At 66.9% G+C, this 455,860-nt stretch carries 437 protein-coding genes, 5 tRNA genes and 10 pseudogenes (1 of these 452 running past the window's edge); 195 read left to right on the top strand and 257 right to left on the bottom strand.

Annotated elements, in window-relative coordinates:
• The 7 genes from rpe to AB0I14_RS07520 form a co-directional block, all read right to left on the bottom strand.
• Positions 1-296: the beginning of a ribulose-phosphate 3-epimerase gene (gene rpe / locus AB0I14_RS07550; RefSeq protein ID WP_358018189.1), read on the bottom strand. 382 nt of this gene lie to the left of the window's left edge; only the first 296 of its 678 coding nucleotides appear in the window; its start codon is at positions 294-296; its stop codon lies beyond the left edge, outside the window.
• 64 nt (positions 297-360) lie between these two features.
• Complete coding sequence (locus AB0I14_RS07545; RefSeq protein ID WP_358018186.1) at positions 361-1,773, bottom strand: transcription antitermination factor NusB; 1,413 nt, start codon at positions 1,771-1,773, stop codon at positions 361-363.
• On the bottom strand, positions 1,770-2,699 hold the full coding sequence (gene fmt, locus AB0I14_RS07540; protein ID WP_358018183.1) for a methionyl-tRNA formyltransferase: 930 nt from the start codon (positions 2,697-2,699) through the stop codon (positions 1,770-1,772). The genes AB0I14_RS07545 and fmt overlap by 4 nt, the downstream gene beginning before the upstream one ends.
• Before the next feature lie 33 nt (positions 2,700-2,732).
• Entirely contained in the window at positions 2,733-3,269 is a 537-nt protein-coding gene (locus AB0I14_RS07535) for a LemA family protein (RefSeq protein WP_358018180.1), read from the bottom strand.
• Positions 3,263-5,089: a DUF2207 domain-containing protein gene (locus AB0I14_RS07530; protein ID WP_358019025.1), complete on the bottom strand. Its 1,827-nt coding sequence runs from the start codon at positions 5,087-5,089 to the stop codon at positions 3,263-3,265. The genes AB0I14_RS07535 and AB0I14_RS07530 overlap by 7 nt, the downstream gene beginning before the upstream one ends.
• A 48-nt stretch (positions 5,090-5,137) precedes the next feature.
• On the bottom strand, positions 5,138-7,138 hold the full coding sequence (locus AB0I14_RS07525; RefSeq protein ID WP_358018177.1) for a primosomal protein N': 2,001 nt from the start codon (positions 7,136-7,138) through the stop codon (positions 5,138-5,140).
• On the bottom strand, positions 7,135-7,893 hold the full coding sequence (locus AB0I14_RS07520; protein WP_358018174.1) for a lysoplasmalogenase: 759 nt from the start codon (positions 7,891-7,893) through the stop codon (positions 7,135-7,137). Before AB0I14_RS07520 ends, AB0I14_RS07525 begins: the two co-directional genes overlap by 4 nt.
• On the opposite strand from AB0I14_RS07520, the gene AB0I14_RS07515 reads away from it, so the two are divergent.
• The gene (locus AB0I14_RS07515; RefSeq protein WP_358018171.1) at positions 7,856-8,803 is read left to right on the top strand and encodes an alpha/beta hydrolase; all 948 of its coding nucleotides are present in this window, start codon (positions 7,856-7,858) and stop codon (positions 8,801-8,803) included. The two genes, AB0I14_RS07520 and AB0I14_RS07515, sit on opposite strands and share 38 nt — an antisense overlap.
• Positions 8,804-8,808: 5 nt before the next feature.
• Here the strand turns inward: AB0I14_RS07515 and AB0I14_RS07510 are convergent, their stop codons facing one another.
• From AB0I14_RS07510 to AB0I14_RS07495, 4 genes are all read right to left on the bottom strand, one after another.
• Complete coding sequence (locus AB0I14_RS07510; RefSeq protein WP_358018169.1) at positions 8,809-9,375, bottom strand: cytochrome b/b6 domain-containing protein; 567 nt, start codon at positions 9,373-9,375, stop codon at positions 8,809-8,811.
• Entirely contained in the window at positions 9,372-10,451 is a 1,080-nt protein-coding gene (locus tag AB0I14_RS07505; RefSeq protein ID WP_358018166.1) for a catalase family peroxidase, read from the bottom strand. Before AB0I14_RS07505 ends, AB0I14_RS07510 begins: the two co-directional genes overlap by 4 nt.
• Positions 10,452-10,581: 130 nt before the next feature.
• Positions 10,582-11,724, bottom strand: coding sequence for a tetratricopeptide repeat protein (locus tag AB0I14_RS07500; protein WP_358018163.1), 1,143 nt, complete (start codon positions 11,722-11,724; stop codon positions 10,582-10,584).
• On the bottom strand, positions 11,721-12,953 hold the full coding sequence (locus AB0I14_RS07495; RefSeq protein WP_358018160.1) for an ATP-binding protein: 1,233 nt from the start codon (positions 12,951-12,953) through the stop codon (positions 11,721-11,723). The genes AB0I14_RS07500 and AB0I14_RS07495 overlap by 4 nt, the downstream gene beginning before the upstream one ends.
• A 215-nt stretch (positions 12,954-13,168) precedes the next feature.
• On the opposite strand from AB0I14_RS07495, the gene AB0I14_RS07490 reads away from it, so the two are divergent.
• On the top strand, positions 13,169-14,299 hold the full coding sequence (locus AB0I14_RS07490) for a suppressor of fused domain protein (protein ID WP_358018157.1): 1,131 nt from the start codon (positions 13,169-13,171) through the stop codon (positions 14,297-14,299).
• A 132-nt stretch (positions 14,300-14,431) separates the two neighbouring features.
• Here the strand turns inward: AB0I14_RS07490 and AB0I14_RS07485 are convergent, their stop codons facing one another.
• On the bottom strand, positions 14,432-14,776 hold the full coding sequence (locus AB0I14_RS07485; RefSeq protein WP_358018154.1) for a hypothetical protein: 345 nt from the start codon (positions 14,774-14,776) through the stop codon (positions 14,432-14,434).
• Between the two features lie 101 nt (positions 14,777-14,877).
• On the opposite strand from AB0I14_RS07485, the gene AB0I14_RS07480 reads away from it, so the two are divergent.
• A complete protein-coding gene (locus AB0I14_RS07480) occupies positions 14,878-15,306 on the top strand; it encodes a hypothetical protein (protein WP_358018151.1) in 429 nt (142 codons plus the stop codon).
• 289 nt (positions 15,307-15,595) lie between these two features.
• Here AB0I14_RS07480 and AB0I14_RS07475 read toward each other — a convergent pair whose 3' ends face one another.
• Positions 15,596-16,654, bottom strand: a complete 1,059-nt coding sequence (locus AB0I14_RS07475; RefSeq protein WP_358018148.1) for an AraC family transcriptional regulator ligand-binding domain-containing protein — start codon at positions 16,652-16,654, stop codon at positions 15,596-15,598.
• 85 nt (positions 16,655-16,739) lie between these two features.
• Here AB0I14_RS07475 and AB0I14_RS07470 point away from each other — a divergent pair.
• Positions 16,740-18,120: pseudogene (locus AB0I14_RS07470) on the top strand (cytochrome P450).
• Positions 18,117-19,592, top strand: a complete 1,476-nt coding sequence (locus tag AB0I14_RS07465) for an NAD(P)/FAD-dependent oxidoreductase (protein ID WP_358019022.1) — start codon at positions 18,117-18,119, stop codon at positions 19,590-19,592. The pseudogene AB0I14_RS07470 and the gene AB0I14_RS07465 overlap by 4 nt, the downstream one beginning before the upstream one ends.
• 23 nt (positions 19,593-19,615) lie before the next feature.
• Here AB0I14_RS07465 and AB0I14_RS07460 read toward each other — a convergent pair whose 3' ends face one another.
• Positions 19,616-20,089, bottom strand: a complete 474-nt coding sequence (locus AB0I14_RS07460; RefSeq protein WP_358018145.1) for an SRPBCC family protein — start codon at positions 20,087-20,089, stop codon at positions 19,616-19,618.
• Positions 20,090-20,188: 99 nt separating this feature from the next.
• Here AB0I14_RS07460 and AB0I14_RS07455 point away from each other — a divergent pair, with 99 nt between their 5' ends.
• On the top strand, positions 20,189-20,791 hold the full coding sequence (locus AB0I14_RS07455; RefSeq protein WP_358018142.1) for a TetR/AcrR family transcriptional regulator: 603 nt from the start codon (positions 20,189-20,191) through the stop codon (positions 20,789-20,791).
• Between the two features lie 184 nt (positions 20,792-20,975).
• Here the strand turns inward: AB0I14_RS07455 and metK are convergent, their stop codons facing one another.
• The 5 genes from metK to mihF form a co-directional block, all read right to left on the bottom strand.
• Positions 20,976-22,175, bottom strand: coding sequence for a methionine adenosyltransferase (gene metK, locus AB0I14_RS07450; protein ID WP_358018139.1), 1,200 nt, complete (start codon positions 22,173-22,175; stop codon positions 20,976-20,978).
• A 144-nt stretch (positions 22,176-22,319) separates the two neighbouring features.
• The gene (gene coaBC / locus AB0I14_RS07445; RefSeq protein ID WP_358018136.1) at positions 22,320-23,567 is read right to left on the bottom strand and encodes a bifunctional phosphopantothenoylcysteine decarboxylase/phosphopantothenate--cysteine ligase CoaBC; all 1,248 of its coding nucleotides are present in this window, start codon (positions 23,565-23,567) and stop codon (positions 22,320-22,322) included.
• Positions 23,568-23,586: 19 nt separating this feature from the next.
• On the bottom strand, positions 23,587-23,880 hold the full coding sequence (gene rpoZ / locus AB0I14_RS07440) for a DNA-directed RNA polymerase subunit omega (protein WP_155916962.1): 294 nt from the start codon (positions 23,878-23,880) through the stop codon (positions 23,587-23,589).
• 121 nt (positions 23,881-24,001) lie between these two features.
• Positions 24,002-24,595, bottom strand: a complete 594-nt coding sequence (gene gmk, locus AB0I14_RS07435) for a guanylate kinase (RefSeq protein WP_358018133.1) — start codon at positions 24,593-24,595, stop codon at positions 24,002-24,004.
• Positions 24,596-24,606: 11 nt separating this feature from the next.
• On the bottom strand, positions 24,607-24,921 hold the full coding sequence (gene mihF, locus AB0I14_RS07430) for an integration host factor, actinobacterial type (RefSeq protein ID WP_003880790.1): 315 nt from the start codon (positions 24,919-24,921) through the stop codon (positions 24,607-24,609).
• A 502-nt stretch (positions 24,922-25,423) separates the two neighbouring features.
• Between mihF and AB0I14_RS07425 the strand changes: the two genes are divergently transcribed.
• Together AB0I14_RS07425 and AB0I14_RS07420 are read left to right on the top strand one after the other, a co-directional pair.
• On the top strand, positions 25,424-25,975 hold the full coding sequence (locus AB0I14_RS07425; protein ID WP_358018129.1) for a hypothetical protein: 552 nt from the start codon (positions 25,424-25,426) through the stop codon (positions 25,973-25,975).
• A gap of 179 nt (positions 25,976-26,154) precedes the next feature.
• The gene (locus AB0I14_RS07420) at positions 26,155-27,216 is read left to right on the top strand and encodes a DUF2330 domain-containing protein (protein WP_358018126.1); all 1,062 of its coding nucleotides are present in this window, start codon (positions 26,155-26,157) and stop codon (positions 27,214-27,216) included.
• Here AB0I14_RS07420 and pyrF read toward each other — a convergent pair.
• The 12 genes from pyrF to AB0I14_RS07360 form a co-directional block, all read right to left on the bottom strand.
• Entirely contained in the window at positions 27,204-28,031 is an 828-nt protein-coding gene (gene pyrF / locus AB0I14_RS07415) for an orotidine-5'-phosphate decarboxylase (RefSeq protein WP_358018124.1), read from the bottom strand. The two genes, AB0I14_RS07420 and pyrF, sit on opposite strands and share 13 nt — an antisense overlap.
• A gap of 2 nt (positions 28,032-28,033) precedes the next feature.
• Positions 28,034-31,387, bottom strand: coding sequence for a carbamoyl-phosphate synthase large subunit (carB, locus tag AB0I14_RS07410; RefSeq protein WP_358018122.1), 3,354 nt, complete (start codon positions 31,385-31,387; stop codon positions 28,034-28,036).
• On the bottom strand, positions 31,387-32,571 hold the full coding sequence (carA, locus tag AB0I14_RS07405; RefSeq protein ID WP_358018120.1) for a glutamine-hydrolyzing carbamoyl-phosphate synthase small subunit: 1,185 nt from the start codon (positions 32,569-32,571) through the stop codon (positions 31,387-31,389). Before carA ends, carB begins: the two co-directional genes overlap by 1 nt.
• The gene (locus AB0I14_RS07400) at positions 32,568-33,068 is read right to left on the bottom strand and encodes a transporter (RefSeq protein ID WP_358018117.1); all 501 of its coding nucleotides are present in this window, start codon (positions 33,066-33,068) and stop codon (positions 32,568-32,570) included. The genes carA and AB0I14_RS07400 overlap by 4 nt, the downstream gene beginning before the upstream one ends.
• Positions 33,065-34,363, bottom strand: a complete 1,299-nt coding sequence (locus tag AB0I14_RS07395; protein ID WP_358018114.1) for a dihydroorotase — start codon at positions 34,361-34,363, stop codon at positions 33,065-33,067. The genes AB0I14_RS07400 and AB0I14_RS07395 overlap by 4 nt, the downstream gene beginning before the upstream one ends.
• Positions 34,360-35,316, bottom strand: coding sequence for an aspartate carbamoyltransferase catalytic subunit (locus tag AB0I14_RS07390; protein WP_358018111.1), 957 nt, complete (start codon positions 35,314-35,316; stop codon positions 34,360-34,362). Before AB0I14_RS07390 ends, AB0I14_RS07395 begins: the two co-directional genes overlap by 4 nt.
• 28 nt (positions 35,317-35,344) lie before the next feature.
• Entirely contained in the window at positions 35,345-35,902 is a 558-nt protein-coding gene (pyrR, locus tag AB0I14_RS07385; protein WP_358018108.1) for a bifunctional pyr operon transcriptional regulator/uracil phosphoribosyltransferase PyrR, read from the bottom strand.
• Positions 35,903-36,003: 101 nt separating this feature from the next.
• Positions 36,004-37,335: an MFS transporter gene (locus AB0I14_RS07380; protein WP_358018105.1), complete on the bottom strand. Its 1,332-nt coding sequence runs from the start codon at positions 37,333-37,335 to the stop codon at positions 36,004-36,006.
• Positions 37,336-37,388: 53 nt separating this feature from the next.
• A complete protein-coding gene (locus tag AB0I14_RS07375; protein WP_358018102.1) occupies positions 37,389-39,023 on the bottom strand; it encodes an NAD(P)/FAD-dependent oxidoreductase in 1,635 nt (544 codons plus the stop codon).
• On the bottom strand, positions 39,024-39,983 hold the full coding sequence (locus AB0I14_RS07370) for an alpha/beta hydrolase (RefSeq protein WP_358018099.1): 960 nt from the start codon (positions 39,981-39,983) through the stop codon (positions 39,024-39,026).
• A gap of 27 nt (positions 39,984-40,010) precedes the next feature.
• On the bottom strand, positions 40,011-41,423 hold the full coding sequence (locus AB0I14_RS07365; RefSeq protein ID WP_358018096.1) for an aldehyde dehydrogenase family protein: 1,413 nt from the start codon (positions 41,421-41,423) through the stop codon (positions 40,011-40,013).
• Between the two features lie 20 nt (positions 41,424-41,443).
• Positions 41,444-42,571, bottom strand: coding sequence for an NDMA-dependent alcohol dehydrogenase (locus AB0I14_RS07360; protein WP_358018093.1), 1,128 nt, complete (start codon positions 42,569-42,571; stop codon positions 41,444-41,446).
• Positions 42,572-42,759: 188 nt separating this feature from the next.
• Between AB0I14_RS07360 and AB0I14_RS07355 the strand changes: the two genes are divergently transcribed.
• From AB0I14_RS07355 to AB0I14_RS07345, 3 genes are read left to right on the top strand one after another with little or no spacing between them, the layout of a single operon-like run.
• The gene (locus AB0I14_RS07355; protein ID WP_358018090.1) at positions 42,760-43,848 is read left to right on the top strand and encodes an AraC family transcriptional regulator; all 1,089 of its coding nucleotides are present in this window, start codon (positions 42,760-42,762) and stop codon (positions 43,846-43,848) included.
• Between the two features lie 51 nt (positions 43,849-43,899).
• Entirely contained in the window at positions 43,900-45,102 is a 1,203-nt protein-coding gene (locus tag AB0I14_RS07350; protein ID WP_358018087.1) for a serine hydrolase domain-containing protein, read from the top strand.
• 48 nt (positions 45,103-45,150) lie between these two features.
• Entirely contained in the window at positions 45,151-46,365 is a 1,215-nt protein-coding gene (locus tag AB0I14_RS07345) for an FAD-dependent monooxygenase (protein WP_358018085.1), read from the top strand.
• 7 nt (positions 46,366-46,372) lie between these two features.
• Here the strand turns inward: AB0I14_RS07345 and AB0I14_RS07340 are convergent, their stop codons facing one another.
• The 9 genes from AB0I14_RS07340 to AB0I14_RS07300 all read right to left on the bottom strand — a co-directional run bounded on the left by AB0I14_RS07340 (position 46,373) and on the right by AB0I14_RS07300 (position 56,668).
• On the bottom strand, positions 46,373-46,576 hold the full coding sequence (locus tag AB0I14_RS07340) for a hypothetical protein (RefSeq protein WP_358018082.1): 204 nt from the start codon (positions 46,574-46,576) through the stop codon (positions 46,373-46,375).
• A gap of 54 nt (positions 46,577-46,630) precedes the next feature.
• Positions 46,631-49,240, bottom strand: coding sequence for a LuxR C-terminal-related transcriptional regulator (locus tag AB0I14_RS07335; RefSeq protein WP_358018080.1), 2,610 nt, complete (start codon positions 49,238-49,240; stop codon positions 46,631-46,633).
• Between the two features lie 88 nt (positions 49,241-49,328).
• The gene (locus AB0I14_RS07330; RefSeq protein WP_358018077.1) at positions 49,329-49,826 is read right to left on the bottom strand and encodes a DinB family protein; all 498 of its coding nucleotides are present in this window, start codon (positions 49,824-49,826) and stop codon (positions 49,329-49,331) included.
• A gap of 62 nt (positions 49,827-49,888) precedes the next feature.
• Positions 49,889-52,573, bottom strand: a complete 2,685-nt coding sequence (locus tag AB0I14_RS07325) for a fumarate reductase/succinate dehydrogenase flavoprotein subunit (RefSeq protein WP_358018074.1) — start codon at positions 52,571-52,573, stop codon at positions 49,889-49,891.
• Complete coding sequence (locus AB0I14_RS07320) at positions 52,570-53,391, bottom strand: ABC transporter ATP-binding protein (protein WP_358018072.1); 822 nt, start codon at positions 53,389-53,391, stop codon at positions 52,570-52,572. The genes AB0I14_RS07325 and AB0I14_RS07320 overlap by 4 nt, the downstream gene beginning before the upstream one ends.
• The gene (locus AB0I14_RS07315; protein WP_358018069.1) at positions 53,388-54,248 is read right to left on the bottom strand and encodes an ABC transporter permease; all 861 of its coding nucleotides are present in this window, start codon (positions 54,246-54,248) and stop codon (positions 53,388-53,390) included. The genes AB0I14_RS07320 and AB0I14_RS07315 overlap by 4 nt, the downstream gene beginning before the upstream one ends.
• Positions 54,245-55,675, bottom strand: a complete 1,431-nt coding sequence (locus tag AB0I14_RS07310) for an ABC transporter substrate-binding protein (RefSeq protein WP_358018066.1) — start codon at positions 55,673-55,675, stop codon at positions 54,245-54,247. The genes AB0I14_RS07315 and AB0I14_RS07310 overlap by 4 nt, the downstream gene beginning before the upstream one ends.
• Before the next feature lie 10 nt (positions 55,676-55,685).
• Positions 55,686-55,913, bottom strand: a complete 228-nt coding sequence (locus AB0I14_RS07305) for a ferredoxin family protein (RefSeq protein WP_003880761.1) — start codon at positions 55,911-55,913, stop codon at positions 55,686-55,688.
• Positions 55,910-56,668, bottom strand: a complete 759-nt coding sequence (locus AB0I14_RS07300; protein ID WP_358018062.1) for a GntR family transcriptional regulator — start codon at positions 56,666-56,668, stop codon at positions 55,910-55,912. The genes AB0I14_RS07305 and AB0I14_RS07300 overlap by 4 nt, the downstream gene beginning before the upstream one ends.
• A 287-nt stretch (positions 56,669-56,955) precedes the next feature.
• Here AB0I14_RS07300 and AB0I14_RS07295 point away from each other — a divergent pair, with 287 nt between their 5' ends.
• Entirely contained in the window at positions 56,956-58,440 is a 1,485-nt protein-coding gene (locus tag AB0I14_RS07295; RefSeq protein ID WP_358018059.1) for a DUF222 domain-containing protein, read from the top strand.
• A gap of 138 nt (positions 58,441-58,578) precedes the next feature.
• Here AB0I14_RS07295 and AB0I14_RS07290 read toward each other — a convergent pair whose 3' ends face one another.
• The 4 genes from AB0I14_RS07290 to AB0I14_RS07275 form a co-directional block, all read right to left on the bottom strand.
• A complete protein-coding gene (locus AB0I14_RS07290) occupies positions 58,579-60,828 on the bottom strand; it encodes a molybdopterin-dependent oxidoreductase (protein ID WP_358018056.1) in 2,250 nt (749 codons plus the stop codon).
• Between the two features lie 91 nt (positions 60,829-60,919).
• On the bottom strand, positions 60,920-61,408 hold the full coding sequence (gene nusB, locus AB0I14_RS07285) for a transcription antitermination factor NusB (protein WP_358018053.1): 489 nt from the start codon (positions 61,406-61,408) through the stop codon (positions 60,920-60,922).
• 2 nt (positions 61,409-61,410) lie between these two features.
• The gene (gene efp, locus AB0I14_RS07280; RefSeq protein ID WP_358018050.1) at positions 61,411-61,974 is read right to left on the bottom strand and encodes an elongation factor P; all 564 of its coding nucleotides are present in this window, start codon (positions 61,972-61,974) and stop codon (positions 61,411-61,413) included.
• Positions 61,975-61,998: 24 nt separating this feature from the next.
• Positions 61,999-63,084 (bottom strand): Xaa-Pro peptidase family protein, encoded by a 1,086-nt coding sequence (locus tag AB0I14_RS07275; RefSeq protein ID WP_358018047.1) that lies wholly within the window; start codon positions 63,082-63,084, stop codon positions 61,999-62,001.
• Between the two features lie 33 nt (positions 63,085-63,117).
• On the opposite strand from AB0I14_RS07275, the gene AB0I14_RS07270 reads away from it, so the two are divergent.
• Positions 63,118-63,687 (top strand): B-4DMT family transporter, encoded by a 570-nt coding sequence (locus AB0I14_RS07270; protein WP_358018044.1) that lies wholly within the window; start codon positions 63,118-63,120, stop codon positions 63,685-63,687.
• Between the two features lie 54 nt (positions 63,688-63,741).
• Here the strand turns inward: AB0I14_RS07270 and aroB are convergent, their stop codons facing one another.
• From aroB to AB0I14_RS07215, 11 genes and pseudogenes are all read right to left on the bottom strand, one after another.
• Positions 63,742-64,821, bottom strand: a complete 1,080-nt coding sequence (gene aroB / locus AB0I14_RS07265; protein WP_358018041.1) for a 3-dehydroquinate synthase — start codon at positions 64,819-64,821, stop codon at positions 63,742-63,744.
• 205 nt (positions 64,822-65,026) lie between these two features.
• A pseudogene (locus AB0I14_RS07260) lies at positions 65,027-65,527 on the bottom strand (shikimate kinase); the annotation flags it as partial.
• Positions 65,527-66,726, bottom strand: coding sequence for a chorismate synthase (aroC, locus tag AB0I14_RS07255; protein WP_358019019.1), 1,200 nt, complete (start codon positions 66,724-66,726; stop codon positions 65,527-65,529). The gene aroC and the pseudogene AB0I14_RS07260, both read right to left, overlap by 1 nt.
• Before the next feature lie 63 nt (positions 66,727-66,789).
• A complete protein-coding gene (locus AB0I14_RS07250; protein WP_358018038.1) occupies positions 66,790-67,152 on the bottom strand; it encodes a hypothetical protein in 363 nt (120 codons plus the stop codon).
• Positions 67,153-67,245: 93 nt separating this feature from the next.
• The gene (locus tag AB0I14_RS07245; RefSeq protein WP_358018035.1) at positions 67,246-67,671 is read right to left on the bottom strand and encodes an A24 family peptidase; all 426 of its coding nucleotides are present in this window, start codon (positions 67,669-67,671) and stop codon (positions 67,246-67,248) included.
• 40 nt (positions 67,672-67,711) lie between these two features.
• Positions 67,712-68,611 (bottom strand): LLM class flavin-dependent oxidoreductase, encoded by a 900-nt coding sequence (locus tag AB0I14_RS07240; protein ID WP_358018032.1) that lies wholly within the window; start codon positions 68,609-68,611, stop codon positions 67,712-67,714.
• A 32-nt stretch (positions 68,612-68,643) separates the two neighbouring features.
• The gene (locus tag AB0I14_RS07235; protein ID WP_358018029.1) at positions 68,644-69,462 is read right to left on the bottom strand and encodes a shikimate dehydrogenase; all 819 of its coding nucleotides are present in this window, start codon (positions 69,460-69,462) and stop codon (positions 68,644-68,646) included.
• A 61-nt stretch (positions 69,463-69,523) separates the two neighbouring features.
• On the bottom strand, positions 69,524-70,768 hold the full coding sequence (locus AB0I14_RS07230; protein ID WP_358018026.1) for an endolytic transglycosylase MltG: 1,245 nt from the start codon (positions 70,766-70,768) through the stop codon (positions 69,524-69,526).
• Positions 70,761-71,279, bottom strand: a complete 519-nt coding sequence (gene ruvX, locus AB0I14_RS07225) for a Holliday junction resolvase RuvX (protein WP_358018023.1) — start codon at positions 71,277-71,279, stop codon at positions 70,761-70,763. The genes AB0I14_RS07230 and ruvX overlap by 8 nt, the downstream gene beginning before the upstream one ends.
• A 4-nt stretch (positions 71,280-71,283) precedes the next feature.
• A complete protein-coding gene (gene alaS / locus AB0I14_RS07220) occupies positions 71,284-73,974 on the bottom strand; it encodes an alanine--tRNA ligase (protein ID WP_358019016.1) in 2,691 nt (896 codons plus the stop codon).
• A 108-nt stretch (positions 73,975-74,082) separates the two neighbouring features.
• Positions 74,083-74,472, bottom strand: coding sequence for a secondary thiamine-phosphate synthase enzyme YjbQ (locus tag AB0I14_RS07215; protein ID WP_358019013.1), 390 nt, complete (start codon positions 74,470-74,472; stop codon positions 74,083-74,085).
• Between the two features lie 127 nt (positions 74,473-74,599).
• On the opposite strand from AB0I14_RS07215, the gene AB0I14_RS07210 reads away from it, so the two are divergent.
• Positions 74,600-75,220: an antibiotic biosynthesis monooxygenase gene (locus AB0I14_RS07210; protein ID WP_358018020.1), complete on the top strand. Its 621-nt coding sequence runs from the start codon at positions 74,600-74,602 to the stop codon at positions 75,218-75,220.
• An 82-nt stretch (positions 75,221-75,302) separates the two neighbouring features.
• Positions 75,303-75,611, top strand: a complete 309-nt coding sequence (locus tag AB0I14_RS07205; protein ID WP_358018017.1) for a GlsB/YeaQ/YmgE family stress response membrane protein — start codon at positions 75,303-75,305, stop codon at positions 75,609-75,611.
• Positions 75,612-75,652: 41 nt separating this feature from the next.
• On the opposite strand, the gene AB0I14_RS07200 is transcribed toward AB0I14_RS07205, so the two are convergent.
• From AB0I14_RS07200 to AB0I14_RS07185, 4 genes are all read right to left on the bottom strand, one after another.
• Positions 75,653-76,126 (bottom strand): SRPBCC family protein, encoded by a 474-nt coding sequence (locus AB0I14_RS07200; protein ID WP_358018014.1) that lies wholly within the window; start codon positions 76,124-76,126, stop codon positions 75,653-75,655.
• Complete coding sequence (locus AB0I14_RS07195) at positions 76,123-76,494, bottom strand: metalloregulator ArsR/SmtB family transcription factor (RefSeq protein ID WP_358018011.1); 372 nt, start codon at positions 76,492-76,494, stop codon at positions 76,123-76,125. The genes AB0I14_RS07200 and AB0I14_RS07195 overlap by 4 nt, the downstream gene beginning before the upstream one ends.
• An 89-nt stretch (positions 76,495-76,583) precedes the next feature.
• Positions 76,584-77,921 carry a replication-associated recombination protein A gene (locus tag AB0I14_RS07190; protein WP_358018008.1) on the bottom strand — a complete coding sequence of 446 codons (1,338 nt, stop codon included), beginning with the start codon at positions 77,919-77,921 and terminating at the stop codon, positions 76,584-76,586.
• A 30-nt stretch (positions 77,922-77,951) separates the two neighbouring features.
• The gene (locus tag AB0I14_RS07185) at positions 77,952-78,785 is read right to left on the bottom strand and encodes a DUF3097 domain-containing protein (protein ID WP_358018005.1); all 834 of its coding nucleotides are present in this window, start codon (positions 78,783-78,785) and stop codon (positions 77,952-77,954) included.
• A gap of 57 nt (positions 78,786-78,842) precedes the next feature.
• On the opposite strand from AB0I14_RS07185, the gene AB0I14_RS07180 reads away from it, so the two are divergent.
• Positions 78,843-79,433, top strand: a complete 591-nt coding sequence (locus AB0I14_RS07180) for a hypothetical protein (RefSeq protein ID WP_358018002.1) — start codon at positions 78,843-78,845, stop codon at positions 79,431-79,433.
• Here the strand turns inward: AB0I14_RS07180 and AB0I14_RS07175 are convergent.
• Together AB0I14_RS07175 and AB0I14_RS07170 are read right to left on the bottom strand one after the other, a co-directional pair.
• Positions 79,417-79,737: a multidrug efflux SMR transporter gene (locus AB0I14_RS07175; protein ID WP_358017999.1), complete on the bottom strand. Its 321-nt coding sequence runs from the start codon at positions 79,735-79,737 to the stop codon at positions 79,417-79,419. The two genes, AB0I14_RS07180 and AB0I14_RS07175, sit on opposite strands and share 17 nt — an antisense overlap.
• Positions 79,734-80,387 (bottom strand): NAD(P)H-dependent oxidoreductase, encoded by a 654-nt coding sequence (locus AB0I14_RS07170; RefSeq protein ID WP_358017996.1) that lies wholly within the window; start codon positions 80,385-80,387, stop codon positions 79,734-79,736. The genes AB0I14_RS07175 and AB0I14_RS07170 overlap by 4 nt, the downstream gene beginning before the upstream one ends.
• 96 nt (positions 80,388-80,483) lie before the next feature.
• On the opposite strand from AB0I14_RS07170, the gene AB0I14_RS07165 reads away from it, so the two are divergent.
• Entirely contained in the window at positions 80,484-81,095 is a 612-nt protein-coding gene (locus AB0I14_RS07165; RefSeq protein ID WP_358017993.1) for a TetR family transcriptional regulator, read from the top strand.
• Positions 81,096-81,105: 10 nt separating this feature from the next.
• Here AB0I14_RS07165 and AB0I14_RS07160 read toward each other — a convergent pair whose 3' ends face one another.
• From AB0I14_RS07160 to AB0I14_RS07145, 4 genes are read right to left on the bottom strand one after another with little or no spacing between them, the layout of a single operon-like run.
• Positions 81,106-82,131, bottom strand: a complete 1,026-nt coding sequence (locus tag AB0I14_RS07160) for a putative zinc-binding metallopeptidase (RefSeq protein ID WP_358017990.1) — start codon at positions 82,129-82,131, stop codon at positions 81,106-81,108.
• Positions 82,124-83,083 (bottom strand): transglutaminase family protein, encoded by a 960-nt coding sequence (locus AB0I14_RS07155; RefSeq protein WP_358017987.1) that lies wholly within the window; start codon positions 83,081-83,083, stop codon positions 82,124-82,126. The genes AB0I14_RS07160 and AB0I14_RS07155 overlap by 8 nt, the downstream gene beginning before the upstream one ends.
• Entirely contained in the window at positions 83,050-85,740 is a 2,691-nt protein-coding gene (locus AB0I14_RS07150) for a circularly permuted type 2 ATP-grasp protein (protein ID WP_358019010.1), read from the bottom strand. The genes AB0I14_RS07155 and AB0I14_RS07150 overlap by 34 nt, the downstream gene beginning before the upstream one ends.
• A complete protein-coding gene (locus AB0I14_RS07145; protein WP_358017984.1) occupies positions 85,737-89,069 on the bottom strand; it encodes a transglutaminase family protein in 3,333 nt (1,110 codons plus the stop codon). The genes AB0I14_RS07150 and AB0I14_RS07145 overlap by 4 nt, the downstream gene beginning before the upstream one ends.
• Positions 89,070-89,212: 143 nt before the next feature.
• Here AB0I14_RS07145 and AB0I14_RS07140 point away from each other — a divergent pair, with 143 nt between their 5' ends.
• On the top strand, positions 89,213-89,917 hold the full coding sequence (locus AB0I14_RS07140; protein WP_358017981.1) for a GAP family protein: 705 nt from the start codon (positions 89,213-89,215) through the stop codon (positions 89,915-89,917).
• Here AB0I14_RS07140 and AB0I14_RS07135 read toward each other — a convergent pair.
• The 3 genes from AB0I14_RS07135 to AB0I14_RS07125 are packed head-to-tail and all read right to left on the bottom strand — an operon-like array spanning position 89,904 to position 92,730.
• Positions 89,904-90,833 (bottom strand): DUF389 domain-containing protein, encoded by a 930-nt coding sequence (locus tag AB0I14_RS07135; RefSeq protein ID WP_358017978.1) that lies wholly within the window; start codon positions 90,831-90,833, stop codon positions 89,904-89,906. The two genes, AB0I14_RS07140 and AB0I14_RS07135, sit on opposite strands and share 14 nt — an antisense overlap.
• A gap of 56 nt (positions 90,834-90,889) precedes the next feature.
• Positions 90,890-92,245 carry a DUF4253 domain-containing protein gene (locus AB0I14_RS07130; RefSeq protein WP_358017975.1) on the bottom strand — a complete coding sequence of 452 codons (1,356 nt, stop codon included), beginning with the start codon at positions 92,243-92,245 and terminating at the stop codon, positions 90,890-90,892.
• Positions 92,242-92,730 (bottom strand): helix-turn-helix domain-containing protein, encoded by a 489-nt coding sequence (locus tag AB0I14_RS07125; protein ID WP_358017972.1) that lies wholly within the window; start codon positions 92,728-92,730, stop codon positions 92,242-92,244. The genes AB0I14_RS07130 and AB0I14_RS07125 overlap by 4 nt, the downstream gene beginning before the upstream one ends.
• An 81-nt stretch (positions 92,731-92,811) precedes the next feature.
• On the opposite strand from AB0I14_RS07125, the gene AB0I14_RS07120 reads away from it, so the two are divergent.
• Positions 92,812-93,996, top strand: coding sequence for a thiolase family protein (locus tag AB0I14_RS07120; RefSeq protein WP_358019007.1), 1,185 nt, complete (start codon positions 92,812-92,814; stop codon positions 93,994-93,996).
• A 63-nt stretch (positions 93,997-94,059) separates the two neighbouring features.
• Here the strand turns inward: AB0I14_RS07120 and AB0I14_RS07115 are convergent, their stop codons facing one another.
• Together AB0I14_RS07115 and aspS are read right to left on the bottom strand one after the other, a co-directional pair.
• The gene (locus tag AB0I14_RS07115; RefSeq protein WP_358017969.1) at positions 94,060-94,521 is read right to left on the bottom strand and encodes a nitroreductase family deazaflavin-dependent oxidoreductase; all 462 of its coding nucleotides are present in this window, start codon (positions 94,519-94,521) and stop codon (positions 94,060-94,062) included.
• A complete protein-coding gene (gene aspS / locus AB0I14_RS07110; RefSeq protein ID WP_358017966.1) occupies positions 94,518-96,293 on the bottom strand; it encodes an aspartate--tRNA ligase in 1,776 nt (591 codons plus the stop codon). The genes AB0I14_RS07115 and aspS overlap by 4 nt, the downstream gene beginning before the upstream one ends.
• 119 nt (positions 96,294-96,412) lie before the next feature.
• Here aspS and AB0I14_RS07105 point away from each other — a divergent pair, with 119 nt between their 5' ends.
• On the top strand, positions 96,413-97,309 hold the full coding sequence (locus AB0I14_RS07105; protein ID WP_358019005.1) for an oxidoreductase: 897 nt from the start codon (positions 96,413-96,415) through the stop codon (positions 97,307-97,309).
• A 36-nt stretch (positions 97,310-97,345) separates the two neighbouring features.
• Entirely contained in the window at positions 97,346-97,849 is a 504-nt protein-coding gene (locus AB0I14_RS07100) for an SRPBCC family protein (protein ID WP_358017963.1), read from the top strand.
• Here the strand turns inward: AB0I14_RS07100 and AB0I14_RS07095 are convergent.
• A complete protein-coding gene (locus AB0I14_RS07095) occupies positions 97,846-99,321 on the bottom strand; it encodes a carboxylesterase family protein (protein ID WP_358017960.1) in 1,476 nt (491 codons plus the stop codon). The two genes, AB0I14_RS07100 and AB0I14_RS07095, sit on opposite strands and share 4 nt — an antisense overlap.
• Before the next feature lie 74 nt (positions 99,322-99,395).
• On the opposite strand from AB0I14_RS07095, the gene AB0I14_RS07090 reads away from it, so the two are divergent.
• From AB0I14_RS07090 to AB0I14_RS07055, 8 genes are read left to right on the top strand one after another with little or no spacing between them, the layout of a single operon-like run.
• A complete protein-coding gene (locus AB0I14_RS07090) occupies positions 99,396-100,292 on the top strand; it encodes a neutral zinc metallopeptidase (RefSeq protein WP_358017957.1) in 897 nt (298 codons plus the stop codon).
• The gene (locus tag AB0I14_RS07085; protein ID WP_358017954.1) at positions 100,285-101,919 is read left to right on the top strand and encodes a DUF885 domain-containing protein; all 1,635 of its coding nucleotides are present in this window, start codon (positions 100,285-100,287) and stop codon (positions 101,917-101,919) included. Before AB0I14_RS07090 ends, AB0I14_RS07085 begins: the two co-directional genes overlap by 8 nt.
• A 20-nt stretch (positions 101,920-101,939) precedes the next feature.
• Entirely contained in the window at positions 101,940-102,464 is a 525-nt protein-coding gene (locus AB0I14_RS07080; protein WP_358017951.1) for a DinB family protein, read from the top strand.
• Positions 102,465-102,507: 43 nt separating this feature from the next.
• The gene (locus AB0I14_RS07075) at positions 102,508-103,428 is read left to right on the top strand and encodes an RNA polymerase sigma-70 factor (RefSeq protein WP_358017948.1); all 921 of its coding nucleotides are present in this window, start codon (positions 102,508-102,510) and stop codon (positions 103,426-103,428) included.
• On the top strand, positions 103,428-103,874 hold the full coding sequence (locus AB0I14_RS07070; protein ID WP_358017945.1) for an SRPBCC family protein: 447 nt from the start codon (positions 103,428-103,430) through the stop codon (positions 103,872-103,874). The genes AB0I14_RS07075 and AB0I14_RS07070 overlap by 1 nt, the downstream gene beginning before the upstream one ends.
• Before the next feature lie 32 nt (positions 103,875-103,906).
• Complete coding sequence (locus AB0I14_RS07065) at positions 103,907-104,494, top strand: TetR/AcrR family transcriptional regulator (protein ID WP_358017942.1); 588 nt, start codon at positions 103,907-103,909, stop codon at positions 104,492-104,494.
• Positions 104,494-106,053, top strand: coding sequence for an NAD(P)/FAD-dependent oxidoreductase (locus tag AB0I14_RS07060; protein ID WP_358017939.1), 1,560 nt, complete (start codon positions 104,494-104,496; stop codon positions 106,051-106,053). The genes AB0I14_RS07065 and AB0I14_RS07060 overlap by 1 nt, the downstream gene beginning before the upstream one ends.
• Positions 106,050-106,877 carry a mycofactocin-coupled SDR family oxidoreductase gene (locus tag AB0I14_RS07055; RefSeq protein ID WP_358017936.1) on the top strand — a complete coding sequence of 276 codons (828 nt, stop codon included), beginning with the start codon at positions 106,050-106,052 and terminating at the stop codon, positions 106,875-106,877. The genes AB0I14_RS07060 and AB0I14_RS07055 overlap by 4 nt, the downstream gene beginning before the upstream one ends.
• A gap of 15 nt (positions 106,878-106,892) precedes the next feature.
• Here AB0I14_RS07055 and AB0I14_RS07050 read toward each other — a convergent pair whose 3' ends face one another.
• Both AB0I14_RS07050 and AB0I14_RS07045 read right to left on the bottom strand, forming a co-directional pair.
• Positions 106,893-107,783: an acyl-CoA thioesterase domain-containing protein gene (locus tag AB0I14_RS07050; protein WP_358017933.1), complete on the bottom strand. Its 891-nt coding sequence runs from the start codon at positions 107,781-107,783 to the stop codon at positions 106,893-106,895.
• Between the two features lie 15 nt (positions 107,784-107,798).
• Positions 107,799-108,632: an LLM class flavin-dependent oxidoreductase gene (locus tag AB0I14_RS07045; RefSeq protein ID WP_358017930.1), complete on the bottom strand. Its 834-nt coding sequence runs from the start codon at positions 108,630-108,632 to the stop codon at positions 107,799-107,801.
• A 92-nt stretch (positions 108,633-108,724) separates the two neighbouring features.
• Here AB0I14_RS07045 and AB0I14_RS07040 point away from each other — a divergent pair, with 92 nt between their 5' ends.
• The 6 genes from AB0I14_RS07040 (at position 108,725) to AB0I14_RS07015 (ending at position 114,765) form a co-directional block, all read left to right on the top strand.
• Positions 108,725-109,363, top strand: a complete 639-nt coding sequence (locus AB0I14_RS07040) for a TetR/AcrR family transcriptional regulator (protein ID WP_358017927.1) — start codon at positions 108,725-108,727, stop codon at positions 109,361-109,363.
• A 112-nt stretch (positions 109,364-109,475) separates the two neighbouring features.
• Positions 109,476-110,705 (top strand): amidohydrolase family protein, encoded by a 1,230-nt coding sequence (locus AB0I14_RS07035; protein ID WP_358017924.1) that lies wholly within the window; start codon positions 109,476-109,478, stop codon positions 110,703-110,705.
• A gap of 39 nt (positions 110,706-110,744) precedes the next feature.
• Positions 110,745-111,905 carry an acyl-CoA dehydrogenase family protein gene (locus tag AB0I14_RS07030; protein ID WP_358017921.1) on the top strand — a complete coding sequence of 387 codons (1,161 nt, stop codon included), beginning with the start codon at positions 110,745-110,747 and terminating at the stop codon, positions 111,903-111,905.
• Positions 111,902-113,176 (top strand): acyl-CoA dehydrogenase family protein, encoded by a 1,275-nt coding sequence (locus AB0I14_RS07025; RefSeq protein ID WP_358017918.1) that lies wholly within the window; start codon positions 111,902-111,904, stop codon positions 113,174-113,176. The genes AB0I14_RS07030 and AB0I14_RS07025 overlap by 4 nt, the downstream gene beginning before the upstream one ends.
• 79 nt (positions 113,177-113,255) lie before the next feature.
• Positions 113,256-113,873 (top strand): TetR/AcrR family transcriptional regulator, encoded by a 618-nt coding sequence (locus AB0I14_RS07020; RefSeq protein ID WP_358017915.1) that lies wholly within the window; start codon positions 113,256-113,258, stop codon positions 113,871-113,873.
• Positions 113,860-114,765: a haloalkane dehalogenase gene (locus tag AB0I14_RS07015; protein ID WP_358017912.1), complete on the top strand. Its 906-nt coding sequence runs from the start codon at positions 113,860-113,862 to the stop codon at positions 114,763-114,765. Before AB0I14_RS07020 ends, AB0I14_RS07015 begins: the two co-directional genes overlap by 14 nt.
• On the opposite strand, the gene AB0I14_RS07010 is transcribed toward AB0I14_RS07015, so the two are convergent.
• A complete protein-coding gene (locus AB0I14_RS07010) occupies positions 114,762-115,772 on the bottom strand; it encodes an Rv2578c family radical SAM protein (RefSeq protein WP_358019002.1) in 1,011 nt (336 codons plus the stop codon). The two genes, AB0I14_RS07015 and AB0I14_RS07010, sit on opposite strands and share 4 nt — an antisense overlap.
• 168 nt (positions 115,773-115,940) lie before the next feature.
• Between AB0I14_RS07010 and AB0I14_RS07005 the strand changes: the two genes are divergently transcribed.
• Complete coding sequence (locus tag AB0I14_RS07005; protein WP_358017909.1) at positions 115,941-116,759, top strand: alpha/beta hydrolase; 819 nt, start codon at positions 115,941-115,943, stop codon at positions 116,757-116,759.
• A 277-nt stretch (positions 116,760-117,036) separates the two neighbouring features.
• Here the strand turns inward: AB0I14_RS07005 and AB0I14_RS07000 are convergent, their stop codons facing one another.
• Positions 117,037-117,468 (bottom strand): hypothetical protein, encoded by a 432-nt coding sequence (locus AB0I14_RS07000; protein ID WP_358017906.1) that lies wholly within the window; start codon positions 117,466-117,468, stop codon positions 117,037-117,039.
• Positions 117,469-117,703: 235 nt separating this feature from the next.
• Between AB0I14_RS07000 and urtA the strand changes: the two genes are divergently transcribed.
• The 5 genes from urtA to urtE are packed head-to-tail and all read left to right on the top strand — an operon-like array spanning position 117,704 to position 122,534.
• Positions 117,704-118,972, top strand: a complete 1,269-nt coding sequence (gene urtA, locus AB0I14_RS06995; RefSeq protein ID WP_358017903.1) for an urea ABC transporter substrate-binding protein — start codon at positions 117,704-117,706, stop codon at positions 118,970-118,972.
• A gap of 34 nt (positions 118,973-119,006) precedes the next feature.
• Positions 119,007-119,891, top strand: a complete 885-nt coding sequence (gene urtB, locus AB0I14_RS06990) for an urea ABC transporter permease subunit UrtB (RefSeq protein ID WP_358017900.1) — start codon at positions 119,007-119,009, stop codon at positions 119,889-119,891.
• Positions 119,888-121,039 (top strand): urea ABC transporter permease subunit UrtC, encoded by a 1,152-nt coding sequence (gene urtC, locus AB0I14_RS06985; protein WP_358017897.1) that lies wholly within the window; start codon positions 119,888-119,890, stop codon positions 121,037-121,039. Before urtB ends, urtC begins: the two co-directional genes overlap by 4 nt.
• 47 nt (positions 121,040-121,086) lie before the next feature.
• Positions 121,087-121,842 (top strand): urea ABC transporter ATP-binding protein UrtD, encoded by a 756-nt coding sequence (urtD, locus tag AB0I14_RS06980; RefSeq protein ID WP_358018999.1) that lies wholly within the window; start codon positions 121,087-121,089, stop codon positions 121,840-121,842.
• The gene (gene urtE / locus AB0I14_RS06975; RefSeq protein WP_358017894.1) at positions 121,842-122,534 is read left to right on the top strand and encodes an urea ABC transporter ATP-binding subunit UrtE; all 693 of its coding nucleotides are present in this window, start codon (positions 121,842-121,844) and stop codon (positions 122,532-122,534) included. Before urtD ends, urtE begins: the two co-directional genes overlap by 1 nt.
• A gap of 45 nt (positions 122,535-122,579) precedes the next feature.
• Here the strand turns inward: urtE and hisS are convergent, their stop codons facing one another.
• Positions 122,580-123,842, bottom strand: coding sequence for a histidine--tRNA ligase (gene hisS, locus AB0I14_RS06970; RefSeq protein ID WP_358017891.1), 1,263 nt, complete (start codon positions 123,840-123,842; stop codon positions 122,580-122,582).
• Positions 123,839-124,504: an MBL fold metallo-hydrolase gene (locus tag AB0I14_RS06965; protein ID WP_358017888.1), complete on the bottom strand. Its 666-nt coding sequence runs from the start codon at positions 124,502-124,504 to the stop codon at positions 123,839-123,841. Before AB0I14_RS06965 ends, hisS begins: the two co-directional genes overlap by 4 nt.
• A 133-nt stretch (positions 124,505-124,637) precedes the next feature.
• Here AB0I14_RS06965 and AB0I14_RS06960 point away from each other — a divergent pair, with 133 nt between their 5' ends.
• The 3 genes from AB0I14_RS06960 to AB0I14_RS06950 all read left to right on the top strand — a co-directional run bounded on the left by AB0I14_RS06960 (position 124,638) and on the right by AB0I14_RS06950 (position 127,613).
• The gene (locus AB0I14_RS06960) at positions 124,638-125,507 is read left to right on the top strand and encodes a peptidylprolyl isomerase (protein WP_358017885.1); all 870 of its coding nucleotides are present in this window, start codon (positions 124,638-124,640) and stop codon (positions 125,505-125,507) included.
• Between the two features lie 72 nt (positions 125,508-125,579).
• The gene (locus tag AB0I14_RS06955; RefSeq protein WP_358017882.1) at positions 125,580-126,515 is read left to right on the top strand and encodes a peptidylprolyl isomerase; all 936 of its coding nucleotides are present in this window, start codon (positions 125,580-125,582) and stop codon (positions 126,513-126,515) included.
• A gap of 18 nt (positions 126,516-126,533) precedes the next feature.
• A complete protein-coding gene (locus AB0I14_RS06950; protein ID WP_358017879.1) occupies positions 126,534-127,613 on the top strand; it encodes a hypothetical protein in 1,080 nt (359 codons plus the stop codon).
• Here AB0I14_RS06950 and AB0I14_RS06945 read toward each other — a convergent pair.
• From AB0I14_RS06945 to yajC, 6 genes are all read right to left on the bottom strand, one after another.
• On the bottom strand, positions 127,610-129,988 hold the full coding sequence (locus AB0I14_RS06945) for a RelA/SpoT family protein (protein WP_358017876.1): 2,379 nt from the start codon (positions 129,986-129,988) through the stop codon (positions 127,610-127,612). The genes AB0I14_RS06950 and AB0I14_RS06945 overlap by 4 nt on opposite strands.
• A 41-nt stretch (positions 129,989-130,029) precedes the next feature.
• The gene (locus tag AB0I14_RS06940) at positions 130,030-130,557 is read right to left on the bottom strand and encodes an adenine phosphoribosyltransferase (protein WP_358017873.1); all 528 of its coding nucleotides are present in this window, start codon (positions 130,555-130,557) and stop codon (positions 130,030-130,032) included.
• Positions 130,554-132,221, bottom strand: coding sequence for an ABC transporter substrate-binding protein (locus AB0I14_RS06935; protein WP_358017870.1), 1,668 nt, complete (start codon positions 132,219-132,221; stop codon positions 130,554-130,556). The genes AB0I14_RS06940 and AB0I14_RS06935 overlap by 4 nt, the downstream gene beginning before the upstream one ends.
• Before the next feature lie 5 nt (positions 132,222-132,226).
• Positions 132,227-133,492 (bottom strand): protein translocase subunit SecF, encoded by a 1,266-nt coding sequence (gene secF, locus AB0I14_RS06930; RefSeq protein ID WP_358017867.1) that lies wholly within the window; start codon positions 133,490-133,492, stop codon positions 132,227-132,229.
• A 4-nt stretch (positions 133,493-133,496) separates the two neighbouring features.
• Positions 133,497-135,362, bottom strand: a complete 1,866-nt coding sequence (secD, locus tag AB0I14_RS06925; protein WP_358017864.1) for a protein translocase subunit SecD — start codon at positions 135,360-135,362, stop codon at positions 133,497-133,499.
• 72 nt (positions 135,363-135,434) lie between these two features.
• Entirely contained in the window at positions 135,435-135,788 is a 354-nt protein-coding gene (gene yajC / locus AB0I14_RS06920; protein WP_358017861.1) for a preprotein translocase subunit YajC, read from the bottom strand.
• A gap of 161 nt (positions 135,789-135,949) precedes the next feature.
• Here yajC and gabT point away from each other — a divergent pair, with 161 nt between their 5' ends.
• Positions 135,950-137,290: a 4-aminobutyrate--2-oxoglutarate transaminase gene (gabT, locus tag AB0I14_RS06915; protein ID WP_358017858.1), complete on the top strand. Its 1,341-nt coding sequence runs from the start codon at positions 135,950-135,952 to the stop codon at positions 137,288-137,290.
• A 4-nt stretch (positions 137,291-137,294) separates the two neighbouring features.
• Here the strand turns inward: gabT and AB0I14_RS06910 are convergent, their stop codons facing one another.
• Positions 137,295-137,915: a hypothetical protein gene (locus AB0I14_RS06910; protein WP_358017855.1), complete on the bottom strand. Its 621-nt coding sequence runs from the start codon at positions 137,913-137,915 to the stop codon at positions 137,295-137,297.
• Positions 137,916-138,249: 334 nt separating this feature from the next.
• Between AB0I14_RS06910 and car (AB0I14_RS06905) the strand changes: the two genes are divergently transcribed.
• Positions 138,250-141,735, top strand: a complete 3,486-nt coding sequence (gene car / locus AB0I14_RS06905) for a carboxylic acid reductase (RefSeq protein ID WP_358017852.1) — start codon at positions 138,250-138,252, stop codon at positions 141,733-141,735.
• Between the two features lie 174 nt (positions 141,736-141,909).
• Complete coding sequence (gene car / locus AB0I14_RS06900) at positions 141,910-145,377, top strand: carboxylic acid reductase (protein WP_358017849.1); 3,468 nt, start codon at positions 141,910-141,912, stop codon at positions 145,375-145,377.
• A gap of 80 nt (positions 145,378-145,457) precedes the next feature.
• Here the strand turns inward: car (AB0I14_RS06900) and AB0I14_RS06895 are convergent, their stop codons facing one another.
• Positions 145,458-146,909, bottom strand: a complete 1,452-nt coding sequence (locus AB0I14_RS06895) for a PQQ-binding-like beta-propeller repeat protein (protein WP_358017846.1) — start codon at positions 146,907-146,909, stop codon at positions 145,458-145,460.
• Positions 146,910-147,363: 454 nt separating this feature from the next.
• On the opposite strand from AB0I14_RS06895, the pseudogene AB0I14_RS06890 reads away from it, so the two are divergent.
• Positions 147,364-147,732, top strand: a pseudogene (locus AB0I14_RS06890) (HNH endonuclease); the annotation flags it as partial.
• Here AB0I14_RS06890 and AB0I14_RS06885 read toward each other — a convergent pair.
• From AB0I14_RS06885 to ruvC, 4 genes are read right to left on the bottom strand one after another with little or no spacing between them, the layout of a single operon-like run.
• On the bottom strand, positions 147,729-148,112 hold the full coding sequence (locus AB0I14_RS06885) for a DUF1304 domain-containing protein (RefSeq protein ID WP_358017843.1): 384 nt from the start codon (positions 148,110-148,112) through the stop codon (positions 147,729-147,731). The pseudogene AB0I14_RS06890 and the gene AB0I14_RS06885 overlap by 4 nt on opposite strands.
• Positions 148,113-148,117: 5 nt before the next feature.
• Positions 148,118-149,173: a Holliday junction branch migration DNA helicase RuvB gene (ruvB, locus tag AB0I14_RS06880; RefSeq protein ID WP_358017840.1), complete on the bottom strand. Its 1,056-nt coding sequence runs from the start codon at positions 149,171-149,173 to the stop codon at positions 148,118-148,120.
• Positions 149,173-149,760: a Holliday junction branch migration protein RuvA gene (gene ruvA / locus AB0I14_RS06875; RefSeq protein ID WP_358017837.1), complete on the bottom strand. Its 588-nt coding sequence runs from the start codon at positions 149,758-149,760 to the stop codon at positions 149,173-149,175. Before ruvA ends, ruvB begins: the two co-directional genes overlap by 1 nt.
• The gene (gene ruvC, locus AB0I14_RS06870; RefSeq protein ID WP_358017835.1) at positions 149,757-150,314 is read right to left on the bottom strand and encodes a crossover junction endodeoxyribonuclease RuvC; all 558 of its coding nucleotides are present in this window, start codon (positions 150,312-150,314) and stop codon (positions 149,757-149,759) included. Before ruvC ends, ruvA begins: the two co-directional genes overlap by 4 nt.
• A 93-nt stretch (positions 150,315-150,407) precedes the next feature.
• Between ruvC and AB0I14_RS06865 the strand changes: the two genes are divergently transcribed.
• A complete protein-coding gene (locus AB0I14_RS06865) occupies positions 150,408-151,067 on the top strand; it encodes an NAD(P)H-binding protein (RefSeq protein WP_358017832.1) in 660 nt (219 codons plus the stop codon).
• Here the strand turns inward: AB0I14_RS06865 and AB0I14_RS06860 are convergent.
• From AB0I14_RS06860 to AB0I14_RS06840, 5 genes are all read right to left on the bottom strand, one after another.
• Positions 151,036-151,437 carry a hypothetical protein gene (locus tag AB0I14_RS06860; protein ID WP_358017829.1) on the bottom strand — a complete coding sequence of 134 codons (402 nt, stop codon included), beginning with the start codon at positions 151,435-151,437 and terminating at the stop codon, positions 151,036-151,038. The two genes, AB0I14_RS06865 and AB0I14_RS06860, sit on opposite strands and share 32 nt — an antisense overlap.
• Entirely contained in the window at positions 151,437-152,192 is a 756-nt protein-coding gene (locus tag AB0I14_RS06855; RefSeq protein WP_358017826.1) for a YebC/PmpR family DNA-binding transcriptional regulator, read from the bottom strand. The genes AB0I14_RS06860 and AB0I14_RS06855 overlap by 1 nt, the downstream gene beginning before the upstream one ends.
• 77 nt (positions 152,193-152,269) lie before the next feature.
• Positions 152,270-152,596 (bottom strand): hypothetical protein, encoded by a 327-nt coding sequence (locus AB0I14_RS06850; RefSeq protein ID WP_358017823.1) that lies wholly within the window; start codon positions 152,594-152,596, stop codon positions 152,270-152,272.
• A gap of 28 nt (positions 152,597-152,624) precedes the next feature.
• On the bottom strand, positions 152,625-154,061 hold the full coding sequence (locus AB0I14_RS06845; RefSeq protein WP_358017820.1) for an acyl-CoA reductase: 1,437 nt from the start codon (positions 154,059-154,061) through the stop codon (positions 152,625-152,627).
• Positions 154,058-155,395 carry a hypothetical protein gene (locus tag AB0I14_RS06840; RefSeq protein ID WP_358017817.1) on the bottom strand — a complete coding sequence of 446 codons (1,338 nt, stop codon included), beginning with the start codon at positions 155,393-155,395 and terminating at the stop codon, positions 154,058-154,060. The genes AB0I14_RS06845 and AB0I14_RS06840 overlap by 4 nt, the downstream gene beginning before the upstream one ends.
• Before the next feature lie 74 nt (positions 155,396-155,469).
• Here AB0I14_RS06840 and AB0I14_RS06835 point away from each other — a divergent pair, with 74 nt between their 5' ends.
• Genes AB0I14_RS06835 through AB0I14_RS06815 form a run of 5 tightly spaced genes read left to right on the top strand, consistent with a single transcriptional unit; the run spans position 155,470 to position 159,683 of the window.
• Positions 155,470-156,102 carry a TetR/AcrR family transcriptional regulator gene (locus AB0I14_RS06835; protein ID WP_358017815.1) on the top strand — a complete coding sequence of 211 codons (633 nt, stop codon included), beginning with the start codon at positions 155,470-155,472 and terminating at the stop codon, positions 156,100-156,102.
• Positions 156,099-157,517 carry an aldehyde dehydrogenase family protein gene (locus AB0I14_RS06830; protein WP_358017812.1) on the top strand — a complete coding sequence of 473 codons (1,419 nt, stop codon included), beginning with the start codon at positions 156,099-156,101 and terminating at the stop codon, positions 157,515-157,517. Before AB0I14_RS06835 ends, AB0I14_RS06830 begins: the two co-directional genes overlap by 4 nt.
• A 27-nt stretch (positions 157,518-157,544) precedes the next feature.
• The gene (locus AB0I14_RS06825; protein WP_358017809.1) at positions 157,545-157,940 is read left to right on the top strand and encodes a carboxymuconolactone decarboxylase family protein; all 396 of its coding nucleotides are present in this window, start codon (positions 157,545-157,547) and stop codon (positions 157,938-157,940) included.
• Positions 157,933-158,823, top strand: coding sequence for an NAD(P)-dependent oxidoreductase (locus AB0I14_RS06820; RefSeq protein ID WP_358017806.1), 891 nt, complete (start codon positions 157,933-157,935; stop codon positions 158,821-158,823). The genes AB0I14_RS06825 and AB0I14_RS06820 overlap by 8 nt, the downstream gene beginning before the upstream one ends.
• On the top strand, positions 158,820-159,683 hold the full coding sequence (locus tag AB0I14_RS06815; protein WP_358017803.1) for an SDR family NAD(P)-dependent oxidoreductase: 864 nt from the start codon (positions 158,820-158,822) through the stop codon (positions 159,681-159,683). The genes AB0I14_RS06820 and AB0I14_RS06815 overlap by 4 nt, the downstream gene beginning before the upstream one ends.
• Here the strand turns inward: AB0I14_RS06815 and AB0I14_RS06810 are convergent.
• From AB0I14_RS06810 to AB0I14_RS06755, 12 genes are all read right to left on the bottom strand, one after another.
• Entirely contained in the window at positions 159,673-161,592 is a 1,920-nt protein-coding gene (locus AB0I14_RS06810; RefSeq protein WP_358017801.1) for a glycosyltransferase family 39 protein, read from the bottom strand. The genes AB0I14_RS06815 and AB0I14_RS06810 overlap by 11 nt on opposite strands.
• Positions 161,593-161,653: 61 nt before the next feature.
• Positions 161,654-162,235: a pyridoxal 5'-phosphate synthase glutaminase subunit PdxT gene (pdxT, locus tag AB0I14_RS06805; protein WP_358017798.1), complete on the bottom strand. Its 582-nt coding sequence runs from the start codon at positions 162,233-162,235 to the stop codon at positions 161,654-161,656.
• The gene (tesB, locus tag AB0I14_RS06800) at positions 162,232-163,080 is read right to left on the bottom strand and encodes an acyl-CoA thioesterase II (protein WP_358017796.1); all 849 of its coding nucleotides are present in this window, start codon (positions 163,078-163,080) and stop codon (positions 162,232-162,234) included. Before tesB ends, pdxT begins: the two co-directional genes overlap by 4 nt.
• Before the next feature lie 9 nt (positions 163,081-163,089).
• The gene (pdxS, locus tag AB0I14_RS06795; RefSeq protein ID WP_358017793.1) at positions 163,090-164,001 is read right to left on the bottom strand and encodes a pyridoxal 5'-phosphate synthase lyase subunit PdxS; all 912 of its coding nucleotides are present in this window, start codon (positions 163,999-164,001) and stop codon (positions 163,090-163,092) included.
• A 65-nt stretch (positions 164,002-164,066) separates the two neighbouring features.
• Entirely contained in the window at positions 164,067-165,125 is a 1,059-nt protein-coding gene (locus AB0I14_RS06790) for an NUDIX domain-containing protein (RefSeq protein WP_358017790.1), read from the bottom strand.
• Between the two features lie 2 nt (positions 165,126-165,127).
• Entirely contained in the window at positions 165,128-166,252 is a 1,125-nt protein-coding gene (locus AB0I14_RS06785) for a glycosyltransferase family 4 protein (protein ID WP_358017787.1), read from the bottom strand.
• Between the two features lie 4 nt (positions 166,253-166,256).
• On the bottom strand, positions 166,257-167,165 hold the full coding sequence (locus tag AB0I14_RS06780) for a phosphatidylinositol mannoside acyltransferase (protein WP_358017784.1): 909 nt from the start codon (positions 167,163-167,165) through the stop codon (positions 166,257-166,259).
• Positions 167,162-167,848: a phosphatidylinositol phosphate synthase gene (gene pgsA / locus AB0I14_RS06775; RefSeq protein ID WP_358017781.1), complete on the bottom strand. Its 687-nt coding sequence runs from the start codon at positions 167,846-167,848 to the stop codon at positions 167,162-167,164. The genes AB0I14_RS06780 and pgsA (AB0I14_RS06775) overlap by 4 nt, the downstream gene beginning before the upstream one ends.
• Positions 167,845-168,408: an HIT domain-containing protein gene (locus AB0I14_RS06770; RefSeq protein ID WP_358017778.1), complete on the bottom strand. Its 564-nt coding sequence runs from the start codon at positions 168,406-168,408 to the stop codon at positions 167,845-167,847. The genes pgsA (AB0I14_RS06775) and AB0I14_RS06770 overlap by 4 nt, the downstream gene beginning before the upstream one ends.
• Positions 168,405-170,459 (bottom strand): threonine--tRNA ligase, encoded by a 2,055-nt coding sequence (thrS, locus tag AB0I14_RS06765; RefSeq protein WP_358017775.1) that lies wholly within the window; start codon positions 170,457-170,459, stop codon positions 168,405-168,407. Before thrS ends, AB0I14_RS06770 begins: the two co-directional genes overlap by 4 nt.
• A gap of 74 nt (positions 170,460-170,533) precedes the next feature.
• Positions 170,534-170,965: a TIGR02611 family protein gene (locus tag AB0I14_RS06760; protein WP_358017772.1), complete on the bottom strand. Its 432-nt coding sequence runs from the start codon at positions 170,963-170,965 to the stop codon at positions 170,534-170,536.
• Complete coding sequence (locus tag AB0I14_RS06755; RefSeq protein WP_358017769.1) at positions 170,962-171,594, bottom strand: PaaI family thioesterase; 633 nt, start codon at positions 171,592-171,594, stop codon at positions 170,962-170,964. The genes AB0I14_RS06760 and AB0I14_RS06755 overlap by 4 nt, the downstream gene beginning before the upstream one ends.
• Positions 171,595-171,626: 32 nt before the next feature.
• On the opposite strand from AB0I14_RS06755, the gene AB0I14_RS06750 reads away from it, so the two are divergent.
• The 5 genes and pseudogenes from AB0I14_RS06750 (at position 171,627) to AB0I14_RS06730 (ending at position 176,405) form a co-directional block, all read left to right on the top strand.
• Positions 171,627-172,124, top strand: a complete 498-nt coding sequence (locus AB0I14_RS06750) for a DUF1990 domain-containing protein (protein ID WP_358017766.1) — start codon at positions 171,627-171,629, stop codon at positions 172,122-172,124.
• A gap of 82 nt (positions 172,125-172,206) precedes the next feature.
• On the top strand, positions 172,207-174,708 hold the full coding sequence (locus tag AB0I14_RS06745) for a glycogen/starch/alpha-glucan phosphorylase (protein ID WP_358017763.1): 2,502 nt from the start codon (positions 172,207-172,209) through the stop codon (positions 174,706-174,708).
• A 59-nt stretch (positions 174,709-174,767) separates the two neighbouring features.
• Positions 174,768-174,947: pseudogene (locus AB0I14_RS06740) on the top strand (ABC transporter permease subunit); the annotation flags it as partial.
• A gap of 2 nt (positions 174,948-174,949) precedes the next feature.
• Positions 174,950-175,248: pseudogene (locus AB0I14_RS06735) on the top strand (glycine betaine ABC transporter substrate-binding protein); the annotation flags it as partial.
• Positions 175,249-175,337: 89 nt separating this feature from the next.
• Positions 175,338-176,405 carry a dihydrodipicolinate reductase gene (locus tag AB0I14_RS06730; RefSeq protein ID WP_358017760.1) on the top strand — a complete coding sequence of 356 codons (1,068 nt, stop codon included), beginning with the start codon at positions 175,338-175,340 and terminating at the stop codon, positions 176,403-176,405.
• Here the strand turns inward: AB0I14_RS06730 and AB0I14_RS06725 are convergent, their stop codons facing one another.
• Genes AB0I14_RS06725 through AB0I14_RS06710 form a run of 4 tightly spaced genes read right to left on the bottom strand, consistent with a single transcriptional unit; the run spans position 176,406 to position 179,958 of the window.
• On the bottom strand, positions 176,406-177,206 hold the full coding sequence (locus AB0I14_RS06725; RefSeq protein WP_358017757.1) for an SDR family NAD(P)-dependent oxidoreductase: 801 nt from the start codon (positions 177,204-177,206) through the stop codon (positions 176,406-176,408). It abuts the gene before it with no gap.
• 10 nt (positions 177,207-177,216) lie between these two features.
• Positions 177,217-178,149, bottom strand: coding sequence for a metal-dependent hydrolase (locus tag AB0I14_RS06720; protein WP_358017754.1), 933 nt, complete (start codon positions 178,147-178,149; stop codon positions 177,217-177,219).
• Between the two features lie 58 nt (positions 178,150-178,207).
• Positions 178,208-179,005, bottom strand: coding sequence for an NADPH-dependent oxidoreductase (locus tag AB0I14_RS06715; protein ID WP_358017751.1), 798 nt, complete (start codon positions 179,003-179,005; stop codon positions 178,208-178,210).
• On the bottom strand, positions 179,005-179,958 hold the full coding sequence (locus AB0I14_RS06710) for a TauD/TfdA family dioxygenase (protein WP_358017748.1): 954 nt from the start codon (positions 179,956-179,958) through the stop codon (positions 179,005-179,007). Before AB0I14_RS06710 ends, AB0I14_RS06715 begins: the two co-directional genes overlap by 1 nt.
• Positions 179,959-180,253: 295 nt before the next feature.
• Here AB0I14_RS06710 and AB0I14_RS06705 point away from each other — a divergent pair, with 295 nt between their 5' ends.
• Together AB0I14_RS06705 and AB0I14_RS06700 are read left to right on the top strand one after the other, a co-directional pair.
• Positions 180,254-181,186: a LysR family transcriptional regulator gene (locus AB0I14_RS06705; RefSeq protein ID WP_358017745.1), complete on the top strand. Its 933-nt coding sequence runs from the start codon at positions 180,254-180,256 to the stop codon at positions 181,184-181,186.
• Positions 181,183-182,199 (top strand): 2-dehydropantoate 2-reductase, encoded by a 1,017-nt coding sequence (locus AB0I14_RS06700; RefSeq protein WP_358017741.1) that lies wholly within the window; start codon positions 181,183-181,185, stop codon positions 182,197-182,199. The genes AB0I14_RS06705 and AB0I14_RS06700 overlap by 4 nt, the downstream gene beginning before the upstream one ends.
• Here AB0I14_RS06700 and AB0I14_RS06695 read toward each other — a convergent pair.
• Together AB0I14_RS06695 and AB0I14_RS06690 are read right to left on the bottom strand one after the other, a co-directional pair.
• A complete protein-coding gene (locus AB0I14_RS06695) occupies positions 182,196-183,497 on the bottom strand; it encodes a cytochrome P450 (RefSeq protein WP_358017739.1) in 1,302 nt (433 codons plus the stop codon). The genes AB0I14_RS06700 and AB0I14_RS06695 overlap by 4 nt on opposite strands.
• A gap of 119 nt (positions 183,498-183,616) precedes the next feature.
• The gene (locus AB0I14_RS06690) at positions 183,617-184,486 is read right to left on the bottom strand and encodes a polysaccharide deacetylase family protein (protein ID WP_358017736.1); all 870 of its coding nucleotides are present in this window, start codon (positions 184,484-184,486) and stop codon (positions 183,617-183,619) included.
• Positions 184,487-184,545: 59 nt separating this feature from the next.
• Between AB0I14_RS06690 and AB0I14_RS06685 the strand changes: the two genes are divergently transcribed.
• Entirely contained in the window at positions 184,546-184,902 is a 357-nt protein-coding gene (locus tag AB0I14_RS06685) for a MerR family transcriptional regulator (RefSeq protein ID WP_358017733.1), read from the top strand.
• Positions 184,903-184,910: 8 nt separating this feature from the next.
• Here AB0I14_RS06685 and AB0I14_RS06680 read toward each other — a convergent pair whose 3' ends face one another.
• Positions 184,911-185,315 (bottom strand): DUF302 domain-containing protein, encoded by a 405-nt coding sequence (locus AB0I14_RS06680; RefSeq protein WP_358017731.1) that lies wholly within the window; start codon positions 185,313-185,315, stop codon positions 184,911-184,913.
• Between the two features lie 88 nt (positions 185,316-185,403).
• On the opposite strand from AB0I14_RS06680, the gene AB0I14_RS06675 reads away from it, so the two are divergent.
• Positions 185,404-186,120 (top strand): TVP38/TMEM64 family protein, encoded by a 717-nt coding sequence (locus tag AB0I14_RS06675; RefSeq protein ID WP_358017728.1) that lies wholly within the window; start codon positions 185,404-185,406, stop codon positions 186,118-186,120.
• Positions 186,121-186,123: 3 nt separating this feature from the next.
• Here AB0I14_RS06675 and AB0I14_RS06670 read toward each other — a convergent pair whose 3' ends face one another.
• Positions 186,124-188,544, bottom strand: coding sequence for a Tex family protein (locus AB0I14_RS06670; protein ID WP_358017725.1), 2,421 nt, complete (start codon positions 188,542-188,544; stop codon positions 186,124-186,126).
• 108 nt (positions 188,545-188,652) lie between these two features.
• A tRNA-Val gene (locus AB0I14_RS06665) sits at positions 188,653-188,727 on the bottom strand.
• 211 nt (positions 188,728-188,938) lie between these two features.
• Here AB0I14_RS06665 and AB0I14_RS06660 point away from each other — a divergent pair.
• The 4 genes from AB0I14_RS06660 (at position 188,939) to AB0I14_RS06645 (ending at position 189,728) form a co-directional block, all read left to right on the top strand.
• Positions 188,939-189,349, top strand: coding sequence for a hypothetical protein (locus tag AB0I14_RS06660; RefSeq protein WP_358017722.1), 411 nt, complete (start codon positions 188,939-188,941; stop codon positions 189,347-189,349).
• A 109-nt stretch (positions 189,350-189,458) separates the two neighbouring features.
• A tRNA-Gly gene (locus tag AB0I14_RS06655) sits at positions 189,459-189,531 on the top strand.
• 31 nt (positions 189,532-189,562) lie between these two features.
• Positions 189,563-189,636 (top strand) — tRNA-Cys (locus AB0I14_RS06650).
• A 17-nt stretch (positions 189,637-189,653) separates the two neighbouring features.
• A tRNA-Val gene (locus AB0I14_RS06645) sits at positions 189,654-189,728 on the top strand.
• Positions 189,729-189,829: 101 nt separating this feature from the next.
• On the opposite strand, the gene AB0I14_RS06640 is transcribed toward AB0I14_RS06645, so the two are convergent.
• Positions 189,830-190,825 (bottom strand): hypothetical protein, encoded by a 996-nt coding sequence (locus AB0I14_RS06640; RefSeq protein ID WP_358017719.1) that lies wholly within the window; start codon positions 190,823-190,825, stop codon positions 189,830-189,832.
• Positions 190,826-190,962: 137 nt separating this feature from the next.
• On the opposite strand from AB0I14_RS06640, the gene AB0I14_RS06635 reads away from it, so the two are divergent.
• On the top strand, positions 190,963-191,520 hold the full coding sequence (locus AB0I14_RS06635) for a hypothetical protein (RefSeq protein WP_358017717.1): 558 nt from the start codon (positions 190,963-190,965) through the stop codon (positions 191,518-191,520).
• A 278-nt stretch (positions 191,521-191,798) separates the two neighbouring features.
• Here AB0I14_RS06635 and AB0I14_RS06630 read toward each other — a convergent pair whose 3' ends face one another.
• Positions 191,799-192,140 (bottom strand): hypothetical protein, encoded by a 342-nt coding sequence (locus tag AB0I14_RS06630; protein WP_358017714.1) that lies wholly within the window; start codon positions 192,138-192,140, stop codon positions 191,799-191,801.
• 131 nt (positions 192,141-192,271) lie between these two features.
• Here AB0I14_RS06630 and AB0I14_RS06625 point away from each other — a divergent pair.
• The 3 genes and pseudogenes from AB0I14_RS06625 to AB0I14_RS06615 all read left to right on the top strand — a co-directional run bounded on the left by AB0I14_RS06625 (position 192,272) and on the right by AB0I14_RS06615 (position 196,109).
• A pseudogene (locus AB0I14_RS06625) lies at positions 192,272-192,667 on the top strand (PH domain-containing protein).
• Positions 192,668-192,773: 106 nt separating this feature from the next.
• A complete protein-coding gene (locus AB0I14_RS06620; RefSeq protein ID WP_358017711.1) occupies positions 192,774-193,949 on the top strand; it encodes a PIN domain-containing protein in 1,176 nt (391 codons plus the stop codon).
• A gap of 897 nt (positions 193,950-194,846) precedes the next feature.
• The gene (locus tag AB0I14_RS06615; RefSeq protein ID WP_358017708.1) at positions 194,847-196,109 is read left to right on the top strand and encodes a hypothetical protein; all 1,263 of its coding nucleotides are present in this window, start codon (positions 194,847-194,849) and stop codon (positions 196,107-196,109) included.
• 266 nt (positions 196,110-196,375) lie between these two features.
• Here the strand turns inward: AB0I14_RS06615 and AB0I14_RS06610 are convergent, their stop codons facing one another.
• Positions 196,376-197,206, bottom strand: coding sequence for a hypothetical protein (locus AB0I14_RS06610; RefSeq protein ID WP_358017705.1), 831 nt, complete (start codon positions 197,204-197,206; stop codon positions 196,376-196,378).
• Between the two features lie 589 nt (positions 197,207-197,795).
• Entirely contained in the window at positions 197,796-199,511 is a 1,716-nt protein-coding gene (locus tag AB0I14_RS06605; RefSeq protein ID WP_358017702.1) for a serine/threonine-protein kinase, read from the bottom strand.
• A gap of 182 nt (positions 199,512-199,693) precedes the next feature.
• Here AB0I14_RS06605 and AB0I14_RS06600 point away from each other — a divergent pair.
• Positions 199,694-199,766 (top strand) — tRNA-Gly (locus AB0I14_RS06600).
• Between the two features lie 131 nt (positions 199,767-199,897).
• Here the strand turns inward: AB0I14_RS06600 and AB0I14_RS06595 are convergent.
• Positions 199,898-200,464, bottom strand: a complete 567-nt coding sequence (locus tag AB0I14_RS06595) for a dihydrofolate reductase family protein (protein WP_358017699.1) — start codon at positions 200,462-200,464, stop codon at positions 199,898-199,900.
• 193 nt (positions 200,465-200,657) lie between these two features.
• Complete coding sequence (locus tag AB0I14_RS06590) at positions 200,658-202,280, bottom strand: alpha/beta-hydrolase family protein (protein ID WP_358017696.1); 1,623 nt, start codon at positions 202,278-202,280, stop codon at positions 200,658-200,660.
• Between the two features lie 156 nt (positions 202,281-202,436).
• Between AB0I14_RS06590 and AB0I14_RS06585 the strand changes: the two genes are divergently transcribed.
• The 4 genes from AB0I14_RS06585 to AB0I14_RS06570 all read left to right on the top strand — a co-directional run bounded on the left by AB0I14_RS06585 (position 202,437) and on the right by AB0I14_RS06570 (position 206,500).
• On the top strand, positions 202,437-203,003 hold the full coding sequence (locus AB0I14_RS06585) for a TetR/AcrR family transcriptional regulator (RefSeq protein WP_358017693.1): 567 nt from the start codon (positions 202,437-202,439) through the stop codon (positions 203,001-203,003).
• 91 nt (positions 203,004-203,094) lie between these two features.
• Positions 203,095-203,748, top strand: coding sequence for a biliverdin-producing heme oxygenase (locus AB0I14_RS06580; RefSeq protein WP_358017690.1), 654 nt, complete (start codon positions 203,095-203,097; stop codon positions 203,746-203,748).
• 231 nt (positions 203,749-203,979) lie between these two features.
• A complete protein-coding gene (locus tag AB0I14_RS06575) occupies positions 203,980-205,569 on the top strand; it encodes a PPE family protein (RefSeq protein WP_358017687.1) in 1,590 nt (529 codons plus the stop codon).
• Between the two features lie 118 nt (positions 205,570-205,687).
• Positions 205,688-206,500, top strand: a complete 813-nt coding sequence (locus AB0I14_RS06570) for a hypothetical protein (RefSeq protein ID WP_358017685.1) — start codon at positions 205,688-205,690, stop codon at positions 206,498-206,500.
• On the opposite strand, the gene AB0I14_RS06565 is transcribed toward AB0I14_RS06570, so the two are convergent.
• Entirely contained in the window at positions 206,497-207,555 is a 1,059-nt protein-coding gene (locus tag AB0I14_RS06565) for a 3-deoxy-7-phosphoheptulonate synthase (RefSeq protein WP_358017682.1), read from the bottom strand. The genes AB0I14_RS06570 and AB0I14_RS06565 overlap by 4 nt on opposite strands.
• A 269-nt stretch (positions 207,556-207,824) precedes the next feature.
• On the opposite strand from AB0I14_RS06565, the gene AB0I14_RS06560 reads away from it, so the two are divergent.
• Complete coding sequence (locus AB0I14_RS06560) at positions 207,825-208,760, top strand: LysR family transcriptional regulator (protein ID WP_358017679.1); 936 nt, start codon at positions 207,825-207,827, stop codon at positions 208,758-208,760.
• Between the two features lie 2 nt (positions 208,761-208,762).
• Here the strand turns inward: AB0I14_RS06560 and AB0I14_RS06555 are convergent, their stop codons facing one another.
• Entirely contained in the window at positions 208,763-209,899 is a 1,137-nt protein-coding gene (locus AB0I14_RS06555; RefSeq protein WP_358017677.1) for a TDT family transporter, read from the bottom strand.
• A 76-nt stretch (positions 209,900-209,975) separates the two neighbouring features.
• Positions 209,976-211,229 carry an MFS transporter gene (locus tag AB0I14_RS06550; protein WP_358017674.1) on the bottom strand — a complete coding sequence of 418 codons (1,254 nt, stop codon included), beginning with the start codon at positions 211,227-211,229 and terminating at the stop codon, positions 209,976-209,978.
• Positions 211,230-211,289: 60 nt separating this feature from the next.
• Here AB0I14_RS06550 and AB0I14_RS06545 point away from each other — a divergent pair, with 60 nt between their 5' ends.
• Complete coding sequence (locus AB0I14_RS06545) at positions 211,290-211,952, top strand: FadR/GntR family transcriptional regulator (RefSeq protein WP_358017671.1); 663 nt, start codon at positions 211,290-211,292, stop codon at positions 211,950-211,952.
• On the opposite strand, the gene AB0I14_RS06540 is transcribed toward AB0I14_RS06545, so the two are convergent.
• Positions 211,940-212,284, bottom strand: coding sequence for a helix-turn-helix domain-containing protein (locus tag AB0I14_RS06540; protein WP_358017667.1), 345 nt, complete (start codon positions 212,282-212,284; stop codon positions 211,940-211,942). The two genes, AB0I14_RS06545 and AB0I14_RS06540, sit on opposite strands and share 13 nt — an antisense overlap.
• A 46-nt stretch (positions 212,285-212,330) precedes the next feature.
• Here AB0I14_RS06540 and AB0I14_RS06535 point away from each other — a divergent pair, with 46 nt between their 5' ends.
• From AB0I14_RS06535 to AB0I14_RS06520, 4 genes are read left to right on the top strand one after another with little or no spacing between them, the layout of a single operon-like run.
• On the top strand, positions 212,331-213,065 hold the full coding sequence (locus tag AB0I14_RS06535; protein ID WP_358017664.1) for an SDR family oxidoreductase: 735 nt from the start codon (positions 212,331-212,333) through the stop codon (positions 213,063-213,065).
• 44 nt (positions 213,066-213,109) lie between these two features.
• Positions 213,110-213,550, top strand: coding sequence for a hypothetical protein (locus AB0I14_RS06530; RefSeq protein ID WP_358017661.1), 441 nt, complete (start codon positions 213,110-213,112; stop codon positions 213,548-213,550).
• Positions 213,483-214,388: a hypothetical protein gene (locus tag AB0I14_RS06525; RefSeq protein ID WP_358017658.1), complete on the top strand. Its 906-nt coding sequence runs from the start codon at positions 213,483-213,485 to the stop codon at positions 214,386-214,388. Before AB0I14_RS06530 ends, AB0I14_RS06525 begins: the two co-directional genes overlap by 68 nt.
• Positions 214,333-214,704: a metalloregulator ArsR/SmtB family transcription factor gene (locus AB0I14_RS06520; protein WP_358017655.1), complete on the top strand. Its 372-nt coding sequence runs from the start codon at positions 214,333-214,335 to the stop codon at positions 214,702-214,704. Before AB0I14_RS06525 ends, AB0I14_RS06520 begins: the two co-directional genes overlap by 56 nt.
• 1 nt (position 214,705) lies before the next feature.
• On the opposite strand, the gene AB0I14_RS06515 is transcribed toward AB0I14_RS06520, so the two are convergent.
• On the bottom strand, positions 214,706-216,049 hold the full coding sequence (locus tag AB0I14_RS06515; protein ID WP_358018996.1) for a HAMP domain-containing sensor histidine kinase: 1,344 nt from the start codon (positions 216,047-216,049) through the stop codon (positions 214,706-214,708).
• A gap of 166 nt (positions 216,050-216,215) precedes the next feature.
• Here AB0I14_RS06515 and AB0I14_RS06510 point away from each other — a divergent pair, with 166 nt between their 5' ends.
• From AB0I14_RS06510 to AB0I14_RS06495, 4 genes and pseudogenes are all read left to right on the top strand, one after another.
• Entirely contained in the window at positions 216,216-216,962 is a 747-nt protein-coding gene (locus tag AB0I14_RS06510) for a Clp protease N-terminal domain-containing protein (RefSeq protein WP_358017651.1), read from the top strand.
• Between the two features lie 39 nt (positions 216,963-217,001).
• Complete coding sequence (locus AB0I14_RS06505; protein ID WP_358017648.1) at positions 217,002-217,427, top strand: PPOX class F420-dependent oxidoreductase; 426 nt, start codon at positions 217,002-217,004, stop codon at positions 217,425-217,427.
• Between the two features lie 45 nt (positions 217,428-217,472).
• Complete coding sequence (locus AB0I14_RS06500) at positions 217,473-218,006, top strand: hypothetical protein (protein ID WP_358017645.1); 534 nt, start codon at positions 217,473-217,475, stop codon at positions 218,004-218,006.
• A pseudogene (locus AB0I14_RS06495) lies at positions 218,006-218,534 on the top strand (GNAT family N-acetyltransferase). The gene AB0I14_RS06500 and the pseudogene AB0I14_RS06495 overlap by 1 nt, the downstream one beginning before the upstream one ends.
• Here the strand turns inward: AB0I14_RS06495 and zapE are convergent.
• Positions 218,531-219,568: a cell division protein ZapE gene (zapE, locus tag AB0I14_RS06490; protein ID WP_358017642.1), complete on the bottom strand. Its 1,038-nt coding sequence runs from the start codon at positions 219,566-219,568 to the stop codon at positions 218,531-218,533. The pseudogene AB0I14_RS06495 and the gene zapE overlap by 4 nt on opposite strands.
• A gap of 34 nt (positions 219,569-219,602) precedes the next feature.
• Between zapE and AB0I14_RS06485 the strand changes: the two genes are divergently transcribed.
• Genes AB0I14_RS06485 through aftC form a run of 3 tightly spaced genes read left to right on the top strand, consistent with a single transcriptional unit; the run spans position 219,603 to position 223,305 of the window.
• Entirely contained in the window at positions 219,603-220,373 is a 771-nt protein-coding gene (locus AB0I14_RS06485; protein WP_358017639.1) for a pyrimidine reductase family protein, read from the top strand.
• A gap of 28 nt (positions 220,374-220,401) precedes the next feature.
• Entirely contained in the window at positions 220,402-221,979 is a 1,578-nt protein-coding gene (locus AB0I14_RS06480) for an alpha/beta hydrolase (protein ID WP_358017636.1), read from the top strand.
• A gap of 21 nt (positions 221,980-222,000) precedes the next feature.
• Complete coding sequence (gene aftC / locus AB0I14_RS06475; protein WP_358017633.1) at positions 222,001-223,305, top strand: arabinofuranan 3-O-arabinosyltransferase; 1,305 nt, start codon at positions 222,001-222,003, stop codon at positions 223,303-223,305.
• Here aftC and AB0I14_RS06470 read toward each other — a convergent pair.
• Both AB0I14_RS06470 and AB0I14_RS06465 read right to left on the bottom strand, forming a co-directional pair.
• A complete protein-coding gene (locus tag AB0I14_RS06470) occupies positions 223,297-223,869 on the bottom strand; it encodes a class I SAM-dependent methyltransferase (protein WP_358017630.1) in 573 nt (190 codons plus the stop codon). The genes aftC and AB0I14_RS06470 overlap by 9 nt on opposite strands.
• An 80-nt stretch (positions 223,870-223,949) precedes the next feature.
• A complete protein-coding gene (locus tag AB0I14_RS06465; protein WP_358017627.1) occupies positions 223,950-224,699 on the bottom strand; it encodes a helix-turn-helix transcriptional regulator in 750 nt (249 codons plus the stop codon).
• 89 nt (positions 224,700-224,788) lie between these two features.
• Between AB0I14_RS06465 and msrB the strand changes: the two genes are divergently transcribed.
• Together msrB and AB0I14_RS06455 are read left to right on the top strand one after the other, a co-directional pair.
• Positions 224,789-225,205 carry a peptide-methionine (R)-S-oxide reductase MsrB gene (gene msrB / locus AB0I14_RS06460; protein WP_358017624.1) on the top strand — a complete coding sequence of 139 codons (417 nt, stop codon included), beginning with the start codon at positions 224,789-224,791 and terminating at the stop codon, positions 225,203-225,205.
• Between the two features lie 17 nt (positions 225,206-225,222).
• The gene (locus AB0I14_RS06455; RefSeq protein ID WP_358017621.1) at positions 225,223-226,602 is read left to right on the top strand and encodes a DUF2252 domain-containing protein; all 1,380 of its coding nucleotides are present in this window, start codon (positions 225,223-225,225) and stop codon (positions 226,600-226,602) included.
• A 35-nt stretch (positions 226,603-226,637) separates the two neighbouring features.
• On the opposite strand, the gene AB0I14_RS06450 is transcribed toward AB0I14_RS06455, so the two are convergent.
• The 4 genes from AB0I14_RS06450 to hemE are packed head-to-tail and all read right to left on the bottom strand — an operon-like array spanning position 226,638 to position 230,540.
• Entirely contained in the window at positions 226,638-227,381 is a 744-nt protein-coding gene (locus AB0I14_RS06450; RefSeq protein ID WP_358017618.1) for a methyltransferase domain-containing protein, read from the bottom strand.
• Positions 227,382-227,426: 45 nt separating this feature from the next.
• Entirely contained in the window at positions 227,427-228,122 is a 696-nt protein-coding gene (gene hemQ, locus AB0I14_RS06445; protein WP_358017615.1) for a hydrogen peroxide-dependent heme synthase, read from the bottom strand.
• A gap of 4 nt (positions 228,123-228,126) precedes the next feature.
• Positions 228,127-229,482, bottom strand: coding sequence for a protoporphyrinogen oxidase (locus AB0I14_RS06440; protein WP_358017612.1), 1,356 nt, complete (start codon positions 229,480-229,482; stop codon positions 228,127-228,129).
• Entirely contained in the window at positions 229,479-230,540 is a 1,062-nt protein-coding gene (gene hemE, locus AB0I14_RS06435; protein WP_358017609.1) for a uroporphyrinogen decarboxylase, read from the bottom strand. Before hemE ends, AB0I14_RS06440 begins: the two co-directional genes overlap by 4 nt.
• Before the next feature lie 111 nt (positions 230,541-230,651).
• Here hemE and AB0I14_RS06430 point away from each other — a divergent pair, with 111 nt between their 5' ends.
• Together AB0I14_RS06430 and AB0I14_RS06425 are read left to right on the top strand one after the other, a co-directional pair.
• Positions 230,652-231,233 (top strand): DUF3000 domain-containing protein, encoded by a 582-nt coding sequence (locus tag AB0I14_RS06430; protein WP_358017606.1) that lies wholly within the window; start codon positions 230,652-230,654, stop codon positions 231,231-231,233.
• 6 nt (positions 231,234-231,239) lie between these two features.
• On the top strand, positions 231,240-232,502 hold the full coding sequence (locus AB0I14_RS06425; RefSeq protein WP_358017603.1) for a ribonuclease D: 1,263 nt from the start codon (positions 231,240-231,242) through the stop codon (positions 232,500-232,502).
• Positions 232,503-232,514: 12 nt separating this feature from the next.
• Here the strand turns inward: AB0I14_RS06425 and AB0I14_RS06420 are convergent, their stop codons facing one another.
• From AB0I14_RS06420 to nhaA, 3 genes are read right to left on the bottom strand one after another with little or no spacing between them, the layout of a single operon-like run.
• Positions 232,515-233,414, bottom strand: a complete 900-nt coding sequence (locus tag AB0I14_RS06420) for an alpha/beta hydrolase (RefSeq protein ID WP_358017600.1) — start codon at positions 233,412-233,414, stop codon at positions 232,515-232,517.
• Between the two features lie 16 nt (positions 233,415-233,430).
• Positions 233,431-235,344: a 1-deoxy-D-xylulose-5-phosphate synthase gene (gene dxs / locus AB0I14_RS06415; RefSeq protein ID WP_358017597.1), complete on the bottom strand. Its 1,914-nt coding sequence runs from the start codon at positions 235,342-235,344 to the stop codon at positions 233,431-233,433.
• 28 nt (positions 235,345-235,372) lie between these two features.
• On the bottom strand, positions 235,373-236,665 hold the full coding sequence (gene nhaA, locus AB0I14_RS06410) for a Na+/H+ antiporter NhaA (RefSeq protein WP_358017594.1): 1,293 nt from the start codon (positions 236,663-236,665) through the stop codon (positions 235,373-235,375).
• A 188-nt stretch (positions 236,666-236,853) separates the two neighbouring features.
• Here nhaA and AB0I14_RS06405 point away from each other — a divergent pair, with 188 nt between their 5' ends.
• Positions 236,854-237,942 (top strand): GGDEF domain-containing protein, encoded by a 1,089-nt coding sequence (locus tag AB0I14_RS06405; protein ID WP_358017591.1) that lies wholly within the window; start codon positions 236,854-236,856, stop codon positions 237,940-237,942.
• 19 nt (positions 237,943-237,961) lie between these two features.
• Here the strand turns inward: AB0I14_RS06405 and AB0I14_RS06400 are convergent, their stop codons facing one another.
• Both AB0I14_RS06400 and AB0I14_RS06395 read right to left on the bottom strand, forming a co-directional pair.
• A complete protein-coding gene (locus AB0I14_RS06400) occupies positions 237,962-239,191 on the bottom strand; it encodes a class I SAM-dependent RNA methyltransferase (RefSeq protein WP_358017588.1) in 1,230 nt (409 codons plus the stop codon).
• Positions 239,188-241,182 (bottom strand): APC family permease, encoded by a 1,995-nt coding sequence (locus AB0I14_RS06395; RefSeq protein ID WP_358017585.1) that lies wholly within the window; start codon positions 241,180-241,182, stop codon positions 239,188-239,190. Before AB0I14_RS06395 ends, AB0I14_RS06400 begins: the two co-directional genes overlap by 4 nt.
• A gap of 107 nt (positions 241,183-241,289) precedes the next feature.
• On the opposite strand from AB0I14_RS06395, the gene AB0I14_RS06390 reads away from it, so the two are divergent.
• Positions 241,290-241,964 carry a TrkA family potassium uptake protein gene (locus tag AB0I14_RS06390; RefSeq protein WP_358017582.1) on the top strand — a complete coding sequence of 225 codons (675 nt, stop codon included), beginning with the start codon at positions 241,290-241,292 and terminating at the stop codon, positions 241,962-241,964.
• A complete protein-coding gene (locus tag AB0I14_RS06385) occupies positions 241,964-242,632 on the top strand; it encodes a TrkA family potassium uptake protein (protein ID WP_358017579.1) in 669 nt (222 codons plus the stop codon). The genes AB0I14_RS06390 and AB0I14_RS06385 overlap by 1 nt, the downstream gene beginning before the upstream one ends.
• Before the next feature lie 14 nt (positions 242,633-242,646).
• Here the strand turns inward: AB0I14_RS06385 and AB0I14_RS06380 are convergent, their stop codons facing one another.
• Together AB0I14_RS06380 and AB0I14_RS06375 are read right to left on the bottom strand one after the other, a co-directional pair.
• Complete coding sequence (locus AB0I14_RS06380; protein ID WP_358018993.1) at positions 242,647-243,291, bottom strand: DUF3159 domain-containing protein; 645 nt, start codon at positions 243,289-243,291, stop codon at positions 242,647-242,649.
• 56 nt (positions 243,292-243,347) lie between these two features.
• Positions 243,348-243,719, bottom strand: a complete 372-nt coding sequence (locus AB0I14_RS06375) for an OB-fold nucleic acid binding domain-containing protein (RefSeq protein WP_036444904.1) — start codon at positions 243,717-243,719, stop codon at positions 243,348-243,350.
• Between the two features lie 134 nt (positions 243,720-243,853).
• Between AB0I14_RS06375 and AB0I14_RS06370 the strand changes: the two genes are divergently transcribed.
• Entirely contained in the window at positions 243,854-244,573 is a 720-nt protein-coding gene (locus AB0I14_RS06370) for an alpha/beta hydrolase (protein WP_358017576.1), read from the top strand.
• A 14-nt stretch (positions 244,574-244,587) separates the two neighbouring features.
• Here the strand turns inward: AB0I14_RS06370 and AB0I14_RS06365 are convergent, their stop codons facing one another.
• Positions 244,588-245,418 carry a DUF3710 domain-containing protein gene (locus tag AB0I14_RS06365; protein ID WP_358017573.1) on the bottom strand — a complete coding sequence of 277 codons (831 nt, stop codon included), beginning with the start codon at positions 245,416-245,418 and terminating at the stop codon, positions 244,588-244,590.
• Complete coding sequence (dut, locus tag AB0I14_RS06360; protein ID WP_358017570.1) at positions 245,418-245,882, bottom strand: dUTP diphosphatase; 465 nt, start codon at positions 245,880-245,882, stop codon at positions 245,418-245,420. Before dut ends, AB0I14_RS06365 begins: the two co-directional genes overlap by 1 nt.
• Positions 245,883-245,907: 25 nt before the next feature.
• On the opposite strand from dut, the gene AB0I14_RS06355 reads away from it, so the two are divergent.
• The gene (locus AB0I14_RS06355) at positions 245,908-246,387 is read left to right on the top strand and encodes a DUF3093 domain-containing protein (RefSeq protein WP_358017567.1); all 480 of its coding nucleotides are present in this window, start codon (positions 245,908-245,910) and stop codon (positions 246,385-246,387) included.
• Positions 246,388-246,447: 60 nt separating this feature from the next.
• On the opposite strand, the gene AB0I14_RS06350 is transcribed toward AB0I14_RS06355, so the two are convergent.
• Positions 246,448-246,750, bottom strand: coding sequence for a DUF4193 domain-containing protein (locus tag AB0I14_RS06350; protein WP_019344626.1), 303 nt, complete (start codon positions 246,748-246,750; stop codon positions 246,448-246,450).
• Between the two features lie 165 nt (positions 246,751-246,915).
• On the opposite strand from AB0I14_RS06350, the gene cei reads away from it, so the two are divergent.
• Entirely contained in the window at positions 246,916-247,566 is a 651-nt protein-coding gene (cei, locus tag AB0I14_RS06345; protein WP_358017564.1) for an envelope integrity protein Cei, read from the top strand.
• On the opposite strand, the gene AB0I14_RS06340 is transcribed toward cei, so the two are convergent.
• Positions 247,540-248,397 (bottom strand): inositol monophosphatase family protein, encoded by an 858-nt coding sequence (locus AB0I14_RS06340; protein ID WP_358017561.1) that lies wholly within the window; start codon positions 248,395-248,397, stop codon positions 247,540-247,542. The genes cei and AB0I14_RS06340 overlap by 27 nt on opposite strands.
• A 157-nt stretch (positions 248,398-248,554) precedes the next feature.
• On the opposite strand from AB0I14_RS06340, the gene ppgK reads away from it, so the two are divergent.
• Positions 248,555-249,376, top strand: coding sequence for a polyphosphate--glucose phosphotransferase (gene ppgK, locus AB0I14_RS06335; RefSeq protein WP_358017558.1), 822 nt, complete (start codon positions 248,555-248,557; stop codon positions 249,374-249,376).
• Positions 249,377-249,581: 205 nt separating this feature from the next.
• The gene (locus tag AB0I14_RS06330) at positions 249,582-251,018 is read left to right on the top strand and encodes an RNA polymerase sigma factor (protein ID WP_358017555.1); all 1,437 of its coding nucleotides are present in this window, start codon (positions 249,582-249,584) and stop codon (positions 251,016-251,018) included.
• A gap of 94 nt (positions 251,019-251,112) precedes the next feature.
• On the opposite strand, the gene AB0I14_RS06325 is transcribed toward AB0I14_RS06330, so the two are convergent.
• Positions 251,113-252,555, bottom strand: a complete 1,443-nt coding sequence (locus AB0I14_RS06325) for a histidine phosphatase family protein (RefSeq protein ID WP_358017552.1) — start codon at positions 252,553-252,555, stop codon at positions 251,113-251,115.
• A gap of 343 nt (positions 252,556-252,898) precedes the next feature.
• Here AB0I14_RS06325 and AB0I14_RS06320 point away from each other — a divergent pair, with 343 nt between their 5' ends.
• Positions 252,899-253,834 carry an alpha/beta hydrolase gene (locus AB0I14_RS06320; RefSeq protein ID WP_358017549.1) on the top strand — a complete coding sequence of 312 codons (936 nt, stop codon included), beginning with the start codon at positions 252,899-252,901 and terminating at the stop codon, positions 253,832-253,834.
• Positions 253,835-253,889: 55 nt separating this feature from the next.
• Here AB0I14_RS06320 and AB0I14_RS06315 read toward each other — a convergent pair whose 3' ends face one another.
• Positions 253,890-255,536: an NAD(P)/FAD-dependent oxidoreductase gene (locus AB0I14_RS06315; protein WP_358017546.1), complete on the bottom strand. Its 1,647-nt coding sequence runs from the start codon at positions 255,534-255,536 to the stop codon at positions 253,890-253,892.
• A 249-nt stretch (positions 255,537-255,785) separates the two neighbouring features.
• Here AB0I14_RS06315 and AB0I14_RS06310 point away from each other — a divergent pair, with 249 nt between their 5' ends.
• The 3 genes from AB0I14_RS06310 to AB0I14_RS06300 all read left to right on the top strand — a co-directional run bounded on the left by AB0I14_RS06310 (position 255,786) and on the right by AB0I14_RS06300 (position 258,893).
• A complete protein-coding gene (locus AB0I14_RS06310) occupies positions 255,786-257,171 on the top strand; it encodes a wax ester/triacylglycerol synthase family O-acyltransferase (protein WP_358017543.1) in 1,386 nt (461 codons plus the stop codon).
• Positions 257,172-257,319: 148 nt separating this feature from the next.
• Entirely contained in the window at positions 257,320-258,096 is a 777-nt protein-coding gene (locus AB0I14_RS06305) for an SDR family oxidoreductase (RefSeq protein ID WP_358018990.1), read from the top strand.
• Positions 258,097-258,101: 5 nt separating this feature from the next.
• The gene (locus tag AB0I14_RS06300) at positions 258,102-258,893 is read left to right on the top strand and encodes an SDR family NAD(P)-dependent oxidoreductase (RefSeq protein WP_358017540.1); all 792 of its coding nucleotides are present in this window, start codon (positions 258,102-258,104) and stop codon (positions 258,891-258,893) included.
• A gap of 84 nt (positions 258,894-258,977) precedes the next feature.
• Here the strand turns inward: AB0I14_RS06300 and AB0I14_RS06295 are convergent, their stop codons facing one another.
• Positions 258,978-260,045: a hydroxylase gene (locus AB0I14_RS06295; RefSeq protein WP_358017538.1), complete on the bottom strand. Its 1,068-nt coding sequence runs from the start codon at positions 260,043-260,045 to the stop codon at positions 258,978-258,980.
• A gap of 207 nt (positions 260,046-260,252) precedes the next feature.
• On the opposite strand from AB0I14_RS06295, the gene AB0I14_RS06290 reads away from it, so the two are divergent.
• Positions 260,253-261,065, top strand: a complete 813-nt coding sequence (locus AB0I14_RS06290; RefSeq protein ID WP_358018987.1) for an IclR family transcriptional regulator — start codon at positions 260,253-260,255, stop codon at positions 261,063-261,065.
• An 11-nt stretch (positions 261,066-261,076) separates the two neighbouring features.
• Here the strand turns inward: AB0I14_RS06290 and AB0I14_RS06285 are convergent, their stop codons facing one another.
• On the bottom strand, positions 261,077-262,174 hold the full coding sequence (locus tag AB0I14_RS06285) for an acyl-CoA dehydrogenase family protein (RefSeq protein WP_358017535.1): 1,098 nt from the start codon (positions 262,172-262,174) through the stop codon (positions 261,077-261,079).
• A 74-nt stretch (positions 262,175-262,248) separates the two neighbouring features.
• Between AB0I14_RS06285 and AB0I14_RS06280 the strand changes: the two genes are divergently transcribed.
• The gene (locus AB0I14_RS06280) at positions 262,249-263,250 is read left to right on the top strand and encodes a hypothetical protein (protein WP_358017532.1); all 1,002 of its coding nucleotides are present in this window, start codon (positions 262,249-262,251) and stop codon (positions 263,248-263,250) included.
• Here AB0I14_RS06280 and AB0I14_RS06275 read toward each other — a convergent pair.
• Positions 263,206-264,672 (bottom strand): wax ester/triacylglycerol synthase family O-acyltransferase, encoded by a 1,467-nt coding sequence (locus AB0I14_RS06275; protein WP_358017529.1) that lies wholly within the window; start codon positions 264,670-264,672, stop codon positions 263,206-263,208. The genes AB0I14_RS06280 and AB0I14_RS06275 overlap by 45 nt on opposite strands.
• Before the next feature lie 148 nt (positions 264,673-264,820).
• On the opposite strand from AB0I14_RS06275, the gene AB0I14_RS06270 reads away from it, so the two are divergent.
• Genes AB0I14_RS06270 through AB0I14_RS06250 form a run of 5 tightly spaced genes read left to right on the top strand, consistent with a single transcriptional unit; the run spans position 264,821 to position 270,177 of the window.
• A complete protein-coding gene (locus tag AB0I14_RS06270; protein WP_358017526.1) occupies positions 264,821-266,467 on the top strand; it encodes an AMP-binding protein in 1,647 nt (548 codons plus the stop codon).
• Positions 266,464-267,480: an alpha/beta hydrolase gene (locus tag AB0I14_RS06265; protein WP_358017523.1), complete on the top strand. Its 1,017-nt coding sequence runs from the start codon at positions 266,464-266,466 to the stop codon at positions 267,478-267,480. Before AB0I14_RS06270 ends, AB0I14_RS06265 begins: the two co-directional genes overlap by 4 nt.
• 20 nt (positions 267,481-267,500) lie before the next feature.
• Positions 267,501-268,298 carry an SDR family NAD(P)-dependent oxidoreductase gene (locus AB0I14_RS06260; RefSeq protein WP_358017520.1) on the top strand — a complete coding sequence of 266 codons (798 nt, stop codon included), beginning with the start codon at positions 267,501-267,503 and terminating at the stop codon, positions 268,296-268,298.
• Positions 268,298-269,071, top strand: coding sequence for a glucose 1-dehydrogenase (locus tag AB0I14_RS06255; protein ID WP_358017517.1), 774 nt, complete (start codon positions 268,298-268,300; stop codon positions 269,069-269,071). Before AB0I14_RS06260 ends, AB0I14_RS06255 begins: the two co-directional genes overlap by 1 nt.
• 17 nt (positions 269,072-269,088) lie before the next feature.
• Positions 269,089-270,177, top strand: a complete 1,089-nt coding sequence (locus AB0I14_RS06250) for an abhydrolase domain-containing 18 (RefSeq protein ID WP_358017514.1) — start codon at positions 269,089-269,091, stop codon at positions 270,175-270,177.
• 12 nt (positions 270,178-270,189) lie between these two features.
• Here the strand turns inward: AB0I14_RS06250 and AB0I14_RS06245 are convergent, their stop codons facing one another.
• The 4 genes from AB0I14_RS06245 to AB0I14_RS06230 form a co-directional block, all read right to left on the bottom strand.
• Positions 270,190-271,254, bottom strand: coding sequence for a zinc-binding dehydrogenase (locus AB0I14_RS06245; protein ID WP_358017511.1), 1,065 nt, complete (start codon positions 271,252-271,254; stop codon positions 270,190-270,192).
• Positions 271,254-272,450 carry an LLM class flavin-dependent oxidoreductase gene (locus AB0I14_RS06240; protein WP_358017508.1) on the bottom strand — a complete coding sequence of 399 codons (1,197 nt, stop codon included), beginning with the start codon at positions 272,448-272,450 and terminating at the stop codon, positions 271,254-271,256. Before AB0I14_RS06240 ends, AB0I14_RS06245 begins: the two co-directional genes overlap by 1 nt.
• Before the next feature lie 87 nt (positions 272,451-272,537).
• Positions 272,538-273,176: a TetR/AcrR family transcriptional regulator gene (locus AB0I14_RS06235; protein ID WP_358017505.1), complete on the bottom strand. Its 639-nt coding sequence runs from the start codon at positions 273,174-273,176 to the stop codon at positions 272,538-272,540.
• 43 nt (positions 273,177-273,219) lie between these two features.
• Positions 273,220-273,594 carry a DUF952 domain-containing protein gene (locus AB0I14_RS06230; protein WP_358017502.1) on the bottom strand — a complete coding sequence of 125 codons (375 nt, stop codon included), beginning with the start codon at positions 273,592-273,594 and terminating at the stop codon, positions 273,220-273,222.
• A gap of 159 nt (positions 273,595-273,753) precedes the next feature.
• On the opposite strand from AB0I14_RS06230, the gene AB0I14_RS06225 reads away from it, so the two are divergent.
• Positions 273,754-273,945, top strand: a complete 192-nt coding sequence (locus AB0I14_RS06225) for a hypothetical protein (protein ID WP_358017499.1) — start codon at positions 273,754-273,756, stop codon at positions 273,943-273,945.
• Positions 273,946-274,009: 64 nt separating this feature from the next.
• Positions 274,010-275,002: a YihY/virulence factor BrkB family protein gene (locus AB0I14_RS06220; RefSeq protein ID WP_358017496.1), complete on the top strand. Its 993-nt coding sequence runs from the start codon at positions 274,010-274,012 to the stop codon at positions 275,000-275,002.
• Here AB0I14_RS06220 and AB0I14_RS06215 read toward each other — a convergent pair.
• A complete protein-coding gene (locus AB0I14_RS06215) occupies positions 274,992-275,228 on the bottom strand; it encodes a DUF3039 domain-containing protein (RefSeq protein WP_358017493.1) in 237 nt (78 codons plus the stop codon). The two genes, AB0I14_RS06220 and AB0I14_RS06215, sit on opposite strands and share 11 nt — an antisense overlap.
• Before the next feature lie 78 nt (positions 275,229-275,306).
• Between AB0I14_RS06215 and AB0I14_RS06210 the strand changes: the two genes are divergently transcribed.
• The 3 genes from AB0I14_RS06210 to AB0I14_RS06200 all read left to right on the top strand — a co-directional run bounded on the left by AB0I14_RS06210 (position 275,307) and on the right by AB0I14_RS06200 (position 277,736).
• Entirely contained in the window at positions 275,307-275,735 is a 429-nt protein-coding gene (locus AB0I14_RS06210; RefSeq protein WP_358017491.1) for a DUF3099 domain-containing protein, read from the top strand.
• A 117-nt stretch (positions 275,736-275,852) separates the two neighbouring features.
• Positions 275,853-276,842: a sigma-70 family RNA polymerase sigma factor gene (locus AB0I14_RS06205; RefSeq protein WP_268952398.1), complete on the top strand. Its 990-nt coding sequence runs from the start codon at positions 275,853-275,855 to the stop codon at positions 276,840-276,842.
• A 204-nt stretch (positions 276,843-277,046) separates the two neighbouring features.
• Positions 277,047-277,736: an iron dependent repressor, metal binding and dimerization domain protein gene (locus tag AB0I14_RS06200; protein WP_358017488.1), complete on the top strand. Its 690-nt coding sequence runs from the start codon at positions 277,047-277,049 to the stop codon at positions 277,734-277,736.
• A 4-nt stretch (positions 277,737-277,740) separates the two neighbouring features.
• Here the strand turns inward: AB0I14_RS06200 and AB0I14_RS06195 are convergent, their stop codons facing one another.
• Positions 277,741-278,808 carry a DUF4192 domain-containing protein gene (locus AB0I14_RS06195; RefSeq protein ID WP_358017485.1) on the bottom strand — a complete coding sequence of 356 codons (1,068 nt, stop codon included), beginning with the start codon at positions 278,806-278,808 and terminating at the stop codon, positions 277,741-277,743.
• 179 nt (positions 278,809-278,987) lie between these two features.
• On the opposite strand from AB0I14_RS06195, the gene sthA reads away from it, so the two are divergent.
• Complete coding sequence (sthA, locus tag AB0I14_RS06190; RefSeq protein ID WP_358018984.1) at positions 278,988-280,394, top strand: Si-specific NAD(P)(+) transhydrogenase; 1,407 nt, start codon at positions 278,988-278,990, stop codon at positions 280,392-280,394.
• Here sthA and AB0I14_RS06185 read toward each other — a convergent pair.
• A complete protein-coding gene (locus AB0I14_RS06185) occupies positions 280,388-281,215 on the bottom strand; it encodes a serine protease (protein WP_358017482.1) in 828 nt (275 codons plus the stop codon). The two genes, sthA and AB0I14_RS06185, sit on opposite strands and share 7 nt — an antisense overlap.
• Before the next feature lie 171 nt (positions 281,216-281,386).
• Between AB0I14_RS06185 and AB0I14_RS06180 the strand changes: the two genes are divergently transcribed.
• The 3 genes from AB0I14_RS06180 to AB0I14_RS06170 all read left to right on the top strand — a co-directional run bounded on the left by AB0I14_RS06180 (position 281,387) and on the right by AB0I14_RS06170 (position 284,224).
• The gene (locus tag AB0I14_RS06180) at positions 281,387-282,412 is read left to right on the top strand and encodes a PAC2 family protein (protein WP_358017479.1); all 1,026 of its coding nucleotides are present in this window, start codon (positions 281,387-281,389) and stop codon (positions 282,410-282,412) included.
• A gap of 36 nt (positions 282,413-282,448) precedes the next feature.
• Positions 282,449-283,471, top strand: a complete 1,023-nt coding sequence (locus AB0I14_RS06175) for an alpha/beta hydrolase (protein WP_358017476.1) — start codon at positions 282,449-282,451, stop codon at positions 283,469-283,471.
• 66 nt (positions 283,472-283,537) lie between these two features.
• On the top strand, positions 283,538-284,224 hold the full coding sequence (locus AB0I14_RS06170) for a PhzF family phenazine biosynthesis protein (RefSeq protein WP_358017473.1): 687 nt from the start codon (positions 283,538-283,540) through the stop codon (positions 284,222-284,224).
• A 1-nt stretch (position 284,225) separates the two neighbouring features.
• Here the strand turns inward: AB0I14_RS06170 and nrdR are convergent, their stop codons facing one another.
• Entirely contained in the window at positions 284,226-284,681 is a 456-nt protein-coding gene (gene nrdR / locus AB0I14_RS06165) for a transcriptional regulator NrdR (RefSeq protein ID WP_019348288.1), read from the bottom strand.
• 164 nt (positions 284,682-284,845) lie between these two features.
• Complete coding sequence (locus AB0I14_RS06160; RefSeq protein ID WP_358017468.1) at positions 284,846-285,427, bottom strand: LysM peptidoglycan-binding domain-containing protein; 582 nt, start codon at positions 285,425-285,427, stop codon at positions 284,846-284,848.
• A 198-nt stretch (positions 285,428-285,625) separates the two neighbouring features.
• On the opposite strand from AB0I14_RS06160, the gene lexA reads away from it, so the two are divergent.
• Positions 285,626-286,345: a transcriptional repressor LexA gene (gene lexA, locus AB0I14_RS06155; RefSeq protein ID WP_358017466.1), complete on the top strand. Its 720-nt coding sequence runs from the start codon at positions 285,626-285,628 to the stop codon at positions 286,343-286,345.
• Positions 286,346-286,393: 48 nt separating this feature from the next.
• Here lexA and AB0I14_RS06150 read toward each other — a convergent pair whose 3' ends face one another.
• Both AB0I14_RS06150 and AB0I14_RS06145 read right to left on the bottom strand, forming a co-directional pair.
• Positions 286,394-288,739 carry a hypothetical protein gene (locus tag AB0I14_RS06150; protein WP_358017464.1) on the bottom strand — a complete coding sequence of 782 codons (2,346 nt, stop codon included), beginning with the start codon at positions 288,737-288,739 and terminating at the stop codon, positions 286,394-286,396.
• 188 nt (positions 288,740-288,927) lie between these two features.
• The gene (locus AB0I14_RS06145; protein WP_358017462.1) at positions 288,928-290,088 is read right to left on the bottom strand and encodes an acyl-CoA dehydrogenase family protein; all 1,161 of its coding nucleotides are present in this window, start codon (positions 290,086-290,088) and stop codon (positions 288,928-288,930) included.
• Positions 290,089-290,189: 101 nt separating this feature from the next.
• Between AB0I14_RS06145 and AB0I14_RS06140 the strand changes: the two genes are divergently transcribed.
• Together AB0I14_RS06140 and AB0I14_RS06135 are read left to right on the top strand one after the other, a co-directional pair.
• Entirely contained in the window at positions 290,190-292,478 is a 2,289-nt protein-coding gene (locus AB0I14_RS06140; protein ID WP_358017459.1) for a molybdopterin-dependent oxidoreductase, read from the top strand.
• 108 nt (positions 292,479-292,586) lie between these two features.
• Positions 292,587-294,095: a PE-PPE domain-containing protein gene (locus tag AB0I14_RS06135; RefSeq protein WP_358017456.1), complete on the top strand. Its 1,509-nt coding sequence runs from the start codon at positions 292,587-292,589 to the stop codon at positions 294,093-294,095.
• A 9-nt stretch (positions 294,096-294,104) separates the two neighbouring features.
• Here the strand turns inward: AB0I14_RS06135 and hflX are convergent, their stop codons facing one another.
• The 4 genes from hflX to AB0I14_RS06115 are packed head-to-tail and all read right to left on the bottom strand — an operon-like array spanning position 294,105 to position 298,034.
• Positions 294,105-295,514 (bottom strand): GTPase HflX, encoded by a 1,410-nt coding sequence (gene hflX / locus AB0I14_RS06130; protein WP_358017453.1) that lies wholly within the window; start codon positions 295,512-295,514, stop codon positions 294,105-294,107.
• Between the two features lie 45 nt (positions 295,515-295,559).
• Positions 295,560-296,426 carry a diaminopimelate epimerase gene (gene dapF, locus AB0I14_RS06125; protein ID WP_358017450.1) on the bottom strand — a complete coding sequence of 289 codons (867 nt, stop codon included), beginning with the start codon at positions 296,424-296,426 and terminating at the stop codon, positions 295,560-295,562.
• 4 nt (positions 296,427-296,430) lie between these two features.
• Positions 296,431-297,360, bottom strand: a complete 930-nt coding sequence (gene miaA, locus AB0I14_RS06120) for a tRNA (adenosine(37)-N6)-dimethylallyltransferase MiaA (RefSeq protein WP_358017447.1) — start codon at positions 297,358-297,360, stop codon at positions 296,431-296,433.
• The gene (locus AB0I14_RS06115; RefSeq protein ID WP_358017444.1) at positions 297,348-298,034 is read right to left on the bottom strand and encodes a hypothetical protein; all 687 of its coding nucleotides are present in this window, start codon (positions 298,032-298,034) and stop codon (positions 297,348-297,350) included. Before AB0I14_RS06115 ends, miaA begins: the two co-directional genes overlap by 13 nt.
• 228 nt (positions 298,035-298,262) lie before the next feature.
• On the opposite strand from AB0I14_RS06115, the gene AB0I14_RS06110 reads away from it, so the two are divergent.
• Positions 298,263-299,606: a DUF349 domain-containing protein gene (locus AB0I14_RS06110; RefSeq protein ID WP_358017441.1), complete on the top strand. Its 1,344-nt coding sequence runs from the start codon at positions 298,263-298,265 to the stop codon at positions 299,604-299,606.
• A gap of 24 nt (positions 299,607-299,630) precedes the next feature.
• Here AB0I14_RS06110 and AB0I14_RS06105 read toward each other — a convergent pair whose 3' ends face one another.
• Both AB0I14_RS06105 and miaB read right to left on the bottom strand, forming a co-directional pair.
• Positions 299,631-300,296: a hypothetical protein gene (locus tag AB0I14_RS06105; protein ID WP_358017438.1), complete on the bottom strand. Its 666-nt coding sequence runs from the start codon at positions 300,294-300,296 to the stop codon at positions 299,631-299,633.
• Positions 300,284-301,843 carry a tRNA (N6-isopentenyl adenosine(37)-C2)-methylthiotransferase MiaB gene (gene miaB / locus AB0I14_RS06100; protein WP_358018981.1) on the bottom strand — a complete coding sequence of 520 codons (1,560 nt, stop codon included), beginning with the start codon at positions 301,841-301,843 and terminating at the stop codon, positions 300,284-300,286. The genes AB0I14_RS06105 and miaB overlap by 13 nt, the downstream gene beginning before the upstream one ends.
• A gap of 158 nt (positions 301,844-302,001) precedes the next feature.
• Between miaB and AB0I14_RS06095 the strand changes: the two genes are divergently transcribed.
• The 4 genes from AB0I14_RS06095 to AB0I14_RS06080 all read left to right on the top strand — a co-directional run bounded on the left by AB0I14_RS06095 (position 302,002) and on the right by AB0I14_RS06080 (position 305,229).
• The gene (locus AB0I14_RS06095; protein ID WP_358018978.1) at positions 302,002-302,730 is read left to right on the top strand and encodes an amino acid ABC transporter ATP-binding protein; all 729 of its coding nucleotides are present in this window, start codon (positions 302,002-302,004) and stop codon (positions 302,728-302,730) included.
• 24 nt (positions 302,731-302,754) lie between these two features.
• Complete coding sequence (locus tag AB0I14_RS06090; protein ID WP_358017435.1) at positions 302,755-303,567, top strand: glutamate ABC transporter substrate-binding protein; 813 nt, start codon at positions 302,755-302,757, stop codon at positions 303,565-303,567.
• A gap of 21 nt (positions 303,568-303,588) precedes the next feature.
• Positions 303,589-304,269, top strand: coding sequence for an amino acid ABC transporter permease (locus tag AB0I14_RS06085; RefSeq protein ID WP_358017432.1), 681 nt, complete (start codon positions 303,589-303,591; stop codon positions 304,267-304,269).
• A gap of 63 nt (positions 304,270-304,332) precedes the next feature.
• On the top strand, positions 304,333-305,229 hold the full coding sequence (locus AB0I14_RS06080) for an amino acid ABC transporter permease (RefSeq protein WP_358017429.1): 897 nt from the start codon (positions 304,333-304,335) through the stop codon (positions 305,227-305,229).
• A gap of 27 nt (positions 305,230-305,256) precedes the next feature.
• Here the strand turns inward: AB0I14_RS06080 and recX are convergent, their stop codons facing one another.
• Together recX and recA are read right to left on the bottom strand one after the other, a co-directional pair.
• Positions 305,257-305,820 carry a recombination regulator RecX gene (gene recX, locus AB0I14_RS06075; protein ID WP_358017426.1) on the bottom strand — a complete coding sequence of 188 codons (564 nt, stop codon included), beginning with the start codon at positions 305,818-305,820 and terminating at the stop codon, positions 305,257-305,259.
• A complete protein-coding gene (recA, locus tag AB0I14_RS06070; RefSeq protein ID WP_358017423.1) occupies positions 305,789-306,844 on the bottom strand; it encodes a recombinase RecA in 1,056 nt (351 codons plus the stop codon). Before recA ends, recX begins: the two co-directional genes overlap by 32 nt.
• 192 nt (positions 306,845-307,036) lie before the next feature.
• Here recA and AB0I14_RS06065 point away from each other — a divergent pair, with 192 nt between their 5' ends.
• From AB0I14_RS06065 to hypD, 17 genes are all read left to right on the top strand, one after another.
• Positions 307,037-307,366 carry a hydrogenase maturation nickel metallochaperone HypA gene (locus AB0I14_RS06065; protein ID WP_358017420.1) on the top strand — a complete coding sequence of 110 codons (330 nt, stop codon included), beginning with the start codon at positions 307,037-307,039 and terminating at the stop codon, positions 307,364-307,366.
• A gap of 1 nt (position 307,367) precedes the next feature.
• Positions 307,368-308,180, top strand: coding sequence for a hydrogenase nickel incorporation protein HypB (gene hypB, locus AB0I14_RS06060; RefSeq protein ID WP_358017417.1), 813 nt, complete (start codon positions 307,368-307,370; stop codon positions 308,178-308,180).
• Between the two features lie 103 nt (positions 308,181-308,283).
• Positions 308,284-309,339 (top strand): hydrogenase expression protein HypE, encoded by a 1,056-nt coding sequence (locus AB0I14_RS06055; protein ID WP_358017414.1) that lies wholly within the window; start codon positions 308,284-308,286, stop codon positions 309,337-309,339.
• 102 nt (positions 309,340-309,441) lie between these two features.
• Positions 309,442-311,238 (top strand): nickel-dependent hydrogenase large subunit, encoded by a 1,797-nt coding sequence (locus AB0I14_RS06050; protein ID WP_358017410.1) that lies wholly within the window; start codon positions 309,442-309,444, stop codon positions 311,236-311,238.
• A 3-nt stretch (positions 311,239-311,241) separates the two neighbouring features.
• On the top strand, positions 311,242-312,150 hold the full coding sequence (locus AB0I14_RS06045) for a NifU family protein (protein WP_358017407.1): 909 nt from the start codon (positions 311,242-311,244) through the stop codon (positions 312,148-312,150).
• Positions 312,147-312,779, top strand: coding sequence for a DUF5947 family protein (locus AB0I14_RS06040; RefSeq protein ID WP_358017404.1), 633 nt, complete (start codon positions 312,147-312,149; stop codon positions 312,777-312,779). Before AB0I14_RS06045 ends, AB0I14_RS06040 begins: the two co-directional genes overlap by 4 nt.
• Positions 312,776-313,435, top strand: a complete 660-nt coding sequence (locus AB0I14_RS06035; protein ID WP_358017401.1) for a DUF6084 family protein — start codon at positions 312,776-312,778, stop codon at positions 313,433-313,435. Before AB0I14_RS06040 ends, AB0I14_RS06035 begins: the two co-directional genes overlap by 4 nt.
• Positions 313,432-314,757 (top strand): hypothetical protein, encoded by a 1,326-nt coding sequence (locus tag AB0I14_RS06030; protein WP_358017399.1) that lies wholly within the window; start codon positions 313,432-313,434, stop codon positions 314,755-314,757. The genes AB0I14_RS06035 and AB0I14_RS06030 overlap by 4 nt, the downstream gene beginning before the upstream one ends.
• A 140-nt stretch (positions 314,758-314,897) precedes the next feature.
• Positions 314,898-315,380: a hydrogenase maturation protease gene (locus AB0I14_RS06025; protein ID WP_358018975.1), complete on the top strand. Its 483-nt coding sequence runs from the start codon at positions 314,898-314,900 to the stop codon at positions 315,378-315,380.
• Positions 315,381-315,383: 3 nt separating this feature from the next.
• Positions 315,384-315,638: a HypC/HybG/HupF family hydrogenase formation chaperone gene (locus AB0I14_RS06020; RefSeq protein ID WP_358017397.1), complete on the top strand. Its 255-nt coding sequence runs from the start codon at positions 315,384-315,386 to the stop codon at positions 315,636-315,638.
• Complete coding sequence (hypF, locus tag AB0I14_RS06015; protein WP_358017395.1) at positions 315,635-317,932, top strand: carbamoyltransferase HypF; 2,298 nt, start codon at positions 315,635-315,637, stop codon at positions 317,930-317,932. Before AB0I14_RS06020 ends, hypF begins: the two co-directional genes overlap by 4 nt.
• A gap of 5 nt (positions 317,933-317,937) precedes the next feature.
• Positions 317,938-318,675: a DUF6390 family protein gene (locus tag AB0I14_RS06010; protein ID WP_358017393.1), complete on the top strand. Its 738-nt coding sequence runs from the start codon at positions 317,938-317,940 to the stop codon at positions 318,673-318,675.
• Positions 318,672-319,421 carry a hydrogenase assembly protein HupF gene (locus AB0I14_RS06005; protein ID WP_358017390.1) on the top strand — a complete coding sequence of 250 codons (750 nt, stop codon included), beginning with the start codon at positions 318,672-318,674 and terminating at the stop codon, positions 319,419-319,421. The genes AB0I14_RS06010 and AB0I14_RS06005 overlap by 4 nt, the downstream gene beginning before the upstream one ends.
• A gap of 34 nt (positions 319,422-319,455) precedes the next feature.
• Positions 319,456-320,136 (top strand): SIS domain-containing protein, encoded by a 681-nt coding sequence (locus tag AB0I14_RS06000; RefSeq protein ID WP_358018972.1) that lies wholly within the window; start codon positions 319,456-319,458, stop codon positions 320,134-320,136.
• Complete coding sequence (hypE, locus tag AB0I14_RS05995; RefSeq protein WP_358017387.1) at positions 320,133-321,224, top strand: hydrogenase expression/formation protein HypE; 1,092 nt, start codon at positions 320,133-320,135, stop codon at positions 321,222-321,224. Before AB0I14_RS06000 ends, hypE begins: the two co-directional genes overlap by 4 nt.
• A gap of 17 nt (positions 321,225-321,241) precedes the next feature.
• Positions 321,242-321,514 carry a HypC/HybG/HupF family hydrogenase formation chaperone gene (gene hypC, locus AB0I14_RS05990; RefSeq protein ID WP_044517788.1) on the top strand — a complete coding sequence of 91 codons (273 nt, stop codon included), beginning with the start codon at positions 321,242-321,244 and terminating at the stop codon, positions 321,512-321,514.
• A 19-nt stretch (positions 321,515-321,533) separates the two neighbouring features.
• Positions 321,534-322,658, top strand: coding sequence for a hydrogenase formation protein HypD (gene hypD / locus AB0I14_RS05985; protein ID WP_358017383.1), 1,125 nt, complete (start codon positions 321,534-321,536; stop codon positions 322,656-322,658).
• A gap of 11 nt (positions 322,659-322,669) precedes the next feature.
• Here the strand turns inward: hypD and AB0I14_RS05980 are convergent, their stop codons facing one another.
• The 3 genes from AB0I14_RS05980 to AB0I14_RS05970 form a co-directional block, all read right to left on the bottom strand.
• Positions 322,670-322,852, bottom strand: a complete 183-nt coding sequence (locus tag AB0I14_RS05980) for a hypothetical protein (RefSeq protein ID WP_358017380.1) — start codon at positions 322,850-322,852, stop codon at positions 322,670-322,672.
• Between the two features lie 77 nt (positions 322,853-322,929).
• A complete protein-coding gene (locus AB0I14_RS05975; protein WP_358017378.1) occupies positions 322,930-323,124 on the bottom strand; it encodes a DUF3046 domain-containing protein in 195 nt (64 codons plus the stop codon).
• 9 nt (positions 323,125-323,133) lie between these two features.
• The gene (locus tag AB0I14_RS05970) at positions 323,134-324,306 is read right to left on the bottom strand and encodes a nucleotide disphospho-sugar-binding domain-containing protein (protein WP_358017375.1); all 1,173 of its coding nucleotides are present in this window, start codon (positions 324,304-324,306) and stop codon (positions 323,134-323,136) included.
• A 40-nt stretch (positions 324,307-324,346) separates the two neighbouring features.
• On the opposite strand from AB0I14_RS05970, the gene AB0I14_RS05965 reads away from it, so the two are divergent.
• A complete protein-coding gene (locus AB0I14_RS05965; RefSeq protein WP_358017372.1) occupies positions 324,347-324,781 on the top strand; it encodes a limonene-1,2-epoxide hydrolase family protein in 435 nt (144 codons plus the stop codon).
• Between the two features lie 8 nt (positions 324,782-324,789).
• Here AB0I14_RS05965 and AB0I14_RS05960 read toward each other — a convergent pair whose 3' ends face one another.
• From AB0I14_RS05960 to pgsA (AB0I14_RS05940), 5 genes are all read right to left on the bottom strand, one after another.
• Complete coding sequence (locus AB0I14_RS05960; protein WP_358017369.1) at positions 324,790-325,608, bottom strand: hypothetical protein; 819 nt, start codon at positions 325,606-325,608, stop codon at positions 324,790-324,792.
• A gap of 20 nt (positions 325,609-325,628) precedes the next feature.
• A complete protein-coding gene (gene pspA, locus AB0I14_RS05955; RefSeq protein WP_358017366.1) occupies positions 325,629-326,444 on the bottom strand; it encodes a phage shock protein PspA in 816 nt (271 codons plus the stop codon).
• Between the two features lie 230 nt (positions 326,445-326,674).
• The gene (clgR, locus tag AB0I14_RS05950) at positions 326,675-327,028 is read right to left on the bottom strand and encodes a transcriptional regulator ClgR (protein WP_358017363.1); all 354 of its coding nucleotides are present in this window, start codon (positions 327,026-327,028) and stop codon (positions 326,675-326,677) included.
• 94 nt (positions 327,029-327,122) lie between these two features.
• Positions 327,123-327,611 (bottom strand): CinA family protein, encoded by a 489-nt coding sequence (locus AB0I14_RS05945; protein ID WP_358017361.1) that lies wholly within the window; start codon positions 327,609-327,611, stop codon positions 327,123-327,125.
• On the bottom strand, positions 327,589-328,194 hold the full coding sequence (pgsA, locus tag AB0I14_RS05940; RefSeq protein ID WP_358017358.1) for a CDP-diacylglycerol--glycerol-3-phosphate 3-phosphatidyltransferase: 606 nt from the start codon (positions 328,192-328,194) through the stop codon (positions 327,589-327,591). The genes AB0I14_RS05945 and pgsA (AB0I14_RS05940) overlap by 23 nt, the downstream gene beginning before the upstream one ends.
• 42 nt (positions 328,195-328,236) lie before the next feature.
• Here pgsA (AB0I14_RS05940) and AB0I14_RS05935 point away from each other — a divergent pair, with 42 nt between their 5' ends.
• A complete protein-coding gene (locus AB0I14_RS05935; RefSeq protein ID WP_358017355.1) occupies positions 328,237-328,758 on the top strand; it encodes an amino-acid N-acetyltransferase in 522 nt (173 codons plus the stop codon).
• Positions 328,759-328,782: 24 nt separating this feature from the next.
• Positions 328,783-329,376 (top strand): hypothetical protein, encoded by a 594-nt coding sequence (locus AB0I14_RS05930; RefSeq protein ID WP_358017352.1) that lies wholly within the window; start codon positions 328,783-328,785, stop codon positions 329,374-329,376.
• A 10-nt stretch (positions 329,377-329,386) separates the two neighbouring features.
• Here the strand turns inward: AB0I14_RS05930 and AB0I14_RS05925 are convergent, their stop codons facing one another.
• Positions 329,387-331,951, bottom strand: a complete 2,565-nt coding sequence (locus AB0I14_RS05925) for a DNA translocase FtsK (protein ID WP_358017349.1) — start codon at positions 331,949-331,951, stop codon at positions 329,387-329,389.
• Positions 331,952-332,110: 159 nt separating this feature from the next.
• Between AB0I14_RS05925 and AB0I14_RS05920 the strand changes: the two genes are divergently transcribed.
• Genes AB0I14_RS05920 through AB0I14_RS05910 form a run of 3 tightly spaced genes read left to right on the top strand, consistent with a single transcriptional unit; the run spans position 332,111 to position 334,118 of the window.
• Positions 332,111-332,425 carry a putative quinol monooxygenase gene (locus tag AB0I14_RS05920; RefSeq protein ID WP_358017346.1) on the top strand — a complete coding sequence of 105 codons (315 nt, stop codon included), beginning with the start codon at positions 332,111-332,113 and terminating at the stop codon, positions 332,423-332,425.
• On the top strand, positions 332,425-333,252 hold the full coding sequence (locus AB0I14_RS05915) for a mycofactocin-coupled SDR family oxidoreductase (protein ID WP_358017343.1): 828 nt from the start codon (positions 332,425-332,427) through the stop codon (positions 333,250-333,252). The genes AB0I14_RS05920 and AB0I14_RS05915 overlap by 1 nt, the downstream gene beginning before the upstream one ends.
• Positions 333,249-334,118 (top strand): SAM-dependent methyltransferase, encoded by an 870-nt coding sequence (locus AB0I14_RS05910; RefSeq protein ID WP_358017340.1) that lies wholly within the window; start codon positions 333,249-333,251, stop codon positions 334,116-334,118. The genes AB0I14_RS05915 and AB0I14_RS05910 overlap by 4 nt, the downstream gene beginning before the upstream one ends.
• On the opposite strand, the gene AB0I14_RS05905 is transcribed toward AB0I14_RS05910, so the two are convergent.
• A complete protein-coding gene (locus AB0I14_RS05905) occupies positions 334,115-334,534 on the bottom strand; it encodes a group III truncated hemoglobin (RefSeq protein ID WP_358017337.1) in 420 nt (139 codons plus the stop codon). The genes AB0I14_RS05910 and AB0I14_RS05905 overlap by 4 nt on opposite strands.
• A gap of 185 nt (positions 334,535-334,719) precedes the next feature.
• On the opposite strand from AB0I14_RS05905, the gene AB0I14_RS05900 reads away from it, so the two are divergent.
• Positions 334,720-335,157, top strand: coding sequence for a hypothetical protein (locus AB0I14_RS05900; RefSeq protein ID WP_358017334.1), 438 nt, complete (start codon positions 334,720-334,722; stop codon positions 335,155-335,157).
• On the opposite strand, the gene AB0I14_RS05895 is transcribed toward AB0I14_RS05900, so the two are convergent.
• The 4 genes from AB0I14_RS05895 to thyX are packed head-to-tail and all read right to left on the bottom strand — an operon-like array spanning position 335,143 to position 339,253.
• Entirely contained in the window at positions 335,143-335,817 is a 675-nt protein-coding gene (locus AB0I14_RS05895; RefSeq protein ID WP_358017331.1) for a hypothetical protein, read from the bottom strand. The two genes, AB0I14_RS05900 and AB0I14_RS05895, sit on opposite strands and share 15 nt — an antisense overlap.
• A 47-nt stretch (positions 335,818-335,864) precedes the next feature.
• Positions 335,865-337,541: a ribonuclease J gene (locus AB0I14_RS05890; RefSeq protein ID WP_358017328.1), complete on the bottom strand. Its 1,677-nt coding sequence runs from the start codon at positions 337,539-337,541 to the stop codon at positions 335,865-335,867.
• Positions 337,541-338,443: a 4-hydroxy-tetrahydrodipicolinate synthase gene (gene dapA / locus AB0I14_RS05885; RefSeq protein ID WP_358017325.1), complete on the bottom strand. Its 903-nt coding sequence runs from the start codon at positions 338,441-338,443 to the stop codon at positions 337,541-337,543. Before dapA ends, AB0I14_RS05890 begins: the two co-directional genes overlap by 1 nt.
• A 57-nt stretch (positions 338,444-338,500) precedes the next feature.
• Entirely contained in the window at positions 338,501-339,253 is a 753-nt protein-coding gene (gene thyX / locus AB0I14_RS05880; protein WP_358017322.1) for an FAD-dependent thymidylate synthase, read from the bottom strand.
• 109 nt (positions 339,254-339,362) lie between these two features.
• Between thyX and AB0I14_RS05875 the strand changes: the two genes are divergently transcribed.
• The 9 genes and pseudogenes from AB0I14_RS05875 (at position 339,363) to AB0I14_RS05835 (ending at position 346,363) form a co-directional block, all read left to right on the top strand.
• Positions 339,363-340,358, top strand: a complete 996-nt coding sequence (locus AB0I14_RS05875) for a DUF3558 family protein (RefSeq protein WP_358017319.1) — start codon at positions 339,363-339,365, stop codon at positions 340,356-340,358.
• 172 nt (positions 340,359-340,530) lie between these two features.
• Positions 340,531-341,385 (top strand): annotated as a pseudogene (locus AB0I14_RS05870) (hypothetical protein); the annotation flags it as partial.
• A gap of 51 nt (positions 341,386-341,436) precedes the next feature.
• Positions 341,437-341,622 (top strand): annotated as a pseudogene (locus AB0I14_RS05865) (DUF4926 domain-containing protein); the annotation flags it as partial.
• 224 nt (positions 341,623-341,846) lie between these two features.
• Positions 341,847-342,266 carry a hypothetical protein gene (locus AB0I14_RS05860; RefSeq protein WP_358017317.1) on the top strand — a complete coding sequence of 140 codons (420 nt, stop codon included), beginning with the start codon at positions 341,847-341,849 and terminating at the stop codon, positions 342,264-342,266.
• 245 nt (positions 342,267-342,511) lie between these two features.
• The gene (locus AB0I14_RS05855) at positions 342,512-342,808 is read left to right on the top strand and encodes a hypothetical protein (RefSeq protein ID WP_358017314.1); all 297 of its coding nucleotides are present in this window, start codon (positions 342,512-342,514) and stop codon (positions 342,806-342,808) included.
• Between the two features lie 130 nt (positions 342,809-342,938).
• A complete protein-coding gene (locus AB0I14_RS05850) occupies positions 342,939-343,307 on the top strand; it encodes a hypothetical protein (RefSeq protein ID WP_358017312.1) in 369 nt (122 codons plus the stop codon).
• 124 nt (positions 343,308-343,431) lie between these two features.
• Positions 343,432-344,043, top strand: coding sequence for a TetR/AcrR family transcriptional regulator (locus AB0I14_RS05845; protein WP_358017309.1), 612 nt, complete (start codon positions 343,432-343,434; stop codon positions 344,041-344,043).
• Positions 344,040-345,116, top strand: coding sequence for a DUF1214 domain-containing protein (locus AB0I14_RS05840; protein ID WP_358017306.1), 1,077 nt, complete (start codon positions 344,040-344,042; stop codon positions 345,114-345,116). Before AB0I14_RS05845 ends, AB0I14_RS05840 begins: the two co-directional genes overlap by 4 nt.
• Positions 345,113-346,363 carry a sulfotransferase gene (locus AB0I14_RS05835; RefSeq protein ID WP_358017303.1) on the top strand — a complete coding sequence of 417 codons (1,251 nt, stop codon included), beginning with the start codon at positions 345,113-345,115 and terminating at the stop codon, positions 346,361-346,363. The genes AB0I14_RS05840 and AB0I14_RS05835 overlap by 4 nt, the downstream gene beginning before the upstream one ends.
• A 17-nt stretch (positions 346,364-346,380) precedes the next feature.
• On the opposite strand, the gene AB0I14_RS05830 is transcribed toward AB0I14_RS05835, so the two are convergent.
• Entirely contained in the window at positions 346,381-347,169 is a 789-nt protein-coding gene (locus tag AB0I14_RS05830; protein ID WP_358017300.1) for a GntR family transcriptional regulator, read from the bottom strand.
• Positions 347,170-347,238: 69 nt separating this feature from the next.
• Here AB0I14_RS05830 and AB0I14_RS05825 point away from each other — a divergent pair, with 69 nt between their 5' ends.
• The gene (locus AB0I14_RS05825) at positions 347,239-348,168 is read left to right on the top strand and encodes a proline iminopeptidase-family hydrolase (protein ID WP_358017297.1); all 930 of its coding nucleotides are present in this window, start codon (positions 347,239-347,241) and stop codon (positions 348,166-348,168) included.
• Between the two features lie 33 nt (positions 348,169-348,201).
• Positions 348,202-349,608: an APC family permease gene (locus AB0I14_RS05820; RefSeq protein ID WP_358017294.1), complete on the top strand. Its 1,407-nt coding sequence runs from the start codon at positions 348,202-348,204 to the stop codon at positions 349,606-349,608.
• Here the strand turns inward: AB0I14_RS05820 and AB0I14_RS05815 are convergent.
• Positions 349,585-350,787, bottom strand: coding sequence for a crosslink repair DNA glycosylase YcaQ family protein (locus AB0I14_RS05815; RefSeq protein ID WP_358017291.1), 1,203 nt, complete (start codon positions 350,785-350,787; stop codon positions 349,585-349,587). The two genes, AB0I14_RS05820 and AB0I14_RS05815, sit on opposite strands and share 24 nt — an antisense overlap.
• Positions 350,788-350,915: 128 nt before the next feature.
• Here AB0I14_RS05815 and AB0I14_RS05810 point away from each other — a divergent pair, with 128 nt between their 5' ends.
• A complete protein-coding gene (locus AB0I14_RS05810) occupies positions 350,916-352,157 on the top strand; it encodes a DUF4303 domain-containing protein (RefSeq protein ID WP_358017288.1) in 1,242 nt (413 codons plus the stop codon).
• Here the strand turns inward: AB0I14_RS05810 and AB0I14_RS05805 are convergent.
• Together AB0I14_RS05805 and AB0I14_RS05800 are read right to left on the bottom strand one after the other, a co-directional pair.
• On the bottom strand, positions 352,139-352,630 hold the full coding sequence (locus tag AB0I14_RS05805) for a dihydrofolate reductase (RefSeq protein WP_358017285.1): 492 nt from the start codon (positions 352,628-352,630) through the stop codon (positions 352,139-352,141). The two genes, AB0I14_RS05810 and AB0I14_RS05805, sit on opposite strands and share 19 nt — an antisense overlap.
• The gene (locus AB0I14_RS05800; RefSeq protein WP_358017282.1) at positions 352,627-353,427 is read right to left on the bottom strand and encodes a thymidylate synthase; all 801 of its coding nucleotides are present in this window, start codon (positions 353,425-353,427) and stop codon (positions 352,627-352,629) included. The genes AB0I14_RS05805 and AB0I14_RS05800 overlap by 4 nt, the downstream gene beginning before the upstream one ends.
• Before the next feature lie 42 nt (positions 353,428-353,469).
• Here AB0I14_RS05800 and AB0I14_RS05795 point away from each other — a divergent pair, with 42 nt between their 5' ends.
• Both AB0I14_RS05795 and AB0I14_RS05790 read left to right on the top strand, forming a co-directional pair.
• Positions 353,470-354,207 (top strand): alpha/beta fold hydrolase, encoded by a 738-nt coding sequence (locus AB0I14_RS05795; RefSeq protein ID WP_358017279.1) that lies wholly within the window; start codon positions 353,470-353,472, stop codon positions 354,205-354,207.
• 57 nt (positions 354,208-354,264) lie between these two features.
• On the top strand, positions 354,265-355,182 hold the full coding sequence (locus AB0I14_RS05790; RefSeq protein ID WP_358017276.1) for a CoA ester lyase: 918 nt from the start codon (positions 354,265-354,267) through the stop codon (positions 355,180-355,182).
• A gap of 7 nt (positions 355,183-355,189) precedes the next feature.
• Here AB0I14_RS05790 and AB0I14_RS05785 read toward each other — a convergent pair whose 3' ends face one another.
• Genes AB0I14_RS05785 through dapB form a run of 4 tightly spaced genes read right to left on the bottom strand, consistent with a single transcriptional unit; the run spans position 355,190 to position 357,324 of the window.
• Positions 355,190-355,654, bottom strand: a complete 465-nt coding sequence (locus AB0I14_RS05785; RefSeq protein ID WP_358017273.1) for a hypothetical protein — start codon at positions 355,652-355,654, stop codon at positions 355,190-355,192.
• Positions 355,655-355,667: 13 nt separating this feature from the next.
• Positions 355,668-356,123 carry an NAD(P)H-dependent oxidoreductase gene (locus tag AB0I14_RS05780; RefSeq protein WP_358017270.1) on the bottom strand — a complete coding sequence of 152 codons (456 nt, stop codon included), beginning with the start codon at positions 356,121-356,123 and terminating at the stop codon, positions 355,668-355,670.
• On the bottom strand, positions 356,120-356,590 hold the full coding sequence (locus tag AB0I14_RS05775) for a hypothetical protein (protein WP_358017267.1): 471 nt from the start codon (positions 356,588-356,590) through the stop codon (positions 356,120-356,122). The genes AB0I14_RS05780 and AB0I14_RS05775 overlap by 4 nt, the downstream gene beginning before the upstream one ends.
• Positions 356,587-357,324: a 4-hydroxy-tetrahydrodipicolinate reductase gene (dapB, locus tag AB0I14_RS05770; protein ID WP_358017265.1), complete on the bottom strand. Its 738-nt coding sequence runs from the start codon at positions 357,322-357,324 to the stop codon at positions 356,587-356,589. Before dapB ends, AB0I14_RS05775 begins: the two co-directional genes overlap by 4 nt.
• A gap of 227 nt (positions 357,325-357,551) precedes the next feature.
• Between dapB and AB0I14_RS05765 the strand changes: the two are divergent.
• From AB0I14_RS05765 to AB0I14_RS05755, 3 genes and pseudogenes are all read left to right on the top strand, one after another.
• A pseudogene (locus AB0I14_RS05765) lies at positions 357,552-358,424 on the top strand (DUF222 domain-containing protein); the annotation flags it as partial.
• 88 nt (positions 358,425-358,512) lie between these two features.
• Entirely contained in the window at positions 358,513-358,833 is a 321-nt protein-coding gene (locus AB0I14_RS05760; protein ID WP_358017262.1) for an HNH endonuclease signature motif containing protein, read from the top strand.
• A gap of 48 nt (positions 358,834-358,881) precedes the next feature.
• Entirely contained in the window at positions 358,882-359,646 is a 765-nt protein-coding gene (locus tag AB0I14_RS05755) for an META domain-containing protein (protein ID WP_358017259.1), read from the top strand.
• 26 nt (positions 359,647-359,672) lie between these two features.
• On the opposite strand, the gene AB0I14_RS05750 is transcribed toward AB0I14_RS05755, so the two are convergent.
• Positions 359,673-360,185: an Lrp/AsnC family transcriptional regulator gene (locus AB0I14_RS05750; RefSeq protein WP_358017256.1), complete on the bottom strand. Its 513-nt coding sequence runs from the start codon at positions 360,183-360,185 to the stop codon at positions 359,673-359,675.
• 94 nt (positions 360,186-360,279) lie between these two features.
• Between AB0I14_RS05750 and ald the strand changes: the two genes are divergently transcribed.
• The 3 genes from ald to AB0I14_RS05735 all read left to right on the top strand — a co-directional run bounded on the left by ald (position 360,280) and on the right by AB0I14_RS05735 (position 362,642).
• On the top strand, positions 360,280-361,395 hold the full coding sequence (gene ald, locus AB0I14_RS05745) for an alanine dehydrogenase (protein WP_358017253.1): 1,116 nt from the start codon (positions 360,280-360,282) through the stop codon (positions 361,393-361,395).
• A 98-nt stretch (positions 361,396-361,493) separates the two neighbouring features.
• Positions 361,494-362,045, top strand: coding sequence for a DUF4334 domain-containing protein (locus tag AB0I14_RS05740; RefSeq protein WP_358017250.1), 552 nt, complete (start codon positions 361,494-361,496; stop codon positions 362,043-362,045).
• Positions 362,046-362,171: 126 nt separating this feature from the next.
• A complete protein-coding gene (locus AB0I14_RS05735) occupies positions 362,172-362,642 on the top strand; it encodes an Hsp20/alpha crystallin family protein (protein ID WP_358017247.1) in 471 nt (156 codons plus the stop codon).
• Here the strand turns inward: AB0I14_RS05735 and bla are convergent.
• The 6 genes from bla to AB0I14_RS05705 all read right to left on the bottom strand — a co-directional run bounded on the left by bla (position 362,634) and on the right by AB0I14_RS05705 (position 369,277).
• On the bottom strand, positions 362,634-363,518 hold the full coding sequence (bla, locus tag AB0I14_RS05730; RefSeq protein WP_358017244.1) for a class A beta-lactamase: 885 nt from the start codon (positions 363,516-363,518) through the stop codon (positions 362,634-362,636). The two genes, AB0I14_RS05735 and bla, sit on opposite strands and share 9 nt — an antisense overlap.
• An 18-nt stretch (positions 363,519-363,536) precedes the next feature.
• A complete protein-coding gene (locus AB0I14_RS05725; RefSeq protein WP_358018969.1) occupies positions 363,537-364,826 on the bottom strand; it encodes a pitrilysin family protein in 1,290 nt (429 codons plus the stop codon).
• 29 nt (positions 364,827-364,855) lie between these two features.
• Positions 364,856-367,108: a polyribonucleotide nucleotidyltransferase gene (locus AB0I14_RS05720; RefSeq protein ID WP_358017241.1), complete on the bottom strand. Its 2,253-nt coding sequence runs from the start codon at positions 367,106-367,108 to the stop codon at positions 364,856-364,858.
• Positions 367,109-367,413: 305 nt separating this feature from the next.
• On the bottom strand, positions 367,414-367,821 hold the full coding sequence (locus tag AB0I14_RS05715) for a hypothetical protein (RefSeq protein WP_358018966.1): 408 nt from the start codon (positions 367,819-367,821) through the stop codon (positions 367,414-367,416).
• Between the two features lie 103 nt (positions 367,822-367,924).
• Positions 367,925-368,194 (bottom strand): 30S ribosomal protein S15, encoded by a 270-nt coding sequence (rpsO, locus tag AB0I14_RS05710; protein ID WP_358017238.1) that lies wholly within the window; start codon positions 368,192-368,194, stop codon positions 367,925-367,927.
• A 96-nt stretch (positions 368,195-368,290) separates the two neighbouring features.
• Positions 368,291-369,277: a bifunctional riboflavin kinase/FAD synthetase gene (locus AB0I14_RS05705; RefSeq protein WP_358017235.1), complete on the bottom strand. Its 987-nt coding sequence runs from the start codon at positions 369,275-369,277 to the stop codon at positions 368,291-368,293.
• Between the two features lie 80 nt (positions 369,278-369,357).
• On the opposite strand from AB0I14_RS05705, the gene mntR reads away from it, so the two are divergent.
• The 3 genes from mntR to AB0I14_RS05690 all read left to right on the top strand — a co-directional run bounded on the left by mntR (position 369,358) and on the right by AB0I14_RS05690 (position 372,558).
• Positions 369,358-370,089, top strand: coding sequence for a manganese-binding transcriptional regulator MntR (mntR, locus tag AB0I14_RS05700; protein ID WP_358017231.1), 732 nt, complete (start codon positions 369,358-369,360; stop codon positions 370,087-370,089).
• Between the two features lie 85 nt (positions 370,090-370,174).
• Positions 370,175-371,344, top strand: coding sequence for an LLM class flavin-dependent oxidoreductase (locus AB0I14_RS05695; protein WP_358017228.1), 1,170 nt, complete (start codon positions 370,175-370,177; stop codon positions 371,342-371,344).
• Complete coding sequence (locus AB0I14_RS05690) at positions 371,341-372,558, top strand: SfnB family sulfur acquisition oxidoreductase (protein ID WP_358017225.1); 1,218 nt, start codon at positions 371,341-371,343, stop codon at positions 372,556-372,558. Before AB0I14_RS05695 ends, AB0I14_RS05690 begins: the two co-directional genes overlap by 4 nt.
• Before the next feature lie 4 nt (positions 372,559-372,562).
• Here the strand turns inward: AB0I14_RS05690 and AB0I14_RS05685 are convergent, their stop codons facing one another.
• From AB0I14_RS05685 to AB0I14_RS05615, 15 genes are all read right to left on the bottom strand, one after another.
• Complete coding sequence (locus AB0I14_RS05685) at positions 372,563-373,414, bottom strand: SDR family oxidoreductase (RefSeq protein ID WP_358017222.1); 852 nt, start codon at positions 373,412-373,414, stop codon at positions 372,563-372,565.
• Positions 373,415-373,418: 4 nt separating this feature from the next.
• Positions 373,419-374,576, bottom strand: coding sequence for a CaiB/BaiF CoA-transferase family protein (locus tag AB0I14_RS05680; protein ID WP_358017219.1), 1,158 nt, complete (start codon positions 374,574-374,576; stop codon positions 373,419-373,421).
• The gene (locus AB0I14_RS05675) at positions 374,503-376,110 is read right to left on the bottom strand and encodes an acyl-CoA synthetase (RefSeq protein WP_358017216.1); all 1,608 of its coding nucleotides are present in this window, start codon (positions 376,108-376,110) and stop codon (positions 374,503-374,505) included. The genes AB0I14_RS05680 and AB0I14_RS05675 overlap by 74 nt, the downstream gene beginning before the upstream one ends.
• Positions 376,107-376,943: an alpha/beta fold hydrolase gene (locus AB0I14_RS05670; RefSeq protein ID WP_358017213.1), complete on the bottom strand. Its 837-nt coding sequence runs from the start codon at positions 376,941-376,943 to the stop codon at positions 376,107-376,109. Before AB0I14_RS05670 ends, AB0I14_RS05675 begins: the two co-directional genes overlap by 4 nt.
• Positions 376,940-378,181, bottom strand: a complete 1,242-nt coding sequence (locus AB0I14_RS05665; RefSeq protein WP_358017210.1) for an acyl-CoA dehydrogenase family protein — start codon at positions 378,179-378,181, stop codon at positions 376,940-376,942. The genes AB0I14_RS05670 and AB0I14_RS05665 overlap by 4 nt, the downstream gene beginning before the upstream one ends.
• Entirely contained in the window at positions 378,178-379,050 is an 873-nt protein-coding gene (locus AB0I14_RS05660; protein WP_358017207.1) for an SDR family oxidoreductase, read from the bottom strand. The genes AB0I14_RS05665 and AB0I14_RS05660 overlap by 4 nt, the downstream gene beginning before the upstream one ends.
• Positions 379,051-379,053: 3 nt before the next feature.
• Positions 379,054-379,944, bottom strand: coding sequence for a MaoC/PaaZ C-terminal domain-containing protein (locus tag AB0I14_RS05655; protein ID WP_358017204.1), 891 nt, complete (start codon positions 379,942-379,944; stop codon positions 379,054-379,056).
• Entirely contained in the window at positions 379,941-380,381 is a 441-nt protein-coding gene (locus AB0I14_RS05650) for an SRPBCC family protein (protein WP_358017201.1), read from the bottom strand. The genes AB0I14_RS05655 and AB0I14_RS05650 overlap by 4 nt, the downstream gene beginning before the upstream one ends.
• Positions 380,382-380,413: 32 nt before the next feature.
• The gene (locus AB0I14_RS05645; RefSeq protein ID WP_358017198.1) at positions 380,414-381,619 is read right to left on the bottom strand and encodes a lipid-transfer protein; all 1,206 of its coding nucleotides are present in this window, start codon (positions 381,617-381,619) and stop codon (positions 380,414-380,416) included.
• A 142-nt stretch (positions 381,620-381,761) separates the two neighbouring features.
• Complete coding sequence (locus AB0I14_RS05640) at positions 381,762-382,403, bottom strand: TetR/AcrR family transcriptional regulator (protein WP_358017195.1); 642 nt, start codon at positions 382,401-382,403, stop codon at positions 381,762-381,764.
• 110 nt (positions 382,404-382,513) lie between these two features.
• Positions 382,514-384,187: a GMC family oxidoreductase gene (locus AB0I14_RS05635; RefSeq protein ID WP_358017192.1), complete on the bottom strand. Its 1,674-nt coding sequence runs from the start codon at positions 384,185-384,187 to the stop codon at positions 382,514-382,516.
• A gap of 5 nt (positions 384,188-384,192) precedes the next feature.
• Complete coding sequence (locus tag AB0I14_RS05630) at positions 384,193-385,632, bottom strand: FAD-dependent oxidoreductase (RefSeq protein ID WP_358017188.1); 1,440 nt, start codon at positions 385,630-385,632, stop codon at positions 384,193-384,195.
• 30 nt (positions 385,633-385,662) lie between these two features.
• Complete coding sequence (locus AB0I14_RS05625; protein ID WP_358017185.1) at positions 385,663-386,478, bottom strand: SDR family NAD(P)-dependent oxidoreductase; 816 nt, start codon at positions 386,476-386,478, stop codon at positions 385,663-385,665.
• A complete protein-coding gene (locus AB0I14_RS05620; protein WP_358017182.1) occupies positions 386,471-388,267 on the bottom strand; it encodes an NAD(P)-binding domain-containing protein in 1,797 nt (598 codons plus the stop codon). The genes AB0I14_RS05625 and AB0I14_RS05620 overlap by 8 nt, the downstream gene beginning before the upstream one ends.
• The gene (locus AB0I14_RS05615; RefSeq protein ID WP_358017179.1) at positions 388,267-389,181 is read right to left on the bottom strand and encodes a diiron oxygenase; all 915 of its coding nucleotides are present in this window, start codon (positions 389,179-389,181) and stop codon (positions 388,267-388,269) included. Before AB0I14_RS05615 ends, AB0I14_RS05620 begins: the two co-directional genes overlap by 1 nt.
• 136 nt (positions 389,182-389,317) lie before the next feature.
• On the opposite strand from AB0I14_RS05615, the gene AB0I14_RS05610 reads away from it, so the two are divergent.
• Positions 389,318-389,941 (top strand): TetR/AcrR family transcriptional regulator, encoded by a 624-nt coding sequence (locus AB0I14_RS05610; protein ID WP_358017176.1) that lies wholly within the window; start codon positions 389,318-389,320, stop codon positions 389,939-389,941.
• A 24-nt stretch (positions 389,942-389,965) separates the two neighbouring features.
• Here AB0I14_RS05610 and truB read toward each other — a convergent pair whose 3' ends face one another.
• Genes truB through AB0I14_RS05595 form a run of 3 tightly spaced genes read right to left on the bottom strand, consistent with a single transcriptional unit; the run spans position 389,966 to position 392,480 of the window.
• Positions 389,966-390,853 carry a tRNA pseudouridine(55) synthase TruB gene (truB, locus tag AB0I14_RS05605; protein ID WP_358017173.1) on the bottom strand — a complete coding sequence of 296 codons (888 nt, stop codon included), beginning with the start codon at positions 390,851-390,853 and terminating at the stop codon, positions 389,966-389,968.
• Complete coding sequence (locus AB0I14_RS05600; RefSeq protein WP_358017170.1) at positions 390,850-391,524, bottom strand: 4'-phosphopantetheinyl transferase; 675 nt, start codon at positions 391,522-391,524, stop codon at positions 390,850-390,852. The genes truB and AB0I14_RS05600 overlap by 4 nt, the downstream gene beginning before the upstream one ends.
• Positions 391,521-392,480 (bottom strand): metallophosphoesterase, encoded by a 960-nt coding sequence (locus tag AB0I14_RS05595; RefSeq protein WP_358017167.1) that lies wholly within the window; start codon positions 392,478-392,480, stop codon positions 391,521-391,523. Before AB0I14_RS05595 ends, AB0I14_RS05600 begins: the two co-directional genes overlap by 4 nt.
• 161 nt (positions 392,481-392,641) lie before the next feature.
• Between AB0I14_RS05595 and AB0I14_RS05590 the strand changes: the two genes are divergently transcribed.
• Positions 392,642-393,238: a DUF3558 domain-containing protein gene (locus tag AB0I14_RS05590; protein WP_358017164.1), complete on the top strand. Its 597-nt coding sequence runs from the start codon at positions 392,642-392,644 to the stop codon at positions 393,236-393,238.
• A 49-nt stretch (positions 393,239-393,287) separates the two neighbouring features.
• A complete protein-coding gene (locus AB0I14_RS05585) occupies positions 393,288-394,931 on the top strand; it encodes a CocE/NonD family hydrolase (protein WP_358017161.1) in 1,644 nt (547 codons plus the stop codon).
• Here the strand turns inward: AB0I14_RS05585 and AB0I14_RS05580 are convergent.
• Both AB0I14_RS05580 and AB0I14_RS05575 read right to left on the bottom strand, forming a co-directional pair.
• Positions 394,920-395,471 (bottom strand): DUF1802 family protein, encoded by a 552-nt coding sequence (locus AB0I14_RS05580; RefSeq protein WP_358017158.1) that lies wholly within the window; start codon positions 395,469-395,471, stop codon positions 394,920-394,922. The two genes, AB0I14_RS05585 and AB0I14_RS05580, sit on opposite strands and share 12 nt — an antisense overlap.
• Complete coding sequence (locus tag AB0I14_RS05575) at positions 395,468-395,734, bottom strand: DUF2277 domain-containing protein (protein WP_358017155.1); 267 nt, start codon at positions 395,732-395,734, stop codon at positions 395,468-395,470. Before AB0I14_RS05575 ends, AB0I14_RS05580 begins: the two co-directional genes overlap by 4 nt.
• 86 nt (positions 395,735-395,820) lie before the next feature.
• Between AB0I14_RS05575 and AB0I14_RS05570 the strand changes: the two genes are divergently transcribed.
• A complete protein-coding gene (locus AB0I14_RS05570; protein ID WP_358017152.1) occupies positions 395,821-396,570 on the top strand; it encodes an enoyl-CoA hydratase in 750 nt (249 codons plus the stop codon).
• A gap of 6 nt (positions 396,571-396,576) precedes the next feature.
• On the opposite strand, the gene AB0I14_RS05565 is transcribed toward AB0I14_RS05570, so the two are convergent.
• Entirely contained in the window at positions 396,577-397,038 is a 462-nt protein-coding gene (locus tag AB0I14_RS05565) for a MerR family transcriptional regulator (RefSeq protein ID WP_358017149.1), read from the bottom strand.
• A gap of 46 nt (positions 397,039-397,084) precedes the next feature.
• Here AB0I14_RS05565 and AB0I14_RS05560 point away from each other — a divergent pair, with 46 nt between their 5' ends.
• Positions 397,085-397,696, top strand: coding sequence for a class I SAM-dependent methyltransferase (locus AB0I14_RS05560; protein WP_358017146.1), 612 nt, complete (start codon positions 397,085-397,087; stop codon positions 397,694-397,696).
• A 1-nt stretch (position 397,697) separates the two neighbouring features.
• Here the strand turns inward: AB0I14_RS05560 and AB0I14_RS05555 are convergent, their stop codons facing one another.
• From AB0I14_RS05555 to rimP, 7 genes are all read right to left on the bottom strand, one after another.
• Complete coding sequence (locus tag AB0I14_RS05555; RefSeq protein WP_358017142.1) at positions 397,698-399,032, bottom strand: MATE family efflux transporter; 1,335 nt, start codon at positions 399,030-399,032, stop codon at positions 397,698-397,700.
• A 56-nt stretch (positions 399,033-399,088) separates the two neighbouring features.
• On the bottom strand, positions 399,089-400,093 hold the full coding sequence (locus AB0I14_RS05550; RefSeq protein ID WP_358017139.1) for a bifunctional oligoribonuclease/PAP phosphatase NrnA: 1,005 nt from the start codon (positions 400,091-400,093) through the stop codon (positions 399,089-399,091).
• A complete protein-coding gene (gene rbfA / locus AB0I14_RS05545; RefSeq protein WP_358017136.1) occupies positions 400,086-400,589 on the bottom strand; it encodes a 30S ribosome-binding factor RbfA in 504 nt (167 codons plus the stop codon). Before rbfA ends, AB0I14_RS05550 begins: the two co-directional genes overlap by 8 nt.
• Positions 400,590-400,592: 3 nt before the next feature.
• Positions 400,593-403,439, bottom strand: a complete 2,847-nt coding sequence (gene infB, locus AB0I14_RS05540) for a translation initiation factor IF-2 (protein ID WP_358017133.1) — start codon at positions 403,437-403,439, stop codon at positions 400,593-400,595.
• Positions 403,440-403,518: 79 nt separating this feature from the next.
• Entirely contained in the window at positions 403,519-403,794 is a 276-nt protein-coding gene (locus tag AB0I14_RS05535; RefSeq protein ID WP_358017130.1) for a YlxR family protein, read from the bottom strand.
• A 168-nt stretch (positions 403,795-403,962) separates the two neighbouring features.
• On the bottom strand, positions 403,963-404,991 hold the full coding sequence (nusA, locus tag AB0I14_RS05530; protein WP_358017127.1) for a transcription termination factor NusA: 1,029 nt from the start codon (positions 404,989-404,991) through the stop codon (positions 403,963-403,965).
• Positions 404,988-405,533, bottom strand: coding sequence for a ribosome maturation factor RimP (rimP, locus tag AB0I14_RS05525; protein WP_358017124.1), 546 nt, complete (start codon positions 405,531-405,533; stop codon positions 404,988-404,990). Before rimP ends, nusA begins: the two co-directional genes overlap by 4 nt.
• 207 nt (positions 405,534-405,740) lie before the next feature.
• Here rimP and AB0I14_RS05520 point away from each other — a divergent pair, with 207 nt between their 5' ends.
• The 3 genes from AB0I14_RS05520 (at position 405,741) to AB0I14_RS05510 (ending at position 407,502) form a co-directional block, all read left to right on the top strand.
• Complete coding sequence (locus AB0I14_RS05520; RefSeq protein ID WP_358017122.1) at positions 405,741-406,259, top strand: hypothetical protein; 519 nt, start codon at positions 405,741-405,743, stop codon at positions 406,257-406,259.
• On the top strand, positions 406,256-406,735 hold the full coding sequence (locus tag AB0I14_RS05515) for a ferritin-like domain-containing protein (RefSeq protein WP_358017119.1): 480 nt from the start codon (positions 406,256-406,258) through the stop codon (positions 406,733-406,735). Before AB0I14_RS05520 ends, AB0I14_RS05515 begins: the two co-directional genes overlap by 4 nt.
• Positions 406,736-406,881: 146 nt before the next feature.
• The gene (locus AB0I14_RS05510) at positions 406,882-407,502 is read left to right on the top strand and encodes an antibiotic biosynthesis monooxygenase (RefSeq protein WP_358017116.1); all 621 of its coding nucleotides are present in this window, start codon (positions 406,882-406,884) and stop codon (positions 407,500-407,502) included.
• A 72-nt stretch (positions 407,503-407,574) separates the two neighbouring features.
• Here the strand turns inward: AB0I14_RS05510 and AB0I14_RS05505 are convergent, their stop codons facing one another.
• Genes AB0I14_RS05505 through mqo form a run of 9 tightly spaced genes read right to left on the bottom strand, consistent with a single transcriptional unit; the run spans position 407,575 to position 418,711 of the window.
• Positions 407,575-409,335, bottom strand: a complete 1,761-nt coding sequence (locus AB0I14_RS05505) for a proline--tRNA ligase (RefSeq protein WP_358017113.1) — start codon at positions 409,333-409,335, stop codon at positions 407,575-407,577.
• Positions 409,336-409,359: 24 nt separating this feature from the next.
• Complete coding sequence (locus AB0I14_RS05500; RefSeq protein WP_358017110.1) at positions 409,360-410,022, bottom strand: VOC family protein; 663 nt, start codon at positions 410,020-410,022, stop codon at positions 409,360-409,362.
• 32 nt (positions 410,023-410,054) lie between these two features.
• Entirely contained in the window at positions 410,055-411,575 is a 1,521-nt protein-coding gene (locus AB0I14_RS05495) for an MFS transporter (RefSeq protein WP_358017107.1), read from the bottom strand.
• A 33-nt stretch (positions 411,576-411,608) separates the two neighbouring features.
• Positions 411,609-412,826, bottom strand: a complete 1,218-nt coding sequence (gene cobA, locus AB0I14_RS05490) for a uroporphyrinogen-III C-methyltransferase (protein WP_358017103.1) — start codon at positions 412,824-412,826, stop codon at positions 411,609-411,611.
• Complete coding sequence (locus AB0I14_RS05485) at positions 412,823-414,184, bottom strand: cobyrinate a,c-diamide synthase (RefSeq protein WP_358017100.1); 1,362 nt, start codon at positions 414,182-414,184, stop codon at positions 412,823-412,825. The genes cobA and AB0I14_RS05485 overlap by 4 nt, the downstream gene beginning before the upstream one ends.
• A gap of 13 nt (positions 414,185-414,197) precedes the next feature.
• Positions 414,198-414,812 carry a cob(I)yrinic acid a,c-diamide adenosyltransferase gene (gene cobO, locus AB0I14_RS05480; protein WP_358017096.1) on the bottom strand — a complete coding sequence of 205 codons (615 nt, stop codon included), beginning with the start codon at positions 414,810-414,812 and terminating at the stop codon, positions 414,198-414,200.
• 35 nt (positions 414,813-414,847) lie between these two features.
• On the bottom strand, positions 414,848-416,722 hold the full coding sequence (locus tag AB0I14_RS05475) for a magnesium chelatase subunit D family protein (RefSeq protein ID WP_358017093.1): 1,875 nt from the start codon (positions 416,720-416,722) through the stop codon (positions 414,848-414,850).
• Positions 416,722-417,195: a GNAT family N-acetyltransferase gene (locus AB0I14_RS05470; protein ID WP_358017090.1), complete on the bottom strand. Its 474-nt coding sequence runs from the start codon at positions 417,193-417,195 to the stop codon at positions 416,722-416,724. Before AB0I14_RS05470 ends, AB0I14_RS05475 begins: the two co-directional genes overlap by 1 nt.
• A 13-nt stretch (positions 417,196-417,208) precedes the next feature.
• Positions 417,209-418,711, bottom strand: coding sequence for a malate dehydrogenase (quinone) (gene mqo, locus AB0I14_RS05465; RefSeq protein ID WP_358017087.1), 1,503 nt, complete (start codon positions 418,709-418,711; stop codon positions 417,209-417,211).
• A 262-nt stretch (positions 418,712-418,973) separates the two neighbouring features.
• Between mqo and AB0I14_RS05460 the strand changes: the two genes are divergently transcribed.
• Together AB0I14_RS05460 and mtr are read left to right on the top strand one after the other, a co-directional pair.
• Positions 418,974-420,011 carry an alpha/beta hydrolase gene (locus AB0I14_RS05460; RefSeq protein WP_358017084.1) on the top strand — a complete coding sequence of 346 codons (1,038 nt, stop codon included), beginning with the start codon at positions 418,974-418,976 and terminating at the stop codon, positions 420,009-420,011.
• A gap of 8 nt (positions 420,012-420,019) precedes the next feature.
• On the top strand, positions 420,020-421,405 hold the full coding sequence (gene mtr / locus AB0I14_RS05455; protein WP_358017081.1) for a mycothione reductase: 1,386 nt from the start codon (positions 420,020-420,022) through the stop codon (positions 421,403-421,405).
• Here the strand turns inward: mtr and AB0I14_RS05450 are convergent.
• The 7 genes from AB0I14_RS05450 to AB0I14_RS05420 all read right to left on the bottom strand — a co-directional run bounded on the left by AB0I14_RS05450 (position 421,402) and on the right by AB0I14_RS05420 (position 427,972).
• Positions 421,402-422,508 (bottom strand): HoxN/HupN/NixA family nickel/cobalt transporter, encoded by a 1,107-nt coding sequence (locus AB0I14_RS05450; protein WP_358017078.1) that lies wholly within the window; start codon positions 422,506-422,508, stop codon positions 421,402-421,404. The two genes, mtr and AB0I14_RS05450, sit on opposite strands and share 4 nt — an antisense overlap.
• 57 nt (positions 422,509-422,565) lie before the next feature.
• Positions 422,566-422,895 (bottom strand): metalloregulator ArsR/SmtB family transcription factor, encoded by a 330-nt coding sequence (locus AB0I14_RS05445; RefSeq protein ID WP_358017075.1) that lies wholly within the window; start codon positions 422,893-422,895, stop codon positions 422,566-422,568.
• A gap of 71 nt (positions 422,896-422,966) precedes the next feature.
• A complete protein-coding gene (locus AB0I14_RS05440) occupies positions 422,967-423,698 on the bottom strand; it encodes an FCD domain-containing protein (protein ID WP_358017072.1) in 732 nt (243 codons plus the stop codon).
• A 17-nt stretch (positions 423,699-423,715) separates the two neighbouring features.
• Positions 423,716-424,489 (bottom strand): 3-oxoacyl-ACP reductase, encoded by a 774-nt coding sequence (locus tag AB0I14_RS05435; RefSeq protein WP_358017069.1) that lies wholly within the window; start codon positions 424,487-424,489, stop codon positions 423,716-423,718.
• A complete protein-coding gene (locus tag AB0I14_RS05430) occupies positions 424,490-425,854 on the bottom strand; it encodes an aldehyde dehydrogenase family protein (protein WP_358017066.1) in 1,365 nt (454 codons plus the stop codon).
• Entirely contained in the window at positions 425,851-426,570 is a 720-nt protein-coding gene (locus tag AB0I14_RS05425) for a gamma-glutamyl-gamma-aminobutyrate hydrolase family protein (RefSeq protein ID WP_358017063.1), read from the bottom strand. The genes AB0I14_RS05430 and AB0I14_RS05425 overlap by 4 nt, the downstream gene beginning before the upstream one ends.
• Before the next feature lie 34 nt (positions 426,571-426,604).
• Positions 426,605-427,972 carry a glutamine synthetase family protein gene (locus AB0I14_RS05420; RefSeq protein WP_358017060.1) on the bottom strand — a complete coding sequence of 456 codons (1,368 nt, stop codon included), beginning with the start codon at positions 427,970-427,972 and terminating at the stop codon, positions 426,605-426,607.
• A gap of 189 nt (positions 427,973-428,161) precedes the next feature.
• Between AB0I14_RS05420 and AB0I14_RS05415 the strand changes: the two genes are divergently transcribed.
• Positions 428,162-429,748 carry an amino acid permease gene (locus tag AB0I14_RS05415; RefSeq protein WP_358017057.1) on the top strand — a complete coding sequence of 529 codons (1,587 nt, stop codon included), beginning with the start codon at positions 428,162-428,164 and terminating at the stop codon, positions 429,746-429,748.
• Here the strand turns inward: AB0I14_RS05415 and AB0I14_RS05410 are convergent, their stop codons facing one another.
• The gene (locus AB0I14_RS05410; RefSeq protein WP_358017054.1) at positions 429,749-433,075 is read right to left on the bottom strand and encodes a DEAD/DEAH box helicase; all 3,327 of its coding nucleotides are present in this window, start codon (positions 433,073-433,075) and stop codon (positions 429,749-429,751) included. It abuts the gene before it with no gap.
• A gap of 97 nt (positions 433,076-433,172) precedes the next feature.
• Here AB0I14_RS05410 and AB0I14_RS05405 point away from each other — a divergent pair, with 97 nt between their 5' ends.
• Positions 433,173-434,978 (top strand): N-acetylglutaminylglutamine amidotransferase, encoded by a 1,806-nt coding sequence (locus tag AB0I14_RS05405; protein WP_358017051.1) that lies wholly within the window; start codon positions 433,173-433,175, stop codon positions 434,976-434,978.
• The gene (gene ngg / locus AB0I14_RS05400) at positions 434,975-436,762 is read left to right on the top strand and encodes an N-acetylglutaminylglutamine synthetase (RefSeq protein ID WP_358017048.1); all 1,788 of its coding nucleotides are present in this window, start codon (positions 434,975-434,977) and stop codon (positions 436,760-436,762) included. The genes AB0I14_RS05405 and ngg overlap by 4 nt, the downstream gene beginning before the upstream one ends.
• Positions 436,763-436,846: 84 nt before the next feature.
• Here the strand turns inward: ngg and AB0I14_RS05395 are convergent, their stop codons facing one another.
• From AB0I14_RS05395 to AB0I14_RS05375, 5 genes are all read right to left on the bottom strand, one after another.
• The gene (locus AB0I14_RS05395; RefSeq protein ID WP_358017045.1) at positions 436,847-437,410 is read right to left on the bottom strand and encodes an alpha/beta hydrolase; all 564 of its coding nucleotides are present in this window, start codon (positions 437,408-437,410) and stop codon (positions 436,847-436,849) included.
• Between the two features lie 63 nt (positions 437,411-437,473).
• Complete coding sequence (locus AB0I14_RS05390) at positions 437,474-438,148, bottom strand: hypothetical protein (protein WP_358017042.1); 675 nt, start codon at positions 438,146-438,148, stop codon at positions 437,474-437,476.
• A gap of 9 nt (positions 438,149-438,157) precedes the next feature.
• On the bottom strand, positions 438,158-439,663 hold the full coding sequence (locus tag AB0I14_RS05385) for a cobyric acid synthase (protein WP_358017039.1): 1,506 nt from the start codon (positions 439,661-439,663) through the stop codon (positions 438,158-438,160).
• A 10-nt stretch (positions 439,664-439,673) separates the two neighbouring features.
• Positions 439,674-440,531 (bottom strand): type I methionyl aminopeptidase, encoded by an 858-nt coding sequence (map, locus tag AB0I14_RS05380; RefSeq protein WP_358017036.1) that lies wholly within the window; start codon positions 440,529-440,531, stop codon positions 439,674-439,676.
• Between the two features lie 16 nt (positions 440,532-440,547).
• Complete coding sequence (locus AB0I14_RS05375) at positions 440,548-441,132, bottom strand: TetR family transcriptional regulator (protein ID WP_358017033.1); 585 nt, start codon at positions 441,130-441,132, stop codon at positions 440,548-440,550.
• Positions 441,133-441,173: 41 nt separating this feature from the next.
• Between AB0I14_RS05375 and AB0I14_RS05370 the strand changes: the two genes are divergently transcribed.
• From AB0I14_RS05370 to AB0I14_RS05360, 3 genes are all read left to right on the top strand, one after another.
• Positions 441,174-442,235: a DUF1214 domain-containing protein gene (locus AB0I14_RS05370; protein WP_358017031.1), complete on the top strand. Its 1,062-nt coding sequence runs from the start codon at positions 441,174-441,176 to the stop codon at positions 442,233-442,235.
• Complete coding sequence (locus tag AB0I14_RS05365) at positions 442,232-443,422, top strand: sulfotransferase (RefSeq protein ID WP_358017028.1); 1,191 nt, start codon at positions 442,232-442,234, stop codon at positions 443,420-443,422. Before AB0I14_RS05370 ends, AB0I14_RS05365 begins: the two co-directional genes overlap by 4 nt.
• A gap of 70 nt (positions 443,423-443,492) precedes the next feature.
• Positions 443,493-443,873: a PaaI family thioesterase gene (locus AB0I14_RS05360; protein ID WP_358017025.1), complete on the top strand. Its 381-nt coding sequence runs from the start codon at positions 443,493-443,495 to the stop codon at positions 443,871-443,873.
• A gap of 13 nt (positions 443,874-443,886) precedes the next feature.
• Here the strand turns inward: AB0I14_RS05360 and AB0I14_RS05355 are convergent, their stop codons facing one another.
• From AB0I14_RS05355 to AB0I14_RS05345, 3 genes are all read right to left on the bottom strand, one after another.
• Entirely contained in the window at positions 443,887-444,474 is a 588-nt protein-coding gene (locus tag AB0I14_RS05355; protein ID WP_358017022.1) for a DUF1707 domain-containing protein, read from the bottom strand.
• A 23-nt stretch (positions 444,475-444,497) separates the two neighbouring features.
• Complete coding sequence (locus tag AB0I14_RS05350) at positions 444,498-446,321, bottom strand: penicillin-binding transpeptidase domain-containing protein (protein WP_358017019.1); 1,824 nt, start codon at positions 446,319-446,321, stop codon at positions 444,498-444,500.
• Between the two features lie 91 nt (positions 446,322-446,412).
• The gene (locus AB0I14_RS05345; protein WP_358017016.1) at positions 446,413-447,021 is read right to left on the bottom strand and encodes a TetR/AcrR family transcriptional regulator C-terminal domain-containing protein; all 609 of its coding nucleotides are present in this window, start codon (positions 447,019-447,021) and stop codon (positions 446,413-446,415) included.
• A 75-nt stretch (positions 447,022-447,096) separates the two neighbouring features.
• On the opposite strand from AB0I14_RS05345, the gene AB0I14_RS05340 reads away from it, so the two are divergent.
• Positions 447,097-447,657 carry a peroxiredoxin-like family protein gene (locus tag AB0I14_RS05340; RefSeq protein WP_358017013.1) on the top strand — a complete coding sequence of 187 codons (561 nt, stop codon included), beginning with the start codon at positions 447,097-447,099 and terminating at the stop codon, positions 447,655-447,657.
• An 18-nt stretch (positions 447,658-447,675) separates the two neighbouring features.
• On the opposite strand, the gene AB0I14_RS05335 is transcribed toward AB0I14_RS05340, so the two are convergent.
• From AB0I14_RS05335 to sigI, 5 genes are read right to left on the bottom strand one after another with little or no spacing between them, the layout of a single operon-like run.
• Positions 447,676-448,530 carry a GNAT family N-acetyltransferase gene (locus AB0I14_RS05335; protein WP_358017010.1) on the bottom strand — a complete coding sequence of 285 codons (855 nt, stop codon included), beginning with the start codon at positions 448,528-448,530 and terminating at the stop codon, positions 447,676-447,678.
• Positions 448,531-448,585: 55 nt separating this feature from the next.
• Positions 448,586-449,752 carry a flavodoxin-dependent (E)-4-hydroxy-3-methylbut-2-enyl-diphosphate synthase gene (ispG, locus tag AB0I14_RS05330; RefSeq protein WP_358017007.1) on the bottom strand — a complete coding sequence of 389 codons (1,167 nt, stop codon included), beginning with the start codon at positions 449,750-449,752 and terminating at the stop codon, positions 448,586-448,588.
• Between the two features lie 13 nt (positions 449,753-449,765).
• Positions 449,766-450,986: a M50 family metallopeptidase gene (locus AB0I14_RS05325; protein WP_358017004.1), complete on the bottom strand. Its 1,221-nt coding sequence runs from the start codon at positions 450,984-450,986 to the stop codon at positions 449,766-449,768.
• Positions 450,983-452,167, bottom strand: a complete 1,185-nt coding sequence (dxr, locus tag AB0I14_RS05320) for a 1-deoxy-D-xylulose-5-phosphate reductoisomerase (RefSeq protein ID WP_358018963.1) — start codon at positions 452,165-452,167, stop codon at positions 450,983-450,985. Before dxr ends, AB0I14_RS05325 begins: the two co-directional genes overlap by 4 nt.
• Positions 452,168-452,196: 29 nt before the next feature.
• Positions 452,197-453,042, bottom strand: a complete 846-nt coding sequence (gene sigI / locus AB0I14_RS05315; RefSeq protein ID WP_358016997.1) for an RNA polymerase sigma factor SigI — start codon at positions 453,040-453,042, stop codon at positions 452,197-452,199.
• A 93-nt stretch (positions 453,043-453,135) separates the two neighbouring features.
• On the opposite strand from sigI, the gene AB0I14_RS05310 reads away from it, so the two are divergent.
• Positions 453,136-453,978, top strand: coding sequence for an NAD(P)H-binding protein (locus AB0I14_RS05310; protein ID WP_358016994.1), 843 nt, complete (start codon positions 453,136-453,138; stop codon positions 453,976-453,978).
• A gap of 12 nt (positions 453,979-453,990) precedes the next feature.
• Positions 453,991-454,443 carry a nitroreductase family deazaflavin-dependent oxidoreductase gene (locus AB0I14_RS05305; protein WP_358016991.1) on the top strand — a complete coding sequence of 151 codons (453 nt, stop codon included), beginning with the start codon at positions 453,991-453,993 and terminating at the stop codon, positions 454,441-454,443.
• 75 nt (positions 454,444-454,518) lie between these two features.
• Here AB0I14_RS05305 and AB0I14_RS05300 read toward each other — a convergent pair whose 3' ends face one another.
• Positions 454,519-455,337 (bottom strand): DUF4097 family beta strand repeat-containing protein, encoded by an 819-nt coding sequence (locus tag AB0I14_RS05300; RefSeq protein ID WP_358016988.1) that lies wholly within the window; start codon positions 455,335-455,337, stop codon positions 454,519-454,521.
• A gap of 20 nt (positions 455,338-455,357) precedes the next feature.
• Entirely contained in the window at positions 455,358-455,831 is a 474-nt protein-coding gene (locus AB0I14_RS05295) for a histidine kinase (protein WP_358016985.1), read from the bottom strand.
• Positions 455,832-455,860: the final 29 nt, after the last annotated feature.

The following is a 455,860-nucleotide window of genomic DNA, read 5'->3' as shown; positions in this document are numbered from 1 at the left end:
ACGCCGATCGGGTTGTCGGTGGCCTCGGCATGGAACGTGACGTTGTAGGCACCGGCCTCGGCGTACGGCGGCGCCCAGCGTTCGGGTTGATCGATCATCAGGTGGCAGTCCATCGGGATGTCGGTCACCTTGAGCAAGGACTCCACGACGGGCATACCCAGCGTGAGGTTGGGCACGAAGTGGTTGTCCATGACATCGACGTGGAGCCAGTCGGCCCCGGCCACCGCGGCGACCTCATCGGCCAGCCGCGCGAAATCCGCGGACAGGATGGACGGGGCGATCAGGGGTTCTGCCATGGCGATCACCCTAAGACATGCTCTTCGCGCAAGCGCTCATCGGACATGCTCTTCGCGCAAGCGCTCATCGGCGGACCTTCAGGACCGCGCTGAACATCGCATCGGTGCCCTGCCGATGCGGCCACAGCTGGACATGCGGTCCGTCGCCGAGGTCGTCGGCCGGGGCAAACAACTCCCGCACGTCCAGCTGAGTGACCGGATACCGGCGCACCGCGTCGGCCACCACCCCGACCGTTTCGGCCAGATGAGGTGAACAGGTCGCATAGAGGACCACGCCGCCGGGGCGGGTCAGCTTGATGGCCGCGGCTAGCAGCTCACGCTGTAGTTTCGCCAGCCCGGGGACATCCCCTGGCTGACGACGCCACCGCGCCTCCGGGCGTCGGCGCAGCGCGCCCAAGCCCGTGCAGGGAGCGTCGACCAGTACCCGGTCGAATCCGGGTTCCAGGCCGGATTCCCGCCCGTCCACGCGACGCACATCGACGTCCAGCCCGCGGACGTTCTCCTCGACCAGGTCGGCACGGCGCGGCGCCGGCTCGACCGCGGTGACCCGGGCGCCCGAAGCCGCGCCGATGGCGGCCAGCAGGGCGGTCTTGCCGCCCGGCCCGGCGCACAGATCGAGCCAGCGGCCGGTGTCCGGGCCGTCGAGTTCGGCCAGGGTCAGCGCACGTGCCACCAGCTGGCTGCCCTCGTCCTGGACCTGGGCGGCACCGTCGCGCACGGCCGCCAACTGTCCGGGATCACCACCCGGTAGGTAAACCGCATACGGCGAGTAGCGGCCCACCGTGCCGTCGGCCTGTGCGGCCAATTCGGCGGCGGTCAGCGCCGTGGGCCGCGCCGCCAGGTGCACCACGGGACGCTCGTCGTCACTGGCCAGCAGAGCGTCGAGTTCGCCGGCCCTGGCCCCCAGCGCGTCGGTGAAAGCCTGGGCAATCCACCGCGGGTGGGCGTGCACGAACGCCGCATGCCCGACCGGATCGGTGGCCGCCGACGGCGCCAGCTGCTCCATCCACTCAGCCTCGGTGCTGCGGGAGATCGTACGGAGTACGCCGTTGACGAAACCGGCTCGGGCCGTATCGAATTCGATGCCGGCCTGTTCGACGGTGGTAGATACCGCGGCGTGTGGCTCAACCCGGGTGCGCAGCAGCTGATAGGTGCCAAGACGCAACAGGTCGAGCAACACCGGATCGATCTGCTCGGGCGGGCGCCCGGCTGCCGCGGCGATGACCGCGTCGAGCAACCCTCGGGTCCGGCAGGCGCCGTAGGTCAGCTCGGTCGCGAAGGCGGCGTCGCGCCCCTCGATCCCCCGGTCCCGCAGCAGCGCGGGCAGGGCCAGGTTGGCATAGGAATCGCGCTCCGACACCGCGCGCAGCACGTCGAACGCCGCCCGGCGGGCCGGGTCCAGCGGTGTCCGCCTGGTCGGGCGCTTGGCTTGCGTTGCGCGGTTGGGCCGGTTCGGGCGGTTCGATGGCCTGGTCATGATGCGCGCACCGTTTCCTCCAACCGCGCGCCGCGGGCCCAGTCGGCGGCATTCATGAGTTTCTTGCCGGGCGGCTGGATCTGCCCGAGCCGTATCGGTTGCGAGCCCGTACCGACCAGCACCGCGTTGCGTTCGACCCGGATCTCACCGGGGCCCAACGAAACCTCCGACTGCTCCACGGTGACCGGACCGACCTTGACCCGCAGGTCCCCGATCGTCGTCCAGGCACCGGGATTCGGGGTGACCGCACGGATGCGCCGGTCGATGACGTGGGCCGGCAGATCCCAGCGCACCCGGGCCGACTCCACCGTGATCTTGGGTGCCAGGCTGACGCCGTCGGCCGGCTGCGGCACCGCGGTCAGCGCACCCTCGGCGATGCCGTCCAGAGTGGACTCCAGCAATGCAGCACCCGAATCAGCAAGCCTTCCAAGCAGATCGCCCGCGGTATCGGTATCGCGCACCCGCTCGGTCACCACTCCGTAGACCGGACCGGAATCGAGGGCCGGTTCGATCAGGAACGTCGTGGCCCCGGTCACCTCTTCGCCCGCCGCCAGGGAGGCCTGTACCGGTGCCGCCCCGCGCCAGGCGGGCAGCAACGAGAAGTGCAGATTGATCCAGCCGTGCTGCGGCACCGCGAGCAGGCGCTCGCTCAGCAGAGCACCGTAGGCGACCACCGCACAGCAGTCCGGTGCGAGCTCCGACAGCTCGGCGACGAACTCGTCGGAGTTGGGCTTCGCCGGCCGCAGAACCGGTATGTCGTGCTCGAGCGCCAGCTTCGCGACCGGCGATGGTGCCGGCTTGCCGCGACGCCCGGCGGCCGCGTCGGGCCGGGTCAGCACCGCGACCACATCGTGGCGGGGCGAGTCGATCAGCCGCTGCAACGACGGGAGGGCGGGTTCTGGAGTTCCGGCAAAGACAAGGCGCACCGAATCAGTTTAGGGATCCAGCCCGCCGCTTCCCTAATGTGGCGCCTGGTAGTACTCCCGTTCCGATACGCCGGCCAGCGGCGCCAGATACACCCACGGGATCGTTCCGACGAGACGGTTGAGGGTAGCGACCGCGTCGTTGTAGTACTGCCGGGCGAACGCCAGCTTGTTCTCGGTGTCCGCCAGGTTCTCCTGCAAGTTCAGGAAGTTCGCGGACGAATTGAGTTGCGGGTAGGACGATCCCAGTGCCAGCACGCCCGTCAGTGCACTGTCCAGATCACGCTCGGCACTGCTGCGCTGAACCACCGAAGCACCACCGGTCGCCGAGGCCAGGGCAGCCTGGGCGCCACTGACCCTGCCGAGAACCGCCGTCTCGTGCGAGGCGAACGTCGCCACGGCCTGCACCAGCGCCGGGATCAGAGCGGCCCGGCGAGTCAACTCGACGTCGATGCCGCCGAGCGCCTCGGCGACACGCACGTCCGCCGCCCGCAGCTTGTTGTAGCCCACGACGAAGCCCACCAGCACCGCCACTGCGAGCACCAGCACCACGACCAACAGCAGTCTCACCACGAGCCGCCTCCTCCCCCTCCGCCACCACCGCCGCCACCTCCACCGGACGACGAGGACCCGCCGCTCGACGAAGAGGACGACGACTGCGAGGCGGTGTACGCCCCGATCGATGACGACAGTGCCGATTCGAAACTGTCGAAGTCCGCGCCGCCGGATCCGCCGGTGAAACCGTGGCTGCTGTCCGACGACGATGACGACGAGTTATACCAATTTGGTTGGGGTGCAGCAGCCCCCAGACTGTCCTGATACTTCTTGGCCCACAGCGCAGCGGCGCCACCGGCCACCGCGAACGGGATATAGGCCAGATACAGGTCTTTGCGTGCGGCGAAGTCGAACCTGGTCTCGGCCGAATCAGTGGACAGCAGACGGTGGAAACCCTCTGCCCTCGACCACAATTCCCGGCCGGCGGCAGTGCGGCGGGTGCCCACACCGCCAGACCAGGAGCTCACCGAGAACACGAAGAACACCGCGAAGGGCAACCCGCACAACGTGATCGGGATTCCAAACCACAACCAGAAGCCTGCCAGCGCGGCGAAGAATGCCGCCACATTGGCGACAAGAACCCACAGTTCCTTCCGGCGCTTGACCATGAAGCCGCCATCGAAGGCCCATTTCCGCACCGCGACCACCATGTCAGCCTTGGCCTTGGCCAGCTTCTTTCCCGACGTCGCGGTGTTCTTGGCGGCGAACTCGGCGCCCGGCGACATCACCTTGAGTGCGGCCCCCACTTCGATGCCGACGGGATCGACATCGGCCCAATCTGCCGGTTTCGCGAGACCTTTGATTTCCCAGTGCTTGTCGCTGACCTGCCGCAGCTCCACGAGTCCGCGCTCGGCGAGGTGAAACAAGGTCGCGCTGAGCCCGTTCTTCGGAAAATGCTCGGTGCGGATGAACTCTGTCTGCACCGGCCCCAGCCCTTCCGGCGGGGCGTACTGCACCGGGAATCCCGGTGGCGGTTCGACGATGGTCCGCGACCAGAAGTAGGCGAGCAGTCCCATACCGACGCTCAGCAGGGCGAACCAGGCCAGTGCGGTCACCGACCGGCCGAGGATGCGGTCCCAGGTGTACGGCCACGGCAGGGTCGTCTGGGCCGGTGTGGCCACGTCGACACCGGCGCGCAGAGTCACCGGTGTGTGCGGCTCCAGGTCGGTCGCTACCAGCCGCACGGCGTTGCCCTCCGTGCGCAGGTCCGCGCAGGCATCACCGACGCCGACTCCGACACTGCAACCGGCCCCGGTCACCTCGCCCGGCAGAGTGACCGAGATGTCGGCCCGTTCGATCGTGTTGTTCCAGGCCGGTGCGACGACGTTCCAGTAGAACGCCGATCGCGCATCGGGGTTGCCGGTGTTCGCGGCGAACTGACGGCGGGCACCGACAGTGCCCGGGTCGAGGACACCGTCGATCGTGTAGCGGATCTCGAACACGTGACTGCCCCAGTTCAGGGTGGAGCCAGGGTCACCGACCTTTGCCACCCGGAACCGTTTACCGCTCTCCCACAGCAGTTGGTAGGGCGCCGGCGAGCCGTCCATCGTGATCGAGGTGATCTCGGGTACCTGCCGGAGCCTGGAGTTGTTCTGGTTGGCCACGTCCCAGTAGCGGAAGATGCCGTGCCGTCCGCTGGGAAAATTGCCGGTGACGGTCTCGACCGCCGTCATCCGCCCATCGGCGTCGACGGTGAAATCGGCCCGGTAGTCGGTGATCACCACCGGATCGGCCGGACCGCCGGCCCCCGACCCCGAGCCACCCGTGAACACCAGCGGCCACAGCAGGCCAAAAGCGATGAGCCCCAACGTAAACAACCACGACCACACCCGGCGCACGGCAGCCTCCTGGTTCGGCACTCACCGGTACCGGGTGAAGTGTTGGCATCACCCTATGTGTAACGGGTCGATTTGGATACGACATGGTTGCTGATCCTTGCGCGCACTGAGCACCGCGGTGGCCCGGCGTAGTGCCGCCGCCAACTCCAAACCCCCGTCGCGCGGCACCCGGACCAACATCCGGCCCACCTCGGCGTCGGCGTCCAGGCCGGGCGGGCGACGCGCGCCGGCCGGCAGTTCCACCGGCCCGAGAACTTCCGCGGAGTCGGGCAACTGGGCGGTGTCGAGCAGGGCCGCGACCGCCGTCGTGGTCCCGTCGATGGCGGCCATGTGCACCGCCGGCGGCAATCCCACCTCACCACGGCCGTCGAGTTCGGCGTCGGCATGCGCGACCGGATCCCATCGGATCAGCGCCTGCACGGTGGCGATCGCCGACTCGGCGACCACGGCCACCACACCGCCTTCGGTGCGCGGCCGCACCAGGGCCGCCGCGGCCATCCACCGGCGCATCGTGTCCTCGGCGGCGCGCAGATCCTGCCGGCCCAGCAGCGCCCACGCGTCGAGCAGCAGGGCCGCGCCGTAACCGCCTTCGGCGATCGGCTCCGCGCCGGGCGTGCAGACCACCAGGGCCGGCCCATCCCCCACCGCGCCGATCACCGCGTCCCCGCCCGAGGTGATCACCGAGGTACCGGCAAAGGCCCGCCCCAACTCTTCCGCGGTCCGTCGGGCCCCCACCACGACCGCCCGTACCGCATCCGAACCGCAACGCCCACAACGCAATGCGGGTTCGGCCCGACCGCACCACCGACATTCCGCGGCCGCACTACCCCGGTCCGGCAGGGCCAGCGGGCCCGTGCAGTGCCGGCAGCGGGTCACCGCGCGACACCGCGCACAGGCCAGCGCGGGAACGTACCCGCGCCGCGGCACCTGGATCAGCACCGGGTGCTGCGCCTGCAACGCCGAGCGGGCCGCCTGCAGCGCCATGGACGGCAGCCGCGCCGTGTGGGCGGCCGGGTCGCGTTCCTGGGCGTATCCGCTGTCTTCCAAGGCGACTACTCGCGGTGCGGCGGCCCGGACCACCGGCCGGGACGCCACCACGTCGTGGGCCCAGCGGGTCCGCACCAGCGCCTGCGCCTCGGCGGTCCGCGCGTAGCCGCCGATGATCGCGGCGCAGCGCAGCTGGTGGGCGCGCAGCATGGCGACCTCGCGGGCGTGTGGATAGGGCGCGCGCGGCTCGGAGAGGTTGTCGTCGCCGTCGTCCCACACCAGGACCAGTCCGAGGTTGGTCACCGGGGCGAACACCGCGCTGCGGGTGCCGATCACCACCTGGGCCTGGCCCCGCAGCGCCGCCAGCCAGCGGCGGTACCGGGCCGACGGGCCCAGCCCGGCCGACAACGCGACCACCCGTGACTCCGCCACCCGATCTGTGGCCGCGGCGTACAGCGCGTCGACGTCGCGCTGATCGGGCACCACGGCCACCACGCCCAGTCCCGCATTCACCGCCACCGCGGCGGCCTCGGCCAACCGGTGCGCCCAGTTCTCCCCGGGCAGCGCCTGCCAGACCGCCCGTGCCGCCCGACCCTCACCGACGGCGGTCAGGAATTGTTCACCGCGGCCGTAGCGGGCCCAGGCGCTGGTGTCGACGGGGTCGACCGAGACCGGTTCCAGCTCTTCCGGGGTCTGCTTCTCGACCCTGGCGTGGCGCGGCGGTACCGCCAGGCGCAGTACGTCCGCACGTGTCCCGGCGTAGCGGGCGGCGACAGCGTCGACTAGCCGCCGGACCTCTGGGGTGAGCACCGCCTCAGGCGACACGACGCGATCGAGCCAGCCGAGCTTGCCGGTGTGGTCGGTGTCGGAGCGTCGCTCCAAGAGGTAGGCGTCGACCAGCCTGCCGTTGAACCGCACCCGGACCCGCACACCGGGCTGGGCGTCGTCGGACTGTTCCTCCGACACCAGATAGTCGAACTCCCGGTCCAGGTGCGGAACGGTGAGCAGAGGAAGCACCCGCGCAATGGGTTCATGCCCGGCGGCGCGGCGGGTGATCGTCACTGCACAGCTTTAGCAGACTTGTCCGACGCCCGGCCGAAGAACAGACCCGCCGTGATCAGCACCAGTGACGCCGCGTAGCCGAACCAGATCGGGACGGCCAGCAGTTGGTCACCACGCACGAACTGGCTGATGCCGATCATCGCGTCCGACACGGCGAAACACACCGCCCCGAGCGCGGTCCACGGGGTGGGCAGCCGGGCCAGCAGGGCGGTGCACACCATCGCCCCCAGAACGGCGATGTAGGCGACGACCGGAACGACCATCCCCTGTTCGACGAGCCGGGGCCAGAACCAGGTCAGCAGCGCCACGCAGGCGAGGACGGTGAGTGCGACGGCGATCAGCCGCGGCGTCGAACGTCGCACCAGCGGCACCAGCGCGCCGAGAAAGCACAGATGCGCGACCAGGAAGGCGGCCAATCCGAGCACGAACGACGGCTCCCACCACGGGATCGCGAGCAGGAAGTCGCCGAGTGCGGAGAACACCAGCGCACCGACGAGCCAGCGCCGTTCCCGCACGATCGGATGAGCGCACGCCGCCGCCGCGAGCAGGACCGCTGCAAGTGCCTTCACCGCAGGTTGGAGGGTGAATTGACCGGTCAGGTCCGCCCCCGCGGGCAGCCGCATAGCCGTGACGATCAGGAACACCCCGTAACCCGCCGCGACGACCGCGGCCACCACCCACAACCACACCGTGACGCGGTGTGCGTACGGTTGCGGAATGTCCGTTGCTGACGAGAAACCAGCTGTCGATGCCATCCTGCAGAAGGTACTGGAGGCGGTGCCGTTCCAACTGTCGACCGACATCGGTGTCGAGGAAGCCCGCCGCCAGTTCAGCGAGATACCGCGGCTGCCGGTCCATCCCGAGGTGAAGACCGAGGACCGAGAGGTGCCCGGCCAGGCGGGCCCGGTCCCGGTGCGGGTGTACCGGCCACCGGCCGCTGACGGCACGACACTGCCCGTGGTGGTGTTCATCCACGGCGGCGGCTGGGCGCTGGGTGACCTGGACAGTTACGACGGCACTGCCCGCCAGCTCGCCGTGGCCGCCGACGCGGTCGTGGTGTCGGTGGACTACCGGCTGGCCCCCGAGCATCCCTACCCCGCCGCGGTCGACGATGTGTGGGCGGCAACGCAGTGGGTGGCCGCCAACGCCGCAGAACTGGGTGTCGACGCCGACCGGATGGCCGTGGCCGGCGATTCGGCGGGTGGCAATCTCAGCGCCGTCGTGGCACAGCTGACCCGTGACGCCGGCGCTCCGGCGCTGCGCTTCCAGCTGCTCTGGTACCCGGCCACCACCTGGGATACCAGCCTGCCGTCGTTCACCGAGAACGCAAAGGCGCCGATCCTGGGGCTCGATGCCGTCACAGGGTTCTCGCGCTGGTACGCCGGGCATGTGGACCTCTCCGATCCGCCGGCCACGCTGGTGCCGGCGCGCGCGGCGGACCTGTCCGTACTCCCGCCGGCCTACATCGCGGTGGCCGGGCACGACCCGTTGCGCGACGACGGCATCCGTTACGCCGAAATGTTGTCTGCCGCCGGTGTTCCCGTGCAGCTGGACAATGCCGAGACCTTGGTGCACGGCTACCTCGGCTACGTCGGCGTGGTCCCGGCAGCCACCGAATCGTTCGACCGGGCGATGGCCGCGCTGCGGGCGGCGCTGCACGACTGACGCCGCTAGTTCTCGGCTCGGTTCCTGCTGGGCCACAACGACATTCGACGGATGATGCCATCACGTAGTGCCAGGGTGTGGAACAGCACCGCACAGATGTGCGCGGTGAAGGTCGCGAACAGCAGGTAGGCGGCCACGGTGTGAGCGGTGCGCAACGCCGCGTAGAGGGTGATGTTGTGCGGGGCGATCGCCGGAAGGTGCAGCGCCCCGGCCAACACGACCGGTGACTGTGCCGCCGACAGCATGGCCCACCCGATCAGTGGCTGCACCAAAAGCAGTGCGTACAGCAGGTATTCGGAGTAGCTGGCAATGCGACGTTCCAGCGGACTCATCGTCGTCAGGAACGGCGGCAGTCGGCGGGTGAGCCGGTTGACCAGCCGCACGATCGCGAATACCAGAATGGCGATGCCCAGCGGCCGGTGGATCGCGAGCAGCAGCGGATAGTAACTGAGCGCCGCGATCATGGTGACGCCGATGAAGAACTGCGCGATCACCATGACCGCCATCGACCAGTGCAGCATCCTGGCCGCCAGGTTGAACTTCGTGATCGGCGGTTTCGTTTCGGTGGTCATTGCGCATCCCCGGGGACGACGACTGCGCTGGGCGACTTGGGTTCTCGGGCCCGCCGATTGAATGAGCGCGCATAGACCGCCGACCGTGCGGTGGGCAGCGGATCGTCGGAGGCGGCCAGCCCGTCGGGCAGCACGAGTGGGTCGAAGTTGATGTCGCGGGCGTTGCCGGGGGCCTCGGTCTGCACGGCGTGGATGGTGATGGTGCCCGCGTCGATGGTGGCGCGGTTCTGCGGCCACGGGAGCGTCGCGTCGCGGGTGGGATCGGTGGGATCGGCCAAGGTGAGGATCAGCTTCCAGCTGACCGGGCCGTGGGCAATCGTGTCGATGAGGGCGTCGAACAGAACGTTCTTGTCGTTGCCGTGCGCCTGCTCGGCGGGCTGCTCCGATGCCACTGGCATGGCAGCCCAACGGATCGCCGTCGTCGCGCCTTGAGCGTTGGTGGCCCGAAAGGCGTTGAGACCGCGATACGTATCGTCGGCGAACCCTGCGCTCGGCGGAGCCTGCTTGATGATCTTCATTGCCGCCGCAGTTTCCGGATGGCCGGCCAGGAACGCCGCCATCGCCTGCGGGTCGGGCTTTCCGGTCTCTGGTACGGGCCGCGAGGCCAACATCCGGTCGAAGAAACCCTGCGGCGTGCTGTCCGGGAACACCGGGAGATTGACCATCGCGGTGCGCCACTGTTCACCGTCGGGCAGCCGGAACATCAGACCGAGCCCTCGGACGGTGTCGGGTTTGTCAGGTTGATCGGGTAGTCCGCCCGACAGCGAGAACCGGCCGACGACGGGCACGGTGCCGGGTTTGAAGACCGCCGCACGGCTCACCTCGGCGCCTGCGCCATTGCTCGTGAAGGTGCCCGTCGCGGCCAGGCCTTTGGCGTGGTTACGCCGGAATCCCTCGTGCCGGCCGGAGATCTGCTCGAAGCGATCGGCGAACCTTGCCGGCGTCAACGCGTCCGGCCGCAGCCAGCCCGCCGCCTCGGCCAGGCCACCCACGCCGACGGCGACAACTCCGCCGACCGCGGCCAACCCCAGCAGCGTCCTCCTGCGGTTGAGCTCCGGAACGTCATCGGATTCCATCGTGGTCGCACCCCTCTTCGCCGCCGGACTCCGTCCAGTGTGAAACGGAATGCGGCCGCAGACCGTTCATTCGGCCGAGCGCGATGCCGTGTCTGTGAGTATCCAGCCCGGTCTGCCCCTTCAACACCGGTCAGCCGATGCGTCTGGCGGACACCAGCTTCGCGGTCAACACGCCGAAGCCGGCCAGCAGGATCGCTGCGCCCACGCCCGTAGGGATGGCGATGTTCAGCGGGTTGTTCGCGGCCATGAGAGCTAGCCACGCCGCGATCACGAGCACCGTGGCCGGCAGGCCCCATCGGCGCTGGACGAGCCGCTGGACGCCAGGCGGCAGCCGTTTGGTCTGTTCCTCGTAGAGCCAGGCGACCCCCGCTGCTGCGGCCGCCATCAGCACTGTTCCGACAATGGCCATCACGACCGGGTGCTTCGTGGTGCTGAACAGCATCAGCATGAGCAAGAGCCACACCGCGAAGGTGGCGGCCGTGATCGCCGTGGTTCTGCGCACGATGTCACGGGCCAGGTCGGCCGCGTCGACCATGTGGGCGTCGATTGCTGCCGACGCAAGTGTCGAGTCGACGGCCCGGATGAACCGGAAACGGTATCGGGCCACATCGGCAGCGACGCTGTGCGTAAAGGCGTCGCCGGGGTTGAGGCGCAGCGCTTCCATGAGGTGGGCGTCAGCACGCCGCAGCGGGCCGCGCCGCCGAAAATACATGTAGAGCCACGCGATGGCCCAGAAAAGCAGGACGGCACCCCGGGTCACCACCACGGCCACCACCGCCCACACCGGACGAACGCTGAAGAACTTCGCGCGGTCGATCTCGACGGTCGCTTCCGAGAGCGGGCCCAACGGGGAAGCCGGGGCGATGGTGCGGATCGACTCCGCGGTCGCTTGCGCGGCCTTGCGTTGTTTGGCCCCGAGCTGGGTGCGCGTCAGCGTGTAGCGGTAGTAGGCGTGGGTGTTCACGAGTCTCACTGCCGCACTGGCAGACTCGACTGCCTCCTTCGGCTTTCCGGCGCCGTTCAGGATGGCTCGCGCCCGGATGTCGTGGACCCAGGCCTGGTTCGGGTCGATGGCCAGGGAGCGTTCAGACCACTTCCGGGCCTCCCCCACGTGACCGTCCGCGGACAGCGCGGAGGCAAGCAGTCCCAGCAACTCGGCGTTGTTCGGGTCGCTCTGCAAGCCGGCGCGTGCCGCCTGGGCTGCTTCCTCATTGCGGTCGAGATCGAGAAGTACCCGTACCTTCTCGGCCGCACGCTCGGCAATTGACGTCATCGCCGCTTCTTCCTCCTCACGAGGTAGCGTTCGAGTTCGGCGTAGTCGTCCCGATTTTCGGCAAACGCGACATAGTTCTGCGCCAGGCTGAACCAGGATGCCGTGCTGGCCTGGGTGTCCTTGAGCGCCGCGTCGAGGTGACGTTGGTTGACCGGCTGGGTGGAGCCGCGTCGGACCGAGTCGTGCAGTGCGAACTCGACGGCGCCACGGCACAGGCCGGCCAGGTCCGCACCCGAGTACCCGTCCGTGCGCTCGGCCACCGCGGCCAGGTTCAGCCGATCGGTCGGGCTGGTCCGCAGGTGGTGTGCCAGGATCGCCTCCCTTGCGGGACGATCGGGAGGCAGGACCAGCACTTTGCGATCGAAGCGGCCGGGCCGCAACAGCGCGGGGTCGACGTCCCATACCTGGTTGGTCGCCCCGAGCACCAATATCCCCTCGTTGTCGCTCGTTGCGCCGTCGAGTTCGAGCAGCAACTGGTTGACGATGCTGCGGACGAAGCTCGATGTCTGCGCGCGCTTGTGGCCGAGCGCGTCGAGTTCGTCGATGAACAACACGGTCGGACGCATCTGCCGGGCTTCGTCGAAGACACTCTTGATGTTGCGCTCGCTGTTGCCCAGCCACTTGTCGAGGATGTCGGCGATGCCGACATGGATGAAGAACAGCCCGAGTTCGCCTGCCAGCGACTTGGCCAGAAAAGTCTTGCCGCAACCGGGCGGTCCCCACAGCAGCAGGCTGGACCGCAGCGCATGCCCGAACGACTTGCGCAGCTCCTCATTGCGCATCGGTTCGAGGAAGCTCATCCGCAGCCGTTGTTTGACGTCCTCCATCCCGGCCACATCGTCGAGCGTGAATTCCGGCCGGACGATCTCCATCAGGTCGCTCACCGGGATGGCATCGTCATCGTCGTCGGTCGTGGCCCATGCTTCGGCCTGCTGAGGCTGAGCCGACGGCGGCGATGGCGGCGGCGGCACGGGTGGAACCTGCTCGGTGGCGGTCGGTTGCGGTGCGGGAGTGGACATGCCGAACCCTGCCAGCGCGGCGTTCTTGCGCGCCAGGGCGTCGGCGTCCCCGGGCGACTGCTGCAGCAACAGTTCACAGTGACCGAGTGCGGCGACGTGCTGCCCGTCGTCGAGGAGCAGGTCCGCCAGGTGTAGGCGCAATGCTCGATTGGCCGGGTCGGCGTGGACCGCGCCGTCGATCGCAGCCAGAAGCTGAGGGTCTACAGCCATTCCACGCCATCCTCCCACCCGCAGACGGTCCGCCAACGAGACCGCGCAGCGATAGCGTAATCACCTACTTCTGCGAGGACTTCTACTCCACGTACATTGCATGCATTTGCTCGACGCGACGGTGCTACCGTCCGCAGTGATCTCAGCCGTCCAGGGATCGGGCAGCCGAACTCAGCCGGTTCCGTGCACCACCGAATAATCGAGCAGAGGAACCCATGACCCGCAGCGAAGAGGCCTCGTTCGACACGGAGCACCCGCCCGAACCTCTCGGCGCGACCGATCCGCGCGACCTCACGCTGCCGCTGTACGGAGCCACATTCGGCCAGGCCGTATCTCGCTTCCTCCGCTGCTACGCTCGCTTCTCCGGCCGCGCTTCACGCAGCGAATACTGGTGGGGCGTGCTGGCGTACACATTGGCCCTCCTTCTCTGCGGAGTTTTCGTCGCTGCAGCGGGAGATAACGGCACACTCGGGGCCTTGGCGCTGGTAGTCGCGGGGGTAGTCGTGCTGGGGTCCGCGATTCCAGGCTGGGCACTGTTGGTCCGCAGACTCCACGACGCCAACCTGTCCGGATGGATGTCCCTGCTCACGTTGTTGCCACTCGGATTCGTGCTCCAAATCGTCTTCGGCGTGCTGTCTCCAAAGGCTCTCGGAGAACGTTTCGATCGCCGCAAGGTGACGCCGGACCCTGTGGATGTGGATTCGGCCCCCGGATGGGATGCCATCGATACCGCCTTCGCACGGCTGTACCCAGGGCTAGGCGATGTCGCACCGCATTTCGGACGCACCGATGCGCGCCTGCCCGGCCAGGGAATTTGGGGAATCACCGCCTACCCGAATACCGCGGTCCCACAACCGCACTGGCATCTGGTCACCTACGGGTTCTCCAACGTGTTCGCTGCCGACCCATCCCCCGACGAGGACGACACCTGGGCAGACTTCGAGTGGACCTTCCGAGTAGCCGCCGACATCGACCTCACCCAACCGCTGGCACCACAAGTGCCCACCTGGTCTCTACTTCTGCTGCAACGGCTCGGAGACCTGGTTTTCAGCGGGACAGATGCGCTGGACATCGGTCACCGCATCAAAGTCGGCGGCCCGATCACGCTCGGCGAGCCCCAAACCGAGCTGACCGCAATCATGTTCATCGAAGACCCGCAACTCACGCAGATCGACACCGGCGCCTGCCGCCTGCGCTTTGTACAGCTGGTCGGGGTTACCGATGACACCGTCACTGCCGCACAAGCACTGGACAACGGCGTGGACGGCACACTGCAAATACTCGAGAAGATGGCCGAGACCAATCCCCTGCTCATCACTCACATCAAACAATCCGCAGCAACGTAAGCGTGGTCGACGAGTAGCGTCTCGGTACCCGATTGCGCGCGGATCTGATCCTGTTCCTCAGGAGAGCTGGCCACCAGTAACCCTGACGGCCGTCAGATAAACGGTGAATCCGACCCTGGCATTGGTTGGTTGTCAGTTGATTGGGTGGAGCACGCCGATCACGATCTGCGCGGCGAATATCGCGGTCAGCCCGCACGCAGCCATGAGAACAACGAAGGCTGTCCACGCCCAAATTGGTCGTAGGGGTTGGGATTTCAGCGCCCACACAACAGTCCAGAACGCGACGTGGATGCCTATGACGGTGACCGCGAAGATGCCGGCCCACAACAGCGCAGAGTTGGTAGGGTCTTCGATGACGATGGACCGGTACATCAGGACTGCGCCTGCGATCGCCAGCTCGACGGCGATCAGCCCGGTCACCCATAAGGCAACACGGCTCAATCGTGGAGACCGCCGCATCGACGCGGGCGTGGTCATTGTTCGACCGTCAATGCTATTGGGGACCAGAATCCGCCCATACCGGGAGTTGACAGAACCCCGATTGTCATTGGTACCGGTGCGGATTGAGGGCATTGCTCGTGCACCAGCATGTCGTACCGGTAGACATGGCGAAAGGTTCTCGTGCCGATTCCTACGTCGTTGCGCACACCATCGTCACGTACCGAGTCCAGCATGTAGCGGCACTCGGCGCGTGGCATTGCGGCGAGAATATTGCGGCGGACCCGGACATCCTCGGGACCGTCGCCACGTTCGGCAGGCACCGACACCTGTGCCGGATCGTGCGAGTTGAGCTCAACGAGGAGTTCCTGCGCTTGTTTGAGCTGCCGTTGCGGTGGATTGGCTCGCAAGCCAACGTCACGTCGGTATTGAAGTTCGTCGACGACGTATTTGTTGACCCCGACGCCAATGAGGCAAAGGATCACGGCGCTGAGCACGATCATGACGACTGCGTGCCGGCGACGGCGCTTCGAGTCATCACGACCGTGTGCGGTCTCGGCCGGCAGTGACACTGATGGGCCAGCGCACCCTTCTCCCTCACCGAGATTCACTGTTTTCCCTGGTCGTGTCGCGCATGAGCCGGTGACAGCACACCTGCGAGAGATCCATGCCGTGCGACGCTACACGTCGAGCAATTGCACAGGTCTACGATCACAAGAACCGCACGCAGACAACCTATTTCAACGCCGACAAACCCGTTGCGACAGGCAATACCCCCTCCGGTCGGCACCCGTACGGGCAGAACAGAGGACGTGGATGATCACTGGATCCAGAATCGTTCGTAACATGTGCGCCCGATCACATGTGCGTCCCAGTGTGAAACGCACTGGGCGGCACACCGTGCCAGCGCTTGAACGCGTGGCAGAAGGTCGAGGTCTCGCTGTAGCCGAGGCGTCGCGAAACCTCCTCGACGGTAAGTCCGACGCTGCACAACAGGTCGACTGCCAACGCTGACCGGGCCTCGTTGACCAATGCCCGGAAGGTGGTTCCCTCGTCGGCCAAGCGGCGCCGCAGGGTTCGCGGGTGGACACCCAGTTCGGCGGCAACCTCCGGCAAGGTCGGAAACCGGCCGGGGTCACGAAACAGCTTGCTGCGCACCACCGCAGTGATACCGCGTCGCTGCTCGTAGCGCTGCATCAGTACGTCGCACTGTGCGATGCACAGATCGAGGGTGTACGGATCAGCTTGCGGTAGTTGCTCGTCGAGCATGGCACGGGGGAAGTGCAACCGGGAATGCGCACGGCCGAACGCCACATCCGGTAGCGGCATCAGGGTCAGTAACGGCTGCAGTACATGCTCGTCGATCGACACCTCGGCGGATATCCGGTCGGCGTATTGCGCCACCACGGGAGCGGCGAAACTCGCTGTCGTGGCGATAATTCCGGCGACATCACGTTCGATGAAGAAGCGTTGGACATCGCTGGGCAGGTGGCCGACGTTGAGTTCCAGAACGCACGCGTCGACCTCCTCGAACAACTGCAGATCGATATGCAGTGTGGTCAGCGCGAAGTAGCGCATCCCGATGCTGAACAGTTCGCGCAGCGTGGCACACGACATGACCGCGAACCCGAACAGACCCATGTGTGTCAGGGCCGAGCGACTCCCGACATCGATGCCCAGGCCCGGTTCGTCGGGCAGTCGGGCCTGCAGGTGGCGAACCGCCAGGATCTCGTCATGGGCACTGATCACACCGTCGGGATCATCGAGGTCCGCCGGTGTGACGCCGGTTCCGGCCAGGACCTGCGCCGCCGGGACACCCCGCTCGACCGCCACCTCGCACAACACCCGGGTCGCATGGATCGGATGGCACACATCGGCCGACCATGTTGATCCCGAGATCGATCCTGACCTGGCCATTGCCCCCAGCCTGCTGTCCCAAAATCCCAACTCTGTGTCCGATAGTCCCATTCCCCGCGCCCCTTGTCATTCATACGGTGGTTCTATGGCGGCACCGGCGGCACGACTGAGCACGTGGACCATGACCCGCGAAGCCATCACGGTCGGCTTCAGCACCGAAAGCGGCTTCCTGACCCGGACACAGGGCCACGACATCACGAGATACCGCTGCGCGGGAAGACGTTTCGTGTCGATTGCACATCCCGACTACGTCGACCACGTGCTACATCAGGCGCGCCTGCGCTACATCAAGTCCAACGAGTACGAACCCATCCGTGCCGCGGCCGGGATCAACCTGCTGACCGACGAGGGCGACTCCTGGGCCGGCCACCGGGGCGGCGCTGAACCCGACGTTCGCGCGTCGTCGTCTCAACGACATCGTCGACCTCATGATCGATCCGGTCCAGCGGGCCACGGACGAGCTCGCTGAACAGGGCGACGGCGTGCAGTTTGACATGCACGCCGCCATGGTGGAAACCACTCTGCGGGTCGTCTCCAACGCCCTGTTCAGTCAGGATTTCGGACCGATCGTGCACAGCATGCGCGACCTCACCACGCGTGGGCTCAGGCGCACCGAGAAGCTGGCCCGGCTGGGCCTTTTGGGCCTGCTCCCCCGCCCGGTCTATGAAGCGATGGCGGCGAGCACGTACTCCGGGATCCCGCTGCCCCCACCACTGCGCGAAGGCCAGCGGATCGCCTTGGCCCTGGATGCCGCAGTGAACACCGTGCTCGACGAACGACTCGCTCATCCGACAGAATCCGCCGACCTGCTCAACGTGTTGTTCGGCGCCGACAACGGAACCTGGCCCCGGCAGCGGGTCCGGGACGAGGCATTGACATTCATGCTCGCCGGGCACGAGACGACTGCCAACGCGATGTCGTGGTTCTGGTACCTGATGGCGCGCCATCCCGAGGCCCGGGATCGGATGCTGGCCGAAGTGGACGACGTGGTGGGTGCGGGCCGTCCGACTGCCGGCGACCTGACCCGGCTGCCGTGGACGACCGCGTGTCTGCAGGAGTCGCAACGGTACTACTCCGCGGTGTGGATCATCGCGCGTGAGGCGGTCGAGCCCGATGACATCGGCGGCCACCGCATCCGCCCGGGCACGACGGTGATCATCCCGACCCACCAGATCCACCATGACGAGAGATGGTGGCCCGACCCGGAAACCTTTGACCCCAACCGATTCCTCGGTGACGCCGCCAAGAGGCGGCCGCGCTCGGCCTACCTGCCGTTCGGCGGTGGACGCCGCATCTGCATCGGGCAGAGTTTCGCGCTGATGGAGATGGTGCTGGTCGCCGCGATCATGAGTCAGCGGTTCGTATTCGATCTCGATCCTGGCCACTCGGTGGAGTTGGAGGCTACGTTGACGTTGCGACCAAAACACGGCGTCCACATGGTCGGACGCAGCCGAGAGGTGGCCTGATGCCCGACTTTCACACCCTCATCGTCGGCGCCGGATTCTCCGGCATCGGCGCGGCCATCGCCTTGGACAAGGCCGGCCTGCACGATTACCTGATCTTGGAGGCCGGCGACGGAGCCGGTGGTACCTGGTTCTGGAACACCTACCCCGGTGTGGCCGTGGATATCCCGTCGTTCTCCTATCAGTTCTCGTTCGAGCAGTCGCGGGAATGGTCGCGGACCTACGCCCCCGGAAACGAGCTGCGGAACTACGCCGACACCTGCGTCGACAAGTACGGTTTGCGGCCCCGGATCCGGTTCAACGCCACCGTCACACGCGCGGTCTTCGATGACGACGAGAACCTGTGGCGGCTCGAACTGGACTCCGGCGACGCACTCACGGCACGATTTCTGGTCAACGCCAGCGGGGTGCTGACCATCCCCAAGCTGCCGGAGATCGACGGCGTCGACTCCTTCGCGGGGACGACCGTGCACACCGCCCGCTGGGACCACACCCAGGATCTGACGGGCAAGCGGGTGGCGATCATCGGCACCGGCGCGTCGGCGGTCCAGGTGATCCCGCAGATCGCCCCGAAGGTGAAGCAGCTCACCGTGTTTCAGCGCACACCGATCTGGTGCTTCCCGAAGTTCGACGTGCCGATCCCGCCGGTCGCCCGCTGGGCGCTACGGCTGCCCGCCGGGAGGACGCTGCACCGCCTGATCAGCCAGGCGTACGTCGAGTTCACCTTCCCGCTGGCCGCGCAGTACTTCACGATCAACCCGTTCGCCAAGCGTGCCGGCGCGGCCGGTCGGGCCTACCTACGCCAGCAGGTGCGCGATCCCGAAGTGCGCGACAAGCTCACACCGCGGTACGCGGTGGGATGTAAGCGACCTGGCTTCCACAACACCTATCTGGCCACATTCAACCGGGACAACGTACGGCTGGTCACCGAACCGATCGACAAGATCACCGGTTCGGGGGTCGCCACCACCGACGGTGAGAGCCACGACGTCGACGTACTCATCCTGGCGACCGGTTTCAAGGTGATGGACGTCGACGCGCTGACGTTCGACATCGTGGGGTCGGGCGGGCAGTCACTGAGCGAGTTCTGGATGCAGCACCGGATGCAGGCCTACGAAGGCGTGAGCGTTCCCGGCTTCGCGAACTTCTTCTCGGTGATGGGCCCCTACGGCTACGTCGGATCGTCGTACTTCGCGTTGATCGAGGCCCAAACCCGCCATATGGTGCGGTGTATCGCGCAAGCGGACAAGAAGGAGGCCCGCCGCGTCGAGGTCCGCCAGGAGGCGAACGACCGGTACTTCGCCGAAATGATGCGCAAGCGTCACCGCCAGATCTTCTGGCAGGACAGCTGCAGCCAGGCCAACAGCTACTACTTCGACCGCAACGGCGACGTGCCGCTGCGGCCCGCCACCACAGTCGAGGCGTACTGGCGCAGCCGCCGCTTCCCCCTGGATGACTACCGTTTCACCGGATAGCCGGGACCGGTGTCAGCCGTTTCTCACGACTCGGCGCACGCCTTGATGGCGGTGAGAGTCTGTTCCATTCCGGCTTCCAGCAGTTCGGTGAAGGCCTGCTGACCGCCGAGGTGCGACTCGGTCAGTTCGAGGGAAAGTTGCGAAATTCCGTCGGGGGTCTCGCGCCGTTGCGTGAGCACCGTGGCAGCGGCCCCGTCAGCGCTGATCGAGAACGACCAGATCGCGTAGTTCTCAGCGATGCGGAAGGCGATCTCTTGCTCTGGCACATACCGCACCACCTCGCCGTGCGTGATCCACTCAAGCTCGCCGAGGTGGTTCAGGTTGGTGAACGTGGATCCGAGCCGGATGTCACCGTCGGGATCGCGCACCTTCACCGATACCACCTGCGGACTCCACTGCGGCATGCGTCGGACGTCGCGGATGATGTCCCAGACCGCGGAAGGCGTTGTCTCGATGGTGATCCGCCGTTCCAGCAGAGCTTTGAAGGTGGTGGTCATCGCTCCTCCAATCTATGCGACCGATCGGTCGCATATGGGTTGATGCTGACCGTACGCGACTCGGCCGCCCTACGTCCAGAGTGTGGCTACTGTGAACTGATGACCGTTTTGCCTGCAGCCGACGGGCGGCGAGCGCGCGGTGATGCCACCCGGCGGCTGGTCGCGCGCACCGCAGCAGACATCGCCACCACACACGGCCTTGACGGAATCACCGTGGGCGGTTTGTCCGCATCGACCGGGGTGAGCAAAAGCGGAATCCTCACGGTCTTCGGCAACCGGGAGGCGATTCAGCTGGCCACAGTGGCTGAGGCGCGCCAGGTCTACATCGACGTCGTCATCCGTCCGGCACTGAGCTGTCAGCCCGGAGCCGCGCGGCTCGAGGCCCTTCTCGATTCGTGGTTGGCGTACCTGCGCGCCGAGGTGTTTCCCGGCGGCTGCTTCGTGTCGGCGACATCGGTCGAGTTCGGGCATCGCACCGGGCCCGTGGCCGACGCGGTGCGAAACCTGAAGCGGGAGTGGCTGAATCTGCTGGAAAACGAGTTCTCCGTGGCGGGTTCACCCGATCCTGCCGAAGACGCCTTCCAGGTCGATGCCTACTTGTGCGCGGGCAACACACGTCGCGAGCTGTTCGGCGCCGAAGCCGCACTGGAGTGGGCACGCGCACTCGCGGGCCGTGTCGTAGAGAACTACCGACAGGAGTAAGCGGACTTGTCGTGGAGCGTCGGTGGCCCGCGTACCACCTGATCGATCCCGCTCGTGCCCGCCCAGATCAACGCTATGGTCGCTCCCCTCGAAGAAGAACGACCATGGCGTAGATCTCGCGGCGATGCTGCCCAGAAACAGCAACAGCCCCCGATCAGCGATCGGGGGCTGTTGGCAGGAAAAGCTAGACCGAGGCCTTGAGGTCCTCAACCTTGTTGAGCTGCTCCCAGGGCAGATCGATATCGGTACGCCCGAAGTGGCCGTAGGCCGCCGTCTGGGCGTAGATCGGACGCAGCAGGTCCAGGTCGCGGATGATCGCGCCGGGGCGCAGATCGAACACGCTGCTGATGGCCTTCTCGATGCGGGCCGGGTCGACGGTCTCGGTGCCGAAGGTCTCGACGAACAGGCCGACCGGGGCAGCCTTGCCGATCGCGTAGGCGACCTGCACCTCGACCCGCTCGGCCAGACCGGCGGCAACGACGTTCTTGGCCACCCAGCGCATCGCGTACGCGGCGGAACGGTCCACCTTTGACGGATCCTTGCCGGAGAAGGCGCCGCCGCCGTGGCGGGCCCAGCCGCCGTAGGTGTCGACGATGATCTTGCGGCCGGTCAGGCCGGCGTCACCCATCGGGCCACCGAGCACGAACTTGCCGGTCGGGTTGACCAGCAGCCGGAAATCGGAGGTGTCCAGGGTCTCGTGGTTGAGATCGGCCAGCACGGTGTTGACCACCTTCTCCCGGATGTCCGGGGTCAGGGTGGCCTCGAGGTCGATGCCGTCGGCGTGCTGCGTGGACAGCACCACGGTGTCCAACCGCACCGGCGTCCGGCCGTCGTAGGCGATGGTGACCTGCGTCTTGCCGTCCGGGCGCAGGTAGTCGAGCACGCCGTTCTTGCGGACCTCGGTCAGCCGCCGCGACAGCCGGTGGGCCAGCGCGATGGGCAGCGGCATCAGCTCGGGGGTGTCACCGATGGCGTAACCGAACATCAGGCCCTGATCGCCGGCGCCCTGGGCGTCCAGCGGATCAGCGGCGCCCTCGACCCGCGCCTCGTGGGCGGTGTCCACGCCCTGGGCGATGTCGGGCGACTGGGCGCCGATGGCGATGTTCACACCGCACGAGGCGCCGTCGAAGCCCTTGGTCGACGAGTCGTAGCCGATCTCCAGGATGCGGTCACGCACGATCTTCGGGATGTCGGCGTAGGCGGAGGTGGTGACCTCGCCGGCGACGTGCACCTGGCCGGTGGTGACCATGGTTTCCACGGCGACCCGCGACTTGGGATCCTGCTCCAGCAGCGCGTCGAGCACCGAGTCGCTGATCGCATCACAGATCTTGTCGGGGTGTCCTTCGGTTACCGACTCACTGGTAAACAGGCGACCTTGGCTCACGGTCTGCTTCCTTCCTTGCCGATCTGAAAAAGTTTTCAGTATCAAAACTACTTAGTTGGGCGAATGATATCTATGTCCTGTTGCACCCAAGCGCGCGGGACGCCGATGCGCAACCCTTATCCGCACATTGATGCGTACGTCGCGTCACCCGTCGAGCTTGCCCAGGAACGCCCCGATCGCGTCCACGATACGGGTGGCCATCAGGGTCTTCGAACCGTGTTCCAATGCGGCCTCAGCGCCGTCGGCACTCAGTAACCAACCGTCGTTGTTGTCCACCTCGAACGCACGGTTCTCCCCCACTGCGTTCACCACCAGCAGGTCACATCCCTTGCGCCGGAGTTTGGCCCTGGCGTGGAACAGCACGTCGCCATTGGCATCGCCGGTCTCAGCGGCGAAGCCGACGATGGCCCGCATGTTCGGCAGCTGCCCCTCGGTCCGGGCGCGCACCGCGCCGGCGAGCACGTCGTCGTTGCGGACGAGGTCGATGGAATTGGGCTCGGAGGCGCTGCCCTTCTTGATCTTGCTGGTGGCCACCTGCGCAGGCCGGAAGTCCGCGACGGCCGCGGCCATCACCAGGACGTTGGACTCGGGCGCGTACTTGGACACCGCGTCACGCAATTGCGCGGCTGAACCGATGTGTACGACGTCGACGCCGGCCGGGTCGACCAGACCGGCCGTGTTACCAGCGACAAGAGTCACCTCTGCGCCTCGCTGGGCCAGGACGCGGGCCACGGCGTACCCCTGTTTGCCGGAGCTGCGGTTGCCGATGAACCGCACCGGATCGATGGGCTCACGGGTACCGCCGGCAGTCACCAGGGCCTTGACCCCGGCCAGGTCGTAGGGCAGGGAATCGCCCCGCTCCAGCAGCAACTGCGCGAAAGTAGCGATCTCTTCGGCCTCAGGTAGGCGTCCCGCACCGCTGTCGGCTCCGGTGAGCCGTCCAGATGCGGGTTCCAGCACCACGGCGCCCCGGCGGCGCAAAGTGGCCACGTTGTCGACGGTGGCCGGGTGGAACCACATCTCGGTGTGCATCGCCGGAGCGAACAACACTGGACATCGCGCCGTGAGGAGCGTGGCGGTCAGCAGGTCGTCGGCCCGGCCGGCCACGGCACGCGCCAACAGATCGGCGGTGGCGGGTGCGACGACGACGAGATCGGCCTCCTGGCCGATACGGACGTGCGGCACCTCGTGGACGTCGGTGAAGACGCCCGTGTGCACCGGGTTGCCCGACAGGGCTTCGAACGTGGCGGCCCCGACGAAGCGCAGGGCCGACTCGGTGGGCAGCACGCGCACCGAGTGGCCGGCCTCGGTGAGTTGACGGACCAGGGTGCACGCCTTGTAGGCGGCAATGCCGCCGGCCACACCGACGACGACTCGCTTACGCGCGCTCACGTGCCCGGCCCTGGCCTGGCTACTCGCCGCCCTCGGTGTGCTCGAGCAGGTCCTCGTGGATCTCCCGCATCGCGATCGACAGCGGCTTCTCCTGGAGACCGGGCTCGACCAGGGGGCCGACGTACTCAAGAATGCCGTCGCCCAGCTGGTTGTAGTAATCGTTGATCTGACGCGCCCGCTTGGCGGCGTAGATCACCAGCGCGTACTTGCTCGATGCGCGGTCCAACAACTCGTCGATGGGCGGGTTGGTGATGCCCAGCGGAGTGTCGTAGGCGCTGGCGGCGGACGAATCGATGTCGTCCGCAGCGGCCAGCTGCGCATCGGCGTGCGGGGTGCTCACTAAAAAGTCTCCTGGCGGTTATGGCGAAAATGCATTTTGCGAACAGCGTGCCGGTGGCGTGCGGATCCGATCGCGTCGGCCCCACCACGATGAGTCATCGACTGTCCACCAGCAAGGATACCAATTCAGCGCATGCAGAATCCAACTGGCGGTTCACCACGACCTGGTCAAAGTCAGATTTGGCCGCCATTTCGGCCCGCGCCGTCTCCAAGCGCCTGGCCATGACCTCGGGCGTCTCGGTCCCGCGGCCGGAAAGCCGGTTGACCAATTCGTCCCAGCTCGGCGGTGCCAGGAACACCGATACCACCTCGGGCATGGCCTGCTTGACGGCGTGCGCCCCGGCCAGATCGACCTCGATCAGCACCGGGCGCCCGGCCCGGGTGGCGTCCCGAACCGGCTGGGCCGGCGTCCCCGAGCGATGTAATCCGCCGTGGATGTCGGCCCATTCGAGCAGCTCACCGTCATCGATCAGCTGCTGAAACTGTTCTTTGGACACGAATGTGTAGTCGACTCCGTCGACCTCGCCCGGCCGCGGTGCTCTGGTCGTGACCGAGACGGAGAAATACAGGTCGGGAAGCCGCTCCCGCAGACAGCGGACCACGGTGGACTTCCCGACGGCGGAGGGACCGGACAACACGACGACCGGAGCCGTTGCTGTGTGTTGTCCGGCCCCTCTACCAGCGCTCAATGCGAGAGCCTCTACTGGTCGAACTTCTCCAGGAGGGCCTTGCGCTGACGATCACCGAGACCGCGCAGACGGCGGGTCGGAGCGATCTCCAGCTCGGTCATGATCTCCTGCGCCTTGACCTTGCCGACCTTGGGCAGGGCCTCCAGCAGCGCGGAAACCTTCATCTTGCCCAAGACCTCATCGGTCTCGGCGTCGGTGAGCACCTGCTTGAGGTTGGTGCCGCCACGCTTGAGCCGATCTTTGAGCTCGGCTCGCGCTCGACGTGCGGCAGCAGCCTTCTCCAACGCTGCCGCGCGCTGTTCGTCGGTCAACTGGGGAAGGGCCACGGTTTCCTCCGTCTCCTGGCGATTTATCTTCGGCCATCACTTGTTTTGTACGGCTGGAGTGCAAACCAGCCAGCGACGACGACCGTACCCACGCGGGCCGACTAACGCTAACCCCACCCCCTGGTTACGGCGCTAAAAGCCCAGCGTGTAGTGCGCTCCGCCGACCCCCGGTTTTCCCCCGAAATCGCGTCCCAGCACCGATCCCGGCGGCTCGGGAGGCCGGATATTCCTGCAAGTCAATGGTTTTCGAGGACCCGGCAGCTAAGTCCGACGACGATCCACCCCCGCGGCTCCGTCCCCAGAACCCGGGATTACCGGCGGGTAAAAAAAGTTTTCGCTGGTCACGGCGTGTCGGGCGTGTCGGAACCGGTGACGCGCACGTCAAACGACGGCGCGTGAACACGATGCCTAACCCTTGCCCAGTCGCCGCATAACGCTTACACAGCTTGGCTAAATAGCGTCCGGTGAACGGGTAACCCACGCCCATGAAGGGAAGCTGGACATGAACATCAAGCGTCTGACCTGCGCTTCTGCCCTGACCTTGGCCCTCGGGACCTCCATCCTGAGCGCCGGGGCCGGGCTGGCGGCGGCCCAACCCGGACCGCCGTGCAACTTCGGCAACTGCCAGGGCCCGGGCGGACCCGGTGGACCGGGAGGGCCAGGAGGGCCAGGAGGGCCAGGAGGGCCCGATCATCCGGGCGGACCGGGCGGACCGGGCGACCGTGGCGGACCCGGTTGGCAGGGCGACCACGGCGGCCCCGGCGGGCCCGGTGACCGCGGCCCAGGTGGACCCGGAGGACCCGGTGACCGCGGCCCAGGTGGACCCGGAGGACCCGGTGACCGCGGCCCTGGATGGCCGGGCGACCACGGCGGACCTGATGACCGCGGCGGCCACTGGGGCCCGCCACCCCCCGATCTGTCCTGGCGCGGGATGGACCAGGGCCGGTTCGACCACCAGCCGTTCAACTACAACGGCAGGTGGGTGACACCGCTGTTCAATCCGGACTTCAACGGATGGGGATTCTGGTTCTTCGGAATCTGGATTCCGCTGTGACCCGGTGCGCCGCACCGTGTCTGGCAGCGCATCAACCAAACCGGTTGTATCCGAGCGGTTCTCGCCGGACAGATCGGGCTGCCCACTGCGGCAAACTGTGAAGCGCTGATGAAAAGGCGGACCGCCACCGGGGCGGTCCGCCTTTTCCGCTTCCTTGATGCCTTGCCACCCCATACGATATGACCGTGATCCGATCGCTGAGCGCGGTACTCACCCTGCTGTTGATCGGACTGACAGCGAACGTCGCGGCCCCGGCATGGGCGTGTGGATGCGGCGCGTATATCCCCGACCGTCAGGGCGCCACTGTCGCCGACGAGCGTGCACTCGTCGCGTGGGACGGCGTCACCGAGGACATCCTGATGTCGTTCAACGTGCGGGGCAGCTCACCAAAGGCGGCCTGGATCATGCCGGTTCCCTCGGAAGCCGAAGTCACGCTCGGTGAATCGGCGGTCTTCAGTGCGTTGGCCGCGCTGTCGGCACCGCGTATCGAGTACCACGACTCCTGGTGGCCGACGTTCGGCTGGTTGTCCGCGATGTTCACCCAGCGCGGCGACGGCCTTGTCAGTGCCACGGCTCCCGACGGGGTCACGGTGCGCAGCCAACAGCGACTCGGGCCGTTCAACGTCACCCGGCTGGCCTCCGACGATCCGCATGCATTGGCCTCGTGGTTGTCCGAGAAGGGTTTTCCGCAGCCGCCCAGCCTGGCCGAGGACCTCACGCCGTATGTCTCCGAGGGCTGGGAGATCGTGGCCATTCAGCTGTTTCCCGAGGCCGCCGGCCAGACCCTCACCGGAAATCTTCAGCCATTGCGGTTGTCGTTCGCCTCCGACACCGTGATCTACCCGATGCGCCTGTCCCGCGCGGCAAAGCTCCCACTCGCCGTCGACCTGTATCTGCTGGCCGGCCACCGTATGGATCCGACCGCACTCCCCGTCTCCGGGCGCAACCCCGACTTGCAGTTCGCCGGACGCATATCGAGCCGGATGCGCGAGCTCGATACGTACCTCGAAGCGGGTGACTACCTGACCCGGTGGACCGACACCATCGACTCCCCCGCGTCGATCGACGGCGATTACGGCTTCGCTCCCGCTGCAGCGGACGACGACTACCAGGCCGTGATCCACCGCGAACGGGATCGGGGCGACCTCACCGGACTGGCCGTGTTGGTGGCCGCCGCGATCGGTGCCGTGGCCGTCGCCGTGCGGGCGCTGCGGGTCCGCGGCCGCCGTCAGGCGAGATAGGCGACCTCGTCGCGCAGGCGTTCGGCCGCCGCGCGCAGATCGGCCACCGCCGGGCCCGCCCGAAGCACCTCGCGCGAGACCGTGGGCAGCACCAGTCGGGCCCCACCGAACCCACTCAATGCGTCGGCACGCCCGCCCTGGGCGCCGACACCGGGCACCAACACCGGCCCACCCAGTGCGCTCAGATCCGGTAGTTCGGTCACCGTCGCCCCGACCACCACACCGACCGATCCGGTGGAAGGGGTGGCGGCCCGATTCGCTGCGGCTCGATTGACACGGGCCACGTCGTCGACGACGGACTGGGCCACGGTGCGTGACCCGGCCATCGCCCGCTGCACACTCGGTCCCTCCGGGTTGGAGGTGGCGGCCAGCACGAACACCCCACGACCGTTGGCCGCGGCGGTGTCCAGCAGGGGCTGCAATGAACCGAAACCCAGATATGGCGATGCGGTCACTGCGTCGGCCGCCAGCGGCGAATCTCCGGCCCACGCTGCCGCGTAGGCGGCCATCGTCGAGCCGATGTCCCCGCGCTTGGCATCGGCCAGCACCAGCACCCCGGCCTCGCGCAGCGCCGCCATCGTGCGTTCCAGCACCGCGAAACCCGCTGAGCCGTAGGCCTCGAAGAACGCCACCTGTGGCTTGACCATCGCGAATCCCGCGAATGCCGTCACACAGATGTCGCTGAACGCCGCCAGTCCGTCGGCGCCGGTGGGCAGACCCCATGCCCGCAGCAGTTCGGGATGCGGGTCGATGCCGGGGCACAGGGGTCCCCGCTCCGACACCGCGGCGGCCAACCGTTGCCCGAAAGCGTCCATCGTCAGCGCGATTCCAGCACGCTGTGCAGTTCCTGCAGTGACATCACGCCGATGTCGCCACGGATAGCCGCCTCGATGCCCTGTACCGCCGCCGAGGCTCCCTGCACCGTCGTCACGCACGGGATGTTCATCGACACAGCGGCCGAACGGATCTCGTAACCATCGACGCGCGGCCCGGAATTTCCGTACGGCGTGTTGATCACCATGTCTACCTCGCCCGCCTTGATGGCATCGACCGAGGACGGCAGAGGTGTGGCTCCGTGAGGTTCCTCAGAGTGCTTGCGCACCTCATCGCACGGAATACCGTTGCGGCGCAACATCTCCGCAGTGCCCTCGGTGGCCAGCACCCGGAATCCGAGATCCGCCAGCCGCTTGACCGGGAACACCAGCGAGCGCTTGTCGCGGTTGGCCACCGACACGAAGACGGTGCCCGAGGTCGGCAGCGACCCATAGGCCGCGGTCTGGCTCTTGGCGAACGCGGTACCGAAGTCGTGGTCGATACCCATCACCTCGCCGGTCGACTTCATCTCCGGTCCCAGCAGCGAGTCGACCTGGGCACCGTCGGCCCGGCGGAACCGGTGGAACGGCAGCACGGCTTCCTTGACCGCCACCGGCGCGTTGCGGGCAATGTTGGCCCCGTCGCCGGTTTCGTTCAGCACGCCCTCCGCACGCAACTCGGCGATGGTGGCGCCCAGCATCACCCGGGCACAGGCCTTGGCCAGAGGCACCGCGGTGGCCTTCGATACGAACGGCACAGTACGGCTGGCGCGCGGGTTGGCCTCCAACACGTAGAGCACGTCGTCCTTGAGCGCGTACTGGACGTTGAGCAGTCCGACCACGCCGATGCCGTGGGCGATGGCCTCGGTCGCGCGGCGCACCGCTTCGATGTCGCTGCGGCCCAACGTCACCGGGGGCAGCGCGCACGCCGAGTCGCCGGAGTGGATACCGGCCTCCTCGATGTGCTCCATGATCCCGCCGATGTACACCTCGTTGCCGTCGCACAGCGCGTCGACGTCGATCTCGATCGCGTCCTCGAGGAAGCGGTCGACCAGCACCGGATGTTCCGGGGACAGCTGGGTGGCTCGGGCGATGTAGCCCTCCAGGGTCGACTCGTCGTAGACGATCTCCATGCCGCGCCCGCCCAGCACATAAGAGGGACGCACCAGCACGGGATAACCGATGTCGGAGGCGATCCGCCGGGCCTGTTCGAAGCTGGTGGCGGTGCCGAACCGTGGAGCGGGCAGGCCCGCGTTGACCAGGACCTCGCCGAAAAGCCCACGATCCTCGGCCAGGTCGATGGCGTCTGGCCCGGTGCCCACGATCGGCACCCCGGCAGCTTCGAGGCGCTTGGCCAGGCCCAGCGGCGTCTGGCCGCCGAGCTGCACGATCACGCCGACGACGCCGGGACCGGCCCCGTCCTCACCCTTACCCGAGGTGTCCTCGGCGTAGTAGACCTCCAGCACGTCCTCGAAGGTGAGCGGCTCGAAGTACAACCGGTCGGCGGTGTCGTAGTCGGTGGACACCGTCTCGGGGTTGCAGTTGATCATCACGGTTTCGAAGCCGACCCCACTCAACGTGGTCGCGGCATGCACACAGCTGTAGTCGAACTCGATGCCCTGACCGATCCGGTTCGGCCCCGACCCCAGGATCAGCACCTTGGGCTTCTCGGTCTGCGGGGCCACCTCGGTCTCGGCGGCGGGGTCCAGCTCGTAACTGCTGTAGTGGTACGGCGTCTTGGCGTCGAACTCGGCCGCGCAGGTGTCCACGGTCTTGTACACCGGGTGGATATCGAGCCGGCGGCGCAGCGCACGCACCCCCGACTCGCCGGCCAGTTCCGGTCGCAGTGCGGCGATCTGGCGGTCCGAGAGCCCGCTGTGCTTGGCCCGCCGGAGCAGTTCGGCGTCGAGCACCGGCGCTTCGAGCAGTTCGACACGCAGCGCGACCAGACCGGCGATCTGCTCGATGAACCACGGGTCCACACCGGAGGCCTCGGCCACCTGCTCGACGCTGGCGCCCAGGCGCAGCGCGTGCTCGATGTCGTAGAGCCTGCCGTCCACCGCGGTGCGCAGGCCGGTCAACAGCTGTTCGACCGTCAGGTCGGGGTCCGGACCGGTCCAGAACCCGGCCCGGCTGGTCTCCAGTGACCGCATCACCTTGCCGAGCGCCTCGATGAAGTTGCGGCCCAAGGACATCGCCTCGCCGACCGACTTCATCGTGGTGGTCAGCGTGGCGTCGGCGCCGGGGAACTTCTCGAACGCGAACCGCGGCGCCTTGACCACGACGTAGTCCAGCGTGGGCTCGAAGCAGGCCGGGGTTTCCTTGGTGATGTCGTTGACGATCTCGTCGAGGGTGTAGCCGATGGCGAGCTTCGCCGCGATCTTGGCGATCGGGAAGCCCGTCGCCTTCGACGCCAGCGCACTCGACCGCGACACGCGCGGGTTCATCTCGATGACGATCAGGCGGCCGTCGCGCGGGTCGATCGCGAACTGGATGTTGCAGCCGCCGGTGTCGACTCCCACCTCGCGCAGGATCGCGATACCCAAGTCGCGCATCTTCTGGTACTCGCGGTCGGTCAGCGTCATCGCCGGCGCAACGGTCACCGAGTCTCCGGTGTGCACGCCCATCGGATCGAAGTTCTCGATCGAGCAGACCACCACGACGTTGTCGCGGCTGTCGCGCATGAGCTCGAGCTCGAATTCCTTCCACCCGTAGATGGATTCCTCGATCAGCACGTTCGCCGAAGGCGAGGCGGCCAGGCCGTCACCGGCCATCCGCTCGACGTCCTCGGCCGAGTACGCCATGCCGGATCCCAGTCCGCCCATGGTGAAGGACGGGCGGACGACGACGGGCAAGCCCAGCTCGGCGACCGTATCCCGGACCTCGTCCATGGTGAAACACACACGGCTGCGGGCGGATTCACCGCCCACCTTGGCGACGATGTCCTTGAACTTCTGCCGGTCCTCACCGCGCTGGATCGCCTCGAAGTCGGCGCCGATGAGTTCGACCCCGTACTTCTCCAGGATGCCGTTCTCATGCAGAGCCACCGCGGTGTTCAGCGCGGTCTGTCCGCCCAGAGTGGCGAGCACGGCGTCGATCTTGTTGCCGCGCTCGGCCTGCTGGACGATGACCTTCTCGACGAACTCCCAGGTGATCGGCTCGACGTAGGTGTTGTCGGCGTACTCGGGATCGGTCATGATCGTCGCCGGGTTCGAGTTGACCAGGCTGACCTGGAGGCCCTCGGAACGCAGCACCCGGCAGGCCTGGGTGCCCGAGTAGTCGAACTCGCAGGCCTGACCGATGACGATCGGGCCGGAGCCGATCACCAGCACATGGTTGAGGTCAGAGCGACGTGGCATTACTTCTCTCCTGCCATCAGGTCTACGAACTGGTCGAACAGGTATTCCGCGTCGTGTGGTCCGGCCGCGGCTTCCGGGTGGTACTGGACCGAGAACGCCCGGCCATCGGCCAGCCGGATCCCTTCCACCACACCGTCGTTGGCGCAGGTGTGGCTGACTTCGGCAGTACCGAAGGGGGTGTCGAACTTCTCCCCCGCCTCACCCTCCAGGGCGAAGCCGTGGTTCTGGGCGGTGATCGCGACCCGCCCGGTGATGTGGTCGATGACCGGGATGTTGATGCCGCGGTGGCCGAACACCATCTTGTAGGTGGACCGACCCAGGGCGCGGCCCAGGATCTGGTTGCCGAAGCAGATGCCGAACAACGGGATTCCGGCGCCGAGCACCTCACGGGTCACCGCGACGATGTGATCGGCGGTGGCCGGATCACCGGGGCCGTTGGACAGGAACACCCCGTCCGGCTTGAGGTCGGCGATCTGATCGAAGGTCACCGATGACGGCAGCACGTGGCTGCGGATCCCGCGCCGGGCGAAGTTGCGCGGGGTGTTGGTCTTGATGCCCAGGTCGATCGCCGCGACCGTGAACCGGTGGCCGCCTTCAGGTTCCACGATGTAGGAGCTGTCAGTACTGACCTGGCCGGCCAGGTCGGCGCCCAGCATCGAGGGCTGGTCGAGAACCCGGGCCACCAGCTCGTCCAAGGACGCCGCACCTGAGCCCGATGTCGCCGCCAACGCGGCTCCGCTGAACACCCCGGCCTTCATCGACCCGCGGGTGCGCAGGTGGCGCACCACTGCCCGGGTGTCGATCCCGGCGATGCCCACGATGCCCTGCCGGATCAGCTCGTCGTCGAGCGTCCCGCTGGCACGCCAGTTCGATGCCCGAGGCGAGGGGTCACGCACGGCGTAACCGGCCACCCAGATCTTGTCGTCGCGGCTTTCGCCGTCCTCGGTGTTCCACCCGGTGTTGCCGATCTGCGGTGCGGTGGCGATCACGATCTGGCCGTGGTAGCTGGGATCGGTGAGCGTTTCCTGGTAACCCGACATGCCGGTGGAGAACACCGCTTCCCCGAGGGTCGCACCGACCGCTCCGAACGTCGTGCCGGTGAAGACGCGTCCGTCCTCGAGTACCAGGACCGCCTTGCCAGATAGGCGGCCCGCCGCCGTGTCGTTTCGTGTGTTGCTCGTCATTCGTCTTCCTCCAGCCAGCGGTCGTACTCTGCGCGATTGTCAGCACGGAACCCGGTGTCGATCTCGGTGCCCGAGGGCAGCCGCCACCTGATGGCCAGGATTCCGTCGTAAGTCAGTGCCTTGCCTGCGATTCCACGCTCGGTCCTGATCGCGGTGACCGCCTCGGCAGGAATCCAGACCGGGCCGGCCCCGCTGCGCTGCAACATGATTCCCTCGGGGTAGCGGGTCAGCACAGCCTTGGCCCGGAAGCCCAGGCTGCCGGCGGCCACCTTGTCGTTCCAGTGCGGCACCACGGTGCTGCCGACGTACATGCCCTTCATGGGCGGGATGATCGATGCGCTGACGGTGTCGGGCAGGGGCGGCAGGGTGCCGATCAGTTCGGCCTGGCGCTGGGCACGATGCAGCCAGCCGCGCATCATCTGTCGGATCAGGAAAGCGATCAGCACGGCCAGCAGAGCGGCCAGGATCAGCGATGCGATCAGCGTGGGGGTGTTCACCGCAAACACTTCCCGTGTAGCGCGGTGATCTTGCCCCGCAGCAGTGTGGCGGTCACGGTCGCGGGCAGCGCCATCGATTCGAAGGGCGTGTTGTCCGACCGGCTGGCCAGCTCATCGCCTTCGACCGTCCAGGTCGCGTCGGGATCGATCACCGTGAGGTTGGCCGGCTCTCCCACTTCCAGCGGCCGGCCCTGATCGGGCAGCCCGACGATGGCCGCAGGGGCCTCGCTCATCACCTTGGCCACACCGCGCCAGGTCAGCAGGCCGGGCCGCACCATGGTCTCGGCCACCACCGACAGCGCGGTCTGCAGGCCGAGCATCCCTGGACGGGCGACCGAGAATTCACAGCACTTCTCGTGCTCGGCGTGCGGGGCATGGTCGGTGGCCACGCAGTCGATGACCCCGTCGGCCAGCGCCTGACGCAAGGCCTCCGCGTCGCTGGATTCCCGTAGCGGCGGGTTGACCCGGTTGCGTCCGTCATAGCTCGCCAGCCGGTCGTCATCGAGCAGCAGGTGGTGCGGCGTGACCTCGGCGGTGATCGAAATACCTTGTGCCTTGGCCCATTTCAGCAATTCAACGGTGCCCGCGGTGGACGCGTGGCAGATATGTACCCGGGCACCGGCATCGCGGGCCAGGATCGCGTCGCGGGCCACGATCGATTCCTCGGCCGAGCGCGGCCAGCCCGCCAGCCCGAGTTTGGCCGCGTTGGGCCCCTCGTGGGCGACCGCACCGACGGTCAGCCGCGGCTCTTCGGCATGCTGGGCGATGAGCACTCCCAGGCCGGTGGCGTATTCGAGCGCCCGCCGCATCACCAGCGGATCATCGACGCACAGACCGTCGTCGGAGAACATCCGTACCTGACCGACGCCGTCGGCCATCAGGCCCATCTCGGTGAGCTGCTTGCCCTTGAGTCCGACGGTGACCGCGCCGACCGGGTGCACGTCGACCAGGCCCACCTGCTGGCCGCGGTTCCACACGTGGTCGGTGACCACCGCGGAATCGGCGACAGGATCGGTATTGGCCATCGCGAACACCGCGGTGTAGCCACCGAGAGCCGCTGCCGCCGAACCGGTTTCGATGTCCTCGGCGTACTCGCGGCCCGGCTCGCGCAGATGGGTGTGCAGGTCGACGAAGCCCGGCAGCAGCACCTGGCCGGCGGCCTCGATCACCTCGGCACCCTTGGGAGCTGTGAGGGCCGAACCGATCTCGGCTATCTGGCCGTCGGCGATCAGTACGTCGAGTCGGTCGCCCTCGCCGTAGATCCGGGCCCCGCGAATGAGTACCTGCTGCGTCATACGCTGATCGCCTCCCGATCCGCGCCCACCAGCAGATGGAACAGCACCGCCATCCGCACATGGACACCATTTGAAACCTGTTGCAGAACAGCCGATTGCGAAGAATCAGCAACCGGGAACGCGATCTCCATACCGCGCAGCATCGGTCCCGGGTGCAGCACCACGGCGTTGCCGGGCAGCATGGCCTGACGCTTCTCGGACAACCCGTAGCGCACCGAGTACTCACGGGCCGAAGGGAAGAACGCACCGTTCATCCGCTCGGCCTGCACGCGCAGCATCAACACCGCGTCAGCGGCCGGCAACTCGGCGTCCAGGTCGTGCGACACCGTGACCGGCCATCCGGACACCCCGACCGGCAGCAGCGTCGGCGGCGCCACCAGCACCACCTCGGCGCCCAGGGTGGCCAGCAGCGACACGTTCGACCGGGCCACCCGGCTGTGCAGGACGTCGCCGACGATCACCACGCGCCTGCCCTCGATGGATCCGAGTCGTTGCCGGATGGTCAACGCGTCGAGCAGGGCCTGGGTCGGATGCTCATGGGTGCCGTCACCGGCGTTGATCACGCTGGGCCCCCCGCCCCCGTCCTCGGCGGTCCACTCCGCGAGCTGTTGTGCAGCTCCCGAGGCGGGGTGGCGGATGATCAGGGCGTCGGCGCCGGCGGCGCGCAGGGTCAGTGCGGTATCGCGCAGCGACTCCCCTTTGGCCACCGAGGATCCCGACGAGCTGACGTTGATCACGTCGGCGCTCATCCATTTGCCCGCAACCTCGAACGACACCCGGGTCCGGGTGGAGTTCTCGTAGAACATCGTGATGACGGTGCGGCCGCGCAACGTGGGCAGCTTCTTGACCTCGCGGCCCAGCAGCGCCTCGCGGAAGCGGTCGGCGTCATCGAGGATCGCCGTCGCGTCATCGCGGCTGAGGTCCGCAGCCGATAGGAGATGACGTGTCGTCATAGCGGTCGATTCCTCACGCAAGCGTTCGTCATTTCGAAATCACCACCCCGTCACGGTCGTCATCCTCGGACAGCAGCACATGGACACTCTCGGTCCGCGAGGTCGGCACGTTCTTGCCGACGTAATCGGCGCGGACCGGCAGTTCCCGGTGGCCGCGGTCGACCAGCACCGCCAGTTGCACCACCCGCGGACGACCGATGTCACGCAGCGCGTCCAGGGCCGAGCGCACCGAGCGCCCGGAGTAGAGGACGTCGTCGACGAGGATCACGACCGCGTCGTCGATGCCGCCGGGCGGGATCGACGTTGCCGCCAGTGGTCGCGGCGGCTTGAAGTTGAGGTCGTCGCGGTACAGCGTGATGTCGAGCGCACCGACCGGCAACGCCACATCGGCGAACTCGCTGATCTTGTCGGCCAACCGCCTGGCGAGCGTCACGCCGCGCGTGGGGATGCCCAGGAGAACCACCCGCTCGCGTTCGGCGGGATCGTCGAGAGCAGTCTTTTCGATGATCTGATGGGCGATCCGGGAAATGGTGCGGCCGACGTCCGCCGCAGACAGCAATTCCCGGTCGGTACCTGAAGAGCCCATGAGGTGACTCTGACCTCCTTCTCCGCCTCTCGGGACGGATCGTTAAAGGACGTCGAACTGCTGGGCAGCTTAGCAGGCCGCACACCTGCGGCCCGTCACGGTCACCTCGCAGAGTCACTCATGACGGCGTCCAATTCGGTTCCCTTTGTCTCGGGCAACAGCACGGTCGAGACGATGCTGACGACGACGAACGCCGCCATCATCGCCCCAACAGCCCAGCTACCCAGCGTGGCCACCAGAACTCCGGCGACCAACGGCGGAATGGCCCCACCCACGATGCCGGCGAGGTTGAACGACAGGCCGGCGCCGGTGTAGCGGTAGCGGGTGGCGAAGATCTCAGGCAGGAACGAGGCGATCGGCCCATAGGACAACCCGAAGATGCAGAAGATGCCCGCGATCGCCACCGCGAAGCCCACCGGCGAACCAGAGTCGATCAGCGGCATCACCACGAACGCCCATGGCAAGGCGAGGCCGAACCCGGTGAGGATGACGCGGCGCCGACCGTACCGGTCACACAGCACGGCCGAGATCGCCGAGAAGATCATCAGTGCGACGCCGGCGAGCACACCGACACCGAGGATCAGGCTGCGCGGATGCCCGATGCGGGTGCTGGCGTAGCTCATCAGGTAGGTGCCGCCCAGAAAGCTCATGGTGAAGATGCCGACCATGCATCCTGCCGCGAGCGCCACCTGCCTGGTCTGGGTGCGGAACAGTTCGGTGAGCGGCGCCTTGGGCACGCCACCGGTCACCTGCTCCCGGGCGAAGACCGGCGTCTCGTCGATGCTCAACCGCACATAGAGCGCCACGATCAACAGCACCGCACTGAAAAGGAACGGCAGCCGCCAGCCCCAGTCCAGGAACACCGCGCTCTTCTCGCCGATGGTCACACTGACCACGAAGACCACCAGGTTGCTCACCGCAAGCCCGGCCCCCGCACCGAGCTGGGTGAACATCCCGTACATGCCGCGCTTCCCGACTGGCGCGTACTCGGCGCTCAGCAGCGCCGAACCCGCCCATTCGCCACCGACGGCGAAGCCCTGCAACAGCCGCAGCGCCAGCAGGATGATCGGTGCGGCGACGCCGATCGTCGCTGCGCTGGGCACCAAACCGACGCAGATGGTCGACAGACCCATGATCAACAGCGTCGCTATCAGAGTCTTCTTGCGGCCCAATCGATCTCCGAAATGGCCGAACACCGCGGCACCGATCGGGCGGGACAGGAAGGCGACCGCGAAGGTCCCCAGCGAGGAGATCGTCGCCATCGTCGGCCCCATGTTCGGGAAGAACACGTGGGGAAAGATCAAGGCGGCGGCGGTGCCGTAGATGTAGAAGTCGTAGAACTCGATCGCAGTGCCGACGAAACTCGCGAACGCCACCCGCTTCATCGGGTTCACGGAGCCCGGTTCACCGTCGATCTGGTCCTGCTGGGTCATGTGCCTCTTCTCACGCCGCGATCTCGCCAGAGAAGTATCACCCACGCTTCGGTTCAGGCCATCTCGAATCCGTGATAACCCGCCACGGCCACGCCGTCACCGATCTGCTTGTAGACGCCGACACCGGCGACGAAGGGCAGGAACACCCGTCGCTTGCCGGGCACGTTGGCGCCCATGTACCACGAGGCGGCTTGCGGCAGCAGCGTGAGATCGGCGGTGTCATTGGTGATGTTGACCCAGTTGTCCTCGGCCTCGAGGTCGGCTTCCATGCGGCTCAGTCCGTGCCGGCGCAGGTGCACGAGCGCCGCGCTGATCCACTCGACGTGATATTCGATCGAGGTGAGCATGTTGGACAGCACCGAGGGGCTCTGCGGCCCGGTGACGGTGAACAGGTTCGGGAACCCCGCCGACATCAACCCGAGATAGGTCCGCGGACCCGCTGCCCACTTCTCCCGGAGGATGCCGGTGACGCCGTTCTCGTCGACTGCCCGGATGTCGATCGCGTTCAATGCTCCGGTCATGGCGTCGAATCCGGTGGCCAGCACGATCACGTCGAACTCGTGCTCGATGTCGCCGGCGAGGATGCCCCGCTCGGTGATCCGGCGCAGAGGCTCCTCGTTGAGATCGACCAGCGTCACATTGTCCTGGTTGTACACCTCGTAGTACCCGGTGTCGACGCAGAGTCGTTTCGCCGCGATCGGGTAGCTCCGCGGCGTCAACTTCTCGGCGAGCTGCGGATCGTTGACCTTGTGCCGGATCCGGTTCCGCACATACTCGGCGGCGGTCTCGTTGGCCATCGGATCGAGCAGCAGATCGTAGAACGACTGCTGGAAACACAGTCCGCCGTCGTCCCAGCGCCGGTTGAGCTCGGCACGCGTGGCATCGCTGTCGAGATCGCCGAAGAACGGCGGCAGATCGGCACCGTCACCGCACTGCGCGCCGCCCCGCGACAGGCGGCTGATGTCCCGGAACTGTGGGTAGTGCGGTTTGACGGCAGCCAATTCCTCGGTGATCGGCCGGTTCTGCGCCGGAACGGCATACGGCGGCGTGCGCTGGAATACCGTCAGCGCTCCGACCACCGGTGCGATCACGGTAATCGTCTGCACGCCAGAGGAACCCGTACCGACGACAGCGACCCGTTTGCCCTCGAGGTCCGCTCCACCCACCGGCCAGTCCCACGTCCAGAGGATGTCGCCGGCGAAATCGGCCAGCCCCTCGAACGACGGCGTCAACGGTTTGGACAGGCATCCGGTCGCCGCGATCACGAAGGTCGCCGTGACGCAGTCACCAGATTCGGTAGTGGTGCGGGCACCGGACTCGGTCGTGACGGTCCACTCGTTACTGGTGCCGTCGAAATCCATTGCGGTAACCCGGGTATCGAACCTGATGTGAGGGCGCAGGCGGTACCGGTCGGCGACGTGTCTGGCGTAGGCCAACAACTCCGGCTGGGCCGCATAACGTTCCGTCCAGTTCCACGACTGCTGCAGCTCCGGGTCGAATGAATAGGAATACTCGATCGATTCGATATCGCAGCGGGCCCCGGGGTAACGGTTCCAGTACCAGGTACCACCCACCTCCGGGCCGGCCTCGAGGATGCACGCGTCGAATCCGAGCTCACGCAACTTGTGAAGCTGGTAGAGGCCGGCGAAACCGGCGCCGATGATGATCACGTCGTGGTCGGCCACCATTCACACCGCCTTTCGGTCGGACCGGTACGCGTCGAGGAACGTCCCGATATGGTTGGCGACCAACGACATTCCGGTTTGATAACCAGGCAGGATGTTCGCCATCTGGAAGTACGCGTGCATTTGGCCGGCTGCCTCCTCCAGCGTCACGCTCACCCCGGCTTCAGCCAGCGCGGATGCGTAGGCGACCCCCTCGTCGTGCAGGGGGTCGTATTCGGCAACGTAGACGAGGGCGGGCGGAAGACCGGTGAGGGTGGGCGCCCGCAGCGGCGAGGCGTCCGGGTTCGTGCGTGCGTCCAGATCGGGAAGGTAGTGCGCCCAGAACCAGATCATGGTGTCCCGGCTGAGCATCAGCTGGTTTTCAGGTGCGACGTACGACGGCCGGTCGAAGTCGCAGTCGGTGACCGGATAGATCAGGGCCTGGTAATCGACCCTCGGCCCCTGCCGGTCACGGGCCCACCGCGCCATCACCGCGGCGATGTTGCCGCCCGCGCTGTCACCGGCCACGATCAGTGGCACACCGGTTGGTGCGAATTCGGCTGAATGCGCTGCGGCCCAGCGCAGCCCGATCCAACTGTCGTCGAGGGCGGTCGGGAACCGATGCTCGGGCGCCTTGCGGTAGTTCACCAGGACCACAGTGGAGTTGGTGAGGTTCGCCAGGTGCCGGGCGAGGTGGTCGTACTGCAGATCGATATCGCCGATCACCCAACCGCCGCCGTGGAAATACACGATCACCGAACGGGATTCGCCGTTGGGGACCAGGACGCGGACCCGGAACTTACCGCCGTCCTCGCCCTCGAGCTTGAGGTTGTGCACCGTGGCCACCTCTGGTCCGCGTCCGCTCATGCCCGCGAAGATCGGTCCGGCCATCCGCGCCATCGCCGGTGTGCCCTCGTGCATCGGTGGATCGCGTGTCTCGGCCAGTTGCGCCAGCAGTGCCTGGGTCACCGGTTCCAGCGGCATGCTGTGAACTCCATTCCGCCGGTCAGGTCAGCGCTGAATCGACTTGATCTCGAGGAATTCCTCGAGCCCGTACAGACCGGCCTCGCGCCCGTTGCCCGACTGCTTGTATCCACCGAAGGGGGCGTTGGCATTGAAGGCGCCCGCATTGATCTGCACCTGGCCGGCGCGGATCCGACGCGCGATGCTCTCGGCACGCTCCGGTGAGGCAGACCAGACTGCGCCGGCCAGGCCGTAATCCGTTGCGTTGGCGATCCGTACCGCGTCGTCGTCCGAGTCGTAGGCCTCGATCGCGAGAACCGGGCCGAAGACCTCTTCCCGGTGGATCGTCATGTCCTCGGTGACATCGGAGAACACGGTCGGCCGCACAAAGGCGCCGGGGGCGTCGGTTGCGGTCTCACCGCCGGTGACCAGGCGTGCGCCTTCGGCCATCGCCGTGCGGATGTGGCCGAGCACCCGTTCCTGCTGCGCCCGGGACGACAGTGGGCCCAATGCAGTCCCCTCGTCGCTGGGATCGCCCACCGGCAGTGCATCGGCAGTCGCCTTCGCGAGCGCCTCCACCTCGGCCAGCCTGTCGCGCGGGACGATCATGCGGGTCAGCGCCGAGCAGGTCTGCCCGGAGTTGAGCATCATCGTCTTGACCGATGCGGGCACGACCGAGTCCAGGTCGGCGTCGTCGAGAATGATGTTGGGGCTCTTGCCTCCGAGCTCCAGCGATACGCGCTTGACGGTGCGGGCGGCGACTTCCTGTACGCGCCGGCCGGCCCGCGTGGATCCGGTGAAGCTGACGATATCGACGTCGTCATGCCCGGCGATCGCCTCGCCGACATCCGCCCCGGTGCCGAACACCAGGTTGAACACGCCTGGGGGCAGGCCGATCTCGTCGATGATCTCGGCCAGCGCGAGCGCGCACAACGGCGTCACCTCGCTGGGTTTGACGACCACGGTGTTCCCCGCGGCCAATCCGTAGGCGACCTTCAGGGCGATCTGGTGCAAGGGGTAGTTCCAGGGCGTGATCGCACCCAGCACGCCGAACGGCTCCCGCACGATCGTCGATCCCCGGTACTCGCTCTCGAACTCGTACCCGCGCACGATGTTGGCGGCCTCGGCGAAACTGTTGAGCGGCAGTCCCACCTGGATCGCCCGGGAAATCGTGATGGGGCAACCCATCTCGGATGAGATGGTGCGGGCCACGTCCTCGGACCGCTCGGCCAACTTGCCGGCGATCGCGGTGAGGTAGTCGGCCCGCTCGCCCACCGGTGTGGCCGACCACGCCGGAAATGCACCTCGGGCGGCGGCGACTGCCGCGTCGACATCGGCGGTGGTGCCCGCCACGACCTCGGCGATCACCTCGTCGTTCGCCGGGTTGATGACGGGTATGCGGGTCGTTCCACTCGAAACTGCCCACTTGCCGTCAATGTAGTTGCTGTCGTGGTTCTGCATCAATGCCCCCTGTGTTCGGTTCAGTAGTCGGCGTCGGAGTAGACGACGAGACCGCGAAGGTTCTTGCCGTCGAACATGTCCCGGTATCCCTGATTGATGTCTTCCAGGCGGTAGCGGGTGGTGACGAGTTCGTCGAGCTTGAGATTCCCGGAGCGGTAGAGATCGAGCAGCCTCGGGACCTGGGTGCGGGGACCGACGCCACCGAACACCGCACCCTGGACCCGCTTCTGCAGCAGGGTCAGCTCGAACAAGTTGAGGTCGACGGTCGACTGAGTGAAATCGCCCATGCCCGTGACGATCACCTGCCCGCCCTTGCCGGTGAGGCTCAGCGCCTGCTGGATGTGTTCGCCCTTGATCTCACCGACCGTGATGATCGAGACCTCGGCCATCCTTCCCCACGTGAGGTCGGGCAACTCGGCAGCGGCGTCCGCCACGGAGGCGAACGTGTGGGTGGCTCCGAACTCGAGCGCCTTCTTTCGCTTGAAGTCGACCGGGTCGATCGCGACGACGAACCGGGCACCCGCGAACCGCGCACCCTGCACGGCGTTGATCCCGACGCCGCCGATGCCCATCACCACGACAGTGTCGCCCGGATGGGTGTCGCCGATCTCGGTCGCCGAGCCCCAGCCGGTGGAGACGCCGCAGCCCAGCAGTGCGGCGACCTCCAGCGGCACATCCTTCTCGATCTTGACGACGGAGGCCTGGCTGACCGTGACGTACGGCGCGAAGGTGCCGAGCAGGCACATCTGGATGACAGGTTGGCCGTCGCGGGTCACCCGGTAGCTCTTGTCGGAGACAGCCTGCCCGGTCAGCAACCCGGCACCCTCGTCGCACAGGTTCTGCAGACCGCCGGCGCACGACGGACACGTGCCGCACGCCGGTATGAAGGCGAGCACGACGTGATCGCCCTCTTCCAGTCCGGTGACGCCGGGGCCGACCTTGGTGACCACCCCGGCGCCCTCGTGCCCGCCGAGAACCGGCATGAACGGCACCGGACTGCTGCCGGCGACGACGTGCGCGTCCGAATGACACAGGCCCGACGCGGCCAGTTTCACCTGAACCTCCCCGGCAACCGGGTCCCCCAGATCAACCTCGCAGATCGTCCAGGGTGCGCCGATCTCCTCGACGACAGCAGCCTTTACTTTCACCTGAGCCCCTCTTCGCGTGTCGCCGGACACAATCCCGGACTAACTGAGATGTGAATCACTATCCCGAACCGTAGGGCGGTGGCTCGCTCTTCGACAGAACCGTCCCGGCCACAACTCGACATTTCCGGCCACTTCGGAGGGTTCGGAGCCCGTTGACCGGACCTCGCGGGTCGGCGAAACTGGCCAGCATGACCTCTGGCGCCGCTGAATCCCCAGATCAGAGCGCCCTGCCCGGCTCCCCTGTCCTGCAGTCGACCAACCGGGTCATAGCGGCCATGACCGACCCGTGGGACCACCCGCGCACAGCGGTTTCGGTCGCGATCATGTGCGAGTGGGCGGCGCAGCGCGGGATCCCCGCCGAGTCGTTGCTGGCCGGCTCGCACCTGGACGTCACCTCGTTGGAAGACACGGAGACCGTCGTCGAGGCCAGCCAGGAACTCGCGGTGATCCGCAACCTGGCCGCCGTCTCCGCTGACCGTCCCGGTCTGGGGGTGGAACTGGGCAGCCGCTACCACCTGACCGCGTACGGCTATCTGGGCTATCTCCTGGCCTCGTCGGCCAGCGTGCGGGACACGGTCCACCGAGGTCTGTACTACGCGATGCTGACCTTCGCCTTCTCGACCATGACGGCCCGCATCGACGATGACCACTACGTCCTGGCCTTCGACGCCGGTGACATGCCCGCGGGAATCCGGAGGTTCGTCATCGAACGTGATCTGACCGCTGTCATGCAGATCCAGCGCGACACGTTCCCCTACGTCCACGCGGCCCCGCTGCGCGAGATCAGATTCGCCTTCCCGGCGGCCCCGACAACGGGCTCCGTCGATGTCTACCGGGATTATTTCCGGGTTCCGGTGTCATTCGGGTGCGCCCGCAACGAGATCGTCTATGACGTGGGGTATCTCGACCTGGCGCCGCCGATGGCGAACGCGCACACGACGCAGCTCATGGTCGCCCACTGCGACCGCATCCGCGCCGAGCGGCTGCACCACACCGGTGTTGCCGCCCAGGTGCGCGCACATCTACTCGACCAGTCGTCGCTCGACCTCACCCTGGAAGACGTGGCGCTGCACCTGCACTACGCATCGCGGACATTGCGCCGGCACCTCGAGCGCGAGGGCACCACCTACCGGGCCGTCCTGGACGAGGTGCGCCGGAGCGTCGCCGACAATCTGCTGCGCGACCGCATGATTCCGCACTACGAGATCGCCCACCGGCTCGGGTACCAGGACTGGTCGAGCGTGGTCCGGGCCCGTCGGCGCTGGCGTCGCGGGTGACGCCCGGAGGTCGCGCAGATGCGGACACCGCCGCTGGATAGGCTGGCGCGGATGAATCTCGACGGCAATCAGACGTCCATCCGTGAGGCGATCGACGCCGGGCTGTTGGCCGGCGCGGTCACGCTGGTGTGGCAGGCGGGCAAGGTGCTCCAGGTGAACGCCCTGGGCCACCGCGACGTCGATGCGGGGCTGCCGATGCAGGCCGACACCATTTTCCGGATCGCCTCCATGACGAAGCCCGTCACGGTGGCCGCGGCGATGACGCTGGCGGAGGAGGGCAAGTTCGCGCTGAACGAGCCGGTGACCAGATGGCTGCCCGAACTGGCCGACATGCGCGTGCTGCGCGAGGCGCGCGGCCCACTGGACCGCACCGAGCCCGCGCGGCGGCCCATCACGTTCGACGACCTGATGACCCACCGCAGCGGCCTGGCCTATGTGTTCTCGGTCCTGGGTCCGCTGGCTTCGGCCTACGGCAAGCTGTCGCTGCGCCAGGATCAGGACCGCTGGCTGGGCGAGGTGGCCAAACTGCCGTTGGCCCATCAGCCGGGTGAACGTCTCACCTACAGCCACTCCACCGATGTGCTGGGGATCGCGCTGTCCCGGATCGAGGGCAAGCCGCTGGCCCAGGTGCTGTCTGAACGGATCTTCGCGCCGCTCGGCATGGTCGACACCGGGTTCTCGGTCGACGCGGCCGGCCGGCGACGTGCGGCGACGATGTACCAACTGACCGCCGACAACACCTTGACCCACGATGTGATGGGGCCGGCGCCGATCACCGATCCCCCGTTCTGCACGGGCGGGGCAGGGTTGTTCTCCACCGCCGACGACTATTTGAAGTTCGCCAGGATGTTGTTGGCCGGCGGGACGATCGACGGGGTGCGCGTGCTTTCCGAGGAGTCGGTACGGGTGATGCGTACCGACCGACTCACCCCCGAACAGAAGCAGCACCAGTTCCTCGGGGCCCCGTTCTGGGTGGGCCGCGGATTCGGCCTGAACTTGTCGGTCGTTACCGATCCGGCGAAGTCACGCCAGTTGTTCGGCCCGGGCGGATTGGGCACGTTCAGTTGGCCCGGCGCCTACGGCACCTGGTGGCAGGCCGACCCGTCGGCGGATCTGATCCTGATCTATCTGGTCCAGAACCATCCGAATCTCTCGGTCGACGCGGCCGCCGTCAGCGGTAACACCTCGACGGCGAAACTTCAGATGGCACAACCCCGATTCGTGCGGCGCACGTACCAGGCGCTCGATCTCTGAGCGTCTGATCGACTCGGGGTCACATCCGCCGCGCATACGCTGTGGCCCATGACGCAGCCCACCGTTCTTGTCAGCGGCGCCGGGATCGCCGGACCCGCGCTGGCCCATTGGTTGACCGACTACGGGTACCGGGTGGTCGTGGTGGAATCTGCGCCCGGAATCCGGCCGGGCGGACAGACTGTCGACCTGAGGGGCGCCGGTCGCGACGTGGTGACCCGGATGGGCCTGATGGACGAACTGCGGCGCCGGTTGATCGATCAGAAGGGAATCGCGTGGGTCCGCGCCGACGGCACCCGTCGTGCCGAGATGCCGGTGACGGCGTTTCACGGCAACGGCGTGGTGTCGAAACTGGAGATCCTGCGTGGTGATCTGGTGGACACACTCTACGAATGCACAAGGGCGCGCGCCGAATACCGGTTCGGCACCCGCATCACCGCGCTGCACCAGACCGGCGGTGTCGTCGAGGCGACGTTGAGCGACGGTACTGCGGTGACCGCGGATCTGGTGGTCGGCGCCGACGGACCGCACTCCGCGGTTCGGCGGCTGGCGTTCGGTCCCGAAGAACAATTCGTCAAACTGCTCGGCGGCTACAACGCCTGGTTCACCGCCCCGGACACCGCCGGGCTCGACGGCTGGTACCTGATGTATCAGGAGCCCGGACTCAACGCGTCGATGCGCCCGGCCCACGAGCCGGCACTATGCAAGGCCGGCTTGGCCTTTCGGTCCGGGCCCCTGTCGTTCGACCGCCGCGATCCCGACGAGCAACGGGCCCTGCTGGCAACATATTTCGAAGGTATCGGCTGGCATTGCGAGGCGTTACTGGCCGCGGCGGCAGACGCCGGCGACTTCTATTTCGACGCCTTTCTGCAGGTCCACATGTCGACCATCTCGAACGGCCGGGTGACGCTGGTCGGCGATGCCGGCTACTGTGCCTCACCCTTGTCCGGCATGGGTACGAGCCTGGCGCTGGTCGGCGCCCACGTCCTGGCCGGCGAACTCGGTGCGGCCGAGTGCTTTGATACCGAGCAGATCCCGGACGCACTGATGCGGTACGAGGCAGTGATGCGGCCTTATATCGACCGGTGCCAGGCCCTGCCGCAGGGCATTGACGGCTACCTCCCCAAGTCGTCCGGCGATGTCACGGTGACCGCTCAGGTGATGAAGTGGATGCAGCGCTGGCCGCTCCGTGGGTTCGCCGAGCGCAAATGGTTCACCACTGCCGACGCGGTCAACCTCCCGGACTATCCGCTGCCGGCACGCTGAGGCTGCGCTACGCGCCGGCCCTGGCCGCCGACACCGCGGACAGTTTGGCCTCGGCGATCCGGTAGAGGCCGTCGAGTGCGGACTCTTCGATACCGAGGTACTCACAGACGACGTCGCGGGCGACCCCGGCGTCGCGCAGCCGCAATGCCAGCGAGTACGGCAAGGGCAGCGCCCGCAATGCCTGTTCGCGTACCTCGCCCTCGTCGGCCATCGATCCAGGATGCGACGGTTCCGCCGAACCAGACTGAGTACCCCGGTACCCGAATCAGCGGCGGTGCCGTCGGGGTAGCAGCGCTATCAGCTCGGCCCTGGTGGACACACCGGTTTTCGCCATTGCGCGGTAGATGTGGCCCTCGACGGTGCGGACCGAAAGGTGTAGGCGGTCGGCAATCGCGCGGCCGGACATACCGGCGCCGATCAGCATGGCGATCTCGCGTTCCCGGTCGGTCAAGGGCAGACGTTCGGCGGCGGTGAGCAGCGCCGGCGTGGCCGCGCCGCCGCATGCTTCGGCCAGTGTCGTGGCACGCGTTGCCGCCGCCAGGGTCGACCCGCGCATGTCCTTGCGTCGATACGCCACCGCCGCGCGACCGGCCGCGTCGGCGGCCGCCACCAGGTCCCCGAATTCCTCGAATTCTGTTGATGCCTTTGCCAACCCGTCACCGTCGTCGCGAGCAAGGGCCCGGCACAGCGCGGCAGCGGCACCGACCCGTGGCCCCTCCACGAGACCGGTCAACTCGTCGAGCCGGCGGGTTCGGGAATGATCACCGAGCTGTGCCGCGGTCTGCAGACACAGCACCTCGGCCGCCAATTGTCCGTTGGCCCCGGCGGTGTCGGCGGCATCGAGCGCGATGTCGACGGCCTCCGATACCGCCCCTTGCGTTGCAGCGACCCAGGCCCGTACCAAGGCATGCTCGTAGGCGAGGTACTGCCAACTGGGATGCCGACATTCGTCGAGTTCGATCACCGCAGCATCGTCGGACAGACCGCTGATGGCCAGTGCCGTGGCCCGGGGCAGCTGAAAGCGATAGGCGAATCCGTTCGTCTCCCCCGCGGCCCGCAGTACCTCGACCGCCGGATCCAACAGTTCAGCCGACTCTCCGAGTTGTCCGGCCCCCGCCGCGGCGCGACCCGCGAGCGCAATGCCGAACAGCTGTGCCGCGCCGGGGAGCTCGGCGGCCCGGCGGCTCAGCTGCTCGGCTTCGTCGTTTGCCTCGCGGATCCGCCCGGCCAGCAGCAGCGCGCCGATATGTGCGTCGGCGATGACGAACCGCGTGTGGGCCGCATCGAAGGAACCGTCCGTGATGCGGTAACCGACTTGGGCGGCCGCTACGGCCTCGTCGGTGCGTCCCGCGTCGCCGCACGACGTCGCCACGGCCCACGCGGTCACCGCACCCACGATGGCAGGCAGAGCCTCCAGGTCCAGGCGGCTGAAGGCGGCCCTGGCCTGTTCCGGATCACCCATCGCAGCCCAGTACACGGTGTAGAACGCGTCGATGCAGGCGCGGGCGGCCGCCGGGATGCCCGCCGCCGCATCGTCGACGTGCCGCTTCGCGCCGGCCGGGTCGGCGAGCGCCCACAACATGTTGGAGGCGCGCAGGAAGGCCAGCCGGGCCCGTGCGTCGTCGGTCAGGTCGCCGGTCTCGATCGCGGCGAGCACCGCATCCGACTCCTCGCCCCGGCTGAGCCACGACAACGCGTGGGCACGAATGAATTTCGCCTCCGCGCCGGCTCCCGCCGAGATCGCCCCCTGAGCCAGCCGGTCGGCCAAGACCAGGTCGGACAGCCACACCGCGCCTTGCGCGGCCCGGGTCAACAAGTCGGGATCGGGCGGCAGATCCGAATCGAGCATCAGCGTGGCCCGCCGTACCACCACCCGCATGGAATCGCGGTCATCCCGGTCGCCGAGCGCGGTGGCCACCAGCCCGCGCAGTCGGCGCAACCGGGAACCCGGCACCCGGTTGCGCCGCACCTCGGAGTACAGCGGGTGGGCGACCCGGACCTCCCGGTCCGTGGGATCGATCGTGATCAAACCACGGGTCTCGGCCGCAGCCACCGCATCGGCGTCGGTGATCGCGGCCAACCGCTCCAGCTGGATCGGCTCGGCCACCGCGAGGACGTCGACCACCTCGCTCACCGCCGGCGGCAGGGCACCGATTCGCGTCTCGATCAGTTCGACCAGGCCCGGCGGCATCACCGGATCTCCGGTCCACCGCCAGTAGCCCTGCCGACAGGCGAGCCGCCCCTGCGCGACTTCCTGTTCGACAATGTTGCGCAGGTACAGCACATTGCCGCGGGTAAGCCGCCACAACCGTTGCGCTGCTTGCTCATCGATCGGACCCCCGAGCGCGGCAGTCAGCAGTCGGGTCGACTCGTCCCGGGACAACGGCTGCAGGTCCAACCGATCGAACCGGCCGCGCTCGCATGCCGTCAGAACCTCGGCGGGTACCGGCGCACCGGTACGCGCGGTCAGCAGGAGCTTGGCCGCGCCGCGCTGCACGATCTGTTGCAACACGAAACCCGACAACCCGTCGAGCAGGTGAGCGTCATCGACACACACCAGCACGGGCCTCCCGTTCGATGTCCCGGTCAGGCCGTCGATCACCCGGCCGACCAGCGCCACGCTGTCGGCGTCCGAGGTTCCCACCCACCGCGCGAACGTTCCCAACGGCAGCGCCTGGGCGGCTGATGTCCCTACCGCCCAACGGGTTTCACGACCACCCGCGGCCACGGTCGAGAGTGCCTCGCGGGCGATTCGGCTCTTGCCGACTCCGGCGGCCCCATAGATCACGATCCCGGACAGTTCGGCGGAGGCCAGCGCAGCGTCGATCAGCCGGGTCTCTTCCAAACGCCCCGTCAGCGGCCAGGCCAGTCGCACGCAACGAGATTAGGCCGAGACAAGGTCGTTAGCACGGGTAACGACGAACTTCGATGTCGTCAGAGGTCCGGGGCCCGGCCGAGCGTGGTCACCGGCCGGTCGTGCCGTCGATCAGTTCGCGCAGAATGTCGGCGTGGCCGGCGTGGCGGCCCGTCTCTTCGATCATGTGAGTGAGCGCCCAGCGGACGGTGGGTGCGGCCCGTCCCGGCCGCGATCGAGGAACCGGTGCCGCGAGGTCGGCGCAATCATCGAGCACCGTGTTGGCGCACTCAACGGCCTCCCGGTACCGGGCGACTATGTCAGCGACGCGGTCCGACGGTTCGACAGCGAAGGTCGCCTGCCAGTCGGTGACATCGTCCCCCAGAAAAATCCACCGTTCGACGTACGTCAGATGATTCAGGACGCCCAGCAGCGTGGTCCCCGACGGCACCGCGGACGTGCGCGCCATCGGTTCCGGCGCGCCGTCGACCTTCATCGCGATCGACCCGCGCAGATAGTCGAGAAACCCCCGCAAGACCTCGGATTCGCTGTTCGCGGTCCGCGGTGGCGGATTGTCGTGCCTGCGACGATGGCTTGTGTCCACCATGCCCAGTATCAGCGCGGCGGCGCGCTAAGGCACGGATCTTGCCGTTCCGGCAAAGGTGCCGCTCACCCCGCCAGCGCCTGGCGGGCATACGCGCGCACGTCGGCGTCGGTGTCGTCCAACGCCACGGTGAGTGCCCGGCGGGCCGTCGACTCCGATCCCGCCCACCGGCTCAGGCTCAGCACCGCGGCCTTGCGGACATCGAGGTGCTGGTCCTCCAGCGCCCGCGACAGGGCGGGTACCGCGACCGCGGGCACCGCCCCGGCCAATGCCCGCGCCGCGCCCTGGCGGATCTGCCAGGCCGATTCGGTGAATGCCTTCTCGACACTGACCACGTCATCGTCGGTGCAGCCGACCGCGCCGAGCGAGGCCAGGGCCGCCGCCCGCACCAGCGGATCGGGGTCGTCCAGCGCCACGCGCACCGCATCCGCGCCGGCGCGCAGGGTCGCCAGGCCGCCGACAGCGGCGATCCGCACTTCCCGGTTCTCGTCGGTCGTGGCTGCCGCCACGCCGGTGTGATCGTCGACCGACACCAGGGCCCGTACCGCCTCGATCCGTACCCGGTGATCGGCATCGATCGACGCGACCCGGTACGCCTGGGCGCTGCCTACGCGCCGGGCACTCAACAGGTACACCGTCACCGCGCGGACCACCGGGTCCGCGGACTCCAGCCGGTCGGCGAAGGCACCCGGGTCGGGCAGCACCTCGACGAGTTCACGGACCGAATCCGCAGTTTCCCGCCGCACACCGGCGTCGTCGTCGGCCAGGGCCGCCACCAGCGCGGGCTGGTATCCGTCCGGTAGATGCTCGACGAGGGTGGCGACCGCCGTACGGCGCACGCCGGCGTCCGGGTCGGTCAGGTAGGTGCTCAGATCCTCCAGCGACGGTTCCTCCAAGGCCAGTACCGCAACGATCCGTGGTGACGGCGGCTGAGCGGATCCCGGGCGGACCCGGGAGTGCTCGGCCGCCGGAGCCCTGCCGCCGTGAAGGTGTGGCTGGTCGACGGTGGTCACCGGGTCCTGCGAAGTCAGGTGATCCAGCTCGGGTACCGCGACGAAATACGGTGCCACGGGCCGTTTCACGAACTGCATGGCGCCGTCGACACTCTTGTACAGGTTGAGGTGGTAGCGCCACTCCGTGTCGTCCCGCTGGGGCAGATCGGCACGCTCATGGTAGAGGCCCCAACGTGATTCGGTCCGGGTCAACGAGGACCGGGCCGCCATCTCCGCGCAATCACGGATGAAGGACACCTCCGCGGCACGCATCAACTCGTGCGGGGTGCGGGCGCCGATCCCCTCGACCTCGGTTGCCATGCGCTCGAAGGTCTGTACCGCGATCGACAGCTTGGTGGCAGTCTTCGGCGGTGCCACATAGTCGTTGACGAACCGTCGTAGTTTGAACTCGACCTGCGGTTGCGGCGGACCGTCGGGGTGACGCAGCGGGCGGTAGATGAGCTCGTGGGCCTCGGCCACCTGATCGGCCGGAAGTTGGTCCGGCGCCGCCACTTCCGGAAGCGTCGAGGCCGCATGTTCACCGGCGAGGTCGCCGTAGACGAACGCGCCGATCATGTAGTTGTGCGGGACACACGCCAGGTCGCCGGCCGCGTACAGGCCGGGCACCGTAGTGCGGGCATGCTCATCCACCCACACACCAGACGCGGAATGCCCTGAGCACAAACCGATCTCGGAGATGTGCATCTCGATATCGTGGGTGCGGTAGTCATGCCCCCGGTTGGCGTGGAATGTTCCGCGGGTGGGCCGTTCGGTGGTGTGCAGGATGTTCTCCAGAGTGGTCAGCGTTTCGTCCGGCAGATGGCTGACCTTGAGGTAGATCGGTCCGCGGGCTGATTCGATCTCCTCCTTGACCTCGGCCATCATCTGCCCCGACCAGTAGTCGGAGTCGACGAACCGCTCCCCCAGTGCATTGACCTGGTAACCGCCGAACGGGTTGGCCACGTACGCGCACGCCGGGCCGTTGTAGTCCTTGATCAGCGGATTGACCTGGAAGCACTCGATTCCCGACAGTTCGGCGCCGGCATGGTAGGCCATGGCGTACCCGTCACCGGCGTTCGTCGGGTTCTCGTACGTGCCGTACAGATAACCCGACGCGGGTAACCCGAGGCGGCCGCACGCCCCGGTGGAAAGGATCACGGCCTTGGCCGCGACGGTGACGAATTCGCCTGTGCGGGTGTTGAATGCCGCGGCGCCGACCGCCCTTCCCTCATGAGTCAACACGCGCACCGGCATCAACCGGTTCTCGATCCGGATCTTCTCGCGCATCGACCGTTGCCGCAGCACCCGATACAGGGCCTTCTTGACATCCTTGCCCTCGGGCATCGGCAGCACGTAGGCGCCGGACCGGTGTACACGGCGCACGGCGTACTCACCGTGCTCGTCCTTTTCGAATTTGACCCCGTACCGCTCGAGCCGTTGCACCATGGCGAATCCGCGGGTGGCGGTCTGGTAGACGGTGCGCTGGTTGACGATTCCGTCGTTGGCCCGGGTGATCTCGGCGACATAGTCCTCGGGCTCGGCCTTGCCCGGGATGACGGCGTTGTTGACGCCGTCCATCCCCATCGCCAGCGCTCCGGAGTGCCGCACGTGGGCCTTCTCCAGCAGCAGGACCTGGGCGCCGTTCTCGGCGGCGGTGAGTGCGGCCATCGTGCCCGCCGTACCGCCGCCGATCACCAGCACATCGCAGTCGATCCGGACGGCGTCAGCGACATCGGGAATCTCGGTCAGCTCGGTCATGGATGCTCCAGGGCGGCAATGATCTCGGCGCGCAGCGCGGATCGTTCGGGATGGTCGGTTCGGGGCTGGCCCACCTCGATGAGGGCGCGCAACGGCTGGCCGGCACGCCCGAGCACCGCGACACGGTCACCGAGTGTGAGTGCCTCGTCGACGTCGTGGGTGACGAACACGATCGTCGTCGGATGGGCCTGCCAAGTGTCGATCAGCAACCGCTGCATGGCCGCCCGGGTCTGGGTGTCCAGCGCGGCGAACGGCTCGTCCATCATGACCGCGCGGGGTGCACCGGCCAGGCCGCGGGCCAGCTGAACGCGCTGCCGCATGCCGCCGGACAGATTCTTCGGCAGGAAGTCAGCGAACCCGGACAGGCCGACCTCGGCGATCCACCGGTCGGCACGCTCGCGCCTCCCTGCTTTCGGCTCGCCCCTACGCCCATTGCGCGGCTCGCCGCTACGCCCATTGCGCGGCTCGCCGCTACGCCCATTGCGCGGCTCGCCGCGGAGCTGCAGGGCCAGTTCGATATTGGACCGCACCGTGCGCCACGGCAGCAACGCGCTGTCCTGGAACACCATGCCGCGGTCGCGCGAAGTGGTGGTGACCGGTTCGCCGTCGGCCAACACCCGGCCGCCGTCGGGCCGCAACAGCCCGGTGAGCGCACGCAACAATGTGGACTTGCCGCAGCCCGACGGACCGGTGAGCACCAGGATCTCGCCGGGCTGCACGGTGAGGCTCAGATCCGCGATCACCGGAGCGCCGGTGTAGGACAACGTGATTCCGTCGAGTTCAAGCCGCATCCCCGTGCCGGCAAGCGTTGTGGTCATCGCACACTCTCCTCACCACGCGGCAACCAGCGCGTGACCCGGCGCCCGATCAACTCGACCGCCGCGGCGGTGAGGAAGCCGAGGACACCGATCGTGATGATGCCGACGAACACGGCGGGATAGTTCAGCACCGTGTAGGCCTGCCAGGTGCGGTAACCCACACCCAGCCGGCCCGAGATCATCTCGGCCGAGATCACGCAGATCCAGGCCACACCCATTCCGACCGAGAGCCCGCCGAACAGTCCCGGCAGGATGCCCGGCAGCACCACCTGGCGCAGCACGTCGAGGCGACCGCCACCGAGGGTGCGGACCGAGTCCTCCCAGATGGTCGGCAGCGCACGCACCGCATGCCGGACGCTGACCATGATCGGGAAGTAGGCCGCGAGGAACGTGATGAAGACGATCCCCGCCTCATCGCTCGGGAACAACAGGATTGCCACCGGCACGATGGCGATCGCCGGGATCGGGCGGGCCAATTCGGTGAGCGGGCCGAAGATGTCGGCGAACAGTGCCGTGCGTCCCAGCAGGATTCCGGTGATCACACCGACCACCGCGGCGATACCGAACCCGGTGAGAATCCGGATCAGCGACTGGCCGAGGTCCAGCCAGTACTCCGGTGTGCCCAGCCGGTTCACCAGGGCCGCAGTGATTTCGGTGACGGTGGGCAGGGTGTCGAACCGCAGACCGAACCGTACGTCGTTGGCGGTCAACAGCTGCCACAGGACTATGGCACTCACCACCGACGCCAGGCGGATCAGCCGATGCCGCCAGACCGAAGGCGCGGGGCGGGTACGGGCGGCGTCCGGCGCGGCCGGAAGGTCGCTGACCGCAACCGGTGCGGCGTCGGTGGTGGTCACACCGCACCTGCCAGCGCTTGCTGATAGTCGACGATCGCTGCACCGGGATGCGTCGTGATGTAGCGCTCGGCGCCCGCCTGAGTGCCGAACGGCAGGTGGCCCTCAGCGCCTGATCCGGGCAGGCGCACCCACACGGCCTTGTCTGCGAACCACCGGGTACCCAGTTCGGCGTCGGAGATGTAGGCGGCGCGGACCTTCTTGCCCTCGCCTTCGGCCTGCCGGATCGCCTTGAGCAGGCACACCGGCGTCGCAGCCGCCGTGGTGGTATCCGATCCGTCAATCCAGAGCTCACCTGCCGTGGCGGGATTGTCGACAGCGCTGTGGCACACCGGGTCGGTGCCGCTCAACGCCGACGGGTTGGCGTTCGAGGCCAACGCCTTCTCGTAATCCTGGCCGCGAGCCGAGAACGCCGCCCGCAGCGGTCCGTCCTGCACGAAACCGGGAACATCGAGGTCGGCGAAGTTGTCGATCGACTTCAGATAGGGCACATCGCCTTTGAGTGCGTCGACCAGCGACGGTTTGAGCGTGGTGTCGAACGAGGTGCCGCCCGGCCCGTTGTACAGGTAGACAACCTCCTGTGGCAGCCCACTGCCCTCGGCCACGAGGCGGGCCGCCTCCAACGGCTTGGTGTTGAGAAAGTCGGTGGCATCCAGTTGGGCCTGTAGGAAGGCGTCGAGGACCTCCGGGTGGTCAGCCACATACGCCCGGCGCACCACCACACCGTGCAAGGTCGGATAATTCAGCTCGGCCCCGTCGTAGAGCAGCTTGGCCTTGCCCTGCTGGACCAGCAGCCCCGGCCACGCGACGAACTGCGAAAGCGCCTGAACCTGACCAGATTCCAGCGCCGACGCGCCGACCTGCGGCTGCTGGTTGAGCACCTCCACACCGGCCTTGGCGTCGATACCGCCCTTGCCGAGCGCTTGCACCAGCATGCCGTGGCCGGCCGAACCGACGCTGGCCGAGACCTTCTTGCCGGCCAGATCGGTCAACGACTTGGCGGGCGAATCCGGTGCCACCACAACCATGTTCAGCGCACCCTTCGGGTTGTACCCGGTGACCGAGACGATCTCGGTCTTGGCGCGTTCGTTGGCCTGTGTCTTGGATCCGTTGATGAGCATCGGATAGTCACCCATGGAACCGATGTCGATCTTCTCGGCGACCATCTGCGCGGTGATCGGTGCGCCGGTGTCGTAGTCCTGCCACGTCACGTTGTACTTGGTGCCGGTGCGGGTGGTGATGTCGGCCAGGCGGCGTTCCAGGTACCCCTGGGCGCGCAACAACGTTCCGGCGGTGACGGTGTTGATGGTCTTGGACTGGTAGCCGACGACGACATCGACGGTGTCGGAAGATTTCGTCGCCGAGTCCAGGGAGCAACCGGCGGTCACGAGCGTGAGACCGGCGGTAAGGGCGATCAGGGCTGATTTCACTTCAGGTCCTCTAGCGGATGAGATAGGGCATGTTGACGGTGACCGCGCCGGTGGGACAGCGGGCCGCGCAGGGCCCGCAGTACCAGCACTCGTCGACGTGCATGAAGGCCTTACCGTTCTCGGGATTGATGGCCAGCGAATCCAGCGGGCACACGTCGACACACAATGTGCAGCCCTCGATACACAGGGACTCGTCGATGGTCACCGGGACATCGGCGCGTTGATTGACCAGCGTCATGCGTCACTCCTAACAAGGTTGCCGCGCATGGTGATTCGGTCACCACGCATCCTGATGTACTCCAGGTCGACGGGCGTGCCGTCATCCAGGCTGGTCAGCCGCTCGGCCATCAGCAGCGCCGATCCGGCCGGCACCTGCAGCGTCGCCGCGGAGTGCGGGTCGGCCGAAACCGCTTCCAGGGCAAGGCTCGCCCCACCCAGGCGCCGCCCACTGACCCGTTCGATGAGCGCGAAGATGTCGTTGCTCTCCAGCGGGTGGCCGATCACCTGCTCACCGATTTCGGGAGCGAGGTAGGTCAGATCCAGCGACAGTGGCAGATCCGCGAGGTAGCGCAAGCGCTCGATGAAGACCACTTGCGTACCCGGCTCGAGTGCGAGCTTTCGAGCCACCGCCGGAGGGGCCGAAAGTCGCTGTACGGCACGGACTTCGTTACGCACGTCGCCGTAGTCCTTGAAGGTCTCTTTCAGACCCACCAGCGCGTCGAGGCCATGATCGTACTTGCGGGCCGCGACGTGCGTGCCGACCTTGGTGCCGCGGTCGATCAGCCCCTCGGTCTTGAGCACCGCGAGGGCTTCACGGATGGTGTTGCGGGAGACGAAGAATTCGGCGGCCAGTTCCGCCTCGGGTGGCAGGGCGCCGTCATAGCTGCCCTCGTAGATCTGATGGCGCAGGACGTCGGCCACCTGGCGGGCCTGATCTGCGCGCGCACGGCGGCTCGGCAGCGATACGGGATGGGCTTCGGGCTGCGACGACACGCAATCAACGTAAGGGGCGATTCAGGGTCGTCGCAGTGCGGCGATTTCGCTGTCGGCGCAGGTTAACTGATTGCGCCGCCGCCCGACGTGAAGTACCTGGCGAAACCTTTCCCCAGGCACGCATTACGCCACCTCGGCCGTGACAAGAATTTACAAATCGCGATGATCGAAACGTCGTCACGATCCGATTGTGTGACCGCGGGCCGGCCCAAAAAACTTTGGTCACTCTGACCACGTCTGTCCCTATCGGCGGTTTCTTGTCGGGTTATCGAACTAATGTTCGAATCATGAAGGTCGGGTTGGCGCAGAGCCGAGGTGCAGTGCAGGCTGCGCTGGCCGGGCACCTGGCTGCGACCGCGACGCTTGTCGATATTGATTTCACCGGGTTCGACACCGCAGAGTTGTTGGCGATCCAGTCCGGGCGCGAGGAGCAGGCCCGCACCCAGGCCCTCATCGATCACCGCCTCCAGTCGGCGCTGATGGCCCGGACCAGCCCACCCGAGGTCGGCGGCAAATCATGGACCGACGTCCTTGCCACCCGGATGCGGATCAGCCGCAAGGAAGCCTCACGCCGAGTGTCCGCGGCCGCGGACCTGGGCCCGCGGTATTCCCTCACCGGCGAGATATTAGAACCGTTGCTGCCCGCATGCGCCCAGGCATTGCGGTCGGGGTCGATCAACACCGAACACATCACGATCATCCGCGACACGTTGGCAGAGGCCGAAAAGTACGTCAGCGCCGCTGAACTCGCCCAGATCGAATCGGACCTGGTGACCGCAGCGACCCGCGACACTCCCGAAACACTCAAGGCCGCCGCCGACAAACTGCTCTACCTGCTCAACCAGGACGGCGACGGGCCCGATGTCGCAGCCCACCTGCGTGGGCTGCGGATCGGCAAACAGGACGCCGACGGATTGGTTCACGTCGAAGGCTGGCTGGACCCCGAGGCGGCGTCCTATCTCACCACCGTCACCGGCGTGTGGGGCGCGCCCGGCATCAACAACCCCGATGATCCCGAACCACTCCACAACCCGACACCCAACCCACTCGAGACCCCTGCCGACTCACCCGAGACCGACGCGGCTGAACCGTCGGCCACCGAAGCCCGGGCTGAACGCGACACCTCCCCAGAGCAGGAGCAGGCCGCCAACCGCGACACGCGTACCCAGTCCCAGCGCAATCACGACGCGTTCAAAGTGGCGCTGCGCGAACTACTGATGTCCAAACGGCTCGGCCAGCACGGCGGCCTCCCGGTCACCGTGGTGGTCTCGACCACGCTGGCCGAACTGGAGGCCGGGGCCGGAATCGCGGTCACCGGCTCAGGCATCCGGATGCCGATGAACGACCTCATCCGGCTGGCGTCGCACAGCATCCACTACCTGACCGTCTACCGCCACCACACCGCCGAGCCGCTGTACATGGCCCGCACCACACGGTTGGCAACCAAAGCCCAACGACTCCTGCTCTACAACCGTGACCGAGGATGCACCCGCCCCGGATGCACCGCACCGGCAGACTGCTGCCAGGTCCACCACGCCAAAGCCGACTGGCGACACGGCGGACAAACCGACGCCCCCGACCTCGCACTGAGCTGCGGGCCCGACAACCGCCTGGTCGGGCTCGGCTGGACCACCAGCATCGATCCCGACACCGGACGTATCCACTGGCATCCCCCACCCCTGATGGACACCGGGCAAGACACCCTCAACCATCACTTCCACCCCGAAGAACTACTAGTCCCCCCAGATAGTCCCCCGCAACGAAGTAGCTGACAGACCGAACAGCCCCCGAACCAGCTCAACCACGCTGGCATACAACGTGATTGAGTTCCACCAGGGCGCGTGCCGACGGACAAATTGCCCTGGCACGATCACACCCTCGGCCCAGCCCGCCCTAACTCGCAGTCACGCTCACGAGCCCGCCGCGCTGACCGTGACCGGAATGCCGTTGAGCGCACCGTTTCCGGACGGTTCGTCGATGAAGTCCGGCAGCGACAGGATGTTGGTGTTCACCCCGGGTGCCGCGTTGGCGACGCCGAGCCGGGTGCCGGGCTGGCCGTGTCCCCAGCCGTGCGGCATGGACACCACGCCGGGTTTGATCGCATCGGTCACCTCGACCGGCACCACGATCTTGCCGGCAGTCGACGCCACTTCGGCGTTGTCACCATCGGCGATGCCCCGAGACGCCGCATCCTGGCTGTGCATCAGCAGGGTGCACCGGTCGCGGCCCTTCATCAGCGAACCGACGTTGTGCAGCCAGGAGTTGTTAGACCGCAGATGCCGGCGGCTGACCAGCACCAGATCATCGGGAGCGCGATCGAGTCGCTCGGCCAGCCGGGGCAGGTCGTCGAGAAGGTATTGCGGCGCCACCCGGATCTTCTGGTCGGAGGTCCCGAGTACCTCGGGCACCCGGGGAACCATCGGGCCGTAGTTGATGCCGTCCGGATGGGCCTTGAGCTTCTCCAGGGTCAGGCCATCCGGGTTCTCGCCGTACCGGTCACCGAACGCAGCCGTCCGCAACGTCAGATCGAGCATCCGCTCCGGGCCACCGTGGTCGTAGTGCTTGCGGATCTCAGCGCCGTCGAGCCCCTGGGTGAAGCACAGGTAGTCGAACCAGCCGTCGTCGAGCGCGGCGATGTCGACGTCCTCGGCCGGGGTACCGGTGCACAACCCGGTCAGCCGGATCAGGATCTCCCATTCCTCGGGCGCATCGGGATCCTCGCGATGAAACACCGGCGGCGAGTAGCGCGCGAAGCTGTTGATCGCCGCGCCCAGCAGCAGATCGGCGGAATGCGGCTGCTCGAGCGCCGAGGCACCGGGCAGGATGACATCGGCGTGCTTGGTGGTCTCGTTGAGCCACAGGTCGACCGAGATCATCGCGTCGAGCTGCGGCAGCGCGTCGTCGAGTTTGTCGCCGCCCGGAGTCGACAGCACCGGGTTGCCGGCCACCGTGATGAGGGCCTTGAGCTGGCCCTCACCGGGGGTGGTGATCTCTTCGAGCATGCAGGACACCGGGACCTGACCCATCACCTCTTTGGCCCCGCGGACCCGGGTGCGGTAACGGCCGAAGTTCGGCGCCCCGTCCTCGAGTCCCGGGATCGGCTGGCTGGTGACAGTCCACGCGGTCGGGGTGGCGAACATCGCGCCGCCCGGGGTGTCGAAGTGGCCGGTGACGATGTTGACGACGTCCACCAGCCAGCTGGCCAGGCTGCCGAACTCCTGATTGCAGGTGCCGATCCGGCCGTAGACCACCGCACGCGATCTGCCGGCCAGCTCACGGGCCAATCCGCGAATCCGCTCTGCATCGATACCTGTTGCGGCAGCGACCCTTTCGGGCGACCATTCGGCCGCCACCTGCTGCAGCGTCGACACCCCGTCGAGGTGGCGCTCCAGGTCGCCGAGGTTGACCAGCCCTTCGTCGAACACCGTGTGGATGATCCCGAGCAGCAGGGCGGCATCGGTGCCGGGGGTGATCGGCAGCCATTCGTCGGCCTTGGCCGCGGTGGCGGTGCGCACCGGGTCGATGACGATCACCTTGCCGCGCTTACGGATACCGCCGATGATGCCCATCACGTCCGGGGCGGCCAGCAACGAGCCCTGTGAGGCAGCGGGGTTGGCGCCCATGACCACCAGCAGGTCGGTGCGCTGAATGTCGGGTGTCGGGAACGCCCACCAACTGCCGTACATCAGGTGCGACGACAGGTTTTTCGGCCACTGATCGATGGTGCCCGGCGAGTAGGTGATCGGCATGCCGGACAGGCCGAGCAGGATCGCCGCGTAGCGCGACAGCGAGAACGAGTGCGCCAGCGGATTTCCGGTGTACGCCGCGACCGCGCCGATGCCGTACTTCTCGACGACGGGCGCGAGCAGTTCGGTGCAGCGACGGAACGCGGTATCCCAGTCAACTTCGTGCCACTGGCCGTCGACCTTGATCATCGGCCGGCGGATCCGGTCGGGATCGTCGTGCAACGTGGCCAGCGAGGCGCCTTTCGGGCAGATGTGCCCCGCACTCCACTGGTCGGCCTTGTTCGGCCGCACACTGGCAACCCGGCCGTCCTCGACGCGAATCTCCAAACCGCACATCGCTTCACACAGCGGGCAGGCGTGCAGATGCAGGCCGTCCTCACCGATGGCGGCGATCTTTCGCGGCTCTGGTCCCATCAGCGGCCTCCGGATGTCGGTACGGGTGTAACACACGTAACAACATCCTGGCACCGAACGGCACCTATGGTCCCGATGTCCGGGACACGCGCTACTGCTCGGAGCTGTCCTGGATCCCGCCCTGGACGGCCGCGGCGGCGGCGCGGATCTGCGGGGTCACCAACATCACCTGGCCCAGCACCCCGTTGACGAACCCGGGCGATTCATCGGTGGACAACTCTTTGGCGAGCTCGACGGCTTCGTCGACCGCAACCGGCTCGGGGACGTCCTCGGCATGCAGCAGTTCCCAGACCGCCACCCGCAGGATGGCTCGGTCCACAGCGGGCAGCCGTTCCAGCGTCCACCCCTGAAGGTGCGCCGAGATGAGATCGTCGATGTGGGCGGCGTGCTCGGTGACGCCGCGCGCCACCGACACCGTGTAGGGGTTGAGCGGAGCGACGTCGGGCTGATCCTCGGCCAGCGCGGTGCGGCCATCGGCCACCGCCTCCGCCGTCAGACCACGGGCTTCAGCCTCGAACAGCAGATCGACGGCCCGCTTGCGGGCCTGGTGACGGCCCCGGTCACCGCGGCGGTCAGGCATGCTCAGCCATTCACGCGGCCGAGGTAGCTGCCGTCGCGGGTGTCGACCTTGAGCTTGTCACCGGTGTTGATGAACAGCGGAACCTGGATCTCGGCACCGGTCTCCATGGTGGCGGGCTTGGTGCCGGCGCTCGAGCGGTCACCCTGCAGGCCCGGCTCGGTGTGGGCAACCTCGAGTTCGACCGACACCGGAAGCTCCAGGTACAGCGGAACACCGTCGTGGAACGCGATCTGCACCGGGAGGCTCTCCAGCAGGAAACCGGCCAAGCGGCCGACGAGCTCCTCGGACAACGGATTCTGATTGAAGTCCTCGGAATCCATGAAGACGAAGTCGTTGCCGTCGCGGTACAGGTAGGTGGCGTCGCGGCGGTCCACGGTCGCAGTCTCCACCTTCACGCCGGCGTTGTAGGTCTTGTCGACGACCTTGCCGGACACCACGTTCTTCAGCTTCGTCCGCACGAAGGCCGGACCCTTACCCGGTTTGACGTGCTGGAATTCGACGATCTGCCACAGCTGTCCGTCGATCTGCAGGACGAGCCCGTTCTTGAAGTCGGCAGTCGATGCCATGAGGGTGTAGCTCCTAAGCTTCTGTCACAAAATGGCCAGTTCCTTGGGGAACCGGGTAAGCAGGTCGGGTGCCGCCTCTCCGACGACCAGCGTGTCCTCGATCCGGACACCGCCGCGATCGGGCAAGTAGACACCAGGCTCAACGGTGACCGCAGAGCCAGCAAGCAGTGTACCGGCGGCAGCGGCATTGATTCCCGGCGCTTCGTGGATCTGCAGTCCGACGCCGTGTCCGAGGCCGTGACCGAAGTTGTCGCCGTAGCCGGCATCGGCGATGACCTGGCGTGATGCGGCGTCCACCGCGCTCAGCGAAACGCCGGGGGCCAGCGCGTCGCGCCCGGCCTGCTGTGCGGTGGCCACCAGGTCGTAGATGTCGCGCTGCCACTGGGCCGCCGGGCCCAGTACGAACGTGCGGGTCATGTCGGAGTGGTAACCGGCCACCAGGGCACCGAAATCGATCTTCACGAAGTCCCCAGCTGCCAGCACCGCATCCGTGGGTCGATGGTGCGGGATGGCCGAGTTCAAACCCGCCGCCACGATCGTCTCGAAGGACGGTCCGTCGGCACCGTGATCGAGCATCAGGGCTTCCAGCTCGTTGCGGACCTCCCGTTCGGTGCGGCCCGGCCGCAGACCGCCGCGTTCCAGCAGATCGGTGAGCGCGGCGTCGCCGGCCTCACACGCCAACCGCAGCATCGCGATCTCGCCGGCGTCCTTGACCTCCCGCAGGGCCTCCACCGTGCCGGCCGCGCGTACCCACTCGACCGAGTTGCCGGCCGCCTTCGTCAGGGCTGTGTAGGCATCCACGGTCACCACGTGGCTCTCGAAACCCAACCGCAGGGCGCCGGCTCGGGCGGCGCGCCCGGCCAGGTGCGATCCGCAGGCCCGCTCGATGACCACCTCGGCGTCCGGGGACTGCTGCGCAGCCTGCGTGCGGTAGCGCCCATCAGTGGCCAGCACCGGCACGACGTCTTCGGCGAGGATCAGCAGGGCCGCGTTCGAACCGGTGAATCCGGACAGATAACGCACGTTGACCAGGTCAGTTACCAACATCGCGTCCAGGCCCAAGTCAGCCATCCGACGCCGCAGCCGGTCCCTGCGCTGGGAAATAGTCACGGTCTGTGACGCTACTCGCTACAGTGTGCCCCCATGAGCAAGTGGTTACTGCGCGGAGTGGTGTTCGCAACAGCGATGGTCATAGTGCGCTTACTGCAAGGAGCACTGATCAACGCCTCGCCGGGTAATGCCACCTGGTTCAGCCTGGGGCTGGTCACGTTGTTCGGAATCGGAGTGCTGATCTGGGGTCTGCTTGACGGCCAGAGCGACGCGCGAAGCAATCCGGATCCGGATCGTCGTGCCGACCTGGCGATGACGTGGCTGATCGCCGGCCTGTTCGCCGGCATCGTCAGCGGCGCGGTGGCGTGGTTCATCGGTCTCTTCTACAAGAGCCTGTACACCGATGCGCTGCTCAACGAGATCACGACGTTCGCGGCGTTCACCGCCCTGCTGACGTTCCTGCTCGGCGTGGCAGGCGTGACGGTGGGCCGCTGGCTGGTGGACCGCAAGGCCCCGCCGATGCCCCGCCAACGCCACCACGGCCTGGCCGCCGAAGAACGCGCCGACACCGATGTGTTCGCCGCCGTGAGCGCCAACGGCGCCGCAGAGACCGCTGACGACACCACTCAGACCGTCGAGTACCCCGAACAGCCCAAGCAGTAGCAAGCCCCTGCCCGCACGGGCAGAGCAGATTTCAGGCGCAGGTGGCGCGGGCGATCAAGCCCGCGCCACTTCTGCGTATGCGGCCGCCAACAGTGAGGGGTCCGGGCCTTCCAGCCGGCCCGGCTTGCCCAGCCCGTCGAGTACGACGAACCGCAGGACCCCCGAGCGGTTCTTCTTGTCGCCTGCCATGTAGTCCAACAACTGGGGCAGGGCGTCGCCGTCGTAACTGACCGGCAACCCGAGCGCGGTCAGCACCGAGCGGTGCCGCTCAGCGGTCTTGTCGTCGAGACGCCCGGCCAGCCGGCCCAACTCGGCCGCGAACACCAAACCCACCGACACGGCGGCGCCGTGGCGCCACTTGTACCGCTCGCGGCGCTCGATGGCGTGCGCGAGGGTGTGGCCGTAGTTGAGGATCTCGCGCAGCGCCGACTCTTTCTCGTCAGCAGCAACCACCTCGGCCTTGACCGTGATCGCACGACGGATCAGTTCGGGCAGGACGGTTCCGGTGGGGTCGAGGGCCGCCTCCGGATCGGCCTCGATCAGGTCGAGGATCACCGGGTCGGCGATGAAGCCGGCCTTCACGATCTCGGCCATTCCGGCGATGATCTCGTTGCGCGGCAAGGTTTCCAGGGTCGCGAGATCCACCAGCACCGCGGCCGGCTGATGGAACGCGCCGACGAGGTTCTTGCCGGCATCGGTGTTGATCCCGGTCTTGCCGCCCACCGCCGCGTCGACCATGCCCAGCAGCGTGGTGGGTACGTGCACGATGTCGACGCCGCGCAGCCAAGTCGCCGCAGCAAAGCCCGCGACGTCGGTGGCCGCTCCCCCGCCCAGGCTGACGACGGCGTCTTTGCGGCCAATACCGATGCGCCCCAGCACTTCCCAGATGAACCCGACGACGGGCAGTTCCTTGCCTGCCTCGGCATCCGGAATCTCGATGCGGTGGGCTTCAATTCCCTTGTCGGCCAAGTGTTGCCGGATGGCTTCGGCGGTCTGGGTCAGCACCGGCTGATTCAGGATCGCCACCTTGTGACGGCCCTCGAGCGTTTTTCCCAGCTCGCCGAGCAGGCCGGTTCCGATAATGACCGGGTAGGGCCGGTCCACCAGTACCTCGACGATTACCGGGTCAGTCATCATGTCGCTCCGCGTTGCGAGCGGCCAGGGCCGCTGGGGTGGGTATGGCTTTCGATTCCGTGTTGGAAGAGGTAGCTGCGGTCTTGCCGCCCGTGGCCTCGGAACCGGACGAGGATCCGGATGCCGGACCGCGCCGCCACGGCGGACGACGCCGGCGCCGCTTGGTCGCCTTCGGTTGCTGGGTCTGCTTCTGCGGCTGGGGGTTCTCCAACCGGGTGACGATGGTGCGCACCACCGCGCCGGGATTGCGCCGGTTGGTGTTGATCCGCATGGTCGCGACCCGACGGTAGAGCGGCACCCGTTCGGACATCAGGGCACGGTACTTCTCGGCGCGGTCGGGCCCGGCCAGCAGCGGCCGGACTGTGGAACCACCGGTGCGGCGCACCCCTTCGGCCGCGCTGATCTCCAGGTACACGACGGTGTGCCCCGCCAGTGCGGCACGCACACCCGGGGTGGTGACCGCGCCGCCGCCCAGGGACAGCACGCCGTCGTGGTCGGCCAGCGCCGAACGGATGACCTCTTCCTCGATACGGCGGAACTCCGCCTCGCCGTCGGTGGCGAAGATGTCGGCGATCGTGCGGCCGGTGGTTTCCTCGATCGCGGCGTCGGTGTCGAGCATCGTGAGATTCAGTGCCTTGGCCAGCCGGCGGCCGATGGTCGACTTGCCCGAACCTGGCAGGCCGATCAGTACCGCCTTGGGGGCCATCAGCCCAGGGCCTGCGCCGCCGGCTCGCGCTCGGCGACGGCCCGCAGGTAGGCGTCGATGTTGGCGCGGGTCTCGGCCAGGGAGTCCCCGCCGAACTTCTCCAGCACGGCGCGGGCCACCACGAGCGCGACCATGGTCTCCACCACCACACCGGCGGCCGGCACCGCGCACACGTCGGAACGCTGGTGGATGGCGACGGCTTCTTCGCCGGTGGCCATGTCGACGGTGGCCAGTGCCCGCGGGACGGTCGAAATCGGCTTCATCGCGGCCCGCACCCGCAGCGCCTGGCCGTTGGTCATGCCGCCTTCGAGGCCGCCGGCCCGGTTGGTCGAGCGCAGGACTCCGTCGGGCCCCGGGTACATCTCGTCGTGGGCGACGCTGCCGCGACGGCGTGCGGTCTCGAAGCCGTCGCCGATCTCCACACCCTTGATCGCCTGGATGCCCATCACCGCGGCGGCGAGCTGGCTGTCGAGGCGGTTGTCGCCGCTCGTGAACGAGCCCAACCCGATCGGCAGACCCGCGACGACGACCTCGACGACACCGCCGAGGGTGTCGCCGTCCTTCTTGGCGTCCTCGATCTCGGCGATCATGGCTGCCTCGGCGTCCTTGTCGAAGGCCCGCACCGGGCTGTCGTCGATCGCCTCCAGATCGGAGAACTGCGGTGGCTGCCCGTCATACGGCTTGGACGCACCGATGGAGATGACGTGCGAGATGACCTCGACACCGAGCGCTGCCCGCAGGAACGCCCGGGCCACGGTGCCTGCCGCTACCCGCGCAGCGGTCTCGCGGGCGCTGGCACGTTCCAGCACCGGGCGGGCATCGTCGAAGCCGTACTTGAGCATGCCGGCGTAGTCGGCATGCCCCGGGCGCGGACGGGTGAGCGGGGCATTGCGTGCCACGTCGAGCTCGGCCGGATCGACCGGGTCCGGCGACATCACGGTCTCCCATTTGGGCCATTCGGTGTTGCCGATCTCGATGGCGATCGGCCCGCCCAAGGTGGTGCCGTGACGCACCCCGGCCAGCATGGTGACCTGGTCCTGTTCGAACTTCATCCGGGCGCCCCGGCCATAGCCGAGACGACGACGCTTGAGCTGTGCCCCGATCTCCTCGGAGGTGATGGGCACGCCGGCAACCATCCCTTCGAGCATGGCCACCAGGGCGCGGCCGTGGGATTCACCAGCTGTGGTCCATCGCAACACGGCTGTCATTCTCCCACGTCGGGGTTTGCCTCCCGAAATCCGTGGTCCTTGGCGACGAACGCCCTACTGCCGTTGAGGCTGTTGCAGTGCGCTTTGGTGCTGACCGTACTGGTACCACCACTGCGCGTAGGCCTGCGCCTGCTCGACTTCCTTGCGCAGTTTGGCTCGCGTGCCTGCGTTGTGCAGCAATGCCAGCCAGTTCATGAACAGGATCGACAGGAAGCTCCACCAGCCGAGGACGAGATTGTGCCGTAGGGCGCTGGTCAGTTCGGCTTCGCACTGTTCGGCGGTCCCGGTCACCGTGCGGGTCTGGTTGAACCACAAGACCAGCAGGCCGGTATGCCGCATCGCTTCCACTCGGAAAACCGGTACCGAAGGCGGCGGCGGATATTGCTGCGCGGCCTGTTGCCAGTGCGGTTGTGACATGCGAACCCCCCGGGACGACTCGTCTGCGGTGATGAGCGTAACCGCGGATTCGACGGGCCCTGAGCACCAATTCGCCGGCCCCGACCGCCGCGGTCAGGCCAGAACCAAGGCAATCGCCGCGGCACTGGCTGCACACATCGACGGTCCGTGCGGCACGGTCCGGATACCGCGCACGGCCGCACCGAGTGCCAGGACAGCGGTGAACATCGGCGCGGCCAACGCTGCCAGCAGCCACACATCGACACCGAACGCCCCGGTCATCGCGCCCAGCCCGACCGCGAGTTTGACGTCGCCACCGCCCATGGCCCGCGGCGAGAGCAGGTGCACCACCAGGTAGAGCACCGACAACGCCGCCGCCCCGACCGCTGCGGCAAGACCGCGTGCCGCCAACCCGGCCACCACCAGAACGAGGACCGCGCCGGGAAGCGTCAGCCAGTTCGGCAGCCTGCGTTCGGCGATGTCGTAGCCACTGAGCGCCAGCAGCCAGGCGACCGCGATGACGGTTACCCCCACCCCCATCAATCGAGGTTAAGGCCCGGACAGGGCGTCCCCGTTCACCTCATTCACGGGCCATGCCGCGCAACGCGGTCGCCACCTGACCAACGGCGTCGGCGAATCCGTCCATCTCGACCTCGGGCCCGATCGGTTGGAACACCAAGGTCTGTGCCGAATACGTGGACGCCGCCGCGACGATCTCGTCGACGGTCCCACTGACGCCGTAGCCGCCCGCCGCCACACCGCGCTGCACGGCCACTTCGTCGAGACGCTGCCGCCCGTCCGCACCGGGCGCACCGGGCGCACACGCCAGGTACTGCACTGTCGCAAACGGTGCGGACGTCGTCCGCTCCGCCTGCCCGGCGGCCACATCTCCCAGTGCTGCGCGGGCCGACTCAGGGGTTTTGATGCTGTCGATGATCACGCCGTCGGCGATCTCACCCGCGAGCCGGAGCGTTTTCGGGCCGGTTCCGCCGATGAGTATCGGAACACTTTGGGGCGGTACCCATTCCAGCTTCACCGCGTCGAGGCGCACGAACCTGCCTTCGGTGGTGACCGGCCCGCCGGTCAGCAATTCGCGCAGCGCACTGTGGTATTCGCGCAGCAGCGTCAGCGGGGACGGTACCGCGGCGCCGGCCTGCCGCATCCAGTCCTGGACGCCGTGACCGATCCCGATCCGGAGCCGGCCGGGAAACATCGTGGCCAGGGTCGCGATCTCCATCGCGGTCGATACCACGTTGCGCAACGCCACCGGAAGCACACCGATACCGATCGTCAGTGTGTCGGTACTGGCCAAGGCGACGGCTGCCTGCGCGAAGCCGCCCTGCAGGAAACAGTCTTCCCACAGCCACATTTCATCGATGCCTGCACTTTGCGCTGCCGCTGCAGTGCGAGGCAGGGTCTCGGGTGAGCGGTCGGGCCGAAACACGACACCGACCCGGCGTGGGGATTCAGACTGCGTCACGCTGTCCCACCCTACGTCTCGTCTACGACCCGTCAGCCGAGCAGCGCGTCTCTCATCGCCGCTTTGGGAGCGGGCCTCCCGGTGAACTGCTCCACCTGGGCGAACGCCTGATTCAGCAGCATCTGCAGCCCGTTGATCGCCTCGCCGCCTGCCGCCTCGACGGCCTCGGCAAGCGGGGTCGGCCATGGGTCGTAGATGGCGTCGAGCACTCGGGGCACCGCGGCCAGTTTGCCCGCGTAGACGGCCGCCACATCGGCCGGGATGGTGCTGACGGCCACATCCGCGGTGGCCACCGCGTCGCTCAGCGCCGTGCCGCCGATGTCGCACCAGCTGCCCTGCGCTCCGCACCGACCGGCCAACTCCACCAACCGCGATGCCTTGCCCTCGTCGCGCGCCACGATGGCGATCTGCTGCACGCCGAGTTCGGCCAGGGCGACCACAGCGGCCGGGGCCGTACCGCCGGATCCGATGACCAGTGCCGAATCTCCGGCCATGCCGAGCGCGCCGATCACTCCGTCGACGTCGGTGTTGTCGGCGCGCCAACCACCCGTGGGCATCCGGACCAAGGTGTTCGCCGAGCCCACCAATTCGGCGCGTTCGGTGCGCTGATCGGCGAACTCCAGCGCGGCGAACTTGCCGGGCATGGTGACCGACAGGCCGACCCACTCCGGCCCCAGGGCGCCGACGAGGCCCGGCAGTTGTTCGGCCGTGCACTCGATGCGCTCGTAGGTCCACGACGTCAACCCCAGCGCCTGGTAGGCGGCCAGATGCAGCTGCGGCGAACGCGAATGGGCGATCGGCGAGCCCAGAACGGCCGCGCGGCGGCCTCCTCTGTCGCGCTTGTCTGGCACGGCGGCGGGCCGCCTATCTGGCACGGCGGCGGGCCGCCTATCTGGCACGGCGGCGGGCCGCCTATCTGGCACTGTCGAGGACACCGTTGTGCTGTGCCTGTTCGATGTTGGCCAAGTGTTGGTCGTAGTCGCGGGTGAACAACGTGGTGCCCTGCAGATCGATGGTCACGAAGTACAACCAGTCCCCTGCCGCCGGATGCTCGGCCGCGGCCAGTGCATCAGTGCCGGGCGAGCAGATCGGTGTCTGTGGAAGCCCTTGACTCATATAGGTATTCCACGGGGTGGTCTTGCCCCGATCGTCATCGGTGGTCGCCACTTCCTGGCGGTCCAGCGGATAGTTCACGGTCGAGTCAAACTCCAGCTTGCGGTGTTCGGCGAGCCGGTTGTAGATCACCCGGGCAACCTTGTCGAAGTCCTGCGGCTTGGCCTCACGTTGCACCAGGGATCCGACGGTGAGGATCTGATACGGCGACATCTGCATTGCCGCGGCAGTGTCGAGCAGACCACTCTGGGTGTAGACGGTGGCGCTGCCGGCGATCAGGGTGGACAGAATGTCCTGCGCCTTCCCTGCCGGGTCGACGTTCCAGGTGCCGGGCGCGATCAGTCCCTCGAGCCGCCGGTGATCGTTGGGCATCGCCGCAACCGGACCCGCGGCCCAGTCGGGTACCGCCAACGCGGCGGCGGGCGCCGTCTGCGCGGCCGCCCGGAGCTCGTCGGCCGGTACGCAGCGTTTCTCGCCGTCGAGCTCGACGCAGGAGGCCTGCGAGATCAGCGTGAAGATGCCTTCGGTGATGGCCTTGGTCTTCACATCAGCGGTGTCGTCGAGCTGACGACCCTCCGGGATGGTCAGCTTGCCCACCCGGCTCTCCGGATCAACCAGGCGCTCAACGGCGCTGGCCGCCGGGATCTCGGTGCGCAGCTTGTAGAACCCGGGTTGAATCGCCGAGATCTCCTCGTTCTTGTGGGCCGCGTCGACGAAGGCCTTGATCGTGGCGACCACCTTCTGGTCCTGCAGGGTCTTGGCGATGGCCGTCGTGGAATCGCCGTCGTGAACCTGGATCACGACATCGGCGACACCGTCACCGGCGTAGTCACCGGCGGATCCGGACATGCCGTGCCACAGCTTGGAACCCAGGAACACCGCGCCGATCAGCACCACGATGAGCGCTGTGAGAGAGAAGCCCCTGGTGACGCGTCGCTTCCGGTCATTGCGGGCTTTGCGGGCCCGCTCGGCCTTGCTCAGCCCGCGGCGCGGTGGTCCGACCACCTCGGGCTTGGCCTTGTCAGTGCCCCACTTCTCAGCCATCCATGCCCTCTCCGTGCGCAGCCAGAGCCGCGCGCCGCTGATCCAGCCAGCTCTGCAGAATGCCCACCGCAGCGGCCTGGTCGATCATCGCCTTCTGTCCCTTTGCCCGAACCCCCGCCTCGCGCAACGATCGCTGCGCCGAAACAGTAGTGAGCCGTTCATCGGCTAACCGCACCGGTATCGGGGCGATCCGACGGGCCAGCAGATCCGCCAGATCGATGGCGTCGACAGCGGAGGAGCCGGCCCGGTCGGCGAGTGTGCGCGGCAGTCCGACGACGACCTCGACGGCCTCGTACTCGCCGATCAATGCCACCAGTCTGCGCAGGTGTCTGCCCGACCGGTCCCGCTTGTCCCGCTGAACGGTCTCGACCGGGGTGGCCAGGATCCCGTCGGGATCGCAACTGGCCACACCGATCCGAACGGTTCCGACGTCGACGCCGATGCGCCGACCACGTCCGGGGTCATCGTCCCCTGGGCGGTCCGGTAGCCGGTCGTCGACCGTGTCGGGCACGAGGCTAGCCCCGGCCGATCTCGGCGCGCAGCGCGGCCAACGCCGCGTCGATACCCGCTGCCCCCTTACCGGAACCTTGTGCCATGTCCGCCTTACCGCCGCCGCGGCCGTTGACCGCCGCGCCGAACTGCTTGACGAGTTCGTTGGCGCGCAGGCCCAGATCCTGTGCGGCCGGGTTCACCGCCACCACGAACGGCACCGAGTCGTCCTCGCCCTCGGCGATCAGCGCGACCACCCCCGGGTCGGAACCGAGCTTGCCCTTGATGTCGCCGACGAGGCTGCGCAGATCACCGGCGGACATGCCGCCGGCCATGCGTTGTGCGACCACTCGGACCTTGCCGATCGTCTCCGCACCTGCGGCCGCGTTGGCTGCCGCGGCGCGGGCGTTGGCCAACCGGGCCTTGTCGAGTTCCTTCTCGGCCGCCTTGAGTCGTTCCACCAGGTTCGCCACCCGGGCGGGCACTTCTTCGGAGGGCACCTTGAGCGACGAGGCCAGGCCTGCCATCAGGGCGCGTTCCTTGGCGAGATGGCGGAAGGACTCCAGCCCGACGTAGGCCTCGACCCGGCGCACACCGGAACCGACCGAGGATTCGCCGAGGATGGTGACCGGGCCGATCTGGGCCGAATTGTGCACGTGTGTACCGCCGCACAGCTCCAGTGAGAACGGGCCGCCGATCTCGACCACCCGCACCTGGTCGGGATAGTTCTCGCCGAACATGGCCATCGCCCCCATCGCCTTGGCCTTGTCCAGTGCGGTGACGAAGGTGTTCACCTGGTAGTCGGCTGCCACCGCTTCGTTGGCGACCTCTTGGATTTCGGCGCTCTGGGATTCCGTCAAAGCCCCTTGCCAGTTGAAGTCGAACCGGAGGTAGCCGGGACGGTTCAGCGAACCCGCCTGAACGGCGCTGGGGCCCAGCACCTGTCGCAACGCGGCGTGCACCATATGGGTGCCGGAGTGCCCCTGCGTGGCGCCATGCCGCCACTTCGGATCGACTGCGGCGGTGACGGTGTCGCCCTCGACGAACTCTCCGGACTCCACGTTGATCCGGTGGGCCCACAGGGTTTTGGCGATCTTCTGCACATCGGTGACGGCGGCCTTCGCTGCGCCCGACGAGCCCGTGCCGGAAATCGTGCCTTCGTCGGCGATCTGGCCGCCGGCCTCGGCGTAGAACGGGGTGCGGTCAAGGATGAGTTCGACGCGCTCGGCGTCGACGTCCTCATGGGTCACCACCGGTACCCGCTTGCCGTCTACGAAGATGCCGAGAATCTTTGCCTCAGCTGACAATTCGTCGAAGCCGGTGAACTCGGTGGGCCCGGCGTCGACCAGCTCGCGGTACGCGGACAGGTCGGTGTGGGCCTGCTTGCGCGCGGCGGCGTCTGCCTTGGCACGCTGACGCTGCTCGGTCATCAACGACCGGAAGCCCTGCTCGTCGACGGACAGGCCGGCCTCGGCCGCCATCTCCAGGGTGAGGTCGATCGGGAAACCGTAGGTGTCGTGCAAGGTGAATGCGTCGTTGCCGGAGAGCACCGTCGTGCCCGATTTCTTGGTCGCCGCGGCGGCGTCGTCGAACAGCTTCGAGCCCGCGACCAGGGTGCGGTTGAACGCCGTCTCCTCGGCCACCGCGATGCGGTGGATCCGCTCGAAGTCGGTGACCAGTTCCGGGTAGGACGGGCCCATCTCGTCGCGCACGGTGGTCATCAGCCGGCTCATGATCGGCTCGTCGACACCGAGCAGCTTGGCGGCACGGATGATGCGGCGCAGCAACCGCCGCAGCACGTAGCCGCGGCCCTCATTTCCGGGGCTGACACCGTCGCCGATGATGATCGCCGCGGTGCGACTGTGATCGCCGATGATGCGGTAGCGGACATCGTCCTCGTGGCTGCCCGCGCCGTATCCGCGAGGGGCGATCCCGGCGACCAGATCGATCACCGGACGCACCAGGTCGGTCTCGTAGACGTTGTCCACGTCCTGCAACAGACAGGCGATGCGCTCGACGCCCATGCCGGTGTCGATGTTCTTGCGCGGCAGCGGACCCAGGATCTCGAAGTCGTCCTTCGAGGTGCCTTCGCCGCGCTCGTTCTGCATGAACACGAGATTCCAGATCTCGATGTAGCGGTCCTCGTTGGCCTCGGGCCCGCCCTCGATCCCGTATTCGGGGCCGCGGTCGTAGTAGATCTCCGAGCACGGTCCACACGGCCCGGGGATGCCCATCGACCAGTAGTTGTCGGCCATGCCACGGCGCTGGATGCGCTCGAGCGGGAGCCCGGCGACTTCCTGCCACAGTTGGATTGCCTCGTCGTCGTCCAGATAGACCGTTGCCCACAGCCTTTCCGGGTCGAAGCCGTAGCCGCCCTCGCTGACCGGGTTGGTCAGCAGGGTCCAGGCCAGCTCGATCGCGCCCTTCTTGAAGTAGTCGCCGAACGAGAAGTTGCCGGCCATCTGGAAGAAGGTGTTGTGCCGGGTGGTGATGCCCACCTCGTCGATGTCAGGGGTGCGGATGCACTTCTGCACGCTGGTGGCGCGGTCCCATGGTGGGGTGCGGGCGCCGAGGAAGTAGGGCACGAACTGCACCATGCCGGCGTTGACGAACAACAGGTTGGGGTCGTCGAGGATCACCGAGGCACTGGGCACCTCGGTGTGGCCCGCCTTCACGAAATGATCGAGGAAGCGCTTCCTGATCTCGTGTGTCTGCACGTTGCTCGTGTCCTCGTGTTCGTGGGTGGCTGGGGTTGCGCAGGCAACCATCAGTTCGACCGCTTTACATTACCGTTCTGCGCGTTCACCCCGAAAAGGCGACGAGCCTCACGCCCCCAGAAAGCTCAGCCGCACCGAACGCTGCGGGTTGTCGCGGTTCAGATCGACCAGCACCACGCTCTGCCAGGTCCCCAGCAGCGGGCGGCCTGCCTGGACCGGCAGGGTCACCGACGGCGACACCAGCGCAGGTAGCACGTGATCCGCGCCGTGGCCGAACGAGCCGTGGCTGTGCCGGTAGCGGTCATCGCGCGGCAACAACCGTTCCAGGGTATCGAGCAGATCGTCGTCGGAGCCGGCACCGGTCTCGATGATGGCCACACCGGCGGTCGCGTGCGGGACGAACACGTTGCACAGGCCGTCACGGTGTGCACCGCAGAACTGCCGCACCGCGTCGGTGAGATCGACGATGCGGCGCCGCGAGGTGTCCACGTCGATCACGTCGGTGTCCATCCACCCAGCCTACGAGGCACCCGACGGCCCATTGCCACCTGCGGCGTACCGGAGGAAGGTGGGAATGGAACCGGTGGCGCCACCGGGGCGCCGCCCGGGCAGGAAGGGGTGGATCGTGTTCGCACGTTCAACCACGATCGCGGCGCGCAACCAGGCCATCGACGCCGGCATCGCCCACATCCGCGATGAGGTGATGCCCGCCCTCGACGACGTCGACGGCTGCGTCGGCCTGTCCTTGATGGTGAATCGGGAATCAGGCGAGTGCGTCCTCACGACGGCATGGCGGTCCGAAGAGGCCATGCATGCCAGCGCCGCCGCGATAGCGCCGATGCGCCATCGAGTGGTGGAGACATTCGCCGGCACCGCCACCGTCGACGAATGGGAGATCGCGGTGGTTCACCGCGAGCAGTACTCCGCACCCGGCGCCTGTGTGCGGGCGACATGGCTGCGAACCCGCCCCGAACTGTTCGACCGGGCCGTGGAGTTCTACCGGACCTCGGTGTTGCCGGCGATGGAAGACCTCGAGGGTTTCTGCAGCGCCAGCCTCATGCTCGACCGCGCGTCGGGCCGGGCGGTGTCCTCGGCCACCTTCGACAGTGCCGATGCGATGGACCACAACCGCGATCAGGCCAGGGCGTTGCGCACGTCCCGGCTACGCGATCTGAGCGCCGATCAGATCGATGTCGGAGAGTTCGAACTCGTGCTGGCCCACCTGCGCGTACCCGAGATGGCCTGACCGATAGCGGAATTGACGCATCCGTTTGTCGGGGCCTCGGCCTGGGTACTTCTCCCCCAAGTACACAAGCCCTGGAGGAGAAATGACCATCACCGGCATCATCAGCGCGATACTGATCGGCATCGTCGTCGGCCTGCTCGGGAGGCTGATCGTCCCCGGCAGACAACCCATCGGGATTCTGGTGACGATCCTGGTCGGCATCGTGTCCGCTTTCATCGGCAGCGCTATCGCCCGTGCGGTCGGTATCCCGACGATGACCAACGGCATCGACTGGCTCGAACTCCTCGTCCAGGTCATCGTCGCCGCCATCGGGGTTGCCCTCGTATCGGCGATGATGAGCCGCAGGCGGACCGGCTTGCTGGGCGGTCGGCATTCCGGCCTGTTCCGTTAGGCCCTGCCCCGATTACCTCGACGCGCTACGGGCCGTTTCGTTCAGCGAGCGGTCAGCAGCGCGTCGAGGCGTTCGTACCCCTCGGTCATCCCGCCCTCCATACCCGAGGACAGCAGGGCGTCACGAGCCTCGGTGTTGGGACAGATGGAGCGCCCGCGTAGCTGACTGCGACCGTCGCCCAGGTCGTCGAACCACAGGTACTCGATGTTCACCATGTCTGGAGCGCCTTCGAATTCGAAGGTCTGGATGATGAGCTCGTTCGGGCGCACCACGTGATAGACGCCGTTGAACACGTAGCTGCCGGACGCGTCCGAGTGCTGATAGCGATAGCCGCCGCCGGTACGGAAATCCCAGTGCTCGATCCGCATCTCCAGTCCGTGCGGCCCCAGCCACCGAGTGACCAATTCGGGCTCGGCGTGGGCGCGGAACAACGCATCGACCGGTGCGTCGAAGGGGCGGGTGAACTCCATCGCGAGTGTGTCGACGGGGGCAGTGAGATTGAGCGCGTTCATCATTCCGGTTTCTCCTCGGGCTTGTCGGTTGATTTCGGTGTCATTCGGGCCAGCAGGTCATCGAGCCTGCGGTAATTGCGTTCGGCGTCGAGCCGATATCGGTCGATCCATGCGGTCAGCCCCTCCAGCGCGGCCGCGTCGAGATGGACCGGCCGACGCTGTGCGTCTCGGGTCCTGGTGACCAGACCCGCCTGTTCGAGTACTTGAATATGTTTGGAGACAGCCTGTTTCGTGATGGCGAAGGGTTCCGCCAGTTCGTTGACGGTGGCCGGGCCACGGGACAGACGTGCCACCATCGCTCGCCGGACCGGATCGGCGAGGGCCAGAAAGGCCCGATCCAGGTTCTCATCGGCATCCCCATCATGCTCCAATAGTCAATCTTTCCGTTGATCAACCAATTGATTGAATACCAAGGTAGAGCGATCCGCAGAGCCTTGTCAAGGGTTCGGACGGGTGGAACTCAGCGACGGATGCGACGGATGATGGCCCGCAGCTTGTCCACCCGGGTGGCGAGTTCGCGTTCGAACCCGCGCCCGGTCGGCTGGTAATAGTCCGTCCCCACCAGATCGTCTGGTGGATACTGCTGCGGCACAACACCATCGGGATGATCATGGGCATATTTGTAGCCGACGGCGTTGCCGAGTTTCTGCGCGCCCGAATAGTGGCCGTCCCGCAGATGCGGAGGCACCAACCCGGCCTTGCCGGCCCGGATGTCGTTCATCGCGGCACCGAGCGCCGTGGTCACGGCATTGGACTTCGGCGCGGTGGCCAGGTGCACGGTCGCATGCGCCAACGTCAACTGCGCCTCGGGCATCCCGATCAGCTGCACGGTCTGCGCGGCGGCCACCGCGGTCTGCAGCGCGGTCGGATCGGCCATCCCGATGTCCTCGCTGGCCAGGATCATCAGCCGGCGTGCCACGAAGCGCGGGTCCTCCCCCGCCACCAGCATCCGGGCCAGGTAGTGCAACGCCGCATCGACGTCGGATCCGCGAACCGATTTGATGAAGGCGCTGACGACGTCGTAATGCTGATCGCCGTCACGGTCGTAACGCACCGCGGCCTTGTCCAACGACTGCTCGATGGTCTCGACGGTGACCTGTTCACCCGGCTCGGCTGCCACCTCCAACGCGGTCAGCGCCCGCCGTGCATCGCCGGCGGAGAGCTGTACCAGGAGGTCGACGGCCTCGTCGGTGACCTCGACCGCACCACCCAGACCTCGCCGGTCGGTGATCGCGCGGCGCAGCACGATCTCGACGTCCTGCGGGGTCAGAGGCTGCAGCTGCAGGATCAATGAACGCGACAGCAGCGGCGCGACCACCGAGAACGACGGGTTCTCCGTGGTGGCCGCGACCAAGAGCACGACCCGGTTCTCCACCGCCGCGAGCAGCGCGTCCTGCTGGGTCTTGGAGAAGCGGTGCACCTCGTCGATGAACAGCACCGTCTGTTCGCCGTGTACCGCAGCCCGTCGCGCCACATCGATAACCGCGCGGACCTCCTTGACGCCCGCGCTCAGCGCCGAGAGCGCCTCGAACCGGCGGCCGGTGGCCTGTGAGATGAGCGAGGCCAGGGTGGTCTTGCCGGTGCCGGGCGGCCCGTAGAGGATGACCGATGCCGCTCCCGACCCCTCCACCAGGCGGCGCAACGGCGAACCGGCCTGCAGCAGATGCGTCTGACCGACGACCTCGTCGAGGCCGGCCGGACGCATTCGCACCGCCAGCGGCGCCGTCCCGGGCGCAGCCAGGGAGCCGGGGTCACCCGGCCCCGGGTCACCCGGCACGTCGAACAAACCGTCGGACACGCCTTCTGCTTACCATGCCGACACGACGGCCTACGCCGGTGTGGTGACGAAGTCGATCAGTTCCTCGACCCGGCCGATCAGCGCGGGCTCCAGGTCGTTCCAGTCGCGCACCTGGCCGCGGATCCGCTGCCAGGCCCGGGCGATGTCGGCCTGGTCCCGGTGCGGCCAGCCCAGCGCGTCGCAGATGCCGTGCTTCCACTCCACATTGCGCGGGATGGTCGGCCAGGACTCCATCCCGAGCCGGGCCGGTTTCACAGACTGCCAGATGTCGACGAACGGGTGCCCGACCACCAGCGCGTGCTCACCGCCGGGGCCGCGCCGCACCGCCTCGGCGATGCGCGCCTCCTTCGAACCCGTGACCAGGTGATCGACCAGGACGCCGAGCCGACGGCCCGGCCCGGGCGCGAATTCCGCCACGATGTCGGCCAGATCATCGACGCCGCCCAGATATTCGACGACAACACCTTCGATGCGAAGATCGGCGCCCCAGACCTGCTCGACGAGCTCGGCGTCATGCCGACCCTCGACGTAGATCCGGCTGGCCAGCGCAACCCGCGCCTTGGCCTTCGGCACCGCGACCGATCCCGACGCCGTCCGTGCCGGTGCGGTGGCCCGCTTGGGCACCACGAGGCTCACGGGCTTGCCGTCGATCAGGAAGCCCGGGCCCATCGGGAACGTCCGCACTTTGCCGCGGCGGTCTTCGAGCTCGACCCGACCGCCCTCGATCCGCACCACCGCACCCACGTAACCACTCTGGGCATCCTCGACGACCAGGCCCTTCTCCGCGGGCTGTTCTGTCGATCGAGTCAGCTTGGGCGTGTGCGGGTTTCGGGACAGGATGTCGGAACCGTAGCGATCAGTCACGCCGCGATCCTAGAAACGTCCGCAGCAATAGCGAGGTTGCGACATACGATCGTGATCGTGCTGTTAGATCGGCCGACTGCCGATGGCATTGCCGACGGGACCATCTCGCTGGTGCTGCGACGCTGGCACCGGCCGCGGGCCAAACCCGGCGGAACCCAACGGACGCAGGCCGGCACGATTCGCATCGAGTCGGTCACCGAACGCCCCGGCGATTACCGGGTTACCGCCGCGCAGGCCCGCGCGGCCGGTTATCCAGATGCGGCGGCCGCGCAGGCTCAGCTCGACCGCAGGCCCGCCGGACACACGTACCTCATCGGCGTGTCGTACCTCGGACCGGACGAACGACCCGGCCTCGCCGCCGACGACGAGCTCACCGATGCCGACGTCGGGGCGATCTCTGCCCGGTTGGCGCGCTGGGACGCGGCCACCGAACCATGGACGCGTCAGTACCTTGAGATGATCGCGGCCAATGAGACCGTCCGCGCACCCGATCTGGCGGCGCGCGTAGGCCAAGAGGTGCCCCGGTTCAAGCGCCGTGTGCGCCAGCTCAAGGGGCTGGGCCTGACCATCAGCCTCGACGTCGGCTACCGGCTCGCGCCACGCGGGCGCGCCTATCTGGCGGCCACCGGGTTCAGTCCGGATTCGTGAGCCGGGCGAGCACGATCCCACCGACGATCATCGACAGTGCGAGCGCGCGGCCCGCGCTCAACGGATCACGGTGAATCAGCACACCCAGTGCGATGGCACCGACCGCACCGATACCGGTGAATACCGCGTACGCGGTGCCGACCGGCAGGCCGCGCATGGCCAGCGACAACAGATACACCGACACCGCCCCGATCACCACGCAGACCACGGTGGGCAGCGGACGGGTGAACCCGTCGGTCGGCTTGATGCTCTGCGACCAGGCAACCTCGACCAGTCCTGCCAAACCCAGTAGAAGCCAACTCATTTCGCGTACTCAACGGCGAGGGCACGCGCCTCGGTCAATGCGGCGGCCAGCGACTTGTCGTGTGCGTCCCGGAACTGGGCCAGCGCGGGGTCGACCCGCGCATTGGCCATCTCGGCGTTGATGAACACGGTGTCGGTGACGGCATAGTGGCCCGCGAAGAAGTCCCGCAAGAACCGCTCCTGGTAGTCGAACGCGGCTTTGGGCGAGCCGGGTGAGTACGCGCCACCGCGGGCAGTTGCCACGACGAAGCGCCTGGGAGCCAAGGACATCCGAGGAAAAGTCACCTGATCGAGCCAGGCTTTGAGTGAGGCCGGTATCGAGTAGTTGTACATCGGGGCGGCGATCAGCACGATGTCGGCCGAGCGGAGCTCGTCCAGCAGCGGTTGCACCACCGCCCATGCGGCGGCCTGCTCGGGTGTGTACACCGACTCAGCGAGTCGGTCCAGATCGGCGCCACCCGCGGAGAGCACCGCGTCGCAGAGCTGCGTCCAGCCCTCACCGATGAACGGCACGGGATCACCCGCGACGTCGCGGTAGAGGTATCGCCCGTCGGGTTGCGCGGCGCGCCAGGTCTGCGCGAACTCCGCGCCGATCTGACGACTGATGGAGCGAGTGCGGGCGCTCGCGTCGATGTGCAGAAGCGTGGTCATGGCAACCTCCGGTTAAGTGGACGATGTGTCCGGTTAAGCATGACCGATAACCGGACATCTCGTCCAGTTATTCCCTCCGTCGGTTACAGTGCAGGGGTGGATATCGGCGCAGATCTACTCGCGACCGACGAGTCCGGCGCGGAACGGGTTGGCACGGAGCGGGCCGATGCGGCGCGCAACCGCGCGAAAATCCTTGCTGCGGCAGCCACGGTCTTTGCCGCCCGCGATCCACGGACCGTGACCATGGACCACATCGCCACCGCGGCCGGGGTCGGACGCGGAACGCTCTACCGGCGCTACCCCAGCACCGCGGCCATAGCCCTGGCCCTGCTCGACGAACACGAGCGCGCCCTGCAACAGCAGCTGATCTCGGGCGACCCCCCATTGGGACCGGGCGCCGCTCCAGCCGACCGCCTCGCAGCGTTTTACTCCGCCATGGTCGAACTGCTGGGAACCCACGCCGATCTGGCGCTCGGTGCCGAGACCGGGGGCGCCAGGTTCACCACTGGTGCCTACGGCTTCTGGGCCGCGCATGTCCGGGCTTTGCTGATGGAAGCCGGGGTGGCTGAGCCGGATTCACTGGTCGACGTGTTGCTGGCTCCCTTGGCGGCGGAGAACGTCGTCCACCAACGCGCGCGCGGGCTGAGCGTCGAGCAGATCAGCGGGGCACTCTCCCGGCTTGCCCACGCGATGCTCGCTCCCCTATAGGCACCGAGGTCTAGTTGGTGACCTCGTCGATGACCGTGTGCACGAACCGCATCTTGTTCAGCACGGCCGGCGGCAACACGAACGGGTACAGGTCGGCGTGGCCCATCGATCGATTCACCATGTTCAGCGCCCACGCCAGCGGAAGCCACATCTCGATGATGGTGTCGAACCCGCTGGGCCCGAGCACCCGGCGTTCGAAGGTCGCCCCGGCCGGGGCGAACCCGAAGGCCGCGGCGGTGTCCAGCGTGTCGCGGATGTGCAGATAGTGCGCGAAGGTCTCGGCCCAGTCCTCGGCGGCGTGCATGGTGGCATACGTCGAAACGAAATCGTCGTCCCAGCCCGGCGGAGGGCCGTCGTTGTAGTGCCGGTCCAACGCGGCCTGGTAGTCGGCGTCGGCATCCCCGAACAGCTCGGCGAATCGCGCACTGTAATCCGCCGACGGCGCCACCAGGCGGTAGAAGTAGTAATGCCCGATCTCGTGACGGAAGTGGCCCAACAGGGTGCGGTAGGGCTCGTCCATCGCGATCCGCAACTGCTCGCGGTGCACGTCATCGCCTTCAGCGAGATCGAGTGTGATGACACCGTTTTGATGGCCGGTGAACACCTTGTCGAACTCGCTGGAGAGCAGGTCGAAAGCCAGCCCGAACTGCGGGTCCTCGCCGCGACCGACGATGGGCAGCTTCAGTTCGTGTAGTTCGGCGATCAGCCGGCGCTTGGCCTGCTCGGCCTCGGCAAACGACGCCATCGCCGCGGTGTCGGTTTCGGCCGGCCGGGTGCGGGTTAGTGCGCACGATGCGCACAGCTCGTTACCCTGACCGATTCGTACCAGCCAATTGCATTCGGCCAGATGAAGATTCGCGCAGAGTTGATACTGGTCTTCGTCGACCGCGCCGGCATGATCACTCTCATCGGTCTGGGCGATGACCAGCAGCGCCATGTCATCGATCGAGAAGCCCAGCGCGCTGCCGCACGACAGGCACAGGGAGTTCTCGAACGCCAGACGCTGACCGCAGTTGGGGCAGTTGAAATCACGCATGCAGCAACCCGCCTCTACCAGGTGGGCACGGCGCCACATCCACGGACACCTCGATAACACTACTGTCCGAATCGGTGTAGATGATGCCGCGCAACGGAGGCACGTCAGCGTAATCGCGGCCGTACCCGGCCACGATGTAGCGCTCGTCGACCATCTGGTCATTGGTGGGGTCCATGCCCAGCCAGATGTTCTGCGGCGTCCACACCGATGTCCAGGCGTGCGTAGCGTCCACCCCGATCATGCGTTCCTTGCCCGGCGGCGGGTCGGTGGCCAGATAACCCGAGACATAACTGGCGGCAAGGCCGTTGGCCCGCAGGCAGGCGATGGCCAACCGGGCGAAGTCCTGGCAGACCCCCTCACGCACCGCCAGCACCTCGTCCACCTGGGTGGACACCGTTGTCGAGCCGGACCGGTAGGTGAAATCCGAGTAGATCCGCGACGTCAGCTCGCGCAACACCTCGATCAGCGGCCGTCCGGGGAGAAAGCTGGGCGCGGCGTACTCGCGTACCGCGTCGGTGATCTCCGGCGGCGACAGGTCAAGGGTGAATTCGGCGGCCAGGGCACCGTCGCCGCCGACCGGCCGGGCCAGCTCCCACGGAGCCTTGGCCGACGCACCGGAATAGTGTTCGGGCGCAGGCGGATCCACCTCCACCACGGAATTGCTGGTGATACTCAGCGTGCGGTGACGTTCGGTGACGTGAAAATACGAGCTGATGTTGCCGTAGGCGTCGCGGCTGGTGGAACGGTCGGCCGCATCCGGCTCGATCACCAGCTCGTGGGACAGACAACGCTGCCACGTCAGATCGCGAGGGGTGAGAAAACCGCGGCCGTAGGAGCTGGTGACATCGTCGGAATAGCGGTAGACGGTGCGATGGGTGATCTCGTAGCAGCGGGTGCCCGCCGCACTCGTGGGCCCGGTCACGGCACCACCCGCCGTTCGTCGGGGCCCCACAACGGCTGCATCCCGCCGGGCAGCGACAGGTGCGCCGCCGTGATGACACCCGAGAGATCTCGGAGGCCGGCATGCATGCCGTCGAGCAGAGCGGCCAATTCGGCCCGCGTCCCGTCGGTGGTGATCTCCTCGAGATCGGCCGGGTCGAGCCGACGCAACCGGGTGGCCAGTTCGTCGACCAGACGTTCCGAGCGCGACGAGCCCGACGACCCGGGCAGGGCCTTGAGACCTGACCGGATGCGCTCCAGCTGGTAGATCAATGATCTGGGGTTCTCCGCGTCGAACAACACCAGTTCGGCGATCGCCGCGATGCTGATCTGCCCAGGGTTGCGCCGCCGGTAGATCACCGAGGATTCGCACACCACCAGGGCCGACTCCGTCACCGCGCGTTCGGCTTCGGCGCCGCGCACCGTCGTCAGGGTCGCGCGCAACAACGCGGTCAACGCCAGCCCACGCTCGATGCGCTTGCCGAGATCCATCATCGTCCAGCCGATGTCCTGCACCATCGACTCCGCGGCCACCCCGGACAACGCCAACATCCCGGCCAGGGTCTGGCTGTGCGCGGTGGCGAGATAAAGCTCTGCGGCAGTGGGTGACTGGGGCGGAGCGGCCGACGGCCGCAGCACCGCTCGTTCCACCCCGGCCAGTACCATCCAGGTGTCGTTGGACATCTGGTCGCGTACCGCCCGCGCCGCCAATCCCAGGCGTTCGACCGATTGGGCGAGCGAGCCCGACCGGTGCCGGTCAGCGGTAGCCGACCACAGCGTGGTCGGGGCGATCGCGATCATCTCGTGGTCATCGTCGGTGCCGCCGGTATCGGTACCGGTGAGCGACCCGACCGCGGCCAGCAGAACCGGAACGCACTGGCTGTCCTCAAGGTCCTGGCGGTAGCGGTATTCGTGATACCGCTCCCTGGTGACGGTGAGCAGGCGGGCCATGCCCTCGGCCCGTTCGGCGTACCGGCCCATCCAGAACAGCTCCGAGAGCACACGCGGCGAGCTGACCGCCCGGGTCGGGCTCGGTATCGCCCCAGGGGACACCAGCTCGACGGAGACCGTCGGGGTGCGCTCGGCCGTGACCCGCTGCGGGGTCCGCACCCAAACATCCTTGGCGGCAAGGGTGTTCATTCGGTACGCAGCGTTTCCAGGGGCGACCACGTAGCCGAGACCACCGATCATCGGGGCGTACCCGCCGCGCTGGGCCACGGTGAAAAGCCGCATCCCCACAATGCCGGCCGCCAATCCCTTGGCCCGGTAATTGGTTGGTGCGGTGGAGAACTGAGGTAATTCCTGTCCCACCCACTGCCCCGGTTGGGCCTCGATGCGCGCAGCCAGGTCCTCGCGGGCCGCCGCCGACAACATCGGCCCGACGATCGTCTCACCGCCGCCGACCGGCCGGATCAACAGTGAAGACAGCTTGGTGAGCAGATGGGAACGCTCGATGTCGATGCCGCCCCAGTACATCGGGGCAGTCGACAGCTGCGGCGTCTCGTCCAGCAGCAGCTCGGCCAACTGCGGCAGGAACCGTGCCAGGCCGGGGCTTTCCAGAATCCCGCTGCCCAGCGTGTTGACCACCGTCACCGCACCACGGCGCAGCACCTCGACCAGGCCCACCACACCGAGCCGGGAATCCGGGCGCAGATCCAACGGGTCCACATAGTCGGCGTCGACCCTGCGCAGCACCACGTCCACGCGTTTGAGCGTGCCCAGCGACCGCATCCACAGCGTGCCGTCCCGGACCACCAGATCGGCGCTCTCCACCAACGGGAAACCGAGCACACCGGCCAGGTAGGCCTGGTCGAAGGCGGTCTCGGAATGGATACCGGGACTGAGCACCACCACCACCGGCTCTTCGGCAGCCTCGGGAGCCGCGTCGAGAAGCGCCAGGCGCAGCGCCTGGGCCCACGGCGAGGCCGGCCGCGGGCCGATCCTCTCGTAGAGGTCGGGAGCCGCGTGAGCGATCACCCGCCGGTCGGCCAGGGCGTAGCCCGCGCCCGAAGGTGCCTGTGTCCAGTCCGCGTTGACCACGAAACTGCCATCGTCGCCGCGGCTGATGTCGCAGCCGTGCAAGAACAGCTGGTGACGCCCGGGCACCACCACGCCGTGGGCCGCCCGCAGGTATCCGGGATGGGCGAACAGCAGCTGAGCCGGCAACACCCCACTGGTGATCGAGCGACGCGCCCCGTACACATCGGTGAGCACCGCATCGAGCAGTCGGGAACGCTGCACCAGACCCGATTCCAGGGAATCCCAGTCCGGCGCCGAGATCACCAACGGCAGTGCGTCGAGATTCCACGGGCCCGAGACCGCGGTGCCGTCGCCGTCGGTCACCACCTCCCCGTGCCGGTCCACCTGGATGTAGGTGATGCCGTCGTTGTCGACGAGACCGCGTACGACGGCACGCAACCGGTCCAGGCCGTCACGGCCACGTTCACCGACGCACTCGGCCAGCTCCCGCCAGGCCGGCCGGACATCGCCCGAGACGTCCACCAGTTCGTCGTATCCGGCACCCACACCATCGTCGCGAACGTCGAACAGCGCCTGCTGGACCCGGGAACTGCGGTAGGCGGCCAGCACGCCGTCAACGTCCACACCGGTGTTCGCGGCAACACCGGTGGCTTGGGCGGACTCCGGTGAGCCATTCGCAAGAACCATCAGTGAAGAACGGTACGCACCCGGCGGAGATCCAGGATTCCGGGCGCACCGAGATCCGTGGATTGGCGTGCCTGCTTCTCCCTCAGATCCGACAGGTCGATCGTGCCGGGAGTGAATCCCATCGCCTCGAACCGTCGGCCACGCCGCGATTCAGCCTCGACCGCGTTGACCGGTGGGGTCTCGTAGGAACGCCCTCCCGGATGGGCAACGTGGTAGGTGCAGCCACCCCGGGAGGTACCCGTCGCGGTGTCGACGAGTTCGAACCGCAACGGTCCGTCCACGGTGATCGTCGGGTGCAGGGCGCTGGGTGGCTGCCAGGCCCGGAACCGCACCCCGCCCACCTGGATGTCGGGATTGTCGGTGGCCAGCAACGGGATCGGGTAATCGTTGGCGGTCACGATGTAGCGGTGCCGGTCGGCCCCGACCAGCCGCACCTGGACGCGCTCCACCGAGGAATCCACGTAGCGGGCGGTGCCGCCCCCGGCGGACTCCTCCCCCAACACATTCCACGGTTCGATCGCGCCGCGCAGCTCGATCTCCACCCCGTCGCAGACCGCGGTCCCGATCCGGGGGAACCGGAACTCGGTGAACGGATCGAGCCAGCTGGTGTCGAAGCCGATGGCGTGCGCCCGAAGGTCGGCGGCGACCTCGGCGATGTCCTGAATCAGAAAGTGCGGCAGCAGGTATCGGCCATGCAGGTTGGCGCCGTGACGGATGAGCGGTGCCCGCAACGGCTCGTCCCAGAATCTGGCCACCAGCGCACGCACCAACAGTGACTGCACCATCGCCATCTGAAAGTGTGGCGGCATCTCGAAGCCGCGCAACTCCAGCAAGCCCAATCTTCCGCGCGCGCTGTCAGGACTGTAGAGCTTGTCGATGCAGAATTCGGCGCGGTGGGTGTTGCCGGTGATGTCGGTGAGGAGGTGGCGAAGAGCGCGATCGGAGATCCACGGAGCGGCACCGGCTTGGGTCAGCCTCGCGATCTCGGCGAAGGCGATCTCCAATTCGTACAGCGCATCCGACCGGCCCTCGTCCACCCGCGGTGCCTGCGAGGTGCTGCCGATGAACCGGCCGGCGAACAGGTAGGACAATGCCGGATGGCGTTGCCAGTAGGTGAGCAACGACACCAACAGATCGGGTCGTCGCAACAGCGGCGAATCGGCCGGGGTGATGCCGCCGAGGGTGATGTGATTGCCGCCGCCGGTGCCGCCGTGCGTGCCGTCCACATCGAATGACTCGGTCGAGAGCCGGGCCAGCCGGGCCTCTTCATAGAGGGTCTCCAGTTGGGCCTGCTGCTCGGCGAAGCTCGCCGTCGGTGCGACGTTGACCTCGATGACACCCGGATCCGGGGTGATCGACATCGACGTGATGCGGGGGTCCGGCGGAGGCCCGTACCCCTCGATCACCACCGGCGTGTCCAGCTTGGCGACCGCGGACTCGATGCGGCCCACCAGGTCGACGAAATCGTCGAGCTCCTCGGTCGGCGGCAGGTAGATGTAGAGAAACCCGGAACGGATCTCGGCGACCACCGCCGTGGTGGGCGCGTGCTCGGCCGGCTCGACCGTGGCCTCGCCGGAAACGTCCCGCAAGTCGGTGGGCCGCGACAGCGGGTCGGCGTCATGCGCCGGTCGGGGCGGGTGCCAACTGATCGAATCGAGCGGCAGCCGCAGCCCCGCCGGTGAATCGCCCTCGGTGAGTACGATCCGCCCGCGCCGCAACCGCCAATCGGCGCTGGCCCAGCCGGCGCCGTCGTCGCGGCGGTGCAGGGGCAGGACGTAGGCGGCAGGCTCACGGGCCGAGGATTCGAGCCGCTCCAGCAGCTCGGCCCGGGCCTTCGGAGTGTCGTCGGCCAGATCATCGTCAGTGGCCACCGGGTCGCCGGCCGGCTGACGCACAGCGCCCGCCAACCGGCTCAGCGCATCCTCATAAGCCGGGCGCACCTGGCCGGCGGGCAGCCCGAAGTCGGCGGCTACTTCGGCGAGCACGCGCTGGCCGGCATCGTCGGCGAGCGCGGGCACCTCTGCGCCCCAGGGATCGGCCAGCAGCGCCGCGTCGTTCCACAGCGGCCGGCCATCGGTACGCCAGAACAGGCCGATTTGCCAGCGCGGCAAGGGTTCTCCCGGATACCACTTGCCCTGGCTGCGCTGGACCAGCCCGGCCGGGGCCCACACCTGTTTGAGCCGCGCCGCGAGCACCGAGGCACGTTCGCGCTTGTGCTTGCCGTCCGCGTCGGTGGTCCATTCCGGATCGACCTGGTTGTCGATCGAGACGAACGTCGGCTCCCCGCCGACGGTGAGCCGTACGTCGCCGTCGGTCAGGCGCTGATCCACTTCGGCACCGAGCTTGGTGATCGCCGCCCAGGCCGCGTCGGTGTATGGCAGCGTCACCCGCGGGTCCTCGTGAACCCGGGTGACCACATTGGAGAACTCCAGCGTGGATTCGCACGGGCCGGTGGACCCGGTGATCGGGGCCGCCGATTCCGGGTGCGGGGTTGCCGAGAGCGGGATGTGGCCCTCACCGGCGAACAGCCCCGACGTCGGATCCAGGCCGATCCATCCGGCACCCGGGATGTACGCCTCTGCCCAGGCGTGCAGGTCGGTGAAGTCCGCAGCGGGGCCGGACGGTCCGTCGAGGGCCTGCATGTCCGAGGTCAGCTGCACCAGATAGCCCGAGACGAACCGGGCCGCCACACCCAGCTGGCGCAGGATCGACACCAACAGCCACGCCGAGTCGCGGCACGAGCCGATTCCGGTACGCAGAGTGACATCGGGGGTCTGCACCCCGGGCTCCATCCGGACGGAGTAGCCGACATCGGCACTGACGGCACGGTTGAGCGCCACCAGAAAGTCGATCGTGCGGGTGCCGGGCGGCACGGTGAAATTGCTCACCCACGACATCACGAGGTCGCCGGGTCCGGAACCGTCATACTCCTCGTCGACCGGGCGCAGATACGGCTTGAGATCCTCGAGCAGCGCCTTGGGGTACTCGAAGCCGGTGGATGAGCCGCTTGGGTGAGGACCAGACGGCCAGGTCTCCGCGTAGTCCTCGATGAAGAAGTCGAACGGATTGATCACCTTGAGGTCGGCGATGAGCCCCACGGTGATCGTCAGCGTGCGAGCCCGGTCCGGAAACACCAAGCGGGCCAGAAAGTTACCGAAGGCGTCCTGCTGCCAGTTGATGAAATGGTCCGCCGGCTCCACGGTCAGCGAGAAGGCCTCGATCGGGGTGCGCGAGTGTGGCGCCGGACGCAGCCGGATGACGTGCGGATGCAGCTCCACCAACCGGTCGAAGGTGTAGCTGGTGCGATGCTCCAGCGCCACTTTGATACCCATCTGCAAATCCCACCACAAGGTGAACATCCCCGCACTGCGCACGACGATCGGCCCGGCGCGCGCTGCCCGGATGCGGCCGGATTCGGCCGGCGCTGGTTGAATTCAGCGGAGAAGCACTGACCGAAGGGATGTGGCCGCCGGCGATGTGGAGCACCGTGCTGGTGATGGCCGTCGTGGCGGCGGTCGATCCGCTCAGAATCGGGGTCGTCGCCTTCATGCTGTCGCGGTCACGGCCGGTGCGGTTGCTGCTCCCCTTCTTTCTGTTCGCCTTCACCGCCAATGTCGCGGTGGGCGCCGCGGTGGTGTTCGTGTTCAAGAACGTCACCGGCGACGGCGGGCGCACCATGCCCCCGGGCCTGGAGATCGGCATCGGTGTCGTGGCGCTGGCGATCGCCATCCTGTCCATAACAGGAGTGCTCGAACACCTGGTCAATCGAGTACGGAAGCGCCGGACGGTGCCGGCCGCACCCACGGCGGACTCGGAGCCGGGCCTGTCGAACCTGCCGGCCGGGATGCAGGCCGCGTTGCGCGGCGAGGCGCCATGGGCAGCCGGATTGCTGGGCCTGATCAACGGTTTCCCCACGCCGTACTACCTGGCCGCGATGGCTGCCGCCCTGACATCGGGCGCCGCGGTGGCCGAGCAGATGGCCGCGATGGTCGTGTTCAATCTGGTCGGTTTCCTGGCGGCGATCATCCCGATCATCAGTTTCTGGGTCGCCCCGGCAGCCACCAGGTCCGGCGTCGAGCGGATCTACGAGTGGATGGGGATCCACCATCGACTCGTGGTCGCCGTGATCGCCGGCGCGGTCGGCGTGTACTTCCTCGCGATGGGTGTCAGCCACTTGTGACGGCGCGCCGGCGCCTGGTCCGGCGGTAGACCGCCAGCACCAAGAGCCCCGCCAGCGTGATGCCCACCAGGTTTACCACCAGTTGCAGGACTGACTGAGCGGCCACATCCCAGTCCCCGACCGTCGCCGCCACCACCGCGAAACCGGCAGCAGGCACGGTCGTGACCGAGATGAAGACACCCACCAGAGCTGCCGACTTCGCCGACACCAGCGACAGCATCCCGGCCGCACCGGCCAGCAGCGCCACGACGAAGGAGAACGGGCCGACCTGGAAGATGAAGTCGACATCCTGCAGTTCCCGGGTGCTGGTCAACGTGACCCAGCCCAGCGCCTCGAACCCGAGCGTGGCCGCGGCGGTGACCACCATTGCCAACGGAAACCCGATCACCAGTGCGGCCGAGGCGCGTCGCGCCAATGACATCCGCCGCTGGACGAGAGCGACGGCCAGTGCGGCGAGCGGACCGAACTCCGGACCGACGACCATCGCCCCGACCACGGTGACGGGCGAATTGGTGAGCACGCCGACGGCCGCCAGCATGCAAGCGATGCAGAGGAACAACATGTAGGTGACGTTCAGATGAGATTCCTCGCGGGTCCGGGAGACGAGTTCGTCCCACACCACCGCATCGGCGCCGTCCCCTTCCGCCGCATTCTCCGCGTGGTACGCCAGGCTGGACAACACGGTGTCGAGCGGTTCCAGGGTGATGGCGCCGAAGTGGTGCACATCAAGGGATTTCAGCCGCTGGACGACGGCGTCGGCCGCTTCCCTTGCGACATCGGCGGTGATCTGGTCACCCGCGGGATCAACCGCTGCGCCGGCGAGTAACACGATGTGGGCGACGCCTGGCTCGGCGTGCAGGACATGCAGAATCGGGTCGCGCAGATCCGCCGGCGCTATGACGCGTAAGTGCAGCACCGGCCGAGAGTATCGGCAGTGCCGCCGCTAACTGCTGATCGGCGTTCGTTTGTCGGTCAATCCCACCAGAAGACCCACAGCGGGTGCGCCAGCCTGCGCGCGAGCGCATCGAGCGAACCGGCCTCGGTGTTGACCGAGTCGTCGCAGTACAGGTAGGCCTCCAGCGCCGCGGTGAGCGCCTCCGACTGGGTGCGCGGTGGCTGATCGGCCACGAGCACGAGAAACTCGTCGTCGAGGGCGAACACTTCGGTCCGGTAGCGGGCGGACCAGCGGCGCAAAATGGCCGCGTGTTCGACGCCGCGGATGTCCGAGTTGATCGCGCCCGACCACTGGAGCAGTCCGGGAACCAGCCAATCGGCGGGAGTGGGAATCAGCGCCAGCCGTGAGTACTCGCCGCGAGAGTCGAAGTCGGCGAACTGCTGCCGCCAGTCCGCCGAGTCGCCGGCGTCGAACCCGGACGGATGGCGTGGGATGTCGTACCCGGCGGTGCGGGTGTCGAACTCGTGTTCCAGCCAACGGGCGGCGTCGAGTTCTGCTGCCAGCAAAGGTGTTTCGTCGGCGATGCCGTCCATCCCGATCCGGTGCCATGTCATGTCGGTGAGCAGTACGGGCCACAACCCCGTCGCCGGAAACCGCGCCCGGACGGCAAGCCACGCTTCCGCGGCCGGAACACCCGGCGGCACCGGCACCGACCACATGGGTGCCCGGTGGGCCAGCACGTCATCGTGGCGTTGCAGTTCGCCCAGGACTATCCCCGCCGCGGCGAGGGCGGCGGCGGGATCGCGCGGCGGGGCTACCGCCGCCGGCGGGGCCGCCACCGGATCCGGGGCAAAAGGCGGCGCCTCCAGGGCCGGGACACTCGGACTGGCCGCCGGTGCCGGCAGGAACGGCGGGTCACCGGCGGAGGCAGGTGGCGTCACGGCCCGGTCGGTGAGCAGTTGAGCCAGCCCGATCAGATCCGCGGCCACGGCAGTCACGGCGATTCCCTGCCCGCCATCCTGGACCGCCCACACCGTAGGGTCGCCCGGCCCTTGCTTCAGAAACGCCACCCCGTAAACCGGTATCACCCTGGGTTCTTCGGCGAGCTTCGCGCTGGCCAGCTTCAGCGCCGCATCGCCACCTGGGTTGTCGCCCCATGCGGGGTGCCACAGCCCGCCCGCGCGCACGGCGTGCAGCAACTCACGCACCGGCCGGCCGATGTGCGCCCGAAGCGTCACTTCGTCGGCGTTGCGCCAGTCCGGCCAGCCGGACCCCACCGGTAACCCGGCCGACAGAAAGTCGCGGTGATCATTGCTGAGCCACAAGGAAAACCGCGCTTCGAGGGCGTCCAGTTCGGCCTCGGTGAGCCCCGGCTCGATACGCCATCGGCCGTGTTCGGCCAGGATCTTCAAGGCTTGGGCTGCGCCGCTCACGACGTGGGACGTTCGTACCGGACGACGAGTTCGTCGGCCGGTACGCGGTGTCCTTCGTCGCATCGAATCTCGACTCCGGCCAGTGCACCGCACCCGTCGTGCGCGAGCCGCAGGCCCGTCTCGCCGAGATGTTTGCGACCCCACTCGAACATCGCCCATACCACCGGCATGAAGTCGGTTCCCGATTCGGTGAGCACATACTCGTCACGTTCCCGCTGACCGGGCTCACGATAGGGCCGCTTCGCAAGCAGCCCGGCCGCCACGAGATCGGACAACCGCGCCGACGTTGCCGCCTTGGTGATCCCGACCCGACGGGCGAAGTCATCGAACCTGGTGGTGCCGTAGAAGGCCTCGCGCATGATCAACATCGCCGACTTGGTGCCTGCGAACGCCATGGTCCTCTCGATCGGGCAGTGTCCCACCGCCGACCAGGCGTCGCGGTCGGCCAGCTTGCCCTGCAGCATTCCCACGGAATCAAACCCCATCCCTGAGTTGTTCTAACTATACCCAGGTGCTATACCTGGGTAGTTATCACAATACTCAGCGTGGAGCATCAGGAGGTCAAGATGGCCGGATATGCAGACCGGGACGCAGTCATCGTCGGGGCGGTCCGGACCCCGATCGGCAAAGGCAAGGCCAGCGGCGGGTTACACGGCGTCCTGCCGGCAGACCTGCTGGCGCACAGCCTGCGGGAGCTGATCAGCCGCACCGGCGTCGACCCGGTACTCGTCGACGACGTCATCGCGGGGGCCGTCACGCAGGTGGGCGACCAGGCCGTGAACATCGGCCGCAACGCTCTGCTGGGCGCAGGCTTCCCGGAGACCGTTCCCGGGACCACCGTCGACAGGCAGTGCGGCAGCAGCCAGCAGGCGATCAGCTTCGCCGCCCAGGGCGTGCTGGCCGGCGCCTACGACATCGTCATCGCCGCAGGCGTGGAATCCATGTCGCGGGTACCGATGGGCAGCTCGGTATTACCGGGCAGCGACCCGTTCGGCCTGGCCTTTGCCGAGCGCTATTCCGAAGGCCTTGTCCCGCAAGGGATCAGTGCCGAGTTGATCGCAGCAAAATGGGGCTTCTCCCGCGCCCAGCTCGACGAGTTCTCCGCGGGCAGCCACGAGAAGGCGGCCCGGGCGACGAAAGACGGCTTGTTCGAGGCCGAACTCGCCCCGGTCGCCGGGTTGAGCACCGACGAGATCATCCGGCCCGGGACGACGGTGGACACCCTGTCCGGGTTGAAGCCCGCGTTCTACAACGAGGCCTACGCCGCACGGTTCCCCCAGATCAACTGGGAGATCACCCCTGGCAACTCGTCACCGCTGTCCGACGGCAGTGCGGCGGTGATGATCACCAGCGGTGCGACGGCCAAGAAACTCGGGCTCAAGCCCCTCGCCCGGATCCACACCACCACGGTGGTCGGATCGGACCCGCTCTACATGCTGACCGGTGTCATTCCGGCCACCGAAAAGGTCCTGGCGCGTGCGGGTCTGACGCTGGCGGACATCGATCTGTTCGAGGTCAACGAGGCGTTCGCACCGGTGGTGCTGGCCTGGGCTCACGACACCGGTGCCGACCTGGCCAAGACGAACGTCAACGGCGGGGCGATCGCGATCGGGCACCCGCTCGGCGCCAGCGGCGCACGCATCATGACCACCCTGGTCAATGCGCTCGAGCAGCGCGGCGGGCGCTACGGCCTGCAGACGATGTGTGAGGGCGGCGGTATGGCCAACGCGACCATCATCGAACGGCTGTAACGACGAAAGTTGGCTTGTGTGCGAGTTTCCCGTGGGATCTCGCACACAAGCCAACGGTGGGCGCTAGGCGCGAACCAGCTCGAAAAGCGGGATGGCCCGGGTGGTCTTCGACTGGTACTCGGCGAAAACCGGCGCGCGCTCGATGATCTTCGGGTAGGCCGCGTCGCGCTCGTCGGCGGGCAGCTCCCGGGCCGTCGCGTCATAGGCTTCGGCGCCCACCTCGATACGCACCTTCGGGTTGGCCCGTAGGTTGTGCACCCACGCCGGGTCCTTGGGCCCACCGGCGTAGGAGCCGACGATCAGCATCCGATCGTCCACATCCAGATAAGCCAGCGGCGACAGCCGGGGCTGACCCGACTTGGCCCCGATGGTGTGGAGCAGCAGCAGCGTGCCGCCCTCGAAGGGCCCACCCACCTTGCCGCCGTTGGCCCGGAATTCCTCCACAACGTTGCGGTTGAAGTTGTCGAGGGCCGCCACGTCGGCGACCAGCTCGGTCTTGTCGAAGTCTGGATCGATATCGCTCATGACTTCTTGAGCTCCTCGGGCTTCGCGTCTATTCCGGATTCCTTGCGCTGCTGCGCGGTGATCGGAGCGGGCGCGTCGGTCAGCGGGTCGACGCCGCCACCGGACTTGGGGAACGCGATCACCTCGCGGATCGAGTCCACCCCGGCCAGCAGCGCGGTGATACGGTCCCAGCCGAACGCCAGGCCGCCGTGCGGCGGTGCACCGAAGGCGAAGGCGTCCAACAGGAATCCGAACTTGTCCTGGGCCTCGGCATGGTCGATGCCCATCATCGCGAACACCCGCTCCTGGACGTCGCGGCGATGGATACGGATCGAGCCGCCACCGATCTCGTTGCCGTTGCAGACGATGTCGTAGGCATCGGACAGCGCGTTGCCGGGATCGGTGTCGAAGATGCCCTCCGATTCGGGCTTCGGCGCGGTGAAGGCGTGGTGCACGGCCGTCCAGGCACCCGAACCCACGGCGACGTCGCCCGAGGCGGTCGCCTCGTCTGCGGGTTCGAACATCGGGAAGTCCACGACCCAGGTGAACGCCCAGGCGGCCGGGTCGATCAGATCGAGACGCTTGGCGATCTCGATGCGGGTGGCACCCAGCAGCGAACGTGCCGACTTGACCGGGCCGGCCGCGAAGAACACGCAGTCACCCGGCTTGGCGCCGACGTGGGCGGCCAGACCGTCACGCTCGGCGTCGGTGAGGTTCTTGGCGACCGGACCACCCAACGTGCCGTCCTCGGCAACCAGCACGTAGGCCAGCCCTTTGTGGCCGCGCTGCTTGGCGAACTCCTGCCAGCCGTCGAGGGTGCGACGCGGCTGCGACGCCCCGCCGGCCATGACGACGGCACCCACGTACGGCGCCTGGAACACCCGGAACGGGGTGTCCTTGAAGTACTCGGTGCACTCGATGAGTTCGACGCCGAACCGCAGGTCGGGCTTGTCGGAACCGAACCGGCGCATCGCGTCGGCGTAGCTGATCCGGGGCAACGGCAGCGGCAGGTCGTAACCGATCGTCGACCAGACCGCCTTCAGTACCTGCTCGGCGATCGCAATCACGTCGTCGGCGTCGACGAAGCTGAGCTCCATGTCCAGCTGGGTGAACTCCGGCTGGCGGTCGGCACGGAAATCCTCGTCGCGGTAGCAGCGCGCGATCTGGTAGTAGCGCTCCATGCCCGCCACCATGAGCAGCTGCTTGAACAGCTGCGGGCTCTGCGGCAGCGCGTAGAACGATCCGGGCTGCAGACGCGCGGGCACCAGGAAGTCGCGGGCGCCCTCCGGGGTCGAGCGGGTCAGGGTCGGGGTCTCGATCTCGACGAAGTCGTGCTCGGCCAACACGTTGCGTGCGGCGGCATTCACCTTGGAGCGCAACCGGATTGCGTTACCCGGGCCCTCGCGGCGCAGGTCCAGGTAGCGGTACTTGAGCCGGGCTTCCTCGCCTGCGGTCTCGTCGAGCTGGAACGGCAACGGGGCGCTCTCCCCCAGCACCGTGAGCGACGTCGCGTTGACCTCGATCTGTCCGGTCGGGATCTCGGCGTTCTCGTTGCCTTCGGGACGTACCTCGACTCGGCCGGTGACGGCGATGCAGAACTCGGCGCGCAACCGGTGGGCGGCGGCGAGCACGTCACCCTCGCGGAACACCACCTGGGACACGCCCGATGCGTCGCGCAGATCGATGAAAATGACGCCGCCGTGGTCACGGCGACGTGCCACCCAACCCGCCAGTGTCACCGTCTGACCGGCATCGGTGGCCCGCAACGAACCGGCGGCATGACTGCGCAGCACGAAAACTCCTGAGTGTTGAGTCGAGAGAGACTGGTGGTGACGAGTGACCAGTCTAGAGAGTCGACCGGCGGCGCTAACGTTGCGATGTGGATGAGCGCTCGCGCGAAGACCAAAATGCACTGAACTCCCCCATCGCGGTCATCGGTCCGGGCGCCATCGGGTCCACCATCGCGGCGCTGCTGCATGCCGCCGGACGGCCCGTCCTGCTGTGTGGACGCACCCCGCGCGACGGCATCGAGGTCCGGCCCGACGACGGAGAGCCCATCCGGGTGCCTGGGCCGGTGCACACCGAACCAGGCACCGTCGATGGGCCGCTCACCGTGGTGTTTCTCGCGGTCAAGGACACCCAGAACGCGCAGGCAGCGCCGTGGCTGGACCGGCTGTGCGACGAGGACACGGTGGTGTGCGCGCTGCAGAACGGCGTCGAACAGGTCGAGCGCGTCAGCGCCGTCAGCCGGCACACCGACGAGGCTCACGTGGTGCCCGCGGCGGTGTGGATCTCGGCTGAGACCCAGCCCGGCGGCTGGGTGCGATTGCGCAGCGAGGCCAGGCTGGTGCTGCCCGACACGCCGGCGGCCGCGACCGTGGCCGACGAGGTGAACGGCGCCGCGATCACCGTCGAACACGATCCCGATTTCCGCCGCGCGGCCTGGCGCAAGCTACTGGTCAATGCCGTCGTCGGGTTCATGGTGCTGGCCGACCGGCGCGCGGGGATGTTCCGCCGCGACGACGTGGCCGCGCTGGCGCGGCGCTACCTGACCGAATGCCTGGGCGTCGCACGGGCCGACGGCGCGGATTTGGGCGATGACGTGGTCGACGAGATTGTCACCATGCTGGCCTCGGCGCCCGAGGACCTCACCACCTCGATGCTGACCGATCACCGGGCCGGCCGGCCGCTGGAGTGGGATGTCCGCAACGGTGTCATCGCCCGCAAGGCCGCCGCACATGGCCTGGCCACCCCGATCAGCGACGTGGTGGTCCCGCTGTTGGCGGCGGCCGGCGACGGCCCGGGCTGACTCGCCACTAGACACTCTCCCCTAGGGTGTCTACCCATGGCCCGGACCTACCCGTGCGAGCGCGTCGAGTTGGACTTCATCGACCGTGCGCCGTTCCGCTTCGTCAGCACCGTCGACCTCGCCATCACCGGAGAGCAACTGTTCGAGGTGCTCAGCGATGCGACCTCCTGGCCGCAGTGGGCCACCGTCATCACCGACGTGGAATGGACCAGTCCCGAACCGCGCGGCGTGGGCACCACCCGCACGGTCAAGATGCGCGGACACATCACCGGCGACGAGGAATTCCTGGCCTGGGAACCCTTCTCACACATGGCCTTCCGCTTCAACACCAGCACCTCGAACGCGATCTCGGCCTTCGCCGAGGACTACCGCGTGGTCGAGACCGCCGACGGCTGTCACCTGACCTGGGTGATGGCCCTGAAGCCCAGCGGCCTGTCGGGCCGGCTCGGGATGACGCTGGGTCAACCCGTGATGGCGTGGTTGTTCCAGCGGTTCCTGCACAACCTGCGCCGGTATACCGACGAGCGATACGGCAACTAGCCCAGCCCTTCCCACACCTGGCGTCGCACCGCGTCGGGATCGGCGACGGTCTCGTCACGGGTGGAACGGATCACCCGGGTCAGCCGCTGGTCGATGGCGTACTCCGGCCAATCCGCAACTTCGGCCCGAGCGAAATCGAGCCAGGTACGTTGCATCCGCCGACCGACCGACGGCTGGACCCGGCGACCCAACGGGTGCAGCTTGCGTCCCAGATACGACCCATAGCTGTGCTGGATGTGCACGATCTCACTGCCGTGGGTGGCGCCCAGCCCCAGCACCTTGAGCGTCCAGGTGGTGTGGTCGAACCGGTACACGTGGGTCGGTGCGTGCACGCTGTAGGCGTCGGCGAACGCCCAGGTGGGTGCGCCGAACATGACGTCGGAGCCGAACGCGATCAGCGCCCGGCGGCGCGGGAAATCGGGATAGGCGGCCAGCACCCGATTCCGGGCCTGCGGGTCGTGGCGGCGGAGATAGTCCTCGACCCCCGCCAACGTGGTCGGCAACATCGGCGGCTTGCCCCAGGCGAACATCGACGCCTCGTGGCTGTTCGTGCCGATGATCAACGGAATCGCGGACACCGCACCCACGCGTGCCGCCTCGATCGGGTGCAGCGGCAACAGGTCGACGCCATGCGTCAGCCCGTAGGCCAACGTTGGTGTCTGCTGGGCACTTTCCAATTGCAGCTGCCCGGCGGCCCGGCGCAGCTGCCGCTGCGGCAGCACTTTGAGTTGCTCGGCCCCCACCCCGAGCAGTTGCATGAACCGGTGCGACTGACGGGCCCGGTCGTCCCGGTCGGCGATCAACGGCAACGCCGGACTCTGCGCGATACCCCGGGCGAACAGCCCGTCGGCTGCCGGGCTGGCCAGCAGGGCCAATACCGATGTGGCACCGGCCGATTCCCCGAACACGGTCACCTGTTCGGGGTCGCCGCCGAACGCGGCGATGTTGTCGCGCACCCACTGCAACGCGGCGATCTGGTCCCGCAGACACAGGTTGTCGTCGAATCCCTCACCCAGGTCACCGAGTTCGAATCCACCGAACACGCCGAGGCGATACGTGACGTTGACGACCACCACGTTGCCGTTCTCCGCCAGTCGCGAGCCGTTGTAGAGCTGCAACTGACCGGCGCCGTAGACGAAGGCCCCGCCGGGGATCCACACCATCACCGGCAGCGACCCGCCCGTATCCGGAGACCAGACTGTGACGGTCAGGCAGGCCTCGTCGCGGACCTTGGGGTCGTCACGGCCTCCCCCGACGAACGAACGGCCTTGTGGCGGCAACGGGCCGTGCTCCACGGCGTCGCGGACCCCGGACCAGGGCACCACGGGCTGCGGCGCCAGGAAGCGCAATGCGCCGATGGGCTGCTGGGCGTACTCGACACCCCGCCAAACGCTGACCCCGCCTTCACGGGTGCCGCGTAACCGCCCCAGCGAGGTGTGGGCGATGGTCGAATGTTCCGCAACGACGGACACGTCTGAATCGTAGTGTGAAAAGCTTAACGGGCTGTTGAGCACGCACCTACCGGCGAATGCGATGGAGTGACGGGATGACCTTCAACGAGGGTATGCAGATCGACACGAGCACCACTTCCAGTTCCGGCGGTGGCCGCGGCCCCGGCCGTGGCATCGCGATCGGCGGAGGTCTCGGCGGTCTGTTGATCGTTGTGCTCGCGATGTTCCTGGGTGTCGACCCCGGCACCGTGATGCCTCAACAGCAGCAGCAACAAATAGACACCAGCGGCGCCGGGGGCGAGGGTTTCGACCTGAGCCAGTGCAAGACCGGTGCCGACGCCAACAGCAAGGTCGAGTGCCGAGTGATCGCCACCGGCAACTCGGTCGACGGCGTGTGGCAGCAGCTGCTGAAGGGATATACCCGTCCGCACGTCCGACTGTTCAAGGGACAGGTCCAGACCGGGTGCGGTCCGGCCACCAGTGACGTCGGCCCGTTCTACTGCCCCGTGGACAAGACGGCGTACTTCGACACCGACTTCTTCCAGGTGCTCGTCGACCAGTTCGGTTCCAGCGGAGGCCCCCTCGCACAGGAGTACGTCGTCGCCCACGAGTTCGGCCACCACGTGCAGGACCTGCTGGGCGTTCTCGGCCGGGCCCAGCGCGACCCTGAGGGTGCCACGGGCGCCGGCGTCCGCACCGAGCTGCAGGCCGACTGCTACGCCGGTGTCTGGGCGCATTACGCGTCGATCACCCGGCAGGAGGGCACCGACGTGCCGTTCCTGGAACCACTGAGCGACAAGGACATCACCGACGCCCTGTCGGCGGCCTCCTCGGTGGGCGACGACCGCATCCAGAAGCAGGCCACCGGCCGGGTCAACCCGGAAGCCTGGACCCACGGTTCCTCCGAGCAGCGGCAGAAGTGGTTCACCATCGGCTACCAGACCGGCGATCCGAACAAGTGCGACACCTTCGCCGCGAACAATCTTGGCTAGGGCAGCCACTGCCGTCGACGCGGTAGCCGAGCGCTACCTCGATACCTACGCACGGCTGGATCCGTGCGCCGCAACAGAACTGGGCATCACCGGCCACGACGATGACGTGACCGACTACTCCCCGCAGGGGGTGGCCGCCCGTGCCGAAGCTGCCCGCGCGACCTTGCGGGAGCTCGACGGGGTCGAGCCCGCAGACGAGGTCGACGTGGTCACCGTGGCCGCGCTGCGCGAACGCCTCGGCGCGGCCGTCGACGTGCACGATGCCGGCCTGGACCTGGGTGAGATCAACGTCATCGCCTCGCCGCTGCAAACCATGCGGGACGTCTTCGACCTGATGGCCACCGACACCGATGACGACTGGGCGCTGATCTCCGCGAGATTGGCGAAAGTGCCCGAACGTGCCGCCGGCTACGCGGACGCACTCCGTGCAGCGGCGCGAGGCAGTCACGCCCCGGCCCTGCGTCAGGTGACCCGCGGCGTCACCCAGGCCCGGCAGATCGCCCAGTTGTTCGCCGAGATGGCCACCGGGGCGGCAACGCAGAACCGGCGACTTGAGGCGCAGTTGCGGCAGCGCACCGAGGCCGCGGCCGCGGCTTACCGACAGTTGGGCGACGTGTTGCGGGAGGACATCGCCACGCAGGCCCGCCAGTCCGACGCCTGTGGGCGCGATGTCTACCGGCTGATGTCACGGTTGTTCCTGGGCAGCGCCGTCGACCTCGACGAGGCCTACGACTGGGGTTTAGGGCTGCTCGATGCCGTTGTGGCCGAACAGGAATCGATCGCCCAGCAGCTCTATCCGGGCGCCACGGTGGCCGAGACTCTGCGTCGGTTGGACGACGAACCGCGATACGTCATCACCGGCACGGATGCGCTGCAGGCCTGGATGCAGGACCTTTCCGATCGCACGGTGGACGCGCTGGCCGGCACCCACTTCGACATCGACGGGCCGCTTCGCACCCTGGAGTGCCGGATCGCGCCGACACAGACCGGCGGCATCTACTACACCGGGCCGTCCGAGGACTGGTCCCGACCCGGACGCATGTGGTGGTCGGTTCCGCCCGGCGTCGAGCGGTTCCACACGTGGCAGGAAACCACCACAGTGTTCCACGAAGGTGTCCCCGGCCATCATCTGCAGATCGGCCGCGCGGTGGCCCTGGCCGACCAGCTCAACCGGTGGCGCCGGCTTGGCTGCTGGGTGTCGGGCCACGGTGAGGGCTGGGCTCTGTACGCCGAGCGGTTGATGGCCGAGCTGGGCTGGCTCGACGATGCCGGCGACCGCATGGGAATGCTTGATGCACAACGGTTCCGCGCGGCCCGTGTTGTCATCGACATCGGCGTGCACTGCGGCCTGACGGCTCCCGACGGCGAGGTCTGGGATGCCGAACGGGCATGGAACTTCCTGACCTCGCATTCGGCCATGGCCGAGGAGAACCTGCGCTTCGAACTGGATCGCTATCTGGGCTGGCCGGGCCAGGCGCCGTCGTACGCCATCGGCCAACGGATCTGGCACGAACTCCGCGACGAGACCCTGCGCCGTGGATCATCATTGCGGGAGTTCCACAGCCGCGCACTCGATCTGGGCGGTCTGCCACTCGATGTCCTCAGATCGGCGTTGTCGGCCGACTGATCCGCGACGACACTGGTGACATGGAACCCCTCGAATCCGACACCAAGGACTGGACCTGGGTGCTGTCCCGCGCCTGTACCGAGTGCGGGTTCGACCCGGAGACGGTGCAGAGCCACGAGGTGGCCGGCCTCATCCGGGACGATGCCGCCCTGTGGGTGCCCCGACTGCACGGCACCGCGGTCGGTGTCAGGACCCGCCCGGACCGATGGTCGATCCTGGAGTACGGCTGCCACATCCGCGATGTGCACCGCATCTTCGGCCACCGGGTGCAGCTGATGTTGACCGAGGACGATCCGCGGTTCCCGAACTGGGATCAGGACGCCACCGCGCTCGCCGACGACTACGGGTCGCAGGATCCGGGAATCGTCGCGACGGAGCTGTTCGAGGCGGCCTGCGGCGTCGCCGACACGTACGACCGGGTACCGGCCGACGCGTGGTCGCGGCGCGGGCTGCGCAGCAACGGCAGCGAATTCACCGTCGCCACGATCGCGATCTACCACCTGCACGACATCGTCCACCACGCGCACGACGTCGCCACAGTGTGAGGCAGTTCACAGCCGAAGGCTGTCACGGTTCGGCCGCTGCGCGGTGTCTGAGAGTGTGACGACCAACGGCACAGGGGGCCAACTGAACGCAACCGAGGTATTCGCCGGGCACCGCCCGCTGCTCTTCACGCTGGCATACGAGATTCTGGGTAGCGCCGCGGACGCCGAAGACGTGGTCCAGGAAAGCTACCTACGCTGGATCACGGCGGGCGAGGTCACCCATCCGCACGCGTATCTCGTGCAGATCGTCACGCGGCAGGCCCTCAACGCGTTGCGGACGGCCAAGCGGCGCCGCGAGGATTACATCGGCAACTGGCTGCCGGAGCCGGTCCAGACCACACCTGACGTCAGCGAGGACGCGGTGCTTGCCGAGTCGGTGTCGATGGCCATGTTGCTGGTCTTGGAGACTCTCAGCCCCGACGAACGAGTGGTGTTCGTCCTCAACGAGGTGTTCGGTTACAGCCATCCCGAGATTGCGCTTGTGGTGGGTAAATCCGACACCAATGTGCGCCAAATCGCCCATCGCGCACGCGAACACGTGCAGGCCCGACGGCGACGCTTCACGCCGGACGCGCAGCTGGCGCGTGCCACTGCCACGAAGTTCCTGTGGGCCGCCCACACCGGGGACATCAACGGCCTCGTCGCGGTGATGGCGCCCGAGATCGTGGCGTTGTCCGACGGCGGCGGACAGGTGTCGGCCGCGCGTCGCCCGGTCGTCGGACCGCAACGAGTCGCGCAGTTCGTGGCAGGACTTGCCAAGGGCAGCATGGCCGGACTCGACATCTCGTTCGGGAGTTACAACTCGATGCCGGCCGTCCTGTTCCGTCAGGAAGGAGCACTGGACTCGGTACTTCTCATCGAAGTGACCGACGGACTCATCTCTGCGCTCTACGCGATGCGCAACCCCGACAAACTCCGCGCAGCCGCCACCACCCCCGCCCTGACCAGACAGCAGGAGGACTGATGCAGACCGTCACCGTCGAGCGGACCATCGCAGCACCGCAAGATGAGGTGTTCGACTTCTTGAGCAACGCAGCCAATTTCACGCGCTCTCCCCTGGTGCTTCGACAGCGGCTGGCCGAACCCGGCCGGCAGGCACCCTACGGCCAGGGAGCGGTGCGCGTCCTGCTCTGGGCGATCGGCTGGTTCCGGGAACGCATCACCGCCTACGACGCTCCGCATTTCTTCGACTATTCGGTCGAACGCAGCTTCCCGCCCTCGGACCACCGGCACGGCCGGGTGAGCTTCGCCGCGGTGGATGGAGGCACCCGCGTCGTATGGACCACGACGTTCCGGGTGAAGTTCCCACTCATCGGCGGGGCCGTGACCCGTTGGGTCGGCAGACCGATGCTGACCAGGGTGTTCAACGACGTGTTGGATGCCGCGACGGCGGATCTGGCCAAACGCTGACCACATTGAACACATTTCGCTAATGTGTTCAAATGCCCACTTCGGAGCGGACGGTGTCACCCGCGCTGCTCGTTGCCACCGCTGAGACGCTCAGACGTTTGGGCCCAAGACAATTCAGCCTCACCGCGGTCGCCAAACACGCAGGAGTCTCCCGCGGTACCGTCCACAACGCGCTGGGCAGCCGTGACAACGCCATCAGAATCGGGCTCGACCACCTGGCCGGCGCATTCATCGAGACCGTCGCGGGCGAGGTCGGCCGTCACGACACCCTGGCCGATCAGGTCGCCGCAGCCGCGGTCGTCATCTGCGCGCACCGTCAGCAGTCGGACTCCGTGGCACCACGCGGCATCAACGAGAGCATCCTGGTGCTCCTGCTGCGCAACACCGGCGACGACCTGATGCGGCGCTCGATCGACCTGTGGAAGCCGTTCATCCGAGCAGCCCAGGAGCGCGGTGAGGTCGGGCCCGGCATCGCACCGGCACGGGCGAGCGAATGGATCGTGCGCCTGTTGCTGAGCTTCGAACTCCTCCCACCGATCGGCGTCAACCTCGACAGTCCGCGTGCGGTGAAACGATTCGTGTCCGACCACATCGTCGTCGGCCTGACCGGAAGGCAGTAATGACCGAGCCAGATTACGAGGTGGCGATCATCGGCGCCGGCCCCGGCGGCATCGCGACAGCACACCTGTTGCGCCAGAAGGGCATCCACGACTTCATCATCATCGAACGTGGCAACGACTTCGGCGGCACCTGGCGCGACAATCACTACCCCGGCCTGGCCGTCGACATCCCCACCCTGTGGTATCAGCTGTCGTTTGCCCCCAACCCGAACTGGAGCAGGTTCTTCGCGCCCGGCCCGGAGATCCATCGCTATCTGCAGGACACCGCCGCCGATCTCGGACTCTACGGGCACCTGCGCCCCAACTCCGAGGTCATCCGCCAGCAGTGGGACGACGAACACGGCCTTTGGCGGCTGCAGATCCGCGACGGCGCACCGGTGACTGCACGTTTCGTGGTGAGTTCGGTGGGCGGGTACGTCAACGCCAAGAACACCGTCGACATCGACGGCGTCGCGGACTTCACCGGAACCATCCTGCGCCCCAACGCCTGGGACGACAGCTACGACACCACGGGCAAGCGGATCGCGGTGATCGGGACGGGTTCCTCCGGAGTGCAGATCACCGGCGCTCTGTCGGCGGATGCCGCCAATCTCGATGTCTACCAACGCACCCCGGCATGGGTCCTGCCCAAGGTCGACTTCGACTTCTCGCCGTGGATGCGCCGGCTGATGCGGCTGCCCGGTGTCGTTGCGGCGGTCAACGCGGCCGGCCGGCTGGCCATGGACATCTTCATGGTCGCCCCCATCGTTCACGTCTTCTCCCGGCTGCCGGACAAATGGTTGCGCCGCCTCATGCCGCTCTACGACAGCTGGTCCCGGCTGCTGTACCGACTGTTACTGCGCGCGGTCGTCAACGACCCGGAGACCCGGCGAAAGCTGGTGCCGCGTTATGGCATCTTGGCCAAACGGCCGGTGATCTCCAGCGCGTTCCTGCCTGCGCTGAACAATCCCAACACCAACCTGATCACCACGCCGATCGAGCGGATCACCGCGACCGGGATCCGCACCATCGACGGCGTCGAGCACCCGGCGGACCTGCTGGTGCTGGCCACCGGCTACGAACTGTGGATCGACCCGGAGACCTACCGACCGGATACCGTCCTGGGCGCATGCGGTTTCGACCTCGCTCAGTACTACCGTGCGCACGGTCTGCACAGCTACGCGGGCACCGCCCATCCGCGCCTGCCCAACCGCTGGGAGATCGTCGGCCCGCTCGGCTTCGTCGGATTCGCCTGGCTGGACTATGTCGAGACCGTGGCCGCACACGCCGTGCGGATCATCGATGAGACCCGCCACCGCGGCGCGCAGGTCGCCACCGTCAGTCAGGACGCGTTCAACCAGTGGAATGCCCGGATGCGCCGGGATGGCCGTGTCGCGCACCTCTATTACACCGCGGCGTCTGGACTGAACACCTATTTCGTCAACTCCCAGTACGAGACCCCGTACTACCGGCCGCAGACGATCACCGGATCCCGGCAGTTCGCCCGCCACTCCCCGCTGTCCGACTACGAGTTCACCAATGTCCGCGCCGCCGCCCTACCCGAGGAGCAACCAGCATGAGCGTCATCGATACCCCACTGGCCGGGCGGGTTGCCTACGTCACCGGCGCCGCACGCGGGCAGGGCCGCTCGCACTGCGTACGGCTGGCCCGCGCCGGAGCGGACATCGTCGCGCTCGACGCCTGCGCACCCGTCGCCGAGCACAACGGGTATGCCGCGGCCACTCCGGAGGATCTCGCCGAGACCGTGGCGCTGGTCGAGGGCGAGGGGCGCAAGATCCTGGCCCGTGAGGTCGATGTGCGCGATGCCGAAGGGCAACGCCGACTGGTGGCCGATGCAGTCGAGCAGTTCGGCCGGCTCGACATCGTGGTGGCCAATGCCGGTGTGCTCAACTGGGGCCGGTTGTGGGAGATTTCGGCACAGCAGTGGCAGGACATCATCGATGTCAATCTCACCGGTCTGTTCCACACCGTGCAGGCGGTGGTGCCCCCGATGATCGAGGCGGGTAACGGCGGTTCGATCATCGCCATCAGTTCGGCCGCCGGTATCAAGGCGGTGCCCGGCTGTGCGCATTACTGCGCCAGCAAGTTCGGCGTCGTCGGGCTCACCAATTCACTGGCCGTCGAGTTGGGCGAGTTCGGTATCCGGGTGAACTCGGTCCACCCCTACGGCACCGACACCCCGATGGGCAACGACCTGTCGATGTACCAGGTGCTGCAGGATCATCCGAACTACATTCACAGCTTCTCCCCCGGCGCCCTGCCGACGGATTCGCTCATCCCACCGAACGACATCTCCGACATCGTGGTGTGGCTGGCCGGCGATGCGTCGTCATTGGTCACCGCCGCCCAGATCCCGGCAGACAAGGGGTATCTGAAGATCTGAGCGGCGGCGCCGGTCCTATAGCCGCGAGTGGGCCGAGATGTTGGTGTCGGTGGTGCGCAACGGACGGATCAGCGCGTCCTGGCTGAACGACGCGAGGAGTTCACCCTCTTCGGTGTGCACCGCACCGCGCACATACGACATGCCCGAGCCCACCTGCGTGCTCTCGTGGCTGTAGAGGATCCAGCCGTCCCACCGGACCGGCTCGTGGAAACTCACCGTGACCGTCATCGGCGCAGTCGAGACGGTGAGGTGGGCCTGAGCGGTACCGATGCCCTCATGCGCGCGCATCGTGGTCGAAATACCCAGGTGCCCGGTGAAATACGCGATCAGTGCCTTGGCCAGGTCGTCGCGGACCGGCACGGGGTCATAGTGCAGCCAGGCGTACAGCTCAGGCGGGCCGACCTCATCGGGGCTGTTCACGTCGACGACGTCGACCAGTCGCAGCTCACGTCCGATCATCGGCATGGGCGAGACGTTCGAGTCGGCCGGGCCGGCGACCTCGGGCCGCGGCAGGTGATGCCGGATGACGTCACCGGACGGCACGTCGGTGAACACCGTGATGGTGATGCAGCGCTTGCCGTTCTGCGAGGCGGCGACCACCGCAGTGGCTGTGGACCGGCCTTCGCTGATCACATCGATGTCGAGCTCGACCGGCGGGCCGACCATGACCGCGCGGGCGAACACCGCGTGCGCGGAGCGGACCGACTTGTCCGGGAAACGTTTGGCCGCTGCGACGATCGCGGCGCCGACGATCTGGGTTCCTTCCACCACCTGACGCTCGTCCACACCGGCGATACCGGTCTGCACGGTGAAACGGTTCTCCCCCGCCGGTTGTGCATCGAACAGGTCGAGCAGCATCTGCAGCGTCCACGGCGTCGGTTCTGCCTCGGTGGGCTCAGCTGTCATGTTCGGGTCTTCCTTTCACGCGTTGATGATTGTCTCGGCGAATTCTGAAATGGTCTGGGGTGCGGCGAAATCGGCGAACCACACGTAGAAGCGTTCGACCCCTTGCGCGGACAATCCGGCGAAGTGGGCAGTGAGTTCCGCGGCGTCGCCGCACACCAAGCCGTCACCGAGGTGCCCGAACAGTCGGGTGCTGCGCTCGGTCACCGCAGTGCGGTCGGCGCCGCGGCCCACGAAGCCGACCATCTGTTGCAGGGAGACCCGTGCCGTACCGACCGTCGGCAGCAGCGTGGGCAGCCGGTCCAGCTGATGCGACGGGACATTCCACCAGTCGGCGTGGGCCCGCACCAGCTCCATCATGCGCTTGCCGGTTCCGCCCAGCACCAATGGAATTGGATGGGACGGACGCGGCACCTGCCCGCGCTCGTCGTCGCCCCAGAACCGGTGCAGCAGCTCCAGGTTCTCCCCCAGCCTGCGCACCCGTGCCGCCGCGTCACCGCTCTCGATGCCGAACCGTTCGAACTCCTGTGGCCACGACCCCGAGCCCAGCCCGAGCTCGAACCGGCCGCCGCTGGCCTCCGACAGCGTGACGGCCTGTTTGGCCAGCACCGCCGGATGACGGAACGCGTCGCACAACACCAGATGGCCGATCCGCAGGCGTTCGGTGCGGGCCGCCACCCAGGTGGCGACAGTCATTGCCTCCCAGATGCTTTGGTGGGTCGCACCCGGGGCTTCCAGATGGTCGATGAAGGCGATGCCATCGAACCCACTGGCCTCGGCCACCTGCGCACGTTCAACGACGTCGTCGACGCCGAGCCGCACCTGGGGCAGGAACAGGAACCACTCACTCATCGCTGCACCACAGTAATCACAAGCCGCCTATTGCTTCTACAGAAACGGTAACGTCATTCTCGCAAGTGCAGCATGACGGAGGTGATGGCGCAATGGCTAGGCCGGCCGAACGACCGACTGAAGGCGCGCGCGCCGAGGCGCAGGCAGACCGGGCCCGCCGGTTCATGAGATCGGCACTCGCCATCCTCGGCGAGACCGGGCGCACCGACTTCACCGTGCTGGAGGTGGTGGAACGCTCCAAGACCTCATTGCGGTCCTTCTACCAGCATTTTTCCACCAAGGACGAGCTGCTGCTGGCCCTCATCGACAAGATCATGACCGAGTCCACACTGCGTTGGCGCGCGGACACCGAGGGGTTGGCCGGACCCGAGGCGCTGCGGTCGCTCATCGAGCACATCACCATCCCGGCCTCCTCGAGCACCCAGGACAGCATCAACCGCGGCCTGACCTTCTACAACGACCACCTCGCCGAGTCGCTGCCCCGTGAATACGCGCGGGTGCTGGCGCCTTTACACGAGCTCATCGGCGACATCCTGCGGCGCGGAATGGATTCCGGAGCCTTCCGGTCCGACATCGATGTCCAGAGCACCGCGGCCCTGATCATGCAGTCGGTGCTGGGCGCGATGCGGCTCCGTTCGTTGGGTGTCGAACTCAACGGTGCACCGATCGACGGCGAGCACATCTACGAGTTCTGCGTGCGCGGCCTACTGGTGCCCGAATCATCGGCCTGACCAGGAGTTTCCCACCTTCCTGAGCGATCGCCCGAATGGGCTCGTCTGCGCTGGTCATCCCGTGGTAACGTCATTACCAGTTTCGAAAACAAGACTCTCCAAGGAGGCGAAGATGCCATCACGCGAGCTTCCCTATCCGGTGTTCGACGCCGACAACCACTTCTATGAGCCCAAGGAAGCCCTGACCAAGTTCCTGCCGGAGCACCGCAAGGGCGTCATCGACTACATCGATGTCCGCGGCCGGACCAAGATCATGGTCCGCAACGTGGTCAGCGACTACATCCCGAACCCGACGTTCGAGGTGGTCGCCCGCCCCGGCGCGCAGGAGGACTATTTCCGGCACGGCAGCGGCGGCAAGAGTTACCGCGAGGTGATGGGCAAGCCGATGAAGGCCATCCCCGCGTTCCGGAATCCGCAAGCGCGCCTTGAGGTTCTCGACAGCCTCGGCCTGGACTACACCCTGATGTTCCCGACGCTCGCCAGCCTGGTCGAGGAGCGACTCAAGGACGACCCCGACCTGATCCTCGACATCGTGCACGCACTCAACGAGTGGATGTATGAGACTTGGCAGTTCAACTACGAGGACCGCATCTTCTCCACGCCGGTCATCAACCTGGGCAACGTCGACCGCGCACTCGAAGAACTGGAATGGTGCCTGGAGCGCGGCGCCAAGACCGTCCTGGTCCGGCCCGCGCCGGTGCCCGGATACCGCGGTAGCCGCTCGATGGGTGTGGAAGAGTTCGACCCGTTCTGGGACGCCTGTGTGAAGGCCGGTATCCCGGTGTCGATGCACGCCTCGGACAGCGGGTACTCCAACTACCTCAACGACTGGGAACCGGCCACCGAGTTCAAGCCGTTCTCGCCCACGTCATTCCGGATGGTCGCGATGGGCAAGCGTCCGATCGAGGACACCATGGCCGCACTGGTCTGCCACGGCGCGCTGACCCGCAACCCGGACCTGCGCATCCTTTCGGTGGAGAACGGCGCGTCCTGGGTGCCCTACCTGCACTACCAGTTCAAGGACGTCTACTCGAAGATGCCGGATGGATTCCCGGAGGATCCGATCGAGGCGTTCAAGCGGTGCGTGTACGTCGCACCGTTCTGGGAGGACGACTTCAAGAAGATGGCCGACCTGTGCGGCATCGACCGGGTGATCTTCGGCTCCGACTGGCCGCATCCGGAGGGCCTGGCCGATCCGATCAACCTGGTCGACGACCTGCAGGCACACGGCCTCGACGACGAAGGCGTCCGAAAGGTCATGGGCGGCAACCTGGTCGACCTGTTCAAGGTCGAGAACAAGAAGGTATACCGGCCCGACGTCCCGGCACTCGTCCTGAACTGATCCAGTCCTCTCCTCTACCTACGAAGCTGGGCCGACTACATGACAGATGTGGCAAATCCCGAACAGATGCTGTTCACCTCCACCGCGCAGGCCTTCCTGGAAAAGGAGGTGCCTCTGAGTCGAGTGCGCGAGCTACACGCCGAGCGCATTCCGTTCGACACCGGATGGTGGGGACGCGCAGCCGAATTGGGGTGGGCCAGCCTCCTGGTGCCCGAGGAACTGGGCGGCGGCAGTCCGTCCGGGGACGGTGTCACCGACCTGGCGTTGCTCGCCGAGCAGGCCGGCCACACGGTGGCCCCCGGCCCGCTGCATCCGGTCAGCATCGTGCTGGCCGGACTCGTCGAATCACCCGGCGGGCACGAGGAACTGATCGAATCGCTGGTCGCCGGCGAGACTGTGGGGTCCTGGGCGGCCTATGAACCAAAGCGGCCTTTCGGAGCCCTCGAGGCCGTCACCGGGATCGGCACAACCGCCACCCGGACCGAGGCGGGCTACCGCATCGACGGTGTCAAGGACCGCGTCGAAGCCGGCGACCAGAGTGACACGTTGCTGGTGGTAGCCGCCTGCGACGGCCAGATCCGGCAGTTCGTGGTGCCGACCGACGCCGACGGGGTCACGGTGACTCCCCAGAGCTCGGTGGACCTGGTCAAGCGTTACGCCCGAGTGCAATTCGACGGCGTCGCAGTCGGCGAGGCCGCCCTGGTCGGCACGGCCGAGCAGACGCCGGCGATCATCGAACGCCAGCGCCAGGTCGCCCTGCTGCTGCAGTGCGCCGAGATCGTCGGAATCCTGGACGCGGTGCTCACGATGACCAATCAGTGGCTGGCAGACCGGCACAGTTTCGGCCGTCCGCTGGCCTCGTACCAGGCCCTCAAACATCGCGCCGCTGACATGAAGATGTGGTTCGAAGCCGCGCGCGCCACCACCGCGGGAGCCGTCGCCGCGGTGGCCGAACGCTCCCAGGAAGCGCCGAAGCTCGTCAGCGTCGCGAAAGCCTATGTGGCCGAACGCGCTCCCGTGATGCTGCAGGACTGCGTGCAGTTGCACGGCGGCATCGGGGTGACCTGGGAGCACGATCTGCACCTGTACCTGCGGCGGGTTGCGCTGTATCGGGCGTTGTACGGATCACCCGAAGACCACCACCGAGCCGTATATGCGCTGAGCCGCAAGACCCGCGCAGCCGAGGAGATCGGGGCATGACCGACACCGTGAGCACCACCGCAACCACAGAGTCTGTCGAGGAGTTCGCGCTTCGTGCCCGGACCTGGCTGGCCGAGAACATGCCGCCCATCGATCCGGACAACCCTCCGTTCGCGGTACGTGCCGAATCCGAATCCTGGGAACGGGCAAAGGAACTGCAGAAGCGACTCTACGAAGGTGGATTCGCCGGTATCTGCTTCCCGCGCGAGTACGGCGGCCTCGGTCTGGATTACGCATACCAGAAGGCATTCAACGACGAGTGCCGGCACTACGAGATGCCGCTGATCCTCAACACCCCTTCGTTCACCATCTGTGGCGCGACGATTCTCGATGTGGGCAGCGAAGATCAGAAGCGCGAACGCATTTCGGCTGCGATCCGCGGCGACGAGGTGCTCTGCCAGTTGTTGTCCGAGCCGAGCGGCGGGTCGGATCTCGCCGGCGTGATCACCCGAGCCGAGCTCAAGGGCGACACGTGGATCATCAACGGCGCCAAGACCTGGAGCACCAGTGCGTTCGCCGCCGACTACGGATTGATGCTGGCCCGCACCGACTGGACCGTGCCCAAACACGAGGGCCTGACCATGTTCCTGGTTCCGCTGAGTGCAGCGGGCATCACGATGCGCCGGATCACCGAGGTGAACGGCAACGAAGAGTTCTGCGAGGAGTTCTTCGACAACCTGGAGCTTCCCGCGGATGCCGTCGTGGGCGAGGTCAACGACGGCTGGACCGTGGCCTCGCGTCAGCTGCACCACGAGCGTCGGGCCGTCGGTGGCGGTTCCGAATTCGCCAGCGGGACCGGGGCGGAGAACGCGAACGAGATGCCGCCCGACCATGTCGGGCTGGCCGAGGCAACCGGGCAGGGTGACGACGCCCGGGTGCAGGATCTGGCCGGGCGCGCCCTGGTGCGCCGCATCGTCAAGAAGCAGCTCATCGATCACGTCGGCAAGGCGATCGGAAACGGTTCGCTGCCGCCGAATGCGGGCACGTTGATCCGGCTGTTCCATGCCGAGACCACCGAGCTCGAGGTGGACACCGCGCTGGCCATCGCAGGCACGGCCGGTGTGGTCGACGAGGGCTCCGAAGATGCCCCAGAGTTGGCCGGGCTGATGGAGATCGGTGTGCGCTACCTGTCCCGGCAGACCGGTTCGTTGGGCGGCGGCAGCTCAGAGATGGCGCGCAATGTCATCAGCGAGCGGATCCTGGGCTTCCCGCGCGAGCACGCGGCCGACCGCGGCGTGCCGTTCAATCAGGTCAAGCGCAACAAGACCTGAGCCGGGCGACGCCTGGGTCATTCTCCCCGGAGAAAACACTTCACATGATGGCCATCATGCGATTAGCATGACGGCCATCATGCGAACTGCACCGACCAAGCGCGCCGACAGCAAGCAGGAGTCTCAGGACCGGATCCTCGACGCTGCCGCACGCAGGCTCCGCGAAGAGGGACTGGGCGGCGCTGGTATCGCCGCGGTGATGCGCGATGCCGGCCTGACACACGGCGCCTTCTACTCGCACTTCAGCACCAAGGACGAGCTGGCGAGCGCGGCCTTCGCGCACGCCATCGGCAGCGGACGCCCGCGCTGGATCAAGCCGGCCCGGGGCGATTCCTGGCGATCCCGCCTGACCAGCCTGGCCAAGCGCTACCTCACCGCCGCCCACCGCGACGACCTGGCGACCAGCTGCGCCTTCGCCGCCCTCGGCTCGGAAGCAGCCCGCGGATCCGACGAATTCCGCACCGCCTACGAGCGTGAGCTGCGCACGTCGCTGTCCGCGATCTGCGGCGAAGACACCGATGACGAGCGGTTTGACGACGCCATCGCACTGATGGCGCTCTGCGTCGGCGGGATGACCCTGTCCCGCGCCGTTGCCGACCCGCAGTTCTCCGCACGCATCTTGCGCAGCGCCCAGGCCGCCGCCACCAAACTTGTTGAAGAACAACCACATCGAGGAGAGCATCATGGCCAACGCTGAACCGTACGGGCGATTGCAGTACCGGGAGATCAACGGCAGTCGCATGGCCTACGTCGACGAGGGCGAAGGTGCTTCGTCCTCGTCCCCGGCCTCGGCCATCGTGTTCCAGCACGGCAACCCCACCTCGTCGTACCTGTGGCGCAACGTGATGCCGCACCTCGAAGGTCTGGGCCGGCTCGTCGCGTGCGATCTCATCGGCATGGGCGGATCCGACAAGCTCGCCGACTCGGGGCCGGATCGCTATCACTATGCGGAGCATCGCGATTACCTGTTCAAGCTATGGGACTCACTGGATCTGGGCGACCGCGTGGTCCTGGTGCTACACGACTGGGGATCGGCGTTGGGTTTTGACTGGGCCAATCAGCATCGCGACCGCGTGGCCGGCATCGCCTACATGGAAGCCATCGCGATGCCGGTGACGTGGTCGGATTGGCCCGACCCGGTACGGGAGGTGTTCCAGGGCTTCCGCTCCCCGAACGGCGAGTCAATGGTGTTGGAACAGAACATGTTTGTCGAAGGGGTACTGCCTGGAGCGATCCGACGCACGCTCACTGACGATGAGATGGACCACTACCGCGCGCCGTTCCGCGAACCAGGTGAAAGCCGCCGCCCCACGCTGTCCTGGCCGCGCAACATCCCCGTCGACGGCGAACCCGCCGATGTCGTCGCCACCGTCGAGAACTACGGCAACTGGCTCAAGACCAGCGATGTCCCGAAGTTGTTCGTCAACGCCGAACCTGGCGCCATCATGCGCGGCCGGGTCCGCGAGTTCGCCCGGACCTGGCCCAATCAGACCGAAGTAACCGTCCCCGGTACACATTTCATCCAGGAGGACAGCCCCGACGAGATCGGCGCGGCGGTCGCCGACTTCGTGCGCAGCCTCGGACGCTAGAAGAGGGCCGGTTGCGTCGGTGCCGCGGTTTCACGTACGACACCGACGCGCGCCATGGGCGCCCGCCCAGCCAATCCGTACCGGGTCACCAGTGGTGCCACGCGGGTACGAAGCATGTCGCGATAGTCCGGTGGCAGATACGCCCCGCGCCGGTACAACCGCTGGTAGTCGACAATCAGTTCGGGATGTTCACGCTGCAGCCAGGACATGAACCAGCCACGTGTCGTCCCCCGCAGATGCAGTCCGAACACGGTCACTCCGTCGGCCCCCGCCGCAGCGATGCGGCTGAGCAGGTCGTCAAGTTGGTCGGCCGAATCGGTGAGATACGGCAGCACCGGCGCAACCATCACATGGCAGCGCAGGCCCGCGTCGCGGATCGCCGCGATCAGACCCAACCGCGCTTCGGGCGACGGGGTTCCGGGTTCGACCGCGCGGTGCAGCTCAGGATCGCCGACCGCCAGCGACACCGCGACGCTCACCTCGACGTGCCGCGATGCCTCGGCGATCTGCGGCAGGTCGCGGCGAAGCAGCGTGCCCTTGGTGAGGATGGAGAACGGAGTTCCTGAATCAGCCAGCGCCGCAATGATTCCCGGCATCAGGGCGTACCGGCCCTCGGCGCGCTGATAGGGATCGGTATTGGTGCCGAGCGCGACCGTCTCGCGCGTCCAGGATCGGCGCCGCAACTCGCGTGTCAGCACCTCGGCGACGTTGGTCTTCACCACCACCTGGGTGTCGAAGTCGGTACCGCTGTCGAACTCGAGATACTCGTGGGTAGGACGGGCGAAGCAGTACCGGCATGCGTGGCTGCAGCCGCGGTAGCCGTTGACCGTGTACCGGAAGGGCAGCATCGATGCCGGCGGCACCTTGTTCAGCGCCGACTTGCACAGCACCTCGTGAAATGTGATGCCCTCGAATTGCGGCGTACGCACGCTGCGGACAAAGCCGAGCCGCTGCAGCCCGGGCAGCGCTCCGTCGTCAACGCGCACCGCCTGGCCGTCCCACCGCATACCGCTATCGAACAATTGTTCGAGTCTGATGTCAAGGTAATTCCAGCCGTGTCGATGCCGGGGCCCGAATCGAGGAACAGAGCGGGCGGCAACCGGGTTCCACCAGGGGCCGGTGTGCGATCGCCCGCCCACCTATCCGCGTCGACTCACGATTGGACCTGCGCCAGAATGACATTCACGCAATCAGAACCCGGCAAGCTCGAGTTCCACCGCGCCGGGACCACCCTGAGTTGCGAGGTCCGCCCGGGCACAGGCCTTCCCCTGGTACTTCTCCCCGGAGTCATGGCCGACGCGGCGACATGGCGTCCGGTGACGGAAGCGATCAACCTGCCCAACCCGGTGATCACGGTCAACCGTCGCGGCCGAGTTCCGAGCGGCGCTTTGGGAGCCGGGTATTCAGTTGGCGTCGAGGTCGATGACCTGCGCCACATAGTCGACCAAGTCGGCCAGGCCCACGTGTTCGCGTGGAGCTACGGTGCCCTCATCGCATTGGAGGCCGCGCTCGACAGCGCGCACATCATGTCGCTGACCGCCTACGAACCCGTCAGCCGCCCGTTCGCCCCGGACGTGGTGGCTCAACTGCGCCGCGCCGTCGACGCCGGAGACCTCGACCAGGCCGTCACCCTGGTCAATTCCGACGTCTCCGGATTCTCGGCGGCGTATGTGGCCGACCTGCGCCGCAGCCCGGCGTGGTCGATCCTGCGGCCGCTCGCCGCACCGCTGGCCGACGAACTCGCCGCAATCAACTCTCACGTACCGGCCCTGGACAGCTACCGACACCTCGACATTCCGGTGACACTCATCCTCGGCGCACACAACGAGGACCGCGCCCCGTACGGCACCGCCTTTGCGGCGTTCTCCGCCGCATTGCCCCAGGCCCACGTGATCCGACTACCGGGACAGGGTCACCTGGCGCATGTCGAAGCACCTGCCGGTCTCGCGGGCGCCATCGCGGCAGCAGTCCGGAGAGCCGACACCTCTAGGTAGAACTGGGTGCGCCGATGCCGCGGTTTCGGGTACGGCATCGGCGCGCGCCGTGGGCGCTTGCCCAGTCAATCGCGCTCCGGGCCGGCAGCCGAACCGCCCGATGCGCACTCGTTTATCGAACAACAGTTCGAATGAATCGTCAAGCCCGATCCCAGTCCGTGGGATCGCCGGGTCAGATCGCCGCACCCGTGGGCGGGTCAGATCGCCGCACCCGTGGGCGGGTCAGATCGCCGCACCCGCGGGCGGGTCAGATCGCCGCACCCGCGGGCGGGTCAGATCACCACTGACCGAGCTGGCACCGCGGGCTGTACGGGTGATCGTTCTGGACGGCGATCTGACCGTCGACGGCGATCTCGCAGTGCGCGTTGGGCTGGGCCTGGCCGCCGTGCGTCGTGCTCGCGACGGTGAAGATCGCCCACTGCGGGTCGGCGAGCGTGGTCTCGAACACCCACGGCGCGTCCGGGCCGACGTTCACCGTCGCCTTCTGCAGGTACTTGTACGCGTCAGCGTTGTAGGCGTCTTTGCTCGCAGGCTGCGTCGTCAGGTAATAGAGGTCGAATTCGTAAGGCGCGCCGGAGGTGAGCGTGTACTTCACCTGGTGGCCCTGACCCGGCTCCGCATACGCCGTCGCGTTGGAGACCGCCATCCCCGCGGCCGCCAGAACTAGCGCCGCACCGACTGTGGTTGTCGCTTTTCGCATGTTGGTCATATCGATGCAGGCTACCGCCTTGTTACAGGTGCGACGAGTGGGTGTCTTGATGCCGCGCCAACGGCAAACCAACTGGCTCTAGCTTGAGGTTAATTTGTTTGTCACACACAGACATTTCCCAGTAACAGCAGCGCTCTAACGTCCCGGTTCGACACCTGCACAGTGTGTTTGACCTCCTGCGCCAACCCCGGTCGCGATCGGCGAGAAGCGCTGCAATCAAAGGGAAAGGTTGTTCATGCGAGTACCCCCCCGTGCCACGTTCCGCCGGTCTGCATTGGCCACCGGCAGCGTGATCGCAGCAGCCAGTCTGCTACTTGCAGGATGCGGCAGCCGGGCGAGCGACACTGATGCAGCAAACGCCGCGTCGTGCGTCGACACTTCCGGGCCGAAGATCAAAGTGGGATCGCTGAACTCACTGTCGGGCACGATGGCCATCTCGGAAGTCACTGTCCGCGACTCCATCAAGCTCGCGGTCGAGGAGATCAACGCCAAGGGTGGCGTTCTGGGCAAACAGATCGAGCTGATCGGTGAGGACGGAGCGTCCGAACCGACGGTGTTCGCCGAGAAGGCCGAGAAGCTGATCAGCAGCGACTGTGTGGCCGCGGTATTCGGAGGCTGGACCTCGTCGAGCCGCAAGGCCATGCTTCCGGTGTTCGAGAGCGCCAACGCGCTGCTGTATTACCCCGTGCAGTACGAGGGGCTTGAGTCGAGCAAGAACATCTTCTACACCGGCGCCACCACCAACCAGCAGATCGTCCCGGCGCTGGATTACCTCAAGGAAAAGGGCGTCAAGTCGCTCTACCTGGTGGGCAGCGACTACGTGTTCCCGCAGACGGCCAACCGCATCATCAAGGCCTATGCCAAGGAGAACGGCATCGAGATCAAGGGTGAGGACTACACCCCGCTGGGCTCGACCGACTTCTCCACCATCGTCAACAAAGTCCGCAGTGCTGATGCCGACGCGGTGTTCAACACCCTCAACGGCGACTCCAACGTGGCGTTCTTCCGCGAGTACAAGAACGTCGGCCTGACCCCGCAGGAGATGCCCGTGGTCTCGGTCTCGATCGCCGAAGAAGAGGTCGGCGGTATCGGTGTGCAGAACGTCGCCGGCCAGCTGACGGCGTGGAACTACTACCAGACCATCGACACCCCGGTGAACAACGCCTTCGTCAAGGCCTACAAGGACTTCGTCAAGGATCCCAAGAAGCCCACCTCGGATCCGATGGAGGCCGCGTACGTCTCGGTCTACCTGTGGAAGAACACCGTGGAGAAGGCGAAGTCGTTCGACGTCAAGGCCATTCAGGACAATGCCGACGGCGTGAGCTTCGACGCCCCGGAGGGCAAGGTCACCATCGACGGCGAGAACCACCACATCACCAAGACCGCACGCATCGGCGAAATCCGGCCCGACGGACTGATTTACACGATCTGGGAGTCGAAGGGCCCGATCGAGCCCGACCCGTACCTGAAGTCCTATCCGTGGGCGGCGGGACTGTCCGGCTAAGGGTCGATCGAAACGACGGGGAACTGAACACAGCATGGACATCCTGATCGGCCAGCTGGCAACAGGGTTGAGCCTCGGCTCAATCCTGTTGCTGGCCGCACTTGGCCTCTCACTGACCTTCGGCCAGATGGGCGTCATCAACATGGCGCACGGCGAGTTCATCATGGCCGGCTGCTACACCGCCTACGTGGTGCAACAGATGATCACCAATGCCGGTGCCTCACTGTTGATCTCGCTGGTGGTCGGGTTCCTCGTCGGCGGTGCCATGGGTGCGTTGCTCGAGGTGACGCTGATCCAGCGGATGTACGGTCGTCCGCTGGACACCCTGCTGGTCACCTTCGGCGTCGGCCTGATCCTGCAACAGGTGGCCCGCGACATCTTCGGCGCACCTGCGGTCAACGTCGTTGCCCCGGAATGGCTCTCAGGCGGCGTCGAGATCCTCGGCGCCGTGGTGCCCAAGACCCGCATCTTCATCCTGGTGCTGGCCGTCGTGTGCGTGGCGGTGCTCGCCACCGTACTCAAGACCAGCCCGATGGGGCGGCGCATCCGGGCGGTGGTGCAGAACCGCGATCTGGCGGAGACGAGCGGTATCTCGTCGCGCAAGACCGACATCACCACATTCTTCATCGGATCGGGGCTGGCGGCAGTGGCCGGTGTGGCGCTGACCCTGATCGGCTCCACCAGTCCGACCATCGGCCAGAGCTTCCTGATCGATGCGTTCCTGGTGGTGGTGGTCGGCGGGCTGGGCCAGATCAAGGGCACCGTGATCGCTGCGCTGGCCTTGGGCTTTTTGAACTCGTTCATCGAATACAGCACCACCGCGTCGCTGGCCAAGGTGATCGTGTTCGCCATTATCGTGATCTTCCTGCAGGTGCGCCCGCAGGGATTGTTCACGGTTCGGACCAGGAGTCTGGTATGACCGCACTTGCGCAAGGAGTACGAACAAACCTGGGGCGCTGGCAGACCTGGGCCGGCTTCGGTGTCGCCGCAGTGATTCTGTTCGGGGTGGCGCCGGCGGTGCTGTCGGACTTCCGGCTCAGCCTGCTCGGCAAGTTCCTGTGCTTTGCGATCGTGGCGGTGGGCATCGGATTGGCCTGGGGTCGCGGCGGAATGCTGGTGCTCGGCCAGGGCGTGTTCTTCGGCCTCGGTGGCTACATGATGGGCATGCACCTCAAGATCGCCGATGCCCAGATCCGCGGACACAACGTGCCCGACTTCATGCAGATCGCCGGGGTACGCCAACTGCCGGGTTACTGGGCACCGTTCGCCTCGCCGGCGTTCGCGTTGCTGGCCATCTTGGTGATCCCGACCGCAATCGCGGCCCTGCTCGGCTTCGGTGTGTTCAAACGCCGGGTCAAAGGCGCCTACTTCGCGATCTTGTCGCAGGCGCTGGCCGCGGCATTGGCGATCCTGCTGGTCGGCCAGACCAGCCTGGGAGGCAGCAACGGGTTGACCAACTTCCGTACCTTCTTCGGGTTCAACCTCAACGACCCGGCCAACAAGCGGATGGTGTACTTCATCGCGGCGGCCACACTGCTGATTGTGGTGGCCGTTGTGCGTCAACTGATGTACAGCCGTTACGGCGAACTACTGGTCGCCGTGCGCGACGGCGAGGAACGCGTTCGGTTCCTGGGGTATGACCCGGCCAACGTCAAGGTTGTGGCCTACACTCTCGCCGCACTGTTCGCCAGCATCGCCGGTGCCTTGTTCGTACCGATCGTCGGATTCATCGCACCGTCCCAAGTCGGGATCGTGCCGTCCATCGCGTTCCTGATCGGGGTCGCGATCGGCGGGCGCACGACACTGCTCGGCCCGGCCCTCGGCGCCATCGGTGTGGCCTGGGCACAAACCCTGTTCTCCGAACGGTTTCCGTCCGGCTGGATCTACGCCCAGGGCTTGTTGTTCATCGTCGTCGTCGGATTCTTCCCCGCCGGGCTGGCCGGACTCGGGGTGCTGTTCGCCAGGTGGCGGCGCAAGCGGTCCGCTGCAGAAGAATCCGCGGAGTCCGAGCCCGAGACCGCACCGGACACCAATCCCGACACCGAGAAAGTAGGTGCCTCGTCGTGACCGGAATCGAACAGGCCGTCGAACCGGTAGCCGGCGGCAACGCCGGCATGGGGGCTGAGTACCTCGAAGTCCGCGGTCTCACAGTGGATTTCGATGGATTCAAGGCTGTCAGCGATGTCGACCTGACCCTGTTCCAGGGAGATCTGCGCTTTCTCATCGGACCCAACGGTGCGGGAAAGACGACCGTCATCGATGCCATCACCGGCCTGGTGGGCGCCACCGGCTCGGTGAACAAGTCGGGGGTCGAACTCCTCGGCAAGAAGGTGCACGAGATCGCCCGCTCGGGCGTGGGCCGCACATTTCAGACGGCGAGTGTGTTCGAACAACTGACGGTATTGCAGAACCTCGACATCGCCGCGGGCGCGGGCCGCTCCCCCTGGACGCTGCTACGCCGGCGGCGCGGCGTCCTGCCCGCGATCGAGGAAGCACTCGAGATCACCGGACTGGCGGCCCTGGCCGAAAAGCCGGCCGGGGTGCTGGCTCACGGCCAGAAGCAATGGCTGGAGATCGGCATGCTGCTGGTGCAGAACGCCGATGTCCTGTTGCTCGACGAACCGGTGGCCGGGATGAGCCACGAGGAGCGGGAGGAAACCGGAAACCTGTTGCGCCGCATAGGTGGAGCCCGCACCGTGGTGGTCGTCGAACACGATATGGACTTCATGCGGGCGTTCGCGACCTCGGTGACGGTGCTGGCCCGCGGCCAGGTCATCGCCGAGGGTTCGGTGGCCGAAGTGCAGGCAAACCCGAAGGTTCAAGAGGTCTACCTCGGCACCGCCGCAGCCGGCGTGGAAGGAATCTCCTGATGCTCGAAATGCTCGATGTCCGAACCGGTTATGGTCGCTCCGCTGTCATCCACGGCGCGAGCATCGCAGTGCCCTCCGACGGTGTCGCGGCAGTGATGGGTCACAACGGCGCCGGTAAGACGACACTGCTGCGCGCGGCGGTCGGCCTGCTCAAATGCACTGCCGGCAAAGTCCTTTTCGACGGCGAGGACATCACCAAGCTGCGCCCGAGTGCGCGGGTAGCCCGCGGCTTGGCATACGTGCCGCAGGGCCAGCAGTCGTTCGGCCAGCTGACCACCGCGGAGAATCTTCAGGTGGTCGCTGACGGACGCAAGAACGGCAAGGCGCTGATCGACGAACAGCTGGATCTGTTCCCCGCCCTGAGAGAACTGCTCAACCGGCGAGCCGGCCTGCTCTCGGGCGGGCAGCGTCAGCAGCTCGCGATCGCCCGGGCGTTGATCACCAGCCCCAGGACGCTGATCCTCGATGAGCCGACCGAAGGTATCCAACCATCGGTGGTGGCCGAGATCGAGGCAGCCATCACATCGTTGACCGGGCGCGGTGATCTTGGCGTGTTGTTGGTGGAGCAGCACATCGGGTTCGCGCTGGAATCCGCCCAGCGCTACTACATCCTGGAGTCCGGCCGCATCACGTCCAGCGGCGCCGGCGGCTCGGCCTCCGAGGCCGACGTGCGCGCCGCAATGGCCATCTGACCCTGCCTCAGCCGTCATCGGCGGCGCGGTGGAAGGGGCGCGCCGCTAACTCAGCCGGGAAAGGACCTCGGCGACAACGGAATCGGCGGCGACATCGACCTGCTCGCCGGTCGAGAGATCCTTGAGGCCGACGGTGCCGGCCTCGATGTCGCGGTCGCCGGCCACCAGCGCGTATTTGGCGCCGGAGCGGTCGGCCGCCTTCATCGCGCCCTTGAGCCCACGGTCGCCGTAGGCCAGGTCGACGCGTACCCCGCCGGCCCGCAGCCGCGCGGCGAGCTTGGCCAGCTCGAGTTTGGCGGCATCGCCCAGCGGCACACCGAACACGTCGATGCCACCCACACCGGCCACTGTCTTGCCCTCGGCCTGCAGTGCCAACAGCGTGCGGTCGACGCCGAGGCCGAAGCCGATCCCCGAAACGTCCTGACCGCCGAGCTGACTCATCAGACCGTCATAGCGGCCACCGCCGCCGATGCCGGACTGCGCGCCCAGTCCGTCGTGCACGAACTCGAAAGTGGTCTTGGTGTAGTAGTCCAGGCCGCGCACCATGCGCGGGTTGATCACGTACGGCACGCCGAGTGCGTCGAGGTGCGCCAGCACCACTTCGAAGTGGGCTTTGGCGCTGTCGGACAGGTGGTCGAGCATCAGCGGCGCGTCTGCGGTCATCTCCCGCACGTGGGGCCGCTTGTCGTCGAGCACGCGCAACGGGTTGATCTCGGCGCGCAGCCGGGTCTCTTCGTCCAGGTCGAGCTTGAACAGGAACTCCTGCAGCAGCTCCCGGTAGGCGGGCCGGCAGGTGTCGTCGCCCAGCGAGGTGATCTCGAGGCGGAAACCGTCCAGGCCCAGCGACCGGAATCCGGCGTCGGCCACCGCGATCACCTCGGCGTCCAGTGCCGGGTCGTCGACCCCGATGGCCTCGACACCGACCTGCTGCAGCTGGCGGTAACGCCCGGCCTGCGGGCGTTCGTAGCGGAAGAACGGCCCGGCGTAGCAGAGCTTGACCGGCAGCGCGCCCCGGTCCAGGCGGTGCTGGATCACCGCCCGGATCACCCCGGCGGTGCCCTCGGGGCGCAGGGTCACCGAGCGGTCACCGCGGTCGGCGAACGTGTACATCTCCTTGGACACCACATCGGTGGACTCGCCCACACCACGGGCGAACAGCGCGGTGTCCTCGAAGATGGGCAGCTCGATGTCGCCGTAGCCGGCCCGGCGCGCCGAAGCCAGCAGACCGTCCCGGACCGCCACGAACTGTGCCGACTCGGGCGGGAGATAGTCGGGCACGCCCTTGGGCGCCTGGAATGCAGAAGTCACAGAGTCAAACCTTCGAGAAACGGGTTGGTACGGCGTTCATGCCCGATGGTCGTGCGCGGGCCGTGTCCTGGTAATACCACGGTGTCGTCATCGAGTACCAACAGCTTTGTCACGATCGACTCGAGAAGGTCACGTCCGCTGCCACCGGGCAGGTCGGTGCGGCCTACCGAGGACCGGAACAGCGTATCGCCCGTGAATACCGTCTGGCCCACCCGGAACACCACCGATCCCCTGGTGTGCCCCGGCGTGTGGTCGACCGTGACCGAGACGCCGTCGAAATTCAGAGTCTGGCCATCGCCGCCCAGCTCGATCAACTGTTTGGGCTCGGACAGCAGCACACCGAACACCGCCCGGGACAGCGGTCCCAGCACAGCAGGCCCGAATCCCTTGATCGGATCGGTCAGCATGAAGCGGTCTTCGGGGTGGATGTAGGCGGGGCAGCCATAGATATCGGCGACCTTCTGGGCCGACCAGATGTGATCGATGTGACCATGGGTCAGCAGAACCGCCGCCGGGGTCAGGCGGTTCTCGTCCAGAATCCGGCGCAGCTGGTCCATCGCCCGCTGCCCCGGGTCGACGACGATCGCGTCGGCCCCTGGCCGCTCGGCCAGGACGTAGCAGTTGCATGCCAGCATCCCGGCCGGAAATCCGGTAATGAACACGGCCCCAGTTTCCCACGTGGCCACTTTCCCGATGCGTCACGACCTGCGGTTCCCGCGGGTCGCAGCACCGGCACCAAGGTTCGCCTGGCAGACTCGTTGCCAACCTCAACCGCCTACAAGGAGGACTGCCGCGGTGCCGACCAACGAACAACGGCGTGCGACGGCCAAGCGCAAGCTGGAACGCCAGCTGGAACGTCGCGCCGCCCAGGAACGCAAACGACGCATCGTGACCATCGCGGGGACCGCGGTCGCGGCCCTCGTCATCATCGGCGCGGTCGTGGCCACGTTCGTGTTCACCAGCAAGGACTCGGGCAGCACCACCGCGTCGGCGGCCACGACCACGTCGGGGGCACCGGCCCAGCCCGCCGCCAACGGCCAGCTGCCGGCCTTCGCGGCCCCGGCCGACCTCGGCGCCAACTGCCAGTACCCGGCCGCGGGCCCGGCCAGCAAGCCGGCCACCCTGCCGCGCACCGGCAAGGTCCCCACCGATCCGGCCACGGTCAGCGTCAGCATGGTGACCACCCAGGGCAACATCGGGCTGCAGCTCGACAACGCCAAGGCGCCGTGCACGGTCAACAGCTTCGCGAGCCTGGCCGGGCAGAACTACTTCAACGACACCCCGTGCCACCGGTTGACCACCAGCGGTATCTCGGTGCTGCAGTGCGGTGACCCGACCGGCCAGGGCACCGGTGGCCCCGGCTACCAGTTCGCCAACGAGTACCCGACCAACCAGTACCAGCCGGACAACCCGGCGCTGCAGAACCCGGTGGTCTACCCGCGCGGCACGGTGGCGATGGCCAACGCCGGACCCAACACCAACGGCAGCCAGTTCTTCCTCGTGTACCAGGACTCCCAGCTGCCCCCGAACTACACGGTGTTCGGCAAGATCGACGACACCGGTCTGGCCACCCTCGACAAGATCGCCGCAGCCGGTGTGGCCGGAGGCGGAGCCGACGGTAAGCCGACACTCGATGTTCAGCTGAAGTCTGTGGCCCTGGACTAGTCCCCGTTGACTGTCCCGCCCCCTTACGGCGGTTACCAGCCGGAGCATCCCAGTTACCCGTCGGAATACCCGATGGGATATCCGGCTGGTTATCCCCCGCCTGCCCACACCAACGGCATGGCGGTCGCTGCACTGGTGTGCTCGGTCCTGGTCGCGCCGCTGGGCATCGTCTTCGGGCACATCTCGCTGTCGCAGCTCAATCGCAGCGGTGAACAGGGTCGCGGCATCGCGATCGCGGGCCTGGTCATCGGGTACGTGATGACGGCGCTGGCCCTCGTGGCGGTGGTGTTGACGGTGTTGTTCGCCATCATCGTCGTCAAGGCCGCGGAGAACATGCCACGCCAGGACCGCTACACGGCCTCCCCGGTTACCGGTCCGGAACTCCCCGTATTCGCGCCGCCGCAGAACCTCGGCGCCAACTGCCAGTACCCGGCCACCACCGAACCTGCCGCCAAACGGGCCACGCCGCCGCGCACCGGCACGGTGCCCACCGAACCCGCCTCGGTACCCGCAGCCATCCTCACCGACCGTGGCAGCATCGGCCTCAAGCTGGCCAACGGCAAGGCGCCGTGCACGGTGAACAACTTCGCCAGCCTGGCCGGGCAGGGATTCTTCGACGGCACCCAGTGCCACCGCCTGACCACCGGCGACCTCGCGACACTGCAGTGTGGCGACCCGTCGGCCAGTGGAACCGGCGGGCCTGGCTACCGGTTCCCCAACGAGTACCCGACCAACCAGTTCCGGCTCTCCGACCCTGCCGTACAGCGGCCGGTGGTCTACCCGCGCGGCACCGTCGCCATGGCCAACGCCGGACCGGGCACCAACGGCAGCCAGTTCTTCCTCGTGTACGAGGATTCGCTCCTGCCGCCGACGTACACGGTGTTCGGCACCGTCGACCAGACCGGACTGGCCACGCTCGATGCGATCGCCGCGGGCGGGGTTGCCGACGGCAGCGATGACGGTAAGCCCGCCACACCGGTGACGATCAAATCGGTGAGCGTGGACTGACCGGGCGAGGAGATTGCGGTGTCCTATCCAATTCCATCTCAGTTCCCACCACCCCAGCGCAGCGGAACCACCGCGTTGACCCGCACGCTCGGGGCGCTTTTCCTGGCCGTACTCGTTTGCGGCTATGCGGCAGCGGTGTTCCTGACCCGGCACATCTGGGAGGACCGCGAAGCCACCCGGATGACGTATTCGATCGCGACGGCAGACAGCTCGCCACCGTCACCCGATGCCGTGGCGAAAGCGCAGGCGGTTGTGGAGAAGCGCCTGTACGAGATCGGGTTCTCCGGATCAGAAGTGGCGGTCGACGCGGACACCGTGGTGGTCACGATCCCGAGCCGTGAGCCGGACGCGGTGCGTGACATCACCATGCCGGGGCGGCTGACGATCCGTCCGGTGATCCATGCGATGCCCGCCAAACCCGAATCCGCGCCGCCACCCCCGGCGACCCCTGCCCCCAGCGTTGCGAAACCAGATCAGGCACAACGGATTTCCGACGAGAAGGAGCTCCGACAGAGCACCAACCCGTCGATCCAGATCCTGGCGCTGCAGTACCAGGCCACCCGCTGCGGCGATGACGACGACGCACTGGCCGGCCACGACGATCCCAACCTGCCACTGGTCACCTGCTCCACCGACGGGGAAACGGTCTACCTGCTGGACAAATCCGTCATGACCGGCGCGGAGATCAGTGACGCCGATTCGGGGTACAGCCAAGACGCGGGCCGGTACACCGTCGATGTGGCGTTCACCGGCGCCGGAACGAAGACGTGGGCCGACTTCACCTCGGCCAACATCGGCACCCAGACCGCGTTCACCCTCGATACCCGCGTGGTCAGCGCACCGGAGATCCGTGAGGCCATCACGGGTGGCCGCGTCCAGATCACGGGCGACTTCACCGCCGATTCGGCGCGCGAACTGGCCGGCGTCCTCAAATCGGGCTCGTTGCCGTTCTCGCTGTCGCCGGAGTCCTCCCAGGATGCGACATTGCCCGCGACCGCGATCGCCAAAGTGCTGCGCGTGCTCATCATCGTGGTCGGGATCGGCGTCCTGGCAATCACCCTCGCCGGGGTGGTGTACCTGGCACGGCGGCGCGACTAGGCCGCACTGGTGATGCGGTAGACGTCGTAGACGCCTTCCACATTGCGCACCACGCTCAGCAGGTGTCCGAGATGCTTGGGATCGCCCATCTCGAAGGTGAACCGGCTGATCGCCACCCGGTCGTTGGAGGTGGTGACCGACGCCGAGAGGATGTTCACCTTCTCGTCGGCCAGCACCCGCGTCACATCGGACAGCAGGCGGTGCCGGTCCAGCGCCTCGACCTGGATGGCCACCAGGAACACCGATGACGGCGACGGCGCCCAGTTCACCTCGATGATGCGTTCCGACTGTTGTTGCAACGAAGCCGCATTCGTACAGTCGGTGCGGTGCACGCTGACCCCGCCACCGCGGGTCACGAAGCCCATGATGGTGTCGCCCGGCACCGGGGTGCAGCACTTGGCGAGCTTGGTCAGGGTTCCGGGGGCTCCCGGCACCGCGACGCCGGTGTCGTCGGTGCTGCGCTGACGCACCGGCATCGTCAAGGGTGTGGACCGCTCGGCGAGTTCGTCCTCGGCCGCGTCGTCGCCGCCGAACTGGGCGAGCAGGCGCTGCACGACGTGGCGCGCCGAGACGTGCCCCTCGCCGACAGCGGTGTAGAGAGCGGAGACGTCGGTGTAGCGCAACTCGCGGGCGAGCGCGCCCATGGAATCGGCATTGATCAAGCGCTGCAACGGAAGTCCGCCCCGACGGACTTCCCGCGCGATGGCGTCCTTGCCGGACTCCAAGGCTTCTTCGCGGCGTTCCTTGGCGAACCACTGCCGGATCTTGGCCTTGGCCCGCGGAGACACCACGAAGGTCTGCCAGTCGCGCGACGGTCCGGCGTTGGGCGCCTTCGAGGTGAACACCTCGACGACTTCACCGTTGTCCAGCTTGCGTTCCAGCGCGACGAGCCTGCCGTTGACCCGGGCGCCGATACAGCGGTGCCCCACCTCGGTGTGCACTGCGTACGCGAAGTCGACCGGCGTCGATCCGGTCGGCAGGTTGATCACGTCGCCCTTGGGGGTGAAGACGAAGATCTCTTTGACCGCAAGGTCGTAACGCAGGGACTCGAGGAACTCGCCGGGGTCGGCGGCCTCCCGCTGCCAGTCGAGCAACTGGCGCATCCAGGCCATGTCGTCGATCTCGGTGGCGGCGTTGCTGTGCGGAACTCCGTTGCGGCCCTTGGCTTCTTTGTAACGCCAGTGCGCCGCGATGCCGTACTCGGCGGTGCGGTGCATGTCGCGGGTACGGATCTGCACCTCCAGCGGCTTGCCCTCGGGACCTACGACCGTGGTGTGCAGCGACTGGTAGACGCCGTAGCGCGGCTGGGCGATGTAGTCCTTGAAACGGCCCGCCATCGGTTGCCACAACGAGTGCACGACGCCGACGGCCGCGTAGCAGTCCCGGATCTCGTCGCACAGGATGCGCACGCCCACCAGGTCGTGGATGTCATCGAAGTCGCGGCCCTTGACGATCATCTTCTGATAGATCGACCAGTAGTGCTTGGGCCTGCCCTCGACCACCGCGTTGATCTTCATCGCGCTCAGTGCCACGCCGATCTCGGCGCGCACCTTGGCCAGGTAGGTGTCGCGCGACGGCGCCCGGTCGGCGACCAGTCGCACGATCTCCTCGTACTTCTTCGGGTGCAGGATCGCGAACGACAGGTCCTCCAGCTCCCATTTGACCGTCGCCATACCGAGCCGATGCGCCAGCGGCGCAATCACTTCCAGAGTCTCGCGGGCCTTGCGGGCCTGCTTCTCGGGCGGCAGGAACCGCATGGTGCGCATGTTGTGCAGCCGGTCGGCCACCTTGATCACCAGCACCCGCGGGTCGCGGGCCATCGCGATGATCATCTTGCGGATCGTCTCGCCCTCGGCGGCCGAGCCGAGCACCACCTTGTCCAGCTTGGTGACCCCGTCGACCAGGTGACCCACCTCGGCCCCGAACTCGGCGGTCAGCGCCTCCAGGGTGTACCCGGTGTCCTCCACTGTGTCGTGCAGCAGGGCGGCCACCAGTGTGGTGGTGTCCATGCCGAGCTCGGCCAGGATGTTGGCCACCGCCAGCGGATGGGTGATGTAGGGATCACCCGATTTGCGCAACTGGTCTGCGTGTCGCTGGTCGGCGACGTCGTAGGCCCGCTGCAACAACTGCAGGTCGGCCTTGGGGTAGATCTCGCGGTGCACCGCGACAAGGGGCTCCAGAACCGGGTTGACCGCACTGCGCTGCGCGGTCATCCGGCGGGCCAACCGTGCGCGCACCCGGCGGGAGGCACTGGTCTTCGTGGTGTCGAGGGCCTTGGGGGTTCCGGAAGCTTGAGCGGGGTCGGGTCCGGTGGCTCCGGGCGGCGCCGGGGGCAACTGGGCCGTACCCGCATCCGTAACCGGTTCGCTGGCCATCGTCACCTCCCGCTGTTGACCTGAGATATCGAGGATATCCCTCACACCGTGTGCAGGCTGCTGACCCTCAGCGGCGCCACCACGTCCCGGCCGCCCAGGGCCGTCAATTCCAGCACCACAGCGGCGCTCAGGACGTTGGCCCCGCCGGCCTCCAGCAACCGTGTCGCCGCTGCCAGAGTGCCGCCGGTGGCCAGGACATCGTCGATGATGACAACATTGCGGCCGGTGATATCAATCCCGTCGGCGGGGATCTCCAGGGTCGCGCTGCCGTATTCGAGCTGATACGTCACGCTGTGCACCGGAGGCGGCAGTTTCCCGCCCTTGCGTACGGCCAGGACGCCGGTACCGAGTCGGGTCGCGACCGCGGCACCCAGCAGAAAACCGCGCGCGTCCAGGCCTGCGATCAGATCGGCGTCGGCCGCGGTGGCGGCCAATGCGTCGGTCACCGCTCTCAGGCCCTCGGCGTCGGCCAGCAACGGGGTCAGGTCCTTGAACTGCACGCCGGGCTCGGGAAAGTCTGGGACCTCCCGGATCAGTTTCTTGACCAGCCGGGCAACATCCGGGCTCACGTGGACAACTTCCAGCGGTCCATGTTCCAGCCCGCGCCCCACCGTGTCGGATTGCTGCTCACGGCATACATCTTGTTCGACGTCAGCACGGTGCGCTGCTGGCGGTACAGCGGCAGGGTCGGCATGTCGTTCCACAGGATCGGCGCGCCCTCCCCCGCCAGCCGGGCCAGTTCCTTCGGATCGCTCGTGACGGCCTGCGCATCGATGATGCCGTCGACCCGCTCGTTGAAATAGGCGGGCAGGTTGTTGCCGTTACCGGAGTGGAAGGCATAGGCGTCGATCGCCGAAGAACCCGAGGAACCGCTGCCCGCGGCCCCGCCGGTGCCGGCCAGCAATCCGTCGATCTCGTTGTTGCGCAACGCCACCGGCCCGGCCGTCGCGGATCCGGCGTCCTGGACGGTGATGCCCGCGGCGGCGCACGATTTCGCGATGGCGCCGACGGTCGCGGCCAGTCTGGCGTTGGGTGTCTGATACCCGATGCGTACGGTCAACGGCTTGTTGTTCAGGGCTGCGCGGGCCGCGCCGGGGTTGGCCACAGCGAATTGCGCGGCCTCGCCGACATTCTCGGCCGCGCTGAAGGCATCGTCGCTGACCGGGCTGAGCCGCGAGTTGACGATCGGCGTCGCGGCGTTACGGGCGATCACGTCACGCGGGGTGCAGAGCGCGACGGCCCGCCGCGCCGGCGGGGCGGCCAGCGGGCCACCCGGCGCGAAGATCAACTGCTCGATACCGGCGGACGGGCTTTCGGTGCTGACGTAGTCGTCGGGCAGGTTGAGCAGGCCCGAGGATCCGGACTCGATGTCGACGACGTCGAAGGATCCCTGGTTGACCCGCTCCTGGATGTCGGCCCCGCGCGGCCATACCGCGATCCGGTTGGTGACGGGCGGGGTGCCCCACCACTTGTCGTTGGCGACCAGGACCACCACGCCGTCCTTGGACACCGAGTCGATCCGGTAGGGCCCCGAGGAGGGGAACCGTTTGAGGTCGAGGTCGGGCTTGAGATCCCAGAGGGTGTTCCACGCCTTGGCGATGCGGTCGATGGTCGGCTGGTCGCCGTTCTGCAGCGCGGTGGCCACACCCCCGTCGCCCAGGTCGAGTTCGTCGGCGAGGACGTGTGCGGGCATCAGCGAAGTGGCCGCGAACAGCTGGCCGTAGTCGAGGAATCCGCGGTCCTGGGCGAAGGACACCCGGGCCCGCTTCTGGCCGGGTGCGCAGTCCACCGAAGCGATGTCGCGGTAGCCGGCTTGGCTGGCGGCGTCGAACACGGGGAACCGGCCGGATTGAGCGCCCCAGGTCAACACCATGTCGTCACAGGTGATCGGCTTGCCGTCGGAGTAGACGGCCTTGTCGCTGATCACGTAGTCGAGCACCAGCGGGGCGCGGCCCACCACCGACACCGAACCGAAGTCGTTGTCGGCGACCACCTGGCCTTCGGGGCCGTGATAGGCGAACCCGGTCAATGCCCGGGCGAATGCCTGAGGCCCGGCGGACGCGGCTCCGGCCACCGTGTTGGTGTTGTAGGTGGTCAGTGTGCCGTCCACGGCGTAGTCGATCTCGTCAGCCGAACTGCTTGAACATGCCGAGAGACCGATCCCGGCGACCACGGACAGCGTGGCCGCTGTCGCCATCGTCCGTGCCCGGGCCACGGCCCGCCACTGAACCATCCGGTTTACCGCCGGGTGTTCCGCTTGCCCGACGGACGTCCGGTCCGCGGGCCCGGACGTGCCCCCGGTGCCGGCTTGGCGGGTGCAGGCTGGGCAGCGACCGACACCGACACCGTCTCGTCGGCGGTCTCTTCGGCATCGGTGGCATCGGCCGTGTCCTTGGCCGTCGCCGACTTGGCGCCCTTCTCCCGGCGGTTGAGCACCCGCTTGGTGTGCTTGCGCACCAGCTCGGTGCGTTCGCGCAACGTCACGAGCAGCGGCGTGGCGAAGTAGATCGACGAGTAGGTACCCACGATGACGCCGACCAGCTGGACCAGAGCCAGGTCCATCAGGGTTCCGACACCCAGGAGCCACACCGCGATCACCATCAGCGCCACGATCGGCAACACCGAGATCAAGCTGGTGTTGATCGACCGCATGAACGTCTGATTGACGGCGAGGTTGGCCTGCTCGGCGAAGGTTCGGCGAGTGGTGTGCTCGAACCCGTGGGTGTTCTCCTCGACCTTGTCGAACACGATCACCGTGTCGTACAGCGAGAAGCCCAGAATCGTGAGCAGGCCGATCACGGTAGCCGGGCTGACCTCGAATCCGACCAGCGAATAGACGCCGGCAGTCACGACGAGGTCGAAGACCAGGGTGGCCATCGCTGCCATCGCCATGTAGCGCTCATAGCGCCAGGCGATGTAGATCGAGGCCAGCACGATGAACACCACGAGCGCGATCAACGCCTTCTGGGTGATCTGCCCGCCCCAGGTCTCCGACACTTTCGAGTCGCTGATCGCCTGTTTGCTGGGCTGGCCATCGGCGCCCTTGGGGTGGAACTCGTCGAACAGCGCGGTCCGCAGTTGCTCGATCTCCGGTTCGGACAGTGTCTCCGAACGGATCTGGACAGTGGCAGAGCCGCCGCTGCCGACCAGCACGACCGACTCGGGCGCCCGGTTGAGGGTCTTGCTGTAGACATCCTCGACCTGTTGGACCGAGACGACCCCCCCGGAACCGGCCGACGGCATCGACACTTTCGTGCCGCCCTCGAAGTCGATCCCGAACGTGAACCCGCGCAGCACCATGCTGGCGATGCAGATCGCGACCATGATGCCGCTGACCGTGTACCAGAGTTTGCGGCGGCCGATCACCTCGAAGGCGCCGGTGCCGGTGTAGAGCCGGACGAAGAATCCGTGCTTGGGCAGCGCCGCAGACGTGGATTCGATGCTCGGCGTCTCCACCGAGGTGTCTTTCACGTCCTCAGCGGTGGTGTCATTTTTTGCTGCCATGTGCTTATCCCCGTCCCGCGGTCGCATGCGAAGCCTCCCGGCGTTCCCGCGCGATCTGCTGCACCGCGCCGAGACCGTTGAGGGCAGGTTTTGCCATCGTCGGGGACTTGGACGCCAGGTACACCAGCGGCCAGGTCACCAGGAACACCACCACGATGTCCAGGATCGTGGTCAACCCCAGTGTGAACGCGAAGCCCTTGACCTGACCGATCGCCAGGAAGTACAGCACCGCGGCGGCCAGGAAGGTCACTGCGTTGCCGGACACGATCGTCTTGCGGGCGCGCGCCCAGCCTCGGGGCACCGCCGACCGGAAGGACCGGCCCTCGCGGATCTCGTCCTTTATTCGCTCGAAGAACACCACGAAGGAGTCCGCGGTAGTACCTATACCGATGATCAGACCGGCGATACCGGCCAGATCCAGCGTGTAGCCGATGTATCTGCCGAGCAGCACGAGGATGGCGAAAACCATTGCGCCGGCTGCGACCAGCGACAGGGCGACCAACAGGCCCAGCACCCGGTAGTACAGCAGCGAGTACAGCAGCACCGCCGCCAGACCGACCGCGCCCGCGATCAGACCGGCCCGCATCGAGGACAGGCCCAGGGTCGCCGAAACGGTCTCGGCTTCCGACGACTCGAACGACAGCGGCAGTGACCCGTACTTGAGCACGTTGGCCAGTTCCTTGGCCGTGTCCGCGTTGAACTGCCCGGTGATCTGGGTGTTGCCGCCGGGAATGGCTTCCCGGATCTCGGGGGCGCTGACCACCTGAGAGTCGAGGGTGAAGGCCGTCTGCGTGCCCACGTTCGCGGCGGTGAAGTCGGCCCAGGTCTTGGCTCCCCCGCTCTTGAAGGTCACGTCGACGACGTACTGGCCCTGCTGCTGGTTCAGGCCGGAGGTCGCGTTCTCGATCTCTTCACCGCTCATGATCGACTTGCTGAGCAGGTACACCGTCTGTCCGTCTTGCGAACAGGTGATCAACGGCAGGTTCGGATCGTCGTTGCCTGCGAGCACATCTTCTTCACCGCACCGGGTGGCCTGGTACTGCAGCGCCAGGATCTGGATCGACGGGTTGGTGCTCTGCCGCAGTTCCTTCTCGTCGGAAATGCGCTGTGCCAGAGCGGCCTTGGCGTCACCGGGCTTGGGCTGTGCCGGAGCCGGTGCGGGGCCGGGGGCCGGTGCAGGCGCCGGGCCGGGCTCACCCGGGGCCGGGGCCGGAGTCGGTTCACCCGGAGTCGGTGCCGGGTCCAGCGGGTAGGGCCGCGGCTGGGGTGCCGGGACAGGCTCCCCGGCCGGTGGCGCGGGCTGCTCTCCCGCCGGCGGTGGCACAGGGGCCTCGCCCGGCGCACCCGGCGTCAGTCCCGGTATCGCACCGGGAAGGCCGGGCACTGCGCCCGGCGCACCGGGCATACCCGGTGCCACTGGCGCACCCGGAGCCGCGGGGGCACCCGGCGCTCCGGCGCCCGGCTGCTGTCCCTGCTGGGCCGGCGGCTTGGCGGGCATCGCGTGCACGACGGGCCGGATGTACAGGCGGGCGGTCTGGCCCAGGTTGCGGGCCTCGCTGCCGTCATTGCCGGGAACGGTGATCACCAGGTTGTCGCCGTCGATGACGACCTCCGAGCCCGAGACGCCGAGACCGTCGACGCGGGCACTGATGATCTGCTGGGCCTGGTTGAGAGCCTCTCTGGTCGGCGTCGAGCCGTCCGGGGTGCGCGCTGTCAGCGTCACCCGGGTACCGCCCTGCAGGTCAATGCCGAGTTTCGGCTTGGCCTGCTTGTCGCCGGTGAGGAACACCAGCAGATAAACGCCGATCAGAAGGACCAGGAATAGCGTCAGGTAGCGCGCAGGATGCACCGGCGCCGTAGACGATGCCACGTTTCTAGGGTCTCCTCGAGATCAGTTCGTCAGCACCGCAAAGGGTACGTGCTTGTCCTGGGTGCTCTGCGGTCAGTCTTTTTTGAGGCTTTCGGTGTCGGTGACACCGGTGCTCTCGGTCAGTTCGGTCGCCGCCGTCGAGACGTCGGGATCGGCGTCTTCGTCGGTGTCCTCCTCGATGCGGTCGCGCACGGCGAGCTTCATCCAGGTGGTGACGACGCCGGGGGCGATCTCCAGGTCGACGTTGTCGTCGGTGATACCCGTGATCGTGGCCAGCAGGCCCGAGGTGGTGTGCACGCGATCACCGATCTGCAGCGATTCGTGCAGGTCGATGGTGGCCTGCATGGCCTTCTTCTGACGACGCGACGCGAAGAACATAAACGCGCCCATGACGATCAGCAGGGGCAGGAAAATGACGAGATCCATGTCAACTATGTCTTTCGTGTTGTGTCATATGTCAGGGCGACCGAGGCCACGATACCGCCGCCGACCCGGGCCACCCCATTCGCCGCCGACAGGCGGGTGCGACGACTAGGCTCGAAACGCGTTCTTTCCGACGCCGCCCTTGCAGTATTCAGGAGGCAGTGTTGAGCCATCCCGAGCAGAGCCGCCATCTCGCCACCGCGATCCCCGGCCCCAAATCCGAGGCGTTGATCGGCCGGAAAACGGCCGCAGTCTCCCGTGGCGTCGGCACCACCATGCCGGTGTATGCCGCCCGCGCCGGGGGCGGCATCGTCGAGGACGTCGACGGTAATCGGCTCATCGACCTGGGCTCGGGCATTGCCGTCACCACCATCGGCAACTCGTCGCCGCGGGTGGTCGAGGCGGTGGCCGCACAGGCCGCCGAGTTCACCCACACGTGCTTCATGGTGACGCCGTACGAGCAGTACGTCGCGGTCTGCGAGCACCTCAACCGACTCACGCCGGTGCGCGGCGACAAGCGTTCGGCCTTGTTCAACTCCGGTTCCGAGGCGGTGGAGAACGCGGTCAAGATCGCCCGGTCCTACACCCGCAAGCCCGCCGTCGTCGCGTTCGACCACGCCTATCACGGGCGCACCAACCTCACGATGGCGCTGACCGCCAAGGTCATGCCGTACAAGCACGGCTTCGGCCCGTTCGCACCCGAGATCTACCGGGCGCCGTTGTCCTACCCGTATCGCGATACGGAGTTCGGCAAGGAGTTGGCCACCGACGGTGCTCTGGCCGCCAAACGGGCCATCGACGTGATGGACAAACAGATCGGCGCGGACAACCTGGCCGCGGTCATCATCGAACCGATCCAGGGCGAGGGCGGGTTCATCGTCCCGGCCGACGGGTTCCTGGCCGCGCTGTTGGGGTGGTGCCGCGACAACAACGTGGTGTTCATCGCCGACGAGGTGCAGACCGGTTTTGCCCGGACCGGCGCCATGTTCGCGTGCGAGCACGAGGGCATCGATCCCGATCTCATCGTCACCGCCAAGGGGATCGCCGACGGCCTGCCGTTGTCGGCGGTGACCGGCCGCGCCGAGATCATGGACTCGCCGCACGTGTCCGGGTTGGGCGGTACCTACGGCGGTAACCCGATCGCGTGCGCGGCGGCGCTGGCCACGATCCAGACCATCGAGGCCGACGGCCTGATCGAGCGGGCAGCCCATATCGGGGTGCTGATGAAGGACCGGCTGGGCCGGCTGCAGGCCGAGGACGACCGGATCGGCGACGTGCGCGGCCGGGGCGCGATGATCGCCGTCGAACTGGTCAAGGCCGGCACCACGACCCCTGACCCGGAGCTGACCAAGGCGCTGTGCGCCGGTGCCCATGCGGCGGGCGTGATCGTGCTGTCGTGCGGCACCTACGGCAACGTGCTCCGCTTCCTGCCGCCGCTGACGATCAGCGACGAGCTGCTCGTCGAGGGGCTCGACGTGCTCGAGCTGATCCTGCGCGACCTCTGAGGCGTTAATGCGCGTGGGTGTGACGCCGGCCGAACAATCCGCCCCAGGACCGGTGCTCGCGCGCGCCCGCCGCTTCCGTCGGCTGTGCGTCGGCGACCGCTGCAGGCTCGGCGGACACAGCCGACGCGACGGGTCGTTGCACGTATTCGACGTCACGCACGCTGCGGACCGACAATCGGCCCACCGCGACGGCTCCGAGGAACACGATCAGCGCGCCGAGGCCTGAGAAGTAGGCCAGCTCGAGGCTGACGCGCTTGGCGTCGGTCACGGCTATCGGCATCCCGGTGTCGCCGATGCCCAGCGGCCCGGCCAGCGCACGGCCCACCACGAACCAGGCTCCGCCCGCGACTGCCAGCCACCCACCGAACACCGCGGTGGCACGGTTCCCCGAACCCAGCAGCAGTAGGCCGCCCAGCGCCGTCGCAGCGCCCGGAAGCACCTCCAACCACCCGCGCGCCGACGTCCAGAACCAGCCCTGATCCGGCGTGAACGCGAAGTCGAAGTACGGCCCGACGAACGGGATCAACGCACCCCAGATTCCCAGCAGCACCAGCAGAAACCCGCTGGCGGCTCCGCGGCTGCGTGGCATGCGCAGACGGCTGCCGCGGCTATCGAATTCGGTCATGATGCCTCCTTTGACATCACGGTGGGTACCCCAAACTGCGTGGCAGTAACGCCCCTACCCTGAGGGGATGCGTCTCGTCGGGAATGCCCTGCGCGATGAGGTGGCCGCTGCGTGGGAACGATGGGGGCACCGGTGCGCCGGCCTCACAGTTCCAGCAATCCGTTGACCGGCTATCAGGCGTTCCCGGCTCACACGCAGGAACGATCAGACTCACAGCACATTGACAGCCGGGAAGCTGGTTTTCCGGAAATAAGTTTAGCTTCACTAACGTAGTAGTTCGGTAGCGCAACGTCGCGCCGGTGATTATTTCTGCTATCTGTGAAGAGGGTTTTTGATGTCGTTTGATACTCGCGATGAACAACTGGCGATCCGTATCGCCGATCTGACCGCCAGCGATCCGCAGTTCGCCGCCGCGATACCGAGCGACACCGTCACCGCCGCCGTCGACGTCCCCGGCCTGTTGTTACCCGAGATCATCCAGACCGTCCTGCAGGGTTATGCCGAACGGCCGGCACTCGGGGAACGCGCACAGGAATTCGTCACCGACCCGGCGACTGGTCGAACCACTTCCCGCCTGCTCCCCCGGTTCGACACCATCAGCTACGGCCAGCTCTGGGATCGGGTCCGCGCCCTCGCCGCTGCCTTGCACGCGTCGGGCGTCGCGGCCGGTGACCGGGTTGCCATCCTGGGATTCACCAGCGCCGACTACACCGTCATCGATACCGCACTGGCCCAGATCGGCGCGGTGTCGGTCCCGCTGCAGACCAGTTCCTCACCGGAGGCACTGGCACCCATCGTCACCGAGACCGAGCCGCGGGTGATCGCCGCCAGTGTCGACCACCTCGCAGATGCCGTCGAGCTGGCGCTCACCGCCCACGCTCCGGCCCGAGTGGTCGCCTTCGACCACCACGCAGAGATCGACGATCATCGCGACGCCGTGACATCGGCCTCCGAGCGGCTGGCCACCGCCGGCGTCGCGGTCGAGACCCTCGCCGACCTGCTGGACCGCGGCGGCAAGCTGCCCGCGCCCGAGGCACGCAAGGCCGACGACACCGACCCGCTCGCGTTGCTGATCTACACCTCGGGCAGCACCGGTGCCCCCAAGGGCGCGATGTACCTGCAGAGTTCGGTCGCCAAGTTCTGGCGGCGCAACAGCAAGGCCTGGCTCGGACCGGTGAGCTCGGCGATCAACCTCAGCTTCATGCCGATGAGCCATGTGATGGGCCGCGGCATCCTCTACGCCTCGCTCGCCGCCGGCGGCACCTGCTATTTCGCGGCCCGCAGCGACCTGTCGACGCTCCTTGAGGACCTCGCCCTGACGCGGCCAACCGAGCTGAATTTCGTTCCGCGCGTGTGGGAGATGATCCACAGCGAGTTCCAGAGCCGGGTCGATCACCGCCTGGTCGAGGCAGGCCAGGACCGTGAGACGGTCGAGGCCGAGGTGCGCGCAGAGGTGCGCGACCAGGTGCTCGGCGGACGGTTCGTCGCGGCCATGACCGGCTCGGCACCCATCTCGGCCGAGCTCAAGACCTGGACCCAGGACATGCTCGGAATCCACCTGCTCGAGGGCTACGGATCGACCGAGGCCGGTATGGCGCTGTTCGACGGTGTGGTCCAGCGCCCGCCGGTGCTCGACTACAAGCTCGTCGACGTCCCGGATCTCGGGTACTTCGGCACCGACCAGCCGCACCCGCGTGGAGAGCTGCTGATCAAGACCGAGAATCTGTTCCCCGGCTACTACAAGCGACCCGAGGTCACCGCGTCGGTGTTCGACGAGGACGGTTTCTACCGGACCGGCGACGTCGTCGCGGAGATCGGCCCGGACCAGCTGCGCTACGTCGACCGCCGCAACAACGTGCTCAAGCTCGCCCAGGGCGAGTTCGTCACATTGGCCAAGCTGGAGGCCGTGTTCGGCAACAGCCCTCTGGTGCAACAGATCTACGTCTACGGCAACAGCGCGCAGCCCTACCTGCTGGCCGTGGTGGTCCCCACCGACGCGGGCGTTTCGAAAGAAGCGATCAGCGAATCCCTGCAAGAGGTCGCAAAGGAAGCCGATCTGCAGTCCTATGAGATCCCCCGCGATTTCATCGTGGAGACAACACCTTTCAGCCTGGAGAACGGCCTGCTGACCGGTATCCGCAAGCTGGCGTGGCCGAAGTTGAAGGCGCACTACGGCGATCGGCTGGAGCAGCTCTACACCGATCTGGCCGAGACTCAAGCCAACGAACTGCGCGCACTGCGCAACGGCGCGGCCGACGCCCCGGTGGCGGAGACCGTGATCCGGGCTGCCGGCGCCCTGTTGGGTGCCGCGGCATCCGACCTGGGACCCGACGCCCATTTCACCGATCTGGGCGGAGATTCCTTGTCGGCGTTGACCTTCGGCAATCTTCTCCGGGAGATCTTCGAGGTGGACGTGCCTGTCGGCGTGATCGTCAGCCCGGCAACCGACCTGGCCGGTATCGCCGAGTACATCGAGGCGCAGCGCAACGGATCCAAGCGCCCGACCTACGCATCGGTGCACGGCAGGCACGCGGCCGAGGTCAGCGCTTCCGATCTGACGCTGGACAAGTTCCTCGACGCCGACACCCTGGCCGCAGCCCCGAGCCTGCCCAAGGCTCCGGCCGAGGTCCGCACCGTGCTGCTCACCGGCGCCACCGGCTTCCTGGGCCGCTACCTGGCCCTGGAATGGCTGGAACGCATGGACCTCGTCGACGGCAAGGTCATCGCCCTGGTCCGCGCGAAGAGCGACGTCGAGGCCCGTGCGCGCCTCGACGCCACCTTCGACAGCGGCGACGCGAAACTCCTTGCGCACTACCAGGATCTGGCCGCCGACCACCTCGAAGTGATAGCCGGTGACAAGGGCGAGGAGAACCTCGGGCTGGATCAGCAGACCTGGCAGCGGCTGGCCGATGACGTCGACCTGATCGTCGACCCCGCCGCACTGGTCAACCACGTGCTGCCCTACAGCGAGCTGTTCGGGCCCAACGCGCTGGGCACCGCCGAGCTGATCCGTATCGCGCTCACCACGAAGATCAAGCCGTACACCTATGTGTCGACCATCGGCGTGGGCGATCAGATCGAGCCGGGGAAGTTCGTCGAGGGCGTCGATGTCCGCCAGATGAGCGCGGTCCGCAAGATCAACGACGGCTATGCCAACGGTTACGGCAACAGCAAGTGGGCCGGTGAGGTTCTGCTGCGCGAGGCCAACGATCTGTGCGGGCTGCCGGTGGCGGTGTTCCGTTGCGACATGATCCTGGCCGACACCACCTACTCGGGTCAGCTGAACCTGCCCGACATGTTCACCCGGATGATGTTCAGCCTCGTCGCCAGCGGTATCGCGCCGAAGTCCTTTTACGAGTTGGATGCTGACGGCAAGCGCCAGCGCTCGCATTACGACGGCCTGCCCGTCGAGTTCATCGCGGAGTCGATCTCGACCCTGGGCGCACAGTCGGTGGAGAGCTTCGCGACCTACCACGTGATGAACCCTTACGACGACGGCCTTGGGCTCGACGAGTTCACCGACTGGCTGATCGAGGCCGGCCACCCGATCGAGCGGATCGACGACTACGGCCAGTGGATCCGGCGCTTCGAGAGCACCCTGCGCGCGCTGCCGGACAAGCAGCGTCAGGCTTCCCTGCTCCCGCTGCTGCACAACTACCAGCAGCCTGAGCGGCCGATGCTGGGCGCCCTGGCTCCCACCGACGAGTTCCGGGCCGCCGTGCAGGAAGCCAAGATCGGGCCTGACAAGGACATCCCGCACGTGAGTGCAGACGTCATCGTCAAATACATCACCGACCTGCAGCAGCTCGACCTGCTCTAGTCACCCCGGTGTGCTCGCCCCACCCTCCCGGTGGGGCGAGCACATTCAGGCGTGACGCATCTCGCACCCGCAGGTACTGGCATCTCGAAATATAATTAGTTTTACTAACGTAGTAATTAGTAGGCGCGATAAACGCGCCGACGATATTTTTCTTGATTTGCTCAGGGGACCGATATGACCACCGAAACACGCGAGGACCGGCTCCAGCGCCGCATCGCACACCTGTATGACACCGACTCACAGTTCGCCGACGCCCGCCCCAGCGACGCCGTCAACGCCGCCGTCGCCCAGCCTGACCTGCGGCTGCCGGCCGTCGTCAAAGGGGTATTCGCCGGTTACGCCGACCGCCCCGCGCTCGGACAGCGCGCCGTGGAGTTCGTCACCGACGCCAGCGGCCGCACGTCGGCCCAGCTGCTCCCCCGTTTTGACACCATCACCTACCGCCAGCTGTCAGACCGCGTTCAGGCAGTGACCAACGCCTGGCACAACCATCCGGTGAAGCCCGGCGACCGCGTTGCCATCCTCGGGTTCACCAGCGTGGACTACACCACCATCGACACCGCCCTGATCGAGCTCGGCGCCGTGTCGGTGCCGCTGCAGACCAGCGCCCCGGTCACCACACTGCGGCCGATTGTCGCCGAGACCGAACCGGTCGTGATCGCGGCAAGCATCGACTTCCTCGACGACGCAGTCGAATTGGTCCGGTCCGGCCCCGCGCCCCGCCGCCTGGCGGTGTTCGACTACCGGCCCCAGGTCGACGCTCAGCGTGAGACCTTCGAGGCGGCCAAGGCAGCCCTGGCGGGTACCGACGTGATCGTCGAACCACTGGCCGACGTCCTGGACCGCGGACGGTCGCTGGCCGATGCCCCGCTGTACATCTCCGGCCAGGCCGACCCGCTGACCATGCTGATCTACACCTCGGGCAGCACCGGCACCCCCAAGGGCGCGATGTACCCGGAGAGCAAGGTCGCCAACATGTGGCAGCTCGCCACCAAGGCCACCTGGGACGAGAACCAGGCCGCCCTGCCCGCGATCACCCTCAACTTCATGCCGATGAGCCACGTCATGGGCCGCGGCATCCTGATCGGCACGCTGAGTTCGGGCGGCACCGCATACTTCGCCGCACGCAGCGACCTGTCGACCTTCCTGGACGATCTCGCCCTGGTCCGGCCCACGCAGCTCAGCTTCGTGCCGCGGATCTGGGACATGCTGTTCCAGGAGTATCAGAGCCGCCTGGACCGCAGCGGGGCGCCCGAGGGCGACGTGCTCGACGAGGTCCGCAATGACCTGCTAGGCGGACGGTTCGTCTCCGCGATGACGGGCTCCGCGCCGATCTCGCCGGAGATGAAGACTTGGGTGGAGCGCCTGCTCGACATGCACCTGCTGGAGGGATACGGCTCGACCGAGGCCGGTTCGGTCTTCGTCGACGGATACATCCAGCGCCCTCCGGTGATCGACTACAAGCTGGTCGACGTCCCGGATCTGGGCTACTTCCGCACCGATCAGCCCCACCCGCGTGGTGAGCTGCTGGTGAAGTCCGAGCAGATGTTCCCCGGGTATTACAAGCGCCCGGAGATCACCGCCGAGATGTTCGACGAGAACGGTTTCTACCGCACCGGTGACATCGTGGCCGAACTCGGACCGGACCACGTCGAGTACCTCGACCGGCGTAACAATGTCCTCAAGCTTTCGCAGGGCGAGTTCGTCACCGTATCCAAGCTGGAGGCAGTCTTCGGGGACAGCCCGCTGGTGCGCCAGATCTTCATCTACGGCAACAGTGCCCGCTCCTATCTGCTGGCCGTCGTGGTGCCCACCGATCCCTCCGCCTCGAAGCCGGCGATCAACGATTCACTCCAGGACGCGGCCCGCGCCGCCGGCCTGCAGTCGTACGAGGTTCCTCGCGACTTCATCGTGGAGACAACACCGTTCAGCCTGGAGAACGGTCTGCTGACCGGCATCCGCAAGCTGGCCCGCCCCAGTCTGAAGACTCACTACGGTGATCGGTTGGAGCAGCTCTACACCGAACTGGCCGAAGGCCAGGCCAACGAGCTCAGCGAGCTGCGCCGCGGCGGAGCTGACGCCCCCGTTCTCGACACCGTGAGCCGGGCCGCCGGCGCCCTGTTGGGAGCCGCGGCAACCGATCTCGCGCCCGATGCCCACTTCACTGATCTGGGCGGCGACTCGTTGTCGGCGTTGACATTCTCCAACCTGCTGCACGAGATCTTCGGCGTGGATGTGCCTGTCGGCGTGATCGTCAGCCCCGCAACCGATCTGAGCGGCATCGCGGATTACATCGAGGCGCAGCGCAACGGATCCAAGCGCCCGACCTACGCATCGGTGCACGGACGTGACGCCACCGAGGTGCATGCCCGCGATCTGACGCTGGACAAGTTCCTCGACGCCGACACCCTGTCCGCCGCACCGTCGCTGCCCAAGGCTCCGGCCGAGGTCCGCACCGTGCTGCTCACCGGCGCCACCGGCTTCCTGGGCCGCTACCTGGCCCTGGAATGGCTGGAACGCATGGACCTCGTCGACGGCAAGGTCGTCGCCCTGGTGCGGGCCAAGTCCGATGAGGAGGCACGGGCCCGGCTCGATGCCACCTTCGATGTGGGTGATGCGAAACTCCTTGCGCACTACCAGGATCTGGCCGCCAAGCACCTCGAGGTGATCGCCGGCGACAAGGGTGAGGCGGATCTGGGTCTCGACCACGACACGTGGCAGCGGCTGGCCGATGACGTCGACCTGATCGTCGACCCCGCCGCATTGGTCAACCACGTGCTGCCCTACAGCCAGATGTTCGATGCGAATGCCCTGGGCACCGCCGAACTCATCCGCATCGCGCTGACCACGAAGATCAAGCCGTTCGTCTACGTTTCGACGATCGCGGTGGGCGGGGGCATCAAGCCTGGTGAGTTCGTCGAGGATGCGGACGTCCGGGTGATCAGCCCGACCCGCCCGGTCGACGATTCCTACGCCAACGGCTACGGCAACAGCAAGTGGGCCGGTGAGGTCCTGCTGCGCGAGGCACACGACCTGTGCGGCCTGCCGGTCTCGGTGTTCCGCTGCGACATGATCCTGGCCGACACCACCTACTCGGGTCAGTTGAACCTGCCCGACATGTTCACCCGGCTGATGCTGAGCCTGGTGGCCACCGGCATCGCACCCGGATCGTTCTACGTGCGCGACGCCGACGGCAACCGCCAGCGCGCCCACTACGACGGACTGCCGGTGGAGTTCATCGCCGAGGCCATCTCAACGCTCGGCGTGCACGTGACCGAGGGGTTCGAGACCTACCACGTGATGAATCCCTACGACGACGGCCTTGGGCTCGACGAGTTCACCGACTGGCTGATCGAAGCCGGCTACCCGGTGCACCGCATCGACGACTACGCAGAGTGGTTGCAGCGCTTCGACACCGCGTTGCGCACCCTGCCGGACAAGCAGCGCCAAGCCTCGCTGCTGCCGTTGATGCACAATTACCAGCAGCCGTCACAGCCCCTGCTGGGGGCCGCCGCACCGACCGACCGGTTCCGGACGGCGGTGCAGGAAGCCAAGATCGGGCCAGACAAGGACATCCCGCATGTCACGGCGCCCGTCATCGTGCAGTACATCACCAACCTGCAGCAGCTCGGACTGCTGTAACACACTTCCCCACAAGGGAAGGTCCCCCTGAGCGGCCGCGGTCCTTACCAGGACCGCGGCCAATCAGTATCGGTAGCGTGTCAACCGCGTCCGGGTACCAGCCCCGCGACGTACGAGTTGCCGCATTGCGCGATGACAGCGCCCGCAACGGCCATCAGTCCCCGCATCGATTCATCGCGCGGACACGGTGATTCGACTTCGACCGGGGTGTCCGTGGGCCGCAGCAGGTCCACAGTCTGCAGACGCTGCGGAATCTCGTAATCGGTGGTGATGACGAGACTCTTGTCGAGCCAGGTGGTGCGGATGGTGTCCAGGCCGAACCTGGTGTCGACATGCAGCGGCAATGGCGTCGAGCGATGGTTGCGGTAGTCGCGCAGCAGCCAGGTGTCACCTCCGCCGTAGACAAGCAGATTTCCCTCGTGGGCCACAGAAATGGGATAGGTGGCGGGGATCTCGTCGATCACCTGTCCGTCGGGGCTGAACACACGGGTCACATCCGACGGTGTGGGATCCTGGTGTGGACGAAGATCGGAGGCCACATAGACGTCCGATCCGGCAATCGGGGTGTACTCGCCGGGGACGTCGACGGTATCGCCGGTATGGGCATCCATCACCTCCGGCTTTCCGCAGTCAATGCCGAATTGTCCGGGCGTGCCGGGTGACACGGTCGGATTACTGCACGATATGGGCTTACTCCAGCGATCACGCCCAGTAGCCGGATCGATCGAGTGAAAGCTCGTGCGACTGTTGTCGACCTCGGGCGCATCAGCGGTGAACACAGCCATGCCGAGCGCGTCGACCGATCCGGTCGCTGCGGTCACTTTGCCGCCCTGACTGAGTTCGCGCCGCCACAGCACCTCACCGGAACTACCGTCGAATGCGACCAACCCACCGTAGAGGAACAGCGCGACGATTCCTACCGCGTCATCGCGATCTCGTCGCACCACGAACAGCCGTCCACTGGTGCCGAAATCACCTGCATGCCAACGTTTCTCTCCGTTGGTTCCGTCGTACGCAGTCACCCCTTCGCGGGTGTCGACGATGAAGCCGTTGCCGGCGGGGTAGATGTCGGGAGAATAACTCCCTTTCACGAGCGGGACTTCATAACGAACGGGGCCGATCCCGTCGGGAACGCTCACGGGCGGCGAGGCCACCGCGGTGAGGTCGGGATGCCAGACGCCGCGACGGTGATCCTGCACCGACTTGTAAGTCAGGGACGTGGCGGCCACCGCGACAACAAGGAAGGCGCACACTGCCGTTCGGCCACTGACGTCGCGCGCGAACCAGATTGTCGCCACACCGAGGACCGTTGCCGTTATGGCAGCCAGTAACGCAACAGTCGCGAGGACCGTCGCCCCGGTGGAGTCGACAAACGACATGTCGTCACGGGATTTGAACAGGTCGATGACTGTTCGGACTCCCCAGGCCGCCAGCGCCACCGCCGCCAAGCCGATGAGTCGGATCAGGAGCTTGCGTTCTGCCCGCCGAGCCCAGAGCAGCATGCCGACGCATATGCATATCCCGATGGCCATGGCTACAACGCTGACGAGTGTCAGCGGACTAGACGTCACGTCTGTCGACGACCGGACCGCCCATATTCCAAGCGAAGCCACGATCGCACCGATCGCCGCGGCAATGGAGCCACCAGCAGCGACACTGACCAAGAACCGCAGGATCGGCCGGCGCCGAGGTCCGGTCTCCGGAGAATCCCCTCGCATCGGCTGATCCTATGGGCAGACAAAGGTACCCGGGTGCGGCAAGATCGCGAGGCATCCGGCAACGAAACCGGCAGCTGGGCCTTGTCACACCCATTGGCGACTCGTGCAATATCGCCGCCGGTGTCGACGCCTCACACCGTGGCCGCGGACTCGGTTCGGAAATCGGACTCGCCCGCATGGATTCCCCCCACCCAGGGCAATCGCTACCTCTCCGACGCCCGCAACCGGGGTCAGAGCATGGCCGACACCCTCGTATCGCGCGTCACCGGTCGCGATGGAATCCCGATCCCGGCGCTTCCCGAAAGGCCTCGCCCGGTTCATCGCGCTACGCGATCAAACCTGCCGCACCCCCTACTGTGATGCCCCGATCCGGCAGATCGACCACGTGCATTCACATCACCGTGGCGGACCGACCTCCGCAGCCAACGGTCAGGGGCAGTGCGAACGCTGCAACTACGTCAAAGAAAGCCCGGGCCGGCGGGTGTAAGCCGGGACTGATGAATCGGGCCGCCACACGACAGAATTCGTCACCCCCACGGGCGGCGCCACCTACCGGTCAACCGCACCCCCGTTGGCCGGAGGAGTGCGCATACTCACCCGCGAGATCCACCTCGTGATCAACAGGCGCGCTGCCTAGAGCAGGCTGATCGCGACCAACACGACCGCGACCAGCGGGAATGCGCCCTGGGTGATCGCCGCGCGCGCCTTGTCCGGCGAGCTGGTCAGCAGCACCGCGGCGGCGGCCAACATCGACCCCACCCCGGCGAACACGAGAGCAAGCCCAACCCCGTTGTGCCCCAAGCCGACCGCGACGATGCCCACCACCGTGACGATCGCCAGGAACAGGTTGTAGAAGCCCTGGTTGAAAGCCAGCTCCTTGGTGGCCTGCGCCTCCTCCTCACTGATCCCGAAGGTGGCGCGTGTGCGTGGTGAAGTCCAGGTCAGCGACTCCATCACGAAGATGTAGACATGCAGAGCCGCGGCGAGGGCGGCGAATACCAAACCGGCGATGACCATACGGTCTATTCAAACAGCCCGGTCTGCCCTAGTCCGGTAACTGGCGGTCGCATTCCCAGGTGCGTCCACGCCAACGGTGTGGCCACCCGTCCCCGCGGCGTGCGGGCCACCATGCCTGCGCGCACCAGGAAGGGTTCGCACACTTCCTCGACGGTGGTCGCTTCCTCACCCACGGCCACTGCCAGCGTCGACACTCCGACCGGGCCACCACCGAAACTGCGGGTGAGCGCTGAAAGGACCGCCCGGTCCAGGCGGTCGAGCCCGAGTTCGTCGACGTCGTAGACCTCCAGCGCGGCCTTGGCGATATCGCAGGTGATCACCCCGTCGGCGCGGACCTCGGCGTAATCCCGGACCCGGCGCAGCAGGCGGTTGGCGATGCGGGGCGTGCCACGGGAACGCCGGGCGATCTCCGTGCCGGCCTCCCTACCCAATTCGATGCCGAGGATGCCCGCCGACCGGGCCAGCACCCGCTCGAGTTCGACCGGCTCGTAGAAGTCCATGTGCGCGGTGAATCCGAACCGGTCCCGCAGTGGGCCGGTCAGCGCCCCGGACCGGGTGGTGGCCCCCACCAATGTGAAGGGAGCGACCTCGAGCGGGATCGACGTGGCGCCAGGGCCTTTGCCGACCACCACGTCGACGCGGAAGTCCTCCATCGCCAGATACAGCATTTCCTCTGCCGGCCGGGCGATGCGGTGGATCTCGTCGATGAACAGCACGTCGTGCTCGACGAGGTTGGACAGCATGGCGGCCAGGTCACCGGCCCGTTCCAGGGCGGGACCCGAGGTGAGCCGCAGTGAGGAGCCGAGCTCGGCCGCGATGATCATCGCGAGCGATGTCTTGCCCAGCCCGGGTGGACCGGACAGCAGGATGTGATCCGGTGTGCCACCGCGATTCTTGGCACCCTCGATGACCAGCTGCAGCTGTTCACGTACCCGGGGCTGCCCGATGAACTCACCCAGTGAACGCGGGCGCAGGCTGGCGTCGATATCGCCTTCGCCGACCGTCAGCGCCGCCGAAACCTCCCGCTCGTCGGGCTCATCGGAATCGTCGAAACGGCCCATTACTTCTTACCCAACATGGACAACGCGGACCGCAGCGCGGATGCCGTCGTCGCCTCTGGATCGTTGGCCAGCACCTTGTCGGTGGCCTCCTCGGCTTGCTTGGCTGCAAAGCCAAGCCCGACAAGGGCTTCCACCACCGGTGCACGCACCGCGTGACCGACGGCCCCCCCGATGGCCCCGGGGGTGACCGGCCCGATCTTGTCGCGCAGTTCGAGCACCATGCGTTCGGCACCGCGTTTGCCGATGCCCGGAACCCGGGTCAAGGCCGTCACGTCTCCGTCGGCCAGGGCTTGCCGCAGGGCCTGCGGGTCGTAGACCGCCAGCGTCGCCAAGGCGATCTTGGGCCCGACGCCGGACACCCCCAGCAATGTGAGGAACAGATCGCGGGCATCCCCGTCGGCGAACCCGTACAGCGTCATCGAATCTTCGCGCACGATCATCGCGGTGATCAGCCGTGATTCGGTGCCGCGGCGCAGGTTGGCCAGGGTCGACGGGGTGGCCATCACCTTGTAGCCGACGCCGGCGGCCTCGATCACGGCGTGGTCGAGGGCGATGTCGATGACCTCACCGCGAACCGACGCGATCATGCCCGGGCCGCCTTGACCTTGGCCTGATACTTGCGGCGCTGTTCGGCGGCCATCGCCTCGGCGGCAGCCATGCGCTCGATCATCGGGGCGCGCCAGCAGTGGCAGATGGCGAGGGCCAGGGCGTCGGCGGCGTCCGCCGGGGTCGGCTTGGCCTGCAGCGCAAGAATTCTGGTGATCATCTCGGTGACCTGAGCCTTGTCGGCCCGGCCGTTGCCGGTGACCGCCGCCTTGACCTCCGACGGGGTGTGAAAGTGCACGTCGATGTCGCGCCGCGCGGCGGCGAGCGCGATCACTCCGCCGGCTTGGGCGGTGCCCATCACGGTGGAGACATTCTGTTGGGCGAAGACCCGCTCGATCGCGATCACATCGGGCCGGTGGGTGTCCATCCAGTACTCGGCCACGTTGCTGATCTCCAGCAACCGTTTCTGCAGCGGTGCATCGGCCGGGGTGCGGACCACGTCCACATCCAGCGCGGTGACCTGCCGACCGCGACCGCTCTGGACCACCGACAGACCGCAGCGCGTCAACCCGGGATCCACTCCCATCACCCGCACACGAACCCCTTCGTCAGAACATCTGTTCGAGAGCCTAGCGCGATCCGGCGACAGCGTGCGGCAGGGACACGCTCACATCCGTAGGGTCGAACCATGCGCGCAGTGATAGCCGGCGGACACGGCAAGATCGCCCTCATCCTGGAACGTCTGCTCGCCGAGCGCGGCGACGAGGCGGTCGGGCTCATCCGTAACGCCGCCCAGGCGGCCGACCTGCAGGCTGCCGGCGCCGCGGCCATCGTGCTGGACCTGGAGCAGGCATCGGTTGCCGAGGTGGCCGACGCGGTACGCGACGCGGACGCCGTCGTGTTCGCTGCCGGCGCCGGGCCGGGCAGTGGAGCCGCCCGTAAACAGACCGTGGATCGCGACGCCGCGATCCTGCTGGCCGACGCCGCCGAGGCCGCAGGCGTGGGCCGCTACGTGATGGTGTCGGCGCTCGCCGCCGACGACCGGTCGCTCGATGCCAACTACGACGAGGTGTTCCTGGCCTACATGCGGGCCAAGTCCGAGGCCGACGCCGACGTGCGGGCCCGCACCGGATTGCGCACCACGATCGTGCGCCCGGGCGGACTCACCGATGAGCCGGGCACCGGAAACGTCACGATCGCCGAATCGACCGGCCGGGGAAGCATTCCGCGCGAGGACGTGGCCCGCGTGCTGCTTGCCGTGCTGCACGAACCGGAGACTGCGGGACGAACCTTCGAGGTCATCTCGGGCGAGACGCCTATCGACGCAGCGCTGCACCCGACCCGATGACCGATTTGATGTGATCGATGCGGGCGGTGGTCGCGGCCCAACCGCGCACGGCCTCCTCGGCAACGATCTTGCGGTCACGGCGCACCACGACGATCCACGGCGTGCCGAACAATGAGCGGGCCAGCACCCACAGCGGCAGCAGGAGCAGCAACAGCAGGAACTCCGCGGCCACCAGCAACGCCAACACCAGCACCGGGATCAACAGCACCACGAGCGCGATGTTCAGCACGATGCTGATGATGTCGTCCCCGTCACCGAAGGACGCGTCGCCAAGACTCCAGTCGTCGGGCATCTCTCGGCGCGGACGCCACGGCAACCAGCGCCGGCGCACCGTCCATTTGATGCCCTCAGGGTCGAGGACGCTCGCCACTACTCCTCGTCGAGCAGCGCGGCGACATCGTCGGGGATGTCGATGTTGGTGTACACGTCCTGCACGTCGTCGCTGTCCTCCAGCGCATCCACGAGCTTGAGCACCTTGCGGGCGCCCTCCAGGTCGACCGGCACGCTCACCGAGGGCTGGAAGCTGGCCTCGGCCGAGTCGTAGTCGATGCCGGCGTCCTGCAGCGCGGTGCGCACCGCGACGAGGTCGGTGGGCTCGGAGATGATCTCGAAGGAGTCGCCGAGGTCATTCACCTCTTCGGCGCCGGCCTCCAGGACTGCCATCAGCACGTCGTCCTCGGTCAGACCGTTCTTCTCCAGCGTCACCACGCCCTTGCGGGTGAACAGGTAGGCCACCGAGCCCGGGTCCGCCATGTTGCCGCCGTTGCGGGTCATCGCGACCCGCACCTCGCCGGCCGCCCGGTTGCGGTTGTCGGTCAGGCACTCGATGAGCACCGCGACACCGTTGGGGCCGTAGCCCTCGTAGGTGATGTTCTGCCAGTCGGCGCCGCCGGCCTCTTCACCACCGCCGCGCTTACGGGCGCGCTCGATGTTGTCGTTGGGCACCGAGCTCTTCTTGGCCTTCTGGATGGCGTCGTAGAGGGTGGGGTTACCAGCTGGGTCTCCCCCGCCGACACGTGCCGCGACCTCGATGTTTTTGATCAGCTTGGCGAACATCTTGCCGCGCTTGGCATCGATGACGGCCTTCTTGTGCTTGGTGGTGGCCCACTTGGAATGGCCGCTCATGCAGGTACGCCCCTTTTCCGGTTAAAACTCCGGCCCTCCAGTCTACGTGGCCGGTCCTGCCGCGCTCGATACGACGTCTACAGGGCCTGCAGCAAGACGAACGTCGTGCCCGCGGCGGCGCCGCACAGCACCGGCCAGTACCAGATGTGCCAGTGCCGCCAATGCCCGATCGCCATGCCGATCGGCGCGAGCACAACCGTCGCCAGGGTGAGTACCGCCCATCCGGCCATGGTCCCGGCGTCATCGGCCTGTTCGGGAAACGCCCCACTGAAACCCAACGGAAAGATCGCGGCGAACGCCAGCAACAAGGCAATCAGGCCGACGACGGCCCATGCGGCCCAACTGATCACCGACTCGACGACACCCGGTCGGCGCCGGACAGACGCTGGCGTCGACGCAGACATGCAGGCAGCGTACGCCGATGGGCGGGCATCACCCGGCAGCTATCGGCAGCGTCGCATTGACGTCCGCGGTGAGAATGTCGTCGTCCCCCATCCAGTGCACGAATCGGGCCAGCGGGTACATGGCGTCGTGCGGGCCACCGGCGACATGACCGTTGGCGGTGCCCACCCGGCACACCCGCTGACCACCCGCGCCGGCCAACGCGTCACGCAACTGCACCTTGCGCTCGAATGGATACACACCGATGGTCTGGGTCGCGACGTTGACGTGGCGGACCGCGTCGTCGAGCGACCCCACCATCACCACGTTGGAGATCTTGTTCGACGGATGAAAGTCCACCGGCGCGTCGGACAGCAGCACCATGCCCTGGCCGTCGAAGCGTCCGAACACCTCGAGTTCGTCGCCCATCGCTCCCATCACCTCGATCTCGTCCCGGATGTCAGCGGGCGGCAGCGGCGCCTCGGCCGATCCGAACAGCCGGTCAACGCCGAGCCGCGGCTGCAGCGCGGCGCAGAACCGGCGGGCCTCGGCCCGATCGGTGGTCTCCAGGAACACGAATCGGCTTGCCAGGCAGGCCTCCTGGTTGAAGACACAGGTATCGGCCGCGACCCGCTCGGCCACGTCGGCGAGCACCTCGTCGGAGGCGAACACCTCACGCCCGATCATCGAGATCGAGCTCTTGGGGTCGAACGACACCAGTTGGATGCCGGGCCCGAGGTATTTGATGACGTTGTTGATGGCCGGGCCGCCGCCCCAGGCCACGATCTTGTCGAAGTACTGCGGGCGGTAGATGGTGCGCTCGATCGCCTCGTCGCCGCCGGCCCAGTACACAGCTGACATCGACTGCACCACAGGATGATTCGGATCGATCTCCGCCATGGTCCGTAGCACCGCCACGGTGGTGAAGGGATCCGACGACGGCATCTTGAACAGGCTGACAGCCTTGACCAGAGCACCCTGGGCGATCGAGGCGATGCAGCCTGCCGGGGCGTTGCCTGCCAGCATGTGCACCATGCGGGGCGGGAAGGCCCGAACAGCACCGGTGTTGCCGGCCGCATCCGTCCGGCTCACCCAGCCGTCGAGCGCCGCCGGGTCGGCGAAGTTCGATTCGACCTGCGCCCACAGACTGTCCCGACTCAACAGCGCCGGAGCGCTTCGATAGAGGTTCTCCACCACCCGGCGCGGCAGCGGGTTGGTCTCGGCCACCAGATCCAGGCACCTCTGCAGATGCGGATTGTCGTCGAGCGCCAGACGCTCGCCGGTTTCGACGAGGAAGTCGACGATCTCGGCCAGCGGGACGTTCAGCAGTGGCGGCAGTTCCGTGCGGGGTGTGATCAGGGCGTCGAGATCGATTGCCGGCGTGGTGAAGTCGATGCCGAGGTCACGGGAGCTGTGCGTGACGGCACCGGTATCCGGTGCGTCCACCATCGCTCCTCGGATGATGAACGGGGCCCGCAGCGCGCTCATGCCTCACCCCGCACGTAGGCGTCGATGGTGCCCGAGCAGGTGATCTTGTCCCCACCCAGATCGGCGTAGCGGGTGATGTCGGGACCGACGGTAGGCCCCTGATGGCCGCAGTCACAGATCCCGAAATCGGCGTCGATGCGATCACCGGAGATGACTCCACCCCAGCGACCGTCCAGCGACAGGTCGAAGAACGCGCCCCGCGCCCGCACCGGCCCCGCCGAGGTATCGACGAGATTCTCGCCGGGCTCGTCGAGCGGCAGGAGAAGCACCCATGGCGGCACGTGGTAGCGCCCGGCCCGGCACTTCGGGAACGGGGTGTTCAGTTCCTGCATCGTGTAGAAGTGGTACACCCGCTCGTCGGCGATGTTGAAAGTGTCGAAGATGAACTCCCGGTAGTCCGGCGGCAGTGCGGCGCCTTTGAGACCGCCGGCCACCAGCAGCGCGGTGTCATCGCGGAAGTCGGTGCCGGAGAATCCTTTTGCCCGCACCCCCTGTGCCACCTGGTACAGCGACGCGAACATCCCGGTGAGCAGTAGTTGCCGGTCGCGGCTGGCGATCAGCTCATCGACCGCTGCGGCGGTCGCGGCGTCCATCGCGCTCTGCCGCCCGGCACTGGTGGTCTCGAAGGCGGCAATCTCCGAGGGGCCCGCGCTACCGTCGGCGATGCGGCGGCGTAGGTCGATCATGCCCATGATGGAGTCGACCGAGATGGGGTCGACGGGCAACTGATAGCTGTCGGCCTCGGTGGAGAACGCCTCCACGAGTGCGATCCGGGTGCGTTCGTTGCGTTCGACGTTGGTGCGCGGCCCCAGGCCGAACAGCTTTCGGCTGCCGTCGGCCGGGACGCCGGTGGCCCAGGTCAATCCGGTGACATTCGCCTGTGCGGCAACATCCAGGTCGGATTCCGAGCAGGCGATCATGGCCGGCTTTCCGGTGGTGCCGCTGGAGCAGGTCAGGTAGCACCCGACGGACTCCATCCGGGCGACGAAGTCGTCGAGCCCGGCCACGCCGGCGACGTCGACACCTGCCGGGTCACAGGCGGAGACCGTGCCCACCCATTTGGCCATGCGGTCCCACCGGCCGTCGCTCAGCCAGTTCTGTGCGTAGCTCTTGTAGGCGCCGTGCGCGAAGAGTAGCGGAACGAGGTCCTGGGCCTCGACCACCTTGGTGATCTCGGCGGAACGAGAGCGATTGCGCAGCAACGGGATCTGGTCGACATGCGCGGCGAGGCGCTCGTTGACCGCGTCGATCTGCAGCTGCCGCACGTCGGCGGGTGGTATGTCGTAGCGATCCGGCGCGGTCTGCAGGGCGAGGAGTTGGGCGACGGCGGTCATGGCGGCTCCTGAAGGAATGAGAGAACTCTCGATTAATAGCACCTAAAGCGTTTCATTACTGCTACTGTGGCGCCGTGGACCGAATTCGTCAAGTGGGCCGCCCCACCCGGGAGCAGGCCGCGCAGCGCCACGTCGAGTTGCTGGACTGCGCGCTGGAAGTGTTCCTGGAAAATGGATTCGAGCGCTCCACCATCGACGGCATCGCGGCGGCCGCCGGCATGGCCAAGCGCACCATCTACGGCCTCTATCCCGACAAGGCCGCCCTCTTCGAAGCCTCCGTGCAACGCGCGGTGGACCGGTGGCTGGTCCCGATCGAGACGCTGCGTGCGGCCGAGTCCGACGACCTGGAGGAAACCCTGCTCGCCATCGGCCGGATCCGGTTGGCCGGCATCACCAGTCCCGCCGGTATCGCGTTGCAGCGCATTCTCAACGCGGAGGGCAACCGCTTCCCCCGACTGTTCCGCCTCGTGTACGAACAGGGCACCATGCCGGCGCTGACGTTCATCGCCGAGGTCCTCGCCCGCCACGCCGAGGCCGGAATCATCGAGATCGACGATCCCGCCGTGGTGGGAGGCGCGTTCTTGAGCATGGTCGTCGGCGGACCCGCCACCGGCGCACTTTGGGGCGTGACCTGGGACCCCGATGACCTGGACACCCGCATGCGGACCTGCGTGCGACTGTTCCTCGACGGGGTGCGACCGCGATGACCGAATCATTCATCGACGGCGCATCGGTGCCCTCGGCGCAGCAGTACGACAACATCGATCCCGCGACGGGGCGGTCGATCGGCGCGGTGGCGCGCGGCGGCGCCGACGAGATCGACCGGGCGGTCACCGCGGCGCGGCGGGCATTCGCCGGGTGGCGCAAGACGGCGCCCGCGCAGCGCTCCGAAGCACTCGGCGCGATCGCCGACGTCATCGACGGCCACCGGGAAAGGCTGGCGCTGCTGGAATGTGAGGACACCGGCAAGCCGCTGAGCCAGGCCCGAACCGACATCACCGTGGCCGCACGGTATTTCCGTTTCTATGCCCACGCGATCGACAGCTACTACGGCCAGACCATTCCGCTGACCGAGGACCTGCACGTCTACACCCGGCGAGAACCGTTGGGGGTCACCGGCCACATCATCGCCTGGAACTACCCCATGCAGCTGCTCGCCCGGGCAATCGCACCGGCAATCGCCGCGGGCAACACCGTGGTGCTCAAGCCCGCCGATGAAACACCCCGCACCGCAGTCGAGTTCGCCCGCCTCGCTGTCGAGGTGGGATTGCCCGCCGGGATCGTCAACGTGGTCACCGGGATCGGAGCCGAGGCCGGGGCCGCGCTCGCCGCACACCCCGGGGTGGATGCCATCGGGTTCGTGGGATCTACCCGCGTCGGCTCGGAGATCGCCCACGCCGCCGCAGATCGGGTGGTACCGGTAGTGCTGGAACTGGGTGGGAAATCCCCGCAGATCGTCTTCGCCGACGCCGACCTGCCCCGCGCGGCCGACTTCATCACCAAGGCGATCCTGCAGAATGCCGGCCAAACCTGCTCGGCCGGATCGCGATTGCTCGTCGACGCCGGCGTCCACGATGAACTCCTGGCGCTGGTTCTCGACCGCTTCCGGCAGGTGAGCATCGGCCCCGGGATCGCCGATCGCGATCTGGGTCCGCTGATCTCCCGCAAGCAGCAGCAGCGGGTGACCGATCTGGTGTCGGGCAACGCCACCGGTGAGATCCTCTGCGGCGGCGCACCCCCGCAGGACCAGGAACTCGGCGACGGCGCCTACTTCGCCCCCACCCTGATCCACGCCGTCGATCCCGCCTCGCCGATCGCCCAGCAGGAGATCTTCGGCCCGGTACTGACCGTCAACAGCTTTCACGACGAGCAGGAGGCGGTGGCGCTGGCCAACGGGACCGAGTACGCCTTGCTGGCGGCGCTGTGGACGCGGGACCTGTCCCGGGCGCATCGACTCGCTGCCGACGTGCTCGCCGGGCAGGTGTACGTCAACACCTACGGCGCCGGCGGCGGCGTCGAACTTCCGTTCGGCGGCTTCAAGAAATCCGGCTACGGCCGCGAAAAAGGTTACGAGGCACTCGACGCCGTGACAGCCACCAAGACCGTCGTGGTGGCCCTGTGATCTGCACGAACCACTGAAAGGCACGCCATGGATCAAGAAACGTACGACAAGGGAATCGCGATCCGCACCGCCGTCCTCGGCGAGGAGTATGTCCGCAAGGCGGCCGGGAACGTCGACGCCTTCTCCAAGCCGCTGCAGGACCTGGTCACCGAATACTGTTGGGGCGCGGTGTGGGGTCGCGAGGGGCTGGAACTGAAGACCCGCAGCATGCTGAACCTGGCGATGATCGCGGTGCTCAACCGGCCCAATGAGTTGAGCACCCACATCCGGGGCGCGCTCACCAACGGCGTCACCCGCGAGGAGATCTGCGAGATCTTCCTGCAGGTCGGCATCTACGCCGGTATCCCGGCCGCCGTCGACAGCTTCCGGCTCGCCCGCGCAGTGTTCGCCGACCTCGACGAGAACCCGGCCGACGATGAGTGAACCGATCGGCTTCATCGGCCTGGGCAACATGGGGTTTCCGATGATGGGCAGGTTGCTGACGGCCGGCCACCCGGTGGTGGCCTTCGACGTCCGCAAGGACGTGCTCGCCGAGGCGACCGCGCTGGGTGCCCAACCGGCCGAGTCGGTGCGCGATGTGGCCGACCGGGCCGAGACGGTACTGGCCAGTCTGCCGACCCCGCATGTCTCGGAGTCCGTGGTGGCCGACGTCGCGACCGGGTCCCGGGTCAAGCGCTTCGTCGACCTGTCCACGGTCGGAGGCGGGGCAGCGCAACGCAATCACGCCGTTCTGGCCGCACAGGGCATTGCCGCGCTGGACAGCCCGGTCAGCGGCGGGATGCACGGCGCCCAGGCCGGCACCCTGGCGGTGATGGTGTCCGGTCCGCCCGCCGAATTTGACGCACTGGCCACGGTTTTCGAGGCGCTCGGCCGGGCGATCTTCGTCTCCGAACAGCCCGGCGCCGCACAGACCATGAAGTTGATCAACAACCTGATGGCCGCCACCACCCTGGCGGCGACCGCCGAGGTGATGGTGATGGGCGTCAAGGCCGGACTCAGCGCCGACGTGATGATCGACGTGCTCAATGCCGGATCCGGCGGGACACACGCCAGCCGCGACAAGTTCCCGCGCGCGGTACTCCCCCGCACCTTCGACTACGGATTCGCCACCGGCTTGATGGCCAAGGACGTCGGGCTGTACCTGGATGAGGCTGTCTCCCTGGGTCTGCCGGTCGAGATGGCCGCAACCGTGCAACGGATCTGGGAGCAGACGCTGCACAGCGAAGGTGCAGAATCCGACTTCACCTCCGTCATCAAACCGATGGAGAAGACCGCGGGCGTCATCGTCGAGGGCGAACATCGATGAGCATGCGTGGCAAGACCTGCGTGATCACCGGCGCCACTTCAGGACTGGGCCGTGAGTCCGCCAGTGCCCTGGCTTCGGCCGGGGCACACGTGGTGTTGGCGTCCCGCAACGTCGACGCACTCTCCGAGACCCGTGACCGCATCCTCACCGAGATGCCCGGGGCGCACCTGTCCGGCGTCGTCGTCGATCTCGCCTCACTGACGAGTGTTCGCCAGGCCGCATCGCAGATCGCCGACGTCGCCCCGGTGATCGACGTGCTGATGAACAACGCCGGGGTGATGTTCACCCCGTTCGGCCGCACCCAGGATGGCTTCGAAACACAGTTCGGGACAAACCATCTGGGCCACTTCGCGCTGACAAACCTGCTGCAGCCGCAGTTCGTCGAGGGCGCCCGCATCGTCAATCTGTCCTCCGAGGGCCATCGTCTCGGTGACATCGATCTGGACGATCCCAATTGGGAGCGCCGCGATTACGACAAGTTCGCCGCATACGGCGCGGCCAAGACCGCCAACATCCTGCATGCCGTCGCGCTGGACCAACGGCTTCGCGATCGGGGTATCCGTGCGTTCGCCGTGCATCCGGGGATGGTCGCCACCAACCTGGCCCGGCACATGTCGCGCGAGGATGTGATCGCGGTCAGCGGGCAGGCCCGCTCGCATGCCATCGAAGTCGTCGCCCCGGAGCAGGGTGCGGCCACCCAGGTGTGGGCGGCGGTCAGCACCGACCTCGACGGCCGCGGCGGGCTGTACCTTGCCGACTCCGCGGTGCGCACCGATGCCGAGCCCTATGCCATCGATGCCGACCGGGCCGAAAAGCTCTGGGAGGTTTCGGAATTTCTGTGCGCGACGCCTATTTCTTGAGCGGCGCGCTCAGGTCGTACACCGTGTCCGAGCCCACCTTGGTGGAGGTGAAGTTCGCCTTCACCCAGTCGGAGATGTCGGTGTGCGAATTGTTGCTGAAGAAACCGCCGTGGTCGCTGCCTTTGGACTCGGGCAGGATGTAGTAGGCAATCTGCCGGTCGGCGACGTAGGTCTGGAACTGCGCCAGCGTCGGCACCGGATCGCTTCCGGTGAAACCACCGATCGCCATTACGGCTGTGTCGGTGGACAATTCGAGGCCGGCCGCAGCCCCGGACCGGTTGATGGCCGCCGACCATTTGGTGGTGGCGGCCCGCAGCATCGCATTCACCTCGGGATTGTCGGAATGCCAGCCGTGCCCGTGGTCGTCGTCGGGATCGGCCGGTCCGACGCTCGGGCCGCCTCCGGTGTGCGGCTGCCCCAGGGTGGCCACCATGTAGCTCGTCGTACCGCCCAGTCCACCGATCAGCGCCGCCGCCAGCGCGACGGTCGCGGCAGTACGGTGTCCGCCACGCAGTGCCCACAGCAGGACCGCAGTGGCCGCGACGGCCACCATCAGGATGGCCCACCGCAGGGGTGGAAGCCACGACGCATTGCGGCCCAGGATCCAGAAGCTCCACACTCCCGTGCCCAGAAGCATGGTGATCAAACCGATCTGACCCAGCCGGTCGTCACGCCGACGCCACATCTCCTGGATGCCGATCGCGAACATCGCCGCCACCGCGGGCACCAGAGACAGGCAGTAGTAGGGGTGCACGCTGGTCTTCATGAAGCTCAGCACCAGACCGTCGATCACCAGCCAGGTGCCGAACAGGATGGCCCCGGCCCGCACGATGTCGGTGCGCGGCGCTCGACCGCGCGACACCAGCACCAGCACCACCGCCAGCAGGGCGGCAGGTACCAGCCAGCCGATCTCGAAACCGAACTCGCCGGTGAACAATCGCGCCAGGCCCTGGGTCTGGTTCCCGAATCCACCGAAGCCACCGTGCTGGCCGCCGGCGGCGTGGGCCACTGGATCGACGTCGACGTGCATGCCGTAGTGGTTGTGACCGAGAACCCGGCCGAATCCGTTGTAGCCCAACACGAGATTCATGAAGTTGTTGTCGGTCGACCCGGCGAGGTAGGGCCGCGACGAGGCCGGCCACGCCAGGGTGAGTAACACGAACCAGCCCGACGACACGAAGAAGGCGACCAGTGAGCCCAGCAGGTGCAGCAGCCGGCGGCGAACCGTGACGGGCGCGGCGATCAGGTAGACCAGCCCGATGGCAGGCATGACCATCAGCCCTTCGAGCATCTTGGCCAGGAACGCGAATCCGAGCGCGACACCGGCCAGCGCCATCCAGCGGGCGCCGTACCGGTTTTGCTCCTCGCGTCCGCGGTGGTGCTCCAGTGCCCGCACCGCACAGTAGGCGGCGGCCGTCATCAACAGCACCATCACCGCATCGGGATTGTTGAACCGGAACATCAGCGCCGTCACCGGCATGAGGGCCAGCGCGGCACCGGCCAGCAGCGCGGCGCGGGGGCCGCTGATCCGGCGCACCGCGCCGTAGAGCAGCGCGACGGCGGCGACGGCCATCAACGCTTCCGGGATGAGCATGCTGGCGCTGCTGAACCCGAACAGCTGACCCGAGAGCGCCATCACCCACTGCGATACCGGTGGTTTGTCCACGGTGATGAAGTTGTTCGGATCCAGCGACCCGAACGCCCACGCCTCCCAGTTGGTCGATCCAGCCTGTACTGCGGCGGCGTAGAAGTCGTTGCCCATCCCGTTGACGGTGATGTTCCACAGGTAGGCCGCGGCCGTGGCGATCAGCAGCGCTGCCAACCCCAGGCGCCCACGATCGACTCGCCGGGCACTGGGCGGGGCGTCGAGGGCAGGCTCAGTGGAGGCATCCTCCAACGTCGTCGTCACACGTCCATTAAGTCGGCGCCGGCTATGACTGAGCTATGTGGCCGCCGTGGGTTTGCTGGGGTCAGAGCGAGTCGACGAACAGTTTGTGGATGCGACGGTCGCCGGTCATCTCGGGATGGAAGGACGTCGCCAGCATCGAGCCCTGGCGCACCGCCACGATGTGGTCGGCGGCGCGGGCCAGCACCAACACGTCAGACCCGACCCGCTCGACCCACGGCGCCCGGATGAACACCGCATGCACCGGAGTGTCGAGACCCTCGAAGTCGACGTCTCCCTCGAAGGAATCGACCTGACGGCCAAAAGCGTTGCGCCGCACTGTCATATCGATACCACCGAGAGGAAGCGCCTCCCGCCCCTCGGTGCCGGCGTCCTTGATCTCACTGGCCAGCAGGATCATCCCCGCGCAGGAGCCGTAACAGGGCAGCCCCGCGGCGATCCGCGCCCGCAGCGGTTCGAGAAGGTCGAACTCGCGCAGCAGGTGGCTCATCGCCGTGGACTCGCCCCCGGGGATCACCAGGGCGTCTACCGCGTCGAGTTCGGAAAGCCGCCGCACGGTGCCCGCTTCGGCACCCGCCTCACGCAGCGCAGCCAGATGCTCGCGAGTGTCACCCTGCAGCGCGAGCACCCCGACCCGAGGGCTCACGAGCCGTCCGCCGGCGCGACGTTGCGCTGGTAGCGGGTCAGGCCCTCCTGCATCACCGCGGCCACCATCTCGCCGTAGCGGTTGAAGATCTTGCCCTGGGTCAGCGAACGCCCACCGCATGCCGAGGGTGAGGACTGGTCGTAGAGCAGCCATTCGTCGGCGCGGAACGGCCGCATGAACCACATGGCGTGGTCGAGCGAGGCCACCATCAGTTGTTTACGCACATCGAGATGGTTGACCTGGGCCGAACCCAGCAGGGTCAGATCGCTCATGTAGGCCAGCGCGCAGATGTGCAGCACGTGATCGTCGGGCAGCGGGTCGCGGTGGCGGAACCACACCTGCTGCTGGGAGGCCTTGCCGGGAATCCGCGCCACCAGGTCGCGGGGCACGATCCGCACGTCCCATTCATCGAACTGGGCGAACCCGGCGTCGTCGAACGCTCCCCCGGACCGGAACCCGGGCAGGTCGTCGGGCCCGGGCGCCTCGGGCATCACGTCCTGATGTTCGATGCCCGTCTGGTCGGTCTGGAAGGACGCCGACATCGTGAAGATCGTCTCGCCGTGTTGGATCGCGCTCACCCGGCGGGTGCAGAACGAGCCGCCGTCACGGATGCGCTCGACGATGTACACCGACGGCGCCCGGGCATCGCCCGGACGCAGGAAGTAGCCGTGCAGGGAGTGCACCTGGAACGTCGGCTCCACCGTGCGCACCGCCGAAACGAGCGACTGCCCGGCCACGTGACCGCCGAACGTGCGCTGCAGGAAACCCGACTCCGGGCTGAACACCCCACCGCGATAGATGTTGACCTCGAGCTGCTCCAGGTCGAGGATCTCTTCAATCGCCATATGAGGTGTTTACCAGCCGCGTTCGGCAAGCCGGTGCGGCTGGGCGATCTCCTCGACGTTGATGCCGACCATGGCCTCACCGAGACCGCGCGACACCTTGGCCAACACATCGGGATCGTCGTAGAACGTGGTGGCCTTGACGATCGCGGCGGCCCGCTGGGCCGGATTGCCCGACTTGAAGATACCCGACCCCACGAACACGCCCTCGGCGCCGAGCTGCATCATCATCGCCGCATCCGCCGGGGTGGCGATGCCGCCCGCGGTGAACATCGTCACCGGCAGCTTGCCGGCCCGGGCCACCTCGACCACCAGGTCATACGGCGCCTGCAGCTCCTTGGCCGCGACGTACAGCTCGTCTTCGCTCATCGAGGTGAGCCGACGGATCTCGCCGCCGATCTTGCGCATGTGGGTGGTGGCGTTGGAGACATCACCGGTGCCGGCCTCACCCTTGGAGCGGATCATCGCCGCACCCTCGGTGAGCCGGCGCAGCGCCTCACCCAGGTTGGTGGCACCGCACACGAACGGCACGGTGAACTTCCACTTGTCGATGTGGTTGGCGTAATCGGCCGGGGTCAGCACCTCGGACTCGTCGATGTAATCCACACCCAGGCTCTGCAGGATCTGCGCCTCGACGAAATGCCCGATCCGCGCCTTGGCCATGACGGGGATGGTGACCGCGGAGATGATGCCCTCGATCATGTCGGGATCGCTCATCCGTGACACCCCGCCCTGGGCGCGAATGTCTGCCGGGACCCGCTCCAGGGCCATGACCGCGACGGCACCCGCACCTTCGGCGATCTTCGCCTGTTCGGGGGTGACGACGTCCATGATCACGCCGCCCTTGAGCATCTCAGCCATCCCGCGCTTCACGCGCGCGGTACCGGTCTGGTTGCTCGAACCGTTCTGCGCTGCGATATCCATCGCAATCACCTCCAAATTTCAACTGATTCAGTCTAGTAGAGCCGCCAAAGCCATTAAATCCGCAATCACCGAATGGCTTGCAGCTCCCGATACGCGGTTCCACGCGTATTCGCCAGCGGCGCCGTCGACTGTTCGGCCAGTTCATTGGCCTGAGCCAACAGCTCACCCAGTTGAAGCGGATACACGGCCTCCCCGCCGGCAACCAACTCGGCGATCATTGTCGCATCGCACCAGCGGTGCCCGTGAATGTAGTGCCGTTCCAGCGTCGTGCGCCCCGTGGCCGACGGCTCGAACCGGGTGGTCCGATGGATGAAGAAGAACTCCTCGCTGCGGATCACGGAGGCGTTGAAGTCGATGACGGCCTCGCGCCGCCACACCGGCCCCACCAGCTCGGCCGGCGTCGCCTGCAACCCGGTCTCCTCGGCGAGCTCACGTACCGCCGCGGCCGCCATGTCCTCGTCGGGGCGGACAGCGCCGCCGACGGTGAACCACCACCGCGGCGCCGGATTGTCCGGGTTGTCGATCGCGGGGTCGCTGCCGTGCAGCAGCAACACCGCGCCGGTCTCGTCGAGCAGTACCACACGTGCAGAGGTCCGACGGCTCACCGGGTTCACCTCGGCTTGCGAGTCCGGGCGTTCGACGATCTCGAAATAAGTCGGCAACGCGGCGGTTCCACCGAGCCGAAGCGCCCGCACCATCGGGCGTTCCCGCAACGCGAGCGTGTCGCGGACGGCGTCGTTGTGGAAGCGCCGGGCCAGCAGCACCCGGGCTTCGGCATCGGCGAGTTCGGCGACCAGGGCCACCGGCAGCTCGGCCGGGTCGACCGCGGTCAGTGCGGCCGACAGATCGTTCTCGGCCGCCTCCCGCGCCGCACGCGGGGCCCGCTCGGCGGCGTCCGCCAGCTTCGCGAGACGTTTGCCCTCGGGAGCGCCGGCGTAGGCATCGACCGCGACGGCACGGGCCACGACGGCCCGGCGCGCCAGTACGCCGTCCAGCGCCTGCCACGACAGGTCGTAGCGCACGTGGAGCCGATCGAGCCGGTTGGCGGTCTGATACGCCCATCCTCCGACGAGCAGCAGGATGACCAGCAGGGCCAGTGCCGCGATCACTATCCAGGTCGACATGCTTAGTCGCCCACCTGCACTTTCACCCCGGCGCTTGCCACGGTCTCATATACCCGCATGATCTGGCCGGCCACCACCGACCAGTCGTAGCGCGCCACCCGCTCGGTGGCCGCGTCGATGTACCGCTCGCGCAGTGCATCGTCGCCGAGTACCTCGATCAGCGCGTCGGCCAGGGCGTCGGCATCGCCGACCGGCACCAGGCGGCCGGCCTGGCCCTGATCGAGAACGCGGGCGAAGGCGTCCAATTCGCTGGCCACCACGGGCGTCCCGGCCGCCATCGCCTCGACCAGCACGATGCCGAAGCTCTCCCCGCCGAGGTTGGGTGCGCAGTAGACATCGGCGCTGCGCATCGCCGCGGCCTTGGCGTCGTCGTCGACCTGCCCCAGGAAATGCAGGTGCCCGGCGAGCTCCCCGGCCTCCTCACGCAGCGCGTCCTCATCGCCGCGGCCGACCACCAGGATCTCGATGTCGGCGAACCGCCGCACCAGTTTCGGCAGGGCACCCAGCAGCACCGGCATGCCCTTCCGGGGTTCGTCGAAGCGCCCGAGGAACAGCACGCTGCGGCCGGGCCGCGGATAGCCTTCCAGCCGGGGCGCATTCGCGAACGACGGCACATCGACACCGTTGGGTATCTCGACCGCATCCGAGCCGAGAGCCTCCATCTGCCAGCGCCGGGCCAGGTCCGACACCGCGATGCGGCCGACGATCTTCTCGTGGAACGGACGCAGAATCCCCTGAAACACGCTGAGCGTCAACGATTTTGTGGTCGAGGTGTGGAAGGTCGCCACGATCGGCCCTTCGGCGGCCTGCAGCGCCAGCATGGAGAGGCTGGGCGCGTTGGGCTCGTGCAGGTGCAGTACGTCGAAGTCGCCCTCGGCGATCCACTTCTTGACCTTGCGGTGAGTGGCCGGCCCGAACCGCAGCCGGGCCACCGACCCGTTGTACGGGATCGGGACGGCCTTGCCGCCCGACACCACGTAATCGGGCAGCTTCACATGTGGCGACGACGGAGCCAGGACGCTGACGTAGTGTCCGCCCGCGCGCATCACCTCAGCCAGTTGCAGCACATGGGATTGCACACCGCCCGGCACGTCGAACGAATACGGGCAGACCATCCCGATACGCATGGCCTCAGGTACCTAACCGGGCACGACGCTCGTCGGACAGATCGGCCAGCCACTGCGGCTGCAACATGTGCCAGTCGGCGGGGTGTGCCGCGATGTTCGCCTCGAACCGGTTGGCCAACTTCTGGATCACCACGGACACATCCCCTGACGAGGTGTCGAGCGCGTCGAAAATCTCAACGATGCAATCGTCCCCGTCGTAGTGGACATGCGCCGGATGCAACGGGGCGCCGGTCTCGATGGCCAGTCTGGCCGGCCCGGCGGGCATCCGGGTGGGCTCGCCGAAGAAGTCGACCTCCACGCCGTTGCGGGTGAGGTCCCGGTCGGCCATCAAGCAGACGAACTTGTTGTCCCGCAACCGTTCCGAGAGCACCTCGAACGGCGGACGCTCGCCACCGGACAGCGGGAACACCTCGAATCCGAGGCTCTCCCGATAGTCGATGAAGCGCCGGTACAGCGACTCGGGCTTGAGCCGTTCGGCGACGGTGGCGAAGGTGCCGAACTCCTGGGCCATCCACACCCCGGCCATGTCCCAGTTGCCGCTGTGCGGCAGCGCCAACACTCCACCGCGGCCCGCCGCGTGGTCGGCCCGCAGTTTGTCGGCGCCGATGAACACCTCGTCGAGACGCTTGGCCACGGCGGTCAGATCCATCGAGGGCAGCCGGAACGCCTCCCGCCAGTACCGGGCGTAGGAGGCCAGTGCAGCCCGCATCAGATCGTCCGGGACCTCGGCCGGGGCCACCCCGATCACCCGTGCCAGGTTCTTGCGCAGCTGCTTCGGTCCACCGCCACGGGAGGCATAGAGGGCACCCGCGTCGAACACGTTGCGCGCCACGATCTCCGGCATCGCGCGAACGAGCTGCCAACCTGCCGCATAACCCAGATCGGTCACCTGCCCGGACAGCGGAATGTTCACGAGGCTCCCGGATCCGTTGTGTCGCCGCCCTCGGGCTGTGAGGGCTGCAGTGGTTGCAGCGGGTCCATGGCACCCGCCGACGTGCGCACCGCGTGCAACCGCTGCGCCACGGTGATGACGCTGGCCACGGCCAGCAGCCATGCGGCGGCATGCAGCAGCCACGGCACATGCAGGAACGGCACCCCGGACAGCCCGGCGCCGACCAGCACGATCACCAGTCGCTCCGGGCGCTCGATGATGCCGCCGTCACCGCGCAGACCGCTGGCCTCCGCGCGGGCCTTGATGTAGGAGATCACCTGAGAGGTGACCAGGCAGATGAGCAGCGCCACCGCCAGCGTGGCGCTGTGCAGGCCGAACGCCGCCCACCACAGCAGGCCGGCGAACACCGCGCCGTCGGCTATCCGATCACACGTCGCGTCCAGCACTGCGCCGAACCGGGTGCCGCCGCCGCGCTCGCGGGCCATCGCGCCGTCGAGCATGTCGGCGAGGACGAAGACGAACACGGCGAACGCGCCCCACCACAACTGACCCATCGGGAAGAGGGTCAGCGCGGCGGTGACCGACCCGGCGGTGCCGACGATGGTGACGATGTCGGGGGTCAGGCCCGCGCGCAGCGCCGCCTTGGCCACCGGCCGCGACAGCTTGGCGTAGGCCGCCCGGCTCATCAGGAACAGGTTGCTCACGGCTGGCGGGCCCATTCTCCTGCCAGCAGCTCCCGGGTCTCGCTCAGCAGCTGCGGAATGACCTTGGCGCCACCGATGATCGTGATGAAGTTCGCGTCGCCACCCCAGCGCGGCACCACGTGCATGTGCAGGTGCTCGGCCAGCGATCCCCCGGCCGAGATGCCCAGATTCAGGCCGACGTTGAATCCGTGGGGGCGCGAGACGGCCTTCATGACGCGAATGGCCTTCTGCGTGAACGCCATCAGCTCCGCGCTCTCGGCCTCCGTGAGGTCCTCCAGTTCCGACACCCGCCGGTACGGCACCACCATGAGATGACCCGGGTTGTACGGGTAGAGGTTGAGCACGGCGTACACCAGTTCGCCGCGGGCCACCATCAGCCCGTCCTCGTCGGACATGTCGGGGATGTCGGTGAACGGCTGCGACGAACCGGCCGAGCCGACCTTGTTGTCGCCCTTGACCGCATCGACGATGTAGCTCATCCGGTGCGGTGTCCACAGCCGCTGCAGGTGGTCCGGCTCGCCCACCCCGTGATCGACGATCGACCGCTTGTCGTCGGTCACTGGCTGGTGCCTACTTTGACCAGATCGGCCGTCGGCACCGCGTTGTTGCGGTCGGCGATCCACTTCACGATCGCCTCCACGGCCTCATCGACGGGCACACCGTTGATCTGGGTGCGGTCACCGAACCGGAAGCTGACCGCACCGGCTTCGAGGTCTTTGCCCCCGGCCAGCAGCATGAACGGCACCTTCTGGTTGGTGTGGTTGACGATCTTCTTCGCCATCCGGTCATCGCTGCCGTCGACCTCGACCCGCACGCCGCGCGATTTCAGTTGGGCCGCAACGTCATACAGGTAGTCCAGGTGGGCATCGGCGACCGGGATGCCGACCACCTGCACCGGCGCCAGCCAGGCCGGGAACGCACCCGCGTAGTGCTCGGTGAGCACCCCGAAGAAGCGTTCGATCGAGCCGAACAGGGCGCGGTGGATCAGCACCGGGCGCTGCCGGCTGCCGTCGGCCGCGGTGTACTCCAGCTCGAAACGGTCGGGCATGTTGAAGTCCAGCTGGATCGTCGACATCTGCCAATTGCGACCCAGCGCGTCCTTGACCTGAACCGAGATCTTGGGGCCGTAGAACGCCGCGCCGCCCGGATCGGGCACCAGGTCCAGACCCGAGGCCTCGGCCACCGACCGCAGGGTCTCGGTGGCCTCGTCCCACATCTCGTCGGAGCCCACGTACTTGTCGGGATCCTTGGTGGACAGCTCCAGGTAATACTCGTCCAGGCCGTAGTCCGACAGCAGGTCGAGCACGAACTGCAACAGCGAGGTCAGCTCGTCGCGCATCTGCTCACGCGTGGTGTAGATGTGCGCATCGTCCTGGGTCATGCCGCGCACCCGGGTCAGCCCGTGCACCACGCCGGACTTCTCGTAGCGGTACACCGACCCGAATTCGAAGAGCCGCAACGGAAGTTCGCGGTACGAGCGGCCGCGCGCCCGGTAGATCAGGTGGTGCATCGGGCAGTTCATCGGCTTGAGGTAGTAGTCCTGCCCGGGCTTGCGCACCGTGCCGTCGTCGTTGTACTCCGCGTCGATGTGCATCGGCGGGTACATGCCGTCGGCATACCACTCCAGGTGGCCCGACGTGATGTAGAGGTGTTCCTTGGTGATGTGCGGGGTGTTGACGAACTCGTAGCCGGCCTCGGAGTGCTTGCGCCGCGAGTAGTCCTCCAGCTCCTTACGGATCACACCGCCCTTGGGGTGGAACACCGGCAGACCGGAGCCGAGCTCGTCGGGGAAGCTGAACAGGTCCAACTCGACGCCCAGCTTGCGGTGATCGCGACGCTGCGCCTCCTCGATGAGCTCGAGGTGGCGGTCGAGGGCCTCCTGCGACTCCCAGGCGGTGCCGTAGACGCGCTGCAGGCTGGCGTTGTTCTGGTTGCCGCGCCAGTACGCGGCGCTGCTGCGGGTCAGCTTGAACGCCGGGATGTACTTGGTGGTCGGGATGTGCGGGCCACGGCACAGGTCACCCCAGACCCGTTCCTTGGTGCGGGCGTTGAGGTTGTCGTAGGCGGTCAGCTCGTCGCCGCCGACCTCCATCACGTCGGGATCGCCCGACTTGTCGTCGACCAGCTCGAGCTTGAAGGGCTCGTCGGCCAGTTCCTCGCGAGCCTGGTCCTTGGATTCGTACACGCGCCGGGAGAACAGCTGACCGTCCTTGACGATCTTCTGCATCCGCTTCTCGAGCTTTTCCAGGTCCTCGGGCGTGAACGGCTCTGCGACGTCGAAGTCGTAATAGAAACCGTCGATGATCGGCGGGCCGATTCCCAGCTTGGCCTGCGGGAACAGGTCCTGCACCGCCTGGGCCAGCACGTGGGCGCACGAGTGCCGGATCACGCTGCGGCCGTCGTCGGTGTTGGCGGCCACCGGCGTCACCTCGACATCGGTGTCCGGGGTCCAGGAAAGATCACGCAGGCGCCCATCGCCGTCACGCACCACCACGATCGCGTCCGGGGTCCCACGGCTGGGCAGATCCGCCTCGCGCACCGCCGCGCCGGCGGTAGTCCCGGCCGCGACCCGGATCGGTGCGGCGGGGGCTGGGCTGGGGGCGGCGCTCATCGGGGAGTCTCCTACCATGCAAGGGCTAGTGCGAACGCTGACATGTTATCTGTGTGGGCCATCGGGGTTGCTGATCAGGACCCCAGCCCGATAGGGCTCTTGAGCCATTCCTGCTCCAGCCCGACCAGGCCCGCGGTCAAGCCGATCACGCCGAACAGCCACAGCGTGCCCACCACGACCAGTCCGGTGAACGCCGCGCTGATCCCCTTGACCGCGACGTGCTGACGATCGAACCAGGCCATCACGGCGTCATAGCGGGCCCGGACATAGCGCAGCGCCCGCTTGGCGAAGTCGAATTCGCTGGCCAGGATCGCCAAGCCGAGAAACACGATGGCCCAACCGGGACCCGGGTACGGGATCGCCACGATGCCGACCGCGAGCACGAGTGTGCCGACGACACCGACGACGATCCGGTAGACGAATTCGGCGGCCGGGCGTGACCGCAACCGCTCCCGCCAGCCCGTCCAGCGCTGCTTCACCGCGGCGAGATTGGCGGCCAGACTCATGGCTGCCCCGGCTTGAGCCGTACGAACAACGCCTCGGCCTCGGCGAGCACGTCGTCGCCGTCGAGCAGCCTTCCCACGACGAAGATCTTGCGGCCCTCGATGCGGTCGATGCCGGCCTGCACCTGCAGATCTTTCTCGATCGGGGCGATCTTGCGGTAGTTGACGTGCAGATACGCGGTGCGCTGATACATGCTGCCGGTCAGTTTGGCGGCGGTGTAGCCCAGCAATGAATCGAACAGCAGCGCCAGCGACCCGCCGTGCACCGCGCCGTTGCGGCCGAGGTGAAAGCGCCGGAAGCGGGCGGTCCCGGCGATCCGGTTGTCGGCGGTACGTTCCAGATTCACCGGCACGTTGTTGACGTTGCCGCGGTTGGGCAGGTCCATCCGCCGGCCGGACGGTGAATTCCATTCGTCGGCCTCATAGGGCGCCAGCAGTGCCGACACCTTTTCGATCAGATCGGCGGCCTCGGTGATCACCTCGTCGGGGGCGTCGGCGCCGCGAGCGTGGTCCTGCAGGGTGCGCACCGCCTCGATGAACCGGCCGTAATCGGGGCCGCCGCGATCGGTTGGGTCGGGCGGGTTGAACCCTCCGCCGGGGTGCGTGCTGGCGGTGTCGATTTCTGGGGCCACACCGCCACCGTAAAGGTGCCATGGTGGTGGACGTGAAACTGCACGACCTGGCGCAGCTGTCATTGACCTATCCGGAGGTGGGCGCCACGGCCGGCGACCTGCCCGCGGGCTATCGCCACATCCGGGCATCGGCGGAGATCGGCACCGGCCGCGATCGCTTCGAGCGGGCCGGCGCGGACGTGTTGCGGTGGGGTATGCAACGCGGCGCGGGCCTGCGGGTGCGGGCCACCGCCGAGGCCGCCGCGGTGGGTACCGAACTGGTGGTCCGGATCGGACCCATACCGGCGCCGTGCCGGGTGGTCTATGTGCTCGACGAAGCCGACCGGCGGGGTTTCGCCTACGGCACCCTGGACGGCCATCCCGAATCGGGTGAGGAGCTGTTCTCGGTCCGGTACGACCCGGCGACGGACACCGTGCACGCCGAGGTGGTCGCGTTCTCCCGGCCCGCCACCTGGTGGAGCCGGTTGGGTGGGCCGGTGACGCTGCTGCTCCAGCGGGTGGTGACGCGCCGCTATCTCACCGGCATCTAGGCCGCCCGGGGTCTGTCGGGGCTTCATTTGCCGGACGCCCGAAGCGGGGCCGGTGTGCACCTGGCAATGCCAGATTGCAGCAATGACCGATGTCGCGTTGAGCTCGTCCACTGATGAACACAGCCGCACGGGGTTGTCGGCCGACGCGTTGCGCCGCGCCATCGCCGACCACCTGAGGTATTCGATCGGCCGGCCGGCCACGGTGCTGACCCCCGAGCACTACTACCGGGCACTGTCGCTGGCCGTGCGCGACCGCATGCAACAGCGGTGGATCGCCAGCACGCAGACTTTTCTCGATCTGTCCCGCAAGGTGACCTGCTACCTGTCGGCCGAGTTCCTGATGGGCCCGCAGCTGGGCAACAATCTGCTGAACCTGCAGATCGAGTCCGCCGCACGCGAAGCGCTGGCAGCGCTCGGTCAGGACCTCGACGAGGTCCTGACGTGCGAGCAGGAACCCGGGCTGGGCAACGGTGGCCTGGGCCGCCTGGCCGCCTGCTACCTCGACTCCCTGGCCACCCTGGAACGGCCCGCGATCGGCTACGGCATCCGCTACGAGTTCGGGATCTTCGACCAGGAGATCCGCGACGGCTGGCAGGTCGAAAAGACCGACAACTGGCTGGTCAACGGAAACCCCTGGGAGATCGCCAAGCCGGACGTGAACTACCGGGTGGACTGGGGCGGGCACACCGAGGCCTACCAGGATGCGGCGGGCAGTTACCGGGTGCGCTGGGTGCCGCAACGCACGATCAAGGGCATCTCCTATGACACCCCGATCCAGGGTTACGGCGTGAACACCTGCAACACGTTGACACTGTGGAGCGCGCGGGCTGTCGAATCGTTCGCCCTCGACGCGTTCAACACCGGGGACTACTACCGCGCGGTAGAGGACGAGGTCACCTCCGAAACGGTGACCAAGGTGCTCTACCCCAACGACGAACCCGAGGCCGGAAAGCGACTGCGGCTGCTGCAGCAGTACTTCTTCGTGTCCTGCTCGCTGCAGGACATCCTGCACATCCTGGAGGATGTCGCAGCCCTGCCCGTCACCGCCCTGGCCGAGCAGTTCGCGTTGCAGCTCAACGACACTCACCCCTCGATCGGTGTGGCGGAGTTGATGCGCCTGCTCGTCGACGAGCGCCGGCTCGGCTGGGACGAGGCCTGGGCGATCACGGTCGCGGCCTTCGGCTACACCAACCACACCCTGTTGCCGGAGGCGCTGGAGACCTGGCCGCTGGCGTTGTTCGCCGAGTCTCTCCCCCGGCATCTGGAGATCATCTACGAGATCAACCGCCGCTTCCTCGACGAGGTCCGGGCAGCCTTCCCCGACGACGAGGACCGGGTGCGGCGCATGTCGCTGATCGGCGAGGAGGGCGGCAAGTCGGTACGGATGGCGCACCTGGCCACCGTGGGTAGCCATGCGGTGAACGGTGTCGCCGCGCTGCACTCCGAGTTACTCAAATCCAGTGTGCTCAAAGACTTTTACGAGTTGTGGCCGCAGCGTTTCTCGAACAAGACCAACGGCGTGACCCCACGCCGGTTCGTGGCCCTGTCCAATCCGGGACTGCGGGGCCTGCTCGACGAGACCGTGGGTGAGGGCTGGCTGACCGATCTCAACCGGTTGCGTGATCTGGAGCCGTTCGCCGACAACGCGGTGTTCCGGGGGCGCTGGCGGGCGGTCAAGCGCGCCAACAAGGTGCGGCTGGCCGGTTTCGTGCGCGCCACCACCGGCGTGGAACTGAATCCCGACTGGTTGTTCGATGTTCAGGTCAAGCGCATCCACGAGTACAAACGCCAGCACCTCAACGTGCTGCACATCATCGCGCTGTACCACCGGCTCAAGTGCGACCCCGGCCTGACCGTGCCGCCGCGTGCGTTCATCTTCGGCGGCAAGGCCGCACCCGGATATTTCATGGCCAAGCGAATCATCAAGCTGATCAACGCTGTCGGCGAGACCATCAACGCCGATCCCGACGTCAACCGGTTCCTCAAGGTGGCGTTCGTCCCCGACTTCAACGTGCAGAACGCCGAGTTCATCTATCCGGCCGCGGATCTTTCCGAACAGGTTTCGACTGCGGGCAAGGAGGCCTCCGGCACCGGGAACATGAAGTTCATGCTCAACGGCGCGTTGACCATCGGCACGCTCGACGGCGCCAACGTCGAGATGCGCGACGAGGTGGGTGCCGAGAACTTCTTCCTGTTCGGCCTGACCGAGTCCGAGGTCGAGGCGGTCAAAACCGGCGGCTACCGGCCGGCCGACTACATCGCGGCCGACGACGAGCTGTCAACTGTCCTCGACCTGATCTCGTCGGGCCGGTTCTCCCGCGGCGACACCGAGGTGTTCCGGCCGATCGTCGATACCCTGCGCTACACCGACCCGTTCCTGGTGCTCGCCGACTATGCGTCGTATGCGCAATGCCAGCAACGGGTTTCGACGGCATGGCAGGACCCCGAGGGTTGGACGCGGATGTCGATTCTGAACACTGCCCGCAGCGGCAAGTTCTCTTCGGACCGCGCGATCACCGAGTACTGCGACGACATCTGGGGTGTGGGCCCGGTCAGCGTGGAGGTCCCGCCAACCGCGCCGTAATGCGCCGGCGACCGTCCGGCGTTCGCTAGGCTCGTAGCTCACCCCTTGACGGGGTGTTGCCGTCGGTCATCATGCTGGTGTTCTTCGGCTTCCTGCCGATCCTGCGCAACGTACTGGTCGGGTTGGCCGGCGTGGACCGCACCCTCATCGAGTCCGCCCGCGGAATGGGCATGGGTCGACTTGCCACGCTGGTCCGCCTCGAACTGCCGCTGGCGTGGCCGGTGATCATGACCGGGGTGCCGCAACTGCCAACGGTGACTGCAACTTCGGGGAGGTGTTCACCACGGACGGCCGCATCCCCACCCTGAACCTGCGGGTGCTCTCCGACGACAAGCAGTTCTTCCCGCTGTACAACCTCACCGAGGTCATCGCTAGCGACCTGCTCGACGCCCATCCCGAGCTCGCCGAGATCTTCGCCCAGCTCAACCCGCGGCTCACCACGAAACCATGATGACGCTCAACGCGAAGGTCGACAGCGACGGCGACGACCCGGCCATCGTGGCTCGGGAATGGCTGATTCAGCAAGGGCTGCTTACGTAACCCGATTTCGCCGACCGCCGTACAACAGGACACAACTTGGCTAGCCTGGCGAACTATCTCAGTGCGGCGACATCGAAGGCAGAAAACCTATGACATATCGGGTTATTCAGTGGGGTACCGGCGCGGTGGGGGTCGAGACACTGGCGGCGACGCTGGACGACCGGCCGGATCTCGACCTGGTCGGGGTACGGGTGTACTCGGAATCTAAGGACGGCGTCGACGTCGGCGACCTGCTGGGCCGGCCGCCGATCGGCATCCGCGCCACCACCGATGTCGAGGCCATCCTCGGACTGGAGGCCGACTGCGTCGTCTACACGCCACGGATCACGGATCTGGATGACGTGTGCGCGCTGCTGGCCGGCGGCAAGAACGTGGTAACGACAGCATTCCTGTTCCACCCGCAGCGGATGCCGGAGGCCGAGCGGAACCGGCTGCTGGCCGCCTGCACGGCGGGCGGCACCACCGTGCACGGCAGCGGGCTGAACCCCGGCAATCTGTCCGGCGCCCTACCCTTGGTGCTGTCGGGCATGAGCCGCCGGATCGACAAGATCACCCTGCAGGAGCGCGCCGACTGGTCGGACTACGACAGTACGCACATCACCTTCGACAACATGTCGTTCGGCCGGCCGGTGGACGAGATCCGGGTCGACGCCAGCGATTTCCTGGCGTTCAACAACGAACTGTTCACCGAGCAGGTGTGGCTTCTGGCCGACGCGCTCGGCGCCGACATCGATGAGGTGACCTCGTCGGTGCAGGCCGTTGCCGCCCGCCACGACCACCAGATCTTCGACCACCTGCTGGCCGCCGGCACCACGGCCGGGCAACGGTGGAACTGGGTCGGGGTGCGCGACGGCGAGCCGCTCATCGAGATCGAGACCTTGTGGACCGTCGGCAACGAATACCCCGATAACTGGCCGCGGCCCAAGCACGGCTGGACGCTGACCATCGAAGGTGACCCGTCCATGCAGACCCACTTCGTCAGTCTGGCCAGCTTCACCCGCGAGGCCACGATGGCCGAGCATGTGCGGGCGGCCAACGTCGCCACGGCGATGCAGGTTCTCAACGCAGTGCCCGAGGTGTGTGACGCCGAGCCCGGGTTCGCCACGCTCGCGACACTGCCATTGATCCGCAGCCACACCGGGTTTCGGCGGCGGTGACTACCTGACGATGGCCGAACTGGGTTCCCGCGGGGCGCCCAGCATGCCCCGGTGCGACGGCGGTACCCGGCCGCCTTCGTCGGTGATGCCGTAGCGGGCCGCGAGCTCCGCGCCGATCACCGTGTGCCCGGACAGCTGCGTCAGATCGGGATCCCGGTACAGCGCGTTGATGAGATGGCCGGTGAACTCCGGAGTCTCGGCGTGCTCGGCGGTCTTGGCCAGCGCGTCCGGGTGACCGGCGAACGCGGCCTTGAACTTCTCGGTGAGCAGGATGCCCATCCAGATCGACACCGTCGATACCCCGGTACCGGCGAAGTCGACCGCCATGTCTGCGGCCAGTTTGTCCACTCCGGCCTTCTGTGCACCATAGGCCGGACCGTGCATGTAGCAGACCGATCCGGGCGAGGAGGTGAACGCGATCAGGCCACGGCCGGCGGCCAACAGCAGCGGCGCGGCATGCCAGGACGCCACGTAGGCCGAGCGCAATCCCACATCCAGCACATCTGCCAACTCGATCGGCTTCTCCCAGAAGGGTTTCGGGTTGACCAGGTCATCGTGGACCGCGGCGGCGTTGTTGACCAGAAGGTCCAGCCGGCCTTCCTGCTCGGCGATCCGCTCGAACAGAGCGCCCACCGCGGCGTCGTCAGAGTGGTCGAGCTGGACGGCGATGCCGCCCTCCCCCGGATCGGTCACCGTCCGTCCGGTGACATACACCCGCCAACCCGAGGCGAGCAGGGCCGCGGCGATCCCGCGGCCCGCGCCGCGACTCGCCCCGGTGACGACAGCGATCGGGGTGTCCACGAGTATCAACCTACGGGGCGGGTCTCCCCGCGTGCGTGAAGGCCGTCATGTCGGTGCCGCGCTCGTATTCGGCCATCCAGACGGCAGCCCATTCCGGCAGCGGTTGGGCGGCTGGGTCGTGGTGTGGCAGCTGGGACAACGCCAGCCGCCACACCATCTTGGCCAGGTCGCCGGTGGGAACCGCGTCGAACAACGTCACCGGCCCGCTCCGCAGTGCTTTGCGGCGACGACCGCCCGGCCCCCGGTACTTGAACTCGTCGACGAGCAGGCGGATCGACATCAGCTCCTCGGCCGATACGCCGCGTTGTTCGAACGGGACGACCTCGTCGACGACCCGTGCGATCGCCGCCGCCACCTCACCGATGTGGCGGAACGTGGCCCGCACCTGGCCGACGCGGTACCACGGGTCGTCGCTGAGGTGGCGGTACAGCATGAGCCCGGAGCTACGGTGCTCGATCTCCTCGACGAAATGCCACGTCATCAATGCGGCCACGCGCCCGTCCGCTCCGTTGAACAGCGAATCACGGTTGTCCAGAATGACTTTGAACAGCGGGGTGAACGTGGCCTCCAGGTTGGCGATATAGGCGGCGTGGAACTCGACGGGGTGGGCGGCGATGAGATCGTCGAAGGACTGCGTCGCCGCGTCATACGCACGTTGCAGCCCCGGGTACTGCTCGATCAGGGCAGCCATGTGCTTGCGGTGCGCCGCCGCGTGCTGCCCCTCCTGGCGCAGGAACGCATCAGCCTCGGTGGCAATCTCGGGCGACTCGTCGAACCTGTCCTGCGCCGTGCGCAGGGCCTTGATCAGATACCGCTCGAATGGGACCGCGATGAACGTGAACACATTGCAGAACATGCCGAAGTTCGGGTTGGCCGGTTGCCAGAGAAACGGCACCGTCGCATCGAACTCCCAGCGGATCTTACGAACAACCAGGTCGGTCATCGCTCGAGCGTGACAGCTCCGGGCCCGTGCGTAAACCCGGCGACTCAACCCCGGCCGGTCAGCGCGAGGGCAGCCCGAGGCGTTCGAGCTGCTGCCGCAGCCGGTGTCGCCCGGACAGGGAGTGCGGACCGGCCAGCCGGCTCAGCACCCGTTCGCTCCAGCTGCCCGACAGTCCGTAGCGCGTGTTGTAGACCGCCAACCGCTCGTCGTAGGCGGGCAGATGCGAGTCGGCTGACTGCGCGTCATACCTCTCGTGGTGCAGAACCGCGGCCTGGGGCAGCCGCGGTTTGATCCCGGCGTTCTCCGTCGGATCGGGTATACCGACGGCCAGCCCGAAAGTCGCCACGGCGTGCGGCGGCAGACTGAGCTCTGCGGCCACCTCCTCCGGATGGTTGCGGATGGCGCCGACGAAAACAGTTCCCAGACCCTGCGATTCGGCCGCCACGACGGCGTTCTGCGCGGCCAGCGCGGTGTCGACGAACCCGATGATCGTGGATTCGAGGTAGTCCGCGCCGTCCAGCGCTGCCCCGGACCGCTGCGCCAACCGGCGGGCCCGCCCCAGATCTGCCACCCAGACCAGGAACAGCGGGGCCTCGTTGATGAACTCCTGGTTGTTCGCCAGGGCGGCCAGCCGGGCTTTGCGCTGAGGATCCCGGACGGCGATCACACTCCACGGTTGCAGGTTCGAGCTGGTCGCCGCGGACTGGGCCGCGGCGACCAGCGCCGAGAGTTGTTCATCGCCGATCGGCTGTGCGGTGAACTTGCGCACCGACCGGTGCGCGAGTTGCAGCGCCAGTGTCGGGTTGTGGACGTCGAGCGCGGCATCGACATCGCCGTAGCGCGCGATAACCGTCATCAGGATCCGAGGAACGGCTCGCCGGACACCGATTCGGACACACGTCCGTCGACCCCGGTGGGGACATCGCCTTCGAGCGTGACGCGGTACAGCACCCGGTCGTAGTCGAGGTGGCCCGCGTCATCGATCGCCAGGTGCGCAGTGGCCCGGTTGTCCCAGAACGCGATACTGCCCGGCGCCCAGCGGAACCGGACGGTGTACTCGGTGCGCGTCGCCTCATCCCACAGCAGCTTCAGGATCCCCTCACTCTGCGTCGGTGTGTAACCCCGGATCTCGCGGGCACCACGGGTGAAGCCGGGACTGACGAACAGTGCGCGCTCCCCCGTCACGGGATGCACCCGGACCGCGGGGTGATAGGTCACCAGATTCGCCTCACGCACCTTGCGGTCACGCTGGCTGCCGGCCACGGCACGGGTGTTGAACTGGTGCCTGATGTCGAGCTTGTCGGCGAAGTCACGCAGATCCTTGGGCAGGTTCTCGTATGCCGCAACGAGGTTGGTCCACGCGGTGTCGCCACCATAGGGCGGCAGGATGTGCGCCCGCAGAATCGAGGCCGCGGGCGGGTTCACCAGTGCGGTGACGTCGGTGTGCCAACTGTTGTCGTACGAGGTGCGCTTGCGGCCCAGGTGGCGCTCGTAACGGCGGCTGTCGATCGGCAGGATCTCGGGGAACCCGTCCGGCGCTTCCTCCTCATGCGGATGGGCCGGGGTCACCTTGCCGAACTTCCGCGCGAACGCGACCTGTTCGGCGTGACCGATTTCCTGATCGCGGAAGAAGATCACCTTGTACGTGTGCAGCGCGTTGCGGATCTCCTCGATGACACCGGCTTCCAGATCGGTGCGCAGATCCACACCGCGGACCTCGGCGCCGATGTAGCCGGCGACCGGCACGATGTCCAGACCGGTGTCGGTGAGAGGACTGCTGTCCCTTACTTTTTCGGTGACGTCGGTCATGTTCGGCTCCCTTGGATGGCGTGGCAATGGGCTGGCGAGACGGTCTGAGCTGCCTCACTCTGGTCAGCGTCGGCGCGGCGGTGACCGCGAACAAGCGTCTTTGGCTACCGGAACCTTTCAGTGCGGCTTAACATCTCAGGCGATGCCAGCGGGCACGAGAATTACAACCGCCGTGATTTCTGCGACCCGCGCCGCACAAAGCCCTGATCAGGGCCTCGGCCCAGGTTGAACGAGGCTGCACAGCGGCCGTCTCCGTCCGCCGATTCTGCGAACATCACCTCGCAGGAGGTAGGAGATGCTGGACTTACGTCGGATGATGTTGTTGTCCGATCTCGCAGACCTGGGCTCGGTGACCGCCGTGGCCGAACACCGCAACATCACGAGTTCTGCGGTATCCCAACAGCTTCGCGTCCTCGAAGAGGAGGCGGGAGCGGTGCTGTTCCGCCGGGACGGGCGAACCCTCGGACTGACCCGAAGCGGCCAGGTCCTCGCCGAGCACGTGCGTCGCGTGCTGGCCGCCGTCGACGAAGCCATGAGTGCGGTCGCCGAGACCAGGGACCGGGTGGCGGGGCAGGTCGCGATCGCCACGTTCAACATGGGGATCCCGACCCTGGCCGTTCCCCTGATGCAGCGGCTCAGTGCTGAGGAGCCGAATCTGCGTGTGCAGGTTCAACAGGATACGAGCGTGGCTGCACTACGGTTGCTGCGTCAGAGTGAAGTCGACGTCGCGATCACCTGCCGGTACGACTTCCTCGGGCCTGATTCCACCGGCGGCCTGACCACGGTGCCGTTGCTGTTCGAACCGTTCGTGCTGCTGGCTCCCACACAGTCGCACCTGCGTATCCGCACGCAGGGCATATCAGCACTGGCCGACGGGTTCTGGGTGACCGGCCCGCAGAGTTCCGGCCTGGATATCGCCGCCACACATGCGTGCGAGAGCGCCGGTTTCACACCACAGGTCAAGCACCGCCTGATCGGAGCGCAGAACATCTGCGAGCTGGCGGCCACCGAGGTCGCGTCGGCAATCGTGCCCCGGCTGTCCGTTCCCGCCAGACTGGAAGGTCTGATCGTAGAAGGCCTCGCACTCGGCGGTCGCACCATCAGTGCCGTGGTCCGTGCCGGCCGACAGCGCGATCCCAACATCGCGCTGATTCTGCGTACATTGCGGGCGATCGCAGATCAGGCGCTGCCCGGGCAGTCCACCGAGCCGCTGGGTGTCGCATCGTGACAACGTCCCGACCAGTTGTGGTGTACGGAGTCGGCGCCATCGGCGGTGTGATCGCCGCTCGACTGCGGCGGGCCGGGTTCGACGTGACTGCCGTCGCCCGGGGCGAGCACCTCGACGCAATCCGTTCCCGCGGCCTCACCCTGGTGACGCAGGCAGGGACCGACACCGTGGCACTGCCGGCCGCACGCAACGCCGGCGAGGTCGACTGGTCGGCTGACCCGGTGGTGATACTGGCGGTCAAGAGCCACCAAACCGCCTCGGCCCTGGATGATCTCAGCGCCCACGCACGGCCGGAGACCCCGGTGTTCGTCACCCAGAACGGAGTGGCCAACGAAGCTGCCGCGCTGCGGAGGTTCGCCAACGTGTACGGCGTCACGGTGATGCTCCCGGCCGCTCACCTCGACCCCGGCGTGGTCATCCAACAGAGTCATCCGGTGGCGGGGATCCTCGATCTCGGGCGCTACCCCACCGGCCATGACGAGCCCGCCGAACACGTCGCGGCCACTTTCCGCGATTCCGGGTTCCATTCGTTGGTCCGCGATGATGTCATGGCGTGGAAACACCGCAAGCTGATCGCAAATCTCGGCAACGGTGTGATCGCGGCGTACCGTCCGGGACCCGATGCCGACGAACTAATCGCCCGCGCCCGCACCGAGGCCGAACATGTGCTCACCGCGGCCGGGATTCCCTTCGTCACCGCCGAACAGGACGCACTACGCCGCGGGGATCTGCTGCAAGGCCGGGTCAACGGCGACTACTTGAGCTCCACCTGGCAGAGCGTGGCCCGGGGCCACACTCAGGTCGAAACAGACTGGTTCAACGGCGAAATCGTGCTTCAGGCCCGCCTGCACGGTATGCGCGCACCCGTCAACGAGCTGATCCAGCGGGTCACCGCCGACCATGCCCGCGTGGGCCGTCCGGTGCGTTCACTCGACGCGGCCGCCACGCTCAAGAAGCTCGGGGCCGCCACGAGTCCGCCGCGCCTCCACGACATCCCGGTCGCTTCACCCTAGGCAGCCGTGGTCCAGGCGACCGGCAGGTGCTTGACGCCGTGCACGAACGCCGAACGCAGGATGGCGGGTTCACCGATCGCCACGATGTCGGGCACCTGGCGACGCAGTTCGTCGAAGGCCACCCGGATCTCCCGCCGGGCGAGATTGGCTCCCAGGCAGAAATGCACCCCGCCACCGCCGAACCCGATGTGCGGATTGGGGTTTCGCAACACGTCGAACCGCCAAGGATCAGCGAAGGTCCGCTCGTCACGGTTGGCCGAGTTGTACCACATCGAGACTTTGTCACCCGCCTTCATCTGAACGCCGCTGCGCTCCACGTCCGCGGTGAGTGTGCGCCGCATGAAGATGATGGGCGACGCCCACCGCACGATCTCGTCGACTGCCGTCGGCGATACCCCGTCGAAGTCGTTCCACCATCTGGCGCGTTCGTCGGGATAGCGGCTCAGCGCCACCATGCCGTGGCTGATCGCGTTGCGGGTCGTATCGTTGCCCGCGGCCGTCAACAGGATGAAGAACGACGCGATCTCGTTGGACGACAACCGTTCTCCGTCGACTTCGGCCTCCACCAGGCTGGACGTCAGGTCGTCACCGGGATGCTCGCGGCGCTGTTCGGCCAATGCGACGCCGTAACCGGCCAGCTCGGTGGCCACCTGCAGATACCCACTGAAATCGTCGATGGACACCTCGTCGTCCCCGGCTCCCATGAGCACCGAGGTCCAGTGGAAGAGCTTGGCGCGATCCGCTTCTGGGACGCCCATCATGTCGCAGATGATCTGCAGCGGTAGCGGCGAAGCCACCTCCTCGACGAAGTCCGCGGTGCCATCCGGATGTGCGTCCACCATCTCCCGCACCAGGCGATGCGCGCGGTCCCGCACGCTCTGCTCGATCCGCGCGATCACCTTGGGCGTGAAGGCGCGGTTGACGATGCACCGCAGGCGGGTATGGCGGGGGTCGTCCAGCGTGATCATCGACCCGAAGAACTCCGCGATCTCGGCGGGGACGTCGTTGAGTGTCGTGCTCGTCGGACTGGAGCTGAACAGCTCGGGATGCCGGCTGGCGAAGTGCACATCCTCATAGCGGGTCAGCGCCCAGTGCCCGGCGCCGCCGGGGAATCCGGCGTAGTCGGCCACCTCGAAAAACGAGATCGGGGCGTCGTGACGGAGTGTGGCGAAGGCTCCATCTCGAACATCGTCGTCACGCCCCCAGAAGTCGAGCGACCCGAGGTCGACCTCGGCAAGGGGCACCGACAGTGGCACTGTGCCGTTGATGCGGTGGGCGATGCCGGTGATTGCTGTCATCGTGGTCCTCCCCGCGTTACCGGCGACACGGACCACCGGTCATCGGCCCCGCCGCCTTCCCCGCAGTGTGACATCCCGCACAGCGCCGGTCCAGGATTGTGAGCCCAATCGTGGTGCAGCTACTGGCGTTCGCAATCAATCCGTTGGGTTGCCGCGATCTCGTCGCTGGTCGTCAACCACGCGTCAGGTTGCGCGGCAAGGTACTCCAGGACCTGCTCGAGGTACTTGTGCCGGAAGGGTTGTCCGATCACGAAGGGGTGCAGCGCCAATGCCATCACCCGGCCACTGGTAGCCGAATCCGCGTGCAGCTGCTCGTACTGGTCGATCACCATTTGCACGAACTCGCTTCCGGTGAAACCCTTCCCGAAGATCAGAAGGTCGTTGAGTTCCACCGAATACGGCACGCTGAGCATGCCTGGGACGGTCAGCGGGTAGGGCTGGTCATCGTTGGTCCAATCGAGGACGTAGTGAAAACCGAGTTCGGCCAACAATTCCGGGGTGTGAGCGGTTTCGGTCAGGCCCGGCCCCATCCAGCCGCGCGGGCGCCGGCCCGTCGCGTCGGCGATGTCGTCGGTGATCGAGGCGAGAATCCGACGCTCCTCGTCGACGGCCAGCCCGGTGTGCAGTATCGAGTTGGTCTGCCCGTGCGCCAGCCACGTCCAATTCCGTTCCACACCGGCGGCCACGATCTGCGGATGATGCTCGATGACGGCCGAATTCAGCAGCACGCTGGGACGGATGCCGTGCCGGTCGAGGGCCTCGATCGTGCGCCAAATCCCCACCCGCGCGCCGTAGTCGCGCCAGCCGTAGTTGAGCGCGTCCGGAGTCAGCTCCGCGGTACCCGGCCAGATGCTCGTCGAGGGCCGGTCGGCGAGGAAGTGCTCGACGTTGAGCCCGATGTACACCGCGACACGCGCGCCGCCGGGCCAACGGATCGGCGCGCGTTCGGTGATCGGGCTGTAGGCGAAAGGCGGTTGCGACGTGGTCATGCCGAACGGTACGAGCTGACACCAATGTCAGGGTCAAGTCGCGTCGGTATAACTGGCATATGCGTATAGGCGAACTCGCACGCCGCACCGGGGTCAGCCAACGGTCGCTGCGCTATTACGAACAGCAGGGCCTGCTGGTGTCCGACCGCACACCGGGCGGGCAACGCGAATATCCGGAGAAGGCGGTCGACCGGGTGATCCGCATCCAGGAGCTCTATGCCGCCGGGCTGCACAGCCGCACCATCTCGTCGCTGCTGCCCTGTATGCGCGATGTCGACGGCGGGCCTGCCCCACAGGCCACGCCCCGCCTGTTGACCGAGCTTTCGGCCGAACGCGACCGGCTCGAGCAGGCGATCCGGGACCTGTCGACGTCCCGCGAGATTCTCGACGGGGTGATCGACGCGGCGTCGGGCTGACACAGCGCCTAAAGACTGTCGAGTGCCGCCTGCAGGCGTCGGCCGACCTCGGCTGCGATATCGGCCAGCGCCGGCGCGTCGGTCACCTCGGCCATCAGGTTGGGGTTCATCGCCTCGACGACGACCACCGCGCCACCGCCAGGACCGGTGCGCAACACCACGTTGCACGGCAACAGCACACCGATCTGAGGAAGTGCGTTGAGCGCCTGCTGGGCGAACTGGGGATTGCAGGCACCCAGGATCAGGTAGTCCCCCAACTCCGCACCGGCACCACCGCCCAGTTTGGCGTCGAGCGTGGCCCTGATATCGATCTCGGTCAGCACACCGAACCCCTGGTCGGCCAGCGCTTCTCGCGTGCGAGCGACAGCCTCGTCGAATGGGCCTCTTGTGGTGGCCACCAATGCGATGTCCATCTTGTTCCTTCCGTCCTGTCCTGGCACCCGCGTTTGACCTCACGCTACGCGCCGAGATGTCGGACGATGCGGAACAATCGTGTGCGCGATGACTGACGACGACGATCCCCCAGCGTTCAACCGGCGACCGCACATACTGCGGCTCGTCGCCTTCGCGGCGTTACTGTTCGGCCTTTTCTATCTGGTGGCCGTCGCCCGCGTCATCGATGTCGACGACATCCGAAGCCTGGTCGCCTCGACCGGTCCGGCCGCGCCGCTGGCCTATGTCGTGGTGTCGGCCTGTCTCGGGGCGCTGTTCGTGCCTGGCCCGATCCTGGCCGCGGGCAGCGGTGTGTTGTTCGGCCCGGTGCTGGGCACCTTCGTGACCTTGGGCGCCACGGTCGGCACGGCCGTGGTGGCCAGCCTGATCGGCCGGCGCGCCGGCCGTGACAGCGCGCGGGCCCTGCTCGGGGCACAACGGGCCGACCGGCTGGACCACCAGATCCAACGGGGCGGCCTGTGGGCGGTGGTCGGGCAGCGCTTCGTCCCCGGACTTTCCGACGCCCTGGCGTCCTATGCCTTCGGCGCGTTCGGGGTGCCGTTGTGGCAGATGGCAGCCGGGGCGTTCATCGGCTCGGTGCCGCGCGCATTCGTCTACACCGCACTGGGCGCCTCGATCGGTGATCTGTCGGCCCCGCTGGCCTATACGGCCATCGGGGTGTGGTGCGTCACCGCCGTCATCGGAGCGTTCGCCGCGCACCGCGGCTACCGGTCCTGGCGGCGTCACCACTCCGAGGCCGATCAGGCCCCGGAGCAGACCTCCTAGCCGCTACTTACCGAAACCGGCGTTGCGCAGGGCGTCGGCCATCGAGCCCGTCGGCTGGTTGGATTCCCGACGACCGGAGTTGTTGCCGCGGTTCTGGTTTCGCCGGTCGCCTCCGCGACCCTGGTTACCGCCGCCGCGACCCTGATTGCCGGCACCTTCACGACGGTTCTGGCCACCCTGGCCACCCTGGCCGCCCTGGCCGCCCCGGTCGGGCCGCTTGCCCTGCTGCGGGGTGTCGTTGAGCCTCAGGGTCAACCCGATGCGCTGCCGCTCCACGTCGACCTCGACGACCTTGACCTTGACCACCTGTCCGGACTTCACCACCTCGTGCGGATCGGAGATGAACCGGTCGGCCATCGCCGAGACGTGCACCAGACCATCCTGGTGCACGCCCACGTCGACGAAGGCACCGAAGGCGGCCACATTCGTCACCACACCCTCCAGCACCATGCCGGGCTTGAGGTCGGCGACCTTCTCGACACCGGCGGCGAAGGTGGCGGTGGAGAACGCCGGACGCGGGTCACGCCCGGGCTTCTCCAGTTCGGCCAGGATGTCGGTCACGGTGGGGACACCGAACCGCTCGTCGGCGAAGTCGGTCGGCTTGAGCCCCCGCAGGGTGCGCTCGTCACCGATCAACTCGGCCAGCGTCACGCTGGAGCGGTCCAGGATGCGCCGCACCACCGGGTACGACTCGGGGTGCACGCCCGACGCGTCCAGCGGGTCCTCACCGTCGCGGATCCGCAGGAAGCCCGCGCACTGTTCGAAGGCCTTGGGGCCCAGGCGCGGAACATCCAGCAGCGCCTTGCGGCTGCGGAAGGCACCGGCGCTCTCTCGGTGCGCCACGATGGCCTCGGCCAGGGATTCGGTAACTCCCGAAACCCGGGCCAGCAGCGGCACCGAAGCGGTGTTGAGATCCACCCCCACCGCGTTCACCGCGTCTTCGACGACGGCATTGAGGCTGCGCGCCAACGAGCCCGGCGTCACATCGTGCTGGTACTGCCCCACCCCGATCGACTTCGGGTCGATCTTGACCAGCTCGGCGAGCGGATCCTGCAGGCGACGGGCGATCGAGACCGCGCCGCGCAGCGTCACGTCGAGGTTGGGCATCTCCCGAGCCGCGTATTCCGAGGCCGAGTACACCGAGGCACCGGCCTCGCTGACCATGGCCGTCACCGGCGCTTTCGCCCCGGCCGACCGTATGTCGGCGATCAGCTCGGTGGCCAGCGCGTCGGTCTCGCGCGAGGCGGTGCCGTTGCCGACGGCGATCAGCTCGACGTTGTGCCGGGCGATCAGGGCCGCCAGGACGGCTTTCGACTGGTCCCACTGCTTCTGCGGCTGGTGCGGGAAGATCGCGCACGTGTCGACGACCTTGCCGGTGGCGTCGACGACGGCGACCTTGACCCCAGTGCGGAAACCCGGGTCCAGACCCAGGGTGGCGCGGGTGCCGGCCGGTGCGGCCAGCAGCAGGTCCTTGAGGTTGCGGGCGAACACGGCCACCGCCTCCTCCTCGGCGCGCTGACGCAGCCGGATGCGGGCGTCCACCGCGGCCGAGATCATCAGCTTGGCGCGCCACGCCAGCCGCACGGTGGTGGTCAACCACGGCGTGGCCGGGGTCTTGGCGGCCATGTCGATGCCGAGGGACTGGGCGATCATCGCCTGGTACAGCTCGTCCTCACCGCCGTCGAAGTTCAGTGACAGCGCCTGTTCCTTCTCGCCGCGCAGCACGGCGAGCACCCGGTGCGACGGCATGTTCTCCAGCGGCTCGGAGAACTCGAAGTAGTCCCGGAATTTTTGCGCGGCCGGGCTTTTCGCCGCTTCCTCGGACCACGGGCCGGTACGCAGTGAGCCGTCGGCCCAGAACTTCTCGCGGGTCGCGCCGACCAGCTCGGCGTCCTCGGAGGCACGCTCGATGATGATGTGGCGGGCGCCTTCGAGCGCCGCCGGCGCATCGGCGACGTCGTCGTTGAGGAACTCGCCGGCAACCTCGTCGGGCACCAGCGTCGGATCGGCCAGCAGCCGCTCCGCCAGCGGCTCCAGGCCGGCTTCCTTGGCGATCTGGGCCTTGGTGCGCCGTTTGGGCTTGTAGGGCAGGTAAATGTCCTCGACCCGGGCCTTGGTCTCGGCGGCCATCAGGGCCGCCCGCAGCTCGTCGGTGAGCTTGCCCTGCTCCTCGATGGAGGCCAGCACGGCGTCACGACGCTGGTCGAGCTCACGCAGGTAGCCGAGGCGCTCCTCCAGGGTGCGCAGCTGGCCGTCGTCGAGGCTGCCGGTGACCTCCTTGCGGTACCGGGCGATGAACGGCACCGTCGCACCCTCGTCCAGCAGGGCCACCGTGGCGACGACCTGCCCTTCGCTCACGGCGAGTTCCTCGGCCAGACGGGCGGTTACGGATTTGATGGTTCCCACGGTCACGCTCTGAGTCACGTCGGAGGACCCTACCGAATCGGACGGACAACACTCGGGCACGCCGGTGTGTGTGTCCGGCCACTAAAAAACGGCCCCGGATTTCTCCGAAGCCGTTGGTGGTGATGGTGGTGGTCCCGGCTGGGTTCGAACCAGCGACCTTCCGCGTGTGAGGCGGACGCTCTCCCACTGAGCTACGAGACCGTGGGAACGACGTCGAACACTAGCACGCATCGGCGGCCACGCCCGAATCGGAGTACGCGCAATCGACTTGTTTGATTTGCCAAATATGCACGCCGACGTGGGCGTATGGTCACCCGTCATGGTTCACCTGCGGGTCCGCTGGCCGGCCGTCGGCGGCGCTGTTTTTGCTGCTGGTGCACTATTTTCGGGCTGCCACAGCGCCCCGGCTCCGATGACAGATCGAGGCTTAGACGTAACGCCGAACATCCAGAGCGTCGCCGACCTGGTGAACCGGCAGGTCACGGGGCCGATGAGCTTCAGCTCACCGTCGGGCAACGTGCGGTGCCACCTCGACGCCACGACGGCGCGCTGCGACATCGCCGAACGTAACTGGGCCCCACCACTGCGACCTGCCAGTTGTGCGTTCGATTACGGCCACGGGATCACACTCAGCCCGGGGCGGCCCGCGCAATTCGTCTGTGCCGGCGGCACCACGCCGAGCGCGGGTGTCCAACTGGGGTACCGGGACTCGATCACCGCCGGGACGCTGCGCTGCGAGAGCGCTGGGACGGGCATCACATGTCTCGACACCAAAACTCGTCACGGATTCACTCTCTCGCGGGCGGCCTATCACCTGTTCTGAAACACCGTTTTTGGCCGCGCGTTGCCCTCCCGTAATGGGGATTTGTGTCTGCGCGCTTCGGTGGACTAATGTTCTGCATCGCGACGGGCGACGATCTCGCTCGTGGCGCGCGGATGTAGCGCAGTTGGTAGCGCATCACCTTGCCAAGGTGAGGGTCGCGGGTTCGAATCCCGTCATCCGCTCGAAGGTGCGATCGTGGCATCAACCCCAAATGGTGGAGTGGCCGAGTGGTGAGGCAACGGCCTGCAAAGCCGTGCACACGGGTTCGATTCCCGTCTCCACCTCCAAGAAGGAGTTTCAACCCGCGCGATTAGCTCAGCGGGAGAGCGCTTCCCTGACACGGAAGAGGTCACTGGTTCAATCCCAGTATCGCGCACCATCATAGCCCCTGATCAGGGGCTAGTTTTTACTCCGCGTCAGCGGTCGTGAACTAGACGTGAACTGACTTGGGCAAACGTGTCCGTAACGCACGCCGCATGTTTAGGTTTCGGCAGCACTTCGTGTGTCGGCGTCGAGGACTCCGGCCAACCGTCCGCCGGCACCTCGGAACGTCTGGGCTCCGCTGGTCGGATTGTTCGCTTGCAGGACTCTGGTTCCGAACTGCTTTCCGTCGATGCCCTCGGTGATCACGAAGTGAAACTCTCGCTCACTAAGAGTTGCCATACCGCTGGAGTAGTTCGTTCCCCGGAACTGCCCGTGCTTTAGCGGCACCTCAACTCCTCGCACAGCGAGCGTCCCGTCGATGTTGAACGACACAATACGCCGCAGCCACTCGGCGCCTTCGCCGCCTTCGCGTCCCTGCAGGAAGATCGGTCCCCCGTTTATGACGATCGGTCCGGGCTGCTCCAGGTTGAAACGCTTTTCGTCGCCGACGCCGCGTAGGGATCCGATTTCGCTGACATCAATCTTCTTACGCACCCAATGCGTTACTAGCTCGCCGATACTCGCAACGGGATTCGAGTCGCGGTCGTACACCGCTGCGGAACCCCAGATGTCTGGACGAACCTCGACGGGCAGGCTTGTCGGGGGGTCAAGAACGAAGATCACCTTCTCCGCCGCGAAATCGAGTGTCTCCAGCCAGAGACTCGTCAGGTTGTTGACAATCTCCCCCACGAAACCAGGTGTGACCTCACCCGGACTAATCGCCTCGATGTTGAGAAACTCGGCTAATACCAAGGCGCTCTTGGTGAATCCGCCGGAACAAACGAGCACGGTCTTGTCGATGGGCAAGTGGCGGTGCTTTCCATACATCCGTTCGACCCACTCGATGGTTTGCGGCCTACTTGATGATCGGCACTCGATGCCGATCACAACCTGATGTCCACAAACCTCCCCGACAGCACAGATATCCACCTCACGGTCGGGCACCCCGGGGACCTTGCTGCGCAGTTCAACAGAAGGGGTCGCCACATCCTTACCAATGATCTGGGTGAGCAAGGTTATGAGTTCTTGAAATTCGTTGGTCCGCTGAGGCACGCCAGAAACCTAACGTTTAGGCGATCAAGACATCCCGAGAATCGACAGTCAGCCTGTCCCCCATGCGACATATCAGTGCCCGCCACGCCGGATCCATCCACCAACCCGGCCCGGCCCGCATTGTCATACTTGCGGGCATGTTCGACCCAGAACAGTGGGGAACCTACGCGGACTGGACGGGATCACTCCTAACCGGTCTGTCGGTCCTCGCCGCCGCCGTCATCTACTACTTCGACCGTCGCCGTGAACGCAGGTCTCAGGCAGGCGCGGTCTTGGTGTGGCTGCACCCACACGAGCACGGTCCGCCGACCATCAAGATGCGGAACATGTCTGATCGGCCAGTGTTCGATTACGGATTCCTTGTTGTTTCCCGATCACAGGGCCAGGTGGCCAAGACGGCTCGCGAAGGATGGAACCACGGAAGGTTTCCCTGGCCGAAACATAACAAGTTCTCGCATCACGACCGTCACACGCTGCTGAACTTTCACGATGGCAGCGAGCTCTATCTGAGCCCGGATAAGCAGGTGATGTACGACCCAGAGCTTCAGTTCAGTTCGGCGGTCTACGACTACTTCGCATACTTCCGCGATGCTGCGGGCCAATATTGGGTCGTGGACGCACGTAGGCAACGGCCCGTCAGTGACTGGAGGCGGTGGCGACTCCGCATAGGTCCCGGTGGGCTCGACGCAAGTTGAGGGGGCCAAGCTGTTGCCCACAGTTCACATCTCCGGCGACACAACCACCGTGTCGCCGTGACCCCATGGCAGAAGCTCTGACGGCACCTTCCAGAACGGCACCGTGACCGTTTCGCCAGTCTCCAGGGCATCCAACAGATACCGGGGGCGGCGATGCTGGCCCACAACGCCAAACCGCTTCTGCAAGTCCCGTTCCCGGTCCAACAGTCGCCGGTACACCGGGCCTATGCCATCGCGTTGCTGCACACCCGAGGTCGCTGATGCTGAAAACCTCGGCATCACTGCACCACCTGGACCGGGCGCGGCCCCACCCGGGCAGCATCACGCTGACGCTTACGGTTCCATCGCGCATTGGCTGCCGCTTGTTGCTGGCGAGCCTTCGGAACATCATCGGCGGGAGACACCTGGGAGACCATCTCCAGGACACGGCGCTCATGGTGACGAATCTCGGCAGCCAGCCGTGCCAGCGCCGACACGCTCCGCTCACCCGAGAAATTCTCGTCGTACACCCGCTGCAATTGCTCGGCGCGGTCCGCGTGACGGGCAGCCGAGTCGATCACCTCCAGATCGAGAGCGGTCCATTCCCACCCGGGACCCCGTTCGGCCAGGGCGGCATTCAACCGTTACCGCAGTGCCTCACCCGCAGCCTTTGCCATGACACCGAGTGTAAGCGCGGTCCATCACGCCAAATCTGTTGGCGGACAATGGTATACGTGACGCTGACAGACGTTGCCACACAACGTGATCCAGCCTGCGCCGAAAACATGCCCTGACCTGCGGCTTCCAGAACGGCACCTTCTTCAAGCTCGGCCCTACCGACCCAGCACAGGCTGCAGCCGAACTCGCCCCGATACTCGTAGACTACGAAACCGTCTACCTCAGCTTCAACGGCATGCGCGACTCCGTCATATTCACCGCCAAGCGCCTGATAGCGATCAACGTCCAAGGCCTCACTGGCAAGAAGCGGGACTACTCGTCACTGCCCTACAGCAAAATTCAAGCCTGAAGTATCGAAACCGCTGGGCAGTTCGACCTTGACGCCGAACTCGAACTCTGTTTCCCCGGATTGGGCAAGGTCCGCCTGGACTTCAAGGGCAAGGTCGACATCCGAACCATCGGAAAGCTCAGCGGCCAACACGTGCTTTAGGGGTAGGTGCGATTCACGCCGGAGCACGAATCAAACCCTCCCTTATCGGCTAGCCACACACCGGCTAGATTGACCCTTCCGCCACGTGTCACTGAGAGGGGCATCGATGTCGATGAAATCGGTCTTGCCGGAGTGGTACGGACACGACGACGACACGCTCAGCGAAATCCTCAGAAACGGAACCATTGCCCTCGACACCAACGCGCTACTTGATCTCTATCGCGTCGGCAAGCAACAACGCACCGAGATTCTTGGCGTCTTGGCTGCCTTCAGTGATCGGCTGTTCATCCCTTACCAAGTCGCTCTTGAGTTTCAACGGAGCCGGCTAAATGTGGTGCGGGACAACGGAGCCATCTACGACAAGTTGGCTGGCGTCTTCGACCTGAAGCAAGAGCAACTCAACGGTATCCGGGACCCTCAACTCAGGGCGGAGGTCGAATCGCTCTTCAATGAAGTATCCAAGCCTTTCAAGCATCGACTCGACCACCTGCGGAGTGAACACGCACTCACCGTCGAGGCCGCGAAGAAATCCGATCCGGTACTTGATGCACTGGACGATTTGCTTACCGAAGGCTCGGTCGGTGCGCGCCCCAGCGATCAGACACTCAAAGACCGGCGCGCAACGGCGACACGACGAATTGCCGACAAGATCCCACCTGGATTCGCTGACGCCAAGAACAAGGACGACCCCTCTGGCGACTACCTGATCTGGGCGGAACTCCTCGAACACGCAGCCAAATCGAGCCGACCGCTGATCTTCGTCTCCAATGACGACACGAAAGGCGATTGGTACCGGGCGAGAATCTCCGGCCATTCGCTTGGGCCCCTGCCCGAGCTGGTCGCCGAGATGTACACCGCAATGCCCGACCACCCGTACCACCAAACGAATCTGGCCTCGTTCCTCTCGCTCACGAAGCAACATCTCGGGTTGTCAGTCGGTGAGGAAACGATCGATACAGTGGAGCGAATTGAGGTCTACAACCCGCCCACGGCAGCCGACATCGGCAGGGCCATGGGTGAGGACGCTGCCCTGCTGGCACTAGGCCAACGGGCGGTACACGATCCCAAGCTATTCGCCGTGCTGAGGCACCGGCTAGACGAAGGCAGTGACCTTGAGTGGCAGCTAGCGGAGGCCCTCGCCGCGCAGCCTCAACCAGAAATCAACCGAAACCCTCCGGACTTGGCCGATTGGTGGCCCGTTCGCAGCCCTGCGGAATGGGTTCGCGTAATCAGAAGGTACCCAACCGTGAGCGACATTGACACCGAGCCAGATCCACCGTGAACTGCTGCCGGATCTCGCGCAGACCGCGCATTACGTGTCAGGCGCTCATCACAGGTCCTTCTTGTGGGCCTGATACGTGCTGACCCCGCTAAATCGTTAATAGGGTCTGTGCTGACCGCACTAACCGCAGGCAGGGTGAGTCGGTATTGGAGGGTCATTTGATTGCCGCGAGCGTGTGGCGGGCCGGGAGACTACCCACAGGCCGTGTACAACGGCGGCCTTGCGGGCACATTTGACGGTCGCTGGCGATGCGCCGAGTTCGTCAACAACTCGCTGGTTCGCCCGCCAGGCGTTTTGGCCCTTTGGGTCGGCGGTAGCCCCGATGTGAGCGATGACAAGGCGCTCGACATATGTCCAACTTTCCTTGCTGTCCTTAATAATCCGATATACCCGAGAGTTACCTTCGCCGCCATGACAACCACCAGCCGTTGGGGGTACGGCCAATTCCGGCGCGTAGGTGCTCGGTCAGTTGACGTTGTGCGTTTTGACGCTGGCGGCGGGTGCGACGCGACTCAACTGGTGTGACGCGTCCGTTGGCCGTTTTCACCAATTCAGACACGGCTATGCGCAACTGATCTGAGCGCTCCTTGTGCCGAGCGACAAACCGCTCAGCCGCGTCGGCGCTCGGCCATCATGCGGGCATATGGTCCTGTATCTGTGGATCCCACGCCGGCGATGGGCAGCGACAGGATGACGGCTGCCCGTGCACACCTTGCGGCACCGGTTCGGGACACGCGCCTATGGCCGATCCCGTAACGTGCGCAGTACAAGTTGCTGCTCTGAGATTCGAGCGCGGCGACCATGAGCGGCACGCCGCCGTCGACGACGGCGAAACTCGGTCCGCGATGAACTGTCTGAGCGCCGGATTGTTTCGGCCTGTTCTTATATTCTCGCGCCGTGCCGACAGAACAGGGTGGGTTCGCGTTCCCGGATGGCCAACGTCAAGCGCTGAGTGCTTCATGGCTGGTGAGGTTCGCCGGCGAGGCGGGTTATGACGTGTCACAATCCAGCCTTTCATTTGCGCCGTTCGTCATCGGACCGCAGGTTGAGGGCTTCCACATCGAGGTAGCCCCCGCAGACGAATACCCCTGGATCACCGCTATCGCGAGCGATCCGGCCCACCAAGAACGTATCGATGACCTAGCACGACGAAGCGGCGATCGCGCCGCAGTCGGCGACCTAGGCGGCTGGGTTTGGTACGGCGCAACGCTTTCCAGCGAGCCCCCGCAGATCGCGGTGCCGTTCATGGATCGCTTTCTAGAGCAGCTCATGAATCAGACGCGTTTCGTCGGGTGGTTTCGAATCGGAATCGGGGTTCTGCTCGAGTTCCGCGAGGAGTTGCCTGAAGGACAAGAGATCATCGAGGGCAATCCGTTTGTGGTCCATCGATCCGTGATCAACGTCCACATCGCCGCCCCTGGGCCCGCGCGGGGACCGGCGACCGAGCCGGTCGCCCACCGCTTCCTGGAGGAAGTTGCAGCGCTATGCACGTTCGTCCTTGCTCGACCCGTTGACTTCCCGCCCGCCATACACCCGGTGGATGCAGCTATCGCGGCAGATCTCAACAACAAAATGCAGGATCCCAGCATTGGAACTCTCGCACGCAACGGCATGCCACTCGACATTTACGATGGACTGTTTCTGCGCGGGGGCATGGAATCCCTCGACCGTGTGCGCGGAGCGCTCCTTACCTACGATTCCGCCGTGCGGCAACACCGCGAACAGGTGGCCCTCATCTTGTACGTAGTCGCCGCCGAGTGCCTCACCAATCCGTACCAGCCATGGAAGACGGAGCGCTTGACGGCGCGATTCATCGAGTTCTTCGACGAGCTCATGCCGGGAGACCTTGACGCCCTCGTACAGCACGACAACTTCGAAGCCGCTTTCGGCATCAAACGCGGCAACCGAACAGCCCGCAAACTGCGCCGAATGTTCCTGTCATCCATCTACAACGAGCGGTCTGAGCCGGTGCACGAAGGTCTGTCAGCATCGTTCCAAGGCCTGGCAGGGCTTGGCGGCCCCGCGCAGCTAAGGCGAGCACTATCATCGCAATTCGCGCAGAACGCAATTCTGCGATTCATCGAATCGCCGAGAACCACCCTGATCGGACATCCCGCCACCGCACCCGCGGATAATCCACCAGAACCAGACCCGGCGTAGCGCGAAAATCCGACGCAGATCATCAACATCGAGCAATTCATCGACCCGCCGAAAATCGGCACGGAGCAGCAGCAGCCGTCCGGCAGGGCCGCCGGGCCGCTACCGCAACCGACAAATGCGCGGCCCATCTCGGCAAGGCTTCGCACAGCCGTTTAGACGCAGCCGCACCCCGTCAGCTTCCGCCGACTATTGCTTCTGGGGACCTTCTCAGACACCGCAGTCGTATTTGCTGCAGGTGTCACCAGGGTGAATGACGAGACCGCCGCTCAATGATCCGGGCACGGTTCGCGACGATTCCAGTCGCCCGGCAGCGCGTTAATTGACTTTGTAACCATAGATCCATCACCATCGCATGGGTGACGCCACTCAACGTCGTCGGAATGTGCAATAACTACTTTACCGTACCTGCCAAGATATGTTGTCCATACTTCATCTGATGACAGCACCTTTCCTGTAGCAGGTTCTGACTCCTTCACTTTAACCGACTCGCTTGGAAGCCAACCGTAAGGCATATAAATCAGCGACATTAGGGACGTCAACACAAGAAAAGCGATCAGAAGCGGGAAATCGTAGGGTGGCGCCTGCACCGCTGACGCCTCGGGGCCCGATGAGCGGCGGCGATAACTGGTTCGGACCGCGGCCACCCCCTTCCATGATCCCCACATGAGAAGCGAAAAGACTATTATCGCCAAGTAGCCGAGTTGAATAGTCGCGAGAGATATCGTGACTGCGATGATGACAACCAAGGCAGGCAAGTTCATCACAGTACGAAAATCATTAAAACGAGACACATTCGCGATGGTCCACATCAATGCTGTCCAGATAATGAAAACTGGAATCAGTGGCAGCACCACGCCAATTACCAGGCTTCCGATATTCAAACCTCTGATGATGTATCCGAAGATTGCCGGATCGCCCGCCGACACGCTCAGAATGTTGACGGCTGCGATAGCGAATGGCAATAAGCCTAGGCACCATAAGATGTTCTGCCGAACAAAATGGACGAAGTCCACAGGAAGTCGTGCGGATCCTTCCTCAACACCGAAATCTTCAACGTCGGGATTAGCGCCTGCTTCAACATTAGGAATGTCAGTCATGTGCCTGACGGTAGCGCGACGGACTGACAAGTCCCTGCACTACTCAAATCGTTGGTTTTCTCCCAGCACTCGCCCATTAGTAGGTGAAGGGCCAGTGCATGTCCGCAGCCGCTCACACCCCTACAACTGTGCACTCCGAACCGTTCCGCCTCGCAAGGCTCTGAATGCGAAAACAGGTGGGCACCATCCCGGCCGCCACGGGCCGTGTAATGCCTGAAGGCGGTATGAATCTCAAACCTTTCCAGGGCTACTGGCCACTGTCTGCTGCCGTCCCAGATTGACGCGCCTGAAATAAGGCTGTAGATGAGCCGTGAGAACTCTGCGACTCGCTTAACTATTGAATACAGGAGGATCTATTTGCTGAATACGAAACGAACGCTCCTATTTGCAAATTCGCGCTGGTCGTGGTTCGCAGAGCTGTGCGCCGTCGGTCATGCCTGGGTTCCTTCCGGCGCCTCCGAGGGGCGTAGCGGTCGGCGATGTGCAGATCGTCGACGCCATAGCTTCAGCGCCATCGACGCTGCCGCCACGTTTCAGATCACAAGGTTTCGACCCGACCCGACTCCAAATTGCCACGCGGAACCGGCACCTATGCCGGCGGGGGTGGAGGCGCAGGTACAGCGGCGGGCGGGATGGGGTTCGGGATGATGGCGCCGATCACCGGCGGCGGCGCCAACTGAGGGCCGGGCGGCAACGCCGGTGCGGGCACCGGAGGGCCGGGCGGCAACGGCGGGGGCAGCTGAGGAGCCGGCGGCAGCGGGTCGGCGACCGCGGCAGGGTCAGCGACCGGGTTGCCCGGTGGAACGTCTTCGAGCCGGGTGGCGTGAACGGGCACGGTGATCACCGCACCTTGCAGCCCGCACTCGTTGGATTGGATGGTGGTGGTTTGAGCGCCGGTCAGCCCGCCGTCCGGCTGTGGTGTCAATGCCAATGCCGTGTCCATTGCCTGCGCTTGCCCGACGATCGGCGCCTCGCAGGGCAGTGAGCCTCTCGCTGGATCACCCAGCCAAGAGTTGTTGATGAAGCGGAACACCGCCGTCATGCCGCCACTTTCCAGGAAGGGGACGGCATGGTTGGTGCTGTCCATTCGCGTCGACGTCGTGACGCATCCCGAGGGCTTGCAGGTCGATCGGAATGCCCACCAGTAGCTTGCGATTTGGTTGCCCGCCGCCGGCCACGGGTTCCCGTTGAGGGTGGCGTGGGGGTTGTCGTAGTCGAGGCGGTAAAGGCCGTCGAAGACCGGGCTACTGGGCACTGGGGTGGCCGCCGCATTCGTAGCGCTCGCAGTGGCCGTGCTCGGCGGTGGGCTCGGCTGCTCACTCGCCGCGGCATCGGCGGATGGCCAAAGCTGCCACAGACCGACGCTGGCGATGACGCCAACCGAGGCGATGGCCGCTGCGTGCACCCAGCCTGGTTTCTGGGGTACCCGATACCCGGTCAGCCGTTGACTGGGTATCGGCGCGGCCGGTGCGGGCGCCAAAGTCAATGCGGGCATCGGGGTTTCATCGGCCAGTGCGTGTGCGAAAGCGCCGCAGCTGACGAATCGGTCAGCCGGGTTCTTGGCGAGGGCCTTGGCCAGTGCCGGGTCGAGGTCGGCCAACTCGGCGCGGATGTCGGCCAACGCCGGCGGCTTCGAGTTGATGTGGCGGCTGACCACGACTGCGGGATTGGCGTGCGCGAACAGTTGCGTCCCGGTCAGCAGGTGGTACGCGGTGCAGGCCAGGGCGTACTGGTCTGCGTGGCCGTCGACGTCCTCCCCCACCAGTTGTTCCGGTGCTGCATAGCCGGGCCTGTCTCCGGCCCGGATGTCGCGGGCGATACCAAGCCCGGCGAGAACGGCGCGGGGCTCCGCATCGCCGTCGACGTCAGCCAGGATGATGTTGGCCGGCCTGACATCGCGATGCAGCAAACCATGCTTGTGGGCATAGTCGAGGGCACCGGCAACCGCGATGATGATGCTGAAAACCTGTTCGCGCGGTAGGCCGTTCGGGTATCGCTGATCGAGGAGACCAGCGAGGTCCCTACCGTCGACGAAGTCCGTCGATATCCAGAGCTGACCGTCGTGTTCCCCGCAACCACGGACCCTGGCGATGCTGGGATGCCACAACGTGGCAGCCAAATCCCCCTCACGGCAAAACCGCTCCCGGTACACGGGTTCGGCGGAACAATCCTCGGACAGCACCTTGAGCGCGTCACGTCGAGGCCGCCTGGGATGCTGAGCGAGGTAGACATCCCCTGTCCAGCCTGAGCTCAGCGGTCGAACAATCCGGAACACGGAGAACGTCTCACCGACGTCGAGCGGCATCTAGGAATCCTACGAACTGCCCTCTGACGCCTGACGCCGGCATCCCGATCACCGACGCTCGCGCCGCGTTGCGCACTGTTTGCGTTGCCCCACAATGTAAGTCAGACCGAGGGATTTGTGTCTACACGCATCGGTGGACTAGTGTTCCGGATCGCGACGGGCGACGATCTCGCTCGTGGCGCGCGGATGTAGCGCAGTTGGTAGCGCATCACCTTGCCAAGGTGAGGGTCGCGGGTTCGAATCCCGTCATCCGCTCGAAGGTGCGATCGTGGCACCACGCCCTGCTGGGCAAGCGCGTGAATCCCCCGGGCCGATCAGCGCGTGACCACGTACCGCTCGGTCGTCCAGCGGCCCAGTTCTGTGCGCCAGGTGAGCGCGAGATCGGATCAGTCGCGTTTCGCTTCGTAGCGCAGCAGGACCGTGCCACACGGGAAGGTGCGGTTCTCCAGCAGTCCCAGCGCTATCCATGACGGCAGGGTCGGGAAGAACGGGGTGCCGCCGCCCACGGCGACGGGCGCGACCACGATCCGGTACTCATCCACCAGTCCGGCCTGCACGATCGGCGCGGCCAGCGTCGCGCCGGCCACCTCCAGCGTGCCGTCGGTTTCGGCCTTCAGCTTCGTCACCACCTCGACCGGGTCGCCGCGTTCCAGGCGGGAGTTCCAGTCGACGGACTCGAGGGTGCGCGAGAACACGACCTTGGGCATGTCGCGCCAGATGCGGGCGAAGTCGACGATCAGCGGGGTGGCGTCCGGGGCCGTGTCGGCAGTCGGCCAGTACGCGGACATCAGTTCGTAGAGCCGCCGTCCGTAGAAGGAAAGGGCGGTCTGCCGCTCGAAGTCGTTCCAGTACTGGTGCAGTTCTTCGCTGGGATCGGACCAGTCGATGTTGCCTTGTGCATCGGCGATGTACCCGTCCACCGACACGTTGAAGCCATAGATGAGTTTGCCCATGCAGATCAGACTGCACCGGAAAGCAGAATTCATCGCGCCGCCACACGGGATATTGTTCAAATCCTCGTGGATTGGCGAGCGTCAGGCGGCCTCGATCAGCTCGAATGCCATCGCGAGCCCGGCGCCTTGGTGACCTTGCTCCTCAAACACACTGTCGCGAAAGTAGATTCGATGGTTCGGTCACTCGGCAGACTCAGCGGATGGCGTCCTGGATGCGCTGAGTCAGCGCGGGATCCCCACCCTTCGGCGCCAAAATGTCGGCCCACAGGTCGGCGGCATCCGGGCCGAAGGCATGCCCGTACCCGTAGGGCACGTCGGCCGAGAAGATCATGTCCAACGTCACCTGCCAGAACGTCACGAACGGCAGCCATCGCATCCCCGGGTCCACATCGGGTCCCAGCGGTTCCCGCAGCCAGTCCGGGCAGTGCAGCAGCAGATCGAACGACCACCACGTGATCGGATCGCTGGCATGCTGCCAGAACACCACGCGCGGAAACTCCCAGGGCCCAGCAAGATTCACATCGGAGGTCCGGGAGGCGAAGCGGATGTGGCGCCCTCCGTCGATCACCGGCAGGCGTTCGAGCGAGCCGGGATCCCGGTTGGCGGTGAGCCGCCCCCAGGGCTGCGCGAAGTTGGGCGTTCCGACCAACAGCGCACCGTCGGTACGGGCGACGATATCCGCGCCGGAGGCAAACGCCGACTGTCCGCCGAAGGAACCCAGGCTCTCACCGAATACCACCAGTTTCGGCCGCTTGTCCTGCGGCAGTGCTGCCCAAACCCGGTGCACCGCTTCGAACAATGCCTGTCCGGCCAAGGGCGGAGTCTCACGATCGGCGATGAAGGACAGCGCGCTGGGCAGGAACGAATACTGCATCGATGCGATCGCGGTGTCCCCGCCATTGACGTATTCGAGGGCAGCCGCGACGTTCGGGTTCACCCATCCCCGCCCGGTGGTGGTCACCACGGCCAGAACCTTGCGGTCGAAGGCGTGGGTGCGGCGCAGTTCGGCGATCACCTGCTCGGCGATGCCTTCGACACTGTCGGCGGAGGTGCGTCCGGCGTACACCCGGATCGGGGTACGCGCCGGGGCGCCGGTGACCTTCGAGATCTGTTCGGCGCCGGGGCCGTCGGCCACGAACGTACGGCCTTCGCGCCCGAGGGTGTCCCACGCCTGCGCCGAGGCCGGCGAACCGGAGCGTTCGGGCGCGCTCGGCTGGGTCACGCCCTCGGCCGTGCTCTTGTCGGCCACCTTCGCGGAACGTTCGGACATGCTCAGCAGGCCGCGGTGCAACGCACCGTCGAGCCCCATCACCACCAGCGCCACCACGATGACCACCGCGGCCAACCGGGCCACCGGGCCGGGTACGACCCGGCCGCCGAGATCGGTCAGACGATTGGTGGCCCAACGTAATCCACGCCCGATCGCCACGAGTGCCAACGCGATCGCCACCGCGAGGAACAGCACCAGGAGGTAGAAGGACCGCTCGGCGTGCGGCATGCCGATGAGTTCGCGCAGGATCTGCTGCCACCATGACCCGAGCACCAGAAACGTCGGGACGACCACGACGGCGACCCCGGCCAGCGTCCACCACCCGATCCGTCGGGTGCGCGAGGACCATTGCGGACTGATGCCGCAACGGCGCACCACCCACGCCATGGCGCACCCCAGCCCGTATCCGATCCCGACGCTGATGCCCGTCGCGACCCCCTGCAGATACCAGGCCCGCGGCAACAGGGACGGGCTCATCGACCAGGCGAAGAACAGCAACGCGCCCGACAATCCGACCGGATGCAGGGTGCGGGCGGCGGTCACCACGCGCCGACGGAGGGGTAAGTCCCGCAAGGCACGCAGCACGAAGTACCGTCCTTCACTCAGTTGGGTATCGAGACTGTAGTGGACCGCGCGGTCACCACCAGGCAGCTAAGCCTGGACTAACAGAATCCGCTGGCAGAGCCGGCGTTAGAGTCGAGCGTGCCCAGGATCAGCGCCTCATCGGTCGAAGAACACCGCGAGCTGGTCCAACAGCGCATCTTCGAGGCTTTCGCCGCACTGATGGCCGACCACAGCTTCGACGCGATCACGATGGCCAAGCTCGCGGCCGAGGCCGGGATCGGGCGGACGGCCATCTATCACCACTTCCCCGACAAGGAGTCGGTGGTGATCGCGTTCGCCTCGCATGAGACGACCCGTTACCTCGACGGATTGCGGGCCGCGCTGTCCGCGGTCGACGATCCCGTCGAGCGACTGAGGGTCTACATCCGGCATCAGCTGGAGGCCGGGCAGGAATTCCACATGGGCATGGGCATGCAGCTCTACGGCGCGCTGTCCACCGAAACCATGCTGGCCATCCGCGACCATGTGGTGGCCGTCGAAGACGTGCTGCGCGAGATCCTGTCCCAGGGCGTGGCTTCCGGTCAGTTCATCGTCGACGACGAGGCCGCCACCATGTCGTTGATTCATGCGTGCCTGGCCCCGCGCCACCTTCCGGTGACGGCGATCGAGCAGTTTGTCCTGCGCGCACTGTCCGCGCAAACGTAGGACCCCACGGCACGCAACCCGGTGCTAGGTTTCCTGACAGATTGTCGGCATGATGTTGACAACCTGTCGTTAAAACACCTGGAGCCAGAGTATGCCGAGCACCGTTGTCCCCGAGGCCGTCCGATCGCTGTCCGTCGCCATGCGCGAGGACTCGCGAAGCGAACACGACGCCGCCGAGCAGTCGTCGTTCATGTCGGAGTTGCTCAGCGGGCGGGTCAACGGCCAGGGCTACGTCGATTACCTGCTGCGACTGCGCGCGGTCTATCGCACGCTGGAGGAGACGGTCCGAGCCCGACGGGCCGACCCGGTCGTCGCCGTTTTCTACGACCCGATGCTGGAGCGGTTGGCCACCATCGATGCCGACCTTGACCACTGGGCCCCGGGCTCAGCGCGCGACGTCGACTCCCCCGCCACCCGCGCCTACTGCAACCGGATCACCGAATCCGCCTGGGGCGGCGCCCTTGTCGCTCACCACTACACCCGCTACCTCGGCGACCTGTCCGGCGGCCAGGCCATCGGCCGGGTGCTCGACCGAGCGTTCGACCTACAGGGCGCCGGTCTGTCCTTCTACGAATTCCCGATGCGCCCCAAGCCGTACAAGGACGCCTACCGGGCCCACCTCGACGGCCTCGACCTCGACCAGGACGACGTCGACCGCGTCGTCGACGAGGTCAAGGTGGCTTTCGCGCTGAACCAGGCGTTGTTCGACGAACTCACCGCCAACCTGGCTGCCTACCGCCGCTGATCCCGCCCCACCCAAATTGACGATTACGGCAAGTACATAGGAAGTTCATACCCCAAATCGGCAAAAGTTAGCTTATGCTAACCATACTTAGCCACTGGGGGAGCAAAGAATCGAGAGGAGCTACCGGGCCGCCTGCACGCACTGCACCCCGGACAACACGATGACTACCTGCACCCCCATCCGCACGTCGGCAAACGACGACGCCACACCGCCCGTCCTTGGAGGTCTGCGATGACCGCCCCGGTGTGGATGGCATTGCCGCCCGAAGTGCATTCGGCGTTGCTCAGCAGTGGACCAGGCGCTGGGCCCCTACTGGCGGCGGCGGGGGCATGGAGCTCTCTGAGCACCGAATACTCCTCGGCTGCAACCGAATTGACCACGCTGATGGGCACGGTGCAGGCCGGAGCGTGGGAGGGTCCCAGCGCCGAGCGGTACACGGCGGCACACCTCCCTTACCTGGCCTGGCTGGGCACCACGAGTGCGAGTAGCGCACGGGTGGCCACCCAGATCGAGACCGCGGCAGCGTCCTACACCGCCGCCCTGGCGGCCATGCCGACCCTGGCCGAGCTGGCCGCCAACCGCACGACCCTCGGTGTGCTGGTGGCGACCAACTTCTTCGGGATCAACACCGTCCCCATTGCGGTCAATGAGGCCGACTACGTCCGGATGTGGATTCAGGCCGCGACCACGATGACCGTCTATCAGGCGTCCACCGAGGTTGCGGTGGCGATCGCACCGCCGTCCACGGCGGCACCGGTGCTTCTGGCACCGGGCGTCGGCGAAGCGGGTTCCGGGTCGGCCACGATGATGCAGTCCGCGGCCCAGGCTCGGGCCGGTGAATCGGGCTCTTCCCTCGGTGTGAGCGACGTGATCAGTTCGTACGAGGAGTTCATCGAGTGGATCAAGGCGAACGACCCGATCGGGAACTGGCTGGCCGGGCAATCTGAGCATTTCTACGGAATGTACGACCAGCTCAGGGAATTCATTCTCGAGCCCTGGCGGATTCCGCAGGTCCTCGCCGAGATCATTGCCGACCCATCGTTGTTGTTCAGCACCTACATCAATGTGTTCTTCCTCGGTGCCTACACGGCCGTGTTCGCCGTACTGGGAACCCCGCTGTACGCCGCGGCGGTCGCCGCGGCCTCCCCCGCGATGCTCGGTCTGCTCGGGATCGTGGGGCTGGCCCAGGCCTATGACATTCCGATCGACGCGCCCGCCCCCGCGGTCGATCAACCTGCCGAGCACCCCGCGGTCGCCGCGCTCCCCGGGCCCTCGTCGCCATCGGTTCCCGCGGGCGCCCCGGCCCCGCCGGCGCCCACCTCGGCACCGGTCACCCCGGCGCCGGCACCGACCCCGATGGCAGCCGGCGCCGAAACCGGCATGTATGCGGTGCCGGGCGGCGGTTCCGGATTCGGTTTCGGCCCGACGATGCGCCACGGCGCCACCGCCCAGGCCTCGGACTCCGTCGGGTCGTCCGCTGCCGCGGCGGCGACGGCTGCTGCGATCAACAAACGACGGTCGCAGGCCCGTAAGCGCCGTGGCGGGACCGCCAAGGACCGTGGTTACCGCTACGAGTTCATGACGGCCGACGGTGCCGCACCGCCGCCCGAGCAGCCCGTCGCCACAAGCGCCTCCGACAGCGGCGCCGGAAACCTCGGATTCACCGGCACCGCAGTGAAGTCCACCATTGCCGGACCGGCCGGCATGACCACGTTGACCGACGACACCTTCGGAAACGGCACGACCATCCCGATGATGCCGGGAAGCTGGCAGGTCGATACGGATGCCCCACTCGGGGCAGACCGCGAAGGCGATGCCTAACCGATCCATGTTGAGGCGGTGAACAATTCGTGAGAATCCGCGAAATCGGCCGTCCACGGGGCGCGGCACCGGGGCGCACACGGCAATACTGGTGATTCCGAGCTGACGGGAGCGCCGGATGACCAGGGACACCACACAGCAGCCCTTCTCCTGGGATAGCACGCTCCCGCACTTCTCCACCGTCGAGAAGCACGGCCGGATCACGGTGCCGGTCACCCAACCGTCGGAAACGCTGCGATTCTTCGCCGCGCTGACCTTCGTCCTGTGGGTACCGGTCGCCGTCGGCGCAGCATTCTGGATTCACGGCATGACGTCACACGAACCGTCGACATGGCTGGGCATTGCGGTGATCCTGGGTTCGTTCCTGCCCGCCATCCTTGCGAGCATCGTCGCCGACGAGGCACGCGACACGTTCGGCCAGCGCAGCACCGGCAACCGGATGGCCGTCATACCCGCCCTGGCCGGCGTCGCGGTCGGACTGTTGGGGGCCGCACTGTGGATCAGAGGCGTTACCGGCGGGGCGCTGGCGCTGACGAGCGTGGTGTGCGCGGCCGGCGCGGCACTGGCCACCGTCGCGGCGTGGCGGGGCGTCCGCTACACCCGCGGCCGCCAGGACTGGCTGGTGGCCCTGCGCCGGCACGGTGTGCGTTCGCCCGGGGTGCTGCGCGAGGTGGAGTTCCGGCAGCGCTGGACCGGCGACGACCCCGAGTTCACCGTCACCGTCGAATTCGAGGGCCAGACCGGGCGCCGGACGGTGACCGCAAACATGGTCGCCAATCACGCCCGCGTTCCGATGGCGGGGTCACCCGTTGTCGTCTTCGGTGCGCCTCAGGGCACCGGCGACGACGTTCTCATCGAACTCGACCCCGCCGACCCGCCCAGGTTCGACCGTGATCCCAGCGGCCGGTACCGAAAACCGAGCGGGAATTAGCCCTCGCGCTTGGCCAGCTCTCGCAGCACCAGATCGGTTGCGTCCCAATCCATGCACTTGTCGGTGACCGACTGGCCGTAGGTGAGCGGCCGGGCCTCGGGCGACTGCGCGCCGGCGACCAGGAAGCTCTCCAGCATCACACCGCTGATCGGCAGCCCGTCGCGCACCATCTGGGCGATCTCGGTGGCCACCGACGCCTGGCGCACATGGTCCTTGCCGGAATTGGCGTGGCTGCAATCGATCACCACACGACCGGGTAGCCCGGCCCCGGTCAACTTGGCCGCGGTCGCGGCCACCGCATCGGCCCCGTAGTTCGGTCCGTCGGTGCCACCGCGCAGGATGACGTGGCAGTCCTCGTTACCTACGGTGCTCACCACAGCGCCACGGCCCATATCATCCATACCGAAGAACACATGTTGGGCCGCAGCGGCTTTCACGCCGTCGACGGCGACCTGGATGTTGCCGTCGGTGCCGTTCTTGAACCCGACCGGCATCGACAGACCCGATGCCAACTGGCGGTGCACCTGCGACTCGGTGGTCCGGGCGCCGATGGCTCCCCACGCCACGGCGTCGGCAATGTACTGCGGGCTGGTCGGTTCCAGGAACTCGCACCCGACGGGCAGGCCGATGTCGATGATGTCGAGCAGCAGTTGACGGGCGATACGCAACCCGCGGGCCACGTCGAAGGTGCCGTCCATGCCCGGGTCGTTGATCAGGCCCTTCCAGCCGATCGTGGTGCGCGGCTTCTCGAAGTACACCCGCATCACGATCTTGAGCTGGTCTTTGAGCTCATCGGCCACCTTGACCAGGAGGCTGGCGTACTCCAGCGCGGCCGCGGGATCGTGCACCGAACACGGGCCGACGACAACCAGCAGGCGGTCGTCACGACCGGCCAGGATGTCGGCGATCTCATCGCGGTCGCGGGCCACCCGCTCCGCACGGCGCTCCCCCAGCGGGAATTCGGTCAGCACATCGTGCGGGCTGGGAATCGCGCTGAAACTGCGAACCCGACGGTCCGATGTGGCGGGGGCGTTGGCGATCTGCGCCAAATTCATCTTCAGGTGCCTTCCTGGTGGTGGGCACCTGGCAAGAGTTCCGGCGCCCTGTAACGACGAAAGGCAGCGACCTATGGTCACTGCCTGGGCTCCGGGTGGATGCGTGCTTAGTGCTGCGCTTTATCGGCTCCGCCCGGAGCCTCGATAAAGCGCCAATAGCTGGCACACACACCGATAGTCACGTCGGCCAGGCTACACCACCACCGACGCGGGGCCACAACCGGTGCGTTCACAACCGCGATTTGTGACCACGCCCTACGATCCTGGGCATGCCGCTCAGCCCCCGGATGCCCGAGCTGGCAGCGTTCGAAGTGCTGCTGGCGATCGCGCGTACCGGCAGCCTCGGAGCCGCCGGGCGTGAGCTGGGTCTCACCCAGCAGGCGGTATCGGCACGGCTGGCCTCGATCGAATCGCAGACCGGGGTGCGGCTGGTACAGCGCAGCCCCCGTGGATCCCAGCTGACCGCGGCCGGCGCGGTCGTCGCCGAGTGGGCCGACCAGTTGCTCGACGTCGCCGGGCGGGTGGACGCCGGGCTGGCCTCGATGCGCACCGAAAGCCACGGTCGCGTCACCGTCGCGGCCAGCCTCACCATCGCCGAACAACTCATGCCGCGCTGGCTGGTGTCGTTGCAGGCCGATGCCGCACGCCGCGGCGTGAGCGCACCCGAGGTCATCCTCACGGCGGCCAACAGCGATCAGGTGATCGCCTCCGTACAGGACGGATCGGCCGACCTCGGATTCATCGAATCACCCAGTACACCAACAGGACTGAGTAGCCGGGTGATCGCCCATGACGAGCTGGTCACGGTCGTGCCCCCCGATCACAAGTGGGCCCGCCGAACGGCTCCGGTCAGCCCCGCCGAGCTCAGCGATACCCCGCTGGTGTCGCGCGAAACCGGTTCGGGCACACGGGACGCCCTCAGTTCTGCGCTGCGCGCCGCACTGGGCCCGGCGAGCTGCCAGGCCGACCCCGCGATCGAACTGTCCTCGGCAACCGCGATGCGCGCCGCGGTGCTGGCCGGCGCCGGGCCTGCGGTGATGAGCCGGCTGGCCGTCGAAGACGATCTCACCCTGGGCCGGCTACGTGAGGTGCCCGTGGCCGGGCTGGACCTGCGCCGCGAATTGCGCGCCATCTGGTCGGGTGGCCGCACCCCGCCGGCCGGAGCGGTACGCGACCTGCTCAGCCACATCGGCGCGGCGCGCTGACCTCAGCCGCGTAACAGCCGGCCCGACCGCACACCGCGCAGCGTGTTGGTCGCCACGGTCGCCCACGCGCCCAACAGCACCATGTACAGCGCGACGGCCAGCCAGGAAATGGCGACCGCACCGGTGGCGGCGCCCAGCGCAGACGCTCCCGTCACGCAGGTTCCCACCGGGAAGGTGAAACTCCACCAGGTCAGGCTGAATGACAACCCACGCCGCGCACCGTGCACCGTGAGCGCCGTCGCGAGGCAGAACACGAACGCCCCGAAACCGCCCATCACCAGGCCGTACACGATGCCGAAGGCATGCAGCGCCGACACCATGGCCGCATCGGTGAGCACCGACCCCGCATGGGACGCCAGCAGATTGGCCGCGGTGATCGACTGGCCGACAACGCCGAGCACGATCCACACCGTGGGAATCGCCTGCACCTGACTGAAGCCGCCGTGCATGAGCCGCGAATACACCATGGTGGTGGTGATCAGGCCGGCCAGCAGGCTCAAGCCGAACATCGCGTAACAGGCCACCAGCAAGGTCATCCCCGCCTGTCCCGGCCCGAGGTGCGACAGCAGCAGGGCGCCGGTGGAGGCAGAGACCATGGGAGACACCACCGGCATCATCCAGGCCGGCGCCGCCTCCACATCGGTGTGATCCTCACGGGTGATCATCGCGAACGGAAGCCAGAGGCTGACAACCAATCCCAGCGCCGTGCCGGCGGTCCACAGCACCACGTCGAGGGCCAGCGCCGCGGACGGGCCGATGAGGCCCGGCCCGAACAGCAGCGCGCCCGCTCCGACGGTGAGCAGCGCCATCGCCGGGGCGCCGTAGAACTGCCCCACCACGTGGTGTGCGGCATAGGCTTTCGCCTGTTCCCGATGCCGGATCCAGTGCGTGGCGAACGCCGCGGTCAGGACCACCAACACTGTCGCGGCGAGAATCCATACCGCAGTGGCGAATTCGTGCAGCCCCGGCAGGCGCAGAGGCAAGGTGGCCGCGGCCGTCGCGACGATCCCGGTCCCCATCACCGAGGCGAACCAGTTCGGCGTGATGTGGCGGAAGAGCGAACCCGCGCTGTCCAGTTCGGCCAGCAGGGCGGTGTGGAACGGCCTTTCCGCCGTATAAGACGCGGTGTAAGTGGTCACCTCACCAATGCTGGTGGCTGCGACCGATCACCGGTAGGCACCACAATGTTGTGGCGTCACAAACCGAGCTTGTGACTCAGACGTAGCGGTTCCGGCCGGCCAGCGCACCCGCCACCATCTGCACCAGGTAGATGACGAGCACCATGGCAAACGGCGCCGCCCAGCCGGCGGTCACGTCGTGAAGCAGCCCGAACGTAAAGGGACCCACACCGGCCAGCAGATAGCCGAAGCCCTGCGCCATCCCCGAGAGCCGCGCGGTGTCCTCGGCGTTGCGCGCGCGCAGCGCAATCACCGTGAGCGCCAACGAGAACACGCTCATCCCGATGCCCACGAAGAAGCTCCACAGCAGCGGCGCCGCACCGGGATCGACGAGCAGGCCGATCATGCCGATCATCCCGACCACGCCGAGCCCGACGATCCAGCCACTCTGGTTCTTCTGCTTGGCCGCCAGCGGCGGAACGATCAGGCTGATCGGGACGGCCAGGATGGACACCAACCCGAGCAGCAGGCCGGCGTCGGTCTTGCTGACCCCGCTGTCGATGAACACCTCGGGCAGCCAGCCCATCACGATATAAGCCAGGAACGACTGGCAACCGAAGAACAACGTGATGGTCCAGGCCAACGGACTGCGCAGCAGGGAGCGGCCGGCCGCGCCCGACGAGGCTGCTTCGGTGCGGGCCGTGCTGATTCCCCGCGCGCCCACAAGCCAGAACAGCAGCGCAAGAATTGCCACCAAAGCCCAAGAGCCCAACGCCCCCCGCCAGCCGCCGAGCAGGGGCTCCAGCGGTGGGGTGACCGCCGAACCCAGCGCCCCGCCACCCTGCAGGGCCGCGGTGTAGACACCGGTCATCAGACCGATCTGGGCGGGGAACGAACCCTTGATCACGACCGGGATGAGCACGTTGACGAGCGCAATACCGCCGGTGGCCACCAGCGTTCCGCCGATCACCACGTATGGCCCGTCCAACACCCGGGCGACGAGGCCGATGCTCAGGATCACGAGGGCGACCGAGATCGCCCGGCCCAGTCCGATCCGGCGTGCCAGCCACGGCGCGGTCAGGCCGGCGGCCGCAAAGCACAGCCCGGGCAGAGTGGTCAGCACGCCGGCCCAGACAGCGGAGGCGCCGAGCGACTCACGCATCTCGCCGAGAACCGGTCCGATGCTGGTGATTGCCGGGCGCAAGTTCAGCGCGGTCAGGACCACCGCGACGACCAGCAGTGCACCGCCCGCCGCCATCTGTGCGGGGCGGACCTCTACGGCACCGTCGAGCTCGAGCTCCAGATCGTGCTCGTAACTGTTCAGGGCTTTGTTGCGCAGGGTCCTACTCACCCGGCTATGATGCCATACATCCCATGATTGGATGAAAGGGCCAATGAAAGGACGGAAGAGTTGCCGCTCGCCACAACGCGACGCACAGGCTTGGTCGACCAGGTGATCGAGCAACTGCGCACCCTGGTCACCTCGGGCGAATGGCCGGTCGACAGCCGGATCCCCACCGAGCCCGAACTGGTCGAGGCCCTCGGCGTGGGGCGCAACACTGTGCGCGAGGCGATCCGCGCCCTGGCGCACAACGGCATCTTCGAAGTACGACAGGGCGACGGCACCTACGTGCGCGCCACCAGCGAGGTATCCGCAGCCCTGCGCCGGCTGTGCGGGTCCGAACTGCGCGACGTGCTGCAGGTCCGGCGCTGCCTCGAGGTGGAGGGCGCCCGCCTGGCCGCCGTCGCCCGCACCGAAGAAGATCTGGTCGAGCTGCGCGCCCACCTGGCACACACCAACACCACCGACCATGCACGGTTCACCCACTCCGACACCGAATTCCACCTGGCCGTCGTGCGTGCGTCGCACAATCCGGTACTCGTCGAGATCTACCGCGGGCTCCTGGAGGCGATCACCGCCAGCGTCGCGACGACAAGCGCAGGCCCCGGCGGGATGTTCCCGCACGACGATCTGGTCGAAGCGATCGCCGACGGCGATGTGGAACGCGCCGGGCGGGAGGCCGCAGGCTTTCTCGATGAGCTCCTGGAACGGTCCCCGACTCAGGGCTGCTGAGACTTCCCCGCCTTCCAGGATTCCGACCAATCCCACAATCCCGACAGCGCCGCCCCCAGTCCGGCACCGGCGACTGTGAGTTCCCATGCCCCGGTTTCGTTCTTGACAACCAGTCCGGCGGCGACGAGTTGTTGCAACCGCTCCGACAACATGCTCGACGAGCAATTGCCCATGTGTCGGCGCAGCTCAAGGAAGCCCAGCGACCCCGGCTCGAGCTCCCAGATCACCCGCATCACCCAGCGCTGCCCCAGCAGCTCCATGACCGCCAGCATCGGCGCATTCGCCGGGTCTTCGCCACGGCGAACGAACTCAGGTCCAGTTGCGCTTCTCATTTAGAACCATCATATTGGTTCTAAATCAGAAGCACGGAGGCCAGTCATGAAAGTTGCGCTCGTCACCGGCGCATCACGCGGGATCGGCGCCGAGGTGGCCCACCAACTCGGCGCGGCCGGCGTGCACGTGATCGTCAACTACCGCGAGAAAACCAAGCGGGCCAACGCGATCGTGAACGCCATCTCGGCGGCCGGCGGCCGGGGTTCCGTCGCGGGCGCGGATATCTGCGATCTCGACGCCACGGCCGACATGCTCAGCAGTATCAGGGATACGTTCGGCCGCTTGGACATCTTGGTGCTCAACGCTTCCGGCGGGCTGGAGCGCGGCGCCGACGCCGGCTACGCCATGCGGATCAACCGCGATGCCCAGGTGCGCCTGGCCGAGCTTGCGCTACCACTGCTCAGCCCGGGTGGACGCATCGTGTTCGTCACCAGCCATCAGGCCCACTTCCACGGACAACAGCCCGTTCCCGCCGATTACCTGCCCATCGCTGCCAGCAAGCGCGCCGGCGAGGATGCGTTGCGCGCGATGCAGTCCCGTTTCGACGACGCCGGGGTGTCGTTCGTCGTGGTGTCCGGCGACATGATCGACGGCACGATCATCGTGCGACTGCTGGCCCGTCGCGATCCGAATGCCATTGCGGCCAGGCAGATTCACGGCGCCCTGCCTACCGTCGAGGAGTTCGCCGGGGCGATCGCCGCCGCCGCGCTCGGGCCCGCCACCTCGGAAGACACCGTGTATGTCGGCGGCGCCGACTACATGGCCGCCGGCAGCACGTAAAACATATAGGTGCGCAACTGCGCACATATTGACATACTGGCGGGGTGGCAAGCATCCACCCCGTGCGCGATCCCCTGTTCCGGCGCCTGTACGCCGCACAGGTGGTGGCCCTGCTGGGCACCGGACTGCTCACCGTGGCGCTCGGACTGCTCGCCTACGACGTGGCCGGCACCAACGCCGGGGCCGTGCTGGGAACCGCGCTGGCGATCAAGATGGTCGCCTACGTCTTCGTCGCCCCCGTGATGGCCGCGGCCTGCTCGCGGCTGCGGCCACGGCCACTGCTCATCGCAACCGATGTGCTGCGCGCCGCCGTCGCGCTGTCCCTGCCGTTCGTCGAATCTACTTGGCAGATCTATCTTTTGGTGTTCGTGCTGCAATCGGCGTCAGCCACGTTTACCCCGGGCCTTCCAGACCGTGATGGCAGCGGTCCTTCGCGACGAGCACACCTACACACAGGCGCTGTCCCTATCGCGGATGGCGTATGACCTGGAATCCCTGGCCAGTCCGATGCTCGCGGCGGCCCTGCTGACCGTGGTCGACTACCCCACCCTGTTCCTCGGAACCGTCGCGGGATTCCTGTCCTCGGCCACCGCGATCTTCTCCGTGCGACTGCCCGGGTCACCGGAAACGACACGGCCACAGCCATTCCGGGAGCGGATCTGGCGCGGCGCACAGGTCATGTGGGCCTCGACCGACCTGCGCGCCCTGCTCGCCTTGAACCTGGCCGTCGCCGCGGCGACCGCACTGGTAGTGGTCAACACCGTGGTCTACGTCCGCGATCTCCTCGGCGGCCACGCGAACGGTGTGGCGGCGGCACTGGCGTGTTACGGCGGAGGATCGATGCTGACGGCGCTGGGTGTACCGCGGCTTCTACTGCGTACGTCCGATCGTGCGGTGATGCTCGCCGGCGCGGTGATCTGCACCTCGGGACTGGGCGCGACAACGCTTTTCCTGTCGGCAGCGCCGGGCGGGTTCGCGGGTCGGGCCGCATTGGCGGTCCTCTGGGCGGCCCTCGGCATCGGCACCTCGATGGTCAACACCCCGGCGGCGCGGCTGTTGCGCCGCAACTCCACCGTCCAGGACCGCAACGAGGTCTTCACCGCACAGTTCTCGCTGTCCCATGCCGGTTTTCTGCTCACCTACCCGGTGGCGGGCTGGGTCGGCGCCACGCTCAACCAACCTGTTGCCGCCCTGTTGCTGGCCGCACTGGCTACACTCGCGACACTGGCAGCAGCCGTCATCTGGCCGCGTCGCGGGAGGGAGTTCCATGGCAGCGCAGCCCGGGAATCCGTCGTCTCGGCCGCAGGACAGTCTGGTCCATGAGGGCGCGCCCAACGACGAACGCCTCGACGTGGCCAGCGAAACATTCCGGATGTTGTCGGATCGCACCCGGCTGCACCTGCTATGGCTGCTGGCGCAGGGCGAGGCCGATGTCACCGCCCTGGCCGAGGCCACCGGGGCCTCCCGTACCTCCATCAGTCAGCACCTGGCGAAACTGAGATTCGCCCGCATGGTGGAGACCCGAAAGGACGGCCGACGGGTCTACTACCGCCTGCGCGACGGTCATCTGAGCCGCGTGGTTCAGGAAGGTCTCAATCATGCCGATCATCGCGTGACCGGGGAGCCGTCCCACCCCTGAGTCAGAAGGGGGCGTCCTCCACCCGCGCGCGGGTCAACGGCAGCTGAAGTAACAACCGCGCACCACCCAGTGGGCTCTCGATCAAAGCAGCTGTACCACCGTGCAATTCGGCCTGTTGCGCCACCAGAGCCAAGCCCAGCCCGGATCCCGACCGCGACGCCGTCGATCCGCGGGCGAACCGCTCGAAAACCTCGGCCCGCTCGGCCTCGGGCACCCCGGAACCGTTGTCGTCGACCACGATCTGCACGTCGTCGGCCGAACTGACTGCGCTGAGCCGGATTTCGGTGGCGCCACCATGCTTGACGGCGTTGGCGATGGCATTGTCGATCACCAGCCGCAGACCCGCGGGCATGCCCAGCATCAACACGGTCGGCGAGGGCATCAGCGTGGCCCGCAAGCCCGGATAGGTCCGCAGAGCGTCGTGCGCCGCGCGGTCGAGCAACTCGGTGACATCCATCGGCACGAAATCCTCGACCGTGGTCAACTCCCCCTGAGCCAACCGCTCGAGGGCGGTCAGGGTGCCTTCGATGCGGCTCTGTGTGCGCATGACATCCCCGATCACCTCCTTGCGCTGCTCGTCGGTCATGTCCAGGGTCGAAAGCACTTCCAGGTTGGTGCGCATCGCGGTGAGCGGGGTCCGAAGTTCATGGGAAGCCACCGCGGCGAAATCGCGGGCCGATTCGAGCGCAGCCTTGGTGCGCTCCTGCTCGTTGCCGATGCGCGCCAGCATGCCCTCGACCGCCTCGGCGATCTGCACGGCCTCACGCACACCGCGCACCTGCACCTCGTCGGGTTTGGACTGGGCGTTGATGGCGCGGGCCTGCTGGGCCAGCAGGCGGAACGGCGTGATCATCACCAACGAGATCATCCAACCCACCACGATGGTGCTGCCGATCACGCCGCCACAGATCAGCAACACCCGCAGGTGCAGTTCATCGATCCGGCGCTGCGTCTCGGCCAGCGGCGCCCCGAGGGCGATGATCGCCGGGCCCGCCGTGAACGTACGCACGCGGTACTCGACCCCGTCGATGGTGGTGTTGGTGTACCCGTTCTCCAGCCGCGGCAGGACGATGTCGCTGGGCACCGAGACACTGACGCCGCCGATGTGCGCCGTACGGACCAGACCGCCGTCGTCGGGCATGGCCTTGTCCGCAGACCCCTGCTTCGTGGCGGTGAGCAGCGTGCTGACATCACCGAGGCTGCTCAGTGAATCCAGGCGCCGGTCCAGCTGGCTGTACTGGTCGTTGGTGACGCCGATCCACACCCAGGTCCCGAGCGTGATGACGGTGACCACCACCGACAGCGCACCCACGATGACGATCGTGCGCAACGACAACACGCGCATCACCGGCCGCAGCACGGGCCGCAGCAGCGCCAGGACGCGATCTTCGAGATTCACTGGCGTCATCTTGCCCGATCCGCGCGGGCCGGCGCCCCCAGCACCGCGTCACCGACGAAATCAGCGTCAACTCACGGTTGACGATTACCTACCGTCAACCTACAGTTGACGCATGAGCAAACCCGTCACCATCACCAACCCCGTCCGCCTCGACGACCTCATCGGTGCGATCAAGAAGGCTCATACCGAACCGCTCGAGCAGTTGATCGATGCCGTGATCGCCGCCGACGCGCTCGGCGAGATCGCCGACCACCTCATCGGACATTTCGTCGACCAGGCTCGACGCTCGGGTGCCTCCTGGACCGACATCGGCACGGCCATGGGCGTCACCAAGCAGGCCGCCCAGAAGCGGTTCGTGCCAAAGGTTCCCGCTTTCGACCCGTCCACCCTCGACCCCAACGCCGGATTCGGCCGGTTCACCCCGCGAGCCCGCAACGTCGTCGTGGTCTCCCAGAACACCGCGCACGCGGCAGGCAACGCCGAGATCACCCCCGAGCACCTCCTGCTGGCACTGTTCGCCGAACCAGACGGAATCGGCGCCAAACTCCTTGCCAACCAAGGCATCACCGCCGAAACCGCCCGCGCCGCCATCACCCTGCCGCCGCCCGCCGGAGCTGTCCCGGCCCTGATCCCGTTCAACGCAGGGGCCAAAAAAGCGCTGGAACTGACCTTCCGCCAAGCACTTCGGCTCGGCCACAACTACATCGGCACCGAACACATCCTGCTCGCGCTGGCCGAGGCCGAAGGCGACGACGGTCCGCTGCACCGTCTCGGCGCCGACCCCGCACGGTTCGAGGCCGAACTCGCCGTCGCGCTGGCACCGTTCACCGCGAAAGGCGAGGACACGGCCGGACAGTGAGCGGGGAATGAAAGCGCCCGCCCAACCGTAGAACGTGACGTGTTACTCAACGACGCCGCACGCGACTTCATCGGCGCAGGTGCCGACGCCACGCTCGTGACCCTGAATCCGGACGGGAGCCCGCAGGTCACCCTGGTCTGGGTGGCCCTGCAGTCCACCCCGGACGGCGACGAGCTCGTCACCGCGCACCTGGCCGAACACAAAAAGGTCCGCAACGTCCGCCGGGACCCACGTGTCGCCCTGACGATCGTCGATCCCGGCCGGGTGGGCGAGGTGATGCGTCCATACCTGTCGATCACCGGCACCGCCCGCGTCGTCGAGGGCGGCGCACCGGAACTCCTCAAAGAGCTGGCCCAGACCCTGGCCGCCCCCGACGTTCCGTTCCCGCCCAAGGACGCGCCGCCCGGTTGGCTCACGCGCATCCGGATCGACAAGGTCGGCGGCGTCGGCCCCTGGGTGTCCTGACCCATCCGGCTGTAACACGTTTCACTCTGTGCGATCATGCCTGGCATGCCTCGCTGGTTTGCGCTCATGTTCACGGCCCTGGTGGTGGCGGTCACCGCCCTGGTGGCCCCTCCGGCGGCCTCGGCCGAAAGCACACCGATCGGCAACATCGGCGACACGCTCCGCGTCGAGACCGCCAACGGCATCGTCGCCGACGTCACCGTGCACGACGTGCTCGCCAGTGACGTTCCGCCCGGCTGGGGATGGAACGGATCGCCGCGTTGGCGCGCCCAGGGCGGCCCCTGGCGGGTCCCGATCACGGTGACCACGATCCAGGCACCCAACCCGTACGCGATGGCGCTGGCGTTCACCTTCAACGGCGTCACCCCGTACGCCGACGCCTACGCGCCAAAGCACACCGATGCGCCCAACCGGCTCGAGGCGGCGCTGCGCAACGCACCGCCGGGAGCCACCGTCAACGGCGACGTCTACTGGGACGTCTACCGGGCACTGGTCACCAATGTGGTGTTGACCGACACCAAGACCGGCGAGCACCTGGCGCAGTGGAATCTGTGGCAGCCGGGCGCGCCGCTGCCTTGATTGTGACCCGTGCCGCGGCGGCCGACCTTCCGGAGCTCGCCGCGGTCGCGGCCGCCACGTTTCCCCTGGCCTGTCCCCCGTCGGTGACGCCGGACAACATCGCCGCATTCATCGCCGAAACCCTCTCCGAGGAACGCTTCGGCGAGTACCTCGCCGATCCGAACCGGATCATGCTGGTGGCCCGTGACACCTCGATCACCGGCTACGCCATGCTGATTCACGGCGTTCCCGAGGACGCCGATGTGCAGCGGGCGGTGACGCAACGGCCCGCGCTGGAGCTGTCCAAGATCTACGTGCTGCCCGATCGCCACGGCGGCGGTGCGGCCCGGGCCCTCATGACCGAGGCCCTGCAGACCGCGGCCGATTCCGGCGTCGGCTGTGTGGCTGGGGGTCAACCAGCTGAACCAGCGCGCCCAGCGCTTCTACGCCAAGAACGGTTTCACCGTCAGCGGCACCAAGACCTTCCGGCTCGGGACCGGCGTGGAGAGCGACTACGTGATGGTCCGCCCCGTCGGCCCGCCGGTCTAGACGGTGTTCTGCGCGGCGGCGGTCAACGCCAGCAGGCGCGAGGTGGCCCGCAGGTACTTCTTCCGGAAACCACCGGCCACCATCTCGGGGCTGAAAATGGTGTCCAGCTTGGTTCCCGACGCCAGCACCGGGACACCCGCGTCGTAGAGCCGGTCGGTCAGCGCCACCAACCGCAGCGCCACACTCTGATCCTCGATCGGGTGCACCCCGGTGATGAACACCTCGGTGACATCCTCGATCAACGCGTGATAGCGCGACGGATGCATGGTCGCCAGATGCGCACACAGCACGTCGAAGTCGTCGAGGGTCGCGCCGATGACGCCCTCGGCCCGCTGCGCCACCTCCTCGTCGGACAACGGCTCGGGGGCCGGTGGCAGATCACGATGGCGGTAGTCGGGACCCTCGATCCGCACGGTGGTGAAGATCTGGGCCAGCGTGTTGATCTCGCGCAGGAAGTCCTGGGCGGCGAACCGGCCCTCACCCAGCTGCTCGGGCAGCGTGTTCGAGGTGGCCGCGATCGACACGCCGCGCTCCACCAACGCCGAGAGCAACCGCGAGATCAACGTGGTGTTGCCCGGGTCGTCGAGCTCGAACTCGTCGATGCACACCAACGAGTACTCGGAGAGCAGGTCGATGCACTCGTTGTAGCCGAACACACCGGCCAGCTGGGTCAGCTCGCCGAAGGTGGCGAACGCGGTCGGGGCATCGCCCTGCGACAGCGTGTAATACGTCGAGGCCAGCAGGTGGGTCTTGCCGACACCGAACCCGCCGTCCAGGTACAGGCCGACCCCGGGCAGCACCTCGCGCTTGCCGAACAGCTTCTTCTTTCCCGCCCGCCGAACCGCGGCCTGTTCACAGAAACTGCGGCAGGATTGCACCGCCGCGGATTGGGACGGTTCGGCCGGGTCCGGGCGGTAACTGTCGAAGCTGACGTCGGCGAACGTCGGCGGCGGAACCAACTGTGCGACCAACCGCTCCGGCGTGACGGTGGGATGACGATCGGCGAGATGAGCGACGCCGCTGGACCCGTGCATTCAGGCAGCGTAACGACGTGCTCCAATTCAGTTCATGTCCGATGACACCGCCGGGACAGACCTGACCGTGCTGGGAAACGTCGACAAGATCGCCGACGGACAGCTGGCCGACTACTACGCCTACCCCGATGACCTGCAGCGATGTTGGGTGCGGGGCAATATGATCAGCAGCCTGGACGGCGGTGCCACCTCCGATGGCAAGTCCGGTGGGCTGGGCGGCCCGGGTGACCGGGCTGTGTTCAATCTCATGCGTCAGAGGGCCGACGTCATCCTGATGGGCGCGTCGACCGTGCGGATCGAGAACTACTCGGGCGTGCAGCTGTCGGTGGCGCAACGGCAGGAACGCCAACGACGCGGACAGGCCGAGGTGCCGCCGATCGCCGTCGTCACCGCCTCGGCCGCGCTCGACAACGACGCCAAGTTCTTCACCCGCACCGAGGTGCCACCGCTGATCCTCACCGCCACCAAGACCGTCGCCGACGCGCAGCGACGGCTGGGCGCGGTCGCCGAGGTGCTCGACGCCTCCGGCGCGGACCCCACCCGCGTCGAGCCGGCCGTGGCATTGCGAATCCTGGCCGAACGCAAGCTCTTCCGGGTGCTGACCGAAGGCGGCCCGTCGCTGCTGAGCCTGCTGATCGAAAACGAGCTACTCGACGAGTTGTGCCTGACCGTGGCACCGATCCTGGTCGGCGGGGTGGCCCGACGCGTCGCGACGGGTCCGGGCCAGGCGCACACCCGGATGCGGCCCGCACACCTGCTCACCGACGACGAGGGCTACCTGTACACCCGCTACGTCCGCGGGTAGCGCAAAGCGTGTCGCTACTGTGGTCAGCATGCGTCATCAGCTGGTGAAAGCCCTGAGGAGGTCGGCGGTCGCCGCTCCCGTCCTGTCACTACTGCTCACCGCATGCTCACCCCTGCTGGCCGCAGATCCGCGCTATGCCACCAACTCCGGCGCCCACCCGCAGGGACAGCCCGAAAGCACCTTGGCGGCCCCGCCCGGTCCCCCCGGCATCGAAGCGCCCAAGAACGACCTGTCGTGGCGGGACTGCACCCCGCGCGTGTTCAACGGCGCCGGCATCCCGCCGCTGCCCGACATCACGCTGGACTGCGCGACCTACGACGCGGACCTCGACTCCATCAACGGGGCCACCGGCACGCTCAGCATCGGCGTGGTGCGGGCCCGATCCACGCAGACCCCGCCCGACGCCGGCCCGCTGGTGATGACCACCGGATCCGACATCCCCACCTCGGTGCAGCTGCCGACGTGGCTGGCGCGCTCGGGAACCGACATCCTCAAATCGCATCCCATCGTCGCAGTGGACCGGCGCGGTATCGGGATGTCCGGGGCGGTGGATTGCCGCGACGTCTACGACCGTCAGGAAATGCTCGACCAGACGCAGTTTCAGGCCGGCGACGATCCGGTGGCCAACCTGGGTGCGGTCACCATGACCGCCACCACCAGTTGCACCGACACGATCGCCCCGGGCGACTCGGCCTACGACAATGCGCACACCGCCGAAGATCTGGAACGGCTGCGCAGCACCTGGGATGTGCCCGCTCTTGCGCTGCTGGGCGTCGGCAACGGCGCGCAGGTGGCGCTGGCCTACGCCGGCTCGCACCCCAACAAGGTGTCCCGGCTGATCCTGGATTCCCCGCTGCCGCTGGCAATCGGTGCCGAGGCCGCGGCCGAGCAACGTGTCAAGGGCCAGCAGGCCGCACTGGACGCGTTCGCCGCGCAGTGCGTGGCCACCAACTGCGCGCTGGCGCCGGATCCGAAGGGGGCCGTCGACGCGCTGCTGGCCGAAGCCCGGGCCGGCCGCGGCCCCGGGGGCGCCTCGGTGGCCACCCTGGCCGACGCGATCACCACCGGAATGGGCTTCCCGCAAGGTGACCGGGTGGCCGCCACCAACAACCTGGCGGGCGCCCTGGCCGCAGCTCGCGCCGGTGACGCCGGCCCGATCTCGGGCCTCATCACCCAGGCCGACAACCTGCGCCAATCCGACGGCCAGTTCGTCAACTCGTGCAGCGACGCACTCAACCGGCCCACCCCGGACCGCGTCCGCGAACTGGTGGTCGCCTGGGGCAAGCTCTATCCGCAGTTCGGCGCCGTCGGGGCACTGAACCTCGTCAAATGCCTGAACTGGCCCAGCGGCACCGCGCCGAAAGACCCGCAGAACCTCAAGATTCCGGTGCTGCTGCTCGGCGTGCACAACGATCCGATCGTCGGCAACGAGGGCGTCGCCGCAGTTGCCGCGACCATCATCAACGCCGGCGCCAACAACCGTCGCGTGATGTGGCAGGGCATCGGCCACGGCGCCAGCATCTACACCCCGTGTGCGCTCCCACCGCTGACGGGTTACCTCGACAGCGGCAAACTGCCCGAGACCGACACGTACTGTCCTGCCTGACGCCGGGCTCGATCGGCGTCGGTGTACGGTTCGCTGGTGGCCGAAGCAGAATCCCCGACCAATTCAGTCCGAGTCGGTCTTCTGAACTCCTTCCGTCCCCGCACCTCAGCGCCAAGCACCGGCTCGGTGCTGCGCTCGGTGTTGTGGCCGATCGCGATCCTGTCGATCATTCACCGCAGCTACGTGCTGGCCACCAACGGCTACATCACCGACGACTTCGGTCCGGTGTACCGCGCGGTCTCGAATTTCCGTCGGCACTGGGCCATCTACAACGAGCATTTCAACTTCGTCGACCCGCACTACCTGTACCCACCGGGCGGCACTCTGCTGCTGTCTCCCTTCGGGTTCCTGCCGGAGTTCGCGTCGCGCTTCTGGTTTGTCGCGTTCAACGCGTTGGCCGTCATCATCGCGGCCTGCCTTCTGGTGCGGCTGTTCAAGTTCTCCCTGACCTCGGTGGCGCTACCGGCCCTGCTGCTGGCCATGTTTTGCACCGAATCGGTCACCAACACACTGGTTTTCACCAACATCAACGGCTGCGTGCTCCTGGGCGAGGTGCTGTTCTTCTGGTTCCTGCTCAAGGGCGGCACCCGCAACGTCCTGATCGCCGGCGCGGCCATCGGGCTGACACTGGTGGTCAAACCCCTGCTCGTGGTGCTCCTGCTGCTGCCGCTGCTGAACCGGCAGTGGCGCGCCCTGATCACGGCAATCGGTGTGCCCCTGGTGTTCAACGCCGTGGCCTGGCCGCTGTCGGCGGACCCGATGGGCTTCGTGCGCAACACCGCGCCCTACATCCTTGAGACCCGCGACTACTTCAACTCCTCGATCCTGGGCAACGGCATCTACTACGGGCTGCCGATGTGGTTGATCATCGTGCTCCGCGTGAGCGCCGTGGTGCTGGCAGTCGTCAGCCTGTGGCTGCTGCACCGCTACTACCGCGAACGCGACCAGCTGTTCTGGATGCTGACCTCCTCGGGCGTGCTGCTGGTCAGCTCGTGGCTGGTGCTCGGGCTCGCCCAGGGCTACTACTCGATGATGCTGTTCCCGTTCCTAATGACGGTGGTGCTGCCGAATTCCGTGATCCGGAACTGGCCGGCGTGGCTGGGGATCTACGGGTTCATGACCATGGACCGCTGGTTGTTGTGGCGCTGGCCGACCACCGGCCGGTTCCTGGAGTACATGAAGATCACCTACGGCTGGTCACTGTTGTTGATCGTGGTGTTCTGCGTGCTGTACTTCCGCTACCTCGACGCCAAGCAGGACGGCAGGCTCGACGAGGGCATCGACCCGCCGTGGCTGAGCCGACCCAAGGAAGCCGAATCAGTCTGACGTGAACTGCATGACCTGACCCGCCAGCCGGGTCCGGGTCTGCATCGACAGGCCGTGCCGCGCGCAGACCTCATCGAGTTCATCGGGATTCACCAGCCGGAACGGTGACCGGTCGAGCCGGTGGATCGCGGTCGCCACCGGCGTACGGGTCAGGTCATAGCCGGTGAACACCCCGCCGGGCCGCAACACCCGGGCGATCTCGGCGATCGCCTTCTCCCAGTCCACGATGTGGTGCAGCATCAGGCAGCTGAGCACCGAATCGAACGAGTCGTCGGTGAACGGCAGGTCGGTGGCATCGGCCCCGCGCACGGTCACATCTGGAAACGCCTGCAGCCGCTGGGCCGCGGTGCGCACCATGGCCGGGTCGAAGTCGGTGGCGGTGATGGCCAGCTCCGGATCGGCCTGCCGCAGGCGGGCCGCGATATCACCACTACCCGAGCCGATTTCGAGAACATCGCGGCCCAGGCGAGCAACCGGAATGCTGCCGAGCACGGCCTGCCCGGTGCCGCCCCGCCACAGCGCCGTCTTGCAGAAGGCGCGCTCGATCTGTGACATTGCCGGCATGTGAGCTCCCGTCGTTGTGGGCTGATCCTGCATCGAGCGTCGCGCAAATCCCGGTTCAGCGCTTGTACGGATCCGTCCGATCAGCCCAACGCACGCGCCACGTCGCTGGGGGCGATTCCGGTCAACTCACGGCACACCCGGGTGGCGTGCGCACCGTCGGCGAACCCGGCCAGGTGCGCCGCATCGGTGATCGATTCACCGGCGCCAAGGTGCTCCAGCGCGGCCAGCAGTCGCGTCCACCGCGCCATCGCCCCGAACGAGGTCCCGGTCTGCTTGCGGAAAAGCCGGCCCAGATAGTCCGCCGACATCGCCACCTCACCGGCGACCGACCCCAGATCGGTGCGACTGGGGATCCGGGCGGTGACCAGTTGGACCGCCTCGCGCACCTGCGGGTGCACCGCCGCTTCGGTCGGGACACCGACCCCGCCGAGCAGCGTGTGGACCACCAGGTCGGCCGCCCCGGAGAGATCCTCGGCCCGTACGGCGGCCGCCACCGCTGCGGCAAGCGACTCGGCGCCGTCGATCGCCCACACGCCGGAGCTCGCACCCCGCGCCTGGATCACGGCGTTAAGTGTTGTTGCCGTGGATGTTTCGGGTCCCAGGTAGATGGACAGGGCCGCGCTCGCGCCATCCGGACGCATCGCATGCCGGGTGCCGCCGGCCACCGCCGCGATGGAGCACCGCTGGCTGGTCCCGTCAGCAGCCACCAACGCCAGCGGGCCATCGATCCCGACTGCGAGTTGCACCGCCGGATGGTGGTGCAACTCGATGTCACCGAACGACCCCGCCACCGCCGTCACGCCGGGTCTGGTGATCCAGCTGCCGCGCATAACGCAGGCTACCGCGGGTACAGCGGCGGTTGCTTGTACAGATCCGTCGTACCTGGCGCGCCTCGGTCCACAGCACGTAACTTGGGGATATGACGACCGACGGTCCCAAGCTGGAACTGACCGATGACGAGTGGCGCGCCAAGCTCACCCCCGAGGAGTTCTCGGTGCTGCGCCGGGCGGGCACCGAGCGCCCTTTCGTCGGTGAGTACACCGACACCAAGACCGAAGGTGTCTACGAGTGCCGGGCCTGCGGAGCCGAACTCTTCCGCAGCACCGAGAAGTTCGAATCCCATTGCGGCTGGCCGTCGTTCTTCGATCCGGCCGATTCGGCCGCGGTCATCCTGCGGTCGGACGACACACTGGGGATGCGCCGCGTCGAGGTGATCTGCGCCAACTGCCACAGCCACCTCGGCCACGTGTTCGAGGGCGAGGGTTACCCCACTCCGACCGATCAGCGGTACTGCATCAACTCGATCTCACTGAAGCTGGTGCCGAAAACCGCCTGACACCGAAGGCCCCGTCCATGTTTCGATCCGTGCAGGACCGTCGCGATCTGGGCCGGGCTGCGCGGTCCACGCTGCCGAGGTCCGCGCTGGCCGAGCTGCCACCGGCAACAGACCGAGCGGATCCGGTGAAGTTGCTGCAATCCCAGGCGCCGACGCGGATAGCCGAACTCATTCCGATCCGGTACGGCCGCATGCTGGCGACGCCGCTGGCCTTCTTCCGCGGCGGCGCGCTGATCATGGCGGCGGATCTCGCCGCGGGTGTACATACCGGGCTCACCGCCCAGCTGTGCGGCGATGCGCATCTGTCCAACTTCGGCCTGTTCGCCTCGGCGGAACGCAACCTGGTGTTCGACATCAACGATTTCGACGAGACCCTGCCCGGGCCGTGGGAGTGGGATGTCAAGCGGTTGGTGGCCAGCCTCGCAACCGCCGCTCGCGTCAACGGATTTCAGCCTGCTGACACCGCCACCGCGGTCCGCGCGTGCGCGGCTGCGTACCGGGAACGGATGTTGGAACTGGCCGAGATGCGCGAGTTGGACGTGTGGTACGCGCACACCGTCGTCGACGCGGCACTGGAAGCGAGCGTCGACACCAAGTACGCCGCGTCGATCCGGCAAACAGCCGCCAAGGCCCGCACTCGCGACAGTCTGCAGGCCGCCTCGAAACTGACCCAGGTCGTCGACGGACAACGCCGCCTGGTCAGTAATCCGCCGTTGCTCGTCCCCGTCGAGGAACTCGTGGGCGCCGATGAGGCCGGCCGCTACGCGCAACAGATGGGCGCGCTGGTGGAGCGCTACCGCCAGAGCCTGGATCCCGCCCGGCGCTGCCTCATCGACCGGTTCCGGTACGCGGCCATGGCCCGCAAGGTGGTCGGGGTCGGCAGCGTGGGGCTGCGGTCGTGGGTGGTGATGATGCTGGGGCGCGACGACAACGACCCGTCACTGATCCAGGTCAAGGAGGCCCAGCCGTCGGTGTTTGAGCGATACCTTGGCGCCAGTGAATATGCCAATGCCGCACAACGCGTCTCGGTCGGTCAGCGGCTGATGCAAGCCAGCAGCGACATCCTGTTGGGCTGGTTGCACGCGGTGGGCCCGGACGGCCACGAAGCGGACTACTACGTGCGGCAGTTGCGCGATTGGAAGGGTTCCGTATCGATCGAGTCGTCCGACCCGAGGCTGCTCGCCGATTACGGACGATCCTGCGGACATGCTTTGGCACGTGCCCACGCCCGCACAGGTGACCGCATCGCGATCGCCGCATATCTCGGCCACGGCGACGTCGCCGATACCGCATTCGTGCGGTTCGCCGAGGCCTACGCCGACCAGAACGGCCATGACTACGCGGCATTACAGCAAGCGGTCGCCGACGGTCGGATCAGCGCAGAGTCCGACCTGTAGCGCCCAGCCGAATTCGTCACGTCGAACGACGGAGATCAGTCCACCCGGGTGGCGTGGACTTCCCAGAACGGCATGTGCACCCGGCCGCCGACCAGCCACGGCTCGATCACGCGCAGCCGCTCCAGCAGTGGGGTCATCTGGTCGGCCATTTCCGGATTGCGGGCCGCCATCGCCTCGAAGACCTCGACGCTGACGTTGCCCTGATACGTGGTCGTCCCGAGATACGTGATCTCCCAACCGGCGTCGGGAAGCACCCCGCGGAAATCGTCGGCGGACATCGAGCGTGGCATCCTGAACCCGTTGACGTTGTGCTCACCGAACTCGTACATGTACAGGCGCGCACCGGGTTTGGTGGCGCGATGCAGTGCCCGCGCGTACGAGTTCTGCAGCTCGGGCTCGTCGGTGAAAACGTGGTAGAAGGCGGTGTCGACGACGGTGTCGAACTTTCCTTCCAGACCCTCCAGCTTCGTCGCGTCGGCCACCTGGAAATCAACGGTCACGCCGGCCTTGCGCGCGTTCTCCCTCGCCCGCTCGATCGCTGTCGGCGAGGCATCAATACCCGTGGCCGACAGGCCTTTTGACGCGTAGTGGATGGCGTGGTGACCGGGCCCGGTGCCGGGATCGAGCACAGCACCCCGGACAGCGCCCAGCGCGACGAGCTGCTGCACGACCGGCTGTGGTCCACCGATGTCCCACGGTGTGGCGGCAGGCAGTCCGTGCGCCGTCCGCTCGTCGCGGTACATCTCTTCGAAGTGATCGGATTCTTGCGGGGCAGTCATGTCCGCGAGGGTAGACCCGCGGACTGAAAGACCAGGTCAGTGCGCCTACGGCAGCTTGGCGACCAGATCCTCGACGCTGACCCGCGGGCCGGTGAAGAACGGGGTCTCCTCACGGGTGTGGCGACGGGCGTCGGTGGCCCGCAGATCGCGCATCAGATCGACGATGCGGTGCAGTTCGGGCGCCTCGAAGGCGAGGATCCACTCGTAGTCGCCGAGGGCGAACGCCGGCACCGTGTTGGCCCGCACATCCTTGTAGCCGCGGGCGGCCATGCCGTGCTCGGACAGCATCCGGCGGCGCTCCTCGTCGGGCAGCAGGTACCACTCGTAGGACCGCACGAACGGGTACACGCAGATGTAGTTGCCCGGCTCCTCGCCGGCGATGAAGGCCGGGACGTGGCTCTTGTTGAACTCGGCCGGCCGGTGCAGCGCCACGCCGCTCCACACCGGGTCGCTGATGCGGCCCAGTGCGGTGGTGCGGCGGAAGTCCGAATAGGTCGCCTGCAGCGCCTCGATGGTCTCGGCGTGGGTCCAGACCATGAAGTCGGCGTCGGCCCGCAGGCCGGCGACGTCATACAGGCCACGCACGGCCACTCCGCGCTCTTCCTGGGTCTTGAAGAATGCCGCGGCCTCCTCGATGACCGGGGTGCGTTCCTCGCCCAGTTCCCCGGGATTCACCGCGAACACCGAGAACATCAGGTAGCGGATGGTGGAGTTCAGTTCGTCGTAGTCGAGCTTGGCCATGCGCCTATCGTGCCACGCCGCTGCGCACCAGTTCCGCGGCCGCCCGAGTGGCGGTGCCCACACACGCCGGCACCCCGATCCCGTCGAGATAACCGCCGGCCACCGCGAGCGTCGGGGGCAGCCCGGCGCGCAGTTCGGCGACCAGATCACCGTGGCCCGGCCCGTACTGCGGCATCGCGTCGATCCAGCGGTGCACATGGCTGTCCACCGGATCCACCGCGACACCGAACAGCGCGTTGAGATCACGTGCCGACCACGCCAGCAGATCGTCATCGCCGGTGTTGGCGGCCATCTCATCGCCGTAACGGCCGAAGGACAGCCGCACCATCTCGACGTTCCCGCGCCGGCCCCACTTGCGCGAGGACATCGTGATCGCCTTGGCGTTGAGACGCTCCCCCGCGGCCACGAGCACACCCGATTGCTGGGGCAACGGTGTCCCGCCCGGCAGCGCCAGGGCCACCACCGCCGCCGACGCCACCCGGATGCGGCGGGCCGCGGCCGCCGTCCGCGGCGCGACGTGCTCGATCAGCGAGGGCAGGTGCGGCGCCTGGACCGCCAGCAGCACCGCATCGGCGTACCAGCTCGCACCCTCGTCGTCGAGCACCGACCAGCCGCGTCCGCGGCGATCCACCCGCACCGCGGTGACCTGGGCCCACCGCACGTCGGCCCGGCGGCGTAACTCCTCGAGCAGCACGGTGTAGCCGCCGTCGACCGCGCCGAACACCGGTGCGTTGGACGGCGGCGGCAGCGCCTCGCGCACCGCCTCGGTGAGGCTGCGGGCCCCGCGATCCAACGCGGCGGCGACCGACGGCACCGCCGAACGCACCCCGATCGTGGCCGATGACCCGGCGTACACGCCGGTGAGCAGAGGGTCGACGGACCGCGTCACCACTTGCGGGCCGAACCGGTCACCGACCAGCTCGGCGACCGACGGATCGGCGCCGGGCGTCCATTTCAGTGGCCGGGCGCGCTCGTCGAGGATGCGCGCCACGGTCTCGTCGTCCACGAGCCCGAGCAGCGACGACGCCTGCGCCGGAATACCCTGCACAGTGCCTTGCGGCAACTGATGGAGCCGCGCGCCGCTGTAGATCAGCGGGCGGGTACCGGTGGGGCTGAGCCGGCGGCCGGCCAGGCCGAGCTCGCCGAGCAGATCGAGCATCTCGGGCCTGCGCACGATGAACGCCTCGGCACCGACATCGAACGGCTGCCCGCCGACCCGTTCGGTCCGCAGCACGCCGCCGAGCCGGTCAGCCGGATCGAGCAGCGTGATCTGCGCCCGAGGTCCGGCCGCGAGCCTCAACCGATAAGCCGCGACGAGCCCTGAAATGCCGCCGCCGACAACACAATAGGAAGCACTCACAGGGAGTGCACCAGGGTCACCGCCTCGGTGATGATGCCGGGGTCGGTCGCCGGCAGCACACCGTGGCCCAGGTTGAAGACGTGACCGGCAGCTCCCGCGGCCACCGCGGCCTTCCCGTCGTCGACCACCCGGCGCACCGCCGCCTCGGCCACCGGCCAGCCCGCCAGCAACACCACCGGATCCAGGTTGCCCTGCAGGGCGGTGCCCGGTTTGACTCGGGCCGCGGCATCCACCAGCGAGGTGCGCCAGTCCACCCCGACCACGGTGGCCGGCACGGAACCCAACGCCTCCGACATCGCACCCAGCAGTTCTGCGGTGCCGACGCCGAAGTGCGTCATCGGCACGCCCGCCGCGGCCATCGTGGCGAACACCCGGGTGGTGTGCGGAAGCACGTAGGTGCGGTAATCCGCCAGCGACAGCGTCCCGGCCCAGGAGTCGAACACCTGAAGGGCATCCACCCCGGCGTCGACCTGGGCCTGCAGGAAGGCGATGGTCAGATCGGTCAGCGAGGACATCAGGGCGTGCCAGGTGGCCGACTCCCCCAGCATCATCGCCTTGGTGCGTTCGTGGTGACGGCTCGGACCGCCCTCGACCAGGTACGAGGCCAGCGTGAACGGGGCGCCCGCGAAGCCGATCAGCGGCACCTCACCCAGCTCGCGCACCAGCATCGAGACCGCTTCGGTGACGGGCGAGACCTGCGCCGGATCAAGCGGTTTCATGCCTTCGACATCGGCCAGCGTCCGGATCGGCTGTTCGATCACCGGGCCCACGTCGGGGACGATGTCCAGCCCGATCCCGGCGGCCTTCAACGGCACCACGATGTCGGAGAACAGGATCGCGGCGTCCACGCCGTGCCTGCGCACCGGCTGCAGCGTGATCTCGCAAACCAGTTCGGGGTCGAAGCAGGCCTCCAGCATGCGGTGCTGGGCACGCAGCGCACGATATTCCGGCAACGACCGGCCGGCCTGCCGCATGAACCACACCGGCACACGGTGCGGGGTGCGGCCGCTCGCGGCGGCAAGGTAGGGGGATTCGGGCAGCTCCCGGCGGGTACTCATCGGGTCCTATGGTGCCACGAGCCCTCTGACGCGGGCCGTTGCCGGTTCGTGACGGCCTCACTCCGGCGCGCCTGCGTACCGTCCTCGCCTTATCAGCTAGCGTCAAATGCCGTGACCTCTGCCGAACCGGCCCAGTTCCGGACGGCGGTGGCGGCGATGAGCGCCACCACCGTACGGCCGGAAATCGAGCTGGGTCCGATACGACCGCCCCAGCGGCTGGCGCCCTACAGCTATGCGCTGGGCGCCGAGGTTCGGCATCCTGAGACAACGGATGTCCCGGAGCGTTCCGAGGGTGACGCCTTCGGGCGGTTGATCCTGCTGCACGACCCCGAGGGCGCCGAGGCCTGGGACGGCACGATGCGGCTGGTCGCCTATATCCAGGCCGACCTGGACTCCAGCGAAGCCGTCGACCCGCTCCTGCCCGAGGTGGCCTGGAGCTGGCTGGTGGATGCCCTGGAAGCACGCGCCGAGCACGTCACCGCCCTCGGCGGCACCGTCACCGCCACCACCTCGGTACGCTACGGCGACATCTCCGGCCCTCCACGGGCTCACCAGCTCGAGCTGCGGGCCTCGTGGACCGCCACCGATCTGGAATTGGGGCCGCACGTGGAGGCATTCTGCGAAGTTCTCGAGCACGCTGCCGGGCTACCGCCCAGCGGCGTCACCGACCTGAATTCCCGTACGCGCGCGTAAAAAATGATGGACGACGACCCTCAAGTCTCGGCAGACCCAGACGCCACGGAGCCCGAAGAGGCCGAAGCGACCCCGCTGCTCTCCCCCGCCGACGGAGTACCCGAGATTTGCGTCACGGCCGGTGAAATTTCATCTGCAGCAACATCTCTGGCGAAAGGCCGCGGTCCGTTCGCGATCGACGCGGAACGCGCATCGGGCTTCCGTTACTCCAACCGCGCGTACCTGGTGCAGATCCGCCGCTCCGGTTCCGGCACCGCACTGATCGACCCGGTCAACCACGGCGGCTCCCCGATCGACGCGATGGCGCCGGTGGCCGATGCCCTGTCCCAGGACGAATGGGTGCTGCACGCCGCCGACCAGGACCTGCCATGCCTGTCCGAGATCGGCCTGCGCCCTGGCAAGCTGTACGACACCGAACTGGCCGGCCGGCTGGCCGGTTTCGAGCGGGTCAACCTCGCCGCGATGGTGCAGCGGTTGCTCGGCCTGCAGTTGATGAAGGGCCACGGCGCAGCCGACTGGTCCAAGCGCCCGCTACCGCAAGAATGGCTCAACTACGCCGCCCTGGACGTCGAGGTGCTGGTGGAACTGCGCAACGCGATCGCCGCGGTGCTCGAAGAGCAGGGCAAAACCGATTGGGCAGCAGAGGAATTCGAGTACCTGCGCACCTATGTCGCACAACCCACCCGGCGTGACCGCTGGCGGCGCACCTCCGGTATCCACAAGGTGCGCAACCCGCAGGCGCTGTCGGCCGTACGCGAGTTGTGGACCACCCGCGACACCATCGCCCGCGGCCGCGACATCGCACCCGGACGGATCCTGCCCGACGCCGCGATCATCAACGCCGCCACGACCGACCCCAAGACGGTCGACGAACTGATCGCGCTACCCGTCTTCGGCGGCTCCAAACAGCGCAAGAGCGCGAAGGTCTGGCTGGACGCGCTGGCCCGGGCCAGGGACAACACCGACCTGCCCGAGGCCAACGAGGCCCAGAGCGGTCCGCCACCTGCGGCGCGGTGGGCCAGACGTAAACCGGAAGCCGCGGCCCGCCTCGAAGCCGCCCGGGCCGGTCTGGCCGAATTGTCGCAGCGGTTCTCGGTGCCCGCCGAGAACCTCATCACCCCGGAAGTGGTGCGCCGACTCTGCTGGGATTGGCATCCGGTCGGCGATGTGGCCACCGCAGTGGAGGAATTCCTCGTCGAGGCGAACGTCCGACCGTGGCAGCGGGAGCTGACGGTGCCCGTGCTGACCGTCGCACTCAGTACCGACTGAACGCCCGACGATTCACCCGCCCACCCGGTCGATGTGGGCCAGGAAATACGTCAGCACTCCCTGCGGATCCTCGATCTGCGGCCAGTGCGCGATGTCGTCGGCGAGCATCACCACGTCGGGATCGGGAATGACCTCGAGGTAGCGCTTGGCCATGTGCCGCCCCGAGTTCGGGTCCGACGGCCCGTCGATCAGCCGCATCGACACATCGGTCGCCCGCATGGCCCGCACCCACCGATTGCGGTGGATGTAGCGGTCGTTTACGAACCGGCCGACTTTGTGAACGACCCGCTTGCCGTCGTTGTATTCCAGGATCTGGTGGAACTTCTCCATCAGCTGCGGCGACGGTTTTGTGTTGACCCCGAACATTTCCCTGATGGTGGGCTCCACGAGCCGACGCGACAGCCGGCTGCCCTGCAGCGGACTCATGATGTCGCCCAACGGGGTTCGCGACATCGCCTTCTGAAGCAGCCGTGGCGTGTAGGCCTCGTTGAACAGCCCGCCGTTGAGCCAGGTGATCGACTCGATGTCCAGTGCCCCGTAGGACCGGTCACCGAACTCGTGCCGGGCCAGCAGTTCCTGGCCCACCGAATCACCCAGGTCGTGAGCCAGAATGTGGGCGTTGCCGACGCCGAGGTGATCCAGCAGCGCCTCGTGCATGTCGGCGTGGTCGGGCACCGTGTACCCATAGGCGACCGGCTTGTCGGAGAACCCCATCCCGATCATGTCCGGCGCGATGACGGTGAACCGTTCGGTCAACGTGGGCCAGATCAGCGACCAATCCCAAGAGTTGAACGGATAGCCGTGGATGAGAAGCAGATTCGGTCCACTTCCCTCGACCCGGTAGAAGATGTCGAAGCCCAGGTAGTCGAAGAACTGCCCGGCGTCCTTCCAGTTCTGCAGTTCGGCGTCCATGTCTGCAGCCTAGGAGCTAATCGACCTGGTGGCTGACTTCCCGATCGCCCACCGGTGCACCGATCGCGGCGATCCACCCGGTGATCTGGCGGGCGATGTGCTGGTCGGTCAGACCGACCGCGGCGAGCACCTCGCCACGCGAGGCGTGCTCCTGGAACACCTGCGGGACACCGAGATCCCGGCACGGCACGTCGATCTCGGCGTGGCGCAGTGCCGCCGACACCGAAGAGCCGATACCGCCGTGTACGCCGTTGTCCTCGACCGTGACCACCAGTTTGTGACGGCGGGCCAGCTCACCGACGGCTTCCGGAACCGGTAGCACCCAGCGCGGATCCACCACCGTGACACCGATGCCCTGGTTGCGCAGCCGCTCGGCGACCGCAAGCGCCATCGACGCGAACGAGCCCACTGCGACCAGCAGCACGTCCTCGGTCAGACCCTGCGCCGGGACGGCGAGCACGTCGACCCCACCGCGCCGCTGGAGCGCCGGAATATCGTCGCCCACATCACCTTTGGGGAACCGGAGAGCCGTCGGGCCGTCATTGACCGCCAGCGCCTCGCCGAGCTCTTCCCGCAGGCTGGCACCGTCGCGGGGGGCGGCGACCCGGATACCCGGGATGATGCCGAGGACCGACAGGTCCCAGACCCCGTTGTGGCTGGCCCCGTCGGGCCCGGTGACACCGGCCCGGTCCAGCACCATCGTGACCGGCAGCTTGTGCAGCGCCACATCCATCATCAGCTGGTCGAACGCCCGGTTGAGGAACGTGGAGTAGAGGGCCACGACCGGATGCAGGCCGCCCATGGCCAGGCCGGCGGCCGAGGTCATGGCGTGCTGCTCGGCGATGCCCACGTCGAAGAACCTGTCCGGGAACCGATCCCGGAACGCGCTCAGACCCGTCGGCCCCGGCATGGCCGCGGTGATCGCCACGACATCGCGGCGTTTGGTGCCGATCTTGACCAGCTCGTCGGAGAACACCGACGTCCAACCGGGGGCCGAAGCCTTCGTCGGCAGTCCCGTCTCCGGGTCGATGACGCCGCAGGCGTGCATCTGATCGGCCTCGTCGTTCTCGGCATGTGCGTAGCCCATGCCCTTGCGGGTCACCACGTGCACGATCACCGGAGCGTTGAAGCCACGGGCGTTGCGCAGCGCGGTCTCCACCGCGTGCTCGTCGTGACCGTCGATCGGGCCGACGTACTTGATGCCCAGATCGGTGAACATGACCTGCGGGGCGACCGCGTCCTTGATGCCGGCCTTGATGCTGTGCATGCACTGGTAGCAGAACTCGCCCACGACGGGCAGCCCGCGGACGGCCTTGCGGCCCTCTTCCAGGATCCGCTCGTAGGCCGGCTGCAGCCGCAGACCGGCGAGGTGGTCGGCGAAGCCGCCGATGGTGGGCGCGTAGCTGCGGCCGTTGTCGTTGACGACGATGACCACCGGCCGACCACCCGTGGCGATGTTGTTCAGCGCCTCCCAGCACATGCCGCCGGTCAAGGCGCCGTCACCGACGACCGCCACCACGTGGCGATTGCGGTGCCCAGTCAACTCGAAGGCTTTCGCCAGACCGTCGGCATAGGACAGCGCCGTGCTGGCGTGGCTGGACTCCACCCAGTCGTGCTCGCTCTCGCTGCGCGACGGGTACCCCGACAGGCCGTCTTTGCACCGCAGGGTGTCGAAATCCTGTGCGCGCCCGGTCAGCATCTTGTGGACGTAGGCCTGATGGCCGGTGTCGAAGATGATCGGATCGTGCGGCGAATCGAACACGCGATGCAGCGCCAAGGTGAGTTCGACGACACCCAGATTGGGGCCAAGATGTCCACCGGTTGCAGCGACCTTGTGGATCAGGAACTGACGGATTTCCTGTGCCAAATCAGTCAGCTCGGACTGTGACAGGTGCTGCAGATCAGCGGGACCGCGGACCTGTTCAAGCATCCAGCCAGTGTACGCACGCATCCCGAGGTCAGTCCTGCCGAGGCTGATAGACATCGGGCACACCGTCGTGGTCGGCATCGACGGTCTCCAACTGGTGAATGCGGCGATATGCGGCGTTGCGCGACACCAGAACCACCGACGCGAGCAGGCCGGCCACCACCGATCCGGTGACCACCGCGATCTTGACGTCATCGTCGGCAACGCTGCCATGCCCGAACGCCAGCTCGCCGATGAGCAGCGACACCGTGAACCCGATCCCGGCCAGCAATGCGACGCCGAGCACGTCGCGCCAGGCAAGGTCCTCGTCGAGGCTCGCGTGGGTGAAACGGGCCAACAGATACGTGGTCCCCAGCACGCCGATGGGCTTGCCGAGCACCAGGCCGGCGATCACGCCGATGGTCACCGGATGCGACAGCGCCTCGGTGAAGCCCGACCACCCGCCGACTGTCACGCCCGACGCGAAGAACGCGAACACCGGCACGGCGAATCCCGCCGAGAGCGGCCGTACGAGGTGTTCGAAGTGCTCGGCCGACGCGTGGCGGCCCAGCACCGGAACAGTGAAACCGAGCACCACACCGGCCACCGTGGCGTGCACGCCACTGGCATGCACGAGCGCCCAGGCCAGAATGGCCGGTGGCATCAGGATCCACCACTGACGTGCACCCCGCTGCACCGCGAACGCATATACCGCGATCGGGATCAGCGCCCCGGCCAACGGTCCGAGCGACACGTGATCGGTGAAGAAGACCGCGATGACGGTGATGGCCAGCAGATCGTCGACCACCGCCAGCGTCAACAGGAAGATCCGCAGCGCCGTGGGCAGGTGCGTGGACACCACGGCCAGCACAGCGAGCGCGAAGGCGATGTCGGTGGCGATCGGCACGGCCCACCCGTCGATGTTCTCCGGATGGCCCGAGAACAGGTTGATGCCGACGAAGATCGCCGCGGGCACCACCATGCCGCCGACTGCCGCCGCGATAGGCAGTGCGGCACGGGCCGGGTCCCTCAGATCCCCCGCGACGAACTCGCGTTTGAGTTCCACGCCCACGACGAAGAAGAAGATCGCCAGCAGACCGTCGGCCGCCCAGGCCGACAGACTCAGATCGAGGTGCAGGGACTGCGGGCCGACGACGAACTCCGAGAGTCGGTGATAGCCGCTCGACCACGGAGAATTGGCCCACACCAGCGCCGCGCCCGCGGCGGCCATCAGCAACGCGCCGCCGACTGTCTCGGTGCGCAGCAGCTCCGAGACCCGCTGCCACTCCGGCCATGACCCGCGCGCCAGCAGACGTCGGCTGCTGTGTTCACGGCGGTTGCTCATTGGGCTCCTGGGGTCAGCATGCATCGAACGCCGACCAGACTTCCCGGCACACCTGCGGTTCACGCTAACAGGTGCGGTACGTGAGCAAATATTGACGAAGTCCGTGGCAGCGCCTCAAACGGGCGGCAAAACGCCGACCATCATGATTACGTAAGGTGTAGACGAAGTCGATTACTCCGGGGTGCGGGTTGAGTCCATTCGATCACTATTACGCGCGTACCGCCCTGCTTGCTGCGCAGGGCAAGCGCGCCCGGATGCAGCGCCTTATCGGGGTCACCATCATCGGGTTGAGTCTGGTCCCTCTGCTGTTGCTGGTCAGCCCGAAGGGTCCGCACGGCGGCCTCCAGTACGTGGCGGTGGCCGTGGCCATCGGCGGGCTGACCCTGGCGCAGTGGTGGTGGCGGCGGCAATGGCCCAGCCGCACCCAGTCGTGGACCGTCGTGTCCATCGGCACGGCCTGTATCGGTGCAACCTGCATCCTGCTGGTGGACCCGGTCGTCGGCCTCATGGGTTCCAGTTCGTTGAGCCTGATCACCGCCTACACGGCATTCCTGCACAGCCGCCGGGTGCTGCACCTGACCTGGGCGGCCTCCGGCGTGATAGTGGCCTTCCTGGGCGTGCGGGTGGCGCTGACGGACGTCTGGCTGGGTGTGGTGGGCACGCTGGTGGCAGTGCTGGTGATCCTCAGCACCTCGGCGTTGTGCCGGATGGCCGTCGAGTTGATCGAACCCGACGGCGTCCAGCACCCGGGCGAGATCGACCCGCTGACCGGTCTGCTCAACCGCGAGGGATTCGACATGCACACCGCCACGATGCTGGGCTCCCACAGCCGCCACGACGATCAATACCTGGTGGTCGTGGCGGTCGGGATCGATGACATGGCGCTGCTCAGCGACATGGACGGCAGCCACAGCACGTTGCACGCCCGCGTCGCCGTCGCCCAGGCGATCCGCGAGACCGTGCGCCACAAGGTCCCGCTGGCCCATGTGTCCGACAGCGAATTCCTGATCGCCGACGTGTTCAAGACCAACGATCCCTCACCGCTGGTCAACCGGATCCGCATGGCGATCACCACCACGCCCATGCGGCTGACCGCCAGCATCGGCACGGCGTGCAGCCAACTGCGCCCGCTGACCGAGCTGCCGACCCAGCAGATCGTCGACGCCCTCGTGGCACTGGCCGACACCGCGATGAACCAGTCGAAGGACCAGGGCGGCAACCGCGCGACCTACGCGCACTTCCCCACCCCGACGATGGGCCCCGACGGTCAGGAGTGAGCCGGGCGCGTCCGTCGGCTCAGCGCGTCAGCACCGCGATGCACTCCACATGGTGGGTGAGCGGGAAGGAATCGAACACCCGCAACTCCTCCACGGCGTAACCGTGCCGCAGATACAGCCCCACGTCACGCGCGAACGAGGCCGCCTCACAACCGATGTGGATGACTCTCGGCACCTCGGTGGCCGCCAGTGCGTCGATCACCTCGCGGCCGGCGCCGGTGCGCGGCGGATCGAGCACCACGACGTCGGGACGTCCCGACTGCGCGGCCAGAGCCCGACGAACCGAATCGGTGACCACCGAGACCCAGGGCAGGTCGGCCAGCGCGCTGCGTGCCGCACGTGATGCTCCCCGGGACGTGTCGACGGTCAGCACCCGTCCGTCCGGCCCGACCTGTTCGGCCAGCGCCGCGGCGAACACCCCGGCCCCGCCGTACAGATCCCACGCCGTCTGGCCTGGCTGCAGCCCTGACCAATCGGCCACCAGCCCGCTGTAGAGGGCGCCCGCGTCGCGGTGGGCCTGCCAGAACGCCGTCACCGGCAGCATCCACTGCCGCCCGCCGATGCGCTGCACCGCTTCGTAATCACCCTCGATGACGCGCGTGGCATTTTTGGGACCGCCCGCGCGGCTGCCTTTACGGCCGGTCGCCTTGGGACCTGATTGCACGACGTGTCTGCGGCCGTCGGAATCCAGCACCGCATGCACATGCGCGCCCGGGGTCCAGCGCATCTCGGCCAGTCCATCGGTCAGCTCGGCAGGCAGTTGTCCGCAGTCGAGATCGGTGACCAACTCGGCGCTGTGGTAGCGGTGGAATCCGGCCCGGCCGTCGGCAGTGGTGTCCAGCCGCACCCGGGTCCGCCAGCCGGTTACCTCACCGGCACCGACCGGTTCGGCCACGGGCGGCTCGTCGCGCTGCTCATCGCGCCAGGTGTATCCGCCCAGCCTGGCCAACTGGTTGGCCACCACCGAGCCCTTGAGCCGCCGCGCCGCACCCGGCTCGGCGAATGCCAGATCGCAGCACCCGGCACCGTCGACGCCGGCGATACGGCACAGTGAAGCGACCCGATCCGGTGAAGGATCGATCACCTCGACAACCTCTGCGTGCCAATATGATCCGCGTTCGTCGAGCACCTTGACCCGCACCGTCTCGCCGGGCAGGGCGTAGCGGACGAACACCACGCGGCCGTCGTGGCGGGCCACGCAACTGCCGCCGTTGGCCGCCGGGCCCGTGGTCAGCGTGAGTTCGGTCATTCCAGGAATCCTCTGCGTGCATCACCCGGGGTGACGCGCGGCTGCAGCGCCTTCAACCGTTCCGACGAATTCAATTGCCACGGAACCGAAGTCACCATCACGTTGGGCATGAACAACAGCCGGCCCTTGAGCCGCAACGCGCTCTGATTGTGCAGCACCTGTTCCCACCAGTGCCCCACCACGTATTCGGGGATGAACACCGTCACCACAGTGCGCGGCGATTCCTTGGTCACCCGTTTGACGTAATCCAGTACCGGCCGGGTGATTTCGCGGTAGGGCGAAGCGATCACCTTCAACGGCACGCTGATGTCGCTGTCCTCCCACTGGTGCACCAGAGCGCGGGTCTCGGCGTCGTCGACGCTGACCGTGATCGCCTCCAGTACGTCCGGCCGGGTGGCCCGCGCATAGGCCAGCGCCCGCTTGGTCGGCAGATGCAGCTTCGAGACCAGGACCACCGCGTGGTTGCGGCTCGGCAGGACGATGTCGCCCTCGTCCTCGTCTTCCTTCTCGAGCTCGCGGGCCACAGTGTCGTAGTGCTTGTGGATCAGCTTCATGATCACGAAAAGGGCGCCCATCGCCAGGATCGCGATCCACGCACCGGCGAGGAACTTGGTCACCACCACGACCACCAGCACCGTGCCGGTGGCGGTCAGACCGATCGCGTTGATGACGCGCGAGCGCATCATGTGCCGGCGTTGGGCCGGATCGGTTTCGGTGCGCAACAACCGGGTCCAGTGCCGGACCATGCCGATCTGACTGAGCGTGAACGACACGAACACGCCGACGATGTAGAGCTGGATCAGCGCGGTCACCTCGGCGCGGAAGGCCACCACGAACGCGATCGCGGCGAAGGCCAGGAACAGGATGCCGTTGGAGAACGCCAGCCGGTCACCCCGGGTGTGCAGCTGCCGCGGCAGGAAACGGTCCTGGGCCAGGATCGATCCGAGCACCGGGAATCCGTTGAACGCGGTATTGGCGGCGAGCATCAGGATCAGCGCGGTCACCCCCGCGATCAGGAACAGGCCCACCGGGAAGTTGTGGAACACCGCATCGGCGAGCTGGGCGATCAGCGTCTTCTGGTCGTAATCCGGAGGCGCACCGATCAACTGCTCATGCGGGCGTTCGGCCATCTTCACCCCGGTGGCCTTGGCCAGCAGGATGATGCCCATCAGCAGGCTCACCGAGATCACCCCGAGCAGCAGAAGGGTGGTTGCCGCGTTACGCGACTTGGGCTTCCGGAACGCCGGTACGCCGTTGCTGATCGCTTCGACACCGGTCAGCGCTGCCGAGCCCGAGGAAAACGCCCGGGCCACCAGGAACACCAGCGCGAAACCGAGCACCTCGCCGTGTTCGGGATGCATCTCGAAGCCGGCGGACTCCGCCCGCAGTGGATGGCCCAGAACGTAGATCTGGAACAGACCCCAGCCCAGCATGATGTACATGCCGATCATGAACGCGTAGGTGGGAATGGCGAACGCCGTGCCCGACTCCCGCAGCCCGCGCAGGTTCATCGAGGCCAGCAACAGGATCGCCACCACCGCGAAGATCACCTTGTGCTGGCCGATGAACGGCACCGCCGAGCCGATGTTCGACATCGCCGAGGACATCGACACCGCAACGGTCAGCACGTAATCCACCATCAGCGCACTGGCCACCGTCAGCCCCGCGGTGGGCCCGAGGTTCGTGGTGACGACCTCGTAGTCACCGCCGCCGGACGGATAGGCATGCACGTTCTGCCGGTAACTGGCGATCACGATCAGCATGACGCCCGCCACCGCCAGGCCGATCCAGGGAGTGAGCGAGTAGGCCGTCAGCCCCGCCACCGAGAGCACCAGGAAGACCTCTTCCGGCGCGTAGGCGACCGACGACAACGCGTCGGAGGCGAACACCGGCAGGGCGATCCGTTTGGGCAACAGGGTGTGCGAGAGCTTGTCGCTGCGGAACGGTCGCCCGAGGACCAGACGGCGCGTCGCCGTCGAAAGCTTGGACACGAGAGCCAAGACTAAGCCCGAACGCGAAAAGTCGTCACAAAGCTGTAGCGTTCGAGTGCAACGGATAGGCGCAACTGCGCTCCTCTGCCACCGGAAAGGACCGTCGGGTGCGTGTAGTCGTCATGGGGTGCGGCCGGGTGGGCGCGTCTCTCGCAGACAGCCTGGCCCGCATCGGCCACGAGGTGGCGGTCATCGACCGCGACAGCACCGCGTTCCACCGGCTCTCACCGGAGTTCGCCGGTGAACGTGTGCTCGGCATGGGCTTCGACCGCGACGTGCTGCTGCGCGCCGGCATCGAGGAGGCCGGTGCGTTCGCCGCGGTGTCCTCGGGTGACAACTCCAACATCATCTCGGCCCGGGTGGCCCGCGAGACGTTCGGCGTCGAGCGCGTGGTGGCGCGTATCTACGACGCCAAGCGTGCCGCGGTCTACGAGCGGCTGGGCATCCCCACCGTGGCCACGGTGCCGTGGACCACCGACCGTCTGCTCAACGTGCTGACCAGGGAGACCGAGACCACCAAGTGGCGGGACCCGTCAGGCAACGTGGGCGTGGCCGAACTTCCGCTGCACCAGGATTGGGCCGGGCACCTGGCCACCGACCTGGAGGCCGCCACGGGTGGCCGGGTGGCCTTCATGATCCGGTTCGGCAACGGCTACCTGCCCGAACCGAAGACCGTGATCCAGGCCGGCGATCAGGTGTACATGGCCGCGGTATCCGGACACATCGCCGAGGCGCTGGCCATCGCGGCACTGCCACCGAGCGAGGACTTGGAGTCTCACTGATGAAAGTTGCCATCGCCGGGGCCGGGGCCGTGGGCCGCTCCATCGCCCGCGAGTTGCTTGAGAACAACCATGACGTGACGCTGCTGGAGCGCAATCCCACCCACATCGACGTCGACGCCATCCCGGCCGCGCACTGGCTGCTGGGCGATGCCTGTGAGTTGACCGTGATGGAGTCGGTCAAGCTCGAGGAATTCGACGTGGTGATCGCGGCGACCGGTGACGACAAGGTCAACGTCGTGGTCAGCCTGCTGGCCAAGACCGAGTTCGCGGTTCCACGCGTGGTGGCCCGCGTCAACGATCCCCGCAACGAGTGGCTGTTCGACGAGAACTGGGGTGTGGACGTGGCGGTGTCGACGCCGCGCATGCTCGCCTCGCTCGTCGAGGAGGCTGTCGCGGTCGGCGATCTGGTGCGCCTGATGGAGTTCCGCAAGGGGCAGGCCAACCTGGTCGAGATCACGCTGCCCGACGACACCCCGTGGGGCGGCAAGCCCGTCAAGCGGCTCGAGCTGCCCCGTGACACTGCACTGGTGACCATCCTGCGCGGAGCGCGGGTGATCGTGCCCGAATCCGATGACCCTCTTGAGGGTGGAGACGAGTTGCTGTTCGTCGCCATCACCGAGTCCGAGGACGAACTGCGCGAGCTGCTGCTGCGTCCGGTGCCGCGGTAGGGCGACGCTCCGGCTCAGTCGGAGGCGTCGGCGCTCTGAACCGCGTCCTGGGCGTGTACGGCGCGCTGCGCGGCCCGGATGGCCAGATAGGTCACCAACGCGGCTACGGCGGTCAGCGGCCAGCCCATCGCGATGCGCGCGAAGCCCAGCCAACCGGTCTGGTCGGAGTCGTACAGGTACTGCTGCACCAGGAACCGCGACGCGAACACCGCAACCCAGGTGAGCGTGGCGATGTCGAACGCCCGCACCGCCTTGCGGACATCGCGCCAGGCCCGGTCGTGTGAATTCACCCAGCCCCAGATGTAGCCGACCACCGGGCGACGGATGACCACCGACACCCCGAACAGCACGGCGTACACCAGCGAGCTCCAGATGCCAAGCAGGAAAAAGCCTTTCGACTCCCCCACCACGTAGGCGATGAGCGCGCTGACGCCGACGGCGAAGAATCCCGACACTGCGGGCTGCACGGATTCGCGGCGGATCAACCGCCAGAGCAGGATCAGCGTCGCCACACCGAGCGCCGCGGCAATCGCCGGCATCAGCCCGAACGTCGTTGACACCGGGACGAACACCACCACCGGCAACGACGAATAGATCAGGCCGCTGATGCCGCCCATCTGGTCCAGCACTGCACGTCCGCCGCCATGGGCAGGGGGCACCGCCGGATCACTCTCGGGAGGTTGAGGTGCGTCGCCTGTGTTGTCTTCGGCCTGGCTCACTTCTGAATTTCGTAGCGGGGGTTGTAAATCGCCTTGGCGCCGTTCTCCAATTTGCCCACCCGGCCGTGCACCCTCAGGGTGCAACCGGATTCGATGCCCGGAATGCGGCGCTGACCCAGCCACACCAGCAACACCGTGTCGGTACCGTCGAACAACTCGGCTTTGATTCCGCCGGAACACCCCTTGCCGTTGCATTCCACGCTGCGCAGGGTGCCGACCATCGTCACTTCCTGGCCGCGCTGGGCGTCGATAGCCTTCAGCGCGCCGGTATTGGCGGCCTCATCGCTGAGCTCTTCGACATCAAGCTGTTCGGGGTCTTCCGTCAGGCGTCGCGTAAGCCGGCGCAGATACCCTTCGGCCGTAGCCATGGCCTCTCCTGACCTTCTGCAGATCCACTGTGAATCTGCCCAACCAAGGCCACGGTAGACCTCTTGTACGGGGAATGCCACGTGGGGTGTGGGTCGGCACGCCGACGATTTGACGGGGCAGGCACGATCGTGTGATGAGCGTCATTCTGCACGGTGTCCCAACCGTTCTCCTGCCCGGCACCGGGTCCGACGACAACTACGTCTACCGGGCGTTTTCGGATGCTTTGCATGATGCCGGCGCACTGGTGGTGGCCCCGCCACCGACTCCAGACCGGCTTGTCGAGGGCTATCTGCAGGCACTGGACGACGCCGCCCGGTCGGGCCCCATCGCGGTCGGCGGAGTGTCCATCGGCGCCGTCGTGGCAGTGCGGTGGGCGTTGGACCATCCCGGCCGGGCCGTGGCAGTGTTGGCCGCCCTGCCGCCCTGGACGGGCAGCTCCCAACATGCCCCCGCCGCGCTGTTGGCCCGGCAGTCCGCGGATCTGCTGCGCCGGGACGGACTGGCGGCCACAGTGGCGCAGATGCGGGCCTCCAGCCCGCCGTGGCTGGCCGACGAACTGGCCCGCTCCTGGGTCGGCCAGTGGCCCACCCTGCCGGACGCGATGGAGGAGGCGGCCGGTTACCGCGCACCCGGCAGCGCCGAACTCGAACAACTTCGGATACCGATGGGCGTCGCGGTGGCAACCGACGATCCCGTGCATCCGGCCGAGGTCGGCTACGAATGGGTGACTGCCGCCCCGCAGGCAGCGCTGCGCTCGGTCACGCTCGAACAGATGGGGCTCGACACCGGCGTCTTGGGGGCCGCGTGTGTGGCGGCGCTGCAGGAGGCCGCCAGCGACACCGTCGCGAGCTGACGTACGGGGCCCTACTAGCCCCCGGTGATGGTGCGCAGCTGCTGCATCGCCGAGCCCTGCACACTGCGCCGTGCCACCGGCTCGGCCGGCGGCTCGCCCTGCGGCTGGTCCTGCGGCTGGTCCTGCGGCAGGGCCTGTGTCGCAGCGGAGAGCTGCTGGGCAGCTTGCTGCACCGCGGCCTGTTGCGCTGCGGCGCGAAGTTGGGCCGCCATCGGCTCGGGCAGCTCCACCTGCAGCGGCGTGCGCACCGGCAGCGGCGTTTCCCCGCGACGAATCACCGTGTCGGCCAGTGACGCCCGCGCCTCGTCGGCCAGCGCGTCGATGGTTTCCGGGGCGCCGTTGACCACACAGCGCACCATCCAGCGGTAGCCGTCGACGCCGATGAAGCGCACCACGCCGCCATTACCCGCACCGACCACCTCGCGGCCCCACGGGCCGTCCTGGATGGCCACCGAGCTGGCGTCCTTGCGCAGCGACTCGGCGAGCTCACCGGCCACCTCACGCCACAGGCCTGCGCTCTTGGGCGCGGCGTAGGCGGCGATGGTGAAACGCCCGTTGGGGGTCACCACCCATACCGCACTCGGCGCCCCGGCCTCGTTGAGCTCAACCTGCACCTGGCCGCCGTCGGGCATGGGTATCAGCACCGAGCCGAGGTCGAGCCGACCCTGCACCGCGACGGCGGGGTCGTCGAAGTCCTCGACGTCGAACGGGCCCTGGTCGTCAGCCCAGTCCTCGCCCCGGTCCTCGTCAGCCGTGTCTGCCGCAGCCGGCTGCTCGACACGCTCGTCATCGTTCTGGTCAGCCTTGTCATCAGCTGCATCGTTCTTGCGTTTTCCGAATGCCATCACAAACTCGCATGTCCGCCGGAGGAACCGTGGCCGCCGTCGCCACGGGAGGTGTCAGCCAGGCCCGCCTCGTCAAACGAGGTCACCTCGACCAACTCGGGCAGTTCTACCCGCTGAACCAACAGCTGGGCAATCCGGTCACCGCGGTTGATCACGATCGGCGTGTCGGGATCGAGGTTGATCAGCGAAACCTTGATCTCGCCGCGATAGCCGGCGTCGACGGTGCCCGGGCTGTTGACGATCGAAAGACCCACGCGTGCAGCCAGACCCGAGCGCGGGTGGATCAGACCCACCATTCCGTGCGGGATGGCCACCGCGACGCCGGTGGGCACGAGCTCCCGCTGCCCGGGGGCCAGCTCGACATCGCGCGCGCTGTAGAGGTCTACGCCCGCGTCACCATCGTGGGCCCGGCTGGGCACCGGTAGTTCGCGGTCCAATCGGACGACCGCCAGAGAGGTGGACACGACGTCACAGATTACTCTGAGCCGCGTGTCAGACACGCGCGCAACCGCCCAAAGCGTTCACTACCGCGAACGTTTGTGGGTGCCGTGGTGGTGGTCAATGCCCGCTGCGGTGCTGGCAGGGGTGATCGCATTCGAGATCGGCCTGGCCGCCCCGGCCATTCCGGCATGGTTGCCGTACGTGCTGCTCTTCGGCGTGGCGGCGGCCGTGCTGATGTGGTTCAGCAAGACCGAATTGAAGGTGGTGCGCGACGGCGGGGGCGACACCGAATTGTGGATCGGTGACGCACACCTGCCGACGAGCGTCATCTCCCGCACCGCGGAGGTGCCGCGGTCAGCGAAGTCGGCCGCGCTGGGCCGCCAGCTCGATCCCGCTGCCTACGTCGTGCACCGGGCCTGGGTGGGCCCGATGGTCCTGGTGGTGCTCGACGATCCGGATGACCCCACCCCGTACTGGTTGATCAGTTCCAGGCACCCGGATCGCGTCCTCGCTGCGCTCCGCGGCTGAGCCGCGAATCAAACTCCAGCGGCTGAGCCGCGAATCAAACTCCGGCGGCTGAGCCGCCGATCAGGCGGCGCAGTCCGTGCAGATCATCACGCCGTTCTTCTCGCTTGCCAGCCGGCTCCGGTGATGCACCAGAAAACAGCTGGAACACGTGAACTCGTCGGCCTGCTTCGGGACCACCCGTACCGACAATTCTTCGCCGGACAGGTCTGCGCCCGGCAGCTCGAACGATTCGGCAGATTCTGATTCGTCAACATCCACCACGGCGGATTGCGCCTCGTTGCGCCGTGCCTTGAGCTCCTCGAGCGAATCCTCAGAAACCTCGTCTGCTTCGGAACGCCGTGGAGCGTCGTAGTCGGTAGCCATCGCCTGTGTCCCCTCCCTTACCTTGCAGCAGAGCTTTGTACCAGCGTCGAACGCATTCCCCAAATGATTCGTGCCCGTATTGCCACACGTTTCAGTGTGATTTACATCACAGTACCGTCTGAGCTCTGGTGCGTCAGCGAACACGGTTGCCCTTAGAGTGCAGGTGTGGTCGCGCAAATCACCGATGGCACCGCCTTCGACCGTCACGGTCGACCGTTCCGTCGGCGCAGTTTCGTTCCCGGCATTGTGTTGTTCGTCGCACTCGCAGTGGTGACGATGATCGTGTGGATCATCGCGCTCAACCAACCCGCGGATGTGCACGAGGCCACGGTGTGCAACAACCCGCCGCCCGCCACCGATCCGGCAGCCCCCAAGCTCGGCGAACAGGTGGCCTTCTCGGCCATGACGGACGTCACGCCGGCACCACTGGCCGAGACCCGAATCCGGGTGCTCAACGCCAGCGGCCAGGGCGGCCAGGCCGGCGAGGTGGCCGGCGCGTTGCGCGATCTGGGCTTTGCCCAACCCGAGGCGGCAAATGACCCGATCTACGCCAACACGCGGCTGGAATGCCAGGGCCAGATCCGGTTCGGCCCGTCCGGCCGCGCCGCCGCCGCAGCGGTATGGCTGGTGGCTCCGTGCACCGAACTGTTCCAGGACGAAAGACCCGACGCCACAGTCGATCTGTCGCTGGGCACGGAATTCAGCGAACTCGCCAGCAACGACGACATCAAGGCCGTGCTGGCCAGCCTGCGACCCGACGCCACCGCGCCATCAGATTCCGCGCTTCTGTCAAAGATCCATACCGGCGCCTGCTAGCGCGTCACGCAGATCGTCGGCGATGCCCGGCGCCGACGCCGCCGCGTACTCGGCGTCGGGAGTGGTCGGCAACCACACCGTCGCCCCGGCCTCGGCCGCGATCAGCGCCGCCGCGGCCCAGTCCCAGACCTGGACACCCTCTTCGTAGTAGGCGTCCAACCTGCCTGCGGCGACCATGCACAGGTCCAGCGCACAGGAGCCGATGCGGCGTACGTCGCGCACGGAGGGCAGGACCCGGGCCAGCACACCGGCCTGCTCCGCCCGCCGGGCGGGATCGTAGGCGAACCCGGTACCCAACAGCGCCATCGACAATTCCCCGACGGCACTGCATCGCAGCGGGGTGCGCACCCCGGCCCGCACCACCTCGGCGCCGTGTCCGAGGGCGGCCGAGTACACCTCGCCGGCGGGCACATTCGCCACGGCTCCCGCCACCGACCGGCCGTCGTACTGCGCGGCCACCGACACCGCATAGGCCGGGATCCCATAGACGAAATTCACCGTGCCGTCGATCGGGTCGATCACCCAACTCAGTCCGTCACGGCCCTCCTGCTGACCGCCCTCCTCCTCCCCCAGGATCGCTTCTGACGGCCGCAACACCGCCAGCCGCTCGCGCAGCCACCGTTCGGTCTCGGTGTCGACGATCGTGACCGGGTCGGTCGGGGTGCTCTTAGATCTGACAGTCGGCACATCGTCACGTACCCGGGCACCGTCGGAGTTCGCGACGGTGCCGAACACCTCGGCGCGCCGGCGCGCGACGAACTCTGCGGCTTCGGTGGCGAGTTGCTCGGCCACCACCCTCAGGGCGGGAGCATCGAAACTGTTGTCGGTCACGGCTCTATCGCAACACCTTCTGACCGAAAAGTCGCTTCCAGGGGGATGGCGGACCGCCCGCGCGGGCGTTGGCGAACTACTAGGGTGGGGGCGCGCCTTGGCTTGTCCCTCACCCTGTCCGGCAGCCTCCTCACGCCTGTCCCACAAAGGAGCACCCATGACCGCACCCGACGCGCCCGCGGCAGATCCGGTTCCCACCGCAGCGTCCCAACGCCGCGGATTCGGTGTCGATGTCGGCGGCAGCGGGATCAAGGGCGGCATCGTCGACCTCGACTCCGGACAACTCGTCGGCGAGCGGTTCAAGCTCGACACGCCGCAGCCCTCCACCCCGGAATCCGTGGCGAAGACGGTGGCTGCGGTGGTGGCCGAGTTCGGCTGGACCGGCAGGGTGGGCGTCACCTACCCGGGCGTGGTCACCGAAGGCATCGTGCGCACCGCGGCCAATGTCGACAAGGGTTGGATCGGCGTGAACGCCTCCGAGGTGATCAGCACCGCGCTCGGAGGGCTGCCGGTGCGCGTACTCAACGACGCCGACGCCGCCGGCCTGGCCGAGGAACGCTACGGGGCGGGCAAGGACAACTCCGGTGTCGTGGTGCTCCTGACCTTCGGTACCGGCATCGGCTCGGCAGTCATCCACAACGGTGTGTTGTTACCCAACACCGAGTTTGGTCACCTGGAGGTCGACGGCAAGGAAGCCGAGCACCGCGCCGCGTCGTCCGTCAAGGAGCGCAAGGAGTGGAGTTACGCGCGCTGGAGCGAAGAGGTGAACAAGGTTCTCGTGACGATCGAGAACGCGATCTGGCCGGACCTGTTCATCGCCGGCGGCGGCATCAGCCGCAAAGCGGACAAGTGGCTACCGCTGCTGAAGATCCGCACCCCGATCGTGCCCGCGACGTTGCTCAACACCGCCGGCATCGTGGGGGCGGCCATGGCCAGTCAGGATCCAGGGCCGGCCGGCACGCCGGCTACCGCCGGGTAACTTTGCCGCGTCGGGATGGTCAGGTGCCAAAATTTGCCGCTCGGCACGGTGAACTCCCACACTGTCGTTACAATGGTCCTCGGCGGCCGCCTACCGAATAGCGGTGAATATCCCAGCCGATAAGAACGCCAACATTCGATAGCAGACGCTTTCGGTGGAGTATGCCCATATCCACCGAGAATTCCGTGAGACCGAAAGGGTGTACGTGGCAGCGACAAAAGCAAGCCCGGCGACCGAAGAGCCGGTGAAGCGCACCGCCACCAAGACTCCCGCCAAGAAGGCCCCGGCCAAGCGGGCAGCCAAGACCACCGCGGCCAAGGCCGAGGGCGGCACCGCCACCAAGCGCGCCCCCGCCAAGAAGGCGCCCGCCAAGAAGGCCACGAAGGCCGCGGCGGGCAAGCCCGAGGACGTCAACGACGATGGCGAGACCACCGACGACCTGGAGACGGGTCCGGGCGAGGAGCTCGACGTCGAGGACACCGACCTCGAGCTCGACGAGGATCTCGGCACCGACGATGACGTCGAGGAGTCCAGCGACGACGAGGACGAGGACGAGGAAGGCAAGGACGCCAAGACGCCCGCACCGGCTGCGGGCAAGGCGGCCAAGGCCGACGAGGCCCATCCCGAGCCGTCCGAGAAGGACAAGGCCTCCGGCGACTTCGTCTGGGACGAGGAAGAGTCCGAGGCACTGCGGCAGGCACGTAAAGACGCCGAGCTGACAGCCTCGGCCGACTCGGTCCGCGCCTACCTCAAGCAGATCGGCAAGGTCGCGCTCCTCAACGCCGAGGAAGAGGTCGAGCTCGCCAAGCGCATCGAGGCCGGGCTGTTCGCCACCCAGAAGATGGCCGAGTTCGCCGAGAAGGGCGAGAAGCTCACCACTCAGGTGCGACGCGACTTCCAGTGGATCTGCCGTGACGGCGACCGCGCGAAAAACCATCTGCTGGAAGCCAACCTGCGTCTGGTGGTGTCGCTGGCCAAGCGCTACACGGGCCGCGGCATGGCGTTCCTGGATCTCATCCAGGAAGGCAACCTGGGTCTGATCCGCGCGGTCGAGAAGTTCGACTACACCAAGGGCTACAAGTTCTCGACGTACGCCACCTGGTGGATCCGTCAGGCCATCACGCGCGCCATGGCCGACCAGGCCCGCACCATCCGTATTCCGGTGCACATGGTCGAGGTGATCAACAAGCTGGGCCGTATCCAGCGTGAGCTGCTGCAGGACCTGGGCCGCGAACCCACGCCCGAAGAGCTGGCCAAGGAAATGGACATCACGCCGGAGAAGGTGCTGGAGATCCAGCAGTACGCGCGTGAGCCCATCTCGCTGGATCAGACCATCGGCGACGAGGGCGACAGCCAGCTCGGTGACTTCATCGAGGACTCCGAGGCCGTGGTGGCCGTCGACGCGGTGTCCTTCACGCTGCTGCAGGATCAGCTGCAGTCCGTGCTGGAGACGCTGTCCGAGCGCGAGGCCGGCGTGGTCCGGCTGCGGTTCGGCCTCACCGACGGCCAGCCCCGTACGCTCGACGAGATCGGACAGGTCTACGGCGTCACGCGTGAGCGCATCCGCCAGATCGAGTCCAAGACCATGAGCAAGCTGCGCCACCCCAGCCGCTCCCAGGTGCTGCGCGACTACCTGGACTAGGTCCCGTCGCGTCACCGACAAGACAACGAGATCGGCCCCCTCCGTCAGACGGAGGGGGCCGATTTCTTACTGCCGGTGTCTTACTTGCGGTTCATCAGCTGTCCGAATCGGCGGAGGACTTGTCAGAACCGGCGGCCTGGCGCGAAGCGCTTGGCGCGCCGACACTCTCGGACACCTTCTCGGCGGCGTCCGTGATGCTGCCGACCGAGGACTTCACGGTGGACCTGAGCTGATCGGTGGCACCCGAAACCGCGGTACGAACCTGCTCACCGGCGCGCTTGGCATCGGTGAAGGCCTTGCCGGGCTTGACCAGGTTGCCGCCGGTCAAATCGGTTGCACCGTTGGCCCGTCCCGCGGGGGTCACCTTCTTGCTCTCGAGCCCGGCCGAACGCGGCGTCTCCTTGGGATCGGCGACCGGAGCATCGAGTGGCTTCAGCATGTCCGTGACCGAATTCGATTTCGGGACAATGCTCTTGACCGTCTCGGACACCTGGTCCGTGAGCTCCGACACCGGATCGGTTTCCGGCTTGCCCGCCGAACCGATGGCCTTCTCGACCCGCTTGATGACCTCGGCATTGATCGCCCGGTTGAACTTGGTCACCGAGAAGGCGGCATCGGCCACACTGTGGTTGATCGCGGTGGCAACCTTGATCACGTCACCGGTGGCGAAAGAGTCCGTGACCTGCTTCATGGCGGCGTCCAGCTGGCGGGTCAGTGTCCGCATCTGCAGCCCGACCTCATGCTCGAAGGTCGGCTCGGGACTGAACCGCTGGCCGTTCCAGTCCACCAGTGTCCAGCCGTCCTCGGGGTTTCCCTCGATGACAACGTAATCGGTGTTGCCCAGCGCGTGCTGGCTCAGCAGCATGCCCTTCTCCGCCAGGGTGAGGTTCTGGGCGTTCATCATGGTCCAGAACATGATCGTGCCGCCGTGCGAGAACACGACGACGTTGCGGTCGCCCTTGTCGTACATCGTCTTCAGTGCGCCGTCGACGCGTGCATCGAACTCATTGCCGTCGATCGAACCCGGGATCCGCGCGCCGAGCTGCCCCGCGAACGCCCAGGCGATCGGGGCTTGCAGGTAGCCGCCGAGGGCACCGCTCTCTGGTGTGCCCTCGTAGTCGCCCGCCTCGATCTCCTGCAGACCGGGCAGCACCTGGATCGGTAGCCCCAGGTAGGCCGACATCGGTTCCGCGGTCTGCTGGGTACGGATCATCTGCGACGCGTAGATGGCGTCGTAGTTGTTGTCCCCCAGCTTGTCGGCCACCGCCTGGGCCTGCTCACGCCCGAGCGGGGTGAGCGACGGCCCCGGTGTCGAGGTGTCGATGTTCCCGGACGTGTTGCCCGCGGACTGGCCGTGCCGCACAAAGGTCACCCTCATGGTCTCGGCCGCCCATGCGGGCAGCGCTGACATGAAGAAAAACGCCATGGCCGTCAGCGCGACACCGAGGCCTTTCCATCGGCGCCCGGCCCTTCTCATCTTCGGACCGCGTCGCACGGGGTGCGCTATGTCGTTGTCGGGCTTGATGCTTTCGTCCATTCCCCCTCTCCTCTGGACCTACATTCACGGATGCGATGCGCGCGGATCGCCTTCCCAGCGATCTTCATCGGCGATCTCGGGCAGCATGTGTCTGCAGACACATCGCCCTGCGCACTGTGATGGTGCGCACCGCATGACCGGACCGGGGATGGAGTCCCGTTCAGCGGTACCGGTTTGCGCAGTGCGGTATCGCGGAGGTGGACCATCGGTTCAAACCGCCGTCGCAGTGAACGAACGACCTGATTTCCGACGAGTCTCGCTGCGTGGAACACGCCGTCTCCCGGCCTGGGCCGGATGTGGTTTGGTTGGGCCGGCCGTATCCGGACGACCCGAATAGGCGGAGATGAACGTCGATCCCGAGATCGAGGCGCTGCTGCCCGTACTGAACGCCGATTTCCCCGCGGTGGAAACGATGACCGGAACGCAGGCCAGGGCCGCGGTACGTGCCCGGTTCCGCCCGATGGAACCACCCCAGCCCGTCGGGGCGGTCGAGGAGCGGAAGGTAGCCGGCCCTGCGGGCGACATTCCCGTCCGGATCTATTGGCCGGCAGCGCCTTCCAGTGCACCGGCACCGATGGTGGTATTCGCGCACGGCGGCGGGTTCGTGTTCTGCGATCTCGACACCCACGACGATCTATGCCGATCGCTGTCCAACGGCATCGGGGCGGTCGTGGTGTCCGTCGACTATCGACTGGCACCTGAGTCGCGGTGGCCGGCAGCCGCCGAGGACGTGTATGCCGCACTGTGCTGGGTCGCGCGCCGGGCCGACGAACTCGGCGGTGATGCGGCGAAGATCGTCGTCGCGGGAGACAGTGCCGGCGGCAATCTCGCCGCGGTGACCGCCCTCCTCGCCCGCGACCGCGGCGGACCGGACATCGCGTGTCAGGCACTGCTGTATCCGGTGCTCGCAGCGGACTTCGACACCGAGTCGTACCGGGGATTCGAAACGGGGTTCTACAACACCCGGGCCGCGATGGCGTGGTACTGGGATCAGTACGTTCCCGATGCCGGTGACCGCGCACATCCCCATGCCGCGCCGCTTCACGCGGACCTGCGCGGACTGCCGCCGGCGGTGGTCATCACCGCGGGCTTCGACCCGCTGCGCTCCGAAGGCGAAGACTACGCTGAAGCGCTTGCCGCCCAGGAGGTTCCGGTGGCCCACCGTGGTTATGCCGGTGCCATCCACGGGTTCATGACCATGCCTGCGCTGAGGCTGGCCGGCGAGGCCAAGCAGCAGGTGTGCACCGATATCCGCGTGGTGCTGGACCGCGAAACCTGACCGTATCCCTGTTTCGGAGGCCGGCGCGTGAAGCAGCCGGCCCCCGCAGGGACCGCTAGGCGGTCAGATCCTGGTGGATATCGAAGCCTTTGTAGCCTGCCGCAGCGACCTCGGCGATGATCTCGCCGTACACGCCGAAACCGCCGACGAAGGGCATGAACACCCGCGCCTTACCCGGGATGTTCGCTCCGAGGTACCACGAATTCGCCTGCGGCATAAGCGTTCCTGCGGCACGTCGGGTGCACTCTTCCACCCACTCGGCCGCGGCGTCCTCGCGTGCCTCGATCGCCGAAGCGCCCTGGGCGTCGAGGTAGGCGATCGCATCGGCGACCCAGTTCAGGTGAAGCTCCGAATGCAGCACCATGTTGGCCAGCACCGAAGGTGCGCCGGGACCGGCGATGTTGAAGACGTTCGGGAAGCCCGGGACACCCAGGCCCAGATAGGTCGCCGGCCCCTCGGCCCACGCCTCGTTGAGAGTTCGGCCGCCCCGGCCCAGGACGTTGAGCTTCTGAACCGAACCGGTCATCGCGTCGAATCCGGTGGCCAGCACCAACGCATCCACGTCGTAATGCGCATCGGTGGTGTCGATACCCGACGCGTCGATCCGCTCGATCGGCGTCGCCCGCAGATTCACCAACGAGACGTTGTCCCGGTTGAAGGTCTGGAAGTACTTGTCGTCGGTACAGATTCGCTTCGCGCCGATCGGATGATCCTTCGGGATCAGCACGTCGGCCACCGCCGGATCGTCGATCACGGCCCGCACCTTCTGCTCCCAGAACAGCCGGGCGGTGTCGTTGGCCTCGATGGTGACCAACTGGTCCGGGAAGGCCTTGGAGAACAACACCCCGCCCAGCTCCCAGCGGCGCTGGTAGGTCTGCTCCAGTTCGTCGGCGGAGACCTCCAGTGCGGACTTGGGGTGGGGCTGATGCGGTGAGCCGCCGCCGCTGAGCATCGAGAGCCTGCGCCGCTCGGCGTACCCGGCCTTCTGCGCCGCCCGCGTCTCATCGTCGAGCGGAATGTTGCCGGCCGGCACGCTGTAGTTCGGGGTGCGCTGAAAGACGAAGAGCTGTTCGGCCTGCTTGGCGAGATACGGGATCGCCTGGATACCCGAGGATCCGGTGCCGATCACACCGACCCGCTTGCCGGTGAAATCAACGCCTTCGTGCGGCCAGTGCGCGGTGTGATGGACCTCGCCCGCGAACGAATCGAGACCTTCGATCGCCGGGATGTTCGCGTTCGACAGCGGCCCGACCGCGAGGATGCAGAAGCGTGCGGAGACCACGTCGCCCCGGTCGGTGCGAACCTCCCAGCGCATGGTCTTCTCGTCGAGCACCATGTCGGTCACCCGGGTCTCGAACGAGATGTCGCGCCGCAGGTCGAACCGGTCGGCCACGTGGTTGAGGTAAGCCAGGATCTCGGGCTGGGTGGCGTACTTCTCGGTCCAGTTCCACTCCTGTTCGAGGTCCTTGTCGAACGAATAGGAGTAGTCGACGCTTTCGACGTCGCACCGCGCGCCCGGGTAGCGGTTCCAGTACCAGACTCCGCCCACGCCGTCGGCGGCCTCGAACACCTGGACCGAAAGGCCTTGCCCGCGAAGCCGATGCAGTGCGTACAGCCCGGCGAACCCGGCTCCCACCACGACGACATCCACCGCGGTGGAGTTTTGTTCGGCGGTACCCGACGGACCTGGCTGCGCTGTCACTATCGATGCCTTTCGCTTCAATGTTCGGTGCGTCACGTTACGAACGACTGTGTGCGGCGAACAGCAGTTGTCTCACTCACCGGTACGAAGGACCTCGGAAGGCGGCAGCAAAACGATGCCGGGGCCACCAGCTGTTGCCTCAGGCAACAGCGGAAGTCTCGCTGACCGGCATTTTCCCCCGATTTCGGATCCGATTCCGGATACGGTCGGGCCTCCATATCTGGGTGGGTGGCGAACGGGGGGTTATCAGTGAAGCGGTTGTCGGGCATGGATGCCATGTTCCTGTCGATGGAAGGCACCGAGTGGCCTCAACACACGTTGGGGCTGATGATCCTCGATCCTTCGGGTGCACCGGGATTCGACTATGAACACCTGCGTGATCACCTGAACCGCCGGCTGCCCTATCTCCCCCAGTTCCGTCGCCGGATCCAGCAGGTTCCGCTGCAACTCGACCGGCCGGTCTGGGTCGATGATCCCGCCTTCAAGCTGGATTACCACATTCACCGCGCCGCGCTCCCGGCCCCCGGCGGCGCACGCGAACTCGCCGACCTCGTCGGCGAGGTCCTGGCCCGCCAGCTCGACCGCAACCAGCCGTTGTGGGAGAGCTGGTTCGTCGAAGGGCTGCAGGACGGGCGGGTGGCCTACATCGCCAAGACCCACCACTCCGTGGTCGACGGCGTATCCGGTGCAGGCCTGTCGTCGGTGTTGTGTGACGTCACGCCCGACGCCGACAAGCCGGTGGTGGACCTGCCCGACGAAGTCGAACATCCCCGGCACTCAAGTCTCGAACTCTTCGGCAGAGGCACCCTCGCGGTGGCAAGTACCCCACCGAAAATCGTTCAGTTTCTTGGCAAGACCGTCCGCGATGCGGTGACCACCGTCAACCATCTCCGTCGCGACAACCCGCCGCCGCGGCCCATGAGCGCACCCAAGACCAGCTTCAACGGCGCACTGAGCTCGCACCGCAGCTTTGCCTACACCTCGTTGCCGCTGGCCGACGTGAAGCACGTCAAGAACAGCCTGCGCGTCAAGGTCAACGACGTGATCCTGTGCATCGTGGCCGGCGCGCTTCGCAACTACCTGATCAAGCGCGACGCGCTGCCGGACACCCCGGTCCTGGCCACGGTGCCGATGTCCACCCGCGACGCGGGCGACGAAACCCCCGGCAACCATGTGCACACGATGGTCGCCTCGCTGTGCACCGAGGTGGAGGATCCGGTCGAGCGGTTGTCGGCGATCCATGACGGGATGAACAGCGCCAAGGCGCTGGCCGAGGATCTGCAGGCCACTCACTCCATCGGTTTGACCGACTTCACCCCGCCGCTGCTGCTGAACCTGCTGTTCAAAGGATTCCGGGCAGCCAAGCTCGAGGACAGACTGCCACTGGCCAGCAACCTCATCGTCTCGAACGTGCCCGGCCCGCCCATCCCGCTGTACATGGCCGGCGCCCGCATCGAACACATCGTCCCCGTCGGTCCGTTGACCGTCGGGATGGGCATCAACGTCACGGTGTTCAGCTACGGCGACTATGTGGACGTCGGTGTGCAGGCGGATCCCGATCTGGTCGAGGATCCCTGGGAGTTGCTGGACGGCGCCAAGGCCGAGCTCGAGCGGTTGATGTCCGCCGCAGATTGAGCGACACCGAACTGCCCACTCCCGCTGGGTGAGACTCGCGTCCGAACGAACGCCGCCGCGATTATCGTTGCGTTCACAGCACCAGGCGCGTTGCGGCTGGATCGACTCTGGGTGCAGCCGGGTTTCACTCTGAAAGGAAGTTGTTGTGATGCAAGCAGATTCGGATGGCTTGTCGGATGTCGTGGCGATCGTCACCGGTGGCGCACGCGGCCTCGGGGCGTCGTTCGCCCGGCACATCGTCGCGCGCGGCGGCAAGGTGGTGATTTCGGACGTGCTCGACGACGACGGTTCCGCGCTGGCCGCCGAGCTGGGCGATGCCGCCCGCTACGTCCACCTCGACGTGACCGATGCAGCGCAGTGGAAATCCGCGGTCGAACTCACCCAGACGGAGTTCGGCAAGCTGAACGGGCTGGTGAACAACGCCGGTATCTCGACCGGCCAGTTCATCGAGCACGAGCCGCTCGACCACTTCCGCACGGTGCTCGAAATCAATCTGGTCGGCGTCTTCAACGGGCTCCAGGCGGTCATCGCTCCGATGCGCGCCGCGGGCGGGGGCTCCATCGTCAACATCTCCTCGGCCGCCGGCCTGATGGGCCTGGCACTGACGGCCGGCTACGGCGCGTCCAAGTGGGGCGTGCGCGGGCTGAGCAAGATCGCCGCCGTGGAGCTTGGCACCGACCGCATCCGGGTGAACTCGGTGCATCCCGGCATGACATATACGCCGATGACCGCTCAGGTCGGCATCACACAGGGTGAGGGCAACTACCCCAACACTCCGATGGGCCGCGTCGGTGAGGCCGACGAGATCTCCGGCGCGGTCTGTTACCTGCTGTCCGGTGCCTCCTCCTACGTCACCGGCGCCGAGATCGCCGTCGACGGCGGATGGACCGCCGGTCCGACCGTGAAATACGTGATGGGACAGTGACAATCATGAAACGACTTGAGGGCCGCCGGATCCTGGTGACCGGCGCCGGATCCGGAATCGGACAGGCCACCGCGCTGCGACTGCTCGACGAGGGCGCCGCAGTGGTGAGTGCCGACATCTCAGCCGATGGGCTGGACGCCACCCGGCAGAGCGCGCAACAGGCCGGCACCGCCGACAAACTCACGGTGCTGACGATGGACATCGGCGACGAGGCATCGGTGGTCGACGGTGTGCGCACCGCGGTCGAGACGCTAGGCGGCCTCGACTCGGTGGTCAACGCCGCGGGCATGCTGCGCGCGGTGCACACCCACGAGATGAGCCTGGCGGCCTGGAACCAGATCATCGGCGTCAATCTCACCGGGACGTTCCTGGTGATCCGCGAGGCGCTGCCGGCGCTGCTGAAGAATCCGCAGAGTGCCATCGTGAACTTCAGTTCGACCTCCGCGGCGTTCGCCCATCCCTACATGGCTGCCTACGCGGCCAGCAAGGGTGGCATCCAGTCGATGACCCATGCGCTCGCACTGGAGTACGGCAAGCAGGGGCTGCGGGCGGTCAGTGTGGCACCGGGCAGCATCAAGTCCGGAATCACCGATGCCACACCGGGACTCGTTCCGGACGACAGCGATTGGTCGTTGTTCGCGAAACTCTCGCCGATCATGCCGACCACCTTGGCCTCCGGTGGTGCCGGAATGGGTGACCCGTCCGCGGTCGCCGGGGTGATCGCCATGCTGGTGTCCGACGACGGAGCGTTCATCAGCGGCACCGAGATCCGCATCGACGGCGGTACCCACGCCTGATCACGAGCAACTGATCACCAGCAACGAAAATGGTGGGCGGCGCTGATCTTTCGCGCCGCCCACCATTTTTCGTCGTGCGTCCGGCTACGGCGACACCACCTTCGACTCGGTGACCACCGTTGCCAGACCGACGTGGGCATCCCGCCACAGCCGCTGCACCGGGTTGCCGCGGCGCAAAGCGTCGACGTTCGAGTGACAGACGATCTCATCGATCGCCCGCACCGCCCGCCGGGCCGCGGCGATCTGGTCGCGGCGTGCACGTGCCCGCATCGCCGTGTCGATCGGCCCGTCCAGCACCCGGTTGAAGGACTCCGTGAGCGTGTCGAGCAGCACCAGTCGCGACGCCCGGATCTCGGCGGCCGCGTGTTCTTCGACCGGGCCGTCCGCACCGGCCGCCTCGACATGGTGGGCCAGTACGCCCTCGGCCATACCGATCACCGCAGCCGTGATTCCCAGCGGTGCAATGGTGCTCAGCGGAATGTGGTAGATGGGATTGCGCAGACCCGCATGTCCGGCCGCGGTGCCGTCGACGATGCTGTGGTGGTTCAGCAGCCGATGCCCGGGGATGAACACGTCATCGATCGTGATGTTCTTACTTCCGGTGCCGATCAATCCGATGGCATTCCAGGATTCGTCGTCGATGCGCAGATCTCCCCGCGGCACAAGCGAATACCCGAGTCCGTCGGTGTCGCCCGTACCGACCACGCGGGCGCCGACGACAACCCACTCGCAATGGTCGATGGCCGCGACCGATCGCCACTCACCGGAGAGCCGGTAGCCGCCGTCGACGGGCAGGAGCACTCCGGCCGGCGCGTGCGCCGAGGCGATCCAGACGTCGGAGTCGGCCTCCCACACCTCGTCGCGCAGGCGCCGGTCGGCTGAGGCCAATGCCCACGGCGGCACACCGACCGAACCGGCAACCCAGCCCGCCGCCCCGTCCAGCCGGGCGATCTCAAGCACGGCCTCGGCGAAGTCACCCGGATGGGTCTCGATTCCGCCGAACTCCTCGGGCTGCAGCATGTGCATCACCCCGGACTCGCGCAGCGCCTCGACCGCCCGGTTGTCGAGCCGGCCGAGCTTCTCGTTGACGGGTCCGAGTGCCTGTATCCGATCGGCATTTTCGTTGATGCCGTCCAGAACGTCCCTGGTCATTTCAACACCACGCATCCGAAACTCCTTGTCGCGTGTATCGCATGTGACCACCATGGTGAGGTACCGCACCTTTGCCCTTGCGTCAGGATCTCGCTGAGTGAGATTGTGGGGGACTCAGTGTTCGACGTCCTAGGGGGCGCAGTGCCGGCATCCACCAGCAACGCAACATCACGACCACGCGCCGAACAGGGTGACGCGGCCGTGTCGATGGTGGATCGTGTCGCGCTGATCCTCAACACCTTCGATGAGCCCGGCAAGCACCTGCGGCTGGATCAGATCGCCGGCCGCACAGGGTTGCCGCGCTCGTCCGTACACCGGATTCTCAAACAGCTGCACAGTGCCGGCCTGCTGCAACACCGCCCCGACGGGTACTCCCTGGCCGCTTCCCCGCTGCCGGTGACCAGGATGATCGATCACTCGCAGTTGCGCAGCGTGGCCTCCGCGACCCTGTCCCGACTGCACGCCGACACCGGGCTGGTGGTTCACCTCGGGGTGCTCTTCGGCGGTGATGTCGTCTACCTCGACAAGGTGGCCGGACGTAACAGCGCTGTGGTGCCCACCCGCGTCGCGGGTCACACGCCCGCGCATGCCAGCGCACTGGGAAAGACCATGCTGGCCGAGCTTCCCGCCGAGGAGGTCGACGCCGTCCTGGGGCCGCGTCTGACCCGGTCCACCCGGTCCACCATCAGCGATCTGGAGACTCTGCACCGCGAACTCGCCCGGATCCGCTCCCGCCACGGGCTCGCCTACGACAACGAGGAACTGGCGATCGGCCTGACCAGCGTGGCGGCGCCGCTGCGCTCTGCCGACGGTGAAGTGGCGGGGTTGTCGCTGACCGGCGCGGTTCCGTTGCACCGGCTGCAGCGCACCGCCCCGTTCGTGATCCGGGCGGCCCGGCACATATCTCAGCAACTCGGCGCCGGACGCGAGAGTGCGCTGGCGGCCACCTCCCAGGCGCAGGCGACCGACAACATGCTGTCCCGCGTGCTGCGGACGCTGACCTCCGACGCGTGGGTCTGACTCCCCGCCGGCTACCAGATGATCTCGTCAACCTCCATGCCGAAGGAGTGGCGGCCGACGAGCGCCAGCACCTGCTCCACGTTGCTGGCGACGTGGGTCTGCGCGGTCTGAACGTCGCGCCACACCCGTTCCACCAGCGAGTCCCCGGTATCGCCGCCCTCCGAGTGCGCCATGAACGTCCGGATCGCCGCGACGGCACGCTCGGAGGCCAGTACCTGATCCCGGCGCGATCGCAGCACCAGGTCGTTGCCAAGGGCGAGGTCGGCACGCACACAGTCCATGAGGTCGCCGAGGTTGCGTTCGATCTGCCGGATCGACAACTCGAGATCGCTGCACGCCATGGCCACCGGATCGACCGACGAACCGGCCCGGGGCCGCAATGCGGCGAGGACGTTCTCGGCCGCGCCGAGCAGGGGAACCGTGCCCGTATGGGTGTACATGGTCGGTTGCGGCAACCGGTACAGCGGAGCCAACAACCTGAGCTGGTCACCACTGACCCAGCCGAACGTGCGGTACCGCGGCACGACCGCACCCGAGACGACGACGTCGTGCGCACCGATACCGCGCAATCCCACGCTGTTCCACGTCGATTCCACGACGTAGTCCTCACGCGGTACCAGTGCCACCAGGAAATCCTGGGCCGCACCGTCCTCACCGACCAGGACCGCGGCGGCCATCAGCCACGTCGAATGCAGGATTCCGGTGCACCTGCTCCACCGGCCCGACAGCCGGAATGCGTCACCCACGCGTTCGAGCCGACCGGTCGGGGCATACGACTCGCAGAGCAGGGTCTGCGGATCCCGGCCCCACACGTCGCGCTGGGCACGGTGATCGAACAGCGAGAGATGCCAGGTGTTGACACCCAGCCATCCGGCCAGCCAACCCGTGGAGGTACACGCCGTGGACAGGTCACGGGTGACCGCCAGGTACTCGGCCGGGTCGGCCTCTATCCCGCCGAACGCCTTGGGCCGCAGCATCGCAAAGAAACCCGCATCGTGCAGGCCGGTGATCACCGCAGGGTCGACGGCCCCGGTGCGGTCGACATCGGCTGCCGCCGCGGCGATCGCCGGCAGTGCCTGGCGCACCGCGCCGCGCACATTCTGCGTCATCGTTGCCGCCCTATCCTGCCCGTCCGGTGTGTCACCATCGTGAATACCATTCGTCACCCCTCCCAGGAGGTCATATGGCCGAGCCGCCCGGTGCACCCGGCGTCGAGCCCACCATCTCGGCCGTTGAATCGATTGCCGTCGTGCGTGATTCGGAATCGGGTCGGTTGCTGCAGCCGGTCCGATACGGCGGACGCGCGGTGTCGCCGGCCGAATTCGTCGCAGCGGTGGCCGACCTCGCCGCGCGCGACGGCTCGGCGGCGTGGTTCGCCGCGGCCGTCAACGCCGCGGCCTACGCGGTGACCAGGCTGGGCGACGGTGCCGCCGAACGGGTGTGGAGCGTCGACGCCGGCGCGTTGGTGACCGCCTGCGCAGAACCGACGGGACGGTTGACCGCCGACCGCGCACAGTTTCGGCTGACCGGCCGCTGGGAATCGGTGACCGGTGCCGACGTCGCGGACTGGCTGCTGCTCAGCGCCCTCGACGGGGATTCGGTCCGGTATGTCCTTCTCCCCCGCGGCGTCGTGCAGGTGGACGGCGACGTCGGCCGGCGTGGCCTGAACGCGGCGGGAATCGGCGACGTCACGGTGTCCGACGCGATTGTCGACGACGGCTCCGTGTTCTCGCCACCCGATGACAATGCTTGGGACACCGGTGAATTCGATGATGTACCACCGCCCTACCGGGTCCTTGCCGGCGCCGGGCAGGCCGCCGCGGTCATCGGCGCCGCGTCCGGTGTGTGGCAGGCGCACGTCGGTCAGGTCCGCCGGCGGCTGGCCACCTCGTACGGCAGCGAGGACACCACCGAACTGACCGCATCGGCGGTACTGGTGGCCACGGCGGAATCCGACATCGACGCCGCCCGGCTGCAACTCACCACAGCGCTGAGCACCGACGCCGACGCGGACTGCGCCACCACAGCGCTGCGTCAGGCCGTCACCCGCGCGCGCAACGCCGCCGACCAACTGCTCAGCAGCGGCGGCAGGCACGCGCTCGACGCGACGGACCCAGTGGCCCGCCTCTGGCTCGACGTCCTAGCCGGATACCGCCTGACGATCCGAAGCGTCGCCGCCGGCTGAGCCGGCGTTCACGACAGGAGGCCCACCGTCGGTTGAACCCGCCCGCGCCGACAACTCGGCCAGAACCTGCGGCACCCGATCGGCGATCCCGTACGGGTCCGACACCTGATCACCACAGGTGAGCACGCAGATCGCCATCTCATCGCGGTAGCTCCACCCGGTGAAGTTCAACCCCATCGGGAACACGATCGGTCCGGACGAGATCAGCTGCTCGATCGGCGCACCGCCCCAGTACAGCGTGTCCTGCGGGCCGCGCATGTTGGACGCGATCAGGCTGAACATCGGACGGCGCTTCATCTTGGCCCCGAGGATCGGCAGCACCCGCGAGTACAACCAGAACAGCGGCCAGTACTCCATCCAGTCATGCTGCAGCCAGGCGTCCCGCTCTGCCTGCACCTCACGTGCGGCCCGGGTCGCCGACGCGACCGCCTTCAGTCGCTCCACCGGATCGGCGATGTGTGTGGCGAGCTCGACGTTCCATCGCGCCACCTTGTTGCCCCACTCGGCCTCGGTTTCGGCCGGTCGCATCGAGACGGGCACGACGGCGGTCAAGCTCTCGTCACAGGCCTGCCCGCTCTCAGCCAGGTATTCACGAAGGGCACCGCCGCAGATGGTCAGGAAGACATCGTTGATGGTGACGCCGAATGCCTTCGACACCCGCTTGATCTCCGTGACGTCGCAGCGCCGGTACGCGAATCGACGGCTGGCCGAGAACGGTTCGTTGAACGGCATCGCCGGCGGAGCGAAAGCTTCTGCGTAACCGGGCTTTCCGGCCTTCTGCCGGCGCCGGATCACCCCGGTGACGGCCGCGGTGCGGGCGATGATGCCGGGGAAACGGGCCAGCGCCGCGACCTGGTGACGCAGCACCAGCGGCCACCAGACCCACGGTGCCGGTCGCTGCTCGTTCCGCAGTGGTGTCCGCCCCGGCTGCGGGAGCGGGGTGCCCGGATCGGTGCTGTACAGGGTTTCGAGTAGGCGCAGCGATGCGGTGCCGTCGGCGACGGCGTGGTGAATCTTGAGCACCAGGGCGACCCGGCCGTCTTTGAGGCCCTCGACGTACCACAGCTGCCAGGCCGGCCGGTCGCGGTCCAGTGGCACCTCGAAGATCTCGCCGATGGTCGCCGCGAGTTCCTCGTCTCCGCCGGGTGCGGGCGCGGTGGTCCGCTGGACGTGGTGCTCGATGTCGATCTGCGGCCGCGACACCCACCATGGCCGGCCGACCCCGACCCGCGGGGACAGCAACTGCCACTGCAACGGTTCGACCTGATCGACCCAGCCCTGCACGGCGGTCTTGATCCGGTCGAAGGTGAGCGGTTCCGATACCTGGCGGGGGTCCAGAACGACGGCCTTCATCGTGTGCTGCGGTTGCACCGAGCTCTCCCACGCCAGGAAGCTGTTGTCCTCGCCCTTCAAACGCCGCATTCTCAACCTCGCTTGTCCTCACCGCCGATACGGCTCTTTCTGTGGCTGCCATCACTCTTATCGAATCGTGTGTCCCAGTAGACACGCTGTCCCGCCCAGCGAGACTCTGGGACCCGCTGCCGGCCCGGTGCGACCTACCGTTTGCGGCATGAAGCGAGCTAATCCGCGCACATCCAGCCTCGCCGCCAGGGTCAACCGGTTCCGGGTGATCGCCCGCAGCCTCGCCGTGCTGCGCGAGTCCGGCCTGTCGGGCGGAGCGGCCGACGGCATCCAGCAGGCAAAGCTGGTCCGCCAGTTCGGGGGCTTCGCCGCCGTGATCGAAAGCGCCGCCAACCGCGATCCCAACGCCATCGCCATCACCGACGAATGGGGCGAAGTGACCTTCGCCCAACTCAACGGCCGGGTGAATGCACTTGCCCGGGCCTGGAACTCCCGCGGCATCGGTGCGGGCTCGGTCATCGCGGCGCTGTGCCGCGACCACCGCGGCCTGGTCACCATCCTGGCCGCGACCGGCAAGGTCGGGGCACAACTGCTGCTGATGAACACCGGATTCGCCAAGCCGCAGCTCGCCGACGTCGCGGCCCGCGAAAAGGTCAACGTGCTGATCCACGACGAGGAGTTCACCGACCTCGTCAGCGCCATCGATCCGGGCGTGCGCCGCTTCCTGGCCTGGACCGACGAGCGCTCGACATCCGACGTCGAGGGTTCGCTGGAGGGCCTGATCGACGCCACCTCGCCGGCTCCGGTCGCCGCACCCGCCAAGCCGGGCGGCATGACGCTGCTGACCAGCGGCACCACCGGCACGCCCAAGGGCGCCCCGCGCGGCAAGACCTCTCCCCTGTTCTCCGCTCAGCTGCTGGACCGGGTGCCGCGCCGCCGCGGTCAGACCTGCATGCTCGCCGCACCGATGTTCCACGGGACCGGGCTCGGCCAGGCGGTGCTGTCGCTGGCGCTGGGCAACCGCCTGGTGCTGCGGCGCAAGTTCAACCCGGAAGAGACGCTGCGCGCGGTCCAGAACCACCACTGCGACGTACTGGTCGTGGTGCCCACGATGCTGCAGCGAATCCTGGCCCTGCCCAAGGATGTTCGCGACAGCTACAACACGTCGTCGCTGAAGATCATCTTCGTCTCGGGCTCGGCCATGCCACCCGATCTGGTCAAGCGCACCCTCGCCGAGTTCGGCCCGGTGCTGTACAACCTGTACGGCTCAACCGAACTCGCGGTCATGACCGTGGCGATGCCCGAAGATCTGAAGCACGATCCGCGCACCGCGGGCCGGGCCCCGGTCGGATGCGCGGTCCGCCTGTACGACTCGGCGGGCAGCGAGATCACCGAACCGGGGGTGATCGGACGGGTTTTCGCCGGCAGCGACGTGAGCTTCGCCGGTTACACCGACGGCCGCACCAAAGAGTCGATCGGTGGGCTGCAGAGCAGCGGTGACGTCGGCCACTTCGACGACACCGGCCGGCTCTACATCGACGGCCGTGACGACGACATGGTGATCTGCGGTGGCGAGAACGTCTATCCGCTGGAGGTCGAGAACCTGATCACCAGCCATCCGGAGGTCGACGAGGTGGCGGTGATCGGGGTCAGTGACGAGGATTTCGGTCAGCGGCTCAACGCGTATGTGGTGCTGAACGACGGGGCCACCCTGGGCGCCGATGAGATCAAGGACTATGTGCGGGCGAACCTGGCCCGGTACAAGATTCCCCGGGACGTCGAGTTCCTGAACAGGCTGCCCCGCAACGCCACCGGCAAGGTGCTGCGCGGCGAGTTGACCGGCGGTTCCAAGTGAGCGACTCGGACATCCAAGACGACACCATGAAGCAGGAGGTCGCCGGCCGGATGGGCGACGCGTTCGCCCCCATCCTCGAAGGCGGCAGCGATCCCATCGCGGCGGCTGCCGAGGTGCGGGCGAGGCTCAAGGCCAGCCGCCGTCCGGCCCGGCCCATGCAGGTGGGCCACGTCGAAGACCGGGCCATCCCGGGACCCACCGGCGACATTCCGGTGCGGATCTACCATCCGCTGGCCCGCCACGATTCAGGCACGGACTTCCGCACCGACCCGGACGCCGGACTGCCGGTCCTCGTCTACTTCCACGGCGGCGGATTCGTGCTGTGTGATCTCGACTCACACGACTCGTGTTGCCGCAGGCTCGCCAACGGCATCGGCGCAATCGTGGTTTCGGTCGACTACCGGCTGGCTCCCGAGCATCCGTATCCCGCCGCGGTCGAAGACGCCTGGGCGGCAACCGAATGGGTGTCTTCGCATGCCGTCGAACTCGGCGGTGACCCGGCCCGGCTCGTGATCGCAGGCGACAGCGCGGGCGGCAATCTGGCTGCCGTGGTCGCGATGACAGCCCGGGACCGCGGCGGCCCGGCCATCGCATTCCAGGTGCTGATCTACCCGGTTGTGGATCAGCGTCGCAAATCGTCGCTGTCCAGCCCGCACACCAAGAGCGGGGTGCTGACCGCTGCGCACATGCAGTGGTTCACCGCGCAGTATCTGGGTGCCAGCGGCGCCCAGGCCGAGGTGTCGGCATCGCCGATTCTCGGTGATACGACCGGGCTTCCGGATGCGCACGTGTTGACCGGAGCCCTGGATCCGCTGTGCGAGGAGGGCGAGGAGTACGCCCGGATGCTTGCCGCCGGCGGCGCGAAAGTGAGCGTCCGGCGTTACGAGCGAGGCTTCCATGGATTCTTCAACCTCGCCGACCATCTTCCCGCCGCGGCCGAGGCCACCGAAGACGTGTGCACCGTCGTCCGCGACGCCCTGAATTCCGAACTGAACAACCAAGACCACACCTGAAAATCACTGAAAGGCAACCCATGAAGCTGAGGAACTCCCGCGCTCTGGTCACCGGCGCGAGCCGCGGCCTGGGCAAGAGCATCGCCGAGGTGCTGGCCGCACGCGGCGTCGACGTCGCCGTGGTGGCGCGTGACGCCGAGTCGCTCAACCTGCTCGCCAAGGAGATCGGCGGCAAGGCCTACCCGACCGACCTGGGTGACCCGGCCGCCGTCGAGGCACTGCTTGACCGGGTCGAGGCCGACGGCCCGGTGGACATCGTGATCAACAACGCCGGTATCGACCACGTCGGCCGGTTCCACCAGGTCAGCCCGGAGCAGATTCGTAACCTGTTGCAGGTCAACCTGGCGGCTCCGATGGACCTCTGCCGCCAGGCGATACCTCGCATGGTCGGGCGTGGGCGCGGCCACATCGTCAACGTGTCCTCGATGGGCGCCATCTCCCAGGGGCCGGGACTTACCCTGTACGGCACGTCGAAGGCCGGGCTGAGCCACTTCACCGCAGGTATCCGCGGCGAGTTGCGGGGCAAGCCGGTCGGCACCACGCTCGTGCAGGTCGGCGAGGTCAAAACCGACATGATCGACCACATCCGCGCATTCGGTCCGGCGCGGCGCACCATCGAGCGATCGATACGGTGGCGGATGATTCCGCGCGACCAGTTGGACCCGGTCGTGGTTTCAGAGGCCATCGCCGATGCCATCGAGAACAACCGTCGCCACGTCATCCTGCCGCGCAACATCGTTCCGATGGCGAAGTTCACCGAATTCCCCCGCCGTGTCTCCGAACTCATGCTGACCGGCATCGACCAGGACAACGACTGATGGCCGGCGTCGACCTGTCCGGCAAGGTCGCGATCGTCACCGGGGCCGCCCGCGGTCAGGGTGAGGCCGAGGCGCGGTTGTTCGCCGCGCTGGGTGCCAAGGTGGTGCTGACCGATCTCCTCGTCGAGGATGGTCAGCGCGTCGCCGAGTCCATCGGCGCTGCCGCCCGCTTCGTCCGCCACGATGTCGGCAACGAAAATGACTGGCGCGCAACGGTCGACACCGCGATCAGCGAGTTCGGCCGGGTCGACGCGCTGGTCAACAACGCCGCCATCTGCAAGGTGGTGCCACTGGCCGAGCAGGACACCGAGGGATTCGAACAGATGCTGCGGGTCAATCTCATCGGCGCCTTCCTCGGCATGCAGGCCGTCACCGAACCGATGAAGGCCGCCGGCGGCGGATCGATCGTCAACATTTCGTCACAGGCGGGTGTGCAGGGGCTGGCCGGCTACACGGCGTACGGCGCCTCCAAGTGGGGTCTTCGCGGTATGTCCAAGGTCGCGGCAATCGAGCTGGGCCCGTTGGGCATTCGGGTCAACACCGTCTATCCCGGCATGATCGACACCCCGATGATCGCCCACCTCGAGGTGGAACGCGGACTCGGCGGCCATCCCGGTGCGCCATTGACCCGTGTCGGCACTCCCGAAGAGGTCGCCAACGTGGTCGCCTTCCTCGCCTCGGATGCGTCGTCATACATCACCGGCGCCGATCTGACCGTCGACGGTGGGGCCAGCGCGGGCCGGATTCCGGTGACGCCGGTCCACACCAACTGAGCCGAGCGAGATTTCCGTTGCCTGACAATCGGCGTTCCGACTGCACGACCCTGACCCAGCGGTTGTCCATCGCGCCACACGTCGCGATCGACGAGGCGATCCTCGCCGTCATGCGTACCCGGCAGCCGAAGGTGTCCCCCGACGCCGCGGCTGACCGGATCGCCGCCGAGATCGCCGCCGCAGCCGCGCTGTTCGAGGAGCGCGGCTGGGTGGCGGCGCCTGCGACATACCATCGCACCCCGCCGCCGTTACGCGATGCCGATGTGCTCGAGCTGCGTACCCGCACCGGCCCGCTGCGTCATGAAACCATGACGTTCGCATCGGATTTCACGCCGCGAGCGGTTGAGCCCGGCGCCGCGCGCTGGCCTGGGAACGACTGCAATGGAACAGCTTTCGTGCGGCTGTTGCGTCAGCGCGATCCACACGCACCGTGGGTGGTCTGCCTGCACGGCTTCGGCATGGGCTCGTCCCGGTTCGACCTCGCCGTGCTGTGGGCGACCTACCTGCATTCGAAATTGGGATTCAACGTCGCGCTGCCGGTGTCACCGTTGCACGGCCCGCGGCGCACCGACACCGACGGCCAGTTGCTGTCGCTGGACCTCACGGCGATGTTGCACGGAATCACCCAGGCCCTGTGGGACGTCCGCCGCCTCATCGGTTGGATCCGGTCCACCAGCGATGCCCCGGTGGGCGTCTACGGCCTGTCACTCGGCGGCTTCCTGGCCACCATGCTCGCCGGCCTGGAACCGCTCGAGGCGGTGGTTGCGGCGTTGCCGTTCGCCGATGTGCTCGGGCTGATGGAGCACCACGGGCCGCCTGCCGAATACCACTCGCTGCTGCGTTCCGCGAACGCCCGCAACACATTCCGGGTGGCATCCCCGCTGACGGTACCGGCAGTGGTGCCGGCCGATCGGCTGTCGTTGTTCGCCGCCCGCGGGGACCGACTCATCCCGGTGGACCAGTCCCGCGCACTGCATCACGCCTGGCGTGACGGCTCGGTCCACTGGACCAACAGCGGCCACGTCGGGTTCACGTGGTCGCGGCAGGCGCGGGGTCTGGTGGGCCAGCGGCTGCGCACCGCACTGAGCGCTGAGCAGCACCGCTAGCCCACCGCCACCTCACTGTCCGGGCAGCACCAGGATCTTGACGTGGGCCTCGGGGTCGCGCAGCGCCTCGAACGCATCGCCCAAGCCATCCAGACCGACCCGCCCGGTGATGATCGCGTCGGCGTCGATCTCGCCGGCTGCCAGCCGTGCCAGCACCTTCTCGTAGGCCTGGTCGTAGTGGCCGTGCCCGAAATTGATCGCGATCTGCCGCATCTGCGCGACCACCGGGAGGATGGTCTCCTCGGCGAACGGCGAGGCCACCACCTGGATGCGCGAACCCCACGGCAGCGTGTGCGTCAGCGAGTTGAGGGTGCCCACCCGTCCGCTGCACTCGTAGGCGATCAGCAGGCCCTGCGGATCGGCCCCGCCGGTCTTGCCACTGCCCAGCAACTCGTTGTAGAGCGCGATCGGATCCTGCTCATTGGGGTCGACGACGATGTCGGCGCCCATCTTCGCGGCCAGCTCGCGGCGCTTGGGTGACGGCTCCGAGGCGATGACGGTGTGTGCGCCGGCAGCCTTTGCGGCCAGAATCGTGCCCAGACCGATCGATCCGCAGCCGATCACCAAGGCTGTGTCCGCCGGCGTCAGACCGGACTGCTGCATGTGCATCTCGCCGACGTGGAGCGGCTCGGCCAGGGCGGCGTGCTCCAGCGACAGGCCGTCGGGCACGTGCCGGACCCAGAAGGCGTCAACGACGATGAATTCGCCGAAGGCCCCGTGGTATTCGTTCGAGTAGCCGATGATCGTCGGCATCCCGGTACCTTGCTCCGTGGTGATGCCGAGCCCGGTGACCCGGTCGCCCTCAGCGAAATCCTCGACACCCGGGCCCGTTTCGACGACGGTGCCGGCCCACTCGTGACCGAGCACCACCGGACGGGTGGCATCGAACACCGCGAACGGGTAGCCCGCACCGGCAGCCACCTCGACGAACCGGCACGGATCCTTGGACATGCTCAGATCGCTGCCGCAGATGCCGCAGACGGCAACCTTGATGCGCAGTTGCCCGGGCCCGGCGACGGGCGGTTCGGTCACATCGGTGACGGTGAATCGCCCGTCGAAGTACTCCGCCGCGCGCATCACGCCCCCTGCCCGGCGAGCTGCTCGGCAGGCTGGCCGTAATAGTCGGTGTGTGCCTTGGTGATTGCGCCGATGAGGCCACCGAGAAGGTACTCGCTGTTGTCCTCGGCGAACTGCAGGCTGGCCTGCCGGCCGACGTTGCGCTTCTTGAAATGCGGGACGACCTCGGAGGCGAACAACTCGTAGCTGCGCAAGGTGTCATCCCAGCTGGCCATGTCCACATGCATGATCAGCAGGGTGCCGAATCCGCCGGTCTTCTCGATGAGGCGCTCGATCTGTGCGATCGCGTCCTCGGGGGTGCCGATGATGACCTGGCCGAACTCGCCCAGGTTGTCGGTGCGCCACTGGTTGATGATGCCCTCGGGGGTCTGAGCCCAATCGGGGTTGATGCCCTGCTGCCGGTTGACGTATTCGGCGATGGCGTGGATCCGGCGGCTGACGGCCCGTTCGGCCTCGGCCCGGGTCTCGGCGATGAAGATCGGATTGACCAGGCGCCAGGTGGCGCGGTCCGCCTGGTGGCCGTTCTCGGCCGAAACCTTCTCGTACACACCCCAGTTGCGGTCGAGCACGTCGAATCCGCTCGGTGAGCTGGCAGCCAGCGACAGCAGCGACAACCCGTGCGTGCCGGCGAGCACCGACCCATTCGGCGAGATGGTCGAGGCGGTCGCCACCTCGATGCCGGCGGGGTCATAGGTCGGCAGCTGGGCCCGCGCATCGCGCAGGGTGAACCAGTCGGTCTCCATGTTGACGACCTCGCCGCGCAGCAGCCGCAACACCGCCTCCAGTGCCTCGCCCTGCATGCGGCGCTGGTCGATCGGGTTGATTCCCATCATGTGCGCGTCCAGCGGGATCTTGCCCGGCCCGGTGCCGACGATCAGGCGTCCGCGGGTCTGCAGATCGAGCTGGGTGATGCGGTCCGCGGTGACCAGCGGGTGGTGGTACGGCAGCGACATCACGCCGGTGCCGAATCGGATCCGCTCGGTGCGCTCGGCCGCTGCCGCGATGAACACGTCTGGCGCAGGGACGATTTCGGATCCGGTCGAGTGGTGCTCGCCCATCCAGGCCTCGTCGAAGCCGAGATGGTCGAGGTGCTCCATCAGGTCGATGTCGCGGCGCAGCTGCAGCGCGGGATCAGCGTCGAGGGGATGGTAGGGCGCCAGGAACGCCCCGAACTTGATCGAACTCGAATTCCACATGTCCGGCACATTATCTGGATCGGTTGATTGGATCAAGTGATCCAGAAATTTCGGCATGCGAAGGCCCGTCCGTACCGCCATGATCGGTCAGGCCCCGAGCAGCCGATCGACCCCGCCGACGACGAAACTCACCAGGTCTTCGTAGAAGTCCCGCAGTTCGGCCTCGTCCAGGCGGCTCCCGTTACGGCGCCATTCGTCGGCCCGGCTCAGCGCCTGGATGAAGTTCATGATCGAGATGGCCCAGCGCAGTTCCAGGCGCGCCTGGTCCGAATCGGGAAACGTCCGCTGCACCTGAGCGAACAGTTCGTCGGGCAGGTGCTGCTCGGTTTCGAGCATCACCGGATGGTTCTCCTGCGAGATCTGAGCGATGATCTTGATCCACCGCATCCCCCGGACCCGGTGGCGGAGCAACAGTTTCAGATACGGCTCGGTGACCGCCCGGACAAGGGCGTCAGCACTCGGCGCGACCGGGTCGGCCGCGAGCAGCGCGACGTTGGCCGCGATCTCGTCGCGCACCGGCGCACCGACATCGGTGAGCACCGCGCGCAGCAGGTCGTCCTTGGATCCGAAGTGGTAGTGCACCGAGGCCGCGCCGAGCCCCGCGGCCGCATTGACCGCCCGGACCGACACCGCATCCACCCCCTGGGCGGCGAACAATCGTTCGGCAGCCTTCACCAGGCGCAGCCGCGTGGCCGCGCCCTGCCGGTTCTGGGCCGCGACAGACACCCGACGAGCATGTCACGCGCCGAGCGGGCTGCTGAGCTGCGCTCTACGACGACGGCGTGTCGCCGGCCAACGGCGCGAACCGTCCCTCGGCGTCGGGTGCATAGGTGGTGGTGGTCATCACAGCGTCCACCGGCAGCGGACCGTACAGATGCGGGAACAACATCGCGTCGGGGTCCGTCGGAACCCCCGGTTCCCAGCGCACCGGATCCGCCAGCTTGGCCGGATCGATGTGCAGCAGCACCAGGTCGCCGCGTCCGGAGTAGAGCCGGTTCGCCGGCAGATGCACCTGCTCAGGAGCCGAAAGGTGGACGAAGCCCTGCACACTCAGCGAGTCCGGACGATGTTCCCCGCTACGCTGGGCGCGCGTCCAATCCTCGACACTGCACAAGTGAACCAGGATCCGCGGCGATGGATGCATAGCGTCAGCTTGCCCGGCCAGCAACACGGCAGCCAAGTGAGACACGACACACCGGTGAACCCTTGGGGAACAAGGCCGGAATCCAAAACGTCTGACAGAGTAGACATACGCAATCAAGGCGCCTTTGCCAAGATGCGAAGCGCAGAAGACGGAGGAGCCATGAACGCAACTCTGATAAGCCCGGAGCTAACCAGAGCCGATCGCTGCGATCGTTGCGGTGCGGCCGCACGCGTGCGCGCGAAGCTGCCTTCGGGGGCCGAGCTGCTCTTCTGCCAACATCACGCCAACGAGCACGAAGCAAAGCTGGTCGAGCTGGCCGCCGTGCTGGAGTCCAGCGCGGCAGACGCCTGACCGCCACCGGTCGGCACCACCCGCCTGGGCAGGAGCACGTTTCGTCAGTAATGCTTGACTGGTCATGACTGGCCAGCCGCTTCCAGTACCACCATCACGCCACCACATCTGGCATATCACTCGACGCACATTGTCGAAGAGCTGGGACGACTCCATTTTCTCGGAGTCGGCACAGGCGGCGTTCTGGTGCGCGTTGTCATTGCCTCCTCTGCTACTGGGGATGCTCGGCAGCCTGGCCTACATCGCACCGTGGTTCGGGCCGGACACCCTGCCGACGATCCAGGATCAGCTGATCAACGCGGCGAACAGCTTCTTCTCCCCCAACGTCGTCAACGAGATCATCGAACCGACGATCCGCGACATCGTCAGGGGCGCCCGGGGCGAGGTGGTGTCGGTGGGTTTCGTGATCTCGTTGTGGGCCGGGTCGTCGGCGGTGTCGGCGTTCGTGGACTCGATCGTGGAGGCGCACGATCAGACACCGCTGCGACATCCGGTGCGTCAACGGTTCTACGCGTTGGGCCTGTACGTGATCATGCTGGTCTCTGCGATCGGGGTGGCGCCGCTGCTGGCGCTCGGGCCGCGGGCGGTCTCCGAGCACATCCCGGACAGCTGGGACAACGTGCTGCGGTACGGCTACTACCCGGCGTTGTTCCTCGCGGTGCTGGTGGGCGTGACTGTGTTGTACCGGGTATCGCTGCCTGCTCCGATTCCGACGCACCGCCTGGTACTCGGCGCCGTGCTGGCGACCGTGGTGTTCCTGGTCGCCACGTTCGGGCTGCGGATCTACCTGACCTGGATCACCAGCACGGGATACACCTACGGCGCACTCGCCACACCGATCGCGTTTCTGCTGTTCGCGTTCTTCCTGGGTTTTGCCATCATGCTCGGCGCCGAACTGAACGCGGCGATACAAGAGGAGTGGCCCGCGTCGGACACGCACGCCAGGAGACTGCGGGAATGGCTGGAGGACAAGGCCCACAACGGCGGGGCTCAGGCACCGGCAGAAACACCTGCGCCCGAGCCGGCCGAGCCGCCGCTACCGCCGCCTACTTCTTGAGTGCTTCGTAGATCTTCTTGCAATCCGGGCACACCGGCGAGCCGGGCTTGGCCGCCTTCGTCACCGGGAAAACCTCGCCGCACAGCGCGACCACATGCGTGCCCATGACAGCGCTTTCGGCGATCTTGTCCTTCTTGACGTAATGGAAGAACTTCGGGGTGTCATCGTCGGTCCCGTCGTCGACGCGTTCGTCGGTGTCCGGGCGCTCGATGGTCTGGGTCTGCATACGATTCATTCTGCCTGGATGCGGGGCATAGGGAAATCCACCTGCCACGACCCGGTCCAGATGTGGAACAGTAGAGGCATGAAACAAAGCCACGAGCTGAGTTTCGACGACGATTTCGGCGACGATTTCGGCAAGGAAGCCCGCCCGGTTCTCATCACCAAAGCCGCACCCGCCTACGAAGTGCAGCACCGCCAGCGCGTCCGCAAGTACCTGATGTTGATGGCCTTCCGCATCCCGGCCCTCATCCTGGCCGCCGTCGCCTACAACATCTGGCAGAACGGGCTCATCTCGCTCGCCATCATCGTGGTCTCGATACCGCTGCCCTGGATGGCGGTACTGATCGCCAACGATCGTCCCCCTCGTAGCGCCGAGGAGCCACGGCGTTACGCCGGCCGCGGCGAGCGGATCCCGCTGTTCCCCACCGCGGAGCGTCCGGCGTTACAGAGCGACGCTTTTATGCCACCGCAACCGGACCCAGCGCGGTCCGACCACGATGACCCCAGCTGAGTGCCTTCTTTCACCATTCTCAGGACATTCTCAGGTCGATCCGGAAAAACTGCAGCTCAACGGGCATGAATCCGGAGATCAGCGGGAACTCTCATGACGCTTACGACGTTGTAGATCATGACAGTTCGAGCTGATCAGGAGGCCGTCATGGCAAATGCCACCACAAGCCGCGTCGACAGTGATCTGGACGCCCAGAGCCCTGCCGCCGACCTCGTGCGCGTGTATCTGAACGGCATTGGCAAAACGGCGTTGCTCAACGCCGCCGATGAGGTAGAGCTCGCAAAGCGCATCGAGGCGGGCTTGTACGCCCAGCACGTTCTGAACACCAAGAAGCGCCTGGGCGAGAACCGCAAACGTGACCTGGCCACCGTCGTCCGCGACGGCGAGGCAGCGCGTCGGCATCTGTTGGAGGCCAACCTCCGCCTGGTGGTGTCGCTGGCGAAGCGCTACACGGGACGCGGAATGCCGCTGCTGGACCTGATCCAGGAAGGAAACCTGGGTCTGATCCGCGCGATGGAGAAGTTCGACTACTCCAAGGGCTTCAAGTTCTCCACGTACGCCACGTGGTGGATCCGGCAGGCGATCACCCGCGGGATGGCGGACCAGAGCCGCACCATCCGTCTCCCGGTCCATCTGGTCGAGCAGGTCAACAAGCTGGCCCGGATCAAGCGTGAGATGCACCAGAACCTTGGCCGCGAGGCCACCGACGAGGAACTGGCCGAAGAGTCCGGCATCCCGGTCGAGAAGATCAACGACCTGCTGGAGCACAGCCGCGATCCGGTGAGCCTGGACATGCCGGTCGGCACCGACGAGGAAGCCCCGCTGGGCGACTTCATCGAAGACGAGAACGCGATGTCGGCCGAGAACGCCGTCATCTCCGAGCTGCTGCACACCGACATCCGCCACGTGCTGGCCACGCTCGACGAGCGTGAGCAGCAGGTGATCCGGCTGCGGTTCGGCCTCGACGACGGGCAGCCCCGCACCCTGGATCAGATCGGCAAGCTGTTCGGCCTGTCCCGCGAGCGGGTCCGCCAGATCGAGCGTGAAGTGATGTCCAAGCTCCGCAACGGCGAGCGCGCCGACCGCCTCCGCTCCTACGCCAGCTAGACCTCCCTGAAAGATGTGCCCCGCCGGTTTCCGGCGGGGCACATCGCACATCTGGGTGTTTCCGGGGCCTCGCCGGCCGGTTGCAGGCCGATGTCCTGGGGTTTTCCCTCAATGTGTGAGGTGCCCGACGCCCCGACGTTGCGCCGCAGTTCAAGAGCCGGAAACGGTAGACTGTGCGGTGACGTTGGGGCTGGGAAGGCGCGCATGAACGATCTGGTCGACACCACCGAGATGTACCTGCGGACGATCTACGACCTCGAAGAAGAGGGCGTGGTGCCGTTGCGTGCCCGCATCGCCGAACGACTCGACCAAAGCGGTCCGACGGTCAGCCAGACGGTGTCGCGCATGGAACGCGATGGTCTGCTGCATGTCGCCGGCGACCGCCACCTGGAACTGACCGACAAGGGCCGCGCCCTCGCGGTTGCCGTGATGCGCAAGCACCGGCTGGCCGAGCGGTTGCTCGTCGATGTGATCGGGTTGCCGTGGGAGGACGTCCACGCCGAGGCATGCCGCTGGGAGCACGTGATGAGTGAGGACGTGGAGCGGCGCCTGGTGCAGGTGCTCGACAACCCCACCACCTCGCCGTTCGGCAACCCCATCCCGGGCCTGTCGGACCTCGGCGTCGGCGCGGCAGGGTTCGACGATGTCAGCCTGGTCCGGCTCACCGAACTCCCGGTCGGGTTGCCGGTCGCCGTGGTGGTCCGCCAGCTCACCGAACACGTCCAGGGCGATACCGAGCTCATCAGCCGACTCAAGGATGCCGGCGTGGTGCCGAACGCGCGGGTCACCGTCGAGGCCACCGACCACGGCGGCGTGATGATCGTGATCCCGGGGCACGAGCAGGTCGAACTCCCCCATCACATGGCGCACGCGGTCCGCGTCGAGAAGGTCTAGCCACTCAACCAGCCCTACGCCGCCACGTCCGCCGAGGCGGCAGTTGCACGCCGAGCTGTTCGGCCAGCCGATAGCCGGTGACCGCCAGCTCCCGGATCCGCTCCGGCCGCATGCCCGCTTGCAACGCGGTGTCGAGCATGCCGGCCATCCGGTGCGTCGGCCGCGCCTCCAACGCGGCGTCGAGCGATACCCCTGCCAGCGGCCCGTCACCCCGCGCATACGCGGAAAAGGCGAGTAGGACAAGCGCTTCGGCACGCCACGGGTCGGGCATGCTGCGGGCCAACAGCGCCCACAACGCTTCGGCCTGCTCGGCGCGCTCCCCGACCGCCAGCGCGTAGAGCGTGTCGCGGACCCTGGGATCGGCCAACCCGACGGCCAACCGCGCCAGCTCGGCGCTACCGGGTCGATCCCCTTCGGCAACCTGCACCGCGGCATGCATCGCGGCCTCCACGTCACCACGCACCTCGGCGTCGGGCCGGGTATCCGGATACCCAGGCCGCTGCGCCACGAGAGCCAACGGCCGTTTCATCGCGTCACTGGCGATCGGATCCGGCCGGATCACCTGCAGCAGTTCGTCACGGCTGGCATAGAGCCGACGACCATCCAGCACCGCGGCTGCCGCCAGCGGCGAAGCACCCGGGTCATCCACGCACCCCTGCTCGCCACAACCGTCGGCGCAGTGCCAGGATCCGCCGGCAGCCACTTTGTCCACCACATGCGCGGCGTAGAGCTCGATGCCGTCGGCGGCAAGGGCCTGGTCCAGCACCGCCACCAAGTCGCGGTAACGGTCGTCGCACACCCGGCAGTCCCGACTGTGGTCGTCCACCACCACGGCGATCACCGCGTCTACGCCGGCGTTGGCTGCGAGATCGACCAGGTGCTCGACGCGTCCGGTCATGTCCTCGGCCAGATCGGCGCGCATGACACAGCCCAGCTCGCCCCGGTCGACAGTGACCAGGACGAGGCTCTTGTGCGGGACGAAGCCGAGCACCGCGGGCAGCGCGGCGATCAGCGCACCGGGGCGGGTGAGGTGGAAGTCGAACTCTGGCGAGGAGGGCGATGGTGTTGTCATGGCCCGACGGTGCCAACCTGCGCCGTCACGAACCCCCGCCCGAACCGGGCGGTTGCCGCCGGTTGGGGATGGACCCTGCGCTGGGGATAACCCCGGGGACCATTTGTTCACCCGGTATTCGGCGGCAGCCAGATGCGCCGATCCGGCAACCCCGCGTAGACAGTTGATCCATGGGTTCGATGCAGGAGTACGACCTCGTCGTCATCGGTTCGGGTCCCGGAGGCCAGCGCGCCGCCATCGCCGCGGCAAAGCTCGGTAAGACCGTGGCGGTGATCGAGCGGGGCATGATGCTCGGCGGGGTGTGCGTCAACACCGGCACCATTCCGTCCAAGACGCTGCGCGAGGCCGTCGTCTACCTGACCGGCATGAGCCAGCGTGAACTCTACGGCGCGAGCTACCGCGTCAAGGACAAGATCACGCCCGCCGATCTGCTGTCGCGCACCCAGCACGTCATCGGCAAGGAGATCGACGTCGTGCGGTCGCAGCTGATGCGCAACCTCATCGAGCTGTACACCGGGCACGGCCGGTTCTCCGACGAGCACACGATCGTCGTCGAGGATCCCACCCGCGCCGAATTGGTCACTGTCCGTGGCCGTTTCATCGTCATCGCCACCGGGACCAAACCGGCCCGGCCGGCCGGGGTGAAGTTCGACGACGCGCGGGTGCTCGATTCCGACGGCATCCTCGATCTCAAGGAACTGCCCACCTCGATGGTGGTGGTCGGCGCCGGGGTCATCGGCATCGAGTACGCCTCGATGTTCGCCGCGCTGGGCACCAAGGTCACCGTGGTCGAGAAGCGTGACAACATGCTCGAGTTCTGCGACCCCGAGATCATCGAGTCGCTGCGCTTCCATCTGCGCGACCTCGCGGTGACGTTCCGGTTCGGCGAAGAGGTGACCGGCGTCGACGTCGGCCCGTCCGGCACCGTGACCACCCTGGCCAGCGGCAAGCAGATCCCCGCCGAGACCGTGATGTACTCGGCCGGACGCCAGGGCCAGACCGATCACCTCGACCTGGCCAACGCCGGCCTGGAAGCCGACAACCGCGGCCGCATCTACGTCGACGACAACTTCACCACCAAGGTGGACCACATCTACGCCGTGGGTGATGTCATCGGATTCCCGGCGCTGGCCGCCACCTCGATGGAGCAGGGGCGGCTGGCCGCCTACCACGCCTTCGGCGAGCCCACCAAGGGCATGATGAGCCTGCAGCCGATCGGCATCTACTCGATCCCGGAGGTGTCGTTCGTCGGGGCCACCGAGGTCGATCTGACCAAGGACTCGATCCCCTACGAGGTCGGGGTGTCCCGGTACCGCGAACTGGCGCGCGGCCAGATCGCCGGCGACTCCTACGGAATGCTCAAGCTGTTGGTGTCCACCGAGGACCTGCAGGTGCTCGGGGTTCACATCTTCGGCACGAACGCCACCGAGATGGTCCACATCGGGCAGGCCGTGATGGGTTGCGGCGGCACCGTCGAATACCTCGTCGACGCTGTATTCAACTATCCGACGTTCTCGGAGGCCTACAAGGTCGCGGCGCTGGACGTGATGAACAAGCTGCGCGCGCTCAACCAGTTCCGCTACTGACAGTCCGATTCGAGGGCCGCGGGCGCCGCGTCGCCGGGGCCATCGGCCTCGGCCCGGGACAGCAACCGGGCGATCCGGTCATCGAAGCGCGGTGAATAGGACACGTCGTCATCGCAGCCGCCGCCGTCGAGTCCGCCGACCAACCCGGTGACCGTCGATCCCGAAACCCACGGGGCGCCACTGAAACCGTCGGTCACGCCCGCACAGGCCAGCGCCGGGAACCCCTGCAGTGACGACTCGGTCGCGCCTCGACACGCCATTGGGCTGCCGCCCTCGCCCATCGGGTAACCGGTCACCGTCACCGGGCTTCCCGCCGCGGGCGCCGACCCCAGGGTCAGTCCGCCGCCGGACTCGGCCAGCAGATTCGCGGTGGAATCCCCTGTCACCCGCACGATCGCGTAGTCGGCCTGAGGGTCCTGGTTGGCGAGCCAACGTGAGTCCAGGTACACGCTGCGGACGTGCCAGGTGTCGCCGGCGCCCGCACCGAAACCGGGGACGAACGTCGTGTCGACACCGTCCAGCAGGCAGTGCGCGGCAGTGAGGATCAGGTCCGCCGACGGGCTCGCCAAGACCGACCCGCTGCAGGTATGCGTCGTGGTGTCGCCCAGGAACAACGCCCCCACCCGCCGATCCGGCGTCACAGACTCGACCCCGGCCTGCGACAACGCGCTCGCCGCTGCCGGCGTGCTGCTCGGTGGGGCCGTCGTGAGGTTGGCTGCCGCCCCGCCGGCAGTGGTGCCCGGAGGAACGGTGCACGCGGCCGTCCCGACAGCCATCAAGGCCGCCGCGACGGTGAACTTCGCCATCAGGGTCACGCGCATCATCACGATTTTGCCTGATCGCGGAGATAACTGCCGGAATGCCGGCCCCGGCCCGGCGCGTTCGAACGCACAAGCGGGGCGGAACGAACCCGCCGTCCGGGTATGCGGGACACTAGATGACACGGCGGTAGGCCGTCACAGCGTCCTACCGCAGCGAGGAGACGAAGCCAGATGACCGACAGCAGCGACACCCCCGACCAGCACTACCAGCCCGACCAGAGCGGTATGTACGAGCTTGAGTTCCCGGCTCCGCAGTTGTCGTCTTCTGATGGCCGCGGCCCGGTGCTGATCCATGCCCTGGAGGGGTTCTCCGATGCCGGCCACGCGATCCGGCTGGCCGCCGAACACCTCAAGGACACCCTCGACACCGAACTGGTGGCCTCCTTCGCCATCGACGAGCTGCTCGACTATCGGTCGCGCCGGCCGCTGATGACGTTCAAGACCGACCATTTCACCAGCTACGAGGAACCCGAGCTGAATTTGTACGCGCTCCACGACGACGTGGGCACGCCGTTTCTGCTGCTGGCCGGCCTGGAGCCGGACCTGCGGTGGGAACGGTTCATCACCGCGGTGCGGCTGCTCGCCGAGCAGCTGGGGGTGCGACGGGTGATCGGGCTGGGCACCATTCCGATGGCGGTGCCCCACACCCGCCCGGTAATGCTCACCGCGCACGCCAACGACAAGGAGCTGATCGCCGACCACACGCCGTGGGTCGGCGAGGTCCAAGTTCCGGCGAGCGTCTCCAACCTGCTGGAGTTCCGCATGGCCCAGCACGGGCACGAAGTGGTCGGTTACACCGTGCACGTTCCGCACTACCTGGCCCAGACGGCCTACCCGCCGGCCGCCGAGGCGCTGCTGGCCGAGGTGGCCCGGACCGGTTCGCTACAACTGCCGCTGGAGAAACTGTCCGAGGCCGGAGCCGAGGTGTACGGCAAGATCAACGAGCAGGTGGAGGCCAGCGCCGAGGTGGCTCAAGTGGTGACCGGGTTGGAGCGCCAGTACGATGCGTTCGTTGCCGCACAGGAAAATCGGTCTCTGCTGGCACGTGACGAGGAACTGCCCAGCGGTGACGAGCTGGGAGCCGAGTTCGAACGGTTCCTCGCCCAGCAGACCGGTGACAAGTACAAAGACGACAAGTACAAAGATGGACGGGACGGCTTCGGCGACGGCTTCCCGAACGGCGACAACCACACATAGCAGCCCGACGTCGGGCCGAGGGCGAGGTTGACCAGCATGACCGAGCGCAAACCCCATCTGCGGACAGTTCGCGAGCTCACCCCGACGCTCGAATACCGCACGATCCACGGATACCGGCGGGCCTTCCGAGTCGCCGGGTCCGGGCCGGCGATCCTGCTGATCCACGGTATCGGTGACAACTCCACCACCTGGCACACCGTGCAATCGGCGCTGGCGCAACGGTTCACCGTGATCGCCCCGGATCTGCTCGGCCACGGCAGCTCCGACAAGCCGCGTGCGGACTATTCGGTCGCGGCCTACGCCAACGGGATGCGCGACCTACTCAGCGTGCTCGACATCGACCGGGTGACCGTGGTCGGTCACTCGCTGGGCGGTGGCGTGGCCATGCAGTTCGCTTACCAATTCCCGCAGTTGGTGGACCGTCTCATCCTCGTGGGCGCCGGTGGGGTCACCAAGGATGTCAACATGGCGTTGCGGGTCGCCTCACTCCCGATGGGCACTGAGGCGCTGGCGCTGCTGCGCCTGCCCCTGGTGCTGCCGGCGTTGCAGTTGGCCGGCCGGGCCGCGGGCACGGTGTTGGGCTCAACCGGGCTCGGCCGCGACATCCCCGACATGCTGCGCATCCTGGCCGATCTGCCGGAGCCGACGGCATCGTCGGCGTTCGCCCGGACCCTGCGCGCCGTCGTGGACTGGCGTGGTCAGGTGGTGACGATGCTGGATCGCTGTTACTTGACCGAATCGGTTCCGGTCCAGTTGATCTGGGGTGAACGAGATTCGGTCATCCCCGTCAGCCACGCCGAGATGGCGCACTCCGCAATGCCCGGTTCCCGGTTGGAGATCTTCTCCGGGTCCGGGCATTTCCCGTTCCACGACGATCCCGACCGCTTCGTCGAGGTGGTCGAACGCTTCATCGACACCACCGAACCGTCGATCTACGACCAGGATCGGCTGCGTAGCCTCCTGCGCAGCGGCCGCAGCGAATCGGCGATCAGCGGGTCCTTCGACACTCAGATCGCGGTGCTCGACGCAATGGACGCGGACGAGCGCAGCGCAACCTGAGCCGCTCACCCGGACGGGTCCGGACAGTCCGCCCGGCGAGCGCGTGATGCGACGTAGCATCGGGTCATGGCCATCGACGTCACCGTGTTACGCGTATTCACCGACGCGGACGGCAAGTACGGCAATCCGCTGGGAGTAGTGGACAACAGCACTGTCGCTCCTGCCGATCGCCAGCGGATCGCCACCGAATTGGGTTACAGCGAAACGGTATTCATCGATCTGCCGCAGCCTGGCGGCAACTCGGCCAATGCCCACATCTTCACCCCGGTCACGGAACTGCCGTTCGCAGGGCACCCCACGGTGGGCGCATCGTGGTGGCTGCGCGAAACCGGGTTGCCGGTCAACACATTGCGGGTGCCGGCCGGGATCATCCAGGTGGAATATGACGGCGATCGCGCCGTGGTCAATGCCCGCTCGGAGTGGGCATCGGAGTTCGCGATCCACGACTTGTCTTCCGTCGACGAACTACTCGCCGCCGAGCCCGATGATTTCGCCGATGCCGACGAGAACTACCTGTGGGCCTGGATCGACGAGGAGCACGGCACGCTACGAGCCAGGTCGTTCGCCCCGCACCTGGGGATCCCCGAGGACGAGGCCACCGGGTCCGCAGCGGTACGGATGACGGATTATCTGAGCCGGGATCTGACGATCATCCAGGGGAAGGGTTCGGTGATCGAGACCCGCTGGAATCCGGAGGGCTGGGTTCGTCTGGCCGGCCACGTCGTCAATGACGGCACCACCCGACTGGACTGAATTACGCCTCGGCGCGGTGCGCCCGCAGCGCCTCGATCTCGCGCTCGAAGTCCTCGGCCGACGAGAACGACCGGTACACCGAGGCGAATCTCAGGTAAGCGACCTCGTCCAGTTCCCGGAGCGGTCCGAGAATCGCCAGGCCGACCTCATGGCTGGGGATCTCCGGCGTGCCGAGGCCGCGGACCGCGTCCTCGACCTTCTGCGCCAGAACATTGAGCGCATCGTCGTCGACCTGCCTGCCCTGACAGGACCGGCGCACTCCACGGATGACCTTCTCCCGACTGAAGGGCTCGGTCACCCCGCTGCGCTTCACCACGGCCAGCACCGCGGTCTCCACGGTGGTGAACCGCCGTCCACACTCCGGGCACGATCGCCGGCGCCGAATGGCCTGGCCCTCGTCGGTCTCGCGCGAATCGACCACACGCGAATCAGGATGACGGCAGAACGGACAGTGCATTACCGCTCCTTCGTCATGCCGCCGGACAACTAGCTCGAGCGCCCTTGAGCGTACCCGCGATGCCCGCGGCAGACTCACCGCCGGGTCCAGTGGCGCGTAGGTGCTCACTCCGACACCGACCAGTGTGGCTGCCGGCCATGACGATTCAGCGGCCATTGCGCTGCTCAGCCAACCGGCGCGAGCAATGTCTGCCCGGGGTCGACCGCCGCGGATTCGAGTTGGTTGAGGTCTCGGATCTGCTCGACGACCCGGGCCACCGGAGCATCCGGGGCGACCCGGCGAGCCACCTGCTGCAGCGTCTCCCCTGATTTCACCTGGACCACCGCGAGCTCAGCCGGCTCCGGGCTCTCGGTCCCCATCACCCCGCCGAATTGGGCCACCAGGCCAAGCCACACCGTGATACCGGCGGCGACCAGGGCCAGCAACACCGTCGTCGCCGGCGTGATGGGCCGACTGCGATGCGATGCCCGCGACATCAGCACTCCGGTTCCGCGGTAGCGGACCGCACCGGCGGCGGGACGGTCGGGCGCCGGCCGCTGCACCGGGCGCACCCGGCGCACCGGCCTGGCCGTACCGGTACCGAAGGTGGCGGTGCCCCTGGTGCCGGCACCGCCACGAGTCCGGACGCGCTGCGGTGGGGACTGTGGCACGGCCCGAACAGCGCGGGAACGGCTATCGGCGGGGATATCGATGATCGCCATCTGACTGCCTTTCGGTGGGACGGTTTCGCTCTTGTGTTCGAACATACTCGCTCAGGTGTTCGATTGATAGAACATGTGATCGAACTGTTGCCAAACGATAGAACGCGGCACCGACAAGTTCGGGCCGCCAACCCGCACACGGGTCCGGAATCGCGTCCCCACGCGCCCCACCAGCAGACACGCCCGCAACACGCCTCGAACACATGTTTGATTAATGTTCGATCAACGACTACATTCGGCCACATGAGCGACGACCGCAGCAGGGACGGCAAAACCGACAACCCGGCCGGATCGGACGGCGCGGGTCCACGCCGGGCCGAGGGGCTCACCGACCGGCAACGCACCATTCTCGACGTGATCCGCGCGTCGGTCACCAGTCGCGGCTACCCGCCGAGCATCCGCGAGATCGGCGATGCGGTCGGTTTGACCTCGACCTCGTCGGTCGCCCATCAATTACGCACCCTGGAACGCAAGGGCTACCTGCGTCGGGATCCCAACCGACCGCGCGCGGTCGACGTGCGCGGCGCCGACGATCCGACGGCCGCCGCGCTGGTGTCCACCGACGTGGCCGGCTCCGACGCGCTACCCGAACCGACCTTCGTGCCGGTGCTCGGACGTATCGCCGCCGGCGGCCCCATCCTGGCCGAGCAGGCTGTCGAGGACGTCTTCCCGCTGCCCCGCGAACTGGTCGGCGAAGGATCGCTGTTCCTGCTCAAGGTCGTCGGTGACTCGATGGTCGATGCCGCCATCTGCGACGGTGACTGGGTGGTGGTGCGCCAGCAGAGTGTGGCCGACAACGGAGACATCGTGGCCGCCATGATCGACGGCGAAGCCACCGTCAAGACGTTCAAGCGGACCCGCGGTCAGGTCTGGCTGATGCCGCACAACCCGGTATACGACCCGATCCCGGGCAACGACGCCGCGGTGCTCGGCAAGGTCGTCACCGTGATCCGCAAGATCTGACCGACGAGGCGGACCCGGCTCCACCGGATGGTTGCCGGGTCCTGCCGCTCAGTCCGTGCGCACGAACCCGTTCGTGCGGGCGAATTCCTCACTGGCGAACCAGATCTCGGCCACTGCATCGTCGTATTCACTGCTGTCCGGTGCCCAGTACCGGCCGGACTTGGTATCCGCCTTGATCGGATAGCCCTCCGGCGCGCGGTTCGGGTCCTCCAACGGTAGATGGATGGCGGTGGCACTGGGTATCTCATCGAGTTCGATGGCGGCATGGCGTCCGCTGTGGGCCTCACTGCTGTAAGCCTCACCGCCGTGGGCCTCACCGCTGTAAGCCTCACTGCTGTAGGCCTCTACCTCGCTGATGACGCGGGTGGGCGCGGTGTCGACGTTGTCCTGATCGCTCGGCACTGCCAGGCCGCTCAGCGCCGCGAAACCCTGCGCCTCGCGCACTCCGCCGACCGGACCGCTGAGTGACCCGGTGTCCGCCTGGTCCTCGTCCACAAGCTCCGCTTCGATGTCGTCGACATCGTCGCCCTCGGCGACTTCCTCGAAGTCGGCGTCGATGGGCGTATCGAGGTCCTCGTCGTCGAAGTCGTCGTCCTCGAAATCGTCATCGTCATAGTCGTCATCATCGTCATAGTCGTCGAAGCCCTGTTCCGGGCCGGCCAGCTGCGAGGAATCCTCCGGCGGTTCCTCGTCCTCGCCGGGCGTCCCATAACCACCGGCCCCTCCGTGCGGGGCCGCCCATTGACTCACCGGGATGGCGATATCGGTGGGCCCGTCGAACGGAGACGCCGCCCCTCCTGATTCCTCGCCCGGCCCGGCGAACCGCGCCGTCGCAGCCTCGCCGCCGCCATAGGCAGCGCTCGGCCCATAGCCGTTCGCCGCATCGGAGCCGCGATCATCGCGGTACTCATCCTGGTCGTACCCACGCGAGCCGTAGCGGGCGTCGTCGTAACGGTCCTCGTCGTAGGACGAATCCCCGGGTCCGCCGTCGTAGTCATCGTCGAACGGGTCATGGTCGAAGTCGTCATCGCCGCCGGCGCGGCGACGGTGCCATAGCGCGGCCCCCACGATCAGCCCGGCGAGCAGCACAACCGGGACCACCGCGATCAGCCACCACCAGCTCCAATGCCAGGAGAACGGCTTCTTGTTGTCCGCATCGGAGGGCTGCGGCCCCGAGGCCGGGGTCTGCCCGAGTCCGGGAACCTGCAGTCCACTCAATTCGGAGGCGAGTTTCGACGGCTCGGTGGTGAACTTGTTGGCGTCGCGGTCCCACGAGATCACTCCCCCGCTGAACCGCTGGCTGATGACATTGCCGTCTTCGGTCTGGTCGGCCATGGGGGCGCCCAATGCGCCCTTCGCCCCACCGAGCTTCTCCCAGGCCGCGTTCATCGCGCCCCGCACGATCACCGCGCCGTAGTCGGGAGTCCAGAAGATGACGGGGTTGTCGGTCGCGGCGAAGGTGCTGATCCGGCTGTTGGGACCCAACCCGCCCTCAGACTCGCTGGTGGTCGGGAAGCCCAGATCGCCTTCGGGTCCACCGACGCTTTCGTACTTCTCGAGCAGCTGACCGGTGATGGCGTTGGCTCCGGTGGCCGGGCTATAGAAGATCTTGCCGCCGGCGTACTTCTGGCCGAACCCGCCGTCGCCGATCGGATACTGGTCGCCGTCCTTGGCTCCCAGTGGTCCCATCACGCCACCTGCCTCGCGACGCGCGGCGGCGATCGACGCCGCGGGATCCGACGGTACATCCAGGCCGCCAAGCTGATCGGCCAGTTCCGGCGGCTCGGTGGTGAATGCCTTGGTCTTGCGGTTCCAGGAGATCTCTCCGCCGGTGAACTTCTGTGAGATCACATCGCCGTCGAACATCTCATCGTCGGAGGGGACGCCCAGCACTCCGGCGGAGCCGCCGAGCTTGTCCCACGCGGCATTGATGGCACCCCGTACCACCCGGGCACCGGTGGACGGAGTCCAGAAGATGACCGGGTTGTCAGGCGCGCTCAGGGTCGAGTTGCGGCTGTCAGCGGCACGCCCGGCACCTTCATCGATGGTGGGGAATCCCATGTCGCCGTCGGCTGGACCGCCCAACGACTCGTACTTCTCCAGGATTGCGCCCTGCATGAAATGTGCGCCGGTCGCCGGGGTGAAGAACATCTTGCCCCCGGCGAAGTTCTGCGCGAAGCCAGAACCCACCGCGTACACGCCGCCCTGCCGCGGCCCCAGCGGGCCGCCGTCGCCACCGTTGGCGTCCCAGGCGGCGGTGACCGCCGCGTCGGCATCCGACTCCGGGCTGGCCGAAGCCACCGCCGGCACCACCAATGCAGCGACCACGAGTGCGAGCAGGCCGACCGCCAACCGCCACACGGCCGCGTTCAGCCTTGCTCCCGGCCTAGTCATGCGCACTCCCCACTCGTTCGGCAAAGTTTTCTTAGAAATGTCCCGCCCGGACAACTTTGCGTCAGCACGTGACGATAACCAAGGAACGTGGCCGATCATGACCAAAAAAGCCCCAATATCTGGGTCTGACGGCCCAGAATTGGGCTTTTCGGGGCGTCACCTGGCGTAAATCGGGGGCCGATGGCCCGCTAGACGCCCAGACCGCGTCCGATGATCTCCTTCATGATCTCGGTCGTCCCGCCGTAAATGGTCTGCACGCGCGCATCCAGGTAGGCCCGCGCGACCGGGTACTCGCGCATGTAGCCGTAACCGCCGTGCAGCTGCAGACAGCGGTCGATGAGCTCAACCTGCTTCTCGGTGGAGTACCACTTGGCCATCGCGGCCTGCTCCACGGTGAGCTTCTCGTCCAGGTGCAACCGGATGAACTCGTCGACCATGATCCGCACCACGGTGGCCTCGGTCGCCAGTTCGGCCAGCAGGAAACGGCTGTTCTGGAAGCTGCCGATGGGCTTGCCGAACGCCTTGCGCTCCTTGGTGTACTGCACCGTCTGCTCCAGCACCGCCTCCATCGCGGCGGCGGCCATGATGGCGATCGAGATGCGTTCCTGCGGCAGGTTCTGCATCAGGTAGACGAACCCCTGCCCCTCCTCGCCGAGCAGGTTCTCGACAGGCACCTTGACGTCGGTGAACGACAGTTCGGCGGTGTCCTGGGCCTCCAGGCCGATCTTGTCGAGGTGTCGGCCCCGTTCGAAGCCCTCCATGCCTCGCTCGACCACCAACAGCGAGAAGCCCAGAGCACCCTTCTCCGGGTCTGTCTGAGCCACCACGATCACCAGATCGGAGTTGATGCCGTTGGTGATGAAGGTCTTGGACCCGTTGAGCACGTAGTGGTCACCGTCGCGGACCGCGCGGGTCTTGATGCCCTGCAGGTCGCTGCCGGTACCCGGCTCGGTCATTGCGATCGCCGTGATCAATTCGCCGGTGCAGAACTTGGGCAGCCAACGCTGCTTCTGCTCCTCGTTGGCGAGCCGCAGCAGATAGGGCGCCACGACATCGTTGTGCAGGCTGAAGCCGATACCGCTGTACCGCCCGGCCACGGTTTCCTCGCAGACGATCGTGTTGTAGCGGAAGTCGTCATTGCCGCCGCCGCCGTACTCCTCGGGCACCGCCATCCCGAGAAAGCCCTGCTTACCCGCCTCCAACCAGACCCCGCGGTCGACGATCTTGTCCTTCTCCCACTGGTCGTGGAACGGCGCGACATGCTTGTCCAGGAATGCCCGGTAGGACTCGCGGAACAATTCGTGCTCGGGTTCGAACAACGTGCGCTCGTACTTCACAACACTGCCCATGGCGTTACCTCCGGTACTGGTTACGGATTTGGGGCCAACCTATACCAACCGGGTGGTTGGTCAGCCCCGGGGAGGGTGGGGATCGCCCGTAAACTCTGGCTATGCCCCGGTCCCCCATGAGCCTCGCGCACTGGGGTGCCTTCACCGCGGACGTCGCGGCCGGCGACATCGCCGCCGTCACCCCGTTGGACGGTGACGCCGACCCCTCACCGTTGCTCGGCAACCTCGCAGGCTCGATCCGGCACCGCTCGCGGATCGAGCGACCCGCGGTGCGACGCGGGTGGCTGCGCGACGGCCCCGGCCCGAGCGCCCAGCGGGGCGCCGACGAGTACGTCGCGGTGCCCTGGGATGAGCTCACCGAGTTGCTTGCCGACGAGCTACGCCGGGTCGTGGACAACCACGGCAACGAGGCGATCTACGGCGGCTCCTACGGCTGGGCCAGCGCCGGACGCTTCCACCACGCCCAGAGCCAGGTGCACCGCTTCCTGAAAATGCTTGGCGGCTATACGTTTTCCCGCCACTCCTACAGCCTTGGCGCCACCGGGGCGATCATGCCGCGAGTCGTCGGCACCCACGACGACCTGTTCAAGCGCTCCACCGATTGGGACGTCATCGCCGAACACACCGACCTGTTGGTGTGTTTCGGCGGCGTCGCGCTGAAGAACACCGGCATCAATCACGGTGGCACCACGGCACATCCGGCCCGCGACGCGCTGCGCCGGATGCGTGCGCGCGGCGGACAGATCGTGTCACTGAGCCCGCTGCGCGACGACGTCGACGGCGACTGCCAGTGGCTGGCTCCGGTGCCCGGTACCGACGTCGCGGTGATGCTCGCGCTGGCCTATGTCCTGGCCACCGAAGGCCTGGCCGATCCGGATTTTCTCGACACGTACTGCACCGGGTATCAGCGGTTCGAGCGCTACCTGCTCGGCCGCGACGACGGCGTCGCCAAGACCCCGCAGTGGGCGTCTCGACTCAGCGGTCTGCCTGCCGGGGAGCTGACGGCGCTGGCCCGGCGCATGGCCGCCTCGCGCACCTTGGTCACCGTCAGTTGGTCGCTGCAGCGCGTCCGCCACGGCGAGCAGGCCCCGTGGATGGGCCTGACCCTGGCCGCCATGTTGGGCCAGATCGGTATCCCCGGAGGAGGTTTCGGGCACGGCTACGGGTCGATGAACGAGCCGGGACTCCCGCCGTTGCGCTGCGGACTGCCCGCGCTGCCGCAGGGCCTCAACCCGGTGCAGACGTTCATCCCGGTCGCAGCCGTCACCGACATGTTGTTGCACCCAGGGCAGCCGTTCGACTACAACGGCCTGCAACTGACCTACCCCGATATCAGGTGCGTGTACTGGGCCGGCGGCAATCCGTTCCACCATCACCAGAACATTCCGAGATTGCGCCGGGCCCTGTCCCGGGTGGACACCATCGTGGTGCACGACCCGTACTGGACCGCGATGGCCAAGCACGCCGACATCGTGGTTCCCTCGACCACCGCCTACGAACGCGAGGACTACTCGGGTTCGCGCAACGACCCGCTGCTGGTGGCCATGCCCGCGCTGACACAGCCGTATGCCGAATCCCGCGACGACTACACCACGTTCTCGGCGTTGGCCGCGCGGCTCGGGTTCGGCGAGCAGTTCACCGAGGGCCGTACGGCGCGGCAGTGGCTGATCCACATGTATGAAAGGTGGTCTGCCGGACTGGATTTCGAGGTACCCAGATTCGACGAGTTCTGGACTGCCGGGCAGCTGCGACTGCCCACCGAACCCGGACTGACGCTGCTCGCCGATTTCCGGGCCGACCCGCTCGGGCACCGGCTGGCCACCCCGAGCGGCCGGATCGAGATCTTCTCCCAGGACATCGACGGGTTCGACTACGACGACTGCGCGGGCCACCCCCGGTGGTACGAGCCGACGGAGTGGCTCGGCGGCGAGCGTGCCCGGGCCTATCCGTTGCATCTTCTGGCCAATCAGCCCGCGACCCGTCTGCACAGCCAACTCGACGGCGGCGCCACCAGCCAGTCATCGAAAGTGCAAGGGCGCGAACCGATCCGAATCCACCCCACCGACGCCGCCGCCCGCGGTCTGACCGATGGCGACGTGGTGCGGGTGTTCAACGACCGAGGCGCCTGCCTGGCCGGGGTGGTGATCGACGACCGGTTGCGCCCGGCGGTGGTGCAGCTGTCCACCGGGGCCTGGTTCGACCCGGCCGATCCGTCGGATCCCGATTCGATGTGCGTGCACGGCAATCCCAACGTGCTCACCGACGATGTCGGCACCTCCTCGCTGGCCCGCGGCTGCACCGGGGCACATGTCCTGGTGCAGATCGAGAAGTTCGCTCGCGCCCTGCCCCCGGTGCGGGCACACGAGCCACCGGTGATCCGCGCGCGGTGAATCGGTTGGACGGTAGTCACTTCGGCCGTTTGCCCGTTGACGGTTGCGTGCCGGTGCAAAGATCCCTTCAGCGCTGACGGCGTCGTCAGCAGAAGGAGATCCGGGCCGATGCCATTCTCACCCCGTTCTGCTGCCAGGTCACTGCTGGTGGGCGCCGTGGCCCTGTCCGGTTCGGTGGCCATCGGTCTGACACCTGTCGGCACCGCGGCGCTCGGTCTGGTGGTGGCGGTGACGCCGCTGGTGGTGCCCGGCACCGGAACCCCGAACCCGCAGGACTCCAACAACTACATGGCCAACGCCGTCGCCTATTACGTACAGCCGAGCGGCAATTGCGGTGCGCAGGACTGTGCGGCCCCGGTGGCAGTCCCCTATATCGCCCAGTTCTGGCCTATCCCGCTCGCGGGCTGGGGCGGGTTGGAGGGCGCCAAGTGGAACGTGTCGGTTGCCAGCGGTGTCAGCCGGCTGACCAGCGAACTCGTCGGCGCCAACAATCCCAGTGCGGCGCACCCCGTTGCGGTCTTCGGCTATTCGCAGGGCGCCACAGTGGCCAGCATCGTCAAGGGCAACCTCGCTGACCTGACCGACGAACAGAAGCAGAACCTGAGCTTCGTCCTGATCGGTAACCCGAACCGCCCCGATGGCGGGCTCTTCGAACGGCTGGCGATCCTGGGTACCGTTCCCATCCTCGATGCCACGTTCGGCCAACCGACCCCAACGGACACCGGCATCAAGACCTACGACATCGCGCTGCAGTACGACGGTGTCGCCGATGCTCCCTCCTGGGTGCTCAATCCGCTCGCCCTGGCGAACGCGCTGGCCGGCTTCCAGTACGTGCACGGCACCTACCTGGATCCCAGGGGCGATGACCCCGACACCGCAACGCCGTACGGCTACACGCCGGAGCAGGTGCAGGCCGCGATCGAGAACGCCAAGGCGAGCTGCACCACCGAAACCCACTGCCAGAAAGTCGACGGCAGCGACACCTACTACATCACCCTGCCGGCGAAGACGCTGCCGATCATGCAGCCCTTCCTCGACCTGGGTGCCGCGACCGGCACGTCCGCCCTGGTGGTTCCGCTGGTCGACCTGGTCTCACCGATGGCGCAGACCCTGATCGAAACCGGTTACACCAGAACCGACTACAGCACGCCGACGCCGTTCCAGCTGCTGCCCCGGGTCAACCCGGTGAAGTTGGCCGGCGATCTGATCAACGACATCCCCGAGGGCGTCCGGGCGGCGCTCAACCCCGGACTCGACCCACTGCCCGGGTGGACGGACCCGACGCAGTCCGGCGATACCGTCACGGTGCAGGACACCCCCGACGACGCCGTGGTCGCCACCGCGAAGATCGCCGCCAAGCCCGATCGCAGATCCGTGGTGCGGTTGAGCACGGTCGCCGAGCCCGAGACAGCGCTGAGCACACCCGACGACGATCAGACCACGGTCGCCGAGCCGGTCCGTCCGTCACTGCGCAAAACCATGGGCATCAAGGGACATCCGGTGCGTGACGCGGCGAAGTCGATCGGCAGCACGGTGCGTAAGGCCCTGGGTCAGGACACGGCAAAAGGCAACGCCAAGCCCGACCGCGCCGACGCCAAGAAGAAGCCGGCCGCCTGAGGCTCGCGCTCAGAAGGTGGCGAACTCGCTCAGGCTGGCGGCGAGCGCCATGGGTACGCGCGCCTTGATGCGGGTTCCATCGGCGGTGTGTTCGGTGGCGTCCACCCGGCCGTCGGCGTGCACCCGTGCCACCAGATCCCCACGGTCGTAGGGAATGGTCACGTCCACCGTGGCATCGGTTGGGGGGATCATCTCCGCCATCCGCGCCCGCAGCCGGTCCAGCCCGTCACCGGTATGCGCCGAGACGAACACCGCGTCGGGCAGGGCACGTCGCAGCGCGGCCAGCCCGAGGTCGGTGGCGGCGTCGATCTTGTTTACTACCAACAACTCCGGCGGTGGGGTGATGTCGTATTCGGCAACCACCTCATTGACCACCTGCCGGACCGCATTGACCTGCGCCAGCGGATGGTCGTCGGAGCCGTCCACGACGTGCACCAGCAGGTCGGCGTCGACCACCTCTTCGAGGGTGGACCGGAACGCCTCGACCAACTGGGTGGGCAGGTGCCGGACGAAGCCGACCGTATCGGTCAGCACGAACGGCCGCCCGTCGTCGAATTCGCCGCGCCGCGTGGTGGGTTCGAGCGTGGCGAACAGGGCGTTCTCCACCAGCACACCGGCCCCGGTCAACGCGTTGAGCAGGCTGGACTTGCCGGCGTTGGTGTAGCCGACGATGGCCACCGAAGCGGATTCCGAGCCCAGCCGCCTGCTGCGCTGGGTGTCGCGGATCTTCTTCATATCGCGAATCTCGCGGCGCAACTTGGCCATCCGCTCACGGATGCGGCGGCGGTCGGTCTCGATCTTGGTCTCACCGGGTCCACGGGTTCCAACCCCACCACCGGCGCCGCCGGCGCGACCGCCGGCTTGGCGCGACATCGATTCACCCCAGCCACGCAGCCGGGGCAGCATGTACTCCATCTGGGCCAGCGACACCTGCGCCTTGCCCTCCCGGCTGGTGGCGTGCTGCGCGAAGATGTCCAGGATCAGCGCGGTGCGGTCGATCACCTTGACCTTGACGACCTTCTCCAGCGAGTTGAGCTGCGCAGGTGAGAGTTCACCGTCGCAGATCACGGTGTCCGCGCCGGTCGCCAAAACCACCTCGCGCAGTTCGATGGCTTTGCCCGAGCCGATGTAGGTGGACGGGTCGGGCTTGTCTCGGCGCTGGATGAGCCCCTCGAGTACTTCCGAGCCGGCAGTCTCGGCGAGTGCCGCCAACTCGGCCAGGCTGGCATCGGCGTCGGCGGCACTGCCCTCGGTCCACACTCCGACCAGGACCACCCGCTCCAGCCTCAGCTGGCGGTATTCGACCTCGGTGACGTCGGTGAGTTCGGTGGACAGCCCGGCGACGCGGCGCAATGAGGCGCGGTCTTCGAGGGCGAGCTCACCGGTGCTGGGAGTGACGGGATGTTCTGGATGAGTCATATGTACTTACAGGTTGTCACGTGGATCGGGCCGCGCGCACCCCAATTACCCGTGCGCGGCATTCCACCACTCGTCACTCAACTCGCCCCGCGCCACCAGGACGGACGGGCCGCGCAGATAGCTGGTGGACTCGGTGATGGTCACGGTGACCTCGCCGCCGGGGATGCGCACCCGCAACGTCCCGGTATCGGCACCCTGATCGGCCAGGGCCGCAAGCGCGGCCGCGACGGTGCCGGTACCGCAGGAGCGGGTCTCGCCGACACCGCGCTCATGCACGCGCATCGACACCGCGCCGTCCACCGGAACCGTCAGAACCTCGACGTTGACGCCCTCGGGGAACAGCTGTGTGTCGAAGGACACCGGCGCACCCACATCCAGGGCGGCCAACTCGTCCTCGGTCAACCCGACACAGGCCAGGTGCGGATTGCCCACGTCGACGGCCACCCCGCTGACACTGCGGCCGCCGACCACCGCGGTCCCCGTGCCGAACTGGTTGGCCTTGCCCATCTCGACGGTGACGTCGGCGGTGGTGGCGCCGACGCTGTGCAGCACCACCGGTCGTGGCCCGGCCAACGATCCGACCACGAACTCGTCGGCGGATTCCAACCCCGAGGCCCTCAGGTAGTGCGCGAATACTCGCACCCCGTTGCCGCACATCTGTGCGATCGATCCGTCGGCGTTGCGGTAGTCCATGTACCAGTCGGAGGCCGCGACCCCGTCGGGCAGCCTCTCGAACACCCCGGCGGCCTGTGCGGCACCGGCCGTCGTCACCCGCAGCACTCCGTCGGCGCCCAGGCCGCGGCGCCGGTCGCACAGCGCGGCCACGGCGGCCGGCGTCAGCGAGAGCGCGGCATCGAGGTCGGGCAGCACCACGAAATCGTTCTGGGTGCCGTGCCCTTTCGCGAAGATCACCTGATCAGGATACGTGCCGCCACACCCGCAGCGCGTCGTGCACCAGCCCGCCGGCCGCGCCGTCCAGCCACACCACCCGATGATCGCGCCGGAACCATGACCGTTGCCGGCGCACATAGCGCCGGGTACCGATGAACGTCGGCTCTCGGGCCGCCGAACCGTCTCCCCCGGCGTCGAGGTCGGCCAGCACCTGCGCGTAGCCGAGTGCCCGCGCCGCGGTGACCCCGTCGCGCAGGCCGCTGCCGATCAGCGTGCGCACCTCGTCGACCAGTCCGTCGTCGAACATCAGGTCGGTGCGCTGCTGCAGACGATCATCGAGAATGGCTGTGTCCCAGTCCAATCCGATGATCGCGGTGTCCCAGCGGGGTGCACCGATGCTCGGCGCCGACGCCGCGAAGGGCTGACCGGTGAGCTCCACGACTTCCAGGGCCCGCACGATTCGCCGACCGTCGGTCGGCAGGATCGACGCCCCCGCCGCGGGGTCCACCCGAGTGAGCTCGACGTGCAGGGCGGCCACCCCCACCTCGGCCAATCGGGCCTCCCACCGGGCCCGTACCTGCGGGTCGGTGGCGGGGAACGTCCATTCGTCCAGCAGCGACTGGATGTAGAGCATGGAACCGCCGACGATCACCGGGACCGCGCCGCGCGCCGCGATGGCTTCCACGTCAGCCGCGGCGTCCTGCTGGTAGCGGGCCACCGTGGCGGTCTCGGTGACGTCGAGGACATCGAGCTGGTGGTGCGGGATGCCGCGCCGCTCGGCGACCGGCAGCTTGGCGGTGCCGATATCCATACCGCGGTAGAACTGCATCGCATCGGCATTGACTATTTCGGCGCCTCGTGCCCCGCCCAAGTTCTCGGCCAGCGCCAGCGCCAGCGCCGACTTTCCCGTGCCGGTCGGCCCGATGACCGCGATCGGCCGGGTCACGGCAGCCATTCGCCGACGAAGTAACCGACGCCGTATGGCGCTCCGCGGTAGAGCTCACGGGCCGAGCCCGGCTCGGGTTCGGTCAGTCCGGCCAGCACCTGGTAGGCGACCCGGCCCAGAACGGTCTCGGGTTGCTCGGCCAGCGCCGAGAGGTCTCCGGTGGCCAATGCGTCGTCGAGCTGCTGTTGGACCGGAACCGAGTCCGGATCATGGCCACCGGGGGCCGTCGGGGTGAGCGTGTTCAGGCCATCGGCGACGACGAGGACACCGACCGGATCCGGGGATTCTTCGAGTCGGGCGCGCAGGGCACGGCCCCGGGCCAGCGCCTCGCCGACCGGGTGTGAGGCAGCGTAGGCGTGCACCTCGATGCCCGCACCCGGTGCGGCCTGCCCGCGGATCCACCCGGCGACCAGCGCACACAGCGGCAACTCAACCGGCTCCTCCACGGACCCGGGGCCGAGAGCAACCCGGACGTCGACGCCGTAGCCGGCGAAGGTCCCGGCACAGTCCGGTCCGTACACCGCGTCGCGCGGGCCGGCGCCGATCGCCAGCCAGTGCGGCGGAAACGAGCCCGCGGCGGCAATGACCGCGTCACGCAACCCGGCGACCTCGACCGCGGCCGCACCCACCAGTTGGGGCACCAGAACGGGCGTGGCGGGGACGATCGCGATGGCGCTGAGCACCTCACCAAACTAGTGTGCGGCCACTGCTGCGCTGCGCACAGTAGGGCCGGGACGACGCTCAGAACGGCCCGTCCCGGGCACCGCCCATTCGAGTTTGTCAGGGCATTGCGCCTAAAGCCGTGGGCACGGCACAGCACGACCTGCTTCAATAGCGGACAAAGCGACAGCATCAGGCGCCGCGTCGCGCGGCAGATGCGCGGGCAACCGTGCGGAGTACGAGGAGCGGATATGACAACCAGTGAGCCAGGCGGAGCCACCCCCCAGCCGACCTCCGGGCCCACACCGAGGCCCACTCCCCGGCCCGGACCACCCCGCCCCGTTCCCGGCCCCAGCCGGGTCGCCCCGGTGGTGGCGGTGGCGCCGACCGGCGATCCACACGAATTCGGGCGAGTGGACTCCGACGGCACGGTGTGGTTGATCAACGGCTCCGGGGAACGTGTCATCGGCTCGTGGCAGGCCGGCGACACCGAATCGGCATACGCGCACTTCGGTCGGCGCTTCGATGATCTGCACACCGAGGTCGCCCTGCTGGAACACCGGTTGTCCTCCGGCACCGGCGATGCCCGCAAGATCAAGTCGGCGGCTGCTGCGCTGGCCGAAAGTCTGCCCACCGCAGCGGTTCTGGGCGACGTTGATTCATTGAGCGCACGCCTGGCAGCGATCCTGGAGCACGCCGACGCCGCTGCGGCCACCGAGCGGGCCCAGCGTGACGAGCATCGCGCAGCCCAAACCGCACGCAAGGAAGCACTCGCCGCCGAGGCCGAGGATCTGGCGGCCAACGCCACCCAGTGGAAGTCTGCCGGTGACCGTCTCCGCGAGATCCTCGATGAGTGGCGCACCATCACCGGGCTGGACCGCAAGCTCGACGATGCCCTGTGGAAGCGCTACTCGTCGGCCCGTGAGACATTCAACCGCCGTCGCGGCTCACACTTCGCCGAACTGGACCGCGGCCGCGTGGGCGCCCGTCAGCTCAAAGAGGCGCTGTGCGATCAGGCCGAGCAACTGTCCGGCTCGACCGACTGGGGCGCCACCGGTGCGGCCTTCCGCGATCTGCTGACCGAGTGGAAGGCCGCCGGGCGCGCCTCCAAGGACGTCGACGACGCGCTGTGGCACCGGTTCAAGGCCGCTCAGGACACGTTCTTCGGCGCCCGAAACGCCGCCAACGCCGAGCGTGACGCCGAGTTCAAGGCGAATGCCACCGCCAAGGAAGCGCTGCTGGCCGAGGCCGAGAAGATCGACACGACCGATCTGGATGCGGCCCGCGCGGCATTGCGCACGATCGGCGACAAGTGGGACGCGATCGGCAAGGTTCCCCGCGAGCGCGCCGCCGATCTGGAGCGACGCCTGCGCACCGTGGAGAAGAAGATCCGCGACGCCCCGGCGGGCGGTGTCGATCCCGAGGCCCAGGCTCGTGCCGACCAGTTCCGCTCACGTGCCGAGCAGTTCGAGAAGCAGGCCGAGAAGGCCGAGGCCGCCGGCCGTGCCAAGGACGCAGCCGAGGCCAGGGCGAGTGCCGAACAGTGGCGTCAGTGGGCCGACGCCGCGGCCGCCACCCTCGGAGAGCGCAAGTAGAACCTGCGGGTCGGGCGGGCGCAGCTAGGTCTGATCCGGCTGGTCCGGCTTCTCGCCGGCGGTGTCGGGCTTCGTGACGTCGGGCTTCGTGACGTCGGGCTTCGTGGCGTCGCTCTGGGTGTCGCCGGGCATGGGGATGCCGAGCACGCTGCGGTGCTGATGTTGCGCGGCTTCGCGGCGCCGGTCCTCCTCGGCCGCCAACTGCAGTGCGGTGCGCGACCACACCACGCGGGCCCAGTGGAAGGTCAGCACGATCACGGCCAGCCACCCGATGATCAGCCCGATTCCCGGACCGGGATGACCCGCAGCGGTCTGACGCGACCACACCGCAAGCATCCCGAGCGCACTTGCCACCGCCGAACCGGCCAGGGCCGTCCAGGCCAGCGCCCAGCGGCGGGTGATCAGCGCCAGGGTCGAGAACCCGACCGAGAAGACCAGCGCCAACCAGGTGAACACCCGCGACGGCAGTGAGATGCCGTCGTTGAGGGCAGTGGCGTCACCGACCAGGACGTCGAACCCCTTGGTGTCACCTGTGTGCGGCAGCACGAACGACAGCAGCACCACGAACACCAGGATGGCCACGACCATCGCCCGCGGACCCGTGTCGAACTCGCGGGTGACCTTGCGTTCGACGGCGGCCAGGTCGTCCTTGAACCGGTCGAAATCGCTTTCGTTGCTCAACAGCCACATCCTCCTGATGACGGCAGGGTTTCCGGCGCACCGATCCGCGGCAACCCGAGACCGACGCCGGTACGCGGGCGCTGCCCCGCCTCATGGGCGTCGCCGGCGCGGGTGCGCCGATGGGTGGCCAACGGGGCGTCGGCGATCAGATGGTGCGGCGCGGCGCCGGTCACGGTCGTGGTGACGATGTCGCCGGGCCGGATGTCGTTGTCCCCTGGGGCGAAGTGCACCAGCCTGCCGTCGCGGGCCCGGCCCGACATGCGGGCGGTGCTGGCGTCCTTGCGGCCCTCGCCCGTGGCGACCAGCAGTTCCACCGCCCGGCCGATCTGAGCCTGGTTCTCCTCCAGGGAAATTCGCTCCTGTAGCTCGATCAGCCGTTGATAGCGTTCGGTGACAACCGCTTTCGGCAACTGATCGGGCATCTCGGCGGCCGGGGTACCGGGCCGGATGGAGTACTGGAAGGTGAACGCGGTGGCGAAACGCGACCGCTCGACGACGTCGAGAGTGGCCTGGAAGTCTTCCTCGGTCTCGCCCGGGAAGCCGACGATGAGGTCGGTGGTGATCGCGGCGTGCGGGATCGCGGCGCGGACCTTGTCGATGATGCCGAGGTAGCGCTCGGCCCGGTACGAGCGGCGCATCGCCTTGAGGATGCGGTCCGACCCCGACTGCAGCGGCATGTGCAGTGTCGGGCAGACGTTGGGGGTCTGTGCCATCGCCTCGATCACGTCGTCGGTGAACTCGGCCGGGTGCGGTGAGGTGAACCGCACGCGCTCCAGCCCTTCCACCTCGCCGCAGGCGCGCAGCAGCTTGGCGAACGCACTGCGGTCACGGGGCGCCTCGGACCAGTTCAACGGGTCCTCGCGCAAGCGCTCGTCCGCAGCAAACGACACACCGTAGGCGTTGACGTTCTGGCCCAGCAGGGTGACCTCGAGCACGCCTTGGGAGGCCAGGGTCTGTACCTCGGCCAGGATGTCCCCGGGGCGGCGGTCGACCTCCTTGCCCCGCAGTGACGGCACGATGCAGAACGTGCAGGTGTTGTTGCAACCCACCGAGATCGACACCCATGCCGCATAGGCGGACTCCCGCGTCGCGGGCAGGGTGGACGGAAACTCCTGGAGGGCTTCGACGATCTCGACCTGGGCGACGCGGTTGTGGCGGGCCCGCTCCAGCAGCGTCGGCAGCGACCCGATGTTGTGGGTGCCGAAGACCACGTCGACCCACGGGGCACGGCGCAGGACCGAATCGCGGTCCTTCTGGGCCAGGCACCCGCCGACGGCGATCTGCATGTTCGGATCGGCCTGTCTGCGCGGGGCCAGGTGGCTGAGATTGCCGTAGAGCTTGTTGTCGGCGTTCTCGCGCACCGCACACGTGTTGAACACCACGATGTCGGCGTCGGTGCCGTCGGGGGCCCGCCGGTATCCGGCGTCCTCCAGCAGGCCCGACAGCCGCTCGGAGTCATGCACGTTCATCTGGCAGCCGTAGGTGCGGACCTGATAGGTGCGTTCGGAGCCGCGCTGTGCCGTCGACTCGTCGCGCGTCGCGTCGCGGTTCACCATCGTCGTCACGGCCTCAATGGTACGGAGCCGCCGGAAACGTTAACGCGGCGGATTCACGAGATCCGGGCAGGCAGGGCGTTCCCTGGGTAAGGTCACCTGCCATGGGTAGCCCCGGCGAGCAGCCGCAGGTCGACGATGCAGCGCCACTGGATGTGCCGATGATCTCACTGTCCGGAGTCAACAAACACTTCGGATCCCTGCACGTACTCAACGACATCAACCTCGATGTGGGCCGCGGCCAGGTGGTGGTGGTGCTCGGCCCGTCGGGTTCTGGCAAGTCCACGTTGTGCCGCGCCATCAACCGGCTGGAGACCGTCGACTCCGGCCGCATCGCGATCGACGGTCAGGCGCTGCCGGCCGAGGGCCGAAAACTGGCCCAACTGCGTTCCGACGTCGGCATGGTGTTCCAGTCCTTCAACCTGTTCGCGCACAAGACAATTCTGGAGAACGTCACGCTCGCCCCGGTGAAGGTGCGCAGGAAGTCCAAGGCGCAGGCCCGCGAGAGCGCGATGGCGCTACTGGACCGCGTCGGGGTGGCCAACCAGGCCGACAAGTATCCGGCTCAGCTATCGGGCGGTCAGCAGCAACGCGTCGCCATCGCGCGCTCGTTGGCGATGAACCCGAAGGTCATGCTGTTCGACGAGCCCACCAGCGCACTGGATCCCGAGATGATCAACGAGGTCCTGGCCGTGATGACCTCGCTGGCCGGCGAGGGCATGACGATGGTGGTGGTCACCCACGAGATGGGCTTCGCCCGCCGCGCGTCTGACCGCGTGGTCTTCATGGCCGACGGCGCCATCGTCGAGGACGCACCACCCGCCGAGTTCTTCGACAACCCTAAATCCGACCGTGCCAAAGATTTTCTCGGCAAGATCCTTCATCACTGACGCTCCGCCGAAAGGAACCCGAACATGCCCTCCGTGCCGTTCAAGTTGGTCGGTACCCTCGCTCTCGCGATCGCCCTCCCCTTCGCCGCGACCGCATGTGGTGGCGGTGGCGACTCCAGCAAGATCGTCATCGGCACCAAGTACGACCAGCCCGGGCTCGGGCAGAAGAAGCCTGACGGCACCATGTCCGGGTTCGACGTCGACGTGGCCAAGTACGTGGCCAAGGAACTCGGCTACCCCGAGGACAAGATCGAGTGGAAGGAAGCCCCCTCGCCACAGCGCGAGACGCTGATCCAGAACGGTCAGGTCGAATACATCGTCGGGACCTACTCGATCACCGATGCGCGCAAGGAGAAGGTCGACTTCGCCGGCCCGTACCTGCTGACCGGGCAGAGCCTGCTGGTCCGCGCCGACAACACCGACATCACCGGGGCAGCCTCGCTGGAGAACAACAAGAAGCTGTGCTCAGTATCGGGTTCAACCCCGGCGCAGAACATCAAGAACACATACCCGAAGGTGCAGCTGCAGCAGTTCGACACCTATTCGGCATGCGTCGACGCGCTCAAGAACGGCATCATCGACGCGGTGACCACCGACGAGGTGATCCTGGCCGGCTTCGCCGCGCAGAACCCGGGCACCTTCAAGATCGTCGGTGACACGTTCTCCGAGGAGCGTTACGGCATCGGCCTGAAGAAGGGCGACACCGAACTGCGCAAGAAGATCAACGACGCGATCGAGAAGATGGAGTCCAGCGGCGCCTGGAAGGAAGCGTTCGAGCGCAATCTCGGACCGGCCGGGATCCAGACGCCGGCGCCGCCCGCTGTCGACCGCGGCTGATCCGGAGACAGCGCTCCGACCGTGGAGATTTTCGACGCACACCGCGATCAGATATTCGCGGCATTCTGGACCACGATCCAGCTGACGGCGTACTCCGCGATCGGTGCGCTGATCCTGGGCACAGTGCTGGCCGCGATGCGGCTGGCGCCGACGCCGGTGATGAACTGGCTCGGCACCGCATACGTCAACATCGTGCGCAACACACCGTTGACGCTGATCATCCTGTTCTGCTCATTCGGCGTGGGCCAGACGCTGGGTATCACGCTCGTCGACCCGCAATCGCCGACATCGATCGCGGACAGTAATTTTCGTCTGGCCGTGCTCGGGCTGACCGTCTACACCGCGTCATTCGTGTGTGAGACGGTGCGCTCCGGGGTCAACACGGTGCCGCTCGGCCAGGCCGAGGCTGCGCGCTCATTGGGCCTGAGTTTCGGGCAGAACCTGCGAATCATCCTGCTGCCCCAGGCATTTCGGGCGGTGATCATCCCGCTGGGATCGGTGCTGATCGCACTGGCGAAGAACACCACCATCGCCTCGGCGATCGGGGTGGCCGAGGCCGCACTGTTGATGAAGGAAATGATCGAGAGCACTGCCGCGCTGCTGATCGTCGGCGCCATCTTCGCGACCGGGTTCGTGATCCTGACCCTGCCGCTGGGGCTGGTGTTCGGGTGGTTGGGTAAGCGACTGGCGGTGGCACGGTGATGAGCGCTTGCGCGAAGAACGGACACACGCGATGAGCGCTTGCGCGAAGAACGGACAGACACAGTGAGCAGCGCATCGGTTCTCTTCGACACACCTGGCCCGCGGGCGCGAATCCGCAATGGTGTTCTCACCCTGCTGACCGTGGTCGTCGCTGCAGTCGTGCTCGGCATCGTGATCTCGCGAATGTCGGCCAAGGGACAGCTCACCAGCCAGAAATGGGAACCGTTCCTGACGGCCGATCTGTGGCGGACCTACGTCCTGCCCGGGGTTCAGGGCACGCTGACCGCGGCGGCGGTGTCCATCGTGTTGGCGGGGATCCTGGGGGTACTGCTCGGGGTGGGCCGGTTGACACCGATTCCACCGATCCGTTGGGTCTGTGCGGTGATCGTGGAGTTCTTCCGCGCGGTCCCGGTGCTGATCATGATGATCTTCGCGTATTTCCTCTACGCGATGTACGACGTGTTCCCGTCCAAGCAGCTGGCGCTGGCCGGTGTGATCACGGGGCTGACGCTCTACAACGGTGCCGTGATCGCCGAGATCGTGCGGGCCGGAATCAACACCCTGCCCCGCGGACAGCGGGAGGCCGCCGCGTCACTCGGCATGTCCTGGGGACAGACGATGCGGTTGATCCTGCTACCGCAGGCGATCACCGCCATGCTGCCGGTACTGGTGTCTCAGCTGGTGGTGGTGCTCAAGGACACCGCGATCGGCTACCAGATCACCTTCGTGGAGATGGTCCGCCAGGGCACCGTCATCGGATCGGCATACGGGAACTACCTTCCCGCGCTGATCGTGATCGCCGTCTTGATGATCACGGTGAACTTCACGCTGTCCTGGTTCGCCACCTGGCTGGAACGGCGACTGCGCCGATCGAATCGCGGCCCTGCGCCCATGGAGGCCGAGGCCGTCGAGCAGGAAGGCGCCCCGGGCGCGCAGGTGCTGCACACCCAGCGGGACTGATGCGGGTACAGCGGCACAATGCGGCCGCTATACCCGGCGGCGCTCCCGCTCGCCGGCGAGCTCGACACTGACGACATCGAAGGCCATCGACTGGTTGTAGCCGCGTCGCGCCAACATGCCGACGAGCCGACGCGTCACCTTCACGTCGCCGTCATCGTCATTGAGCCGCTCGCGACGCAGCTTGTCCCGAACCAACTGCTCAGCCCGTTGCCGTTCGGCCGCCGGATCCAGGTCAGCCAGCGCGGCGTCGATGACCTCCTTGTCCACGCCCTTCTTGCGAAGCTCGACGGCCAAGGCGCGCTTGCCTTTTCCTGAGTTGGCGTGCCGGGACCGCACCCACTGCTCGGCGAAGTCCTCGTCATCGATCAGCCCGACCTCGGTCAGCCTGTTGAGCACCTTGGCGCTGAGGTCTTCTTCGTAGCCCCGTTTGGTGAGCTGCTCGATCAACTCGGCGCGGGTGCGTGCCCGCACGGTGAGCAAGCGCAGGCAGACGTTCTTTGCCTGCTCCTCGCGTTTACGAGGATCCTGAGCCTGCTCCCCCTCGGGCTTACCCGACGACTCAGAAGTCAACCGGGGCGGGAAGGACGTCATCAGCCTTCGCCTCGGCGGTCACCACAGCACCGATACCGAGCTTTTCCTTGATCTTCTTCTCGATCTCGTTGGCGACTTCGCCGTTCTCCAGCAGGAACTTGCGGGCATTCTCCTTGCCCTGACCCAGCTGCTCGCCCTCATAGGTGAACCAGGACCCGGACTTGCGGATGAAGCCGTGCTCGACACCCATGTCGATGAGCGAGCCTTCGCGGCTGATGCCGTGGCCGTACAGGATGTCGAACTCAGCCTGCTTGAACGGCGGCGAGACCTTGTTCTTGACGACCTTGACGCGGGTCCGGTTACCGACCGCGTCGGTACCGTCCTTGAGCGTCTCGATGCGGCGCACGTCCAGACGGACCGAGGCGTAGAACTTCAAAGCCTTACCGCCCGTGGTGGTTTCGGGCGAGCCGAACATCACGCCGATCTTCTCACGAAGCTGGTTGATGAAGATCGCGGTGGTGCCCGAGTTGTTCAGCGCACCGGTCATCTTGCGCAGCGCCTGGCTCATCAGGCGGGCCTGCAGACCGACGTGACTGTCACCCATCTCGCCCTCGATCTCGGCGCGGGGCACCAGGGCCGCCACCGAGTCGATCACGAGGATGTCCAGGGCGCCCGAGCGCACCAGCATGTCGGCGATCTCCAGCGCCTGCTCACCGGTGTCGGGCTGGCTCACCAGCAGTGAATCGGTGTCCACACCGAGCTTCTTGGCGTAATCGGGATCCAAGGCGTGCTCGGCGTCGATGAACGCCGCGATACCGCCGGCGGCCTGGGCGTTGGCCACCGCGTGCAGGGCCACCGTCGTCTTACCCGAGGATTCCGGGCCGTAGATCTCGACCACGCGGCCACGCGGCAGACCGCCGATGCCGAGGGCCACGTCCAGGGAGATCGAACCGGTGGGGATCACCGAAATGGGCTGGCGCACCTCCTCGCCGAGGCGCATCACCGAGCCTTTACCGAAGTTCTTGTCGATCTGGGCCATCGCCAGTTCGAGCGCTTTTTCGCGATCAGGGGCCTGTTGCGCCATGATGGTGCCTCTCCGAGTAGTCGTGTTGACCGGTGTTCCGATCGGTTGGCCGTGACGCTAGAACAGACCACCGACAAGTCGGTCGAACACCGCCCAGAGTAGACGAACATCTGTTCGATTCAAGTGGACACGCCGTGCCCGCGGCGAGACGGGCCTATCGTGGGATCATCCAGCCCGGAAAACGGGGCAGAGATGCACGAAATGGCGATCACCCAGAGTGTTGTCGACGCGGTGTGCGAGCACGCCGCAGGTCGGCGTGTGCACAGCGTGAAGCTGGAGATCGGCGCACTTTGCGCCGTGGTACCCGACTCGATGCAGTTCTGCTTCGAATTGGCGACCGAAGGCACCGCGGCCGCCGGTGCGCAGCTCGAGCTCAACGTGCATCCCGGTATCGCCCGTTGCCGCACCTGCGCCGATGAGTTCGAGCTGCACGACCTGATCCTGTTGTGCCCCTGCGGGAGTGCCGACGTCGAGGTGCTCGCAGGGCGGGAACTGAAGATTTTGTCGATGGAAGTGAGCTGATATGTGCGCAACATGCGGATGCGGCAAAGACTCAGCGGTGATCACCCTGGCCGGCGTCGGGCAGCACGACCACCCGCACGATCATGCCCACCCCCACGACCACCCCCATGTGCATACCGAAACCGTGCATACCGAGACCATCCCCCTGGAGCAGAAGGTGCTGGCGAAGAACGACCTCATCGCTGAGCACAACCGCACGTGGCTGGCGGAGCGGGCCATCCTGGCCCTCAACGTGACCAGTTCACCCGGCGCGGGGAAGACGACGCTGCTCGAACGCACCATCCGAGAGCTCGGCAGCATTCGCCCGGTCGCCGTCATCGAGGGCGACCAGGAAACCATGCTCGACGCCGAGCGAATACGGGCGGCGGGAGCACGCGCGGTCCAGATCAACACCGGTGCGGGCTGCCACCTCGACGCCGACATGATCCATCGCGCACTTCACGCGCTGGATCCCGAGGCGGAGTCGCTGCTACTGATCGAAAACGTGGGCAATCTCGTGTGCCCCGCGCTCTTCGACCTCGGCGAGCACAGCAAAGTCGTCGTGATATCGGTGACCGAGGGCCAGGACAAACCCCTGAAGTACCCACACATGTTTGCTGCGGCAGGGCTGGTCGTGGTCAACAAGGTCGATCTTGTTCCCTATGTGACCTTTGATCTTGAAACATTTCTGGCCAACGTGCGGTCGGTGAACCCCGATGCCCGAGTATTGCCCGTCTCCGCGACGCGGGGAGATGGCGTCGAAGCATGGTTTGACTGGATCCGCACGGAGGTCGGCAATATAGCGAACTCCTCCTTTCTCGTTGACAAGACATAACACCCGGGAGTAAACCGAAAACCAGCGCTGGAAATAGGCCGGCGCACGCGTCTGAACACGAGACGTTGGGGCTCTCAGCCCGGGCCCCGGAAAGCTGTGACGTATGCCAACCGAGGCAGCAGTCAAAGCGGAAGAGGTACTGATCCACGTGCTGTGGATCAATGCCGGTCTGAGTTGTGATGGCGATTCGGTGGCGTTGACTGCGGCCACCCAACCGAGCATCGAGGAAATTGCCCTTGGGGCACTCCCCGGCCTGCCCAAGATCGCTGTCCATTGGCCCCTCATCGATTTCGAATGCGGGCCAAGTGGAGGTGCCGACGATTTTCTCGCCTGGTTCTTCAAAGCCGAACGCGGCGAACTGGATCCTTTCGTCCTGGTCGTCGAAGGATCGATCCCGAACGAGGAACTCAAGAGCGAAGGCTACTGGTGTGGGTTCGGCAATGATCCGGCGACCAACCAGCCTATGACCACCAGCGAGTGGCTCGATCGGTTGACGCCCAAAGCCACAGCCGTGGTGGCGGTGGGTACCTGCGCCACCTACGGCGGAATCCACGCGATGGCCGGCAATCCGACCGGCGCCATGGGCGTACCCGACTATCTCGGCTGGGATTGGAAGAGCAAAGCCGGGATTCCGATCGTGTGTGTCCCGGGATGCCCAATCCAGCCCGACAACCTGTCCGAAACCCTGACGTACCTGCTGTACATGGCCACCGACCAGGCGCCGATGATCCCATTGGACGAGGCTCTGCGACCGAAGTGGCTGTTCGGCAACACGGTGCACGAAGGGTGCGACCGGGCCGGCTACTACGAGCAGGGCGATTTCGCCACTGAGTACGGATCGCCGAAATGCATTGTGAAACTGGGCTGTTGGGGACCGGTAGTCAAATGCAACGTTCCCAAGCGCGGCTGGATCAATGGGATCGGCGGTTGTCCCAACGTCGGTGGCATCTGCATCGGGTGCACGATGCCGGGATTCCCGGACAAGTTCATGCCGTTCATGGACGAGCCGCCCGGCGGCAAAGTCTCGACGACGGCATCCGGTTTGTACGGCTCGGTGATTCGCAACCTGCGCAGTGTGACGGGCCGAACCGTCGACAAAGAGCCCAAGTGGCGCCATCGCGGCACCAAGCTCGAGACCGGAGCCGCCCGCACCTGGTAGCCGGACGGGTGGTCCGACACCCGTAGGCGGTCACCATGCCTGCCGACGCCATGTCGTCGAAATTGATTGCCCTGCAGTGATTCATACGGAAGAAGAAGTTCGATGACAACCATCGTCCCCGAGCCGTCCCAGGTCAAACGCGAGCCGGGTCAACTGGTGGAAATGGCGTGGGATCCGATCACCCGCATTGTCGGCAGCCTCGGCATCTACACCAAGATCGACTTCGAGAACCGGGAGGTCGTCGAGTGTCACAGCACGTCATCGATCTTCCGCGGCTACTCGATCTTCATGAAGGGCAAGGATCCCCGCGACGCGCACTTCATCACCAGCCGTATCTGCGGCATCTGTGGTGACAACCACGCCACCTGCTCGTGCTACTGCCAGAACATGGCCTACGGAGTCAAGCCGCCACATCTCGGTGAGTGGCTGGTCAATCTCGGCGAAGCCGCGGAATACATGTTCGATCACAACATCTTCCAGGAGAATCTGGTCGGCGTGGACTACTGCGAGAAGATGGTGTCCGAGACCAATCCGAGCGTGCTGACCAAGGCCGAGAACGCCCAGGCACCGCACGCAGACGCGCACGGGTACCGCACCATCGCCGACATCATGCGCGCGCTCAACCCGTTCACCGGAGATTTCTACCGTGAGGCGCTCCAGGTCAGTCGCTGGACTCGTGAGATGTTCTGCCTGATGGAAGGCCGGCACGTGCACCCGTCCACGCTCTACCCGGGCGGGATCGGTACCACGGCCACCGTGCAGCTGATGACCGACTACGTGACCCGGCTCATGCGGTACGTCGAGTTCATGAAGAAGGTCGTTCCGATGCACGACGACCTGTTCGACTTCTTCTACGAGGCACTGCCCGGGTACGACAAGGTGGGCCTGCGGCGCACCTTGCTGGGCTGCTGGGGTTCATTCCAGGACCCGGAGGTGTGCAACTTCGCCTACGAGGACATGGAGCGTTGGGGTGACGCCATGTTCGTCACGCCCGGCGTAGTGGTCGACGGGAAACTCATCACCCATTCTCTGGTCGATATCAACCTTGGCATCCGAATCCTTTTGGGGAGTTCGTATTACGATGACTGGACCGATCAGGAGACGTTCGTCAAGACCGATCCGCTCGGCAATCCGATCGATCGCCGCCACCCGTGGAACCAGCACACCAACCCCCACCCGCAGAAGCGCGACATGGAAGACAAGTACAGCTGGGTGATGTCGCCGCGCTGGTACGACGGCAAGGACAACCTGGCCCTCGACACAGGTGGCGGTCCGCTTGCCCGGCTGTGGTCCACCGCTCTGGCAGGCCTCGTCGACATCGGCTACGTCAAGGCGACCGGCAGCAGTGTGCAGATCAATCTGCCGAAGACCGCCCTGAAGGGGCCGGTCGAGTTCGAGTGGAAGATCCCTGACAAGGGCAGCAACACCATCGAACGCAATCGCGCCCGCACGTACTTCCAGGCTTACGCCGCCGCCTGCGCATTGCACTTCGCCGAGCAGGCTCTCACCGAGATCCGCGCCGGCCGCACCAAGACCTGGGAGAAGTTCGAGGTGCCCGACGAGGGCATCGGCTGCGGGTTCACCGAAGCTGTGCGCGGCGTGCTCAGCCACCACATGGTCATTCGTGACGGCAAGATCGCCAACTACCACCCGTATCCACCGACACCGTGGAACGCCAGTCCGCGCGACAGCTATGGCACCCCGGGGCCTTACGAAGATGCGGTGCAGGGCCAGCCGATCTTCGAGGAGAACGACCGGGAGCACTTCAAGGGCATCGACATCATGCGCACGGTGCGCAGTTTCGACCCCTGTCTACCGTGCGGCGTGCACATGTACCTGGGCGACGGGAAGACATTGGAGCTGCTGCACTCCCCCACTCAATCCGCGACTGGGGAATGACATATGCCGCCCGCCGCATCGCCAGTCCCGGACTACCCCGAAGACGACACACGATGGCGCGTGGCGGGCGAACGGATACAGACCCTGCTCGACGCCAGTGCGGCCGGCGGCTCTGTCGCGCGCAATCGGGCCGAGCAGCTGGTCCGCGAGGTCACCGATCTCTACGGTGCCGGTCTGGACCGGATGTTGCGCACCGCAGCCGCCGCCGATCCCGGCCTGGCGGAGGCGTTCGCCGCCGACGATCTGGTCGCCAGCCTGCTGTTGGTGCATGGATTGCATCCGCATCCGGTCGAGCGGCGCATCGCCGACGCTCTTGACGGGGTGCGGCCCTACCTCGGTTCCCACGGCGGTGACGTCCACCTGCTCGAGGTCGACGGTGCGGTGGTCCGGCTGAGTTTCGCCGGTAGTTGCAAGAGCTGCCCGTCCTCCGCCGTGACCCTGGAGCTGGCGATCGAAGATGCGGTCCGGGCCGCCGCACCGGAAATCTCCTCGATCGAAGTGGTCACCGCCCCCACCGACTCGACGCCGAATGTGATACCCGCACAGTCGCTGCTGACCCGGGTACGAACCAACGGACACCGGCACGCGTCCTGGCAGCCGGTCGCGGCGCTGGCAGAGCTTGCACCTGGGGAGGTCGGCGGTTTCGCTGTCGCGGGTACCGACGTGGTGGCCTGTCGGATCGGTGACGAGTTCTTTGCCTACCGCGATCAATGCGCGAACTGCGCCCACCCGTTCACGGGGGCGACGCTGGCCGGGGCGGTCCTGCGCTGCCCGCAGTGCGGCACCGATTTCGATGTCGTCCACGCGGGTGCCGGTACGCCCGACCCGGGTGGCGGGCACCTCGAGCCGATCCCGGTCCTGGTGCGTGACGGGGTGCCCTCGATGGCGCTCGCCGAGGAGTTCGCGTCGTGACCGGTCCGTTGGACGTCATCGCCCGTATCCGCGCCAGCCGGGACATGCCCGAGCCGGTCGGTGAGCAGTGTGAAATGTGCTCGGAGCCAATCGCCGACCGACACCAGCATGTGGTGAATGTCGATGGTCGCCAGCTGATGTGCGTGTGCCGCGGCTGTTATCTGCTGTTCACCGACAGCAACGCCGGGCTGCGTTACCGCGCCGTCCCCGACCGCTATGTGATGTTCCCCGACCTCGCTCTGGGCAGGCGTGAATGGGAGTCGCTCCAGATTCCGGTCGGCCTCGCATTCTTCTTCCTGAACTCCGCGCTGAACCGCATGGTGGCGTTCTATCCCGGTCCCGCCGGCGCGACCGAATCCGAGCTCGACCTGGGCACCTGGGAAGCCGTCAGGGCCGCCGAGCCGAGGGTGGATCTGCTGGCCGAGGACACCGAGGCATTGATCGTCCTGATACCTGACGACGAAACCCAGCCGCCGGTATGCCATTTGGTGCCCATCGACGCCTGTTACGAGTTCGTCGGACGGCTAAGGATGTTGTGGCGCGGATTCGACGGCGGCCAGGATGTGCGCAACTACGTCGACGAATTCTTCGGCACCCTCGAAGACCGCAGCTCAGTGGTGACGCGATGACCAGCCCCGACCCCGCACCGGCGACCGTACTCACCTTCGCCGTCTTGGAGATCACACCGGAACCGTATGCGGTGACCCCGATCCTGACCGCTCGCATCGGGGTGGCCGCCATCGGTCACGATCCGGTACACGCTATCGCGCTGCGCTGCCAGGTCCGCATCGAACCGCTGCGGCGCGACTACACCGATCCGGAAGCGGCCGGACTGCTGGACCTTTTCGGGCCACGGGAACGTTGGAGCTCGACGCAACGCACTTTTCTCTGGCAGCACGGCGCCGCGATGGTGCCCGGATTCGTCGACACCACCCAGGTGGACCTCGCGCTGGATTGCACGTACGACTTCGAAGTTGCGGCCTCGAAGTATCTGCACGCGCTTCGCGACGGGACGGTGCCGCTTCAGTTCCTGTTCAGCGGAACCGTTTTCACCCGAGGCACTCGAGGCTTCGCTGTACAGCAGGTGCCCTGGGATCGCGAGGACCATTTCGAGCTGCCGGTCTCGGTGTGGCAGAACCTTATGGCGCAACACTTCCCGAACACCGGTTGGTTACGGCTGCGACGCGACACCCTCGACCAACTCACCGCCTACAAGACGCAGCGCGCGTTGTTGTCCTACGACGAGGCGATCGCCTCGCTGATGTCACGCGAGGAAGTGCCATGAGCGGCCGCTGGGAACGAGCCCTCGCGGTCGCCGACGCTGTGCTCTACGAGGGCTATCTGCTCTACCCGTACCGAGCCAACTCAGCCAAGAACCAGTGCCGCTGGCAGTTCGGAGTGCTGGGCCCGACCGGCGCCGAGCGCGCCGGAATCGGAGAGGACAGCTCCATGTCGGCGCAGCTTGTGGTGCGTGCGCAGGACCGCCCTCAGATCACAATCCTCGTCCGGTTTCTGCAGCTGCAGCACCGATCCGCCGAACGTCGCCGCGATGACGACACCTTTGAGCCCGTCGGTGCATTCACGGCCGGTACACGGTCCTGGCTGAGTTGGGACGAGGCCGTGGAACACCACATCGCCTTCGGCCCGTTCGATACCGCCGACGTGATGACACCGCAGACACATCCCATTGGCGTCCCGGCAGGCACCGACATCGAAAGCGTCGAAGGCGGCCGGCTCGTTCGTTCACGGCGGGACCTGCGCGGCGAGCTGACAATTGCTGCGGAACCCGACGACGGTCTGGTGCGGTTGACGGTGGCAGTACGCAATTGTGCCCAACCCGCCGTCGACAAAGACGATGCCGTTGCGTTGTCGTTTATCGGCACTCACCTCCTCACCGAGGTCACCGACGGGGAGTTCGTCTCGCTCCTGGAGCCGGACGAATCCGCTGTCGCGGCGGTGTCACGCTGCACGCGGCATCGGTGTTTCCCGGTGCTGGCCGGGCCGCCCGGCGAGCACGGCCTGATGCTGATCTCACCGATCATCCTCTACGACCATCCCGAGATCGCCGAGCAAAGCGAAGGCGCCATGTACGACTCGACCGAGATCGACGAGATCCTGACCCTGAGGATCATGACGATGACCGACGAGGAGAAAGCGCTCGCCCGGTGCACTGACCCGATGGCGGCGGCGATCATCGACCGCTGTGACTCAATGTCGCCTGAGACGATGCTCAATCTGCACGGTGTACTGCGAGATCCACACGGTAGGACCGAATGGCCCAGCCTGATCCCGGAGCTCCCCGACGGTATCGACTGGTGGGATCCCCTGGCCGACAACGCCGTTGATCCAGCCGTCGATGCGGTCCTGATCAACGGGGTGCGGGTTAGCCGCGGCAGCCGGGTGCGGTTGCACCCGTCGCGCCGTGCCGACGCTCAGGACCTCTTCTTCGCCGACCGCGTCGCACGGGTGGCCTCGGTCCACGAGGACGTCGAGGGCGAACGACACGTCGGTGTCGTCATCGATGACGATCCGGCTGCCGATCTGCACGAGTGGTACGGCCGCTATCTGTACTTCGCACCTGACGAAGTCGAGCCATTGCAACAGTGAGAGGAGTTCGAGATGGAAGTCGTGGGTTGGATAGCCGTCATCGCGGTCGGGGCGGTCGTGGTCGCCGGGGTACTGGTCGGGGTTCGGTCGATCCCCGACGCCCGGCGCTACCTGAAGATGCGACGGATGTAGCGGGTGCGATCACGTCTTCTGTTCTGGTAGCCGGCATCGGCAATATCTTTCTCGGTGACGACGGATTCGGTCCCGAGGTGCTGCGGCGTGTGCCGCCGAGCCTCGCGGGCCCCGATGTCCGGTTCTGCGACTATGGAATTCGAGGCGTGCATCTGGCCTACGATCTGCTCGACGGCTGGGATTCCCTTGTCCTTGTCGACGCGTTGCCCTGCCGGGGCCTGCCCGGCGAATTGCACGTGTTCGAAGCCGATCGTGAAAGCCAGTCGAGCGCTACGGGTCTGGATGCACACGCGATGGATCCGGCGGCGGTGTTCGCCAGCTTGCGGGCGTTAGGCGGTAGGCCGCCCTTCACCGTTGTCATCGGCTGCGAGGTGTCCACTGTGGCTGACGGTATCGGGCTCTCCGAGCCCGTCGCGGCAGCCGTTCCATATGCCGTGGCTGCGGTGGGAGCTGCCGTGGCCCGGCTGTCGAACCCGGTTACGGAGGGTTGAGTCATGTGCCTGGGAATCCCGGGACAGGTGGTCCGGATGCTGCCGGGATACGGCGACCAGCTGGCGCTCGTCGACGTCGCGGGCGAGCACCGCAAGGTCAACGTCGGCATGCTGCCCGACGCCACCTTCTCGCCCGGCGACTGGGTGATCATCCACATGGGCTTCGCGGTCGAGAAAACCGACCACGCCGGCGCCGAGGCCGCGATGCAGGGCCTGGAACTACTGGGCCGGGGCCCCGAGACCGAGGCGCCATCATGACCGCGCGGCGCCGGCTGCGGATCGGCGTGCACGGAGTCGTTCAGGGCGTGGGGTTCCGGCCGTTCGTCTACACCACCGCGGCCGCCCTCGGGTTGACCGGCTGCGTGCGCAACGACAGTTCCGGCGCCGTGATCGAGGTCGAAGGCGAACCCGGCGCCCTCGACACATTTCTGCACCGGCTGCGCAGCGCCCCTCCCCCGTTGGCGGTCATCGAATCGGTCGACACACAGCCCGTGCCGGTCTCCGGCGGCACCGGATTCTCGATCGCCGACACCTCCAGGGCCGGCGGTGGCCGCACCCTGGCCTCCCCTGACGTCGCGATGTGCCCGGAATGCACTGCTGAGCAACGAGATCCGTCGAGCCGACGGTACCGTCACGCGTTCATCAACTGCACCAATTGCGGGCCCCGGTTCACCATCATCTCCTCTTTGCCCTACGACCGCGACGCCACCACGATGGCGAGTTTCCCGATGTGCGCCGAATGCGCGCGAGAGTACGCCGACCCGGCCGACCGGCGTTTCCACGCGCAGCCCGTGTGCTGCCCGCGGTGTGGCCCGACGCTGCGTTGGCAGGACGCCTCCGGTTCGCTCAACGGCGAGGCCGGGCTGCAGCGAGCCAGGCGCCTGCTGGCAAGCGGAGCAATCGTCGCGGTCAAAGGCATCGGCGGTTACCACCTTGCCTGCGACGCTGGGAACACCGCCGCGGTCACGGAGCTTCGTCGCCGTAAACACCGAGGAGACAAGCCGTTCGCGGTGATGGTTCCCGATCTGCTCACCGCGCGTGAGATCGCCGAGTTCGATGGCACGGCGTCGCGCGTACTGTGCGGACCGCAGCGGCCGATCGTGCTCCTGCCCCGGTCGCCCGGAGCCCGGGTCACCGAAGCGGTCGCACCACGCAACCCTGACTTGGGCATCCTGCTCGCCTACACGCCGCTGCACACCCTGCTGTTCGGGCTACCCGGTGACGCGCCCGGCCCCAGGGTCTTGGTGATGACGTCGGGCAACCTCAGTGGCGAGCCGATCTGCTTCTCCGACGATGAAGCGCTGCATCGGCTGTCACAGATCGCCGACGGATGGCTGATGCACGACCGCGAGATCCTGGTGCCCTGTGACGATTCGGTGGTGCGGGTCGCCGACGGCGAGGAGTTGGCCATCCGCAGATCCCGGGGATACGCACCGCTGCCCGTCGCCCTACCGGTCTCGGTGCCGCCGACCCTGGCGGTAGGCGCCGATCTCAAGAACACTTTCGCCGTGGCCGAGGGTGAGTACGCCTGGCTGAGCGCCTACATCGGCGACATGGACAGCCTGGCCACGCTGTCGGCGTTCGAGCCTGCAGTCGGTCACCTGGAGGCGCTGACCGGCGTCGAACCCGAAACCCTGGTCTGCGACGCACATCCGGGGTACCGGACCAGCGACTGGGCACATCGCAATGCCCGGCGACACCCGGTACGCACGGTTCACCATCACCACGCCCATATCGCCGCGGTGATGGCCGAACACGGCCTGGACGGAACCCACCAGGTGCTCGGATTCGCTTTCGACGGAACCGGATACGGCCCCGACGGCACGGTGTGGGGTGGTGAGGTGCTGATCGCCGACTACAAGGGCTTTCGACGGGTTGCCCACCTCACCCAGGTGCCGCTGGCCGGCGGCGACGTGAGCGTGCTGCGCCCCTACCGGATGGCGCTCTCACACCTGTGGGCGGCCGGGCTGCCATGGGACGCCGACCTGCCACCGGTCCACGCGTGTTCCGATGACGAACGCCGGGCCCTGGCGCGGCAACTGACGACCGGCGCCGGCTGCGTTCCGACGTCGAGTATGGGCCGGTTGTTCGACGCGGTGTCGGCATTGATCGGGGTCCGGCAGGCGGTGGCCTACGAGGCCCAGGCCGCCATCGAGCTGGAGGGGATCTCACGTGACACTGCGGCGGGCTCTCGCCGGTATGCGTTCGAACTGAACACTCGCGCGGCACCCGTCACCATCGACCCGGCCCCCATCCTCGCGTCGATCACCGACGATCTGCGCGCCGGTGTGACACCGGCGGTGATCGGTGCTCGATTCCACCGCGCGGTCGCCGAGCTCATCGTCGAGCTGTCGCTCGAATTGGTGGATGCGAACGGCTGCGCGGGGCAGCCGGTGGCGTTGTCCGGCGGGGTGTTCCAGAACGTCCTGCTGCTGCGCTTGACCGTGGCCGGACTGCGTCAACAGGGCTTTCGGGTGATCACCCACCACCGGGTGCCGCCCAATGACGGCGGTATCGCACTGGGCCAGCTGCTGGTCGGGAATGCGGGGTGACTCCGATGACCGCGCCACCGACACAGAACCTGCCCGCTGGATACCGGCTGTTCGCCCGATATGCCTTCCCGCCCAACGAACTCGGGTACTGCGGTCCGTCGGATCACGCAGTCATTCCCGGTGACAATCCGGCCGAGCTCTCCTCACGTGCACGGGAATTCGACGGCGCGTGGCCCTATCTGCATTCCATCGCCGAGGCAACCGGCATCGACCCGCTGGATGCCGAGGTGGTCCGCAGCTACTGGGTCGGCGGGCCTCTCCTGGAGCGGGTGGATCCGATTGTGCTGCTGACCCAGCTGCGAGCGGCGTTCCAGGGTCAGGTGACCGGAGGGCTGGACACCGTGACCGCTGCCGGCGCCGTGCGGGCGCACCACAGCTTCCACGTGTTCGTGGTCTACCCCTGGATCCGGTTCTTGGACCGGGACCCGGGCACCGCCCTGCAGGTGCTGCAGAACTGCCGGATCCGTTGGGGCACGGTCACAGCCGTCGAGGACGAGCACGTGGTCGTCGAATCCTGCCCGCTGGTACTGGCCGGCAGCCGCCTCGCGATCGGCGAGCCCACCACCGAACGGGTCCGGTGGAGCCGCGACGGGCAGTCCCTGACGACCCTGCCTACCCCCGGCGACACCGTGTCCGCGCACTGGGATTGGGTGTGCGACACGCTCACGCCCGACGAGACCTCGGCGCTGGCAGCTGCCACCCACGCCACCCTAGACCTGGTGAACACAGGAGGTCGGCCATGAGTACGACCGTCACTACACCCACCCCCACCGGGGCGGCGAGCCCCTTCGTGAACCCGGACCTGGCCGCCGATCTGGCCACGGCAGCGCTGGACGCTGCCCGCAAGTTCCACGACGGTGCAACCCTTTGGGTGATTGCGCCCCAATGGGACCCGCACGCCCATCACGTCGCCGTCGAGTTCGTCCATCCGGTCATCGTCGGCAAGCGCGCGCTGCCCTCGGTCGCGCTCGTCGAGCCGGATCCGGTGGCCCAGGCCAGGGTGGCCAGTCAGCCCGGAGACCTGCTCATGGCCGTGGCCTCGGCCGACCAGCCGGCAGCGGTCGACGCCATGCGGCGCGCCGCCGCATGGGGCGTCACGACGTTGTGGATCGGCTGCGGTCCCCGGCCGCCGGCCGGCGCGGCCCACCACATCCTGTGGGTCGACTCGGACGACCCGATGGTCCCGGCCACCGGCCGGTTCGTTCTGATCTACCACCTGTTGTGGGAGCTCACCCATGTGTGCTTCGAACATCCCGGCCTGCTGACAACCCAGCCCGAAGATGCCGGGCCGGCCTGCGTCACGTGTGGCGACGAAGGCCGGCCGGCCGAAGTGGTGATCGCACCCGCCGAAGCGGGTGGGCGGGCCCTGGTCCGTAGCGCAGCCGGAGAGGAATGGGTGGAAAGTGCCATGCTCGATCGGATCGCCGTCAACGACCTGGTCCTGGTGCATGCAGGTACCGCGATCGCACTGATGACGGAAGGTAGGTGAAACCATGACCCAGAACATCACCGGACCTGGACCCGTGGCTGAGTCCGAAACTGAGAGCACCGGATTCCTCTACCCGTTCATCGAATCCGAAGAGACCGATGTCCGAGCGCTGCTCGACGACCTGGCCGCCTCGGCGCGCAGCAAGGCCGCCGAAAGCGCCCGGCTGCAACAGGACTCACTACAGGAGTATGCCCCGGGTCTGAACGCGGCGGGGACCGCGATGGCCGACCGGTTCCTGCGCGGGGGGCGCCTGTACACGCTGGGAAACGGTGGCAGCTCCACCGATGCGGCCACACTGGCCTCCCTGTTCAGCCGGCCTGCGGTGGGCAGGCCGGTGGCGGCCTGGTCCCTGGCCGCCGACGAGGCAGTGGTCACCGCGCTGGGCAACGACGTGGGTTTCGACCTGATCTTCAAACGCCAGATCATCGCCCACGCCCGTGATCGCGATATCGCCATCGCACTCTCGACATCGGGCAACTCCGAAGACCTCATGACGGCGATCACCGAGGCCAAGCAGCGCGGTGTGCTCACCATCGGCTTCTCGGGGCACGACGGCGGACGGATGGCCATCGTGTCCGGCGAATCCGGTGATCTGGACTTCTGTTTCACCGTGCACAGCCAGAGCATTCATCGCATCCAGGAGAGCCACGCGGTGCTGGGTTACCGGCTGTGGTCGGTGGTACAGGCCCGGATGTCGCGGGCGTACGCATCATGAGTACCTCGACCGCAGCCCAACGCGAGGACCGCGTGCTCGAGCGCATCGAGAAATTCCGGCAGCGACGCCCACGACTCATCGATGAGGTCGTGACGCTGGCGCACGGCGCCGGTGGGAAATCCTCGGCCGCACTGGTCGACGCGGTCTTCGTCGAAGCGTTCCGCAACCCTGAACTCGAGCAACTCGGGGACGCGGCAGTGCTTCGCACCCCGTCCGGTGACACCTTGGCGTTCTCCACCGATTCGTATGTGGTTGCACCACATCGCTTCCCGGGCGGTTCGATCGGGCACGTCGCGGTCCACGGAACCATCAACGACCTGGCGGTCACTGGGGCGCGTCCGCAGTGGCTGTCGGCGGGTTTCGTCATCGAGGAGGGCTTTCCGATCGCCGAGCTACGGGAGATCGTCGCCGACATGAGCGAGGCGGCCGCGCGGGCCGGAGTCGAGATCGTCACGGGCGACACGAAAGTCGTCGGCAAGGGCGCCGCCGACGGCATGTACATCTGCACCGCCGGTATCGGAGTGGTGCCCGCGGGCCGGCGCTTGTCACGCGAGAACGTCCGCACCGGGGACCGGATACTGCTGTCGGGCACGATCGGCGACCACGGAATGGCGGTCATGCTGGCCCGTGGCGATCTTGCCATCGACGCCGACATCGCCTCCGACACCGCACCTCTGCACGAACTCGTGGAGATTCTGCTGGCTGCCGCACCGGCCACCCGATGGATGCGCGACGCCACCCGTGGCGGTGTCGGCACGGTGTGCAACGAACTGGCCAAGGACTCGCCGTTCGCGGTGATCCTCGACGAGGACCGCATCCCCATCGAGCCACAGGTTGCGGGTGCCTGCGACCTACTGGGTATCGACCCTCTCTACGTCGCGAACGAAGGGAAGTTCCTCGCGATCGTCGCCGCCGACGAGGCGGACGCCGCCGTCGCCGCACTGCATGAACATCCGTTGGGCGCCCGAGCCACGGTGGTCGGCGAGATCGTCGCCGAGCCGCCCGGGATCGTCGCGCTGCGTACCGCCTTCGGCGGCAGCCGGATCGTCGACATGCTCGTCGGCGATCCGCTGCCCCGGATCTGCTAGGTGAAAGGAGACGTCTCATGTGTCTGGGCATTCCCGGCCAGGTGGTCGACATCGTCGACGCCGAGGCCCATCTCGCCAAGGTCGACGTCAACGGGGTACGCCGGGTCATCAGCGTGCGACTTCTCGCCGACGACAATCTGCGGGTCGGCGACTGGGTTCTGGTGCATGTCGGATTCGCGATGGCCAAGATCGACGAGCGCGAGGCGACGCTGACGCTCGACCAGGTGCAGAAGATGGGTGCCGACTACACGACGGAGATCGACGCCTTCAATTCCTCCGAAATCGCATGAAGGCAAAAGGGGTGTCCACATGAAGTTCGTCGACGAGTTCCGGGACCCGGCAGCAGCCCGCGCCCTGGTGAAAGCCATCACCGAGCTTGCCGCCGGTGACGAGTTCAAATTCATGGAGGTCTGCGGCGGCCACACCCACACCATCTACCGGCACGGGATCGAGCATCTGCTCCCGGAGTCGATCGAGCTGGTTCACGGCCCCGGATGTCCGGTGTGCGTGATCCCGATGGGCCGGGTCGACGATGCGATGTGGCTCGCCGAACAGCCCGGCGTCATCTTCACGACCTTCGGCGACATGATGCGGGTGCCCGGGTCCCGCGGCAATCTGATCGAAGCCAAAGCCCGCGGTGCCGACATCCGGTTCGTCTACTCACCACTCGACGCCCTCAAGATCGCGCGCGATAACCCCGAACGCCACGTGGTGTTCTTCGCGGTCGGGTTCGAGACGACAGCGCCGTCGACCGCCGTCACCCTGGTGCGTGCCCGCGCGCTCGGCGTCGACAACTTCAGCGTGTTCTGCAACCACGTCACCATCGTCCCGCCGATCAAAGCCATCTTGGAGTCTCCTGACCTGCGACTATCGGGATTCCTGGGACCCGGGCACGTCTCGACCGTGGTGGGTCTACGGCCCTACCGGTTCGTCCCCGCCGTCTACCGGAAACCGATCGTGGTGGCCGGCTTCGAACCGCTCGACATCCTGGCCTCGGTCCACATGCTGTTGCGCCAGATCCGCGACGGCCGCTGCGAGGTGGAGAACCAGTACACCCGGGTGGTCCGTCCGGAAGGCAATACCGCTGCGCTGAAACTGATGGCGGAGACCTTCGAACTGCGGCCGCACTTCGAATGGCGTGGACTCGGCTTCATCTCGCAGAGTGCGCTCAAAATCCACCCCGACTATGCCGCCTACGACGCCGAGCTGATCTTCGAGATGCCCGGCATACGGGTCGCCGATCCCAAGGCCTGCCAATGCGGCGAGGTGCTCAAGGGCGTCATCAAACCGTGGGAGTGCAAGGTGTTCGGGACGGCGTGTACACCAGAAACTCCGATCGGCACCTGCATGGTGTCCCCCGAGGGGGCCTGCGCGGCGTACTACAACTTCGGCAGACTGCACAGGGAAACCGCGCAGCTGCTGCTGCGGCATTAGCGCTTACGAGGTCAGCGACGCCAGTTGGGAAAGTTGTCGAGATCCCGCAGCGTCATGACGAATCCGAATGCGCCAACCGCGATGGCCAGGAAATACCCGATGGCGGCCTGCCATCCAGCCAGAGTTGACGCGACCAACCAACACAGCAGCACTGCTGCGATCACAAGCAGAACACCGTAGAGAGGTGTCCGCATCGGATGGTCACCGAGACCCATAAGTCCGGTATACGCCGAAATTTCACATAGGGGAAGCCGGTCGGCTCATCGCAGATTCACCACGATTCGCGCGGGACGTCGAAGTCCGCGCATAGCGCCCGCCACACGCTGCGCGGCTCCACCCCGTCCTCGATGGCCTGCGCGGCCGTGCGGCCGTCAAGAGCAGTGAGCACGTGGTCGACGAGCAGCGAACGACCCCGCATCGCGCCGAACTGGCCGTCTACGAGCTCATTGAATTCCGTCAGCCGCACCGGCCCAACCTACCCAGTTCCTGCGAGGGCGTCATGGCACACCCGTACCGGATCTGCCACCTCGGCCAGCGAGGCTCCGGCGCGCTTCGCGGCCGCACGGTAGGTGGAAGACCCGAGCACGGTGCCGACCGCGGCGGTCAGCGCCTCTCCGGACAGCGGTCGCACCAACTGCGCACTACCTTGGCGCACAACGCGATTGGCGATCTCCCACTGATCACCGCCACCCGGCACCACCACCATCGGCACGCCGGCCAGCAGCGCCTTGGACACCAGGCCGTGTCCACCGCCGCAGATCACCAGATCGGCGTGTGACAACAACTCGTCCTGGCGGCCGAGCCCCACCGCCGCCCACGGCGGTACCTCGACGTCGGCCCCGCCCAGTCGCGACACCACCACGCGGGCACCGTCGGGCAGCGTCTCGCCCGGGCGCAGTGACTCCAGGACAAGTTCGGCCATCCCCTGCGTCCCGGTGGTCGCGGTGGACGGCGCCACCATCACGACCGGGCCCGAACCCGGCGGCACTGTCAGCACCGCATCGGTCGGCTCGAAATGCAGCGGACCCACCACCACTGCCTCGGCCGGCCAATCCGGACGGGGCACCTCCAATGCCGGCAGCGTGGCGATCAACCGGCGCAACGGGCCGGGGTCCTGCGCGGGCAGGCCGATCTCGGCCCGCACGGCGGTCCGCTCCACGAGGCCGGCCCGCAGTGACCTCGCGGTCAGGGCGCGCATGACGGTGTCGCGCAGCCGGCCCCGGACCCCGGTGCCGGGGGCGAATCCGCTGCCGACCGGCGGCAGCCCCTTCGACGGCAGGTACAGCGGGTGCGGACTGAGCTCGACCCATGGCAACCCGAGCAGTTCGGCGGCCAGTCCGCCACAGGCGGTGATCACGTCGGAGACCACGAGATCCGGGTGCAGCGCGTCCAGTCCGGGCACGTTGAGTTGCGCCATGCGCCCGGCACGCTGATGGATCTTGGCCCCGGCGTCGGCATCGTCGTCGGAGTCGGTCGGATCGAGGCCGGCGAGTTCGACGGCGTCGACACCGGCGGCCCGTGCGGTATCGAGCCATTCCACCCCGGTCAGCAGCGTCGGGACATCCCCGGCGGCCAGGAACTTCAGGCACAACGCAAGGGCCGGGAAGGCATGTCCGGGATCGGGTCCGGCGACGACAGCTACGCGCACCGGCCTACCTTGCCATAGCTGTGCCCACTAGGCTTTGGGCATGTCTGACCAATCCACCGCCGCAGCGACGACCCAGACCGGCACGGTCGAAACGTTCCTCAACGCGCTGCAGGAGCAGGACTTCGACACCGCCGAGAACGCGCTGGCGCAGAACCTCGTCTACCAGAACGTGGGCCTTCCGACCATCTACGGACGCCAACGTGCGATGAAGCTGTTCCGCTCGATGCAGGGCAAGGCCGGATTCGAGGTGAAGATCCACCGGATCGCCGCCGACGGCGCCGCCGTGCTGACCGAACGCACCGATGCCCTGGTGTTCGGGCCGGTGCGCCTGCAGTTCTGGGTATGCGGGGTGTTCGAGGTGCACGAAGGCCGAATCACACTCTGGCGTGACTACTTCGACTTCCTCGACATGTTCAAGGCGACCCTGCGGGGCCTGGCCGGCGCGGTCGTGCCGTCGCTGCGCACCTCGCTGTAGCCACGGATTCAGGCGCGGCGCAGCTGACCGAGCTCGTCGAACGCCTGCGCCCAGCCCACCAGACGATCGGTGGCGCCGGTCAATTCGTTGCGGTAGCGCTGTTGCGACAGCGGCGACGCCGCGGCCTGACCGCTGTTCACCGTTGACACCAGTTGCGCTGCGGCAGTGACCATTTCGTTGTACTGCCGCACGCCCTGGCCGAGCTGGGCGGTGAAGGCGTTGATGGTGGGCACCAGATGCTGGCGCGACTGCGGAGCGTTGCTGATCGCGCGCTCCATCGAGACCACCTCGGTGGCGGTGGCCGCCATCGTCCGCGCCGTCTGGTTGGCCACCGAGCTCAGTTCCCGCAGTTCGTCGGCCGGCAGCATCCGCCCACGCTCCAGCACGCCCAGTAGCGAGAACATGCCCCGCTCAGAGGCCATCAGCGCCGCCATGGGCTGACGGGCAGCAGAGCCCCAGGGCGGCAACCGACGTCCCGAGACCGGCCGCTCCGCCGGGAGCGGCTCGGCACGCAGCCACCGGTAGCGCAACCAGAACAACGTCGCCGGGAACGCCGCAGCCGCCGCGATCGCGCCGGCGATGATCAGGCCCCAGACCGGTGTGCTCCACGACGCCAGCAGCGCCGTCACGAGCACCCAGAACCCACTGGACAGGGTGAAGAACACCCCGAAGCGCAACGCCCACCGCCGCTTGCGCAGCAGCTTTGCCCGCGGATCGGCGGCGGCGCTGAGCTTTTCGGTGAGGGCCCCGGAGAGGTCTGCCGCGGTGTCAATCCCCCGTTGCACCAACGACTTCCAGGCGTCGGGTCGACCGGTCTTGGTAGCCATGATCTGGGACACTCGAATCTCTACTGGCCGAGCGGGTTTTCAGGGGTGGCCGGAGTCTGGTTGGCCGCCGGGGAGGCCGGTGTGGCCTGCGAGGCACCGCCGCTGGGCAGCGAATCACCGCGCATCGACGCCCGGATCTGCTCGAGCCGGGAATGGCCGGCCATCTGGACGCTGGCCTGCTGCACCTCCATCATGCGGCCCTGCACCGAGTTCTGGGCGAGCTCGGCCTGACCGATGGCGTTGGCGTACCGGCGCTCGATCTTGTCGCGAACCTCATCGAGGCTCGGGGTGTTACCCGGTGCGGCAACTTCACTCATCGAGCGGAGCGAGGCACTGACCTGCTCCTGCATCTTGGCCTGTTCGAGCTGGGACAGCAGTTTGGTTCGCTCGGCGATCTTCTGCTGCAGCATCATCGCGTTCTGCTCGACGGCCTTCTTGGCCTGCGCGGCGGCCTGCAGGGCCTGGTCGTGCAGGCCCTTGAGGTCCTCGACGCTCTGCTCGCCGGTGACGAGCTGGGCGGCGAACGCCTCGGCGGCGTTGTTGTACTCGGTGGCCTTGGCCGCGTCACCGGCAGCGGTGGCCTGATCGGCCAGCGTCAGCGCCTGCCGAACGTTGACCTGCAGCTTCTCGATGTCGGCGAGCTGGCGGCTGAGCCGCATCTCCAGCTGGCGCTGGTTGCCGATGACCTGCGCGGCCTGCTGCGTGAGCGCCTGGTGCTGCCGCTGCGCGTCCTCGATGGCCTGCTGGATCTGCACCTTCGGGTCGGCGTATTCGTCGACCTTGGAGCTGAACAGCGCCATCAGGTACTTCCACGCCTTGACGAACGGATTGGCCATGGGTTCGTTCCGCCTTATCTGTCGGGCTTGTCTGCCAGGCTTACACATCAAGCCAGTGCTCGGGTGCTACTGCATTCTTCAGGTTGCCGCAATTCCTCTGATGCCAACTTATCGGTTCTGGACATGCAGCCACAGTCCCGCAGGCTGTTCGCGTGGGTGTTTTGCGAAAATTCGGACCCGTTGACGAACAGCGCGATCAGTAGGGCGTCAATGTGGCCCTCAGGCCATGGTCACGCGACGGCCATCGACACGACCTGCGGGATGACCACCTTGGTCGCAGCATCGATGTGGGCCACGTTGGCGGCGATACCGGGACGGCCCGACGTCTGGACCGCTGCGGATGCGTCTTCGCGCCCGGCCAGGTTCTCACCGGCATCGGTGAGCACCCGCGACAGCGGGACATCCAGCGCGTCGCAGATGGCGCTGAGCAGTTCGCTGGAGGCCTCCTTGCGGCCCCGCTCGACTTCGGAGAGGTACCCGAGGCTGACCCGGGCCGAGTCGGACACTTCACGCAACGTCCGTCCCTGTTCGGTGCGGGCGTGACGCAGCACGTCGCCGATCACCTCACGCAGCAATGCCGTCATGGTGCCCTCCTTCGCCTGGCGGGTCGCAGGTCCGCTTACTGACCAACGCCGCGGACCACCGCATGGTTCCCGACAGTCCGGCTGCTGATCCGGGTTACTGGTTCTCGACCAGGAAACGCAGCCGGGCGATCGCCTCGTCGACGGCGGCGCGGCGGATATCCCAGCGCGAGCCGGACAAGGAGAGCTCGACGACTTCGGTGTCGACCGGGCCCGCCAGCCCGATGAACACCGTGCCCACCGGGTGTCCGCCGTGCGGTTCCGGGCCGGCCACGCCGGTGAGGCCGACGCCCCAGGTAGCTGCGCAACGCTGCCGGGCGCCGACCGCCAGGGCCCGCGCGGTGGGCGCCGCGACCGGGCCCACCGCGTCGAGCACCTGGGGAGCCACTCCCGCCAGCCAGATCTTGGTGTCCTCGTTGTAGGTGATCAGTCCGCCCTGCAGAACCGCACTGGCCCCGGTCACGCCGGCCAGCGTCGCCGCCAGCAGGCCGCCGGTCAGCGACTCGGCGGTGGCCACGCTCTCTGAGCGCACCGTCAGGTCGGCGACCAGCGCCCTGGCGTCGTCACTGAGCAGCGGATCGTCCACGTGAATCCCTGATCGCGGAGATGACGTAATCGGCGCCGGTGAGCACGGTCAGCACCACGGCGGCCCACATGATCACCCAGGCCACGTCGAGCCAGATGTCGGGCCACGAATGCAGCGGCAGCACGAACAGCCCGATCGCCACGGCCTGCACCAGTGTCTTGAGCTTGCCGCCGCGACTGGCCGGGATCACCCCGTGACGGAGCACCGCGAATCGCAGCACCGTGATTCCGATCTCACGGGTCAGCACCACCGCGGTGATCCACCAGGGCAGGTCATGGAGCATCGACAGGCCGATCAGCGCCGCGCCGATCAGCGCCTTGTCGGCGATCGGGTCGGCCAGGGTGCCGAATTCGGTGATCATGCCGTAGCTGCGGGCCAACGCGCCATCGAGATGGTCGGTGATCACCGCCACCGCGAACACCGTGAAAGCGGCGATCCGCCAGCCGGATTCATGACCGTCGCCGACGAACAGGAATACGAGGAAGACCGGAACGAGCACCATCCGCACTCCCGTGAGCACGTTGGCGAGGTTGGCCACGCGCGCACGCGGGACCACCGGATCGGTAGAAGGTTGGCCCGGCACCGCAACAGAATATCGGTTGCCGTAACGGATACTCTTGCGCCTGTGAACCCAGGCAGTGTCGAGCCGCGTCAGCACGCCCTGGTGCGCCGCGCCCGCACGTCCGATGTCCCGGCGATCAAGCACCTCGTCGACGTCTATGCGGGCAAGATCCTGCTGGAGAAGAACCTGGTCACGCTGTACGAGGCGGTCCAGGAATTCTGGGTCGCCGAACTCGACGGCGAACTCGTCGGATGCGGCGCACTCCATGTGCTGTGGGCCGATCTCGGCGAGGTGCGCACCGTGGCGGTACATCCGAAAGTCCGCGGCACCGGCGTCGGGCACGTTCTGGTCGAGCAGCTGCTCGACGTCGCGCGCGATCTGCATCTGAGCCGCATCTTCGTACTGACCTTCGAAGTCGACTTCTTCGGCAAACACGGATTCGAGGAGATCGACGGCACCCCGGTGACCGCCGAGGTGTACGAGGAGATGTGCCGCTCGTACGACACCGGTGTGGCGGAGTTCCTCGACCTGTCCTACGTCAAGCCCAATACCCTGGGCAACACCCGAATGCTGTTGACGCTGTAAAACTGCCCTGACGCGAGGATGCCCATGCAGAAGTGGTTGGCGGTCGGACTGGCGGTGGCCCTGGTGTGGCCGGCCGCGGCGTGTGTAGCCGACCACAGCAGCGACATCGAGGCCATCGGCCAAGAGGTCAAAGCACTTCCCGGGGTCAGCGACACTCACCTCGAGCACAGCGAGAGCGTGGGTCTCGGCAACTCGATGAAGCTCGGCGTCACCCTGGACGCATCGGTGACCGACGAACAAGCCGGCGATGTCGGCAGGACTTTCGCGGCGCACTTCGACGGTGAGGAACTCGGCGATCCCGTCGTCGATTTCACCGTGCACTATCCGCCGTCCGAATCGGTGGCGTCATTCCATTTTCAAGCCGGGCACAACCTGCCCCCCAAGGGAACGGCCGATCTGGACCAACGGCTAGAGGCGTGGATGCGGATGGTGAAATCACCTACCGTCCAATCGGTCTCCATGTATCAGACCGAATCCGGTTCCACCAAGCACGAATTGAGCGTCACGGTCCAGATGCGGCCGGGTACGCCCGACGACGCACGAGAACTGCAGCGCGACCACCCGGTCCTGGCGCAGGGAAACTGGTGCATCAAACCTGGCTACTGCCCACCCGCGTAGCAGCCCCGCGCTAGAACTCGTCCGGATCGTCGTCGGCGTCGGCACCGTTGGCGTCGGAACCGCCGCGGATCAGCATCAGCGTGCCGGCCAGCTCGTCGGGCTTGACGAGCACCTCGCGCGCCTTCGAACCCTCGGACGGGCCGACGATGCCGCGGGTCTCCATGAGATCCATCAGCCGGCCGGCCTTGGCGAACCCGACCCGCAGCTTGCGCTGCAGCATCGAGGTGGAGCCGAACTGCGAGGACACCACCAGCTCGACGGCCTGCAGGAGGACCTCCATGTCGTCGCCGATGTCCGGGTCGACGTCCTTGCGCTCGCCCGCCTTGACCGCGGTGACGCCCTCGACGAACTCGGGTTCGGCCTGGGTCTTGGTGGCCTCGACGACGGCGTGGATCTCCTCGTCGGTGATGAACGCGCCCTGCATGCGCAACGGCTTGTTGGCACCCATCGGCAGGAACAGGCCGTCGCCCATACCGATCAGTTTCTCGGCGCCGGGCTGGTCCAGGATGACGCGGCTGTCGGTGAGCGACGAGGTCGCGAACGCGAGCCGGGACGGCACGTTGGTCTTGATCAGACCGGTGACGACGTCCACCGACGGCCGCTGGGTGGCCAGCACCAGGTGGATGCCGGCGGCGCGGGCTTTCTGCGTGATACGGACGATGGCGTCCTCGACGTCACGCGGCGCGGTCATCATCAGGTCGGCGAGCTCGTCGACGACCGCGAGGATGTACGGGTAGGGCTTGTAGACCCGCTCGCTGCCCAGCGGCGTGCTGATCTCACCCGAACGCACCTTCTCGTTGAAGTCATTGATGTGGCGCACGCGGGACGCCTTCATGTCCTGGTAGCGCTGTTCCATCTCCTCGACCAACCAGGCCAGTGCCGCAGCGGCCTTCTTGGGTTCGGTGATGATCGGCGTGATGAGGTGCGGAATGCCTTCATACGGCGTGAGTTCCACCATCTTCGGGTCGATCAGGATCATCCTGACCTCCTCCGGGGTGGCCCGCGCCAGCAGTGAGACCAGCATCGAGTTGACGAAGCTGGACTTACCCGAGCCGGTCGAACCGGCCACCAACAGGTGCGGCATCTTGGCCAGGTTGGCCGAAACGAAGTCGCCTTCGATGTCCTTGCCCAGGCCGATCACCAACGGATGGTGGTCACGACGCGTCGACGCGGCGCTGAGCACGTCGGACAGCCGGACCATCTCGCGGTCGGAGTTGGGCACCTCGATGCCGACGGCGGACTTGCCGGGGATCGGGGCCAGCATGCGGACGCTCTCGGTGGCGACCGCGTAGGCGATGTTGCGGTGCAGCGCGGTGATCTTCTCGACCTTGACGCCGGGGCCCAGTTCGACCTCGTAGCGGGTGACGGTCGGGCCGCGGGTGCAGCCCGTCACGGCCGCATCGACCTTGAACTGCTCCAGCACCGAGGTGATGGCGTCGGTCATCTGATCGTTGGCGGCGGTGCGCAGCTTCGGCGGGTCACCGGCGATCAGCAGATCCAGTGGGGGCAACGTGTAGGGCCCCTCGACCACCCGGTCCATGACCAGGGTGTCATCGGTCTTCGGTTTGCTCTCGACCTTCTTGCGGCGAGGTTTGACCGCGGGCTCGGGGACGGTCGGTGCGTCCTCGACCAACGGGTAGTTCTCCATCGGCGTGCCGGCCGGAGCCTTGGGCGCCTCGATGGCGGCCGTCGGCCAGGTCTGAACCTGCGTATCACCGCGTGCCGTGTCGTCGTCGTAGTAGCCGTCGGACAGGTCGTCGTAGCCGTCCTCATCATCGAATTCGTCGACGTAGTCGCCGTCGTACTCGTCATCGTCATAGTCGTCGCGGAATGCCCGGGTGCCGAACATGGTCCGCAGGGTCGAGGGCACCTCGCGGATCGTGGTCCCGGTGATCAACAACAGACCGAACAGCGCACCCATGAACAGCAGCGGCGCGGCGATCCACTCGGTCAGGCCGTCGGACAGGGGGCCGCCGATGGCGAAGCCGACGAATCCGGCGGCGTGCTGACGTGCGATGGGATCCTGGGGCGATCCCGACCACAGGTGCCACAGGCCGAGCAGCGGCAGCGCGATCATGGCCGATCCCAGGATCAGCCGGGGGCGCGATTCCGGATCCGGCTCGGTGCGCATCAGCACGACGGCGATGACGCCGAGAATGACGGGCACGAGCACCACCGGCCCACCGATCAGGGTGCGCAGCGCGGTGTCGATCCACTGGCCCACCGGGCCCGCCGCGTGGAACCAAGAGCTGGCGGCGACGACGACCGCGATTCCGAGCAGTGCGAGTGCCAGGCCGTCACGACGATGTCCGGGTTCGATATCGCGGGCGCGACCCACCGAGCGGGCGGTCGAACCGGCACCCTTGGCGAGCATCAGCCAGCCCGCGCGAGCTCCCTGACCGAGCCTCTGTCCGGCGGCGGAGACGGGCGAGGTCTGTGGCCGGCGTGCGGGCTTACGCCGTGGCGCAGCCGGGCGACCCTTACGGGCCGGCGCCTGACGCCGCGAACCGCTCCGCGAGCTGGCGTTTGACCTGCTCGAACGCGCCCCGGATCGGCCGGCGGTCTTGTTAGCCATGCCCGCAAGCCTAGTCGCATATGCCCCACAATCACCATCTGCCACACGGGTCACAAGACGGTATCGAATGAAACTTAGCCATACGAACCGAATCCACCGACCGATCGCCTAGGGTGGACAGTCGTCCAGTTTCGACACTCATCGAGGAGTTCTGCACATATGCCTGTTGTCGTCGTCGCCACCATGAAGGCCAAGCCCGAGTCCGTCGACGCCGTGCGCGAGGCCTGCACCAACGCCGTCGCAGCCGTACACGACGAGCCGGGCTGCCAGCTCTATTCACTGCACGAGGCGGACGGCACGTTCGTCTTCGTCGAGCAGTGGGCCGACGCCGATGCCCTCAAGACCCACAGCACCGCCCCGGCCATCGGCACACTGTTCGGCTCGATCGGCGAGCTGCTCGACGGCGCTCCCGATATCAAAATGTTGCAACCCGTGGTCGCCGGCGACCCGGCCAAGGGCCAGTTGCGCGGCTGATGTCTACCACCACTCCCCTGGCCGGGAAGGTCGCCTTCATCACCGGCGCCGCGCGCGGCCAGGGGCGGGCCGAGGCCCTGCGACTGGCCACCGACGGGGCCGACATCATCGCGATCGATCTGTGCGAACAGATCGAGTCGGTGCCCTATCCCCTGGCCACGCCCGACGATCTGGCCGCCACGGTCAAACTGGTCGAGGAAACGGGTGCGCGGATCGTCGCGCTCCAGGCCGACGTCCGCGACGAGGAGGCCCTGCAGACGGCGCTGCAGACGGGTGTGGACCAGCTCGGCCGGCTCGACATCGTCGTCGCCAACGCCGGGATCGCCCCGATGCAGTCAGGCCCCGACGGCTGGCGCGACGTCATCGACGTCAACCTCACCGGCGTGCACCACACCGTCGAGGCTGCGATTCCGATCATGGTCGCTCAGGGTGACGGCGGGTCGATCGTGTTGATCAGCTCGGCGGCCGGCCTGATCGGCGTGGGCGGCGGCGACCGCGGCTCGCTGGGCTACACCGCCGCCAAGCACGGTGTGGTCGGCCTGATGCGGGCCTACGCCAACTTCCTCGCCCCACACAGCATTCGGGTCAACACCATCCACCCCACCGGGGTGGACACCCCGATGATCAACAACGAGTTCACCCGCGGGTGGCTGAAACACATCGCCGAGGAGTTGAACGCACCGACCGATTTCAGCAATGCGCTCCCGGTGCAGGTCATCCAATCGGAAGACGTTGCGAACGCGGTGGCCTGGCTCGTGTCCGATCAGGCGCGCTACATCACCGGGGTGACACTTCCGGTGGATGCCGGCATCGTCAACAAACGATGAGCAACCCCGTCGCCGCAACCGCCGTCGGCCCGATGGTGCTGGCCGCCGTCGAGCAGTACGAACCGGTGCGGCGACGGTTGGTCGACGACGACATGGCGCTGTCGTTCCTGCCGGCCGGGCTGCGCGCCTTCGCCCGGACCACGCGCTGGTCGGTTGCCCGCAGACTTCTGGTCCAGGCCACCGAACGCTCGGGGCCGGGGCTGTGGGCGAATCTGACCTGCCGCAAGCGCTACATCGGCGACAAGCTCACACAGGCGTTGTCGGATATCGATGCGGTGGTGATTCTCGGCGCCGGCCTGGATACCAAGGCCTACCGACTGGCTCGGCACAGTGCGATCCCGGTGTTCGAGGTGGACCTGCCGGTCAACATCGAGCGCAAACGCTCGGTGGTGCGTGGCGCGCTCGGTGCTGTTCCGCCATCGGTACACCTGGTGCCGGTGGATTTCGAACACGACGATCTGGCCGCCGAACTCGCCCGGCACGGTCACCGCGGTGACCACCGCACCTTCTTCGCCTGGGAAGGCGTGACGCAGTATCTGAGCGCCGACGGCGTCGGGGCGACGTTCGAGTTCCTTCGTTCGGCAGCGCCGGGGAGCCGATTGGCATTCACCTACGTCCGCAGCGATTTCATCGACGGCACCAACCGGTACGGTGCCGAATCGCTGTACCGCCGGTTCCGCGTTCGTAGCCAACTTTGGCAGTTCGGGCTGGACCCGGACCGGGTCGCATCGTTCATCGAGCCCTATGGCTGGCAACTGACCGAGCAGGCCGGGCCCGATTACCTCACCGACCACTACATTTCGCCGTCGGGGCGGAAGCTGGCAGCCTCACAGCTGGAATGGACCGCCTACGCCGAGAAGCGTTAGCAGGCAACCAGAGCGTCGAGTTCGGCGGCATCCGCGCCGGCCAGGCGCCGGTGCATGGCCTTGGCGATGCGACCGGCCTGGAGCTTGGCCCGCTCGGCATGCGGGCCCTCGAACAGTTCGTCGACGGTGTCGGTCCACAGGGTCAGCCAACGCACGAAATGCTGCGCCGCCAGTGGGTGACGGGCGTGCAGTTCACGGTGCACGGTCAGGGCACTACCCCGGTAGAGCCCGGCCCGGAACAGCACGGTCTCCCAGAAGTCGCCCATGATCGGGATGTGGGACCGCAGCCCCTTGGCGCGCAGCTCGGCGAACGGCTCGGCAAGCACCGGATCGGATAGCGCCTTGCTGTAGAACCGCCACAGCAACAGCTCTACGTCGTCACGTCCCGCCAGGTCTTCAGCCAGGTCTTCAGCCATCGGACAGATCCATTTCCGGGCCGGTCGCGCGCCTGCCCCTAGTTTCTACAACAAGTTCTTGCATAAACTCTATCCATGATCACCGCACCGATCCATCTCGGATTGACGCAGGGACCTTTGACAGGCTGGCAGGCACCCGTTGACGGGAAGATTGGCCGACAAGTCGGCCCGATGGGAGGAATGCGATGAGTGCCGGTCTGGCTGTCGCGGTCGCGGTCGCCTTCTGCTGGCTGGGCATGGTCCTGGCGATCTCGTTCATCGAGGCGCCGCTGAAGTTCCAGGCCCCGGGTGTGACGCTGCAGATCGGACTCGGCATCGGGCGCAGGGTTTTCCGCGCACTCAACGCGGTGGAGACGGCCTTCGCCGTCGTCATCATCGTGGCCTTCGCCATGCACCGCCCCTCGGCAGCGGTGATCACAGCCTTCGCGGTTGCCGTCGCAGCACTGGCGGTTCAGTTGATTGCGGTGCGACCCAAGCTAATTCAGCGTTCCAATGCTGTGCTGGCCGTCGCCCCCGGCGAAGAGGCGCAGTCACGTTCGCAGGCGCATTACTACTACGTCGGGTTCGAGCTCATCAAGGTGATCGCACTGCTGGTCGGCGGGGTCCTGCTACTGGCCGGCTGACTCGAGGCTGGGCGTATTGACCTGAACCACAACACCGTTCGTGTACGGCCGGTGCGGGTCGCGCGGATTCGTCTCGGGAAGTATCAGGCGCCACCCCTGGTCCGGGTTCTTGTCCCTGGCCACCAGGAACCCGCCCCGGGCGGCCGGGCCGGCGAGTTCTTCGGCACTGCGAATCGGACCGTCGGCGAACAGATCGCCGGCCTGAGCCTGCACCGTCGGGTCCGAGGCCGACCGCCCGAGCCAGGTCGCGATCACGTCGTGTGCATACGCCGCCTGCGCGTCGGACAACCGGGTGTCGATCAGGATCGCGGCTTTGGCGTCGGGGAGACCCGCCGGGGACACGTCGCACAGCACGCCGCCCCGCATCACCCGGTCGTAGAAGCGACGCATCAGCAACGGCAACCCGAACTTGGTGGCGCCAAGGTAATACGCGAAGAGCACCACCACGAACCCTGCGACGACAACCATGTTCTGGTGATCTCGGGTCGCGAAGGCGTAGGCCGTTGCGCTGAAGAAGATGACAGCAGCGATGGCCATCATTCCCACCATCACTCGGATGGTGTACGGGTACTCCACAACGCGCTTGATCTCGTCCGCCGAACCGAACGCGGGCATCGGACGACGTCGTTGGAACGGCACCTCAGGTGCGGGGCGACTCACCGACCCAATCTAACCGGCCGAGCGGGACGGTCAGGACACCAATTCGGCTAGATCTCGATGACCGTCGGGACGATCATCGGCTGGCGGCGGTAGGTCTCGCCCACCCATTTGCCCACGGTGCGCCGGACGGCCTGGGCGATCCGGATCGGATCGGTGATGTTGTCGGCGGCAAGGCTTTCCAGCTCCCGCTCGACATTGCGGGCCACCGACTCCAGCGCCTTCGGATCTTCGGAGAACCCGCGCGAATACAGATGGGCCGGGGCGGCAGGCTTCCCGGTTTCACGGTGCACGACCACCGTCACCGCCACGAATCCCGAAGACAGGATGAGGCGTTCACCGAGCGTGGCGTCGCCGACATCCCCGGTGATCAACCCGTCGACGAACATCTTGCCGACGGTCACCGCACCGGAGATGGAGGCCTTACCGGCCACCAGGTCCACACTCACACCGTTCTCAGCCAGCACGATGTTCTCCGGCGGAACCCCCGTGCTGGCGGCCAGCGCCGCATTGGCGCGCATGTGACGCCAGGTGCCGTGCACCGGCATCACGTTGCGGGGCCGCACCCCGTTGTAGAGGAACAGCAGCTCACCTGCGTAGGCGTGGCCGGAAACATGAACGCGCGCTTGGGCATTGGTGACCACACGGGCGCCGATCTTGGCCAGCGCGTCGATGACGCCGTAAACCGCCTCCTCATTGCCGGGGATCAGCGATGAGGAGAGGATGATCAGATCGCCCGCGGTCAGCGTGATGCTGCGATGCTCGCCGCGCGACATCCGCGACAGCGCGGCCATCGGCTCACCCTGGGTACCGGTGGTGATCAGGACGACCTTCTCCGCCGGCATCATCTCCGCCGCCCCGATGTCGAGGATGTCGGCATCGGCCACTCGCAGGAGGCCGAGCTCACGGGCGATACCCATGTTGCGCACCATCGACCGTCCGACGTACGAGACCTTCCGGCCCAGCGCCACCGCCGCATCGGTGATCTGTTGCACGCGATCGACATTCGAGGCGAAGCAGGCAACGATCACCCGGCCCTCCGCGCCGCGGATCAGCCGGTGCAGCGTCGGGCCGACCTCGCTCTCGGACGGGCTGACGCCCGGATGCTCGGAATTGGTCGAGTCACACAGGAAGAGGTCGACGCCGGCGTCACCGAGTCGGGACATGCCAGGCAGGTCCGTGGGGCGGCCGTCGAGCGGCTGTTGGTCGAGCTTGATGTCTCCGGTGTGCAGCACGGTGCCGGCGCCGGTGTGGATCGCGACGGCCAGACAGCCCGGGATCGAGTGATTGACCGCGAAGTACTCGCATTCGAAGACACCGTGCTGGCTGCTCTGCTGCTCGGCGACCTCGACGAACACCGGCTTGATCCGGTGCTCGCGGCACTTCTCGCGGATCAACGCGATGGTGAACTTCGAGCCGACCACCGGGATATCCGGACGCTGCTTGAGCAGGAACGGGATCGCGCCGATGTGGTCCTCGTGGGCGTGGGTGACGACGAGCGCCTCGACATCGTCGAGCCGGTTCTCCACGTGACGCAGGTCCGGCAGGATCAGGTCGACGCCGGGTTCGTCGTGCCCGGGGAAGAGCACCCCGCAGTCCACGATGAGTAATTTGCCCAGGTGCTCGAAGACCGTCATGTTGCGGCCGATTTCGCTGATTCCGCCCAGCGCGGTAACTCGCAGACCGCCGGGGGCCAGGGGCTTGGGGGGCGCGAGTTCGGTGCTCACTAGCGCAACACCGCTGCCGCACGCATATCGGCTGCCAGCGCCTCGATCTCAGCAGGGGTGGCGGGAATCTGTGGTAGCCGTGGCTGACCGGCTTCGAATCCCTGCAACCGCAGGCCTTCCTTGGACATGGTGACTCCGCCGAGGTGGGCCTGGGCGCGGGCCAGCGGGGCCAACGACACGTTGATCTTGCGGGCCGTGGCGATATCGCCAGAGTTGAACGCGGTCAACATGTCACGCAACTGACCGGCGGCCAGATGTCCCCAGACGCTGACGAAACCGACGGCGCCCACCGCCAGCCAGGGCAGGTTCAACGTGTCATCGCCGGAGTAGTACGCCAGTCCGGTCTCGGCGAGGATCTGGCCACCGCCGTGCAGATCACCCTTCGCGTCCTTGACGCCGACGATGTTGGGGTGCCCGGCCAATACGTGGATGGTCTCCCACGCGATCGGGATCGAGGACCGCGGCGGGATGTCGTAGAGCAGGTTGGGCAGATCGGTGGCGTCGGCCACGGCCGTGAAGTGCGCGACCAGGCCGGCTTGCGGGGGCCGCGAGTAGTACGGCGTCACCACCAGCAGGCCGTGTGCACCCTCGGCGGCGCACGCCTTGGCCAGGTGCACGCTGTGCGCGGTGTCGTAACTGCCGGCGCCGGCGATGATGCGGGCCCGGTCCCCCACGGCTTCCAGCACGGCGCGCAGCAGTGCGAGCTTCTCGTCATCGGTGGTGGTCGGCGATTCGCCGGTGGTGCCCGAGAGCACCAGACCATCGCAACCGGCGTCGACCAGGCGATTGGCCAGGCGAGCGGCGGTTTCGAGATCGAGCGAACCGTCGGGCTTGAACGGAGTTGCCATTGCGGTCAACACCGTGCCCAACTGGGCTGTTACATCGATTCCGCTCGTGCTCACGCGCCAAGATTACCCGGTGGTCTCAAGCCTCTGTGGCCGTGTACCCGGCCCACTCCGTCAAGCCTCTGTGGCCAAGGGAGACGTTGCCACCTCGCTGCCGTCCGCGAGCGTCGAAATCTCGAAATCGGAGAACACCGCGGGGGCCGCTTCGACGAGCTCACGCAGGCATGCGATCGCCAGCCTGCGGATCTCCACATCGGCGTGTTCGCTGGCCCGCATCGCGATGAAGTGGCGCCAGGCGCGGTAGTTGCCGGTGACCACGATGCGGGTCTCGGTGGCGTTGGGCAGCACCGCCCGGGCGGCCTGCCGGGCCTGCTTGCGACGCAGAACAGCATTGGGCTGGTCTGCGAACTTGGCTTCCAGGCGTGCCAGCAGATCGGTGTAGGTCGCGCGGCTGGCGTCGGCCGCTGCGGTGAAGAGCTCCACCAACTCCGGGTCGTCCTCGAACCCGGGCGGAACCACCACCTCGGCGTCGTTCTCGGGGACGTAGCGCTGTGAGAGCTGCGAGTAGGAGAAGTGCCGGTGCCGGATCAGTTCGTGGGTGGCCGACCGGGAGATGCCGCTGATGTAGAACGACACCGACGCGTGTTCGAGTACCGAGAAATGGCCGACGTCGATGATGTGGCGGATGTAGCTCGCGTTGGTCGCCGTCCTGGGGTTGGGCTTCGACCAGCTCTGGTAACAGGCCCGGCCCGCGAACTCGGTGAGCGCGGGCCCGCCCGCGGCATCGGTGCTCCACGGCACGTCAGGCGGTGCCTGGAATTCCGTCTTGGCGATCAGCTGCACGCGCAGCGGCGCGATCTCGGCCACTCGCCCACCCTACTGTCGAGCTGTTGGCGGGCCGCACCAATGTCTGTATGAGAGATCGTCGCCGAGACGGGTGGCAGACTTCGGGCTTCATCCAGCGTGGGGGGACGCAATGTTGCAGTCGGTGCGGGTCGGGGTGTTCTCGGCAGTGGCGGTGCTGGCCGCGGGTTGCTCGACGACAACCTCAACGACAACCTCGACGACGACGGAAACCGCACCGTCGCCCACGTCGACTTCGACGCCGGCACCGCAGAAGCTGTCACGTGCGGAGACCATCACGTGGGCGCGCGGGATCGATCCGTGCGCCTTGATCGAGCCCAGACATCTCGAGGCGCTCGGGACCGTCCGGGTGATCGGGACTTCGTCGAACTCGACCTCGTGTGAAGCCCTCGTGGATGACGGCACCACCCGCGGGATCGACGTCAGTTGGTCAATTGCCTTCGCGCCGTTCGATTTCCTGACCTCGTCGCTCGGCACCCTCGAGGAGCTCGACGGTGTCAAGGCACGCCGAATCGATGCTGCCTCGGCTCTCGCGCCCGAGGTGCGTGATCAGCTCGTCGAAAGCGCATGCAACTACGACGTGGCGTTCGAGAACGAGATTGCGGTGCGGATGAGGGTGTCGACGGAACGCGATCGCGATGCCTGCGCGACTGCCAATCCGCTGGCCCGCGCAGTGATCTCGAAATGGCCGGAACACCCGACGCAGGGCACTTCCCCGCACACGACGGTGACCGCCCTCACCGACTCGGCTCCGTGCGCGGTCGTGCCGAAATTGCAGGAGTCGCGAAAGGTGTCGTTCGACTGGAAGGACCAGTCGCTCACGTCGTGTTTCTTCACCGTCGATACGACCGAAGTCTTGGTGACGTTCGACTACCAGGCGCATGAAGTGGTGGCCGCCGATGGCGAGCCGACGAAGTTCGGGAATCACGATGGTTATCGCAAGGTTCACGAGGGAACGACCTTCGCTGACGTGATCGTCGGTGACGGCTTCGACGGCGTCGACGCCGGCCGCCCGAGCCGACTCGTCCCCGTCGTCGCGGTCGACGGCGACGACGCAGCAGTGGTGTTGGATGTGACGACGGCCGTGCTGAATCAGCTTCCGCGCTGACCTCAGGAATCGCTGACGCGTCGCTTTCCACCTCCGGGCTGTTGCTCGGCCGAGACGACAACCCTGCTGTAGAAATCGGCGACCGTTTACCCGAACCGGAGAGGTCACCCTCCTAGACTCGGCTGATGTTCCGCGTTGTCCCGATCGCACCGGCACACCACGACGGTTTGCAGTGCTGATCGGCGTAGCCGCCGCATTGCTGGCGTGCGTCGGTTATGGCACGGCCTCCGTGTTGCAGTCGTATGCCGCGGGACGTTCGAGTGCGACGGAAGCCGACACCCCAGACAGCGGCCCCACCCTACGGTCGACGATCGGCGCGATGCTGGCACCGGTCTTCATCGCGGGAATGGCGCTCGACCTTCTCGGCTTCGTGGGCAGCCTGGTCTCGGCCCGGTTGATTCCACTGTTCCTTTCTCAGACGATCATCAGCGCCAACCTCGTGGTGACCGCGGTGTTGAGCATCTTCGTTCTCCACGTTCGGCTGCACCGCCGCGACTGGACTGCGATCGCGATAGTTCTTGTGGCGCTGTGCATCCTGGGAGCCACCGCCGGACATCTGGGCGACCGCGATCCAGGCGCTGCCATGCATTGGGGTGTGCTGGTGGTGTCCGCGGTCATCCTGGGCCTGGGTGCCACACTGGCCCGGTTGCTCGGGCGGAATGCCGCAGTGCCGGCCGGCCTGATCGCCGGCGTGCTCTACGGGGCAATGGCCGTGGCGATACGGCTCGTCGACGGTCTCGATCCCCTGAACCTCCAGGTACTGATCGCTGACCCGGCGACGTGGGCCGTGGTGCTCGCCGGTCTCGGTGGCTTCTACTTGTTCACCGTTGCCTTGCAGGTGGGTTCGGTGAACGGTGTGGCTGCGGCATTGGTGGTCGGCGAAACCGTGGTGCCCGGCATCGTGGGTGTGGTTCTGCTGGGTGATGTTTCGCGGCCTGGATATGGCTGGCTGGTGGTCATCGCTTTCATCGCGGCCGTCGGCAGCGCCGTCGCGCTCGCCGTCTCCAGCGCCGCCGAGTACGAGCGCGCGCAGAATTCCCGGCGGGCCGAGCCGGCAAAACCGGAAGAATACGGCCAGGTCCGACTGACACGACCCATGCCGGAACACAACCTGCCGGCCGGGGCGATCGGGACGGTCGTGATGGACCACACCAGATATTCGCAATCCGACCTCCCACCCGCGTATGAGGTGGAGTTCATGGATTCGCAGGGCAACACCGAAGCGGTTGTCACGGTGCTCGAGGAATACCTCGAAGTCATCTAGCGGCTGAGTTCTCAACCGACCGCCGCCGGTCGCCTGACCGAACTTGTCGGACCCTTCCTCTTTACTGTCCTGTTCCCCGGACACCGGGCGGCGGGTTCACAGCTTGGACCCTGCCCCGCCACCCGGCCCACCCACCTGAAAAGGAAGGTCTATCGATGCTACGCAGAATCACCGGCAGGACCATTGCCGCTGCCGGTCGGGCACACCGAAATACTCTGGCTCTGTTGACACTTGGCGCAACACTCGCATTGGCGGGCTGCGTGTCGCCGGACCGGGCCTCGACGAAGCCCACCGACACACCGAGGTGGGATGCCGGGTTGTCGTCGTCTGCCACACCGTCTCCTGCGGTATTGCCACCCACCGCAGCCGATTTCGTCATCGGCGTGGTCGTCACCGAGCAGAAGTGCTACGGCTCCGCCGGGTGCAACTACCGGTACACCATCAACCCACAGTATGTGAGCGCAAAACCGCTGCCGGAGAAAACAACTGTTGTGTTCAAGGTGACCGGTGGCGACCAGGACCAGGTCGGCAACTTCACCATCGACGGCGATGGTACGGCGACCTTCGACCGGGAGACCGGCATTTCCGGCCCCGAGGGCGCCGACTTGCAGGCCACGGTCACCCAGGTCATTCCCGGCCGCTGAGTCACCGGGAAGGGCCGAGTCACGCAGACCGATGGATTGGTCGCTGATCGAGGGGCAGCGACCAATCCGTCCATCCTTGTCCCCCGATCGGCGGATCCAGAGTGGCCCGGGCGGTGGGCCGATGAGCGGACAGACGCCGGACGCCGATGGGACCAAGCTCGAAGCACCGACAGACGTCCCGGCGAGACCGCATCGATGGCCCTGTCGCGCAATACATCTCCATCAATCGACTGCCGAAAACAATCATGAGAGGAACCATCGTGCACTACGAGATGCTTGATCTGGTCCGCGAACGCGCCAACGAGAAAGACTGGGACCTGATCTTCGACAGCGGCCCGAATGCTGAGTACCGCACGATGGTGTGGGAACACCCTCTGCTCAGCGCAACCGGCGTGGTGACGGAGTTGGAAATTGGGTTCAGCCCCGACGGTCGCATCATCTTCTCCGAGAGGCGGCTCGGCGGCGTGGCCCACAAACGCGTCAAGCCCGCCAGAGCCTTCGCCTCGACCGATGTCTGTCTCGCGGCCCTGCAGATGATCTGATCCGTAGCAGCCGCAATAACCGAACGATCCGCCTCCGCGACGAGAAGTTTGCTGCCATCCTGGTCAGCTATGGGCGACTTTGGGGTGATCAGCGACCATCAGCAACAATGGCCGGCGCGCGCTCACCGAGATGTATCGCATCGTCGGCACCGCCAAACCCGACGCTGCCGCGAGCCCGATCAACAGCCAGTTCCTCAGCCAGTTGGCCGTCCTGACCTCTGACCGCAGTGCGCGGATCCTCAACTCGAGTCCACGCATACCCCCTCTGTTGTGGTGCGCCCTGGTCTTCGGCAGCCTGGTCTTGATCAGCCTGGCCAGCTTCATGCGGCTCGAGAACAACCGCGCCCACATGATTCTGGTGAGTTCGGTGACCGTTCTACTTGCGTTGCTGCTCTACCTGGTCTTCATGCTGGACCATCCGTATGGCGAGGTCGGCGTGACCCCGCACCGGTTTGCACATGCAGTGATGGTGTTCGACCTGATTGACCGCGGGACCTGACCGCCCGCCCGGGCTGGTGAGCGACGGGCGGTTTCAAGATGCCGATCACAACCGTTCGGTCGAAATCGGCGCAATACTCATCCCCCTATTGACCTAATTACGTGACGCATCGTAACTTAATCATGTGTCCTCGCTCACAGGCCCCGGACGGCCACGTGATCCACAAACCCAGCGCGACATCATGCGTGCCACCCGTGCCCTACTGGCACGTGACGGCTATGACCAACTGTCCATCGAGGCCATCGCCCGCGAGGCCGGTGTCAGCCGGCCCACCATCTACCGGCGTTGGCCGTCGAAGGCCCACCTGGTCTTCGATGCCGCATTCGGTCAGCCACCTGGCGGTGAACCCCTTTCGCTCTCAGGAGATTTCGAGGCCGACCTGCGGAGCTTCACCTCAGCGGTGCTCACCTTCTGGCGCGACCCCGTGGTCGAGGCCGCCGCGCTCGGCATCCTCACCGAACGTCGCCGCGACCCGGAGCTACACATCAAGACCCAGCAACTGCTCGATGAGCAGACCAAGGGCGCCTTCCGCTCCCTGGTGGCCTCAGGCGTAGAGCAGGGCCGAGTCCGTCGCGATGTCGACGTCGACATGGTCTACCAGGCGTTGATCGGCACCGCCTTCTACTCCGCCCATATGGAACCGGACATCGATGTCGACGACACCGCAGATCGATTGTGCTCCTTGCTGATCGAAGGAGCAGGACGTAAACAACCACGAAAGAAGGATCGACCATGACCGACAAGGCCGAACTGTCCGAGGCGTTCAACGCGCTTCTCGACGAGATGCGCGGCATCGAACAGAAGCTGCTCACTACCGAGCCCGCGCTGAGTGAACCCGACCTGCTCGACGGATACCGGCTGGCGTTCAGCGTGCTGAGGGTCAGCGTCGACGCCTACGTGTGGGGCGACCGTGACAAGCCGATCCTGGTCGACGTCATCAGCCCGTACCTCAAATGGGGCGGCGACAACTCCGACGCCTTCTATCAACTCGCACCACTGAACCCCGCCCGCACCTATCGAGTCACCGGGAACCGCGGCGATGCGGTGTATCTGTCGATGACCGTCTACGGCGGGCCCGGTGAAGGCCGCTACAGCGATCGCATCGTCGGCACCATCAACAACCGGGACCTGGAGTTCGACGAGGACGGAAACTTCGAGTTCATCATGAGTCCCGATTCTCACCCGGGGACCTGGCTCAAACTCGATGCCGACACCGAATTCGCCTTGACCCGTGACTATCTGAACGATCCCACCACCGGCCGCCGGCCGGTGTGGCACATCGAGGCGCTCAATCCGCCGGCCCGGCGCTCCGACAGCGCCGCCGAACTGGCCCGCCGCTTCCGCTACGCCAAGGCCTGGCTGCACGAACAGGTTTCGTTCCTGCCCACCAAGGTGGAGCCCGCCAACCAGTTGCACCCGCCGTTCCCGGTCCCCCAGAACGCCTACGGGTGGTCCGCCGCCGACGCGGCGTACGCCATGGGCGCCTACGAGCTGGAGCCCGATCAGGCTCTCATCATCGAGGGCACCTCACCGGAGTGCGTGTTCTGGAACCTCTGCCTGTGGAATCCGTTTCTGCACACCTTCGACTACACCCACGAGCGGGTCACCATCAACGGTGCCCACGTCACCTACGAACCGGACGGGTCCTGGCGGATCGTCATCAGCGACAAGGACCCGGGCCACCCGAACTGGGTCTCGACGGCCGGCCGGCCCAAGGGCCTGATCTGGCTGCGCTGGTTCCTGCCCGACGAGACCCCCGCGCACCCGCAGTGCCGGGTCATCGATGTGGCCGAGGTCGCGGCCCTGTGACCACCGACCTGCAACGTCCGGCACCGATCCGGTTCGACGACCTGTCGAACCCGGTCTATCCCCCGGCAGCACAACCGATCCGCGACGGACTGGCCGCCTACGGCGCGAATCTGGAGCTGAACCCGGAATCGCTATTGACGGCCGCGACCGAGCGATCCGGGCTGGATGATTTCGGCGACCCGGCGTTCGGGGAACGTCTCGACGTGCTCTGTACCGCCCTGCGCGAGGAGGCCGGCCTGTGCGACTCCGGCCTGGCGATGGCATTCGAACAGCTGGTGGGCAGCCTGGTCAACCGGCTGCGGCTGGAGGCACTGATCGCCGACCATCCCGAGATCGAGGACATCGAGATCGACCGGCCGATCATCATCTGCGGTCTGCCCCGCACCGGCACCACGCATCTGCACAATCTGCTCGCCGCCGATCCCGCGCTACGCCACCTGCCGTACTGGGAGAGCCTCGAACCCGTGCCTGCGCCCGGGGAGGAAGACACACCCGGACCGCGGGGGGATCGGTGTGCCGCCGGCCTGGAAATGATCAGCTCGTCGATGCCGGAGTTCCGCCGCATGCACGACATGACCGTCGAGCACGCCCACGAGGAGATCCAGCTCCTCGCCAATGACATTTCCGGCATGCTGTGGGAAACCATGTATTACGTGCCGAGTTTCGCGGCTCATTACAAGGCACACGATCAGGCGCCGTCCTATGCGTACGTCAAGCGCACCCTGCAGGCCATGCAGTGGTTGCGTGGGGGGTCCCGCTGGGTGCTGAAATCACCGCAGCACCTGGAGCAGTTCCCAACTCTCGCCGCGACCTTCTCGGATGCGACTTTCATTGTCACCCACCGCAATCCGGTCGACGTGACGCTGTCGATGATGACGATGATCTGCTACTCGATGCGGATGGCGGTCACGCAGCCCGATGTGGCGAAGCTGACCGGATACTGGCTGGGCCGCATCGACGATCTGCTCGCCGGCTGTATCCGCGACCGCGACGCGCTGCCCGCCGGGCAATCCATCGACGTCCGGTTCGACGACTTCATGGCCGACGAACGGGGCACGCTGGCCGATATCTACCGACTCGCCGGCCAACCGTTCGGCGACGACGTCCGCACGGCCATGAGCGACTTCCTCACCGAACACCCCCGCGGACGCTATGGGGGCGTCATCTACGACCCGGCCGATCTGGGGCTCGACCCGGCCGCCTTGGCCGAGCGATTCCGCGCCTACCGCGAGCGGTTCCTCGGCTAGATACCCTGGCCAACCCGTCAGTCGGCCAGGCCTCCGGCGCGCCGCATCGCGGCGGAGATGTGTTCGAAGTCGATCGCCAGGTGTTCGCGTGCCAGTGCTTCGGCGTCGTCCCCGCGACGCCCGGCGATCGCATCGATCAGCTGTTCGTGCTCCCGCAGGGCCCGTAGCTCCATCTGGCGCATGGTCGCCGATTCACCCCACAGGTGGGCCGGGGCGGCGATGCTCACGGAGGCCTCCAACTCGAGCAGCATCTGTTTGAGCACGGTATTGCCGGCCGCGTCCATGATCGCCAGGTGCAACGCGCTGTCCGCCTGCTGGGCGGCCAGGCCGCTCTCTGCACAGCGGTATGCCTCGAGCCGCTCCCTCAGCACCTCGAGGTCACGGTCGGTTCGGGCCTCCGCGGCCGCACGGCATACCGCACCGTGGATGCGGCAGATGGCATCGCAGCGGTCCCGCAGTTCATCGAGCCGCGTGGTCAGGGTGCGGCCGACGGCGGCGGTCGACGACTCCGGCCATTGCTGCAGCACATAGGTGCCGCCGCCGCGTCCGCTGCGCCGGGTCTCCACCAAGCCCAGCTCGACCAGCCGGGCCAGGGCCGCGCGTACCGTCATCCGGCCGACCCGCAGGGACGCGGCGAGTTCACGCTCGGCAGGCAGACGCGATCCGGGCAGGTATTCGCCGATCGCCACTGCGGTGACGAGACGGTCGGTGATTTCATCCACTCGCGACGAGGGTTCGAGTTCGCGCTCGAGCAGCCCGGGCGTGGCACCCGCGGGCTCTGTCGGCTGCGGCTCGGCAATCCCCATGGGCACACAATATCGACGTCTCAAATTAAATCCTGATTAATGGTCTTGTCACAAGACCATTAGTGGTCCATGCTGACGGCCATGCCTCGTTCCACCCGCACAGTGTCCTTCCGCGGTCACGAGACCTGGGTCCAGGTCACCACACCCGAAAGCGCCCGACCCGACGCTCTTCCGTTGTTCGTCCTGCACGGTGGACCCGGCATGGCCCACAACTACGTCGCCAACATCGCCGCCCTGGCCGACGAGACCGGCCGCACTGTCGTCCACTACGACCAGTTGGGCTGCGGTAACAGCACACACCTTCCCGACGCCCCTGCCGACTTCTGGACACCACAACTCTTCGTCGATGAGTTCCACACCGTCCGCGAGGCTCTCGGCGTCGACCGGTACCACGTGCTCGGACAGTCCTGGGGCGGCATGCTCGGCGCCGAGATCGCCGTCCGCGCCCCAGCCGGACTGGCTTCGCTGTCGATCTGCAACTCCCCCGCCTCGATGCAACTGTGGGTCGAAGGCGCCGCCGAACTTCGCGCTCAATTGCCGCCGGAGGCCCGGACCGCGCTGGAGCGACATGAGGCCGATGGCACGGTCACCGATCCCGCGTACCTGGCAGCGACGGAGGAGTTCTACCGTCGCCATGTCTGCCGGGTCGAGCCGATGCCGAAGGACTTCGCCGACACCGTGGCCCAGATGGAGGCCGAGCCGACGGTGTACTACACGATGAACGGCCCCAACGAGTTTCACGTCATCGGAACTCTGCGCGACTGGAGCATCATCGACCGCCTGCCATCGGTTACCGCCCCGACACTCGTCATCGCCGGCGAGTTCGACGAGGCCACCCCGGCGACCTGGCAGCCCTATGCCGACCTGATTCCCGACGCCCGCAGTCACGTGTTCGGTGACACCAGTCACTGCACCCACCTGGAGAAACCCGAGGAGTTCCGCTCGGTGATCGCCGAGTTCCTGAATCAGCACGATCTGGCCGCTGCCGCCCGGGTCTAAACCCCACTTCCCTTCGACTCGACAGGAACGCCATTGGCAACCGAAGCGGCCGCCGCCCACCTCACCACCGGTGAAGGACAACGCGATCTCGAATCATTCGGCTACAAGCAGGAACTCAGCCGCTCAGTCTCCACGGCCGACCTCATCGTCTACGGCCTGGTGTTCATGGTGCCCATCGCACCGTGGACCATCTTCGGGACGGTCTACAACAGCGCGTCGGGCATGGTGCCGCTGGTCTACCTGATCGGCCTGATCGCCATGGTGTTCACCGCCCTGGCCTACTCGCAGATGGCCAAGTCGTTCCCGCTCGCCGGGTCGGTGTATTCCTATGTCGGCCGCGGCATCCACCCCGGCCTGGGATTCTTCGCCGGCTGGGCCATCCTGCTCGATTACCTGTTGATCCCCACCCTGCTCTACGTCTTCGCCGCCGAATCGATGGTCGGACTCTTCCCGGACACTCCGCGCTGGGTGTGGGCGATCGTCTTCGTGGTGGTCAACACGATCATCAACCTGCTCGGCGTGGGTTCGCTCAAGCTGGTCAACCGCCTATTCCTCGCCGTGGAACTGGTTTTCGTCGTGCTGTTCGTGATCATCGCGGTCCGCGCCATCAACGGACAGTCGCTACCCGACGTCGGGTGGAGCGTACTGCCGATCTGGAACTCCGAGGTGGTCACCGCACCGTTGATCGCGACCGCGCTGTCGATCGCGGTGCTGAGCTTCCTTGGCTTCGACGGCATCTCGACACTGGCCGAGGAATCGACCGGTAAGAAGAACCCGGCCGGCAGGGCGATGATCGTCGCCCTGTTCGTGGTGGCATTCCTGTTCATCACCCAGACCTGGCTGGCCAGCCTCCTGGCCGGGGGCCGCGAATCGTTCAGCGACGACGAGGTCGGCAACGCTTTCTTCCTCTTGGTACAGGCCGCGTCCAGCACCGGCTGGATGAACGCGTTCTTCGTGGTCAACGTGCTGGCCGTCGGTTTCGCCAACGCGATGGCCGCCCAGGCCGCCACCAGCCGGTTGCTGTTCTCGATGAGCCGCGATCGCCAGCTGCCCGCATTCCTGTCCACGATCAGCTCCCGCAAGGTGCCGATCGCAGCCATCCTGGTGGTCAGTGCCCTGAGCCTGGTGCTGGTGCTGTTCTTCGTCGGCCAGATCGGATTGATCTCGTCGCTGGTGAATTTCGGTGCGCTGTTCGGCTTCTGCCTGCTGCACGCCTCGGTCATCTGGTACTACCTGGTGCGCCAGAAGTCGAAGAATTACCTGCTGCACCTCGTGGTGCCGACCATCGGCTTCCTGATCATCGGCTACGTGTTGATCAATGCCGACGCACTGGCCAAGATCGGCGGCATCGTGTGGCTCGTGATCGGTGGGATCATTTTCGCCACCAACATGATCCGAGGACGCGGGGTCCCTGAACTAGCTGAGGAACCGGCGACGTAACGGCTCGGCGAGGTCGCCACGGTCCCCCACCTCGACTTCGCCCACCCCCAGCCACGACGCCATCGTCCTCAGCTCGACGGCCAGGGCCTCCGCCACCCGCGCGGGGTCCTGGCCGTCCTCCATGAACGCGCCGGGTACCTGCAGCGCGGCGTCGGTGCGTTTGAGGTCCACTCGCGCCACCAGCTCCCCGTCGAGAAGAAACGGCCATACGTAGTAGCCGAATTGGCGTTTGGGTGCTGGTACGTAGATTTCGATGCGGTAGTGAAAATCGAACCACCGCTCAACGCGGGGCCGGAAGAAGATCAACGGGTCGAACGGGCACAGCAGTGCGGTCCCGCGGTCACGGCTCGGCACGGTCTGTCCCGCACGTAGGTACGCCGGGGTGCCCTCGACGTCAACGGGCTCGAGCTCCCCGTCCGCCACCAGCTTGGCGATCGCCGGCTTGACCTGCCGTGCCCCCATCCGGAAATAGTCGCGAATGTCGGCCTCGGTGCCGACGCCCAGCGCAGTGGCCGCCCGCAAGGCGAGCTCCCGGACCGCCTCCTCATCGTCGACCTGGCGGTCCACCACCTCCGGTGGCAGCACACGCTCGGTGAGGTCGTAGTGCCGGGCGAAGCCGACGCGCGTCGCCGTCGTCAGAACCCCCGCGGACCACAGTGCCTCGGCCACCCACTTGGTCTCACTACGGTCCCACCACGGTCCCTTGCGGCCGCGCGGCTCGGACTCCAGATGGGCCTCGATCTGGCCGGCGGTGGACGGCCCGAGCTCAGCGACCGCGGCCACGATGTCGTCGGCCAGCTTGGGGTTCTTCCGGACGATCTCGGTGCCCCACCGGCCGTGGGTGTACTCCCGCATCCGCCATCGCAGCAGCGGCCAATCCTCGACCGCCATCAGCGCGGCCTCGTGCGCCCAGTACTCCACCAGAAGCCGCGGTGAACGCGCGCTGTGCGACCACGCTGCCCGGTCGAGTGCGTCTCGGTCGTACGGACCCAGCCGACTGAACACCGGCGCGTAGTGCGCCCGCACGGCCACCGACACCGAATCCAGCTGCAGCACCTGAATCCGGGAGATCAACTTGCGCAGATGCGCGCGGGTGACCGGGCCGCGGGGTTTGGGTGCGTGAAACCCCTGTGCGGCGACGGCAATGCGACGGGCCTGCGCGGTCGTGAGGGTAGCCACCCTGCCATCGTTCCCTAGGGGACCGACAAGTAGCGGAGCGGATTGGAGCGAAGGGACCGACAAGTAGCGGAGCGGATTGGAACGAGGGGACCGACAAGTCCGCCGCCCCAGTTGGCGATACTGTCCGGGTGGCGTTGGATTGGGATGCGTTCGAGACGGAATTGACCCTGGCCGCTGTGGATGCAGTGCGCGCGCTGGTCGCGAACGCAGCGTCGGAGACGCCGTACGCCGTGGCGTTCAGCGAGTTCTATGCCGAGACCACCGGGGTTATCTACCTGCCCAACCTGGCGCTGGCCACCGAGGAGTCGGTCGAGGAGCCGGATTGCCGGTTCAGTCCGCCGGATTGGGAGCACCAGGACTACGAGTGGGGCGAAACCGATTCGCAGTGGAGTGATCGGCTGAGTGCAGCGGTTACCGGCCTGCCCCGCGCGCAGTGGGAGCAGGAGTGGGACCGGTTCGCCCAGGCGATGCTGAACATCGCCGCCAAGACTCGGAGCGCGCTCGTCACCGACGGCACCCTGCCCGACGATGCGGTGGTCTACCTCGATGACGAGGACGCGGATCTCCTGGTTCGTTCGTTGACCGCCGACGAGTTGCGACGCCACTTCCCCGAGTACGTCGCCGCAGCCGAGACCGAACGTGGCCTGCTCGCCATGCCCGTCGAGCAGCGGGTGCCCGTACTCGCCGCAGCGGCCGGTCTGATCGCCGGGCCGGGCAACGAGCTCGGCCGGGAACGCGCGACCCAACTGCTGCTCGACACCGGTGCGGCGGCGGTACCGGTCGGGATTGCCGCCCTCGGCCACCCCGAAACTGCTTGGGCGGGAGGCAAATTTCTCGCCGACCTGAACATCGCGGCACCCGAAGTGATGGATGCTCTGTGGGCGGCCCTACCGCTGCGCGGCAACGCCCACGACTGGGTGGCCACGGCCCTCGGCCGCCTCGGCGCCGGGTTGGAGGTGCTGGCTCGCACCGACCTTTCGGCCGGCAGCAGATCGGCCGCGGTCGCCGCGCCGTACCGTTCGTTTCGCGATCACGGGCGCGGGCACCTGCCGCTGGATTACACGCTGCTGGCCGCCGGACTCGCCGATGCGACGGTTGCCGGGAAGGTGGCGGAGGATCTGAAGCTGGGAACCGGGTACTGCACCCTGGACGTCGCCGACCTACCCGGCGCCCCACTCGGACTCGCGCATCCCGAACCGGTGATCCGTCGTCACGCGGTCATCGTCATCAGTGATCTGATCGGCCCCATGGGCCCCGGCGACCTCGACAGTGATGTGGTGAAGGATCTGGAGCGACGCATCGACGAGCTGGCTGCCGAAGACCCCGACAGCGAGGTGCGCAGGCTGGCCGGCTACCGCTCCCGCACGTAGCTGCAGAACCGGTATCGCAGCCCTGAGCCGCTGGTCAGCCACTCCCCAGTGGTCCTGGTCCAGGAACCATCGAGCACCGGCGCCAACGCGTCCCCCTCGGCCGGGGGCAGGTCGATGTCGACCTCGGTCACCTCGCACCGCACGGCGAACGGAAGCGCCTGCGAATAGATCTGCGACCCGCCGATCACCCAGCCCCGGAAGACGTCGTCGAGTCCGGTCAGGACCTCGGCACCTTCCGCCGCATAGCCGGGATTGCGGGTGATGACGACATTGCGCCGCCCCGGCAACGGCCGGACCTTGGCCGGCAGCGACTCCCAGGTCAGACGGCCCATCACCACGGTCTGTCCGAGGGTGAGTTGCTTGAACCGGGCCTGGTCCTCCGGCAGATGCCAGGGGATGCCGTTGTCGCGGCCGATGACGCCCGAGGTCGACTGTGCCCAGATCATCGCCAGTGCTCGAAGATCACCGGTCATACAGCGACGGGTGCCTTGATCGCCGGGTGTGGGTCGTAGTTCAGAATCGCAATATCCTCGTACTTGTAGTCGAAAATCGAATCACGTTGAGCCAGAACAAGTTCCGGATACGGTCGGGGTTCTCTGCTGAGCTGTAGGGCCACCTGCTCGACGTGGTTGTCGTAGATGTGGCAATCGCCGCCGGTCCAGACGAACTCACCGACGCCGAGCCCGGCCTGCGCGGCCATCATGTGGGTCAGCAGGGCGTAGCTGGCGATGTTGAACGGCACTCCGAGAAACAGGTCTGCGCTGCGCTGATACAGCTGGCAGGACAACTTCTGGTCGGCGACATAGAACTGGAAGAAGGCGTGGCACGGCGGCAGCGCCATCTGGGGAATCTCGCCGACGTTCCACGCCGAGACGATGTTGCGCCGTGAGTCAGGGTCGCGCTTGAGCAGCTCGAGGGCATTCGAGATCTGGTCGATGTGCTCACCGGAGGGGGTCGGCCACGACCGCCACTGCACCCCATAGACCGGACCGAGATCGCCTGTCTCACTGGCCCATTCATCCCAGATCGTCACACCGTGGTCCTGCAGCCACCGCACGTTCGAATCGCCGCGCAGGAACCACAGCAACTCGTAGATCACCGATTTGGTGTGCACCTTCTTGGTGGTGATCAACGGAAACCCGGCGGCCAGGTCGTAGCGCAGCTGATGCCCGAACAGACTGCGGGTGCCGGTACCGGTGCGATCGGATTTCGCCACCCCTTGCTCGGTCACCTTCCGCAGCAGGTCCTCGTAGGGCGTCTCGATCGGCACACATTCAGCTTACGTGGCGACCCGGGGAGTAGAACGGAAGCCATGCCGACCACCAAAGACACCATCACCACGCCCGCCGGGACCTGCCCGGTCACCTTCGTCACCCCGGAAGGCGCGGGACCATGGCCGGGCATCGTCATGTATCCCGACGCGGGTGGGCCACGCGCCACCTTCGACCAGATGGCCGCCCAACTGGCCGGCTACGGGTACGCGGTCCTGGTACCCGACATCTACTATCGCGACGCCGGCTGGGCACCGTTCAACATGGCCACGGTGTTCGGTGACCAGGCCGAACGTCAGCGCCTGTTCTCGATGATCCAGAAGGTGACCCCCGAGTTCATGGCGGCCGACGCCGGCGCGTTCTTCGACTACCTGCAGGCCCGCCCGGAGGTCAGCGGTGAGAAGTTCGGCACCACCGGCTATTGCATGGGCGGACGGACATCACTGGTGGTCGCCGGGCGGGTACCCGATCGGGTGGCGGCCGCCATGTCCTTCCACGGCGGCGGGCTGGCCTCCGACGATCCGGGCAGCCCACACCTGCTCGCCGACCAGATCCAGGCCGCGGTCTACGTCGGCGGAGCCGAGGGCGACGCGTCGTTCACCGCCGAACAAGCCAAGACCCTCGATGAAGCCCTGACCGCTGCGGGCGTCGAGCACACCATCGAAACCTATTCCGCCGCACACGGTTTCGCCGTCCCGGACAATGCGCCGTACGACGAGGCGGCCGCGAAACGGCACTGGGACGCGATGGAGGCATTGTTCGGGGCGAAACTCAGCTGAGGACACTTCGCCGACCCGGGCTGATTCGCCCCGGCCCGGGTAAGCGACGATTGACGCATGTACGACCAGCCCTTCTCCGACGAGTCCCACCCCACCGAGCCCGGGTTCCGCATCGATCCGGTACTGGCCCGGAGCTGGTTGCTGGTCAACGGCGCGCAGTATGAGCGCTTCGCCCCGGCAGCCCGTTCCCGCGCCGACATCGTCGTCCTCGACATCGAGGATGCGGTGGCGCCCAAGGACAAGGTTTCCGCGCGCGAGAAGGTGACCCGCTGGCTGGCCGACGGCAACAGCGACTGGGTCCGGATCAACGGCTTCGGCACCCCGTGGTGGGCCGACGACCTGGAGATGCTGGCCGGCACCTCGGTGGGCGGCGTCATGCTGGCCATGGTCGAGTCGGTGGACCATGTCACCGAGACGGCCCGGCGGCTGCCCAACGTGCCGATCGTCGCACTGGTCGAGACTGCCCGCGGCCTGGAGCGGATCACCGAGATCGCCTCGGCCAAGGGCGCATTCCGTCTCGCTTTCGGTATCGGCGACTTCCGGCGCGACACCGGTTTCGGCGACAGCGCGGCCACCCTGGCGTACGCGCGGTCCCGGTTCACCATCGCCGCCAAGGCCGCCGGACTCCCCGGTGCCATCGACGGCCCCACCGTGGGATCCAGCGCACTGCGCCTTTCGGAGGCAACGGCGGTCTCGGCCGAGTTCGGCATGACCGGCAAGATCTGCCTGACGCCCGATCAGTGCCCCACCGTCAACGAGGGCCTGGCCCCTTCGCAGGACGAGATCAGCTGGGCGAAAGAGTTTTTCGCCGAATTCCAGCGTGACGGCGGGGAGATCCGCAACGGGTCAGACCTGCCCCGTATCGCCCGGGCCAACAAGATCCTCGATCTGGCCAGGGCGTACGGCATCCACGAACCCGAGTACAGCGACGACCCGGACCACGTGCCGGCCCCGTCCGACACGTACCACTACTGAGTTCGGCTCAGGCCTGCGGTTTGGCGTCGTCGCGGTGCATGAAAGTGTTGATCGCGCGGACCACACCCCGGCCGGCATAGATGCCCGCGGCCACGGAAACGATGATCATCGCTATGAACATCACCAGCCAGTTGCTCCGGCTGTGACTGACGTTCCACCAAATGATCGTGAACAGCACTGCGCACACGAAAACGACGATGTCCCGCCAATTCCCGCGGTAGGACATCGCGGCCTCACGGATTTCGCGACTGCGGTCACCCGCATCGATCAAGCCGTCGATACGTTCGTCGATGCTGGCCTTGAGCCGTGCCTTCCGTTCGACATCCTCGGCGGGCAACCGGTCTAGCAGATCGAGATCCTTGGTGATCATCCCGCGGATGTCCGGCGGTTTGAGGTTGCCCGCGATCACCCCGAGCATCGCACCACCGGCGATGGGCGCGGCTCCGAGTGCAAGTTCGGCGATCCCCGGCATTGTTGTCCTCTCGTCAGTCCATCAGCATGGCAGCCAACGTGCCGCCCAACTCGTAGGCCCGTTCCCGGACGCCGCCGTCGACCACACCCGTAACTTCAAGCACGTCAGCCGCTTTGACCAACGCCAGCCCGGTCACAATCTTGTCGACCGCGCTCGCCGCACCGACCGTGTCGTTGTTGCCGTGCACCCACAGCCCGTACGGACGCCCGGCCACGTGGTCGAGGCTCGGGTAGTACACCGTATCGAAGAAGTGCTTCAGTGCACCGCTCATGTAACCGAAATTGGCTGTGGTTCCGAACAGATAGCCGTCGGCGGCCAACATGTCGGAAACAGTCGCAGCTAACGCCGGCTTGGCCTCCACCGTGACACCGGAGATGTCCGGATCGTGCGTCCCGGCCAGCACCGCTTCCAGAAGCTCTCGCGTTGCCGGAGACGGCGTGTGATGCACCACCAACAGCGTCTTGGTCATGGCGCCCGGTGTTCCTGCATCCGCACCGCCGTGCGCATGGTCTCGCGCGCACGGCCCCGATCGCCGGCGAAGTCGTAGGCGCGGGCCAGCCGGTACCAGCGAACCCAATTGTCCGGATCGGCTTCCAATTCGGCCTTGACCGTTCCGAACAGTTCGTCGGCGGCGTCCCGTTCGATACGACCGGACGGCCGCGTCGGTAGCTCGCTGACGTCCAGTTCCATGCCCTGTTCGCGGGCCAGGCGGGCCAACCGTTGATGCGCCAGGCCGGCCCGCAGCGTGGTGACCAGCACCCAGATGCCGATCAGCGGGAACGCCATCAGTGCCAGGCCCAGTCCGATCGCGGCCGGCTCGCCCGAGATGATGAAGATCCACGCGGTACGTCCGAGCATCAGGAAGTAGGCGATCAGCGCCAGGCACATGAAGCCGATCACCAGTTGGATGCGCAGCGACCGCGCGCCGTCGTTCACGACAGATCGAGCAGCGGTTCAATGCCGATGGTCAGGCCCGGCCGCTCGGCGACCTTGCGCACGGCCAACAGCACGCCCGGCACGAACGAGGACCGGTCCAGGCTGTCGTGCCGGATCGTCAGCGTCTCCCCCTGCGTTCCGAACAGCACCTCTTGATGGGCGACCAGCCCGGCCACCCGCACCGAGTGCACCGGCACGCCGTCCACATCGGCACCGCGCGCTCCCTCCAGCCCGGTGCTGGTGGCGTCCGGGTTGGGCGGCATGCCTTTCCGCGCCTCGGCGATGAGCTTCGCGGTGCGAGCGGCCGTGCCGGACGGTGCGTCGGCCTTGTGCGGGTGGTGCAGCTCGATGATCTCAACCGATTCGAAATAGCGCGCCGCCTGCTGGGCGAAGTGCATCGACAGCACCGCACCGATGGCGAAGTTCGGCGCGATGAGCACCGCAGCTTCGGGCTTCGCCTTGAGCCATGCCTCCACCTGCTCGATGCGATCCCAGGTGAACCCGGTGGTTCCGACGACAGCGTGAATACCGTTGTCGATGAGGAACTTCAGGTTGTCCATCACCACATCGGGATGGGTGAAGTCGATGACCACGTCGGTCTTGGTGTCGGTGAGCAGGGTCAGCGGGTCACCCACGTCGACCCCGGTCGAAAAGGTGAGATCTTCCGCGGATTCGACCGCGTGCACCATGGTCGCGCCGACTTTGCCCTTAGCCCCGAGAACACCAACTCGCATGGTTGGGAGCCTACTGCCCGGGGTTGCACGGGCATTCGTTCCGGTACGAGAAAAACTCCGGTCTCGTTTGCCACTACTGCCCCAAATCGGGCCAGCCTGTCAGGGTATCGAACTAATGTTCGAATCATGAGCGATGGGGTGGCTCCAAGCTTGCCGCGTTGGCGGCCGCGGTCGCCGACCTGCAATCGCTGCCGTTCACCGCCCTTTCCACCGCGCAGTTGCTGGACGTGTGCTCGGGAGTGCAGCAGGCCCGCAATCTGATCCCCACCGTCGAACACCGGACGATTGCCGCATTGGCCGACCAGACCACCCCGGCCGCCGTCGGGGCGAAATCCTGGCCCGAAGCCCTGCGCATCCGGCTGCGGGTATCGGAGACCGAGACCCGGCGCCGTTATCGCGACGCACTGAACTTCGCACCCCGCACAGCGGTATCGGGGCAGACGCTGCCGCCGCCGCGGGCAGCGACCGCATCCGCCCAGGCCGGCGGCTGGATCAGCGCCGACCACATCGAAATCCTGGAATCGTTCTTCCGCAAATGCCCGCCCTGGGTCGATGCGACCGGCCGGGCCCGGTTCGAGGAGAAACTGGTCGCCGTCGCCGCCACCAACGCCCCCGAAACCCTGCAACAAACGGTCAACGAAGCGCTGTATCTGCTGAACCAGGACGGCCCCGAACCCGATGACGAACAATGCGCCCGGCGCCGCGGGATCGTGATCGGACCCCAACAACCCGACGGATCGTCGCGGATCTCAGGCCGGATCAACCCTGAACTGCGCGCCGGCCTGGAGGCGGTCAACGCCAAAACGGCAGCTCCGGGCATGTGTAACCCCGCCGACGAGAACCCCTGCACCACCGGCACTCCCACCCAAGAACAGGTCGACGCCGACACCCGCACCCCGGCCCAACGCACCCACGACGCCCTGCTCGCTCTTACCCGCAACGCCCTGATGTCCGGGGAACTGGGCCAACACAACGGGCTGCCGGTGTCGATCGTGGTCACCACCACCCTGCAAGAACTGCACGCCGGGGCCGGGGTCGCCATCACCACCGGCGGCACCAAACTCTCCATCCCCAACGTGATCCGGTTGGCCACCCGCGCCTGGCACTACCTGGCCGTCTACGACAAGCACACCAACTTGCCGCTCTACCTCGGCCGAACCCCGCCGCATCGCCACCCCCGCACAACGGTTGATTCTGTTCGGCCGCGAACGCGGCTGCACCCGCCCAGGCTGCACCGCCCCCGCGAATCGGTCCCAGGTCCACCACGCCCAACAAGACTGGGCCAAAGGCGGGTGCACCAACATCGACGAACTCACCCTCGGCTGCGGGCCCGATCAACGCCTCGTCGGTCCCGGCAAATGGACCACCCGCATCAACCAGCGCGGCCAATGCGAATGGATCCCGCCCCCACTGCTGGACACCGGCCAAGCCCGCATCAACACCCATCACCACCCCCAGCTCTACCTCACCGAGGGTGGCAACGACGAAACCGACTGTCACCCAACCTGATTGCCCACAGTAGAGGTCACACCGACAACCGGTCTCTAGGGTGGAACCATGCGCCTGATCTCGCTGACACCATTCGCCATCGCTGTTCTCGCGTTCGTGGGGTGCTCCGACAACGCCGCTGCCGACGATGCCGACCTCAACGGCCGCACCTTCGTGTCGGTGCAGGTCGAGGGCGATCAGATCCCGGGCGGCGGACCGCTGACGGTCGGTTTCGACGGGAGTCGGATCAGCACCTTCGCCGGCTGCAACCACGGTTCCGGGACCGCCAACCTCTCCGAAGGCCGGATCACCACCCAGTTGGCCATGACCATGATGGCCTGCCCGCCACCGGTGGGCGATGCGGATGCCTGGGTATCGAAGTTCTTCGAGGCCAAGCCAACCTGGTCGCTGTCGGGCGACGATCTCACGTTGCGCACCGACGCCGCTACCGTCACCCTGCGAGACAAGAAGGTGGCCGACCCCGATCGGCCGCTCACCGGCACCACCTGGCAGGTCACCAGCCTGGTATCCGCGCAGGCGGTCAGCACCTCCGTCGCGCTCGAGCAGTCCAAGCCCACCTTGACCATCGCCGACGACGGCGCTGTCAGCGGTTCGACGGGCTGCAATCGAATCACCGGCCACGCAACCGTTTCCGGGTCCAGCGTCGAGTTCGGTCCGCTGGCCACCACCAGGATGGCGTGCCCGCCGGAGGTCAATGAGATCGAGCAGGCGGTGTTGCGGGTCCTCAAGGGCACGGTGCAGACCACCATCGACGCGGATCGACTGAAGCTCTCGGGCGCGGACGGCAACGGGCTGGTATTGCGCGCCCAGTGAGCCGCGCCGTAAGCCGGGCGGTGAGCTCAGAGCGGTGACGCCCCACGCAGGTGCTCGAAGATCAGCGAGGTCTGCGTCCCGGCGACATCGGCGTCGGCGTTGAGGTTCTCCACCACGAAGGCCCGAAGGTCATCGGTGTCCCGCGCAGCCACATGCAGGATGAAGTCGTCTCCCCCGGCGAGGAAGTAGACGTCCATCACCTGTGGCCGGGTGCGGATATGGGCGATGAAGTTGCGGATCTTGCCCCGCGCGTTCGATTGCAGACTCACCGAGATCATCGCCTGCAGACTGAGCCCCACGGCCGCCGGATCGATGTCGGTATAGAAGCCCCGGATCACCCCGATTTCCTGGAGCCTGCGCACCCGACCGTGGCACGTTGACGCTGCGATACCCACCGCGTCGGCCAGCGCGCTGTTGGACATGCGGGCATCGGCATGCAACGCCAGCAGGATGCGGCGGTCCACCTCGTCGAGATCCGGCCGAACATCCTTCGGCGAACGGGGCGCACGAAACGGCAAGTTTGACGATTCTTCCACCATTCGACGACTCTAACGAATCTTCATCGGAGATATTGCTCACTTATCGAAGTTTCTTCACAATTGTTTTCAGAACCCCTACTTCGAAGGAGCGATCATGCTCGTCGGTATCCCGACCGAGATCAAGAACAACGAGTTCCGCGTGGCGATCACCCCGGCGGGCGTGGCGGAACTGACCAGACGCGGCCACGACGTGATCATCCAGGCCGGCGCGGGCGAGGGCTCGGCCATCACCGACAACGACTTCAAGGCCGCCGGCGCCCAGATCGTCACCACGGCCGACCAGGTGTGGGCCGAAGCCGAGTTGCTCCTCAAGGTCAAAGAGCCGATCGCGGCCGAGTACTCGCGCATGCGTGAGGGCCAGACGCTGTTCACTTACCTGCACCTCGCGGCGTCCAAGGAGTGCACCGATGCGCTGCTGGCGTCGGGCACCACCTCGATCGCCTACGAAACCGTGCAGACCGCTGACGGTGCACTGCCTCTCCTGGCCCCGATGAGCGAGGTGGCCGGCCGGCTGTCCGCACAGGTCGGCTCCTACCACCTGATGCGCACCCAGGGCGGCCGCGGCGTGCTGATGGGCGGCGTCCCCGGCGTCGCACCGGCCGAGGTCGTCGTCATCGGCGGTGGCGTGGCCGGCTACAACGCGGCCCGCATCGCCAAGGGCATGGGCGCGCACGTCACGGTGTTCGACCTGAACATCAACACATTGCGCAAGATCGACAACGAGACCAACGGCGGCATCGAGACCCGTTACTCGTCGTCGCTGGAGCTGGAAGAGGCGGTCAAGACGGCCGACCTGGTGATCGGCGCAGTGCTGATCCCGGGCGCCAAGGCCCCCAAGTTGGTCACCAATTCCACGGTGTCCCACATGAAGCCCGGCGCGGTGCTGGTGGACATCGCCATCGACCAGGGTGGCTGCTTCGAGGATTCGCGGCCCACCACCCACGACGACCCGACGTTCGCCGTGCACGACACCGTCTTCTATTGCGTGGCCAACATGCCCGGCTCCGTGCCGCGCACGTCGACGTTCGCGCTGACCAACGCCACCATGCCGTACGTGCTCAAGTTGGCCGACAAGGGCTGGAAAGCAGCCTGCGGCGCGGATCAGGCGCTGGCCAAGGGTCTCTCGACGCACGAGGGTGCGCTGCTGTCGGAGCAGGTCGCCTCAGACCTCGACATGCCGTTCACCGATCCGGCCACCGTCCTGGCCTGATCCCACCCGACCGTCGCCCGGCTGGAGTTCGCTCCGGCCGGGCGACGTGCATTCCGGCCCGTAGCGATTCTTGACACGTGTCAAGTATCGTGGTGCCCATGTTGCGACAGTTGTTCCCCACCGTTCCGACGACCACGACTGAGGCGCTCGACGTCTTCGACGCGGCCGAGGCCGTCGAGCCGGAGTTCATGCTCGGCACCTGGCACGGTGCCGAGTTGCCGACCGGACATCCGATGGATGGCCTGCTGGCGGCCAGTGGCTGGTGGGGCAAGCAGTTCATCGACGGCGAGACCGTTCACCCGCTGCTGTTCCCCGCCGGTGACGGCGCATCGCTGTGGGCCCTCAATCCGGCGCTGGCCTTCGGCGGCCTTGCGGTGTCGACCAAGATCCCGCTGCTTCGGAATCGGTCGATGGTGGCGCCGATCGCAGCATTGCGACCGGTACTCCGAACCCGCGCACCCAAAGCCAGGTTGCGCACCACCCGCTACCGCGGCGTCGACACCGCGACCATGATCTACGACCAGCTGCCCATCAACGACGTGTTCCGGCGACTGGCCGACGACGCCGTGATCGGGGCGATGGACCTGCGGAACTCCGGCAAGCCCTATTTCTTCGTTCTGAAGCGCGACGACTCGCTGCGGGTGACCTAGCAGCCGCCCGTACGCGAGCTGTTCACCGCACATTCGACCGGTGGCTCCGAGGCGATGCTTGGATCGAAAGGGCAAGCGTCACAAGGACTTTTCCAGGATCTACATTCCAGGACTTAGGAGTCACCCATGGTTAACCTGCCCGTCGCGCACCAGCCCCGTCCGCTGCTGCCCGAGCTTTCGGAGTTCTTCGCCGGAATCACGCCGTTCGCCAGCCTGCGGCCGATCTTCGAGCGCAACCTGATGCGCATCGAGGACGAGGTCACCGAGGACCATTACGAACTGCGCGCCGAGATCCCCGGCATCGATCCGGCCAACGACGTCCAGATCACCGTGGCCGACGGCCAGCTGACGGTGAAGGCCGAGCGTTCCGAACGCGCCGACGCCACCGCGCGGTCGGAGTTCTCGTACGGTTCCTTCCTGCGCACCGTGACGCTGCCCGCGGAGGCCGACGAGGACAACATCACCGCCGGCTACGAGCGCGGCATCCTGACCGTGCGCGTGCCGCTGTCGCAGAACCCCGCCGGCGCACGACAGATCGCGATCGAAGGCACCGAGAACGGATCGACCGCAATCGAATCCGCCGAGCACTCAGAGTAACGACGGCAGTACCAGCGCCGTCAGCTCACCGATGAGCGGGCGCAGGTTGTCGGCCTTCGGGTCGTCGGCCTGCGACCGCGTCATCATCGCCAACAGCAGCCGTTGCCCGTCGGGCCCAAAGGCGATCCCGACGTCATTGGTGCTGCCGTAGTCCCCGCTACCGGTCTTGTCAGCCGTGGTCCAGCCCTCCGGAAGTCCGGCACGCATGCTCGAGGTCTGATTGGCCCGCATCCAGTCCTCCAACTGGCGGCGCTGCGGCGGGCTCAATGCGTCACCGACGAGGATCTCGCGGTATCCACCCGCCAATGCCGCAGGCGTGCTGGTATCCCGCGGATCACCCGGTATCGCCGTATTCAATTCGACCTCCCAGCGGTCCAGCCGGGTGCGCTCATCTCCGATACTGCGGGCGAACGCTGTGATACCCGCCGGCCCGTCAATGGTCTTCAGCAGCAGGTTGCCCGCCGTGTTGTCACTGCGCTGCAGCGCGGCCTGACACAACTGCGCCAACGTCATCTCGGCACCGGCATGGGTCTCGGTGACAGGCGAGTTCGGCACGATCGCCTCCGGATCGACGAACACCCGGTTGTCCAGCGACAACTGCCCGCGCCCGACCTGCTGCAGCACACGCGCAGCGGCATAGCCCTTGAATGTCGAGCACATCGAGAACATCTCGTCGGGCCGATGGGCGAGGGTCTTTCCCGAGTCCAGATTGGCCGCATACAAGCCGATCAGGGCGTTGTCCCGACGTTCCAGTTCTGCGATCTGGTCATCAACCGGGCCCGCCAAAGCCGGTGCGGCATTACCCACACCGGCACCGACGGCAGCCGCCGCCACGAGCGAACCGATCAGAACATTGCGTCGCGAGAGTCCCGTCATCGGACCCAGCCTAGCGGGTCAGCCCGCGATGGTTCGAAGCTGTTGCGGCAGAGTCTTTTTCGAACGATACGGGCCGAGCACTGCAGCGCCGTAGTCGCGGGACAGCAATTGATGCGCCACCGCGTTGACTTCTTCGAGCGTGACCGCCTCGATCTGGGCCAGCGTGTGATCGATGGTCCGGTGTTCACCGTAATTGAGCTCGCTACGCCCGATCCGGTGCATCCGGGATCCGGAATCCTCCAGCCCGAGTACCAGCCCACCACGCAAAGAGCCCTTGGCGATCCGGCACTCGTCGGCGGTGATCCCGTCTCTGGCAACGCCTTCCAGAACGTCGGTGGTCACCCGGATCACTTCGTCGAATCGTTCCGGCTGACATCCTGCGTACACCGAGAGCGCGCCGCTGTCGGCGAAGGTGTCCACCGTCGAGTACACCGAGTAGGCCAGACCGCGGGATTCCCGAATCTGTTGGAACAGGCGGGAACTCAGGCCGCCGCCGAGTGCGGTGTTGAGCACCGACAGGGCCCATCGGTGTTCCCAGTGCCGGCCGGGCGTGCGAACGCCGAGTGACACGTGGCTCTGTTCCCCGTCGCGGTCGACCACGAGCAACGACGGCTTGCCGCCGACTCGGCCTGCACCCTTACGCGGAGCCACCGCGGCCCGCCCGGCTTCCAGCCGCGGACCGAAATGCTCCCGTACCAACGACACAACCACGTCGTGGTCGATGTTGCCCGCCACCGCCACGATCATCCGTTCGGGCGTGTAACGACGGACGTGGAACGAATGCAGTTGCGCCCGCGTCATCGTCTCGATCGACTCGACGCTGCCGATCACCGGGCGTCCCACCGGGTGATCGCCGAACATCGCCGAGAGGAAGACGTCGCCGAGGCTGTCCTCGGGATCGTCGTCGCGCATGGCGATCTCTTCGAGGACGACGTCGCGTTCCACCTCGACATCCTCGGTGGCGCAACGGCCCCGCAGCACGACGTCGGCTACGAGGTCGACCGCGAGCTCCAGATCGGAGTCGAGCACATGCGCGTAATAGCAGGTGTGCTCGCGCGTGGTGAACGCGTTCAGCTCACCGCCGACGGCATCGACAGCCTGCGCTATCTCGACTGCGCTGCGCGTCGGGGTGGCCTTGAACAGCAGGTGTTCCAGGAAGTGGGCGGCACCCGCGACGCTTCGTCCTTCGTCGCGGGAACCGACACCTACCCAGACCCCGACGGATGCCGAACGCACCGACGGGATGTACTCAGTGACCACCCGGAGTCCGCCGGGCAGATCTGTCCGGCGGACATCAGTGGTATTCAGTGCAAACGCCTTGTGCCGAGCTGAGGTGATCAGGACTCGACAGCAGCGGCGTCGGCTGTAGCCGGGGCACCGTCGGCAGCCTTGTCGCCGCCGTCACCCTGCTCTTCGTCCACGAGCACCAGCGAGATCTTGCCGCGGTTGTCGATATCGGCGATCTCGACGCGCAGCTTGTCGCCGACCTTCACCACGTCCTCGACCTTGTTGATCCGCTTGCCGCGGCCCAGCTTCGAGATGTGGACCAGGCCGTCACGACCCGGCAGCAGCGACACGAACGCACCGAAATCGGTGGTCTTGACCACGGTTCCGAGGAACCGCTCACCGATCTTGGGCAACTGCGGGTTGGCGATGGCGTTGATCTTGTCGATCGCAGCCTGCGCCGCTTCGCCGTTGGAGGCGCCGACGAACACCGTGCCGTCATCCTCGATCGAGATCGAGGCACCGGTCTCCTCGGTGATCGAGTTGATCATCTTGCCCTTGGGCCCGATGACCTCACCGATCTTGTCGACCGGAACCTTGATCGTGGTGATCCGCGGTGCGTACGGGCTCATCTCGTCCGGCGCGTCGATGGCCTCGGCCATCACGTCCAGGATCGTCAGCCGCGCGTCCTTGGCCTGGCTCAGCGCGCCGGCCAGCACCTTGGACGGGATGCCGTCCAGCTTGGTGTCGAGCTGAAGCGCGGTGACGAAGTCCTTCGTGCCTGCGCACTTGAAGTCCATGTCGCCGAAGGCATCCTCGGCGCCGAGGATGTCGGTCAGCGTCACGTAGCGGGTCTCACCGTCGACCTCGTCGGAGACCAGCCCCATGGCGATGCCGGCCACCGGCGCCTTGAGCGGCACACCGGCGTTCAGCAGCGACAGCGTCGAGGCACACACAGAGCCCATCGAGGTCGAGCCGTTCGAGCTCAGGGCCTCGGACACCTGACGGATCGCGTACGGGAACTCCTCCACGCTGGGCAGCACGGGAACCAGTGCCCGCTCGGCCAGCGCGCCGTGGCCGATCTCGCGGCGCTTGGGCGAACCCACGCGGCCGGTCTCACCGGTGGAGAACGGCGGGAAGTTGTAGTGATGCATGTAGCGCTTGCTGGTCTCGGGTCCCAGCGAGTCGATCTGCTGGGCCATCTTGACCATGTCCAGCGTGGTGACACCCATGATCTGCGTCTCGCCGCGCTCGAACAGCGCGCTGCCGTGCGCCCGCGGGATGATGGCCACCTCGGCCGAGAGTGCACGGATGTCGGTCACACCACGGCCGTCGATGCGGAAGTGGTCGGTCAGGATGCGCTGGCGCACAAGCTTTTTGGTCAGCGAGCGGTAGGCCGCGCCGATCTCCTTCTCGCGCCCGGCGAAGGTGTCGCCCAGCCGCTCGAGCACCTCGACCTTGATCTCGTTGGTGCGGTCGTCGCGCTCGTGCTTACCGGCGATGGTCAGCGCCTCGGACAGCGCCTCAGTGGCCACCGCGGCCACGGCGTCGTAGACGTCCGCGGCGTAGTCGGGGAACAACGGGTACTCGGCGATCTCCTTGGCAGCCTTCTCGGCCAGCTCGGCCTGGGCGTCGCACAGCACCGAGATGAACGGCTTGGCCGCCTCAAGGCCCTCGGCCACAACAGCCTCGGTCGGCGCACCGGCGCCGCCGGCGATCAGCTCGATGACGTTCTCGGTGGCTTCGGCCTCGACCATCATGATCGCGACATCGTCGCCCACCTTGCGGCCCGCGACGACCATGTCGAAGACAGCCTTCTCCAGCTGCTCGACGGTCGGGAACGCGACCCACTGGCCATCGATCAGCGCGACGCGCACGCCGCCGACCGGGCCGGAGAACGGCAGACCGGAAATCTGCGTCGACGCCGAGGCGGCATTGATGGCCAGCACGTCGTACAGATCCTTCGGATCCAGGCTCAGCACGGTCACCACGACCTGGATCTCGTTACGCAGACCGCTGACGAATGACGGGCGCAGCGGCCGGTCGATCAGGCGACAGGTCAGGATCGCATCGGTCGACGGACGGCCCTCACGCCGGAAGAACGAGCCGGGGATACGGCCCGCGGCGTACATCCGCTCCTCGACGTCGATGGTCAGCGGGAAGAAGTCGAAGTGGTCCTTCGGCGTCTTGCTGGCGGTGGTGGCGCTCAGCAGCATGGTCTCATCGTCGAGGTAGGCGACGACGGAGCCGGCGGCCTGCTGGGCCAGCCGGCCGGCCTCGAAACGAATGGTGCGGGTGCCGAAGCTCCCGTTGTCGAGGATTGCGGTGGATTCGAACACACCGTCTTCAAGTTCAACTACAGACATAGAGTCCGTTGGCCTCTTTCGAATTCATTCAACTGTTTTTGCGGCGTCACGGTGGCGATACGCCACGGGACCCTGGATACGGCTACGGCCGTCGATCGAAGCGGCCGGATGACCCCTCAGAGATAGTCCCTGTGTCGGGGTTCCGGCAGCCACTACCGAAGACCGCCCGTCCAGGCGGGCCCGATATGACTCGCAGGAACAACGCCCGCGGATCGCGGGTGCCGCACCTGTGTTCAGCGCAGATTTCAGCCACTGAACGCCCTCATGTTACACGGCAGCAACGGCCCAACAGCCATCCGTGCCAGCTAGGACACGTCCTCCACACATACGGTGAACTGGCGTTCCGGGTAGGCGTAGCCCACTCCGCTGGCGCACTGATCGACGTTCGACACCCCGCGCAGAACCTCGGTGGCTCGTTGCCGGTGCGGCGCAGAAGAATCCGCGCAGTCCACCCGATACGGGTCTTTGTCGTTCGCCGGATCGATGCTCATGCAGCCGCCGGTGATCCAGTCGATGTCCAGACAGAGCGTCTGGGTCTCCTCACTGAATGCGCTGCGCACCGAGTAGTAGGTGTCGACGTCGCCCGGGCACTGATCGCTGTCGGTGACCGTGGAGATCACCTTGTAGTTCGACGCGTCGCTGCCGCACTCCGCTCGACTGGAGTCCGGGCGCTCGTACGTGCCGCTCATCTTCAGGCAGTCCCCTGCCTCCATGTCCGCGGCAGCCGCGGACGAGCATGCGGTCAATCCGCCGATGAAAAGTATCGCGGCTGCCCCGAGAGGGGCAGCCGCGGAAAGTGGTGGCATCGACGCCGCGTCAGCGACGCAGCCCGAGGCGCTCGATCAGCGAGCGGTAACGCGCCACGTCAACCTGGGCGACGTACTTCAGCAGCCGGCGACGACGGCCGACGAGCAGCAGCAGACCGCGCCGCGAGTGGTGGTCATGCTTGTGCTGCTTGAGGTGCTCGGTCAGATCCGTGATCCGCTTGGTCAGCAGGGCGACCTGCGCCTCCGGCGAACCGGTGTCGGTCTCGTGCAGACCGTAGCTGGTCAGGATTTCTTTTTTCTGCTCGGTGGTAAGCGCCACGAAAGTAACTCCATCATTTCAGTCCCGCGAACATATTCTCGGCACAGCCACCGCGGACTGCAGCATGCACCGGATCGGCGCAAAGTCTAGCAGCGATCAGTGCGCAGCCAGAATCGCGCGGGCCCGGTCGGTATCGGCCTCCATGGCCACCACCAGATCCTTCACCGAATCGAACTTCTCCTGCCCGCGAATCCGGGAGACGAAATCGACCGCGACATGCTGCCCGTACAGGTCGGCATTGGTGTCGAGCACGAAGGCCTCGACCGTGCGGGTGCGCCCGGAGAAGGTCGGGTTGGTGCCCACCGATACCGCGGCCTGATATCGCTCGCCGGGAATCACGGTGCCCATCACCGGGCCGTGGCCCAGCACGGTGAACCAGGCGGCGTACACGCCGTCGGCGGGAATCGCCGAGAACATCGGGGGCGCCACGTTGGCGGTAGGGAAACCCAGCACCCGGCCGCGCCCGTCACCGCGCACCACCACGCCCTCGACGCGGTGCGGTCGGCCCAAGGCCTCGGTGGCGGCCACCACGTCACCGGCGTCGACACAGGACCGGATGTAGGTCGAGGAGAAGGTGACCCGCTCGTCGCGATGCTCGGCATCGAGCGTTTCGGTCACCAGCGACATGCTCTCGACCGCAAATCCGAACCGCTCCCCGGCCGCACGCAGCATCGCCACGTTGCCTGCCGCCTTCTTGCCGAAGGTGAAGTTCTCGCCCACCACGACCTCGACCACATGCAGGTCCTCCACCAACAGCTCGTGGATGTACCGCTCGGGGGTGAGCTTCATGAAGTCCGAGGTGAACGGCATGACCAGAAAGACGTCGATGCCCAGTTCCTCGACCAGTTCGGCCCGCCGGGTAAGCGTCGTCAACTGCGCCGGATGACTCCCCGGAAACACCACCTCCATCGGATGTGGGTCGAAGGTCATGAGAACCACCGGTACTCCGCGTGATCGGCCCGACTTCACCGCATGGCTGATCAACTCTGCGTGTCCACGGTGAACCCCGTCGAACACCCCGATGGTGACTACACACCTGCCCCAGTCCGTGGGGATCTCGTCCTGCCCACGCCAGCGCTGCACGCGATCAGCCTACGACCCGAACGCGACGCGGTCTGCTCTAGATCCCCCGATCAGGTGATGATTGCCTAAACTTTCCTACTGTGAGTCCAGACGGTAACCATCAAGACCTCTCCACGGTTGCCCAGGACTATCTGAAAGTCATCTGGACAGCCCAGGAGTGGTCTCGCGAAAAGGTCAGCACGAAACTGCTGGCCGAGCGGATGGGCGTGTCCGCATCCACGGCGTCGGAATCCATTCGCAAACTCGCCGACCAGGGCCTGGTCGACCACGAGAAATACGGCGCGGTGACGCTGACGGATGCGGGCCGGCGCGCGGCGCTGGCGATGGTCCGCCGGCACCGGCTGATGGAAACCTTCCTGGTGCAGGAGCTGGGCTACAGCTGGGACGAGGTGCACGACGAGGCCGAGATCCTCGAACACGCAGTGTCCGACCGGATGCTGGACCGCATCGACGCCAAGCTGGGCCACCCCACCCGCGATCCGCACGGCGATCCGATCCCGGCAGCCGACGGCCGGGTGCCCACCCCGCCGGCCCGCCAGCTGTCGGCATGCCAGGACGGCGACGCCGGCACGGTGGCCCGCATCTCCGACGCCGATCCGGAGATGCTGCGGTACTTCGACAGCGTCGGCATCAGCCTCGATTCCCGGGTCCGGGTGGTGGCGCGGCGCGATTTCGCCGGCGTGATCTCGGTCGCGATCGAAAACCCGGCGAATCCCGCAAACCCCGCCGATCCCGCGGGTGGCGACGACACGAGCGTCCAGGTCGAGCTGGGTAATCCGGCGGCCGAGGCGATCTGGGTCGTCGCGAGCTGACCGCGCACCTGACCACCCAGCGCGAGCAATCAGCGCGATTTTTACCCGTGTGCGATAGCCGATTCGGCACCAACATGTCCTGTTCGTGACTGTCTCTCTGCACTGGTTCCTGCCCACCTACGGCGACAGCCGGCTCATCGTCGGCGGCGGCCACGGCACGCCCGCGGGTTCTGCCGGTGGTGACCGTGAAGCCTCGATCGACTACCTGGCGTCGATCGTCCGCTCGGCCGAGCGGTTCGGATTCACCGGTGCGCTCATCCCGACCGGGGCCTGGTGCGAGGACGCGTTCATCACCGCGGCGCTGCTGGCCCGCGAGACCACCTCGCTGGCGTTCCTGGTGGCGTTCCGCCCGGGTCTGGTGAGCCCGACGCTGTCGGCGCAGATGGCCGCGACGTTCGCCCGGCACGCACCCGGACGGATCCTGCTCAACGTCGTCGTCGGCGGCGAGGCCCACGAGCAGCGGGCCTTCGGCGACCACCTGGACAAGGACGCCCGGTATGCGCGTTGCGACGAGTTCCTCGACGTGGTGCACCGGCTGTGGGCCGGCGAGACCGTGACCCACAAGGGTGAGTACCTCGACGTCGAAGAGGCCTCCCTGGCCCTGCCCCCGACACCGGTGCCACCGCTGTACTTCGGCGGCAGCTCGCAGGCGGCCGGCCCGGTGGCGGCACGGCACTCCGATGTCTACCTGACCTGGGGCGAGCCGCCCGCGGCGGTGCGCGAGAAGATCGAATGGATCCGCGCGCTCGGCGAGGAGCAGGGACGCAAGCTGCGCTTCGGCATCCGCCTGCACACCATTTCGCGGGACACCTCCGAGGAGGCGTGGGCGCAGGCTGACCGCCTGGTCGCCGCGCTGGACGAGGAGACGGTGGCCGCGGCACAGGCCGGGCTGGCCCGCAGCCAGTCCGAGGGCCAGCAACGCATGCGTGCCCTGCACGAGGCCAACCGTCTGAACGGTACCTGGAACGACGCGCGGAGCTTGGAGATCGCTCCCAATCTGTGGTCAGGCGTCGGATTGGTGCGCGGCGGCGCAGGCACCGCGTTGGTGGGCAGCCACACCGAGGTGGCCGACCGGATCGCCGAATACGCCGAGATCGGTATCGACGAGTTCATCTTCTCGGGCTATCCGCACCTGGAGGAGCTGTTCTGGTTCGGCGAGGGCGTGGTGCCGATCCTGCGCGAACGCGGTCTGTTCGGCGGCGGCGAGCAGACCGGCGCCCCCGCCTCGATACCGTTCGTCGGCGCGCCGCGATGACCGATCTGGCCGGCGCCGTTCGTATCTCCTCGGCCCAGGCAGCGTTGGCCGTAGCCACTGAATTGTCGAACGCGTTCGCCGAGGGCGCCGGTGGGCGCGACGCACACCGGGCGCTGCCGCACGCGCAGGTGCGGGCGCTCAAGGAATCGGGACTGCTGGCGCTGACCGTGCCCACCGAGCACGGCGGGCTCGACGTGCCCGCCGCCGTGCTCGCCGAGGTGATCCGGCTGCTGGCCCACGGCGATCCGTCGATCGGCCAGATCCCGCACTCACATTTCACGTTCCTGGAGGCCCTGCGCCTGCAGGGCACCGCGGAGCAGCAGGCGTATTTCTACGGGCTGGTTCTGGATGGGGCGTTGTTCGCCAATGCCCAGTCCGAACGCGGGCCGCATCCCATCGACGTGGACACCACGACGCTGACGCCGTCGGGCACCGGCTACGTCCTGCGCGGCCGCAAGTACTACTCCACCGGGGCGTTGTTCGCCGACTGGCTGATCGTGCGGGCCTCGCGCTCCGATGACTCAGCGCTGGTGCCGACGGCCGCCACGCCCAAAGCCATCGCGTTCGTCCCGCGCGATGCTCTCGGGGTCGCGGTTGTCGACGACTGGGACGGCATGGGCCAGCGGACCACAGCCTCGGGCACCGTCACGCTCGATGCCGTCGAGGTGCCCGCCGCGCACGTCATCGAGTTCAGTCCGATCTTCACGCGGCCCGCGGTCTACGGGGCCAGGGCACAACTACTGCATGCGGCCCTCGATGTGGGTATCGCGACGGCCGCGCTGGAGGAAGGGGTGCGTCAGGCCGGCAACGCCCGGCCGCATTTCGAGGCGTCGGTGTCCAGCGCCGTCGAGGACCCGACCCTGGTACAGGTGGCCGGTGAGTTGACCGTGACGGTGCGGGGTGCTCAGGCACTGCTCGCCGAGGCTGCCAGGCAGGTCGACGCCGCCCGCGCGGATCTCACCGAGGACAGCGCCGCGGCGGCGTCCGTCGCGGTGGCGATCGCCAAGGTGGCCGCCGCCCGGTCAGCGGTGGAGGCGGGCAGCGCCCTGTTCGAGTTCGGCGGCACCCGCAGCGCGTCGGCGTCCGGCAATCTGTCGCGGTACTGGCGTGACGCCCGCACTCACACGCTGCACGACGCCACCCGCTGGAAGATCCGTCACATCGGAAACTACACCCTCTCGGGAACGAAACCGCCTCGCCACGGCCAACTTTGAGACCTCAAGACCGGAGGCGCCGGTGATAGGCCTCACGGGCGCCGGGGTCGACGTGAGTGAACGCGGTGTCGAAGTGCGCGGCGTGGGAGAGCCGGTGCCGCACCCAGTCGGGTAGGCCGGAGGCGATCTTGATCATCGCGCCAAGGGCCCGCGGTACCGCAACCGTTGTCCGGTGACTTCCCACCGCGGCGACGATGGCGGCCGCGACATCCTCGGGTTCCACCTCTGCGATCGGCCGGACCCATTTCGGAGTGCTGTGTCCGGCAGAGAGTTCGGTGTGCACCACTCCCGGCAGCACTGCGGTGACGCCGATGCCGTCCGCAGCGAGCTCGAGGTGCAACGTCTCGGAGAACCCGACGACGGCGTGCTTGGTGGCGCAGTAGGTGGCCAATCCCGGGAACGCGCTCACCCCGGCCAGGGATGCGACGTTGACGATATGGCCGCCGCGTCCGGCCATCCGGTTCGCGGCGAGCTTCGAGCCGTGGAGGACACCGCACAGGTTGATCGCGACCATGCGATCGGTCATGCCATCGGTCTCTTCGGTGAAGCTGCCGGTGGGCATGATGCCGGCGTTGTTCACCAGCGCGTCCAGTCGCCCGAGCCGCTCCTCGGCGGCATCCAGGAACCCTGCGAATGACGTCCGATCGGTGACGTCGAGCGGCAACCCGCACACCACACCGCCGGTCGCCTCACCGAGTTCGGCCGCCGTCTCCTCGACCAGAGCGGCGTCGATGTCGCCGAGTGCGACCCGCGCACCCGCTCGCAGAAATGCCGCCCCGGTCGCCCTGCCGATCCCACGCGCACCGCCGGTGATGGCCACCACCCGACAACGAATGTCGCTGTCACTCTTTGTCATTTCCTCACCATCTCTCTCGGGCAGCCGCCATCGACAGAACCTCGAGCGGCACAGGTGCCGCCACGCAACTCCGACTGAATCTGGGCGCGGGAGCCGGTTGGCGCACACCATCAACCTCAACGAACGCGTCTCTGGCGACGTGGTGGGGATGCTGGTGAGCTTCCCACGGCGACAGCACTGGCGCCACGCACGCGTCAACGTCCGCGAAGACCCGAGCCCATTCGTCACGCGACTTGGTCGCGAACTTCTCGGCAAGCGCCGCGCGCCACCGCGGCCACGATCTCGGATCGAGCTGGAAATCGATGTCGAGATCGTCCAGATCGAGGGTGGCGGTGAGGTTCTCGAAGAAAGCAGGCTCCACCGCACCCACCGCGACGTATCGGTCGTCGGCTGTCTTGTAGGTGTCGTAATACGCGGCGCCACCATCAACGATGTTCGTCCCCCGCTGAGGGTTCCACATCTGAGCCTCGTAGAGGCCGTGGATGAAGGTGGTCAGCAAACTGGCGCCGTCAACCATCGCCGCATCGACGATCTGGCCGGCGCCGCTTTGCACACGTTCCATGAGTGCAGCCATGACACCGACCGCCAAAAGCATTCCACCACCGGCGAAATCGCCAACCAGGTTGGCGGGAGGCACCGGAGCGCCATCCTGCCTGCCGATGATGTGAAGTGCACCGCTCAGAGCGATGTAGTTGATGTCGTGCCCAACTCGCGCGGCCAACGGTCCGTCTTGCCCCCAGCCGGTAAGGCGCCCGTAGACAAGCCGACCATTGGCGGAGCACAGGTCATCCGGACCGATACCGAGTCGTTCGGTCACACCGGGACGAAATCCTTCGATGAACACGTCGGCCTTGTTCGCGAGCTCGCATACGAGTCCACGGCCGGCATCGCATTTCAGGTCGACTTCGAGGCTGGACTTGCCCCGATCGAGCGGCCCGGGTGGCGGCGCAGGCCTGGAACCGCCGACCGGATCGATCCGAACAACATCCGCGCCCAGATCGGCGAGCAACATTCCGGCGAATGGCACGGGTGCCAAACCTGCCAACTCGAGGACACGAATTCCATGCAATGGACCCATTACTTCCCTTCTAACGTCGCGCCAGATGCGCTTTGAGGACTTTGCCGGTCTCGTTACGCGGCAGCTTCGGAACAAAGACGACATCCCGTGGCACCTTGTGCCGGGCCAAATGCGCACGCACGTAAGTTCTGATGTCATCGGCATCGAGAACCGCGTTTGGGGCGGTCACCACGAAGGCCCGCAACCGCTTTCCGAAGTCATCGTCGTCCACGCCGAGAACACACGATTCGACCACCGCCGGGTGGTCGGCGAGCAGGTTCTCGACTTCGAGCGGGAAGACATTCTCGCCGCCGGAGACGATCATGTCGTCGTCACGGCCGTCGACGAACCACAGCCCATCGGCGGTGAAATGCCCGGTGTCCCCCGACGACAACAGCCCATCGACGATCTCCTTGTGACCACCGTCGGTGTAACCCGCGAAACTCAATCCACTCGATACGAAAAGCGTTCCACTGCGCCCAGGTTCGGTGATCCGGCGGCGTCGGTCGTCGTAGGCGGCCAGGGTGCACCCGACCGGCGGCCGCCCCACGGTGCCGGGCGCGGCGCGCAGCTCGCCCGGGGTGGCGACCGCGGCGACAGCTACCTCGGTCGACCCGTAGAGGTTGTAGAGGACATCACCGAAAGCCTCGGCAGTACGCCGGCAGAGGTCCGGCGAAAGGGCCGAGCCGGCAGCGAACACCACCTCCAGAGAGGAGGTGTCATAGCGGGCGAGCACATCGGGACCCAGGTCGAGAATGCGCTGCAACATCGTCGGCACGACGATGAGCGCACTCGCCCGGTGGCTGTCGATCGACGCAAGTGTGTCCTCGGGCTCGAACCGGCGGGCCAACACGACGCCGTTGCCCAGTACAAGTCCCAGCGAGCAGGTCGCCAAACCGGTGGCGTGGAACATCGGCGCGGCCACACAGTAGGTGCTGTTCGCCGGCCACGGGATCCTGTCGAGGAGTTGGGCTGACTGCAGGGGGCTGATCTTGTCGCGGGGAGCGCCTTTGGGAGTGCCGGTGGTCCCGCTCGTCAACAACACCATTCCACCGAGCCTGCTCGGTGCGGGCACCGGATCGGTCCACTCGTCCCTCGCGATGGTATCCAGCGTCGGCAGCGCCGTTGCCTCATCAGCCCATCCGACGATGCGCTCAATACCCGTCGGCAACACGGCGAGCAGCCCGGCGAACTCCTCATCGGCGACAACCGCCGAAACATTCTCCCGCGCACAGACATCAGCCAGCTGCGGCCCGGCGAATCCGGTGTTGAGCAGTACCGCCCTGGCACCGATCTTGCCCGCTGCAGCCAGCGCAAGCATCAGTCCCCGGTGATTGCGTTCGAGGACACCGATCACCGTACCCGCGGTTATTCCCTTGCGGGACAATCCACGGGCCAACGCATTCGACGTTCGTTCGAGATCACGGAAGCTCAGCGTTCCGGCTTCGTCGACAAGCGCGGTCGCGTCACCGTAGCGCGAGGCGGCGTGAGTGATGAGGCCGCCGAATGACCCGTACCTGCGTACGGCGCGAGAGGCGCGGATGGCCTCGACGGGATTGCCCAGGTCGACCAGGCCGCGGCGGTGCAGAACGAGCGCGGCCGCCACGACGTCGCGCAGCTGACACAACGCACCCATCATGCGGCCCCTCCGATCCCTGTGATGAGCCGAACCACGGTGTCGGGATCGTCGAGTTGCGGGCAGTGCCCGGACCGGGACAGCACGACGAGCTCACTTCCTGGAATCTGTTGGTGCAGAATCCGACTCGCATTGACAGGGATGATGCGATCGCGCGCGCCGTGCACGACCACGGTGGGACAACAGACGCGGATATCGCGGTGCCCACCCGCGGTCTCTCGGGCATACTGGAACGCATAGCGACCGAGGGCGGCCACCGACGCCTGGCTGTCGAAGATCGTCGTCCAGTGAGCCATCACCACTGGGTCGGCCGGTGTGGCACGGGTGCCGTACAGCACCCGCGCCACACCCTGCCTCGCCATCCAGCGGACTGCGTGACGTGGTACCGGAATACGGCCTACGCCGCTCCAGAACCGGACCGGGACGTCCCGCGACCTGGCGACGCGGGCCAACCAGTGCCGCGCGTTGAGCGGATCGTCAAGCGCCACCAACCCGTGAACCGCGTCGGGGTTACGGGTGGCCGCGCGCACCGCGGTTGCCGCACCAAGCGAGTTCCCGACCAGAATCGCAGGTCCGCGGTCAGCGAGGATCGCGTCGGCGAACGCATCGAACTGCGGCAGCAATGGGCCGGGACGGCGCCGATCTGCCCGACCGAAGCCGGGCAGATCGACCGCGAACGCGCTGCGTCCCATCGCTTCCAGGCGGGTGAGAACCCCACGCCAGGTGTCGGCACTGTCGGCGTAACCGTGTAGCAGCACCACCGGGGTCCCGATACCGGTCACCGACAACATGCGAGTGCGGACCTCACCGACGGTCACGGGGCTCTCAGCGATCATCCCGCGAGCAGTCCCTTCGCGATGTGCGTCACCTGCACCTCGTTACTGCCCGCGTAGATCATCAGCGATTTGGCATCCCGGGCGAGTTGCTCTACCCGGTACTCGGCCATATAGCCGTTGCCACCGAACAACTGCACGGCATCCATGGCCACCTCGGTCGCCGCCGCCGAGGAATAGAGCTTGATCGCCGAGGCTTCCGAAAGCGTCGGAAGCGAGCCCGTCTTCAGCCGTTCCAGCGTCTGGAACACCATGTTCTGCACGTTGATCCGGGCGATTTCCATCTTGGCCAGCTTCAGCTGGATCAACTGGAACTCGGCGATCCTCTTACCCCAGAGAGTGCGGGTTTTCGCATAGTCCAGGCAAAGCCGATGACACTCATTGATGATGCCCAGCGACATCAATGCCACCCCGACTCGTTCCGCGGCGAAATTCGCCCGCGCACTGTCACGTCCGTCGCCGCCGGAGTGGGATTCGGTCTCCCCCAACAACCGATCGGGGCTGATCCGCACGTTGTCGAAGAACAACTCACCCGTGGGCGAGGACATCATGCCCATCTTCTTGAACGGTTTGCCCTGGGTCAGGCCGGGCATCCCGGATTCCAGGACGAAGGTGAGCACGGGGCGGTCCCGCCGGTCCACTGCCGTGTCTCCCTCGTCCAGCTTGGCGTAGACGATGAGCACGTCGGCGTAGGGGCCGTTGGTGATGAAGGTCTTCTGCCCGTTCAGGATGTAATCCGTGCCGTCACGCTTGACGTAGGTCTTCATGCCGCCGAAGGCATCCGAGCCGGCATCGGGCTCGGTGATCGCCCACGCCGCGATCTTGTCCAGCGTCATCAGCTCCGGCAGCCAGCGCTCCTTCTGCGCCAAGGTGCCGCGACTCATGATCGTCGCCGCACCCAGCCCCAGACTGACCCCGATCGTGCTCAGCAGCCCGATACTGACCCCGGCCAACTCTGAGACCATGACCGCGGCCATCGATGCCTGTTCGCCGAGACCGCCGATGCCGCCGGAGGTCTGCTGACGCTCCCCGGATCCGCGTTCGCGCTCCTTATCGAGCATGGTCTTGACGGCCTCGGCGGCCATGACGTCGAGACCGAACTCACTGAACAGCTTGCGGGCGAACGGGTATGGCGACAGCTCACCGCTCTCCAGCCCGTCGAGATGCGGGCGGATCTCCTTGTCGATGAACTCGCGCACCGTATCGCGCATGATGATGTCGGTGTCGGACCACTCGATCATGACGGCAACCGCCCGGCGATATCGTCGATCTGCCACAGTCCGTCGGTCTCGATGGTCTCGACGTCATGCCAGCCGGCCAGTTGCGAAATCGCCCCGCCCTGCACCGCGTACACCCGTCCGGTGATCGGGCACTTCTCTGTGGCCAGGTAGGCGACCAGCGGCGAGATGTTGGCCGGACTGAACAGGTCGGCCTCTCCCTCGTCCTCGGGTTCGGCCATCAGCGCCCCCATCCCCGGGGTGGCCAGAGTGAGCCGGGTCCGCGCGATCGGCGCGATGGCATTGACCCGTACGCCGTAGCGCTCCAGCTCATCGGCAGCGACCAGGGTCAGCGCGGCGATCGCGGCCTTGGCCGAACCGTAGTTTGCCTGTCCCGCATTGGGAATCGTGGTACCGGAGCCCGACGCGGTGTTGATCACCGACGCGATGGGTTGTTCACCTGACTTCGACTGCGTTTTCCAGTACTCAGCCGCATGACGCAGGACCGAGAAGTGTCCCTTGAGGTGAACTGCGATCACCGCGTCCCAGTCGGCCTCATCCATCGTCGGGATGAACCCGTCCCGCAGGATCCCGGCGTTGTTGACCACGACGTCGAGACGGCCGAATTCGTCAATCGCCTGTTGGACCAATGATTTCGCCCCGTCCCAGGTGGCGACGTTCGCGGTGTTGGCCACGGCCTTGCCGCCGGCCGCCTGGATCTCGGCCACCACCTCGTGGGCCGGCCCGGTGTCTGTGCCCTCGCCGGCGTTGCTGCCGCCCAGATCGTTGACGACGACGCTGGCCCCTTCCGATGCGAACAGCAGGGCGTGTTCCCGCCCGATCCCGCGGCCGGCGCCGGTGATCACCGCGACGCGCCCTTCCAATGCACCCATCTGTTATGCCTCCTCGGTTATTTCGGCCAGGCCGTCGGTGATGACGAAATCGGATCCTCTGGCGGTTTCGAATGCGTACGTCGTGACCCCCTCGGACGTCCCTCTACGCCAGATGCGGGTCTCGAGGTCGTCGCCAGGGAGGACCATCTTGGAAAACCGCACGGCAAACCGCTTGAGCCGGTTGGCATCCGACCCTGCGACCTCGGTGAGCACGGCCCACGACGTGAACGCCATGGTGCACAGGCCGTGCGCGATGATTCCGGGGAGACCGGCATCGCGAGCCACCTCCTCGTCGAGGTGGATCGGCATGGGGTCGCCCGAAGCGGGGCTGTACCGGAACGTCTGGTCATCGTCGACATGCTGGATCACGGTCGCCACCGGGGCACCGATACGCAGTGCCTCGTCGAACCGGTGCGACGGGCTCAACTCCCCCATCGTCTTGCCGGCATCGAAGCCCCGCACGAAGGTGGTGACATACTGTTCGTTGACCAGTTCGCCGTCTTCGGTGCGGCATTCGAGGTAGATCGCCGCCCGGGTGCCGTTCTCCAGTCCTTCGTAGCCGATCATCTTGCCGCGGGACACCAGCTTGTCCCCGGGCCGGATCGGCCGGTGGAAATGGAAGTCCTGTTCACCGTGCACGACGCGAGGGATGAGTTCCACCGGCAGCACGTCGACGGCAGGCACCAGGAGCGCCTCGAAGACCGGCACGATGGCGAACACCGGAGGGGCGATGTCACCCGATCGGTGTTGCGGGATGGGATCGTTGGTGGCCGCGGCGTATTCGGCGAGCCGTTCCCGGGTGACCTCGAACCGCTCCTCGTCGGTCCAGGTGTTCAGCCCGCTGTCGTCGAACCGGAGTTCTTCGTCGGCCGCGGAGTGCTTGGCCGCGGTCATGCCGACGCCGAGGCCAGCGCGTCGAGCGCGTCCAGGCTCTTGTCGAGTTGCTTGACGCCGTCCTTCTCCACAGCCTTGGCCAGCGCCCCCTTGACCAGTGCACCTTCGAAATCGCCGGTCACGGTGAACCGGGATCCGGTCTCGATCGGGTCGATCGTGAACGCGAACTTCGCCTTGACTCCGGCCATTCCGGTCCCGCCCAGCACCAGGCTGTGGGGCGCGTCAACAGATTCGATGGTCCATTCGATCTTGTTCGCCATACCCAGCATGACGATCTTGGCGGTGAGCCGGGCGCCTTCGGTCAACGTCGCCGGCGGCTCCTCCAGCCACTTGTCGTGGACCGTGAACCACTTGTCCCACGTCTGCGGATCCGAAACGGTCGCCCACAGCGCATCGGGGCCGGCGGTGAGCTCGCGGGTTGCTTCGATGTGTCCCATAGTTGCTACTCCTTTTATGTGTGTTCGGTCAGTTACCGGTCGGCCCGCTGGTACGCGGTTACCACGGCGGCCCCGCCCAGTCCGATGTTGTGCTGCAAAGCGGCGGTGACGTTGTCCACCTGACGTTTGTCGGCCTTGCCGCGCAGTTGCCAGGTGAGTTCGGCGCATTGCGCCAGGCCGGTGGCTCCGAGGGGGTGCCCCTTCGAGATGAGCCCGCCGGACGGATTGACCACCCACCGACCGCCGTAGGTGGTGTCGCCGTTGTCGATCAATTTCGCGGCCTCCCCCTCGGCGCACAGGCCCAGCGCCTCATACAGCAGCAACTCGTTGGCACTGAAGCAGTCGTGCAGCTCGATGACCTGAAAATCGTCGGGCCCCAGGCCGGACTCGTCGTAAACCTGCCGGGCGGCAGCGACATTCATGTGGTGCCCGATCAACGCCTTACAGGTGTCATCGAAGCTGTTCTCGAAATCGGTGGTCATCGCCTGTCCGACGATCTCCACGGCCTGGGCGGACAGGCCGTGCTTGTCGACGAACTTTTCACTGGCCAGGATCGCGGCTCCGGACCCGTCCGAGGTCGGTGAGCACTGCAGTTTGGTCAGCGGGTCGTAGATCGTCCGCGAACCGAGGATGTCCTCGAGGCTGTACTCGTCCTGGAACTGGGCATACGGATTGTTGACCGAGTGCTTGTGATTCTTGTGGCCGATCTTCGCGAAATGGTCTGCGGTGGAGCCGTATTGCTTCATGTGTTCGCGGCCTGCGGCCCCGAACATCCATGGCGCGGGAGGGAACAGCACCTCGGAGATCTCGGCGAGTGCGAGGAAGTGCTTGGCCATCGGCTGTTCCCGGTCGTCATATGTTGAGCCGAGCGATCCCGGTTGCATCTTCTCGAAACCCAGCGCCAGCGCGCAGTCAGCCATACCGCTGCGCACCGCGCGTGCCGCCAGGTAGAGCGCGGTGGACCCGGTCGAGCAGTTGTTGTTCACGTTGACGACCGGTATACCGGTCATGCCGAGTTCGTAGACGGCGCGCTGCCCCGATGTCGACTCGCCGTAGACGTAACCGACATAGGCCTCTTGAACCTCGCGGTAGTCAATCCCCGCGTCCGCCAGCGCCTTTGAACCCGACTCGCGCGCCATGTCCGGGTAGTCCCATGGAGACCCGTCGTCATTGACCCGCGCGCCAGGCTTCTCGAACTTCGTCATCCCGACACCGATCACATACACCTTGTTGGGCATCGAACCCTCTCCTTCTGTGCGTGTGCCAGAAACATACCAACCTGTTTGTATCTTTACAAGAGACCAGGGCATCCCACACAACGACCAACGAATTGCTGCGAATCAGCCCCTTCAGGGCCGAGTTGGCTACCAGACGCCAGAGCTAGGGCGAGATTTCGGAAGCCAACGTGTCGGAGAGCATGCGGCGCAGGTGAACACACACCCGGTCCCACCGTTTCCTGGCCCGCTTGGGATCGCGATCGGCGAAGCTCGACAGCAGAATCCCCCGCAGCGCATCCATGGCCGTATACGCCAGATCGCGCAGTTCCTTCTGCGCGGCCCGGCCCGGGACCAGTTGCGCAAGCGCACCGACCAGTGCACCGGTGACGATCGGTTCGACGCGTTCGATCTGTGCCGCCAACACTTCGTCAGTGCGCGCTGCCACCCAGAGCTCAAGTGTCGCAACGAACACCGGGCCCTGATGCGATTCCCACAGATAGTCGAGAATCATCGAGGCTGCGTCCGGGCTCGCCGCGACCCGGCCGAGATCGCGGACCGCGGCCTGGGCACGCTGCTCAGCCAAGTGCTCGATCGCCGCCACCACGAGGTCTTCCTTGGACCTGAAATGGTGAACTTGGGCGCCGCGTGTGACGCCGGCAACCTCGGCAACCCGTTGGGTGGTGGTTCCCGCGTAACCGTACGTGACCAGGCATTCCACTGTGGCGTCCAGCAGGCGGGTGCGCATCGCAGCGCTCCGTTCGGCCTGCGTACGCCGCCTGGCCGGCCTGTCCACACCCGCAGTCACGATTGCATCGTACGTGCCCCGACCACCAATCCATGGCTGAAACCATTCCAATTGGTATGTAAAGGTCCGTCGGCGAGCGACACACCACCGCCATCGCTGCGCGCCGGGCGTCAGGCAGGAGTGACCGTCAATCTCAGCGCGCCCCGCGCATGTGACGGTACGACCGGCATTCGTGGTGGTACGGGTGGGAGCGGCTGGTAGGGCTTGCCGAGGCCGGGTCGTGGATCCGACTCACCTTTGTTGGGCCAGAATGCCATTGCCCGCTCGGCCTGCGCTGTGATGGTAAGTGACGGGTTGACGCCGAGATTGGCAGTGATCGCCGATCCATCGGCGATATGCAATCCGGGGTGGCCGAATACCCGCTGGTACGGGTCGACCACACCCTCGTCAGCCGACATGCCGATGACGCATCCGCCGATGTAGTGTGCGGTGGTCGGGATGTTCACGACGTCGTTGACCCCGCCTTCTGGGTCGCCCTCGATCTTGTCGGCGAAACGACGGGCGATGTCGTGGGCCAACGGAATCCACTCCGGGTTGGGGTCACCGCCGCCCTGTCTGGTGGTCAGCCGACCTCTACGAAGGTATGACGTCAGCGAGTTGTCCAGCGACTGCATCACGAGCAGGACCACCGCTTTCTCGGATGCTCGGCGTGCGTTCTGGGTGCGTAGGAACACCAGCGGCCGTCGTGCCGCAGCGAGGAGGAAACGCAGCAGACGGTATGGGCCACCATCGATGAGCGGAACCGTCAGAACGGTGATCGCATTCTGGCCCTTGCCATAGCGACATACCTCGACATGGGTGTTGGGTTCAGGGTGGATCGACGAAGTGATGGCCACCCCGCTGGCGAAGTCCGTGCGGGTGCGACTCCGTGCGCCGAGCACGGCCTCGGAGTTGCTACGGCTCAGCTCACCGAGACGAGGAGACAAATGGGGCAGGGTCCCGTTGTCGCGCATCGTGTGCAGGAGTTTCTGGGTCCCCAGCGCGGCAGCGGCGAGAACCACCTGGCGGGCGGTCAACGTCCGCTTGTCCCGTCCGATCACACCGGTCGAGCGGCGCGTGTCGACCGCATAGCCGCCACCCGCAAGTGGCCGGACCGCCGTCGCGGTTGTCAACGGGATAACCTGTGCCCCAGCCTGTTCGGCCAAGTACAGGTAATTGCGGGTCGTCGTGTTCTTCGCGTTGTGCGGACAGCCGGTGAAGCACCGAGCACAGTGGGTACAGCCCGCCCGTTGCGGACCCACACCACCAAAGTAGGGATCATCGACCGGCTGCCCTTCACTGCCCTCGTTGAAGAACACTCCGACGTTCGTCGTATGGAACGTGTCGGCCACACCCAGGTCGGTCGCGACGTCCAGCAGGATTTCATCGGCTGATGTGGTTCGAGGGTTCGCGGCAACGCCGAGCATGCGTTTGGCCTGGTCGTAGTACGGCGCGAGTTCCGCACGCCAGTCGGTGATGTGCCCCCACGCTTCGTCGGTGTAGAAGTCTGGCAACGGCTCGTACAAGGTGTTTCCGTAAACGATCGATCCCCCGCCGACGGCCGCGCCGCTAGCCACCATGCACTTACCCAACAGCGTGATCCGCTGCGGTCCCGTCCAGCCGAGGCGCGGTGCCCAAATCGACTTCCGGACATTCCAATTGGTCTTCGACAGATCCTCCCGATCCCACCGCCGTCCGGCTTCGATCACACCCACGCGGTAGTCCTTCTCGGTCAAGCGAAGGGCCGCAACACTGCCGCCGAAGCCAGAACCGATGACGAGGACGTCGTAATCGAACTCATCCATATGCATCAAATTGCGGGTTGGAGACTGGGTGCGGTGAGCCTCCCGGCGCCGACATCGTCGAGGAGCGCAGACACCGTTTCCTCGGCGCAGGTGCGGTTGGTGCCGATCACACCGGTGGGGCCGCGCTTGATCCATCCGACGGTGTAGACGCCGGGCATCGGCTGCCCCGTGGCGGTGTCGAGGACACGTCCTTGATGGTGCGGAATCGTGTGTCGGTGATCATCGAAGGGGACGCCGGGTATCGCCCTACCCTGAAAACCGATGGAGTGCAAGACAAGGCCGGCTTCGATCTCACGGTGCGAGCCGGCCGCCATGTGCAGTTGCAGTCCGCTGACGCGCTGACCGCCCCGGATCGCCGTGGGTGTGGAGTTGAACTGGAAGACGATGCGGGTGCGGGCCTCTCTGGCAGGCGTGTGGGCGATCTCGTTCAGCAGCCCCGCCTTTGAACTCGATGCCGGACCGTGCGACAGATCAGCGGGATCGACAACGACATCTATGTCCGGAATGTGTGTCAGAGCCAACAGCTCGGGAACCGTGAAGGCAGCGTCCTGCGGTCCGCGCCGGCCGATGATGACAACCTCGCGAATCATGCTGTCGTGCAACGCACTCAGTGCACGCCGGGCGATTCCCGTGTTGCGCAGGGTTTCGGGATCGACGCTCAGGATCCGGGCCATGTCGAGGGCGACGTTGCCGTTTCCGACGATGACGGCCCGGTCACCGGACAGGTCGGGGCTGAGGTCACGATGGTCGGGGTGATCGTTGTACCAGCCGACGAAGGCCGCGGCGGGTGCAGAACCCGGCAGCTGGGCACCAGGGATGTCGAGCAGACGCGGGTGAAACGCTCCGGTGGCGTAGATGACGGCTGAGTACCGCTGCTGCAGTTCGGCGTGCGAGAGGTCGGTGCCGATCTCGATACCGAGGTGCAGGTCGAAGCGTCGCCGCTTTTCCGGAGAGAAATCGAACTGATCGACGACCGCTTTGGTTGCCGGGTGATCGGGCGCCACTCCGTAGCGCACCAGACCATGCGGAAACGGGAGTCGATCGAACATGTCCACTCGCACACCTGGGTGATGCAGCAAGGCCTCCGCACTGTAGAGGCCGGCCGGGCCCGATCCCACAATGGCCACCCGCAATGGCTGGGTGACCAGTGGGCGCGGTGTAGTGGCTCGCTTGAACGTGGGCGGCGCCGGGTGGCGCCGATAGTAGTCAGCGTTGATCTCCCGATAGCGCTCATGAGCGACGCTGAGTCTGGTACGGGGACGGATCGCGTCGACCGGGCAGGCATCCGCGCACGCACCGCAGTCGATGCACGTATCGGGATCGATGTACAGCATCTCAGCGGCGGCGAAACCTGGCTCGTCCGGCGACGGGTGAATGCACCCGACCGGGCAGGCCGCCACGCACGACGCGTCGTTACAACAGTTTTGGGTGATGACGTATGCCACGAGAATCCTTGGGAGAATTGAGAAACCGAATCACGCGCCGAGCATGCGTGCTGCGGATTCAACTAGAAGGCCGTACTGAGCGCCGAACACGCGGGGAAGCACTGCGATGGCGTGGGCGTCGGGCCCGACGAGAATGCGTGCCTGGTCCCGGCGCAGGCCGTTGATGATGATGCGGGCTGCCTTGTCGGGTGAGGTCATGGCGACCCGGTCGAAGAGCTTCTGCACGCTGTCCGGGTCGTCACCGGCAACCCTGGCCGACCGTGCGATACCGGTCTTGATTCCGCCGGGCATCACGCAGCTCACCGCTACCGGTGCTCCGCTCAGTCGAAGTTCTTGGCGCAGGGATTCGGTGAACCCCCGAACGGCGAACTTGGAGGCGTTGTAGGCCGCGTCCTTGGGTGCGGCGACGAGTCCGAAAATACTGGAGACGTTCGCCAATTGCCCATCGCCCGAGGCGATCAGGTGCGGCAGAAACGCCCTACTGCCGTGTACGACACCCCAGAAGTTGATCCGCATGATCCATTCCAGGTCGTCGTCAGCGGTTTCGATCACGGGTCCGTGCACGGCCACACCGGCGTTGTTCACCACCACGTGAATCTCACCGAATTTCGCCGCAACGTGACTGGCGTAGTCGTAGATCGCGTCACGATCAGCCACATCGAGCACCTCACCGGCGACCGTCGCACCGCGCGCCGCGCATCGCCGCACCGTCTCGTCGAGGCTGACGCCGTCGATATCCGACAGGGCAAGATGGGCTCCACGAGAGGTAAATTCGTCGGCCATCGCTGCGCCGATCCCGCCGCCGGCGCCGGTGATGACAACCGTCTTTCCGCAGTACTCACGCATCGAACGCCGCCTCGATATCTGCGGCGTCGTAGATCGGGTACGGCGATGCTCCTTGGCCGACGATCTGACTGCCACCCCACGGGTCGTTGTCCGTCAGCATCGCAGGCACTGCGTCCTCACCGGGGATACGAAGGTGCACGGGTTGATTCAGGTTCTGGTGCAGCCGAATCAGGTCGGCCGACGGTTCCAGCCGCCCTGACCAGTGCACCGTATTGTCCAAGGGTTCGTAGTGGGCGATGATGTGCGCCCGGACGGTGTATTCGCCACCGTTCTCGTCGATCAGTTGCGCGGGGCCGTGATAGGCGTAGTCGTTCTCGCGGTCCTCGCTGCGGGTGTATTCGAAGTCGCCGAGGTTGGCCGCGCGGGTGGTCCGCCAGTACGAAAGTGTGGAGCCGGGCCAGATCGCCCGGTTCACCCCTTCGCCGTCGAGGTACCAGCTGCGGCACCCTCCGGACGTCCACACCGTCCCTTGTGACGCCCGTTGCAGCTTCCGGTTGAACTGTCGCTGCACATGTGATTTCACCTCGACACGCGTCGCTTCGTACGCACGCATCGCCCGCAGGACCGCCGCGATGTAGCGGGCCTGGGCCTCGATCATGAACACGATCGACTGATTGCCGACCCCGGTGTTCGGGCCCATCAGGATGAAGTAGTTCGGCAGGCCGTGCGTAGCCATACCCAGATAGGCCTGCGGCCCATTGCGCCACAGCTGCTGGACGGTCGTCCCGCCGGCGCCCACGAGGGTCTGGTCGAGGTACTTGTCGGTGACCTTGAATCCAGTGCCGTAGATGATGACGTCGACTGCATGGTCGACACCGTCTGCCGTGCGGATCCCCGACGATGTCACCGCCGCGATCGGCTGGGTCACCAAGGACACGTTGGCGCGTTGCAGGGCCGGATAGAACTGGTTGTCCATGACCATTCGCTTGCAGCCGATTTCGTAGTCCGGCGTCAGCTGCGCCCGCAGCTGCGAGTCGCGAACCTGCTGGCGCAGATGCGCTTTGGCCAATGACCTGACGATCGGCATGTACTTCGGTTGCAGGAAGACCCCGATGAGCGCCTCGTGGCTGAGGTAGATTCCGGCGCGCATCAGTCTGCGCAGACCCGGAATGACGCGGTAGGCACCTCGCTCGAGCCGCGTTATCGGCCGGTCGAGCTTGGGCAGAACCCAACTGGGAGTGCGTTGGAACACGTCCACGTGCGCCGCCTGCTCGGCCACGCGCGGGATGAACTGCACTGCCGACGCCCCGGTCCCGATGACGGCGACGCGTTTTCCGGTCAGGTCCAGCGAGTGGTCCCAGCGTGCGGAGTGAAACGTCGCACCCTCGAACTCATCGGCGCCCGGAAGCGCCGGGATGTTCGGGATGTGCAGCGGTCCCGTGCCGGCGATGACAACGCCGGCGGTGAACGACTCTCCGCCGGCGGTGGTGACGGTCCACTGATCGGTGTCGTCGTCGAAGACCTCCGAAACGACCTCGGCGCCAAAACGGATGCTGCGCCGCAGATCATGGGACCCGGTCACGTCGCGCAGGTAGTCCAGAATCTCGGGCTGACGCGCATACCCACGCGTCCAATCCGTTTTCGGGGCGAACGAGAACGAGTACATGTGCGACATGACGTCGCAGGCGGCGCCGGGGTAGGTGTTCTCCCGCCAGGTGCCGCCGACGTCGTCGCCCTTCTCAAGGACCACAAAGTTGTCGATACCGTTCTGCCGCAACGTGATCGCGGCACACAGGCCGGCGAATCCCGCGCCGATTACGACGACGTGGTAGGTGGGTTCAGTCGCCATCACAGGAACCCGAACCGTTTCCACAGATACCGCGACACCGGGTTGATCAGGCCGTTGTCGTTCATGAAGCGGTAGTAGCTCTCGAAGCCCTCACGCTTACGGGCGTTGACCGCCTCGTTGGCGCGCGCCTGACGCATGGCCTCTTTGACGTCGAGGCCGCAGCGTTCGTAAACCCGCTTGTCATAGGTGAGGCGTCGCAGGATGAATCCCGCTGCCCCGTTCACGGTGGCGGCGAACTGGCGCTCCCACCACGGCGCGCGCTGAATGCGCCGGCGTACTCCCTCGCGCGCATAACGGATGTGCCGGGCCTCTTCGGTGACGTGGATCCGCATCACCTGCGCGATGATCGGCTGCAGCTCGGGATGCCGGCAGTACTTGCGCTGAACATCGTCGATGAACTCCTCACCGGACAAGGCAGCCACCCACAGCATCAGCCCGCGATAGAAGAACGGGAACAGCTGTACCGTCATCGCCTCGATCATTGACAACCGGTAGGGCAGCGCGCCGATCGCGGACACCGCCTTGCTGAACATGATCATGTGCCGGGTCTCGTCGCCGATCTCGGTGAGCGAGTAGTGCACGTGCCGCGAGGTCGGGTCCTGATGCAGCATCGCGCGGAGTAGACCCTGGTTCAGTGTGTTCTCGAACCACACGGCACGGGACAGAGTGTTCGCGACTTCTTGCCGCGACAGCTCCACACGCTCGCGATGAGACATCGTGTCCCACAAGGGAGTTCCGTAGAGCGAGATCGTCTCGGGCGGCATGTAGAACAGGTCCGGGTCCTGGGGAGCATCCCAGTCCACGTCCAGCAGCGAGTTGTACGAACGCCGCAGCGAACCACCGATCAGGCGTTCCGCCACATCCTCGCGCTGCGCCGCATTGGCGGCTCGATCAATCATGGGTTCCGCGGTCATCGTCATCCTCCTGAGGGATTGCCGGCGACGGCCGAGCTGCGCCCTCGTCCCGGAGCGGTCGGCCACGTGGCGGTAAAAGTAGATTGTTTTTGTCTTTTTGTCTACTTTTTGGAGCGTTCGACTACGCTTCCACCACATGAGGTCCACGTCGGGTGTCGTTGCCGCCGTGGCAGGTCGCGCCAAAAAGCCGAGCGCCCGCACTCGCATCCTCGAATCAGTGATCTCCTGGGCCGCCGAAACCGGCCTCCGGAAACTGTCCATGGACGAGGTCGCTCGGCGCGCGCACGTCGGACGAGCCACGCTGTACAAGCACTTTCCGCGCCGCGACGCCCTGATCGACGCAGTCGTGAAGACCGAGTTGGAGAACTTCTTCGCCGAGGTCCAAACGACCGTCGAAAAGTACGAGGACCCCGAGGAACGCCTCATCCACGGCTTCGCGCGGGCCTACCGACTGCTGAGCGGCCACCCCGCCGTATCACCGATCCTGACGTTGAATCCGGAGCTGTTCGTTCCGTATGTCATCGCCAAAGACAGCTATGCGCTCAACCTGGGACGGACCTTCGTGATGTCCTTCACCCCGAGCGACGAGCTACCCCCTGAACAGCGCGAGCGCTTCGCCGAACATGTGGCGCGCGCCTTTCACACCTTGATCCTGATCCCGTCGAGCGTGCTGGGCCTCGACGATCCAGACGGGCCTGAGAACTACGCCCGCGACTTCCTGATCCCGGTCAGGAATCACTTGCGCGACAGTGGAAAGTAAGCCGGTCGCCTTTCCGGGCAGTCGCTACAACGTCGCCGGACGCAGGACCACGACATTCTTGGTGCGCTTGGGACCGTCTTCCAACAGAGCGATCACCCGACCATCCGCGGCGGTGGCGGCATAGATCCCGTCGATCCCGGCCGGGGCCAACGCCCGGCCGTGCCGGGTGTCCTCGGTTTCCGCCTCGGTCAGGTCGCGGCGCGCAAACCCGACCAGACAAGCCTCGTCGAGCGAGTAGCTCAGCCGTGCTTCCTCGGCAAGGTCGTCCAGGGTGCGGGCCTCGTCGAGGCCGTATCGGCCCACCCGGGTGCGCCGCAGCGCGGTCAGGTGACCGCCCACTCCCAGGGCGGTGCCCACATCGCGGGCCAGCGCCCGGATGTAGGTGCCCGACGAACAGTCCACCTCGACGTCCACATCCACGAAGTCGTCCACCCGCCGGACCGCGAGCACCTCGAACCGGCCGATCCGAACGGGCCGGGCGGCCAACTCGACGGTCTGCCCTTCGCGGGCCAGCTTGTAGGCCCGCTGACCGCCGACCTTGATGGCGCTGACCGCCGAGGGCACCTGCTCGATGTCACCACGCAACGCGGCAACGGCGGACTCGATCTGCTCATCGGTGACGTGGGCAGCCGAGACCGACTGCAGCACTTCACCTTCGGCGTCTTCTGTGGTGGTGGTCTGGCCGAGCCGGATGGTCGCGGAATAGGACTTGTCGGTGGCGGTGAGCAGACCGAGGATCTTCGTGGCGCGTTCGATCCCGATCACCAGCACCCCGGTCGCCATCGGGTCCAGCGTGCCGGCATGACCGACCTTGCGGGTGGCGAAAAGCCGACGGCACCGCCCCACCACGTCGTGACTGGTCATCCCCGCCGGCTTGTCGACGATCACCAGGCCGGCTTCTGGACCGCTCACAGCACGATCGCCGTCAACGTCACCCCGTCACGCACCGACCAGCGGCCGTCCAGTGCGGTCAGCGGGGGGCCGTGTTCGGCGGCCGGATCGATGAGTATCTGGGATCGGAATGTTCCGGCCGCACCCGTTCCGTCCACCCCGAACGTGATGTGGGCATCCTCGAACCCGAGCCAGCGGTGTGTCAGCGGATACCACGCCTTGTAAGTGGCCTCCTTGGCGCAGAACAGGATTCGGTCCCAGTGCAGACCGGCGGGCAGGCCGGCGAGTTCGGAGCGCTCCAACGGCAGGGAGATCGCGCCCAGCACCCCGTCGGGCAGCACGTCGTGCGGTTCGGCGTCGATGCCGACGGAGCGGACACCGCCGACGCGGCCGACCACCGCACCGCGGAAGCCCTGACAGTGGGTCAGGCTGCCCACGATGCCGTCAGGCCAGCACGGCTCGCCCTTGTCCCCCTTGAGGATCGGGACCGGGCCCACGCCCAGTTCACCCAACGCCTGGCGGGCGCAGTACCGCACCGTGGTGAACTCGTTGCGCCGCTTGGCCACCGCCCGGGCCACCAGCTCCGCCTCCTCCGGCAGTGCCGTCAAACCCGGCGGGTCGTCATACATTTCGGCCGCGGCGAGGTTGTCCGGCATCTCCGGCAGCACCTGCCCCAGCAACGTGCCGCTCATGCGCGCCTCGCCTTGATCCGCTCCTGCATCTTCTGCGCGTGGGCCCGCATCTCTTCTGTGATCTGGAAATGCCCGCCGAACTCGTTGAGATAGCCGGGTGTGTAGTTGGGGTCGGGCAGGATCTGGCGCAGCCAGCGGAAGGGCTTGCGGCGGCGCCACTCCCGCGGATAGCCGACCGAAACCTCCTCGAAGCGCACGTCGTCGTACCAGGTGGTCCGCGGAATGTGCAGGTGGCCGTACACCGAGCAGATCGCGTTGTACCGGGTGTGCCAGTCCCTGGTGGCGGTCGTGCCGCACCACAGCGAGAACTCCGGGTAGAACATCGCATCGCAGGGTTCGCGGACCATCGGGAAGTGGTTCACCAACACCGTCGGGTTCATCCAGTCCAGGTCCTCGAGCCGCTTGCGGGTGGCCGCCACCCGGTCGCGACACCAGGCGTCGCGGGTCGCATAGGGCTCACTGGACAGCAGGAACTCGTCCGTGCCGACGACGTTGCGTTCCCTGGCGATGGCCAGCCCCTCGGCCTTGGTCGAGGCTCCCTCGGGCAGGAACGTGTAGTCGTAGAGCAGGAACATCGGCACGATCGTCGCCGGACCGCCCTGTTCGGTCCACACCGGGAACGGATGCTCGGGGGTGATGACACCCATCTGGTCGCACATGTCGACCAGATAGTCGTAGCGCGACCGGCCGAAGATCTGCATCGGGTCCTTGTTGGTGGTCCACAGTTCGTGGTTGCCCGGAACCCAGATGACCTTCGCGAACCGCTTGCGCAGCAGGTCCAGCGCCCATCGGATCTCATCGGTGCGCTCACCCACATCACCCGCGACGATCAGCCAATCGTCCGGCGAGGCCGGATACAACGACTCGGTGACCGGCTTGTTCCCGTTGTGCCCGGTATGCAGATCGCTGATCGCCCACAGAATCGGCTGCCGGTCCCTCGACTCGTGATCAATCATCACAGTTGCACCACCACAACGGACCAGCCTAACCGGGCGGCGCTACCGCGGGCCGTTGACAACTAGAACAGGTTCTCGTTTATGGTCGAGTCCGTCGCGACGGACCGCTACACTCCCCGCAAGCCGGGGAACGTTTTGCCACCAAACTACGAGGGAGTGTGATGGCTGCCAAGTTGCGCCTACTGTCGGCTTCGACAGGACTGGTTGCGGCGCTCGTCGCGGCGGTGATCGTGGTGTGGCCGTCGAGCCCGACCCAGGGCGCGGCCGCCGGCCCGCTCCAACTCGATGTCACTGATCTCCCGATGACCAACGTGTCAACGACGATCAAGTGGCCTGTCATCGAGACCACGGACCCTTCGCCCTTCGATCCGTGCAATGACATCCCGTTCGATGCGGTCCAGCGGCTCGGCCTGGCCTTCACCCCGCCGGAGCCCGAGGACAGCCTGCGCTGCCACTACGACGCCGGCGACTATCAGATGGCCGTCGAGGCGTTCGTCTGGCGCACCTACGAGCAGACCATCCCCGCCGATGCGGTCGAGCTGGACGTAGACGGTCACCGGGCCGCCCAGTACTGGATCATGAAGCCCACCGACTGGAACGACCGGTGGTGGGTCACCTGCATGATCGCGTTCAAGACCAGCTACGGCGTCATCCAGCAGTCGGTGTTCTACTCGCCGGTCCACTCCCCGGACCGGCCGGACTGCCTGCAGATCAACCTGCAGCGGGCCCACGAACTCGCGCCGTACTACAAATTCTGAGCCACATCGGGTGACGAGGAATGTGGCGGGCGATCCGTAGCCTGGTCGCGTGAGCACATTGCGCCGGTATGCCGGCAAGGCCGTCAGTAGGGTTCTGGGGTTACCGCCGCACACGACCGACTTCTCCGTGCAGCACGGGCTGCGAGTGCCGATGCGCGACGGCGTCGAGCTGATCGCCGACCACTACGCACCCGTCACCGACCGACCCGCGGGCACCCTGCTGGTGCGCGGACCGTACGGCCGTCGCTTCCCGTTCTCGCCGCTGTTCGCGCAGGTGTATGCGGCACGCGGCTATCACGTGGTGTTGCAGAGTGTGCGCGGCACGTTCGGCTCGGGCGGCCAGTTCACCCCGATGGTCCACGAAATGGCCGACGGCGCCGACACCGTGGCCTGGCTTCGGGACCAGCCGTGGTTCACCGGCTCGTTCGCCACCGTGGGCCTGTCCTATCTCGGCTTCACCCAGTGGGCGCTGCTGGCCGATCCGCCGCCGGAGATGAAGGCCGCCGTCATCACGGTCGGCCCGCACGACTTCAGTGCATCATCCTGGGGCACCGGTTCGTTCTCCCTCAACGACTTCCTCGGGTGGAGCGCGATGATGGCCCGCCAGGAGGAGCCCGGCGTGATGCAGGCCCTGTCCCGGCAGCTGCGCGGGCCCGCCGAGCTCGCCAAGGCGACCGCCTGCCTGCCGATGGGTGCAGCCGGCCGCGAGCTGCTGGGCGCCGGCGCCCCGTGGTACGAATCCTGGCTGGACCACCCCGAACGCGACGATCCGTTCTGGGACCTGCTGCGGTTCGACGAGGCACTGCAGCAGGCCGAGGTGCCGATCCTGTTGCTCAGTGGGTGGCAGGACCTGTTCCTGGACCAGACCCTGGAGCAATACGAACAGCTGCACCGACGCGGCGTCCCGGTGGCGTTGACGGTCGGACCGTGGACCCACACCCAGATGATGACCAAGGGGCTGACCACCGTGGTCAGCGAATCGCTGGACTGGCTGGGCACCCATCTGGCCGACCAGGGCGAGACCGCCCGCAGCACGGTACGCATTCATGCCAACGGGCACGGCTGGGTGGAGCTGGCCGACTGGCCGCCGGTCATGCCGGAGCACGAGTTGTTCCTGCAACCGACTGGGCGACTGGCCGCTGTCGCGCCGTCGGACACTGCGCCGCCGTCGTCATTCACCTATCACCCAGCCGATCCCACCCCGACCGTCGGCGGCCGGCTTTTGGCCGCCAGCGGCGGCTACCGCGACGACACCCGACTGGCCCGGCGCAGCGATGTGCTGACGTTCACCGGCGACCCGCTGCCGGCCGACCTGTACCTGGCGGGCAGTCCCGTCGTGGAGCTGGCCCACAGCTGCGACAACCCGCATCACGACATCTTCGTCCGGATCAGTGAGGTGGACGCAAAAGGCCGGTCCCGCAACGTATCCGATGGATTCCGCCGATTGAACGGCCGCACCGGGCCGGTTCGGCTCGAGCTCGATGCCGTCGCGCACCGCTTCAGAGCCGGGTCACGGATCCGGGTGCTGATCGCCGGCGGCTCACATCCACGCTTCGCCCGTAACCTGGGCACCGGCGAGCCACCGGTCTCCGGGTCCCAGCTGGTGCGGGCGACCCACACCGTGCATCACGGTCAGGGAGGGGTGTCCCGGGTGCTGCTGCCGGCCGGCCCGACGCCGCCGTCAGCCGACTGAGGTTCGGACCCGCTCGGCGACGTCGTGCAGCGTCGCATCGTCATGCACCGGCGGGCCCCAGTCCGCCTGCACCTGCAAGTCGACCCAGCTCTTGCACCCGGCAAATTCGGGCGTGCGGGCCAGCTGGATCGGCGTGCGCAACGGAGCCGCCTGGACGATCACGACGGTCAGCCGGTGTTTGGGGCGAAAATCGAGCCGGTCGGTCCGCACTGATCCGGCGGTCCAGATGTGCAGGTCGGCGAGGCCTTCGATCGCTTCAGGACGGTTGACCTCCACGGCCGCAACAACTTTCGCCACGGCCCTGATGATCACGGCGTCTTCGGTGCTGTCGGCGGCCGCGGCAGCGAGCAGGTCGTGATGTTCGGGGCGCACCCGTTCGGCGTGGCTGTGCGCAATCGTGGGGAACAACACGAACTCCGGTGCCGCCACCGAGAATCGCTTCTCATGGATGCCGCCCTTGCGCAGCAGCACGGTCTGGCGGCCGTCGAGCAGAGCGTGTACGGCCGCGCTCCACTCCTTCAGCGCAGGGGTCTGCGTCACTGCGCGGCCAGGCGGGCCCGGACCTCTGGGCGCCGCAGTGGCGGAACGGTCTTGGGCGGCTGACGACGCGGGGCCAGCCCGTCGAGCAGCCGAGTGGTGGTTTCCGTGACTTCGGCGACGGCAGCCTCGAATGCCTCGATATTGGCCCCGGTCGGACGGGTGATTCCGCTGACCTTGCGCACGTACTGGCGCGCCGCGGCCTCGATTTCTTCGTCGGTGGCGGAGGGCTGCAGCCCCCGCAGCTCGGTGATGTTGCGGCACATGACACCCACGATAGGCGTGTTGAGCAGGACGGCTACCGTGAGCGGATGACCGACCCCGCTGACGAGCGCTCGCGCGAGGAGCCAAAATGACCGTACTGCTCGTCGACACCACCGACCGGGTTCGCACCCTGACCCTGAATCGGCCCAAGTCGCGCAACGCGCTCTCGGCACAGCTGCGCACGGAGTTCTACGGTGCGCTGCGCACCGCGCAGGCCGATGACGATGTCGACGTCGTCATTCTCACCGGGGCAGATCCGGTGTTCTGCGCGGGTCTGGACCTCAAAGAACTGGGAGAGCGCTCGGACCTTCCCGACATCTCCCCCAAATGGCCTGCCATGACCAAGCCGGTGATCGGGGCCATCAACGGTGCCGCGGTCACCGGGGGCCTGGAATTGGCGCTTTACTGCGACATCCTGATCGCCTCTGAGCAGGCCAGGTTCGCCGACACCCACGCGCGGGTCGGTCTGCTGCCGACGTGGGGCCTGAGCGTGCGGCTGCCGCAGAAGGTCGGCGTGGGTCTGGCCCGGCGGATGAGCCTCACCGGCGACTACCTCTCGGCCGCCGAGGCGCTGCGCGCCGGCCTGGTCACCGAGGTCGTCCCCCACGACGAGCTGCTGCCCGCCGCCCGGCGGGTGGCGGCTTCGATCGTCGCCAACAATCAGGCCGCCGTCCGGGCCCTACTCGCCTCGTATCACCGCATCGACGCGTCCCAGACCGATCAGGGCCTGTGGATCGAAGCGGCCTCGGCGCGCGAGTGGATGGCAACGGCCTCCGGTGACGACATCGCCGCCAACCGCAGCGCCGTGATCGAGCGGGGACGCGCGCAGGTGCGCTGACGTCGCCTACGTTCCTGGGCCCGGGATGGCGGACCACCCCGTTCCGGACTCGTCGGTGGCAAGTTCCTCGACGCTCATCCCGTCAACGAGCCGGTCCAGCGCACCGATCATCGTGGCGCATTCGCGCGCGGGATGGTCTTTCGGGCAACGCAGAGCATGGGTCAGAAACTGTTGCGCCCCTTGCGCTTGCGCGATCACCCGATCCAGCGCGGCGATCTGCTCGCGCACCGTCTGGCGCCACTGCTCACTCGGCGCGTCCAGCACTGCAGCCGCGGTGTCCAGCGGAAGACCCAACCGGTTCACAATCTTGAGCAACGCGAGCCGTCGAAGCTCCTCGGGTCCGTACATCCGCTTGCCGGCTCGCCGCAGCCGCGGGGACACCAGCCCACGTTCGTCGTAGTACCGCAACGCCGACGGGCTCATCTGCAGCCGCGCGGCGGCCTCGCCGATCGGGATCACGTCGTCCATGCCGCCATTTGACTTCAACCCACCTTGAACCGGCAAGGTCTACCCCATGAACGCCGAACGTGCGATCAATCACCATGCCGACCACCCCGGCTTCTCGGGTGTCACCGGGATGTTGTGCGGGTTGGTCTTCCTGGTGGTGGGCCGGGCGAAGGCCAGGTTGGCCGCCGATATCGCGCAGATCTCGTCGGCAGACCATGTCGTGGATGTGGGTTGCGGACCGGGCACTGCCGCGCGGGTGGCCGCCCGCCGCGGGGCGCGGGTGACCGGCGTCGACCCCGCGTCGTCCATGCTCCGGCTCGCGCGGATGGTCACATCCAAACGCGCACCCATCACCTGGAGCGTGGGGACCGCCGAAGCGCTACCCGTTGCGGACGGTTCCGCGACGGTGGTGTGGGCGCTGGCGACTGTGCACCATTGGCAGGATGTCGAGGTGGCGGTTACCGAGGCACACCGGGTGCTGGTGCCGGGCGGACGCCTGATCGCGATCGAGCGTCGATCACCTGACGACGCCACCGGATTGTCCAGTCACGGCTGGACGGATGAACAGGCCGAGTCGTTCGGTGCGTTGTGTCGCGTTGCCGGATTCGACGACGTTTCCGTGACCGGGCGTGGCAGTGGCAAGGGTGCCGTCTGGGTGGTCTGCGGTATCCGACGGTGAACTAGGCGGTTCCCGGCACCAGCCAACGACCCGAGAACGCCCGCCAGCCGACGAAGACCAGCCTCAGCACCATGAACGCGCTCAGCCCCGTCCAGATGCCGAACAGACCCCAGCCGTAGATGAGCGACAACCAGATCAGCGGCAGGAAGCCGACCAGCGCGCTGGTGAGGGTGGCGTTGCGCATGAACTTGGCGTCGCCCGCACCCAGCAGCACACCGTCGAGGGCGAAGACGATTCCCGCCACGGGCAATTGGGCCACGAGGAACCACCATGGCACCGTGATCGCCGCGAGCACCGATTGATCATCGGTGAACACCGGCGGCAGCACCGAGGAACCGACGGCGAACACCAGTGCCAGCACCACCCCGGCCATCGTGGAAAACAGCGTCACCCGCCAGGCCACGCTCTTGGCATGCGCGAGTTGCCCGGCGCCCAGCGCCGCACCGACGAGTGACTGTGCGGCGATTGCGAGTGAATCCAACACCAGCGCAAGGAAACTCCACACCTGCAGAACAACCTGATGAGCCGCTACGGCAGCCGCGCCGAATCGCGCTGCCACCGCCCCTGCGGACAGGAAGCAGGCTTGGAACGCAAACGATCGCAGCAGCAGATCGCGACCCATGGCCAACTGGGCCCGCAGCACCGCGGGCTGGACCTGAAGCGCAACCTTCTCGATCAGCAGGGCCCGCAGAAACAGCAATGCCGCCACCCACTGCCCCACCAGGTTCGCCACGGCCGAGCCGGCCAATTCCCATCGCGGCAGGCCCAGCCAGCCGTACACCAGCAGCGGGCAGAGCACCGCTGACACGGCGAACCCGAACACCACGTAGCGCAGCGGCCGGACGGTGTCCTGCACCCCGCGCATCCAGCCGTTGCCGGCCAGCGATACCAGGATCGCCGGGGCGGCCAGGATCGCGATGCGAAGCCAGGGCAGCGCGGCGTCCGCGATGTCGGAGCGCCCGGCGATCACCGACAGCAGCGGTTCCGCGGCGGCCTGTACCACCGCGATGATCAGCAGCCCCAGACCCAATGCCAGCCAGGTGGCCTGCACGCCCTCTCCGACCGCGGACTGCCGGTCACCTGCCCCGAACATGCGGGCCGAACGCGCGGTGGTGCCGTAGGACAGGAACGTCCCCTGCGAGTTGACCAGGCCCAGGATCAGGCCGCCGATGGCCAGCCCGGCCAGGCTGAGTGCGCCCAACCGCCCGACGATCGCGATGTCGAACAGTAGGTAGATGGGCTCGGCGGCCAACACGCCCAGTGCCGGAAACGCCAGGGCGGCAATCCGGCGGGTGGTGGCCGGCGTGACGGGAACATCACCTTCGGGTTCAACCATGTGACCGCCCGGGAGAGGCGCTCCGTGCGCAGTCAGGCAAGATGCCCCTGGCGCAGTCAGGCAAGAGCGTCAGCAAGTGCCTGCACGACGTCGTCGGCCGGCCCGGCTGCCGAGTATCCGGCCGCGTGCGGGTGGCCACCGCCCCCGAACGCGCTGGCTACCGTGGCCAGGTTCAGCGACTTTGCCCGCATCGACACCGACCAGTGTTGCGGCTCAATCTCTTTGAACACCGCGGCGACCTCTGCCTGTTGGGTGGTGCGCACGATGTCGACGATGCTCTCCACTTCCTCAGGCCGGGCGCTTGACCACTCATCATGCGACACAACGGCATACACGAGTCCGCGGCCACCGACCGCACCCGGCAGAAGCCGGGCCGAGGCCAGCACCCGTGACAGCATCGGCAACCAAGCAAACGGGTGGGTGTCGAGCAGCGCGCGGCTGATCGAGGCGTTGTCCACCCCGAGTTCGACCAACCGGGCCGCCAACCGGTGTGCCCGCGCGGTCGCCCAGCGGAAGGAGCCGGTGTCGGTGGTCAGCCCGGCGTACAGGCAGTGCGCGACGCGTTTGTCGATGGGCTTGTCCCAGGCGTCGAGCAGTTCGGCCACCAGCATCGTGGTGGAATCCGCCGTCGGGTCGACGTAGTTGGCGGTACCGAACAGCTGATTGGACGCATGGTGGTCGATGACCAGAACCTCGCGGCCGGCATCGGCCAGTCCCGCCAGCGCACCCAGGCGATTGACGCTCGGAATGTCCACCGTGACAACCAGATCAGCGTCATCCCGGATGGCATTCGGCGCGACCATCAGGTGCCCGCCCGGCAGGGTCTGCAGGGATTCGGGCAGCTGATCGGGAGCCGCGAAGGCTACCTCGACCTGCTTGCCCGCGTCGTCGAGCACCTGCGCGAGGGCCAGCCCGGCGCCGATGGTGTCGGCGTCGGGATAGACATGGCACACCACGCTGATGCTCGCCGCGTCGGAAAGGAGGTCGGCTGCCGCACGCGCGTCGACACGCTGACCGGAAGGGCACCCGTTGGGAGCCCCCGAATGAGCACTGTCAGTCATCCGTTCGATCGCGGTCACCGGCATCCTCTGTGTCTGCCCCGTCGGCAAGCCCGTCCATGTCTTCCGCCCCGCTCACACGGTACGGGTCCTCATCACCGGCATGCTTGGCGCCCTGCCGAACTCTCGCCAGATCCTCGTCTGCGGCCCGCGCCCGAGCCAGCAGCTCCTCCATCCGGTGCGCCGCGTCGGGCACGGTGTCGCGGACGAACGCCAGGGTCGGGGTGAATCGCACCCCGGTCCCGGCGCCCACCTTGGTCCGCAATACGCCCTTGGCCTTCTCCAGCGCCGCCGCCGCACCGGCATAGTCCGGTTCCTCGTCGAGTGAGGACCCCAGCACCGTGTAGTACAGCGTGGCGTCGTGCAGATCGCCCGACACCTTCGCATCGGTGATGGTGACCCCCGACAGGCGGGGATCCTTGATCTCATACTCGATCGCCGAGGCGACGATGGTGGAGATCCGTTTGGCGAGCCGCTTGGCCCGTGCGGGATCAGCCATCGCTTATGTACGCACCTTCTCGACGAGTTCGTACGTCTCGATGACGTCGCCTTCCTTGATGTCGTTGTAGGTCAGAGTCAGACCACACTCATAACCTTCGCGGACCTCGGTGGCATCATCCTTCTCCCGCTTGAGCGAGGACACCGTGAGGTTCTGCGCGACAACCAGGTTGTCACGCAGCAGCCGGGCCTTGGCGTTGCGACGCATGATGCCCGAGGTGACCAGGCAGCCTGCGATGTTGCCGACCTTGGACGACCGGAAGATCGCCCGGATCTCGGCGCGGCCGAGCTCCTTCTCCTCGTAGACCGGCTTGAGCATGCCCTTGAGGGCCTTCTCGATCTCGTCGATGGCCTGGTAGATCACCGAGTAGTAGCGGATCTCCACACCCTCGCGGTTGGCCAGTTCGGTCGCCTTGCCCTCGGCACGGACGTTGAACCCGATGATGATCGCGTCCGAAGCCGACGCCAGGTTGACGTTGGTCTCGGTGACGCCACCGACACCGCGGTCGATGACCCGCAGCTCCACTTCGTCGTCGATCTCGATGCCCATCAAGGCTTCCTCGAGGGCTTCGACCGTACCGGCGTTGTCGCCCTTGAGGATCAGGTTCAGCTGGCTGGTTTCCTTCAGTGCCGAATCCAGGTCTTCCAGGCTGATCCGCTTGCGGCTGCGTGCGGCCAGCGCGTTGCGCTTTCGCGCACTGCGCCGGTCGGCGATCTGGCGGGCGATGCGGTCCTCGTCGACAACCAGGAAGTTGTCACCGGCACCGGGCACCGACGTGAAGCCGATGACCTGGACCGGACGCGAGGGCAGCGCCTCTTCGACATCGTCGCCGTGCTCGTCGACCATGCGGCGGACGCGACCATAGGCATCGCCGGCCACCACCGAGTCGCCGACACGCAGGGTGCCGCGCTGAATGAGCACCGTGGCGACCGGACCGCGACCGCGGTCCAGGTGCGCCTCGATCGCCACACCCTGGGCCTCCATGTCGGGGTTGGCCCGCAGATCGAGGGATGCGTCGGCGGTCAGCACGACCGCTTCCAGCAGCGCCTCGATGTTGGTGCCCTGCTTGGCCGAGATGTCGACGAACATGGTGTCGCCGCCGTATTCCTCGGCCACCAGGTTGTACTCGGTGAGCTGCGCCCGGATCTTGGCCGGATCGGCGCCTTCCTTGTCGATCTTGTTGACCGCCACCACGATCGGCACATCAGCGGCCTGCGCGTGGTTGATGGCCTCCACCGTCTGCGGCATGACGCCGTCGTCGGCGGCGACCACCAGGATCGCGATATCGGTGGCCTTCGCACCGCGGGCACGCATGGCGGTGAACGCCTCGTGGCCCGGGGTGTCGATGAACGTGATCGGCCGGACGTTGCCGTCCAGATCGACCTCGACCTGGTAGGCGCCGATGTGCTGGGTGATGCCGCCGGCCTCGCCCTCGCGGACGGTGGCGTTGCGGATGGTGTCCAGCAGTCGGGTCTTGCCGTGGTCGACGTGACCCATGACGGTGACCACCGGCGGACGGAACTCCAGGTCGTCCTCGCCGCCCTCGTCCTCGCCGTAGGTGAGGTCGAAGGACTGCAGCAGTTCGCGGTCCTCGTCCTCGGGCGAGACGACCTGCACCTTGAAGTTCATCTCACTACCGAGCAGCTCCAGGGTGTCGTCACCGACCGACTGGGTTGCCGTGACCATCTCACCGAGGTTGAACAGCGCCTGGACCAGTGCGGCCGGGTTGGCGTCGATCTTCTCGGCGAAGTCGCTCAGCGATGCGCCGCGGGCCAGCCGGATGGTCTCGCCGTTGCCCTTGGGCAACCGCACACCACCGACGACAGGCGCCTGCATGTTCTCGTATTCGGCGCGTTTCGCCCGCTTCGACTTACGGCCGCGCTTGGGTGCACCGCCGGGACGACCGAAAGCACCGGCCGCGCCACCGCGCTGACCGGGACGGCCGCCACCGCCGCCGCCACCGGGACGGCCGCGGAAACCACCGCCGCCACCTGCGGGTGCGCCGCCGCCGGCGCCACCGGCACCGCCGGCACCACCGCCGCGGTAGTTACCACCGCCGCCGCCACCGGGACGAGCACCCTGACCGGCACCGCCGGGACGGGGGCCACCACCGGGACGCGGACCGGGGCGTGGGCCACCCCGACCGGGGGCACTGGCGCCGGCCGGACGCGGCGGCATGTTGCCGGGCGACGGACGCGGGCCGCCGCCGGGACGCGGGGCACCGGGCCGCGGCTGCGGCCGCGGGATGGGCCGCTCGACCGGCTGCTGCGAAGAGAAGGGGTTGTTGCCGACCCGCGGGGCACGCGGAGCCGGCTTCGGGGCGCCCGATGCCGGACCCGGACGCGGGCCGGGCGTGGCACCGGGGGTAGGCCGCGGACCGGGCGTGGCGCCCGGAGCGGGCGCTGCCGGGGCGCTGGGCGCAGCGGCAGCCGGTGCACTGGGCTCTGCCGGAGGCTGCGGTGCAACCGGCTTGGGTGCGGCCGGACGGGCCGGGGCAACCGGGGCCGCCTCGGCTGCCGGAGCCTGCGGTTCGACCACCGGAGCCGCGGGGGCGGCGGGCTTGGCCGGTGCCGGCTTGGCCGCCTGCGCGGGGCTGGGAGCCGGAGCGCCGGGCTTGGGTGCCGCGGGCGCTGCAGCGTTGCCCTGCGGGCGGGGCTTGTCTTCGGGCTTCTTACCGCCGGCAGCCTTGCTGCCGAACGATTCGCGCAACCGACGCGCGACCGGCGCCTCCACAGTGGAGGACGCCGACTTCACGAACTCGCCTTGCTCCTTGAGCTTGGCCAGTAGATCCTTGCTGGTGACACCGAGTTCCTTCGCCAACTCGTGCACACGGGCCTTACCTGCTGCCACTACATCTCCTCGTCTGGAGGCAACAGCGGTGGTAGGCGCCGCGCCTCGGGTTTAGCTATGACGCATGGTCATCGGGACTTCACGGTGTGCTCATGTTCTTCGCTACCTGTTCTGTTGCCGGGTGTCCGAGTGCTTCAAGAGTTCGGTGATCTTCACAGAAACTCTCGACGTACTCGATCACCGCGGATGTATCCGGTGAACCGGTGAGTCGCAACGCTCGAACGAAGGCTCGCCGCTTCACTGCCATCTGTGCGCACTGCTGGTCGGGGTGCAACCACGCACCACGCCCAGGCAGGCTGGCCGCGGGGTCAACGGTTACGGAACTCGTCCCGTTCCCGTCGGTTACCGCAACCACTCGGAGCAACTCGGCGGCCAACTCTCGCTTCCGGCATCCGACGCAGGTCCGCACTGGTCCGACAGAGGTGTCGGAGGTGCTTCGATGCGTCAGAGCCGGAGTCTCGCGCTGGATCACGGCTGAGTCTACCGCCCCGAGGCCCGTGCTCCGAAACGCCGGTCACTACTGTCAGTCGTGCACCGCCCCGGGCCGGACATCGTGCTCCGGCTGCGGCGCCGCATCGCTGCGGATATCGATCCGCCAACCGGTCAGCCGAGCCGCCAACCTGGCATTTTGTCCTTCTTTGCCGATCGCCAGGGAAAGCTGGAAGTCCGGCACGATCACCCGGGCCGCACGCGCGGCCTCGTCGATCACCGATACCGACACGACCTTGGCCGGCGAAAGTGCGTTGGCGACGAACCGGGCAGGGTCCTCGTCGTAGTCGATGATGTCGATCTTCTCGCCCGACAGTTCGCTCATCACGTTGCGCACGCGCTGGCCCATAGGGCCGATACACGCGCCCTTGGCGTTCAGCCCGGGAACCCGCGAGGCGACCGCGATCTTGGACCGGTGCCCGGCCTCCCGGGCGACCGCCACGATCTCCACCGACGCGTCGGCGATCTCGGGCACCTCCAACGAGAACAGCTTGCGGACGAGGTTCGGGTGGGTGCGTGACAGCGTGATCAACGGCTCGCGGGCGCCCCGGGTGACGCCGACGACGTAGCAACGCAGCCGGTCGCCATGCTCGTAGCGCTCCCCCGGCACCTGCTCGGCGCTGGGGATGACCCCTTCAGATCCCTTGGTCTCGCTGCCGATCCGTACGACGACAAGACCGCGAGCGTTGGCCCGCGCATCGCGCTGGATGACCCCGGCCACGATGTCGCCCTCGTGAGCCGCGAACTCCCCGTAGGTCTTCTCGTTCTCCGCGTCGCGCAACCGCTGCAAGATCACCTGACGCGCCGTCGTCGCCGCGATCCGGCCGAACCCCTCGGGCGTGTCATCCCATTCGTGCAGGACATTGCCGTCGGCATCGGTCTGACGGGCGATCACCTTGACCACACCGGTTTTACGGTCGATGTCGATGTGCGCGTCGGGCTCATGCCCCTCGGTATGGCGATACGCGGTGAGCAGCGCCGATTTGATGGTCTCGACGACCACGTCGACGGTGATGCCCTTGTCGGCCTCGATGGCATGCAGCGCCGCCATGTCGATGTTCATTCGCCGGCCCCCTTCCCAGTTTCTCCCGACAGTTCCAATTCACGTCGGTTCGGAGGTGAAAACTCCACTTGGACAACAGCTTTGGCGATATCAACAAGAGCGATCTCACGGATGGCCAGCTCGCGCCCTTCCGGCACCACGACTTTCAGTACGGCGCCGTCGGTTTCCCCGACTCGGCCGGTGAACACCGAACCGTCGGTCAGCGTGACCTCTGCCTTGCGCCCGCGAGCGCGGCGGAAATGCTTGGCCTTGGTCAGCGGCCGGTCCACACCCGGTGAGGTGACGTCGAGCACATACGGCGTGTCGCCCTGCGTAAGCCCGTCGAGCAACTCAGAAGCCGTCCGCGACAGCGCTGCCAGGGAATCGAGATCGAGACCCTCGTCGCCATCGGCGATCACGGTGATGCGGGGCGGACGAGTCGATGCGTCGATGACGACGTCGTCGATTTCGTATCCGGCGCGCGCGAACTCGCCGTCAAGTAGCTCGATCACCTGCGTCTGCGACGGCAAATCCGCAGACCGCAACTTTGGATCCGGTGCCACGGCGAGCTCCTCATCTTGAATTGTCTCCGACACAAATCCAGGGCCAGCCACCTGGATCAGCCCCGGAATTGCCTATCTACGATACGCCAGGCCCCCGGCAGCAACCGCCAATCGAAGTCCGGTGCGTGGCGAATATCGTCGCAGCGGCGCCGGGTAGCCAGTCAGCGCCGCGTCAGGCGAGCACCTGAGCAATGGCAGGATGTTCACGTGCCGAGCGCCCATGCAGACATCAGCCGGCGGCGCGTACTGCTCTCGGCCGCGGCCCTTGCCCTGCTGGGCGCCACCGCCGCCTGCAGTACGACGACGTCTCAACCCGACGTGGACGACCTGACCGCGCAGTGGGATCGGGCCCGCGCCGACAGTGCGCTGGCCGCCGACGCGGCGGCCGCCCAGCCTCCGCAGGCGCCGGTCACCCGGGCACTGAACGCGGTGACGACCGATCGCACCGCCCACGCCAAAGCCCTGTCCGACGAGTTGACCCGGATGACGGGAACCGCCCCAGCGAACGCCGCCACCTCCACCAAGAGCACGGCCAAGGCCGCCCCGGGCGCCGGGACAAATACGTCGGCGCCCAGTGTCGACGACGTGGTCAACGCGCTCAAGGAGTCCGCCGACCGGGCCGCCGGCCTGGCCCGCCGGCTGTCCGGTTATCGCGCCGGCCTGCTCGGATCGATCGCCGCCTCGTGCACGGCCGGCTACACCGTCGCGCTGGGAGGTGCACAGTGACCTCACCGGGACCACGTTCGACCACCTCGCCCGCCCGGCCGACCACGGCCGCCGATGCCGCACTGTTCGACGCGGTGGCCGTCGAACACGGGGCCATCTACGGCTACGGGCTGGTATCGGCCCATTCGACGGCCGAGGACAACGCCCTGGTGGCCACGGCGATGGCCGAGCACCGGGCCCGGCGCGAGGCCGCCATGGCCATGCTCGAGGCACGCTCGGTCACCCCGCCGCTGCCCGCCGCCGGATATCAGTTGCCCGCGCCGGTGACCGATCCGAGCGACGCCGCCAACCTCGCGATTCGCATGGAGGAAGACACCTCGGTGGCCTGGCGTGCGCTTCTCGAACAGGCGACCAGCGCCGACGACCGCACCTTCGCCGTGACCGCGCTGACCCAGACTGCCGTCACCGCGGCCAGGTGGCGCGCGATCGTCGACGCCTGGCCGGTGACGGTCGCTTTCCCCGGCGGCGGTGAATAGCCCGCACACGCGATCTCCGGATCCCTGTTGATTGCACCCGGTAATTGGTCCCGTGCTGCCCATTGCAACGTCCTCTCGCCGAGTGAAAGGTAGAGGTCGGACCGGCGGCGCCACCGGGGCGCTGCCCCGAACAAAGGGGGTGGATCGTGTACGCACGCTCTACCACTGTCCAGGCGCAACCCGAGGCGATCGACGCCGGTATTGCGCATGTTCGCGACGAGGTCATGCCCGCGATGCAGGAGATGGACGGCTGCATCGGTATCTCGTTGTTGGTCGATCGCGAATCCGGTCGGTGCATTGCCACCACCGCATGGGAGACCGAAGAGGCAATGCATGCGAGCGCCGAGCGGGCAGCACCGCTGCGAGCGCAGGCGGTGGAAGCATTCGGGGGCACCGCAACCGTCGAAGAGTGGGAGATCGCCGTCCTGCACCGCGACCATCGCACCCACGAGGGTGCGTGTGTCCGGGCGACATGGGCAAAGCTGGAGCCGGGCCAGATTGACGGAGGCATCGAGCACTACAAGGCGTCCGTGCTGCCGGCGATGGACGACCTCGACGGGTTCTGCAGCGCCAGCCTGATGATCGACCGCGCATCCGGGCGGGGTGTGTCGTCGGCGTCGTTCGACAGCCGCGAAGCGATGGAACGGAGCAAGGAGCAGGCTGGAGCGCTGAAGACTTCGTCGATGCGCGAAGTCGGCGCCGAAGAACTGAACGAATGCGAGTTCGAGTTGGCCCTCGCCCACCTGCGGGTGCCCGAGTTGGCGTGAGCCCAAGCGTTCCGGTGCGCTGACTCGTTGTCAGCGCACCGCCACCGATCAATGCATCCGAGCCGGCAGCGCTCAGCCTGCGGTGAGTGCCGCCGAGATCTCGGCGGCCGCATCGTCGACGGCGATCTCGCGGTTCTCGCCGGTGAACCGGTTGCGCAGCTCCACCACACCCTCGGAGAAGCCACGGCCGACCACCACGATCCACGGCATGCCCAGCAGCTCGGCGTCCTTGAACTTCACTCCGGGTGAGGCCTTGCGGTCGTCGAACAGCACCTCGTGCCCGAGGCGGTCGAGCGCCGCGACGAGTTCGGTCGCCCCGGTCCGCGCGGCGTCATCCTTGTTCGCCACCACGACGTGCACGTCGAACGGTGCGACGGCCGCCGGCCAGCGCAGCCCGAGCTCGTCGTGCTGCTGCTCGGCGATCACCGCGACCATGCGGGACACCCCGATGCCGTAGGAACCCATCGTGAGCCGCACCGGCTTGCCGTCCTCGCCGAGCACGTCGGCGGTGAAGGCATCGGCGTACTTGCGGCCCAACTGGAAGATGTGGCCGATCTCGATACCCCGCGCCGAGGTCAGGACGCCGGCGCCGTCCGGAGACGGGTCACCGTCGCGGACCTCGGCAGCCTCGATCGTGCCGTCGGCGGTGAAGTCGCGGCCGGCGACCAGGCCGACCACGTGCTTGTTGGGAGCGTCGGCTCCGGTGATCCACGCCGTGCCGTCCACCACGCGCGGATCGACGAGGTAGCGAACCTCGTTGTCCAGCAAGGCCTTCGGTCCGACGTAGCCCTTGACCAGGAACGGGTTCTTGGCGAAGTCGGCTTCATCGAGCAGAGCGAACTCGGCCGGCTCCAGCGCAGCGCCCAGGCGCTTCTCGTCGACCTCACGGTCACCGGGCACGCCGACTGCCAGCAGCTCCCACTCGCCGCCGGGCTCGCGGGTCTTGAGCAGAACGTTCTTCAGGGTGTCGGCTGCGGTGACCTCACGGCCCGAGAACTGTTCCAGATCAGCCGAATTGGCCCAGTCGACCAGGGTCGCGATGGTCGGGGTGTCCGGGGTGTCGTGGACCGCAGCGGCGGGCTGCCCCTCGATCGGCAGCGGAGCCGGTGCCCGGGTGATCACCGCTTCGACGTTGGCGGCGTACCCGGAGTCCAGGCAGCGCACGAAGGTGTCCTCACCGACCTCGCTCTCGGCCAGGAACTCCTCCGAGGCGCTGCCGCCCATCGCACCCGAGACCGCGGACACGATCACGTAGCGCACACCCAGGCGTCCGAAGATCTTCTGGTACGCCTCGCGATGGGCGTGGTAGGCGTTCTTGAGGCCGTCGTCGTCCACGTCGAAGGAATATGAGTCCTTCATCACGAACTCGCGGCCACGCAGAATGCCTGCGCGGGGGCGCGCCTCGTCGCGGTACTTGATCTGGACCTGGTACAGGATCACCGGGAAGTCCTTGTAGGAGGAGTACTCCCCCTTGACCGTCAGCGTGAAGATCTCTTCGTGCGTCGGCCCGAGCAGATAGTCATTGCCGCGCCGGTCCTGCAGCCGGAACAGGGTGTCGCCGTATTCGGTCCACCGGTTGGTGGTCTCGTACGCTCCACGCGGCAACAGCGCGGGCAGCAGGATCTCCTGACCCCCGATCGCGTTCATCTCTTCCCGCACGATGTTCTCGATCCGGCGCAGCACCCGCAGGCCCAGCGGCAGCCAGCTGTAGATACCGGGGCCGACCGGACGGACATAGCCGGCCCGGATCAGCAGCTTGTGGCTGGGTACCTCGGCATCAGCGGGGTCGTCACGCAGGGTTCGCAGGAACAGCTCGGACATACGGGTGATCACAGGCGACAACCCTAAGGCGTGTCCTCAGTCGCGGCCCTGCCAGGTACAGATGCAGGCCTCGTTGCCCTCCGCGTCGGCCAGTACCCAGAAGGCCGGGGCCCGGCGGTCACTGAGCAGACGGCCGCCGGCCGCCAGGGCCGCATCGACCCGGGCCCGCGCCGCCTCGTGGGTGACGTCGATGTCGAGATGTATCCGATTGCGTTGGGGCCGTGGGGAATCCATCTGCTGAAACCAGATCGCCGGGCCACGGCCGAACGGGTCGACAAGTCCGCCGTTGACGCCGGACAGACCAGGCTCGTCGATGTAGCCCGTGACGGCCTTCCAGAACGGGCGAACCGCAGGGATGTCCAGCGCGTCGATGGCGATCTCCAACGCCTGGATCGACACGATCCCGGACGTCAGCTCGAAACCATGGGCCGCCAGCGCCCCGGACACCTCGCGAGCCAGTTCCAGGTCCCGCTCGGTCACCCCACCGGCATCCCGTGATTGCAGCCGGAGCACGGCCCGGTCGGACCGGATGTCGATCGAAAGATGTCGCGCCGCATCAGCTCCGGCCGCGCGCACCGCGTGGGAGGCCGCTGAAGCCGCATCGGCCATCGAAGGCACCAGCACCTCGCCGTAGACGGCGCCCAGTACCAGGCGCCAGCCCAGCGGGCCGACGGCCTCGGAGATCTCCCGGCGGTTCATCGGCGTCAGCCTAACGCGAGGCGAGGACGAGGTCAGTCGACCTCGATCTCCCCGGCGTCGATGGCTTCCTTGACGTCTTGGGCGTGGGCCACCTGCTCGGAGGTGTAGCCGATGAACAACGCGGCGATACCGACCAGCACAGCGACCGCGGCCACCCACAACAACCCGTAGGTGTAGCCCGCGTCGAGCGCCGCCAGCTGCGGACCGTTCATGTCCTTGACCGGGCCGGTGATGCCGCCCAGATAAAGGGTGCGCGAGGTGATGACGGCCTGGATGATGGCCAGCACCAGCGGGCCGCCCAGGCTCTGCAGCATCAGCGCGATCGCCGAGGCCGGGCCGATGCGGTCGAAACCGACGCCGGCAATCGCCGAGAGCGTCAGCGGCACCACGATCATGCCGATGCCGATGCCGCCGACGGTGATCGGAAGCACCAGGTTCGGGAAGTACGGGATGCCGGCGTGCAGCGTCGAGCCGTACAGCATCGCCCCGAGAACCAGGACACCACCCGCGATCACCACGACGCGCGGCTGGAAGAACCGCACGATCTGCGACGAGGCTCCGAGACCGATGCCCATACCGATCACGAAGGGGATGAAGCCGATACCGGCATGCAGGGCGCTGTAACCCAGGATGTCCTGCACGTAGAGGCCGATCAGCACGGTCAAGGTAAACAGCACGCCGCCGGCGAGGAAGACCGCCACGAAGGTGGCCACCCGGTTGCGCTCGTGGAACAGGTCGAACGGCACCACCGGGTTCTCAGCAGTGCGTTCGGCGATGAGGAAGGCGATGCCGCAGACCGCGGCGACCGCGCCGGAGCCCAGCGTCACCGGGGACAGCCAGCCGCGCTCCGGCCCCTGGGTGAAGGCGAACACCGCGGCGGTGCAGGCCAGGGTGGCCAGCAGAGCGCCGGCGGCGTCGAGCTTCATCCGCTCGCGGTTGGTCTCACGCAGTGCGGTGCGGGCCAGGTAGAGCATCACCAGGCCGATCGGGACGTTGACCAGGAACGCGAACCGCCAGGAGAACTCGGTGAGGGCACCGCCGACCACCAGACCCATCACCGAGCCGATGGCGGTCATGGCGCCGAACACCGCGGTGGCCGCGTTGCGGGCCGGCCCCTTCGGGAAGGTGGTGGCGACGAGCGCAAGCCCCGTCGGCGAGGCGATCGCCGCACCGACACCCTGCAGCAGCCGGGCGATCACCAGGGTCGCTTCGTTCCACGCGATGCCGCACAGGATCGAGGCGATGATGAACAACGAGACACCGACGATGAAGGTGCGCTTGCGACCGATGGTGTCGCCGAGCCGTCCGCCGAGCAGCATCAAGCCGCCGAAGGTGAGGACGTAGGCGGTGATGACCCAGCTACGTCCGGCGTCGGACAGGCCGAGCTCGTCCTGGATCTTGGGCAGCGCGACGATCGCGACCGTGCTGTCCATGGTGGCCAGCAGCTGCATACCGCCGATCGCGATGACCGCAGACAGGAAGCCCCAGGACGGGAACCAGGACGGGAGGCGGGCAGCGAGGCCCTGGCGCTCGGCGTCGTTGAGTGCCGTCATAACGGGTCACCTTACCGGAATCTTAAGAATCCTTTAACCGGCGAAGGCCGCCACGGGTCCGATCACGATGATCGCCGGAGGTCGAATGCCGTCCGCGCGGATCCGCTCGGGCGCGTCGCCGAGCGTGGCCCGCAAGGTGCGCTGAGCGACAGTGGTGCCGTGCTGCACCACCAGAACGGGCGTATCTGCAGGTCGGCCGCCATCCAGGAGTGCCTTGGTGAACAGCTCGATGCGTTCCACGGCCATCAGCAGCACGATCGTGCCCGTCATCGCCGCGAGCGCATCCCAATTGACTAACGATTCGGGGTGGCCAGGCGCAACATGGCCGCTGACCACCACAAACTCGTGGGTCATGCCGCGGTGCGTGACCGGAACCCCGGCCAGTGCGGGTACGGATATGGCACTTGTCACACCCGGAACAACGGTGACCGGGATGCCGGCCTCGGTGCACGCCAGGACCTCTTCATATCCGCGTGCGAAGACGAACGGATCGCCGCCTTTGAGGCGGACAACGAACTTTCCGGCACGGGCCCGGTCCACCAGCACCTGGTTGATCGCGTCCTGAGCCATCGCCCGCCCATACGGGATCTTTGCCGCGTCGATCACCTCGACATGGGGCCCGAGTTCGGCCAGCAACTCCTGTGGAGCCAGCCGGTCGGCGACCACGACGTCCGCGCGAGCCAGCAGGCGTCGTCCGCGCACGGTGATCAGCTCGGGGTCGCCCGGACCACCGCCGACGAGGGCCACCCCTGAGGGCGCCTCCCCCGGCTCCGTACCGGCGTCTGCGGTGAGCAGGCCGCGCTGAAGCGCTTCGTGGATCGCGGTGCGGATGGCCGCCGAGCGGCGGTGTTCACCGCCGGCGAGGACGCCCACCGAGAGTCCGTCGGAGTCGAATGTCGCCGGGGTCACCGCGGATCCTTCGCGAGCCACATCGGCGCGAACGCAGAAGATGCGCCGCTCGTCGGCTTCGGCGGCGATGGCGGCATTGACCTCGGAGTCGTCGGTGGCGGCGAGCACGTACCAGGCGCCCTCCAGATCCCCGGTGCGGAAGTCACGCAGCTGCAGGGTGATCCCAGGTTCGTCGTGCGACAGCGCCTCCACTGCGGGGCTGGCCGCCCGGGCAATCACGTGTACGTCGGCGCCGTGCGCGATCAGCAGGGGCAGCCGGCGTTGCGCGACGGTTCCGCCGCCGACAACGACGACCTTCTTGCCCGACAGGCGCAGGCCGACGAGGTAGGCATTCTCGGTCACCCGCCGAGCTTAGTGGTTGCTGCTGTGGTCACGAAGCGGGTGATGGCGTGCGGGTGTGCCGCAGGGTGGGTGTGCAGATATCCGGCGTGCACCCCACGCTGCACGGCGCCGTCACGCCGGGCGGCCTGCCCGGCGCCGGCGAATGCCCAGGCCGGCGGCTGATCGTCGACGAATTCCACTGCGGTTCGGTGGAATTCGTGGCCGGTGACCCGATCGCCCGTGGCGTGCAGGCAGGAGTCGACGACCGCGACGGCGTCGCGGTAGCCCAGCGTGAGGCGTTGGGTGAACCGCGCCGAACCGGCCAGCACACCGCACATCGGCACGCCGTCGAGATCGTCGACCAGATACGTCAGGCCGGCGCACTCGGCATGCACCGGGGCGCCGCGGCCGGCCAGATCCCTGATCTGCTGGCGGACAAGATCGTTGGCCGACAGTTCGGCGGTGAACTGTTCGGGGAATCCGCCGGGCAGTACCAGCGCGTCCGCACCGGCGGGCAGAGGCTCGGACAGCGGGTCGAACTCGGCGACCTGTGCCCCGGCGCCGCGCAGCAGTTCGGCGTGCTCGGCGTAGCTGAAGCTGAACGCCTTACCGGCGGCCAGGGCCACCGTGACATTGGTCACCGACTCTGCGATCGGGCTCCACGGCTCGGCGGTGACGTGGGCGGTGGCTGCGGATGCCAGGGCCCCGAGATCCACGTGGCGGGCCACCAGCGCGGTCATCGCGGCCACCGCGTCACGGGCCTGGCGGCCGTGCTCGACAGCGGTGATGAGACCGAGATGTCGTGACGGGACCGATAATTCGTCATCCCGCGGAATCGCGCCGAGCACCTGCACCCCGGCATGCTCACAAGCCTGGCGCAACACCGCCTCGTGCCGGTCCGAGCCCACCCGGTTGAGGATCACCCCGGCGATCCGCACCGCGGGGTCGAAGGTGACGAAGCCGTGGATCAGGGCCGCGACGCTGTGGCTCTGCCCGCGGGCGTCGACCACCAGGACCACCGGGGCCCCCAGCAGCCCGGCCACCTGGGCCGCCGAACCTCGCGGGATACCGGTCATCTGCGCCTCGATGCGGCCGTCGAACAGGCCCATCACACCCTCGACCACCGCGATGTCGGCATCGGCGCAACCGTGCCGGTACAGCGGACCGATCAGATCCTCACCGACCAGCACCGGGTCCAGATTGCGGCCCGGGCGGCCGGCGGCCAGCGCGTGGTAGCCGGGGTCGATGAAGTCCGGGCCCACCTTGAACGGCGCTACCTTGTGACCGGCCTGGCGTAGAGCACCGACCAAACCCGTTGCCACCGTGGTCTTCCCGCTGCCCGAGGCCGGTGCAGCGATCACCACCGCGGGGGTGGTCACCCGTGCGCCGCCCTCACCACTCGATGCCCTTCTGGCCCTTGCGGCCAGCATCCATCGGATGCTTGATCTTGGTCATCTCGGTCACCAGGTCCGCGGCGTCGATCAGGGCCTGCGGGGCATCGCGGCCGGTGATCACCACGTGCTGGGTGCCCGGGCGCGTGCGGAGAACCTCGACGACCTCGTGCACATCGATCCAGCCCCACTTGAGCGGATAGGTGAACTCGTCGAGCACATAGAAGTCGTGACGTTCCTCGGCCAGCCGACGTTTGATCTCGGCCCAGCCGTCGGCCGCAGCCGCCGCATGGTCGACGTCATCACCGTGCTTGCGGGTCCAGGACCAGCCCGAGCCCATCTTGTGCCACTCGACCGGGCCGCCGGCCCCGTGCTCGTCATGCAGCCGACCGAGCTGACCGAACACGGCCTCCTCCCCTACCTTCCACTTCGCGCTCTTGACGAACTGGAACACCGCTACCGAAAAGCCCTGGTTCCAGGCCCGCAGCGCCATCCCGAAGGCAGCGGTGGACTTGCCCTTCCCCGGCCCGGTGTGCACGGCGAGCAGCGGTGCATTGCGTCGCGCCTTGGTTGTGAGGCCGTCGTCGGGAACTGTCAGCGGCTGCCCCTGTGGCATGGGCGGGTCCTTCCTGCGCAGAGTCTCGGGCCGCGCTAGGCGGCAGTCTGGTGCTGGACGAGCCGGGTCAGTTCGGACGCACGTAACTGCTCAAGCCGGACTGCCGGCGACCCCAGCTGCTCGGCCAGTTGCCCGGCCAATCCCAGTCGCACAAACGATGTTTCACAATCGACCACCACGGCGGCGGCGCCCTCGGCCACCAACGCGGCCGCGGCCTGCCTGGTACGACCCAGCGGGTCGGGGCCACCGGTGGCGCGACCGTCGGTGAGCACCACCACCAGGCTGCGCCTCGCGCGGTCCCGGGCCTTCTCCCGGATCACCAGGTCGCGGGCCGCCAGCAGGCCCTGGGCCAGCGGGGTCTTGCCTCCGGTGTCGAACCGCGCCAGCCGGCGACTGGCGATGTGCACCGAGGTGGTGGGCGGGAGCAATACCCGCGCGTCCTGTTGGCGGAACGTGATCACCGCAACCTTGTCCCGACGCTGGTAGGCATCACGCAGCAGCGACATCGTCGCGCCGGTGACCGCCGACATCCGGTCGCGGGCGGCCATCGACCCGGAGGCGTCGACGACGAAGATCACCAGATTGCCTTCGCGGCCTTCACGTACCGCACGCCGGATGTCTTCGGGACGGGGGCGCGGCAGGCCGGCACCCTGTTGGCGGCCCGCGGTGGCGAGCAGGGTGGCGAACATGTGCAGCCCGTGCCCGACGCCGGGCTCCGCGGTGGCTGCGATGGGGGTGCCGGTGCGGTTGCGCGCGCGCGAGCGGCGGCCGGGCGCGCCCTCACCGACCCCGGGCACCACCAGCGCCTTGGTCCGGAACACCGACGACGGCGGGGCACTCGGACGCGTCGAGGATTGTTTCGAATTACCCTGTGGCGCGGCACTTTCCGAGCCGGAATCCGCTCCGCCACCGGGCGGGTCGAAGTCGGGTTCGAAGTCCGGGTCTGGCGGCTCGGGATCCTGTCCGGCTTGCGCGGCCGACTCCCCCGCCTGCTGCATCGCCTCTTCGAGGCGTTCGGGGTCCAGGCCAGGATCGTCGAACGGGTCACGACGACGCCGGTGCGGCAAGGCCAGTTCGGCGGCCACTCGGATGTCCTCTTCGGCGACCGTCGTCGCACCACGCCAGGCGGCATGGGCGACGGAGGTGCGCGCGACCACCAGGTCGGCGCGCATTCCGTCGACGTCGAACGCCGCACACAGCGCGGCGATTCGGCGTAATTCGCTGTCGGGCAGGACCACAGAGCCGATCGCGGCGCGGGCCGTGGCGATCTGGTCGGCCAGCTCGGCGTCGGCGGCCGCGTGGCGGTCGACGAAAGCCCGCGGGTCGGCTTCGAATGCCATCCGGGCGCGGATCACCTCGACGCGGACGTCGACATCGCGCGAGGCGGCGACGTCCACAGTCAGCCCGAATCGGTCCAGCAGCTGGGGGCGCAGCTCGCCTTCCTCGGGGTTCATGGTGCCGATCAGGACGAATCGGGCCTCGTGCGAGTGCGAAATACCTTCGCGCTCAACATGAACCCGACCCATGGCCGCGGCATCGAGGAGCACGTCGACCAGGTGGTCGTGCAGCAGGTTGACTTCGTCGACGTAGAGGACGCCGCCGTGGGCGCGGGCCAACAGGCCCGGCGAGAAGGCGTGTTCGCCGTCACGAAGCACCTTCTGCAGGTCCAGCGATCCGACCACCCGGTCCTCGGTCGCGCCGATCGGCAGTTCCACGAGACGGGCATCGTCGTCGACCGCGGACAGCACCGCGGCCAGGCCTCGGACCGCGGTGGATTTCGCGGTCCCCTTCTCACCGCGGATCAGCACGCCGCCGATCTCGGGGTGAACCGCGCACAGCAGCAGGGCCAGGCGCAGTCGGTCCTGCCCCACCAGTGCGCTGAAGGGGTAGGTGTGGGTCTCCGCCGCCATCAGGAGGACTCGCTCTCGCCGCGGGCCCCGGGCCGCGCCATCGGCACATGCGGGATTCCGTCATCAAGGAATTCGTCGCCGTCACGGACGAATCCGTGCCGGCCGTACATATCGACCAGGTAGGTCTGGGCATTGATGTGACACGGGTAGTCGCCGACCTCGGCCAGTGCCGCCTGCATCAGCCGGGTGGTGTGCCCGCTGCCCCGAGCGCTGCGTTTGGTGCACACCCGGCCGATCCGGAACGCCTTCTCGCCGCCGGGATGCTCCTCCATCAACCGCAACGTCGAAATGACTTCTCCGTCAGGGCTTTCCAGCCAGAAATGGCGGGTCTCAGCGAGCAAATCTCGGCCGTCGAGCTCCGGGTAGGGAGTCGCCTGCTCCACCACGAACACCTCGACACGGAGCTTGAGCAGCTCGTAAAGCGTTGGTACGTCGAGGTCTTTGGCCCAGCTGCGGCGTAGTGCGACCGTCATCCGCCCGCCCCGGTCACGCAGTCACAGGGGCGTCCAGTAGGAGCGCCTTACTACCCCACGCCCAGACTTCCTCGAACAGGCCGGGTTCGTCGGACAGCTTGGTGCCCAGCGACGGCACCATCTCCTTGAGCTTGGGCAGCCAGCTCTGGTAGCGATCGGTGAAGCAGCGCTCGAGCACGTCGAGCATGGCCGGCACCGCGGTGGACGCACCCGGCGAGGCGCCCAGCAGCCCGGCGATGCTGCCGTCGGCCGCCGTGAGCACGGTGGTGCCGAACTCCAGCACGCCGCCCGCGCCCTTGCGCCGGATCACCTGCACGCGCTGCCCGGCGATGTCGAGTTCCCAATCGGAATCGACTGCGCTGGGGGCGAATTCGCGCAAGGTGTCGACCCGTGCGGCCTCACTCAGCAGCAGCTGGCCGACCAGATAGTTGACCAGACCCATCTCGGTGAGCCCGACACCGAGCATGGACATGATGTTGTTGGGTTTGACCGACAACGGCAGGTCGGTGAACTTGCCCTGCTTGAGGAACTTCGGCGTCCAGCCGGCGAACGGACCGAACAACAGCCACGACTTGCCGTTGATCACGCGGGTGTCCAGGTGCGGCACCGACATCGGCGGTGCACCCAGCGGCGGCAGCCCGTACACCTTGGCCTGATGGCCTGCGGTCAGCGCCTGGTTGTTGGTCCGCAGGAACGCGCCGCCCACCGGGAATCCGCCGAAGCCCTTGGCCTCCGGGATGCCCGACTTCTGCAGCAACGAGAGCGCACCGCCACCGGCGCCGACGAACACGAACTTGGAATTGAACTTGCGCTTGAGGCCAGTGCGACGGTTGGTCACCTTGACCGTCCAGCTGCCGTCCGACTCCTTGTGCAGATTGCGCACCTCGTGGCCGAACAGGGTGTCCATCCCGCGCTGCGCGGTGAAACCGATCAGCTGGCGCGAGAGCGCACCGAAGTCGACGTCGGTGCCGTGCTGCGACCAGTTCAGCCCGACCGGATCGGAGAAATCACGCTTGGCGGCCATGAACGGCAGCCGGCGGGCGAATTCGTCCTTGTCGTCGATGAATTCCATCGAGCCGAACAGCGGATTGCCGACCAGGGCCTTGTGACGGCGCTTGAGGTAATCGACGTTGCCGGCGCCGTGCACGAAACTGACGTGTGGGATCGGGTTGAGGAAGCCGCGCACATCGGGCAGCACGCCGTTCTCGGCCGCGTAGGCCCAGAACTGCCGCGACACCTGGAACTGCTCGTTGACGTTGATGGCCTTGGTGGTGTCGATGGAACCATCGGACAGCTCGGGGGTGTAATTCAGCTCACACAGCGCCGAGTGGCCGGTGCCTGCGTTGTTCCACGGATCGCTGCTCTCGGCAGCGGCGCCGTCGAGCCGTTCGATCATGGTGATGGACCACTCCGGCTCCAGCAGGCGGATCAGAGCGCCGAGGGTAGCGCTCATGATGCCGGCCCCAACCAGCACGACGTCGGTCTTCACGGTCGTACCCACGTTTGCCTCAGACACCCTGATCGCTCGTCCTTCGTATTGCGCGGCCCGTCGCCGTCGACGGGCCTTTGGTTATGCCAAGGTTATCGCGCGACGAATCGCCGTTGGCCAGGCATGGTAGTGCGATCCGTCACCCATCAGTCCCCCTCAGCCCGACGATGGCCGTCGGCCACCCCGGATCTGGCGGCGCGGTCCAGCAACTCTGCAGGTCCTCGGGCCGGCAACGGACTCCCCTACTGCATTGCGGCGCCGGTTTCCGGCGCGCAGCTAGGGTGGAACCGTGACGTCACGGGAGCCCGCCTGGGAGCCGGATGTATTGCCGGGATTCTGGCAGCAGACCATCGATGCAGGACCCGATCCCGACGGCGAAGGCGACCTGGTCGCCACGCTGGTACGCCGGGGCCCGGGTGCCACAGCCCATGGGGCCGCACGGCCCGGCCACGCCGTACTGGCACTGCACGGCTACACCGACTACTTCTTCCACACCGAACTGGCCGATCGATTCGCCGAGCGCGGCTTCGCGTTCTATGCGCTGGATCTGCCCAAGTGCGGGCGCTCCCGGCATGACGGCCAGACCGCGCATTTCACCACCGATCTGGCGCGGTACGACAACGAGCTGCAGCGGGCGCTGGAGGTGATCGCCGCCGACACCGGCGACGCCACGGTGTGCCTGTACGGGCATTCGGCCGGCGGGTTGATCCTGACGTTGTTCGCCGATCGCCTGCGCCGCAGCCGCCGCCTCGCCCCGCTTCACGTCGGCGGGCTGATCCTCAACAGCCCGTTCTTCGATCTGCACGGACCGGCAATCCTGCGCACCGCACCCACTTCGGCGGCCCTGATCGCCCTGGCCCGGCTGCGCAAGCTGTCGGTGATCCGTAAACCCACCGAAGGCGGTTACGGCACCACCCTGCACCGTGATTACGGCGGCGATTTCGACTACAACCTGGACTGGAAACCGTTGGGTGGCTTCCCGGTAACGCTCGGATGGATCAACGCCATCCGCCGCGGACAGGCCCGGCTGCACCGCGGCCTGGACGTCGGCGTGCCAAACCTGATCCTGCGGTCCGACCGCAGCGTCACCGAGACCTCCGACCCCGCCTCGATGCAGCGCGGTGACGCGGTGCTCGATGTCAGTCAGATCGCCCGGTGGTCCGGTTGTGTGGGTAACCAGACGACCATCTCCCCGATCACCGACGCCAAACACGACGTCTTCCTGTCGGTCGCCGACGCCCGGGCGGCGGCCTACCACGAGCTCGACCGGTGGCTGGACTACTACGTCGATCTGCAAACCCGGCCGAGCACAACATCTTCCGGATAGGACGGCGCATGGATCACTACGACCTGACCATCATCGGTACCGGCTCGGGCAACAGCATTCTCGACGAGCGCTATGCCGGTAAGAAGGTCGCGATCTGTGAGCAGGGCACGTTCGGCGGCACCTGCCTGAATGTCGGCTGTATCCCGACCAAGATGTTCGTCTACGCCGCCGACGTGGCGGACACCATCCGGGCCGGCACCAAGTACGGCATCGACGCCCACATCGACAAGGTGCGCTGGCCCGACATCGTCTCTCGGGTGTTCGGCCGCATCGATCCGATCGCCGCCGGCGGCGAGGACTACCGCCGCAACGATCCCCACATCACGGTGTACGCCAGCCACACCCGGTTCGGCCCCAAGACCGCCGATGGCCGCTACACCCTGCGCACCGAAGCCGGTGACGAGTTCAGCAGCGATCAGGTGGTGATCGCCGCTGGATCCCGCACCTTCATCCCGCCGGCCATCGAGGATTGCGGCGTCACCTACCACACGAGCGACGACATCATGCGGATCCCCGAACTGCCCGAGCACCTGGTGATCGTGGGCGGCGGATTCGTCTCGGCCGAGTTCGCGCACGTGTTCTCTGCGTTGGGCGTACGGGTCACCATCGTGGTGCGTGGTGACTGTCTTCTCAGCCATTGCGACGAGACGATCTGCCATCGGTTCAGCGAACTGGCCGCCGAGAAGTGGGATCTGCGTACGCACGAGAACGTGATCGGCGCCCATCACGACGGCGACAAGATCGTCCTCGAACTCGACGACGGCAAGACCCTGGACGCCGACGTGCTGCTGGTGGCCACCGGGCGGATTCCCAACGGCGATCTGCTCGACGCAGAACTCGCCGGGGTGGAGGTGGACGAGGACGGCCTGGTGATCGTCGACGAATTCCAACGCACCACGGCGCGTGGCATTTTCGCGCTCGGTGACGTGTCCTCGGAGTACCAGCTCAAGCATGTCGCCAATCATGAGTCACGGGTGGTGAAAGAGAACCTGCTGTGCGACTGGGACGACACCGAGGCGATGGTGCCAAGCGATCACCGGTTCGTGCCGTCGGCGGTGTTCACCGAACCGCAGATCGCCATGGTCGGCCTGACGGAGGCGGAGGCCCGCGACGAGGGCTACGACTTCGTCACCAAGGTTCAGGCCTACGGCGACACCGCGTATGGCTGGGCGATGGAGGACACCACCGGAATCGCCAAGCTGATCGGCGACCGCGACACCGGCAAGATCCTGGGCGCCCACATCATGGGATATCAGGCATCCTCGCTCATCCAGCCGCTGATCCAGGCGATGAGCTTCGGGCAGACCGCCGAAGAGATCGCCCGGGGCCAGTACTGGATCCACCCGGCGTTGTCCGAGGTGATCGAGAACGCACTGCTGGGTCTGAGCGACTAGGCCCGGGCAGCCCAGCGCTGCTCGATCCGGCCGAATCGCCAGATTCCCAGGGCGACAAGCCAGCTCAGCACGAAAAGTCCGACGATCGCGAAGCCGACGAATTCCAGGTCGGCCGACCCGACGACCGCCAGCGGGCCCGTGGTGATGCCGAGGCGCTCGACCAGCAGTCCGATCAGCACGATCACCCCGACGCCCAGTGCCACGATCACCGACAGCACGGTGACGGTCAGGTTGTAGTACACCTTGCGGACGGGTTGCAGAAACGCCCAGCCGTAGGCCCGCGCCATCAAGATGCCGTCCGCGCTGTCGAAGAGGCACATCCCCGCCGCGAACAACACGGGCAGAACCAGCATGGCGTACCAGGGCAGGGTGAAGGCTGCCGTTCCGGCCGCCAGCACCAGCAGCGCCACCTGGCTGGCGGTGTCGAACCCCAGCCCCATCAGGAAGCCCACCGGGTACAGATGCCAGGGCTTGCTGACCCGCCGCATGACCCGGCCCAGCAGTCGGGCCAGGAAACCGCGGCTGTCGAGCTGACGCTCGAGCTCTGCCTCGTCGAACTCGCCGGTGCGCATGGCGCGGAATACCTTGGCGATGCCCACTGCGGCAAACAAATTCGTCAACCCGATCAAGATCAGGAACGTGCCGGCCACCAGCGAGCCGATCAGCCCCAGGGTCTGCAGCGTCGCCGAGTTCTCGTCCTGCACCGGCCCCACGAGCGCCCGTACCCCCACGGCCAGCAGCAGGGCAAGGCCGAACACCACGCTGGAATGCCCCAGCGAGAACCAGAAACCGGCCGAAACCGACCGGGTGCCCTCACCGACCAGTTTGCGGGTGGTGTTGTCGATGACGGCGATGTGGTCGGCGTCGAAGGCATGTCGCACGCCGAGCAGATACGCGGTGACGCCGAGACCCACGCCGAACACCCCGGCCGACCCCAGACTGATGTGCTGCGGCGCCACTCCGAAAACGAGTACGCCCCATCCGACGGCGTGCAACAGCACGACGAACCCGCCGAGCGCGGCAATCGCCGTCCAGTCGGTCCGGTCGAAACTGGTTGCACCTCGGGCTGATCTGCCGGTCTCCGGCGCCGCACCGATGGTCACCGCCCGAGCGTAAGGCGAGCACACATATCTGTCCACATGGACAGATGGGAGTCTTGGTCAGCCGTGCCGGGCGCCGATCCAGTGCAGCAGGTCGTGCACGGTCTCGTCGTCGAGGCGGTAATGCACGGTGCGCCCGGTTCGCGTGGAAGTGACCCAGCCCTGTTCCCGGAGCACCCGCAACGCCTGGGACACCGCATTCTCCGAGCGGCCGAGGGCCGTGGCCAGATCGCCCACACAGATGCCGGGTGCCCGGTGCAGGCCCAGCAGGATCTCCAGCCGGTGCGGGTCGGACAGCAGGTCGAAGCGCTGCGCCCATCCCGGGGTGTCGACGTCGGCCAGCGCTTGCGATGCGCGCTCGACCTGCACCTCATTGCCGTGCTGGTCCACAGATCGAATTTAGTCCAGAAGGAGCGCCCAGCGCCCGGTGCCTGCGCGCGAACGTACGCAAATGCTGCTGTTCAGTCGAGAAAGCCGTGCAGCAACGCCGATGAACCGCCGACGTGGGCCAGCATGGCAGCGGCGGCCCGATCGCTGTCACCGGCCAGGATCGCCATCACGATCGCTTCGTGCTGTTCGTCGGAGTGGGCGATGTTGCGCGGCAACAGCGGAATCTGGTCCAGCAGCGCGTTGAGCCGCATCCGGTTCTCGGCGACCAGCGGCACCAGCGACGGAGACCCCGCCGCCTCTGCGATGGCCAGGTGCAGCCGCGAATCCAGACGGCGGTAGTCGTCGGGTTCTGCGGCGCGGACGTCAGCCAGCCGGGACCACAAGCCCTCCCGCTCGGCCGCGCTCAACGTCCGTCCGGCCGCCATCCGCGCCGCCCCGACCTCCAGGATCTCGCGCAACCGCAACGCATCGTCGATCTCCTCGCGCGTCGGCCGATGACTGGTCGTGGGCTGTGCAGGCAACTCAGCGGCCAGGAAGGTACCGCCGTACCGGCCCCGCTTGGACACCAGATAACCCGCGTCGGCCAGCGATTTGATCGCCTCCCGGACGGTGTCACGGCTGACTCCCAGTCGGGCCGCCAGCTCACGCTCTGGCGGCAATGACTCCCCCGGACCCAACACCCCCAGCCGAATCGTCTCCAGCAACCGGCCGACGGTGTCCTCGAAGGCGTTGCCCAGCCGAACCGGACGCAACAGGGCCCCGGCCACCTCTACGGCGGGCTGCGGGTCCGGTTCGGCTGTCATGGCGAGCTACCAGGGTGTCACAGGGGCGTGACGTAGGCAGAACTGATGCCGCCGTCCACGAGGAACGTCGAACCCGTGATGAACGACGCGTCGTCACTGGCCAGGAACGCCACTGCGGCGGCCAGCTCCTCGGGTTCGGCGAAACGGCCAAGCGGGATGTGTACCAGCCGACGCGCGGCACGCTCGGGATCCTTGGCGAACAACTCCTGCAGCAGCGGGGTGTTCACCGGACCGGGGCACAGGGCATTGACGCGGATGCCCTGGCGCGCGTACTGCACCCCGAGCTCGCGTGACATCGCCAGCACCCCGCCCTTGGACGCGGTGTAGGAGATCTGGGAGGTGGCCGAGCCCATCACCGCGACGAACGATGCGGTGTTGATGATCGAACCCTTGCCCGCCGGAACCATGTGCCGCAGCGCTGCCCGGCACGACAGATAGACCGACTTCAAGTTGATGTCCTGGACCCGTTGCCAGGCCGGCAGCTCAGTGGTCTCGATCAGGTCGTCCTCGGGCGGCGAGATGCCGGCGTTGTTGAAGGCGATGTCGACCGAACCGAATGTCGCTGCCGCGGTGTCGAAGAGGGTGTCGACTGCCGTCTCGTCGGACACGTCGACCGCGACGAACAATCCGTCGAGTTCCTCGGCGGCGGCCTCACCCGTCGCGGGGTCGATGTCACCCACCACGATCGTGGCGCCCTCGGCGCGCAACCGCCTGCCGGTGGCCAGGCCGATCCCGCTCGCACCACCGGTGATGACCGCGACCTTGCCGGCCAGACGTTGGGTCAGATCCATCTACAACTCCTCTACTGCGAAGAAGACATTCTTGGTTTCGGTGAACGACAGCGGCGCATCGGGTCCCAACTCGCGTCCGAGTCCGGACTGCTTGAAACCACCGAACGGCGTGTTGTACCGCACCGAGGAATGGGAATTGACACTGAGATTGCCCGCTTCCACCGCCCTCGACACCCGCAGCGCGCGCGAGAGATTGTCGGTCCAGATCGAGCCCGACAAACCGTAGGGCGTGTCGTTGGCGAGTGCGATGGCGTCGGCCTCGTCCTCGAACGGCAGCACGGTCACCACCGGTCCGAAGATCTCATCGGTCACGGTGCGGTCGCTGCGCTGCGGCGTCAACACCGTTGGCGGGAACCAGAACCCGGGCCCCCCGGGGGCGGAACCCCGGAATGCCACCGGGGCATCGTCAGGCACGTAGCCAGACACCGATTCCCAGTGCGGGCGGGACACCAACGGCCCCATCTCGGTGTCGCGCACAGTGGGGTCCCCGACGGCCACGCCCTTGACAGCGGGTTCGAGCAACTCCATGAATCGGTCGTAGACGCTGCGCTGCACCAGGATCCGGCTGCGCGCACAGCAGTCCTGCCCGGCATTGTCGAACACCCCGTACGGCGCAGTGGCCGCCGCCTTCTCCAGATCACAATCGTCGAACACGATGTTGGCGCTCTTGCCGCCCAACTCCAGCGTGACGCGCTTGACCTGAGCGGCGGCCCCGGCCATCACCCGCGTCCCCACCACGGTGGATCCGGTGAACACCACCTTGCGCACACCGGGATGGGTGACGAACCGCTCCCCGACCACCGACCCCTTGCCCGGCAGCACCTGGAAGAGATCCGGGTCCAGACCGGCTTCCACCGCGAGCTCACCGAGCCGGATCGAGGTGAGCGGGGTCCATTCAGCGGGCTTGAGCACCACGGCGTTACCGGCTGCCAACGCCGGGGCGAAGCCCCATGCGGCGATGGTCATCGGGAAGTTCCACGGGGTGATCACGCCGACCACGCCCAGCGGCTCGTTGAACGTGACGTCCAGGCCGCCTGCCACCGGGATCTGCTTGCCGCTCAACCGCTCCGGAGTGGCCGAGTAGAACTGCAGGACATCGCGGACGTGCCCGGCCTCCCATTCGGCCTGCCCGATCGGATGCCCGGAATTGGCCACCTCGAGGGCGGCCAGCTCATCGATGTGAGCGTCGACGACGGCGGCGAACACGCGCAGCGCGGTGGCCCGCTCGGCCGGCGCCAACCGGGCCCAGGCCCGTTGCGCCACGGCCGCACGTGCCACCGCGTCGTCGACGGCGGCCACGTCGAGGTGCTCGACCGTGGTCAGCACCTCTTCGGTGGCCGGGTTGACGACCTGGCTGGATGTCATGAAACCCTCTCTGTGGCATAGGTTCTGGCCGCGTCCACCGCGGCGGTGAACAACCGTAGGTCATCGAGGCTTTCTTCCGGGTGCCACTGCACCCCCAGCACGAACGCATCTCCGGATAGCGCCGGGTCACGTTCGACGGCCTCGATCACGCCGTCGCTGTCGCGAGCGCTGACCACCAGGCCCTCACCGAGCCGGTCGATGGCCTGGTGGTGATAGCACTGCGCATCGGACGTGGTGCCGATCAGAGTTGCCAGCAGGGTGTCGGGCACGGTGTGTACCGCCGATGTGCCGAACACTGCGTTGCCCCTCTGATGATGGGTGTGCCCGATCACCTCGGGCAGGTGTTGGTGCAGGGTGCCGCCGAGCGCCGCGTTGAGGACCTGCGCCCCCCGGCACACGCCGAGCACCGGAACACCGCGTCGCAGAGCGGCTTCGAGCAGAGCGAACTCCCAGGCGTCGCGCTCGGTGGCCGGCTCGTTGGTGGCCGGATGCGGCTGCTGTCCGTAGCGTTGCGGATCCACGTCCGGGCCGCCGGTGATGACCAGTCCGTCGACGCGGTCCAAAACCCGGTCGGCGATCTCACGGTCCACCGGCTGTGGCGGTAACAGCAGCGCGATGCCACCGGCACGGGTGACACCTTCGAAGTAGACCTGCGGCAGGAAACTCGCCCGCACGTCCCAGACTCCCGTCTGTGCCTGCTGCAGATAGGTCGTCATGCCGATCACCGGCCGGGGGCTCGCATTGCGCATCTCAGAGCCGTTCAAAACCGCGAACCCTTTCCCAGTCGGTCACCGTGGAATTGAATGCCGCCAGTTCGATCCGGGCGTTGTTCAGGTAGTGCTCGACGACATCGTCTCCGAAGGTCGTGCGCGCCACCTCTGACTTCTCGAACAGCTCGGCCGCCTCGGCCAAGGTGGTGGGCAACCGTTGCGCCCCACTGGCATAGGCATTGCCCGGCAGCGCGTCGGGCAGTTCCAGCTCGTGATCGATGCCGTACAGGCCCCCGGCGATCAGCGCCGACACCGCCAGGTACTGGTTGACGTCGCCGCCGGGCGCCCGGCATTCGACCCGCATACCGGAGCCGTGGCCCACCACCCGCAACGCGCAGGTGCGGTTGTCCAGGCCCCAGGCAATGGCGGTGGGCGCAAAGCTGCCGTCGGCAAATCTCTTGTAGGAGTTTATGTTCGGCGCATAGAACAACGTCAGCTCACGCAGCGTGGCCAGTTGACCGGCGATGAAGCTGCGGAACATCGACGACATCCCGTGCGGCCCTGACTCGTCGGCGAATACGGGTGACCCGTCGTCGCCGCGCAGCGAGACGTGGATGTGACAGCTGTTGCCTTCGCGTTCATCGAATTTCGCCATGAACGTCAGGCTCTTGCCGTGCTGGTCGGCGATCTCCTTCGCACCGTTCTTGTAGATGGTGTGGTTGTCGCAGGTGTTGCGGGCGTGATCGTAGCGGAAGGCGATCTCCTGCTGACCGAGGTTGCACTCCCCCTTGACGCCCTCGCAGTACAGCCCGGCGCCCTCCATGCCGAGGCGGATGTCACGCAGCAGCGGTTCCATCCGGGTGGACGCCATCATCGCGTAGTCGACGTTGTAGTCGCTGGCCGGCGTCAGGTCCCGGTAGCCCGCCGCCCATGCCTCGCGGAATGTGTTGTCGAAGACCATGAATTCGAGTTCGGTACCGACGTACGGCACCAGTTTCCGCTCGGTCAGACGGTCGATCTGCCGGTTGAGGATGCTGCGCGGCGCCTGCTCGACGGGGCGGCCGTCGAGCCAGGACAGATCCGCCATCACCAGCGCGGTGCCGGGCAGCCACGGGATCAACCGCAGGGTGCTGAAGTCCGCGGTCATCACCATGTCGCCGTACCCGGTGTCCCAACTCGACATCGAGTAGCCACCGACGGTGTTCATGTCGACATCGACCGCGAGCAGGTAGTTGCAACACTCCGCACCGTGGGCGGCGACCTCCTCGACGAACAGCCGGCCCGAAACCCGCTTGCCGGTCAGGCGGCCCTGCATATCGCAGAAGGCGACGATCACGGTGTCTATCTCACCTGCCGCCACCATTTGCTCCAGGTCGGCCCGTGCCAGCATGCCGGGGTTCTGGCTCATTGCGCACCCTCCTGCCCGTGTGGGATTCGCCGACCAACCTGCCGTCCAGCCGACCATTGCCTCACCGATGACGTGATGATCGTGCACCGAATTAGCATGATTGTCACCCCTAAAAGGTAGGACAACAGACCAATAACGTTCTATTGTCCGTGTGCAGACCGCCCACCGCCCTGCACACGAGGAGCCGCCATGCCCGAGGGGCACGAAGAACTCACCGAACACCTCAGCGACGACGAACAACATCTTGCCAAGCTCGGTTACGTCCAGGAACTGCAGCGGTCCTGGTCCGGATTCTCCAACTTCGCCATCTCGTTCTCGATAATCTCGATCCTGGCGGGTTGTTTCACCTCATTCGGGCTGGGCTGGAACAACGGCGGCCCGGCCGCCATCGCCTGGGGCTGGCCGATCCTCTCGGTCTTCATCCTGATCATCGGGTTCTGCCTGGCCGAACTCGTCTCCGCATATCCCACCTCAGGCGGAATCTATTGGTGGGCTTCCAAACTCGGGGGCCCCAAGGCGGGCTTCTACACCGGCTGGCTCAACCTGATCGGGCTGATCGCCATCCTGGCCTCGGTGTCCTACGGCAGCGCGACATTCTTGGATCTCACCCTCGGCACGTTCAGTGAATCCTGGCTGGCCGGCTACAGCCTGACCCGGGTCTTCATCATGTTCCTGATCATTCTGGCGGCATCGGCCGTGATCAACATCTTCTCCTCACACCTGCTAGCGGTCATCAACAACATCTCGGTGTGGTGGCATGTCGCCGGCGCCACTGCGGTGATCGCCATCCTGTGGTTGCTCCCCGACCAACATGCCAGCGTCTCTGATGTTTTCGCCAAGACCATCAACAATTCCGGCATCTTCTCCGGCTCAACGGGGTGGGGTTTCCTGCTGTTCGTGCTACCGATCTCGGCGATCCTGACGCAGTACACGATCACCGGATATGACGCATCGGCGCATCTGTCCGAAGAGACCAAGAGTGCGGCCAACGCCGCCGCGAAGGGGATCTGGCAGTCGATCTTCTACTCGGCGATCGGCGGCTGGATCCTGTTGCTGTCCTTCCTGTTCGCGGTGCAGAACTCCGACGAGGTGTCAGCCAATGGTGGCGCGGTGGCGACCATCTTCAATCAGGCGCTGGGATCGAAGTGGGCCGGCGTGGTGCTGCTGATCGCCACCGCGGGTCAGCTGTTCTGCACCACCGCCTGCCAGACCAGTGCCTCACGCATGCTGTTCGCCTTCAGCCGGGACCGTGCGGTCCCCGGGCACCAGCTGTGGTCGAAGGTCAACGCCACCCGCGTGCCCGCCAACGCCGTGATCATCACCGCGGTGATCGCGGCGATCATCACGCTGCCGGCCATCGTGCCGGTGAAGATTCCGGTCAACGGCATCGACGTGCCTTCGCCGGTGGCGTTCTACGCGGTCGTCTCGATCGGCGTGGTCGGGCTTTACCTGTGCTTCGCGGTACCGATCTACTACCGGTGGAAGGCCGGCGACTCGTTCGAGCGGGGCCGGTGGAACGTGGGCAACAAGTACAAGTGGATGGCGCCGGTGGCGATCGTCGAGATCATCGTCACCTCGATCATCGCGATGTTCCCCACCTCGCTCGGCGGCATGCCGTGGGATCCGAGTTTCCAGTGGAAGTTCGTGAACTACACCCCGCTCCTGGTGGGCAGCGTGCTGATACTGCTCTTCATCTACTGGCACGTGTCGGTGAAGCACTGGTTCACCGGCCCGATCAAGCAGGTGGACGCTTCGACTGCTGAACTGCCCGGCTGATCACCCGAGCAGTTCACGGATGTCGGAGGCGGAGATGGTCGAGCCGAACAGCTCCCCGTCGTCGACCACCGCGGCGAACAGGGCCCGCTTGCGGTCCTGCAACGCAACCACTTTCTCCTCGATGGTGTTCTCCGCGACCAGGCGGTAGACGCTGACCGGCCGGGCCTGCCCGATGCGGTGGGCCCGGTCCACAGCCTGCGCCTCGGCGGCCGGGCTCCACCACGGGTCACACAGGAAGCAGTAGTCGGCGGCGGTCAGGTTCAGCCCGAATCCACCCGCCTTCAGGCTGATCAGGAAGACCTGCTTGGCACCGGCACCGAATTCCTCGATGGCTCTGGCCCTTCCGTCGGAGTCGACGGAGCCGTCGAGGTAGCTGTAGGCGATACCCGCGGAATCCAGATGCGCCCGGACAATGGCGAGGAACCCGGTGAACTGACTGAACACCAGCGCACTGTGCCCCTCTGCCACCAGCTGATCGAGTTGTTCGACCAGGAAGTCGATCTTGGCCGACCCCACCGAGCGTGCGGAATCGTCGACCAAGCCCGGATGCAGGCTCAGCTGACGCAGCAGGGTCAGTGACCGGAAGATCTGGAACCGGTTCTTCTCCCAGTCCCCCAGCAGTCCCAACACCTTCTGGCGTTCCCGGGCCAGCCGCGTGTCGTAGATCTTGCGATGCTTGGCGCTCAGGCCGATGGTCAGCACCTGCTCGCTCTTCGGAGGCAGCTCGGTGAGCACCTGGCTTTTCGTACGGCGCAGCAGCACCGGCTTGATCCGCCTGCGCAACACCGGTAGCAGATCGTCGGCAGTTCCCGATTCGATCGGTTTACGGAAATACATCTCGAACACCTTCGGTGACGGGAACAGCCCGGGCACCGTGATCGACAGCAGCGACCACAACTCCATCAGGTTGTTCTCCATCGGCGTGCCGGTGATCGCCAACTTGAACGGGACGTCGAGCAGCCGGGCGGCCTGATGGGTCTTGCTGTGGTGGTTCTTGACGAACTGGGCTTCGTCGAGAACCATTCCGGCCCATGGAATTTGCGAATAGGCGGCAACGTCCATGCGCAGCAGCGTGTAGGAGGTGACGACAATGTCCGCCGCGGCCACCTGTTCGGCCAACTCCACGGCTGCCCGGGCAGCGGTGGAGGTCACCACCACCGCGTTCAGGCCAGGGGTGAACTTTCGGCATTCGGCCACCCAGTTGCGGGCGACGCTGGTGGGCGCCACCACCAGAAACTTCCCGGCTCCCCCGCTCACGGCACGCGTGATGAGCGCCAGGGTCTGCACAGTCTTGCCCAGGCCCATGTCATCGGCGAGAACCCCGCCGATTCCGTTGTCCCACAGGAAGGAAAGCCAGTCCAGCCCGTCACGCTGGTAGTCGCGCAGTTCGGCATCGAGGCCCGCCGGCGGTTCGATCGGCACCGGCGGCCGAGCGGCGGCCAAGCGCGCCAGATTGGCCCGCCACCGGGCGAGCTGCTCGTCGACGACACCGAGCTCGAGCAGTTCATCCCACAACGTGATGTTGAGTGATGCGGCATTGACCCGGTCCCCGTCGATCTCGCCGAGCGCACGCGCCTCGTCGAGCAGGGCCTTCAGCCGGACCAGCTCAGGCGTGTCGAGCCGGAAGTAGATCCCCGAAGGCAACAACATATGCGTTGTGCCAGCGGATAATTCACGGATGACCTCGGCCAATGCCACCGTCTCGCCGTCCACGCTAACCGTGACGTTCAGGCTGAACCAGTCACCCGGAAGCGAGGTGTCCCCCGAGAACGACACGACCGGGTCGGCGCCGGCAGCACGGTACCGGTCATCGGCATCAACGATCAGATCGGAGTAACAGCCCAGCTGCGGCAGGGTCTGGTCACACAGCACCGCAGCCTCCACCGCGGTGAGATTCACCCCGCCCAGTAGCGTGCGCCGGGACGCCACCGCGACCGCGTCCAGAGCACTCGCGGCGTTGACGATGGCCCGTAACTCATGGACGGCGTCGGTGTCGAGCGTCGTGGAGATGCGACGGTTGACATGCTGTGAAGCTTGACGTTTCCAGTCCTGCGCGGCCGCTGCGACCGCCTGCAACGCCGGCATCACCCGCTGCCAGAGCTCCTCCTCGGCGGCGGCGTCGCGGTACCCGATCAGCCCGGCCGACGACTCCGGGTCGAAGTCGTGATGCTGATCGTTGACCCCATACCGGGTGCTCCAGAAGACCCGTGCACCGCCGTCGACGACCTTGACGGTCAGCGCGGGTAGCGGGCCTGTGATGGTCGGCGGGACGAAGAGCCCGTCCGCGACCTCCATGTCCACGCTGCTGGCCAGGCGGGGCAGGATGTCCACCGCGAGTTCGCGCGCCATGTCGGCGGGGATGTGCACCTGCTCGTGATGGCCCAACAGTTCGGCCATGGTGCGTCCCGGCACCGGATCGAAGGCTCCCAGTCGTAGCACTGAATCGACGACCTGGAACATCCCGTGCGGAGCCGGCATCCCGATCAGCCCGACGCCGTCGGGATCGCGTTCCTGCCCGTCGACGATCAGCGTCACCGACATCACGGCACCGCCCCCGCCCTCGGCGGCGAAGTCCAGCCGGAGGTGGACGTTCTTGGCCAACTCGACCGCACGGATGCCTGACGCGGAATCGGCCAGGATGGTGACGCCGGCATCGAGCACCTCGTCCAGCCGCGGCCACAAGGTGGCGGGCATTCCATTGAGCAGCATCCCCTCGCCACCATGCAGTGAGGAGTAGCGCTCCGCCTCGGACACGAGCGCCCGCACCGCCCGGTACTGGTCGCGATCGAACTCGCCGGCGTCGGCGTAGTCGGCGAGGCGGCGCCACGTCAATGCCCGGGTGATCCAGGTGCCCCGTTTGCCGAGGGTGAGCGGGCGCAGCAGCAGCAAAGTCCCCGGGCGGTAGCGGGTCGGAGCATCGATGGAGAATTCCAGCGCGATCGGTTTGCCGCCCCCAGCGGGAACGGCGACTTCGTCGAGCACCTTGTCGAGTACGTAACGCCACCGCTCCACCGGTGGGTGCGCTGCGTCGGAAGGCGCGGCCGCCAGCACCAGGGCGGCGGCATGTTTGCAGAACGACCCCACGGGGCATGAACACAATGCCCACTCGACAACAGCGCGGCTGCCCTGCGACAGGCCGACCTCAAGGACGTAGAGCTGACCATGCGACCCCACACACCGTCCACGCAGCACCCGATCGTCGTCATCGAACTCGATGTCGCGGACGCGGCCCTCGGCGGCATAGCGTTCACCGCGCACGGTCGACTGCGCGCCGAAATCGCGAATCAGCTCGTCACGGGCTATGCCGAAGCCGAATCCAGGCCTCATGTGAGGAGGATAGGGCCACTCTCCGACATGTCCCTGTCACACCCCCGAAACACCGCGGGTGGCGCGCTGCCGACAGATCCTGTGTAGGGTCGAACTGATGTGTGGAGCCGCCGGGGAGGTGCGTCTCGATGGCCGGACACCGGATATTTCAGCGGTGTCGGCCATGGCAGACGCGATGGCGCCCAGGGGTCCGGACGCGGCCGGTGTGTGGTCGCAAGGCCGGGTCGCGCTGGGTCACCGCCGCCTGAAAATCATTGACCTGACCGAAGCGGGCGCCCAGCCCATGGTCGATCCCGAATTGGGGTTGACCGTTTGCTGGAACGGCTGCATCTACAACTACCAGGAGCTGCGCCGGGAACTGTCCGGCCACGGCTACCGCTTCTTCTCGCACAGCGACACCGAGGTGTTGCTGAAGGCCTATCACCACTGGGGTGACCGGTTCGTCGAACACCTGTTGGGCATGTTCGCGTTCGCGATTGTCGAGCGCGACACCGGCCGGGTGCTGCTCGGCCGCGATCGGCTGGGCATCAAGCCGCTGTACATCACCGAGGACAACCACCGGATCCGGTTCGCCTCGTCCCTGCCGGCCCTGCTGGCCGGCGGCGGCGTCGACACCCGGATCGACCCGGTCGCTCTGCACCACTACCTCTCGTTCCATTCGGTGGTGCCGCCGCCGTTGACGATCCTGCAGGGCATCAAGAAGGTGCCGCCCGCTTCCGTCGTCGCGATCGAACCCGACGGCAGCCGGCACACCACCGTCTACTGGTCGCCGGACTTCACCCGGAACGCCGACCGGGCCGACTGGTCGGAAAAGGATTGGGAGGACGCGGTACTGGAGTCGCTGCGGCGCGCTGTCGAGCGCCGCCTCGTAGCCGACGTGCCGGTGGGATGCCTACTGTCGGGCGGGGTCGACTCCAGCCTGATCGTCGGTCTGCTCGCCGAGGCCGGCCAGCACGGGCTGTCCACGTTCTCGATCGGTTTCGAGTCGGTGGGCGGGGTGGCCGGCGACGAGTTCAGGTACTCCGACATCATCGCCGAGCACTTCGAAACCGATCACCACCAGATCCGCATCGGGACCGACCGCATGCTGCCCGCCCTCGACGGTGCGATCAGCGCGATGAGCGAACCGATGGTCAGCCATGACTGTGTGGCCTTCTACCTCCTCAGCCAGGAGGTGTCCAAGCACGTCAAGGTGGTGCAGTCCGGACAGGGCGCCGACGAGGTCTTCGCCGGTTATCACTGGTACCCGCCGATGGCCGAGCCGGGCGCGGCCAGCCTGGACGGGTCTGTGGCCAGCTACCGCGGTGCATTCTTCGACCGCGACAGCACCGGAGTGGGTGCGCTGATCAGCGAGAGCTACCGGGCCGACGGGGACCCCAGCGGCGTGTTCGTGTCCGATCATTTCGCCGCGGCAGGCGCGCAGACCGGTGTGGACCGGGCATTGCGCCTGGACACCACCGTGATGCTGGTCGACGATCCGGTGAAGCGGGTCGACAACATGACCATGGCGTGGGGGCTGGAGGGCCGGGTGCCGTTCCTCGATCACGAACTCGTCGAGTTGGCCGCCACCTGCCCACCCGACCTGAAGACCGCGTACGGCGGCAAGGGCGTGCTCAAACAGGCTGCGCGCCGGGTGGTCCCGGCAGCGGTGATCGACCGACCCAAGGGGTACTTCCCGGTCCCGGCGCTGACCCACCTCGAGGGGCCGTACCTGGATCTCGTCCGCGACGCCCTGTATGCGCCAGAGGCCAAGGAGCGCGGTCTGTTTCGTCCCGAGGCCGTCGACCGGCTGTTGGCCGACCCGAACGGCAAGCTGACCCCGCTGCGCGGTAACGAGTTGTGGCAGATCGCGCTGCTCGAGTTGTGGCTGCAGCGCCACGGAGTGACGGGGGCCGCGGCATGACCGCCACCGACCACGACGCGTCGGCCCCGGCACTGGGGCCCGATCACACCGAGGCGATCACGCTCGGCCTGCACGATGCGTCGCCTCAGCACCTGGTCGACGCCATGGCCGACGATGTGGTGCTCGAATTAGGCTGGGGCCGGCTGATTTTCGGGCAGACATTCGCCGACCCCGAGCAACTCGCCGAGGTGCTGCAGCAGGAGGGTCCGGGCCGCCGCGACATCTGCATCTACGCCCGCGAATCGCATGTGTTGATCGCCCGCTCCCCCTCGGAGCTGTTCATCGACCCCAGCCACACCTACCGGCTGCGGTTCGCCGACGAACTCACCGCCGCCGACCCCGTCGGGTTCACCGTGCGCACCTTGCAGACACCGAGCGACGCCGACGCGATGAACCGGGTGTATGTGCGGTGCGGGATGGTGCCAGCACCCGTCGACGTCATCTGGCACAACCACACCCTCACCCCGGCCGTGGTCTATCTGGTCGCGGTGCGGGACGACGACGGCAGTGTGGTGGGCACCGTCACCGGCGTCGACCACAAGCGGTTGTTCGCCGACCCCGAGGACGGGTCGAGCCTGTGGAGCCTGGCGGTGGACCCGGCGGCCGGACTGCCCGGCGTCGGCGATGCGCTGACCAGGACCCTGGCCGGAATCTTCCGTGAGCGGGGCCGGGCGTACCTGGATCTGTCTGTGGCCCATGACAATTCCGCCGCGATCGCGCTGTACGAGAAGCTGGGTTTCCATCGGGTACCGGTGCTGGCCGTCAAGCGCAAGAACGCGATCAACGAGCCGTTGTTCACCCATCCTCCGGAGACCGTCGACGATCTGAATCCGTATGCCCGCATCATCGCCGACGAGGCGATGCGTCGCGGTATCCGGGTCGAGGTGCTCGATGCGGGCGCCGGAGAGATGCGGCTGTCGCACGGTGGCCGCAGCGTCATCACGCGAGAGTCGCTCTCGGAGTTCACATCTGCGGTGGCCATGGCCCGCTGCGACGACAAGCGGCAGACCCGCCGGATCGTCTCCGATGCCGGCATCTCAGTGCCCAAGGGCCGGCTGGCCAGCTTCGATGGTGAGGATCACGAGTTTCTCGCCGAGGTCGGCGATGTGGTGGTCAAGCCCACCCGCGGCGAGCAGGGCAAGGGCATCACCGTCGGGGTGGACGGCAGCGACGAGTTGGACGCGGCGCTGCACCGGGCCCGCGAGCAGTATCCGGAGGTGCTGATCGAGCAGCGCGCCGCCGGCGACGATCTTCGCCTCGTGGTGATCGACGGCAAGGTGGTGGCTTCGGCGATCCGCAAGCCCGCCGAGGTGGTCGGCACCGGAAAACACACGGTGCGTGAGCTCATCGAGACGCAGTCCCGGCGCCGGGCTGCGGCCACCGGCGGGGAATCGCGCATCCCGATGGACGACATCACCATGGGGACGGTTGCCGACGCCGGCTGGTCATTCGACGATGTGCTGCCCGAGGGTGAGCGCCTGCGGGTGCGGCGAACGGCGAATCTGCATCAGGGCGGGACAATTCACGACGTCACCGCGGAGGTGAACCCCGAGCTGTGCCGGGTCGCCGTGACCGCTGCCGCGGCGATCGGTATTCCGGTGACGGGGATCGACCTGCTGGTGCCCGATGTGACGGGCCGCGAGTACGTCTTTATCGAAGCCAACGAACGCCCCGGGCTGGCCAATCATGAGCCACAGCCCACGGCGGCGGCGTTTGTCGATTTCCTGTTCCCGCAGCAGCCGGGGTTGCCGCAAGCCTGGACACCTTCGGAGGCGGCTGACTGAGCGCTCGCGCGAAGGCAGGCCGCCGACCCGACAACACAGTGGCGGCTGACTGAACGCTCGCGCGAAGGCAGGGCTGAGCGGCGGTCACCAACTACTGGTGCGCAGCACGATCTCGGCTGCCAGCTGCGCGGTCGAGTCACCGGCATTGCGCCGGCCCGGCATCTCCACCAGCCGGAAGTCGCCGTAGACGTAGCGCTGACTGGCCTTGGCCACGGCGCGGGCCGCGGGAGTGCTCACCAGCACGGTGGTGTTCATCTCCACCGGAGGGCATTCGTCGTCGCGGATCATGCCGGTGGCGTCGGCGACGCGTGGGTGGCCGCGATCCACCACCACGAGGCCGATGAACTTGTCCAACCGGGTGGCGGCGAGCTCCCAGGCGAGTTCTCCCCCGAGTCGATCGCCGACCAGCAGTGCCCATTTGATGTTGAGCGAATCGAGAATGCCGACCACGGACTTGGCGGTCAGTCGCGGATCGGGCCCGATGATCACCGTGCGCAGTGACGCGGTGTGCAACCGTCGGCAAATCGGCTCGTAGGCGGCCGGGCCGTGATGGCCGGCGCTCAGCACCACCACGGTGGAACCCTTCTCGGGTCCCGAGACATCGACGGGTGTGGTGAATCCGTCGATCGTCGCGACGGTGGTAAGCATTCGGACAAACTACCGTCCAGTAGCGACATGCGGGCCGGAATCAACATTGTCTTGACGCCTGCGTCAACGCGCGTCCAGGCGCTGGGCCTGGACGCCGAAAATGTCCAGAAATGTCTGCGGCAATGCACCTTTGGTGACAATCGACGGATCCTGGGTCGGGAATGCGATGCCGAAAACCGCCCAGTTGCCGACGTTTTCGAAGGCGAAGAAGATGCTCTGGTCGCCGCCGCCCAGCCGCATGGTCTGTTGATAGGCCAGGGCCGACGCACGCGGCGCGGCCAGCTTGGTGGTGGTCATCGGGATGCCCTTGTCCGACGGGTCGAAGTACGTCGAGAACTGGGCACAACGCTGCGCGGTGGCCGCCAGCCGGTCCAGCGGCAACGGTGAGGTCAGCACGGTCAGCACCATGCGCGCCCCGTCGTAGGCGGCGATGATCTGCGCGGCACTGCCGGGGCCCCGTTCGGCGGATTCGGCGATCACCCGGGTCAGGCCGTCACTGCATCCGGCCGGGGTGGACAGCATCGGCGGCGGTCCACCCGATCCGCCCGGACCCGCGCCGTCGTCGATGACGCGATCGAACTGCACACCGGGCGGGAAGTCGCCGGCTGTCAGCAACACCTTCTCCAGGGTGGCGCCGGGCCAGGTGGGCGACCCGGCGACCACGGGCGAGCAGCCGGACGCCATCACCAGGGCGGCCGGCCCGACCAAAGCTGCCACCCATCGATGGCGCCGAATCATCTGCCCAGGCTACCGAGGTGGGCCGGTGAGCGCAGTGCTCATGGTGGGCCGCGGTGGCGGCCCATGCCGCACCAGGTCCATCACGGCCTCGATGTCGAGATGTGTGGCCAGCAGGTCTGCCATGAGATCCAACTGCGCGTCCCGCCGGCCCTGTACGTCGATGTCGTCGGCAACCACGAACCCGTCGCGACCGGCGGCGGCGGCGATCTCGGTGAGCCAGGCACGGCGCACGCGGTCGTTGTCGAGCAGGCCGTGCCAGTGGGTGCCGTAGACCGCGCCGCAGCGCAGCCCGACGCCGAGCCAGTCATCGGCCGCCGTACGGATCACCTGACCATGATGAATCTCGTAGCCCCACAAGGGTTTTTCCCAATGCCGCAGGGTCTTCTCGCGGGCGAACTCGATGTCGGCGTCGAGCAGACCCAGGCCCTCGACCGATACGGCTCCGGCCGCTCCGGCCTCGATTGCGTCGTCGATGCGTCGGCACAACATCTGGAACCCGCCGCACACCCCGAGCACGGGCCGCCCCTGGGCGGCGTGATCGAGAATGGCCGCGGCCAGGCCGCGTTGACGCAACCAAGCCAGGTCGCTGACGGTGGCCTTGCTGCCGGGGATCACCACCAGGTCGACGCCGGAGAGGTCGGCGGCATCGGCGACCCAGCGCACCACAACGCCCGGTTCGCAGGCCAGGGCCTCGATGTCGGTCGAGTTGGAGATGCGCGGCAGCCTGATGGCGGCGACGGTGAGCGTCTGCTCCCCGCGCGGTGATTGCGGCGTGCCCACCATGCCGCCGGGCCGGACCGACACCGAATCCTCGGTGTCGAGCCAGATTCCGTCATCGAACGGGATCACGCCGTAGGTAGGGCGACCGGTCAGCTCGAGCAGTTGACGCAGGCCGGGTTCGAGCAGGGCCGGGTCACCGCGGAACTTGTTGACGACGAATCCGGCGATGAGCGCCTGGTCCTCGGGGGCCAGGACGGCCACGGTGCCGTGCAGGTGGGCCAGCAGGCCGCCGCGGTCGATGTCGCCCACCACGATGACCGGCAGGTCCGCCGCACGGGCCAGCCCCATGTTGGCCAGGTCGGTGGCACGCAGGTTGATCTCGGCCGGTGAGCCGGCCCCTTCACAGATCACCACGTCGAATTCGGATCGGAGCGTTGCCAATTCGTCGGCGACGACCGCGGCGAGCCGGTCCCGGTGGGTGAAGTAGTCGCCCGCGGCCACAGTTCCGGCCACCTGGCCGCGGATCACCAACTGCGACGTGCGGTCCCCGCCGGGCTTGAGCAAGATGGGGTTGAATCGGGTGCTGGGCGCCAGCCCCGCGGCCCTGGCCTGCATGGCCTGGGCACGGCCGATCTCCCCGCCGTCGACGGTGACCGCCGAGTTGTTCGACATGTTCTGCGCCTTGAACGGCGCTACGGACTGACCGTTGCGGGCCAACAACCGGCACAGCCCCGCCACGACCATCGACTTGCCGGCATCGGAGGTGGTGCCGGCGACGAGCAGGGCCCCGCTCACGGTGCGTTGTTCACGGCAGCGTGAGGATCTCGGCGCCGTCCTCGGTGACCACCAGGGTGTGCTCGAACTGTGCGGTCCACTTGCCGTCCTTCGTCACCACGGTCCAGTCGTCGTCCCAGATCTCGTAGTCCAGCGACCCGAGGTTGATCATCGGTTCGATGGTGAAGGTCATGCCCGGTTCCAGCACGGTCTCGACGGCGGGCTGATCGTAGTGCAGCACCACCAGCCCGTTGTGGAACGTCGTGCCGATGCCGTGCCCGGTGAAGTCGCGAACAACGTTGTAGCCGAACCGGTTTGCGTAGGCCTCGATCACCCGGCCGACGATCGACAGGGCACGCCCGGGCTTGACCGCCTTGATGGCGCGCATGGTCGCCTCGTGGGTGCGCTCGACGAGCAGCCGGTGTTCCTCGGAGACGTCGCCGGCCAGGAAGGTGGCATTGGTATCGCCGTGTACGCCGTCGATGTAGGCGGTCACATCGATGTTGACGATGTCACCGTCCTCGATCACGGTCGAGTCCGGGATGCCGTGGCAGATCACCTCATTCAGCGAGGTGCAGCAGGATTTCGGAAATGCCTTGTAGCCCAACGTCGATGGATAGGCGCCGTGATCGATCATGTAGTCGTGGGCGATGCGGTCCAGCTCATCGGTGGTGACGCCGGGCGCCACGGCCTTGCCGGCCTCGGCCAGGGCGGCCGCCGCGATCCGTCCCGCGACGCGCATCTTCTCGATCACCTCGGGCGTCTGCACCCAGGGTTCGCTACCTTCCTGCACAGTCGACTTCCACGCGTACTCCGGCCGTGGGATCGACTTGGGAACCGGCAGGGTCGGTGACTGCACGCCGGGGCGCAGGGCGGTACGAACTGGCATGTGGACAGCTTAATCGTCAGCCCACCGACAACGCCTCCAGCGCCGTGCGCACCCGCTGCGGCAGCGACCCGCCGTGTTGCAGCCAGTCGTCCAGGGCGATGCGTACCGACGCCATGGCCAGTGCGCCGATGAGACGGGGCCGCGCGTCACCCGGGGCCAGGTCGGCGAATCTGGGGGCCACCAGCTCGGCGATGGCCATCTCGTAACCCACGTAGATCTGCAGCGTCCACGCGTTGAGCGCCGGCGACGACCGGGTCAGTACGGCCAGCTCGCGCACCTGGTCGCTGATGGCGTCGAAACCGTCGCCGAGGTCGCAGAACGCGGCCACCACGGCGTCGCGCGCCGACAAATCGGCAGGCTGGGTGGCCAGTTGTGCGGTGATCACCCCCAGCCAGTGCCTGGTCATCCCGTCGGCGACGGCATCCTCCTTGGAAGCGAAGTACCGGAAGAAGGTGGCCCGACCGACCTCGGCCTCGGCGGCTATCCGCTCCACCGTGGTGGCCGCGAGCCCATCCGCGGCCACCAGCGTCGCGGCACATCCGGCGATCCGGTCGCGGGTCGCCTGACGCTTGCGGATATTCAGAGGAATCGGTTCGGTCATTTCCCGTATGAGACTACGTCTCATTTGAGATTGTGTCTCGCATGAGCGAAGAACGCGCCCCCAAAACCCGCGAAGCCTGGCAGTTCGTCCAGAAAATGCTCGGGGACATCACCGAGATCGTGAACGCCGACGCCCGCGACGAATGCGAACTGCTCGACGGGCTGCGGGTGGTGTCCCGGGTGACGGCGCTGTGTTCGGAGCTGTCCGTCGAGGCCGACCCGGAACTGCCGTGGTTCTTCGACATGTGCTCCCCCACCCGGATGGTCGGCGGACCCAATCCCGACGGCCGCTACCTGCTCGCGATGATCCGTGGCGACCGCACCTACCGGATCACCGGCACTCGGGGCACGAGCGCGTATCTGGGCTTCCAGGTGCTCGCCGGCACCGGAATGACTCCGCGACGGATGGCCGCATACCTCAGCGATACCGAACTGAACCTCGACGGCGACACCTTCACGATCGTCGTCTCGGCCGAGCGCCCGGCCGGACTCGACGGTGCGCAATGGCTGCAGATCCCCGCCGATGCCGCCTCGATCGTGGTGCGCGAGTACATCGGTGAAGCGGCCACCGAGACACCGGCGACCTTGCAGATCGAGACCCTCGATGCGGGTCCGCCGCAGGCGCCGACCGACGCCGAGGTGGCCGAGCAGTTCACCGCGATGGCCTGGACGGTGATGAAGCTGACGACACTGCACCGCACCATCAAGCCGGAACTACTGAGCCAGCCCAACGAACTCGTCACCGCCGAAGCCGCCGCGCTGGGATCGGCGGACACCACACCCGACAACCTCTACATGATCGGCACGTTCGACCTCGCCGACGACGAGACCCTGCTGCTCGAGTTCACCCCGCCGGACACCCGCTACTGGAACGTCACGCTGGAGAACATCTGGCACGAGTGCATCGAACCGCGGCGCAGACACAGCTCGGTGACCGACAAGGGCGTCTCTCCGGACGCCGACGGAAAGGTCCGAATCGCCATCGCCGCCTTGGACTCCGGTCACGGTCACTGGCTGGATACCGGTGGTCGCCGCCGCGGGTTCGTGGTGCTGCGCTGGCTGGACAATCCGGCTGCGCCCGAGGTGAAGGTGAGCGTGAAATGAGCCGATTCGAACCCGACAGCCTGATCGCACAGGCCTGTGAGATCGCAGGCAGCGACGACTTCGGTGAACCGGGCGGGTGGCGCGAGAACCTGGACGTCCTGGCTGCCGGCCTTGCCGAAGAAGCCCGGCTGAACGACCTGGGTGTCGAGATCGCGGTGATGGACATCGTCAACCCCCTCGTGCATCGACTTCGAATCATGCAGTGGCGCACGGCAAATCCCGCGGTAGCGGCCGCGCCTGTCGAGCGGCCCATCTTCATCGCCGGCCAGCCGCGCACCGGCACCACGATCCTGTTCGACCTGCTGGCCCAGGATCCCGCGCTGCGGCCACCGCTGACCTGGGAGGTGGATGCACCCTGGCCTTTGCCGCAGCCCGGTACCTACACCACAGATCCACGTATCGCCCAGATCCAGGCCAGTATCGAGATGTCCGAACAGCTGGTGCCCGGCCTGCTGGCGCATCACCCGATGGGAGCGCTGGTCGGGCAGGAGTGCGTGCGGATGTCGGCCGGACAGTTCTGCAGCATGATCTTCTCGACCCAGTACCGGCTGCCCACCTACTACCGCTGGCTGTTGCACGACGCCGACCACCGCAACGCCTACCGCTACCACCGGATGTACCTGCAGCACTTGCAATCCGGAGTCCCAGGAATCGGTGCACCCACGCCGCCCTGTCAATGGCTATTGAAATCGCCTGCCCATCTGTGGCAATTGGACGCGCTGGTCGCCGAGTACCCGGACGCGCTGATCGTGCAGACCCACCGCGATCCGCTCAACGTCATCTCCTCGATCGCCGCACTCACCACGCACCTGCGTCGACTGGCCTCCGATCACAGCGACATCACCGAGTGCGCCCAGCAGTCGCGTGAGGAGATCGTCGTCGGACTGGAGAACTCGATGAAGGCCCGCGACTCGGGGATGCTGGCCCCCGGCCAGATCATCGATGTCCAGTTCGCCGACTTCATCCGCGATCCGTTCGCCACGATCCGCGGTGTCTACGAGGCACTCGACCGCGAGTTCACCCCCGTGGCCGAGCAGCGCATGCGCGACTTCCTGGCCGCGCACCCCGGGGACAACGGCGGTGGGCGATACACCTGGGGCAACACCGGCCTGGACGCCGAGGAGGTCCGTGCCCAGGTCACCGGCTATCAGGAGCGGTTCGGCGTACCCACCGAGGCGCTGCGGTGACACCTCGCGAGAGCGACCCTCTCGGCAACCGGTAATGGTGTTACCGTACGGGGATGAGTGAGGCACGGCGATGACCGAAACCGTTCATGTGCTGCAACTACTGGACTACCGCGAGGTGGAGTCGACCGCCGACCGGCTGGTGCTGGAGATGGACAACCGGCCCGACCTCGCCAACGTGCGCGGCGCCCTGCAGGGCGGGCTGGTGGCCACCCTGATCGACATCGCGGCAGGCATGCTGGCCGGCAATGCCAGCGGTGTCGGTTATGACGTGACGACCGCCGACCTCAACATCCACTTCCTGGCCCCGATCATGGGCACGGCCCGCGCGGAGGCGAAGGTAGTGCGGGCCGGCAAACGGCTGATCGTGACGTCGGTTGATGTCACCGACATCACCCGCGATCGGCTCGCCGCCCGGGCCACGCTGACGTTCGCGGTGCTTGAGCCGCGTTGAACAGCGCGGCAGATCAGGACCGGCGGAGCGTCAGCTTCCAGTTCCGGCGCGGCCCACGGATATCCACCGAACCGCACACCACTTTGCCGGTGAGAATGATGTGCGGGGTGCCGTCGGCCGGTGCGTCGCGGCGGTGATCGTCGGCGCTGCCCACGATCACCTCGACATCGTCGATCGACGCGCTGGCCCCTTCGGGCAGCCGGATCTCCACAGACCCGAATTTCATATCCAGCTCGATGACCACCATCGGACCGGCGAACCGGGCCCGGGTCAGGTCCAGCTCGACCGAACCCATCCGGCGCACCAGGGCCAGCCGGGTCGGCACCGTCCATTCACCCTGGCGTTTCAGCGAGCCGAGCACACCACGCAACTCGACGCGGTCGGTGGCGGTGGTGACGATCGCTCCTGGACCGGGCAGGTCGCCCACCAAGGCATCGAGGTCCGAATGAAGCCGGGCGTGCGACACCATCGCCGAGCGCTCCTCGAACTCGGCGATGTCGATCAGTCCGAGCGCGACGGCGTTGTGCAGCCGCCGCATCGTCCCGTTGCGATCGGCATCGGAGACGCGCAGGTCCACGGATTGTTCATTGATCCCTGTCATGGCAGGTTCAACGGTACCGCCGATCAGGCCAGGTAGGACGGGGGCAGGCCATCGAACATGGTCTTGCACATCCGCACCGCGTACTCCGAACTGCCGCCGCCGACGATCAGCGCCGCAAACGCCATGTCCCCGCGGTATCCGGCGAACCAGGAGTGCGAGCCACCCATGAACTCGGCTTCACCGGTCTTGCCGCGCACATCCCCGAGTCCGTTGAGGTCCTTGGCCGTGCCATTGGTCACCACCAGTCGCATCATCGGCCGCAATCCGTCGATCATCTTCGGGCTGATCGGGGTACCCGCGCGGTCGACCATGGTCTGGCGCCCCTCGATGAGTTGCGGCACCGGAGTCCTGCCCGCCGCGACCGTCGCGGCCGCCAGCGCCATGCCGAACGGGCTGACCAGCACCTTGCCCTGGCCGAAGCCATCCTCGGTGCGCTCGGCCAGGTCCACCGTCGGCGGCACCGAACCGGTCAGCGTGTTGATCCCGTCCACCTGGTAGTCGGTGCCGATGCCGTAACGGGCGGCGGCCTGGGTGAGACCGCGCGGAGGCATCCGGCTGGCCAGTTCACCGAAGGTGGTGTTGCACGAATTGGCGAACGCCCGTGACATCGGCACCGTACCGAGATCGAACGCGTCGTAGTTGGTGACGGTCCGGTGCCCGATGTCGAGCATGCCGGGGCACCCCAAAAGTGTGTTGGGCGTTGCCATGTCGCGCTCGATAGCCGCTCCCGCGGTGATCATCTTGAAGGTCGAACCGGGCGGGAACTGCCCCATGGTCGCGAGCGGTCCGGCGGCGTCGGCGGCCCCGTTCTGCGCGACCGCCAGGATCTCGCCGGTGGACGGTTTGATCGCGACGATCATCGCCTGCTTGCCCGTGGTGTTGACCGCGTTCTGCGCGGCGACCTGCACGGCGCGGTCCAGGCTGATGGTGATCGACGGTGCCGGATCGCCCGCCACCTCGTTGAGCACGTCGACGTCTACACCGTTCTGGTTGACCGTGACCACCCGCCAGCCCGGCTGCCCGTCGAGTTGGTCGGCCACCGACTTCTTGACCTCGTTGACGATCGCCGGCGCGAAAGTTTCGTCCGTGGGCAACATTTCGGGCTGCGGGGTGACGACGACGCCGGGCAGCCGGCCGATGGCGGGCGCGATCCGGTCGTTGTCGGCTTGCCTCAGCGTGATCAGGCCCATCGGCTGGGCCGACGCGCTGGCCTGCTCGGCGAGTCGCTGGGGATCGCCCAGGGCAGGATCGAAGCCCCGCAGCGCGTCGGCGACCGCCCGGGCCGTCGGCATCAGCGCGGAACCGGCCGCCCTGGCATCCAGTCCGTAGGCGTATATGTAGCCGGGGACCAGCACATCGGTACCGCCACGCTCGTTGACCGATGCCCGTCGCGGTGCGTCGGCCCGCAGCGCGAAGGTCTGGTGCTCACCCAGCCTCGGGTGCAGTCCGGTGGCACTCCAGCGCACCTCCCACCGGCCCTCCTCGCGGATCATGTTGAGCTGTCCGTCGTAGGTCCACGTGCGGTTCTTCGGCAGGTGCCAGGTGTAGCGGTAGGTAACGCTGCCGGTGTCTCCGGCGTACTTCGAACCCACGATCTGTGCGTCCAGTCCGGTGGCCTGCAAACCGCTCCACGCTTCACCGAGGGCGGTCTTGGCATCGTCGGGCCGGTCGGCCAGCGCCGCGGCAGCCGCGGTGTCACCAGTGGCCAGTGCCGCGAAGAACTGTTCGGCGGCGGGCTCGGGCCCGTCGGGCCGCGGGGTGCAGCCACTGAGCGCCGTTGCCCCGAGGACCGCGATGACCGTCAACAGGCCCGCGGTCCGTGTGACTGATGATGTTTGAGTTGCCATTGAGGCTGATGTTAGAAACGTGGACGCCTGTTTCGTCGGAGGCGCACCGATACCGAACCGAGACTGTGGTGAGACCGACCGGTTGCCCGCTTCAGGCGTCCAGGGCACTCAGCAGGATTTCCAGGCCGCGCCGGAACTCCTCATCGGGTGGCATGCCACCGGCCACCGCCGCGGTCTGCGCCAACAACGGATACTCGCTCGCCGGCAAACTCGCCAGCGCCTGAGTGCCCGGCCCGGCCAGGCTTCCCAGCATCTCGATCTCGAGCGCTCCGAAAATGTAGGCGAGCAGCGCCCGGAACGCATAGACCCGCCGCTTGCCGTCATATCCGGCGGCGGTGAGCACACCGAGCACGGATTCACCCCAGCGCAACGACGCCGGCGAGCGGTGCCGGTGTGTGAGTATCAGCGGCACCACCGCGGGATGCCGTGCGGCCGCGAGGCGCACACGCTCAGCGAGTTCGGCGAGCTGGTGTCGCGCCGATCCACGAGGCAACCCGGGATCGACCCCGTCGAGCACATGGTCCACCACCATCGCTTCGAGCTCGTCACGATCGGCGACGTACCGGTACAGCGACATCGTGCCCATGCCGAGTTGACGAGCGACCGCGCGCATCGACAACCCCGCCAGACCGTCGCCATCGACGACCGCCAGCGCGGCTGCGGCGACCTGGGTTTGACTGAGTGAACGTGGACGAGGCATGGCGATTGACAGCGTACATCGTACGGTTATAGCCTCATAGCGTAGGCGTACGCCGCACGCCAACAAGGAGGAGCCGTGACCGCATCCACCCCGCCCAATGCCCCCAGGACCATCGGCCAGTACCAATTCCTCAGTGTCACAGGCGAACACATCTCGGTGCCTGATCCACGGGGTCTGGTCCACCTGCAGTTCCGGCGCTTCGCGGGTTGTCCGATCTGCAATCTGCACCTGCAGTCCTTCGCCGCCCGGCATGCGGAGATCGACGCCGCCGGTATTCGTGAGGTGGCCTTCTTCCACTCCCCCGCCCCCGAATTGGCCGCGCACACAGCGGATCTGCCGTTCGCCACCGTCGCCGATCCGGACAAGGACGTCTACCGGAAGTTCGGCGTCGAATCCAGCCCCCGAGCCCTGCTCGACCCCCGCAGCTGGCCGGCCATCATCCGGGGCGGCGTGCTGACCCTGTGTGGGCGATTCCGCGCCCCGGCCGGCAGACAGGCCGGCGGGCGGCTCGGACTACCCGCGGATTTCCTGATCGCACCGGACGGCGTGGTGCTCGCGGCCAAGTACGGTGCACACGCCGACGATCAATGGTCGGTCGACGACCTGCTGGCACGGGCCGCCGCCGCACGGCGGTGACGCCAGAGCCGACAGCGCTCAGTCCAGCAAGATGGTGGCGAACGTGCCGACCTGCTCGAATCCGATGCGGGCGTACGTTGCCCGGGCCACCGTGTTGTAGCTGTTGACGTACAGGCTCGCGATGCGGCCCGAGGCCACCACGGCGGCCGCCAGCGACGCTGTCCCCGAGGTGCCGAGCCCGTGGCCGCGCCACTCCGGATGCACCCACACCCCCTGGATCTGGCCGACCGTGGGCGACTGCGACCCGACCTCGGCCTTGAACACCACCTCGCCGTGCTCGAACCGGGCCCACGCCCGTCCCGCGGCGATCAGGCCGGCAATGCGGCGACGGTAACCACGGCCGCCGTCCCCGAGTCGCGGGTCGACACCGACCTCGCCGATGAACATGTCGATCGCAGCCACCAGGTAGGTGTCGAGCTCCTCCATTCGCACCGGGCGGACCGCCGGGTCGATCATGCAGTGCGGCATCGAGTTCAGCGCCATCAATGGCTGTTGCTCACGGACGTCACGGGCGGTACCCCACACCGATTCCAGCCGCCGCCACATCGGCAACACGAGTTCGGCACGGCCGACCACAGACGAGCAGCGCCGCGCGGTGCTCATCGCCTTGTCCGAGAACGCCTTGAGGTCCTCGGCGTCACCGCGCAGCGGGATCAGATTGGGCCCGGCGTAGCACAGCGACTCAGTGACACCGCGTCGCGTCCACAGTTCCCCGCCGATCGCGCCGTGTTCGACACCGAACTCGGCGACGCGCGCGGCAACCATGCACGACCCCACCGGGTCCTCGTCGAACACCGGCAGACAGGGGGTGGCGTCACGCACCACGGAAACTCGTCGCTCGTCGACGAGTCGGAACAGCGGCGGTGCCGACATTGGCGATTCCCTCTGCTCAAGCCAAGGCTGGGTGACCCCGCTCACAGGGTCGCTATCAGCTTACGGTCACCACTGGCGAACCGCTCGGATGATCGGACCCGCCGTCCGGGCTTGTTTCGGCAGCCAGGCGCATGGCCTCTTCGATCAGTGTCTCGACGATCTGCGCCTCGGGCACGGTCTTGATGACCTCACCCTTGACGAAGATCTGCCCCTTGCCGTTGCCCGAGGCAACGCCGAGGTCGGCCTCGCGGGCCTCACCCGGACCGTTGACCACACAGCCCATCACGGCGACCCGCAGCGGGACGTCGAGCCCGTCCAGGCCCGCACTCACCGCATTGGCCAGCGTGTACACGTCGACCTGCGCCCGTCCGCAGGACGGGCAGGACACGATCTCCAGGCCACGCGGTCGCAGGTTCAGCGACTCCAGGATCTGATTGCCGACCTTGACCTCTTCGGCCGGCGGCGCCGACAGGGACACCCGGATGGTGTCGCCGATGCCCTGCGACAGCAATGCGCCGAACGCCACCGCGGACTTGATGGTGCCCTGGAAGGCCGGGCCGGCTTCGGTGACACCGAGGTGCAGGGGGTAGTCGCACTGGGCGGCGAGCTGGCGGTACGCCTCGACCATGATCACCGGATCGTTGTGCTTGACGCTGATCTTGATGTCGCCGTAGCCGTGCTCCTCGAACAGCGACGCCTCCCACAGCGCGGATTCGACCAGAGCCTCGGGGGTGGCCTTGCCGTACTTCTGCATCAACCGTGGATCCAGCGAGCCGGCATTGACGCCGATGCGGATCGGGATGCCCGCGTCGCCGGCGGCCTTGGCCACCTCTTTGACCCGGCCGTCGAACTCTTTGATGTTGCCGGGGTTGACGCGCACGGCCGCGCAACCGGCGTCGATCGCGGCGAAGATGTACTTGGGCTGGAAGTGGATGTCGGCGATCACCGGGATCTGGCTGTGCCGCGCGATCTCGGCGAGCGCATCGGCGTCCTCCTGCCGGGGGCAGGCCACCCGCACGATGTCGCAGCCGGAAGCGGTCAGCTCGGCGATCTGCTGCAGCGTCGAGTTGACATCGTGAGTCTTGGTGGTGCACATGGACTGCACCGCGATCGGGTGCTCGCTGCCGATACCGACGTCACCCACCATGAGCTGACGGGTCTTGCGCCGCGGCGCCAGGGTCGGCGCCGGGGGTGCGGGCATTCCCAAACCGATGGACGTCATGTTGTGGGATCTCCTACTGGAAGATGCTGAGTGGGTTGACCAGGTCGGCCGTTACGGTCAGCAACGTGTAGCCGAGGACGACCGCCAACACCAGGTACGTGGCCGGCATGAGCTTGAGGTAGTTGACCGGGCCTGCGGCGGCTTTGCCGCGGGCCGCACGGAACATGTTGCGGAGTTTCTCGTACGTCGCCACCGCGATGTGGCCGCCGTCGAACGGTAGCAGCGGTACCAGATTGATCGCACCGAGCACAAAGTTCAACTGCGCCAGGAAGAACCAAAACGCCACCCACAACCCGGCCTCGACGGTCTCGCCGCCGATGATGCTTGCGCCGACGACGCTGATCGGCGTTTCCTTGTCGCGCTCACCGCCGCCGATGGCCTCCACCAGGGCACCGATCTTGGTGGGGATCTTGGCCAGCGACTTGCCCAACAAGACGACCATGTCCCCGGTGAACGAAGCCGTCGCCGGCACCCCGGCGATCGGGCTGTACGGGGTGGGCGGCTTGACCTCGACCGCGCTGACGCCGATCGCGCCGACGGTGGCGGGCGCCTTGGCGTCCGCGCTGGTGAACCGCTGCGTCTGGGTGACGTCAACGACCTTTGTGATGGTCTGGCCGTCACGTTTGAGCTCGATGGTCACCGGGCCGTTGAGCTTGCGGATCGCAGCAGCCATCTGGCTGAAATCGGAGACCTTGGTGTCGCCGACCTTGACGATTTCGTCGCCGGCCTGGATGCCGGCCAGAGCAGCAGGCCCGGGACCCGCGCACTCACCCATCTTGTCGAGACTCACTTGTGCTGCAACACAACCGGTTTCGCCAACGATGGCGGTGGTCGGCGCAGTGATGTTGGGCAGGCCCCAGGTGATCGCGATGGCGTAGAGGAGCACCAGCCCGATGATGAAGTTCATCCCAGGCCCGGCGAACAACACCGCGACGCGCTTCCACACCTTCTGCTTGTACATCGCATACGGCCGGTCTTCGGGTGCGATCTCATCGACCGACGTCATGCCGGCGATGTCGCAAAAGCCCCCCAGCGGGATGGCCTTGATGCCGTACTCGGTCTCCCCCAACTTGTTGGGGCGCCGCGTCGACCACAGCGTCGGGCCGAAGCCCACGAAGTAGCGACGCACCTTCATCCCGGTGGCGCGCGCTACCCACATGTGCCCGCATTCGTGCAGTGCCACCGAAACCAGGATGGCCAGCGCGAACAGCGCGATGCCGATAACGAACATCATTTGGTGACGAGCCCTTTTCTCATGGATTTCTCCTCAACGATGCGCCGAGCCGTCTCCTTGGCCCAGCGCTGCGCGTCGAGTACTTCTTCCACGGTAGCGGGTTCGGCAGCCCACTGGTCGGCAGCGTGCAACACGGCACCGACGGTGTCGACGATCGCCGGGAACGGGATCCGGTCCGAAAGGAACGCTTCGGCCGCTTCTTCATTGGCCGCGTTGTAGACCGCGGTCAGGCAGCCGCCGCGCGTTCCGGCCGCCCGCGCCAGATTCACCGCGGGGAACACCTCGTTGTCCAGCGGTAGAAATTCCCAGGTCGAGGCGGTGCTGAAGTCACAGGCCAGGGCCGCGCCGGCAACCCGCCCGGGCCAGCCCAGCGCCAGCGCGATCGGCAGTTTCATGTCCGGCGGGCTGGCCTGAGCCAGCGTCGAGCCGTCGGTGAAGGTGGCCATCGAGTGCACGATCGACTGCGGATGCACCACGACCTCGATGCAGTCGTAGTCGATACCGAACAGGAGATGGGTTTCGATCAACTCCAGGCCCTTGTTGATCAGGGTCGCCGAGTTCAGCGTGTTCATCGGGCCCATCGACCAGGTCGGATGCTTGCCGGCCTGCTCCGGGGTGACCGATTCGAGGTCAGCGGCCGACCATCCGAGGAACGGCCCGCCGGACGCGGTGAGCACGATCTTGGCGACCTCGTCGGCGGTGCCGCCGCGCAGGCACTGGGCCATCGCGGAATGTTCGGAATCCACCGGAACGATCTGCCCGGGGGCGGCGGCCTTGAGCACCAGCGGCCCACCGGCGACCAGTGACTCCTTGTTGGCCAGGGCCAGGCGCGCGCCGGTGGCCAGGGCGGCCAGCGTAGGCGCCAGGCCCAGTGCCCCGACCAGCGCGTTGAGCACCACATCGGCCTCGGTGTTCTCGACCAACCGGGTGACCGCGTCGGGCCCGGCATAGGTCACGTCGCCGATCTTGTCCGCGGCGGCCGCATCGGCTACCGCGATGTTCGTGACGCCGGTCGCGGCGCGCTGGGCGGCGAGCAGGTCGGGGTTGCCCCCACCGGCCGCCAGCCCGACGACCTCGAACCGGTCCGGATTGGCCGCGATGACGTCGAGCGCCTGGGTGCCGATCGATCCGGTACTGCCGAGGATCAGCACGCGCTGTCGCGCTGGGGAATCGCTCACCAGTCCATTGTGCCGCGCTGTGACCGGGGCCCCTAATGCGTCCGGGCCGACGGGTCGGCGGTGGCCTCGATCTTGAGCACCAGCCCGTCGCGGATGGTCAGTACCACGACTGCGAACAGCCGGCGCCGGTCGTACGCCAGCAGCACAGGCTCGGCCGCGCACACCACCGTCGCCCCCGGCCCGAGGTAGCGGAGCAGGTTTGTCGCGACGTCCTGGCGGCCGTGGTTGACCTGACGCAGGGCCGGGGCGGTGAGCACCGTGCCGACACCCCAGACACTCGGGTCGAGCACCGAGGCCAGCGCCTCCACGTCGCCGTTGGCGCACGCGGTGATGAACGCATCGGTCACCTGTCGGTGCTCGTCGGCGCTGACCTCGCCCAGCGTCGGCGCGGCGCCGGTCACCTTCGTCCGGGCCCGACGCGCCAGCTGGCGGCACGTTCCGACCGGGCGTCCCACTGTGTCGGCGACGTCGTCGAACGGGATCCGGAAGATGTCGTGCAATACGAACGCGACGCGCTCGCCGGGACTGAGCCGGGTGAGCACCGCCAGGAGCGCCGAGCCGACCTGGTCGTCGAGCGTGACGCGGTCTGCCGGGTCGGAGCCGACAGCCGCGGTGGTGTCCAACACGGCCGAGCCGTCGGGGCGTTCGAATCGGGCCCGGGCGGACCGCAGGACATCCAGCGACAGGCGGCCGGCCACCACGGTCAGCCACGCCCGGACATCGTCGAGCTGTTCCCGATCGGTACGGGCCAGCCGCAGAAACGCCTCCTGCGCGACGTCCTCGGCATCGCCGATGTCGCCCAGCATCCGGTAGGCGAGGTTGACCAGATATGGGTGGTGGTCGCGCCACGCCGCCTCGAGACCAACAGATCCGTTCATGTGTTTACGACGAATCCGGGGTCCGGAAAGTTACCGGATCCTCGATCCGACTTCCGTTGTAACTTTTTGGACGGCCGCCCCGTCCTTGATCGCATGAACACAATTCTCGTCACGGGCGCAACCGGCAATGTCGGCCGCCCGCTCGTCTCCGAACTCGTCCATGCCGGTGCCCGCGTACGCGCCGTCACCCGCAATCCTGAAGCCGCCGGGTTCCCGCCCGGTGTCGAAGCGGTGCCATCTGCTGCCGACGGTATGGCAGGCGCATCGGCGGTCTTCCTCAATTCCCGGGCGCTGGGGCAGGAACTGGCCGCAACGGTCGAACTGGCCCGCACCGCCGGGGTGCACCGCCTTGTCGCGTTGTCGGCGATCAACGCCGATGACGACGACTCCCGGCAACCGTCACGCGTGCGCGGGGACCGCAACCGCGAAGTCGAGCAGCTGGCCGTGGCCTCCGGACTGGAGTGGGTCAGCCTGCGCCCCACGGTGTTCGCGTCCAACTTCGCCGGCATGTGGTCGGCGCAGATCCGGGCCGGCGATGTGGTGAATGGTCCTTATGCGAGCGCTTCGACCGCGGTGATCGTCGACGCCGACATCTCCGCGGTCGCCGCGGTCGCTCTGCTGACCGACGACCTTGTCGGACAACGTATCCCGATGACCGGGCCGCAGGCGCTGACCAACACCGAACTGGTGGCCACCATCGGGCGGGTACTGGGACGGCCGCTGCACTACCGCGAGGTGCCCACCGACGTGGTGCGGCAGCGGTTCGTCGACCTGGGCTTTCCGGCCGCGTTCGCCGATGCCTACATGGGCCTGTTGGCCGACACGGTCGAACGGCCCGCGCTGGTCACCCATGAGGTGGACAAGATTCTCGGCCGGCCGGCCACGCCGTTCGCCGATTGGGTAGCCGACAACGGTGAACTTTTCGCCAATAGCTGAGGAGGACAAGACATGTCAGAACACGCGACCGATCCGCACCCACCGCGTTGGCTGAAGCCGATGAACAAGTTCATGATGGCCGTGCAGCGCCTCGGCATCCCGACCGGGCCGGCGATGGTGCTGACCGTTCCGGGCCGCAAGACGGGCAAACCCCGCAGTACTCCGATGACACCGTTCGACCACAACGGCGGGCTCTACACGGTGGCGGGCTACCCCAGCTCCGACTGGGCGGCCAATGCCCGTGCTGCCGATACCGGAACCCTGACCCGGGGCCGACGGTCACGGATGGTCAGGATCGTCGAACTCACGCCGGACCAGTCGCGTCCGGTGCTGCGAGCGTTCGCGGTCAAGGTTCCGGTCGGTGTCGGCTTTGCCAAGCGCAGCGGCCTGGTGGCCGACGGCACACCCGACGAATTCGAGGCACTGGCAGGGCGTTTGACGGTGTTCCGGTTCGATCCGGCCTAGCTTGCGCCGCGGATTGCAGTCACCATCGAGCAGTGATCCGCGGCACAGAGCTTGGCACGGCGGGCACCTGGCCGGCTAAGAGGATCGGCCCGCGGAGACCGGGCCGACGGCGCGGCGGATCGAGATGTCGCCGGAACCGGTGCGGGCCTGCAGCTTGAATGTCTGGTCGCCGTCGACCGGGCCGTCCGAGGACTGCAATCCGTTGTCGACGGTGCCGGAGTGGGTCTTGAGTTCGAGCCGTGCTGCGGTGCCCTCCGGGATGCCGACTTCGACGTCACCGCTGCCGGTTTGCGCGCTCAGCGCACCGCTGACCGCGGCAGTGACCGTGACAGAACCCGACGCGGTCTGATGCTTGACGTGACCGCGCATCGTCCCGACGGTGAGGCTGCCGCTGGCCGCCTGGAACTTGATGTCCCCGTCGAGACGATCGATCGCCGCCTCGCCGGACGCTGTGGCGATCCGTGCATTACCCGCCAGATCACCGACTGTTACATCTCCGGATGCGGTGTCCGCCTTGATGTTTCCCGCGACGGTCGCCACCCGGATCGCGCCGCTGGCCGAGGCGAATCGGCAATCCGAGTAGACGCCGTCCGCGGTGACATCGGCCGATGCCGAGGAAAGGTCGAGGCGTGAGCGCGCGGGCAGGGCGATGTCGACGCAGACCGCTCCCCCGCGTCCCAGTGACAGCACCTTTCGGCCCGTCGTCACCACGAGCGTGCCGTCGTGGAAATCGATGCGCGCCTGCTCGGCCGCCCGTACATCGGACGGTCGTTCGGGGTCACGCGGCCTGATGTCGACGACGGTGTCGTCACGGCCGGTAGCCGCCAGGTGCACGGCACCGGCCACCACCTCGACGACGGCGGTGATGGGTTCAGGGGTGCGGAACGTGCTCATCGGTTTCTCCTTCGATCGGTTCAGCGGACCCAGCCGCTGAAGCTTTTTCCTGTAAATCGGGTCTGGCTCCCGGCTCCACCGAGGGCTGCCGCAACGGAACGCACCAGCCAGGCGTTCACCGACACACCGTCGCGTCGGGCGGCGCCTTCCACCCCGGCGCGCAGGCTCTCCGGGAGTCGTAGTGACACGCGCCAGGTACCGCCGTCGCCGTCGTCGGGGACGTCCACGACGGGCGGCGCGGGAGCGTCGGCCTCCGCGGGCTGGACCGTGAACTCGGGGTCACGCCCGTTGAGCCGGACATGGACGGATCCGGGGGCGAGTTCACGCGTGATCTGCTCGGCGGCCTCGGAAAGGGCCTCCAGCAGGGCCAGACGCAGCGCGGATTCCAGCGGCGCGGTCAGTCGCTGGGCCAGCGCCTCGGCTTCGGACCCACCCGCCTCCGCAGCCACACCGAGTTCGTGCCGGACACCGTCGACGTACGGTTGTAAATCCATGGTGTCATGGTGACATCATTTTGACGTCA

The organism is Mycobacterium sp. NPDC050441, from assembly GCF_040655355.1.
Classification (GTDB): domain Bacteria; phylum Actinomycetota; class Actinomycetes; order Mycobacteriales; family Mycobacteriaceae; genus Mycobacterium.
Note: the sequence above shows the minus strand (reverse complement) of the source record. Positions and strands in the feature narration are given on the sequence as shown.

What these genes read in the sequence shown, in the direction of transcription:
- AB0I14_RS07545 (WP_358018186.1), bottom strand. Translation starts at nt 1,773, where the DNA reads ATGACCAGGCCATCGAACCGCCCGAACCGGCCCAACCGCGCAACGCAA.
- AB0I14_RS07515 (WP_358018171.1), top strand. Translation starts at nt 7,856, where the DNA reads ATGTCCGTTGCTGACGAGAAACCAGCTGTCGATGCCATCCTGCAGAAG.
- AB0I14_RS07520 (WP_358018174.1), bottom strand. Translation starts at nt 7,893, where the DNA reads ATGGCATCGACAGCTGGTTTCTCGTCAGCAACGGACATTCCGCAACCG.
- AB0I14_RS07510 (WP_358018169.1), bottom strand. Translation starts at nt 9,375, where the DNA reads ATGACCACCGAAACGAAACCGCCGATCACGAAGTTCAACCTGGCGGCC.
- AB0I14_RS07505 (WP_358018166.1), bottom strand. Translation starts at nt 10,451, where the DNA reads ATGGAATCCGATGACGTTCCGGAGCTCAACCGCAGGAGGACGCTGCTG.
- AB0I14_RS07500 (WP_358018163.1), bottom strand. Translation starts at nt 11,724, where the DNA reads ATGACGTCAATTGCCGAGCGTGCGGCCGAGAAGGTACGGGTACTTCTC.
- AB0I14_RS07495 (WP_358018160.1), bottom strand. Translation starts at nt 12,953, where the DNA reads ATGGCTGTAGACCCTCAGCTTCTGGCTGCGATCGACGGCGCGGTCCAC.
- AB0I14_RS07490 (WP_358018157.1), top strand. Translation starts at nt 13,169, where the DNA reads ATGACCCGCAGCGAAGAGGCCTCGTTCGACACGGAGCACCCGCCCGAA.
- AB0I14_RS07485 (WP_358018154.1), bottom strand. Translation starts at nt 14,776, where the DNA reads ATGACCACGCCCGCGTCGATGCGGCGGTCTCCACGATTGAGCCGTGTT.
- AB0I14_RS07475 (WP_358018148.1), bottom strand. Translation starts at nt 16,654, where the DNA reads ATGGCCAGGTCAGGATCGATCTCGGGATCAACATGGTCGGCCGATGTG.
- AB0I14_RS07460 (WP_358018145.1), bottom strand. Translation starts at nt 20,089, where the DNA reads ATGACCACCACCTTCAAAGCTCTGCTGGAACGGCGGATCACCATCGAG.
- AB0I14_RS07455 (WP_358018142.1), top strand. Translation starts at nt 20,189, where the DNA reads ATGACCGTTTTGCCTGCAGCCGACGGGCGGCGAGCGCGCGGTGATGCC.
- AB0I14_RS07425 (WP_358018129.1), top strand. Translation starts at nt 25,424, where the DNA reads ATGAACATCAAGCGTCTGACCTGCGCTTCTGCCCTGACCTTGGCCCTC.
- AB0I14_RS07420 (WP_358018126.1), top strand. Translation starts at nt 26,155, where the DNA reads ATGACCGTGATCCGATCGCTGAGCGCGGTACTCACCCTGCTGTTGATC.
- pyrF (WP_358018124.1), bottom strand. Translation starts at nt 28,031, where the DNA reads ATGGACGCTTTCGGGCAACGGTTGGCCGCCGCGGTGTCGGAGCGGGGA.
- carB (WP_358018122.1), bottom strand. Translation starts at nt 31,387, where the DNA reads ATGCCACGTCGCTCTGACCTCAACCATGTGCTGGTGATCGGCTCCGGC.
- carA (WP_358018120.1), bottom strand. Translation starts at nt 32,571, where the DNA reads ATGACGAGCAACACACGAAACGACACGGCGGCGGGCCGCCTATCTGGC.
- AB0I14_RS07395 (WP_358018114.1), bottom strand. Translation starts at nt 34,363, where the DNA reads ATGACGCAGCAGGTACTCATTCGCGGGGCCCGGATCTACGGCGAGGGC.
- AB0I14_RS07390 (WP_358018111.1), bottom strand. Translation starts at nt 35,316, where the DNA reads ATGACGACACGTCATCTCCTATCGGCTGCGGACCTCAGCCGCGATGAC.
- pyrR (WP_358018108.1), bottom strand. Translation starts at nt 35,902, where the DNA reads ATGGGCTCTTCAGGTACCGACCGGGAATTGCTGTCTGCGGCGGACGTC.
- AB0I14_RS07380 (WP_358018105.1), bottom strand. Translation starts at nt 37,335, where the DNA reads ATGACCCAGCAGGACCAGATCGACGGTGAACCGGGCTCCGTGAACCCG.
- AB0I14_RS07375 (WP_358018102.1), bottom strand. Translation starts at nt 39,023, where the DNA reads ATGGTGGCCGACCACGACGTGATCATCATCGGCGCCGGTTTCGCCGGC.
- AB0I14_RS07370 (WP_358018099.1), bottom strand. Translation starts at nt 39,983, where the DNA reads ATGCCGCTGGAACCGGTGACCCAGGCACTGCTGGCGCAACTGGCCGAG.
- AB0I14_RS07365 (WP_358018096.1), bottom strand. Translation starts at nt 41,423, where the DNA reads ATGCAGAACCACGACAGCAACTACATTGACGGCAAGTGGGCAGTTTCG.
- AB0I14_RS07355 (WP_358018090.1), top strand. Translation starts at nt 42,760, where the DNA reads ATGACCTCTGGCGCCGCTGAATCCCCAGATCAGAGCGCCCTGCCCGGC.
- AB0I14_RS07350 (WP_358018087.1), top strand. Translation starts at nt 43,900, where the DNA reads ATGAATCTCGACGGCAATCAGACGTCCATCCGTGAGGCGATCGACGCC.
- AB0I14_RS07345 (WP_358018085.1), top strand. Translation starts at nt 45,151, where the DNA reads ATGACGCAGCCCACCGTTCTTGTCAGCGGCGCCGGGATCGCCGGACCC.
- AB0I14_RS07340 (WP_358018082.1), bottom strand. Translation starts at nt 46,576, where the DNA reads ATGGCCGACGAGGGCGAGGTACGCGAACAGGCATTGCGGGCGCTGCCC.
- AB0I14_RS07330 (WP_358018077.1), bottom strand. Translation starts at nt 49,826, where the DNA reads ATGGTGGACACAAGCCATCGTCGCAGGCACGACAATCCGCCACCGCGG.
- AB0I14_RS07325 (WP_358018074.1), bottom strand. Translation starts at nt 52,573, where the DNA reads ATGACCGAGCTGACCGAGATTCCCGATGTCGCTGACGCCGTCCGGATC.
- AB0I14_RS07320 (WP_358018072.1), bottom strand. Translation starts at nt 53,391, where the DNA reads ATGACCACAACGCTTGCCGGCACGGGGATGCGGCTTGAACTCGACGGA.
- AB0I14_RS07305 (WP_003880761.1), bottom strand. Translation starts at nt 55,913, where the DNA reads ATGACGCTGGTCAATCAACGCGCCGATGTCCCGGTGACCATCGACGAG.
- AB0I14_RS07295 (WP_358018059.1), top strand. Translation starts at nt 56,956, where the DNA reads ATGAAGGTCGGGTTGGCGCAGAGCCGAGGTGCAGTGCAGGCTGCGCTG.
- AB0I14_RS07290 (WP_358018056.1), bottom strand. Translation starts at nt 60,828, where the DNA reads ATGGGACCAGAGCCGCGAAAGATCGCCGCCATCGGTGAGGACGGCCTG.
- nusB (WP_358018053.1), bottom strand. Translation starts at nt 61,408, where the DNA reads ATGCCTGACCGCCGCGGTGACCGGGGCCGTCACCAGGCCCGCAAGCGG.
- efp (WP_358018050.1), bottom strand. Translation starts at nt 61,974, where the DNA reads ATGGCATCGACTGCCGACTTCAAGAACGGGCTCGTCCTGCAGATCGAC.
- AB0I14_RS07270 (WP_358018044.1), top strand. Translation starts at nt 63,118, where the DNA reads ATGAGCAAGTGGTTACTGCGCGGAGTGGTGTTCGCAACAGCGATGGTC.
- aroB (WP_358018041.1), bottom strand. Translation starts at nt 64,821, where the DNA reads ATGACTGACCCGGTAATCGTCGAGGTACTGGTGGACCGGCCCTACCCG.
- AB0I14_RS07250 (WP_358018038.1), bottom strand. Translation starts at nt 67,152, where the DNA reads ATGTCACAACCGCACTGGCAACAGGCCGCGCAGCAATATCCGCCGCCG.
- AB0I14_RS07245 (WP_358018035.1), bottom strand. Translation starts at nt 67,671, where the DNA reads ATGGGGGTGGGGGTAACCGTCATCGCGGTCGCCTGGCTGCTGGCGCTC.
- AB0I14_RS07230 (WP_358018026.1), bottom strand. Translation starts at nt 70,768, where the DNA reads ATGGCTGAGAAGTGGGGCACTGACAAGGCCAAGCCCGAGGTGGTCGGA.
- AB0I14_RS07205 (WP_358018017.1), top strand. Translation starts at nt 75,303, where the DNA reads ATGACCATCACCGGCATCATCAGCGCGATACTGATCGGCATCGTCGTC.
- AB0I14_RS07200 (WP_358018014.1), bottom strand. Translation starts at nt 76,126, where the DNA reads ATGATGAACGCGCTCAATCTCACTGCCCCCGTCGACACACTCGCGATG.
- AB0I14_RS07175 (WP_358017999.1), bottom strand. Translation starts at nt 79,737, where the DNA reads ATGAGTTGGCTTCTACTGGGTTTGGCAGGACTGGTCGAGGTTGCCTGG.
- AB0I14_RS07170 (WP_358017996.1), bottom strand. Translation starts at nt 80,387, where the DNA reads ATGACCACGCTTCTGCACATCGACGCGAGCGCCCGCACTCGCTCCATC.
- AB0I14_RS07160 (WP_358017990.1), bottom strand. Translation starts at nt 82,131, where the DNA reads ATGCGTGATTTCAACTGCCCCAACTGCGGTCAGCGTCTGGCGTTCGAG.
- AB0I14_RS07145 (WP_358017984.1), bottom strand. Translation starts at nt 89,069, where the DNA reads ATGGGTATCAAAGTGGCGCTGGAGCATCGCACCAGCTACACCTTCGAC.
- AB0I14_RS07140 (WP_358017981.1), top strand. Translation starts at nt 89,213, where the DNA reads ATGTGGAGCACCGTGCTGGTGATGGCCGTCGTGGCGGCGGTCGATCCG.
- AB0I14_RS07125 (WP_358017972.1), bottom strand. Translation starts at nt 92,730, where the DNA reads ATGGGGTTTGATTCCGTGGGAATGCTGCAGGGCAAGCTGGCCGACCGC.
- AB0I14_RS07120 (WP_358019007.1), top strand. Translation starts at nt 92,812, where the DNA reads ATGGCCGGATATGCAGACCGGGACGCAGTCATCGTCGGGGCGGTCCGG.
- AB0I14_RS07115 (WP_358017969.1), bottom strand. Translation starts at nt 94,521, where the DNA reads ATGAGCGATATCGATCCAGACTTCGACAAGACCGAGCTGGTCGCCGAC.
- AB0I14_RS07100 (WP_358017963.1), top strand. Translation starts at nt 97,346, where the DNA reads ATGGCCCGGACCTACCCGTGCGAGCGCGTCGAGTTGGACTTCATCGAC.
- AB0I14_RS07090 (WP_358017957.1), top strand. Translation starts at nt 99,396, where the DNA reads ATGACCTTCAACGAGGGTATGCAGATCGACACGAGCACCACTTCCAGT.
- AB0I14_RS07080 (WP_358017951.1), top strand. Translation starts at nt 101,940, where the DNA reads ATGGAACCCCTCGAATCCGACACCAAGGACTGGACCTGGGTGCTGTCC.
- AB0I14_RS07070 (WP_358017945.1), top strand. Translation starts at nt 103,428, where the DNA reads ATGCAGACCGTCACCGTCGAGCGGACCATCGCAGCACCGCAAGATGAG.
- AB0I14_RS07065 (WP_358017942.1), top strand. Translation starts at nt 103,907, where the DNA reads ATGCCCACTTCGGAGCGGACGGTGTCACCCGCGCTGCTCGTTGCCACC.
- AB0I14_RS07060 (WP_358017939.1), top strand. Translation starts at nt 104,494, where the DNA reads ATGACCGAGCCAGATTACGAGGTGGCGATCATCGGCGCCGGCCCCGGC.
- AB0I14_RS07055 (WP_358017936.1), top strand. Translation starts at nt 106,050, where the DNA reads ATGAGCGTCATCGATACCCCACTGGCCGGGCGGGTTGCCTACGTCACC.
- AB0I14_RS07050 (WP_358017933.1), bottom strand. Translation starts at nt 107,783, where the DNA reads ATGACAGCTGAGCCCACCGAGGCAGAACCGACGCCGTGGACGCTGCAG.
- AB0I14_RS07045 (WP_358017930.1), bottom strand. Translation starts at nt 108,632, where the DNA reads ATGAGTGAGTGGTTCCTGTTCCTGCCCCAGGTGCGGCTCGGCGTCGAC.
- AB0I14_RS07040 (WP_358017927.1), top strand. Translation starts at nt 108,725, where the DNA reads ATGGCTAGGCCGGCCGAACGACCGACTGAAGGCGCGCGCGCCGAGGCG.
- AB0I14_RS07035 (WP_358017924.1), top strand. Translation starts at nt 109,476, where the DNA reads ATGCCATCACGCGAGCTTCCCTATCCGGTGTTCGACGCCGACAACCAC.
- AB0I14_RS07030 (WP_358017921.1), top strand. Translation starts at nt 110,745, where the DNA reads ATGACAGATGTGGCAAATCCCGAACAGATGCTGTTCACCTCCACCGCG.
- AB0I14_RS07025 (WP_358017918.1), top strand. Translation starts at nt 111,902, where the DNA reads ATGACCGACACCGTGAGCACCACCGCAACCACAGAGTCTGTCGAGGAG.
- AB0I14_RS07020 (WP_358017915.1), top strand. Translation starts at nt 113,256, where the DNA reads ATGCGAACTGCACCGACCAAGCGCGCCGACAGCAAGCAGGAGTCTCAG.
- AB0I14_RS07015 (WP_358017912.1), top strand. Translation starts at nt 113,860, where the DNA reads ATGGCCAACGCTGAACCGTACGGGCGATTGCAGTACCGGGAGATCAAC.
- AB0I14_RS07010 (WP_358019002.1), bottom strand. Translation starts at nt 115,772, where the DNA reads ATGCGGTGGGACGGCCAGGCGGTGCGCGTTGACGACGGAGCGCTGCCC.
- AB0I14_RS07005 (WP_358017909.1), top strand. Translation starts at nt 115,941, where the DNA reads ATGACATTCACGCAATCAGAACCCGGCAAGCTCGAGTTCCACCGCGCC.
- AB0I14_RS07000 (WP_358017906.1), bottom strand. Translation starts at nt 117,468, where the DNA reads ATGACCAACATGCGAAAAGCGACAACCACAGTCGGTGCGGCGCTAGTT.
- urtA (WP_358017903.1), top strand. Translation starts at nt 117,704, where the DNA reads ATGCGAGTACCCCCCCGTGCCACGTTCCGCCGGTCTGCATTGGCCACC.
- urtB (WP_358017900.1), top strand. Translation starts at nt 119,007, where the DNA reads ATGGACATCCTGATCGGCCAGCTGGCAACAGGGTTGAGCCTCGGCTCA.
- urtC (WP_358017897.1), top strand. Translation starts at nt 119,888, where the DNA reads ATGACCGCACTTGCGCAAGGAGTACGAACAAACCTGGGGCGCTGGCAG.
- urtD (WP_358018999.1), top strand. Translation starts at nt 121,087, where the DNA reads ATGGGGGCTGAGTACCTCGAAGTCCGCGGTCTCACAGTGGATTTCGAT.
- urtE (WP_358017894.1), top strand. Translation starts at nt 121,842, where the DNA reads ATGCTCGAAATGCTCGATGTCCGAACCGGTTATGGTCGCTCCGCTGTC.
- AB0I14_RS06955 (WP_358017882.1), top strand. Translation starts at nt 125,580, where the DNA reads ATGGGATATCCGGCTGGTTATCCCCCGCCTGCCCACACCAACGGCATG.
- AB0I14_RS06945 (WP_358017876.1), bottom strand. Translation starts at nt 129,988, where the DNA reads ATGGCCAGCGAACCGGTTACGGATGCGGGTACGGCCCAGTTGCCCCCG.
- AB0I14_RS06935 (WP_358017870.1), bottom strand. Translation starts at nt 132,221, where the DNA reads ATGGTTCAGTGGCGGGCCGTGGCCCGGGCACGGACGATGGCGACAGCG.
- secF (WP_358017867.1), bottom strand. Translation starts at nt 133,492, where the DNA reads ATGGCAGCAAAAAATGACACCACCGCTGAGGACGTGAAAGACACCTCG.
- yajC (WP_358017861.1), bottom strand. Translation starts at nt 135,788, where the DNA reads ATGGATCTCGTCATTTTCCTGCCCCTGCTGATCGTCATGGGCGCGTTT.
- AB0I14_RS06910 (WP_358017855.1), bottom strand. Translation starts at nt 137,915, where the DNA reads ATGACCGAATTCGATAGCCGCGGCAGCCGTCTGCGCATGCCACGCAGC.
- car (WP_358017852.1), top strand. Translation starts at nt 138,250, where the DNA reads ATGTCGTTTGATACTCGCGATGAACAACTGGCGATCCGTATCGCCGAT.
- car (WP_358017849.1), top strand. Translation starts at nt 141,910, where the DNA reads ATGACCACCGAAACACGCGAGGACCGGCTCCAGCGCCGCATCGCACAC.
- AB0I14_RS06895 (WP_358017846.1), bottom strand. Translation starts at nt 146,909, where the DNA reads ATGGCCATCGGGATATGCATATGCGTCGGCATGCTGCTCTGGGCTCGG.
- AB0I14_RS06885 (WP_358017843.1), bottom strand. Translation starts at nt 148,112, where the DNA reads ATGGTCATCGCCGGTTTGGTATTCGCCGCCCTCGCCGCGGCTCTGCAT.
- ruvB (WP_358017840.1), bottom strand. Translation starts at nt 149,173, where the DNA reads ATGGGCCGTTTCGACGATTCCGATGAGCCCGACGAGCGGGAGGTTTCG.
- ruvA (WP_358017837.1), bottom strand. Translation starts at nt 149,760, where the DNA reads ATGATCGCGTCGGTTCGCGGTGAGGTCATCGACATCGCCCTCGACCAC.
- AB0I14_RS06865 (WP_358017832.1), top strand. Translation starts at nt 150,408, where the DNA reads ATGCGCGCAGTGATAGCCGGCGGACACGGCAAGATCGCCCTCATCCTG.
- AB0I14_RS06855 (WP_358017826.1), bottom strand. Translation starts at nt 152,192, where the DNA reads ATGAGCGGCCATTCCAAGTGGGCCACCACCAAGCACAAGAAGGCCGTC.
- AB0I14_RS06850 (WP_358017823.1), bottom strand. Translation starts at nt 152,596, where the DNA reads ATGTCTGCGTCGACGCCAGCGTCTGTCCGGCGCCGACCGGGTGTCGTC.
- AB0I14_RS06845 (WP_358017820.1), bottom strand. Translation starts at nt 154,061, where the DNA reads ATGAGCGCGCTGCGGGCCCCGTTCATCATCCGAGGAGCGATGGTGGAC.
- AB0I14_RS06840 (WP_358017817.1), bottom strand. Translation starts at nt 155,395, where the DNA reads ATGACCGCCGTCGCCCAACTCCTCGCCCTGCAGACCGCGCCGGATCGC.
- AB0I14_RS06830 (WP_358017812.1), top strand. Translation starts at nt 156,099, where the DNA reads ATGACCGAATCATTCATCGACGGCGCATCGGTGCCCTCGGCGCAGCAG.
- AB0I14_RS06825 (WP_358017809.1), top strand. Translation starts at nt 157,545, where the DNA reads ATGGATCAAGAAACGTACGACAAGGGAATCGCGATCCGCACCGCCGTC.
- AB0I14_RS06820 (WP_358017806.1), top strand. Translation starts at nt 157,933, where the DNA reads ATGAGTGAACCGATCGGCTTCATCGGCCTGGGCAACATGGGGTTTCCG.
- AB0I14_RS06815 (WP_358017803.1), top strand. Translation starts at nt 158,820, where the DNA reads ATGAGCATGCGTGGCAAGACCTGCGTGATCACCGGCGCCACTTCAGGA.
- tesB (WP_358017796.1), bottom strand. Translation starts at nt 163,080, where the DNA reads ATGGCGATTGAAGAGATCCTCGACCTGGAGCAGCTCGAGGTCAACATC.
- pdxS (WP_358017793.1), bottom strand. Translation starts at nt 164,001, where the DNA reads ATGGATATCGCAGCGCAGAACGGTTCGAGCAACCAGACCGGTACCGCG.
- AB0I14_RS06790 (WP_358017790.1), bottom strand. Translation starts at nt 165,125, where the DNA reads ATGTCGACCTGGATAGTGATCGCGGCACTGGCCCTGCTGGTCATCCTG.
- AB0I14_RS06785 (WP_358017787.1), bottom strand. Translation starts at nt 166,252, where the DNA reads ATGCGTATCGGGATGGTCTGCCCGTATTCGTTCGACGTGCCGGGCGGT.
- thrS (WP_358017775.1), bottom strand. Translation starts at nt 170,459, where the DNA reads ATGAGCGCCGCCCCCAGCCCAGCCCCCGCCGCACCGATCCGGGTCGCG.
- AB0I14_RS06760 (WP_358017772.1), bottom strand. Translation starts at nt 170,965, where the DNA reads ATGAGTCTGGCCGCCAATCTCGCCGCGGTGAAGCAGCGCTGGACGGGC.
- AB0I14_RS06745 (WP_358017763.1), top strand. Translation starts at nt 172,207, where the DNA reads ATGACCGATGTCGCGTTGAGCTCGTCCACTGATGAACACAGCCGCACG.
- AB0I14_RS06730 (WP_358017760.1), top strand. Translation starts at nt 175,338, where the DNA reads ATGACATATCGGGTTATTCAGTGGGGTACCGGCGCGGTGGGGGTCGAG.
- AB0I14_RS06720 (WP_358017754.1), bottom strand. Translation starts at nt 178,149, where the DNA reads ATGACCGACCTGGTTGTTCGTAAGATCCGCTGGGAGTTCGATGCGACG.
- AB0I14_RS06715 (WP_358017751.1), bottom strand. Translation starts at nt 179,005, where the DNA reads ATGACGGTTATCGCGCGCTACGGCGATGTCGATGCCGCGCTCGACGTC.
- AB0I14_RS06710 (WP_358017748.1), bottom strand. Translation starts at nt 179,958, where the DNA reads ATGACCGACGTCACCGAAAAAGTAAGGGACAGCAGTCCTCTCACCGAC.
- AB0I14_RS06705 (WP_358017745.1), top strand. Translation starts at nt 180,254, where the DNA reads ATGCTGGACTTACGTCGGATGATGTTGTTGTCCGATCTCGCAGACCTG.
- AB0I14_RS06695 (WP_358017739.1), bottom strand. Translation starts at nt 183,497, where the DNA reads ATGACAGCAATCACCGGCATCGCCCACCGCATCAACGGCACAGTGCCA.
- AB0I14_RS06690 (WP_358017736.1), bottom strand. Translation starts at nt 184,486, where the DNA reads ATGACCACGTCGCAACCGCCTTTCGCCTACAGCCCGATCACCGAACGC.
- AB0I14_RS06685 (WP_358017733.1), top strand. Translation starts at nt 184,546, where the DNA reads ATGCGTATAGGCGAACTCGCACGCCGCACCGGGGTCAGCCAACGGTCG.
- AB0I14_RS06680 (WP_358017731.1), bottom strand. Translation starts at nt 185,315, where the DNA reads ATGGACATCGCATTGGTGGCCACCACAAGAGGCCCATTCGACGAGGCT.
- AB0I14_RS06675 (WP_358017728.1), top strand. Translation starts at nt 185,404, where the DNA reads ATGACTGACGACGACGATCCCCCAGCGTTCAACCGGCGACCGCACATA.
- AB0I14_RS06660 (WP_358017722.1), top strand. Translation starts at nt 188,939, where the DNA reads ATGACAGATCGAGGCTTAGACGTAACGCCGAACATCCAGAGCGTCGCC.
- AB0I14_RS06635 (WP_358017717.1), top strand. Translation starts at nt 190,963, where the DNA reads ATGTTCGACCCAGAACAGTGGGGAACCTACGCGGACTGGACGGGATCA.
- AB0I14_RS06620 (WP_358017711.1), top strand. Translation starts at nt 192,774, where the DNA reads ATGTCGATGAAATCGGTCTTGCCGGAGTGGTACGGACACGACGACGAC.
- AB0I14_RS06610 (WP_358017705.1), bottom strand. Translation starts at nt 197,206, where the DNA reads ATGACTGACATTCCTAATGTTGAAGCAGGCGCTAATCCCGACGTTGAA.
- AB0I14_RS06605 (WP_358017702.1), bottom strand. Translation starts at nt 199,511, where the DNA reads ATGCCGCTCGACGTCGGTGAGACGTTCTCCGTGTTCCGGATTGTTCGA.
- AB0I14_RS06595 (WP_358017699.1), bottom strand. Translation starts at nt 200,464, where the DNA reads ATGGGCAAACTCATCTATGGCTTCAACGTGTCGGTGGACGGGTACATC.
- AB0I14_RS06580 (WP_358017690.1), top strand. Translation starts at nt 203,095, where the DNA reads ATGCCGAGCACCGTTGTCCCCGAGGCCGTCCGATCGCTGTCCGTCGCC.
- AB0I14_RS06575 (WP_358017687.1), top strand. Translation starts at nt 203,980, where the DNA reads ATGACCGCCCCGGTGTGGATGGCATTGCCGCCCGAAGTGCATTCGGCG.
- AB0I14_RS06570 (WP_358017685.1), top strand. Translation starts at nt 205,688, where the DNA reads ATGACCAGGGACACCACACAGCAGCCCTTCTCCTGGGATAGCACGCTC.
- AB0I14_RS06565 (WP_358017682.1), bottom strand. Translation starts at nt 207,555, where the DNA reads ATGAATTTGGCGCAGATCGCCAACGCCCCCGCCACATCGGACCGTCGG.
- AB0I14_RS06560 (WP_358017679.1), top strand. Translation starts at nt 207,825, where the DNA reads ATGCCGCTCAGCCCCCGGATGCCCGAGCTGGCAGCGTTCGAAGTGCTG.
- AB0I14_RS06540 (WP_358017667.1), bottom strand. Translation starts at nt 212,284, where the DNA reads ATGAGAAGCGCAACTGGACCTGAGTTCGTTCGCCGTGGCGAAGACCCG.
- AB0I14_RS06535 (WP_358017664.1), top strand. Translation starts at nt 212,331, where the DNA reads ATGAAAGTTGCGCTCGTCACCGGCGCATCACGCGGGATCGGCGCCGAG.
- AB0I14_RS06525 (WP_358017658.1), top strand. Translation starts at nt 213,483, where the DNA reads ATGGCAGCGGTCCTTCGCGACGAGCACACCTACACACAGGCGCTGTCC.
- AB0I14_RS06520 (WP_358017655.1), top strand. Translation starts at nt 214,333, where the DNA reads ATGGCAGCGCAGCCCGGGAATCCGTCGTCTCGGCCGCAGGACAGTCTG.
- AB0I14_RS06515 (WP_358018996.1), bottom strand. Translation starts at nt 216,049, where the DNA reads ATGCGCGTGTTGTCGTTGCGCACGATCGTCATCGTGGGTGCGCTGTCG.
- AB0I14_RS06510 (WP_358017651.1), top strand. Translation starts at nt 216,216, where the DNA reads ATGAGCAAACCCGTCACCATCACCAACCCCGTCCGCCTCGACGACCTC.
- AB0I14_RS06500 (WP_358017645.1), top strand. Translation starts at nt 217,473, where the DNA reads ATGCCTCGCTGGTTTGCGCTCATGTTCACGGCCCTGGTGGTGGCGGTC.
- zapE (WP_358017642.1), bottom strand. Translation starts at nt 219,568, where the DNA reads ATGCACGGGTCCAGCGGCGTCGCTCATCTCGCCGATCGTCATCCCACC.
- AB0I14_RS06485 (WP_358017639.1), top strand. Translation starts at nt 219,603, where the DNA reads ATGTCCGATGACACCGCCGGGACAGACCTGACCGTGCTGGGAAACGTC.
- AB0I14_RS06480 (WP_358017636.1), top strand. Translation starts at nt 220,402, where the DNA reads ATGCGTCATCAGCTGGTGAAAGCCCTGAGGAGGTCGGCGGTCGCCGCT.
- AB0I14_RS06470 (WP_358017630.1), bottom strand. Translation starts at nt 223,869, where the DNA reads ATGCCGGCAATGTCACAGATCGAGCGCGCCTTCTGCAAGACGGCGCTG.
- AB0I14_RS06465 (WP_358017627.1), bottom strand. Translation starts at nt 224,699, where the DNA reads ATGCGCGGCAGCTGGATCACCAGACCCGGCGTGACGGCGGTGGCGGGG.
- msrB (WP_358017624.1), top strand. Translation starts at nt 224,789, where the DNA reads ATGACGACCGACGGTCCCAAGCTGGAACTGACCGATGACGAGTGGCGC.
- AB0I14_RS06455 (WP_358017621.1), top strand. Translation starts at nt 225,223, where the DNA reads ATGTTTCGATCCGTGCAGGACCGTCGCGATCTGGGCCGGGCTGCGCGG.
- AB0I14_RS06450 (WP_358017618.1), bottom strand. Translation starts at nt 227,381, where the DNA reads ATGACTGCCCCGCAAGAATCCGATCACTTCGAAGAGATGTACCGCGAC.
- hemQ (WP_358017615.1), bottom strand. Translation starts at nt 228,122, where the DNA reads ATGGCCAAGCTCGACTACGACGAACTGAACTCCACCATCCGCTACCTG.
- hemE (WP_358017609.1), bottom strand. Translation starts at nt 230,540, where the DNA reads ATGAGTACCCGCCGGGAGCTGCCCGAATCCCCCTACCTTGCCGCCGCG.
- AB0I14_RS06425 (WP_358017603.1), top strand. Translation starts at nt 231,240, where the DNA reads ATGGACGACGACCCTCAAGTCTCGGCAGACCCAGACGCCACGGAGCCC.
- AB0I14_RS06420 (WP_358017600.1), bottom strand. Translation starts at nt 233,414, where the DNA reads ATGGACGCCGAACTGCAGAACTGGAAGGACGCCGGGCAGTTCTTCGAC.
- dxs (WP_358017597.1), bottom strand. Translation starts at nt 235,344, where the DNA reads ATGCTTGAACAGGTCCGCGGTCCCGCTGATCTGCAGCACCTGTCACAG.
- nhaA (WP_358017594.1), bottom strand. Translation starts at nt 236,665, where the DNA reads ATGAGCAACCGCCGTGAACACAGCAGCCGACGTCTGCTGGCGCGCGGG.
- AB0I14_RS06400 (WP_358017588.1), bottom strand. Translation starts at nt 239,191, where the DNA reads ATGACCGAACTCACGCTGACCACGGGCCCGGCGGCCAACGGCGGCAGT.
- AB0I14_RS06385 (WP_358017579.1), top strand. Translation starts at nt 241,964, where the DNA reads ATGAAAGTTGCCATCGCCGGGGCCGGGGCCGTGGGCCGCTCCATCGCC.
- AB0I14_RS06375 (WP_036444904.1), bottom strand. Translation starts at nt 243,719, where the DNA reads ATGGCTACGGCCGAAGGGTATCTGCGCCGGCTTACGCGACGCCTGACG.
- AB0I14_RS06370 (WP_358017576.1), top strand. Translation starts at nt 243,854, where the DNA reads ATGAGCGTCATTCTGCACGGTGTCCCAACCGTTCTCCTGCCCGGCACC.
- AB0I14_RS06365 (WP_358017573.1), bottom strand. Translation starts at nt 245,418, where the DNA reads ATGGCATTCGGAAAACGCAAGAACGATGCAGCTGATGACAAGGCTGAC.
- AB0I14_RS06350 (WP_019344626.1), bottom strand. Translation starts at nt 246,750, where the DNA reads ATGGCTACCGACTACGACGCTCCACGGCGTTCCGAAGCAGACGAGGTT.
- ppgK (WP_358017558.1), top strand. Translation starts at nt 248,555, where the DNA reads ATGACCGCACCCGACGCGCCCGCGGCAGATCCGGTTCCCACCGCAGCG.
- AB0I14_RS06325 (WP_358017552.1), bottom strand. Translation starts at nt 252,555, where the DNA reads ATGGACGAAAGCATCAAGCCCGACAACGACATAGCGCACCCCGTGCGA.
- AB0I14_RS06320 (WP_358017549.1), top strand. Translation starts at nt 252,899, where the DNA reads ATGAACGTCGATCCCGAGATCGAGGCGCTGCTGCCCGTACTGAACGCC.
- AB0I14_RS06305 (WP_358018990.1), top strand. Translation starts at nt 257,320, where the DNA reads ATGCAAGCAGATTCGGATGGCTTGTCGGATGTCGTGGCGATCGTCACC.
- AB0I14_RS06300 (WP_358017540.1), top strand. Translation starts at nt 258,102, where the DNA reads ATGAAACGACTTGAGGGCCGCCGGATCCTGGTGACCGGCGCCGGATCC.
- AB0I14_RS06295 (WP_358017538.1), bottom strand. Translation starts at nt 260,045, where the DNA reads ATGACCAGGGACGTTCTGGACGGCATCAACGAAAATGCCGATCGGATA.
- AB0I14_RS06290 (WP_358018987.1), top strand. Translation starts at nt 260,253, where the DNA reads ATGGTGGATCGTGTCGCGCTGATCCTCAACACCTTCGATGAGCCCGGC.
- AB0I14_RS06285 (WP_358017535.1), bottom strand. Translation starts at nt 262,174, where the DNA reads ATGACGCAGAATGTGCGCGGCGCGGTGCGCCAGGCACTGCCGGCGATC.
- AB0I14_RS06280 (WP_358017532.1), top strand. Translation starts at nt 262,249, where the DNA reads ATGGCCGAGCCGCCCGGTGCACCCGGCGTCGAGCCCACCATCTCGGCC.
- AB0I14_RS06275 (WP_358017529.1), bottom strand. Translation starts at nt 264,672, where the DNA reads ATGCGGCGTTTGAAGGGCGAGGACAACAGCTTCCTGGCGTGGGAGAGC.
- AB0I14_RS06270 (WP_358017526.1), top strand. Translation starts at nt 264,821, where the DNA reads ATGAAGCGAGCTAATCCGCGCACATCCAGCCTCGCCGCCAGGGTCAAC.
- AB0I14_RS06260 (WP_358017520.1), top strand. Translation starts at nt 267,501, where the DNA reads ATGAAGCTGAGGAACTCCCGCGCTCTGGTCACCGGCGCGAGCCGCGGC.
- AB0I14_RS06255 (WP_358017517.1), top strand. Translation starts at nt 268,298, where the DNA reads ATGGCCGGCGTCGACCTGTCCGGCAAGGTCGCGATCGTCACCGGGGCC.
- AB0I14_RS06245 (WP_358017511.1), bottom strand. Translation starts at nt 271,254, where the DNA reads ATGCGCGCGGCGGAGTACTTCGACGGGCGATTCACCGTCACCGATGTG.
- AB0I14_RS06240 (WP_358017508.1), bottom strand. Translation starts at nt 272,450, where the DNA reads ATGTGGAATTCGAGTTCGATCAAGTTCGGGGCGTTCCTGGCGCCCTAC.
- AB0I14_RS06230 (WP_358017502.1), bottom strand. Translation starts at nt 273,594, where the DNA reads ATGCATCCATCGCCGCGGATCCTGGTTCACTTGTGCAGTGTCGAGGAT.
- AB0I14_RS06225 (WP_358017499.1), top strand. Translation starts at nt 273,754, where the DNA reads ATGAACGCAACTCTGATAAGCCCGGAGCTAACCAGAGCCGATCGCTGC.
- AB0I14_RS06220 (WP_358017496.1), top strand. Translation starts at nt 274,010, where the DNA reads ATGACTGGCCAGCCGCTTCCAGTACCACCATCACGCCACCACATCTGG.
- AB0I14_RS06215 (WP_358017493.1), bottom strand. Translation starts at nt 275,228, where the DNA reads ATGCAGACCCAGACCATCGAGCGCCCGGACACCGACGAACGCGTCGAC.
- AB0I14_RS06210 (WP_358017491.1), top strand. Translation starts at nt 275,307, where the DNA reads ATGAAACAAAGCCACGAGCTGAGTTTCGACGACGATTTCGGCGACGAT.
- AB0I14_RS06205 (WP_268952398.1), top strand. Translation starts at nt 275,853, where the DNA reads ATGACAGTTCGAGCTGATCAGGAGGCCGTCATGGCAAATGCCACCACA.
- AB0I14_RS06200 (WP_358017488.1), top strand. Translation starts at nt 277,047, where the DNA reads ATGAACGATCTGGTCGACACCACCGAGATGTACCTGCGGACGATCTAC.
- AB0I14_RS06195 (WP_358017485.1), bottom strand. Translation starts at nt 278,808, where the DNA reads ATGACAACACCATCGCCCTCCTCGCCAGAGTTCGACTTCCACCTCACC.
- sthA (WP_358018984.1), top strand. Translation starts at nt 278,988, where the DNA reads ATGCAGGAGTACGACCTCGTCGTCATCGGTTCGGGTCCCGGAGGCCAG.
- AB0I14_RS06185 (WP_358017482.1), bottom strand. Translation starts at nt 281,215, where the DNA reads ATGCGCGTGACCCTGATGGCGAAGTTCACCGTCGCGGCGGCCTTGATG.
- AB0I14_RS06180 (WP_358017479.1), top strand. Translation starts at nt 281,387, where the DNA reads ATGACCGACAGCAGCGACACCCCCGACCAGCACTACCAGCCCGACCAG.
- AB0I14_RS06175 (WP_358017476.1), top strand. Translation starts at nt 282,449, where the DNA reads ATGACCGAGCGCAAACCCCATCTGCGGACAGTTCGCGAGCTCACCCCG.
- AB0I14_RS06170 (WP_358017473.1), top strand. Translation starts at nt 283,538, where the DNA reads ATGGCCATCGACGTCACCGTGTTACGCGTATTCACCGACGCGGACGGC.
- nrdR (WP_019348288.1), bottom strand. Translation starts at nt 284,681, where the DNA reads ATGCACTGTCCGTTCTGCCGTCATCCTGATTCGCGTGTGGTCGATTCG.
- AB0I14_RS06160 (WP_358017468.1), bottom strand. Translation starts at nt 285,427, where the DNA reads ATGTTCGAACACAAGAGCGAAACCGTCCCACCGAAAGGCAGTCAGATG.
- lexA (WP_358017466.1), top strand. Translation starts at nt 285,626, where the DNA reads ATGAGCGACGACCGCAGCAGGGACGGCAAAACCGACAACCCGGCCGGA.
- AB0I14_RS06150 (WP_358017464.1), bottom strand. Translation starts at nt 288,739, where the DNA reads ATGACTAGGCCGGGAGCAAGGCTGAACGCGGCCGTGTGGCGGTTGGCG.
- AB0I14_RS06145 (WP_358017462.1), bottom strand. Translation starts at nt 290,088, where the DNA reads ATGGGCAGTGTTGTGAAGTACGAGCGCACGTTGTTCGAACCCGAGCAC.
- AB0I14_RS06140 (WP_358017459.1), top strand. Translation starts at nt 290,190, where the DNA reads ATGCCCCGGTCCCCCATGAGCCTCGCGCACTGGGGTGCCTTCACCGCG.
- AB0I14_RS06135 (WP_358017456.1), top strand. Translation starts at nt 292,587, where the DNA reads ATGCCATTCTCACCCCGTTCTGCTGCCAGGTCACTGCTGGTGGGCGCC.
- hflX (WP_358017453.1), bottom strand. Translation starts at nt 295,514, where the DNA reads ATGACTCATCCAGAACATCCCGTCACTCCCAGCACCGGTGAGCTCGCC.
- miaA (WP_358017447.1), bottom strand. Translation starts at nt 297,360, where the DNA reads ATGGCTGCCGTGACCCGGCCGATCGCGGTCATCGGGCCGACCGGCACG.
- AB0I14_RS06110 (WP_358017441.1), top strand. Translation starts at nt 298,263, where the DNA reads ATGACAACCAGTGAGCCAGGCGGAGCCACCCCCCAGCCGACCTCCGGG.
- AB0I14_RS06105 (WP_358017438.1), bottom strand. Translation starts at nt 300,296, where the DNA reads ATGTGGCTGTTGAGCAACGAAAGCGATTTCGACCGGTTCAAGGACGAC.
- miaB (WP_358018981.1), bottom strand. Translation starts at nt 301,843, where the DNA reads ATGGTGAACCGCGACGCGACGCGCGACGAGTCGACGGCACAGCGCGGC.
- AB0I14_RS06095 (WP_358018978.1), top strand. Translation starts at nt 302,002, where the DNA reads ATGATCTCACTGTCCGGAGTCAACAAACACTTCGGATCCCTGCACGTA.
- AB0I14_RS06090 (WP_358017435.1), top strand. Translation starts at nt 302,755, where the DNA reads ATGCCCTCCGTGCCGTTCAAGTTGGTCGGTACCCTCGCTCTCGCGATC.
- recX (WP_358017426.1), bottom strand. Translation starts at nt 305,820, where the DNA reads ATGACGTCCTTCCCGCCCCGGTTGACTTCTGAGTCGTCGGGTAAGCCC.
- recA (WP_358017423.1), bottom strand. Translation starts at nt 306,844, where the DNA reads ATGGCGCAACAGGCCCCTGATCGCGAAAAAGCGCTCGAACTGGCGATG.
- AB0I14_RS06065 (WP_358017420.1), top strand. Translation starts at nt 307,037, where the DNA reads ATGCACGAAATGGCGATCACCCAGAGTGTTGTCGACGCGGTGTGCGAG.
- hypB (WP_358017417.1), top strand. Translation starts at nt 307,368, where the DNA reads ATGTGCGCAACATGCGGATGCGGCAAAGACTCAGCGGTGATCACCCTG.
- AB0I14_RS06055 (WP_358017414.1), top strand. Translation starts at nt 308,284, where the DNA reads ATGCCAACCGAGGCAGCAGTCAAAGCGGAAGAGGTACTGATCCACGTG.
- AB0I14_RS06050 (WP_358017410.1), top strand. Translation starts at nt 309,442, where the DNA reads ATGACAACCATCGTCCCCGAGCCGTCCCAGGTCAAACGCGAGCCGGGT.
- AB0I14_RS06045 (WP_358017407.1), top strand. Translation starts at nt 311,242, where the DNA reads ATGCCGCCCGCCGCATCGCCAGTCCCGGACTACCCCGAAGACGACACA.
- AB0I14_RS06035 (WP_358017401.1), top strand. Translation starts at nt 312,776, where the DNA reads ATGACCAGCCCCGACCCCGCACCGGCGACCGTACTCACCTTCGCCGTC.
- AB0I14_RS06030 (WP_358017399.1), top strand. Translation starts at nt 313,432, where the DNA reads ATGAGCGGCCGCTGGGAACGAGCCCTCGCGGTCGCCGACGCTGTGCTC.
- AB0I14_RS06020 (WP_358017397.1), top strand. Translation starts at nt 315,384, where the DNA reads ATGTGCCTGGGAATCCCGGGACAGGTGGTCCGGATGCTGCCGGGATAC.
- hypF (WP_358017395.1), top strand. Translation starts at nt 315,635, where the DNA reads ATGACCGCGCGGCGCCGGCTGCGGATCGGCGTGCACGGAGTCGTTCAG.
- AB0I14_RS06010 (WP_358017393.1), top strand. Translation starts at nt 317,938, where the DNA reads ATGACCGCGCCACCGACACAGAACCTGCCCGCTGGATACCGGCTGTTC.
- AB0I14_RS06005 (WP_358017390.1), top strand. Translation starts at nt 318,672, where the DNA reads ATGAGTACGACCGTCACTACACCCACCCCCACCGGGGCGGCGAGCCCC.
- hypE (WP_358017387.1), top strand. Translation starts at nt 320,133, where the DNA reads ATGAGTACCTCGACCGCAGCCCAACGCGAGGACCGCGTGCTCGAGCGC.
- hypC (WP_044517788.1), top strand. Translation starts at nt 321,242, where the DNA reads ATGTGTCTGGGCATTCCCGGCCAGGTGGTCGACATCGTCGACGCCGAG.
- hypD (WP_358017383.1), top strand. Translation starts at nt 321,534, where the DNA reads ATGAAGTTCGTCGACGAGTTCCGGGACCCGGCAGCAGCCCGCGCCCTG.
- AB0I14_RS05980 (WP_358017380.1), bottom strand. Translation starts at nt 322,852, where the DNA reads ATGCGGACACCTCTCTACGGTGTTCTGCTTGTGATCGCAGCAGTGCTG.
- AB0I14_RS05965 (WP_358017372.1), top strand. Translation starts at nt 324,347, where the DNA reads ATGTCTGACCAATCCACCGCCGCAGCGACGACCCAGACCGGCACGGTC.
- AB0I14_RS05960 (WP_358017369.1), bottom strand. Translation starts at nt 325,608, where the DNA reads ATGGCTACCAAGACCGGTCGACCCGACGCCTGGAAGTCGTTGGTGCAA.
- pspA (WP_358017366.1), bottom strand. Translation starts at nt 326,444, where the DNA reads ATGGCCAATCCGTTCGTCAAGGCGTGGAAGTACCTGATGGCGCTGTTC.
- clgR (WP_358017363.1), bottom strand. Translation starts at nt 327,028, where the DNA reads ATGACGGCATTGCTGCGTGAGGTGATCGGCGACGTGCTGCGTCACGCC.
- AB0I14_RS05930 (WP_358017352.1), top strand. Translation starts at nt 328,783, where the DNA reads ATGCAGAAGTGGTTGGCGGTCGGACTGGCGGTGGCCCTGGTGTGGCCG.
- AB0I14_RS05925 (WP_358017349.1), bottom strand. Translation starts at nt 331,951, where the DNA reads ATGGCTAACAAGACCGCCGGCCGATCCGGGGCGCGTTCGAGCAGGTCA.
- AB0I14_RS05920 (WP_358017346.1), top strand. Translation starts at nt 332,111, where the DNA reads ATGCCTGTTGTCGTCGTCGCCACCATGAAGGCCAAGCCCGAGTCCGTC.
- AB0I14_RS05915 (WP_358017343.1), top strand. Translation starts at nt 332,425, where the DNA reads ATGTCTACCACCACTCCCCTGGCCGGGAAGGTCGCCTTCATCACCGGC.
- AB0I14_RS05910 (WP_358017340.1), top strand. Translation starts at nt 333,249, where the DNA reads ATGAGCAACCCCGTCGCCGCAACCGCCGTCGGCCCGATGGTGCTGGCC.
- AB0I14_RS05905 (WP_358017337.1), bottom strand. Translation starts at nt 334,534, where the DNA reads ATGGCTGAAGACCTGGCTGAAGACCTGGCGGGACGTGACGACGTAGAG.
- AB0I14_RS05900 (WP_358017334.1), top strand. Translation starts at nt 334,720, where the DNA reads ATGAGTGCCGGTCTGGCTGTCGCGGTCGCGGTCGCCTTCTGCTGGCTG.
- AB0I14_RS05875 (WP_358017319.1), top strand. Translation starts at nt 339,363, where the DNA reads ATGTTGCAGTCGGTGCGGGTCGGGGTGTTCTCGGCAGTGGCGGTGCTG.
- AB0I14_RS05855 (WP_358017314.1), top strand. Translation starts at nt 342,512, where the DNA reads ATGAGAGGAACCATCGTGCACTACGAGATGCTTGATCTGGTCCGCGAA.
- AB0I14_RS05850 (WP_358017312.1), top strand. Translation starts at nt 342,939, where the DNA reads ATGTATCGCATCGTCGGCACCGCCAAACCCGACGCTGCCGCGAGCCCG.
- AB0I14_RS05840 (WP_358017306.1), top strand. Translation starts at nt 344,040, where the DNA reads ATGACCGACAAGGCCGAACTGTCCGAGGCGTTCAACGCGCTTCTCGAC.
- AB0I14_RS05830 (WP_358017300.1), bottom strand. Translation starts at nt 347,169, where the DNA reads ATGGGGATTGCCGAGCCGCAGCCGACAGAGCCCGCGGGTGCCACGCCC.
- AB0I14_RS05825 (WP_358017297.1), top strand. Translation starts at nt 347,239, where the DNA reads ATGCTGACGGCCATGCCTCGTTCCACCCGCACAGTGTCCTTCCGCGGT.
- AB0I14_RS05805 (WP_358017285.1), bottom strand. Translation starts at nt 352,630, where the DNA reads ATGACCGGTGATCTTCGAGCACTGGCGATGATCTGGGCACAGTCGACC.
- AB0I14_RS05795 (WP_358017279.1), top strand. Translation starts at nt 353,470, where the DNA reads ATGCCGACCACCAAAGACACCATCACCACGCCCGCCGGGACCTGCCCG.
- AB0I14_RS05790 (WP_358017276.1), top strand. Translation starts at nt 354,265, where the DNA reads ATGTACGACCAGCCCTTCTCCGACGAGTCCCACCCCACCGAGCCCGGG.
- AB0I14_RS05785 (WP_358017273.1), bottom strand. Translation starts at nt 355,654, where the DNA reads ATGCCGGGGATCGCCGAACTTGCACTCGGAGCCGCGCCCATCGCCGGT.
- AB0I14_RS05780 (WP_358017270.1), bottom strand. Translation starts at nt 356,123, where the DNA reads ATGACCAAGACGCTGTTGGTGGTGCATCACACGCCGTCTCCGGCAACG.
- dapB (WP_358017265.1), bottom strand. Translation starts at nt 357,324, where the DNA reads ATGCGAGTTGGTGTTCTCGGGGCTAAGGGCAAAGTCGGCGCGACCATG.
- AB0I14_RS05755 (WP_358017259.1), top strand. Translation starts at nt 358,882, where the DNA reads ATGCGCCTGATCTCGCTGACACCATTCGCCATCGCTGTTCTCGCGTTC.
- AB0I14_RS05750 (WP_358017256.1), bottom strand. Translation starts at nt 360,185, where the DNA reads ATGGTGGAAGAATCGTCAAACTTGCCGTTTCGTGCGCCCCGTTCGCCG.
- ald (WP_358017253.1), top strand. Translation starts at nt 360,280, where the DNA reads ATGCTCGTCGGTATCCCGACCGAGATCAAGAACAACGAGTTCCGCGTG.
- AB0I14_RS05740 (WP_358017250.1), top strand. Translation starts at nt 361,494, where the DNA reads ATGTTGCGACAGTTGTTCCCCACCGTTCCGACGACCACGACTGAGGCG.
- AB0I14_RS05735 (WP_358017247.1), top strand. Translation starts at nt 362,172, where the DNA reads ATGGTTAACCTGCCCGTCGCGCACCAGCCCCGTCCGCTGCTGCCCGAG.
- bla (WP_358017244.1), bottom strand. Translation starts at nt 363,518, where the DNA reads ATGACGGGACTCTCGCGACGCAATGTTCTGATCGGTTCGCTCGTGGCG.
- AB0I14_RS05720 (WP_358017241.1), bottom strand. Translation starts at nt 367,108, where the DNA reads ATGTCTGTAGTTGAACTTGAAGACGGTGTGTTCGAATCCACCGCAATC.
- AB0I14_RS05715 (WP_358018966.1), bottom strand. Translation starts at nt 367,821, where the DNA reads ATGGAGGCAGGGGACTGCCTGAAGATGAGCGGCACGTACGAGCGCCCG.
- AB0I14_RS05690 (WP_358017225.1), top strand. Translation starts at nt 371,341, where the DNA reads ATGACCGATCTGGCCGGCGCCGTTCGTATCTCCTCGGCCCAGGCAGCG.
- AB0I14_RS05685 (WP_358017222.1), bottom strand. Translation starts at nt 373,414, where the DNA reads ATGACAAAGAGTGACAGCGACATTCGTTGTCGGGTGGTGGCCATCACC.
- AB0I14_RS05680 (WP_358017219.1), bottom strand. Translation starts at nt 374,576, where the DNA reads ATGTCGTCTTTGTTCCGAAGCTGCCGCGTAACGAGACCGGCAAAGTCC.
- AB0I14_RS05675 (WP_358017216.1), bottom strand. Translation starts at nt 376,110, where the DNA reads ATGATGGGTGCGTTGTGTCAGCTGCGCGACGTCGTGGCGGCCGCGCTC.
- AB0I14_RS05670 (WP_358017213.1), bottom strand. Translation starts at nt 376,943, where the DNA reads ATGATCGCTGAGAGCCCCGTGACCGTCGGTGAGGTCCGCACTCGCATG.
- AB0I14_RS05665 (WP_358017210.1), bottom strand. Translation starts at nt 378,181, where the DNA reads ATGATCGAGTGGTCCGACACCGACATCATCATGCGCGATACGGTGCGC.
- AB0I14_RS05660 (WP_358017207.1), bottom strand. Translation starts at nt 379,050, where the DNA reads ATGGGTGCATTGGAAGGGCGCGTCGCGGTGATCACCGGCGCCGGCCGC.
- AB0I14_RS05655 (WP_358017204.1), bottom strand. Translation starts at nt 379,944, where the DNA reads ATGACCGCGGCCAAGCACTCCGCGGCCGACGAAGAACTCCGGTTCGAC.
- AB0I14_RS05650 (WP_358017201.1), bottom strand. Translation starts at nt 380,381, where the DNA reads ATGGGACACATCGAAGCAACCCGCGAGCTCACCGCCGGCCCCGATGCG.
- AB0I14_RS05645 (WP_358017198.1), bottom strand. Translation starts at nt 381,619, where the DNA reads ATGCCCAACAAGGTGTATGTGATCGGTGTCGGGATGACGAAGTTCGAG.
- AB0I14_RS05635 (WP_358017192.1), bottom strand. Translation starts at nt 384,187, where the DNA reads ATGGATGAGTTCGATTACGACGTCCTCGTCATCGGTTCTGGCTTCGGC.
- AB0I14_RS05625 (WP_358017185.1), bottom strand. Translation starts at nt 386,478, where the DNA reads ATGCGTGAGTACTGCGGAAAGACGGTTGTCATCACCGGCGCCGGCGGC.
- AB0I14_RS05620 (WP_358017182.1), bottom strand. Translation starts at nt 388,267, where the DNA reads ATGGCGACTGAACCCACCTACCACGTCGTCGTAATCGGCGCGGGATTC.
- AB0I14_RS05615 (WP_358017179.1), bottom strand. Translation starts at nt 389,181, where the DNA reads ATGACCGCGGAACCCATGATTGATCGAGCCGCCAATGCGGCGCAGCGC.
- AB0I14_RS05610 (WP_358017176.1), top strand. Translation starts at nt 389,318, where the DNA reads ATGAGGTCCACGTCGGGTGTCGTTGCCGCCGTGGCAGGTCGCGCCAAA.
- AB0I14_RS05600 (WP_358017170.1), bottom strand. Translation starts at nt 391,524, where the DNA reads ATGAGCGGCACGTTGCTGGGGCAGGTGCTGCCGGAGATGCCGGACAAC.
- AB0I14_RS05595 (WP_358017167.1), bottom strand. Translation starts at nt 392,480, where the DNA reads ATGATTGATCACGAGTCGAGGGACCGGCAGCCGATTCTGTGGGCGATC.
- AB0I14_RS05590 (WP_358017164.1), top strand. Translation starts at nt 392,642, where the DNA reads ATGGCTGCCAAGTTGCGCCTACTGTCGGCTTCGACAGGACTGGTTGCG.
- AB0I14_RS05575 (WP_358017155.1), bottom strand. Translation starts at nt 395,734, where the DNA reads ATGTGCCGCAACATCACCGAGCTGCGGGGGCTGCAGCCCTCCGCCACC.
- AB0I14_RS05570 (WP_358017152.1), top strand. Translation starts at nt 395,821, where the DNA reads ATGACCGTACTGCTCGTCGACACCACCGACCGGGTTCGCACCCTGACC.
- AB0I14_RS05565 (WP_358017149.1), bottom strand. Translation starts at nt 397,038, where the DNA reads ATGGACGACGTGATCCCGATCGGCGAGGCCGCCGCGCGGCTGCAGATG.
- AB0I14_RS05560 (WP_358017146.1), top strand. Translation starts at nt 397,085, where the DNA reads ATGAACGCCGAACGTGCGATCAATCACCATGCCGACCACCCCGGCTTC.
- AB0I14_RS05555 (WP_358017142.1), bottom strand. Translation starts at nt 399,032, where the DNA reads ATGGTTGAACCCGAAGGTGATGTTCCCGTCACGCCGGCCACCACCCGC.
- AB0I14_RS05550 (WP_358017139.1), bottom strand. Translation starts at nt 400,093, where the DNA reads ATGACTGACAGTGCTCATTCGGGGGCTCCCAACGGGTGCCCTTCCGGT.
- rbfA (WP_358017136.1), bottom strand. Translation starts at nt 400,589, where the DNA reads ATGGCTGATCCCGCACGGGCCAAGCGGCTCGCCAAACGGATCTCCACC.
- nusA (WP_358017127.1), bottom strand. Translation starts at nt 404,991, where the DNA reads ATGAACATCGACATGGCGGCGCTGCATGCCATCGAGGCCGACAAGGGC.
- AB0I14_RS05500 (WP_358017110.1), bottom strand. Translation starts at nt 410,022, where the DNA reads ATGAACCGCCGGGAGATCTCCGAGGCCGTCGGCCCGCTGGGCTGGCGC.
- AB0I14_RS05495 (WP_358017107.1), bottom strand. Translation starts at nt 411,575, where the DNA reads ATGACGGCACTCAACGACGCCGAGCGCCAGGGCCTCGCTGCCCGCCTC.
- cobO (WP_358017096.1), bottom strand. Translation starts at nt 414,812, where the DNA reads ATGCCACAGGGGCAGCCGCTGACAGTTCCCGACGACGGCCTCACAACC.
- AB0I14_RS05475 (WP_358017093.1), bottom strand. Translation starts at nt 416,722, where the DNA reads ATGGCGGCGGAGACCCACACCTACCCCTTCAGCGCACTGGTGGGGCAG.
- AB0I14_RS05470 (WP_358017090.1), bottom strand. Translation starts at nt 417,195, where the DNA reads ATGACGGTCGCACTACGCCGCAGCTGGGCCAAAGACCTCGACGTACCA.
- mtr (WP_358017081.1), top strand. Translation starts at nt 420,020, where the DNA reads ATGGATCACTACGACCTGACCATCATCGGTACCGGCTCGGGCAACAGC.
- AB0I14_RS05440 (WP_358017072.1), bottom strand. Translation starts at nt 423,698, where the DNA reads ATGACAGCCGAACCGGACCCGCAGCCCGCCGTAGAGGTGGCCGGGGCC.
- AB0I14_RS05435 (WP_358017069.1), bottom strand. Translation starts at nt 424,489, where the DNA reads ATGGATCTGACCCAACGTCTGGCCGGCAAGGTCGCGGTCATCACCGGT.
- AB0I14_RS05430 (WP_358017066.1), bottom strand. Translation starts at nt 425,854, where the DNA reads ATGACATCCAGCCAGGTCGTCAACCCGGCCACCGAAGAGGTGCTGACC.
- AB0I14_RS05425 (WP_358017063.1), bottom strand. Translation starts at nt 426,570, where the DNA reads ATGACGACCTATCTGCAGCAGGCACAGACGGGAGTCTGGGACGTGCGG.
- AB0I14_RS05420 (WP_358017060.1), bottom strand. Translation starts at nt 427,972, where the DNA reads ATGAGCCAGAACCCCGGCATGCTGGCACGGGCCGACCTGGAGCAAATG.
- AB0I14_RS05415 (WP_358017057.1), top strand. Translation starts at nt 428,162, where the DNA reads ATGCCCGAGGGGCACGAAGAACTCACCGAACACCTCAGCGACGACGAA.
- AB0I14_RS05410 (WP_358017054.1), bottom strand. Translation starts at nt 433,075, where the DNA reads ATGAGGCCTGGATTCGGCTTCGGCATAGCCCGTGACGAGCTGATTCGC.
- AB0I14_RS05405 (WP_358017051.1), top strand. Translation starts at nt 433,173, where the DNA reads ATGTGTGGAGCCGCCGGGGAGGTGCGTCTCGATGGCCGGACACCGGAT.
- ngg (WP_358017048.1), top strand. Translation starts at nt 434,975, where the DNA reads ATGACCGCCACCGACCACGACGCGTCGGCCCCGGCACTGGGGCCCGAT.
- AB0I14_RS05395 (WP_358017045.1), bottom strand. Translation starts at nt 437,410, where the DNA reads ATGCTTACCACCGTCGCGACGATCGACGGATTCACCACACCCGTCGAT.
- AB0I14_RS05390 (WP_358017042.1), bottom strand. Translation starts at nt 438,148, where the DNA reads ATGATTCGGCGCCATCGATGGGTGGCAGCTTTGGTCGGGCCGGCCGCC.
- map (WP_358017036.1), bottom strand. Translation starts at nt 440,531, where the DNA reads ATGCCAGTTCGTACCGCCCTGCGCCCCGGCGTGCAGTCACCGACCCTG.
- AB0I14_RS05375 (WP_358017033.1), bottom strand. Translation starts at nt 441,132, where the DNA reads ATGACCGAACCGATTCCTCTGAATATCCGCAAGCGTCAGGCGACCCGC.
- AB0I14_RS05370 (WP_358017031.1), top strand. Translation starts at nt 441,174, where the DNA reads ATGAGCGAAGAACGCGCCCCCAAAACCCGCGAAGCCTGGCAGTTCGTC.
- AB0I14_RS05365 (WP_358017028.1), top strand. Translation starts at nt 442,232, where the DNA reads ATGAGCCGATTCGAACCCGACAGCCTGATCGCACAGGCCTGTGAGATC.
- AB0I14_RS05360 (WP_358017025.1), top strand. Translation starts at nt 443,493, where the DNA reads ATGACCGAAACCGTTCATGTGCTGCAACTACTGGACTACCGCGAGGTG.
- AB0I14_RS05355 (WP_358017022.1), bottom strand. Translation starts at nt 444,474, where the DNA reads ATGACAGGGATCAATGAACAATCCGTGGACCTGCGCGTCTCCGATGCC.
- AB0I14_RS05350 (WP_358017019.1), bottom strand. Translation starts at nt 446,321, where the DNA reads ATGGCAACTCAAACATCATCAGTCACACGGACCGCGGGCCTGTTGACG.
- AB0I14_RS05345 (WP_358017016.1), bottom strand. Translation starts at nt 447,021, where the DNA reads ATGCCTCGTCCACGTTCACTCAGTCAAACCCAGGTCGCCGCAGCCGCG.
- AB0I14_RS05335 (WP_358017010.1), bottom strand. Translation starts at nt 448,530, where the DNA reads ATGTCGGCACCGCCGCTGTTCCGACTCGTCGACGAGCGACGAGTTTCC.
- ispG (WP_358017007.1), bottom strand. Translation starts at nt 449,752, where the DNA reads ATGACGTCCATCGGTTTGGGAATGCCCGCACCCCCGGCGCCGACCCTG.
- AB0I14_RS05325 (WP_358017004.1), bottom strand. Translation starts at nt 450,986, where the DNA reads ATGATGTTCGTTATCGGCATCGCGCTGTTCGCGCTGGCCATCCTGGTT.
- sigI (WP_358016997.1), bottom strand. Translation starts at nt 453,042, where the DNA reads ATGAACGGATCTGTTGGTCTCGAGGCGGCGTGGCGCGACCACCACCCA.
- AB0I14_RS05310 (WP_358016994.1), top strand. Translation starts at nt 453,136, where the DNA reads ATGAACACAATTCTCGTCACGGGCGCAACCGGCAATGTCGGCCGCCCG.
- AB0I14_RS05305 (WP_358016991.1), top strand. Translation starts at nt 453,991, where the DNA reads ATGTCAGAACACGCGACCGATCCGCACCCACCGCGTTGGCTGAAGCCG.
- AB0I14_RS05300 (WP_358016988.1), bottom strand. Translation starts at nt 455,337, where the DNA reads ATGAGCACGTTCCGCACCCCTGAACCCATCACCGCCGTCGTCGAGGTG.
- AB0I14_RS05295 (WP_358016985.1), bottom strand. Translation starts at nt 455,831, where the DNA reads ATGGATTTACAACCGTACGTCGACGGTGTCCGGCACGAACTCGGTGTG.